The organism is Terrabacter sp. 05T424, from assembly GCF_056396225.1.
Genome location: NZ_JBFTLB010000002.1, coordinates 452,352 through 863,945 on the forward strand (window position 1 = coordinate 452,352; position 411,594 = coordinate 863,945).

General features: G+C 71.1%; 405 protein-coding genes, 6 pseudogenes, 3 riboswitches and 1 other annotated feature (1 of these 415 cut by a window edge). Of the genes and pseudogenes, 205 read left to right on the forward strand and 206 right to left on the reverse strand.

Annotated elements, in window-relative coordinates; translation table 11 throughout:
- Together AC1DE0_RS07140 and AC1DE0_RS07145 are read left to right on the forward strand one after the other, a co-directional pair.
- Positions 1-35, forward strand: the 3' portion of a protein-coding gene (locus tag AC1DE0_RS07140) for a class I SAM-dependent methyltransferase (RefSeq protein WP_478098635.1). It extends 664 nt beyond the left edge of the window; the window shows 35 of its 699 coding nt (coding positions 665-699); its start codon lies beyond the left edge, outside the window; it ends in the stop codon at positions 33-35.
- A gap of 69 nt (positions 36-104) precedes the next feature.
- A complete protein-coding gene (locus AC1DE0_RS07145; RefSeq protein ID WP_478098637.1) occupies positions 105-614 on the forward strand; it encodes a GNAT family N-acetyltransferase in 510 nt (169 codons plus the stop codon).
- On the opposite strand, the gene AC1DE0_RS07150 is transcribed toward AC1DE0_RS07145, so the two are convergent.
- Positions 587-1,426 carry a hypothetical protein gene (locus AC1DE0_RS07150; RefSeq protein ID WP_478098639.1) on the reverse strand — a complete coding sequence of 280 codons (840 nt, stop codon included), beginning with the start codon at positions 1,424-1,426 and terminating at the stop codon, positions 587-589. The genes AC1DE0_RS07145 and AC1DE0_RS07150 overlap by 28 nt on opposite strands.
- A 178-nt stretch (positions 1,427-1,604) precedes the next feature.
- Between AC1DE0_RS07150 and AC1DE0_RS07155 the strand changes: the two genes are divergently transcribed.
- Positions 1,605-1,946, forward strand: coding sequence for an MmcQ/YjbR family DNA-binding protein (locus tag AC1DE0_RS07155; RefSeq protein WP_478098641.1), 342 nt, complete (start codon positions 1,605-1,607; stop codon positions 1,944-1,946).
- Between the two features lie 76 nt (positions 1,947-2,022).
- Positions 2,023-2,922, forward strand: coding sequence for an alpha/beta hydrolase (locus AC1DE0_RS07160; RefSeq protein ID WP_478098643.1), 900 nt, complete (start codon positions 2,023-2,025; stop codon positions 2,920-2,922).
- Here AC1DE0_RS07160 and AC1DE0_RS07165 read toward each other — a convergent pair.
- Positions 2,919-3,323, reverse strand: coding sequence for a VOC family protein (locus tag AC1DE0_RS07165; RefSeq protein WP_478098645.1), 405 nt, complete (start codon positions 3,321-3,323; stop codon positions 2,919-2,921). The genes AC1DE0_RS07160 and AC1DE0_RS07165 overlap by 4 nt on opposite strands.
- 163 nt (positions 3,324-3,486) lie before the next feature.
- Between AC1DE0_RS07165 and AC1DE0_RS07170 the strand changes: the two genes are divergently transcribed.
- The 4 genes from AC1DE0_RS07170 (at position 3,487) to AC1DE0_RS07185 (ending at position 6,901) form a co-directional block, all read left to right on the forward strand.
- Positions 3,487-3,804, forward strand: a complete 318-nt coding sequence (locus AC1DE0_RS07170) for a hypothetical protein (RefSeq protein ID WP_478098647.1) — start codon at positions 3,487-3,489, stop codon at positions 3,802-3,804.
- Between the two features lie 399 nt (positions 3,805-4,203).
- The gene (locus AC1DE0_RS07175; RefSeq protein ID WP_478099561.1) at positions 4,204-5,109 is read left to right on the forward strand and encodes an ROK family protein; all 906 of its coding nucleotides are present in this window, start codon (positions 4,204-4,206) and stop codon (positions 5,107-5,109) included.
- Entirely contained in the window at positions 5,106-6,071 is a 966-nt protein-coding gene (locus AC1DE0_RS07180) for a 1-phosphofructokinase family hexose kinase (protein WP_478098649.1), read from the forward strand. Before AC1DE0_RS07175 ends, AC1DE0_RS07180 begins: the two co-directional genes overlap by 4 nt.
- Positions 6,068-6,901 (forward strand): class II fructose-bisphosphate aldolase, encoded by an 834-nt coding sequence (locus AC1DE0_RS07185; protein ID WP_478098651.1) that lies wholly within the window; start codon positions 6,068-6,070, stop codon positions 6,899-6,901. Before AC1DE0_RS07180 ends, AC1DE0_RS07185 begins: the two co-directional genes overlap by 4 nt.
- An 88-nt stretch (positions 6,902-6,989) precedes the next feature.
- Here the strand turns inward: AC1DE0_RS07185 and AC1DE0_RS07190 are convergent, their stop codons facing one another.
- Complete coding sequence (locus AC1DE0_RS07190; RefSeq protein WP_478098653.1) at positions 6,990-7,889, reverse strand: SIS domain-containing protein; 900 nt, start codon at positions 7,887-7,889, stop codon at positions 6,990-6,992.
- Between the two features lie 124 nt (positions 7,890-8,013).
- On the opposite strand from AC1DE0_RS07190, the gene AC1DE0_RS07195 reads away from it, so the two are divergent.
- The 4 genes from AC1DE0_RS07195 to AC1DE0_RS07210 all read left to right on the forward strand — a co-directional run bounded on the left by AC1DE0_RS07195 (position 8,014) and on the right by AC1DE0_RS07210 (position 12,127).
- The gene (locus AC1DE0_RS07195) at positions 8,014-8,814 is read left to right on the forward strand and encodes a DeoR/GlpR family DNA-binding transcription regulator (protein ID WP_478098655.1); all 801 of its coding nucleotides are present in this window, start codon (positions 8,014-8,016) and stop codon (positions 8,812-8,814) included.
- Positions 8,815-8,989: 175 nt separating this feature from the next.
- Positions 8,990-10,252 carry an extracellular solute-binding protein gene (locus tag AC1DE0_RS07200; protein WP_478098657.1) on the forward strand — a complete coding sequence of 421 codons (1,263 nt, stop codon included), beginning with the start codon at positions 8,990-8,992 and terminating at the stop codon, positions 10,250-10,252.
- Positions 10,253-10,340: 88 nt separating this feature from the next.
- Positions 10,341-11,228, forward strand: a complete 888-nt coding sequence (locus AC1DE0_RS07205) for a carbohydrate ABC transporter permease (RefSeq protein ID WP_478098659.1) — start codon at positions 10,341-10,343, stop codon at positions 11,226-11,228.
- Positions 11,225-12,127: a carbohydrate ABC transporter permease gene (locus tag AC1DE0_RS07210; protein WP_478098662.1), complete on the forward strand. Its 903-nt coding sequence runs from the start codon at positions 11,225-11,227 to the stop codon at positions 12,125-12,127. Before AC1DE0_RS07205 ends, AC1DE0_RS07210 begins: the two co-directional genes overlap by 4 nt.
- A gap of 21 nt (positions 12,128-12,148) precedes the next feature.
- On the opposite strand, the gene AC1DE0_RS07215 is transcribed toward AC1DE0_RS07210, so the two are convergent.
- Positions 12,149-12,610, reverse strand: a complete 462-nt coding sequence (locus tag AC1DE0_RS07215) for a phage tail protein (protein WP_478098663.1) — start codon at positions 12,608-12,610, stop codon at positions 12,149-12,151.
- A 105-nt stretch (positions 12,611-12,715) separates the two neighbouring features.
- The gene (locus AC1DE0_RS07220; RefSeq protein ID WP_478098666.1) at positions 12,716-14,203 is read right to left on the reverse strand and encodes a hypothetical protein; all 1,488 of its coding nucleotides are present in this window, start codon (positions 14,201-14,203) and stop codon (positions 12,716-12,718) included.
- 157 nt (positions 14,204-14,360) lie between these two features.
- Here AC1DE0_RS07220 and AC1DE0_RS07225 point away from each other — a divergent pair, with 157 nt between their 5' ends.
- Positions 14,361-15,032 (forward strand): Type 1 glutamine amidotransferase-like domain-containing protein, encoded by a 672-nt coding sequence (locus AC1DE0_RS07225; RefSeq protein ID WP_478098670.1) that lies wholly within the window; start codon positions 14,361-14,363, stop codon positions 15,030-15,032.
- 47 nt (positions 15,033-15,079) lie between these two features.
- Positions 15,080-15,514 (forward strand): VOC family protein, encoded by a 435-nt coding sequence (locus AC1DE0_RS07230; RefSeq protein ID WP_478098674.1) that lies wholly within the window; start codon positions 15,080-15,082, stop codon positions 15,512-15,514.
- A gap of 3 nt (positions 15,515-15,517) precedes the next feature.
- On the opposite strand, the gene AC1DE0_RS07235 is transcribed toward AC1DE0_RS07230, so the two are convergent.
- On the reverse strand, positions 15,518-16,324 hold the full coding sequence (locus AC1DE0_RS07235; RefSeq protein ID WP_478098676.1) for a hypothetical protein: 807 nt from the start codon (positions 16,322-16,324) through the stop codon (positions 15,518-15,520).
- A gap of 141 nt (positions 16,325-16,465) precedes the next feature.
- Positions 16,466-16,996: a hypothetical protein gene (locus tag AC1DE0_RS07240; protein ID WP_478098679.1), complete on the reverse strand. Its 531-nt coding sequence runs from the start codon at positions 16,994-16,996 to the stop codon at positions 16,466-16,468.
- Positions 16,997-17,669: 673 nt separating this feature from the next.
- On the opposite strand from AC1DE0_RS07240, the gene AC1DE0_RS07245 reads away from it, so the two are divergent.
- The gene (locus tag AC1DE0_RS07245; protein ID WP_478099563.1) at positions 17,670-17,951 is read left to right on the forward strand and encodes a lysostaphin resistance A-like protein; all 282 of its coding nucleotides are present in this window, start codon (positions 17,670-17,672) and stop codon (positions 17,949-17,951) included.
- A 333-nt stretch (positions 17,952-18,284) separates the two neighbouring features.
- Here the strand turns inward: AC1DE0_RS07245 and AC1DE0_RS07250 are convergent.
- Positions 18,285-19,574, reverse strand: a pseudogene (locus AC1DE0_RS07250) (MFS transporter); the annotation flags it as partial.
- Between the two features lie 81 nt (positions 19,575-19,655).
- On the opposite strand from AC1DE0_RS07250, the gene AC1DE0_RS07255 reads away from it, so the two are divergent.
- Together AC1DE0_RS07255 and AC1DE0_RS07260 are read left to right on the forward strand one after the other, a co-directional pair.
- Positions 19,656-20,120 carry a MarR family winged helix-turn-helix transcriptional regulator gene (locus tag AC1DE0_RS07255; RefSeq protein WP_478098681.1) on the forward strand — a complete coding sequence of 155 codons (465 nt, stop codon included), beginning with the start codon at positions 19,656-19,658 and terminating at the stop codon, positions 20,118-20,120.
- A gap of 170 nt (positions 20,121-20,290) precedes the next feature.
- Entirely contained in the window at positions 20,291-21,187 is an 897-nt protein-coding gene (locus tag AC1DE0_RS07260; RefSeq protein WP_478098683.1) for a hypothetical protein, read from the forward strand.
- 51 nt (positions 21,188-21,238) lie between these two features.
- On the opposite strand, the gene AC1DE0_RS07265 is transcribed toward AC1DE0_RS07260, so the two are convergent.
- From AC1DE0_RS07265 to AC1DE0_RS07275, 3 genes and pseudogenes are all read right to left on the reverse strand, one after another.
- Complete coding sequence (locus AC1DE0_RS07265) at positions 21,239-22,273, reverse strand: molybdopterin-dependent oxidoreductase (protein WP_478098685.1); 1,035 nt, start codon at positions 22,271-22,273, stop codon at positions 21,239-21,241.
- Between the two features lie 38 nt (positions 22,274-22,311).
- On the reverse strand, positions 22,312-22,764 hold the full coding sequence (gene arr / locus AC1DE0_RS07270) for an NAD(+)--rifampin ADP-ribosyltransferase (RefSeq protein WP_478099565.1): 453 nt from the start codon (positions 22,762-22,764) through the stop codon (positions 22,312-22,314).
- A gap of 117 nt (positions 22,765-22,881) precedes the next feature.
- Positions 22,882-23,265: pseudogene (locus AC1DE0_RS07275) on the reverse strand (putative immunity protein); the annotation flags it as partial.
- A 180-nt stretch (positions 23,266-23,445) separates the two neighbouring features.
- On the opposite strand from AC1DE0_RS07275, the gene AC1DE0_RS07280 reads away from it, so the two are divergent.
- Complete coding sequence (locus tag AC1DE0_RS07280; protein WP_478098687.1) at positions 23,446-23,850, forward strand: hypothetical protein; 405 nt, start codon at positions 23,446-23,448, stop codon at positions 23,848-23,850.
- 238 nt (positions 23,851-24,088) lie between these two features.
- Here the strand turns inward: AC1DE0_RS07280 and AC1DE0_RS07285 are convergent, their stop codons facing one another.
- A complete protein-coding gene (locus AC1DE0_RS07285; protein WP_478098689.1) occupies positions 24,089-24,256 on the reverse strand; it encodes a hypothetical protein in 168 nt (55 codons plus the stop codon).
- Between the two features lie 19 nt (positions 24,257-24,275).
- Here AC1DE0_RS07285 and AC1DE0_RS07290 point away from each other — a divergent pair, with 19 nt between their 5' ends.
- Positions 24,276-24,413 (forward strand): hypothetical protein, encoded by a 138-nt coding sequence (locus AC1DE0_RS07290; RefSeq protein ID WP_478098691.1) that lies wholly within the window; start codon positions 24,276-24,278, stop codon positions 24,411-24,413.
- 120 nt (positions 24,414-24,533) lie between these two features.
- Positions 24,534-25,010, forward strand: a complete 477-nt coding sequence (locus AC1DE0_RS07295; protein WP_478098692.1) for a hypothetical protein — start codon at positions 24,534-24,536, stop codon at positions 25,008-25,010.
- A gap of 24 nt (positions 25,011-25,034) precedes the next feature.
- On the opposite strand, the gene AC1DE0_RS07300 is transcribed toward AC1DE0_RS07295, so the two are convergent.
- From AC1DE0_RS07300 to AC1DE0_RS07310, 3 genes are all read right to left on the reverse strand, one after another.
- A complete protein-coding gene (locus AC1DE0_RS07300) occupies positions 25,035-25,367 on the reverse strand; it encodes a cupin domain-containing protein (protein ID WP_478098694.1) in 333 nt (110 codons plus the stop codon).
- Positions 25,368-25,485: 118 nt separating this feature from the next.
- Positions 25,486-25,857 carry a hypothetical protein gene (locus AC1DE0_RS07305; RefSeq protein ID WP_478098696.1) on the reverse strand — a complete coding sequence of 124 codons (372 nt, stop codon included), beginning with the start codon at positions 25,855-25,857 and terminating at the stop codon, positions 25,486-25,488.
- Between the two features lie 63 nt (positions 25,858-25,920).
- A complete protein-coding gene (locus AC1DE0_RS07310; protein ID WP_478098698.1) occupies positions 25,921-27,042 on the reverse strand; it encodes a carbohydrate kinase family protein in 1,122 nt (373 codons plus the stop codon).
- Positions 27,043-27,173: 131 nt separating this feature from the next.
- On the opposite strand from AC1DE0_RS07310, the gene AC1DE0_RS07315 reads away from it, so the two are divergent.
- From AC1DE0_RS07315 to AC1DE0_RS07325, 3 genes are all read left to right on the forward strand, one after another.
- A complete protein-coding gene (locus AC1DE0_RS07315) occupies positions 27,174-28,544 on the forward strand; it encodes a 6-phospho-beta-glucosidase (protein ID WP_478098700.1) in 1,371 nt (456 codons plus the stop codon).
- A gap of 64 nt (positions 28,545-28,608) precedes the next feature.
- On the forward strand, positions 28,609-29,367 hold the full coding sequence (locus AC1DE0_RS07320) for a LamB/YcsF family protein (protein ID WP_478098702.1): 759 nt from the start codon (positions 28,609-28,611) through the stop codon (positions 29,365-29,367).
- Between the two features lie 11 nt (positions 29,368-29,378).
- Positions 29,379-31,067 carry a 5-oxoprolinase subunit B/C family protein gene (locus tag AC1DE0_RS07325; RefSeq protein ID WP_478098704.1) on the forward strand — a complete coding sequence of 563 codons (1,689 nt, stop codon included), beginning with the start codon at positions 29,379-29,381 and terminating at the stop codon, positions 31,065-31,067.
- Between the two features lie 92 nt (positions 31,068-31,159).
- On the opposite strand, the gene AC1DE0_RS07330 is transcribed toward AC1DE0_RS07325, so the two are convergent.
- On the reverse strand, positions 31,160-32,284 hold the full coding sequence (locus tag AC1DE0_RS07330; RefSeq protein WP_478098706.1) for a sensor histidine kinase: 1,125 nt from the start codon (positions 32,282-32,284) through the stop codon (positions 31,160-31,162).
- Positions 32,284-32,955: a response regulator transcription factor gene (locus AC1DE0_RS07335; RefSeq protein WP_478098708.1), complete on the reverse strand. Its 672-nt coding sequence runs from the start codon at positions 32,953-32,955 to the stop codon at positions 32,284-32,286. Before AC1DE0_RS07335 ends, AC1DE0_RS07330 begins: the two co-directional genes overlap by 1 nt.
- A gap of 331 nt (positions 32,956-33,286) precedes the next feature.
- Between AC1DE0_RS07335 and AC1DE0_RS07340 the strand changes: the two genes are divergently transcribed.
- The 12 genes from AC1DE0_RS07340 (at position 33,287) to cobA (AC1DE0_RS07395) (ending at position 54,740) form a co-directional block, all read left to right on the forward strand.
- The gene (locus tag AC1DE0_RS07340; protein ID WP_478098710.1) at positions 33,287-38,806 is read left to right on the forward strand and encodes a hypothetical protein; all 5,520 of its coding nucleotides are present in this window, start codon (positions 33,287-33,289) and stop codon (positions 38,804-38,806) included.
- Between the two features lie 202 nt (positions 38,807-39,008).
- Positions 39,009-40,304 carry a multicopper oxidase domain-containing protein gene (locus AC1DE0_RS07345; protein WP_478098712.1) on the forward strand — a complete coding sequence of 432 codons (1,296 nt, stop codon included), beginning with the start codon at positions 39,009-39,011 and terminating at the stop codon, positions 40,302-40,304.
- A gap of 20 nt (positions 40,305-40,324) precedes the next feature.
- The gene (locus AC1DE0_RS07350; RefSeq protein WP_478098714.1) at positions 40,325-41,704 is read left to right on the forward strand and encodes a multicopper oxidase domain-containing protein; all 1,380 of its coding nucleotides are present in this window, start codon (positions 40,325-40,327) and stop codon (positions 41,702-41,704) included.
- A gap of 11 nt (positions 41,705-41,715) precedes the next feature.
- Complete coding sequence (locus tag AC1DE0_RS07355) at positions 41,716-44,925, forward strand: multicopper oxidase domain-containing protein (RefSeq protein ID WP_478098717.1); 3,210 nt, start codon at positions 41,716-41,718, stop codon at positions 44,923-44,925.
- Positions 44,926-44,992: 67 nt separating this feature from the next.
- Positions 44,993-45,496 (forward strand): hypothetical protein, encoded by a 504-nt coding sequence (locus AC1DE0_RS07360; RefSeq protein ID WP_478098719.1) that lies wholly within the window; start codon positions 44,993-44,995, stop codon positions 45,494-45,496.
- Positions 45,496-47,382, forward strand: coding sequence for a copper resistance CopC family protein (locus AC1DE0_RS07365; RefSeq protein ID WP_478098721.1), 1,887 nt, complete (start codon positions 45,496-45,498; stop codon positions 47,380-47,382). Before AC1DE0_RS07360 ends, AC1DE0_RS07365 begins: the two co-directional genes overlap by 1 nt.
- A gap of 67 nt (positions 47,383-47,449) precedes the next feature.
- Positions 47,450-48,475 carry a lytic transglycosylase domain-containing protein gene (locus AC1DE0_RS07370; protein WP_478098723.1) on the forward strand — a complete coding sequence of 342 codons (1,026 nt, stop codon included), beginning with the start codon at positions 47,450-47,452 and terminating at the stop codon, positions 48,473-48,475.
- 166 nt (positions 48,476-48,641) lie between these two features.
- Entirely contained in the window at positions 48,642-50,393 is a 1,752-nt protein-coding gene (locus AC1DE0_RS07375) for a nitrite/sulfite reductase (protein ID WP_478098725.1), read from the forward strand.
- A complete protein-coding gene (locus tag AC1DE0_RS07380) occupies positions 50,390-51,139 on the forward strand; it encodes a phosphoadenylyl-sulfate reductase (RefSeq protein ID WP_478098727.1) in 750 nt (249 codons plus the stop codon). The genes AC1DE0_RS07375 and AC1DE0_RS07380 overlap by 4 nt, the downstream gene beginning before the upstream one ends.
- On the forward strand, positions 51,136-52,131 hold the full coding sequence (cysD, locus tag AC1DE0_RS07385) for a sulfate adenylyltransferase subunit CysD (protein WP_478098729.1): 996 nt from the start codon (positions 51,136-51,138) through the stop codon (positions 52,129-52,131). Before AC1DE0_RS07380 ends, cysD begins: the two co-directional genes overlap by 4 nt.
- Positions 52,132-53,523 carry a sulfate adenylyltransferase subunit 1 gene (locus AC1DE0_RS07390; protein WP_478098731.1) on the forward strand — a complete coding sequence of 464 codons (1,392 nt, stop codon included), beginning with the start codon at positions 52,132-52,134 and terminating at the stop codon, positions 53,521-53,523.
- The gene (gene cobA / locus AC1DE0_RS07395) at positions 53,511-54,740 is read left to right on the forward strand and encodes a uroporphyrinogen-III C-methyltransferase (protein WP_478098732.1); all 1,230 of its coding nucleotides are present in this window, start codon (positions 53,511-53,513) and stop codon (positions 54,738-54,740) included. The genes AC1DE0_RS07390 and cobA (AC1DE0_RS07395) overlap by 13 nt, the downstream gene beginning before the upstream one ends.
- Before the next feature lie 162 nt (positions 54,741-54,902).
- Here cobA (AC1DE0_RS07395) and AC1DE0_RS07400 read toward each other — a convergent pair whose 3' ends face one another.
- From AC1DE0_RS07400 to AC1DE0_RS07445, 10 genes are all read right to left on the reverse strand, one after another.
- A complete protein-coding gene (locus AC1DE0_RS07400; protein ID WP_478098733.1) occupies positions 54,903-55,457 on the reverse strand; it encodes a hypothetical protein in 555 nt (184 codons plus the stop codon).
- Positions 55,458-55,512: 55 nt separating this feature from the next.
- Positions 55,513-56,454 (reverse strand): phosphotransferase enzyme family protein, encoded by a 942-nt coding sequence (locus tag AC1DE0_RS07405; protein WP_478098734.1) that lies wholly within the window; start codon positions 56,452-56,454, stop codon positions 55,513-55,515.
- Positions 56,455-56,479: 25 nt separating this feature from the next.
- Entirely contained in the window at positions 56,480-57,055 is a 576-nt protein-coding gene (locus AC1DE0_RS07410; RefSeq protein WP_478098736.1) for a hypothetical protein, read from the reverse strand.
- A gap of 34 nt (positions 57,056-57,089) precedes the next feature.
- Complete coding sequence (locus AC1DE0_RS07415; RefSeq protein WP_478098738.1) at positions 57,090-57,743, reverse strand: vWA domain-containing protein; 654 nt, start codon at positions 57,741-57,743, stop codon at positions 57,090-57,092.
- Between the two features lie 23 nt (positions 57,744-57,766).
- Positions 57,767-58,198: a hypothetical protein gene (locus AC1DE0_RS07420; RefSeq protein WP_478098740.1), complete on the reverse strand. Its 432-nt coding sequence runs from the start codon at positions 58,196-58,198 to the stop codon at positions 57,767-57,769.
- A 408-nt stretch (positions 58,199-58,606) separates the two neighbouring features.
- Positions 58,607-59,482 (reverse strand): anti-sigma factor, encoded by an 876-nt coding sequence (locus AC1DE0_RS07425; protein ID WP_478098742.1) that lies wholly within the window; start codon positions 59,480-59,482, stop codon positions 58,607-58,609.
- Positions 59,479-60,090, reverse strand: a complete 612-nt coding sequence (gene sigK / locus AC1DE0_RS07430) for an ECF RNA polymerase sigma factor SigK (protein WP_478098744.1) — start codon at positions 60,088-60,090, stop codon at positions 59,479-59,481. Before sigK ends, AC1DE0_RS07425 begins: the two co-directional genes overlap by 4 nt.
- Before the next feature lie 46 nt (positions 60,091-60,136).
- Positions 60,137-60,805, reverse strand: coding sequence for a fasciclin domain-containing protein (locus AC1DE0_RS07435; RefSeq protein ID WP_478098746.1), 669 nt, complete (start codon positions 60,803-60,805; stop codon positions 60,137-60,139).
- Positions 60,806-60,917: 112 nt separating this feature from the next.
- On the reverse strand, positions 60,918-62,501 hold the full coding sequence (locus AC1DE0_RS07440) for a molybdopterin-dependent oxidoreductase (RefSeq protein WP_478098748.1): 1,584 nt from the start codon (positions 62,499-62,501) through the stop codon (positions 60,918-60,920).
- 89 nt (positions 62,502-62,590) lie between these two features.
- Positions 62,591-63,031 carry an SRPBCC family protein gene (locus AC1DE0_RS07445; RefSeq protein ID WP_478098753.1) on the reverse strand — a complete coding sequence of 147 codons (441 nt, stop codon included), beginning with the start codon at positions 63,029-63,031 and terminating at the stop codon, positions 62,591-62,593.
- Between the two features lie 120 nt (positions 63,032-63,151).
- Here AC1DE0_RS07445 and AC1DE0_RS07450 point away from each other — a divergent pair, with 120 nt between their 5' ends.
- From AC1DE0_RS07450 to AC1DE0_RS07475, 6 genes are all read left to right on the forward strand, one after another.
- Positions 63,152-64,162 carry an ABC transporter ATP-binding protein gene (locus tag AC1DE0_RS07450; RefSeq protein WP_478098755.1) on the forward strand — a complete coding sequence of 337 codons (1,011 nt, stop codon included), beginning with the start codon at positions 63,152-63,154 and terminating at the stop codon, positions 64,160-64,162.
- Entirely contained in the window at positions 64,159-64,905 is a 747-nt protein-coding gene (locus tag AC1DE0_RS07455; RefSeq protein ID WP_478098757.1) for an ABC transporter permease, read from the forward strand. The genes AC1DE0_RS07450 and AC1DE0_RS07455 overlap by 4 nt, the downstream gene beginning before the upstream one ends.
- Entirely contained in the window at positions 64,902-66,026 is a 1,125-nt protein-coding gene (locus tag AC1DE0_RS07460; protein WP_478098759.1) for a sensor histidine kinase, read from the forward strand. Before AC1DE0_RS07455 ends, AC1DE0_RS07460 begins: the two co-directional genes overlap by 4 nt.
- Positions 66,023-66,637 (forward strand): response regulator transcription factor, encoded by a 615-nt coding sequence (locus AC1DE0_RS07465; protein WP_478098761.1) that lies wholly within the window; start codon positions 66,023-66,025, stop codon positions 66,635-66,637. Before AC1DE0_RS07460 ends, AC1DE0_RS07465 begins: the two co-directional genes overlap by 4 nt.
- An 86-nt stretch (positions 66,638-66,723) precedes the next feature.
- Entirely contained in the window at positions 66,724-66,948 is a 225-nt protein-coding gene (locus AC1DE0_RS07470; protein WP_478098765.1) for a hypothetical protein, read from the forward strand.
- Between the two features lie 121 nt (positions 66,949-67,069).
- Complete coding sequence (locus AC1DE0_RS07475; RefSeq protein ID WP_478098767.1) at positions 67,070-67,435, forward strand: YciI family protein; 366 nt, start codon at positions 67,070-67,072, stop codon at positions 67,433-67,435.
- Positions 67,436-67,470: 35 nt separating this feature from the next.
- Here the strand turns inward: AC1DE0_RS07475 and AC1DE0_RS07480 are convergent, their stop codons facing one another.
- Positions 67,471-68,145, reverse strand: coding sequence for an HdeD family acid-resistance protein (locus AC1DE0_RS07480; RefSeq protein WP_478098769.1), 675 nt, complete (start codon positions 68,143-68,145; stop codon positions 67,471-67,473).
- A 153-nt stretch (positions 68,146-68,298) separates the two neighbouring features.
- Between AC1DE0_RS07480 and AC1DE0_RS07485 the strand changes: the two genes are divergently transcribed.
- The 12 genes from AC1DE0_RS07485 (at position 68,299) to AC1DE0_RS07540 (ending at position 80,634) form a co-directional block, all read left to right on the forward strand.
- Positions 68,299-69,525, forward strand: a complete 1,227-nt coding sequence (locus AC1DE0_RS07485) for an ATP-grasp domain-containing protein (protein WP_478098771.1) — start codon at positions 68,299-68,301, stop codon at positions 69,523-69,525.
- Positions 69,526-69,538: 13 nt separating this feature from the next.
- Positions 69,539-70,480: a type 1 glutamine amidotransferase family protein gene (locus AC1DE0_RS07490; RefSeq protein ID WP_478098773.1), complete on the forward strand. Its 942-nt coding sequence runs from the start codon at positions 69,539-69,541 to the stop codon at positions 70,478-70,480.
- Positions 70,477-71,637, forward strand: coding sequence for an alpha/beta hydrolase-fold protein (locus AC1DE0_RS07495; protein ID WP_478098778.1), 1,161 nt, complete (start codon positions 70,477-70,479; stop codon positions 71,635-71,637). Before AC1DE0_RS07490 ends, AC1DE0_RS07495 begins: the two co-directional genes overlap by 4 nt.
- Before the next feature lie 29 nt (positions 71,638-71,666).
- Positions 71,667-72,392, forward strand: coding sequence for an esterase family protein (locus AC1DE0_RS07500; protein ID WP_478098780.1), 726 nt, complete (start codon positions 71,667-71,669; stop codon positions 72,390-72,392).
- Positions 72,389-73,123, forward strand: coding sequence for a glutamine amidotransferase (locus AC1DE0_RS07505; protein ID WP_478098783.1), 735 nt, complete (start codon positions 72,389-72,391; stop codon positions 73,121-73,123). The genes AC1DE0_RS07500 and AC1DE0_RS07505 overlap by 4 nt, the downstream gene beginning before the upstream one ends.
- 97 nt (positions 73,124-73,220) lie before the next feature.
- Positions 73,221-73,538, forward strand: coding sequence for a hypothetical protein (locus AC1DE0_RS07510; protein WP_478098786.1), 318 nt, complete (start codon positions 73,221-73,223; stop codon positions 73,536-73,538).
- Between the two features lie 205 nt (positions 73,539-73,743).
- The gene (locus tag AC1DE0_RS07515; protein WP_478098789.1) at positions 73,744-75,021 is read left to right on the forward strand and encodes an ABC transporter substrate-binding protein; all 1,278 of its coding nucleotides are present in this window, start codon (positions 73,744-73,746) and stop codon (positions 75,019-75,021) included.
- Positions 75,022-75,023: 2 nt separating this feature from the next.
- Positions 75,024-76,028, forward strand: coding sequence for a carbohydrate ABC transporter permease (locus AC1DE0_RS07520; RefSeq protein WP_478098793.1), 1,005 nt, complete (start codon positions 75,024-75,026; stop codon positions 76,026-76,028).
- Positions 76,021-76,884: a carbohydrate ABC transporter permease gene (locus AC1DE0_RS07525; protein ID WP_478098795.1), complete on the forward strand. Its 864-nt coding sequence runs from the start codon at positions 76,021-76,023 to the stop codon at positions 76,882-76,884. The genes AC1DE0_RS07520 and AC1DE0_RS07525 overlap by 8 nt, the downstream gene beginning before the upstream one ends.
- Positions 76,885-76,920: 36 nt before the next feature.
- Positions 76,921-78,189: a Gfo/Idh/MocA family protein gene (locus tag AC1DE0_RS07530; RefSeq protein ID WP_478098797.1), complete on the forward strand. Its 1,269-nt coding sequence runs from the start codon at positions 76,921-76,923 to the stop codon at positions 78,187-78,189.
- A gap of 82 nt (positions 78,190-78,271) precedes the next feature.
- Positions 78,272-78,682: a hypothetical protein gene (locus tag AC1DE0_RS07535; protein ID WP_478098799.1), complete on the forward strand. Its 411-nt coding sequence runs from the start codon at positions 78,272-78,274 to the stop codon at positions 78,680-78,682.
- Between the two features lie 125 nt (positions 78,683-78,807).
- The gene (locus AC1DE0_RS07540) at positions 78,808-80,634 is read left to right on the forward strand and encodes an ABC transporter substrate-binding protein (RefSeq protein ID WP_478098802.1); all 1,827 of its coding nucleotides are present in this window, start codon (positions 78,808-78,810) and stop codon (positions 80,632-80,634) included.
- 138 nt (positions 80,635-80,772) lie between these two features.
- On the opposite strand, the gene AC1DE0_RS07545 is transcribed toward AC1DE0_RS07540, so the two are convergent.
- Entirely contained in the window at positions 80,773-81,960 is a 1,188-nt protein-coding gene (locus AC1DE0_RS07545) for an ROK family transcriptional regulator (protein WP_478098804.1), read from the reverse strand.
- Between the two features lie 68 nt (positions 81,961-82,028).
- Between AC1DE0_RS07545 and xylA the strand changes: the two genes are divergently transcribed.
- Positions 82,029-83,204, forward strand: a complete 1,176-nt coding sequence (gene xylA / locus AC1DE0_RS07550; RefSeq protein ID WP_478098806.1) for a xylose isomerase — start codon at positions 82,029-82,031, stop codon at positions 83,202-83,204.
- 76 nt (positions 83,205-83,280) lie between these two features.
- Here the strand turns inward: xylA and AC1DE0_RS07555 are convergent, their stop codons facing one another.
- Positions 83,281-83,640 (reverse strand): VOC family protein, encoded by a 360-nt coding sequence (locus AC1DE0_RS07555; RefSeq protein WP_478098808.1) that lies wholly within the window; start codon positions 83,638-83,640, stop codon positions 83,281-83,283.
- A 105-nt stretch (positions 83,641-83,745) separates the two neighbouring features.
- On the opposite strand from AC1DE0_RS07555, the gene AC1DE0_RS07560 reads away from it, so the two are divergent.
- Both AC1DE0_RS07560 and AC1DE0_RS07565 read left to right on the forward strand, forming a co-directional pair.
- Entirely contained in the window at positions 83,746-84,210 is a 465-nt protein-coding gene (locus AC1DE0_RS07560; RefSeq protein WP_478098810.1) for an SRPBCC family protein, read from the forward strand.
- A gap of 121 nt (positions 84,211-84,331) precedes the next feature.
- A complete protein-coding gene (locus AC1DE0_RS07565) occupies positions 84,332-84,694 on the forward strand; it encodes a YciI family protein (protein ID WP_478098812.1) in 363 nt (120 codons plus the stop codon).
- A 3-nt stretch (positions 84,695-84,697) separates the two neighbouring features.
- On the opposite strand, the gene AC1DE0_RS07570 is transcribed toward AC1DE0_RS07565, so the two are convergent.
- Both AC1DE0_RS07570 and AC1DE0_RS07575 read right to left on the reverse strand, forming a co-directional pair.
- On the reverse strand, positions 84,698-85,513 hold the full coding sequence (locus AC1DE0_RS07570) for an isocitrate lyase/PEP mutase family protein (RefSeq protein WP_478098815.1): 816 nt from the start codon (positions 85,511-85,513) through the stop codon (positions 84,698-84,700).
- Positions 85,510-85,953 (reverse strand): GNAT family N-acetyltransferase, encoded by a 444-nt coding sequence (locus tag AC1DE0_RS07575; RefSeq protein WP_478098817.1) that lies wholly within the window; start codon positions 85,951-85,953, stop codon positions 85,510-85,512. The genes AC1DE0_RS07570 and AC1DE0_RS07575 overlap by 4 nt, the downstream gene beginning before the upstream one ends.
- A 144-nt stretch (positions 85,954-86,097) precedes the next feature.
- On the opposite strand from AC1DE0_RS07575, the gene AC1DE0_RS07580 reads away from it, so the two are divergent.
- The 3 genes from AC1DE0_RS07580 (at position 86,098) to AC1DE0_RS07590 (ending at position 88,308) form a co-directional block, all read left to right on the forward strand.
- The gene (locus AC1DE0_RS07580) at positions 86,098-86,994 is read left to right on the forward strand and encodes an NAD-dependent epimerase/dehydratase family protein (protein WP_478098819.1); all 897 of its coding nucleotides are present in this window, start codon (positions 86,098-86,100) and stop codon (positions 86,992-86,994) included.
- The gene (locus tag AC1DE0_RS07585) at positions 86,991-88,025 is read left to right on the forward strand and encodes a zinc-dependent alcohol dehydrogenase family protein (protein ID WP_478098821.1); all 1,035 of its coding nucleotides are present in this window, start codon (positions 86,991-86,993) and stop codon (positions 88,023-88,025) included. The genes AC1DE0_RS07580 and AC1DE0_RS07585 overlap by 4 nt, the downstream gene beginning before the upstream one ends.
- A gap of 61 nt (positions 88,026-88,086) precedes the next feature.
- Positions 88,087-88,308 (forward strand): hypothetical protein, encoded by a 222-nt coding sequence (locus AC1DE0_RS07590; RefSeq protein ID WP_478098823.1) that lies wholly within the window; start codon positions 88,087-88,089, stop codon positions 88,306-88,308.
- A gap of 10 nt (positions 88,309-88,318) precedes the next feature.
- On the opposite strand, the gene AC1DE0_RS07595 is transcribed toward AC1DE0_RS07590, so the two are convergent.
- The 3 genes from AC1DE0_RS07595 to AC1DE0_RS07605 are packed head-to-tail and all read right to left on the reverse strand — an operon-like array spanning position 88,319 to position 90,125.
- A complete protein-coding gene (locus AC1DE0_RS07595; protein ID WP_478098825.1) occupies positions 88,319-88,879 on the reverse strand; it encodes a pyridoxamine 5'-phosphate oxidase family protein in 561 nt (186 codons plus the stop codon).
- Between the two features lie 5 nt (positions 88,880-88,884).
- Positions 88,885-89,214, reverse strand: coding sequence for a VOC family protein (locus AC1DE0_RS07600; RefSeq protein ID WP_478098827.1), 330 nt, complete (start codon positions 89,212-89,214; stop codon positions 88,885-88,887).
- A gap of 41 nt (positions 89,215-89,255) precedes the next feature.
- Positions 89,256-90,125 carry a hypothetical protein gene (locus tag AC1DE0_RS07605; protein ID WP_478098829.1) on the reverse strand — a complete coding sequence of 290 codons (870 nt, stop codon included), beginning with the start codon at positions 90,123-90,125 and terminating at the stop codon, positions 89,256-89,258.
- Positions 90,126-90,600: 475 nt separating this feature from the next.
- Between AC1DE0_RS07605 and AC1DE0_RS07610 the strand changes: the two genes are divergently transcribed.
- Positions 90,601-91,173: a DinB family protein gene (locus tag AC1DE0_RS07610; protein ID WP_478098831.1), complete on the forward strand. Its 573-nt coding sequence runs from the start codon at positions 90,601-90,603 to the stop codon at positions 91,171-91,173.
- 233 nt (positions 91,174-91,406) lie between these two features.
- On the forward strand, positions 91,407-91,610 hold the full coding sequence (locus tag AC1DE0_RS07615) for a cold-shock protein (protein ID WP_478098833.1): 204 nt from the start codon (positions 91,407-91,409) through the stop codon (positions 91,608-91,610).
- Positions 91,611-92,197: 587 nt separating this feature from the next.
- Here AC1DE0_RS07615 and AC1DE0_RS07620 read toward each other — a convergent pair.
- On the reverse strand, positions 92,198-93,076 hold the full coding sequence (locus tag AC1DE0_RS07620) for a hypothetical protein (protein ID WP_478098836.1): 879 nt from the start codon (positions 93,074-93,076) through the stop codon (positions 92,198-92,200).
- 151 nt (positions 93,077-93,227) lie between these two features.
- Between AC1DE0_RS07620 and AC1DE0_RS07625 the strand changes: the two genes are divergently transcribed.
- The 3 genes from AC1DE0_RS07625 (at position 93,228) to AC1DE0_RS07635 (ending at position 95,124) form a co-directional block, all read left to right on the forward strand.
- Positions 93,228-94,118 carry an alkaline phosphatase family protein gene (locus AC1DE0_RS07625; RefSeq protein WP_478098839.1) on the forward strand — a complete coding sequence of 297 codons (891 nt, stop codon included), beginning with the start codon at positions 93,228-93,230 and terminating at the stop codon, positions 94,116-94,118.
- 82 nt (positions 94,119-94,200) lie between these two features.
- Positions 94,201-94,794, forward strand: coding sequence for a GNAT family N-acetyltransferase (locus AC1DE0_RS07630; protein ID WP_478098841.1), 594 nt, complete (start codon positions 94,201-94,203; stop codon positions 94,792-94,794).
- A gap of 132 nt (positions 94,795-94,926) precedes the next feature.
- Positions 94,927-95,124: an alpha/beta fold hydrolase gene (locus AC1DE0_RS07635; protein ID WP_478098844.1), complete on the forward strand. Its 198-nt coding sequence runs from the start codon at positions 94,927-94,929 to the stop codon at positions 95,122-95,124.
- A gap of 14 nt (positions 95,125-95,138) precedes the next feature.
- Here AC1DE0_RS07635 and AC1DE0_RS07640 read toward each other — a convergent pair whose 3' ends face one another.
- Positions 95,139-95,537 (reverse strand): VOC family protein, encoded by a 399-nt coding sequence (locus AC1DE0_RS07640; protein ID WP_478098846.1) that lies wholly within the window; start codon positions 95,535-95,537, stop codon positions 95,139-95,141.
- 158 nt (positions 95,538-95,695) lie between these two features.
- Here AC1DE0_RS07640 and AC1DE0_RS07645 point away from each other — a divergent pair, with 158 nt between their 5' ends.
- From AC1DE0_RS07645 to AC1DE0_RS07655, 3 genes are all read left to right on the forward strand, one after another.
- The gene (locus AC1DE0_RS07645) at positions 95,696-96,640 is read left to right on the forward strand and encodes a cupin domain-containing protein (protein WP_478098848.1); all 945 of its coding nucleotides are present in this window, start codon (positions 95,696-95,698) and stop codon (positions 96,638-96,640) included.
- 721 nt (positions 96,641-97,361) lie between these two features.
- The gene (locus AC1DE0_RS07650; RefSeq protein WP_478098850.1) at positions 97,362-97,793 is read left to right on the forward strand and encodes an ester cyclase; all 432 of its coding nucleotides are present in this window, start codon (positions 97,362-97,364) and stop codon (positions 97,791-97,793) included.
- Between the two features lie 125 nt (positions 97,794-97,918).
- Complete coding sequence (locus tag AC1DE0_RS07655) at positions 97,919-98,692, forward strand: maleylpyruvate isomerase family mycothiol-dependent enzyme (protein ID WP_478098854.1); 774 nt, start codon at positions 97,919-97,921, stop codon at positions 98,690-98,692.
- Between the two features lie 43 nt (positions 98,693-98,735).
- Here AC1DE0_RS07655 and AC1DE0_RS07660 read toward each other — a convergent pair whose 3' ends face one another.
- The 3 genes from AC1DE0_RS07660 to AC1DE0_RS07670 form a co-directional block, all read right to left on the reverse strand.
- Positions 98,736-98,867: a hypothetical protein gene (locus AC1DE0_RS07660; protein ID WP_478098858.1), complete on the reverse strand. Its 132-nt coding sequence runs from the start codon at positions 98,865-98,867 to the stop codon at positions 98,736-98,738.
- A gap of 171 nt (positions 98,868-99,038) precedes the next feature.
- Complete coding sequence (locus AC1DE0_RS07665) at positions 99,039-99,440, reverse strand: J domain-containing protein (RefSeq protein ID WP_478098861.1); 402 nt, start codon at positions 99,438-99,440, stop codon at positions 99,039-99,041.
- 527 nt (positions 99,441-99,967) lie between these two features.
- Positions 99,968-100,408 (reverse strand): Hsp20/alpha crystallin family protein, encoded by a 441-nt coding sequence (locus AC1DE0_RS07670; RefSeq protein ID WP_478098864.1) that lies wholly within the window; start codon positions 100,406-100,408, stop codon positions 99,968-99,970.
- A 159-nt stretch (positions 100,409-100,567) separates the two neighbouring features.
- Here AC1DE0_RS07670 and AC1DE0_RS07675 point away from each other — a divergent pair, with 159 nt between their 5' ends.
- A complete protein-coding gene (locus AC1DE0_RS07675) occupies positions 100,568-100,861 on the forward strand; it encodes a MerR family transcriptional regulator (protein ID WP_478098865.1) in 294 nt (97 codons plus the stop codon).
- A complete protein-coding gene (locus AC1DE0_RS07680; protein ID WP_478098869.1) occupies positions 100,854-101,060 on the forward strand; it encodes a hypothetical protein in 207 nt (68 codons plus the stop codon). Before AC1DE0_RS07675 ends, AC1DE0_RS07680 begins: the two co-directional genes overlap by 8 nt.
- Before the next feature lie 439 nt (positions 101,061-101,499).
- Here AC1DE0_RS07680 and AC1DE0_RS07685 read toward each other — a convergent pair whose 3' ends face one another.
- The 4 genes from AC1DE0_RS07685 to AC1DE0_RS07700 form a co-directional block, all read right to left on the reverse strand.
- The gene (locus tag AC1DE0_RS07685; protein WP_478098873.1) at positions 101,500-101,670 is read right to left on the reverse strand and encodes an IS3 family transposase; all 171 of its coding nucleotides are present in this window, start codon (positions 101,668-101,670) and stop codon (positions 101,500-101,502) included.
- Positions 101,671-101,743: 73 nt separating this feature from the next.
- Positions 101,744-102,787 (reverse strand): IS110 family RNA-guided transposase, encoded by a 1,044-nt coding sequence (locus tag AC1DE0_RS07690; RefSeq protein ID WP_478098875.1) that lies wholly within the window; start codon positions 102,785-102,787, stop codon positions 101,744-101,746.
- Between the two features lie 90 nt (positions 102,788-102,877).
- Positions 102,878-103,762, reverse strand: coding sequence for an IS3 family transposase (locus AC1DE0_RS07695; RefSeq protein WP_478098877.1), 885 nt, complete (start codon positions 103,760-103,762; stop codon positions 102,878-102,880).
- Positions 103,658-103,813 (reverse strand) — a sequence feature (AL1L pseudoknot). (Overlaps the previous gene by 105 nt.)
- Positions 103,771-104,091, reverse strand: coding sequence for a transposase (locus AC1DE0_RS07700; RefSeq protein ID WP_478098879.1), 321 nt, complete (start codon positions 104,089-104,091; stop codon positions 103,771-103,773). It overlaps the preceding feature by 43 nt.
- A gap of 153 nt (positions 104,092-104,244) precedes the next feature.
- On the opposite strand from AC1DE0_RS07700, the gene AC1DE0_RS07705 reads away from it, so the two are divergent.
- Both AC1DE0_RS07705 and AC1DE0_RS07710 read left to right on the forward strand, forming a co-directional pair.
- Complete coding sequence (locus tag AC1DE0_RS07705; RefSeq protein ID WP_478098881.1) at positions 104,245-104,751, forward strand: site-specific integrase; 507 nt, start codon at positions 104,245-104,247, stop codon at positions 104,749-104,751.
- A gap of 90 nt (positions 104,752-104,841) precedes the next feature.
- Complete coding sequence (locus AC1DE0_RS07710; RefSeq protein WP_478098883.1) at positions 104,842-105,396, forward strand: hypothetical protein; 555 nt, start codon at positions 104,842-104,844, stop codon at positions 105,394-105,396.
- 208 nt (positions 105,397-105,604) lie between these two features.
- Here AC1DE0_RS07710 and AC1DE0_RS07715 read toward each other — a convergent pair whose 3' ends face one another.
- The 3 genes and pseudogenes from AC1DE0_RS07715 to AC1DE0_RS07725 form a co-directional block, all read right to left on the reverse strand.
- On the reverse strand, positions 105,605-106,618 hold the full coding sequence (locus AC1DE0_RS07715) for a hypothetical protein (RefSeq protein ID WP_478099576.1): 1,014 nt from the start codon (positions 106,616-106,618) through the stop codon (positions 105,605-105,607).
- Positions 106,619-106,627: 9 nt separating this feature from the next.
- Positions 106,628-106,762, reverse strand: a pseudogene (locus AC1DE0_RS07720) (DUF4236 domain-containing protein); the annotation flags it as partial.
- A gap of 67 nt (positions 106,763-106,829) precedes the next feature.
- Positions 106,830-108,125, reverse strand: a complete 1,296-nt coding sequence (locus AC1DE0_RS07725) for an HNH endonuclease family protein (protein ID WP_478098884.1) — start codon at positions 108,123-108,125, stop codon at positions 106,830-106,832.
- Between the two features lie 593 nt (positions 108,126-108,718).
- On the opposite strand from AC1DE0_RS07725, the gene AC1DE0_RS07730 reads away from it, so the two are divergent.
- The gene (locus AC1DE0_RS07730; RefSeq protein ID WP_478098887.1) at positions 108,719-109,357 is read left to right on the forward strand and encodes a potassium channel family protein; all 639 of its coding nucleotides are present in this window, start codon (positions 108,719-108,721) and stop codon (positions 109,355-109,357) included.
- A 231-nt stretch (positions 109,358-109,588) separates the two neighbouring features.
- Positions 109,589-112,201: an ATP-binding protein gene (locus tag AC1DE0_RS07735; RefSeq protein ID WP_478098889.1), complete on the forward strand. Its 2,613-nt coding sequence runs from the start codon at positions 109,589-109,591 to the stop codon at positions 112,199-112,201.
- Positions 112,202-112,335: 134 nt separating this feature from the next.
- Here the strand turns inward: AC1DE0_RS07735 and AC1DE0_RS07740 are convergent, their stop codons facing one another.
- Together AC1DE0_RS07740 and AC1DE0_RS07745 are read right to left on the reverse strand one after the other, a co-directional pair.
- On the reverse strand, positions 112,336-112,806 hold the full coding sequence (locus tag AC1DE0_RS07740; RefSeq protein ID WP_478098892.1) for a YdeI/OmpD-associated family protein: 471 nt from the start codon (positions 112,804-112,806) through the stop codon (positions 112,336-112,338).
- A 259-nt stretch (positions 112,807-113,065) separates the two neighbouring features.
- Positions 113,066-113,548 carry a toll/interleukin-1 receptor domain-containing protein gene (locus AC1DE0_RS07745; RefSeq protein WP_478098894.1) on the reverse strand — a complete coding sequence of 161 codons (483 nt, stop codon included), beginning with the start codon at positions 113,546-113,548 and terminating at the stop codon, positions 113,066-113,068.
- A gap of 474 nt (positions 113,549-114,022) precedes the next feature.
- On the opposite strand from AC1DE0_RS07745, the gene AC1DE0_RS07750 reads away from it, so the two are divergent.
- Genes AC1DE0_RS07750 through AC1DE0_RS07765 form a run of 4 tightly spaced genes read left to right on the forward strand, consistent with a single transcriptional unit; the run spans position 114,023 to position 117,965 of the window.
- Positions 114,023-114,709, forward strand: coding sequence for a nucleotidyltransferase family protein (locus tag AC1DE0_RS07750; RefSeq protein ID WP_478099567.1), 687 nt, complete (start codon positions 114,023-114,025; stop codon positions 114,707-114,709).
- Between the two features lie 60 nt (positions 114,710-114,769).
- Positions 114,770-115,657, forward strand: a complete 888-nt coding sequence (locus AC1DE0_RS07755) for an AAA family ATPase (protein WP_478098897.1) — start codon at positions 114,770-114,772, stop codon at positions 115,655-115,657.
- A gap of 18 nt (positions 115,658-115,675) precedes the next feature.
- Positions 115,676-116,791 (forward strand): vWA domain-containing protein, encoded by a 1,116-nt coding sequence (locus AC1DE0_RS07760; RefSeq protein WP_478098901.1) that lies wholly within the window; start codon positions 115,676-115,678, stop codon positions 116,789-116,791.
- Positions 116,784-117,965: an XdhC family protein gene (locus tag AC1DE0_RS07765; RefSeq protein ID WP_478098904.1), complete on the forward strand. Its 1,182-nt coding sequence runs from the start codon at positions 116,784-116,786 to the stop codon at positions 117,963-117,965. Before AC1DE0_RS07760 ends, AC1DE0_RS07765 begins: the two co-directional genes overlap by 8 nt.
- A gap of 101 nt (positions 117,966-118,066) precedes the next feature.
- Here AC1DE0_RS07765 and AC1DE0_RS07770 read toward each other — a convergent pair whose 3' ends face one another.
- The 3 genes from AC1DE0_RS07770 to AC1DE0_RS07780 all read right to left on the reverse strand — a co-directional run bounded on the left by AC1DE0_RS07770 (position 118,067) and on the right by AC1DE0_RS07780 (position 120,210).
- Positions 118,067-119,014 carry a hypothetical protein gene (locus AC1DE0_RS07770; protein WP_478098908.1) on the reverse strand — a complete coding sequence of 316 codons (948 nt, stop codon included), beginning with the start codon at positions 119,012-119,014 and terminating at the stop codon, positions 118,067-118,069.
- Positions 119,011-119,526, reverse strand: coding sequence for an RNA polymerase sigma factor (locus AC1DE0_RS07775; protein ID WP_478098912.1), 516 nt, complete (start codon positions 119,524-119,526; stop codon positions 119,011-119,013). Before AC1DE0_RS07775 ends, AC1DE0_RS07770 begins: the two co-directional genes overlap by 4 nt.
- A gap of 216 nt (positions 119,527-119,742) precedes the next feature.
- On the reverse strand, positions 119,743-120,210 hold the full coding sequence (locus AC1DE0_RS07780) for a PaaI family thioesterase (protein WP_478098914.1): 468 nt from the start codon (positions 120,208-120,210) through the stop codon (positions 119,743-119,745).
- Positions 120,211-120,294: 84 nt separating this feature from the next.
- Between AC1DE0_RS07780 and AC1DE0_RS07785 the strand changes: the two genes are divergently transcribed.
- Both AC1DE0_RS07785 and AC1DE0_RS07790 read left to right on the forward strand, forming a co-directional pair.
- Positions 120,295-121,032, forward strand: coding sequence for a FadR/GntR family transcriptional regulator (locus AC1DE0_RS07785; RefSeq protein ID WP_478098918.1), 738 nt, complete (start codon positions 120,295-120,297; stop codon positions 121,030-121,032).
- Positions 121,032-121,859 (forward strand): sterol desaturase family protein, encoded by an 828-nt coding sequence (locus tag AC1DE0_RS07790; RefSeq protein ID WP_478099570.1) that lies wholly within the window; start codon positions 121,032-121,034, stop codon positions 121,857-121,859. Before AC1DE0_RS07785 ends, AC1DE0_RS07790 begins: the two co-directional genes overlap by 1 nt.
- Before the next feature lie 162 nt (positions 121,860-122,021).
- Here the strand turns inward: AC1DE0_RS07790 and mgrA are convergent, their stop codons facing one another.
- Entirely contained in the window at positions 122,022-123,065 is a 1,044-nt protein-coding gene (gene mgrA, locus AC1DE0_RS07795; RefSeq protein WP_478098920.1) for an L-glyceraldehyde 3-phosphate reductase, read from the reverse strand.
- 153 nt (positions 123,066-123,218) lie between these two features.
- Between mgrA and AC1DE0_RS07800 the strand changes: the two genes are divergently transcribed.
- The 4 genes from AC1DE0_RS07800 to AC1DE0_RS07815 are packed head-to-tail and all read left to right on the forward strand — an operon-like array spanning position 123,219 to position 127,825.
- Entirely contained in the window at positions 123,219-123,701 is a 483-nt protein-coding gene (locus AC1DE0_RS07800; protein WP_478098923.1) for a (2Fe-2S)-binding protein, read from the forward strand.
- Positions 123,698-126,193, forward strand: a complete 2,496-nt coding sequence (locus AC1DE0_RS07805) for a xanthine dehydrogenase family protein molybdopterin-binding subunit (RefSeq protein WP_478098925.1) — start codon at positions 123,698-123,700, stop codon at positions 126,191-126,193. The genes AC1DE0_RS07800 and AC1DE0_RS07805 overlap by 4 nt, the downstream gene beginning before the upstream one ends.
- A complete protein-coding gene (locus AC1DE0_RS07810) occupies positions 126,190-127,047 on the forward strand; it encodes an FAD binding domain-containing protein (protein WP_478098927.1) in 858 nt (285 codons plus the stop codon). The genes AC1DE0_RS07805 and AC1DE0_RS07810 overlap by 4 nt, the downstream gene beginning before the upstream one ends.
- 7 nt (positions 127,048-127,054) lie before the next feature.
- Entirely contained in the window at positions 127,055-127,825 is a 771-nt protein-coding gene (locus tag AC1DE0_RS07815; protein ID WP_478098929.1) for an SRPBCC family protein, read from the forward strand.
- Positions 127,826-127,906: 81 nt separating this feature from the next.
- Here the strand turns inward: AC1DE0_RS07815 and AC1DE0_RS07820 are convergent, their stop codons facing one another.
- Positions 127,907-128,530 carry a class F sortase gene (locus AC1DE0_RS07820; protein ID WP_478098931.1) on the reverse strand — a complete coding sequence of 208 codons (624 nt, stop codon included), beginning with the start codon at positions 128,528-128,530 and terminating at the stop codon, positions 127,907-127,909.
- Between the two features lie 50 nt (positions 128,531-128,580).
- Entirely contained in the window at positions 128,581-128,790 is a 210-nt protein-coding gene (locus tag AC1DE0_RS07825; protein WP_478098933.1) for a hypothetical protein, read from the reverse strand.
- A gap of 765 nt (positions 128,791-129,555) precedes the next feature.
- On the opposite strand from AC1DE0_RS07825, the gene AC1DE0_RS07830 reads away from it, so the two are divergent.
- Entirely contained in the window at positions 129,556-130,209 is a 654-nt protein-coding gene (locus AC1DE0_RS07830) for an NAD(P)-dependent oxidoreductase (RefSeq protein WP_478098935.1), read from the forward strand.
- Between the two features lie 9 nt (positions 130,210-130,218).
- Here the strand turns inward: AC1DE0_RS07830 and AC1DE0_RS07835 are convergent, their stop codons facing one another.
- On the reverse strand, positions 130,219-131,166 hold the full coding sequence (locus tag AC1DE0_RS07835; protein ID WP_478098937.1) for an ornithine cyclodeaminase family protein: 948 nt from the start codon (positions 131,164-131,166) through the stop codon (positions 130,219-130,221).
- Positions 131,167-131,313: 147 nt separating this feature from the next.
- On the opposite strand from AC1DE0_RS07835, the gene AC1DE0_RS07840 reads away from it, so the two are divergent.
- Positions 131,314-132,687 carry an L-serine ammonia-lyase gene (locus AC1DE0_RS07840; RefSeq protein ID WP_478098939.1) on the forward strand — a complete coding sequence of 458 codons (1,374 nt, stop codon included), beginning with the start codon at positions 131,314-131,316 and terminating at the stop codon, positions 132,685-132,687.
- A 6-nt stretch (positions 132,688-132,693) separates the two neighbouring features.
- On the opposite strand, the gene AC1DE0_RS07845 is transcribed toward AC1DE0_RS07840, so the two are convergent.
- The gene (locus tag AC1DE0_RS07845) at positions 132,694-134,034 is read right to left on the reverse strand and encodes a glycoside hydrolase family 1 protein (RefSeq protein WP_478098941.1); all 1,341 of its coding nucleotides are present in this window, start codon (positions 134,032-134,034) and stop codon (positions 132,694-132,696) included.
- 42 nt (positions 134,035-134,076) lie between these two features.
- Between AC1DE0_RS07845 and AC1DE0_RS07850 the strand changes: the two genes are divergently transcribed.
- Together AC1DE0_RS07850 and AC1DE0_RS07855 are read left to right on the forward strand one after the other, a co-directional pair.
- A complete protein-coding gene (locus tag AC1DE0_RS07850; RefSeq protein ID WP_478098943.1) occupies positions 134,077-135,270 on the forward strand; it encodes a molybdopterin molybdotransferase MoeA in 1,194 nt (397 codons plus the stop codon).
- A gap of 36 nt (positions 135,271-135,306) precedes the next feature.
- A complete protein-coding gene (locus AC1DE0_RS07855; RefSeq protein ID WP_478098945.1) occupies positions 135,307-136,944 on the forward strand; it encodes an ABC-F family ATP-binding cassette domain-containing protein in 1,638 nt (545 codons plus the stop codon).
- A gap of 263 nt (positions 136,945-137,207) precedes the next feature.
- On the opposite strand, the gene AC1DE0_RS07860 is transcribed toward AC1DE0_RS07855, so the two are convergent.
- Together AC1DE0_RS07860 and AC1DE0_RS07865 are read right to left on the reverse strand one after the other, a co-directional pair.
- Positions 137,208-137,723, reverse strand: a complete 516-nt coding sequence (locus AC1DE0_RS07860; RefSeq protein ID WP_478098947.1) for a nitroreductase family protein — start codon at positions 137,721-137,723, stop codon at positions 137,208-137,210.
- Positions 137,724-137,788: 65 nt separating this feature from the next.
- Positions 137,789-138,427: a VOC family protein gene (locus AC1DE0_RS07865; RefSeq protein WP_478098949.1), complete on the reverse strand. Its 639-nt coding sequence runs from the start codon at positions 138,425-138,427 to the stop codon at positions 137,789-137,791.
- Positions 138,428-138,720: 293 nt separating this feature from the next.
- Here AC1DE0_RS07865 and AC1DE0_RS07870 point away from each other — a divergent pair, with 293 nt between their 5' ends.
- The gene (locus AC1DE0_RS07870) at positions 138,721-139,071 is read left to right on the forward strand and encodes a VOC family protein (protein ID WP_478098951.1); all 351 of its coding nucleotides are present in this window, start codon (positions 138,721-138,723) and stop codon (positions 139,069-139,071) included.
- Between the two features lie 36 nt (positions 139,072-139,107).
- Here the strand turns inward: AC1DE0_RS07870 and AC1DE0_RS07875 are convergent, their stop codons facing one another.
- Complete coding sequence (locus tag AC1DE0_RS07875; RefSeq protein ID WP_478098955.1) at positions 139,108-139,446, reverse strand: YciI family protein; 339 nt, start codon at positions 139,444-139,446, stop codon at positions 139,108-139,110.
- Between the two features lie 26 nt (positions 139,447-139,472).
- Entirely contained in the window at positions 139,473-140,321 is an 849-nt protein-coding gene (gene fdhD, locus AC1DE0_RS07880; protein ID WP_478098957.1) for a formate dehydrogenase accessory sulfurtransferase FdhD, read from the reverse strand.
- A 33-nt stretch (positions 140,322-140,354) separates the two neighbouring features.
- Between fdhD and mobA the strand changes: the two genes are divergently transcribed.
- Positions 140,355-140,999, forward strand: a complete 645-nt coding sequence (gene mobA / locus AC1DE0_RS07885; protein WP_478098961.1) for a molybdenum cofactor guanylyltransferase — start codon at positions 140,355-140,357, stop codon at positions 140,997-140,999.
- A 245-nt stretch (positions 141,000-141,244) separates the two neighbouring features.
- Positions 141,245-143,296, forward strand: coding sequence for a M4 family metallopeptidase (locus AC1DE0_RS07890; protein ID WP_478098964.1), 2,052 nt, complete (start codon positions 141,245-141,247; stop codon positions 143,294-143,296).
- A 171-nt stretch (positions 143,297-143,467) separates the two neighbouring features.
- Here AC1DE0_RS07890 and AC1DE0_RS07895 read toward each other — a convergent pair whose 3' ends face one another.
- Entirely contained in the window at positions 143,468-144,076 is a 609-nt protein-coding gene (locus AC1DE0_RS07895) for a hypothetical protein (protein WP_478098966.1), read from the reverse strand.
- 282 nt (positions 144,077-144,358) lie between these two features.
- On the opposite strand from AC1DE0_RS07895, the gene AC1DE0_RS07900 reads away from it, so the two are divergent.
- Entirely contained in the window at positions 144,359-146,269 is a 1,911-nt protein-coding gene (locus tag AC1DE0_RS07900; RefSeq protein WP_478098968.1) for an N-acetylmuramoyl-L-alanine amidase, read from the forward strand.
- On the opposite strand, the gene AC1DE0_RS07905 is transcribed toward AC1DE0_RS07900, so the two are convergent.
- From AC1DE0_RS07905 to AC1DE0_RS07915, 3 genes are all read right to left on the reverse strand, one after another.
- A complete protein-coding gene (locus tag AC1DE0_RS07905; protein ID WP_478098970.1) occupies positions 146,256-148,343 on the reverse strand; it encodes a penicillin-binding transpeptidase domain-containing protein in 2,088 nt (695 codons plus the stop codon). The genes AC1DE0_RS07900 and AC1DE0_RS07905 overlap by 14 nt on opposite strands.
- Positions 148,344-148,378: 35 nt before the next feature.
- Complete coding sequence (locus tag AC1DE0_RS07910; RefSeq protein ID WP_478098972.1) at positions 148,379-149,413, reverse strand: hypothetical protein; 1,035 nt, start codon at positions 149,411-149,413, stop codon at positions 148,379-148,381.
- A gap of 74 nt (positions 149,414-149,487) precedes the next feature.
- Positions 149,488-150,129: an N-acetyltransferase gene (locus AC1DE0_RS07915; protein ID WP_478098975.1), complete on the reverse strand. Its 642-nt coding sequence runs from the start codon at positions 150,127-150,129 to the stop codon at positions 149,488-149,490.
- A 149-nt stretch (positions 150,130-150,278) separates the two neighbouring features.
- Between AC1DE0_RS07915 and AC1DE0_RS07920 the strand changes: the two genes are divergently transcribed.
- The 3 genes from AC1DE0_RS07920 (at position 150,279) to AC1DE0_RS07930 (ending at position 153,171) form a co-directional block, all read left to right on the forward strand.
- The gene (locus tag AC1DE0_RS07920) at positions 150,279-151,388 is read left to right on the forward strand and encodes an App1 family protein (protein ID WP_478098978.1); all 1,110 of its coding nucleotides are present in this window, start codon (positions 150,279-150,281) and stop codon (positions 151,386-151,388) included.
- A gap of 66 nt (positions 151,389-151,454) precedes the next feature.
- Positions 151,455-152,315 carry an Fpg/Nei family DNA glycosylase gene (locus tag AC1DE0_RS07925; RefSeq protein ID WP_478098982.1) on the forward strand — a complete coding sequence of 287 codons (861 nt, stop codon included), beginning with the start codon at positions 151,455-151,457 and terminating at the stop codon, positions 152,313-152,315.
- Between the two features lie 43 nt (positions 152,316-152,358).
- Entirely contained in the window at positions 152,359-153,171 is an 813-nt protein-coding gene (locus tag AC1DE0_RS07930) for a hypothetical protein (protein ID WP_478098986.1), read from the forward strand.
- A 38-nt stretch (positions 153,172-153,209) separates the two neighbouring features.
- On the opposite strand, the gene AC1DE0_RS07935 is transcribed toward AC1DE0_RS07930, so the two are convergent.
- From AC1DE0_RS07935 to AC1DE0_RS07950, 4 genes are read right to left on the reverse strand one after another with little or no spacing between them, the layout of a single operon-like run.
- A complete protein-coding gene (locus tag AC1DE0_RS07935; protein ID WP_478098988.1) occupies positions 153,210-153,782 on the reverse strand; it encodes a CD225/dispanin family protein in 573 nt (190 codons plus the stop codon).
- On the reverse strand, positions 153,782-154,102 hold the full coding sequence (locus AC1DE0_RS07940) for a rhodanese-like domain-containing protein (RefSeq protein ID WP_442290741.1): 321 nt from the start codon (positions 154,100-154,102) through the stop codon (positions 153,782-153,784). The genes AC1DE0_RS07935 and AC1DE0_RS07940 overlap by 1 nt, the downstream gene beginning before the upstream one ends.
- Positions 154,103-154,135: 33 nt before the next feature.
- A complete protein-coding gene (locus tag AC1DE0_RS07945; protein WP_478098991.1) occupies positions 154,136-155,125 on the reverse strand; it encodes a DUF1648 domain-containing protein in 990 nt (329 codons plus the stop codon).
- Positions 155,122-155,478 carry a GntR family transcriptional regulator gene (locus AC1DE0_RS07950; RefSeq protein ID WP_478098993.1) on the reverse strand — a complete coding sequence of 119 codons (357 nt, stop codon included), beginning with the start codon at positions 155,476-155,478 and terminating at the stop codon, positions 155,122-155,124. The genes AC1DE0_RS07945 and AC1DE0_RS07950 overlap by 4 nt, the downstream gene beginning before the upstream one ends.
- A 52-nt stretch (positions 155,479-155,530) precedes the next feature.
- Here AC1DE0_RS07950 and pdxY point away from each other — a divergent pair, with 52 nt between their 5' ends.
- A complete protein-coding gene (gene pdxY, locus AC1DE0_RS07955; RefSeq protein WP_478098995.1) occupies positions 155,531-156,379 on the forward strand; it encodes a pyridoxal kinase PdxY in 849 nt (282 codons plus the stop codon).
- Positions 156,380-156,601: 222 nt separating this feature from the next.
- Complete coding sequence (locus tag AC1DE0_RS07960) at positions 156,602-157,870, forward strand: ATP-binding protein (RefSeq protein WP_478098997.1); 1,269 nt, start codon at positions 156,602-156,604, stop codon at positions 157,868-157,870.
- A gap of 25 nt (positions 157,871-157,895) precedes the next feature.
- Here AC1DE0_RS07960 and AC1DE0_RS07965 read toward each other — a convergent pair whose 3' ends face one another.
- Positions 157,896-158,426: a DUF1990 family protein gene (locus AC1DE0_RS07965; protein WP_478099000.1), complete on the reverse strand. Its 531-nt coding sequence runs from the start codon at positions 158,424-158,426 to the stop codon at positions 157,896-157,898.
- Positions 158,427-158,723: 297 nt separating this feature from the next.
- Between AC1DE0_RS07965 and AC1DE0_RS07970 the strand changes: the two genes are divergently transcribed.
- Positions 158,724-159,116 carry a VOC family protein gene (locus AC1DE0_RS07970; RefSeq protein WP_478099004.1) on the forward strand — a complete coding sequence of 131 codons (393 nt, stop codon included), beginning with the start codon at positions 158,724-158,726 and terminating at the stop codon, positions 159,114-159,116.
- Positions 159,117-159,244: 128 nt separating this feature from the next.
- Here the strand turns inward: AC1DE0_RS07970 and AC1DE0_RS07975 are convergent, their stop codons facing one another.
- Positions 159,245-160,123: a LysR family transcriptional regulator gene (locus tag AC1DE0_RS07975; RefSeq protein WP_478099008.1), complete on the reverse strand. Its 879-nt coding sequence runs from the start codon at positions 160,121-160,123 to the stop codon at positions 159,245-159,247.
- 81 nt (positions 160,124-160,204) lie between these two features.
- On the opposite strand from AC1DE0_RS07975, the gene AC1DE0_RS07980 reads away from it, so the two are divergent.
- Positions 160,205-160,507, forward strand: coding sequence for a hypothetical protein (locus AC1DE0_RS07980; RefSeq protein ID WP_478099011.1), 303 nt, complete (start codon positions 160,205-160,207; stop codon positions 160,505-160,507).
- Between the two features lie 261 nt (positions 160,508-160,768).
- Positions 160,769-161,782 (forward strand): YdcF family protein, encoded by a 1,014-nt coding sequence (locus tag AC1DE0_RS07985; protein WP_478099013.1) that lies wholly within the window; start codon positions 160,769-160,771, stop codon positions 161,780-161,782.
- Positions 161,783-161,796: 14 nt separating this feature from the next.
- Here AC1DE0_RS07985 and AC1DE0_RS07990 read toward each other — a convergent pair whose 3' ends face one another.
- The 4 genes from AC1DE0_RS07990 to AC1DE0_RS08005 form a co-directional block, all read right to left on the reverse strand.
- Positions 161,797-163,362, reverse strand: a complete 1,566-nt coding sequence (locus tag AC1DE0_RS07990; protein ID WP_478099015.1) for a fatty acyl-CoA synthetase — start codon at positions 163,360-163,362, stop codon at positions 161,797-161,799.
- The gene (locus AC1DE0_RS07995) at positions 163,359-164,135 is read right to left on the reverse strand and encodes an enoyl-CoA hydratase/isomerase family protein (RefSeq protein ID WP_478099017.1); all 777 of its coding nucleotides are present in this window, start codon (positions 164,133-164,135) and stop codon (positions 163,359-163,361) included. Before AC1DE0_RS07995 ends, AC1DE0_RS07990 begins: the two co-directional genes overlap by 4 nt.
- A gap of 79 nt (positions 164,136-164,214) precedes the next feature.
- Positions 164,215-164,748 (reverse strand): hypothetical protein, encoded by a 534-nt coding sequence (locus AC1DE0_RS08000; RefSeq protein WP_478099020.1) that lies wholly within the window; start codon positions 164,746-164,748, stop codon positions 164,215-164,217.
- A 65-nt stretch (positions 164,749-164,813) separates the two neighbouring features.
- Positions 164,814-170,348 carry an ATP-binding protein gene (locus tag AC1DE0_RS08005; RefSeq protein ID WP_478099022.1) on the reverse strand — a complete coding sequence of 1,845 codons (5,535 nt, stop codon included), beginning with the start codon at positions 170,346-170,348 and terminating at the stop codon, positions 164,814-164,816.
- Between the two features lie 228 nt (positions 170,349-170,576).
- Here AC1DE0_RS08005 and AC1DE0_RS08010 point away from each other — a divergent pair, with 228 nt between their 5' ends.
- Positions 170,577-171,086, forward strand: a complete 510-nt coding sequence (locus AC1DE0_RS08010; protein ID WP_478099025.1) for a DUF4825 domain-containing protein — start codon at positions 170,577-170,579, stop codon at positions 171,084-171,086.
- A gap of 44 nt (positions 171,087-171,130) precedes the next feature.
- On the forward strand, positions 171,131-171,544 hold the full coding sequence (locus tag AC1DE0_RS08015) for a RidA family protein (RefSeq protein ID WP_478099027.1): 414 nt from the start codon (positions 171,131-171,133) through the stop codon (positions 171,542-171,544).
- Here AC1DE0_RS08015 and AC1DE0_RS08020 read toward each other — a convergent pair.
- From AC1DE0_RS08020 to AC1DE0_RS08050, 7 genes are read right to left on the reverse strand one after another with little or no spacing between them, the layout of a single operon-like run.
- The gene (locus AC1DE0_RS08020; protein WP_478099029.1) at positions 171,537-172,160 is read right to left on the reverse strand and encodes a uridine kinase family protein; all 624 of its coding nucleotides are present in this window, start codon (positions 172,158-172,160) and stop codon (positions 171,537-171,539) included. The two genes, AC1DE0_RS08015 and AC1DE0_RS08020, sit on opposite strands and share 8 nt — an antisense overlap.
- 16 nt (positions 172,161-172,176) lie before the next feature.
- On the reverse strand, positions 172,177-173,370 hold the full coding sequence (locus tag AC1DE0_RS08025; protein WP_478099032.1) for a VWA domain-containing protein: 1,194 nt from the start codon (positions 173,368-173,370) through the stop codon (positions 172,177-172,179).
- A complete protein-coding gene (locus AC1DE0_RS08030) occupies positions 173,367-175,613 on the reverse strand; it encodes a DUF5682 family protein (RefSeq protein WP_478099036.1) in 2,247 nt (748 codons plus the stop codon). Before AC1DE0_RS08030 ends, AC1DE0_RS08025 begins: the two co-directional genes overlap by 4 nt.
- 2 nt (positions 175,614-175,615) lie before the next feature.
- Entirely contained in the window at positions 175,616-176,713 is a 1,098-nt protein-coding gene (locus tag AC1DE0_RS08035; protein ID WP_478099038.1) for an ATP-binding protein, read from the reverse strand.
- The gene (locus tag AC1DE0_RS08040) at positions 176,710-178,254 is read right to left on the reverse strand and encodes a DUF5691 domain-containing protein (protein WP_478099040.1); all 1,545 of its coding nucleotides are present in this window, start codon (positions 178,252-178,254) and stop codon (positions 176,710-176,712) included. Before AC1DE0_RS08040 ends, AC1DE0_RS08035 begins: the two co-directional genes overlap by 4 nt.
- Positions 178,251-179,558, reverse strand: coding sequence for an SWIM zinc finger family protein (locus AC1DE0_RS08045; protein WP_478099043.1), 1,308 nt, complete (start codon positions 179,556-179,558; stop codon positions 178,251-178,253). The genes AC1DE0_RS08040 and AC1DE0_RS08045 overlap by 4 nt, the downstream gene beginning before the upstream one ends.
- A gap of 43 nt (positions 179,559-179,601) precedes the next feature.
- Positions 179,602-180,828 carry an MFS transporter gene (locus tag AC1DE0_RS08050; RefSeq protein ID WP_478099045.1) on the reverse strand — a complete coding sequence of 409 codons (1,227 nt, stop codon included), beginning with the start codon at positions 180,826-180,828 and terminating at the stop codon, positions 179,602-179,604.
- Between the two features lie 71 nt (positions 180,829-180,899).
- Between AC1DE0_RS08050 and AC1DE0_RS08055 the strand changes: the two genes are divergently transcribed.
- Positions 180,900-181,829 (forward strand): LysR family transcriptional regulator, encoded by a 930-nt coding sequence (locus AC1DE0_RS08055; RefSeq protein WP_478099048.1) that lies wholly within the window; start codon positions 180,900-180,902, stop codon positions 181,827-181,829.
- Here AC1DE0_RS08055 and AC1DE0_RS08060 read toward each other — a convergent pair.
- The 7 genes from AC1DE0_RS08060 to AC1DE0_RS08090 form a co-directional block, all read right to left on the reverse strand.
- On the reverse strand, positions 181,813-182,055 hold the full coding sequence (locus AC1DE0_RS08060) for a hypothetical protein (protein WP_478099050.1): 243 nt from the start codon (positions 182,053-182,055) through the stop codon (positions 181,813-181,815). The genes AC1DE0_RS08055 and AC1DE0_RS08060 overlap by 17 nt on opposite strands.
- A 109-nt stretch (positions 182,056-182,164) precedes the next feature.
- Positions 182,165-182,845, reverse strand: a complete 681-nt coding sequence (locus AC1DE0_RS08065) for a cobalamin B12-binding domain-containing protein (RefSeq protein WP_478099052.1) — start codon at positions 182,843-182,845, stop codon at positions 182,165-182,167.
- A 131-nt stretch (positions 182,846-182,976) separates the two neighbouring features.
- Positions 182,977-183,216 (reverse strand): hypothetical protein, encoded by a 240-nt coding sequence (locus AC1DE0_RS08070; protein WP_478099054.1) that lies wholly within the window; start codon positions 183,214-183,216, stop codon positions 182,977-182,979.
- 99 nt (positions 183,217-183,315) lie between these two features.
- A complete protein-coding gene (locus tag AC1DE0_RS08075) occupies positions 183,316-184,302 on the reverse strand; it encodes an NHL repeat-containing protein (RefSeq protein ID WP_478099056.1) in 987 nt (328 codons plus the stop codon).
- A 112-nt stretch (positions 184,303-184,414) separates the two neighbouring features.
- On the reverse strand, positions 184,415-184,735 hold the full coding sequence (locus tag AC1DE0_RS08080) for a DUF2853 family protein (RefSeq protein WP_478099058.1): 321 nt from the start codon (positions 184,733-184,735) through the stop codon (positions 184,415-184,417).
- A gap of 127 nt (positions 184,736-184,862) precedes the next feature.
- The gene (locus AC1DE0_RS08085) at positions 184,863-185,855 is read right to left on the reverse strand and encodes a peptidoglycan-binding protein (RefSeq protein ID WP_478099061.1); all 993 of its coding nucleotides are present in this window, start codon (positions 185,853-185,855) and stop codon (positions 184,863-184,865) included.
- Positions 185,856-185,976: 121 nt separating this feature from the next.
- On the reverse strand, positions 185,977-186,951 hold the full coding sequence (locus AC1DE0_RS08090) for an ArsR/SmtB family transcription factor (RefSeq protein ID WP_478099065.1): 975 nt from the start codon (positions 186,949-186,951) through the stop codon (positions 185,977-185,979).
- Positions 186,952-187,009: 58 nt separating this feature from the next.
- Between AC1DE0_RS08090 and AC1DE0_RS08095 the strand changes: the two genes are divergently transcribed.
- Positions 187,010-188,230, forward strand: coding sequence for an MFS transporter (locus tag AC1DE0_RS08095; RefSeq protein WP_478099067.1), 1,221 nt, complete (start codon positions 187,010-187,012; stop codon positions 188,228-188,230).
- Positions 188,231-188,424: 194 nt separating this feature from the next.
- On the opposite strand, the pseudogene AC1DE0_RS08100 reads toward AC1DE0_RS08095, so the two are convergent.
- The 4 genes and pseudogenes from AC1DE0_RS08100 to AC1DE0_RS08115 form a co-directional block, all read right to left on the reverse strand.
- Positions 188,425-189,771 (reverse strand): annotated as a pseudogene (locus AC1DE0_RS08100) (P-type ATPase actuator domain-containing protein); the annotation flags it as partial.
- Between the two features lie 96 nt (positions 189,772-189,867).
- On the reverse strand, positions 189,868-192,819 hold the full coding sequence (locus AC1DE0_RS08105; protein ID WP_478099069.1) for a helix-turn-helix transcriptional regulator: 2,952 nt from the start codon (positions 192,817-192,819) through the stop codon (positions 189,868-189,870).
- Between the two features lie 68 nt (positions 192,820-192,887).
- Positions 192,888-193,046, reverse strand: a complete 159-nt coding sequence (locus AC1DE0_RS08110) for a hypothetical protein (protein WP_478099071.1) — start codon at positions 193,044-193,046, stop codon at positions 192,888-192,890.
- A gap of 159 nt (positions 193,047-193,205) precedes the next feature.
- The gene (locus AC1DE0_RS08115) at positions 193,206-193,802 is read right to left on the reverse strand and encodes a LysE/ArgO family amino acid transporter (protein ID WP_478099074.1); all 597 of its coding nucleotides are present in this window, start codon (positions 193,800-193,802) and stop codon (positions 193,206-193,208) included.
- Between the two features lie 69 nt (positions 193,803-193,871).
- Here AC1DE0_RS08115 and AC1DE0_RS08120 point away from each other — a divergent pair, with 69 nt between their 5' ends.
- Positions 193,872-194,795, forward strand: coding sequence for a LysR family transcriptional regulator ArgP (locus AC1DE0_RS08120; RefSeq protein WP_478099076.1), 924 nt, complete (start codon positions 193,872-193,874; stop codon positions 194,793-194,795).
- Here the strand turns inward: AC1DE0_RS08120 and AC1DE0_RS08125 are convergent.
- Both AC1DE0_RS08125 and AC1DE0_RS08130 read right to left on the reverse strand, forming a co-directional pair.
- Positions 194,716-195,174 (reverse strand): rhodanese-like domain-containing protein, encoded by a 459-nt coding sequence (locus AC1DE0_RS08125; RefSeq protein ID WP_478099078.1) that lies wholly within the window; start codon positions 195,172-195,174, stop codon positions 194,716-194,718. The two genes, AC1DE0_RS08120 and AC1DE0_RS08125, sit on opposite strands and share 80 nt — an antisense overlap.
- On the reverse strand, positions 195,171-195,668 hold the full coding sequence (locus AC1DE0_RS08130) for a cysteine dioxygenase (protein WP_478099082.1): 498 nt from the start codon (positions 195,666-195,668) through the stop codon (positions 195,171-195,173). The genes AC1DE0_RS08125 and AC1DE0_RS08130 overlap by 4 nt, the downstream gene beginning before the upstream one ends.
- A 295-nt stretch (positions 195,669-195,963) precedes the next feature.
- Between AC1DE0_RS08130 and AC1DE0_RS08135 the strand changes: the two genes are divergently transcribed.
- Complete coding sequence (locus AC1DE0_RS08135) at positions 195,964-198,663, forward strand: AMP-binding protein (protein WP_478099084.1); 2,700 nt, start codon at positions 195,964-195,966, stop codon at positions 198,661-198,663.
- 48 nt (positions 198,664-198,711) lie between these two features.
- Positions 198,712-199,644 (forward strand): DMT family transporter, encoded by a 933-nt coding sequence (locus AC1DE0_RS08140; RefSeq protein ID WP_478099086.1) that lies wholly within the window; start codon positions 198,712-198,714, stop codon positions 199,642-199,644.
- A 203-nt stretch (positions 199,645-199,847) separates the two neighbouring features.
- Here the strand turns inward: AC1DE0_RS08140 and AC1DE0_RS08145 are convergent, their stop codons facing one another.
- Entirely contained in the window at positions 199,848-200,009 is a 162-nt protein-coding gene (locus AC1DE0_RS08145; RefSeq protein WP_478099088.1) for a hypothetical protein, read from the reverse strand.
- 91 nt (positions 200,010-200,100) lie between these two features.
- Here AC1DE0_RS08145 and AC1DE0_RS08150 point away from each other — a divergent pair, with 91 nt between their 5' ends.
- Together AC1DE0_RS08150 and AC1DE0_RS08155 are read left to right on the forward strand one after the other, a co-directional pair.
- A complete protein-coding gene (locus AC1DE0_RS08150) occupies positions 200,101-201,063 on the forward strand; it encodes a GlxA family transcriptional regulator (protein WP_478099090.1) in 963 nt (320 codons plus the stop codon).
- Between the two features lie 216 nt (positions 201,064-201,279).
- Positions 201,280-202,338: a lipase family protein gene (locus AC1DE0_RS08155; protein WP_478099092.1), complete on the forward strand. Its 1,059-nt coding sequence runs from the start codon at positions 201,280-201,282 to the stop codon at positions 202,336-202,338.
- Between the two features lie 30 nt (positions 202,339-202,368).
- Here AC1DE0_RS08155 and AC1DE0_RS08160 read toward each other — a convergent pair whose 3' ends face one another.
- Genes AC1DE0_RS08160 through AC1DE0_RS08185 form a run of 6 tightly spaced genes read right to left on the reverse strand, consistent with a single transcriptional unit; the run spans position 202,369 to position 209,259 of the window.
- The gene (locus tag AC1DE0_RS08160; protein WP_478099094.1) at positions 202,369-203,814 is read right to left on the reverse strand and encodes a tryptophan-rich sensory protein; all 1,446 of its coding nucleotides are present in this window, start codon (positions 203,812-203,814) and stop codon (positions 202,369-202,371) included.
- Positions 203,815-203,817: 3 nt separating this feature from the next.
- Complete coding sequence (locus AC1DE0_RS08165) at positions 203,818-204,537, reverse strand: CPBP family intramembrane glutamic endopeptidase (protein WP_478099096.1); 720 nt, start codon at positions 204,535-204,537, stop codon at positions 203,818-203,820.
- A 51-nt stretch (positions 204,538-204,588) separates the two neighbouring features.
- A complete protein-coding gene (locus AC1DE0_RS08170; protein ID WP_478099098.1) occupies positions 204,589-205,947 on the reverse strand; it encodes a cryptochrome/photolyase family protein in 1,359 nt (452 codons plus the stop codon).
- Positions 205,947-207,236 (reverse strand): class I SAM-dependent methyltransferase, encoded by a 1,290-nt coding sequence (locus AC1DE0_RS08175; protein WP_478099100.1) that lies wholly within the window; start codon positions 207,234-207,236, stop codon positions 205,947-205,949. Before AC1DE0_RS08175 ends, AC1DE0_RS08170 begins: the two co-directional genes overlap by 1 nt.
- Positions 207,233-207,961: a DUF1365 domain-containing protein gene (locus tag AC1DE0_RS08180; protein WP_478099103.1), complete on the reverse strand. Its 729-nt coding sequence runs from the start codon at positions 207,959-207,961 to the stop codon at positions 207,233-207,235. Before AC1DE0_RS08180 ends, AC1DE0_RS08175 begins: the two co-directional genes overlap by 4 nt.
- Before the next feature lie 23 nt (positions 207,962-207,984).
- A complete protein-coding gene (locus AC1DE0_RS08185) occupies positions 207,985-209,259 on the reverse strand; it encodes an NAD(P)/FAD-dependent oxidoreductase (protein ID WP_478099105.1) in 1,275 nt (424 codons plus the stop codon).
- 154 nt (positions 209,260-209,413) lie between these two features.
- Between AC1DE0_RS08185 and AC1DE0_RS08190 the strand changes: the two genes are divergently transcribed.
- The 5 genes from AC1DE0_RS08190 to AC1DE0_RS08210 are packed head-to-tail and all read left to right on the forward strand — an operon-like array spanning position 209,414 to position 213,873.
- Positions 209,414-209,884 (forward strand): SRPBCC family protein, encoded by a 471-nt coding sequence (locus AC1DE0_RS08190; protein WP_478099108.1) that lies wholly within the window; start codon positions 209,414-209,416, stop codon positions 209,882-209,884.
- 3 nt (positions 209,885-209,887) lie between these two features.
- A complete protein-coding gene (locus tag AC1DE0_RS08195; RefSeq protein WP_478099110.1) occupies positions 209,888-210,814 on the forward strand; it encodes a MerR family transcriptional regulator in 927 nt (308 codons plus the stop codon).
- A gap of 1 nt (position 210,815) precedes the next feature.
- Complete coding sequence (locus AC1DE0_RS08200; RefSeq protein ID WP_478099112.1) at positions 210,816-211,568, forward strand: cobalt-precorrin-6A reductase; 753 nt, start codon at positions 210,816-210,818, stop codon at positions 211,566-211,568.
- A gap of 30 nt (positions 211,569-211,598) precedes the next feature.
- Positions 211,599-213,383 carry a SulP family inorganic anion transporter gene (locus AC1DE0_RS08205; protein ID WP_478099114.1) on the forward strand — a complete coding sequence of 595 codons (1,785 nt, stop codon included), beginning with the start codon at positions 211,599-211,601 and terminating at the stop codon, positions 213,381-213,383.
- 10 nt (positions 213,384-213,393) lie between these two features.
- On the forward strand, positions 213,394-213,873 hold the full coding sequence (locus AC1DE0_RS08210) for an MOSC domain-containing protein (RefSeq protein ID WP_478099116.1): 480 nt from the start codon (positions 213,394-213,396) through the stop codon (positions 213,871-213,873).
- 292 nt (positions 213,874-214,165) lie between these two features.
- Here the strand turns inward: AC1DE0_RS08210 and AC1DE0_RS08215 are convergent, their stop codons facing one another.
- From AC1DE0_RS08215 to AC1DE0_RS08260, 10 genes are all read right to left on the reverse strand, one after another.
- Positions 214,166-215,137: an ATP-grasp domain-containing protein gene (locus AC1DE0_RS08215; protein WP_478099119.1), complete on the reverse strand. Its 972-nt coding sequence runs from the start codon at positions 215,135-215,137 to the stop codon at positions 214,166-214,168.
- Between the two features lie 38 nt (positions 215,138-215,175).
- Entirely contained in the window at positions 215,176-215,334 is a 159-nt protein-coding gene (locus tag AC1DE0_RS08220; RefSeq protein WP_478099121.1) for a hypothetical protein, read from the reverse strand.
- Between the two features lie 223 nt (positions 215,335-215,557).
- Positions 215,558-216,520, reverse strand: coding sequence for a cobalamin biosynthesis protein (locus AC1DE0_RS08225; RefSeq protein WP_478099125.1), 963 nt, complete (start codon positions 216,518-216,520; stop codon positions 215,558-215,560).
- The gene (gene cobA / locus AC1DE0_RS08230) at positions 216,517-217,527 is read right to left on the reverse strand and encodes a uroporphyrinogen-III C-methyltransferase (RefSeq protein WP_478099129.1); all 1,011 of its coding nucleotides are present in this window, start codon (positions 217,525-217,527) and stop codon (positions 216,517-216,519) included. Before cobA (AC1DE0_RS08230) ends, AC1DE0_RS08225 begins: the two co-directional genes overlap by 4 nt.
- Positions 217,517-218,572 carry an Rv2231c family pyridoxal phosphate-dependent protein CobC gene (gene cobC / locus AC1DE0_RS08235; protein WP_478099132.1) on the reverse strand — a complete coding sequence of 352 codons (1,056 nt, stop codon included), beginning with the start codon at positions 218,570-218,572 and terminating at the stop codon, positions 217,517-217,519. Before cobC ends, cobA (AC1DE0_RS08230) begins: the two co-directional genes overlap by 11 nt.
- The gene (locus AC1DE0_RS08240) at positions 218,569-220,098 is read right to left on the reverse strand and encodes a cobyrinate a,c-diamide synthase (protein WP_478099134.1); all 1,530 of its coding nucleotides are present in this window, start codon (positions 220,096-220,098) and stop codon (positions 218,569-218,571) included. Before AC1DE0_RS08240 ends, cobC begins: the two co-directional genes overlap by 4 nt.
- A complete protein-coding gene (gene cobO, locus AC1DE0_RS08245) occupies positions 220,095-220,706 on the reverse strand; it encodes a cob(I)yrinic acid a,c-diamide adenosyltransferase (RefSeq protein WP_478099136.1) in 612 nt (203 codons plus the stop codon). Before cobO ends, AC1DE0_RS08240 begins: the two co-directional genes overlap by 4 nt.
- Positions 220,706-222,832: a VWA domain-containing protein gene (locus AC1DE0_RS08250; protein ID WP_478099138.1), complete on the reverse strand. Its 2,127-nt coding sequence runs from the start codon at positions 222,830-222,832 to the stop codon at positions 220,706-220,708. The genes cobO and AC1DE0_RS08250 overlap by 1 nt, the downstream gene beginning before the upstream one ends.
- Positions 222,833-222,889: 57 nt before the next feature.
- A riboswitch (cobalamin riboswitch) is annotated at positions 222,890-223,010 on the reverse strand.
- A 43-nt stretch (positions 223,011-223,053) separates the two neighbouring features.
- On the reverse strand, positions 223,054-223,794 hold the full coding sequence (locus tag AC1DE0_RS08255) for a hypothetical protein (protein ID WP_478099140.1): 741 nt from the start codon (positions 223,792-223,794) through the stop codon (positions 223,054-223,056).
- Positions 223,791-224,321 carry a hypothetical protein gene (locus AC1DE0_RS08260; protein ID WP_478099142.1) on the reverse strand — a complete coding sequence of 177 codons (531 nt, stop codon included), beginning with the start codon at positions 224,319-224,321 and terminating at the stop codon, positions 223,791-223,793. Before AC1DE0_RS08260 ends, AC1DE0_RS08255 begins: the two co-directional genes overlap by 4 nt.
- Before the next feature lie 156 nt (positions 224,322-224,477).
- Between AC1DE0_RS08260 and cbiE the strand changes: the two genes are divergently transcribed.
- The 5 genes from cbiE (at position 224,478) to AC1DE0_RS08285 (ending at position 228,130) form a co-directional block, all read left to right on the forward strand.
- Entirely contained in the window at positions 224,478-225,731 is a 1,254-nt protein-coding gene (gene cbiE / locus AC1DE0_RS08265; protein ID WP_478099144.1) for a precorrin-6y C5,15-methyltransferase (decarboxylating) subunit CbiE, read from the forward strand.
- A complete protein-coding gene (locus tag AC1DE0_RS08270; protein ID WP_478099146.1) occupies positions 225,728-226,483 on the forward strand; it encodes a cobalt-precorrin-4/precorrin-4 C(11)-methyltransferase in 756 nt (251 codons plus the stop codon). The genes cbiE and AC1DE0_RS08270 overlap by 4 nt, the downstream gene beginning before the upstream one ends.
- A 30-nt stretch (positions 226,484-226,513) precedes the next feature.
- A riboswitch (cobalamin riboswitch) is annotated at positions 226,514-226,699 on the forward strand.
- 30 nt (positions 226,700-226,729) lie between these two features.
- Positions 226,730-226,939, forward strand: a complete 210-nt coding sequence (locus AC1DE0_RS08275) for a CbtB domain-containing protein (RefSeq protein ID WP_478099148.1) — start codon at positions 226,730-226,732, stop codon at positions 226,937-226,939.
- A gap of 1 nt (position 226,940) precedes the next feature.
- A complete protein-coding gene (locus AC1DE0_RS08280) occupies positions 226,941-227,726 on the forward strand; it encodes a CbtA family protein (protein WP_478099150.1) in 786 nt (261 codons plus the stop codon).
- A 56-nt stretch (positions 227,727-227,782) separates the two neighbouring features.
- Positions 227,783-228,130, forward strand: a complete 348-nt coding sequence (locus AC1DE0_RS08285; RefSeq protein WP_478099152.1) for a hypothetical protein — start codon at positions 227,783-227,785, stop codon at positions 228,128-228,130.
- A gap of 268 nt (positions 228,131-228,398) precedes the next feature.
- Here AC1DE0_RS08285 and AC1DE0_RS08290 read toward each other — a convergent pair whose 3' ends face one another.
- Both AC1DE0_RS08290 and AC1DE0_RS08295 read right to left on the reverse strand, forming a co-directional pair.
- On the reverse strand, positions 228,399-228,707 hold the full coding sequence (locus tag AC1DE0_RS08290; protein WP_478099154.1) for a DUF1905 domain-containing protein: 309 nt from the start codon (positions 228,705-228,707) through the stop codon (positions 228,399-228,401).
- Positions 228,695-229,222 carry a pyridoxamine 5'-phosphate oxidase family protein gene (locus AC1DE0_RS08295; RefSeq protein WP_478099156.1) on the reverse strand — a complete coding sequence of 176 codons (528 nt, stop codon included), beginning with the start codon at positions 229,220-229,222 and terminating at the stop codon, positions 228,695-228,697. The genes AC1DE0_RS08290 and AC1DE0_RS08295 overlap by 13 nt, the downstream gene beginning before the upstream one ends.
- On the opposite strand from AC1DE0_RS08295, the pseudogene AC1DE0_RS08300 reads away from it, so the two are divergent.
- A pseudogene (locus tag AC1DE0_RS08300) lies at positions 229,221-229,556 on the forward strand (DUF308 domain-containing protein); the annotation flags it as partial. The gene AC1DE0_RS08295 and the pseudogene AC1DE0_RS08300 overlap by 2 nt on opposite strands.
- Before the next feature lie 357 nt (positions 229,557-229,913).
- Positions 229,914-230,093 carry a hypothetical protein gene (locus AC1DE0_RS08305; protein ID WP_478099578.1) on the forward strand — a complete coding sequence of 60 codons (180 nt, stop codon included), beginning with the start codon at positions 229,914-229,916 and terminating at the stop codon, positions 230,091-230,093.
- A 43-nt stretch (positions 230,094-230,136) separates the two neighbouring features.
- Here AC1DE0_RS08305 and AC1DE0_RS08310 read toward each other — a convergent pair whose 3' ends face one another.
- From AC1DE0_RS08310 to AC1DE0_RS08325, 4 genes are read right to left on the reverse strand one after another with little or no spacing between them, the layout of a single operon-like run.
- Positions 230,137-231,675 (reverse strand): precorrin-2 C(20)-methyltransferase, encoded by a 1,539-nt coding sequence (locus AC1DE0_RS08310; protein WP_478099157.1) that lies wholly within the window; start codon positions 231,673-231,675, stop codon positions 230,137-230,139.
- The gene (locus tag AC1DE0_RS08315; RefSeq protein WP_478099160.1) at positions 231,672-232,334 is read right to left on the reverse strand and encodes a precorrin-8X methylmutase; all 663 of its coding nucleotides are present in this window, start codon (positions 232,332-232,334) and stop codon (positions 231,672-231,674) included. The genes AC1DE0_RS08310 and AC1DE0_RS08315 overlap by 4 nt, the downstream gene beginning before the upstream one ends.
- The gene (locus AC1DE0_RS08320) at positions 232,331-233,740 is read right to left on the reverse strand and encodes a precorrin-3B synthase (RefSeq protein WP_478099165.1); all 1,410 of its coding nucleotides are present in this window, start codon (positions 233,738-233,740) and stop codon (positions 232,331-232,333) included. The genes AC1DE0_RS08315 and AC1DE0_RS08320 overlap by 4 nt, the downstream gene beginning before the upstream one ends.
- A gap of 53 nt (positions 233,741-233,793) precedes the next feature.
- Positions 233,794-234,564 carry a GNAT family N-acetyltransferase gene (locus AC1DE0_RS08325; protein WP_478099168.1) on the reverse strand — a complete coding sequence of 257 codons (771 nt, stop codon included), beginning with the start codon at positions 234,562-234,564 and terminating at the stop codon, positions 233,794-233,796.
- Between the two features lie 82 nt (positions 234,565-234,646).
- Positions 234,647-234,725: riboswitch (cobalamin riboswitch) on the forward strand.
- 60 nt (positions 234,726-234,785) lie between these two features.
- Between AC1DE0_RS08325 and cobN the strand changes: the two genes are divergently transcribed.
- Positions 234,786-238,448, forward strand: coding sequence for a cobaltochelatase subunit CobN (cobN, locus tag AC1DE0_RS08330; RefSeq protein WP_478099171.1), 3,663 nt, complete (start codon positions 234,786-234,788; stop codon positions 238,446-238,448).
- On the opposite strand, the gene AC1DE0_RS08335 is transcribed toward cobN, so the two are convergent.
- Positions 238,449-239,030, reverse strand: a complete 582-nt coding sequence (locus AC1DE0_RS08335; protein WP_478099173.1) for an ArsR/SmtB family transcription factor — start codon at positions 239,028-239,030, stop codon at positions 238,449-238,451.
- Between the two features lie 61 nt (positions 239,031-239,091).
- On the opposite strand from AC1DE0_RS08335, the gene AC1DE0_RS08340 reads away from it, so the two are divergent.
- Positions 239,092-239,667 carry a dienelactone hydrolase family protein gene (locus tag AC1DE0_RS08340; protein WP_478099175.1) on the forward strand — a complete coding sequence of 192 codons (576 nt, stop codon included), beginning with the start codon at positions 239,092-239,094 and terminating at the stop codon, positions 239,665-239,667.
- Between the two features lie 4 nt (positions 239,668-239,671).
- On the opposite strand, the gene AC1DE0_RS08345 is transcribed toward AC1DE0_RS08340, so the two are convergent.
- The 4 genes from AC1DE0_RS08345 to AC1DE0_RS08360 all read right to left on the reverse strand — a co-directional run bounded on the left by AC1DE0_RS08345 (position 239,672) and on the right by AC1DE0_RS08360 (position 244,091).
- A complete protein-coding gene (locus AC1DE0_RS08345; protein WP_478099176.1) occupies positions 239,672-240,307 on the reverse strand; it encodes a hypothetical protein in 636 nt (211 codons plus the stop codon).
- A gap of 26 nt (positions 240,308-240,333) precedes the next feature.
- The gene (cobF, locus tag AC1DE0_RS08350) at positions 240,334-241,710 is read right to left on the reverse strand and encodes a precorrin-6A synthase (deacetylating) (protein WP_478099177.1); all 1,377 of its coding nucleotides are present in this window, start codon (positions 241,708-241,710) and stop codon (positions 240,334-240,336) included.
- Entirely contained in the window at positions 241,707-243,215 is a 1,509-nt protein-coding gene (locus tag AC1DE0_RS08355; RefSeq protein WP_478099179.1) for a cobyric acid synthase, read from the reverse strand. The genes cobF and AC1DE0_RS08355 overlap by 4 nt, the downstream gene beginning before the upstream one ends.
- 165 nt (positions 243,216-243,380) lie before the next feature.
- Positions 243,381-244,091 (reverse strand): PadR family transcriptional regulator, encoded by a 711-nt coding sequence (locus AC1DE0_RS08360; protein WP_478099181.1) that lies wholly within the window; start codon positions 244,089-244,091, stop codon positions 243,381-243,383.
- 379 nt (positions 244,092-244,470) lie between these two features.
- On the opposite strand from AC1DE0_RS08360, the gene AC1DE0_RS08365 reads away from it, so the two are divergent.
- The 4 genes from AC1DE0_RS08365 to AC1DE0_RS08380 are packed head-to-tail and all read left to right on the forward strand — an operon-like array spanning position 244,471 to position 248,022.
- Positions 244,471-244,905, forward strand: a complete 435-nt coding sequence (locus AC1DE0_RS08365; RefSeq protein WP_478099184.1) for an ATP-binding protein — start codon at positions 244,471-244,473, stop codon at positions 244,903-244,905.
- A 10-nt stretch (positions 244,906-244,915) separates the two neighbouring features.
- Positions 244,916-246,361, forward strand: coding sequence for an LLM class flavin-dependent oxidoreductase (locus AC1DE0_RS08370; RefSeq protein ID WP_478099187.1), 1,446 nt, complete (start codon positions 244,916-244,918; stop codon positions 246,359-246,361).
- Between the two features lie 28 nt (positions 246,362-246,389).
- Positions 246,390-247,277: a DUF5926 family protein gene (locus AC1DE0_RS08375; RefSeq protein ID WP_478099189.1), complete on the forward strand. Its 888-nt coding sequence runs from the start codon at positions 246,390-246,392 to the stop codon at positions 247,275-247,277.
- A gap of 13 nt (positions 247,278-247,290) precedes the next feature.
- Positions 247,291-248,022, forward strand: a complete 732-nt coding sequence (locus AC1DE0_RS08380; RefSeq protein ID WP_478099191.1) for a glycosyltransferase family 2 protein — start codon at positions 247,291-247,293, stop codon at positions 248,020-248,022.
- Positions 248,023-248,356: 334 nt separating this feature from the next.
- Here the strand turns inward: AC1DE0_RS08380 and AC1DE0_RS08385 are convergent, their stop codons facing one another.
- Positions 248,357-250,549 carry a hypothetical protein gene (locus AC1DE0_RS08385; RefSeq protein WP_478099193.1) on the reverse strand — a complete coding sequence of 731 codons (2,193 nt, stop codon included), beginning with the start codon at positions 250,547-250,549 and terminating at the stop codon, positions 248,357-248,359.
- 97 nt (positions 250,550-250,646) lie between these two features.
- On the opposite strand from AC1DE0_RS08385, the gene AC1DE0_RS08390 reads away from it, so the two are divergent.
- Together AC1DE0_RS08390 and pheA are read left to right on the forward strand one after the other, a co-directional pair.
- Positions 250,647-251,192, forward strand: a complete 546-nt coding sequence (locus AC1DE0_RS08390; protein ID WP_478099195.1) for a DUF4446 family protein — start codon at positions 250,647-250,649, stop codon at positions 251,190-251,192.
- Positions 251,189-252,136: a prephenate dehydratase gene (gene pheA, locus AC1DE0_RS08395; protein ID WP_478099197.1), complete on the forward strand. Its 948-nt coding sequence runs from the start codon at positions 251,189-251,191 to the stop codon at positions 252,134-252,136. Before AC1DE0_RS08390 ends, pheA begins: the two co-directional genes overlap by 4 nt.
- A 59-nt stretch (positions 252,137-252,195) precedes the next feature.
- On the opposite strand, the gene AC1DE0_RS08400 is transcribed toward pheA, so the two are convergent.
- Positions 252,196-252,972: a peptidoglycan-binding domain-containing protein gene (locus tag AC1DE0_RS08400; RefSeq protein ID WP_478099199.1), complete on the reverse strand. Its 777-nt coding sequence runs from the start codon at positions 252,970-252,972 to the stop codon at positions 252,196-252,198.
- A 425-nt stretch (positions 252,973-253,397) separates the two neighbouring features.
- Here AC1DE0_RS08400 and AC1DE0_RS08405 point away from each other — a divergent pair, with 425 nt between their 5' ends.
- The 4 genes from AC1DE0_RS08405 to AC1DE0_RS08420 all read left to right on the forward strand — a co-directional run bounded on the left by AC1DE0_RS08405 (position 253,398) and on the right by AC1DE0_RS08420 (position 258,723).
- On the forward strand, positions 253,398-254,966 hold the full coding sequence (locus AC1DE0_RS08405) for a S8/S53 family peptidase (RefSeq protein WP_478099202.1): 1,569 nt from the start codon (positions 253,398-253,400) through the stop codon (positions 254,964-254,966).
- The gene (locus AC1DE0_RS08410; RefSeq protein WP_478099204.1) at positions 254,963-255,544 is read left to right on the forward strand and encodes an RNA polymerase sigma factor; all 582 of its coding nucleotides are present in this window, start codon (positions 254,963-254,965) and stop codon (positions 255,542-255,544) included. Before AC1DE0_RS08405 ends, AC1DE0_RS08410 begins: the two co-directional genes overlap by 4 nt.
- A gap of 1 nt (position 255,545) precedes the next feature.
- Complete coding sequence (locus AC1DE0_RS08415) at positions 255,546-256,052, forward strand: hypothetical protein (protein WP_478099206.1); 507 nt, start codon at positions 255,546-255,548, stop codon at positions 256,050-256,052.
- Between the two features lie 244 nt (positions 256,053-256,296).
- Positions 256,297-258,723 (forward strand): CHAT domain-containing protein, encoded by a 2,427-nt coding sequence (locus tag AC1DE0_RS08420; RefSeq protein WP_478099208.1) that lies wholly within the window; start codon positions 256,297-256,299, stop codon positions 258,721-258,723.
- 84 nt (positions 258,724-258,807) lie between these two features.
- Here AC1DE0_RS08420 and AC1DE0_RS08425 read toward each other — a convergent pair whose 3' ends face one another.
- From AC1DE0_RS08425 to AC1DE0_RS08440, 4 genes are all read right to left on the reverse strand, one after another.
- Positions 258,808-260,130: an enolase C-terminal domain-like protein gene (locus AC1DE0_RS08425; protein WP_478099210.1), complete on the reverse strand. Its 1,323-nt coding sequence runs from the start codon at positions 260,128-260,130 to the stop codon at positions 258,808-258,810.
- Positions 260,131-260,143: 13 nt separating this feature from the next.
- Positions 260,144-261,736 carry an aldehyde dehydrogenase (NADP(+)) gene (locus tag AC1DE0_RS08430; RefSeq protein WP_478099212.1) on the reverse strand — a complete coding sequence of 531 codons (1,593 nt, stop codon included), beginning with the start codon at positions 261,734-261,736 and terminating at the stop codon, positions 260,144-260,146.
- Positions 261,737-261,751: 15 nt separating this feature from the next.
- Entirely contained in the window at positions 261,752-262,663 is a 912-nt protein-coding gene (gene kdgD, locus AC1DE0_RS08435; protein WP_478099214.1) for a 5-dehydro-4-deoxyglucarate dehydratase, read from the reverse strand.
- Between the two features lie 183 nt (positions 262,664-262,846).
- Positions 262,847-263,770 (reverse strand): LysR family transcriptional regulator, encoded by a 924-nt coding sequence (locus AC1DE0_RS08440; protein WP_478099218.1) that lies wholly within the window; start codon positions 263,768-263,770, stop codon positions 262,847-262,849.
- 162 nt (positions 263,771-263,932) lie between these two features.
- Between AC1DE0_RS08440 and AC1DE0_RS08445 the strand changes: the two genes are divergently transcribed.
- The 5 genes from AC1DE0_RS08445 to AC1DE0_RS08465 all read left to right on the forward strand — a co-directional run bounded on the left by AC1DE0_RS08445 (position 263,933) and on the right by AC1DE0_RS08465 (position 268,813).
- The gene (locus AC1DE0_RS08445) at positions 263,933-264,955 is read left to right on the forward strand and encodes a tripartite tricarboxylate transporter substrate binding protein (RefSeq protein ID WP_478099222.1); all 1,023 of its coding nucleotides are present in this window, start codon (positions 263,933-263,935) and stop codon (positions 264,953-264,955) included.
- An 88-nt stretch (positions 264,956-265,043) separates the two neighbouring features.
- Complete coding sequence (locus tag AC1DE0_RS08450) at positions 265,044-265,586, forward strand: tripartite tricarboxylate transporter TctB family protein (protein ID WP_478099225.1); 543 nt, start codon at positions 265,044-265,046, stop codon at positions 265,584-265,586.
- A 13-nt stretch (positions 265,587-265,599) separates the two neighbouring features.
- Entirely contained in the window at positions 265,600-267,150 is a 1,551-nt protein-coding gene (locus AC1DE0_RS08455; protein ID WP_478099227.1) for a tripartite tricarboxylate transporter permease, read from the forward strand.
- Positions 267,147-267,542: a universal stress protein gene (locus AC1DE0_RS08460; protein WP_478099230.1), complete on the forward strand. Its 396-nt coding sequence runs from the start codon at positions 267,147-267,149 to the stop codon at positions 267,540-267,542. The genes AC1DE0_RS08455 and AC1DE0_RS08460 overlap by 4 nt, the downstream gene beginning before the upstream one ends.
- Positions 267,542-268,813, forward strand: coding sequence for a glucarate dehydratase family protein (locus AC1DE0_RS08465; protein ID WP_478099232.1), 1,272 nt, complete (start codon positions 267,542-267,544; stop codon positions 268,811-268,813). Before AC1DE0_RS08460 ends, AC1DE0_RS08465 begins: the two co-directional genes overlap by 1 nt.
- A 328-nt stretch (positions 268,814-269,141) precedes the next feature.
- Here the strand turns inward: AC1DE0_RS08465 and AC1DE0_RS08470 are convergent, their stop codons facing one another.
- The 6 genes from AC1DE0_RS08470 to AC1DE0_RS08495 form a co-directional block, all read right to left on the reverse strand.
- A complete protein-coding gene (locus tag AC1DE0_RS08470; RefSeq protein ID WP_478099236.1) occupies positions 269,142-269,906 on the reverse strand; it encodes a FadR/GntR family transcriptional regulator in 765 nt (254 codons plus the stop codon).
- Between the two features lie 42 nt (positions 269,907-269,948).
- Positions 269,949-271,076 (reverse strand): L-talarate/galactarate dehydratase, encoded by a 1,128-nt coding sequence (locus tag AC1DE0_RS08475; protein WP_478099238.1) that lies wholly within the window; start codon positions 271,074-271,076, stop codon positions 269,949-269,951.
- 338 nt (positions 271,077-271,414) lie between these two features.
- The gene (locus AC1DE0_RS08480) at positions 271,415-272,605 is read right to left on the reverse strand and encodes a flavin-containing monooxygenase (RefSeq protein WP_478099240.1); all 1,191 of its coding nucleotides are present in this window, start codon (positions 272,603-272,605) and stop codon (positions 271,415-271,417) included.
- Positions 272,606-272,614: 9 nt separating this feature from the next.
- Positions 272,615-273,133 (reverse strand): amidohydrolase family protein, encoded by a 519-nt coding sequence (locus AC1DE0_RS08485; RefSeq protein ID WP_478099242.1) that lies wholly within the window; start codon positions 273,131-273,133, stop codon positions 272,615-272,617.
- Entirely contained in the window at positions 273,130-273,666 is a 537-nt protein-coding gene (locus AC1DE0_RS08490) for an amidohydrolase family protein (RefSeq protein ID WP_478099244.1), read from the reverse strand. The genes AC1DE0_RS08485 and AC1DE0_RS08490 overlap by 4 nt, the downstream gene beginning before the upstream one ends.
- A gap of 72 nt (positions 273,667-273,738) precedes the next feature.
- Positions 273,739-274,398 carry a DUF2461 domain-containing protein gene (locus AC1DE0_RS08495; protein ID WP_478099246.1) on the reverse strand — a complete coding sequence of 220 codons (660 nt, stop codon included), beginning with the start codon at positions 274,396-274,398 and terminating at the stop codon, positions 273,739-273,741.
- A 118-nt stretch (positions 274,399-274,516) separates the two neighbouring features.
- On the opposite strand from AC1DE0_RS08495, the gene efeU reads away from it, so the two are divergent.
- The 3 genes from efeU (at position 274,517) to efeB (ending at position 277,925) form a co-directional block, all read left to right on the forward strand.
- Positions 274,517-275,377: an iron uptake transporter permease EfeU gene (efeU, locus tag AC1DE0_RS08500; protein ID WP_478099248.1), complete on the forward strand. Its 861-nt coding sequence runs from the start codon at positions 274,517-274,519 to the stop codon at positions 275,375-275,377.
- An 80-nt stretch (positions 275,378-275,457) separates the two neighbouring features.
- Positions 275,458-276,618, forward strand: a complete 1,161-nt coding sequence (gene efeO, locus AC1DE0_RS08505; protein ID WP_478099250.1) for an iron uptake system protein EfeO — start codon at positions 275,458-275,460, stop codon at positions 276,616-276,618.
- Positions 276,615-277,925, forward strand: coding sequence for an iron uptake transporter deferrochelatase/peroxidase subunit (efeB, locus tag AC1DE0_RS08510; RefSeq protein WP_478099252.1), 1,311 nt, complete (start codon positions 276,615-276,617; stop codon positions 277,923-277,925). Before efeO ends, efeB begins: the two co-directional genes overlap by 4 nt.
- A gap of 11 nt (positions 277,926-277,936) precedes the next feature.
- Here efeB and AC1DE0_RS08515 read toward each other — a convergent pair whose 3' ends face one another.
- The gene (locus AC1DE0_RS08515) at positions 277,937-279,043 is read right to left on the reverse strand and encodes a diacylglycerol/lipid kinase family protein (protein ID WP_478099255.1); all 1,107 of its coding nucleotides are present in this window, start codon (positions 279,041-279,043) and stop codon (positions 277,937-277,939) included.
- Positions 279,044-279,114: 71 nt separating this feature from the next.
- Between AC1DE0_RS08515 and AC1DE0_RS08520 the strand changes: the two genes are divergently transcribed.
- Both AC1DE0_RS08520 and AC1DE0_RS08525 read left to right on the forward strand, forming a co-directional pair.
- The gene (locus AC1DE0_RS08520; protein ID WP_478099257.1) at positions 279,115-279,663 is read left to right on the forward strand and encodes a DinB family protein; all 549 of its coding nucleotides are present in this window, start codon (positions 279,115-279,117) and stop codon (positions 279,661-279,663) included.
- A complete protein-coding gene (locus tag AC1DE0_RS08525; RefSeq protein ID WP_478099259.1) occupies positions 279,660-280,715 on the forward strand; it encodes a Gfo/Idh/MocA family protein in 1,056 nt (351 codons plus the stop codon). The genes AC1DE0_RS08520 and AC1DE0_RS08525 overlap by 4 nt, the downstream gene beginning before the upstream one ends.
- Positions 280,716-280,738: 23 nt before the next feature.
- Here AC1DE0_RS08525 and AC1DE0_RS08530 read toward each other — a convergent pair whose 3' ends face one another.
- Positions 280,739-281,098 carry a hypothetical protein gene (locus AC1DE0_RS08530; protein WP_478099261.1) on the reverse strand — a complete coding sequence of 120 codons (360 nt, stop codon included), beginning with the start codon at positions 281,096-281,098 and terminating at the stop codon, positions 280,739-280,741.
- Positions 281,099-281,623: 525 nt separating this feature from the next.
- On the opposite strand from AC1DE0_RS08530, the gene AC1DE0_RS08535 reads away from it, so the two are divergent.
- Genes AC1DE0_RS08535 through AC1DE0_RS08545 form a run of 3 tightly spaced genes read left to right on the forward strand, consistent with a single transcriptional unit; the run spans position 281,624 to position 284,057 of the window.
- Entirely contained in the window at positions 281,624-282,340 is a 717-nt protein-coding gene (locus AC1DE0_RS08535; RefSeq protein WP_478099264.1) for a DUF998 domain-containing protein, read from the forward strand.
- Positions 282,341-282,369: 29 nt separating this feature from the next.
- On the forward strand, positions 282,370-282,741 hold the full coding sequence (locus AC1DE0_RS08540; protein WP_478099266.1) for a YciI family protein: 372 nt from the start codon (positions 282,370-282,372) through the stop codon (positions 282,739-282,741).
- Positions 282,738-284,057, forward strand: coding sequence for an RNA polymerase sigma factor (locus AC1DE0_RS08545; RefSeq protein ID WP_478099268.1), 1,320 nt, complete (start codon positions 282,738-282,740; stop codon positions 284,055-284,057). The genes AC1DE0_RS08540 and AC1DE0_RS08545 overlap by 4 nt, the downstream gene beginning before the upstream one ends.
- Before the next feature lie 3 nt (positions 284,058-284,060).
- On the opposite strand, the gene zwf is transcribed toward AC1DE0_RS08545, so the two are convergent.
- Positions 284,061-285,494 (reverse strand): glucose-6-phosphate dehydrogenase, encoded by a 1,434-nt coding sequence (gene zwf, locus AC1DE0_RS08550; RefSeq protein WP_478099272.1) that lies wholly within the window; start codon positions 285,492-285,494, stop codon positions 284,061-284,063.
- Positions 285,495-285,600: 106 nt separating this feature from the next.
- Here zwf and AC1DE0_RS08555 point away from each other — a divergent pair, with 106 nt between their 5' ends.
- Positions 285,601-285,849 carry a GlsB/YeaQ/YmgE family stress response membrane protein gene (locus tag AC1DE0_RS08555; RefSeq protein ID WP_478099275.1) on the forward strand — a complete coding sequence of 83 codons (249 nt, stop codon included), beginning with the start codon at positions 285,601-285,603 and terminating at the stop codon, positions 285,847-285,849.
- Here AC1DE0_RS08555 and AC1DE0_RS08560 read toward each other — a convergent pair.
- From AC1DE0_RS08560 to AC1DE0_RS08575, 4 genes are all read right to left on the reverse strand, one after another.
- The gene (locus AC1DE0_RS08560) at positions 285,839-286,435 is read right to left on the reverse strand and encodes a hypothetical protein (RefSeq protein WP_478099277.1); all 597 of its coding nucleotides are present in this window, start codon (positions 286,433-286,435) and stop codon (positions 285,839-285,841) included. The genes AC1DE0_RS08555 and AC1DE0_RS08560 overlap by 11 nt on opposite strands.
- Positions 286,436-286,470: 35 nt before the next feature.
- On the reverse strand, positions 286,471-288,129 hold the full coding sequence (locus AC1DE0_RS08565; protein WP_478099279.1) for an ABC-F family ATP-binding cassette domain-containing protein: 1,659 nt from the start codon (positions 288,127-288,129) through the stop codon (positions 286,471-286,473).
- 256 nt (positions 288,130-288,385) lie between these two features.
- A complete protein-coding gene (locus tag AC1DE0_RS08570) occupies positions 288,386-289,120 on the reverse strand; it encodes a response regulator (RefSeq protein ID WP_478099283.1) in 735 nt (244 codons plus the stop codon).
- The gene (locus tag AC1DE0_RS08575; RefSeq protein WP_478099287.1) at positions 289,117-290,364 is read right to left on the reverse strand and encodes a sensor histidine kinase; all 1,248 of its coding nucleotides are present in this window, start codon (positions 290,362-290,364) and stop codon (positions 289,117-289,119) included. Before AC1DE0_RS08575 ends, AC1DE0_RS08570 begins: the two co-directional genes overlap by 4 nt.
- Before the next feature lie 186 nt (positions 290,365-290,550).
- Between AC1DE0_RS08575 and AC1DE0_RS08580 the strand changes: the two genes are divergently transcribed.
- The 5 genes from AC1DE0_RS08580 (at position 290,551) to serS (ending at position 295,637) form a co-directional block, all read left to right on the forward strand.
- Positions 290,551-291,450 carry an ABC transporter ATP-binding protein gene (locus AC1DE0_RS08580; RefSeq protein ID WP_478099289.1) on the forward strand — a complete coding sequence of 300 codons (900 nt, stop codon included), beginning with the start codon at positions 290,551-290,553 and terminating at the stop codon, positions 291,448-291,450.
- On the forward strand, positions 291,447-292,295 hold the full coding sequence (locus AC1DE0_RS08585) for an ABC transporter permease (RefSeq protein ID WP_478099291.1): 849 nt from the start codon (positions 291,447-291,449) through the stop codon (positions 292,293-292,295). The genes AC1DE0_RS08580 and AC1DE0_RS08585 overlap by 4 nt, the downstream gene beginning before the upstream one ends.
- Positions 292,296-292,570: 275 nt before the next feature.
- Positions 292,571-293,593 carry a ScyD/ScyE family protein gene (locus AC1DE0_RS08590; protein WP_478099293.1) on the forward strand — a complete coding sequence of 341 codons (1,023 nt, stop codon included), beginning with the start codon at positions 292,571-292,573 and terminating at the stop codon, positions 293,591-293,593.
- A gap of 91 nt (positions 293,594-293,684) precedes the next feature.
- Positions 293,685-294,146 carry a hypothetical protein gene (locus tag AC1DE0_RS08595; RefSeq protein WP_478099295.1) on the forward strand — a complete coding sequence of 154 codons (462 nt, stop codon included), beginning with the start codon at positions 293,685-293,687 and terminating at the stop codon, positions 294,144-294,146.
- Positions 294,147-294,311: 165 nt separating this feature from the next.
- Positions 294,312-295,637: a serine--tRNA ligase gene (gene serS / locus AC1DE0_RS08600; RefSeq protein ID WP_478099297.1), complete on the forward strand. Its 1,326-nt coding sequence runs from the start codon at positions 294,312-294,314 to the stop codon at positions 295,635-295,637.
- 46 nt (positions 295,638-295,683) lie between these two features.
- On the opposite strand, the gene AC1DE0_RS08605 is transcribed toward serS, so the two are convergent.
- The 6 genes from AC1DE0_RS08605 to AC1DE0_RS08630 form a co-directional block, all read right to left on the reverse strand.
- Entirely contained in the window at positions 295,684-296,751 is a 1,068-nt protein-coding gene (locus tag AC1DE0_RS08605; RefSeq protein WP_478099299.1) for a Gfo/Idh/MocA family protein, read from the reverse strand.
- Positions 296,752-296,847: 96 nt separating this feature from the next.
- A complete protein-coding gene (locus AC1DE0_RS08610; protein WP_478099301.1) occupies positions 296,848-297,588 on the reverse strand; it encodes a GntR family transcriptional regulator in 741 nt (246 codons plus the stop codon).
- Positions 297,589-297,664: 76 nt separating this feature from the next.
- Complete coding sequence (locus tag AC1DE0_RS08615; RefSeq protein WP_478099303.1) at positions 297,665-298,078, reverse strand: universal stress protein; 414 nt, start codon at positions 298,076-298,078, stop codon at positions 297,665-297,667.
- A gap of 13 nt (positions 298,079-298,091) precedes the next feature.
- Positions 298,092-298,907 carry an ATP-binding cassette domain-containing protein gene (locus tag AC1DE0_RS08620; RefSeq protein ID WP_478099306.1) on the reverse strand — a complete coding sequence of 272 codons (816 nt, stop codon included), beginning with the start codon at positions 298,905-298,907 and terminating at the stop codon, positions 298,092-298,094.
- 1 nt (position 298,908) lies between these two features.
- Positions 298,909-299,979, reverse strand: coding sequence for an ABC transporter permease (locus tag AC1DE0_RS08625; RefSeq protein ID WP_478099308.1), 1,071 nt, complete (start codon positions 299,977-299,979; stop codon positions 298,909-298,911).
- Positions 299,980-300,053: 74 nt separating this feature from the next.
- Complete coding sequence (locus tag AC1DE0_RS08630; RefSeq protein ID WP_478099310.1) at positions 300,054-301,058, reverse strand: substrate-binding domain-containing protein; 1,005 nt, start codon at positions 301,056-301,058, stop codon at positions 300,054-300,056.
- A gap of 347 nt (positions 301,059-301,405) precedes the next feature.
- Here AC1DE0_RS08630 and AC1DE0_RS08635 point away from each other — a divergent pair, with 347 nt between their 5' ends.
- The 11 genes from AC1DE0_RS08635 (at position 301,406) to AC1DE0_RS08685 (ending at position 314,709) form a co-directional block, all read left to right on the forward strand.
- Positions 301,406-302,410 carry a Gfo/Idh/MocA family protein gene (locus tag AC1DE0_RS08635; RefSeq protein WP_478099313.1) on the forward strand — a complete coding sequence of 335 codons (1,005 nt, stop codon included), beginning with the start codon at positions 301,406-301,408 and terminating at the stop codon, positions 302,408-302,410.
- Positions 302,411-302,423: 13 nt separating this feature from the next.
- Positions 302,424-303,464 carry a 5-dehydro-2-deoxygluconokinase gene (gene iolC / locus AC1DE0_RS08640; protein WP_478099315.1) on the forward strand — a complete coding sequence of 347 codons (1,041 nt, stop codon included), beginning with the start codon at positions 302,424-302,426 and terminating at the stop codon, positions 303,462-303,464.
- Complete coding sequence (locus AC1DE0_RS08645) at positions 303,461-304,393, forward strand: Cgl0159 family (beta/alpha)8-fold protein (RefSeq protein ID WP_478099317.1); 933 nt, start codon at positions 303,461-303,463, stop codon at positions 304,391-304,393. Before iolC ends, AC1DE0_RS08645 begins: the two co-directional genes overlap by 4 nt.
- A complete protein-coding gene (iolB, locus tag AC1DE0_RS08650; RefSeq protein WP_478099319.1) occupies positions 304,390-305,295 on the forward strand; it encodes a 5-deoxy-glucuronate isomerase in 906 nt (301 codons plus the stop codon). The genes AC1DE0_RS08645 and iolB overlap by 4 nt, the downstream gene beginning before the upstream one ends.
- Positions 305,292-307,241, forward strand: a complete 1,950-nt coding sequence (gene iolD, locus AC1DE0_RS08655; RefSeq protein WP_478099321.1) for a 3D-(3,5/4)-trihydroxycyclohexane-1,2-dione acylhydrolase (decyclizing) — start codon at positions 305,292-305,294, stop codon at positions 307,239-307,241. Before iolB ends, iolD begins: the two co-directional genes overlap by 4 nt.
- 31 nt (positions 307,242-307,272) lie before the next feature.
- On the forward strand, positions 307,273-308,154 hold the full coding sequence (locus AC1DE0_RS08660) for a sugar phosphate isomerase/epimerase family protein (protein WP_478099323.1): 882 nt from the start codon (positions 307,273-307,275) through the stop codon (positions 308,152-308,154).
- 63 nt (positions 308,155-308,217) lie between these two features.
- Positions 308,218-309,717 carry a CoA-acylating methylmalonate-semialdehyde dehydrogenase gene (locus AC1DE0_RS08665; RefSeq protein ID WP_478099325.1) on the forward strand — a complete coding sequence of 500 codons (1,500 nt, stop codon included), beginning with the start codon at positions 308,218-308,220 and terminating at the stop codon, positions 309,715-309,717.
- A gap of 76 nt (positions 309,718-309,793) precedes the next feature.
- Positions 309,794-310,726, forward strand: a complete 933-nt coding sequence (locus AC1DE0_RS08670; protein ID WP_478099327.1) for a TIM barrel protein — start codon at positions 309,794-309,796, stop codon at positions 310,724-310,726.
- A 27-nt stretch (positions 310,727-310,753) separates the two neighbouring features.
- Positions 310,754-311,758 carry a Gfo/Idh/MocA family protein gene (locus tag AC1DE0_RS08675; protein ID WP_478099329.1) on the forward strand — a complete coding sequence of 335 codons (1,005 nt, stop codon included), beginning with the start codon at positions 310,754-310,756 and terminating at the stop codon, positions 311,756-311,758.
- A gap of 182 nt (positions 311,759-311,940) precedes the next feature.
- Positions 311,941-313,758, forward strand: a complete 1,818-nt coding sequence (locus AC1DE0_RS08680) for an amino acid permease (protein WP_478099331.1) — start codon at positions 311,941-311,943, stop codon at positions 313,756-313,758.
- A 3-nt stretch (positions 313,759-313,761) separates the two neighbouring features.
- Complete coding sequence (locus AC1DE0_RS08685; RefSeq protein WP_478099333.1) at positions 313,762-314,709, forward strand: universal stress protein; 948 nt, start codon at positions 313,762-313,764, stop codon at positions 314,707-314,709.
- Here the strand turns inward: AC1DE0_RS08685 and AC1DE0_RS08690 are convergent.
- A complete protein-coding gene (locus AC1DE0_RS08690; protein ID WP_478099335.1) occupies positions 314,671-315,498 on the reverse strand; it encodes an Ltp family lipoprotein in 828 nt (275 codons plus the stop codon). The genes AC1DE0_RS08685 and AC1DE0_RS08690 overlap by 39 nt on opposite strands.
- 316 nt (positions 315,499-315,814) lie before the next feature.
- Between AC1DE0_RS08690 and AC1DE0_RS08695 the strand changes: the two genes are divergently transcribed.
- Complete coding sequence (locus tag AC1DE0_RS08695; protein ID WP_478099337.1) at positions 315,815-316,801, forward strand: Vgb family protein; 987 nt, start codon at positions 315,815-315,817, stop codon at positions 316,799-316,801.
- Positions 316,802-316,905: 104 nt separating this feature from the next.
- Here AC1DE0_RS08695 and AC1DE0_RS08700 read toward each other — a convergent pair whose 3' ends face one another.
- Positions 316,906-317,349 carry a ferritin-like domain-containing protein gene (locus AC1DE0_RS08700; protein WP_478099339.1) on the reverse strand — a complete coding sequence of 148 codons (444 nt, stop codon included), beginning with the start codon at positions 317,347-317,349 and terminating at the stop codon, positions 316,906-316,908.
- 3 nt (positions 317,350-317,352) lie between these two features.
- On the reverse strand, positions 317,353-317,727 hold the full coding sequence (locus AC1DE0_RS08705) for a hypothetical protein (protein ID WP_478099341.1): 375 nt from the start codon (positions 317,725-317,727) through the stop codon (positions 317,353-317,355).
- 96 nt (positions 317,728-317,823) lie between these two features.
- Between AC1DE0_RS08705 and AC1DE0_RS08710 the strand changes: the two genes are divergently transcribed.
- Positions 317,824-318,690: an aldo/keto reductase gene (locus AC1DE0_RS08710; RefSeq protein WP_478099343.1), complete on the forward strand. Its 867-nt coding sequence runs from the start codon at positions 317,824-317,826 to the stop codon at positions 318,688-318,690.
- Between the two features lie 9 nt (positions 318,691-318,699).
- Entirely contained in the window at positions 318,700-318,900 is a 201-nt protein-coding gene (locus AC1DE0_RS08715; protein WP_478099345.1) for a hypothetical protein, read from the forward strand.
- Positions 318,901-318,902: 2 nt separating this feature from the next.
- Here AC1DE0_RS08715 and AC1DE0_RS08720 read toward each other — a convergent pair whose 3' ends face one another.
- Both AC1DE0_RS08720 and AC1DE0_RS08725 read right to left on the reverse strand, forming a co-directional pair.
- The gene (locus AC1DE0_RS08720) at positions 318,903-319,499 is read right to left on the reverse strand and encodes a dihydrofolate reductase family protein (protein ID WP_478099347.1); all 597 of its coding nucleotides are present in this window, start codon (positions 319,497-319,499) and stop codon (positions 318,903-318,905) included.
- 128 nt (positions 319,500-319,627) lie between these two features.
- Positions 319,628-320,284, reverse strand: coding sequence for a DUF5701 family protein (locus tag AC1DE0_RS08725; protein WP_478099350.1), 657 nt, complete (start codon positions 320,282-320,284; stop codon positions 319,628-319,630).
- A gap of 261 nt (positions 320,285-320,545) precedes the next feature.
- On the opposite strand from AC1DE0_RS08725, the gene AC1DE0_RS08730 reads away from it, so the two are divergent.
- On the forward strand, positions 320,546-320,920 hold the full coding sequence (locus AC1DE0_RS08730; protein WP_478099352.1) for a hypothetical protein: 375 nt from the start codon (positions 320,546-320,548) through the stop codon (positions 320,918-320,920).
- A gap of 299 nt (positions 320,921-321,219) precedes the next feature.
- Here the strand turns inward: AC1DE0_RS08730 and AC1DE0_RS08735 are convergent, their stop codons facing one another.
- Together AC1DE0_RS08735 and AC1DE0_RS08740 are read right to left on the reverse strand one after the other, a co-directional pair.
- Positions 321,220-322,164 carry a prenyltransferase/squalene oxidase repeat-containing protein gene (locus tag AC1DE0_RS08735; RefSeq protein WP_478099354.1) on the reverse strand — a complete coding sequence of 315 codons (945 nt, stop codon included), beginning with the start codon at positions 322,162-322,164 and terminating at the stop codon, positions 321,220-321,222.
- 29 nt (positions 322,165-322,193) lie between these two features.
- Complete coding sequence (locus AC1DE0_RS08740) at positions 322,194-322,637, reverse strand: VOC family protein (protein ID WP_478099357.1); 444 nt, start codon at positions 322,635-322,637, stop codon at positions 322,194-322,196.
- A 62-nt stretch (positions 322,638-322,699) separates the two neighbouring features.
- On the opposite strand from AC1DE0_RS08740, the gene AC1DE0_RS08745 reads away from it, so the two are divergent.
- A complete protein-coding gene (locus AC1DE0_RS08745; protein WP_478099360.1) occupies positions 322,700-323,407 on the forward strand; it encodes a VOC family protein in 708 nt (235 codons plus the stop codon).
- Positions 323,408-323,534: 127 nt separating this feature from the next.
- Here AC1DE0_RS08745 and AC1DE0_RS08750 read toward each other — a convergent pair whose 3' ends face one another.
- From AC1DE0_RS08750 to AC1DE0_RS08760, 3 genes are all read right to left on the reverse strand, one after another.
- Complete coding sequence (locus AC1DE0_RS08750; protein ID WP_478099363.1) at positions 323,535-324,143, reverse strand: hypothetical protein; 609 nt, start codon at positions 324,141-324,143, stop codon at positions 323,535-323,537.
- Between the two features lie 9 nt (positions 324,144-324,152).
- Positions 324,153-324,674 (reverse strand): hypothetical protein, encoded by a 522-nt coding sequence (locus AC1DE0_RS08755; protein ID WP_478099365.1) that lies wholly within the window; start codon positions 324,672-324,674, stop codon positions 324,153-324,155.
- A gap of 203 nt (positions 324,675-324,877) precedes the next feature.
- Positions 324,878-325,525 carry a ribonuclease H family protein gene (locus AC1DE0_RS08760; RefSeq protein ID WP_478099367.1) on the reverse strand — a complete coding sequence of 216 codons (648 nt, stop codon included), beginning with the start codon at positions 325,523-325,525 and terminating at the stop codon, positions 324,878-324,880.
- Positions 325,526-325,816: 291 nt separating this feature from the next.
- Here AC1DE0_RS08760 and AC1DE0_RS08765 point away from each other — a divergent pair, with 291 nt between their 5' ends.
- The 4 genes from AC1DE0_RS08765 to AC1DE0_RS08780 all read left to right on the forward strand — a co-directional run bounded on the left by AC1DE0_RS08765 (position 325,817) and on the right by AC1DE0_RS08780 (position 328,163).
- Positions 325,817-326,278, forward strand: a complete 462-nt coding sequence (locus AC1DE0_RS08765) for an SRPBCC family protein (RefSeq protein ID WP_478099369.1) — start codon at positions 325,817-325,819, stop codon at positions 326,276-326,278.
- Positions 326,275-326,688 (forward strand): VOC family protein, encoded by a 414-nt coding sequence (locus AC1DE0_RS08770; protein WP_478099371.1) that lies wholly within the window; start codon positions 326,275-326,277, stop codon positions 326,686-326,688. Before AC1DE0_RS08765 ends, AC1DE0_RS08770 begins: the two co-directional genes overlap by 4 nt.
- A gap of 119 nt (positions 326,689-326,807) precedes the next feature.
- Complete coding sequence (locus AC1DE0_RS08775) at positions 326,808-327,449, forward strand: hemerythrin domain-containing protein (protein WP_478099374.1); 642 nt, start codon at positions 326,808-326,810, stop codon at positions 327,447-327,449.
- Positions 327,450-327,488: 39 nt separating this feature from the next.
- Positions 327,489-328,163 (forward strand): N-acyl homoserine lactonase family protein, encoded by a 675-nt coding sequence (locus AC1DE0_RS08780; RefSeq protein ID WP_478099376.1) that lies wholly within the window; start codon positions 327,489-327,491, stop codon positions 328,161-328,163.
- Positions 328,164-328,331: 168 nt separating this feature from the next.
- Here AC1DE0_RS08780 and AC1DE0_RS08785 read toward each other — a convergent pair whose 3' ends face one another.
- The 3 genes from AC1DE0_RS08785 to AC1DE0_RS08795 form a co-directional block, all read right to left on the reverse strand.
- Positions 328,332-328,919 (reverse strand): hypothetical protein, encoded by a 588-nt coding sequence (locus AC1DE0_RS08785; protein ID WP_478099378.1) that lies wholly within the window; start codon positions 328,917-328,919, stop codon positions 328,332-328,334.
- 289 nt (positions 328,920-329,208) lie between these two features.
- Positions 329,209-329,802, reverse strand: coding sequence for a carboxymuconolactone decarboxylase family protein (locus AC1DE0_RS08790; RefSeq protein WP_478099380.1), 594 nt, complete (start codon positions 329,800-329,802; stop codon positions 329,209-329,211).
- Positions 329,803-329,850: 48 nt separating this feature from the next.
- Positions 329,851-330,267 carry an ester cyclase gene (locus tag AC1DE0_RS08795; RefSeq protein ID WP_478099382.1) on the reverse strand — a complete coding sequence of 139 codons (417 nt, stop codon included), beginning with the start codon at positions 330,265-330,267 and terminating at the stop codon, positions 329,851-329,853.
- A 166-nt stretch (positions 330,268-330,433) separates the two neighbouring features.
- Between AC1DE0_RS08795 and AC1DE0_RS08800 the strand changes: the two genes are divergently transcribed.
- From AC1DE0_RS08800 to AC1DE0_RS08810, 3 genes are all read left to right on the forward strand, one after another.
- Complete coding sequence (locus AC1DE0_RS08800; RefSeq protein WP_478099384.1) at positions 330,434-331,036, forward strand: DUF1326 domain-containing protein; 603 nt, start codon at positions 330,434-330,436, stop codon at positions 331,034-331,036.
- A gap of 5 nt (positions 331,037-331,041) precedes the next feature.
- A complete protein-coding gene (locus AC1DE0_RS08805; RefSeq protein WP_478099386.1) occupies positions 331,042-331,851 on the forward strand; it encodes a DUF2182 domain-containing protein in 810 nt (269 codons plus the stop codon).
- 130 nt (positions 331,852-331,981) lie between these two features.
- Positions 331,982-332,266 (forward strand): DUF6636 domain-containing protein, encoded by a 285-nt coding sequence (locus AC1DE0_RS08810; RefSeq protein WP_478099387.1) that lies wholly within the window; start codon positions 331,982-331,984, stop codon positions 332,264-332,266.
- Between the two features lie 90 nt (positions 332,267-332,356).
- Here AC1DE0_RS08810 and AC1DE0_RS08815 read toward each other — a convergent pair whose 3' ends face one another.
- Positions 332,357-333,463, reverse strand: a complete 1,107-nt coding sequence (locus tag AC1DE0_RS08815; protein ID WP_478099389.1) for an acyltransferase family protein — start codon at positions 333,461-333,463, stop codon at positions 332,357-332,359.
- Positions 333,464-333,853: 390 nt separating this feature from the next.
- Between AC1DE0_RS08815 and AC1DE0_RS08820 the strand changes: the two genes are divergently transcribed.
- Positions 333,854-334,540, forward strand: coding sequence for an alpha/beta hydrolase (locus tag AC1DE0_RS08820; RefSeq protein ID WP_478099391.1), 687 nt, complete (start codon positions 333,854-333,856; stop codon positions 334,538-334,540).
- A gap of 524 nt (positions 334,541-335,064) precedes the next feature.
- Positions 335,065-336,495, forward strand: a complete 1,431-nt coding sequence (locus AC1DE0_RS08825; RefSeq protein WP_478099393.1) for an alkaline phosphatase family protein — start codon at positions 335,065-335,067, stop codon at positions 336,493-336,495.
- A gap of 1,074 nt (positions 336,496-337,569) precedes the next feature.
- Here the strand turns inward: AC1DE0_RS08825 and AC1DE0_RS08830 are convergent.
- The 9 genes from AC1DE0_RS08830 to AC1DE0_RS08870 all read right to left on the reverse strand — a co-directional run bounded on the left by AC1DE0_RS08830 (position 337,570) and on the right by AC1DE0_RS08870 (position 345,143).
- Positions 337,570-338,832 carry an NAD(P)/FAD-dependent oxidoreductase gene (locus tag AC1DE0_RS08830; protein ID WP_478099395.1) on the reverse strand — a complete coding sequence of 421 codons (1,263 nt, stop codon included), beginning with the start codon at positions 338,830-338,832 and terminating at the stop codon, positions 337,570-337,572.
- Entirely contained in the window at positions 338,832-339,734 is a 903-nt protein-coding gene (locus tag AC1DE0_RS08835; protein WP_478099397.1) for an amino acid ABC transporter ATP-binding protein, read from the reverse strand. The genes AC1DE0_RS08830 and AC1DE0_RS08835 overlap by 1 nt, the downstream gene beginning before the upstream one ends.
- Positions 339,731-340,552, reverse strand: coding sequence for an amino acid ABC transporter permease (locus tag AC1DE0_RS08840; protein ID WP_478099399.1), 822 nt, complete (start codon positions 340,550-340,552; stop codon positions 339,731-339,733). Before AC1DE0_RS08840 ends, AC1DE0_RS08835 begins: the two co-directional genes overlap by 4 nt.
- Before the next feature lie 10 nt (positions 340,553-340,562).
- Positions 340,563-341,417, reverse strand: coding sequence for an ABC transporter substrate-binding protein (locus AC1DE0_RS08845; RefSeq protein WP_478099401.1), 855 nt, complete (start codon positions 341,415-341,417; stop codon positions 340,563-340,565).
- A 34-nt stretch (positions 341,418-341,451) separates the two neighbouring features.
- Positions 341,452-341,739 carry a hypothetical protein gene (locus tag AC1DE0_RS08850; protein ID WP_478099403.1) on the reverse strand — a complete coding sequence of 96 codons (288 nt, stop codon included), beginning with the start codon at positions 341,737-341,739 and terminating at the stop codon, positions 341,452-341,454.
- Positions 341,711-341,965 (reverse strand): hypothetical protein, encoded by a 255-nt coding sequence (locus AC1DE0_RS08855; protein ID WP_478099405.1) that lies wholly within the window; start codon positions 341,963-341,965, stop codon positions 341,711-341,713. Before AC1DE0_RS08855 ends, AC1DE0_RS08850 begins: the two co-directional genes overlap by 29 nt.
- Positions 341,966-342,867: 902 nt before the next feature.
- On the reverse strand, positions 342,868-343,167 hold the full coding sequence (locus AC1DE0_RS08860) for a WhiB family transcriptional regulator (RefSeq protein WP_478099407.1): 300 nt from the start codon (positions 343,165-343,167) through the stop codon (positions 342,868-342,870).
- Positions 343,168-343,812: 645 nt separating this feature from the next.
- The gene (locus AC1DE0_RS08865; protein WP_478099409.1) at positions 343,813-344,673 is read right to left on the reverse strand and encodes an SDR family oxidoreductase; all 861 of its coding nucleotides are present in this window, start codon (positions 344,671-344,673) and stop codon (positions 343,813-343,815) included.
- Entirely contained in the window at positions 344,670-345,143 is a 474-nt protein-coding gene (locus tag AC1DE0_RS08870; protein ID WP_478099411.1) for a nuclear transport factor 2 family protein, read from the reverse strand. The genes AC1DE0_RS08865 and AC1DE0_RS08870 overlap by 4 nt, the downstream gene beginning before the upstream one ends.
- Positions 345,144-345,199: 56 nt before the next feature.
- On the opposite strand from AC1DE0_RS08870, the gene AC1DE0_RS08875 reads away from it, so the two are divergent.
- Complete coding sequence (locus AC1DE0_RS08875; RefSeq protein WP_478099414.1) at positions 345,200-345,853, forward strand: TetR/AcrR family transcriptional regulator; 654 nt, start codon at positions 345,200-345,202, stop codon at positions 345,851-345,853.
- Positions 345,854-346,387: 534 nt separating this feature from the next.
- On the opposite strand, the gene AC1DE0_RS08880 is transcribed toward AC1DE0_RS08875, so the two are convergent.
- The 6 genes from AC1DE0_RS08880 to AC1DE0_RS08905 form a co-directional block, all read right to left on the reverse strand.
- Entirely contained in the window at positions 346,388-347,341 is a 954-nt protein-coding gene (locus AC1DE0_RS08880; protein WP_442277073.1) for an alpha/beta hydrolase, read from the reverse strand.
- A 72-nt stretch (positions 347,342-347,413) separates the two neighbouring features.
- Complete coding sequence (locus tag AC1DE0_RS08885; RefSeq protein WP_442277074.1) at positions 347,414-348,586, reverse strand: serine hydrolase domain-containing protein; 1,173 nt, start codon at positions 348,584-348,586, stop codon at positions 347,414-347,416.
- A complete protein-coding gene (locus AC1DE0_RS08890) occupies positions 348,583-349,821 on the reverse strand; it encodes an oligopeptide/dipeptide ABC transporter ATP-binding protein (RefSeq protein WP_442277075.1) in 1,239 nt (412 codons plus the stop codon). The genes AC1DE0_RS08885 and AC1DE0_RS08890 overlap by 4 nt, the downstream gene beginning before the upstream one ends.
- Positions 349,818-351,848, reverse strand: a complete 2,031-nt coding sequence (locus tag AC1DE0_RS08895; protein ID WP_157623396.1) for a dipeptide/oligopeptide/nickel ABC transporter permease/ATP-binding protein — start codon at positions 351,846-351,848, stop codon at positions 349,818-349,820. Before AC1DE0_RS08895 ends, AC1DE0_RS08890 begins: the two co-directional genes overlap by 4 nt.
- Positions 351,845-352,783 carry an ABC transporter permease gene (locus tag AC1DE0_RS08900; RefSeq protein WP_442277077.1) on the reverse strand — a complete coding sequence of 313 codons (939 nt, stop codon included), beginning with the start codon at positions 352,781-352,783 and terminating at the stop codon, positions 351,845-351,847. Before AC1DE0_RS08900 ends, AC1DE0_RS08895 begins: the two co-directional genes overlap by 4 nt.
- Positions 352,784-352,808: 25 nt before the next feature.
- Positions 352,809-354,395, reverse strand: coding sequence for an ABC transporter substrate-binding protein (locus tag AC1DE0_RS08905; RefSeq protein ID WP_442277078.1), 1,587 nt, complete (start codon positions 354,393-354,395; stop codon positions 352,809-352,811).
- 295 nt (positions 354,396-354,690) lie between these two features.
- Here AC1DE0_RS08905 and AC1DE0_RS08910 point away from each other — a divergent pair, with 295 nt between their 5' ends.
- A complete protein-coding gene (locus AC1DE0_RS08910) occupies positions 354,691-355,794 on the forward strand; it encodes a LacI family DNA-binding transcriptional regulator (protein WP_478099426.1) in 1,104 nt (367 codons plus the stop codon).
- 1,427 nt (positions 355,795-357,221) lie between these two features.
- On the opposite strand, the gene AC1DE0_RS08915 is transcribed toward AC1DE0_RS08910, so the two are convergent.
- The 5 genes from AC1DE0_RS08915 to AC1DE0_RS08935 all read right to left on the reverse strand — a co-directional run bounded on the left by AC1DE0_RS08915 (position 357,222) and on the right by AC1DE0_RS08935 (position 360,485).
- Positions 357,222-357,731, reverse strand: a complete 510-nt coding sequence (locus tag AC1DE0_RS08915; protein ID WP_478099429.1) for a hypothetical protein — start codon at positions 357,729-357,731, stop codon at positions 357,222-357,224.
- A gap of 172 nt (positions 357,732-357,903) precedes the next feature.
- A complete protein-coding gene (locus tag AC1DE0_RS08920) occupies positions 357,904-358,107 on the reverse strand; it encodes a hypothetical protein (RefSeq protein WP_478099431.1) in 204 nt (67 codons plus the stop codon).
- A 180-nt stretch (positions 358,108-358,287) separates the two neighbouring features.
- Positions 358,288-359,118 carry a phytanoyl-CoA dioxygenase family protein gene (locus AC1DE0_RS08925; RefSeq protein WP_478099432.1) on the reverse strand — a complete coding sequence of 277 codons (831 nt, stop codon included), beginning with the start codon at positions 359,116-359,118 and terminating at the stop codon, positions 358,288-358,290.
- Positions 359,119-359,225: 107 nt separating this feature from the next.
- The gene (locus AC1DE0_RS08930) at positions 359,226-359,894 is read right to left on the reverse strand and encodes an ANTAR domain-containing protein (RefSeq protein ID WP_478099434.1); all 669 of its coding nucleotides are present in this window, start codon (positions 359,892-359,894) and stop codon (positions 359,226-359,228) included.
- A 96-nt stretch (positions 359,895-359,990) separates the two neighbouring features.
- Positions 359,991-360,485, reverse strand: coding sequence for a MarR family winged helix-turn-helix transcriptional regulator (locus tag AC1DE0_RS08935; RefSeq protein WP_478099436.1), 495 nt, complete (start codon positions 360,483-360,485; stop codon positions 359,991-359,993).
- Positions 360,486-360,607: 122 nt separating this feature from the next.
- On the opposite strand from AC1DE0_RS08935, the gene AC1DE0_RS08940 reads away from it, so the two are divergent.
- From AC1DE0_RS08940 to AC1DE0_RS08965, 6 genes and pseudogenes are all read left to right on the forward strand, one after another.
- The gene (locus tag AC1DE0_RS08940; RefSeq protein WP_478099438.1) at positions 360,608-361,399 is read left to right on the forward strand and encodes an SDR family NAD(P)-dependent oxidoreductase; all 792 of its coding nucleotides are present in this window, start codon (positions 360,608-360,610) and stop codon (positions 361,397-361,399) included.
- 246 nt (positions 361,400-361,645) lie between these two features.
- Positions 361,646-362,242 (forward strand): dihydrofolate reductase family protein, encoded by a 597-nt coding sequence (locus AC1DE0_RS08945; protein WP_478099442.1) that lies wholly within the window; start codon positions 361,646-361,648, stop codon positions 362,240-362,242.
- Positions 362,243-362,534: 292 nt separating this feature from the next.
- Positions 362,535-363,464: a hypothetical protein gene (locus AC1DE0_RS08950; protein ID WP_478099445.1), complete on the forward strand. Its 930-nt coding sequence runs from the start codon at positions 362,535-362,537 to the stop codon at positions 363,462-363,464.
- 700 nt (positions 363,465-364,164) lie between these two features.
- Entirely contained in the window at positions 364,165-364,524 is a 360-nt protein-coding gene (locus AC1DE0_RS08955) for a hypothetical protein (RefSeq protein ID WP_478099448.1), read from the forward strand.
- A gap of 396 nt (positions 364,525-364,920) precedes the next feature.
- Entirely contained in the window at positions 364,921-365,199 is a 279-nt protein-coding gene (locus AC1DE0_RS08960; protein WP_478099450.1) for a hypothetical protein, read from the forward strand.
- Between the two features lie 222 nt (positions 365,200-365,421).
- A pseudogene (locus AC1DE0_RS08965) lies at positions 365,422-365,826 on the forward strand (nitroreductase/quinone reductase family protein).
- Between the two features lie 15 nt (positions 365,827-365,841).
- Here the strand turns inward: AC1DE0_RS08965 and AC1DE0_RS08970 are convergent.
- Positions 365,842-367,212: an oxidoreductase gene (locus tag AC1DE0_RS08970; protein WP_478099452.1), complete on the reverse strand. Its 1,371-nt coding sequence runs from the start codon at positions 367,210-367,212 to the stop codon at positions 365,842-365,844.
- A gap of 314 nt (positions 367,213-367,526) precedes the next feature.
- On the opposite strand from AC1DE0_RS08970, the gene AC1DE0_RS08975 reads away from it, so the two are divergent.
- Positions 367,527-368,186, forward strand: a complete 660-nt coding sequence (locus tag AC1DE0_RS08975) for a VOC family protein (protein WP_478099455.1) — start codon at positions 367,527-367,529, stop codon at positions 368,184-368,186.
- 9 nt (positions 368,187-368,195) lie between these two features.
- On the opposite strand, the gene AC1DE0_RS08980 is transcribed toward AC1DE0_RS08975, so the two are convergent.
- The 3 genes from AC1DE0_RS08980 to AC1DE0_RS08990 form a co-directional block, all read right to left on the reverse strand.
- Entirely contained in the window at positions 368,196-369,041 is an 846-nt protein-coding gene (locus AC1DE0_RS08980; protein WP_478099457.1) for an alpha/beta fold hydrolase, read from the reverse strand.
- 238 nt (positions 369,042-369,279) lie between these two features.
- Positions 369,280-369,990 carry an alpha/beta fold hydrolase gene (locus AC1DE0_RS08985; protein WP_478099459.1) on the reverse strand — a complete coding sequence of 237 codons (711 nt, stop codon included), beginning with the start codon at positions 369,988-369,990 and terminating at the stop codon, positions 369,280-369,282.
- Between the two features lie 107 nt (positions 369,991-370,097).
- Positions 370,098-371,204, reverse strand: coding sequence for a LacI family DNA-binding transcriptional regulator (locus AC1DE0_RS08990; RefSeq protein WP_478099461.1), 1,107 nt, complete (start codon positions 371,202-371,204; stop codon positions 370,098-370,100).
- Positions 371,205-371,321: 117 nt separating this feature from the next.
- On the opposite strand from AC1DE0_RS08990, the gene AC1DE0_RS08995 reads away from it, so the two are divergent.
- Entirely contained in the window at positions 371,322-372,353 is a 1,032-nt protein-coding gene (locus AC1DE0_RS08995) for a Gfo/Idh/MocA family oxidoreductase (RefSeq protein WP_478099464.1), read from the forward strand.
- On the forward strand, positions 372,350-373,165 hold the full coding sequence (locus AC1DE0_RS09000) for a TIM barrel protein (RefSeq protein ID WP_478099466.1): 816 nt from the start codon (positions 372,350-372,352) through the stop codon (positions 373,163-373,165). The genes AC1DE0_RS08995 and AC1DE0_RS09000 overlap by 4 nt, the downstream gene beginning before the upstream one ends.
- A 103-nt stretch (positions 373,166-373,268) precedes the next feature.
- Here the strand turns inward: AC1DE0_RS09000 and AC1DE0_RS09005 are convergent, their stop codons facing one another.
- Both AC1DE0_RS09005 and AC1DE0_RS09010 read right to left on the reverse strand, forming a co-directional pair.
- Positions 373,269-374,450, reverse strand: a complete 1,182-nt coding sequence (locus tag AC1DE0_RS09005) for a phytanoyl-CoA dioxygenase family protein (protein WP_478099468.1) — start codon at positions 374,448-374,450, stop codon at positions 373,269-373,271.
- 210 nt (positions 374,451-374,660) lie between these two features.
- Positions 374,661-375,395, reverse strand: a complete 735-nt coding sequence (locus AC1DE0_RS09010) for a sulfite exporter TauE/SafE family protein (RefSeq protein WP_478099469.1) — start codon at positions 375,393-375,395, stop codon at positions 374,661-374,663.
- A gap of 401 nt (positions 375,396-375,796) precedes the next feature.
- On the opposite strand from AC1DE0_RS09010, the gene AC1DE0_RS09015 reads away from it, so the two are divergent.
- The 5 genes from AC1DE0_RS09015 (at position 375,797) to AC1DE0_RS09035 (ending at position 381,031) form a co-directional block, all read left to right on the forward strand.
- A complete protein-coding gene (locus AC1DE0_RS09015; RefSeq protein WP_478099471.1) occupies positions 375,797-377,164 on the forward strand; it encodes a dihydrolipoyl dehydrogenase family protein in 1,368 nt (455 codons plus the stop codon).
- A gap of 112 nt (positions 377,165-377,276) precedes the next feature.
- Positions 377,277-378,134 (forward strand): HAD family hydrolase, encoded by an 858-nt coding sequence (locus tag AC1DE0_RS09020; RefSeq protein ID WP_478099473.1) that lies wholly within the window; start codon positions 377,277-377,279, stop codon positions 378,132-378,134.
- A gap of 19 nt (positions 378,135-378,153) precedes the next feature.
- Entirely contained in the window at positions 378,154-379,116 is a 963-nt protein-coding gene (locus AC1DE0_RS09025) for a hypothetical protein (protein ID WP_478099478.1), read from the forward strand.
- Positions 379,117-379,226: 110 nt separating this feature from the next.
- Positions 379,227-379,658 (forward strand): YciI family protein, encoded by a 432-nt coding sequence (locus AC1DE0_RS09030; RefSeq protein WP_478099572.1) that lies wholly within the window; start codon positions 379,227-379,229, stop codon positions 379,656-379,658.
- A gap of 152 nt (positions 379,659-379,810) precedes the next feature.
- Positions 379,811-381,031: an RNA polymerase sigma factor gene (locus tag AC1DE0_RS09035; protein WP_478099574.1), complete on the forward strand. Its 1,221-nt coding sequence runs from the start codon at positions 379,811-379,813 to the stop codon at positions 381,029-381,031.
- A 21-nt stretch (positions 381,032-381,052) separates the two neighbouring features.
- Here AC1DE0_RS09035 and AC1DE0_RS09040 read toward each other — a convergent pair whose 3' ends face one another.
- On the reverse strand, positions 381,053-381,523 hold the full coding sequence (locus tag AC1DE0_RS09040; RefSeq protein ID WP_478099480.1) for a winged helix-turn-helix transcriptional regulator: 471 nt from the start codon (positions 381,521-381,523) through the stop codon (positions 381,053-381,055).
- Between the two features lie 118 nt (positions 381,524-381,641).
- On the opposite strand from AC1DE0_RS09040, the gene AC1DE0_RS09045 reads away from it, so the two are divergent.
- From AC1DE0_RS09045 to AC1DE0_RS09055, 3 genes are all read left to right on the forward strand, one after another.
- Positions 381,642-382,022, forward strand: a complete 381-nt coding sequence (locus AC1DE0_RS09045; RefSeq protein WP_478099483.1) for a TIGR03618 family F420-dependent PPOX class oxidoreductase — start codon at positions 381,642-381,644, stop codon at positions 382,020-382,022.
- Between the two features lie 5 nt (positions 382,023-382,027).
- Complete coding sequence (locus tag AC1DE0_RS09050) at positions 382,028-382,366, forward strand: YciI family protein (RefSeq protein ID WP_478099485.1); 339 nt, start codon at positions 382,028-382,030, stop codon at positions 382,364-382,366.
- An 84-nt stretch (positions 382,367-382,450) separates the two neighbouring features.
- Positions 382,451-383,026, forward strand: a complete 576-nt coding sequence (locus tag AC1DE0_RS09055; protein WP_478099487.1) for a hypothetical protein — start codon at positions 382,451-382,453, stop codon at positions 383,024-383,026.
- A gap of 35 nt (positions 383,027-383,061) precedes the next feature.
- On the opposite strand, the gene AC1DE0_RS09060 is transcribed toward AC1DE0_RS09055, so the two are convergent.
- The 5 genes from AC1DE0_RS09060 to AC1DE0_RS09080 all read right to left on the reverse strand — a co-directional run bounded on the left by AC1DE0_RS09060 (position 383,062) and on the right by AC1DE0_RS09080 (position 387,795).
- Positions 383,062-384,090: a TerC/Alx family metal homeostasis membrane protein gene (locus AC1DE0_RS09060; protein ID WP_478099491.1), complete on the reverse strand. Its 1,029-nt coding sequence runs from the start codon at positions 384,088-384,090 to the stop codon at positions 383,062-383,064.
- Between the two features lie 254 nt (positions 384,091-384,344).
- Positions 384,345-385,691 (reverse strand): HAMP domain-containing sensor histidine kinase, encoded by a 1,347-nt coding sequence (locus AC1DE0_RS09065; RefSeq protein ID WP_478099493.1) that lies wholly within the window; start codon positions 385,689-385,691, stop codon positions 384,345-384,347.
- Positions 385,692-385,804: 113 nt separating this feature from the next.
- A complete protein-coding gene (locus AC1DE0_RS09070) occupies positions 385,805-386,542 on the reverse strand; it encodes a response regulator transcription factor (RefSeq protein ID WP_478099575.1) in 738 nt (245 codons plus the stop codon).
- Positions 386,543-386,586: 44 nt separating this feature from the next.
- The gene (locus AC1DE0_RS09075; RefSeq protein WP_478099495.1) at positions 386,587-387,099 is read right to left on the reverse strand and encodes a DedA family protein; all 513 of its coding nucleotides are present in this window, start codon (positions 387,097-387,099) and stop codon (positions 386,587-386,589) included.
- A gap of 135 nt (positions 387,100-387,234) precedes the next feature.
- A complete protein-coding gene (locus AC1DE0_RS09080) occupies positions 387,235-387,795 on the reverse strand; it encodes a cysteine hydrolase family protein (protein ID WP_478099497.1) in 561 nt (186 codons plus the stop codon).
- Between the two features lie 66 nt (positions 387,796-387,861).
- On the opposite strand from AC1DE0_RS09080, the gene AC1DE0_RS09085 reads away from it, so the two are divergent.
- On the forward strand, positions 387,862-388,053 hold the full coding sequence (locus AC1DE0_RS09085) for a hypothetical protein (protein WP_478099499.1): 192 nt from the start codon (positions 387,862-387,864) through the stop codon (positions 388,051-388,053).
- Positions 388,054-388,084: 31 nt separating this feature from the next.
- Here the strand turns inward: AC1DE0_RS09085 and AC1DE0_RS09090 are convergent, their stop codons facing one another.
- Entirely contained in the window at positions 388,085-388,513 is a 429-nt protein-coding gene (locus AC1DE0_RS09090; RefSeq protein ID WP_478099501.1) for a VOC family protein, read from the reverse strand.
- 69 nt (positions 388,514-388,582) lie between these two features.
- Between AC1DE0_RS09090 and AC1DE0_RS09095 the strand changes: the two genes are divergently transcribed.
- The 4 genes from AC1DE0_RS09095 (at position 388,583) to AC1DE0_RS09110 (ending at position 391,738) form a co-directional block, all read left to right on the forward strand.
- Positions 388,583-389,386: an AraC family transcriptional regulator gene (locus tag AC1DE0_RS09095; protein WP_478099504.1), complete on the forward strand. Its 804-nt coding sequence runs from the start codon at positions 388,583-388,585 to the stop codon at positions 389,384-389,386.
- Between the two features lie 183 nt (positions 389,387-389,569).
- Positions 389,570-389,998, forward strand: a complete 429-nt coding sequence (locus AC1DE0_RS09100) for a DUF2000 family protein (RefSeq protein ID WP_478099505.1) — start codon at positions 389,570-389,572, stop codon at positions 389,996-389,998.
- 115 nt (positions 389,999-390,113) lie between these two features.
- Positions 390,114-390,971 (forward strand): TrmH family RNA methyltransferase, encoded by an 858-nt coding sequence (locus AC1DE0_RS09105; RefSeq protein WP_478099507.1) that lies wholly within the window; start codon positions 390,114-390,116, stop codon positions 390,969-390,971.
- Positions 390,972-391,102: 131 nt separating this feature from the next.
- Positions 391,103-391,738 carry a VOC family protein gene (locus AC1DE0_RS09110; protein WP_478099509.1) on the forward strand — a complete coding sequence of 212 codons (636 nt, stop codon included), beginning with the start codon at positions 391,103-391,105 and terminating at the stop codon, positions 391,736-391,738.
- Positions 391,739-391,978: 240 nt separating this feature from the next.
- Here AC1DE0_RS09110 and AC1DE0_RS09115 read toward each other — a convergent pair whose 3' ends face one another.
- From AC1DE0_RS09115 to AC1DE0_RS09155, 9 genes are all read right to left on the reverse strand, one after another.
- The gene (locus AC1DE0_RS09115) at positions 391,979-392,731 is read right to left on the reverse strand and encodes a methyltransferase family protein (RefSeq protein ID WP_478099511.1); all 753 of its coding nucleotides are present in this window, start codon (positions 392,729-392,731) and stop codon (positions 391,979-391,981) included.
- A 49-nt stretch (positions 392,732-392,780) separates the two neighbouring features.
- Complete coding sequence (locus tag AC1DE0_RS09120) at positions 392,781-393,812, reverse strand: alpha/beta fold hydrolase (protein ID WP_478099513.1); 1,032 nt, start codon at positions 393,810-393,812, stop codon at positions 392,781-392,783.
- A gap of 57 nt (positions 393,813-393,869) precedes the next feature.
- Positions 393,870-396,278 carry a heavy metal translocating P-type ATPase gene (locus AC1DE0_RS09125; protein ID WP_478099515.1) on the reverse strand — a complete coding sequence of 803 codons (2,409 nt, stop codon included), beginning with the start codon at positions 396,276-396,278 and terminating at the stop codon, positions 393,870-393,872.
- Positions 396,275-396,490, reverse strand: a complete 216-nt coding sequence (locus AC1DE0_RS09130) for a heavy-metal-associated domain-containing protein (protein WP_478099517.1) — start codon at positions 396,488-396,490, stop codon at positions 396,275-396,277. The genes AC1DE0_RS09125 and AC1DE0_RS09130 overlap by 4 nt, the downstream gene beginning before the upstream one ends.
- 65 nt (positions 396,491-396,555) lie before the next feature.
- Positions 396,556-396,837, reverse strand: coding sequence for a metal-sensitive transcriptional regulator (locus tag AC1DE0_RS09135; RefSeq protein WP_442290553.1), 282 nt, complete (start codon positions 396,835-396,837; stop codon positions 396,556-396,558).
- Positions 396,838-396,901: 64 nt separating this feature from the next.
- Complete coding sequence (locus AC1DE0_RS09140; RefSeq protein ID WP_478099519.1) at positions 396,902-397,312, reverse strand: MmcQ/YjbR family DNA-binding protein; 411 nt, start codon at positions 397,310-397,312, stop codon at positions 396,902-396,904.
- Between the two features lie 184 nt (positions 397,313-397,496).
- Positions 397,497-398,909 (reverse strand): adenylosuccinate lyase, encoded by a 1,413-nt coding sequence (gene purB / locus AC1DE0_RS09145; RefSeq protein WP_478099521.1) that lies wholly within the window; start codon positions 398,907-398,909, stop codon positions 397,497-397,499.
- Positions 398,910-399,007: 98 nt separating this feature from the next.
- Complete coding sequence (locus AC1DE0_RS09150; RefSeq protein WP_478099522.1) at positions 399,008-399,778, reverse strand: VOC family protein; 771 nt, start codon at positions 399,776-399,778, stop codon at positions 399,008-399,010.
- A 27-nt stretch (positions 399,779-399,805) separates the two neighbouring features.
- Complete coding sequence (locus AC1DE0_RS09155) at positions 399,806-400,360, reverse strand: low molecular weight protein-tyrosine-phosphatase (protein WP_478099524.1); 555 nt, start codon at positions 400,358-400,360, stop codon at positions 399,806-399,808.
- Between the two features lie 177 nt (positions 400,361-400,537).
- On the opposite strand from AC1DE0_RS09155, the gene AC1DE0_RS09160 reads away from it, so the two are divergent.
- The gene (locus AC1DE0_RS09160) at positions 400,538-400,954 is read left to right on the forward strand and encodes a YybH family protein (protein WP_478099526.1); all 417 of its coding nucleotides are present in this window, start codon (positions 400,538-400,540) and stop codon (positions 400,952-400,954) included.
- A 9-nt stretch (positions 400,955-400,963) separates the two neighbouring features.
- The gene (locus tag AC1DE0_RS09165; protein WP_478099528.1) at positions 400,964-402,316 is read left to right on the forward strand and encodes an MFS transporter; all 1,353 of its coding nucleotides are present in this window, start codon (positions 400,964-400,966) and stop codon (positions 402,314-402,316) included.
- Between the two features lie 27 nt (positions 402,317-402,343).
- Here the strand turns inward: AC1DE0_RS09165 and AC1DE0_RS09170 are convergent, their stop codons facing one another.
- Positions 402,344-403,096: a response regulator gene (locus AC1DE0_RS09170; RefSeq protein ID WP_478099532.1), complete on the reverse strand. Its 753-nt coding sequence runs from the start codon at positions 403,094-403,096 to the stop codon at positions 402,344-402,346.
- Entirely contained in the window at positions 403,093-404,391 is a 1,299-nt protein-coding gene (locus AC1DE0_RS09175) for a sensor histidine kinase (RefSeq protein ID WP_478099537.1), read from the reverse strand. The genes AC1DE0_RS09170 and AC1DE0_RS09175 overlap by 4 nt, the downstream gene beginning before the upstream one ends.
- Positions 404,392-404,634: 243 nt before the next feature.
- Between AC1DE0_RS09175 and AC1DE0_RS09180 the strand changes: the two genes are divergently transcribed.
- Genes AC1DE0_RS09180 through AC1DE0_RS09190 form a run of 3 tightly spaced genes read left to right on the forward strand, consistent with a single transcriptional unit; the run spans position 404,635 to position 411,379 of the window.
- On the forward strand, positions 404,635-407,796 hold the full coding sequence (locus AC1DE0_RS09180) for an efflux RND transporter permease subunit (protein ID WP_478099541.1): 3,162 nt from the start codon (positions 404,635-404,637) through the stop codon (positions 407,794-407,796).
- Positions 407,793-408,230, forward strand: a complete 438-nt coding sequence (locus tag AC1DE0_RS09185) for a hypothetical protein (protein WP_478099543.1) — start codon at positions 407,793-407,795, stop codon at positions 408,228-408,230. Before AC1DE0_RS09180 ends, AC1DE0_RS09185 begins: the two co-directional genes overlap by 4 nt.
- Positions 408,227-411,379 (forward strand): efflux RND transporter permease subunit, encoded by a 3,153-nt coding sequence (locus AC1DE0_RS09190; protein WP_478099546.1) that lies wholly within the window; start codon positions 408,227-408,229, stop codon positions 411,377-411,379. The genes AC1DE0_RS09185 and AC1DE0_RS09190 overlap by 4 nt, the downstream gene beginning before the upstream one ends.
- Positions 411,380-411,594 lie beyond the last annotated feature (215 nt).

A 411,594-nucleotide genomic window follows, 5' to 3' on the forward strand; every position in this document is an offset into this window, starting at 1 on the left:
GCATGATCCTGCTCGCCGAGATGGGGCGTCTCTAGGCCGGATGCGCGCCGGACGAACCCGCACCGGGTCGGCATGGCCGGGCCCACGGCTGCGAGACTGGCGCCATGGAGGGCCTGACGATCCGCGAAGCGCGACCCGAGGAGTTCGAGAGGCTCGGTGACCTGACCGCCGCCGCCTACCTCGACGACGGCCTGCTCGACTTCGGAGCGGAGGACCCCTACCTCGACGTGCTCCGGGATGTGCGGCACCGGGCCCAGCACGCCGAGGTGCTCGTGGCGGTGGACGACGGCGGTGCCGTGCTCGGCGGGGTGGCGTTCGTCGGTGGCCCCGGCCCCTTCGCCAACATCGCGGGCGACAGCGAGGCCGAGTTCCGCACCCTGGCCGTCGCGCCGACCGGGCGCGGCCGCGGCGTGGGGGCCGCCCTCGTGCGCGAGTGCATCGATCGTTCCCGTTCCCTGGGTCGTGAACGCGTTGTCCTCTCGACGCAGCCCATGATGCATGCGGCGCATCGCCTCTACGAGCGGTTCGGTTTCGTGCGGGTGCCCGAGCGCGACTGGTCGCCGATCCCGGGCACCGCGCTGCTCGTCTACGCGCTCGACCTCGCCCGTGCCTGAGCCGCTGCCCGCGAGCGGGTGATGAGGTCACGCACCGCCGCCACGATCGTCGGGTCGAGCTCGACGTGCGCCTCGAGCAGGTCGAGCAGCGTCTGGGCCGCGAGGGCGTTTCGTTCGTAGCCGGGCACGAGGTCGGCGAGGGGCAGCAGGTCGGGCCCGAACCGGCGCTCGACACCGCGGTCGACGACGAACACGTCCTGCGCGTCGCCCCTCCCCAGGCCGAGGTGGCCGAGCACGGTGACCCAGCGGTCGACGGCATACCCCTGGATGAAGCGGGTCGCCGTCAGGCGCTCGCCACGCAGGTCGCGGTGCAGCCCGACGTAGAGGTTCGTGATCGCCTCACCGACCTGGTGCTCGAGCGAATCCGGCTGCGGAACTGGCACTTTCGGCACCTCGAGTCCTGCAGGTGCATCTTCGCGGCTCCAGTGGATGCGGCCGGGCGGGTAGCCGGCCGTGTCCATCTCGGCGAGGGAGAAGACGGCGTACTCCGCGAAGAGGTCGCCCTCGAGCAGCGCCTTGCGGCCCGCGCCGCTGTTCTCGAACGACCACGCGACCGGCTGCGCCGCCTCGAGCCAGTCGATGTCGGCGAGGTAGCGGTCACGGGCGGCTGCGTCGTCGACGACCACGAAGAAGTCCGCATCGGAGTGCTCGTCGAGGCGGTGCAGGTCACGCCCGACCGAGCCGAGCCCGAGCAGGGCCACGGCGTCGCCGCGCTGCTCGAGCACGGCGCCGAGGCGGTCGAGGAACGCGAGCAGGCGCTCCGGAACGGTGGACAGAGCAGGTGGGGTGGGCTGGGGGTTGCTCGACGGCATACGTCGTCTCCTTGTCGGTGCACAGGTGGAGTCGACGTTTCAGCCCGCCCGAGAGGATCGTCGGGGTCGCGACATTCGGCAGCGTATGCCGCGTGCTGCGTCGCTGGGAAGGGTGCTGGCTCGGATCCAGAGGCATCGGAACGGCGTGTCGCCCCGACCGGCGTGGCAGGCTGGAACGGTGCCCGTGACCATCGACGACGTGCGCCGAGTCGCCGAGCAGCTGCCGCGCTCCTACGAGGTGCTCGTCCGTGACCGCGTGAAGTTCCGGGTCGGCAAGATCGTCTGGCTCGCGTTCTCCGCCGACGAGACCGAGATGGGCTTCGCGTTCCCCAAGGAGGAGCGCGACGTGCTCGTCGCGAGCGAGCCCGAGGTGTTCCAGATGCCGCGCCGCTCGGACCTGCGCTTCAACTGGGTGGAGGTGCGGCTCGACGCCCTCGACGAGCCCCGGATGCGCGAGATCGTCGTCGACGCGTGGCGCATGGTCGTGCCGAAGACCGTGGCCCTGGCGCGCGCGGACTGACCCGGCTCGCTGCGACCCCACGACGCGACCCTCGACGCGACCCCTCGACGCGACCCCTCGACGCAAGGAGACCTGCATGAGCACCACTCCCGCCGGCCCGCTCCTCACCGACCGCGAACGCTCCGAGGTCGAGGCGGCCAACGCGAGCGGCCGGGTGCCCGTCGTCTTCGTCCACGGCCTGTGGCTGCTGTCGAGCAGCTGGGACGCCTGGCGCGCCCACTTCGAGTCGCTCGGCTACGCCACGCTCGCTCCGGGTTGGCCCGACGACCCCGAGACCGTCGATGCCGCCCGCGCCCACCCGGAGGTCTTCGCGGGCAAGACCGTCGGCCAGGTCACCGACCACGTCGCCGACGTCATCCGCCTACTCGACCGCGAGCCGGTCGTCATCGGGCACTCGTTCGGTGGCCTGATCACCCAGAAGCTCGCCGGGCTCGGGCTCACTCGCGCTGCCGTCGCCGTCGACCCGGCGCCTTTCCGGGGCGTGCTGCCGCTGCCGATCTCGGCGCTGCGGGCGAGCGCTCCCGTCCTCACCAACCCGGGCAACTACAACCGGTCGGTGTCGCTGACGTTCGACCAGTTCCGCTACGCGTTCGCCAACGCCGTCTCGGCGGAGGAGGCCGCAGACCTCTACCGGGCATATCCCGTTGCGGCGCCGGGTCGCCCGCTGTTCCAGGCGGCGACCGCCAATGTCAACCCGCGCACCGAGGCGAGCGTCGACACCCGCCGAGCCGACCGCGGGCCGCTCCTGGTCATCAGCGGCGAGAAGGACCACATCGTGCCCTGGGCCATCGCGCACGCGTCCTACAAGCTGCAGCTGAAGAACCCGAGCCCCACCGAGATCATCGAGATCCCCGACCGCGGCCACTCGCTCGTCGTCGACAGCGGGTGGCGCGAGGTCGCTGACGCCTCCTCGGCCTTTCTCGCCCGCCACGGCGCCGGCCCTGACGCCGCACCGCCGGCCTCGAGCGTGACCTAGCCGATGCGGTAGGCGGTCGACGTCCGCGGACCGCGTTCGGCCGCGCCCCTCTCGATGCAGAACTCGTTGCCCTCCGGGTCGGCGAGCGTCACCCAGCCGGTGCCGTCGTCCTTGCGGTGGTCCCCGGTCACCGTCGCACCCGCCGCCACGGCCCGCTCGACGGCCTCGTCACGAGTGCCCTCGTCGGGCGCGACGTCGAGGTGCACCCGGTTTTTGGCCGTCTTGCCCTCGGGCACCGGGATGAAGAGCAGACCCGTGCCCGAGTTGGGGTAGGCCGGCGCGACGACCACCTCTGGGTCGTCGTCGTAGAAGACGTTCCAGCCGAGCAGGCCGGCCCAGAAGGTCGCCAGACCGCGTGCGTCGGCGCAGTCGAACGTGATGCTGTGGATCTCGAGTGACATGGCCCCGAGCGTCGTCCCACCGGTCCTGCGCCGCAAGCCGATTGCGTATGCCGTGTTCCCGCGAGGCGCACCGTGCCAAGTCATCTCACAGGCTGGGCGGCGGCACAGGAGGTGCACAGGGGTGGTCGCCACGGTGGAACCAATCCCACCGAAGGAGTCCCCGATGAGCCCCCTCCCCCGGGCCCAGCACCGAGCCCGACTCTGGACCGCCGGTGCCCTCACCGCCTCGACACTGCTGGTCGGCGCGATCGGCGTCCACCTGGCCGACGCCCACGCCCAGACCGTGGCGACCTCGACCACTGGAACCACCAGCTCGAGCAGCTCTGACAGCACGACGTCGAACACGAGTTCCTCCGACACCAGCTCCTCCGACACGAGCTCCTCGGACGGGTCGAGCAGCTCGGCCACGAGCGGCTTCTCCGCGGTCGCGCCCGTGGGCAACAGCACCGCACAGGCCCAGACGAGCTCGGGCGGCTCGTGATGGACGCGACCACCACCGCGATGGCCGCGACCTTCTCGGCCATCGGCACGACGAACACCATCCTCCGACTCTGCCCGGCCCGCGCGCTCTACCTCCCCTGAAAGTCGAGTGCTCAGTTCCCGACGCCCCCACCCGGTCGAGTGCTCACCTCCCGACGCCCCACCCGGTCGAGTGCTGACTTCCCGACGCCCCACCCGGTCGGGTGCTCACCTCCCGACGCCCCCACCCGTCGAGTGCTCACTTCCCGACGTGTGCTCGTGGACGGCTTTTGCCCGCAGAGCGCGCGCTCGGGAGCTCACGGTGGCAGGGTGGAGCCGTGTTCCGCCGATCTCTGAACTGTCCGAATGTGATCGCTGGGGTATTGAATCAAGCAATATTGCGCATAGACTGCGCGTCGTGATGCGTGAAGCAGTGGTCGGGATCGACGTCGGGGGCACCCGGGTCAAGTCCGCCCTCGTGACCCCCGACGGTGAGATCCTCGCCGAGGCCGTGACTCCGACGCCCACCGATGTCGGGCCCCAGCTCGGCGAGGTGGCAGCCAAGTCCGTCATCGAGCTGACCGCCCGGGCGGGGGAGGTGGTCGAGCTGCTCGCCGTGGGCGTGGCCGTGCCCGGCCTCGTCGACGAGGTCGCCGGCATCGGTGTCTGGTCGGCCAACCTCGGCTGGCGCGACCTCGACCTCCGTGCCGCCGTGTCCGACCACGTCGACGTGCCGGTCGCGATCGGCCATGACGTGCGTTCGGGCCTGCTGGCCGAGCACCGTCTGGGCGCCGCGCGTGACGCCGACAACGTGCTCTTCGTGCCGCTCGGCACCGGCTTGGCGAGTGCGATCCTCTGCCGCGGCGAGCTCGTGACCGGCTCGCTCTGGACCGGCGAGATCGGCCACGTCGTCGTCGTCCCAGACGGTCCGCTCTGCGGGTGCGGCCAGCGTGGCTGCCTCGAAGCGTTGTCGAGCGCCGGGGCCATCGGCCGGCGATGGTCCGAGGCGACGGGCCTCGTCGGTGACGCCGAGGAGGTGGCTCGTCGCGCCGACGCCGGCGAGCCGGACGCTCGACGCATCTGGCAGGAGGCGATCGACGCGCTCGCGATCATGGTCGCGCCCGTCGCCGCAGCCGCGGGCACCGAGCTCGTCCTCGTCGGTGGGGGGCTCGTCCATGCGGGTGACACCCTGCTCGAGCCCCTGCGGGCGGCGCTGACGGCCCGCCTGGGCGGTCGCGATGACGTGGCCGTCGAGGCTGCCGCGCTCGGAGACCGCGCGGGCTCGCTCGGGGCCGCGACGATCGCGCTCGACCTCGTCGGTCGATGATCCTCACCCTCACGCCGAGCCCGGCACTGGACATCACGTATGCCGTGCCGTCCGTCGCGCTCGGTGAGTCGCACCGCGTCGGTTCGGTCAGCGAGCGTGCCGGCGGCAAGGGGCTCAACGTTGCCGCCGTCCTCACCGCGATGGGGTGCAAGGCCGTCGCCGTGGCCCCGGTGGGCGAGCTCGAGGTCGAGCTCTTCGCCGGCGACCTCGACGCCCGGCGGGTGCCGCACCGCCTCGTCTCCTCACCGCTGCCCACCCGTCGCTCCGTCGCCGTCGTCGAGGCGCATGGTCGCGCGACCCTCTTCAACGAGCCCGGCACCGCCCAGTCGCAGCGCGTCTGGGAACGCGTCGCCGACGAGATCGTGCAGCTCGCGCCCGAGGCGACGGTGCTCACCGTGTCGGGCAGCCTGCCGCCGGGCACCGACCCGGACTTCGTCCGCCGCGTCACCGTCCGAGCCCACGAGGCAGGCCTCCGAGTGGTCCTCGACGTCAGCGGAACCCATCTCACGCGTGCCCTCGGGGCGGCGCCTGACCTCGTCAAGCCCAACCGGCTCGAGGCCGCGGTGACGCTCGCGGGGCTCGGACGTGGCGAGGTCCCCTCTGTGCGTGGCGCCGCTCGTGCTTTCGTCGCGGCCGGCGCCCGCAGCGCCCTCGTCAGCGACGGCACCGACGGCCTCGTGCTCGTCCACGACGACGTCGCGCTGCACGCGTACCTGCGTCGTCCGGTGTCGGGCAACCCGACCGGGGCCGGCGACGCGCTGACCGCGGCGCTGGCCGCAGAGCTCGCCGACCACCGTCACGCTGGAGGTCTGCCGCAGGGCCGCGACGCCTGGGCTGCAGCGCTGCGCCGGGGCGTCGCGTGGTCCGCCGCCGCGGTGCTCCAGCCCGTCGCCGGCTCAGTCGACCCCGACGACGTCGACCGCCTGCTGCCCGCCGTCGAGATCGAGGAGATCCGCACGTGAGCCGTTCCCCCCTGACGCCCCTGCTCGCCGAGGCGTCGGCCGCCGGACGCGGGCTCGCGGCGTTCAACGTCATCCAGATCGAGCATGCCGAGGCGTATGCCGCCGCGGCCGATCGCGTGGGCATCCCTGTCGTCATGCAGATCTCGCAGAACTGCGTGCGCTACCACGGCTCCCTGGGCCCGATCGCGGCCGCGACGCTGGCGGTCGCCGACGCCTGCTCGCAACCCGTCGCCGTCCACCTCGACCACGTCGAGGACGTCTCGCTCGTCGAGGAGGCCGTCCGGTTGGGCCTCACCTCCGTCATGTTCGACGGCTCGACCCTGCCCGACGACGAGAACCGTTGCGTCACCAGACGCGTCGTCGAGCTGTGCCGCACGTCCGGCGTGAGCGTCGAGGCCGAGCTGGGTGAGGTCGGCGGGAAGGACGGAGTCCATGCGCCAGGTGTGCGCACCGACCCGGACGAGGCGGCACGCTTCGTCGTCGACACAGGTGTCGACGCGCTCGCCGTGGCGGTCGGGTCAAGCCACGCGATGACAGATCGCACCGCCGAGCTCGACACGAATCTCATTGCGGCGCTTCGGTATTCGGTGCCGGTGCCGTTGGTCCTGCATGGCTCGTCGGGTGTTCCCGACGACGGTCTGGTTGCCGCAGTGCGCGCCGGCATGACGAAGGTCAACCTCGCGACGCACCTCAACCAGGTGTTCACCCGGGCGATGACCCAGCGACTGGAGCAGTGTCCGACGGTCGACACGCGCAAGTACCTCGGCGCGGCCCGCGAGGCCGTCACCGACGAGGCGGCCCGCCTCCTGCAGCTCCTCGCCCTCCGCTGACCATCGAGAGAGCAATCCGTCCGCAGCCCCACATCGAGAAAGCAATCCGTCCGCCACGGAAGGCGGACGGATTGCTTTCTCGATGGCGTCAGGTGAGGACGATGCTCCGCGTGAGGTTGCGGGGGGCGTCGGGGTCGAGCCCGGCGGCGTCGGCCTTGGCGAGGCACAGCCGGTGCAGGCGCACCAGGTCGGCCAGCGGGTCGAGGTCGCGGTGCTCGAAGTGCGCCCCGGTCGCCAGCACCTGCTCGGGCAGCCCCTCGGGCACCTCGCCGAAGGCCCAGACCGCGCGTCCGGGCGAGGCGATGCTGATGGGGCCGTGGCGATACTCCATCGCGGGGTAGGACTCCGACCAGAACTGCGCCGACTCGCGCAGCTTGAGGCCGGCCTCGTTGGCGATGCCGTTGGACCAGCCGCGCCCGAGGAACGTCAGCTGGTCGGCGCGCAGGACGGCGCCGTATGCCGTCTCGCCGTCTTCCGCGAGGACCGCGCGGGCCTGCTCGGCCACCGGTGCCAGGTCGTCGCCGAGCGAGGCGCGGAGCAGTGCGAGTGTCGTGGTGGCGAACCTCGTCTGCACGACGGAGCGCTCGTCGACGTCGTCCATGAGGATCGTGGCTGCGGACCGATCGGCGACCGGGGTGCCGTCGGTCGCGACGAACGAGACGTGCGGGATGCCGGCCTCACGCAGCTGCTCGACGACCTCCGTCACCTCGGTCGTCGTGCCGGAGCGGCTGATCAGCACGACGCGGTCGTAGCCGCGCGCGAGACGGTGCTCCGAGGCGGCATACGCGTCGGTGGTCCCCTGGCCCAGCTCCTCGCGGCGGGCGGCATACGCCTGGCCCATGAACCACGACGTGCCGCACCCGATCGTCGCGACGCGCTCGCCGGGTCGCGGCAGGTGCCGCGCGACCTCGTCGAGGCGTCCCGCGGCGCGCTCCCAGTCGTCGGGCTGCGTGGCGATCTCCTGTGCGAGGTGGGTGGTCTGCGGCATCGTTGACTCCGAGGGCTCGTGGTGAGGCGATCGAACCTGCCTCTGCTTGTGTCTGCTCGAAACACAGCCTAAACGCGCAGAGACAGTCATGTCCATTGATCGATCTGCGCGATATGGTCAGCGCGTGACCGAAGAGAGCGATCTCGCCCGCAACCGCGCCAGCCGCTGGTCGATCATGCTCGACCGCCTGGCCACCTCTGGCCGTCTCGGCGTCGGCGAGGCCGCCGAGCTGCTCGGCGTCAGCGAGGCGACCATCCGCCGCGACTTCTCCGAGCTGGCCAAACGCCAGCTGGTGGCCCGCAACCACGGCGGCGTCGTCGCGACGTCGGTCGCCTACGAGCTGCCCTACCGCTACCGCAGCACCCGGGCCGACGACGACCGCGGCCGCGTCGCCGAGGCCGCCGCCGCCCTCGTGCGCACCGGACAGGTGATCGGCCTCAACGGCGGCACCACGACCACGGCCACGGCCCGCGCCATCACCGCTCGCGAGGACCTCGCGAGCGAGGGCGAGATCACCATCGTCACCAACGCGCTCAACATCGCGACCGAGGCGGTGCTGCGCCCGCACGTGCAGTGCGTCTCGCTCGGCGGCGTGGCCCGGCCCGAGTCCTACGAGGTCACCGGGCCGCTCGCCACCCTCGTGCTCCACCAGCTGTGGCTCGACGTCGCCATCGTCGGCGTCAACGGCCTCTCGGCCCGCGAGGGTGCGACCTGCCGGCACGAGGAGGAGGCGGCGATCATCCGCACCATGATCGAGCGCTCCAAGCAGGTCATCTGCGTCGCGACGGGCGACAAGCTCGGGGCGCGCACCTTCGCCTCGATCTGTCCCGCCGAGCGCATCGACCATCTCGTCACTACGGTGGGCGCAGACCGTGACGAGGTCGACGCGCTGCGTGAGGCGGGCGTCGAGGTGCACCAGGTCTGAGCGGTTACGCGTACGCTGTGCGCGATTGTGATCGCCAGAGTGGGGTTTCGGTCATTTTTGGTCTTGCGGATGGCAATCCTCCGCCCTAGGTTGGGCGTCACTGTGTGACGAGCGGGTGCGGGCACGTCCGCCACCGAGCCGCCGCACCCAACCGAGCAGCGAACCAAGGAGAGACATGAGGTCGACGAAGAAGTCGGTGATCGTCGTGGGGCTGGCCGTTGCAGGTCTCGCCCTCGGCGCCTGTGGCGGTGGCACCGGCGCCGGTAGCGCGGGTGGCGCGGGCGGCTCCACCGGTAGCGGCCAGGAGGCCACGACGATCAAGCTCGTCGCGGCCGAGTACTCCAAGGACCACACGAAGGCCTTCTGGGACGCCTTCGCCAAGACGTACAAGGAGAAGACGGGCTACACCCTCGAGGTGCAGCTCATCAGCTGGGACACCATCGACCAGCAGAGCTCGACGATGGTCCAGAACAACCAGGTGCCCGACGTCCTCAACCTCAACGCGTACGCCAGCTACGCGAAGGACGGCCTGCTCTACGACTCCGACGCCGTGCTCCCCGCGAGCGTCAAGAGTGACATCCTCGACACGTTCGTCAAGTACGGCACCTACCAGGGCAAGTTCTACGGCTTCCCCGACCTGTCCTCGGCGCGCGCCTTCTTCTACAACAAGACGCTCTTCAAGCAGGCCGGCATCAACGAGCCCCCGAAGACCTGGGCCGACCTCGAGGTCGACGCGAAGAAGATCGCCGCCACCGGCAACGTCGGCTACGCCCTCCCCCTCGGCCCCGAGGAGTCGCAGGGCGAGTTCTCCATGTGGCTGTTCAACAACGGCGGCACGTGGAAGGACGCCGACAAGTGGACGATCAGCTCCGACAAGAACGTCGAGACGCTGACCTTCCTCAAGAAGCTGGCCGACGAGAAGCTCACCCAGAACAACCCGGCCCGCACCAACCGCGCTGACGCCTTCGACCTGTTCAAGTCGGGCAAGGCGGGAATGGTCATCGGCTTCAGCCCCCTCGCGGCCGACCTCGACAAGGACAAGAAGGTCGACTACGGCGTCGCACCGTTCCCGACCAACGACGGCTCCGAGAGCAAGACCTTCGGCGTCACCGACTACCTGATGGCCTTCAAGAAGCCGGGCAACGAGAAGGCGGTCAAGGCGTTCTACGAGCTGTACTACCAGCCCGACCAGGTCAACACGTTCATCAAGGCCGAGGGCTTCCTGCCGGTCACGAAGTCGGGCGTCCAGGCCTTCGCCGGTGACTCCAAGCTCAAGGTCTACCTCGACACCCTGCCCAACGCGCAGCTGACCCCGACCGACGACCCGACGTGGGACAAGGTCAAGCTCGCGGTCCAGCAGAACCTCGGCGGCGCGATGACGGGCGACCCGAAGGGTGTCCTCGACAAGCTGCAGCAGACCGCTGAGACCACCAAGTAGCCCCCTGCTGAACGGCTGAGTCGCCTTGTCCGTCAAGACATCCGGAGGTATGCCGCCCGCCACCAGGCGCGGGCGGCGTACTTCCGGGGTGGGTCGGGTCCACCCCCTCGTCGCGCTCCTTTGGCTCGCGCCGGCACTCGCCCTCATCCTCGGCGTGGTGCTCTTCCCGGCCGTCAAGCTCTTCGACGCGTCGCGCGGTGAGTACTCCATCACCGGGCTGCGCCAGGGCGACGCCGGCTGGCAGAACTACGCCAACGTGCTCGCCCACCCCGACCTCGGCACGGTGCTGCGCAACACCGTCGTGTGGGTCGTCGCGGTCGTGGCCATCACCATCGTCCTCGCCCTCGCGCTCGCCCAGTTCCTCGTCAAGAGCTTCCCCGGACGACGCTTCGTCCGGTGGGCGGTCATCATCCCGTGGGCCGCCTCCCTCGTCATCACGAGCCAGCTCTTCGTGCTGCTCTACGACTACAACTACGGGATCTTCAACCACGTCCTGCTGAGCCTGCACCTCATCGGCACGCCGATCGACTTCCTCGGCAACGACAGCTGGACGATGTTCTCGATGGTGGTCGTCGGCGTCTTCGTGTCGCTGCCGTTCACGATCTTCGTCTTCATCGCCGGCCTCGGCGCGATCCCCGAGGACGTCATGGAGGCGGCTACCGTCGACGGTGCGAGCCCGTGGCAGCGCTACTGGAACATCACCCTCCCGCTCATGCGTCCGGCCCTGATGATCGCGACGGTGCTCAACGTCATCTACGTCTTCAACAGCTTCCCGATCGTCTACACCCTCAACGACCGCAACCCGGGCTACCTCCACGACACGACGATCACGTTCATGTACAAGCTGGCCTTCAAGAGCCAGGAGCACGACGTCGGCATGTCGGCGGCCGCGGGCATCTTCAACGTCCTGCTCATCCTCGTCGTCGTCGGCATCTACCTCAAGATCATCAACTGGCGAGAGGAGACGGGCCGATGAGCACGACGACGGCCCCCGCGCCCAGCGCTGCGGGCACCCCGGCATCGCAAGGCAACCCGACGGCATACAACCGGGATCCCAAGCGGCGCAAGCGGATCCTCATGGCGGTCGGTGGCACACTTGTCGCGTTCGTCTTCATCGCTCCGTACCTCGTCATGGTGCTCGACTCGGTGCGCACGAGCAGCGACGTGAAGAGCACGCCGCCGAGCTTCCTCCCGAAGGTCTGGCAGTGGGACACCTACGTCCAGATCCTCGCCGACGAGCGCTTCCTGAACTGGCTCAAGACCTCGCTCATCGTCGCGACCGGCTCGACGGTGATCGTCATCCTCGTCGCCATCCCCGCGGCCTTCATGACCGCGCGTCACCGCTTCCCCGGGCGCGGCGCGTTCCTGCTCCTCGTGCTCGTGACGCAGATGTTCGCGCCGACCTCGCTCGTCGTGGGCCTCTACCGGCAGTTCTTCGAGCTGAACCTGATCAACACGTTCGGTGCGCTCATCCTCACGAACGCGGCGTTCAACCTCGCCTTCGCGATCTGGATCCTGCACGGCTTCTTCGCCTCGATCCCGACCGAGGTCGAGGAGGCCGCCGCGCTCGACGGCGCATCACGCTGGCAGGTGCTGCGCCGCGTCATGCTGCCACTCACCCTGCCGGGCCTCGTCACGGCGACGATCTTCACCTTCATCGCCGCCTGGAACGAGTACGTCGTGGCCTTGACCCTGATGATCGACGACGACAAGAAGCCGCTGACCGTCGGCATGCGCGCCTACGTCACGGGCTACGAGCAGCACTGGGACCAGCTCTTCGCGGCGTCGGTCGTCGCCGTCGTGCCCGTCGTCATCCTCTTCGCCCTCATCGAGAAGCATCTCGTCGGCGGCCTCACGGCCGGCAGCGTCAAGTAGGCGTGCGCGTGTGCCGGAGGGTCAGTACTCGCCCTTGATGACGAAGTAGGAGCCCCGGATCGTGCCGGCCAGCTTCGACTTCTGCCGCGCGAACTTGAAGCCGCTCAGCTCGTCGGGCACGTCCATCCCGTCGGAGAGCTTGAAGCCGACGGCCCGTTTGCCGCCGTCGGCGAGCGTGTAGAGCACGTTGACCGACAGGCCCGACTCGTAGAAGACGTAGGACCAGCGGGTGCCGTCGACCTCGAACTGCGTGGCCTCGAGGGCCGGCGACGAGATGACGATGCCCCGTTCGTCGGCGAGGATCCTGCTGACGTACGCGACGACGTCCTTCGCCGTGCCGGCGGGCTCCACGCTGAACGTGTGGGAGTACTTGTTCTTGAAGTAGCGGGCTTCGTTGGCCCGCAGGCCGGCGAGGGCCTCGGCCACCGGTGACGACTCGAGACCGACCGTCGAGACCTCCGAGAAGTCGACGTCGTACGCCATGACCACCTCCAGTTCGCAGTGCTGTCCAGGCAAGGCTAGCGGCGCGTGGGGCAGGCGCCAGCAGGACGGCCGAGCCGCCGAACCGGCTGAGTCCCGCTCGCGGGCTCAGACCCAGTCGGGCGGCTTCGGCATCACGATGCCGATGACGTGGCTCAGCCCGGCGGGGCTGTCGATGCGCACGACCGGGTGGTCCGGATACTGCCGGGCCAGCTTGGTGCACTCGTCGCCACGGCACCAGCGGGGCTGCACCCCACCCGTCGCCTGGCGCACGGCCATGAACATCGTGCTGGCCAGGAGCCGGCCGTCGCGGGTGTCCTTGACCAACGGGTCCTGGTAGACGACGATGCGCGTCGCCGCCTGACCCGCCTCGGGCGCGGTCGCCTGCTGCGCGATCGCGGCGTACTGGACCCGCGTCGCCTGGTGGGAGCCGATGTCGGCACGCCAGGCGAGCACCCCGGCGACGGCGAGGACGGCGAGCAGGAGCGCAGGTACGCGTTCGGCGCGCGACACGCGTACGGCCGGGTCGTGCGCCTGTCGGTGATGGAGCAGCAGGAAGGCGACCGGCAGCACCGCCACCAGCCACGTCCACAGCTGGCCGCGGGCCTCGGTGACGGTTCCGGTGGCGAGGGTCTGCGCGGCGTCGAGCCCGCACGCGATGAGGAAGGCGACGAGGAGCCGCTGCAGCCGACGCCGCACGGTGGCGTCGCGCCAGCCGAGCAGGCCTGCCACGAGCCCCACGAGCGCGACCCACCACTGGGCCGCCCACAGGGCACCGACCGACTCGAACCAGCGACCGGCGTTGACCCTCAAGGCGTCGAGGGAGGTGAGCGGGTTGGCGTTGCGCCAGGACGCCATCTCGATGCCGAAGTGCTGGTTGACGACCCAGTTGAGCGTGTAGGCCACACCCACCCCCGTGGCGAAGGAAGCGACCCAGCCGGCGGCGACCCCGAGGACGCGGCGCCACGGGGCGTCACGCAGGAGCACGATCGCGAAGACGAGCAGCACGACGCCGATCGGTGGGTAGCTGAGGACCGCAGCGACACCGCTGAGCAGCAGCCACAGGGACATTCGGAGGCGCGAGGCGGCTGCCCACGGCAGCAGCCAGATCGCCGTGGCGCCGACGAGGACCGAGGGGGTGAGGGCGCCCGGCCAGTAGAGCAGCTGCACCCACACGCACGACGCGTAGAGCGCGACGCCGAGCAGCGCGTCGACGACCGGGCCGGGACGCACGCCCGCACGGTGGAGCACCCGCCACATTCCGGCGACGAGCACGGCGTAGCCGACGGCATACGTGAGCGCGGCGGACGTGGCGGTGCCGTGCTGGCCGACGAGCCACCACCAGCCGGTGTTGAGCCAGCGTCCCTCGCTGATGTTGTAGTAGCGGGGCGGCGCCACGTTCGGCTGGTTGTCGGGCAGCAGGAAGGTCCAGTCGTCCTGCCGGATGAACGGCGTGACCGCCTGGGCGACGCCCCGGGTCACGAGGAAGGCGATCGCGATGACTGCCGGCACGAGGAAGCGGTGCTGCGGCACGGAGCTCACCGAGGGCAGCAGGCGAGCCCGCCGTTGCGCGGGAGCGAGTGTCTGCGTCGTCATATCAGCCTGCGTGGTCGTGAGGGTCGGGACGGGTCGTAAGGGTCGCGGGCCGTCGGCCCATCGGTCTATTGGACCCTAGGTACCCAGCAGGCGTCGAAATCGAAACCTCGGCCGGTAGGTTGACGGCTCCGACATCCTCACCCGTCAGGGAGGCACCGTGAAGCTCCTTCTCACGTCCGCAGGCGTCCGGAACCCGAGCATCGAAGCCGCGCTCGTCGGTCTTCTCGGCAAGCCGATCGCCGAGTCCACCGCCCTGTGCATCCCGACCGCGCAGTACGGGCACCCGAACGTGGGCCCGGGTGAGGGGCCGTACAAGTTCATCTCGGGGAAGTCGGACCTGCGGATGACAGGTCTCGGGTGGAAGTCCGTGGGCGTGCTCGAGCTCACCGCCCTGCCGAGCATCGACGAGGACCTCTGGGTGCCCAAGGTCCGTGAGGCCGACGTCCTGCTCGTCGCCGGCGGCGACGTGCTCTACCTGGCGCACTGGATGCGCGAGTCCGGGCTGGCCGACCTGCTGCCGAGTCTCGACGACACCGTCTGGGTGGGTCTGAGCGCCGGCAGCATGGTGCTGACTCCCAGGGTCGGCGACGACTTCGTCCAGTGGCGGCCGAAGGGCGGCGGCGACGAGACGCTCGGCCTCGTCGACTTCTTCATCTGCCCGCACGTCAACGGTGACGACGTGCCGGGCAACACGATGGCCGAGGCGGAGGCATGGGCGGCCGGCATCGAGGGCCCCGCGTATGCCGTCGACGACGAGACCGCCTTCGTGGTCGTCGACGGGCAGCTGGAGATCGTGTCGGAGGGGCGCTGGACCCTGCTCCACCCGTAGCCGAAATCCGTTGCGACGCCGGGTGGCTCGCGTCCTAGGGTGGCTCCATGACGACGGTCAAGAAGTTCCAGGTCACGTTCGACTGTGCTGAGCCGGAGCGCGTCGCGCGCTTTTGGTGCGAGGTGCTGGGCTACGTCGTCCCGCCGCCGCCCCCGGGCTTCGACTCGTGGGAGGCGTTCGACGCCTCGCTGCCTCCGGTGGACCAGGGACGGGCCTACGCGTGTGTCGACCCTGAGGGCGTCGGACCGCGGCTGTTCTTCCAGCGCGTGCCCGAGGGCAAGGTCGTCAAGAACCGGGTGCACCTCGACGTACGTGTCGGCACCGGGCTGGTCGGTGCCGAGCGCGTGGCCGTGCTCGAGACCGAGTGCGCGCGGCTCGAGGCGCTCGGTGCCTCACGCCAGCGCCTGCTGCTCGCCGACGGCGTGAACGAGTCGTGCCTCGTGATGCAGGACGTCGAGGGCAACGAGTTCTGTCTGGACTGAGGCTCAGTCGTGGCCGCTGAGCTGGCCCAACCGGTCTGCCAGGGCGTCAACCATGGCACCGGCCTGCTTGGCGGGGAGCGCGGACTTGCGGTCTCCGCCCTGGCTCGACACCGGCAGCACGTCGATCGAGAGCTTGGCCCCACCGGCCAGGGCGCGCAGCGCGTCGACCTTGTCGCCGAACGGTGACCCGCTGCCCGGCGAGTAGTAGTCCACGACCTCGTCGACGTCGTCGGGGTAGAGGTCGGTCTTCGTCACGGCGATGACGAGCCAGATGGGCTTGTGCCGGCGGACCGCCATCGAGGCGATCCTGTGCGACGTGATCGCCCAGTCCTCGAGCTCGGCAGCTAGCTGGTCCTCGCGCGAGGCGCTCGCCGCGCCGGTGGTGCCCGCGGCCCGTCGCGGGGTTGCGTAGCCGTTGGCCACGACGTGGATCACGCCGTCGACCGGCTCGTCGTGGAACACCTCGTCGAGGGCCCCGAGCCGGGTCGCCGCGTTGTCGCCGGGCACCACGAGGAAGCGGAAGCCGTGCAGCCGCGGCGAGCGGCGGGTGCGGCGCTCCATGACGGCCGAACCCACCGGAGGCACACCGTCGGCGGAAGTGCGTCGGGTCAGCCGGTCGATGAGCTGGCTCTTGCCGACGCCCGTCATCCCGGTGACCGCCACCATCGGGAAGCGGTTGCGGAACAGGTGGCTCAGCCGCTCGGGCGCCGACGCGAGAGCCGTGAGGACGCCGCCGGCCAGGGTCGCCCCCAGGGCGGTGCGACTGGAAGGCGGCAGGATCTCCCGGATGCGGGACGGACTGTGAGACACGGAGCCTCCTCGACGTGCGATCAGGTGCCGGATGGCCCCTAGAGCCTACGTTCAGTCAGCCCCCGTTCGCGCACCAGCGGTCGGCCGACCTCGCGCCGCCGACAGCGGGAGTGCGGGCGTGGGCGGACGAGGCGGAGGCGGTCAGCCGGGAGTCGGCCCCTGGGAGATCGTGGCGCAGGGCCTCAGCCCGGAGACCGCCTCGCCCGTCTGCGCAAGGTAGACACGGTTGGCTCCGTCGATGCGGGCCGCAACCCGGCAGGTGGGGGCGTAGCCGCGGATCGACCGCACCTGCGTGCCGATCGGGAGAAACGCCGCGTCGCCGTCCGCCGCAGGTCCTGGCAACCCGTCGTACTTCAGGTCGCTGAGTCGACACTCGACCCGGCCGACGACAGGCCCGAGCTGGTCCGCAGGCACTGGGCGAGTCATGCCGTTGGGGTCTGCCAGGTACTGGATGCCGCCGAGCTGCACGAAGTCGACCCAGTCGATGATCGCGGACTCGTCGACTTTCGTGGGCCTTTTCAGGCAGGCCGAGACGGGTCCAGGAGTGCCGGACGGGCTGACTGCGGTCGCGGGGTCTACGGTCGTCACGGGTCCGGCGCTCGTGCAGCCGCCCGCACCCAGCACCCCGAGCACGGCGACGACGGCCGCGGCGGCGATGTCTGCTCGCTTCACGTGCACCTCCGGCGGTGATGACGGCCTGGCTGCGGCCTCTCCTGGATAGACACCGTCGACCCTGGGTCCGTTGCACTCGGTTCGGGACCGACTTCAGGGTGATCCCCGATGCGGCACGGTCGCGCCTGCGAGCACGCTTCGGAGCGAGCCTGAGGAGGTCGAGATGTCACTCTCCTACACACCGCCCGTGGCGACGAACCGTTCGCCCGAACCCACATCGGCGCCGCCGCAGTACGGCCTGGGTCAGATCCTCGCGGTCTGGGCAGCAGCAGCCCTGCCGATGGCGGCACTGGCCTGGCTGGTGGCCCCGGCGCTGGCCCACCGGCTGGACGGACCGGCCGCGTGGCCGAAGGCCCTGGTGGCCTGCCTCACCGTCGGCCTCGTCTGGCAGGGCGCTCTCGTGCTCGTGCTGGTCCGGCGCGAGACGGGCACCCTCCGGTGGCGCGCGGTCGCGGACGCGCTGTGGCTGCGGAGGCCGAGCAGCCCGCGTACGGGTCGGGTCGGTGGGCGTGTGTGGTGGGTGCTGGTGCCCGCTGTGCTCGTCGTCGGGCTCGAGCAGGTGCTTCCCCACGTGACCGCCCCGGCGGGCCGCGACCTGGGGCAGTTCCTCCGGTCGGCCCCGGGTCACGAGTTCCTGGCCGGCAACTGGCGGTGGTTCGCCGTGATCGTCGTCATGGCCCTCTTCAACACGGTGCTCGGCGAGGAGCTGCTGTTCCGCGGCCTGCTCCTGCCCCGGATGCGTGGCGTCTTCGGGCGGGCCGACTGGCTGGCCAACGGGGTCCTGTTCGCGGTCTACCACCTGCACCTGCCGTGGGCGATCCCGACGGCGCTGCTGGACTCGGTGGCGCTGGCCCTGCCGTCCCGTCGCTACCGCAGCGCGTGGCTGGGGATCATCGTCCACAGCATCCAGTCGGTGCTCATCGTCGGGGCGACGCTGGCGCTGGTGCTCCGGTGAGTGACGCACCGTCACGGGTGGCCGGGGCCAGGGGGCGTATGCCGTCCCCCTGGCCCCGGCCCTCCCGCTCAGCCGCGCGTGGCGACGAGCGCCGCGTCGTCGGAGGTGTCGTCGGAGGTCTCGTCGGAGCTCGGCTGGGTGCTCGATGCGGTCCTCGGCGGCCCGTGCCGCTCGCGTCGGGATGCACAGCGCGATGACGGAGGCGAGGGCCGCGACGCCGGCGCCGATGCCGAGACCGACGCGGAAGCCGGCCTCGCTCGGGAGCGGGATGCCGCCGAGGTCCATCGACATGTTGGCCAGGACGACCCCGACGACGGCGGCCGAGACCGAGGTGCCGATGGAGCGCATCAGCGTGTTGACGCTGTTCGCCGAGCCGGTCTCGGACACCGGCACCGAGCCCATGATGAGGGCCGGCATGGCGCCGTAGGCGAGGCCCACGCCCGCGGTCGAGATGCAGACCGCGACGAGCAGGCCCCACGTCGAGCCCATCAGCACGATCGCCGAGAGGTAGCCGAGCGACACGATCGCGGCACCCAGGGCCAGCGTGGTCTTGGGCCCGCGAGCCCGCGAGAGGCGGGCGCCGGACGGGGAGACCACCATCATCATGAGGCCGCTGGGCGCCATCCACAGACCCATCTGGAGCATGTCCTGGCCGAGCCCGTAGCCGGTGGCGGTCGGCAGCTGCAGCAGCTGCGGCACGATCAGCGACTGCGCGTACATGGCGAAGCCGATGACGATCGACGCGAGGTTCGTGAGCAGCACGACGGGGCGGGCGGTGACGCGCAGGTCGACGAGCGGGTCGGCGGTGCGCAGCTCGAACCAGCCCCACGCGAGCAGCACGACGACCGCGCCGACGAGCAGGGTCAGCGTGGTGCCGCTCGTCCACCCCCAGTCGGTGCCCTTCGACACGCCGAGCAGAAGGCCTACGAGGGCGAGGCCCAGGCCGACCGCGCCGATCGGGTCGAAGCGGCCGCGCGCGGTGACCGGGGTGGCGGGGATGAAGCGGTGGATGAGGACCGCGATCATGACGGCGAGGGCGGTCGCGCCCCAGAACAGCATGCGCCAGTTCGCGTACTCCGCGACGGCGGCGGCGACGGGCAGTCCGAGGGCGCCGCCGATGCCCATCGAGGCGCTCATGAGCGCGATCGAGGTGCCGAGCCGCTCGGCCGGGAGCAGGTCGCGCATGGCGCTGATGCCGAGCGGGATGAGGCCCATGGCGGCGCCCTGGAGCGCGCGGCCGGCGATCATCGGAACCACCGACGTCGCCAGCGCGCACACGAGCGATCCCGCGACGAGCAGCGTCGAGCACGCGAGCATGATGCGGCGCTTGCCGTAGAGGTCGCCGAGCCGCCCGCTGATCGGGGTGGCGACCGCCGCGGCGAGGAGGGTAGAGGTGACGACCCAGGTGGCGTTGGACGCCGACGTGTCGAGCAGGTGCGGCAGCTCGCCGATGAGGGGGACGACGAGCGTCTGCATGACCGCGGCCACGATGCCCGCGAGGGCGAGGACGCCGACGACGGCATTGGGGCGGACGGCGGGCGTGCGGGTCGACGGCGACGTGCCGGCCGGTGGTTCGGGGGGTGAGGTCATGATCACGATGTGCATCGTACATAGAATGTGCATGACGCACAAACAAGGTATGCTGCATGGTGGGGCCCGCCGACCGCGCCGGGCCCGGTGCCGGGCGGCGAGGAGGAGGACGACGTGGCGAAGAGGCTGGCGCGACACGAGGCCCTCGAGCTCGAGACGATGCTGCTGTCGCGATACCTGATCCCCAACCGGCGCTTCTCCGGCCAGCACTCCCGGGCGCTCGAGCGCAGCTGGTACACCCTGCTCAGCCGCCTCGTGGCGCAGGGACCGATGTCGCTCGGCGAGCTCAGCGATGCCCTCGGCCTCGACGTCTCGACGCTCAACCGGCAGACCGCGGCGCTGACCAAGGCCGGTCATCTCGAGCGGGTCCCCGACCCCGAGGGTGGCGTGGCCCGCAAGTTCCGCGCGACCGCCTCGGGCAGGGAGCATCTCGAGGCCGACCGCCGCGCCAACGCCGAGGGCCTGCGCAAGGTCGTCTCCGGCTGGGCGCCCGACGACGTCGATGCGTTCGTCACGCTGCTCCGGCGCTTCAACACCGATCTCGAGAACCTCGACGGCCGTCCCTGGCCCCGCAGCTGAGCCCGGCCGGACTTCCGGACGTATGCCGTCCGGCCTGGCGCCGACCTCGTGCGCCGGGATGATTCGGCCGGTATTACTACCTTTGTCCGACTTTCGCCTAGTACCGCTGTTGCGGTGTGCTCGGGTCGTCGCACCGCCAGGTGCGCATCGGCACGAGAACTAGGGGCACCATGCGAAAGACGACTCACGGACTGCTGCGCGGAACGGCCGTTCTCACTGCCGGCGCCCTCCTCGGCCTCAGCCTGTCGGGGGTCGCCACCGCCAAGGGCGGCGAGCCCGGCGAGGACGGCACCGGCGGCACGACGGCCGGGAGCTCGGCCGGCAACTATGCCGTGACGGTCAACGGCACGACCTACGACCCCGCGCCCGGCAAGGACTCCAAGGTCCAGGGCGTCGTGCGCGGAGTCGTGAAGGTCACCGGCGTGCACACGACGTTCACCATCGACCCGGCCACGCTCGGCGTCTACGACTACGCGCTGACCGGTGCTCTCGCACCCGACCGGATGGTCACGAGCCCGACCGTGGTGTTCCAGAGCAAGGTGCCCACCCTGACCGCGGCGCAGCTCGCCGGCCCGGTGCTCGAGCTGCAGGTCCGCGACGACACGCTCGTCGCCCTGTTCCGCACCGCCGCAGGCAAGCTCAAGGTCCAGGCCAAGGACTCCCCGCAGGGCGGCATTTTCCAGATGGAGCCGGAGTTCGCCGGCAACGTCACGCTGACGCACACGCTCGGCCCGACGCTCTTCTACTTCGTCAACCCGTTCACCGGGAAGGTCAACTTCGGCAACGGGATCGACGCGGTCTCCGCCGCCCAGAGCAGCACCGGCTACCACCAGATGCTGCTCGGCAAGGACAGCCCGCAGGTCGCCACGAAGACCCTGCAGACCGGCTCGCTCACGACGTGGTCGGTCGCCTCAGGCGGCCGTCTCGGCGGGGTGCTCGGTGAGGACGCGATCGAGCTGAGCCAGGGAGCGACGAGCTGCACGCAGAACTGCCAGGCCCAGAACCGCATCCGTGGCTCGCTCCCGGTTCCGCCCGACCCGACCAGTCCGACGCCCATCGGCGGCTGACCACCGGGGGTGCCTGAAGGCCGCTCGAGTCCGCGGACTCGGGCGGCCTTCTCACTGCAGGGGGAACGGCGACTGTGTCCACCACGGCCGTGTGTCCACGCTCACCTCCGAGACCCACTTGACCCACCAGAAACCGCGTCGTCCGGGGGCGACCAGCCGGACGGGTCCACCGTGGCCGGCTGAGAGCGGGGCGCCACCCATGTGCGTGGCAAGCATCAGGGTCGAGACCTCCGCGGCCGGGAAGCGCCGGGTGTAGCCGGTCATCGAGCGCACCACGATGGACCCGTGGTCCAGGGGCCCCAGCGGGCCGAGCACCGTGTCGAGCCGGACGCCGCGCCAGGCCTGTTCGGACCACCACCCGCCAGTGCAGTCGATCACCACTGCCTCGGTGGTGACGGCCGCCGCGACCAGCGCGTCATACGAGAGCTGTTGTCCCGGCTGGCCCGGGCGCTCGATCCGCACCGCGAAACCGGTTGGGTCGATGTCGGGAACGCCGTCGGTGAACCACTGCGTGACCGGGACGGCCGTCGGGTCGCCGGACCCCACCTCGTAGGAACCGGTCTCGCGACGTCGCGAGCCCGGCAGGCCGGCCACCGCGGTCGCCCACGACAGGGCGGCGTACGCGAGCAGTGCCGTGCCGCCGAACGCCATGGCCCGCAACGCCGTTCGTCTCGAGAGGTCGCTCACGCGTACGCGTTGGGGTCGACGCAGGACATGGCCGAGGGCAAGCGGAACGACCACGACGGCGAAGGCGACGTGCAGCGCGAGCACGTTCACCCCGACGACGCGCAGCGGCCCGAACGTGGAGTGCACGATGCCGGCGACCAGGCTTGCGGCCAGGACGAGCATGAGCGCGACTGCGGCCGTGTGCCGGCGGTGGCGCCGCAGGCCGCGTCTGACGATGATGCTCTTCCACGGCGCGAGCCCGAGGATGCCGAGACCGAGCGTGCCGTGGACCACCGTCGCGACCCTCGACCCGGGCGCCACCCCGACCCCGAAGGCCAGCCAGCCGGTCAGGAACGAGCCCGCGAGCAGCCCCAGGAGCGCGAGGTTGGTCCCCCGGCCAGGCCGGGTCGATGCGACCATCCACCCAGTGTGCCCGCCACGTGCCTGCCGGCCGAGGCTCAGTCGTCCATGGCCTCGATGCCGAGCTCGGCCAGCTCGCCCGTGCGCCCCCGGATGTGGGCGACGATCTCGGGCGCGGGCGGCTCCCAGCCCGTGACCTCCTCGAGCACCCGCAGCGGCTCGGTGGTGCGGTACGACCGGGTGGGGTTGCCGGGGAAGCGCTTGTCGGTGACGTTCGGATCGTCCTCGATCGGACCGAGCGGCTCGACCCGGTACACCCGGCCGGGGCCGTCGCCGCGAGCGAGCTCTGCCGCGAGGGGCGCCCCCTGCTCGCTGGCCGTGATGTAGATGTGCTTGGACTGACGCCCCGAGCCGTAGTTGGAGCGCCATCCCGGAGTGAGCAGGTCACCCGGACCCACGTCGGCCTTGGTGCCGTGGAAGAACGGCCCGACGTCGTCGACGACGCGCGGCGTCGGCGGGGGGTCCTGGAGCAGGCTGTCGAGCCGCGACATGAGGACCGAGACGCGGCTGCGCCCCTTCGCCACCCGCGGGTAGCGCGACAGCACGTCGAGGACGACCGGGGTGGCGCGCTTGGCGGCTGCGGTGACGACGTACTCGGCGACCACCGGGTCGTCGCCGCGCGCGAGCTCGGCCGCGCGCGCCGCATGGACGGCCGAGCCCAGGATGTGGCGCACCTGGGTCGCCTTGGCGATGGGGTGGAGGTATGCCGCAGCCGCCGCGGCGCCAGCAGCGGTCGCCGCGTGCCGGGCCGCCTCGGACACCGCGTCCTTGGCGGCCCGGTGGGCCTCGGTGGCGGACGTGCGTTGGAGGTTCGAGCGGGGCGCCCCCTCGGCGAAGGCCCGCGCCGCCCGGAGCGCGGCCTCGGGGCGCGGGTCGTCGGGGTGGTCCCGCTGGAAGAGCACCAGCATGGGCTCGGCGCACGCGACGGCATACGCGGTGACAGCCCGCAGCTCGTCCGTCGTCAGCTCGAAGTCGCCGGTGCTCGTCTGCATCACCCCAATCTGGCACACTCCGTCGCAGTCGCCGCGAACCGACCTTCCCGCACGGAACGGGCCGTTTTCGTGGTTCTAGCACCAATGTCTCATTGCCTCTGGTATGGGCGCGACGGAACGCTGGGTATGTCCCTGAAGCGGAGGGCACCCACTGTTCGGGGTCTCACAAGGAGAGAGTTCATGAAGAAGCTCGCGGCCATCGGAATGTCCACGATCGCGGTCATCGTGCTGGGTGCCGGCGTCTCCGCCGCCAGTGGTGGGAGTGGCGGCGGTGGCAGCTCGTCCGGCACGTGGCCGACCGCCTACCCGCTGCCCACCAACCCGGGTCGGGTGGTCTCGCAGGGGTCGACCACGGCCGTCGTGCGCTCGACTGACAGCGTCGCCGCGGTGCAGTCCAAGCTCGACAGCACGTATGCCGCCAAGGGCTGCACCCGCAAGCTGGCCGTGAACCGCCCGCGTGACTACCTGTGCCGCAACGCATCGACGGGCAAGACGGACGAGGTCTGGTTCACCTTCGCCGCGCTCGACCCGACGGCGAGCGACCCGTCGCGTTCACAGATCAACGCCTTCCTCGTCAAGGGCTGACCCGGCCCGTCCAAGCGTAGGAAACTGAGCACTCGACCAGACCTGCTGGTCGAGTGCCCACTTTCCGATCCGGCACGGCGTCGGGAGTTGAGCACTCGACTGGACGGTCCCTTGCGTCCTGTCCCTTCTCATCGAGTGCCCACTTTCCGACACGAGCTGGACGTCGGGAACTGAGCACTCGACAAAGAGGTTTGCATTCCCTCGCATCGAGTGCGCACTTTCCGACGCGGCACCTCGATCAGGCGGGGGTGAGGGTGCTGACTCCGGGTGCGAGCTGGACTGCCTGGCCGCCGACGACGAGACCCGTGCCGCCGTCCTCGTCGAGGCTCGGGCGGAAGTGGATCGTGCCGTCGGGGTCGACGGCCGCGATCTCGGCCGAGGCCCAGTCGAGCCGGCGACCGGCCACGTTCAGCCCGAGCGGCGGGATGTGGCCGCAGTCGATGGTGCTGGGGCCGCTGGCCAACGTGCTCGCCGACGACTGCCTGCGCCGCTGGTTCTGCGCCCCGGAGGTCGAGGGCGTGCTGCGCCCCGTCGTGGCGGCGCGGCAGATGCCGCTGACCTGAGCCCGCTCCTCCCGGGTCGAGGAGGTCCTCCGGCACCCAGCGCCGACAGAACTCCACGACCCACCTCGGCGACGGTCGTACGCTGGTGGTGGCCGGCAGACGAGAGGCGGTGCAGCGGACGTGTCGCAGTGGTTCGAGGGCTGGTCGGAGGCCGATCTGGCCACGCTCCGGCTGGGCCCGGTCTGGGTGCTGAGTGCCCTCACGGGGCGCATGACCTTCGACGAGGACGAGCGGGGCGCGTTCTGGGACGCCGTCACCGACGCGGCGCTGCGCAGCAGCGGGGCAGGTCGTGCCGTGTTCGAGACGGCTGCCTCCGAGCGTCGTTGGCTCTTCGACGAGTTCGCCCTCGACGGCCGGCCGGTCGTCTCCGGCCTGCTCGCGGTGACCCGTCTGCTCGAGGGCATGTCGGCCGAGGGCCGCGACGACGTGCGGCGTGGCATCGTGCGTGTCGGTGCGGCGGTGGCTCAGGCACGGGGCCCGTTCGGGCGTCGCATGTCGATCGAGGACGAGCAGACGATGGTCCTGATCGAGCAGCTGCTCCAGACGAACGCCGAGACGACCGAGGACAACCCGCTCAACTCCCCCGCCGCCATCTGAGGCGGCAGGACCGGCCGCAGCCGGTCAGCCGAGCTTGGCGACCGTGAGCAGCACGGCCGAGTCCTCGAGCGCCTCGAGCGAGTGGCGCGCCTGGGGCACGACGAGCAGGTCGCCCGGTGCGCCCTCCCACGTGACGTCGCCGGTGCTCAGCCGCACCCGCCCCCGCAGCACCTGCACCGTCGCCTCACCCGGGTTCTCGTGCTCGGTCAGGGACTGTCCGGCCGCCAGCGCGATGACGGTCTGTCGCAGCACGTGCTCGTGCCCGCCGTAGACCGTGTCGGCGCCGCGGGCACTGGAGGTGTGCGTGGCGTGCTCGAGGAGCTCGCGGGCGAGGGCGGTCAGTGACGACTTCTCCATGGGCTCACCATGGCACCTGCGACGGCACTCGTCGACGGCTCCTCCGCGACGGCGCGGGAAGGTCGCTCCGGGCGGTGCCGCCCACCGAGGGCGTATGCCGGGTGGCCCGGCTCCCGGTTCAGCGCGGCCGGCGGAGGTGGTCGGGTGCCGGCATACGGCGCACGTCGACGCTCCAGAAGCGGATGACGAACGCGTAGGCCGGCCCGAGCGTCACCCGGTGCTCGAACCCGCCACCCTCGGCGGCCACGACGTCGGAGTCGACGACCTCGGCCGCCACCTCGACCGCCCTGTCCAGGTGCCGCCGCGTCGTGTGGAGCACGACCGCGCCGACGTAGGTGAGGGTCGCGAGCTCGTGCCCGCGCTCGGTGTCGCCGGCGAGCAGCGTCCACGTGAACGAGTCGCTCGCGATCGACCATTCCTGCACCTGGGCGGCGAGCAGGTCGACCGCCAGCAGGTCACGGATGTCGTCGGGCAGGTCGGCGTCGGTCACCCGCACCATCCTGCCGTCCACCGGCCGCCGGCGCCCTCGTGGTCACCCCGGGCGTGCTCGCCCTCAGTCGAGGTCCTGGACGTCGGCCCGCTTGGCGATCGTCGCCGTCGCCCGCCGGCACGCCAGAACAGGCACCCGGGGCACGATCTCGTCGAGGAACGCGAAGCGTCGTCGCAGTGAGCGGTGGTACGCGTCGCCGCTCGTGTCGCTGACGAGCGCGGTCCACCAGTCGGCGAGGTCCCCCCAGCCGGGCGCCGCGAGCGAGCCGCCGTACTGCTGGAGCGCCAGCCCGGCGCACAGGGTCGCGAAGGTCATCCGCTGCTCGAGCGGCCACTCGGCGAGGGTGCCGACGAGCAGGGCGGCCCCGAAGACGTCACCGGCCCCGGTCGGGTCGACCTCGTGCACGCGCAGCGACGGCACGCGCACCTCCTCGCCGGAGCGGGCGTCGATGCCGAGCGCGCCGTTGGGCCCGTCGGTGACGATGGCGACGGGCACGCGGTCGGCGAGGGCGTAGACGGCCTCGACGGGTGAGCTCGTGCCGGTGTAGGCCATCGCCTCGACGGCGTTGGGCATGAAGACGTCACAGCGGCCGAGCCGGTCGAGCACGTGCGGCGACCACTGCTCCTTGGGGTCCCAGCCGACGTCGGCGAAGACGATCGCACCGTTCTCGCGGGCCCGGTCGACCCACGTGGGCCCGTCGGCGCCGAAGGCCTCGTCCTCGGCGAGGTCGACCATGACCGCGCGCGACCGTGGTGGCGTGCCGATGAGCTCGCTCGCCGGCACGGGTGACGGGTGCCCGTGCGACACCATGCTGCGGTCGCGGTCGACCGACATCGAGATGGTCACCGGGCTGTGCCAGTCGGTGAAGCGGCGGCTGCGGGCGAGGTCGATGCCTTCCTGCTGCTCGAGCGTGCGCCAGCAGAAGTCGCCGTAGTCGTCGTCGCTGAACGCCGCCGCCAGGCCGGTGCGCAGGCCGAGCCGCCGCGTGGCGACGGCGAGGTTGGCGATGCCCCCGGGGCACGAGGCGAGTCCCTCGGCCCACACCTCGGTGCCCGGCTTGGGCGCGCTCGGCATCCCCGCGAAGATCATGTCGAGGAAGACGGTGCCCCACACGAACACGTCGAGCGGTGGGTCGTCGTCGGTGCGACGCGACGCCAGCGGGTCGAACGACTGTCGATGGGGCACGCGCCCATGATCCCGCACGTGCGCTCGCGACTCACCGGGATTACCTGCCACGTATGCGGTCCTGTGAGTCCATCGGCCCGGTCGGGCGAGTGCTTCGCCCCACCTTGGTACGGTCCGAGGGTGGTGCAGCCATGAAGCTGGTGATCCTCGGCGGGGGCGGGTTCCGTGTGCCGCTCGTGCACGGCGCGCTGCTGCGTGACACGGCCGAGCGCCGGGTCACCGAGGTCGTGCTGCACGACACCGACGCCGCGCGACTCGACGTCATGCGCCACGTCCTGGGCGCGCAGGCCGGCGCCCACGTCGATGCGCGTCCCGGCTCGCTGAGCCCGCCCACGGTCTCGGCCATGACCGACCTCGACGAGGCGCTCGCCGGGGCCGACTTCGTCTTCTCGGCGATGCGGGTGGGTGGCCTCGAGGGTCGCACCGCCGACGAGCGGATCGCCCTCGACCTCGGGCTGCTCGGTCAGGAGACCACGGGGCCCGGCGGCGTCGGCTACGGCCTGCGCACCGTGCCCGTCGCGCTCGACGTCGCCCGACGCGTACGCCGCCTGGCCCCCGACGCGTGGGTCATCAACTTCACCAACCCGGCCGGCCTCGTCACGCAGGCGATGCAGTCGGTGCTCGGCGACCGGGTCGTCGGCATCTGCGACTCGCCGCTCGGTCTCGCCAAGCGAGCCGCTGGCGCCCTGGGCCACGACCTCGCCGACCTCGAGATCGACTACGCCGGGCTCAACCACCTCGGCTGGCTCACCGGACTGCGCCGCGACGGGTGCGACCTGCTGCCAGGCCTGCTCGCCGACGAGGCCGCGCTCGGCACCATCGAGGAGGGGCACCTCTTCGGCACCGAGTGGCTGCGCGACCTCGGGTCCCTGCCGAACGAGTACCTCTTCTACTACTACTTCACGCGCGACGCCATCGCCCAGATCGCCGGGGCGGCGCAGACCCGCGGGGAGTATCTCGTGGCGCAGCAGGCCGAGTTCTACACCGCCGTCGCGACCTCGCCCGGTGAGGCCTGGCAGCGGTGGGACGCCGTTCGGCGCGAACGCAACGCGACCTACATGCAGGAGACCCGCGAGAACGGCGACGGCGACACCCACGAGCGGTCCGAGGCCGACGTCGAGGGCGGCGGCTACGAGGGGGTCGCGCTCGCGCTGATGGCCGCGATCGCCCGCGACGAGCCGGCGAGGCTGATCCTCAACGTGCGCAACGGGGGCGCCGTCGCCGGCCTGCCCGACGACGCGGTCGTCGAGGTGCCGTGCACCGTCGACGCCGGCGGGCCGGTCCCGGTGCGGGTGAGCCCCCTGCCCGGCCACGCCCTCGGGCTCGTGCAGCAGGTCAAGGCGGTCGACGAGATCGTGATCAGGGCGGCGACCGAGCAGTCGAGATCGCTTGCAGTGCAGGCGTTCGCGCTCCACCCGCTCGTCGACTCGGTCACCGTCGCACGCGAGCTGCTCACGGCCTACGGTCGGCGACTGCCCGACTTCTACTCCGGACTGACGTAGACGCGCCGGCGCCGAAGTCGGGCAACGGTGGCCCGATCGCCGCCGATCCCGGCAGGATCGGCGCATGCACCTCGACCTCAACGCCGACGTCGGCGAGTCCTTCGGGGCGTGGACCCTCGGCGACGACGCCGCAGTGCTCGACGTCGTCACGAGTGCCAACGTCGCGTGCGGCTTCCACGCGGGCGACCCCCTCACGCTGCGCACGACGTGTGCGTATGCCGCCGAGCGGGGTGTCGTCGTCGGGGCGCAGGTCGGCTACCGAGACCTCGCCGGCTTCGGGCGACGCTTCGTCGACGTGCCTCCGGACGCCCTCACCGCCGACGTGATCTACCAGCTGGGCGCCCTGTCGGCCATGGCCCACGTCGCGGGCACGAAGGTCGCCTACGTCAAGCCGCACGGCGCCCTCTACAACGCGATCGTCCACCACGAGGCCCAGGCCCAGGCGGTGGTCGACGCGGTGGTGGCCGTCGACACCTCGCTGCCGATCCTCGGGCTGCCCGGGAGCGTGGTGCTCGCGCGGGCCACGGCCGCCGGGCTCCGGGCCGTCAGCGAGGCGTTCGCCGACCGGGCCTACCTGCCGGACGGGCGTCTGGTGCCCCGGACCGAGCCGGGGGCGGTGCTGCATGACGTCGAGGAGGTCGCCGCGCGGGTGAGGCGGCTGGCCCTCGAAGGCGTCGTCACGGCCGTCGACGGCACCGACGTCGGGGTCCGGGCCGAGTCGGTGTGCATCCACGGCGACACCCCCGGCGCGGTCGAGATGGCGCGTGCGGTGCGTCGAGATCTCGAGGCCGCCGGCGTCGAGATCCGCCCGTTCGCCGGCTGACCGGCACGACGATGGACGCGCGGTTGCTCCCGATGGGCGGGTCGGCCCTGCTCGTCGAGGTGGCAGACACCGAGGCGGCCCTGGCCCTGCGAGCCCGCCTCTCGCGCTTCTGCGCGTCGTCGGGTGGCGCCGCCGCCAGCGGGTCGGGGGCCGAGGGAGCGCGGTGGGGGTCGGCCGTCGAGCAGCTCGTCGTCGGTGCCCGGACGGTCCTCGTCGTGCTGCGGGAGGCCCAGCGCCGCGACGAGGTGGGGCGCGCCGTCCTCGAGCTCGCCGCCGCTCTCGACCCCGTCGTCGAGGCGGGCAGCGGCGAGCCCGTCGAGATCGCCGTCCGCTACGACGGCGAAGACCTGGACGACGTCGCCCGGCTGACCGGGCTGTCCCGCGACGAGGTCGTGGTGGCACACACCGGCACCCCCTGGCGCGTCGGCTTCGGTGGCTTCGCCCCGGGCTTTGCCTACCTCGTCGGCGGCGACCCGCGTCTGCTCGTGCCGCGGCGAACCGAGCCGCGCACTCGCGTCCCTGCCGGATCCGTCGCCCTCGCAGGCGAGTTCAGCGGCATCTACCCGCAGGACTCGCCCGGCGGTTGGCAGCTGCTCGGGTCCACCGAGGCACTCCTCTGGGACGCCGGCCGGAACCCGCCCGCGCTGCTCGCCCCGGGCATGACGGTGCGGTTCGTCGACGTCGCTGGCCAGGGCGCACGTCACGACATCGCCCCGGCCGCGTCGAGCGACCGCGTGAACGTCGCGACTCCGTCCCAGCTCGCCCCGGCGGGTGGCCCGACCGGCGTCGAGCGGGGCCTGGAGGTGGTCTCGACGGGGCCACTGACCCTCGTCGAGGACCTCGGCCGACCGGGGCTCGCCGACGTGGGAGTGGGGCGTTCGGGCGCGGCCGACCCGGCGGCATACCTTCTCGGGCTGCGGCTCGTCGGGCACCTCCTCGGGGATCGAGGCGGCGAGGGGGGGAGCGCTCCGGCGCCGGCCTCGCTCGAGGTCACCCTGGGCGGCCTCGTGGTGCGCGCCCGCGGTGACCTGCTCGTGGCCCTCACCGGTGCCCGCTGCCCGGCCGACGTCGATGGGCGACCGGTGGCGCACGCTGCACCGGTGGTGGTCGCCGACGGCCAGGTGCTGACTCTGGGCAGGCCGGCGACGGGCCTGCGCACCTGGCTGGCCGTGCGCGGCGGCGTCGCGGTGCCAGCGGTTCTCGGCTCGCGGTCGACCGACACGCTCTCGGGCGTCGGGCCGCCCGTTCCGGGCATCGGCGACGTGTTGCCCATCGGCCCTGCGCCAGAGACGTTCCCGGTCGTCGAGGTCGCCCCGCACCCGGGGCCGACCGGCCAGCGAGACGAGCCCGTCGTGCTCGAGATGGAGCAGGGCCCGCGGGCCGACTGGTGCGACCGGGACGACCTCACGGCCGAGGTGCGCACGGTGTCGGCGCGAAGCAACCGGGTGGGAATCCGCTTGGAGGGAAAGGCGGTCCGCCGCCTGCCGGCATACGTGGGCATCGAGCTCCCGAGCGAGGGGATGGTCGTCGGCGCCGTCCAGGTGCCTCCTGGAGGGGAACCCGTCGTCTTTCTCGCCGACCACCCCGTCACGGGCGGCTACCCCGTCGTCGCCGTGCTCACGTCGGAGGCGGTGGCCCGGGCAGCGCAGCTCCGGCCCGGCCAGCAGGTCCGCCTGCGGTGGAGGCGTCCCTCGAGCTGATGCCCCGAACAGTCTCCTGGTCGAGTGCTCAGTTCCCGACGGGTGGTGGGCGTCGGAAAGTGGGCACTCGATGAGACTTCGGGGTCGAGTGCTCAGTTCTGGACGCGCGTTCGCCAGCCGGCCCGGGTGCCGGCAGGCGTCGCGACGGCCTCGGCGGAGGTACCGAGCCCGCCCGTCACCGCAGCCGGGGCCAGCACGCCCTCGGGGCGCAGCGGCAGGATCATGGCCACGTCGGCACCACCCCACTGCGAGACACCGAGCTGCACCCAGCCGCCGCGCCGGGTGGCCACGTCGCGCACCAGCGAGAGCCCGAGGCCCGTCTGCGACAGGTCGTCGCGCACGCCGTCCATCGTCAGGTCGGGTCCGTGCGTCGTTGCCGATCGCAGCAGGTCGCTGCTGAAGCCGCGCCCCGAGTCGGCGACGCCGACGGCGACCGCGTCCTTGAGCGGGCGCGCGTAGAGCACCACCGTGTCGTCGTCGTCGTCGGTGTAGCGCAGCGCGTTCTCGATCATCGTGTCGAGGCAGGCGCGCAGGCGCTCGCTCGCGCAGGTCAGCACCTCGGCCGTGGGCTCGACGTGCCAGCGCCGTGTGGCGACGGCCGACCAGCGCTCGGCGGTCTGGCAGAGCAGGCTGTCGAGGTCGACCTCCGTCACCTCGAGGTCCGCCCCGAGGCGCATGCTGCGCACGAGGCGCTCGCAGACGCGGGTCAGGCGCGCGAGCTCCTCCTCGACGACCTGAAGGTCCTCGAGGTCGTGCGTCGGGCGGTGGCGGTCGCGCATCATCTCGAGGTAGCCGCGGGCGATGGTGAGAGGCGAGCGCATCTCGTGCGACGTGCGCAGCGTGAGCAGCTCACGCATCGTCGACTCGGCCCGCTCGCGGGCGGCGCTCGTGGTGAGGTCGGCCAGGGCCTGCTGGCGCCGCCGCACGTGCCAGATCATCAGCGCCATGAGCAGCAGCATGAGCGGGATCTCGGCCGTCTCCTGCCAGTCGAGCACGTCGGTCGCCGCCCGGTAGACGATGATCGCGCCGGTCACGAGGGTGAAGACGCCGAGACCGACCCAGGTGGCGCGCTTGCTCCACTGCTCGAGGCCGAAACAGAGAGCGAACGTGGCCCAGGCGATGTGGTACGGCACGGTCTCGCTGCCGGGCAGCAGGATCATGAGCACCGAGCAGATGGCCGCGACGATGCTCCATGACACGACCATCCGGTGCCGCATCACGGCTCCTCGTAGAGGCCGTAGCCGACGCCGCGCAGCGTCTCGACCGGGATGTGCTGGCCGAGCTTGCTCCGCAGGCGCCCGACGCACACCTCGACGACGTTGCTGCCCGGGTCGAAGTCGAGGTGCCACACGTCGTGGAGCAGCTCCTCGCGGCGGCACACCTGGCCCTTGCGGCGCATGAGGTGCGCGAGCAGGCTGAACTCGCGTTCGGTGAGCGACGCGCTGACGTCGTGGAAGGTCGCCCGGCGCCGGCCGAGGTCGAGGCGTATGCCGCCCGCGCTGAGGAAGCGGTCGTCCGGCTCGGCCCTCGTGGCGCCGACGTTGCGGCGCACGCGTGCCAGCAGCTCGGTGAGGCTGAACGGCTTGGCCACCACGTCGACGGCGCCCCGGTCTAGGGCCTCGACGCGGGTGCCGACGTCGGTGACCCCCGACAGCACGATCACCGGTGTCGTGCCGTGCCGCTCGTGGATCGCCTCGAGCACGGTGAGGCCGCTCGCGCCGGGCATCACGAGGTCGAGCACGACGAGGTCGACGTCCGTCACCGCCAACCGGTCGATGGCCGCGCGGGCCGTCGCTGCCGTGATCACCGAGTGTCCCTCGGACGACAACGACCGCGTCAGCAGTCCCCGCACGCGCTCTTCGTCGTCGACGACCATGACCTTGGCCATGTGCGTTCCTTCCCCCAGCAGTCCCCGGGCCTTCCCCAAGCCTGCCGCCCAGTACAGCAGGGTGAGAACACGGTCGGAAGCGATGCCCGACAAGTCCCTTTTGCGACGCGGACGAGAGGGGACGAACCGGGACAGTTCCGGGCACCGACCTGACGGAAACATGACAGGAGCCTCAGTGGCGGCTGACACGAGGGTGAGCCGTCGTGCACCTGTGACGTGACAGTTCGCTGAGCGGAGGGCCGATCCCGCCGCGCGGCCGAGAGCCGCAGTGCGACGGTCGCCTGACGACGGGCTCGCACGGGGCCCGCTCGGTCCTCAGATGGGGGTTGCCGTGATCTCACCCAAGACGTCCAGGCGCTCGTTCTCACTCATCGCCGGTCTGACCGCGCTCGCGGTGTCCGGCATGGCGCAGCTGGGCGGCCCGCTCGCCGCGGCGGCCGTCGCCGCCCCGGTCCCTGCTGCCGTGGCCCCGGCGGCTGCCGCGGCCCCCGCCGTCGCCCCCGCGGTCACGACGGTGGGCGCCTGCCAGCCGGTGACCGCAGGCAAGGGCTGCATCTCGCTGGGCGTCACCAGCGCACGCACCGTCGCCCCCAACACCACCACCACCACCACCAGCACGAGCCGGTTCATCCAGAAGGGCGACAGGGTCGTGACCTACCACTGGATGATCAACGAGGACAGCACCGGCAACCCTGGCACCGACGCGAGTCCCCTTCTCGACCAGTGCCTCCCGTCACGCGCTCCCGGTGGCAGCACCAAGCCGTCGTCGACGACCGCCGGGGACCCCACCGAGCCGTACGCCGACACGTGCCCCTGGCCGTCGGTGCGCACCACCTCGGGCCACTCGAAGATCGTCGCCCAGGGTGACGAGAGCGACCTGTCCGCCGGGACGAAGCTGCAGGGCCTGGCGCCCGGCAAGTACCTCGTCTCCGTGACGGCGGACGGCTACAAGATCGACGGCGCGCACTTCTCCGTCGTGGACGGCCGTGAGACCGCGGTGGCCGTGCAGATGCAGCCGCTGCCCCTCCCCCTGGCCACGATCAAGATCCAGGTCTTCGACGACAGCGTCCCTGCCGACGGCACCTACGAGGCCGACGCCGAGCGCGGCCTGGCCGGCTTCACCGGGAACCTCACCGACGTGCTCGGCCCGGTGACCGTCGACTACTACGGCAACGCCCTGTGCACCGTGTACGTGCACGACTCCACCGGGCGGATGAGCTTCGTCGCCGGCAAGCCGGTCGTCGACACCGCCCGCTCGACGGGCAAGTGCACCAGCGACGCTGCAGGCGTCATCACGATCCCGAACCTCGGCCCCAACCGCTACGGCGCCACCGTGTCGCCGCCCGCCGGTCAGGCCGGCTGGGTGCAGACCACGACGCTCGAGGGCGGCCACGACCACGACATCTGGGTGCAGGAGGGCGACACCGGCCTCGACACCGAGTTCATCAAGGGCGCCGAGCCGGTGCCGGCGACACAGTTCGGTTTCGTGCGGGTCAAGCCGATGCCGACCTCGACGGCCACCGGCGAGGTCAAGGGCGTCGTCGTGGCAGGGCTGCCCTACATCGGCGGCCAGAACGGCCAGGTCGTGCCCGAGACCGGCTGGGCCGGTGCGAAGTCCGCCGGGCCGATCGCGTCGCCGTGGCTCGCGCTCTCGGACCTCGACGGTGGTGACGGGGTCGTCTACGTCGGCCGCGGTGCCGCCAACGGCTCCTTCGACATCAAGAACGTCCCCGACGGCAACTACCAGCTGACGGTCTGGGACGACGCGCAGGACTACATCCTCTGGAGCTTCAACGTGGAGGTCTCCGGCGGCGGCGTGTCCGACGTCGGCAACACGATGCTCGTCGGGTGGTTCACCCACGTGCGCGGCACCGTCTTCGTCGACGACAACGGCAACGGCAAGCGCGACCCCGGCGAGCAGCCGGTGCCCGGTTTCACCCTGACCGTCCGCGAGCGTGACAACACGCTCATGGACCAGTACACGAACCTGACGAACACCGGCGACGACGGCGTCTACGACATCAAGGAGGGCTACCCGCTCGGCAAGTGGCTCGTGCTCGAGGCGTTCAACACCCGCTACCGGACGACCGGTGTCACCTACCAGGCCGACAACGAGGACACCGAGACCACGAAGCTCGGCGGTCTGGTCGACATCAACTTCCTGCCCATCATCGGCCTCTCCGGGCGCATCGACTGGGGCGTCGAGCCGTATGCCACCAACCAGAACGGCGGCATCGCGGCGACGGTCTCCTATGACACGACGCGCAACGAGCTCGACCCCGCCGACGCCGTCAGCGAGGACTACCAGCCCGGCATCCCCGACGTGAAGGTGCACGTCTTCCCCTCGGTGGCGTGCACGGCCACCACCGCCGCGGAGAAGGCGAACGCGTGCCGCCAGGGCAAGGCCATCGTGCCCCTGTCGGTCCCCAACCCCGCCTACGACGCTGTCACCAACCCGGGTGTCGACCCGACGGTCAAGAACCCCGACCCGCAACGTGGCGCGCTCCTCAGGGGGCCCGAGATCCAGGCCTACACCAGCGAGGAGTGGGCGCCGCCGCGCGGCTGCACCGCTCGCCAGTGGGACGGCTCCGAGCTCACCGACCAGCTGGCCCTGCCCGAATCAGGCGCCGATGCGAACAACCTCTGCGTCGAGGCCCCGATGATGGGCGTGCAGGTGGGTCCGTCGGACAGCACCCCCGGTGCGGCCGGCCAGACCGTGAACGGCAACTACGGCTTCGGCGACCTCCCCGCCGGCGACTACATCACCACGGTGGACGTGCCGAACGACCCGGTCGACGGCAAGCCGATGTACCAGGTGACCCGCGAGGAGGACGTCAACGTCTTCGACGGTGACACCTACCTCTCCCAGGAGAACTTCCCGCCGACCACGGCCGAGGCGACCTCAGACGGGCCTGGCACCGGCAACAAGGCGATCCCCCCGACCCAACCGCCCTCCCAGGGACCGGGCATCATCTCCGGGTGCGCGGGCGCGCTCCACACGGTCCACGTGACCGACCCGGCCTTCCTGGCCGCAGGGGGCAGTCCCTTCGAGAACCAGGATCGGCCCCTGTGCGACGCGAAGCTCGTCACCGTGCGCAGCGGCCAGACCGTGGCGCCGAACTTCAACCTCTTCACGCCCGTCCCGATCCCGACGCACTTCTGGGGTCTGACGATCAACGACCTGGGCCTGGCGCTCGACAAGCGCAGCGCGAACTACGGCGAGGCGCAGGGCCTGCCCCACGTGCCCGTCGGGCTCTACGACTGGAGCGGCCGCCTCGTCGACACGACGCACACCGACTTCAACGGCTTCTACGAGGCCCTCGAGCCCTCGACCGGGACCTACAACTGCCCGGTGCCGGCCGGCCCGTGCCCGAACATGTACCGGTTCACCGGCAACGACCCGGGCGCCCCGGGTGACCCGAACCCCGACTACGACCCGGGCTACCGCACGATCAGCACGAACTTCCAGGGCTGGCCCGGCCTCTACACCGTGACCGACACGGCGCCGACCCAGGCTGCCGCGACGGTGCTCGCACCCGGGACGACCGCGTCGAACCCGGCCCGCTGCAACCTCGGCACGACCGACCCGCAGCTGCTGGCCGTCGACCACCCGTACGTCCGTCCGACCGGCACCGGGCGCGTCGTCACCGTGACGGGCACAGGCTTCGGGGCGACCCGCGGCACCATCACCCTGACGAACAGCGCCGGGCAGAACGTGCCGCTGCCCACGACCTCCTACGGGCCGTGGTCTGACACGAGCGTCGCCTTCGTCGTCCCGAACGCCGTCGCAGGAACGCCGACCACGGCCGCCACCCGAGGCGCTCTGAAGGTGTCGATCACGAACGCCACCTCGAAGCGCTCGACCTACAACGGCATCACCATCTGGAACCTCGGCGCCGCCCCGACCGCGGCCCCGAGCACGACCGCCTCGACCGCGTTCAACCCGAACATCGCCGAGGTGGGACCGGGCAAGCAATTCGCCACGGTCCAGAAGGCACTGGAGTACGCGGCGCCGACGTCGGCCCGGAAGTACTGGCTGGTCGTGGTGTGGCCCGGTGCCACCTCGGCGCTGAACCCGCGAGGTGAGTACAACGAGAACCTCCTCGTGCACCACCGCGTGGCGATCCAGGGCGTCGGCCCCGGCGGCTTCACGAGCAACCCGGACGGCTCCACCCGGTGGGTCGCCGGATCGATCATCGACGGGTCCGGCTTCAGCCCCGACCTGCCCGCCGGGCAGGCGTGGATCGCCCGGCTCGGCTCGCTGACCTACAGCGGTGAGCTCGACGTGCCCGACGCCGCCACGATCACGGTGCTCGACGACCCGCGGGCACCCGTGTCCGACACGGCCTACCCGGTGGCCATCGACGGGCTGCAGGTGACGGGCGGCTCGCAGGCCGACTTCCCCGGCAACGTCAACGTCCTCACCGGACGGGTCACGACGCCCTACGGCGCCAGCGGTGCCCTCGTCACGCAGGGCGGTGGCATCTACCTCCACAACAACAACCGCAGCGTCCGCATCACCGACGACCTCGTGGTCGGCAACAGCGGCAGCTACGGCGGAGGCATCCGGGTGGGCACGCCCTACACCGGGGACAACCGCAACTACGACACCCTCATCGCCGACAACCAGGTGCTCAACAACGGCGGCACCAACCTCGCCGGCGGCATCGGGCTCTTCACCGGCAGCGACGGCTACAAGGTGCAGCACAACGCCATCTGCGGCAACTTCTCCGCGGAGTACGGCGGCGCGCTGACGGCCTTCGGCTACATGTCGAACCCGAGCGGCAGCAACGGCGGCACGATCTCTGGCAACACCGTCTGGTTCAACAGCTCCTACGACGAGGGCGGCGCGATCATGCTCGCCGGCGAGCTGCCGGCGACCCCGACCGGACTCAGCCCCGGCACGGGCGCAGCGACGATCGACTCCAACGTGATCGACGCCAACCTCGCGAGCGACGACGGCGGCGGCATCCGACTGCTCCAGGTGGCCGGCACGCACGTCACCAAGGCGGACCCGCAGACGATCACGATCACCAACAACACGATCAGCAACAACGTCTCGGCCCACGAGGGCGGCGGCATCGCCCTCGACGACGCGCCCTTTGTCAACATCGTCGACAACACCGTCGTGGGCAACATGACGACGGCCACGGCGGTCACCTCCGACGGGCAGCCGGCACCCGCAGGCCTGTCCACGGGCCCGAACAGCGACCCGCTCATGGCACGCCTCAACAGCAGCGGCCTGTCCGGCTTCGCGCTCGTGAAGGTCGCCAACCAGTCGACCTTCAGCAAGCCGGTCCTGCTCGACGACGTCTTCAACGACAACCGGGCCGGCACGTTCCTCGGTGGCTACGTCTACGGCATCGGCGGCACCCTGCCCGACGGCAGCGCCAACTCCACCGACACCTGGGACATGGCGGTGGTCGGAGGTCAGGCCGGGGACTCGCTCCACCCCGTCTCGAGCGTGCTGCAGACGTCGACCGGCACCGACGGTGGACAGAACGTCACGATCACCGACACGGTCGGCTTCGTCGACCCGACGCCCGAGCTCACGGTCACCGTGCTGGCAGCCCGCACGTTCCCGGCCTTCCGCGAGGCGGCCATCGTGACGGCCCTGCTGCCGCCTCGGCTCCGTGCGGACTACCACCTCGCGGGCACGAGCTCGGCGGCATACAGCCGGGGTGCGGCGAGCACGACGGTGAACTACGGCAGCCAGACCGCCTTCGGGATGACGGCGCAGTGGAACGTCGTCGTCGGTGCAGCCGCGAGCGACGTCGACGGCCAGCCCAGACCACCCCTGACCAGCACGACAGGACGGTTCGACGCAGGTTCCGACCAGTTCGTCCGCTGATGGTCCCCCAGACCCCGGGGCGCTTCCTTCCAGGCCTGAAGTCCCCCTCTAGGCCGTCTCCCATGCGCCCCGGGGTCCTGGGACCACCACCCGGACCACCACCTCACCGGCACCTGCCACCCGACCCGACGAACGACCCACGGCTCGACCCCAGACCGCACATCGTCCGGCCACGACGCCGGACCGACCTCAGGAGCTCCTCATGACCGACGACCTTCGCTCCGCACCCCCGTCCCCGTCGACACCGGACGGCCTCGGCCGACGCGCCGTGATGCTCGGCGGCGCCGGTGCCATCGGCAGCGTCTTCCTCGGCACCCGCCTCGGCTTCGGGCAGCAGGCCCAGCGGCCGACGGTCGTTCGACCGGCCGGCTCGGGCCCGGCCAAGTCGGTGCACCTCGTCGGCACCGACGGCTGGGTGAGCATGCCGGCCGGTTCGCCGCCCGACCTCCCGTTCTTCCCCGACTCGCTCGCGCCCGACGGCTTCGACACCTACGTCTTCGGGTTCCGTGACGTGACGCAGATGTCGACGGCCGCCGAGGTCGCAGCCGTGCGCGGCAAGGCGCAGATCAGCGCCCCGATGCTCGCCTTCGACGAGGGCGACGAGGTGACGATCACGCTGTCGAACCTCGGTCTGATGCAGCGGCCGGACCTCTTCGACGGGCACACCCTGCACTGGCACGGCTTCGTCAACGCGATCCCGCTCTTCGACGGCGTGCCGGAGCTCTCGCTCGCCGTGCCGATCGGGCGCGACCTGGCCTACCACTACCGACCGCACGACGCCGGGACGTACATGTACCACTGCCACTTCGAGGACGTGGAGCACGTGCAGATGGGCATGACCGGCATGGTCTTCATCCGCCCCGCGCAGAACCGGGCCCCGGTCAACGGCCACCCCCTGGGCACGAAGTACGCGTACAACGACGGCGACGGGAGCACCCGCTACGACCGTGAGTTCGCCTTCATGGTCACCGAGCTGTGGTCGGCCGCGCACTACCGCGACGCCCACATCCAGGTCAGCGACTGGACCGACTACGCGCCAAGCTTCTGGCTGCTGAACGGTCGCGGCTACCCCGACACCGTCGCCCCACCCGGCGACCCCAGGACCACGGGCGCGGGCCGCCTTCAGTACCAGCCGATCTCGTCGCTCATCACGTGCAACGTGAACGAGACAGTGCTGCTGCGGCTGTCGAACCTCGGCTACCAGAACCACGCCTTCACGCTCGACAACGTCGACATGCAGGTGATCGCCAAGGACGCGAGCCTGCTGCGGGGGCGCGACGGCACGACGAACTACCAGGTCACCAACACCGTCGACATCGGCCCCGGCGAGAGCCGCGACGTGCTGGTCACCCCGCGCAGAGAAGGCGAGTACCTGCTCTACGACCGCAACTACGCGTACCTGGGCAACGGCGGTGGGACCGGCTGGGGCGGCATGATGACCGTCCTCCGCGTCGGTCCTGCCGCGCACTACGGGCCGCAGCTCGAGCCCAACACCTGATGAGCCGACGGAGGATGACCATGCGACTCAACCGACCACGACGTCCCGACCTCGTCGGCACCCTGCGACCGGGCCGACCCAGCCGACCCAGCCGAGCCAACCGACCCGGCAGCGCCCGGCGGCGCGTCACCGTTCTCGGTGCCGTCTTCGCCGTCGTCGCCGCGGTGGCCTTCGGGTCCAACGCCGGCGCGCAGGCGGCCACCTCGGAGGGGCTGCTCTGCGAGCAGGACGCCCAGCAGACCTTTTCCCTGACTGCCCGAACCGGCTACATCTCCACACCGGACGGCAACTCCATCTACATGTGGGGCTACGGCATGAGCGCGGGCAACTTCCAGCTGCCCGGCCCGGTCCTCTGTGTCACGTCGGGGCGGACCGTCACGGTGATCCTGCACAACGACCTGCCCGAGGCGACCTCGATGCTCTTCCCCGGACAGGCCGGGGTCAAGGCGGACGGCAACCCGGCCCAGCCGCAGTTCGACTCCGGTGGCTCGCTGACCTCGATGGTCCAACCGGCCGCTGCCGCAGGCGGGTCCGTGACCTACACGTTCACGGCGGGCTCGCCCGGCACCTACCTCTACTCGAGCGGCACCGACGTCACGAAGCAGCAGCAGATGGGTCTCTACGGAACCCTCGTCGTGCGGCCGAAGACGGCCTCGGGCCAGGTCAACGACCGCGTCGACTCGGCCTTCAACCCGCAGCACGAGTACGTCTACCTCCTCTCGGAGGTCGACCCCGACGTGCACCTGGCGGTCGAGCGCAACCAGTCCGTCGACTGGTCGGCGTACAACGCGCGCTACTACCTCATCAACGGCCGCAGCATGCCCGACACCCTGGCGCCCAACAACGCCTCGTGGCTGCCGAGCCAGCCGTACGGAGCACTCGTGCACATCAAGCCGTACGACGCGGTGACGAACCCGCTGCCGGCGGTCATCCGCTACCTCAACGCGGGCCGGGTCAACTACCCGTTCCACCCGCACGGCAGCGACGAGCGGGTCGTCAACAAGGACGGTCGGGCGCTGCAGGGCACCGATCCCACTGCGCCGCAGGACCTCTCGTACCTGAAGTACGACATCGACGTCATGCCGGGCCAGACCGTCGACGCGCTCATGGACTGGCGCGACGTCGAGCACTGGGACCCCACGACGAACCCGATCCCGACGGAGATCCCGGTCATCACCGACCAGCTGCTCGTCGGCGCTGACACCTGGTTCAGCGAGAGCCCGTACCTCGGCCAGAAGGGCACGTTCCCGGCGAACATCACGGTCAACAACGAGTGCGGCGAGTACTACCACGTGGCCCACAGCCACGCGCTCCAGCAGGCCACCAACTACGGAGCAGCCTTCGGCGGCATGATGACGGTCTTCCGCATCGACCCGCCCGCCGGCTGCCCGGCGAGCTGAGGACGATTCCGATGACCTCTCGACCAGTCAGCATGCGGCGCCGGCTCGGCGTCGCAGTGGCCGCGACCGCGCTCGCGACCGTCCCCCTCGCGGGATCCGCTCTCGCACAACCGATCCCGTATGCCGTCACGCCGGCCGGCGCGGCCGCGGCGCCAGCCGCTGACGCCCCGTCGGTGGCTCGGGCAGCGGCTGCGGGCAAGATCACGCCGTCGACCCCCGGCTGCACCGTGACGCCGGCGGCAGCGCCCGACCCGGAGATCGTCCGCTGCGATCTGTGGGCCAAGGCGGGCACGAACCAGGTTCTTGGGCAACCGATCCCGATCTGGGGGTACTCCCCCACCTCGGATGGCGCTGCGACCGCGCCCGGCCCGGTGATCGTCGCCAGGCAGGGTGACCGCGTCGAAGTGACCCTGCACAACGCGCTGGGTCAGCCGACCTCGCTGGCCTTCCCGGGCCAGCGGGCGGCCGACTTCATCAAGGGTCTCCCCACGCTCGCGCAGGACGCCGGCGTGGCGGACGGCGACACGGGCAGCTACACCTTCACCGCCTCTCGCGCCGGCACCTTCCTCTACGAGGCCGGGCACACCGCGAACGCGGCTCGGCAGCTCGCGATGGGGCTGTCCGGTGCGCTCGTCGTGCTCGGCGACGGGACGGCATACGGGCACGCCTACGACGACGAGGCGGTGCTCGTGCTCAGCGAGATCGACCCCGCGCTCAACGCGAACCCGACGGGCTTCGACATGCGCGACTACCACCCGGCCTACCGGCTGATCAACGGCAAGCCGTTCCCGTCGAGCGACCCCGTGCCGACCGACCCGGGCCACACGGTGCTGCTGCACTACGTCAACGTTGGCTCGGAGCTGCACTCGATGAGCACCCTCGGCGCCGGGCAGACCGTGCTGTCGCACGACGGCCACGCGCTGGCCTTCCCCGAGCCGTCCATCGTGGTGCCGGTCGACGCGGGCGTCACGGTGGACGCCCTCGTGACGGTGCCCACCGGTCCAGAGTCGAAGGTCGCGGTCTTCGAGTCCGCTGCGCGGCTTGACAACGCCGGCCAGACGGCTGGCCTCGACTCTCCGCAGGTGGCCTTCGGCGGCATGATGACCTTCCTCGACACGAACGCGCCGCCGAGCGACTTCAACCGCATCGGCCCCGTGTCGACGAACATCGCGGTGCACGACAACCCGGCCGACGGCACCGTTCCGGTGAACATCACGGCCACCGTGAGCGATGCGACGACGGGCGGACAGTCGATCAAGGGAGCCGAGATCGTCGTCGACGACGCCACTGCCGTGGGTGTCGGCTTCGGCCTCGCCATGACCGGCGCCTTCGGGGGGCCCGGTTCGAGCACCACCGTCACAGGGACGATCCCGGCCTCGGCCTCAGCTGCCGATTGCGCATCCACCGCACCGCCCGTCGACCTGCACTGCCTCACATCGGGCAAGCACACGGTCTTCGTGCGCGGCCAGGACGCCTCGGACAACTGGGGCGTCGTCGGGTCGGTCATCCTCAACCTCGCCAAGGCGGGCCCACAGACGGTGGGAGCCACCGTCAGCCCCAAGCCGGCCAACGGCGCCGGCGCCGTCACCGTGAGCGCCACGGGCGACGACACCGCCGCGGGGGGCACCATCACGGGCGCCGAGTTCTTCATCGGCACCGCCGGCGCCAACGGCACCGGCACGGCGATGATGCTCAACCGCGCGGCCATGAAGGTCGCCGAGACCGGGACCATCCCGGCCGCGACGGTCAAGAACCAGGGTGAGGGCACCACTCAGGTGTGGGTGCACAGCCGCAACTCCCAGAACATCTGGGGCCCGGCCGTGCCCGTCGACCTCGTCGTCGACCTGACGGCACCCGGCGTCAACGCCTCGACTGTCGGGCCGAACCCGACGAACGGCGTCGTGGGCTCGAAGTCTTACCCCGGCAGCCTCGTCATCTCCGCCGACCTGGAGGACCGTGACACCGGTGGCGGGCTACAGAGCAACATCGTTGCCGCGGAGGCCTTCGTCGACCCGGCGACGACCACACCGGCCGGCGGCACGGGCCTCACGCTCATCGCCGTCGACGGCAAGCTCGACTCCCCGAGCGAGCAGGTCTACGGGCTCATCCCGCTCACCCAGGTGCGAGCCATGGCTGAGGGGGAGCACAAGGTCTACGTGCGCGGCAAGGACGCCGCCGGCAACTGGGGCGACCTCAAGACGGCGAACAACGCCCTCGTGCGGCTCCTCGTCGACAAGACGGCGCCGATCCTGAGCGCGCCGAGCGGCACGCCCAATCCGACCACTGGGGCGTCGACGCTGACCCTGTCGGTCACCGCCACCGAGGCTCCGCCGACCGGATACGCCGGTCCGCGCTTCCAGGCGGCCGAGTACTGGACGGGCACGACCGACCCCGGCGCCGGCAAGGGCACCCGGGTGCAGGTCACCGACGCGAGCAACGTGGTGTCGGCGGCGATCCCGCTCGACGGCATCGCGGGTGGCAGCGTGCAGTTCAACCTGCGCGTGCAGGACGCGGCCGGCAACTGGAGCAACGTGGCGTCGAAGGTCATCCAGGTGGTGCGCGCCAACGCGATCTTCAGCGACACGTTCGACAGCGGCAACCTGTTGGCCTGGACGAGCGTCACCAACGCCGCTCGGGCCGTGGTCAACGCGGCTGCCGGCAACCCCGTCCGGAACGGCAACTTCGGCCTCGCGGTGACGCTGCCCGGTCGCACGTCCAACGGGTCGGCGTACGTCACGGACGACAGCCCGCTGAACGAGACGACCTACCACGCGCAGTTCTCCTTCAACCCCAACACCCTGGTGACCGGAACGGCCTGGGTGACGGTGTTCGAGGGGCGTACGGCCACCGGTCAGGCGTTCGCGGTGCAGTTCCAGCGCAACACCACCGCGGCGACGTCGGCGCGACAGCTGCGGGTCGTCATGAGCCGCAACGTCCTCGGCGGTGTCGGCACCACGACGGGCGCGTCGTACACCGCCGCCAACGCGGTCGGCGCGCACACCGTGCGCGTCGACTGGACCCAGGGCACCGGAGGGTCGCTGCGCCTCATCGTCGACGGCACGGCGCGCTCGACGCTGACGGGCAACAACACCGGCACCGCGATGCAGGTCCAGACGGCCCGCCTCGGCATCACCGCCGGCGTCATCGCCACCACCACGACGACCATGGCGGGCACGGCCTGGTTCGACTCGTTCGTCTCGACCCGGATCAGCATTCCCTGACCCGGTCCCACCTCGTGCCGGGGCCACCTGCCCGTGGCCCCGGCCGGCACATCGGAGGGCAGTCCGAATGAACACCACCACGTACGTCCCAACCCCCGACGCGGCTCCACCGAAGGAACCGCGACCCCCCTGGGTGCGGGTCGCCATCGCCGTCGCGGCGGTCGTCCTCGTCGCGCTCCTGGGCGTCGTCGCGGGCCGACTGGTCCGCGCCGGCGACGACCCGGGCGCCCAGCCGTTCCCGCAGTCGACCCAGATGGAGACCGCGCTCGGCGTGCGGTTCTCGCGGGTGGCCGTGGTCGGCGACGGAGGCCTCGTCACCGTCAGCTACGTCGTGCTCGACGTCGACAAGGCGACCCGCTTCCTCGGTGACACGAAGCACCCGCCGACGCTTCGCAGCGAAGCCAGGTCGGCGTTCACGACGCGGGTCTCGATGATGCGGCAGGGCCACATCAACCGGGCCGGCGCGACGTACTACTTCGTCTACCAGAACACGGGTGGCGCGCTCCGCAGTGGCGAGGAGATGACGATCGAGTCCTCCGGTCTCCGTCTCGAACACGTCCCGGTGCTGTGATGCGCTCCCCGCTCCGGTATGCCGTGGGCCTGGCTCTCGCGCTGGCCGTCGCACTCGCGCTCGTCGTGGGTGGCGCTGCCCCGCCCGCGTCAGCACACGCGTACCTCTCGTCGAGCAGTCCCGCCGACGGCGCGAGCCTCGCGCAGGCACCGCGCTCGGTCGAGCTGCACTTCACCGAGCACGTCGTCCTCGAGTCCACCGAGGTGGTCGTCACCGACACCCAGGGCCACCGGCTGCCGGCGACGAAGCTGACGCTCGTCGGCGAGGACGAGGACCGGGAGTCGCCCGCCACCGTCGTTGCGGCGCTCCCGCCCCTCGGCGTCGGGGCCTACCACGTCTCCTGGCGCACGCTGTCGGCCGACGACCTCCACGAGTCCGGCGGAGTCCTCGCCTTCGGCGTCCAGAGCACGGTGCAGGCCGCCGGCCCGAGCGAGGCCAACCCGGACCTGCTCGAGCTCCTCGGTCGGTGGGCCGTTCTCGGCGCGCTCGCGGCCGGGCTGGGCGTCGTGGTCGTCGGGCGGCTCCTGGTGCGGGGCGTACCCCGCGAGCGGACCCCCCTCCGGACGCCGGGTTTCGTGCGGCTGCGTCGGCTGGCTGCGCGCGGCCTCTGGCTGGGCGCTGCGGTTGCGCTGCTGGTGCTCGTGGCCGACCTCGTGCGGTTCGGCGGGCAGGCGGTGACGAGCACGTATGCCGTCCGGTGGGGTGCGCGCGAGCTCGCCCTCGCGGTCGCTGCGGTGGCTCTGCTCCCCCCTCGCTCGGCGGGCCGCCGGTCGGAGCGACGTCGGGATGTCGTTGCCGCCGCTGCCCTCGTAGCCGTTGGTCTCTCGACCGTGCTGCTCGGGCACACCGGCCTGCGCGGCGGCCTCACGTGGGTGACGGCCTCCACCGCGCACCTGCTCGCGGCCCTGCTCTGGCTCGGGTCGGTGGGCGTGCTGGCGGTGCTGGCGCGCCGCGCCCCGCGGTTCGACCTCTCTCGCGCCGAGCTCGGGGTGCTGCTGCGCCGGTTCGCCGTCCCGGCCACGTGTGCGGTGGCGGTCGTGGCGGTCTCGGGTGTCTACCTCGCGAGCGACGTGGTGGTCTCCGTCGACGCGGCCCTCCTGACGACCTACGGCCGGATCTTCCTCCTCAAGCTCGTCGCGGCAGCCGTCGTCGGGGTGCTCGCCCTGGCCACGGTCCGCGCCACACGTGCCCGCACGACCGAGGCAACCGAACGCGTACCTCGGCTGGGCCGCGAGGCCGTGGGACTCGCTGTCGTCGTCGCCCTCGGGGGCCTGCTGGCGACCGGCCAGCCCGCGACCGCCCCCCAGCTCGTGACGCGCGACGAGCCGAGCGTGGTCGACAGCCGCCCGGTGGCCGACCTCCAGCAGACGGTCGCCCTGCGGCCCAACCGTCCCGGAGCCAGCGTGGCCATGGTCGACGTGTTCGACACCCGGCGACCGTCGCCCGGGCCGGTCACCGCCGTGACGGTCGCCCTGCGCGACGGTGTGGGGCCGGCAACCGCATCGACGACCGCTGGTCGTCCTACGCCGGTCGCCGCCGAGCACGTGTCCGGCGCGCGGTGGGCCGCGGGACTGGACCTGCCGACGGCCGGCCCGGTGGAGCTCGTGGTCACGGTTCACCGGCGGGGACTCGGCGACGTGCGCAGCACGGTGCGGTGGGTGGTGGCACCGAGCACCCCGGTCGTGGCCGTCGTGTCGCGGGCGCCCGTCGCCACACCGCTCGTCTGGACGGCCGTGCTGCTCGCTGCACTCTGCGGACTCGCCGCAGCCATACTGGTCTGGACCCGAGGCCGCTCACGTCGGGCACGGTCGACGGCCGGCCGAGTGGCAGGCGGGTCAGACAAAACGGATTCGCGGGCGCCAGAGCGGCTTTCGCGTTCTACTTGAGACAGACGTCGCGGGCCCGGGGGGTCGGGCCCGCAACAGCACGGGAGCACGAGAGATGCATCAGCGGATGGAGCGCCTGGTCGCGGCGGGGGTGGCCGCGGGTCTGGGCTGCGCGCTGCTCGGCGCCGTTCCGGCTCGCGCCGCCGACGACGGGTCGACCGCAGCCACCCCCTCGCCGACGGCGCAGCCGAGCCTCGGCTTCGGCCCGGCCCTCGGGGGCGCCGCTGCGCCCACACCGACCGCGACCGGCGGGTCCGGCGAATCGGGCGGGTCAGGCGGGACCGGCGACTCACCGAGCCGGCCGGCAGACCAGCTGACGACGCTCGGCGGGCTCGGCGGTGAGCTGGTCACGCCGCTGTTCGAGCGGCTCCTCCTGACGGCCGGTGCGGTGCTGACCGCCCAGCAGGCCAGGCCGGCCGGACCGGGCGACCCGACCCAGTCCGACTCGGGCACGCCGGCCGACCCCGCGACGCTCCAGCCCGGCGGAGGCACGAGCGCCACCTCCTCGACGTGGCAGCCGAGGGCCGACATCCAGGTGCCGACCGCCGTGGCCGTGCCCCGGAAGGGCTCGGGCAACGGCCCCCTGTCGAAGGAGCAGATCATCTGGGCGGCCTACACGTCCGCCGCGGCGAAGAAGAGCTCGTGCCGCATCCCGGTCATGCTGCTCGCGGCCATCGGCGAGGTCGAGTCGTCCTCGCTGCGCGGCCGCCGGCTCGACGCGTCGCACGACGCGGTCCCGCCCGTCCGGGGGCCGGCCCTCACCGGCGGCAACTACGCCGCGATCCGCGACAGCGACGGCGGCCGTTACGACGGCGACCCCGTGTGGGACCGAGCCGTCGGGCCGATGCAGTTCATCCCGGCGACGTGGCGCATCTGGGGCGCGGACGGCAACGGCGACGGCATACGCGACCCGCACAACATCGAGGATGCCGCGCTCGCGGCCGCAAACTACCTCTGCGCGGGCGGCCGCGACCTGTCGCAGGCTGCCGAGCTCAGGGCCGCGGTGCTGTCGTACAACCACTCGCAGCGCTACCTCTCGACCGTGGTCGGCATCATCCAGGCCGTCACGTCCGGGGCGCTCGCCGGCCCCTGATCGCTCGCGAACCCCACCTCTCCCATCGAGAAAGCAATCCGTCCGGACGGATCGCTTTCTCGATGAGAACGAGGGGTCATTCGACAACTCCCACCCATCTGGTGGGGATGGATCGGATGCCGGACCTGTTTGGGTCAAGATAATCGTCGGTTATACATTCGATCACATGACCGTCACCGACTCCTCCACCGCGACCGAGCCGAGCGGGCCCGCGCGCCCCGGCACCCGGCCGCCCCGCGGCGGCCGTTCCAACGGCCAGTGGGCAGTCGACGGCACCGAGCCGCTCAACGGCAACGAGACCTGGAAGCAGGAGGACAACGGGCTCAACGTCCGCGAGCGGATCGAGCAGGTCTACTCCCGTGAGGGCTTCGACTCGATCCCGACGCAGGACCTCTCGGGCCGTTTCCGCTGGTGGGGCCTCTACACGCAGCGCAAGCCCGGCATCGACGGCGGCCGCACCGCCCAGCTCAGCGACGACGAGCTCAGCGACCGCTACTTCATGCTCCGCGTCCGCAGCGACGGCCAGGCGCTGACGCCTGAGCGGCTCCGGGTCCTCGGCGGCATCTCCACCGACTTCGGCCGCGACTCGGCCGACATCACCGACCGGCAGAACATCCAGTACCACTGGATCGGTATCGAGGACGTGCCCGAGATCTGGCGCCGGCTCGAGGCCGTCGGGCTGCAGACGACCGAGGCCTGCGGCGACACCCCGCGAGGCTTCCTCGGCAGCCCCGTCGCCGGCGTCGCTGCCGACGAGATCATCGACCCGACGCCCGTCATCCAGCGCATCACCGAGAAGTACCTCGGCGACCTCGACCTGTCGAACCTGCCGCGCAAGTTCAAGACGGCGATCACCGGGCACCCGAGCCTCGACGTCGTGCACGAGATCAACGACATCTCCCTCGTCGGCGTCGTGCACCCCGAGCTCGGCCCGGGCTTCGACCTCTGGGTGGGCGGCGGCCTCTCCACCTCGCCGCGCCTCGCCGAGCGCATCGGCGTGTTCGTGTCCGAGGACGACGCCGTCGACGTCTGGCACGGCGTCATCTCGATCTTCCGCGACTACGGCTACCGCCGGCTGCGCAACAAGGCCCGCCTCAAGTTCCTGATGGCCGAGTGGGGTCCGGCGAAGTTCCGCGAGATCCTCGAGACCGAGTACCTGGGGCACCCGCTCCCCGACGGCCCTCCCCCCGCGCCCGCCACCGGTCCCGGCGACCACGTCGGCGTGCACCTGCAGAAGGACGGCAACTACTACGTCGGCGCCGCGCCCACCGTGGGTCGCATCAGCGGCACCCTGTTGACCCGCCTCGGTGACCTCGTCGAGGCGTACGGCGCCAGCGCGGTGCGGCTCACCGCGCACCAGAAGCTCGTCGTGCTCGACGTGCCGGCCGACCGCGTCGACGCCTTCGTGGTGGACCTCGAGGGCCTCGGCCTGACGGCGAAGCCGAGCCCGTTCCGCCGCACCACGATGGCCTGCACCGGCATCGAGTACTGCAAGCTCGCCATCGTCGAGACGAAGCAGACCGCGACCGACGCCATCGCCGAGCTCGAGACCCGCCTCGCCGACCTCGTCGAGGACGGCTCGCTCGACGCCCCGATCCTGCTGAACATCAACGGCTGCCCCAACTCGTGCGCCCGCATCCAGACCGCCGACATCGGGCTCAAGGGCCAGCTCGTCACCGTGGACACCCCGAACGGAGCCGAGCAGGTGCCCGGCTTCCAGGTGCACCTCGGCGGCGGCCTGGCCGCCGTCGACCGCGACGAGGCCGGTCTCGGGCGCACCGTCCGCGGCCTCAAGGTGACGGCTGACGACCTGCCCGACTACGTCGAGCGCGTCGTGCGCACGTTCGTCGACCAGCGTGAGAAGGGCGAGACATTCGCCGTGTGGAGCCACCGTGCCGAGGAAGGAGCCCTCCAGTGACCACAGTCCCCCTGGCCACCCCGAAGGTGCCGCGCAAGCGGCGCTCCGAGGCCGAGCTCAGGGCGATCGTCGACGACTTCAACGCGACGCTCGCTGCCGACCCGGCGCACGAGCCGACCGCCGACGAGGTCGCCGCCTGGGCGGCCTTCCACTTCGACGGCTCGCTCGCCGTGGCGTGCTCGATGGCGGATGCCGTTCTGCCGCATGTCGTCTCGCGCTTCGCACCCGGCGTCGACGTGCTCTTCCTCGAGACCGGCTACCACTTCTCCGACACGATCGTGACTCGCGACATCGTGGCCGAGGACCTCCCGATCACCCTCGTCAACGTCATGCCCGAGCTGACCGTGGCCGAGCAGGACGAGAAGTACGGTCCGCGCCTCTACGAGCGTGACCCCGCGCTGTGCTGCCAGATGCGCAAGGTCGAGCCGCTGGCGCGCACCCTGCCGCTCTACGAGGCCTGGGTCACCGGCGTCCGTCGCGAGGAGGGCCCCACCCGCGCGGACACCCCCCTCGTCACGTGGGACGACAAGAACGGCCTCGTCAAGATCAACCCGCTCGCCGCGTGGACCTTCGACGAGCTCCTTGCGTATGCCGCCGACAACCAGGTCGAGGTCAACTCCCTTCTCTCCGAGGGCTACCCGTCGATCGGCTGTGAGCCGTGCACCCGCCGGGTCGAGCCCGGCGAGGACCCCCGCGCCGGCCGCTGGGCCGGCTTCGCCAAGACCGAGTGCGGACTCCACACATGACAACGACCACGAAGACCCTTGACACCCAAGCCGACTCGGCGACGTCGGTCGACGACGCAACGCAGCCCGCGGCATACCGAAGTGACTCGTCAGCCGACAGGCGACTGAGCCAGCTCGACGCGCTCGAGGCCGAGGCGATCCTCGTCATCCGCGAGATGGCCGGCGAGCTCGAGCGCCCGGCGCTGCTCTTCAGTGGCGGCAAGGACTCTGTCGTCATGCTGCACCTGGCGACGAAGGCCTTCTGGCCAGCGCCGATCCCGTTCCCGGTGCTCCACGTCGACACGGGCCACAACTTCCCCGAGGTCCTCGCCTACCGTGACGAGACCGTCGAGCGGCTCGGGCTGCGGCTCGTCGTCGCGAGCGTGCAGGACTACATCGACGACGGCCGCCTGCGCGAGCGCGCCGACGGAACCCGCAACCCGCTGCAGACCGTGCCGCTGCTCGACGCCATCAACGACAACCGTTTCGACGGTGTCTTCGGCGGTGGTCGGCGCGACGAGGAGAAGGCGCGCGCCAAGGAGCGGATCGTCTCTCTCCGTGACGAGTTCGGCCAGTGGGACCCCAAGAACCAGCGCCCTGAGCTGTGGAACCTCTTCAACCCGAGGCATCGACCCGGCGAGCACGTGCGCGTCTTCCCGATCAGCAACTGGACCGAGGTCGACATCTGGCGCTACATCGAGCGCGAGGACATCCCGCTCGCACCGCTCTACTACGCCCACGAGCGTGAGGTCTTCCGCCGCGACGGCATGTGGCTCGCCGTCGGCCCGGTGAGCCAGCCGCGCGATGACGAGCCGGTGGAGACGCGTCTCGTGCGCTACCGCACGGTCGGCGACATGTCGTGCACCGGGGCCGTCGAGTCACCGGCGACGACGAACGCCGACATCGTGATCGAGGTGGCCGCCTCGACCCTGACGGAGCGTGGGGCGACCCGCGCCGACGACCGCATCTCGGAGGCCGCCATGGAGGACCGCAAGAAGGAGGGCTACTTCTAAATGGCCACCACCACCCAAGCTCCCGAAGTCACGGTCGCCGCGACGCTCGACCCCGCTGCCGTCGCAGGTGCGGCCCGCGGCACGCTGCTGCGTCTCGCGACCGCCGGCTCCGTCGACGACGGCAAGTCCACCCTCGTGGGCCGGCTGCTCCACGACACGAAGTCGGTGCTGTCCGATCAGCTCGCCGCGGTCGAGCGCGTGTCGCGTGACCGCGGGCTCACGGCCGCCGACCTAGCGCTGCTCACCGACGGCCTGCGCGCCGAGCGCGAGCAGGGCATCACCATCGACGTCGCGTACCGCTACTTCGCGACCGCGAACCGCTCGTTCGTGCTCGCCGACTGCCCGGGCCACGTGCAGTACACGCGCAACACCGTCACCGGCAGCTCGACGGCCGACGTCGTCGTGCTCCTCGTCGACGCGCGCAAGGGCGTGCTCGAGCAGACCCGCCGGCACCTCGCCGTCACGGCGCTGCTGCGCGTGCCGCACGTCGTCGTCGCGGTCAACAAGATCGACCTCGTCGACTTCTCGCAGGAGGTCTACGACCGCGTCGAGGCCGAGGTGCAGGCCGTGGCCCGCGAGCTCGGGGTCGAGGACGCCATCGCGATCCCGGTCAGCGCGCTCGACGGCGACAACGTGGCCGAGCGTTCCACGCGTACGCCCTGGTATGCGGGCCCCAGCCTGCTCGAGCTGCTCGAGGCGCTGCCGCCGTCCGACGACCCGGCCAACGAGGCGTTCCGGCTGCCGGTGCAGCTCGTGATCCGCCCGCAGGGCGCGGCGCGCGACCCGCAGTACCGCGACTACCGCGGGTATGCCGGCCAGGTCGCCTCTGGAGTCGTGCGCGTCGGTGACGAGGTGGTGGCGCTGCCGTCGGGAAAGCGCACCACGGTCACCGGCATCGACCTCGGCGAGGCCAGCCTCGACGAGGCCTTCGCGCCCCAGTCGGTGACGCTGCGGCTCGCCGACGAGATCGACATCTCGCGCGGCGACGTCATCGCTGCCGCCGCCGACGCGCCCGAGCCGACGCAGGACATCAAGGCCGTCGTCTGTTGGCTGGGCGACGCCCCGTTGCGTCCGGGCCAGCGGCTACTGCTCAAGCACGGGTCACGCACGGTGCAGACCGCGGTCCGCACGCTCGACGGTGCCCTCGACCTCGACGACCTCCACACCGTGCCGTCAGAGTCCCTGTCGCTCAACGACATCGGCCTCGTCTCGCTGCGGCTCGCCTCGGCGGTTCCCGTCGAGAACTACTCGACGTCGCGTCGTGGCGGGTCCTTCCTGCTCATCGACGCCCACGACGGACGCACGGTCGCCGCGGGCATGGTGGGCGCGACCTTGCCAACCGCGGCCGACGCTCCCTCCGAGCCCGAGGGTGACGAGGAATGGGAGATCTGAAGCCGGCGCTGCCGGTCGTCCTCGACCTGACCGGCCGCCTCGTCGTGGCCGTCGGTGGGGGCCCGGTCTCTGCCCGTCGAGTGCGTGCCTTCCTCGATGAGGGCGCCGTCGTGAGGGTCGTCGCGCCGTGGTTGTGCGAGGACCTTCGCGACCTCGCCCGCGCCCGCCGGGTCGACTGGGTCGAGCGCGACTACGCCGGACCCGCCGACCTCGACGGCGCGTGGTTCGCGCACACCGCGACGGGCGAGGCGTCGGTCGACCGCGAGGTCGCGGCCGACGCCGAGGCCCTTCGCGTCTGGTGCGTCGACGCCACCGATGCCGCCGGCACGACCGCGAGCGTTGCGGCCCGGGCCGACGTGACCACCCCCGACGGCCGGGTCACCATCTCCGCGTATGCCGCCGGCGACCCCGGTCTGGCCGTGACCGTCCGCAACGGGGTGGAGCGCGCGCTCGCCTCGGGCACCCTCGACCTGCGCCGCACCCGCACCCACGGCCGTGGCGGCTGGGTGGCACTCGTCGGCGGCGGGCCCGGCATCGACGGCCTGCTCACGACCCGCGGGCACGAGCTGCTCGCCTCGGCCGACGTCGTCGTCGTCGACCGGCTCGCCCCCCGTTCGGTCGTCGACCGGCTGCCCGCCTCGGTGCGCGTCATCGACGTGGGCAAGACGCCGGGCAACCACCCCGTGCCGCAGTCGCGGATCAACGACATCCTCGTCGAGGAGGCCCAGCGCGGCCTCGGTGTCGTGCGCCTCAAGGGCGGCGACCCTTACGTGCTCGGCCGCGGCGGCGAGGAGCGCGAGGCCTGCGCGGCACACGGCATACCCGTGGAGGTCGTGCCCGGCGTGACGAGCGCGGTCTCGGTGCCCGCGGCCGCAGGCATCCCCGTGACCCATCGTGGTGTCGCCCGCGGCTTCACGGTCGTCACCGGCCACGAGGACATCCCGGCGCTCCCGACCGGCGGCGACCACACGCTCGTGCTGCTCATGGGCGTCACCCAGCTCGCCCGCACCACCGACCTGCTCGTCGCGCACGGCCGTTCGGCGGACTGCCCTGTGGCGGTCGTCGAGCGAGGCTTCGCGCCCGACCAGCGCACGACGGTCGGCACCGTCGCGACCATCGCCGAGCTCGCCCGGTCGCGCGGTGTGCGTGCCCCCGCGGTCGTCGTCGTCGGCGACGTCGTGAAGCTTGCCCACGACTGGCCCCCCGCCACCCCCTGACCCGAGCACCCCGATCGAAAGAACACTCCGCAACCCGACGAAGCGTGCTCTGAATCAACAACCCCAATCGAGAGAACGCTGAGTTACCGAGGTCCCGCGTTGCGCAGCGTTCTCCCGATCATGAATCCCAATCGAAGTACGTGTAGTCACTCCTTGACGGGGTCAGGTGAGGGCAGCGGCCTGGGCCTCGACGATCTCGGCGAGCTCGGGCCACCGGACCGATCCGGCCCGACCCCCGAGCGCCGCGACCACGACGGTGCTGCCGACGACGCACCACACCGTGAGCGTGCGGGAGTGCTCGCCGTCGAGGACGAACGGCTGCTCCGCCGCCTGGACGTGGCCGGCGCCGGCCACCTCGGGCGGTGACGCGGCGCGCAGCTCGCCGACGTCGGAGAGCCCCTTGGTCTTCGGCATCGTGCGCGGCAGTGCTCGGAGCTCGTCGAGCCCGGCTCGCGCGTCCTCCGGCGAGGCGAACGGGATGACCTGGATGAACAGGTCGGCGCGGCCGACCTCCTGGTAGGCGCGCACGCTCGTCACCGACCGCGCGGCCCGGGCGCGCGTGATCGCGTCGCTCGTGCTGCCGCTCGCCCCGGTGCGATAGGTCCGCTGGCCCCGCGCGGTCCACGGGCCCCCGGGCAGGGCACCTGCTGCGAGACACGCGTTGCGCGAACCGATCGACCTCACTTGCGCCAGCATGATGCGCCCGATACTCGTCACGCGGTCACGATATGCCGACTCGAAGCAGTCAGAGCATCCGGAGCACCCGGCCGGCTCAGGTGACCGCGGTGAGGATCCGGTCGATGCGCGGCAGCGTCACGGGGTCGTCCGGGATCTCGCGGAACCACTGTGCGAGACGTGCCCGCTCGGCCTCCTTGGTCGCGCCGACCCAGCGTGAGCAGGCGAGCTGGCCGATGTGGGCCTGCTCGGCGACGAGCATCGTGAAGTGGCCGCGGCGGGTGACGTGGCCCGGGCCTCCGGCGTCGCGGTATGCCGTGTTGAGCCGACGCGCTCGCGCCGGGTCGTCGTCGCCGAACTCGAAGAGCACCATTGCGAGCTCCTGGCTCGGATCCGCCGGGCCCATGTTCTCGTAGTCGATGACGCAGACGCGGCCGTCGGCGGACTCGAGCACGTTGTCGGCCCACAGGTCGCGGTGGCACATGATCGGCGACTCGTGCGGCTCGATGACCGACTCGACTGCGACGAGCTCGTCGACGAGAGCACCGAGCTCACCGGCGAACGGCGCGTCCTCGTCGACGAGTCGCCGGTGGAGCTCACGCCAGCTCGACTCGCCGAACCCGGTGGCGAACCAGTTGTCCACGGCTGCGGCGGAGGGCGGCCCGGCGCGGTGCAGGGCTGCGAGGGTGCGGCCGACGGCAGCCGGGTCGAGCTGTCGTGACCGCGATCGCAGGTCGACCCACTCGAAGACGCGCACGGCGGTGTCGTCGACGAGGGTCGCGACGTCGCCGCTCCGCGTCCGCACGATCCGGGGCGTGAACACCCCTGCGGCCAGGGCTGCCTCGACGAAGTCGGCATCGCGCGACACCTCGGCGAGATCTGGACTGGCGAACCACTCCTTGACGGCGTGGCTGCCGGCCCCCGTGTCGAGTCGCCACACCTGGCCGAGCTGCCCACGCGCCACCGGACCGCTCAACCTGACGGGTCCGGGGAGGTCGTAGGCGTCTGCGACCGCGTCGGCCGCCGATGGGGTCAGCACAGCAGTTCCGCTCAGCAGGCCCGGTTCACGGCACGAGCCGCCAGATGGTGACCCCCACGGTGGCCGCTGCGAGGGCCAGGGCCGCCCACCCGAGCGGGGACCGCCCGGCCCGGCCGCGACCGACGAGCAGCAGGAGCGCCGCGAGCACGGACAGCACCGCGGCGACCACCGTCTCCTCTGCGCCCGCGTCGATGGCGCGGATGGCGAGGGTGTCGCCGAAGCCCACTCGGGCGATGCGACCGAACAGACGCACGACGAAGAAGAGCCACCAGCCGACGGTGATCCAGAAGAGGGCCACCCCGACCTGTCCGATCAGCGGGTCGACCTCCCTGTCGGCCCAGGCGGTTGGCGCCGAGGTGGTGGGTGCTGCGGCACTCGGCGGGGGCCACCAGCCGGGCTGGACGGCATACGGACTCGGGGCGACGGGTGGGGTGAGCGGTCCAGGCGGGACGGCCGGCGCTGGTGTCGTGGGTGTCGCGATGGGGAGCTCACGCGTCCGCTCGGCCACGGGCAGCGCCTGGGTGGGGAGGGGCACGACGAACTGCTCGTCGGGGCGACCCGACCCTGGTGCGGACCCGGTCGGGCCCGGGGCGTCGCTCATGGCGACAACGTACCCCCGGGCCCGACCCGTGAACTCACTCCTGGGCGGCGGCGCGCTGCTCGTCGTCGAAGGCGATGAGCGAGGCGGCCTCCCGCATCGGGACTCCCGAGGCGACGGCCTGACGGGTGCGGCCGATGTTGCGCGACGTGGCTGCCATCGCGGCGGCAACCCGGCCGCGGCTGTAGGTCATCGAGTTGGCGGCGGCGACCCCGATGCTCGAGCCGACCTCGATGGCGTCCTGGTCGGCGCCCATGTAGAGGAACTGCCAGCCGTAGTCCTTCGTCTGGCGCTCGATCATGGCCTTGATCTGCGGGTGGGTCAGCTCGCGCGAGGCGTTCTCGTGGCCGTCGGTCATGATGCCCACGATGACGACGCCGGGCCGCTCGTGCTCGGGCAGGGCAGCGAGCCGCTGGCCGGCCTCGCCGACGAGGCGCCCGATCGAGTCGAGCAGGGCCGTGCTGCCGCGAGGCTGCAGCTGGAGCGGCGCCACGTCCGCGACGGGACGGTCGCGGAAGACCTCCTCGTACTGGTCGTCGAACTGCGCAAGCGTGACGCGGCACTCGCCGGCCTGCGACCGCTGCTCCTCGATAAAGGCGTTGAAGCCGCCCTCGGTGTCGTCCTTGATCGACTGCATGGAGCCGCTGCGGTCGAGCAGGAAGTAGAGGTGGGTGAGGTTCGGGTCGGTCATGGTGGGTCCCCTCTCTGGTGCGGTCAGGTGGTGGAGCGTCGGGCGCGGAAGCGCATCGGCTTCGGCTGGTCGGGCTGGTCGGGCGCCTCTCGGTGGCGCCCCTCCTCGAGGTCGTAGCGGGCCCTCTCGACGCCGGCAGCAGTGACGCGGCCGGCCTCGGAGCCGTATGCCGCCAACAGCCGGGTGCGGGCCAGGCGCGGGCCGACGGCGTTCTCCGACAGGCCAGCCAGTGCGCCGGCCGTGCGGATGGTGCCACCCTCGGAGACCAGCACGGCGGCCATGGCCTCGTCGATGGCGGCGGTGACGTGCTCCTGGGCGATGCGCAGGAGTGGCAGCGCGGCACTGGGGACCTCGGCGTCGGCGTCGGTGAGGGCCGAGCGGGCGGCGTCGATCGCCGTCCGGATGGTCTCGCTCGAGGTCGGGGACGCAGGGGTCTGCGGGTGCTCGCTGCTCATGCCTCCACCATGCCGCATTAACTGCGGCAGCGCAATAGCAGCGCCCCGCGAGAACTCCGGATGCTGAAGCATGCGGAAAACGCGCCAGGGCGCAGTTGGCGGTTGCGGCCGGGGTCTGTTGCGGCACGAAACTGCGCCGTGGCGGACTTGGCGGTCGCGGCCGGGGCCTCTTGCGGCAGGAAACTGCGCCGTGGCGGACTTGGCGGTCGCAGCCTGGACCCGTTGGGGCACGAAACTGCGCCGTGGCGGAGTTTGCGGGGTTGCTGGGAAGGCGATCCAAGGGCGTACGCGTGGGGCAGGGAAGGCGGATCGAGGGCGTGCGCGAGTCGGGCGGTCACGAGCCCCAGGCGGGGAAGCCGGGAGCGAGCTCGTKACCGCCCGACGAACGAGCGACCGGTTGTGCGGCGGTCAGGCGAAGCTGAACAGGGCGATCGGGTCGGAGGTGGGCTGGCCCGACCCACCGGTCGGCTCGAGCGTGATGCCGGCGCCCTTGGCCTTGCTGGCGTCGCCGTCGAGCACGACGACCTGGTCGGCGCCGGGCGGCATCACTCCGGCCGAGGCCATGTGCCCGGTCGGGTCCTCCAGCCACAGCTGGTAGACCTTGCCGCTCGGCGCGTCGGCCATCCCCGAGGTGACGATGACGGCCTTGTGGAGCGACTCGGACCGCCAGACCGTCGCAGTCGAACCGTCGGGGAAACGCTTCGCGCTCTGCGTCGCGTCGCCCGCGGCCAGCACCTGGTCGGCGATCGCCCGGGACGGGTCGGCGTTGATCTGGCGCCACACCGTGAAGCCACCGATGGCGAGCACCGCGACCGTGGCTGCGGCCACGAGTACCCTCCAGGGGCGTGCGAGTCCGCGTGCCCGGCGGCGGTCGGCCAGGTGGTCGACCCTGGACCCCGAGGCCGGGGCGTCGGGTGCGGCGAGAGGTGTGGGGTCGGAGGGCCGAGGCGTCCCGGTCTCACCGGTCGCGTCGATCGCACCGGACGCGGAGGTCGCGTCAGTCGACTCGGCTGCATCAGCCGCGTCGGCCGGGTCGGCCACGGTCGCCGAGAGCGGCGGCAGCGGCCGGACGTTGGCGATGTCCCCGAGGACCTTCGCGCGTAGGGAAGCCGGAGGGGTGGCCTCGGACAGCACCGACAGCTCCGATGCGGCGGCAACGAGGCTCTCGACCTCGGCCTGGCAGGCGGAACAGCCGGCGAGATGACGTTCGAACCGGGCCCTCTCGACGTCGTCGAGGGCGTCCACGGCGTAGGCACCGGAGAGCGCGTGGATGTCGTCGCTCACAGTGTCACCCCCAGCGTGTCTCGTAGTCTGATGAGTCCATCACGGATGCGTGTCTTGGCGGTCCCGAGCGGCAGCTCGAGCATCGAGGCCACCTCCGTGTGGGTGTAGCCGCCGAGGTAGGCGAGCTCGAGCGCCTGTCGTTGGGCCTGGGTCAAGGTGTCGAGGGCCCGATGAACCCGCTCCGCATCCAGCCGGTCGACGACGGCCTCCGACGTGGAGTCGTGGGTGACGTCCTGGGTGCTGGCGCCGTAACCCTCGTCGCGGTGGCGGGCGGCTTCCGCCGACCGGACCCGGTCGACGGCCTTGCGGTGAGCGATCGTGAGCATCCACGAAAGGGCGGCGCCCTTGTTCGGGTCGAAGCGTGCGCTGTGCCGCCAGATCTCGAGGAAGACCTCCTGGGTCACTTCCTCGGACTGGGCGGGGTCGCGCACGACCCGACGGACGAGGCCGAAGAGCCGGGAGGAGACCGCGTCGTAGAGCTGCGCGAACGCGGTCTCGTCACCGGTCGCCGACCTGCGGAGCAGCTGCTCCAGCGGGACAGGGCGGGCGGTCCCCTCCGGCGACTCATCGCCGGAGGGAACCACCGAGAACCGTGACATGGGGTCCATTGTGTCGCCCGTCGTCGTGGTATGCGTCAGCCTGGTCGGGAGACGATCAGGGCATCAGGACGCCGTCGATGATGTACACCGTGGCGTTGGCGGTCGGGACGTTGCCGCAGATGACCTTGGCATCCATCTTGCCGACGGTGAAGTTCTCGCCGGAGCCCTTGACCGTGATCGTGGTGCCGGCGAGGGTCTTGTGGTCACCGGCCAGCATGTCCGGTGCGATCTTGCCGGCCACGACGTGGTTGGTGAGGATCTTGGTCAGGGTGGGCTTGTCAGCGAGCACCTTCTTGAGGTCGGCCGCCGGGATCTTGGCGAACGCGTCGTTGACGGGCGCGAAGACGGTGATCTCGGGGGCCGAGTTGAGGGTGTCGACGAGGCCGGCGGTCTTGACGGCGGTGACGAGCGTCGACAGCAGCGGGTTGTTGCTCGCGGCGGTCGCTACCGGGTCGGTGGCCATGCCGTTGAACGAGCCCTTGCCGTCCTTCGGGACGGCCGCGCAGCCCGCGCCGAAGACGGCCGAGGAGGCGTCCATCGAGGCGGACGAGCTCATCGTCTCCGACGGAGTGCTCGTCATCGTGTCGGCCGGCGTGCTGGCGGCAGGCGTGCTGCCGGCGCCGGGCGAGGTGGTGTTGTCGGTGGAGCTGCCGCAGGCGGCGAGGCTCAGGGGCAGGGCGATCGCGAGTGCGACCAGGCCGGTGCGGGTCTTCAGGGACGTCATGTCAGTCACTCCTTGTGGCTGTGTGGTGCACGGTCAGTGGGGGTTCGGTGCCGCGGTTGCGGCGGATTGCTTGCACGAGAGGTTTTTCCGTGGGTGCTTCGTCCGTATGCATTCACGCGACGGTCACCACCACCTCCTGGATCCCGCTCGAACCGCTGGGGAACGGCGTGGCTCGCTCCGTGAGCTGCAGGCGGCCCTGTCGGTCGGTGGCGCGGACGGAGATGCGGTGGAGGCCGGGCTGCGCGTCCCACGGGAGGAACCACTGTCGCCAGTAGTCGATGCCGACGTCGGGACCGAGTTTCGTTGCCTGCCACGGGCCGTCGTCGATCTTCACTTCGACCTTGCCGACGCCGCGGTGCTGGGCCCAGGCGACCCCACCGATCGCGATCCGACCCGCATTGACCGTGGAGAGGGGCGCCGGCGTGTCGATGCGGGCACTGGTCTTGATCGGTGCGTCGGTCGCCCACTGGCGCTTGGTCCAGTACGCCTGCTCGGCGGCATACGTGGTGAGGGTGAGCTTGGTCAGCCACTTCGTGGCTCCGACGAAGCCGTAGAGGCCGGGTGTGATGAGGCGTGCCGGGAAGCCGTGGGCGTCGCTGAGCTGGGCGCCGTTCATCCCGATCACCACCATCGCGTCGCGGCCGTCGCGCACGGCGGCCAGGGGCGTGCTGATGGTGAAGCCGTCGACGGCCGTGCTGAGCACCTGGTCCGGCGAGCCCTTGATCCCGGCGCGGTCGAGCACGTCGGTGAGGCGCACCCCCAGCCAGCGGGCTGCGCCGATGTAGCCGCCGCCGACCTCGTTGGAGACGCACGTCATGGTGATGTCACGCTCGATGAGCGGCATGGCGGACAGCTCGGCGAAGGTCATGGTGAAGGGCTTCTCGACCATGCCGTCGACCTCGAGCGTCCAGGTGTCGACGTCGACCTGCGGCACGACGAGGTTGGTGTCGACCCGGTAGAACTTGTCGGTCGGGGTCCGAAGCGGGGAGATGCCCTGCACGGACGACTCGAGCCCTCGGGGCAGCGGCTGCGCGGGGTCCTTCGGCTTCGGGAGGACGATCTGCCGCGCCTTCTCGGCGCCGGCGCGCAGCTGGCCGCCCGCTGCCGCGAGCACGGAGAGGGCGGCAACCCCGGCCGCCCCGCCGAGGAACCTGCGTCGGGCCGGTCGGGTGGCGGCGCGGCTGGAGGCGTCCTCGGCGCGGACGCGCATGACGGCCCCGCGAGGCCCCGTGGCGACACCGGGCGCTCCCGACTCGACCCCCTCGCCGGCGGCCCGTGCGGCGAGCCTCCGCAGCACGAGCAGCCCGGCGACACCGACGGCCATGGCCGTGACGGAAGGAAGTGCGTCGCGCGGTGCGGCTGTCGGCCGCAACAGGGCCGCGGCCCCGGCCAGCCCGGTGAGCAGCACGATCAGTGCCACACCCACGGACGGACGTCGGCGCGCCAGCAGCCCGGCGACGGCGGCGAGCACGAGCGTCCCGACGAGCACCGACCCCTGCAGCACCGCCTTGTCAGCGGTGCCGAACGTCGAGATGGCCCATTCCTTGACCGGGGTCGGCGTCAGGTCGATGACGGTCGACCCGACCGCGAGCACCGGCGATGCGGCGGGTGACAGGAAGGCCGCCACGAGGTGGCCGGCAGCGATGCCGGCCACGGCGGCGAGGATCCCGCACAGGGCAAAACGTAGGCGCGTCATGCACCGTGCTTCGGCGCGGTCGCTCCGATCGGATGGTCAGCGCGGGCTCGCGCCGGATGAAGCGTCCGTGCCGGACGAGGCGTCGGCGCTCAGCCGCGCAGCAGGCGGCGGATGGTGGTGGCGTACGCGAGTCGCGCGACGAACGCGACGACGGGGTCGAGTACGCCAGGCAGCGGCCACACCCGGATGACCTGCTCCCACTCGACCCGCGAGCCACCCGCCGTCGGTGTCACCGCCACATCGATCTGCCCGCGAACCACGTTGCCCTCCTTGCGGATCCGCGCTGACCCGCCCCCTCCGGACTGGGGCGGCGTGATCTCGTCCACGACCATGCGGTCGTCGAAGCCCACCGGCCCGACGGCAGTGCGAGCCACGAACCGCGACCCGGCCCGCAGCCCGTCGGCCGTCAGTACCTCACCCCGCAGGGTCGTCAGCGGGATGGCGCGGGTGTGGGCGCGCAGGTCGAACAGCCGCCGCCACGCCTCCTCGGCGGACAGCTCGGTCTCGACCTCGACGATGAACCGTGCCATGCCGACAGTCTGGCCCACCACGTCGTTCGCGCACGGCGCCGGCCGGGCATGACACCTGTCACGGGCAGGTCGTGACCATTGCCCCTGACGCCGGCCGCCGGCGCTTGGGAGAGTGGCACCGTGACCACACCGACCACAGCGAACGCGCCGGCCATCGAGCTGCGCGACCTCGTGAAGACCTTCCCGCCCCAACGTGGCTCGCACGACCGTGAGGTGCGTGCCGTCGACGCGATCGACCTGCGCATCGAGCCCGGTGAGATCGTCGCCTTCCTCGGCCCGAACGGCGCCGGCAAGACCACGACCCTCGACATGGCGCTCGGGCTCACCGAGCCCACGAGCGGCACCGTCGAGGTCTTCGGCCGACGCCCGCGTGAGGCCGTCGTCTCGGGCGCCGTCTCGGCCGTCCTCCAAACCGGCGGCTTGCTGCGCGACCTCACCGTCCGCGAGACGGTGCGCATGATCGCGTCGACGTATGCCGTGCACTCGCCCGTCGACGAGGTCATCGAGCGCGCGGGGCTGACGACGCTCGCCGGCCGCCGGGTGTCCAAGTGCTCCGGGGGCGAGCAGCAGCGCCTGCGGTTCGCGCTCGCACTGCTTCCCGACCCGCGACTGCTCATCCTCGACGAGCCCACTGCGGGCATGGATGTCACGGCCCGCCGCGACTTCTGGGACACCATGCACGCAGACGCCAGCGCCGGCCGCACCGTCGTCTTCGCGACGCACTACCTCGAGGAGGCGGACGCCTTCGCCGACCGCATCGTCCTCATCGCCGGCGGGCGCATCGTCGCCGACGGCACGACCGCCGAGATCCGTTCGCGCGCCAGCGGTCGCACCGTGTCGGCGACCCTGCCGGACGGTTCAAGGGACGAGGCGATCGCCGTCCTGCGAGCGGCCGACGGCGTGAGCGCGGTCGACGAACGCGGATCCCGTGTCGTCATGACCGCGACCGACTCCGACGCGGTGGCCCGCCTCCTCCTGGGCGACCTCGGCGGCAGCGACCTCGAGATCGTGACCGCAGGCCTCGAGCAGGCCTTCATGGCCCTCACCGGCGACGACCGCGAGGCCCGCGACGACCCCAAGGCCAACCACCCCGCCCACCCGGCCCACCACGATGAGGAGCTCGTCCGATGAACGCGACCTTCACGCTGCTCGAGATGCGCCGGATCACGCGCGACTGGGCCGGCATGTTCTTCACCGCCGTGCTGCCCGCCTTCTTCTACCTGATCTTCGGCGCGACGGTGAACGCCAAGGGCGCCGACATCGGCAACGGCAACGTCGCCATGTACGTGATGATCAGCATGGCGGCCTACGGCGCCGTCACCGCCACGACGAGCATCGGTGGCAACGCCGCCGTCGAGCGCGTGCAGGGCTGGGGTCGCCAGCTCGGTCTGACGCCGCTGGCCGACGGCTCCTACATCGCGATGAAGGCGCTCATCGCGATGACGGTGGCGGCTGTGCCGATCCTGCTCACCTACGCCCTCGGCGCTGTGACCGGCGCCAAGGGGTCCGCAGGTGCGTGGGCTCTCAGCGCAGTCCTGGTGCTCGTCGGCTCGTCGGTCTTCGCCCTCTACGGCCTGCTCATCGGCACGGCGTTCCGCTCCGAGGCGGCCGTCGGCGCCGCCGCGGGGACCCTCGTGATCTTCGCCTTCCTCGGCAACCTCTTCATCCCCCTGTCGGGTGCGTTGCTGTCGTTCGCCAAGCTGACCCCCCTCTACGGGTATGCCGCCTTGGCCCGCTACCCGCTCACCGAGGGGTTCCTGCCCGACGGGTCACGTGACCCGCTGTGGCTGCCGGTCACCAACGTGGCCGTCTGGGCGGTGGTCTTCGGTGTGCTGGCGACGGTGCTCGTGCGGCGCGGTCGGGAGCGCCAGTGACCGCACCCGAGACGCCGGTGGCCGGGCAGCGGACGACCAGCGACCCCGCGGTCAACCCGTGGGAACGCTGGTCGTGGGTCATCCAGACGGTCTGGCTCGTCTTCCTCGTCTTCCCGGTGCTCGCGGTCGTCGGCGAGCCCCGCCCGCTCTGGCAGGTCGTGCTCGGGCTGGCGCTCATCGTCACCTTCGGCCTCGTGTACGCGTTGGGCGCGCAGCACCTGCAGCGGCTCGAACGCGCGTGCCGGCCGTGGACGGGCCGGGGCGTCGCCTACCTGGCCGTGCTGGTCGGGTGCACGGTGGGCACGGCGACCCTCATCGGCGCCGGCAGCCTCGGCTTCCTGCCGTTCGTCGTGTCGTTCGGGATGTTCGCCCTGCCCATCGTCTGGTCGATGGTGGTCGGGGTCGTGTGCGTCGTCGTGGCCGGCCTGACCGCGCTGTTCATCGACCGGGAGGAGGGCTCCTGGGTCGTGGCGATCATCGTCTTCGCGGTCGGTGCCATGACGGCCGCGATCCGCCTGATGACCGACCGCGGCGCGCAGTACGAGGCGATGTCGCGCGAGCTGGCGCTCGTCGCCGAGCGCGAGCGCGTCGCCCGCGACGTCCATGACGTGCTCGGCCACTCGCTCACCGTCGTCACGGTCAAGGCCGAGCTGGCCGAGCGGCTCGTCGACCTCGACCCCGAGCGCGCCAAGGGCGAGCTCGCCGAGATCCAGGCCCTGAGCCGCCAGGCGCTCGTCGAGATCCGGGAGACGGTCGGCGGCCTTCGACAGGCGCGGCTCGACAACGAGCTCATCTCTGCGAGAACGGCGCTCGCGGGTGCGGGCATCGAGGCCCACGTGCCCGAGGACCCCACCGGCGTCGACCCGAGGCACCGCACGGTGCTGGCCTGGGTGCTGCGCGAGGCGACCACCAACGTGGTGCGCCACAGCGACGCCGACGCGTGCTGGGTCGAGCTCGACACCGACCGCCTGACGGTGCGCGACGACGGGAGGGGGCTCGGCGGGCGACCCGAGGGCAACGGCATACGTGGTCTGCGTGAGAGGGTCGAGGCCGCGGGCGGTCGGCTCGCGCTCGAGACCGGCCCGGAGGGCCACGGGACCGTGCTGGAGGTGACGCTGTGAGCGAGTCGATCAAGGTGCTGCTCGCCGACGACCAGGCGCTCGTCCGCGGTGCCCTCGCCGCCTTGCTGGCCCTCGAGGCGGACCTCGAGGTCGTCGCCGAGGTGGGCCGCGGCGACGAGGTCGTCGACGCCGCCCGACGCTCCGGCGCCCACGTGTGCCTGCTCGACATCGAGATGCCCGGCATCGACGGCATCGCGGCGGCGGCCGCCGTGCGCGAGGCGCTCCCCGGCGTGCGCACGCTCGTCGTGACGACCTTCGGCCGGCCCGGCTACCTGCGCCGCGCCCTCGAGGCCGGCGCCTCGGGCTTCGTCGTCAAGGACACCCCCGCGCGGCAGCTCGCCGAGGCCGTCCGCCGCGTCCACGCCGGGCTGCGGGTCGTCGACCCGTCGCTGGCCACCGAGTCGCTCGTCGACGGGGCGAACCCGCTCACCGAGCGTGAGCGCGACGTGCTGCAGGTGGCCCTGCGCGGCGGCACGGTGGCGGCCATCGCCGAGGTGGTGCACCTGTCGTACGGCACGGTGCGCAACCACCTCAGCTCGGCCATCGGCAAGACCGGCACCTCGACCCGCGCCGAGGCCGCCCGCGTCGCCCAGGAGCGCGGCTGGCTCTGACCCTCCCCACGCCTCGTCGATTCGCGTTTCGGCCGGCGTGAGGGTGGATGCTGATGGTGCAGCCCACTGCACGCACGACTGAACCCGTGCGCGGTCTCACGGCGTTCAAGGTGTGGAGGTTTCCCACGGTCATGTGGGTCCTGCCCGGACGGAACCAGTACCACTTCATCTCGTGGTCCTACGGGCACCTCGCCCTCGTGCTCGTGCAGCACTCCGACGGGGGTGATGGACCTCTGATGGCCTGTGACGCAGTGACGCACGCGTGCGACCGGCTCGCGCCCCGCGGGGCGGTGCTGCTGCCGGCTTCATGACCCACGCCGGAGCGCGCTGGTGCGAGATCTTTCGGGAATCGAACTGTCGGTGGTGGCCCATGCCGATCGACGTCGTGGTGGAGGCTGGGACCGACCCGGCCGGCAGACGAAGGAGAGAAACGTGCGCTACCTGATGATCCACAAGATCGACGAGGCACGCCCCGAGGCGTGGAACCCGAGCCAGGAGTTCCAGGACGCGATGGGTGCGCTCATGAGCGAGTACGCCGAGTCGGGCGTGCTGCTCGCCGCCGAGGGGGTCACCCAGACCAAGGACGGCGCGATCGTGCGCAAGACCGAGGGCGCCGGTGTCGCCGTCACCGACGGCCCGTTCAGCGAGGCCCGCGAGGTCATCGGCGGTTTCGCCCTCGTCAACGTGTCGAGCAAGGAGGAGGCCGTCGAGCTGGCCTCGAAGTTCGCGTCCCTCTTCGACGAGGTGTCGGTGGAGGTCCGCCGCGTCTTCGAGTTCGAGGACCTGCCCCAGGGCTGAGGGCGTGGCTGAGGGCCTCCCCATGGCGTATGCCGTCAGGCGGGCGCGGGACGAGGAGTCGAGGCGCCCGGCGTGCGCGCACGCCGGGCCATGAAGGCCGTGACGAGCTCGGCCACGCCGATGAGCACGAGCATGATGCCGGCCAGCCGGGCGAGCAGCACCAGCGACGAGCCGGGGAAGATCGCCACGACGAGCCCGCCGAGCACCGAGACGACGCCGCTCGCGATGAGGAAGGTCCGGGCCGAGGCCGAGCGTCCCGTGCGCAGGCCCTGCGCCAGCGCGGCGACGCCCTCGGAGAGCCACCCGGCGGCGATGACGATGGCGATGACGAGCAGCGACGTGCCGGGGCGGAAGAGGCAGATGACACCGGCGACGATCGACAGGGCGCCGAGGGCCAGCGAGACCGGCTTGAGCCACCCGGGGTCGCTGGACAGCATGCGGCTCGTCGAGATGCGCAGGGCCCCAGCGACGATGAGCTGCAGGCCGAAGACGATCGCGACGACGAGAAGGGTCACCCCGGGCCAGACGAGCACCAGGACGCCCAGCACGATCGAGAGGACGCCGAGCGCGACGAGCGGCATCGTCCAGCCGGAGCCGGACTCCTCGAGGGTCATGCGGTGCCGGCCGCGGTCGCTGTGGCTGCCGTGGTCGTCGAGGCGGCCCGGCTCGGCGGGATCGGGTGACGCGGCGTTCGGGACGGTGGTCGACATGGTTCCTCCTGAGGGGGGAGGTCGGCCCGATGTGCAGCCCTTGCAGTCTCGCCCCGACAGCGACCACGAATGGCCCAAACGACGCAGAACGCGCCACACCCACGCAGCCGCGAGGCGTGGCGTCCTCACAGGCCTACCGATAGCGTCGGCGACGTGAACATCATCTTCGTGGAGCCGTCGTTCCCGGCCAACCAGCGCCGCTTCGTGCACGCGCTCGCCTCGGTGGGCGCCAACGTGTACGGCATCGGTGAGTCCGAGGAGGGGCACCTGGGCGATGTGCTCGGTGACCTGCGCGGCTACTACCGCGTCGGCTCGGTCACGAACGTCGACCAGATGGTCGAGGCGGTGCGCTACTTCCAGGACAAGGTCTGGATCGATGCGCTCGAGGCGACGGTCGAGGCGCACACGATGCCGGCGGCGCAGGTCCGAGAGATCTGCGGCATCCCCGGCACGAGCGTTCGCACGACATGGCTCTGCCGCGACAAGCCGTCGATGAAGGAGGCGCTGCGCCAGGCCGGCGTGCCCACCGCGGCGAGCGCGGCGGTCGACTCCGCCGGCGAGGCACGGGCCTTCGCCGAGCGCGAGGGCTACCCGCTGATCCTCAAGCCGCGCGCGGGCGCCGGAGCCCAGGGCACGGTCCGCGTCGACAGCGACCGCGAGCTCGAGCAGGCGCTGCAGGGCTACGCGCGCGAGGGCGCCACGTCGATCGCCATCGAGGAGTTCGTCGAGGGCCACGAGGGCTTCTACGACACGATCTCGCTCGGCGGGCGGGTCGTGCACGACTGGGTCACGCACTACTACCCCAACGTCCTCGAGGCGATGCGCCACCGCTGGATCTCCCCGCAGTTCATCACGACCAACCGCATCGACGAGCCCGGCAACTCCTTCTACGCCGAGGTGCGCGAGCTCGGTCGCCGGGTCATCGACGCCCTGGGCATCGAGACGTCGGCCACGCACATGGAGTGGTTCTACGGCCCGAAGGGCCTGAAGTTCAGCGAGATCGGCTGCCGGCCGCCGGGTGTCGGCGCGTGGGACGTCTACTCCGCCGCCAACGACGTCGACGTCTACCGCGAGTGGGCGCACGTCATCACCCACCGCGCCCCGGAGCAGCCGATGAAGCGCACGTATGCCGCCGGCATCGTCGCGCTTCGCCCCGACCGTGACGGGTCGATCATCGGCTACAGCGGCATCGACGAGATCCAGTCGCGCTACGGCGAGTGGGTCATCGACGGCCACTTCCCACCAGTGGGCCACGGCACGCAGGGCGTCGAGGCCGGCTACATGGCCAACGCGTGGGTGCGGCTGCGCCACCCCGACTTCGACACGGCCAAGGCGATGCTCGACGACGTCGGCCGCACTATCCGCGTGCACGCAGGCTGAGCGCCCGCGCTCCATGACGACGATCCTGCTCGGACCCCAGCGGTTCACGACGACGGTGGGCTCCACCGTGCGCGCCCTCGGCGTGGACGGACCCATTGCCATGGTCAACTCCGGCTGGGAGGAACGCGAGTCCGACGACGCCGAGCTCGCCGGTCACCTCGACGGCCGCGGCGTCAACCTGCGCCTCTACCAACGGGCCTACGAGCTGCTGGGGGCCGAGCCCGAGCTGCGCGACGTCGTGCTCGACCATCGTTCGCGGCACGACGAGCTCCGCGCCTTCTACGGCCTGCGCCTCCAGTCGGCTTGGGACACCGTCTTCGCGGTCCGTCACCGCACGTCACGGCACGGCATCGGCGAGGGTGCCGAGCGGGCCGCGCTGCAGGCCCTGTCCGACGTCGACGACTGGTACGCGTATGAGGTGGCCCGGCTCGTCGAGCAGACGGCGGCCACCGACGCGTTCAGGGGCAGCCCGGCGCTCGCCGCCCAGCGCACCGAGGTCGCCGAGCTGCTCACCTCCGCGGCCGCCGTCGTCGTGGCCGGCGGGCACGTCGGCCTGCTCATGGAGACCCTCCGGCTCTTCGCCGTGTCGATCCCGGCCACGACGCCGGTCATCGCCTGGTCGGCGGGGGCGATGGCCGTCTGCGACCCCGTCGTCCTCTTCCACGACTTCGCGCCCCACGGCGTCACGGCGCCCGAGGTGCACGACCGCGGCTTGGGACGGGTGCGCGGAGTCGTGCCGCTCCCGCACGCACGCCGTCGTCTCGCCCTCGACGACCGCGACCGGATGGCGGTCTTCGCGGCGCGCTTCCCCGCCCACCGCCTGGTGCCGCTCGACGCCGGCACGGTCGTCCGGCTCGGGCCGCGAAGCACCGACGCAGACGGACGCGCGGTGCTCCCCGAGGGCACGCGCGTGCTGTCCACCGCGGGCACTCTCGTCACCGAGGGGGCCGCGTGAGCACCCAGGCCCGCACGGCGCGGCTCGCCGTCAACAGCCTGCGCGAGCGGCTGCCGCTCGACGGCCCGACGATCGACCGCTTCCTCGAGCGCTTCGGCTGTCCCATCATCGAGGGCGAGCGCGCCACGTTCCTCTACCGCGGTGACGTCGACGAGGTGTGGGTGCGCCACCGCGTCGTCGGCCTGCCGGACCCGTTGCCGCTCAAGCGGATCGGCGAGTCCGACCTCTGGTCCGTGACCACCGTGCTGCCCGAGGGGTCGCGGGTCGAGTACCAGGTCGAGATCCGCAAGGGCGAGCACTACGAGCGCTTCAACGACCCGCTCAACCCGCGCCTGGCACACAGTCCGATGGGGTCGTCGTCGGTGTGCGCAGCCATCGGCTACCGCGTGCCCGACTGGGTGGCGTTCGACCCCGAGGCGCGACAGGGCACGCTCGTCGAGGAGCAGATCCGCAGCAAGGCGCTGCGTCGCGACCAGCCCGTGCAGATCTACCTGCCCGCGCGCTTCAACCGGGCCCAGCGCTACCCGCTCCTCGTCGTGCACGACGGCACCGACTTCCTCGAGTTCGCGGCGATGAAGACGGTGCTCGACAACCTGATCCACCGGCTCGACATCGACCCGCTCGTCGCGGTCTTCGTGCCACCTCGCGACCGGCTCAAGGAGTACCCCAACCACGCGCCGCACGCCCGCTTCATCGCCCGCGAGCTCGTGCCGCTGCTGACCGAGCGGTTGCCGCTCATCGACACCCCCGAGGCCCGCTGCCTCATGGGCAGCTCCTTCGGCGGCATCGCGTCGCTCTCGACGGCCGTGCGCTACCCCGGCTACTTCGGATCGCTCATGCTGCAGTCGGCGTCGCTGGTCTTCACCGACATCGGCTTCGACCACGGCGGCGGGCCCGCCTTCGACCCGGTGGTGAAGTTCGTCAACCGGTTCCGCGAGAAGCCCTCGGCCGTCGTCGACCGCATCTTCATGACGTGCGGTGTCTACGAGCCGCTCATCACCCCGAACCGCTCGATGGTGCCGGTCTTCCGTCACACGGGCATGAAGGTGCGCTACACCGAGGCCCGCGACGGCCACAACTGGGAGAACTGGCGCGACCGCCTCGGCGACGGCCTCTCCTGGATCTTCCCCGGACCCCAGAAGTTCGTCTACGAGTGACGGGCGCAACCCAAGAAGGCAGGCAACCCATGAAGGTGACCGACCGGTGGCACTCCGACCGCCTGGGCCAGGACATCACCGTCGCGCGGTGGGGCACCTATGGCGTTCCGGTGCTGCTCTTCCCGACGGCAGGTGGTGATGCCGAGGAGGTCGAGCGGCACAAGATGATCGCCCACCTCATGCCGCTCATCGACGCCGGCCGCGCGAAGGTCTACTCGTGCGACAGCGTCGCCGGCAAGGCCATGGCCGAGTCGATCGGGTCGACGGAGTACCGCATGGCCCTGTTCAACGCGTTCCACGACGCGGTCGCCTCCGAGATCATCCCGGCTATCCACTCCGACGTCGGCGGCCAGCTGCCCGTCGTGGTGGCTGGTGCCTCGATCGGGGCCTTCAACGCCCTGGCGATCACCTGCCGCTACCCGCACCTCGTCGACTCGGCCGTGTGCATGAGCGGCACGTACGCCATCGAGAAGTTCATCGGCGGCCGCTTCACCGACGACATGTACTTCAGCTCGCCACTGCACTTCCTGCCCGACCTCGGTGGCCACACCCTCGACACCCTGCGCCGGCGGATGATCGTGCTCGCCTCTGGAAGTGGCCAGTGGGAGGACCCGGGCGAGGCGTGGGCCGTGGCCGAGGTGCTGGGCGCCAAGGGTATCCCCAACCGCGTCGACGACTGGGGTCCTGCCTACAAGCACGACTGGCCCACGTGGTGGGAGATGCTCCCGACCTACCTCGACGACCTGCTGCCGTGAGCCGCCGCCCCTTCCTGCTGCTCACCTCCCGCATCGACGACGCCCTGGCCGAGCAGGAGCGCGACGCCTTCGCGCGCCTGACCGGCCTCGGCCGCGACGACGTGGTGCACGTGCGGATCGAGCAAGGAGCGTTCCTGCCGCTCGACGTGACGGCGTACGCCGGTGTGGTGCTCGGCGGGAGCCCCTTCACCGTCAGCGAGCCGCGCGACTCGAAGACGCCGACCGAGCGTCGCGTCGAGGAGGAGCTGACCGACCTCATCCGTGAGCTCGTCGACCAGCAGGTGCCCTACCTGGGCCTCTGCTACGGCATCGGGGCGACGAGCCTCGCGCTCGGTGGTCTCGTGGACCGCACCTACGGCGAGCCCGTGGGCTCCACGACCGTCCGCCTGACCCCCGCTGCGGCCGACGACCCGATCTTCCGCGCGCTGCCCGCCACCTTCACCGCCTTCGTCGGCCACAAGGAGGCGGCCACCGAGCCCCCGCCGGGAGCGGTCGTCGTGGCCACGAGCGACCCCTGCCCCGTGCAGGCCTATCGGGTCGGCCCCTGCGCCTGGGTGACCCAGTTCCACCCCGAGCTCGAGCTCGAGACCTTCGTCGAGCGCATCCGGCCCTACGCGAACCTCGGCTACTTCCGCCCCGACGAGCAGGACACGATCATCGAGTCGGTGCGCACCGCCGACGTCTCGCCGGCGCACGACGTGCTGAAGAGGTTCGTGGCCGAGTTCTCCTGAGCCGAGGCTACTTTGGGGCGATGGAGGACCTCGCGGCCTCGGTGACACGAGTCGCCGACGAGCACGGCTTCTCCGGTTCGGTCCGTCCGACTACGTCGTGACCTCACGACGTCGTGGCCGAGCGCGTCTGCGCTCCGGCGGGACTCGCGCACACGGCGGACGCGTCGTCCCCGAGCGCTGGGTCGCCGAGATGGTGCGGCCGCGCAGCGTGTCGCCTGACGACGGGCGACGCCTCGGCCTCGGCCTCTGGCTCGCCCCGACCGGCGACGGGCTGGTCATGAACGGCTACGACGCGGGGGTCTCCGCGTGCTGCGCGCACGAGCCCGGCAGGTCGCTCACCTGGACGGTCGTCTCGAACGAGAGCAACGGCATACGCCCGCTCGTCCGGCACCTCGCGGAGCGCCTGGACGCCTGAAGGCCCGCGAGCGACCACGTCGTTCGGCTACCCACCGGTCACCGGCCGAGCGGGAGATCCGCGCTGTCCGGCTGTCGCCCAGTGGATTGACACATGCGTGATTTTGCTCAATTCTGTGTCCGGTCGCTCACAAACGAGCAGCACGCGGAAGCGACGACGCAGCACGACCCGCCCGACGATGTGCCCGGTCCCCAAGGAGAAGTCCATGCGCAGCACCCGCCTCTTGGCCGTCACGGCCGTCCTCACCCTCGGCCTGACCGCCTGCGGAAGCTCGAGCGGAGGTGGGGCGCCCGACGCCCAGCCCGAGAGCGGGCCGGTCACCATCAGCTACGGGATCTGGGACAAGAACCAGCTCCCGGCCATGCAGAAGATCGCCGACGAGTTCCACGCCGCGAACCCGAACGTGACGGTGAAGATCCAGGTGACGCCGTTCAAGCAGTACTTCACGACGCTGCAGACCGCGGCCTCCGGTGGCGGCGCCCCCGACGTCTTCTGGATGAACGGCCCGAACTTCAAGCTGTATGCCGCGAACCAGCAGCTGCTGCCCCTCGAGAAGACCGTCAGCACGGCCAAGCTCGACCTCGCGAAGTACCCCAGCGCCCTCGTCGACCTCTACACCTGGGAGGGCAAGGCGTACGGCATCCCGAAGGACTTCGACACGATCGGCGTCTGGTACAACAAGGCGCTCTTCGACGCGAAGAAGGTGCCCTACCCGAAGGACGACTGGACCTGGGCCGACTTCCAGTCCGCCGCCCGCGCCGTCACCGACAGGGGCAAGGGCGTCTACGGCGCGGCCGCCCCGGTCGAGGACCAGGCCGGCTTCTACGACACCATCCCGTCGGCCGGCGGCCAGGTCATCGACGCCGCGGGCACCAAGAGCGGCTTCGACTCGCCCGAGGCGCTCAAGGGCATCGAGTTCTGGACCTCGCTCGTCAAGGACGGCGCGTCCCCGACCGTCCAGCAGATGACCGACACGAGCCCGGGCGACCTCTTCAAGGCCGGCAAGGTCGGCATGTACTGGAACGGGTCGTGGGCCGCGGTCGAGTACAACGACGTGCCCGAGCTGAAGAACACCGTCAACGTCGCGCCGGTGCCTGCCGGACCGAAGGGCCAGATCTCGGTCATCCACGGTCTCGGCAACGTCATCTACGCGAAGACGAAGCACGTGGACGCTGCGCAGAAGTTCGTCGGTTTCCTCGGCGGCGAGCGCGCGGCGCAGATCCAGGCCGAAGCCGGCGCGGTGATCCCGGCCTACGAGGGCACCCAGCAGGCCTGGGTGACCTCGATGCCGCAGTTCAACCTCAAGGCCTACGTCGACGAGGTCGCCACGGCCGTGCCCTACCCGGCGTCGAAGAACACCAAGGCGTGGACGACCCTGCAGACCGACCTGCTCACCAAGGTGTGGAACGGCGAGGTCGACGCGGCGACGGGCCTGAAGGACCTCGCCACCCAGATGAACGCAGCGCTCGCCAAGGAGAAGTGACCGTGACGTGCGTCGTCACGCAGTCCGAGGCCGGTTCGGGGGCCGCGGGTGCCACCCCCACCGGTGGCCTGACGTCGAGGTCGGGAGGCCGGGGCGACACCCCGGCCCCCCGCCGCGGGGCGATGTCGAAGATGCGCCGCAACGACCTCTTCTGGGCGGCCGTCTTCATCCTGCCGACGCTGCTCGGCCTCGTCGTCTTCTACCTGTGGCCGGTCGTGCGCACCCTGCTCATCTCCTTCACCGAGACGGGCCCGTTCGGCGGCTCGGAGTGGGTCGGCCTCGACAACTACACGAAGCTGCTCGGCGACGTCCGGCTCTGGGAGACCCTCCTCAACACGGTGAAGTTCACCGTCGTCGCCCTGCTCGGCATCCCGATCGCGCTCGTCATCGCGGCGCTGCTCTCGACAGAGGGACTGCGCGGGGTCCGCGTCTACCGGGTGCTCTTCTTCCTGCCGGTCGTCACCATGCCCGCGGCCGTCGGCCTCATCTGGCGCACCCTCTACAACGGCGACGTCGGGGTCGTCAACGCGATGCTGCGGGCGGTCGGGATCGAGGGCACCAACTGGCTGTCGAACCCCGCAACCGCCCTGTATGCCATTGCCGCAGTGGGCATCTGGCTCGGCCTCGGCACGCAGATCGTCATCTTCCTCGCCGCCATCCAGGGCGTGCCGAAAGACCTCTACGAGGCGGCCTCGCTCGACGGCGCCGGCCGCATCCGGCAGTTCTGGTCGATCACGCTCCCGCAGATCAGCCCGAGCGTCTTCTTCATCTCGGTGCTCGCGGTCATCGGGGCGCTGCAGACCTTCGACCTGATCTTCGTCATGACCGGCCCGACGAACCCGGCCTACCCGGCGACCGAGACGATCGTCGCGCAGTTCTACCAGCGCGGCTTCGTCGAGAACCAGCAGGGGTATGCCGCCGCGATCGCCCTCGTGATCCTCGTGATCATCGTTGCTGTCACGGCCCTCCAGTTCCGGCTCCAGAAGAGGTGGGTGCACTATGTCTGAGCTTGCGACCCGTCTTCCCCGCGCGCGAGGGCGAAAGCGTCTGCGCCGCAGTCACATCGGCGTCCACGTCGTGCTCATCCTCGGCTCGGTCGTCATGGTCGGCCCGTTCTTCTGGGAGGTCATGACCTCGCTCAAGACGCTCGGCGAGACCCTGACCGTGCCGCCGACGATCCTGCCGAAGAGCCCGCAGTGGTCCAACTACGGCGACGTCTTCGACACCCTGCCGTTCGGGCAGATGTTCTGGAACAGCACGCTCCAGACGGCCGGCCGCGTGCTGGGCCAGCTCGTGCTCTGCTCGATGGCCGGCTACGCGTTCGCCCGGTTCGAGTTCCGGGGGCGTGGCCTGCTCTTCGGCCTCTTCCTGTCGGTGCTCATGGTGCCGAGCCAGCTGTTCCTGCTACCGCAGTACGAGATCATCTCGGGCCTCGGCTGGCTCAACTCGATCCAGGCCCTCATCGTGCCCGGCCTCTTCAGCGCCTTCGGCACGTTCCTGCTGCGGCAGTTCTTCCTCAGCCTGCCGCGCGACCTCGAGGAGGCGGCCAAGCTCGACGGGGCCAACCACTGGCAGATCTTCACCCGCATCATGCTGCCGCTCGCGAAGCCCGGCCTCATCGCGCTCGCGGTGCTCGACGTGCTGTGGTCGTGGAACGACCTCATGTGGCCGCTCGTGGTCAACAACGACCCGACGAAGATGCCGCTATCGGTCGGGCTCGCCTCGCTCATCGGCCAGTTCTCCGTCGACACGACGACGCTCATGGCCGGCTCGGTCCTCGCGACGCTGCCCGTCCTGCTGCTCTTCGTCGTGCTGCAGAAGCAGTTCATCCAGGGCATCGCGTTCAGCGGCTCCAAGGGCTGAGACTCGAACCACCACCCCGAAAGGCGACCGACCTTCATGACCAGCGCGACCAGCACGACCGGCACGACCGGCACGACCGGCCTGACCAGCACGCCCGACGTCCGCATCGGCATCATCGGCTTCGGCCTGCGCGCCAGCCTCGCCCGCTACGCGCACCGCCCCGGCGAGGGCAGCCGCGTCACCGTCGTCTGCGACTCGGCCGAACGCGGACGGCGCGACGCCGCCGAGCGCATCGACGGCGTACGCCTCGTCGACGGTGTCGACGCCTTCCTCGCCCCCGAGGTGCGCGCCGAGGTCGACGCGGTGCTCGTCCTGACCCCCGACCACGCGCACACCGAGCACGCCGTGCGCACCCTGGAGGCCGGCATACCGACGTTCGTGGAGAAGCCGCTCGCGACGAGCGTCGAGGACGCCGACCGCGTGCTCGAGGCGGCCCACCGCACCGGCACCCGGCTCTACGTCGGGCACAACATGCGGCACATGCCCGTGGTCCAGGCGATGCGCGAGGTCATCGAGGCGGGGACGATCGGTGAGGTCAGGGCCATCTGGTGCCGGCACTTCGTCTCGGCCGGCGGCGACTACTACTTCAAGGACTGGCACGCCGACCGCCGCAACACCACGGGACTGCTGCTGCAGAAGGGCGCCCACGACCTCGACGTCATCCACTGGCTGGCCGGTGCCTACACGCGCCGTGTCAGCGCGGTCGGCGACCTCGCCGTCTACGGCGCGGTCAGCGACCACCGCGACAACAGCGACCGGCGGATGGCCGACTGGTACTCCCTCGACAACTGGCCGCCCACCGAGCAGCGCGAGCTCAACCCGGTGGTCGACGTCGAGGACATCTCGATGGCCAACCTCGTGCTCGACGGAGGTGTCCTCGCGAGCTACCAGCAGTGCCACTTCACGCCCGACTACTGGCGCAACTACACGGTGATCGGCACGAAGGGACGCCTCGAGAACTTCGGCGACGGACCCGGCGCCCTCGTCAAGGTGTGGACCCGGCGCACGGACGCCTACCGCGAGGACGCCGACGAGGTCATCGAGATCCCGGCGGCCGACACGACCGGGCACGGCGGCGCCGACCCGCTGCTCGTGGCCGAGTTCGTCCGCTTCGCCCGCGACGGCGGGCCGACCATGACCTCGCCCGTCGCGGCCCGCGAGGCGGTGGCTGCGGGTGCGTGCGCGACGACGTCGCTGCGTACGGGAGGTGGCGCGGTCGAGGTGCCCGCGCTCGACCCGGAGGTGGTCGCCTGGTTCGAGGGCGGCCAGGTGCAGCGGGAGCCGCAGCCGGTCACCACGGCATGAGTCGTATCAGCGCTTGGGTGCGCTCCCTCTGAGGGCAAGGCCTGTTCGCGGGGCGGGCCATGCTCCGAAGGACGTGCCACCCATGAGCGTCACCGACGTCTTCCCTCTCATCAAGGCACCAGAGGCCTGGCCGGTGCCGGTCGTCGCGACGATCGCGATGGTCTTCCTCGCGGGTCTCGACCTCGCCGGCGCGGTGCTCGCCAAGGAGTGGGCCGAGAACGGCAGCGTCAGGGCCCTGGTGCTCGGCGCCGGAGCCTTCCTCGTGCTCTTCTGGGTGTACGCGTCGTCGCTGCGGTATGCCGAGCTCGCCCTCGTCACGATGGGCTGGGTCGTCATGCTCCAGGTGGGGCTCGTCCTCGTGGACCGCTGGCGCTACGGCGTGGAGCTCCCTGTCGGCAAGTGGGTTGCGATCGGCGTCGTCCTGCTCGCGCAGGCCTACCTCGTGCTGGCGCCGAGCGCCTCGCAGGCGGGGGCGACGGCCGCCGGCGGCTAGACTGCCGGGACGAGCAGGGGCGGACCGCGGTGCTGCGGCGCCACCTGCCGTTCGTGTTCCTGCCTGCCGTTGCAGCCCCTATACACCCGTCCGGCGTCCTTCGAGGGCGTCCTCGAAGGAAGCCCATGCGTCGTCGTCCTGCCCGCCCCGCCCTGGCGGCGGCCGTCGGCGTGCTCACGCTGGCAGCGGCAGGCTGCACCACGAGCACCGCCCAGCCCTCCTCGACGGGCGGCACGACGCCGGGGACGACATCGACGGTCTCGACCGCGTCGGCCACGTCCACCGCCGAGCAGAAGCCGCTCGTCGTCGGTGCCGTCTTCGACCACACGACCCTCGACCCGACCCGCCAGTTCGACCGCACCGGCGCCATGCTCACGCACGCGCTCTACGAGACCCTGACGACGCTCGACCCCGAGGACCCGACCAAGGTCGTGCCCGGGATGGCCGAGTACACCCTCTCGCCCGAAGGTCGCTGGCTCACCATGCGGCTGCGCAAGGACCTCGTCTTCTCCGACGGCACGCCGGTCACCACCGACGACGTCATCTTCACGATCGAGCGGGCCCAGGGCCTCGGCGGCACCACCGCGTCGATCCTCGGCACCGTCACGGTCGTCAAGGTCGACGACCGCACCTTCACGCTGACTTCGCCGTCGTCGAACTTCGCGCTGCCGGCGATCCTCGCGAACCCGGCGATGGGCATCCTCAACGCCGCCGCGGTCAGGGCCCACGGCGGCACGATCGGCCCGGGCGACCAGGCGAGCGGCTACCTCTCGCAGCACTCTGCCGGCTCCGGCCCCTACGTCATCGAGAGCGTCCGCGGCACCTCCGAGGTGAGGCTCGCCGCGAACCCCATGTGGCGCGGCGCCGCACCCCGGTTCCCCGCGGTCGTCGTGCGCAACATCGCACCGTCACAGCAGCTGGAGGCAATCCGCACCGGTGACGCCGACGTCGTGCTCGACCTCTCGCCGAGCCAGGCTGACCGGGCGGCGGCCCGGCCGCCGGCGAAGGCAGTCACCGTGACGTCCATGCGCTCGAGCACACTCACCTACCTCGCGCTCAACCAGAAACCGACGGTGAATGCGTGGACGGCCAACCCCCGGTTCGTCGAGGCGGTCCGCCGCGGCGTCGACCGTGAGGCCCTCGGCGCGGCGGTCCCCGGTGCTGAGCCCGCTCCCGGCCTCATCCCGGCCGGCATCGTCGGCGCACTCGACGACCTGCCCAGCGCGACCGCCGCCGCCGGGTCCACGGGCACGCCCTCGGGTGCCGGCTCCTCGGGCACGCCGGTCCCCACGACGACGTCGTCGGCAGCCTCGGCACCCCCGAGCGCGGGCGGCGCTGACACGACACCCGGCGACGGCACGACCACCGGCGCCGACGGTCGGCCCACCCCGGTGGTGACCCTGCCCGTCGTCCCGGTCCGCGACCTCGCGGCGGCGCGCGCCGCCCTGCGCAGCTCGGGCTACAAGGGCCAGCAGATCAGCCTCACGTATGCCGCCGACCTGCCCATCCAGGGCCTGCCCGCGTCGTCGATCGCCGCGGTCGTCGCCAAGCAGCTCGGCGAGGTGGGCATCACGGCGCGGCTCGACCCGCAGCCCGCCCGCCAGGCGCTCGCGGCCTATCGCGCCGGCCGCACGGGCCTGAGCCTGTGGGCCTGGAGCCCCGACTACCCCGACCCCGAGAACTACCTTGCCTTCGGTCCCGGCGGGCTCGTCGGCGCCCGCGCCGGCTTCCTCACGGGCCGCGACCCGCTGGTCGACGCGCTCACCGACAAGGCGCGCGACTCGATCGGTGACGACCGGGCCACCGCGTACGCCGCCTGGCAGCAGGCGATGAACGAGCGCGGCCCGTTCGTCCCCCTCATCCAGCCTTCGACCCGCTTCGCGAGCAGCGACCGCGTCGCGGCCGTGCCGGGCAACCCGGTCTGGACCGTCGACCTCGCCCGCATCACCTGACCCCCAGCCCAATCGAGAGAACACTCCGTCACCCACCCCCTCGATCGAGAGAACACTCCGTCAGGCGCACTTCCCAACCGAGAGAACACTCCGTCACGCGACGTGTCCGACCGAGAAAGCGATCCGTCCGCTGGGGGTCTAGGACAGGACGCTGACTGGGTCGTCGACGAGGCGGTGCAGCTCGACGAGGGCGGCACCCGTGGCCCCCGCCGCGGGATCGTCGGGCGCGACGACGACCTCCGGGGTGGCCCAGTGAGCTGACAGGACTCGACGCGACAGCATCGCCTCGACGTCGGGTGCGAGCAGCTCGCCGACGTGGGCAAGATGGCCGCCGAGCACGACGGTGGGGATGTCGAGCACGTTGACGACGCCGGCCAGCGCGATCCCCAGCGCCCGTGCCGCGGATCGCACTGCGGCGCAAGCCTTCTCGTCCCCAGCCTGCGCACGCTCGGCCAGCACCGTGGGGTGCGTCGACGGCTGGAGGCCCGCAGCCGACAGCATCGCGAACCGGCCGGCATACCTCTCGAGACAGCCGGTGGAGCCGCAGCGGCACGCAGGGCCGTCGGGGTCGACGCACACATGGCCGATCTCGCCGGCCCAGCCGTACCGTCCGGTCATGACGTCGCCGTCGACGACGACCGCGCCACCGATCCCGACCTCTCCGCTCAGGTAGACGAAGGTCGCCGGGTCGCGCTGCCGGCCGGGTGCCGGATGCGCGAAGGCGTGCGCCGCGAGGTCTGCCTCGTTGCCGACGCGCAGTGTCAGTCCCCCCAGCGTGTCGCCGAGTGCAGAGGCAGGGGCGACGTCCGCCCAGCCCAGGTTGGGTGCGCTGAGCAGCCGGCCCCCGGTGGTGTCGACGATGCCGGGCAGGGCCAGGCCAGCGCCCACCACCGTGACGCCGGATGGCGCCTCGGCCAGCACCCGCCCCGCGAGCGTGCGCACCCGCCGCAGCGTCGGTGCAGGCTTCGAGCCCGTCAGGTCGATCGGCACGGTCTGCTCGGCGATGACGGCACCTGTCAGGTCGACGAGCCTGGCGGCCAGGTGGCTCACCCCGACCTGCAGACCCAGCGCGGCGAATCGCGCGCCGGCCGCACGCAGTGGGGTGGACGGCCGGCCGGGACGACCCACGCCGCCGGCGCTCGACTCGACCTCGTCGAGCAGCCCGCCGGCGACGAGCTCGTCGACGAGGCGCGACACCGTCGACCGGGTCAGGGACGTCGCCCCCGCCACGTCGGCGCGCGAGGGCGCCTCGTCGGCAGCGAGGACGGTGCGCAGCACGAGGGCGAGGTTGGCGTGGCGCAGGCTCGCCTGGCGCAGGTTGGCCATGCCTTGACCCTAGTGGTTCGCGCAGATAAGTTGCATGGAACAACAAACCCTCGCAAGGAGTCGCGACGATGCGCCAGCCCACCCGAGACGACCGTTTCTCCTTCGGCCTGTGGACCGTCGGCTGGACCGGCACCGACCCGTTCGGCAGGCCGAGCCGGCCGGCGCTCGACCCGTGGGAGTACGCCGACAAGCTCGCAGAGCTCGGTGCCTGGGGCATCAGCTTCCACGACAACGACGTGTACGCGTTCGACGCCTCCGACGCCGAGAAGTCGTCTCGCTGTGGGCAGCTCAAGGACGCGGCCGACCGCGCCGGGCTCACCATCGAGATGGTCACGACGAACACCTTCAGCCACCCCGTCTTCAAGGACGGCGGCCTGACGGCGAACGACCGCGGCGTGCGCCGGTTCGGTCTGCGCAAGGTCCTGCGCGCGGTCGACCTGGCCGCCGAGATGGGCGCGACGACCTTCGTCATGTGGGGTGGTCGAGAGGGTGCGGAGTACGACGGGTCGAAGGACCTCCATGCGGCCTTCGACCGCTACAAGGAGGGACTCGACACCGTCGCCGGCTACATCAAGTCGCAGGACTACGGCCTGCGAATCGGCCTGGAGCCCAAGCCGAACGAGCCGCGCGGCGACATCTTCCTGCCCACCGTCGGGCATGCGCTCGCCCTCATCGCCGAGCTCGACCACGGTGACATCGTCGGCCTCAACCCCGAGACGGGTCACGAGCAGATGGCCGGCCTCAACTACACGCACGCCCTGGGCCAGGCGCTGTGGAGCGACAAGCTCTTCCACATCGACCTCAACGGCCAGCGCGGCATCAAGTACGACCAGGACCTCGTCTTCGGGCACGGCGACCTCATGTCCGCCTTCTTCACCGTCGACCTCCTCGAGAACGGCTTCCCGGGCGTGCCCGACGGGCCGCGCTACACGGGCCCGAAGCACTTCGACTACAAGCCGTCGCGCACCGAGCACCTCGACGGCGTCTGGGAGTCGGCGAGCGCGTGCATGACGACCTACCTCGCGCTCGCCGCCAAGGCGGCCGCGTTCCGCGCCGACCCGCGTACGGCAGAAGCCTGGGCGTATGCCGGCGTGCTCGACCTCGCAGAGCCCACCCTTGCCGAGGGCGAGACGGTCGAGGACCTGCTCGCCACCGACGACGGCTTCGACCCGGAGAAGGCGGCCGAGCGCGACTACGGCTTCGTGCGCCTCAACCAGCTCGCCCTCGAGCACCTCATCAGCTGACCTCCCACCCGTTTGAGGTAGACGCGCCGCAGTTCCTGCCGCGCGTCTACCTCAAACCGGTGGAGTGGAGAGGCGGTCAGTCGACGCAAAGGCAGAACGGGTGGCCGGCCGGGTCGAGGAAGACGCGGAACGACTCGCCCGGCTGGTGCTCGTGCTTCGTGGCACCGAGCGCCACGACGGCCGCCTCGCCGGCGTCGAGGTCGTCGACCATGACGTCGAGGTGCACCTGCTGCGGCACCTGCTGGCCGGGCCACTGCGGGGGCGTGAAGTCCTCGACCTGCTGGAAGCAGATGCAGTTGCCGGTCTCGGTGTCGCGGATCTCGGCCCAGTCGTCGGACGACTTGACCGGCCAGTCGAGCATGGTGCCGTAGAAGGTGGCGAGTGCCCCGGCGTCGGGGCAGTCGATGACGAAGCTGGGGTATCGGGCGATGGCCATGCACCGACCGTAGGGGCCCATCCGGACGATCGGCGTCCTCGACGTGCCAGCACTTGGTCATCGTCGGACCAGCCGTCTCCCAGTCTTCGGCTCTACCCTCGGAACATGGGCGCCGTGGACTTCGAGCTCGAGCGACGCGTCAGTGCGCCACCGGCGGAGGTCTTCGCGCGGTTGGTCGACATCGAGGCGTACGACCAGTGGATGCCCCACAAGGGCAGCATCCGTCGGAAGTCCCGGCAGACCTCGGAGGGGGCGCCCGAAGTCGGGACGACCTATCTCGACCAGACGCTGTTCGGCCCGACCCCCGGCGAGATCTCCGAGCTCGACGCCCCGTACGTGCTGACCTACCACTGGTGGGACCGCACCAAGTCGGGGCGCCTCAACATGGAGGGCTGGCCCGGCTACACGCTGGAGGCCGCCGATGACGGAGCGACGCTCGTGCGCCACCACGTGTCGATGCGCACCCACGGCCTCTACCGCCTGGCGACCCCGGTGCTGCAGCGGATCGCCCGGCGTGAGCGCACGGCCACGCTCGCCGCGCTCGAGGCGTCCTTCCGCTCGCAACGGTGACCCGACTCCGGGAGGATCAGGTCGAAGAAATCTGAGCTGGGCTGTCGTATCGGCCGAGACCCGTTCGACGAGTGGGTGAAGGTCGGTCGACCGGACCGCCCCGAAACCAAGGAGAACTGGGATGTCGCACTACCTGCTCGCCGTGCACGGCCCCGCCGAGATGAACGAGTTCGGCAACTACGACTCCAAGGAGGACATGGAGCAGGCGTTCGCCGACACGGGCGCCTTCAACGACAAGCTGCGGGCAGACGGCTTCTGGGTGTTCGCCGGCGGCCTCGAGCCCGTGGCCGCGGCGGCCGTGGTCGACGGCCAGGGCGAGAAGCCCGTGGTGACCGACGGCCCCTACCTGGAGAGCAAGGAGGTCATCGGCGGTTTCTGGGTCATCGACGCACCCGACCGTGATGTGGCGCTCCGGCTCGCGGCCGAGGGTTCCAAGGCGTGCCGTGGAGTGGTCGAGGTCCGACCGTTCGGCGGGCTCGCCTGACGGCTATCTCCTGAACCGCTCCTGGAGGTCGGCGTAGCTGATCGCCCCGTCGAGGAAGCCGAGCGTGCCGGTGTCGAGAAGCTCTCGGCCGGCTCGCTCGAGCAGGCTCAGGGTGGCGCGAGCGAGGCTGCCGCCGAGACTGACGCGGGCGACGCCGAGCGAGAAGAGTGTTCGCGCGTCGATCGTGTTGGCGAGCCCGGCCACGATGTTGAGCGGCCCCGGAATGGCGGCCGCAAGCCGGCCGATGGTGTCGGCGTCGACGACTCCGGGCACGAACACGCAGTCGGCGCCGGCCTCGAGGTAGCGACTCGTGCGCTCGACCGTCTGGGCGAAGACGTCACCCTCGACACCCGCGAAGTACGTGTCGGTGCGCGCGTTGAGCACGAACGTGCCGCGGGGTGCCGCGCCGCGCGCTGCTGCTACGCGGTCGACGGCCTCGTCGACGGAGAACAGGCGCCCGTCGCTGATGTCCTCGAGGTTGGCGCCGACGGCGCCGGTCTCGAGGGCGAGCGCGACGGTGCGGCCGACCTCCTCGGCCGTGTCGCCGTAGCCCGCCTCGAGGTCGGCGGTCACGGGCACCTCGACGGCGGCGACGATGCGGGCGATGTGGTCGAGCATCTCGTCGCGGCCGAGCGCGCCCCCATCGGGGACTCCGCACGACCAGGCGATGCCGGCACTCGTCGTGGCGACCGCGGGGAAGCCGACCTGCTGGAGGATGCGGGCCGAGCCGGCGTCCCAGGCGTTCGGCAGCACGAAGCCGGGTCCGGAGTGCAGGGCGAGGAGGGCGGCTGCCTTCTCGGCCGCGGACCGGGAGGTCACGAGAAGGTCCGGCGCATGACGCAGTTGAACTGGCCCTTGCTGCGGATGTGCTCGAAGCCGGCCCGCTCGAAGAGGGCACGGGTTCCGCTGTAGAGGACGGCCTCCCGCTTGCCGCCCTTGTCGTGGGGGTAGCCCTCGACGGTGCCGCCGCCGGCCGCCGCGATGAGGTCGACCGCACCCTGGAGGGCAAGGTCCGACCCGAACTGGGCCCAGGCGACCGCCTCGTCGCCGTCGAAGACGAGCGCGGCGTGGGCGCGGTCCTCGTCGACGAGCCGCTGCTTGAGGGCCCGGTTGCCGTCGTAGCTGAACTCCTTCTCGCCGCTCATGGTGTGGAACCACGTGCACCAGCAGCCCCCGAAGACGCCGTTGTGCCGCTCGAGCATCGCCGCGTAGGCGTCCCAGGTGTCCGGCGTCAGCGCCCGGATCTTGTAGTCGGACAACCGTTCCTCCTCCGTCAGACCGCGGCGCGTCGTCGCGCGTCGTCGCGCGTCGTCGCGCGTCGTCGCGGTGTCACCGTGTCCACCCAGCATGCCGCCCGACGCGGACGATCCGGGGTCGCAAGGCGTCGGTGGTTGGATCGGGCCATGCGCATCTTCTTCACGGGCGGCAGCGGCAAGGCCGGCAAGCACGTCGCGCCGTTCCTCGCCGAGCAGGGCCACCAGGTCACCAACGCCGACCTCGTCCCATTGCGACATCCGGCCGTCGACGACCTCATGGTCGACCTCGCCGACATCGGCGAGACGTACTCCGCCCTGGCGGGGCTGGCGCGCTTCGACGAGCTCGAGCTCGCGACCACGCCGGCATACGACGCCGTGGTTCACTTCGCCGCAGTGCCCCGGATCCTGCTCACCTCGGACGCGAAGACGTACGCGACCAATGTGCTCAGCACCTACAACGTGCTCGAGGCGGCGACGCGGCTCGGCATCCGCAAGGTCGTCTTCGCGTCCTCGGAGACGACCTACGGGGTGTGCTTCGCCCAGGGCGAGCGGAAGCCGGTCTACGTGCCGGTCGACGAGGAACACCCGACGGTGCCTGAGGACTCGTACGCCATGTCCAAGGTCGCGGGAGAGGTGACGGCGCGCTCGTTCCAGGCCCGCACCGGCGCCGACGTCTACGGCCTGCGCATCAACAACGTCATCGAGCCGCACGAGTACGCCGACATGTTCCCGCCGTTCCTGAGCGAGCCTGCGCTGCGGCGGCGAAACATCTTCGCCTACATCGATGCTCGCGACCTGGGCCTGATGGTGCAGCGCTGCCTCGAGGTCGACGGGTTGGGCTACGAGGTCTTCAACGTCGCCAACGCCGACATGTCCGTTGCCGCGACGACCGACGAGGTGCGTGAGCGCTTCTACGACGGGGTGGAACTGCGCCGGCCCATGGGTCGCAACGAGACGTTCTACTCGATCGACAAGGCCCGCGACCTCCTCGGCTACTCGCCGCAGCACTCGTGGCGCGACGTCCTGACGGACCCCCGCGCGTGAAGGCGGTCGTCTACGACGCCTACGGGCGTATGCCGGTGCTCACAGACGTGCCCCCGCCTGGGTGCCCGGACGGCGGGGTCGTCATCGCCGTACGGGCCACGGGCGTATGCCGTTCCGACTGGCACGGGTGGAAGGGCCACGACCCCGTGTCGTTGCCTCACGTGCCGGGTCACGAGCTGGCCGGAGTCGTGGCCTCGGTCGGTTCGGGGGTGCGGGACTGGGTGGTCGGCGACCGCGTGACGGTGCCGTTCGTGTGTGGTTGTGGGCGCTGCTCGTGGTGCGAGGCCGGCGAGGCGCAGGTGTGCCCCGACCAGACCCAGCCTGGCTTCACGGGGCCCGGGTCGTTCGCCGAGCTCGTTCCGATCCACGGCGCGGACACGAACCTCGTGCGGCTTCCGGACTCCGTCGACTTCGTGACGGCCGCGTCGCTGGGGTGCCGGTTCGCGACGGCGTTTCGTGCCCTGACGACGCATGGTCGGCTGGGCGCGGGCGAGTGGCTGGCCGTGCACGGGTGCGGAGGGGTCGGGCTGTCGGCGGTGATGATCGGGGTGGCGCTCGGTGCGCGGGTCCTCGCCGTCGACGTGAATTCTGCTGCGCTGGAACGGGCTTCGTCGTTAGGGGCATCGGCTGTGGTCGACGCTGGCGGGGTGGCAGACGTGGCCGCGTCAGTTCGGGATGTCACGGGAGGCGGTGCGCACGTCTCCATCGACGCGTTCGGGTCTCCGGACTCGGCAGTGGCCTCGGTGCGCAGCCTGCGTCGCCGCGGCAGGCACGTGCAGGCCGGCCTGCTGCTCGGGCCGTCGTCGACGCCGCCGCTGCCGATGGACCTCGTGGTCTCCCAGGAGCTCGAGATCTACGGGTCGCACGGCTTGCCTGCCCGCGACTACCCCGCGATGCTCGCCCTGATCGAGGACGGCGCCCTCCGCCCCGCCGAGCTGGTGGGTCGGGTCATCGGCCTCGAGGACGCTGGACCGGCCCTTGCGGGCATGGACCGCTCGGCTGCCGCAGGGATGACCGTCGTCCGCCTGTGACTCTGGCTGATTCGAGATGTCGCCGCTCGTGTCCGGCGCATCCTTGGGTGAGGAGGTTGCCATGGGTCAGAAGGGCAAGCACCAGGGCAAGGGCGGCACGTCGGGGCACTACCAGTCCCCGGGCGTGAACATCGAGGAGGTGTCCTCGGGCAGCAGACCGATCGAGGCGGTCGGGACCTCGGTGGCCGCCTTCGTGGGTTTCTCTCCATTCAGCCCCGCGCGTCTGGCGAGGGCCGTGGTTCTGGCCGCGGGTCTGGCGTTGGTGGTCCGGCGACTGCGCTGACCCGGGCGGCCTAGCCGTCGGAACTGAATCCTTTGTCCTGCCAAGCGTGCTCGGCGAAGCTGAAGAGCCGCTGCGGGGTGATCCGCAGCCAGCAGGCAGCCCAGGCAAGGGTGTCGCCGCGGTTGCGCCGCTCGGTGAGGCTCCAGAGGTCCTCTGGAGCGCTCGCCTGCACCTCGGCAGGGCCTTCCATGAGGACCGCGGCGTGCGTGTCGTGCTCGCCCTCGACGACGGACAGGGCCAGCCACGGGTTGGCCCGGACATTGGCGATCCGGGCGGCGTTGCTGACGGTGGGGAGCCAGATCGCCTCCGCGTACGGGGTGAACAGCGTCGGTGCGGCGTGTGCGCGTCCATCGGGTCGGGTGGACGACGCAACTGCGTAGGTCCGGCGCTGCAGGTACGACTCGAGCTGAGGTCCGCTCATCCGCCGGCGCGGCGGGTAGGCCTTGCGCACGGCAGCGCCGGCCCGCTCGAAAGACGCATCCTGCAGCTGGCCCAGCCAATCCCCGAGGACCGCGGGCTCGTCCGCCGCCGCTGAACCCTGTCGGTGGCCGGCGGCGCCGGCTCCATCCATGGGCGTCACTCCCCACGAAGGCCGATCGGGTTCCCGTCCCTGTCGGTGAGCGCGCAGACTCGCGCGCCTGGCGCGACCTGACGTGGCGCGTCACGCTCCACGGCCCCAGCGGCGAGCAGGGTGTCGCGGGTCGCGTCGAGATCCTCGACGTCGGCAAACGCCACCGGGCCACCACCTTCACCGGCCGGGTTGAGAGCGACCTCGAAACCGTCGGCGTCGTAGCCGACGTAGTACGGCTCGTCGGTGTGCGGCGCGCCCAGCAGTGCGGTGTAGACCGCCTTGGCCGCGTCCAGGTCGGTCACCGGGATCACCAGACTTCGGATCGTGGGGCTCATTCACGTCTCCTCACCGAAAGGCGGTCACGACGGCCGCTCCATCACCTCTGGGTCAACGGTACGGGCCCGTCACGGTCCGGTGCCTTCTGATTCGGGGTCGATCCCGCGAGGGCGAGGGCCGCCGTGCCGAGTGCCCACGCGACACCGGCGCCGGTCCACCCGCTCCCGCGGGTCAGGAGCAGCAGGACGGCGACGAGCCCCTGCAGCACGACGAAGACCAGGCGGAGGTCGCGGTAGCGGCGGTGCAGCCCGGCGGCGAGCCCCAGGAAGGTGGCGGCGAGCAGCACGCCCAGAACTGCGATGACCGCGCCGATCACCTCGCCGAGCCCGGACCACATGCCCGTGTCGGGGGGCCGCTGCTGACTGATCAGTGTCCCGGCTCCCAGACCGGCGATCGCCAGACCGGCGACGCCTTGAAGCGTGGCCACGGCAACGATCACGGGTGCGATCCGGGGAGTCGCCCGGGGTGGCGCGGCGTCCTCGGGCTCACTGCGACCGTCGTGGCGTTCCTGGCCCGCCCCCGCGTCGCCCGCGTGAAATCGAGCCGGCGCGCGGAAGAGTGCGATGACGGCGATCGCGAAAGGCGCGGCGAGCACGACGAGCACCGGCAGGTCCGCACGAGCCGTCGCACCGAGGGCGAGGCAGCCGGCCACGACGGTGCCCGGGACCGCCACCCGGGACCACGCCCGGTCCCACGGCAGCGCCGCGGCCACGAGCAGGTAGGCGTAGGGGATGACGAGCAGGGCCGTGAGCCCCAGACCACCGGACACGGAGCCGGCCGCGCCTGCACTGGCGAGAAGCGGTCCGACGAGCAGCAGCACGGCCTGCCCGGGCCGAGGTCGCCACACGGCGGCAGCCGCGACAGCGGCGACCGCGATCGTGACCACGGCGTACAGCCACGTGTCGCTCATCTGCTCCCCTGTCGCTGGTCGACCCGCGTACGCGAGTGGTGGGCCCAACTCTGGACCAGTCAGACCGTACGCGCGTGAGTTCCGCTGCCTAACACGCCCTTCCACAGGGTGCCGTCCGTCGACGCGCTGGCCGGCGCGTTCGCGGTTCTGTCAGGCGTGCCGGCGTCCCGGGCGTCCTCGGTAGGTCTCGATGGCCACCAGGGCGATGCCGACGCTGACAGTCGCGATCCAGAGGCCGCTGCGCCGATGCCGGCGACGAGCATGAAGGCGCCGGCCAGCATGAGAGCCACGGCGATCCAGATCAAGGTGTGCCTCATGACTGATGCCTCCTTCGGTGTCTGCCCTTCCATGCTTCCGGCTGCGGTCGGAGGGCCACCAGAGGCTTTCGTCCTCGGTGTCCCGCGCCTTGATCCCGTGTCGTCAAGCCGAGTCGTTGCGGACGTGTCTCGTCCGTAGTCCTCTCTAGGGTGGCGGCATGACGGACACCTTCGGCTTCACCCCCGGCCGGCCGCCGGAACGGGACATCGACCGTTTCATGCGCGGCGACGAGCTCGACACGGCCGTGATCACCCTGGAGCGCAACCGGCGTACGTTCGCCTGGAAGTGCGCCGATGTCGGTGCAGAGGGGCTGCGTCTGCGGCTGGGCGCGTCGTCGGTCACGCTGGGGGGCCTGCTCAAGCACGTGGCGTGGGTCGAAGAGCTCTACTTCCAGACACGGCTCGCCGATCGCCGGCCCATGGAACCCTTCGCCGACCTCGATCCCGAGAACGACTGGGACGACTGGCCGTGGAGCACGGCAGCGGACGACACACCGGAGGAGCTGCGTGCTCTGTGGGCTGACTCGGTGCACCGCTCGCGCAAGGCGCTGGCCGAGGCGCTGTCTCGCGGTGGGCTCGCGCAGACCAGCCCTGACGGGATGAGCCTGCGCCGGCTGCTGGCCGACATGATCGAGGAGTACGCCCGCCACACCGGGCACGCCGACCTGCTGCGTGAGCAGGTCGACGGGGTCACCGGAGAAGGCCCGCCGCCCGACTTTCCGGTGCCCTGAGCTCTCAGCGTTCGCTGGGGTGGCCACCCCGGTCGGGCGCCCGAATCGCAGATGTATCGAGCGTTTTCGCCACCGACTGCTAGCGTCGTTCCCGGCTGCCGTCTCGGTCCACCAGTTCGGACCGGGCACAGCGGGTCGCTGCGCGAGGTTTAGCGTGTGGCGCCGCGTTGTGACACATCGGCACTCTGAGGTCTCCACACGGGGGACCTCGCTGACTAGAAGAGGCAACACCAGTGGCAACAGGCACCGTGAAGTGGTTCAACAGCGAAAAGGGCTTCGGCTTCATCGAGCAGGACGGCGGCGGCGCCGATGTCTTCGTTCACTACTCGGCCATCGAGAGCGGCGGCTACCGCGAGCTGCAGGAAGGCCAGAAGGTCGAGTTCGAGGTGACGCAGGGTCCGAAGGGCCCCCAGGCCGAGAAGGTCAAGGGTCTCTGACCCACCCAGAGCATCGGGCAACCCCGGTATTCAGCGAATCCCCCGACCAGACGGTCGGGGGATTCGCCGTTTCTGTCCCCCCGGTTCCCCAACCGTGAATCTGCTCGTGACCGTGCTCCGTCGGGGTACATTGCCGCAGACCTACAGGGAGGTTCGAGCACAGTGAGCGACCAGCAGGGGTGGACCGTCCCCGGCGCCATGCCGCGGCCGCAGGGCAGCGCCTACCCCCCGCCGGGACCCGCAGGCCTGCCCACGCCGGGCGCGGCCTTGCCGCAGGCGGCCGCCCCGGTCGCCCCGGTCGCCCCCGCCGGCTATCAGCCGCCGGGCTGGGCCCCGCCGCAGCTGGCACCGAAGCCCGGGATCATCCCTCTCCGGCCGCTGACGCTGGGCGAGATCTGGAGCGGCGTCATGACCGCAGTCCCGGGCAACCCGACCGCCACCATCGGCCTCGCGCTCGTCACGCAGCAGAGCGCTACCGCCGCGACCTCGCGTGGCTGGCCCGCGACCGCAGGCTGCGCGACGCGATCCTGCGTCGCGAGAACTGAGCTGCTGACCCTGGCGGTTGGGCTGGGGCGTCCCGCCTCCCCTCAACGACGGGTGAGGACGACGTCGACCAGCAGGCCGGGGTGGTCGGTGGTGCCCTGCATGTCGATGATCGAGCGCGATCGCAGCGCGGCACCGGGGCTCACGACCACGGACTGCAGGCCGCCGTCGTCGGTGCGCTGGTAGCCGCTCGGCAGGCACGACTCCGGGCTGGGTGAACCGCGAGCCGAGAGGTTGAGGTCGGCGCCGAGGATGGTCGGGCCAGCTCCGTTGCCGGGTCTGATGCCCGGGAGTGCGGAGTCCAGCAGGTAGCGGCACTGGCTCAGCGCGGCGGTCGGGTTGCCGCTGGTGGCGTGCGTGGTGCAGGCCGTGAACCGTGTGGCCAGATCGATGCAGACCCAGACGCGTCCCTCCGGGTCGTCGGGGCCCTGAACCGGGTAGAACCCGCTGTAGGTGCGGGATCCAACCGCCGGGGCCGGGACCGCGACCAGGACGCCGTCGCCGAACTCCTGCCCGTCCTGGCAACGGACCGGTGTCTGGGTCGGACGGTCCTGCGCGGCCGCGAACGCCGAGGCGACCTCCGCCGTGGGGAAGGTGGACGACATCGCCTGCTTCAGGACGCGTACGTCGTCACGGCATACCTCGTTGAGGCTGACCATGTCGGGCCGGCGCTCGTGGATCAGTGCGACCGCCCTGTCGACGGCACGCCCGCCGGAGTAGCAGTCGGCGCGGCCGCTGTTGCAGAGGTTCATCTGCAGCACGCGCACAGGCGTGTCGAGCGGACCGATCGTCGGGCGGCTCACGGTGGCTGGGTCGCTCGCCGCGCGACCGGCGTCGCAGCCCGCGAGAGAGCCGACGGAGAACATCACGAAGCACGTTGCCGCGGCAGCCCACCGCGAGCCGCGGACGAGCCGAACGCGCATACCCTGAATGGAACCCCGGCAGTTGAGGGACGCGCAATCGCTACGGGCGTGTCCGCAGGCGCGAGGCTCGAGTGCCTCTTCCGCTTCCCAGCTCATCGCGAGCGCACCGAGGTACTGTCGCCGGCAAGCCGCTTCACACCGTGGAGGACGCGTGTCGCACAAGGTGCTCGGTTTCGTGGTCGCCGCCGCACTGACGGTGCTCGGCGGCTGCGGGGCGAGCGAGCCCTCCGCGCCGGTCACCTTCGCCTCGGCGGCGCCCTCGAAGGTGACCAAGCTGCTCGTGTTCGTCGTCGAGAACCACGCGCTGGACCAGATGCGGGCGGACATGCCCTACACGGCAGCCCTGGGCCAGGAGTATGCGGTCGCGACGAGCTACCGGGCGATCACGCATCCCTCGCTGCCCAACTATCTGGCGATGACGGGCGGCAGCACGTTCACCGTCACCGACGACGCCCCGCCCTCCAGCCACACGATCGACCAGCCGTCCGTCTTCGGCCAGGCGCTGTCGCTCGGCAAGACGGCGAAGGTCTACGCCGAGGGAATGCCCGCCAACTGCGCCACGGAGGACTCGGGGGCGTATGCCGTCAAGCACAACCCCTGGGCGTACTACCTGAGCGAGCGCTCCGCCTGCGCCCAGGACGACGTGCCGGCCAGTGAGCTGAGCACGGACGCCGCCGACGGCCGGCTGCCCAACGCCGGGATGGTGATCCCCGACCTGTGCAACGACGCCCACGACTGCGACCTCGCGGTCGCAGACCGTTGGCTCCGGACCCAGATTGAGGCGGTGATGGCCGGAACCGATTGGCGTGCAGGGCATCTCGCGGTCGTGGTCACCGCCGACGAGGACGACCGCCAGCAGGACAACCTCGTCCTGACCGCCGTCGCTCACCCTTCGATGCACGCCGCCGTCGTCTCGACACCACTGACTCACTACTCGCTCGCACGCCTCTACAGCGAGGTCCTCGGAGCAGCGCCGCTCGGCGAGGCAGCGGCCGCTCCCTCGATGGCCACGGCCTTCGGACTGGATCTCGTCGGCCGTTGAGGGCAGCTGTCCCGGCTGGAACCCGGGTCGCGCACCCCTCGATGCCCTAGTGCGACAGGACGAACGGACCTAGTCTCGCGGTGTGCCCGAGTTCAGCTGGCGACCGGCCAACGACGCCACGACCGAGGACGTCGAAGCCGTCTTCGAGGCCGGCGGCGCCTGCAAGTGTCGCTGCCAGGCGCTCAAGGTGCCGGGCTGGATCTGGCGCGACACGACCCAGGAGGAGCGCGACGTCGCCCTCCTCGAACAGGCCGGGTGCGGCACGAGCGGTCCCACGTCCGGCCTCGTCGGCTACGTCGACAGCGAGCCGGCCGGCTGGGTCGCCGTCGAGCCGCGCGAGAACTATCCGAGGATCTGGGCCCGGCAGAAGGCGTGGATGCGCATGGAGCCTGAGCTCGAGGGCGTCTGGTCGGTCACCTGCTTCGTCGTGCGCAAGGGCTTCCGTCGACAGGGTCTGATGTATGAGCTCGCCGCCGCCACAGTCGACTACGGCAGGCAGGTCGGCGCTCGCGTCCTCGAGGGCTACCCGACCGAGTCGCCTCCGGGGAAGACCGTGATCTGGGACGAGGCGTCCGTCGGGCTGCTCCAGGTCTTCCTCGATGCCGGCTACGAGGTCGAGGCGTCTCCCACGCTGCGTCGCAGGGTGGTGCGACACCGGCTCGGCGCGTCCTCCTGACGTCGGCCCCGCTCCTTCGATGGGGCCGAGACCTACTTCCTGCACGACGTCGACCCCGAGGTTGCGGCCGAGGGTGAGTCGTATCAGCGCGCCGAGGCCGACATCGCCTTCGAGTCGGTATGTGACTTCACAGTGTGGTCGGCCACCAAGATCCGTGTCCTCGCCGGCGCTGACGACCGCTTCTGCCCGATCGGCTTGCAGCGCAAGGTCGCTCGTGACCGGTTGGGCGTCGAAGCCGACGTGGTTCCGGGCGGGCACCTGCTGCCACTCGTGCAGCCTCGGCTGGTGGCCGACTACCTGTTGCACACGAACCCCGGCGACGCCCGCTGACTCGCCGGAAGGGATCAGGCGGGCGGCGCGAAGAACTCGAGGGCGATCCCGTCTGGATCGCGGAACGCGAGCCCGGACCCGTAGTGGGCGTCCTTGATGTCGCCGTGCGCGATGTCGAGCTCGTCGAGTCGGGCGGCCCACTTCTCGAGCTCGTCGCGGCTCGTGACGGCGAAGGAGACGTGGTCGAGCCCGACGCGATACTCACTGAAGGTCTCGACCGGCGCGGGGGTCGCGTGCTGGTGCAGCCCGATCATCGACTGGGTGCCGACCACCCAGACGGTGTGGTGGAAGTTCGGGTCGGTGTCCTCGTCGATCACCGGGTCGACGCCGAACAGGTTCGCGTACCAGAGAGCGCTCACGCTCAGGTCGCGCACCGTGATCGCGACGTGGCCAAGGGGCGGAAAAGTGGTCATGACAGTCCTTGCTTCGATGGAATAGTGGATTCACCGAGTCTGCGTCCGAGCGCTCGTGCGTCCGATGGCCGGGCGACCGCGATGGATAGCAGAAACCCCGAACCTTCGAAGGGGTGGGCGACGTGTCGGTTGCGGGCGGGGGCGTGCCTGCTCTGGTGGTGAACTCGACGCTGGAGCAGCTGCGCCTGGAAGGGGCGATCTTCTTCCGGGCCGAGTTCACCGATGAGTTCGCGTTCGAGTCCGCGCCGCTGAGCTTCGCTGCCGCGCTCACCCCTCGTTCCGACCGCATGATCCTGTTCCACATCGTCGTCTCCGGCGTCTGCTGGGTCGCCGTCGAGGACGGGGTCCGGCACTGGGCGACCGAGGGTGACGTGATCGTGATGCCGTACGGCGGTCGCTACGCGCTCGGGGGACCCACCCCGGTCGACGTGCCGAGCAGGCTCGACCTGCCGGGACCTCCGCCGTGGCAGGACATTCCCGTGGTGCGCCAGGGCGGCGGCGGCGAGCGGACCGACGTCGTCTGTGGATACCTCCATTCCGAGCATCCGTTGTTCAACCCCTCGATGAACGCGCTGCCGCCGGTGTTCGTCGTCCGGCTGCCTGCGGGGCCGGCGTCGACGTGGGTGCAGGCGAGCATCGCGTACGCCCTCGAGGCGACCACCCCCTCGAACCACAGCTCTGCGGTGCTCGCCACCCGCCTGCCCGAGCTCGTCCTGATCGAGGTGCTGCGGGCGCATCTGTCCGCGGAGCCGTCCGGCGACCGCGGATGGCTCGTCGCGCTGCGCGACCCGGTGCTGGCACCTGCGCTGGCGCTCATCCACGCCCACCCGGAGCACCGGTGGAGCGTCGGCGAGCTCGCGACGCGCGCGGCAGTGTCGAGGTCGGTCCTCGACGACCGGTTCCGCCTCGTGCTGGGCAGGCCTCCGATCCGCTATCTGACCCAGTGGAGGATGCACGTGGCCGAGACCCAGCTGGGCACCACCGATCTCACCGTCTACGACATCGCGCGCCGAGTCGGCTACCAGTCAGAGGAGGCCTTCAGCCGGGCGTTCAAGCGCGAACGCGGACAGTCACCCACCCACTGGAGATCCGCCCGTCGCTGAGCGGAGCCCGCGTCAGGGCGGCGCTGTCGTCCTCTTCGGAAGATCCAAGAAGCAAATAGGACATTTCGGGCATTGTGGGTATGGGGACCTTGACGGCGCCGCCACTTGGTCCCAACCCCAATCCCGGGGAACCCCTGAGGCGGCGCCGCCCTCACGCGTACGCGTACGCATCCGGCCGTTCGCGCCATCCGGAGTCCTGGCGAGGTCAGACCCATCCCAACGCGCCCCACGTCTCTTCGGGGCGCAAGAACGCGTTTACCGGGTGCGATCCGAGGGCATGTGGGGGGTATGCGACTGCGGGACCACAACAAGGGAGACCTCGCCCTCACGGCACTGACCGTGACGGTCGCCGCGGCGGCGGCTGCCAGTGAAGCGGCCCGCTGGGCAGCCCGCCATCACCGTGGACGCCCTTCCTCCAGGCGTGTGCTGCGGCGCACGCCAAAGTAGTCGCCCGCGTGGGCGCCACGGCACGCCTCGAGCGCCCGAAAACGCGGGGCGGTCACTGGCATGGTCGCGGGCTTGTTGCCCGTGCCGACCACACGCAGTACGCGGTGGCCGCGCAGCGTTCCACTTCGGCAGTCGGGCGTTCACGGCCGGATGAGTCGCGATGACGCCATCGATGTCCGCGAAGCGGAAGTAGGGGCTGCTGCGCGAATGGGTGCCGCGTGTCCGGGGTGAAAGTAGATTGGCGGCATCCAGGCTGCGAACGGGGATGATGCCGATGTCCACCGACGACAACAAGCGGATTGTGGCCGAGTTCGTCCACCGGTGTCAGGCTCAGCATGACCTGGCCTACGCAGATGAGGTCTTCCACTCGGGGTTCGTTGACCACTACCGGCCCGAGGGGCGGACCACTCCGAGCACGGAACGACCAGCGAGCGGGTTCCAGGCCTTCTACGGGCAGTTGCTACAGGCCTTTCCGGATGCCCGCATGCAGATCAACGACCAGATCGCCGAGGGCGACCTCGTCAGTACGCGGAAGACGTTGCACGGCACGCATCGCGGCGAGCTCTGGGGGCTGGCGCCGACCGGGAACCGCGTCGAGTTCGAGTTCATCGACACCTTCCGAATCTCCGATGGCCAGATCATCGAACACTGGACGTCCATGGACCTCGGCGCCTTGAAGAGCCAGATGCGTGGGAAGACTGCTTAGAACGTTCGTGGCCCTGGACAGACGAGCCGCGACATCGCTGGCGGTGGTCAGACGCATCGCTTCGTCTGCGGGTGCCTACTGGGTGACCGCGGGAAGAAGGCCGGGGTCTTCATGGTTGCACCGGTATGGCCACACTTGTCGACCGCACCATCTCGGCGCTGCGTGCCAACCACGACACCCTTGCCGAGCTGGTGCCGACCTTGTCCGAGGACGATCTGAGCGCGCCCAGTGGGGCGACGGGGTGGAGCGTCGCGCAGGCGCTCTCACACATCGGCAGCGATGCGGAGATCGGCCGCAAGCCGATCGCCACCGCCGCGGGCGAGCGGGTCGAGGTTGAGGACAACCAGGCAATCTGGGCACGGTGGAACGCGGCTTCACCGGCCGACCAAGCAGCTGGATTCGTCAAACACGACGAGGCGTACCTCGACACCATCGAGTCGCTCAGCACCGAACAGCGCGATAGCTTGATGATCGACCTGGGCTTCCTTCCCGAGCCGGTGCCGCTGTCGGTCGCGCTCGGCATGCGGCTCAATGAAGTTGCCAACCGTGCGTGGAACGTGCGCGTCGGAGTCGACCCGTCAGCGACCGTGGAGCCGGAATCTGCCGAACTGCTCGTCGAGCAGTTTCGCGGGCCGTTGGGCTTCCTGCTGGGGTTCTCCGCAAAGGCGGATGCGATCGAACGGGAGGTCCGTCTGGTGATCCCAGGTGGCGCACTCGAGATCACCGACGCGGTCACCGTGACCGAATCGGTCGATCATCCAACGGCCACGTTCAATGGTCCGGAGGAGGCCGTGGTGCGGCTGCTGAGCGGACGGCTCAGCCCCGAACACGCCGCTGGTGCGACCGTCACCGGAAACGTCACGCTGGACGAGCTCCGGAAGGTCTTCCCCGGCTACTAAACCGAGCGTGCGCCCGGCAGGGGGCGGAATGTGTCTTGTCTCCTCAGACGCCCGCGACGTACGCGGTGAGGAAGTGGACGCCGTGCCGGTCCAGGTTGCCTCGGGCCCGGTCGTAGTGCTCGGTTGTCCGTGGGTCGCCGTGCCGTGCCAGGATCTGCGCGTCGCGCAGGGGCACGCCGGCGTGCCCCGATGATGTGCCGGAAGGGCCCTCGGCGCTTCGGTCAGGCGCCGCTCGCGGCGAGGGGGCCGCGAATGCCCGAAGCGGTCGCAGGTGCTGGCACTCGCGTCCTGGGGACGGGAGTGCCGTGAGCACCGTTAACTGTTCCCCCGTTGGTTCCGTGAACGTCTACGCCTGATGGCGCCAGTGGACTGGGCCGGCCTGGATGGGTGGGTCGTTCGGGGTAGGGGCACTCGTTCGGTGTACCCGCACCTGCACGGGCGTCGCGGATCGGGCGGTGCCGCCGCGCAGCCGGTCGTAGTCGGCGCGCCGGGCGGGGTCGCGGAGGACCTCGTAGGCCGCCAGGACTTCTTGGAGGGCCATGTCGGCAGCGCCGGCTCGTCGGGGGCCGACAGGACGGGTGTCTGGGTGGTGCTGGCGAAGCAGGCCTCGGTAGGCGCGACGGAGCTGGTCCGGACTGGCCTGCGGTGTCACGCCCAGAATGGCGTACAGGTCCATAGCTGCTGTCCTGATCATCGTGTCCGCTCGTGGTGGATGGTGAGCCCGGCAAGGGGTGGCCCCGGCCGCCATGGCGGGCGGGGCCACCGTGTTGGAATCGGTGTTCGGAGGGGCTGGCGTGCCGGCCGGCGAAATGGATGCGCCGCGGGCGCGAGCGTCGCGGACTGGTGCGTCAGACGCTCAGGTTGAAACGTGCGGGCGAGCACGACAGTCACCTCGGGTGGGGCGTCTCACGTGTGGCCATCACCTGCCTCTCGTGTCCATGGGTTGTCGCAAGCCTCGCTTCAAACGGGGGGTGATCGTTGCCTGGTCCGATCGTCGATGCCTGGGTGGTGTGGTCGGGTCGGCTGGCCCGCTCCGCCGGCCCTGTGTCGGCGAGGTTCGCCTCCTGGGTGCTGCGCGGGTGCGCGGCCCTCGGCTGGCTCGGCCGGCTCGCCGGGTGGGGGCTCTGGCCATTCCGCAGCGATGATCGCGTCGAACTCGGCCCGGAGCAGGTCCTCATCGGCGCACAGCAGGTCAATGAACTGCTCGTCCGTGCTCGTCGTCGAACCCGCGCTGGCAACCTGCAGGATCTGGGGCATCCGTCTCACCGCTTCGTCTCACGCGTTGATGGCCTGCCGGTCCTCACCCTTGCTGGTGATGGAGATCTTGCGCGGCTTGGCCTGCTCGGCCACGGGGATCTGCAGGGTGAGCACCCCGCTGTCATAGCTGGCCGTGATGTGTTGGGTGTCGAGGTTGTCACCGAGGATGAGCTGGCGGCTGAACACCCCGCGCGGGCGTTCGGCGGCGACCAGCTCGGCGTCGCTGGCCCTGGCCGGGCGCTCGGCCTTGACGGTGACCACGTTGCGTTCGACGTCCAGATCGATCGAGTCCGGGACCACGCCCGGAAGGTCGAACTCGACGTGGAAGGTGTCACCCTCGCGCCACGCGTCCATCGGCATCACCGACGGGCGGGCCAAGGTGCCGAAGGTCCCGTTCGTGCCGAACATCTGTTGGGTCAAACGGTCTAGATCACGGAAAGGGTCGGTGCGCATCAGCATCGTTTCCACCTCCATCGTGTCGTCCTCTGATGCTCCTTTGTGGTCCACTGATCGCGATGCGCGATCTGTGGGGTGCGCTATAGATTTGTTGTAGCACCCGTGGGATGCTGGGGCAAGAGGTATCCGGCCGAGAAATCCTGCGCATGGAAGGGACGTTTGATGGGTCAACCAGCACCGGAGAGCGACCAGGGCGTGTATGGCATCTCGACGGCCGCGGAACTGGTCGGCATGGGTGTGCAGAACCTGCGAGCGTACGAGGCCCGTGGCCTGCTGGAGCCCCATCGCACCGAGGGTGGCACGCGCCGCTACAGCGCTGACGACTTGGACCGGCTCCGCCGCATCAGCGACCTCTTGGGGGCCGGGCTCAATCTGGCCGGCATCGGCATGGTCCTGGACCTCGAGGCCCAGAACACCCAGCTTCGAGCGCGACGAAGGAGGGGCGGCAATGGTTGAGCACCCGATCGAGCCGATCGAGGAGGTCCCCGAAGCGGACCTCCTCGAACAGCACGCACCACTGGTCCCGGACGAGCTGGGCGACGAACCTGCGGCGCTTGCCCCCGATTCGTCAGCGGACATCGCCGACGAGGCAGATTGGCTCGATCAGCAAGCCACCGTGCCCGACCACGACGAGGAGGACTACCTCCACGAGTAACGCACCACTGGTCCTCCACGTGGTTGCCCCAGTCGACCCCGCGACAGGAGGCTTGGGTCCGAGTAGGTCCAAGCGGAAGGAACCGTGGACCGAGTGCGTCCGCGAAGCGCCAACGGAGGCCACCTCGGCCGGGCAATCCGGGTTGGCTCGATGCCGTATTACGCCGGCCGCGACAACCACGTTTGTTGTTGCTGGTCTCGGCTGGGCCTGCCGAGAGCCCGTTCGAGGGATTCACGACGGGGTCGGCGGATGAGGAGCCGCCCTTGGCGCGCGACGTGGGATTGCATCTCCCGCCCGGCATGCACTGGTACTTTCGCAAGAACCCCTTGCTGATGCGCAAAGGTGCTGCGACTTCACGCTGACGGTCTCGGGCTCCTCGCAGGCGTTGGCGTGGGTACCGGCCGGAGCGTGGACGACAGGAGATTGTCCCGTCACGGGTTTAGTGGAGGCTCGGAACTGACGTTTCGACGGTAGCCGCCGCGTGGTTCTGACGGTAGTGCTGGTCCTCGAGCTCGACGGGTGGGATGAGCCCGATCTCGCCGTGGAGTCGTCGGTGGTTGAACCAGTCGATGTACTCCGCGACCGCGATCTCGAGGTCGTCGATCGCCACGGACCCCGGTTACGGATCAGCTCGGCCTTGAAGAGGGAGTTAACGCCTCGGCGAGGGCGTTGAGGCCCCTATGTCAAGCGGCGTGTTCGAGGGCTTGGTCAGCACTCAGTGCGGCCCGGATGATGCCGAAAGTCTCGCGGGCGATGTAGCGCTTGAGGACCCGCAGAGTGTCGTTGCGGCTGTCGCCGGCTGTGCGTCGTCGCGCCGCGAACTCGCGCGTCCGGCTGTCGTGGATCAGCCGGTTGTTGGCGATGGTCCACAGTGCATTGTTGGCGGCCCTGTCGCCGCCGCGGCTGAGGCGGTGGCGGTGCTTCTGCCCGCTGCTGGCCTGGACTGGACTGGCACCGCACAGCGCCGCGAACGCTGCGTCGCTGTGGAGCCGTTCTGGGTTGCCGCCGGCGGTGATCAGCAGTTGGGCGGCCGAGTGGATGCCGATGCCGGGTCGTACGACCAGCTCAGGGGCAGTCCGCCGGATCAGCGCACGGATCGCGACGTCGAGGTCGAGGACCTCTTGATGCAGGTGCAGCCACCGGCGGCCGAGGCTGGCGATGGCTGCCCGCTGGCCGTCGATAGGGGCCAGCTGACTGGCTCTGGTGGCCAGCTGCAGCAGACTCTGCACCCGGAGATCATCGCGCAGCTGCTGGTCGGCGCCAACGAGGAGTGCCTTGATCTGGTTACTCGCGGTGGTGGTCGCCTTGACCGCGCTGTTGCGGGCAATCGTCAATGATCGCAGGGCTTCTACGGCACCTTCGCGGTTCTTCGGAACTGCGGTGGCTTGACCGGCCAGGACCGCACGAGCGGCTGCCTCGGCATCGACAGGGTCGCTCTTGCCCTTGCGTCGCCGGTTGGCGCGATCGGGCCGGTTGACCTCGAGGACGGTGAGGCCGGCTCCTTGGAGTCCACGAGTCAACTGGTAGCCGTAGCTGCCGGTCCCCTCCACGCCGGCCGTCATCGGCGTCCCGTGCTCCTGGCTCCAGGCCAGCAGCTGCGCTGTACCGGCGTCGGTGGCTGGGAAGCTCAGCGCGTCCTGGTAGCGGCCGAGGCCGTCGAGGATGACGGCGACGTGAACGTGCTTGTGGGTGTCGATGCCCAGGACGCTGTGGTCGTGCGCTGGCATGCGGTGCCTCTCTGGTCGGTGGTGCACGAGTGAGGCTGGGACGGGTGCCGGACAGGACACTCAAGGTGCTGAGGCAAGGCCCCTATTGGGTCACGGCAGTCCACGGCTCAGGGTGTGGGCGGCGGGATGCGGAGTCGACAGATCAACGCGTTGGCAGGCAGGGCGCCGCCAGTCGTATGACGGGTCAGGACATCCGCAACCGGCATCGAGAACCTCGAAGCTGACGAGCACGTCCGCCGCCCACCCCGTGATCATGGACTGAGTGTCGTACGAGTCGCCGGTCGAGCCGACCGAGGCGACCGCGCCGGCGTCGGCGAGGCGCTGGGTGTAGCGGATGGCGAGGTATTGAACTCCTTTGTCGGAGTGGTGGATCAGCCCGGTGGTGTCCCGGCCGACGCGGGCCCGGTCCCACAAGCCCATCTCGAGGGCGTCCAGGGCGAGGTCGGTGCGCAGGTTCTTCGACAGCTGCCAGCCGACGACGCGGCGGGAGAAGACGTCGATGACGAACGCGGCGTACACCCATCCGGCGAAGGTGCGGCAGTAGGTGATGTCGGCGACCCACAGCTGGTCCGGGGCGGTCGCGGTGAACGCCCGTCGCACCAGGTCCGGTCGGGTGTCCGGTCCGCTGCCCGGGATCGTCGTACGTGGCCCCTTCGCGCGGCTGACCCCATGGAGGCCAACGGATCTCATCAACCGGTGCGTCGTGCAGCGAGCCACCAGATGGCCCTGCCGGCGTAGCTCGGCGTGGACCTTCCGGATGCCGTACACGCCGTAGTTCTCGGCGTGGATCGTCACGATCTTCGCCAGCGTCACCGCGTCGCTAACGGCCCGCGCTGACGGCGCCCGCTTCTTGGCCGCGTAGTAGGTGCTTGGGGCGATCTGCGTGCCTGCCTCCGACAGGACGGTGCAGATCGGCTCGACCCCGAACCGGTCGCGGTGCTCGTCGATGTACTCCACGAGCACCGCGGTCGGCACGGTGCTGCTTACTTCAGTTTGCGGTCGAGCTCCGCTGCGGCGAAAAACGCGGAGGCCGTCCGTAGGATCTCGTTCGCCCGGCGTAGCTCCTTGACCTCCCGCTCGAGCTCGGCGATCCGCTTCGCCTCGGCGGTCGTCACGCCCGGCCGGTGGCCCTCGTCGACCTCGGCCTGCTGGACCCAGTTGCGCAACGTCTCTGAGTTGATCCCGAGCTGGTCACCGACCCGCTTGAGCGCGCCCGACCTGGTGTCTGGGTCACGCCGCAGCTCGACGGCCATCCTGATCGCTCGTTCCCGAAGCTCGTCCGGGTACTTCCTCGGTGCTGCCATGACTCTCATCCTTCCGTGGAATGAGAGCCTCCATCAGACCCGGAACGGGACAGGTCGCGTAGGCGGCGGGCGGGGTCTGGTCCGTAGCTGGTCGCCGCGTGAGGTGACTCCATGCCCACTCCTACAACTCTGCTTCCGTTCCAGCCCGCGGCAATGTCCACGTCCCAACTGGCGGCAGTCTCCTACTTGGCCCGCTACTCCGGCCGGACTCACGCCCTGTACTCGTTCCAACTGCGCGAGTGGTTCGCCTGGTGCGAGGCCAACGGGCTGGACGCGTTGGCTGGAGTGCAGCGTGCGCACGTCGAGCTGTACATCCGACACCTGGGTGACCGGGGGCTTATGGACTCCTCCGTCGTCACGATGATGCACGCCGTCCGCGGCTACTTCCGGTTCGCCCACATCGACGGGCTCATCGCCGCGGGCTTGCCCGAGTGCACGCAGGAGCCGCAACTCCAAGACCGCGGTGGCCCGATCTGGACGTGTTCCCCGGTTGAAGCAAGGTATTGGTCGTCTTTGACAACAGCGATCCGGGCCTCGTCGAGGCCACCCTCTGAACTGCTCGGCCCTCTAGGCGGGCCACCCGCACGGAGGGGCACGACCGACCGGCGGCAAACCCGGACATCTCCCAAGCGGGGCGCTCCCACCGGCTCTCAAGGCTAGTGTCTGGGGTTAGTGAGCGTGAGGAGCGCAACCTCGAGCCCCAGTCGGTGGCACGCTAATAAGCAGGCGCGACGGCTTGAAGGAGCGGCCATGAACCTTCGAGGCATGATCCGGCGCCTGAGTGCGCACCAGCCCGCCGCGAGCAACTCGCAGGCCCAGGTGGCCATGGACGTGGCTCGATACAAGTACCTACTCCGCGTGTCATCACCGCAGGTGTTCGACCTGGTCCACACCGAGGTGTTCGCCCGGCTCCCAGTCGCGACGCGTGAGGCGCTGTACCAGCGCTTGTGTCGGGATTTGTCCGAGGAGCTCCGGCCGACGAGTCCCGATCCGGTGGAGATGGCCCGTGCCGCCGCCGCCGCGCAGGACGACGACCCGGTGTACCTGCTTCGGGCCCTCCGACGGCCGGGCGCGGCATCTGGAACGACGCCGGAGCCAGCGGGCAAGCATGGCGCGCCTCCCAGTACCTATGGCGCGTCCGTGCTCGAAGCCGTGGCGAGTACCGCGGCCGCGTCACCAGCTGCTGCAGAGACACTCCTCGGATTCGACACGTCGATGGAGGCCGCCCAGGTCGACCCGACACACTCGGTCCCTCGGCAGCGGGGCGTGGACCACAGCCCGCCAACTGGGGACTGGCTGCCGTAGTCGCAGCCGAAACTCGTAAGGACCTCCCCCTCCGGCGTTCGCCCCTGCAAGGTAGCTGAAGTCGACGTCCGCCCCTCGGCATTTCCGGGGAACAACGGCCTGCTCGTCGAGGCCGCCTCGCGGCGGTGTGATGCACGTGAGCCCGGTTGGGGATACATGCTGCTGCCCTCTGCGGACATTCGAACGCTGCGGGCCGGCGGGGCGAGGGCTAATCGTGCTCGGGAATCGCTTGCGACCAGGCCTCGAGCAGGTGGGCGGCTGGCGAGTTCGGCTCTACAGCAAGGCCGATGACTTCGCGGGTGCTGCCCTTGTGCCGCATCTCGGCGTGCTCGGCATCCATCGCCACCGCGAGCGCGTCGAGGCCGCGCCAGTCGCGCTCGGCGAGGAAATCTCGGCGCAACGTGCCCGCATAGATCGGTTCGACATCGCCGGTGCCGTCCGGGCGCACGACGAGTACCCGTATCTCGGTTGCACCGACAGCCACCGCGAGAGCCTCCTTGGCCGTCGCGAGGACGGTCGAGGCGATTGATGCGGCGTAGAGGGCGTTGCGGTCCGTCTTGGTGCGCTTGCGCAGGGTCGGCTTGCCGCCAGGTGTCCGGTCGGCCCGGTGCTCGGGGACCAGATCGATGTTGCCGTAGGTGACGACGGCGGTGAGGTAGCGGGCTCCGGTCTCGGGGACGGTGCCGGCGTCGACGCAGGTGGAGTCGCTGGCGTTGTCGGCGAACGCGTCGTCGACAGTCTCGATGACCGTGAGCGGGTGGTGGTTGCGCAGCGCATCCCATTCTTGGTCGAGCTGGGACTGTTCCCATTGCCCGCTGACCAGGGCGCCTGTGTGGCGCCGTCGGGCCTCTTTGGGCGCTTGCTGGTTCGCCCAAGCCTTCGCCTTCTTGCGCTCCTCACGTTTCCAGATCGGCACGCCAGCGGTGGCCGTCTGGTAGAGCTCGCGTCGTGCGGTCTCGACGTCGCCGGCCGCCGGCGCGGCCGGGATAGGGAGGGTCTGCCGGGTGGGCGCGGCGAAGGCCGTGTGGTGCAGGCTGGTCAGGGACCGTTCGAGTGCGGCGACCTCGGCGACCTGCTGCGCTCGCTCGGCGGCCCGCGCCTGAGCTTGCAGCTGGGCGACCGTGGGTTGTCGGGGCCGGGGCGAGGCTCCGGTCGAGCGCGTCGAGGAGGACCGCGAAGGAGCCCGCCGTGTGCCATCTCCGAGTGTGGTGGACAGGGTCATCGGTCCCGCGCCGGTCGAGACACGCGTGCGGCCGGCGCCGACGTGGACGCGTGCGGCGCGGGGGCCGACGCTCGCGCGGACGCCGCGGCTCGAGGCTCGGACGCGGACGCCTGGCGCGATCTTGAACGAGACTCCGAGCCCCATCTAGCGCACCTGCCCGGAGGCGGGCGCAGGCGGCATGGTCAGGCTGGGTGATGTCATCGTCGTCTCCTCAGGCCGATCGCCAGCGGGCGCGGGTGTCGCCAGCCTTGTACGAGCACTGCATCAGCGTGCCCTTGTTCGTGTAGCCGAAAGCCCCTGCCGGGGAGCAGAAGGACCCGGGGTGCACTCCTTGGACGGGGGACGGGCTCGCGGGCTTGGGCGCCGGTTTCGCCACTGGCTTGGGCGCCGGCTTCACCACCGGCTTCGGTGCGAGTTTCGGCGCCGGTGGCGCGTACAGCGGGAACCCTCCGAGTTTCGCCACCGTGACGGCAGGCGGCGTCGTGGCGGTGCAGGTGCTCAGGGTCGTCACCATCGCGGCCTGCTCGGCTGAGGTGACCGCGAGCTGGTACTTGACCTTGACGGCGACCTGCCGCGCAACGTATGCGCACCGGTACGCCTTGGCGGGCGGCAGCCACGTCGCGGCGTCACCGCCGCGCTTGGACGCGTTCGCTGTCGATGAGACGGCGACCAAGTTGAGCGTGTCGTTGGCGAACGCCGTCCGTCGGGGCTGAGGCCATTGGGCGGCGCCCTTGGCCCAGGCGTCGGCGAGCGCGACCACGTGGTCGATCTGCACGGGAGAGGTCCGGGCTGTCCGTGCGAAAGCCACGGAGGCGTCGGTGTACGGGTCCTTCAGCGTGCCGGTCATGACGGCGCAGCCGTTCGTGCCGGCCTTCAAGGTGACCGCACGCAGGTCACGTCGCAGGGTGTCGTTGCGCTGGTCACAGCCGTTGCGGTCGATGTCAGTCCAGGCAGCACCGAACGCGGCCCGGGAGTACCCAGTCATCGGGCCCCGCCCCTGGACGACGAGCGTGCCGGCCATCGCGAGTGCCGACCCGGGCGGCGCTGAACGGATCGCCGTCCGAACGGGGTCCGTCTCGGTGGTGGTACTGACCGTCTCGGTTGGTGTGCCAACTGCGCTAGTTGCCACCGGGGTCGCCGAAGTCTGTGTCGTTTCGGTGGCCGATGTGGCGGGCGGTGCCGGCGTCTGAGCCGGCGCAGGGGTCGCAGAGGTCGGCACGGCTGGGATGTTCGCCGCACCGATCGACATGACGACGATGGACGCGACCAGCACCGCTGCCCCCGAGGCGCGGGTTGCCAGGTGCGCCCAGCCCACGCGGCCGCGGGCCAGCGCCACGACGGCGACCACGAAGGCGAACAGTCCCGCGAACAGCAGCGCGCCACCGACACCGGACGTGAGACCGAGCAGGGCACTGACAGCCAAGCCGCCCCAGCCCCACAGCTCGGCCTTCCGTGCCAGTGCCTGGCCGCCGCGGACAGCGGTCGTGGCCTGCGCAGTCCGAGCCAAGCTGGGTGCGGGCGTCGAAAGACCCCCGTTCTGCCCGTCGAGCCACGGCGGACGCACGGATTCACCGCTCCCGTACGTGGTGCTGTCCCCCGCGGCGTCCGTTACAGGTGCGGCCCATGATGGGACCGGCGCTCCCTCTGGGGTCTGGGACACACGAGTCCAGAACTCCCAGCCGGGCGGGGCCGGCGGCCAAGACGGGTCAGGCAGCCACCCAGAAGGCGGCTCCCAACCAGGAGCAGGAGCGGGCCACCCCGGCGGGGGGTTGAAAACAACAGCCATGTGCAGTCAGCAGTCCCTGTACGAATCGTGGCGAGCTTTGCTTGCCGCCGCCGGCACCGTATCCCGGGCCTGCCCGCTTGTCCCCGATTCGCGCAGACCGCCTGGTTCACGTCAGGCCTGAACCGGCTCCGAATCGCTTCGGCATCGCGCGTCTGTCGGCCCCGCGAAGGCAGACGACGGGGTCCCGGTCGCCGAGTCGGCGCGCAGCCGGACCTTACGACTCGCGACTGGTCATCTACGCGGACCGCGATGCGATCCAGCCTCCACGCCGCCATCAAGACCCCATGGCGCCTCCGGCTGCGAAACTCATTTTCGTGACTGTTCAGAAATGGGAACGACGCCCCGAGGTACCGCTCATCCTGCTCGCCCTGGCGTTCCTCGTGGCATACGCCTGGCCGGTCCTGGACCCTCGCCTCGACCCCAGCACGCGCAACATCCTGGATGCTCTTTCGTGGACGGTCTGGGGGGCGTTCGCCCTTGATCTGCTCACCCGGTTGGTCCTTGCGGACAGCCGCCGCGCGTACGCGCTGCAACATTGGTACGACGTGGCTTTGGTGGCGCTTCCGCTGCTTCGTCCACTGAGGCTTCTTCGCCTCCTTGCCTTCGTTCGGATCCTCGACCGCTCCGCTGCGAACAATCTCGCCGGTCGAGTGCTCGTCTACGTGGCAGGGGCGGCATCGGTCGCCGTCGGTCTGGGCGCTCTCGCCGTTCTGGACGCCGAGCGATCAGCAAAGGGAGCCAACATCACCACGATCGGCGACGCGCTCTGGTGGGCCTGCACCACCGTCACAACGGTCGGCTACGGAGACAGGTACCCGGTGACGGCAGAAGGGCGAGTCGTCGGCGTGGTCCTCATGGTGGCGGGCATCGGCATTGTCGGAGCAGCCATTGGCTCAGTCACCTCTTGGATCTTGGCTCGGGTCGAGGCGGAGCGAGCCGAGCGCAACGTCTGAGGCCTTGGGGAAAACGAGCCGACTCCTTGACGGCAGTACCGAGGTTCTGCGGCCTCCGCTCGGCGGTCTAGCGGCGGAGAGACACACCTCGCGGTGCTCGTCGTGCAGGCGTGACGGTGCTCGTGGCGGCTGGACTGGCGCGGCAGCGGGAGTCGAATACCGGCGCTGGCAATGCTGGGTAGCCGAGGGGATTATCGAAAGATGGCTGGGGTGTCGGGTGGGTCGGTGTCGATGGTTTTCACCGACATCGAGAGTTCGACGCAGCTGCTGCTGAGTCTTCGCGAGCGGTACGTGGATGCTCTCGAGCTGCATCGCCGGGTTCTCCGTCGGGCGTGGACGGCATACGAGGGCAAGGAGATGGGAACCGAGGGCGACAGTTTCTTCGTCGTGTTCGAGGATCCGTTGGCCGCTGTGCACGCGTGCTTGCAGGCCCAGCGTGAGTTGGCGACCCAGGACTGGCCTGCGCACCGACCGGTACGTGTGCGGATGGGGGTGCACACCGGCAATCCGATGCCTTACGGGGACGGGTTCGTCGGGGCTGACGTGCATCTGGCTGCCCGTGTGTCGGCGGCGGCACACGGCGGCCAGATCGTCCTTACCAGAGCGACGTTCGAGCCGGTCGCAGCGCTAACCGGGGTGGATGGTCGCGGTACCGACCTCGGATGGCATCGCTTACGGGGGTTCCCAGAGCCTGTTCACCTGTACCAGCTGACCGTTCCCGGGCTGAAGTCGCAGTTTCCGCCGCTGAAGACCCTCGGGGCGAAGGCCTCGCTGCCCCCCATGGACGCCGGGCCGCTGCTGGGGCGGGATGCCGACCTGCAGGCGCTGGCTGCCCTCATCTCGAAGCCCTACACGTGTCTGACGCTGACCGGGCCGGGAGGTGTGGGCAAGACACGGCTCGCGGTGGCATTGGCAGCCAAGGTGTCGCTCGACTTTCCCGACGGCGTCTTCTTCCTACCGTTGGCAACGGTCACCACTGCCGCCGGGCTGTGGCGGGGCCTCGTCGAGGCTCTGGGTGTTCCGGGCGAGCCAACGACGAGCTCTGGCTTCCTCGAGCGGTTGGCACAACAACGAGCCCTTGTCGTGCTCGATAACCTCGAGCAGATCGTAGACGGTCCGGAGGCCGTGAGCGCCCTGCTTAGAGGGGCGCCCGCTCTTGGCGTGATAGCCACATCTCGCCGTCGACTCCACGTGCGCGGGGAACGCGAGTACGTGGTGAGACCGTTGGGCGTACCCGATGGCGGCGATGCCGAGATGCTGAACGCCTCGCCGGCAATCGAACTTTTCTGTCAACACGCGAGAACGGCCCGTGCCGGGTTCAAGCTCACGGATGAGAACGCGTCGGACGTTGCTGAAATCTGCCGGCGGTTGGACGGACTCCCGCTGGCGATCGAGATCGTCGCGCGGCGCACTCGGATCATGTCTCCGGCGGTGCTGCTCCGAGAGGTGACGGATGCCTTGGATGTCGTCGACCCGCTGGTGGGCAGACCTCCTCGCCAACAGACGCTTCGCCGGACCGTGGGCTGGAGCTACGACCTGCTGACGACACGCGAGCAGGCCACCTTTCGCCGTCTTTCCGTTTTGGTCGCGGGCGGCTCTGTCGATGCGTGCTCGGCGGTGGCCGGTGTCGACGCTTCTCAGGACGTATTGGCCGATGTCGAGTCGCTGGTGGAGGGGAGTCTGGTTTTGGTCGACGACGACCCCCTGGGGGAGCCGAGAGTGCACATGCTCCAGACCGTGCGTGCGTTCGCAGGCTCAGTGCTCGAGGGATGCGGGGAGGCCGACGGGGCCAGACGGCGGCAGGCGGAGTACCTCCTCCACTTGGCCACGGACTTCTGGTTCAGCAGAGGCACCCCCGACACGCCTGCAAGGCGCCAACGCCTGCAGATGGAGTCAGCCAACCTGCGCGCCGCCCTCGCGTGGGCTCTCGACGCTGCCACCGACAAGCGGTCTGCACAAGACACCCGCCTCGGCGTTCGGCTCGCCGCATATCTCGGCTCGTTCTGGTTCGGTATCGGCGCCTTCGCGGAGGGCCGAGCATGGCTGCTGCGTGCCCTCGACATCGACACGGGCGAGCCCACACCCGAGCGAGCGGCGCTCTTGTGCAGTGCGTCCGAATTTCTCGGCCCGGCCGACAACCAACGACGCCCAGCCCTCGAGGAGGCGGTCAAGATCAGTCGCGCTTTGGGTGACCCGAGACTCGAGTCGGAGGCAATGACCGCACTAGCCCGTCACGCCACCGATGCCCACGAGTTCGATCGAGCCGACCAGCTGGCCCGTCAATCGGCGGCATTGGCCACGGCCCATCGTGATTGGAACCACCTCTGGGGTGCGCTGCAGGCACGAACCTTCCTGGAGCTTGAACGAGGAGACTACGCCCAGGCCCTCGACATCCTGACGAGCGCGCGGTCCGTTGCCGCCCGGGCCGGCGACGAACTCGGCTTCATCCTGGCGGAGGCATGGTCCGTTATGTGCCTGGCTTACCTTGGCCGGGTCGACGAGGCCGCAGTTCGGCTCGTCGACATGGTCCGTGCGGCCCCCGCCGTGGAACAACCCTTGTGGGCGCTCAACGTTTCGAGCGTGGGCGCGCATGTCTGCGCGCTCTTGCACGACCACGCCCGGGCCGCGAGGCTGGCAGGCGCGTACTGGGGCGCATTGAAGCGCGCCGGAGATGTTCTCGATTCGGAGGCGGAGGAGGAATGGCTTCGGGAGACCTCGCTGGCCGCAGCCAGGACTGCCCTTGGGTCCCAGCGGTGGGGCGCCGCTGTCGCAGAGGGCGAGAGACTCACCATCACGGCCGCGCTAGCCGAGGCAGCCCACGCCGGCGCGGGCGACACTGACTGACACGTCGGAATGTGACCGCCGGTATGCGCAGATAGACGCGTCCCGCCGGATGCCAGGACTGGTCGCCCACAGGCCGGCTAGATCGGAGAAATGGACCTTGCTCACCGCATCCTCAGAAGCGGGTTGTGCCCGCCCTATCGTTGCTTGCCGGCCACGAAGAGGCCGACCGCCTTGTCGATGCGTCGCTGGCGAGTCTCCGGTGCCTTGGCCGCGTTGATGTTGTCGACGTGGTACCGCTGCAAGCTGTTCGCGAGGCCGTCGAAGAACTGGCGGGCTGCTTCCTGACCATCCATGGCAGCTGCGAAGTCGGCGGGCACATCCACATCGCGCGGAGTGTCCGCGACTCTCAGGTTCACCGAAATCGGGTCGCCGCCTCCCAACCCCGTGGCGGCGCGAACGGCAGAACTGAGACCAATGAGGTACTGACCGCCCATGACGGCGACCGTGCTGCGGTATTCATAGCCGTTCACGCTGACTAGCACTGGAGGGCGCTTACCGCGCCCCAGTTGCTCAATGACCTCGTCCGGCACCGGGATGCCGGTGTTGTTGCCACTTGCCCTCACCGTCGTTTCGAAGGTCACACCTTCGTGCTCGTCAACCGCCATTTGGCCCCCTCGGCCTCATCGGTCATGGTTCCAAAATCCTATCGCCGGCAGGCGCAGTCATCGCCATGTCGGGTGAGCGGCACGCTCCGCCCGGCCGACTAGCGGCGTTGTGACGCAACTCGCCACTCAACCGGTCACGGGGGCGACCGGATCCGTCTGACCTGGCCAAAGTCCATGGGATGGGCGAGATGGATCGGTCCTTGCTGGTCCGGGCGTCTGCCTTGTGGCGGCCGGCGAACTGACGGGCGGTCCGAGGTTGCTAGACGGTGACCAGTTCGGCGACCTTCTTGGCGATGTCCTCCATGGAGTCCTCGGCCGTGCTCAAGCCGTTGCGTGAGCCGAGGAGCGGGCTTACCGACCGAATCTCGTCATAAGTAACGCCGTGAGCGACCGGGATCAGTAGGTCTCTAGACAGGAGTTCTGAGAGCTCCTTTTCTGACACGCCTCCGCTCTCGATACGTCTGAGGAACGCAGGGGTGATCAGGACGAGGCCGATTCGTGTCTTGGCCAGTCCCTTGTCGATCTCTCGCATGAAAGGCTGGCCGAGGACGATGTCCTTTTCGCTGAACCAGACAGAGACATCTTCGGCTTCGAGGAGGTTGTGCAAGTCAGTTGCCGTCTCCCTCCGATCGTCCCAGGCGTGACAGAGAAACAGGTCGTACGACTCCGCTCTCGCTCCAAGTGCCTCGACCTTGTTGCGATAACGGTCCAGCGCCGAGACCTCGTCCACGGTGTAGGTCACCCGCGAGGTCGCCGGCGACCACCTGGGCCGCGCGGATCGACTACCACCGCCTCCGCTCGAGGAACCGCCACGGCGGGAGGTTGGGGTGGGCGACGAGTAGTAGGACGGCGGCGAATAGTAGGACCGGTATGACGACTGTCCCCCACACGCGGGGCAGTTGGCGCGACCGCTTGCGGTGCGGTGACCTTCGCGAGGAGCTGTGCACTGAGCCATGCGGCGAGAGTACGAGCTAGCCCCGACAGCCGGGCTCGCGCCACGTCGCGCGACGACCACGGTTCGTTCCTCCCCAGCGTCTGCAGGATCGCTCTGTACACATGAACGTGGCGGAGTGACACGCCCCAAGCGGGCGGGGGGATGCGGGTCGTCGCTAAGGGCTTGGCGGCAACAGCGGCCGGCTTCGTGGGTAGGTTCACGAATATGAGCGACCTGGAGAATGGCCCCCCCGCGGCCGCGGTGCATGGGCGAGCTGCTCACGTGCGCGGTCTCGTCCTTGCAGCTGGGGCTGGACGGCGGATGGGCGGTCCGAAGGCCCTGGTCCGCCGGCACCCGGACGAGCCGACACTCGTCGAGCGCGCCGTGAGTCTGCTTCATGCCGGTGGGTGCGCGGGCATCACGGTCGTCGTTGGCGCTGCCGCCGACGAGGTCACCGCGATCGTCACCGCCCTCGGCCGCGACGTCGACGTCGTCCGCTGCCCCGACTGGGAGGAAGGCATGGGCGCCTCCCTCCGCTCCGGGCTCACGGGGCTCGCCCGAGCCACGCACGAGGGTGAGGGCTGCGTCGATGCGGCCCTCGTGACCCTCGTCGACCTGCCCGACCTGACACCAGAGGTGGTCGCTCGGGTGCTCGACACGGCACGGCACGTCGACAACCTCCACTCCCCACATCCGGACCCCGACGCGCACGCCGTCGAGGTCGACGAGCCGAGCGGCCCGTCGGCCGCCGACCTGCGCGCGACACTCAGGCGGGCGGCATACGAGGGCGTCCCGGGGCACCCCGCGCTCATCGGGCGCGACCACTGGGAGGGCGTCATCGCGACGGCGGTGGGCGATCACGGCGCGCGACACTACTTCCGCACCACGGAGCACGAGCTTGTCGAGTGCGGCGACCTGGCCACCGGCCGCGACGCCGACACCCCTGACGAGCTCAACACGACCCGCTGACCCCAGCGCAGAACGGCCCCGCCGCTTCCACGAGCCTCGATGATCAGCGATGCTCAGGGCATGGATCACCTGTTCGCGAGTGCCGACGACGTCACGACCGCCCTCCGCGGCACGGGCTACCTTGCCGACGAGGCGCTCGCGACCGTCACCTTCCTCGCCACCCGGCTGAACCGCCCGATCCTGCTCGAGGGCGAGCCGGGCACCGGCAAGACGGCGCTGGCCGAGTCCCTCGCGCAAGCACTGGACCTCAAGCTCATCCGCCTCCAGTGCTACGAGGGCATCGACGCCACGCAGGCCCTCTACGACTGGGACTTCCCGCGCCAGATCCTGCACCTGCGCACCGTCGAGGCGATCAGCCGCGACGAGCGCCGCGACCCCAGAGAGCTTGAGTCCGAGCTCTTCGACGAGCGCTTCCTCCTCGCCCGACCGGTGCTTCGGGCCCTGCGCGTGGCCCCGTGCGTGCTGCTCATCGACGAGATCGACCGCGCCGACGACGAGTTCGAGGCGTTCCTCCTCGAGGTCCTCTCCACCTGGCAGGTCACGATCCCCGAGCTCGGCACCGTCAGCGCCGCAACCCCGCCGATCGTCGTGCTCACCTCGAACCGCACCCGCGAGCTGCACGACGCCCTCAAGCGCCGCTGCCTCTACCACTGGATCGACCACCCCGGACTCGCGCGCGAGCTCGAGATCGTCCGCACCCGCCTGCCCGAGGTGAGCGCAGCCCTCGCCGAGCAGGTGGTCGCCCTCGTCCAGCGCCTGCGCACCGGCGGCGAGCTCATCAAGCCGCCGGGCGTCGCCGAGACCCTCGACTGGGCCCGCGCCCTCGAGACCGTCGGCGCGACCCGACTCGACGCGGAGGTCGCGGCCGCGACGCTCGGCGCAGCCCTGAAGTACCGCGAGGACTCCGAGCGCATCCGGGCCTCGCTCGACAAGCTGCTCACCGCCTGAGGCACGGGCCACAGACCCATGACCAGCACCGACCTCGACCTCGCGCCCGACGAGCTGCTCCTCGGCTTCGCCCGCGCCCTGCGCGCCGCCGGCCTCGCTGTCACGGCCGACCGCGAGCGCACCTTCCTGCTCGCCGCCGCGACCGTCGGCATGGGCGAGCGCGCCGGCATCTACTGGGCCGGGCGCTCGACCCTGACCGCCACGCCCGCCGACTTCCCGGCATACGACGAGGTCTTCGAGCGCTGGTTCGGCGGCGAGGCCATCCCGCGCGGACAGCGCGTCGACATCGTGCGGCCCCCCGTCCGCCAGGCGCCGCTCGACAGTGGCGAGGGGGAGGGCGGCCCCGACGACGACACCGACACCGTCCAGGCGCGAGCCAGTGCCCAGGAGGTGCTGCGCCACCGCGACATCGCGACCCTGAGCGCGGCCGACCGCGCGGCAGCAGCCCGCCTCTTCGCCTCGCTGGCCCCCCGCGCCCCCCTCCGCAGGGCGCGCCGCCACGTCCGAGCGACGACAGGCGCCGTCGACGGGCCCGCCACCCTGCGCGAGCAGCTGCGCCGCATGGGCGAGCCCGGGCGCATCCACCACCGCCGTCGCGGCGTGCGTCCCCGCCGCATCGTCCTGCTCATCGACGTCTCCGGGTCGATGAGCCCGTATGCCGACAGCCTCCTTCGCCTCGCCCACGCCTTCGTGCGCGCGGTGCCCCACGTCGAGGTCTTCACGATGGGCACCCGCCTCACCCACGTCACGCGGGCCCTGACGGAGCGCGACCCCGACCGGGCGCTCGCCGCCGCCGGCCGCGTCGTGCCCGACTGGTCGGGCGGCACCCGCCTCGGCGACTCCATCGGCGCMTTCCTCGACCGCTGGGGCCGGCGGGGTATGGCCCGGGGCTCCGTCGTCGTTGTCTTCTCCGACGGCTGGGAACGCGAGGGACCGGAGGTGCTCGGTGAGCAGATGCGACGCCTCGCGGCCCTCTCGCACCGGGTCGTCTGGGCCAACCCGCACCGCGGCAAGGCCGGCTACGAGCCGGTGCAGCAGGGCATCGTCGCGGCCCTGCCGCACATCGACGACTTCGTCGCGGGCCACTCGCTCGCGGCGTTCGAGGAGCTGATCGAGGTGGTCTCCCGTGCGTGAGGTGATGGACGAGCTGATGCAATGGTGGTCCGCCGGCGAGACCATCGGCGTGGGCACCGTCGTCGGCACGTGGCGCTCGGCCCCGCGCCAGCCCGGCGCGTCGATGCTCGTCGGCCCCGACGGCGAGGCGGTCGGGTCGGTCTCCGGCGGGTGCGTCGAGGGCGCCGTCTACGAGCTCGCCCAAGAGGTCGTCGGCAGCGGACACCCGGTGCTCCAGCGCTACGGCGTGAGCGACGACGACGCGTATGCCGTGGGGCTGACGTGCGGGGGCATCCTCGACGTGTTCGTCGAGAAGGTGAACCGCGAGACCTTCCCCGAGCTGGGTGCCGTCGCCGACGACATCGAGGCCGGACGTCCCGTCGCCGTGGTCACCGTGATCGAGCACCCCGAGCCCGGCTGGGTCGGGCGGCGTGTGGTCGTGCACCCCGAGACCGAAGGCGACGAGACGGCATCCGTCCTCGGATCGCTGGGCAGCGGCCGAGCGGACGACGCCGTGCGCGACGACGCGAGAGGGCTTCTCGCGCAAGGGCGCTCGGCCATCCTCACCTACGGGCCGGATGGTGAGCGACGCGGCGAGGGCATGCGGGTCTTCGTAGCCGCCCACGCGCCGAAGCCACGGATGCTCGTCTTCGGCGCCATCGACTTCGCAGCGGCCGTGGCTCGCGTCGGTGGCTTCCTCGGCTACTACGTCACGGTCTGCGACGCCCGGCCCGTCTTCGCGACGAAGACGCGCTTCCCCGGCGCCGACGAGGTCGTCGTCAAGTGGCCGCACGACTACCTCCAGAACGAGGTCGACGAGGGGCGCATCGACTCGCGCACCGTCATCGCTGTCCTCACCCACGACCCCAAGTTCGACGTGCCGCTGCTCGAGGTCGCGCTGCGCCTGCCCGAGGTGGCCTACATCGGGGCGATGGGTTCGCGGCGCACCCACGAGGACCGCCTCGAGCGGCTGCGCGAGGCCGGGCTCGCCGACGACGAGCTCGCCCGGATGAGCTCTCCGATCGGCCTCGACCTCGGCGCGCGCACCCCCGAGGAGACGGCCGTCTCGATCGCCGCCGAGATCATCGCGCTGCGCTGGGGCGGAGCCGGCGAGCGTCTCGCCACGACCGACGGCCCGATCCACCACCACCATCCCGCCCACGACACCCCCCACGACTCCGAGCCGCAGCACTGACGATTCTCCGAAGCAACCTAGAGGACACTCCGTCCTGACAGCGAGACCGTGCGGTCGCGCTCGGTGCGGACGGAGTGTTCTCTCGATCGGGCGGGCTCAGTTCAGTTGAGGCGGATCCACTGGTCGCCGGCGCGGCCGAGCCGGGCGCAGCCGCCACCGTCGAGCACGGTGTCGAACGCGTTGTAGCGCGTCGTCGTCGGCCGGTAGGTCGCCGTGCACTTCGCATCGTCGGCGGCGGTGACGGTCACCCGGCCGTCTGGGGCGACCGACAGCCGACCCTTGCGGTTCCGGTCGACCTGAGCCGGGTCCCGCACCTCGTACTCGCCTGTGCCCGTGATCGTGAGCACCCGGCCGGTGCCCTGCAGCAGCCAGGTGCCCCTGAGGACGCCGACCCCCTTCACGGGTGTGGCGGGTCGCGCCGGCCAGACCGACGTCAGGGCTTCGCTCGCCGGCGACAGCGGGGAGATCCGGGTGAGGTCCAAGGGGTCGCCCTTCTGGAGGTCGCACATCCGTCCCTGGGTCGGCGTGCTGGTCGCCACGGTCGCGCGCAGGTGCCCCTCCGGTGAGATCGAGGCGTCGAAGCGCGTGGTGCAGTCGGGCGCCTCGGTGTCGGTGATCGTGAAACCACCCGGGACCAGGGCCAGCAGGTGTGTCGCCTGCGGGAGGAACAGGTCGTCGGGGCCGCTGTCGATCGCGAGGCCCTGCGGAGTGAAGCTCCAGAGGAAGCCGGACGGGTCCTGCCCCTGCTGGGGCTCCTCGCGCCAGATGCCAGCGAGCTGGGTCATGGTCGGCGCCGGGGGCGCGACGGGCACCGGCACCGTCGGGGGCCGGGAGCGCAGGGCGAGCGCACCGAGCACCACGCCGGTGACGACGCACGCCGCCACGGCCGCCTGGACGATCCTGGTCCGTCGCCGCTGGCGCGCGGCCTGGTCCTTGGCCTGCTTCTGCTCGAGCTCGCGCCCGAGCCGGTCGATGTCATGGGAAGTCATCTCGAGTCCCTCTCCGTACGCGCGCAGCAGCTCGCTGACGCGGCGCTCGGTCGCGCTCATCGTGATCCCTCCAGTCGTGCCTGCAGCGTGGCCAGACCGCGGTGTGCATGTCGTTTGACCGAGCCGATCCCGATCTCGAGCAGGGCTGCGGTCTCCTTCTCGCTGAGCTGGAGGTAGTAGCGGCAGGTGATGACCTCCCGCTGACGCCGGGGCAGCTGACGCACCTGCCCTGCGAGTCGGCCGGCCTCGTCGTGCGCGACGACCTCGGCTGACGCGTCAGGCACGGGTTGCCCCCACGTGAGGCTGGCTCGAAGGAGCGGTTCGCCTCGCCGCGCGCGGATGGCGCGACGCTGGTCGGACCGGCACTGGTTGATGACACCCGCGCGGAGATAGGCCACGGCCGACTCCTCATTGCGCGGCGGCCAGGCACGGAAGAGGGTGAGGAAGACCTCCTGGACGGCCTCCTCGGCGCGGCCGCGGTCGCCCAGCAGGAAGTAGGCGAGACGGACGAGCTCGACGCAGTGCGACCGGAAGAGCCCGGCCAGGGCCTGCTCCCTCGTCCCTGTTGTCACCACTGAACCCGTGCGAGTCCCGTCCGTCGCCATGTCCACCTCCGAGCAACCGTGTGTCAGAGGTGAAGTCGCTCGTCCTCCTCAAAGGTTGACACGGCCAGCGCAATTGTCGAGGGCCGTGCGTCCCTCACGCGCCGTACCGCCCTCGCCGCGCAGAACGGCGTCCGCACCGCGACATGTTCGGCGCCCTCGCTGGCCGAGCCACGGGACGACGCGTCAGGGGCGGGGGCGCCAGCGCTTCCAGGTCGCGGTCGCCTGGGCTCGCACCTTGCCGTCGAAGCACAGCTCGACCTCGACCGTCATCTGCGGCTCGGACGCCTCGACAACGGCGGCGAAGAGCTCGACCGGGTCGTGCAGCGGCGCGGGCCGCAGGTAGCGCACGTCGAGACCGGCGGTGACGTAGGAGAGGTCGGCTCCGGGCAGCGGCGGCCAGCCGCCGCGCTCGGCCTCGAGCATGACCGCGGCCGCGCTGTGGCAGTCGAGAACCGTGCCGATGATGCCGCCGTTGAGGTAGCCGAGGCCGTTGTCGTGCTCGGGCCAGGGTGTGAACGAGGCGCTCACCCCGTCCGCCGCGCTCTCGCCGAGCGGGAAGCTCTTGAGCTGGAGTCCCTTGTCGTTGGCCTGGCCGCAGCCGAAGCAGGGCAGGTCGGGATACAGGCGTTCCTGGATGCTCAGTGCGGGCATGGCGCTCAACCTACACAGCGGCCTGGGTCACAAATTGGTCCAACCTCTTGATGAGTTGATGGGCCAGGTGTCATGGTGGCGCGCATGAGTCAGAGTGGATTCGGCCCCGTCGCTCGTCGTTCGGTGTCCGACGAGGTGTTCTCCGAGCTGCGCGACGCCGTGCTCACCGGCCGGTTCGCGCCCGGCGACTCCCTGCCGCCCGAGCGCGAGCTCGCCGCCTCGTTCGCCGTCAACCGGCACGCCGTGCGCGAGGCCCTCCAGCGGCTCCAGACCGCCGGGTTCGTCAAGGTGGCCCACGGCGGCGGCACCCGCGTGCTCGACGTCCGCAGCAGCGCCGGCCTCGACCTGCTCGCCCACCTCGCCCGCTCCGGCGAGGGCCTCGACCCGACGATCCTGCGCGACGGGCTCGAGATGCGCCGGTGCATCGGTGTCGATGCTGCCCGCCTGGCCGCGACCCGCGGCACGGCGGAAGGCCACCAGCGCATCGTCGCCGCCGCGACGGCATACGGCTGCCCCGACATCGACGACGCCGACCGCACCTTCTGGCTCGAGGTCGTCGAGACGAGCGGCAACTTCACCTTCCGGCTCGCCCTCAACTCGCTCATGCACGCGATCGACAGCGCGCCCGGGTCGCTCGACGCCCTCCTCGCGGCCGACCGCGCCGACCTCCTCCCTCACGCTCCGCTGGCCAAGGCCATCGCGGACCGCGACGGTGCCGAGGCCGCCCGCCTCGCCGACGCGATCCTCACCCAGGCCATCGACGTGTGGGCCTCCCTCACCGACGACGGCCGCACCCTCGACCACCTCACCCGGGGCGCGTGATGGTCAACCTCATCCTCACAGCGATCCCCTTCTTCATCGCGTTCATCGTCGTCGAGGTCGCCTCGCTGTGGTTCGCACCCGACGACGACGAGGTCGGCTACGAGGTGCGCGACACGGTGACGAGCCTGTCGATGGGCATCGGCAGCGTGGTCGTGGGCATCGGCTACAAGGCGCTGCAGCTCGTCGTCTACGGCGCCCTGTATGCCGTCACGCCGCTGCGCCTCGACACCTCGCTGTGGTGGGTGTGGGTCGTCATCTTCTTCCTCGAGGACCTCGCCTACTACTGGTACCACCGCTGCCACCACGAGGTGCGCATCCTCTGGGCCAGCCACGTCGTGCACCACTCGAGCCAGCGCTACAACTTCTCCACGGCACTGCGCCAGACGTGGACCCCCTTCGGCGGCATCCCGTTCTGGGCCCCGCTCGCGCTGCTCGGCGTGCCGCCGTGGGCCATCTTCCTGCAGCAGTCGATCTCGCTGCTCTACCAGTTCCTCCTGCACACCGAGCGGATCGAAAAGCTCTGGCGCCCAGTCGAGCTCATCATGAACACGCCCTCGCACCACCGCGTCCACCACGGCATGAACAACGGCTACCTCGACCGCAACTACGGCGGCATCCTCGTCGTCTGGGACCGCCTCTTCCGCTCGTTCGAGCCCGAGGGCGAGCGCGTCGTCTACGGCCTGACGAAGCAGCTGCGCACCTACAACCCGCTCGTCGTCGCCACCCACGAGTACGCCTCGATCTGGCACGACGTCAAGGCAGCCCGCTCCTGGCACGACCGCTGGGGCCACGTGCTCCGCGGCCCCGGCTGGCAGCCGAGCACCTGAGCGGATGCCGTATGCCGTATGCCCGGGTCCGGGTCCGCCACGTCACTGCTGCACGTGGCGCAGCAGTGACGTGGGGATGTGGGGATAGCGTGCCGGGACCGCGGCCAGGCGCGGCCCCGGCCACACGGCATACGTCCTCGGGGGTGTGGGTCAGTGCCTGGGTCAGTGGGTGCTCGACCGCTTCCAGAGGTTGATGCCGCCCTCGACGGCGTGCTTGTCGATCTTGTCGAGCTCCTCCGTGGAGAAGTCGAGGTTGCCGAGCGAGCCGAGGCTGTCCTCGAGCTGGGCGACCGACGAGGCGCCGATGAGCACCGACGTGACGCGCTGGTCGCGCAGGATCCACGCGAGCGCCATCTGTGCGAGGGACTGTCCGCGTGCCTTGGCCATCCGGTTCAGCGCACGCACGTGCTTGAGGTTCTGCTCGCTCAGCAGCTTCGGCGACAGCGACTTGCCCTGCGACGCACGCGAACCCGCTGGCACGCCCTTGAGGTACTTGTCGGTGAGCATGCCCTGCGCGAGCGGGCTGAACGCGATGCACCCGACCCCCTCGTCGCCGAGCACGCCGAGCAGGTCCTCCTCGACCCAGCGGTTGAGCATCGAGTAGCTGGGCTGGTGGATGAGCAGCGGCGTGCCCATCGAGCGGAGGATCTCGATGGCCTCGCGAGTGCGCGGGCCCGAGTAGCTGGAGATGCCGGCATACAGCGCCTTGCCCGAGCGCACCGCCGTGTCGAGCGCGCCCATCGTCTCCTCGAGCGGCGTCGTCTCGTCGAAACGGTGGGAGTAGAAGATGTCGACGTAGTCGAGGCCCAGCCGCTCGAGCGACTGGTCGAGCGAGGCGAGGACGTACTTGCGGCTGCCGCCGCCCTGGCCGTAGGGCCCCGGCCACATGTCGTAGCCGGCCTTGCTGCTGATGATCAGCTCGTCGCGGTAGCGCTTGAAGTCCTGCGCGTAGATGGTGCCGAAGTTGCGCTCGGCACTGCCGTAGGGCGGGCCGTAGTTGTTGGCGAGGTCGAAGTGCGTGACCCCGAGGTCGAAGGCCCGCCGGAGCGTGGCCCGCTGGCGGTCGAGGGGCACGTCGTCGCCGAAGTTGTGCCACAGGCCGAGCGAGACGGCCGGCAGGTCGAGGCCGGAGCGGCCCGTGCGGCGGTAGGTCATCGAGTCGTAGCGGCTGCGGAGTGCCAGGTAGTCGTCGGCGTGGAGAGTCATGCACGACAGTCTTGCGTATGCCGCCGGGTCGGCCCGGTGCGTCCGCCGGCAGCGGTCGCCACGGGTTCGCCCGGTGCCCTTGTGCAGCAGTCGACTCCGAGCCAGACTCACCGTGGGGAAGTCAACTGCAGTGCGGCAGGAGGACAAACAGCAATGACCCGTATCAATGTGACCGTCGACGGGGTGAGCTATTCCGACGAGGTCGAGCCCAGGACCCTTCTGGTCCAGTACCTCCGCGAGAACCTGGGCAAGACCGGGACCGTCGTTGGGTGCGACACGAGCAACTGCGGTGCCTGCACCGTGCACCTCGACGGCACGAGCGTGAAGTCGTGCAACGTCCTCGCCGTCCAGGCGGACGGTCACGAGGTGACGACGATCGAGGGGCTCGCCGCGGATGGCGAGCTCCATCCGGTTCAGCGGGCCTTCCACGAGACCCACGCCCTGCAGTGCGGCTACTGCACGCCGGGCATGATCATGCAGGCCTGCGACCTCCTCAAGGAGAACGCCGACCCGAGCGAGCAGGAGATCCGTGAAGGCCTCGAGGGCAACCTCTGCCGCTGCACCGGCTACCACAACATCGTCAAGGCCGTTCAGCAGGCGGCCAAGGACCTCAGCTCGCAGGCGGTGAGCTCATGACCGTCACCGAGGACCGGCCGGCCGACGCCGCCGACGCGCCCGCGCGCGAGATCGGCAAGGCGCGCACGCGCAAGGAGGACCAGCGCCTCATCACCGGTCGCACGCGCTGGACCGACAACATCCAGCTTCCCGGCATGCTGCACCTCGCCATGGTGCGCAGCCCCTTCGCTCACGCCACCATCAGGGCCATCAACACCGACGAGGCGCGAAGGGCGCCGGGCGTCGTCGGGGTCGTGACGGGCCAGGACATCAAGGACGGTCAGGGCCTGGTCATGACCGCCTGGCCGCTCAACGGTGAGCAGAAGTCCCCCGACCACCTGCCCGTCGTCATCGACCACGTCGCCTGCGCCGGCGAGATCGTCGCGGTCGTCGCGGCCCGCACGGCCGCCCAGGCCCGGGACGCCGCCGAGCTCGTGGACGTCGACTACGACGAGCTGCCGCCCGTGCTCGACCTCAAGGAGGCCGTCAAGGACGAGGTGCTCGCGCACCCTGACCTCGGCACCAACACTTCAGCGGTGTGGACCCTCGACTCCGCCGCCCAGGGGTCGGGCACCGACGTCGAGGACGAGATCGCCAAGGCCCGCGAGGACGGCATCGTCGTCGAGCGCGAGTTCCGCCAGCAGCGGCTCATCCCCTCGTTCATGGAGCCGCGCTCCACCGTCTGCGATCCGACCGGCGAGCAGATGACCGTGTGGTCCTCGACCCAGGTCCCACACATCCTGCGCTTCTTCGTCGCGGCCACCACCGGCATACCGGAGTCCAAGGTGCGCGTCATCGCGCCCGACGTGGGCGGTGGCTTCGGCGGCAAGCTGCAGACGACGCCCGAGGAGTTCGCGACCATCGCGGTGGCCCGCCGGCTGGGGAAGCCGTGCAAGTACACCGAGACCCGCTCGGAGTCGCTGCTCTCGGGCCACCACGGCCGCGACCAGTGGCAGAAGCTGACGCTCGCCGCCCGCAAGGACGGCACCGTCACCGGCCTCAAGGTCGAGCTGCTCGCCGACCTCGGCGCGTACGTCGGGGTCGTCGGCGGCGGCACTCCGGTGCTCGGCGCGTGGATGTTCAACTCCATCTACAAGTTCGCCGCGTACCACTTCACGGTGCGGACACTGCTCACCAACAAGACGTGGGTCGACGCCTACCGCGGGGCCGGTCGCCCCGAGGCGACGTTCGCCATCGAGCGGATGATGGACGAGCTCGCGGCCGAGCTGGGCCGCGACCCGCTCGAGGTGCGCGAGCAGAACTGGATCACCCACGACGAGTTCCCCTTCACGTCGGTCGCGGGCATGACCTACGACTCGGGCAACTACGAGGCAGCCACCGCCAAGGCCAAGGAGCTCTTCGGCTACGACGAGCTGCGCGCAGAGCAGAAGCAGCGTCGCGACTCGGGCGACCCGGTCCAGCTGGGCATCGGCATCTCGACCTTCACCGAGATGTGCGGCCTCGCCCCGTCCCGGATCCTCGGCGTGCTCAACTACGGCGCCGGTGGCTGGGAGAGCGCCAGCATCCGGATGCTCGCCACGGGCAAGGTGGAGGTCCTCACCGGGGTCTCGCCACACGGTCAGGGCCATGAGACGGCGTGGAGCCAGATCGTCGCCGACCGGCTCGGGGTGCCCTTCGACGACGTCGAGGTGCTGCACGGCGACACCCAGATCTCGTCCAAGGGCATGGACACCTACGGCTCGCGCTCCCTCGTCGTGGGCGCCGAGGCCGTCGTCCGAGCGGCCGACAAGGTCATCGAGAAGGCCAAGGTCGTCGCCGCCCACCTGCTCGAGGCGAGCCTCGACGACATCGAGTTCGCGGCCGGGAAGTTCGCTGTCAAGGGCACCGACAAGGGCATCTCGATGCCCGAGGTCGCGCTCGCGACGTGGACCGGCCACAACCTGCCCGACGGCGTCGAGCCGAGCCTCGATGCCGCCGCGACCTTCGACCCCGAGAACTTCTCGTTCCCGCACGGCACCCACCTGTGCGCGATGGAGGTCGACACCGAGACCGGGGCCGCGTCGATGCGCAAGTACGTCTGCGTCGACGACATCGGCACGATCATCAACCCGCTCATCGTCGAGGGGCAGGTGCACGGCGGCCTCGTCCAGGGCATCGCGCAGGCACTGTGGGAGGGCGCCGAGTACGACGACCAGGGCACGCTCGTCACGGGCTCGTTCGTCGACTACACGCTGCCGACGTCGGCCGACACGATCAGCTTCGTCACCGACCACACGACGTCTCCGTCGACCTACACCAAGCTAGGCACCAAGGGTGTCGGCGAGGCCGGCGCCATCGCCTCGACCCCAGCGGTCGTCAACGCGATCGTCGACGCGGTGCGCCACCTCGGCGTCGACGACATCGTCATGCCGTGCACGCCGGAGCGGGTGTGGAAGGCGATCCAGGCCGGTGCCCCGGTCAACACCGAGGGTGAACGCGACGCTGCACCGCACTTCGACGAGGGTGCGCCCAACCAGGATCCCGGCGCCGCGAGCGAAGGGAGCGACCAGTGATCCCCGCACAGTTCGACTACCTGGCACCGACGTCCGTCGCCGACGCAGTGGCGGCACTCGCCGAGCACGGCGACGAGGCAAAGGTGCTGGCCGGTGGCCAGTCGCTCCTGCCGATCCTCCGGATGCGCCTCAACGCACCCGGCGTCGTCATCGACCTCGGGCGCATAGCCGAGCTCCAAGGCATCTCCGAGGACGGTGACCACCTCGTCATCGGGGCCATGACCACGTATGCCGCCGTGCTGGCCTCCGAGGCCGTGTCGACGCACGCGGCCCTGCTGTCCAAGGCGATCGCCACCGTGGCCGACCCGCAGATCCGCCACAGGGGCACGGTGGGCGGTGCGCTCGTGCACGCCGACCCGGCGGGCGACGTCGGCGCTCCGGCGCTCGCCCTGGGGGCCGATCTGGTCATCGCGGGGTCTGGTGGCTCGACCCGCACGGTCGCGGCTGACGACTTCTTCGAGGACCTCTTCACCACGGCTGTCGGCGAAGATGAGCTGCTCACGCAGATCCGCATCCCGAAGCACACCGGGTGGGGGGCACACTACGAGAAGTTCGTCCGCGTCAGCCACCAGTGGTCGATCGTCGGCGTCGCGGCCACGGTGCGCAGCGAGGGCGGCTCGATCGCCGAGGCGCGGGTCGGCCTGACCAACATGGGCTCGACCCCGTTGCGGGCCAAGGCGGTCGAGGAGGCGCTCGTCGGCAAGCAGGCCACCGACGAGGCCGTGCGCGCCGCCGTCGCCTCGGTCGCCGAGGGCACCAACCCGCCCTCCGACCTCAACGGCGACGCCGACTACCGCAAGCACCTCGCCACGGTGCTGACGCGGCGCGCGGTCCTCGCCGCAGCGGGAGCGTGATCGCCGGATGGAGCTGACGCACTCCTTCACCGTGCCGACCTCGGTCGACGACGCGTGGGCCCTCTTCATGGACCTCGAGCGGGTCGGCGGTTGCTTCCCCGGGGCGACCGTGACGGAGGTGACCGACGACGGCTTTTCCGGCACGGTCAAGGTCAAGCTGGGCCCGATCGCTCTCGTCTACTCCGGCTCCGGCTCGTTCGTCGAGCGCGACGACACGGCCCATCGTGCCGTCATCGAGGCGAAGGGCAAGGACAAGCGGGGCAACGGCACCGCAGGCGCGACCGTCTCGATCCAGCTGGCTCCCGATGGCGGCGGCACGCGGGCCGACGTGACGACCGACCTCGCGGTGACCGGTAAGCCGGCACAGTTCGGCCGCGGCGTCATGCAGGACGTCTCCGACAAGCTGCTCCAGGCCTTCGTCGCCTGCATCGAGAAGCAGCTCGGGGCGGCCGGGGGCGGGGGCGAGGCCGCGGCCACTCCGGCGGCAGCGGGAGCGGCCGCGGCGTCGGGCTCGGGCGTGCCGGCTGCAGACGACTCTCCCGCAACGGGATTCGTCGAGACCGGCTCCGACGCGCTCGCGGCCGACACGCGTCCGCGGGTGGCGACGGCGTCGTCATCAACCCCGCGCCGGGTCACCTCTGAGGTCGAGGAGGACGCGCCCCTCGACCTCGGGTCGGCGGTCATGCCGGTGCTCATCCAGAGGTATGCCGGCTACGCCGCGGCCGCCGCCTTCGGCGTCGTCCTCGGCTGGCTCATCGGCCGCAGCTCCCGCACCTGACCCGCCCGTTCCCCAATCGAAAGAACACTCCGTCACCGGCCCGTGCGTGACGGAGTGTTCTCTCGATCGGGGGAGTGCGGGTCACGGGTGGATGCGCGTGGCGACGAGGACGCTGATGTCGTCGTACTCCTCGCGCGCTGAGTCCCACCGGCCGCCACACGTCGTGAGGAAGAGTCGCTCGGGCCCATCCGTGTCGTAGACGTGCTCCGACGCGACGATGCGCGGGTAGTCGCGCTCTGCGTCGACGGCCGGCCACACGCGCTGCACCCGGTACGAGCAGACGGACCCGTCCGGCTGAACCGTCTGGATGAGCTGTCCGGCCCGCGCACGCATCGGGAAGTCCTCGCCGAACACGGCAGAACCATCGCGGTAGGTGTGGCCGTCGAGCAGCACCGTGCCGGAACCGCTGCCGGGACGGGGACCAGCGGCGTACCACCCGATCCGGCCGGTGTCGGTGGGGTTGCCGAGGCGACGCACTCCCGCGGCGCCGCGGTCGAGACCGATCCGCTCGACCTTCGCGTCCACGCCCAGGGCGGCGTAGACGACGCGTTGCGGTGCACCCGCACGGCAGCCGGGACCCTCGGCGCCGGCCACCGGGGCCCGAGGCCTGGCCGCCCCCTGCGCGGCGGCGCCGGCCTGGGCGAGCGGTCGGTCGACGAGGAACCAGGCTCCGCCCCCGACGAGGACGGTGATGAGCAGGGACATCGCCGCGCGAGCGGCAGCCGCGCGACGATGCCTGCGGTGTCGGCCGCCGATCAGTCGACCTCGGCGGTGCTTCGCCCGCGACGGCGAGTCCGCACGGTGAACAGGACGCCGGCCAGAATGAAGAGGCCGAGGCCGACGATGACATCGAGCGTGCTCGTGCGGTCCGCCGCCTGGCCCGTGCCGCCGGTGTCCGGCGCGCCATCGCCGAGGGCCGGAACAGCGGCGAGCGCGACGGTCGCAGGTGCCTCGACGCCACCCACCCCGCCGACCACGGCCTCCGTCGCGACCCGCTGGGCGGCCGTGGTGATGGTCGAGCCACTCTGGACAACGGTGCTCGTGACCGGCGCTGCGGGAGTGGCAGCAGCGGTGGTGGCCGGCGTGGTGGGCGCGGCGCTGACGGTCGTGCGCGTGCGAGCGACCGGACCTGCGGCCGACTCGGGTCACGGTCGTCGGGCATGCGGTCGTAGGTGCCGCGGCGTCGAGCGAGACCACGACAGAACGGAACTGGCCGTCGGAGAAGGTGTCGCCGAGTGCGGGTGCGACGCCTCGGTCGTTCGTCAGAGAGGCTGCGTCGACGTGGATGGGGTTCTTGCCCCGCTTGAGCACCTCGTCGGCCCCGGGCTTCTGGACGTACTTGCAGACCCACACCTTGTGGGGGTCCCGGGCGGTTGCGGACGCCGACTGGAGGCTGAGGCTCCAGTCGCCTGCTGCGGCGATCGTGGCGACGACGAAGAGGGTGGTGGCGCGTGAGGGTGCGACGACATGGATGGTTCTGGGCATCAGTGAGTGCGCATCCGGGCAGGGCGGCGCACAACCAGTCAGGTCACGAGCCGCGAACGTGGAGGGTGTTGCAACGCAAGGAAACTCAGTGACCGTGAGGGCGGCCGGCGAACCGTGGCGAGGCGGCAGGCGCCTCAGCCGAGAGAGAACCTACACGAACGCGAAGGCCCTGACGCTTGGAGAGATCGTCGGTTTCGCCACTCTGCCCTCGGGTAGTTCCGGTGTCGCTCTGCGATGGTGGAGTCATGTCACGAGTTCTCATCATCGGCGGCCACGGCAAGGTCGCACTTCTCGCCGCCCCGCTCCTCGTCGCCGACGGCCACCACGTCACGTCCGTGGTGCGCAACCCCGACCACGTCGCCGACGTCGAGGCGACCGGTGCGACCGCTGCAGTGCTCGACGTCGCATCCGCGACCACGGAGCAGCTCACCGACCTCGTGCGCGGCAGCGACGTCGTCGTGTGGTCAGCCGGCGCGGGCGGTGGGGACCCAGCGCGTACGTACGCCGTCGACCGCGACGCCGCGATCCGCTCGATGGAGGCGACTGCCGGGGCAGGGGTCGACCGCTACGTCATGGTCTCGTACTTCGGTGCAGGCCCCGATCACGGTGTGCCGCAGGACAACCCGTTCTACGCGTACGCCGACGCGAAGACGGTCGCGGACGGCTACCTCGAAGGAAGCGACCTCTCCTGGACCCTCCTGCGTCCGAGCGCCCTGACGCTGGACGCCGCGACGGGACACATTGAGGCCGGTGACGGGGTCTCGGCCGGTCAGGTCTCGCGTGACAACGTGGCGCACGTCATCCGGTCGGTCGTGGCGCATCCCGAGACGACGTCACGTCGCGTCATCGCCTTCAACGACGGGCTGTCCCCGATCGACGAGATCGTCACGGGCGCCTAGGCGCTCGGCTCAGAGCCGGGCCACGTGCTCGGCGATGACAAGGTCCTGCCACGCCATGCCGACGCTCTTGAAGACGTTCGGTCGGTCGCTCGCGCGCTGGACCTTGCCCAGCACGACGTCCTGGAGGGTGTGCACGTCGTCCCAGTCAAGGGCGCCCTGAGCCGCCGCGAGGATGACGTCGCCGGCCTCGCGGTGCGCCGTGGTGAGGTCTTCGACGACGACGAGCGACCGCCCCAGCAGGCCCGAGCCCAGCTCGCGTCGATGCGCCTCGTGGGAGCCGATGGCCACCACGCACGCACCGTCCGCCACCCAGTCGTCGCCGACCACGGGCGTCGCCGCTGACGTCGCCGTGACCACGACCTGCGCGTCGCGCACCGCAGCCTCGACCGCGCTGTCGTCCACGGTCAGGGCGGTGACGTGCAGACGCGTGGGGCCCGTGAGGCTCGAGACCCGTTGGGCCGTGGCTCGCGCGGCCTCGCCGCGACGCCCCACGACGGTCACCGACGACGTATGCCGGATCGCGAGGAGCGCCTCCACGTGGCCCACCGCCTGGGGCCCGGTGCCGAAGACGACGGCTGCCTCCGCGTCAGCGGGAGCGAGCGCGTCCATCGCGACGGCCGAGACGGCCGGCGTGCGCAGGGCCGTGACCGCCGACCCGTCGATGAGGGCCGAGGGCGTCAGCGTCTCGGTGTCCATCAGCACGTAGATCGCCTGGATGCGGTCGAGCCCACGGGCCGGGTTGCCGGGAGCGACGGACAGCACCTTGACCCCTGCCGCCTGGCGATTGGCCGACGGCATGACGAGCAGCTGTCCCTCACCGGCGGGCACCGCCTGGCGGAGCGGGTCGGCGGCGGGGTCGAGGCCGTCTGCCAGGGCTTGCCGCACGAGACGGCGCGCGCGATCGGGAGTCAGCGACCGGCGTACGGTGGCGGCATCGACCCAGCGTGGTTGCGGCATTGCTCGACTCTAGGTGGCGGCCCACCCAGCCGCCCGGCAGGCCCCAGCCTGCAGGTGTGTGCGGGCTCGGCGCCGCTGGACGTACGCTCGACGGGTCCCCACACCCCCGGGTGACAGCCGTCAACGACGACACGAAGTCAGGACACCATGGCGCTCAGCGTTTTCGACCTCTTCTCGATCGGCATCGGGCCGTCGAGCTCGCACACCGTCGGACCGATGCGCGCTGCCGCGATGTTCGCCGAGCGGCTGCGCGACGAGGAGGTCCTCGACCGCGTGGCGCGGGTGCGTTCGCAGCTGTTCGGCTCGCTGGGAGCGACGGGTCACGGCCACGGCAGCGACAAGGCGGTGCTGCTCGGTCTCACGGGTGAGCGTCCCGAGCTGTGCGACCCACGAGCCGTCGAGGGGCGCCTGGCCGAGATCCGGGCGCACCGCCGCGTCTCCCTGCTCGGGGTGCACGAGATCGACTTCGTCGAGGACGAGGACCTCGTGCTGCACCGCCGCAAGACGCTGCCGGTGCACCCCAACGGCATGACGTTCACCGCGGTCGACGCGTCGGGTGCGACCCTCGCCGAGCGCACGTACTACTCCGTCGGTGGCGGCTTCGTGGTCGGCGGCGACGCCGACGGCGAGACGAAGATCGTCGAGGACTCCACGCCGGTCGCGCACCCCTTCCGCACGGGTGACGAGCTGCTCGCCCACTGCAAGGAGACGGGCAAGTCGATCTCGCGGATCATGCTCGAGAACGAGCTGTCGTGGCGCACCGAGCAGGAGGTCCGCGACGGGCTGCTCGAGATCTGGCGTGTCATGAAGGAGTGCGTGCGCAACGGGATCTCCACCGAGGGCGTGCTGCCCGGCGGTCTGCGGGTGCGTCGCCGCGCGCCCGAGCTGGCCCGCCGGCTGCGACTCGAGGGCACGAGCGACGACCCGTTGCGCGGGATGGACTGGATCACGCTCTACGCGCTCGCGGTGAACGAGGAGAACGCGTCCGGCGGCCGCGTCGTGACCGCACCGACCAACGGCGCGGCCGGGATCATCCCCGCCGTGCTGCACTACTACGCGAACTTCGTCAACGGCGCCGACCGCGACGGCATCGTCCGCTTCCTGCTGACCGCCGGCGCGATCGGCGTCATCTACAAGGAGACGGCCTCGATCTCCGGCGCCGAGGTCGGCTGCCAGGGCGAGGTCGGCTCGGCCTGCTCGATGGCGGCCGGTGCGATGGCCGCCGTGATGGGTGGCACGCCCGAGCAGGTCGAGAACGCCGCCGAGATCGGCATGGAGCACAACCTCGGCCTCACCTGCGACCCGGTCGGTGGTCTGGTGCAGATCCCGTGCATCGAGCGCAACGCCATCGCGTCGGTCAAGGCCATCACCGCGGCCCGCACCGCCCTGCGCGGCGACGGCTCGCATGTCGTGAGCCTCGACAAGGTCATCAAGACCATGCGCGAGACGGGCGCCGACATGAAGGTCAAGTACAAGGAGACAGCGCGCGGCGGCCTCGCCGTCAACGTCATCGAGTGCTGATGCCGGTCATCGGTGGTGCGCCTCCGTCCAGCTGACCGGGTAGACCTGCCCCTCGACGAAGCGTCGGTAGTGGTCGGCCGTGCCGCCTCCCGCCCGCACGACCTCGGCGAAGAAGCGTCCCGAGTCGCGGACGGTGCGCTCCTGGGTCTCGTAGTCGAGGGCGACGAGCCCGAACCGCGGGACTTCGCCCTCGTTCCACTCCCAGTTGTCGACGAAGCACCAGTGGTAGTAGCGGTCGACCGGAACTCCTTCTGCGCGAACGTCGCTCAGCACGCGCAGGTGGTCCCACAGATAGCGCGACCGGAACGCGTCAGCCGCATCGGCCGTGCCGCTTTCTGTCACCCACACCGGCAGGCCGTAGGTCTCCCAGGCCCACCTGGCCGTCTCGCCGAGCCCGGCGGCATACACCTCCCAGCCGAGGTCGTTCACGGGCACGCCGGGGGGCGTGCCGTCGTCGAACCGGGTCACCGTGGTGCGGGAGTAGTAGTTGAGCCCGAAGAAGTCGGCATACCGTGCCGGGCCCTCGCCATCGACCCGCTTCGGTATGCCGGCCGGCCGGCTCAGCGGTGCCGTGAACTCCCCGGTCGTCATGGCCCGGACGATGGCGCCCTGGAAGAGGTGCCGCATCGTGGGCGTCAGCACGCGGTGCCACGGATTGCGCGGGTTGCCGGGCCGGAACGGCCGCAGGTGGTGAGCCACCCCGACGCGCGTGTCGGGCCCGGGCTGCAGGGCGTGGATGAGGCCGTACGCGCGCAGGTGTGCGGCCGCGAGGATCGAGTAGACCCGCATGCCTTCGCGCAGTGAATGGTGCCCCGGCGGGAAGTCGCCGAAGACGTGGGCGCCGGTGACGAAGACGTTGGGCTCGTTGATGGTGACCCACTCGGTCACGAGGTCGCCCAGCCGCGTCACGACCTCGGCGACGAACCTCTCCCACGCCCACAGGGCGCCCGGCCCGAGCCAACCGCCGTCACGCTCGAACCACAAGGGCTGGCTGAAGTGGTGGAGGGTCACGAGCGGCCGGATCCCGTTGTCGCGCAACAGGTGTAGCTCGTCGCGATAGTGCTCGAACGCAGCACCGTCCCAGGCGCCTGGACGCGGCTCGAGCCGTGCCCACTCGACGCTCATCCGGTAGACCTGCACGCCGAGCGACGCCATGAGCTCGGTGTCCTCGCGCCATCGCTTCCAGTGGTCGGTGGCGCGCCGCGGTGACGAGCCGTCTCGGATGGTGCCCGGGCGGTCGGCCCAGTCGGTCCAGCTGCTGGCCACGTCGCCGCCCTCGATCTGGGTCGCGGCGGTGGCGACGCCGAGCAGCACCCCGTCCAGCCGGAAGCCGTCCACGGTCGCCATGCGCCTCAACGTACCGGCCGCGCATGCGCCAGACTGGCGCGCGTGGGTCACGTACCGGTCGCCGATCACCGTGCCGCCGTCGAGCGGCTCGTCGGCGACGGCGTCCTCGAGAGGGTCGCCCTCGACCGTCACGCAGCCGGTCGGCGGCTCGCCGGCGACCTGGTGGCCGCAGACGACCTCCCGCGCTTCGACTCCTCCGCCATGGACGGGTATGCCGTCCGCCCGGCGAGCGTGGACCAGCGCACCTACGCGGTTGTCGGCGACGTGCCGGCCGGGTCTGCGCCGGACTTCGAGCTGACCGAGGGCCAGGCAGCGCGCGTGATGACGGGCGCCAGAGTGCCGGCGGGCACGGTCGCCGTCGTCCCCGTCGAGCGCACCGACGCCGCCCCGACCGGGCCCGCCCCGGCCACCGTGACCATCGAATCCGCTCCCGACGACGGCCAGCACGTCCGGGCACGAGGTGAAGACGTGTTCGCCGGATCCGTCCTCGCCGCAACGGGATCCGAGATCACTCCTGCCCTCGTCGCCCTGGGCCGATCGGCCGGCTGCACCGCTGTCGACGTCTGGACAGCGACCCGGGTCGCCGTCGTCGCGACCGGCGCCGAGCTCGTGCGTCCGGAGAACGACCCCGGGGCCGGTGGCATCCACGAGTCGAACTCCGACATGGTCGCGGCCCTCGCCGACGAGGCGGGCTGCGCCGTGGTGCGGGTCGAGGTCTGCTCGGACGAGCCCGACGAGCTGCGTGCACTGCTCGACGCCCTGGACGCAGACCCCGGCGTCGACCTCGTCATCACCACGGGCGGGGTCAGTGCCGGCGCCTACGAGGTCGTGCGCCAGGTCTGCTCGCCCCTCCCGGCCTTCGCCTTCGTGCACCTGGCGATGCAGCCCGGCGGACCCCAGGGCCTCGGCCGCTACGGGTCGACACCGGTCATCTGCCTTCCCGGCACACCGGTCGGCGCGTTCGTCGCCTTTTACGTGCTCGTGCGTCCGGCGCTCGACCGCCGCCACGGCGCGCCCACCCGACGACCCGACCGTGCGGCATACGTCGGCAGGACCCGCCGCACCCGCACCGGCCGCGTCCAGTTCGTCACGAGCGTGCTCGCTGCGGACGGCACCGTGCGCGCCCCCGACGCGCGGCACCTGACGGCCCTCGCCGCCGCGAACTGCCTCATCGAGGTGCCCGAGGCCGTCGACCAGCTCATCGCCGGCGACGACGTCGTCGTCCACCACCTCTGACCGGAGCACCGTCGGATCGCCTCTAGGCTGTCGGGCGTGAGCGCGACCCTCGTGGCCAAGGACCTCGCCGGGGGCCACGCCCACCGGACTCTCTTCGAGCACCTCGACCTCACGGTCGCACCGGGTGACGTCGTCGGGGTCGTGGGTGCCAACGGCGCGGGCAAGTCGACCCTGCTGCGCCTGCTCGCCGGGGAGGACCAGCCCCTGGCCGGCTCGGTGACGACCGCGCCGTCCGACGCCTTCGTCGGCTGGCTGCCCCAGGAGCACGAGCGCATCCACGGCGAGACGGTGGCGACGCACATCGCCCGACGCACCGGGGCGACCGCCGCGACCGACGCGATGGAGGCCGCCGCACACGGCCTCGGCGGCGACGACCCGAAGGCCGACGACGCGTACGCCGTCGCCCTCGACCACTGGCTGGCGAGCGGGGCGCCCGACCTCGACGAGCGCATCCCGCCAATGCTCGCCGAGCTGGGTCTCGACGTCGGTCCGGACGCCCTCATGACCTCGCTCTCGGGCGGCCAGGCTGCCCGCGCGGCGCTCGCGGCCCTACTGCTGAGCCGCTTCGACCTCGTGCTGCTCGACGAGCCGACCAACGACCTCGACCTTGCCGGCCTCGAGCGGCTCGAGGCCTTCGTCCACGGCCAGCGCGGCGGCGTCGTGCTCGTCTCGCACGACCGTGAGTTCCTCGCCCGCTGCGTGACCCGCATCGTCGAGCTCGACCTCGCCCAGAACGCGGTCGCGGTGCACGACGGCGGCTACGAGTCCTACCTCGAGGAGCGGGAGGTCGCCCGACGTCACGCGCGGGAGGCCTACGAGGCGTATGCCGGCACGAAGTCCGACCTCGAGGCGCGCGCCCGCACGCAGCGGGAGTGGTCGTCCAAGGGCGTGCGCAACGCGATGAAGAAGGCCCCCGACAACGACAAGAACCGCCGCGCGGCGAGCATCGAGTCGTCAGAGAAGCAGGCCCGCAAGGTGCGCCAGATGGAGTCGCGGATCGCCCGGCTCGACGAGGTTGCCGAGCCACGCAAGGAGTGGGTGCTCCAGTTCAACATCGCAGCCGCACCACGGTCGAGCACGGTCGTGTCGACGCTCAACGCGGCGACCGTGTACCGCGGCGACTGGACCTTCGGCCCGGCGTCGCTGCAGGTGGAAGGGCGACGCCGCATCGGCATCACGGGTCCCAACGGCGCCGGCAAGACCACGCTCCTGTCACTGCTCCTCGGACGCATCGAGCCGGCCTCCGGCAGCGCGTCCTTGGGCGCGTCGGTCGCCATCGGCGAGATCGACCAGGCCCGCACCGGTCTGCGTGACGACCTGCCCCTCGGTGACGCGTTCGGCGAGGCGGTGCCCGACCTCGCGCCCGCCGACCGTCGCACGCTGCTCGCGAAGTTCGGGCTCAAGGCCGACCAGGTCGGGAGCGCGGTGGGGCGGCTGTCACCGGGCGAGCGCACGCGGGCCGCGATGGCGCTGCTGCAGGCCCGCGGCGTCAACCTGCTCGTGCTCGACGAGCCGACCAACCACCTCGACCTGCCGGCCATCGAGCAGCTCGAGGAGGCGCTGGAGTCCTACGACGGCGCCCTGTTGCTCGTCTCGCACGACCGGCGGCTGCTCGAGAACGTCCGGCTCGACGAGCGCTGGCACGTCGAAGCCGGCCAGGTCACCCGCCTCTGACCCAGCCGCGCCCCGCCACGCCATTCAGTCGAGTGCGCAGTTCCCTACGTGGGGAAAGTGGGCACTCGACCAGGTGGGGAAGTGGGCACTCGACCAAGAGGGGCGTGGGGATGGCGGCCGACCACTGGGCGTGACCCAAGGTCCAGTCGAGTGCCCAGTTTCCTACGTCGGGAACTGAGCACTCGACTCTGAGGACCGGGGTCGGGCACTCGACTCTGAGGACCGGGGTCGGGCACTCGACTCCGAGGACCGGGTTCGGGCGGTCACCACGTGCCGCGGTGGACGACCTCGTCGAAGGGACGTCGGTTGAGCCGCTGGATGACTGCCAGTGGCTTGTCGGCCGGGTAGCCGACGGAGAGGACGTACGCCAGGAACTTGCCGTCCGGGAAGCCCAGCACCGCCTTGGCCTGATCCTGGTCGGCGGCCGCTGCGTGCCCGGTGCCCACGGCGAGGTCGGCGGCGGCGACCGTCATCGCGTAGGTCGCCTGCCCCAGGTCGTACTGCAGGAGCGCCGACTGACGGTCGTCTTCCGGCTGGGGCGCGACGATCGCGATCGCGGCGGCCGCGCCGGCCACGTGCCTCGCACCCTGCCAGACCTTCGCCAGCTCGACGAGCTGAGCCCGGTCGGTGACGAGCACGAAGTCCCACGGCTGCCAGTTGCCCGCCGACGGTGCTCGTCGCCCGGCCTCCAGGATCCGGTCGAGATCGTCGCCGGGCACCGGCTGGTCGGTGAACTGCCGGACGTTGCGCCGCGCCCTCAGGGCGTCCCAGGTCTCCACCCAGTCATGGTGCGCCTGCCAGGTGGCTCCCCGCCACCATCGCAAACCTCAGACCGGTTCGCCGGCTACGGCAGGTCCGGCCAGGCCGCGAGGTCGACCAGGTTGCCGGAGGGGTCGGCGAGGGTGAACCAGTGTGGGGCGTGGGAGTCGTCCACGACGCGACCGCCGGCCTGCACGGCTGCCTCGATGCGCCGGGCCACCTCGGCGGCGGACGTGCTGAGGTCGACGTGGATGCGCGCGGGCGCGTCGCGGCCGTCGTTCACCGCCTGGTTCCACACGCCCGGGCCGCGGCGGAGCGGGTCGATGATGTCAGCGTCGGCGACCTGCTCGTAGCCCGTCACGGCCTGCCAGAACGGGACCGAGTCCCGGCCGCCGTCGATCGCGATCTGGACCGACTGCAGGTGCGAGACGTCCGCGGTCAGGCCCAGGTCTGCGGCGACCGCAGAGACCGAGGCGGCCAGACCCGCGGCGGCGTCGACCAGCCCACCGGCGTCCCACGTGGACGCGAGCCGCACGGTGATGCCGGCAGCCCTGAGCTCGAGGTCCGGGCCGTAGCCCTCCGGCGCCAGCTCCACCACTCGCCTCGCGAACTCGACTCGGCTCCGGGCGTCGGAGCACAGGTAGTGCGCCAGCGCCCCCTCGAACGTCAGCCGCCACTCGTCGGCGGACGCCACCGCGTAGAACTCGCTCGCACCGATGACCATGCTGCCTCCCGCGACTCGATCCCGCACGTCAACCTACCCGGGCGATCAGGCGGCGAGGGCGAGCTCGAGGGCGCGTTCGAGCGGGCTGAGCCGGTCTGGCTCGGGAGGTTCACCGGGCGAGCACGCACGCCCCAACCCCACGTCGAGTGCCCACTTCCCGACGTCGGGAAGCGGGCACTCGACTGGGCTGGGGAGGCTGAGAGCCTCGCGCCGACGTGTCGATTCGCGGGCGGCTCGTTCGTCATGGTTGTGGCGGCTGTCTGTCCGGTGGTCGCGAACCAACGGAGGTCCTCATGAACAACCCGATCGTGCACGCCGAGATCCGCTCCAGCGACCCCGACGCCACCCGCGCCTTCTTCGGCGACCTGTTCGGCTGGACCTATCCCGCGGAGGGGGCCTTCCCCGGCTACACCTTCGTCGAGACCGGTGTCCCGGGCGCCCTCTACACGGCGATCAGCCCGCTGCAGGGCGACAGCGACCTCGTCACCTTCTTCGTCGGTGTCGCCGACATGGCCGAGGCCATCACGAACACCACCCGGCTGGGCGGCCGCGTCGTGCAGGAGCCGGTCACGGTCCCGGGTGTCTCGTTCGCACTGATCGCCGACCCGCTCGGCCATGTCGTCGGCCTGGCCCAGCAGCTCTGAGCGGCCCGGTGGGATGCAGGGACTCGCCTCGTCGCCTCAGCCCGGGGAGTTGGTCGGGTCGGCCACCCACGGGCCGAGCGGCGGGTCCCAGGTGCGGACGACCCGGCGCAGCACGTAGCCGCCCAGCCAGTACGGGTCCTGATCGAACGTCGCGGTCAGCTCGTCGAGGGAGTCCGCGGAACAGACGATCAGTGCGGCGTTGTCCGGCTCCTGGTCGGTCGGCTCGCCCTCGCTCACCTCGTCGGTGCCCGGCTGGTACATGCCCGCCACCAGCAGCCCCGACAGGCCGCTCAGCCACTCGCGGTGCTCGGGACGGATCGTCAGCATCTCGCTGGCGTCGTCGGGATACGTGTAGTGGACCGCGAAGATCGGCACGCTCGGTTCTCCAGTCGCTCGGGTGGTCAGGTGGTCGTGATCCGGTGCCCACCGGCATACACGTTGAGGCGGGCGTCGCGCACGAAGCCGAGGAGCGTCATGCCGGCGTCGTCGGCGCACTCGACGGCCAGCGACGACGGCGCCGAGACGGCAGCAAGGACGGGTATGCCGGCCATGATCGACTTCTGCACGAGCTCGAAGGAGGCGCGCCCCGAGACGACGAGCACGCAGCCGGTGCCGGGCACGCGGCCGTTCTGCAGCGCCCAGCCGACCACCTTGTCGACGGCGTTGTGCCGCCCGACGTCCTCACGGACCACGAGCAGCGCGCCGTCCGCCGTGAAGAGCCCCGCCGCGTGCAGGCCGCCGGTCTTGGCGAACGAGCGCTGTTCGCCCCGCAACGCGTCGGGCAGCCCGGCGACCACCTTGGCGGCGACCTCGACGGGGTCCGTCCGCACGTCGAACGCCGACTGGGCGCGCAGCTGCTCGATGCTCGCCTTGCCGCACACCCCGCACGAGGAGTTGGTGAAGAAGGCCCGCGTGGCCGAGGCGGAGGGCGCGGGCACGCCGGCAGCGAGCGTCACGTCGATGACGTTGTAGGTGTTCTCGTCGAAGCCGCTCTCGCCCGAGACGACCGCACCCTCGCAGTAGCGGGCGAGCGCGATGTCGTCGACCGAGCGGATCAGACCCTCCGCGAGCAGGAAGCCGTGCACGAGCTCGATGTCGTGGCCGGGTGTGCGCATCGTGACCGTCAGCGGCGTGCCGTTGACGCGCAGCTCGAGCGGCTCCTCGACGGTCAGCGTGTCGGGCCTCGTGCTCGTCGACGGCGTGGCGAGATCGATCGTCGTGACCTTGCGCCGCACAGTGACCCGTCCCATGGGCCCAGCCTAGGTCCGTGCCAGACTCCGAGGGTGCCGAGGACCCCAGCGCCGAAGGACCCTGTCGTCGTCGTGCTGACCGGCGGGGCCTCGCGGCGGATGGGCTCGCACAAGCCGGCGCTCGACGTCGCCGGGCGCCCGCTCGTGGAACGGGTGCTCGCGGCCGCCGGCCCGCACCCCTCGCTCGTCGTCGGCCCCGGCCAGGGCGTCCCGGACGGGGTGCCCGTCGTGATGGAACGCGTCCCGGGCGGCGGGCCGGTCTCGGGGATCGCGTATGCCGTCGAGGCCGTACGCGCCGGCAGCACCGGACCTGACGCCGTCGTCGTCCTCGCCGCCGACCTGCCCTTCGTGACGTCCGAGCACGTCGAGCGCCTCCTCGCGGCGCTCGCGTCAGCCGACCTGGCCGTCACGGTCGACGCCGACGGCCGCACGAACTGGCTCTGCGCGGCCTGGCGCACCGACGTGCTGACGATCCGGCTCGCCGAGCTCGGAGACGTCGGGGACGCGTACGGCCGCAGCATGCGCGAGCTGTGCGACGGCATACGCACGGTGCACGTCGACGACCCCGACGGAGTGGCCACGGACGTCGACACCCCGGTCGACCTGGAACAGGCGCGGGCGCGTGCTCAGCGCCTCCTTGACGGCCCACCCGACGCCCTCCCCCGCGACCCTTCCTAGTCTCGACAGGGGCGCCGCCGGCCCGACTCTGGGAGGTCGCCCAAGTGGCGCCCAGCGGCGAATCCCATTGCCCCCAAGCGTTTTCCCAGAGTTGGCGCACATTTGGCAAAGACTTGGTAAGCCCCTTGACCGCGATTCTCGGCTGCTGCGAACGTCGCGCTCGTTCTCGCCGGAATCTCGGTCCGTGAGATGGGCGGAACTCCCTCCAGGCGGCCCACGAGCCGCATCCTGACAAGGAGTAACCAGTGAATCGACTGAAGTCCGGGCTGGCGACCGGAGGGCTGCTCGCCCTCGCTCTCGCCATCTCGCCGGCGATCCCGGCGGGCGCAGCGGCCGGGGCAGGACGCGACAACGCGCCCGCCCCCGAGTCGCAGAGCCTCAAGGCGACCGAGCAGTCCCGAGCAGCATCGTCCGCGAGCGCCCTCGGCCTCGCCTCCGGCGAGAAGCTCACCGTCAAGTCCGTCATCGCGGACGCCGACGGCGTCACCCACGTCCGCTACGAGCGCACGCTCGACGGGCTGCGCGTGATCGGTGGCGACTTCGTCAGCCACAAGGACTCCTCGGGTGCCGTCAAGAGCGTCACGTGGAACGTCCGCAAGAACGTCACCCCCGCGACGATGACGCCGAAGGTCTCCAAGAGCCAGGCCCACGAGGCCGGTCTCGCGGCGTCGAAGGCGAACAAGGAGACCGCCTCCCCGGGCGAGCTCGTCGTCTTCCAGTCGGCGGCCGGCCCGAAGCTGGCCTACGAGGTCATCACGGAGGGCATCAAGGCCGACCAGACGCCGACCCGCCTGCACACGATCGTCGACGCCACGAGCGGCGCCACCCTCACGAGCTGGGACGACGTCAAGAACGGCACGGGCAACGGCATCTTCGTCGGCTCCGTCACGCTCGGCACCACCGCCGGCACGACGTACACGATGAAGGACACCCACGGGAACTACGCCACCGACCTCAACCAGGCCACGACCGGCAACGGCACGACGTTCACCGACGCCGACGACGTCTGGGGCAACGGCCTGCAGAGCAACCGCCAGTCAGCTGCCGTCGACGCGCACTACGGCGCCGGCAAGACGTACGACTACTACAACACCCAGCTCGGCCGCGCCGGCATCTGGAACAACGGCACCGGCGCCCGCAGCCGCGTGCACTACGGCCAGAACTACGTCAACGCCTTCTGGGACGGCACGCAGATGACGTACGGCGACGGCTCGGGCAACGCGGCCCCGCTCGTCGAGCTCGACGTCGCCGGCCACGAGATGAGCCACGGCGTCACCGAGAACACCGCCGGCCTCGCCTACACCGGCGACGCGGGTGGCCTCAACGAGGCGACGTCCGACATCTTCGGCACCGGCGTCGAGTGGTACGCCAACAACCCGAACGACGTGCCCGACTACCTCATCGGCGAAGAGATCAACATCAACGGCAACGGCACGCCGCTGCGCTACATGGACAAGCCGAGCAAGGACGGCGGCTCCAAGGACTGCTGGAGCAGCTCGCTCGGCGGCCTCGACCCGCACTACTCCTCGGGCCCGCTGAACCACTGGTACTACCTGGCCTCCGAGGGCTCGGGCGCCAAGACGATCAACGGCGTCAGCTACAACAGCCCGACGTGTGACTCCTCGACGGTGACCAGCATCGGCCACCTCAAGGTCGAGAAGATCTGGTACCGCACCCTGTCGACCTACCTCACCTCGTCGAGCAACTACGCCGCGGCCCGCACGGGCGTCATCAAGGCGGCCAAGGACCTCTACGGCGCCGGCTCGGCCGAGTGCACGGCGGTCGACAAGGCGATGGGCGCCATCTCGGCCCCGGCCAGCACCGAGACCTGCGGCACCGGTGGGGGCGGCGGCGCTGCCCTGACCAACGGTGGCTTCGAGTCCGGCCAGACCGGCTGGACCGGCACGGCGGGCCCGATCACGAACAACACGGGTCGCCCGGCCCGCACCGGTTCGTACAAGATGTGGCTCGGCGGCAACGGGACCGCTGGTTCCGAGAACGAGTCGCAGACCTTCGCGGTCCCGGCCACGGCCACCAGCCCGACGCTGACGTACTACATCCGCATCGACACGGCCGAGACGACGACCACCTCGGCCTACGACACGGCCACGGTCGCGATCAACGGCGTGACCAAGGCCAGCTTCTCCAACCTGTCGACCCCGAAGGCGTCCTACGTCGCCAAGACGATCGACCTGACGGCCTACAAGGGCACGAACGTCACGCTGAAGTTCGCCGACACCGAGGACTCCTCGCTGCAGACGAGCTTCGTCATCGACGACGTGTCGACGAACTTCTGAGTGAAGGTCGCCTGACACACCTCTGAGGTCGGTGTGCCGCCGGGTCCGCCCGGTGGCACACCGACCTCTTGCGTATGCCGTGAGGTGGCGCGCATGGACGGTTGCGTATGCCGTGGGGTGGCGTCAGGAGTACGCCCCCGGGGTGGCGGGGGGCCGGGTGTGGCGCTGGCGTCAGGGCCCAGGCGCCACGACGGGCGCCGTCGGGGTGGTGCAGCGCGTCGTGGCCGGGGCCGACAGCGTCACGTCGGACACGAGGCCGGCGACCAGGCCGGCGATCTCGCCGAGCGACGGGTCGCTGAGGTCGATGTCGCGGGCGCGGTCGTCGGTGACCGAGATGGAGATGGGGTCGCTCTCGGGTGCCGTGCCGGGGTCGACCTGGGTGAACTGGTCGCTCGGCGTCTCGGGGAGCGGCACGCCCAGGCGCAGCGTGGCGAGCAGGGTCACGAGCTGGCGCTGCACCGGCCCGGCCAGGGTGCAGACCCGGCCGTGCACGGAGCGGGTCTCTACGCGCAGGCGCCCGTTGGCGTCGAGCTCGATGCGGTCGTCGAAGCCGGCGATGCCGCCGGTGCGGCGCAGCACGAGGGGGAACGCGGGGCTGTCGGACGACGTGACCGAGCCTGGGCCGCCCGCGCCGAAGCGCTGCTTGGGCGATGGCTGGGACGCCGCCGAGGTGTGCGCCGCTGCGCCGGGCGAGGCGTCGGCGTCGGACACGGCGACACCGCACCCCCCGGTCAGGAGTGCGGCAATGGCCATCCCCACGTACAGGCCGGTACGCCCCATGGGGACCATGGTGCGCCGTTTGCCTCGTCTGCGCACCGGGGACACGGTCGATTTCTGGCAACGCTTGGGTGAATGTTTCAAGTGGCGGGCCTCGGGATGCACGGGAATGCTCGGTGCCAGAGGTGTGTCGGGCTCGGGGCCGTCGACACCTCACCCGCAGGTGCGCCAGCGCGTCGATGGACCCATGTCGACGAGTCGGGCGCCTGCGGTCACCAGGCATACGAAAGGGACCCACGAGTGATACCCAACTCCACTCCACACCGATCACCCGCAGCACGACACGTGCGTCGGTCGCTCGCCTCGCTCGGCGCGGTCGCCGCCGTGGCGGCCGGCATGGCGATGGCCAGCCCGGCCGCACAGGCGGCCGACCCGACAGCGACGGTCGGCACCGACGCCGGCAGCCGCGAGCGCGCGTTCGCGGTCGCATCCTCCGAGTACGGCGTGCCACGCCCGGTGCTCGAGGCCGTGTCGTACGCCCAGACGCGCTGGGACTTCAACCCCGGGCACAGCTCGTCCGGCGGCTACGGCCCCATGCACCTCGTCGACGCCGACCTCGGCTCGGCGGCCGAGGGCAAGGGCCTCGGCGACGCGCCGGCTGCCGCACCGGCGCCCGTCGCCGACACGCTCGGCCGCGCGGCCGGCCTGACCGGGCTCGACGAGGACGCCCTGCGCACCGACGAGCTCGCCAACATCCGCGGTGGCGCCGCGTTGCTCGCCGCCGCCCAGCAGCGCCTCGGCCTGCCCACGGGCGCCGGCAGCAGCGCGGGTGACTGGTACGCCGCCGTGGCCGACGCGTCCGGGTCGGCGCAGGAGGACGTCGCCGCGGCGTTCGCCGACGACACCTACTCCGTCATCGCCTCCGGTGCCTCGCGCCGCACGGTCGACGGCAAGGACGTGTCTCTCGCGCCGTCGACCGCGACCCCCGAGAAGGGCCAGATCAACCGGCTCGGCCTGACGAAGAAGGCGAACAGCTCGCAGACCGACTGCCCGCCCGGGCTCGCGTGCGACTGGGTGCCGGCGCCGTATAAGGACCTCGGGGGCGGCGACTACGGCAACCACGACCTCGCGTCACGGCCGGCCTCGCCGAAGATCACCAACATCGTCATCCACAACACCGAGGCGTCCTGGGACACCACGCTCAAGCTCGTGAGCGACCCGACCTACCTCGCCTGGAACTACTCGCTGCGTTCGAGCGACGGTCGCATCGCCCAGCACCTCGAGCCCCAGGACGTCGGCTGGCACGCGGGCAACTGGTACGTCAACAGCCACTCGATCGGCCTCGAGCACGAGGGTTTCGCCGCCACCGGCGCCCAGTGGTTCAGCGAGCCGATGTACCGCTCGTCGGCGCGCCTCGTGCGCTACCTCGCGTCGAAGTACGACATCCCGCTCGACATGCAGCACATCTTCGGTCACGACCAGATCCCCGGCGTGGCCCCGGCCAACGTCGCAGGAATGCACTGGGACCCGGGCCCCTACTGGAACTGGGAGCACTACTTCCAGCTGCTCGGTGCGCCGCTCGACAAGGGCGGGAAGAAGCACGCCGCCGACCTCGTGCGCATCCTGCCCGGCTTCGACCACAACGTGCAGGCCGTGACGTCGTGCACGACGGCCGGCCAGACGTGCGCGCCGCAGGGCACGAACTTCGTCTACCTGCACACGACTCCGTCCGAGACCGCGCCGCTGGTCAACGACATCGGCCGCAAGCCCAACGGTGCGGCGTCGACGACGTCGGTCTCCGACATCGGCGCCCGCGCCCAGACCGGGTTGACGTTCGCCGTCGCCGAGCGGCAGGGCGACTGGACCGCGATCTGGTTCAACGGCGTCAAGGGCTGGTTCCTCAACCCGGCGAGCGATCCGACGGCCATCGCAGTGCGAGGCCAGTACGTCGTGCCGAAGGCGGGCCTCGCGGAGGTCCCCGTCTACGGTCGGGCCTACCCCGAGGCGTCGGCCTACCCCGCCGGCATCCCGGTGCAGGCGCTCGCCCCGCTGCAGTACCAGTTCACGGCCGGGCAGCGGTACGCCGTCGGTGACCTCACGATCCCGACGAACTACTACCGCGCGACGACGTACTCGCTCGACACCCCGAACGACCACGTCGACGTCGTCGGCCAGGACCGCTACTACCAGGTCTCGCTCGGCCACCGGTTCGCGTACGTGCGCGCTGCCGACGTCGACGTCGTCACCGCCAAGTAGCACCGCCCCCGCCCAACGGCAAAGTGCCCACTCGACGACAACGACCAGTCGGGTGGGCACTTTGCTGAGCCCCAACCCGTCGAGTGGGCACTTTGCTGAGCCCCAACCCGTCGAGTGGGCACTTTGCTGAGCCCCAAAGGAAGCTGACGATGAAGGGGGCCGACCCGGTCACGCCGTTGTCGCCCACCTCGTTGTAGGCGGCGATGGCGATGTCACCGCGGCCGGCGACCATCCAAGTGTGGGTGTCGGGTGGGTTCTTGGTGCCGAACTCGGCCGTGCCGGTCTTGGCGTACTCCACGCCGAGCGGCTTGAGCACCTTGCCCGAGCCCTCGTTGACGACGGCTCGCATCTCCTGGCGCAGGACGTCCGCCTCGGTGGAGGCGAGCGGCGTGGCCGGCTGGGCGAGCGCCGGGGCCCCCGCGACGAGTTGCGGCCGCACGGTCTGGCCCTTCATCACCGAGGCGACGACCACGGCCATGGTGAGCGGGCTCGCCTCGACGCGCCCCTGTCCGATGAACGACGCGGCGTGCTCGACGACGTCGTCGGTGGGCGGCACCGAGCCGAGGAAGCCGGTGAACGGCAGGTGGAGCTTCTCGCCCATCCCGAGCGACTGGGCGGCCTTGGTCAGATCGTCCTGGCTGACCTTCTCGTACTGGCTGATGAAGGCCGTGTTGCACGAGAAAGCCAGGGCGGTCTGCATCGGGATGTCGCCCAGGTTGTCCTTCGGGTAGGTCGTGTAGTTGCTGAAACGGCGCCCGTTGACCGTCAGGCTGTCGGTGCAGGGCAGCTTGGTGTCGGCGGTGGCGCCCTTGCGGATGTTGGCGAGCGAGCTGGCGATCTTGAACGTCGAGCCGGGAGCCACCTTGCCGGCCAGTGCGAGGGTCGTGCCGCCTGCGGCCGGTCCGACAGCAGCGGCGAGGATCTCTCCGGTGGAGACCCGAACGGCCACGAGTGCCGTGGGGTGCGTGGTCTGCTTGGCCAGGGCGGCCTCGGCGGCTGACTGCGCCTTCGGGTCGAGCGTGATCGTGAGCGGCTCGCCCTCGGTCGACTGCTCGGCGAACAGCTCGCGCTTGTCGAGGACGCTGCCATCGGCACCGCGCTTGACTGCCTGCACGGCGAGTCCGGGCGTGCCCCGCAGCTGCGCGTCGTAGCGGAACTGCAGGCCGTTGGTGCCCACGCTGTCACCCGCCTCGAGCGTCCCCTTGGAGTCCTTGACCTGCTCGGCCGTCGCCTCACCGACCGAGCCGAGGATCGGTGCGGCGAAGGTGCGGCTCGGCCCGAGCACCTTCATCGCGGGCACCGTGATGGCGCCCTTGACCTTGGCGATCGCGGTGCCGTTCTTCGCGATGATCGGGTCGGTCTCGCGCAGCGTCAGCGCCTCGACGAACGCCTTGGCGCCCGCGGCCCCGACCTTCGCCGCATACTTCGTCGGGTCGACGCCGAGGAGTGCGGCCAGCCGGCGGGCCGACGCGGCGGCCTCGGCGCCGGCCACCTTCGTCTTGTCGATGCCGACGACGGCGACCTCGCGCTCGGTCATGATCTTGCCGCCCGACGCGTCGACGATGTCGGCCCGCCGCGGCCACTTGCGGGCGATCGTGAGGGTCTCGTCCGACGCGAGCTGCGGCGCGACGAGGGCCGGGTTCCATGCCACCTGCCACGTGCCGTCGACGAGGGTCATCGCGACCTTCGACTGGTAGCTCCAGTCGGTGCCGGTCTTCGAGACGTCCCACCGGGTGAAGAGGGTGGCGGTCGCCTTGTCGGAGCCGTCGGTGTGGCTCACCTCGCTGAGCGAGACCGAGGGGCGGAGCGTGCCCAGCCCCTTGTAGGCGGCCGTGACGAACGAACCGGCCTTGGCGGCGGTCGTCCCCTTGAGGGGCACCTTCGTGAAGTCCCCGTTGGTGAGCGCCGCAGCGAGGGCGATTGCCGCGTCGTTCGGCTCGGGCGGTGACTCGAACATCGAGCAGCCGGCACCCAGCGTCGCGACGAGTGCACCCGAGAGGGCCGTGGCGATGGCCGAGCGGCGCCGCGGCCGGCGCGGTGATGTGTGGGCTGTGGTGCGGGGTCCCCTGGGCATGCGACGAGGGTACGTGGCGCCGCCGTCAGGCCCTGTCATCGCGTGGTTGCGTCGATTCGGTCGTCGGCAGCGGCAGCACTGGCCACGGCCGGACGCTGCCGGTCGGCTCCAGACCCTCGCGACGGGCCGGTGCGCAGCCACAGCACGTACGCGCCGACCAGGCCGACGGCCACGGCGACGGCATACGCCCCCCACGCCTGGAACTCGGGCTGGATGGCACGGAGGAAGACGTCGCGACTGGCCTCGACGTGGTCGCGCAGCCCGCTCGGCAGCCCGGAACGAGGACGCAGATAGGACGCGAGGTAGGAGAAGGCGGTCTGCGCGGCCGTGCACACTGCCACGAGCAGGAGCACGAGCGGCCAGACGACCACCCGCCACAGCGACCGCACGCCGACCGTTGCCAGCGTGAGGCCGACGGCGACGGCCGCGAGGGTGGGGGTCCACGTGAGCAGGGGCCGGCCACGCTCGAAGCCGAGCAGGGCGACGGCGAGCGCACTCGCCCACGAGCCGAGGGCGACGGCGAGCGGCGCGGCGGCCAGCGCCCGCAGCACCGGCCGGCCGAGCACGAGCACGAGCCCGAGGGCCACCCCGGCCAGGGTGCCGGCGACGGCAATGGCGAGCACCCCCACGAGCACCCGCTCGTCCCGGTCGAAGTCGCTGCCGAGCTGGCGCGTGGCACCGGCGGACTGCAGGATCGAGTAGGCGGCCGCGGCCACGGCGCCCAGGCCGGCGAGCGCCGCCACGGCAGTGGACGCACGACGCGAGTCGGGTCTCGGCGAGACCCACAGCACAGCGAGGGCTGCCGCGGCGCCGCCGAGGAGCGTGACCGTCAGCAGCAGGCCGAGCCGGGCCGTGGTGAAGGGGAGCAGCGTGATGTAGCCGTCGGTGGCCGAGCCGGTGGCGACGTCGAACGGCCAGTTGCGCGGTGACCGCGCGCCCAACCCGTCGACGATCCACGGCAGCGCTCCGACGACCCACCAACCGGCCGCCGCGAGGGGCAGCACGGGCCAGAGGCGTGCGCGGGCGTGCCGTCGGTGTGCCTCACTGCCGAAGCTGACGACGTTGTCCACGCGCAGATCCCAGCACGTCCGTCCGACATGCGCCAATCGCCCGGGTTGACCGACCGGGCGAGGCCGTGGCGACCCTAGCGCTCGGGCCTCCACAGCTGCACCGAGGCGACGGGCTCGAAACCGGCCCCCAGGAAGGCCCGCAGGGCACGGGCGTTGCCCGGCGCGCACGCCGCGACTACGACCTCACCCTCGTCGACGAGGGTCAGCGCGTCGCGCACGACGTCGGTGCCGCTGCGGTCCTTCGACGTGTCGGTCTCGACCCCGACCTCCGGCATGCCACCGATCCCGGTCGAGAGGGTCACGAGCGTGCGGTCGTCGGGAGCGGCGTACCCGAAGGTCGTGACCTCGCTGCGCACCGACGTCGCGTGCTCGGCCCGGGGGTGGTTGCGCAGGTCGCTGCGGGGCACGAGCGCGGGCTCGCCACCGAGGCCGCGGGCGACGAGGACGATGTCGAGCGCGTCGATCCAGCCGGTGCCGGCCAGTCGCGACACGAGCCGCGGGTTGCTGGCGCCGCCGAAACCGTCGGGCCCCAGGGGGCCGAGCGTGCCGTCGGACACGTCGTCGTCGACGGCGAGGTACGCGTGCCCGGTGAAGGCGACCACGCCCTCCACCCCGTCGCGCCACGGGGCGACCCGCTGCCACCCACCGTCGACGGCGGGGAAGTCGCCGCCGGACGCCTTGCTGAGGACTTCCGCGATGAGGTGCACGCCGTCCATCAAACCCGTCCCGTCGCCGGGCTGCCCGCCGGGGTCCACCTGTTGGCACGTCGAGCTGCGCCCGTCGGGCACGTCGAGTTGCGCCGCCGTATGCCGTGGCGCTGCCCTCGCGCTGCCGCGGCGCCACGTGCGCCGGGTAGGTTGTGGCCATGTCACGACCGCACGCGGCCGCCATCATCGAGGACACCGTCCACGAGCAGGTCGAGCGTGTGCTGCGCAGCCGCGGGTGGGGCAACCGCGTCATCACGCACGTCGGCTACGGCTCCTCCTCGTTCGTCCGCGTCTTCGGACGGATCCTGCTCGGGCGCAAGGGCCGCGAGGAGGTCGAGGGCCCCGAGAGCCGGCAGGACGCGACGGGTGCGATCAGCCCGGCCCACTACGACCGAGGCTGGCGGGCGTTCATCACCTCGCCCGCGACCGGCGTGCCGGTGAAGGTCACGGTCGGCGACCGTGAGGTGTTCGGCCGGTCCGACCGCGGCGGGCACGTCGACATCGTGGCCCGCGACCACGGCCTCCCGCCCGGCTGGCAGCAGGCGGTCGTCGAGGTGCAGGGGGCCGACCCGGTCGCCGCCGACGTCTTCATCGTCGCCGACGACGTGCGGTTCGGGCTCGTCAGCGACATCGACGACACCGTCATCACCACGATGCTGCCGCGCCCGATGATCGCCGCCTTCAACACGTTCGTCAGGCGCGGCAAGGCCCGGCACGCGGTGTCGGGCATGGCGCCGATGTACCGCCGCATCCTGTCCGCACACCCCGGAGCCCCGATCGTCTACGTGTCGACAGGCGCCTGGAACACCGCCGCGACGCTCAACCGCTTCCTCGTCGAGAACGGCTTCCCGCTCGGGCCGCTGCTGCTCACCGACTGGGGGCCCACCAACACGGGCTGGTTCCGCAGCGGCCAGGACCACAAGCGCACCTGCCTGCACCGGCTCGCGCGCGACTTCCCCGACATCCAGTGGCTGCTCGTCGGCGACGACGGGCAGCACGACCCCCAGCTCTACGCCGAGTTCGCCGAGGCGCGGCCCGACCGGGTCGATGCCATCTGCATCCGGCACCTGTCGCCGGCCGAGCAGGTGCTGAGCAAGCCGATGAAGCTCGACGCGCCGGTGCGCACGATGGGGCCGGTCAGCGTGTCGACGTTCTCGGCGCCCGACGGGCACCAGCTGCTCCGGGTCCTCGACGAGCACGGTCGCGTCGGCCCGCCGGTGGCCGCCGACGAGCAGCCGTCACGGCCGCTGCGACAGCCTTCCCGCTGACGCCTCTGGTTGGACGCCTCTGGCTGGACGCCTCTGGCCGACGCCGCTGGATGGCAGACTGACGCCATGCCTGAGCTCCCCGAGGTGCAGGCGCTCGTCGACTTCCTCGCCGAGCGCACTGACGGGCTCGCCATCACGAAGGTCGAGCTCGCGTCGTTCAGCGTGCTCAAGACGTTCAACCCGCCACCCCAGGCGCTCGAGGGCGTGCCCGTCGACGGCGTGCACCGGCACGGCAAGTTCCTCGACATCGACGCCGACGGCACCCACCTCGTCTTCCACCTCGCGCGGGCTGGCTGGCTGCGCTGGTCCGACCAGCTGCCGGCGACGGTGCTGCGCCCCGGCAAGTCGCCGATCGCCTTGCGGGTCAGGCTCTCCGACGGGTCCGGCTTCGACCTGACCGAGGCCGGCACGAAGAAGTCGCTGGCGGCATACATCGTCAAGGACCCGGCAGAGGTTCCGGGCATCGCGCGCCTCGGCCCCGACCCGCTTGCCGACGACTTCTCGCTCGACCGGTTCCGCTCGATGCTCGACGGCCGGCGCACCCAGATCAAGGGACTGCTGCGCGACCAGGAGTTCATTGCCGGTGTGGGCAACGCCTACTCCGACGAGATCCTCCACGTCGCCAAGATCAGCCCGTTCGCGATCGCGGGCACGCTCGCACCCGAGGTCGTGGACCGGCTGTATGCCGCGCTGCGCGAGACCCTGACCCACGCGGTCACCACCGCGTCCGGCAAGCCGGCGAAGGAGCTCAAGGACGCCAAGCGCGCCGGCATGCGTGTCCACGCCCGCACCGGCCAGACGTGTCCCGAGTGCGGTGACATCGTGCGCGAGGTGTCCTTCGCCGACACGTCGCTGCAGTACTGCGCCACCTGCCAGACGGGCGGCAAGCCCCTCGCCGACCGGCGGATGTCGAAGCTGCTCAAGTAGCGCGGCGAAACGAATTCGTCCGGAATGCAACGGTTCTGCTGACGTGGTTGTCTTCATCGTCATGAAGCCGATGAAGCTCACGACGCGACACCTCCCGCACGCGCCCGCCCACCCGCGCCGCCACACGCCGCGGATCGCGCTGCTCGCACTCGGCACCGTGCTCGTCACCGGCGCGTGCGGGCAGGCGGCCCCGGCCGGCAGCACGTCGACGCCTGCAGCTGGGGGCGGTGCCGCGAGCAGTGCGGCGACCAGCACGACCGCGAGCGGCAGCACGACGGGTGGACCTGGCGCTGCGACGCAGACGGTGACCGCCGGTGGTGTGCGCCTCGAGGCCGCGATGGCGCCGGGCGGGGCGGCCATCGCAGCCAACCCAGGCCTCGTCGTCGACTACACGCTGACCAACACGGGCTCGAAGCCACTGGTCGCCTACGACGCCGTGCCCGACGACCTCGGCAGCGCGACCCTGGCCAAGCCCGTCGACCTGCAGCACGCCTGGGTCTACGCGCAGTCCGGAGTGCTGCGTCTCAGCAAGCAGGGCTTCGCGACGGCGCCGAACGTCCGCTTCGCGGCCGCACCGGTGATGGGCGGCCACACGATCGCGCCGGGGGCGACGATCACCGGCAAGGCGTATGCCGCCACGCCGCCGAAGCTGGACGTGCCCGGTGAGTCGTTCGTGGCCCCCCGCAGCCTCGTCGACCCGGCGCTGAAGCAGTGGCAGCTGTGCATCCAGGTCGACGACCGCGCCATGCAGACTCGTCCCTCGGCCGTGGGCGGCGGTGTCGTGGAGGCGGCGTCCATGGCTCCGCAGGGCGAGCAGCTCGTCTGCACGGAGCCGGCCGCGATCCCGGTCTCCTGACGCGGGACCCTGCCTGCGGCTGATCGAGGCGGGCCGGATCAGAGGTGCATCGACATGTGGCCGCCGCCCACCGCCCCGAGGCAGCTGAAGAGCAGGAACGCTCCGGGCCAGATGACTGCGGCGAGGAGGCACCACGTCTTGGCGGCGCGCGAGGCCTTCTGGGCGCCGATCCAGTCACCCTGGGCCCACCGCGGCTTCACCTGGAGGGCCTTGACGATCGCGACGACACCGAGCGGCATGAAGCAGAAGATCGCGCAGACGACGGCCCAGCCGAAGTAGGTGGTCGGAGCCGGTCCGCTCTGGGGCGGGCCGGCCCACCCCGGCGAGGGGGTGACGGCATACGGGAGCAGTGGCGCCGGCGGCACCGGGGGCGGCACGGGATCGGTGCGGGGTGGCGGGCCGCTCGCCTGGGGGAGCGGCGCCGTCGGGGGGCTTGCGCCCGTCGCGTTCGAGACGGCCGGGCCCGTCGGCACGTCAGGCCCGTCGGGCGTGCCCGTCGTGCCTGAGGGCGGGTCGAGGTGCGGAAGCCAGGCCGACCAGCTGTCGTGGGTCGGGTCGGGGCTGCCGGCGCCCTCGGGGTCGCCGTCCGGGTCGCGGAAGCGCTCGTCCATCAGATGATGTTCGGCTCGCCGTCGGCCGAGAGCTGCTTGCCGGCGCGCTGCCACTCGAGCATGCCGCCCTCGACGTTGGCGACGTCGTAGCCCTGGTGGACGAGCCACTGCACGGCGCGGGCTGAGCGACCGCCCATGCGGCACACGATGGCGACCGTGTCATCGGTCTCGGGCAGCTCGTCCAGACGGCCCGGCAGCTCGCCGAGGGGGATGTGGATGGCGTTGGGGGCGTGGCCCGCGGCCCACTCGTCGTCCTCGCGGACGTCGACGAGGACGGCGTCGTCGGGCAGCGCGCCCACGGAGGTCGTGGGAATGCTCATGCCCTCATCGTGACACGGACTGCTGGGGGTGGGTCACGACCTGCGGGACGCGAGGGTGTTGAGCACGGCGGCTGCGTCGGCGGCGTCGTCGACGGTGACGAGCACGGGTGGCTCGCCGACCCGTTCGACGACGAGGGCCTCGCCCGAACGGGTGACGAAGCCGCGGCTGCCGTCCTTCCCAATGCGCCAGCCGTAGCCACCGAACTCGCGCAGCGGCGACACGCTGCCGGTGCGGGCCTCGGCCACCCGGTCGAGCGGCACGCGGCTCCACGTGAGGAACAGGCTGGTGACCCGCAGTCCCTCGGCGTCGATGACCACCCGGGCCGAGCCGGTGATGACGAGGAGGGCGACGATCGCTGCCGCGAGGAGCAGCAGCCACGGCATGCCGAGCACGGCGACGACGACGAGCGGCGTGATCGCGAGCAGCACGACGAGCAGCACTCCGACGTTCGGCAGGGCCGCATGACCCGTCCAGGCCACGCGGGTCGTGGCGGGGACGTCGAGGCGTACGGCGTCGGCCGGCAGGTGCCGCGGAGTGCTGTCGAGCGGAGGGGGTCGCAGGCGGCCCCATCGCCAGAGGGCGAGCCCCACGGCGGTTGTGAGCACGAGGGGCGGGACCAGCCAGACGGTCGGGAAGGCCTGGGCCACCTCGCCCGGCCGCTGCGAGGTGAGGCTGCCGAAGAGCAGACCGCCGAGGAAGACGGCGACAGCTCCGCCGAAGCCGGCGAGCGGGCCCCGCGCGCTCGGGTGCCAGGCCGCGCCGATGACGACGAAGACCAGCGGGAGCAGCGCTGTCATGGCGGCCGCGGTCACGGCGGCCTCGGTGAGGGACGCGAACCGGTCCGGCCCGCCGTCCGGCCCCCAGTGCACGGCGACCCGCTCGGGCAGACGGTCGCGCACGGCATACGTCAGCAGGAGTCCGGCCACCGCGAGAAGCGGGCCGACGAGGGCGCTCGCGACGAGGGCGTGGGTGGGGCGCCGGTCGGCGCCGGCGGAGGCGCTGGTGGCGGCTGGCGTGGTCATCGCTGGAACTCGCTCTCGATGAGTCGGGTGAGGTCGGTGGGGGTGGTGCCGGTGAGGCGGGCCTCGGCGACGAGGTCGGCCACGAGGGAGCGCAGGCGTGCGTCGCCCGCCGGGTCGGTGGCGGTGACGACGGCGCCGCGCCCACGGCGCAGGTCGATGAGGCCCTCGTCGCGCAGCGACTGGTAGGCGCGGAGGACGGTGTGGAGGTTGACGTCCAGCACGCCGGCGACCTCCTTCGCCGAGGGCAGCCGGTCGCCGCGCTCGAGACGGCCACCAGCCATCTCGCGACGCACGCAGGCGGCCACCTGGACGTGCAGCGGGGTGCTCGAGGTCGGGTCCACCTGCCACAACATAGTTCGATTATGACTAGAACTATGCCGTGTTTGCAACCACTAGGGTGAGCGGGTGAAGATCCTGTCGATCCAGTCCCACGTCGCCTACGGCCACGCCGGCAACTCGGCCGCGGTCTTCCCGCTCCAGCGGCTCGGCCACGAGGTCTACCCCGTGCTGACGGTCACCTTCTCCAACCACACGGGCTACGGCTCCACGCGTGGCCCGCTCATCGCCCCGGCCGACGTCGCGGCCGTCATCGACGGCGTCGAGGAGCGTGGAGCCTTTCCCGCGATCGACGCGGTCCTGTCGGGCTACCAGGGCGCCGAGGCGGTCGGCGAGGTCGTGCTCGACGCGGTGGCCCGCGTCAAGGAGGCCAACCCGGCCGCCATCTACTGCTGCGACCCGGTCATGGGTGACGTCGGCCGCGGCTTCTTCGTGCGCGAGGGCATCCCCGAGTACATGCGCGACCACGTCGTGCCCAAGGCCGACATCGTCACGCCCAACCAGTTCGAGCTCGAGTTCCTCGTCGGCCGGGCGGTGACGTCCCACGTCGACCTCGTCGCGGCGGCGCGACAGCTCGTCGCGCGAGGGCCACGGGTCGTCCTCGTCACCTCCGCCCTCACCTCGGACACCCCCGAGCGCTCGATCCAGATGGCCTGCGTGACGGCCGACGACGCCTGGCTCGTGACGACGCCGATGCTGCCGATGACGGTGCGCGGCGGCGGCGACGTGACGGCCGCCGTCTTCCTCGCGCACTACCTGACCGACGGCCCCCAGGTGGCCCTGCGCCGCACCGCGGCCACCATGTATGCCGTGCTCGAGCGCACCCACGCGAGCGGCTCGGACGAGATGCTCCTGGTCGCGGAGCAGGACGCCATCGCCTCTCCCGACGAAGTTTTTGAAATCTCCTCGATCGCTTGACCGTTTCGCTCGCAACCGCGTTATAGTCGCAACGCGCCGTTCCGCATGACCACCCCTGACCGTGCGGAACGGCGCTTTTTCATGTCCGAATTCGATGGAATCCGAATCAAGCCACTTCGGTTTCCATCGAGACGGTGCGTGGCGAGCTCGGGCCGCGACGCGCCGATGGCGCTCTCTGCGGATGTCTCGGATGAGGGGTAGAGAGGCGTATAGCCTCCGAGCGTGGACCCGATCACGAACCCCTACGCCCCCGGCGCGGGCCAGCGCCCACCTGAGCTCGCCGGTCGCGACGAGCAGCTGCGCACCTTCGACGTCGTGCTCGAGCGCATCGCCCGCGGCCGGTCGGAGCGATCCATCGTGCTGACCGGCCTGCGCGGCGTCGGCAAGACGGTCCTGCTCAATGCGCTGCGGTCGTCGGCCGTGCGGGCCGACTGGGGCACCGGCAAGTTCGAGGCCCGGCCCGACCAGCGGCTGCGCCGACCTCTTGCCGCGGCGGCCCACCAAGCGGTGCGCGAGCTCGGTCACCCGCGAAGCGACGACGTCGACCAGGTGCTCGGCATCATCAAGGCGTTCGCGCTGCGCGAGTCGCCGAACGGCGCCAAGCTGCGCGACCGCTGGCAGCCCGGCATCGACGCGCCCACGGTGTCGGGGCGGGCCGACTCGGGCGACATCGAGATCGATCTCGTCGAGCTCTTCACCGACATCGGCGGGCTCGCGGCCGACGTCGGCAAGGGCGTCGCCTTCTTCATCGACGAGATGCAGGACCTCGACCCCGAGGACGTGTCGGCCCTCTGCGCGGCGTGCCACGAGATCTCGCAGTCGGGCCTGCCGGTCATCGTCGTCGGCGCCGGACTCCCACACCTGCCGGCCGTGCTGTCCGCGTCGAAGTCATACTCCGAGAGGCTCTTTCGTTACTCACGCATCGACCGCCTGCCTCGCGACGCCGCCGACCACGCGCTCGTCGGACCCGCCTCCGAGGAGGGCTGCGACTTCACGCCCGAGGCGCTCGACGAGATGTATGCCGTCACGGCCGGCTACCCCTACTTCATCCAGGCCTACGGCAAGGTCGTGTGGGACGTCGCGCCGACCTCACCCGTGACCGCCCAGGACATCCGGGTGGCCGTGCCCGAGGCCGAGTCCGAGCTCGCGGTGGGCTTCTTCGGCTCGCGCTTCGAGCGCGCCACACCCGCCGAGCGCGAGTACCTCCGTGCCATGGCCGATGCGGCCATCGTGAACTCGCCTGAAGGCCATGCTGACTCGCACGGTGATGGTGCTGCTGAAACCGGCCCCGCGGCATACGACCGGGATGGCGTCCAGGAGCGTGAGGCGGTGCCGACGTCCGCCGTCGCCGACGTGCTCGGCCGCAAGCCGCAGTCGCTGTCGCCGGCGCGCGACGCCCTCATCAAGAAGGGCCTGATCTACTCGGGCGAGCGCGGCCTCATCGCATTCACGGTGCCCCACTTCGGGCGCTACCTGCGCACCCAGTCCTGAGGGCAGCCGGTCCACGGCGGGCTGCTCAGAGCCGGTCGAGGGCCGCGAGGTAGCGGCGCGTCATCCAGTCCTGCGCAGTTCGACCGAGGGGCCCGCCCAGCCTTGCCAGGAGTGAAGCCGGCTTCGAGAACCCCGACACCGTGAAGCGGATCTCTCCGTCGGCGTCGAGGTCGAGCACGAACCGCTCCTCGCCCGACTCCGGGTGACCGGGAAGAGTGCCGTAGGCGAACCCCTTGCGGCCCGGCTCGTCGACGACCTCGACGACCCGGCACGGGATGCGTAGCGAGAGCGGACCCGGACCGAGCCGCATCACCACGACGGTGCCGGGCTGGGCCGTGGCGCCTGAAGCGTGGACGCGAAGACCGGCCTTCTCGTGCATCCGCCAGCCCATCAGGTCCCGGGCCGCGCCATCGAAGTCCCGCCGCGTCAAGCGCGTCGTGGCCGTGAACTGCCGGTAGCCCGGTGGGAGTGCGTCGGTCCCCGTCTGACTGCTCGAGTACGACAGGGGCGCAGCCTGCAGGGCGGCGGCGTCATGACCCAGCAGCTGGAGCGGCATACCTCCATTGTCACCGCCCAGGCAGAGAGTCTCCTCTTCGAAGACGGAGCAGTTGCCGAACCCGTGACGCTCCCAATGTGCCAGCCAGCGCGTCACCAGTGCGTCCGATTCTGGGCACACTTGGTGGCGGCGGCCTCGCTGCTCGCCGACTTGCCAGACCGCTCAGCCCCGACCAAGGAGAACCGTGCCCAGCAACCTTGATCTAAGTCCGCCGTCCCTGCACGTGCCGGGGCCAACCGCGGCGGCGCACGTGGAATCATCGCTGGAAATCAGAGACTCGAAGGGACTGTGACCTGAATGCAGATGAAGCTGGAGCTGATCCCGCTGGCCGTGTCCGACGTGGACCGGGCCATCGCGTTCTACGAGGGCAAGCTCGGATTCACCAAGGACGTCGACGTTCGGCCGACGGAGGGCATCCGTGTGGTCCAGCTGACGCCGGAGGGCTCGGGCTGCTCGGTCGGGTTCGGGACGGGCCTGGACGTCTACGCAGGTGAGCCCGGCAGCGCCAGGGGCCTGCACCTCGTCGTCGAGGACCTCGAGGCGGCACGTGCGGAGCTCGTCGGCCGTGGTGTGGAGGTCGGCGACATCCACGACTTCGGCGGTGGCGTGCGCGGGGCGAACTTCTCCGATCCCGACGGCAACACGTTCGAGCTGCAGGAGATGGCCTGGCGCACGGGCGCCCAGTACTAGCAGCAGGGCGCAGTTCCGGCGGGAGTGTAGGGTTCCGGCGCGAGTGGTGGCTGCACGGCCCACCTCATCCGGAAACGTGCACCTCTGGCGGACGGGCGCACCCGTTGCGCGGTCGCCGCCAGCCGCTGTCAGCCGATGAGCTCCTGGAGCAGCTCGACGGCGCGGCGGGCGGCGCTGTTGCCGGCCGGGTCGCGCACGACGGCGGCGATGTGCCGCACCGGAGTGGGCGCCGTCAGGGGCAGCACCCGCACCTCGGGCGGAATGATCCGCGCGGCGAGCTGGGGCACGCCGGTGATGCCGACCCCGGCCTTGACGAAGGCGATCGCGGTGATGTGGTCCTGTGCCTGCACCGCGAAGCGCGGCTGGAAGCCTGCCGACTCGCACGCGGCGGCGAAGATGCGCGAGCACGTCGTGTGCGGAAGGTCGTTGCGGATCCAGGTCTCGCCGGCCAGCTGCGAGAGGCTCACCTCCTCCTCGCCCGCGAGCGGGTGGTCGGCGGGGAGGATCACGACGTAGGGGTCGACGGCGAGCGGCACGCGCTTCGACCCGCCCGGGTCCTGCGCCCCGGGGGTGTCGATGACGATGTCGAGGTCGAGTGTCGCGCCGCCGTACTCCGGGATCTCGGTGAGCACGAGCTCGAGGGTGAGGTCGGGCATCTCGGTCGTGAGCCGGCGGGCGAGCGTGGGCATCCATTCCGCACCGGCCGAGGCGAAGTAGCCGATCGTCAGCAGCCCCGAGCGGCCCTCGCGCAGGTCGTCGACGACCCGGTCGAGCCGGCTCAGCTCACCCATCAGCTCGTTGGTGTTCGCGACGAGGGAGCGGGCCGCCGCGGTCGGGGTCAGGCCGCGGCCCTCACGCTCGAAGAGCGTCAGCCCGGTCTCCTTCTGGAGGGTCGAGATCTGCTGGCTGATCGCCGACGCGGTGTAGCCGAGGTTGTCGGCGGCGGCCTGGATCGAGCCGCTGGCCATGACGGATCGGAACACCCTGATGCGGTGCGTGTCGAGCATGCATCGATACTACAGTCGAACTTAAGGGTTGTGAAGAAAGCATCGCTTGTGCTGAATAGTGCAAGGTTGGATCATAGAGGCATGACGACACGCATCCTCTCCCTCGACTCCCTTCGGTCCCTCGCCTCCTCCGCCCGTCGCGGGCACCTGGCCGGCAGCTCCTGGCTCGCCGGCGACCGTGACCTCGACCGCGTCGCCGGCCACCTTCTCGCCGTCGCGCAGGCCGACCCCGAGCGGCTCGCGGCAGTGACCGCCACCCGCGTGGCCGCCCCCGTCGACCTCGGTGCCCACCGTGCACGCGGTGCCCGCGCAGCCGCGACGGCCGCCCGCGGGTCTGCCACGGCCACCTCGCGCTCCAGCGCACCCCACGCACAGGCCAGCTGACCGCGTACGCGGGTCGTCGCGCACACGAGGAACGGCCGGTCGGGCACAGAGCCCGACCGGCCGTTCTGTGCGTCCGCGCATGACGAAAGGGCCGGGCCCCACCCGACCGCCAAGCCATGAGGGAGGGGTGGTGTGGCGATCGATCCCGGCCCTTCCGCTCGTCACGCTACGGGACGAAACGGGCCTGCGGGGACTTGCGGACCCGGCCGATCGGGGGACCCGGGTTTCGCAACACGAGCGTCCGGACGGCATGCTCGGGACATGCCCGCGCCCGTCGACCTCCTGCTCGCTGCCGCCGGCGTGGCGCTCCTCCTGCTCGCTGTCCGGTCGTCGAGAGCCGAGCCGCGACGCTGGCGCAGCGGGGTGCTCCTCACCGGATCCCTCTGGGCCGCAAGCGCGCTCGTGCTCGACCTGCTGTCACCAGTCCCTCCGGTCGCGGCCCTCTTGGCCCTGCCGTGGCTCGCCGCCGTGGTGCTCGGGTTGCTCTTCGCCGGTAGTGCCCTCTCGGCGTCCCTGCGGGACGGTCGCAGCATCGCCGGACTGCTCGCGCTCGCCCTGGGTGTGGCGATGGTCGCTGCGACCGTGCTCGCGACCGCTGCCGTGGCCACCGGCCACTCCCTGCCGGTGGTCGGCGTAGTCGTCCTGCTGCTGCCGGGCTACCCCGGCCTCGCCTTCGTCAGTTATCTCCTCTACTGCCTGCTCCAGAGGCGCGCCGAGCCGCGCCCCGGACCCGTGGCCGTCGTCGTGCTCGGGTCGGGCCTCGTCGACGGCACCGTCCCGACCCTCCTGGCCAACCGGCTCACCGCGGCGATCGAGGTCTGGCACGCCGAGCGGGAGGCCGGCCGCGAGACGCTGGTCCTGCCGAGCGGGGGGCAGGGCGAAGACGAGCCGATGGCCGAGGGCGTCGCCATGGCGGCCTACCTCGTGGCCCACGGCGTGCCCACCAGTGCGGTCGCCACGGAGGACTGCGCGACGACGACGGAGGAGAACCTCCTGCTGTCGCGCGAGATCCTGCGCTCGCGCGGCATCGACGACGACGGGCACCTCCGGGTCGTGACGAGCGGCTACCACGTCGGACGATCGGCCCTCATCACCCGCAGCCTCGGCATCGACGCGGACGTCACCGGTGCCCCCGCGGCGTGGCATTTCGTGCCGAGCGCGTTCCTGCGTGAGTTCCTCGCGGCGGTCACCTACCGCCCGCGCACCAACGTGGCCAGCCTTCTCCTCTGGGCCGGTTCGACCGCCCTGCTGGCGTATGCTGCCTGGCCGCGCTGAGCGCCCAACCCCAGTCAGCCCGTAGCCGGGTCACCCCCGACGACCTGCTTGGTCAGGTCGTCGCGGAGCACCCGCTTGAGCAGCTTGCCGCTCTGGTTGCGGGGCAGCCCGTCGACGAAGTGGATCGCCTTCGGCAGCTTGAAGGGCGCGAGCGAGCCGCGCGCGTGCTCGACGAGCTCGGACTCGGTGACGGACTGCCCCTCGCGCAGCACGACGACCGCGGTGACGGCCTCGACCCACCGCTCGTGCGGCGTCGCGATCACGGCCACCTCGGCCACGGCGGGGTGCGTGTAGAGGGCGTCCTCGACCTCGCGCGAGGCCACCATCACGCCGCCGGTGTTGATGACGTCCTTGATGCGGTCGACGACGGTGAGGTGGCCCTCTTCATCCCGGGTCACGAGGTCGCCGGAGTGGAACCACCCGTCGCGGAACGCCTCCTCGGTCTCGGCGGGCTTGCCCCAGTAGCCGGTGCACAGCTGCGGCGAGCGGTAGAGCAGCTCACCCGGCTCGCCGGGCGCCACGTCGCCCCCTTCGGGGTCGACGACGCGGGCCTCGACGAAGAGGACGGTGCGCCCGCACGCCTCCGGACGCGCCTCGTGCTCCTCGGGCCTCAGAACCGTGGCGAGCGGGCCGATCTCCGACTGTCCGAAGCAGTTCCAGAAGCCGAGGTCGGGCAGGCGCTGCTGCAGCCGGTCACGCACCGGCACCGGCATGATCGAGGCGCCGTAGTACGCCTTGCGCAGGGAACCGAGGTCGGCGCTGTCGAGCGCCGGGTGGTTCGACAGCGGCACCCAGACGGTCGGCGCGAGGAAGAGCGACCCGATGCCCTCAGAGGCGACCTTCTCGAGGATCGTCGGCACGTCGGGCCGGGGGAGCAGGTGGTTCGTCGCCCCCACGGCGAGGTAGGGCATGAGGAAGACGTGCATCTGGGCCGAGTGGTAGAGCGGCATCGAGTGGAGCGGCGCGTCGTCCTCGCGCAGGTCGAGCCCGACGATGCACGAGACGTACTCGTGCACGAGCGCCCGGTGGGTCATCATCGCGCCCTTGGGCTGCGACGTCGTGCCGGAGGTGTAGAGCAGCTGCACGAGGTCGGTGTCGGCCCGCTCGACGTCGAGGGTGGGCACGTCGCCGGCGCTCCAGAGCGGCAGTAGCGCGTCGTCACCGCCGTGCAGCAGCAGCACCTGCTCGAGCGAGGTGCCCTCACGCACCGCCTCGACCGAGTCGCGCAGCGCGACGTCCACCAGGGCCACGCGGGCGCCCGAGTCGTTCAGCAGGTAGGTGAGCTCGCGCCCCGTCAGCGCGTAGTTGACGGGCACGTGCACCAGTCCCGCGCGGGCGCAGCCGAGGAAGGCGAGCAGGTACGCGTCGGAGTTGAGGCCCACGGTCGCCACCCGGTCGCCTCCGGCGAGCCCGAGACCCAGCAGGTGCGCGGCCGCGCGCGACACGGCGTCGTCGAGGGCGGCATACGTCCACGTGCGGTCGTCGAAGACCAGCGCCGTGCGGTCCGGGCGACGCGCGGCGCTGCGTCGGACGATGTCGTCGACCGTGCTCGACTGGGTGTTCGAGAGGGTGACGTTCACTCGGTGGCTCCGTTCGGTGTGGCGAAGGCGGTGATCAGGGCGTCGGCCTCGGGGGTGGCCGACAGCCGCGCGATGGTCGCGGCTTCGTCGACGAGCTGGGCGGCATACGTCCGCTCGGGCGCCAGGCGCAGCAGGCGGGCTGCCTCGCCGACCGCCTCACGGGGCAGGGCGGCGAGGCCGGCGACGACCTCGCCGGCACGTGCGTCGAGGTCGTCGAGGTCGGCGACCTCGGTGACGAGACCCCAGTCGAGGGCCGTGGCCGCGTCGATGGTCGCGCCGGTGAGCAGGAACAGGGCCGCTCGCCGGGCGCCGACCGCTGTCGGGAGCAGCGCGCTCACCCCGCAGTCGGGCGACAGCCCCACCGACGGGTATGCCGCCACGAACGTCGCGTGCTCGGCGGCGACCACGATGTCGGCGGCGAGGAGCAGACCCACTCCCGCACCGGCCGCGGTGCCCTGGACGACGGCGACGACGGGCACGGGCAGTTCGCGCAGGGCCGTGAGGGCGTCGTGGAGCACCCCCGCGAGCTCCGCGACGAAGGCCGGCCGGTCGGGCGCGGCCGCCATGGCCCGCACGTCACCGCCGGCGCAGAAGAGGCGTCCGTCGGCGCGGAGCACGACGACGCGGACGTCGTGGGCCGTCCGGGCGATCTCGGTGACCGCGTCGCGCAGCGCGAGCGCGGCTGGCAGGTCGAGGGCGTTGCCGGCGTCAGGACGGCCCAGCCGGATCGTGGCAACGCCGTCCGACACCGACAGGAGGGGCAGCGTCGTCACCCGGTCATCCTGCCGCGCAACCGTGCCGGGGACCAGAGCCCGTCTCGGAACCGGGAGCCTGCCGGCCCGGCCCGCGCGGCTACCTGAGCAGCGCCGCGATGCCGATCGCGCCGAAGACGCCGACGAGCGCCACGACGGTGAGGCCGGCCACCCACAGGGCGCCGCGCTGCTCGCCGTTCATGCGCTCCTTCCAGCCCTGCTGCTTGGCGACCCCGCGGACGAGGTCGCGACCCTCCCCGGCGCGGAAGGAGTAGTCGACGACCTTGCCCATCGCGCCGGTGTCGGCGTCGACGCCGAACTCGATGCGCCGCGAGTAGCTCATGACGCGGCCCCGGCTGAACTTCTTCATGGCCGTGAGGCTCACGCCGCCCGCGCCCGAACCGCGGTAGCTGACCTGGTTGTCGACGTCGGTGATGCCGTAGCGGCCGTCGTCCTCGAGGTGCACCTCGTGCGTGAAGACGCGCTTGATCCCGTGCGCCGAAGTCAGCGTGAGCCAGCGCTGGCTGGTCACGTCGACGGTCAGGTCGAAGCCGTACGGCTGCTCCGTGACGGCATACGGCGTGCCCTCGGCGGCCCGGCTGACACCCTCGATGAACTCCTGCTTGCTGGTCATGAGCTCCCCTGTGGACGTGCGTGGTGCGGGCGGTCGCCCGACCGGCTCGCGGGCCGGCCCCGAGACTAGCCCTCGAGACCGGCCTCCAAGGCGGCGATGATGCGTGGGCGCATCTCGTGGGCTCCGATGACGGCGTCGACGGAGCCGACCGACACGGCGCGGTGGATGCTGTGCACGCCGTCGAACTCCGAGGCCACCTGGCCCAGCTTCTCGGCCCGCACCGACGTGCGCAGGTCGGCGAGCTCCGTTGCGAGCCGGGCCCGCTCGACCCCTGACGCCCCGGCGACCTGCGCCTCGAGCTCGGTGATGCGCGGGTCGGAGGCCGTGCGGGCGTCGACGTCGCGCGAGAAGACGACGGCAGCAGCCGGTGCACCACCGAGCACCGACGCGAACGAGCCCTCGACCGCGAGCACGGTCATGCGCGGGTTCAGCGTCTTGGAGAACACCACGAAGGCGCCGCCGTGGTAGCGCGAGACGACGGTGAAGACGATCGGGCCGTCGAAGTTGACGATGGCCCGGCCGATCTCGGCGCCGTACTCGAGCTGGAGCGCGCGCATCGACTCCGGTGACCCGTCGAAGCCCGAGAGGTTGGCCAACACGACGACGGGCCGGTTGCCGCTCGCCGCGTTGATCGCGCGGGCGACCTTCTTCGACGACCTCGGGAAGAGTGTGCCGGCCGTGTAGGTGTCGGGGCCGTCGGTGGGCGGGAAGCCCCGTCGCGCAACGGACTTGCTCTCGATGCCGATGAGCGTGACCGGGATACCCGCGAGGTGGGCGTCCTGCACGACGGCGGTCTCGGCGTCGGCCATGCCGGCCCACCGCTCGAGCGTCTCGTGGTCCTGGTCGGACACCGCGCGCATGACCGTACGGATGTCGAACGGCTTCTTGCGGTCGGGGTTGGTGAGCGTGCTGAAGATCTCGCCGACAGACGTGAAGTCCGAGCCCGGTGCGTCGTGCGGGAAGAGCGTCACGTCACGGTGGGTCGGGTCGCTGGTCGGCACGCGCCGCGGACCCGACTCCCCGGGGGCGACGTACGCGTGGTCGTAGTGCGACATGAGGATGTCGCGGGCGCCCGCGAGGTCCTTCGCCCAGTACTGCGCCTGGCCGTTCGGGCCCATGACGCGGTCGTAGCCGCCGATGCCGAAGTTGTCCTCGGCGGAGACACCACCGGAGAAGTCGAGCGACTGCTTGCCGGTGAGCACCATGGCGCTGTCGGGCGTCATGACGAGGATGCCCTTGGTGTGCATGAGCATCGTCGCCTCGGCGTTCCAGTAGGGCTGGGCGCCGACGTTGATGCCGGCGACGACGATGTTGATCTCGCCGCCCGCCTGCGTGAACTCGATGATCCGCTTGAGCGCGCGCGCCACCCAGTCCATGTTCTCGGTGCCGGAGTCCATCGAGATGCGGGCGCCGGCCGAGAGGGAGTACCACTCGAGCGGCACGCGCATGGTCTCGGCGAGGTCGATCGCCGCGATGACGCGGGCGCACTCGGCCTCGGCGACCGAGCCGAGCGACCGCAGCGGGTCACCCGACAGGACGACACGGGTGACGCCCTGGGGGTGGCGCACGGTGGGCGAGGTGACGACGGCGACGATGATGCCGGCCTTGTTGAGCCCCTGCGGCCGGTCGACCGGGACGAGGGCGCCGGTGTCGTCGAGGTCGTGCTCGACGACCGTGCCGCCGTCGCCGGCGATCATCGACTGGAGCTCGTACGGGTAGACGAGCCCGCGGCGGCGGGCCCGGACGACCTTCGAGGCGTAGTCGTCGAGCGGCTTGAGCGGCTCGGTGGGCGGGGCGCCGACGGAGGCGACCACGCCCGAACCCGGCTGGTAGTAGAAGCGGCCCGCGATCGCGAGCGGTGCGGCCTCCGGAGTGCCGGCGACCGTCGCCTGGACGAGGACCTCCTCGATGCCCGCGCCGGCCGTGACCGGGGCGATCTTGCTGCGCAGGGCGGTGAGCTGGCCGAGGTCGGCCTCGATGGTGGGCCAGATCTGCACCCACACGTGGTTCATGTCGAGCTTCGAGGCCTTGGCGCCGCGAGAGGCCCGCACGCGCCGGACCGCCTCGAGGCAGTTGGCGATGGCGCGCTCGACGTGCGGCAGGCCGGAGACCTGGCCGGCGTCGTCACGCACGACGACGATCTGGCGCACCTGGGCCAGGGCGATGAGCCGCGTGTCCTCGGGGTTGTCCTTGGCCACGCACTCGTAGAGCAGGACGTCCTCGGGGGCCTCGAGGCGCGTCACGTCGAAGGCGGTCAGCCGCCACAGGTTGAGGCGCCGACCGACCATCGGGTGCACGCCGCGGACGAGGCGGTCCTCGACGAGCGTGCCGTCGACGGGCCGGAAGGTGAAGTAGCCGACCGGGCGGTCCTGCCCGGCGCTCACCGCGACGGCGACGCGGCGTACGTCCTGGGCGAACGGGAGCTGCTGGAGCAGCGCTGCGAGCTGGTCGCTCGCCTCGTCGGGCGACTGCGGCTCCTGCGGCCAGCGCAGGTACAGGTCGACGACGGACTGGAGGCCCGTGGCGCGCGACCACACGTCGTTGGAGACGGCGGTGTCGAGGGCGCTGCCGGGGGTCAGCTCGTCGACCGAGCCGATGGTCGACGTGAGGTGCGTCGGGCGGTCGTCGAGCGTGTAGTCGGCGACGGCGAACTGCCGGTCGGCCTCGGAGAAGGTGCGCAGGCCGTGCAGCTCGTGCTCGCGGTAGTGCCGCTTGATGAGCACCTCGAGCATCGGCTCGTGCTCGGGCAGGCTGTCGGGCGACTGCTCGTGCAGGCGCTCGGCGAGGAAGCGCACGATCTGCTCGGGGATGGCCGCCAGCTCGTCGACGCGGGCCGCGTGGTCGGGGGCGTCAGGCTCTGCGGCGAGGGCGGCCAGCTTGGCGCGCACCCCGGCCAGCACGCTCTCACGGTCCTCGTCGACGAGGGGCTGGTCGAACCAGCGGAAGCGCACGCTGCGGGCGAGGTCGCCGATGACCGGGAAGCGCAGCTGGGTCGCGACAACGAGACGGTCGAGCGCGTCACGGGCCGCGACGTCGAGCGGCGCCTCGGGGATGGGCTCGGCGAGCCAGCGCTGGAGGATCGAGGTCGCGAGCTGCACCTCGGGGGCCGAGCGCTGCTGGGCGAGGAAGACGCGGAACACCGCCTCCTCGAGGTCGGGCGTGCGCTCGAAGTCGGCGACGCCGTAGTGGCGCAGCACCCGGGCGAGCTTGTCGCGGAAGTCCGCCGACAGCCCGGCCCGCTCGACGTCGAGGCTCTGGAGGTAGGAGTGGAAGTGCTCGCGTGGGCTGTGCACGAGCAGCTCGGTGTGGCGCTCCTCGGCGGCGGGCCGGTTGCGGCTCAGTTCGGCGAAGTCCGTGATGAGGTCGAGGACCGCGATCTCCTCGCCGAGCGGCACGGCACCGCCGGCAGCCAGCTCGTCGCGCGCGGTGAGATAGCCGGAGAGCATCCGGGCGTTGCCGGTCGGGTCGATGTCGAAACCGAGCACGCTCGCGGAGAGGTCCTCGATGCCGCGGTCGACCCGCTCACGGACGGTGGCGGTGTGGGAGCTCGCGTCGGGCAGGTCGAGGTCGACGCTGTCGGAGTCGGCGGTCTCGGCGACCTCCTCCTCGCCCGTCGGCTCGAGGCGCACGAGCGGCGCCCCGGTCTCGACCTGGCTGCCGACGGAGACGAGCAGCTCGCGCACCCTGGCCGCGAACGGCGCAGGCAGCACCGTCTCCATCTTCATCGACTCGAGCACGAGCACGGGGGCGCCGGCGGCGACCTCCGCGCCGGTCTGGACCGGGGTGGCGACGACGAGAGCGGGCGCGGGCGAGCGCACGACGCCGCCCTCGTCGCGGCTCACCCGGTGCGTCACGCCGTCGACCTCGACGAGGTGCACGGGGCCGTGGGTGGCGGTGACGAGGCGGTGCGAGCGGCCCTCGACGACGATGCGGCCGGCATACTCGTCGATGCGGTCGATGGTCGCGTCGACGACGTGCGGCTCGGCGCCGTTGGTGATGCTGACGCGATAGCGATGGCCGGCGGTGCGCAGCACCATGACCTTGTAGGCCGTGCCGCGCAGCTTGAGGTCGATGGCGCGGCCGACGGCGTGCTGGACCTGCGGGCGTCCACCGCGCGCGGACTCGAGCAGGCGCGCCCGCTCGATGGCCTCTGCGTCCTCGTAGGCCTCGATGCCGGCGGCGACGAGCGCGACGCCCGAGTGGCGGTGCGACACGAGGCGGCCCTCGGCGCGCACTCGGTCGATCCAGCCGGTGTCGGCCGAGCCGTCGATGATCTCGGGCTGGTCGAGCAGGTCGAGGATGAAGCTCTTGTTCGTCGAGCCGCCGTCGATGACGACAGTCGTCTCGGACAGGGCTCGGCGCAGGCGGGCGAGCGCCTCGTCGCGGTCGCGGCCGTAGGCGATGATCTTGGCGATCATCGAGTCGAAGTCGGCGGGGATCGAGTCGCCTTCTCCGACACCGGTGTCGACGCGGATGCCGGGGCCTGCCGGGAACTGGAGCAGGCTGATGTGGCCCGGGCTGGGTGCGAAGTCGCGGTCGGGGTCCTCGGCGTTGAGGCGGGCCTCGACGGCATGGCCGCGCTGGGTGGGGCGACCGCCGGGCAGGTCGGCGAGGCGACCCCCGTTCGCGACGAAGATCTGGAGCTTGACCAGGTCGGTGTCGGTGACGACCTCGGTGATCGGGTGCTCGACCTGGAGGCGGGTGTTGACCTCGAGGAAGGCGAAGAACCGGTCGCCGGGGTGGTAGAGGAACTCGACGGTGCCCGCCCCGGCGTAGCCCACGGCGATCGCGAGCCGCTCGGCGCTGGTGCGCACCTCGTCCTCCTGCTCGGGGTTGAGGACGGGTGAGGCGGACTCCTCGATGACCTTCTGGTTGCGGCGCTGCACGGAGCAGTCGCGCACGCCCACGGCCCACGCGGAGCCCTGGCCGTCGGCGATGACCTGCACCTCGATGTGGCGGGCTCCGGTGACGAGCTTCTCGAGGAAGACGACGCCGGAGCCGAAGGCGCGCTCGGCCTCGTCACGGGTGCGTTCGTACGCGTCGGTGAGGTCGTCGTCGGAGTCGACCCGACGGATGCCGCGACCGCCGCCACCGGCGGTGGCCTTGAGCATGAGGGGGTAGCCGATGCGGGCCGCGGCTGCCTTCGCGTCGTCGAGGGTGTCGACACCGCCGCGGCTCCACGGCGCGACGGGCACACCGACCTCCTCGGCGATGAGCTTGCTGCCGATCTTGTCGCCCAGCTTGCGCATCGCCTCGGGGCTCGGGCCGATGAAGGTGACGCCGACGCGCTCGCACAGCTCGGCGAAGGCGGGATCCTCGGCGACGAAGCCCCAGCCGACCCAGGCGGCGTCGGCCTTCGTCTCGCGCAGCGCCTTCTCGAGCACGGCGTGGTCGAGGTAGGGGCGTGCCGATGCCGGCCCGAGGTCGTACGCGTGGTCGCTCTCGCGGACGAACATGGCCCGCCGCTCGCCCTCGGTGTGCAAGGCGATCGTCTCGATGCGGTGGCCGCCGGGGCCTGCGCCGGCGTTGAGGTCACGCACGGCGTGGATGAGGCGCATGGCGGCCTCACCGCGGTTGACGATCGCGATCCGCGAGATCATCGAGGGGGTCTCCTTCGTCGTGCCGCCGCCCGGTAGGGCGCGTGGCGCTCGTCACGCCACACCCGCAGCCTTCCACTCATCGATGGCGACCCGCGAGTAGACATCGCGGAGGTTTGCCGACAGGCCTCGTGGAACCGTCTCTCGGTCGCCCACGTCTGCAAGACTGCGCCGGCCGGATCGTCGGCGACAGGGACGGGTCGGGACGACCCGGGAACAAGGGGACCGACCATGCTCAGACGCACCCTCGCCGCCGTGCTGCTCGGGGGCATCGCCCTCGCCGGTTGCACCGCGTCCGGCACATCGCCCGACGGCACGGGGACGCCGAGCCGCGCCGACGAGCTCTGGAAGCAGCGCACCGACTTCGTCGGCGACAACTCCCGCGTCATCTGGCTGACGCGGGCCGCCGGCTTCGGGCCCGACGGCTCCTACACGATCTCGCTGCAGACCGCGACGAAGCCGTACGGCCTCTCGGTCACCTTCGACAAGGGCGCCAAGGCCACCGAGGCCACCGAGGCCACCGAGGCCACCGACAAACCGTTCGACCAGACCGACTTCACCTCGGCGTCGACGCTGCTGCTCGGCACCGTCGCCAACCTCGACGCCGTGCACGTCAAGGCTCCCGGTCACTCGTTCGACCTGACCGCGGCGCAGGCGACGAAGCAGCTCGGCTACGACGTGAAGACCCTGGGCCGCGACCAGCAGAAGCTGACGGCCTACGTCGACGCCCTCGACGACTGAAACTCTCGCGACCGAATGAGCGGGTCGTCGCTACCTTCGGTCTCATGACCCGACCCGAGAGCGTCGTCCGGCTGATCCGCTCGGACGCCCTCACCGACACCGCCCCCTACGCGTATGCCGCCACGACCGATGGTCCCGCGCGCCTCGTGTTCACGGCGGGCGCGTGCCCGCTCGACGACGCCGGCGGCACGGTGTCGCCGGGGGACATCCCAGCCCAGGCTCGCCGGTGCGTCGACAACCTGGTCACGGCGCTCGCCGCAGCGGGCGCGACGCTCGACGACGTCGTCTACACGCGGGTGCTCGTCGCGACGACAGCGCGCGAGGATCTCGTCGCCGCCTGGACGGTCGTCCACGACGCCTTCGGCGAGCACGAGGTGCCGAGCACGCTGCTCGGCGTCACGGTGCTCGGCTACCCCGACCAGCTCGTCGAGATCGAAGCCGTCGCAGCGCTCAGCTGACGATGTGGACCAGGTGCTCGCCTGCCGTGCCGTTGACGACGAGGGCTGCTCGCTCCCACGGCCGGTCGGCGGCGAGGAGGGGCTCCTCCGAGGCGGAGTACTCGTCCCAGAACGCCTCGGCCTCGGCCGGCGTGCGGCCCAGCTCGACGTCGCGCCGCAGACCCCGCTCGCGCGCGAGGTCGCGGTCGGACTGCACCCACACGACGGCATCCGCGTGCTCGGCGATGGACGCGCGGCCCGCGCCGACGCCCTCGAGCACGAGCACGCGTACGTCGTCGGGAACGCTCACCTGCCCGTCACGCTCCTTGGCCACCCAGCCCGGCGGCCGGTAGGCGATCGACTCACCGCGCCGCCACGGCTCGATGACGTGCTCGATGGCCAGGTCGTCCCAGGCCGTCATGTCGTGGTGCCACGCGATGTCGTCGGCGTGCACGACGGCGCCGTCGAGCAGACGTGCTGCTCGCTCGGCGAAGGTCGTCTTGCCGCCTCCCGAGCGACCGTCGACGAGCAGCACGGCGCGGTCGGGCGGCAGCAGCCTTCGCAGCGCCGCAGCGAGGGTCGTGTCGTCCGTCGACTGCCAGGGTGCGGCTTCGGGCTCCTCGGGGTGCAGGTGCATGCCCGGGAGTATGCCGTCAGGGAGCGGGGTCGGGCTCGTGGGTGGTCACGATGTCGTTGGCGGCGGCCCAGGCGGTGATGTCGCGCTTCTCGATCGCTGTCGCCATGAGGTCGGGGAACCGGTCGGGCGTGCACGCGAAGGCCGGCACGCCGACCGCCGCCAGGGCCTCGGCGTGGTTGGCGTCGAAGCTCGGTCGCCCCGAGTCGCTGAGCGCGAGGAGCGCGACCATCGTGGCGCCCGACGCGACGATGGAGGAGGCGCGGCGCACCATCTCCTCGGCGATGCCGCCCTCGTAGAGGTCGCTGATCAGTACGAGGATCGTGTCGGCGGGCTGCTCGATGAGCCCCTCGCAGTAGGCGAGCGCCTGGTTGATGTCGGTGCCGCCGCCGAGCTGCACGCCGAAGAGCACGTCAACGGGGTCGTCGAGCTCGTCGGTGAGGTCGACGACGGCGGTGTCGAAGACGACGAGCTTCGTCTCGACCGACCGCAGCGACGCGAGCACGGCACCGAAGACGCTCGAGTAGACGACCGACTCGGCCATCGATCCGGACTGGTCGATGCAGAGGATGATGCGCCGTTCGACTCGGTGCGCCCGCCGGGCGTAGCCGACGAGCCGCTCGGGCACGACGGTGCGGTGCTCCGGCTGGTAGTGCTTGAGGTTGGCCGCGACCGTCCTGTTCCAGTCGATGTCAGAGTGCCGCGGCCGGCGGGTGCGTGCGGCCCGGTTGAGGGCGCCCGTGACTGCCTGAACCGTCTCGGCGCGCAGCCGCTCCTCGAGCTCGTCGGTGACGACGCGCACGACCGCCCGGGCCGTGGCGCGCGACCGCTCAGGGATGACACGGCCCAGGCCGACGAGGGTCGTGACGAGGTTGATGTCCGGCTGCACGGCCTCCATCAGCTCGGGCTCGAGCAGCAGCTGCGTCAGGCCGAGCCGGTCCATCGCGTCGGCCTGCATGACCTGCACGACCGACGACGGGAAGTAGCCGCGGATGTCTCCGAGCCAGCGGGCCACCCGCGGGGCAGACGCACCGAGCCCGCTGCGGCGCTCGCCGTCGTAGAGCTCGCGCAGCGCCTCGTCGCGCTTGAGGTCGTCGGCGTCGAGCGCGGCCGCCTCACGGATGCCGTCGGACTGCTCGCCGCCGAGGACGAGCCGCCAGCGGGTGAGCCGGTCGCGCGCGACGGTGGGGTCGGTGGTCTGCTCGTCGTTCATGACGCCGCCTCCAGGCCGAGGAGGCGGGCGACCGCGGCGATCGCGGGTGCCGCCCGGTCGAGGTCGACGTCCGTCGAGCCCACCGAGGACGTACGCGTGCCGCTCGCGAGGTCGCGCAAGTGGCCTCCGATGAGGCGGCGTTCGGCGGGCTGGTAGCGCGCGAAGGTGCGGCGCACGAGGGGCAAGAGGTCCTCAAACGCCTCCTCGGACGCATCGACCAGCCACTCGTCGATGATCGACAGCAGGTCGTCGCCGTGGACGAGCAGCAGCGCCTCGCCGGTGAGGAACCCGTCGAGCCACGCGGCCGCGGCGGGCGCCGGGGTGCCGGGCGAGAGCCGGCGGCTCAGCCGGGCAGCCGCGTCGGCGTGCTCGAGGAGACCGCCGTCGAGCAGCAGCCGGTTGACGCGGCCGGCGACTGCGCCGTGGATCACCTCGTCGCGCCCGACGGTGAGCAGCGCCTGGTGCCAGGGGTCGCGCAGGTCGTCGCGGTCGACGAGGGCGACGCCGCGGTGGGCCGCCTCGATGGCGGTGCGCATGCGGGCCGCGCTGTCGTCGTCGAGGCCGGCGCAGGCGGCGCGCAGGCCGACCGACGCGCGCACGACGACGGTCTGGAGCACGTGCGTCACGTCGGCGACGTCGATCCCGCGCACGTCGCCGTAGCGGCACGTGCGGGCGAGCGGCTCGACCGTCTCGAGGAGGGCCTGGGTGTCGTGCTGCCGGGCCGTGCGGTCGGCGAGGGCCGCGACGACGGCGCGCAACCCGTCGGGCAGGTCGGCGAGCAGGCACTGCTCGATGAGTCCCCCGAGGACTCCGAGGTCGGAGGCCGCCTCGGCCTCCTCTGCCACCTTCGACTCGGCGGCGCTGCGCACCGTCGTGCCGTGCAGGCTCGCCTCGATGACGGCGACGGCGAGCTCGGGCGTCCACTCGAGCTCCCACGCCTCCTTGAAGGTGCCCGTCGAGCGGCCGGCGTCGACCTGGCTGCCCCAGTGGACGTCGAGGATCGCGAGCCGGTGCAGCAGCACCGACCGGGCGAGCTGGGACTCGCGCCGCAGGTCGAGCTGGACGACGGCCGAGGTCGCGGAGACCTTGAGGCGCAAGGACCTCTGCTGCTTCGCGAGGTCGCTGGCGAGCGGGACCATGGGCGTCGACTCGGGCACGTGACCGAGCTCCTCGCCGATGACGAGCGTGCGGTCGATGAGCCGCAGCGGCAGGTCGGCGCCCTCGGTGAGCACGGCCCGGGCGGCGTCGGTGAGCTCGCTCAGCCCGACCGAGGGTCGACCCCGCACGGCGGCCAGCGCACCCGCGAGTCGCGTCGCCTCGACCACCGACGCCGTGGACGCGTCGAGGTTCTCGCCGCGCAGGGCTCGGGCCACGCGCACGAACCACGACGGCACGACCTCGTCGTCGGGGGTGACGAAGAGGTGCTGGTACCACCCCGGCGAGCGGACCCCGGCGCCGTAGCCACTGGCGTACGCGAGCCGCCCGGAGCTCCACGGTGCCCACGTCGCGGCGACCTTGACCTTGGGCAGCTTGGCGAGCAGGGCGTTGTCGCGGCTGGCCGGTGGGAACGACGCAGGGTCGAGCGCCGGCGCGTGGTAGGCGCCGCACACGAACGCGACCCGCTCGCGCCGGGCCTTGAGTTCGGCGCGGATCACCTTGCGCATGAAGGCTTCTCGCCGATCATCGTCATCGACGTCGAGGTCTCCGCGGACGCCCTGCATCGCCTCGCGCAGCTGGGCGAAGTGCGCGAGAGACGACGTGCGCCGGTGCTCGATCGCGTCCTCCCACCAGCGCTCGGGGTCGTCGTAGCCGGCCGCCGAGGCGAGCGCGGTGATCGGGTCGGGGCGCTCGCCGCGACGCCGACGTGGACGACGCTCGCCGCCGGCGTCCTCAGGCGCGTCGGCGAGGAAGTGGGCCGCGGGCAGGTCGGCGAAGCGGACGTCGACCCCGTGCGCGAGGGCCCACTGGAGCGCCACCCACTCGGGCGAGAACACGGCGAAGGGGTAGAACGCCGCGCGACGGGGCTCGTCGACGGCGTAGACGAGTCCCGCGACCGGTGGCACGAGCTCGGAGTCGGCGGCCAGGGGGATGAGGGCGTCGAGCTCGGGCGGACCCTCGATGAGCACGACGTCCGGCTGGAGCTCATCAAGCGCCTGCGCGACGGACCGCGCCGACCCGGGGCCGTGGTGGCGCACGCCGAGCACCTCCACGCGCGGCGCCGGGGCGGCAGGGGCAGCAGTCATGGTCAGCCCAGCTCGCGGCAGGCCCGGTAGAGGTCGGTCCACTCGCGGCGGTCCTTGACGACCGTCTCGAGGTACTCCTGCCAGACGATGCGGTCCTGGACCGGGTCCTTGACGACCGCGCCGACGAGCCCGGCCGCGACGTCGTCGGCCCGCACGATGCCGTCACCGAAGTGGGCCGCGAGCGACAGGCCGTTGGTCATCACCGAGATCGCCTCGGCCGTCGACAGCGTCGCCGACGGCGACTTCACCGTCGTGCGCTGGTCTGCGGTCACGCCCGAGCGCAGCTCGCGGAACACCGTGACGACGCGCTCGATCTCGGCGAGCGACTCGAGGGCAGCCGGCAGCTCGAGCGACCGCCCGAGGGAGTCGACGCGGGTGCGGACGATCTCGACCTCCTGCTCGAGCGAGTCGGGCAGCGGCAGCACGAGCGTGTTGAAGCGGCGCTTGAGGGCCGATGACAGGTCGTTGACGCCCTTGTCGCGGTTGTTGGCGGTGGCGATGACGTTGAAGCCCTGCAGCGCCTGCACCTGGGTGTCGAGCTCGGGGACCGGCAGCGTCTTCTCCGACAGGATCGTGATGAGGGCGTCCTGGACGTCGGCCGGGATGCGGGTCAGCTCCTCGATGCGCACGAGCGCGCCCGTCTCCATGGCTCGCATGACCGGGCTCGGCACCAGGGCCGCGCGCGTCGGGCCCTCGGCGAGCAGGCGGGCGTAGTTCCAGCCGTAGCGCAGCGACTCCTCGGGCGTGCCCGCGGTGCCCTGGACGACGAGCGTCGACGACCCGCTGATCGCGGCGGCGAGGTGCTCGCCCACCCACGTCTTCGCGGTGCCGGGCACGCCGAGCAGGAGCAGGGCACGGTCGGTCGCCAGCGACGCGACGGCGACCTCCATGAGCCGGCGCGAGCCGAGATACTTCGGCGTGATCTCGGTGCCGTCGTCGAGCGTGCCGCCGAGCAGGTAGGTCGTGACCGCCCACGGCGAGAGCCGCCAGCGAGGCGGCCGCGGGCGGTCGTCGGAGGCCGCGAGCGCGGCGAGCTCGGATGCATACGCATCCTCGGCATGCGCCCGCAGGACGGTTGCAGGCGTGGGGGATTCGCTCATCTGAAGGCCTCGGTGATCGATCGCTTGACGGAGTGGAACTGGAGGAGGTTGCGCAGGTTGGTGGAGAGCATCTGGTCGCCGCCGGCCTCGACCACCCACCGTTCGAGGGGGTCGAGCGCCGCGGGGTGCAGGCCGGTGAGCAGGTGGGGCATCGCCACCAGCACCATGGCCGACCCGACCTTCGAGGCACGCAGTCGAGAGAGGAGCGCGACGCTGAAGTCGGGCGACCAGGGCGGGTCGACCGAGCCGACGACGGCCCCGAGCTCGTGCACCCGGTCGGTCGTCGCGTCGACGCGTTGGAGGGCCACGCGCTCACGCGCCTCGCGCGGCAGGGCAGGCACGAGCGTCGCGTCCCAGCCCCGCTCGAGCAGCGCTGCCGCCCACACGGGGTCGCGGCGGCCCCGCACGGCACGACGTATGCCGGCCAGCAGGTCGGGCTGCTGGGCGTCGGTCAGTCGCTTCACCGCCGTCGAGGGCTCGGCTCCGGTCAGCTCGGACCACACCTCGAGAGGGGCGCCCGCGCAGATCTGCTCGAGCCACCAGCCGCGGGCGGACCGGCGTGGCGGCGGCTTGCCGAGCCCGTCGCGCACGCCCGCGGGGTCGGGCTCACCGGGCAGCGTCACGTCCACACCGCGGCCGAGCAGCCCGGTGCGATGCACGAGGGGGCGCAGCCGCTCGGCCATCCGGGCGGCGCGCCGCGACCCGGGCAGGGCGTCGAGCAGCTCGGTGGCGGCCTCGCGCACCGTGCCGGCCCGGTCGTCGAGCGCCGACTCGAGGAGCGCCTCGTCGTCGGCGCCGAGGCCGACCCGGAGCGTCTCGAGGTGAGCGCGACGGTCGCGGGCGGAGTCCGTGGCCCACGTCGACTCGACGAGCTCGCGACCGCGCTCCGCATCGACGCCGCGCACCGTGGCGAGCACGGCCACCCGGTCGGTCGAGGGGAGCCGCGCCCACTCGTCGGCCGACGGAACGATGCCCGACACCCGCGACGCCGTGTGCGCCTCCGCCCCGGCGGTCGCGTCGGCGACCCACTCCCACTCCTCGCGCAGGGCGGCGAGCCACCTCCCGCGCTCGCCGAGCACGGCGGCCGTGGGCCGGCGCAGCTCGCGCGACCCGGTCGCCATGCCGAGGAGCAGCGGCAGCACGACCGGGGGGACGCGGCGGTCGGCGTCGTCGGCGGCGCGGAGCCAGTGCACCAGCAGGCCCACGCGCTGGGCGGCGCCGGCGGGGGGCTGGGTGAGCACGAGCTCGAGCAGCTGGACGGCCCGCCGTGGTGCGACCGGGCGGGTGTCGTCGGGGGCGGCGTCGGGCGGCTCGGCGTGGTCGAGCCGGCGCCCGGCCCGCAGCGCCGCGCCGCCGAGCGCAGCCGCGTCGAGCAGCGCCTCCTCGCGCGGGCCGGGCACCGCGCGAGGACGCACCGCTGCCKGCCCGAGGTCKGGCAGGTCGGGAACGGCGCGACGGGCCGTGCCGAGCAGCGCGGCGTTGCCGACCTCGCGCCACCACGTGTCGACGTCGGTCGCCCGACCGGTCACGACGTCGGTCACAGGCCCAGCACCTCGCCGTCGAGGACAACCGTGAGCGGTCGCAGGCGGGACTCCTCGAGCTCGCCGAAGAGCTGCGTGGGCCGGCCGCCGGTGACGGCGAGCAGCGACCACACGTCGGCGTCGTCGGCGAGGGCGACGCTCGCTCCGTCGGCGTCGACCACCCGGTCGAGCCCGATCCGCGCGTCGGAGAGCACCACCGGGCAGCGCCGCGCCCACGGGTTAAGCCCCCAGTCGGCGGCCGCTGCGGTGCGAGCGTCCTCCAGGGACGCACCGGACGGCATACGCACGTCGGCGTCGGCGACCACGGGCTCGTCGACGAAGAGGGCGCGGCGCACGGCAGCACCGGGGTAACGCGCGAGAGTCGCGTCGAGGCACGACCCGACGATGCGCGCGACGGGGAGCACCTGCCCGCCCGCGGCGAAGTCGAGCACCTGCACGGTCTCTCCGCTCGATCGGCCGCGCAGCCACGTGCGCTGCTGCTGGAGCCGGCCGTCGTCGGTGCGGTGGGCGCCCAGCACGAGCCACCGGTCGGTGACCGCGTCGGCGCGACGCACCGACTCGGTGCTCACCGACCAGCCGAGGTAGGCGCGGAGGTCACCGAGCTGGGCGTCTGTCAGCGACTCACGGGCCGCCCAGGCCCGAGTGGCCGTCCACCACCTGCCCAGCGCGACGAGCAGCCGCTCGGCCCAGTCGGGTCGACCGCTCACGGCACCACCGACCGAGCGGACGTCGTCGGCGAGACCGGGCAGCTGCGCGTCGACGAGCCGCGCAGCGGTGCCGTCCCACCACGCATACGACTGCTGGCGCGCGGACGCCGTGCCGCTGCGCGCGAGGTCGGTGAGCCAGCGGGCGAAGTCGTCCATGCCACCGTCCATGAGCGCGAGCCGTTCCTCGAGGCGCTTCGCCGCCGCGGCGGGGTCGGGCGTACGCGTGGGGCGGCCTGCGTCGTCCGCGGCCTTCGCGCCCGCCCGGGCCGAGCGCTCGGCCGCCCACTCCTGCGCGAAGCCGGCCGCCTCGGCCGCGTCGGCGACCGACCCGGCCCCGTCGACCCAGAGGAGCAGCAGGGCGAGCCCGTGCTTGCACGGGAACTTGCGGCTCGGGCACGAGCAGCGGAACGCGGGACCGGTGAGGTCGACGCTCACCTGGTAGGGCGTCTTGCCCGACCCCTGGCACTTGCCCCAGACGAGCACGTCGGTCGACCCGGTGTCGGACCACGGGCCGGGGCGCGCGAGCCTGCGGGCAGCCGCCAGCGACAAGGCGTCGGGGGCCAGGCCGGCCACCTGGGCTGGAGTCCATCGGGTCATGACTGGCACATCATGACCCACGCCTCCCACAGCGGGGGCGCAGTCAGCGCACCGCGTCGGCCGTCCTCGACCGTGAGGGCGCGTCGCTCGCGCCGGGCAGCACCGCGAGGGCGACCGTCAGGGCCACGGCGGCGAGGCCGACGACGGACGCCACGACCGCCCCCCACCCCCGGTCCGACCACGCGTAGCCGAGCACCCAGCCGACGACGGCCGAGCCGCTGTAGTACGCGACGTTGTAGAGGGCCGTGGCCTGGGCGCGGCCGGTCGTCGCGCGGGCGCCGACCCAGGCCGACGCGGTGGCGTGGGCGGCGAAGAAGCCCGCGGTGAGCGCGAGCAGCCCGAGCACGACGAGGGGCAGGGAGCCCGCGAGGGTGAGCAACGCACCGGCCGCCATGGTCACCGTGCCGCCCACCAGCACCTGCCGCCGCCCGAGACGTGGCACGAGGCGACCGGGCAGGCGCGAGCTCACGGTCCCGGCGGCATACGCGGCGAAGATCAGCGACCCCACGGTGGCGGGCAGGCTGAACTCGGGTCCCTCGAGCCGGAAGGCGAGGTAGTTGTAGACGGCGACGAAGCCGCCCATCAGCAGGGCCCCCTGCACGTAGAGGGCGACGAGCGCGGGGTCGCGCAGGCTCACGCGTATGCCGTCGGCGACCGTGCGCGCGGTCGCGCCGGACGGGCGGTAGCCGCGGGGCCTCGGCATGAGCCGGAGGAAGACGGCGGAGGCGATGGCGCAGACGACGGCGACGGTGAGCAGCGCGGGACGCCAGCCCACGAGACCGGCGAGCGGGCCGGCGACGAGGCGCCCGGCCGCGCCGCCGATCGTCGTGCCGGAGATGTAGGCCGCCGCGGCCGCCGCCGTGTGCCCGGGGTGCACCTCCTCGTGGAGGTAGGTGACCGCGAGTGCCGGCAGGCCGCCGAGCGCCATGCCCTCGACGAGCCGGAGAGCCAGGAGCACCTCGATGGTCGGGGCGAGGGCAACGAGCACGCCCAGGGCGGTCGAGGCGATGATCGCGACCTGCATGGCGCGCAGGCGACCCACGCGATCGGCGACCCACGACCACGGCAGCACCGCGAGGGCGACGCCGAGCGTGGCCACCGACACGGACAGCGCGGCGTCGGCCGGGCTCACCCCGAGACCCCGCGCGAGCGTCGGCAGCAGTCCTTGGGGGGAGTAGAGCTGCGCGAACGTGGCGATGCCGGCCGCGCCGAGGCCGGCGAGGATGCGGCGGTACTCGCGGCTCGCAGGAAGGTGGCCGTCCCAGGACATGCGATCGACGCTAGGCGGATGCGACTCAGAGCACCAATGCATGTCACGTCCACGACTCATACGATCGAGGCATGAGACCGACCGAGTTCCGGGCCGTGGTGCGGCTGCTGCCCGTCTTCGTCGTCGTGGCCGAGGAAGGCCAGGTCACGACCGCGGCGGCCGTCCTCGGCATGCCGCAGCCCACCGTCAGCCGGGCCCTGGCCCGCCTGGGTGCGCTGCTCGGCACGCCCGTCGTCGAGAGGGAGGGGCGCGGAATCACGCTCACCGCCGCCGGCCGTGCGCTGCTGCCCTTCGCGCAGGAGGGGGTCACCGCGCTCGAGCGGGGCGTCGACGCCGTCACCGGGTCGGGCACCGTCGGCCACGGCACGGTCGGGCTGTCCTTCCAGACCCTGCTCGGCGAGGCCGTGGTGCCCGCGCTCATCCGACGCTTCCGCGACCGGTTCCCCGGCGTGCGCTTCGAGCTCTCCCAGGGCTCACGGCAGAAGGCTCTCGACGACTTCGGGGCCGGCCGGTGCTCGGTCGCGCTCGTGGCCTCGCCGCCGGACGTCGCCGGCGGGTCGAGCACGGTCCTCTACGACGAGCCGCTCGTCGTCGCCGTGCACCGGTCGCACCACGCGGCGGGGCTCACCTCGATGTCCGTCGAGAGCCTTGCCGCCGGGGGCCACGACGACCTCATCGTGCTCAAGACCGGCTTCGGCCTGCGCGGCCGGGTCGAGGAGATCTACGCCGACGCCGGTGTGCCCCTCCGGGTCGGGTTCGAGGCCGAGGACGTCCACACCGCAAGGGGACTCGTGGGTGCCGGTCTCGGAGTGGCGATCCTCCCGGCCTTCGCGCCCGAGGGTGACGTCGTGCCCGTGGCCCTCGACCACCCGCAGGCGCTGCGCACCATCGGCGTGCTCGTGCGGAACCCGACGCACGACCCGACGGTGGCTGCGTTCGAGGACTTCGTCGTGCGCTTCGGCCGGACGATCGCGCTCGCGGCCCTCAGCCGGCGAGCTTGATGACGAGGGTGATGAGGCCGGCGACGAGCAGCCCGGCGGCGGCGATACCGGCGACGGCGAGCGTGATCCGCCGGTCTCGGCCCTTTGGCTCGCGCGGACCGAGGGCCTCGGCCGCCTCCGGCAGCTCTCGGCCTTCACCGGAGGCCGCAGGCGGGTCGACCTCGAGGTCCTCGAGGTCCTCGAGGTGCTCGATGAGGTGCTCTCGGTCGGGGGATCCTGAGGTCATGGGCACTCCATCGATCGGCGGGGCTTGCGCGTGGCTGCACAAGGGGTGGCGCACACGTGTTGTGGCACAAGGAAAACGAGCCTAGCCCCGACCGCGTCACGCCGTCGGGTCAACCCGCCGTGGGCTCGCCCGCGACGGGCGCGGTGCCGACGCCGGGCACGGAGCCACGGCGCTCCTCGTTGAGCACGGCCGCGGCGCGGACGGGGTCGCTGTCGAGGTGCGTGGCGTCGCACAGGGCGCTGACCTCGTCGGTCGCGCCGGCGGCTGCGAGGTGCAGCGAGGTCGACTGGGCGATGCGGCGCAGAGCCGGTCCGTGCGCCTCGAACGCCGTGTGCTGGTGCGCGGCGAGCACCACAGCATCGGGCTGGAGCGTCAGACAGGTGACGGCGAGCTCGGTGGTCGGGGTGTCCGCCCCGAGGTAGCAGGTGCGCCAGCCGAGGCGTGAGAGTGCGAGCGACATTGCCATCAGGCCGAACTCATGGTGTTCGCCCGGCATGCAGGCGAGGACGGCGAGCGGTCCCTCGCTGCGAGCCTCGGAGTTCATGAGCAGCGAGAGCCGGGTGCGCAGGACGTTGCTCGCGAAGTGCTCCTGTGCGACGCCGATCGCCCCCTGCGACCATCTCTCGCCCATGGCGTGGAGGTAGGGGATGACGACGTGCGACAGAGCGTCCTCGAGGTCGAGCTCGGTGAAGACCTGGCTGAGCACGCGGTGACCGCCGGCCTCGTCGAAGCTCTCGAGGGTCTGCTCGAGCTGGTCGATCCACTCGGTGGTCGGGGTGCGCGCGGACATTCGCGGCGGGCTCCTTCGCGGGGGTGCGTCGTCTCCACGGGGCCGGCCCGGGACTTGGGCCGGGGCCCAACCGACGCGTCATACCCAGTCGCCCGCACGTCGTCACGCGCGGGCGGCTCGTCGGTCGAGCCCTAGAGGGCGCTCATCATCGCGTCGCAGCCGCCCCGCATCGGCATGGCGGCCTTGTGCCCTGTCGTTGCTGTCGGCAGGCGCAGGTCGGTGACGGACGTCGTCACGACGGTGGTCGACGGGGTGGAGGCCTTGGGTGCCGCGGCGGCCGACGATCCGACCGGGGCCGCGAGGGCAACGAGTGCCGAGGCCGCGACGGCGGTCAGGGCGCTGCGACGGGTGAGTCTGCTGCGCATGTCCATCGCTCCAGTCTGCGCCCGCCTGGAGGAGCCGTCCATAGCCACGGCTCGCCGAGGGCGAGGGACGGGCGATGGGCGGCTCCGGGGCAGGGGTGGTGCGGGTCAGACCTGGGGCAGCCGGGTGAGGGCGAACGTGGCGGTCTCGGGTGACGGCACGCCGAAGCGCGCGTTGACGACCCAGAGTGAACCGAGCGCGGCGGTCGTGGTCGACGGCACGTCCAGGGTGGCATCGGTCAGGGTCCTGACCCACGTCGCGCTCCACCTGTCGCCACGCCGCCGCATACGCGTCGCGACGACGTCGGCGCCGCCGGCACCACGCACGTTGTACAGGGTCCTGCCGACGAGCTCGAGGCCGTCGCCGCTCACGATCGGCGGACCATCCATGACGTGGATCCTGCGGGTCATGCCGGTTCGACCGTCGACCTGCCACAGGCCGCCGGACGTGCTGTGGTTGAGCACGAGCGCCCCGTCGGGCAGACGGCGTATGCCGTTGGCGTTGAACGCGCCAGTGCTTCCCGGCCACTCTCCTGTGAGGTTCACGAAGCGGGCAGCGGCACCGGTCGGCCGACCGTGGCTCGTCAGCCGGACGACGGTGAGCCGGTTCACCGAGGAGTCGGTCGCCCAGACGGCGCGACGGCTGAGCACGAGGTCGTTGAGGAAGCCGGCGCCCGGCACCATGGTGTCGCTGACGACGCGACCGGACCTGGAGCTGACGGCCCAGATGTGCCCGTCGGCGCCGACGCTGCCGACGGCCCAGACGAGCCCGGTGCGATGGTCGAAGAAGAGCCCGCGCAGGGAGCGGCCGGTCGCGCCCGCGAGGAGGGTTCGGACCATGCCGGTGCGCAGGTCGCCCTTGACGATGCGCCCGTCGGCGACGGAGCCGACGTAGAAGGTGGAGCCCGGGCCCGAGGTGATGCCCTCGGGCTGCGTGCCGTTCGGGAGGGCGACGGTGTGCGGGAGGTGGCCGTTGGAGCGGGCCTTGGCGGAGGCGACCGGGGAGGTCAGGGCGGTGACGGCGACGGCTGCTGCCGAGCCGAGGACGAGGCGACGCGAGGGGGTGCCTAGGTGCACGGCGAGGTGGTTGTCCATCCTCAAATGCTGGGCCGCGCCTTCGGCAGATGTCGAGACGTTGAGGCTGAACCTTTGACGCGGATGTGCCGTTACACGTGCGCGGCACACCCGCGTCGGCTGGACCGTGTGGTCAGCGGAAGAGGTCGAGCTTGTCGTGCTTCTCGGCGAGCAGGTAGTAGACGGTGACGCGGTTCTTCGTGCGGTCGCCCTTGAGCTTCTGACCGACCTCGGCGAGCGAGGCGTCGAGGTCGGCGTCGGAGTTGGTGAGGGCGAGCTTCTTCTTCATGAATCCGTCACGGACACGGTCGAGCTCGGTCTTGTCGCTGAACGAGACGAGTGACGAGTCGCGCTTGTGCAGGGCGATCCCGCAGTGGCGGACGATGCCCTTGATCGCGGCGTCGTCGGCGTCGGGAGAGTACTTCTTGACGTCTGCTGCCCAGTCTTCTGCCATGTGCGTCGTGCCCCTCTTCTTTGAATGGCGTGAACACGATCGACGCTAGACCCCCGCGCCCGCCGGAGGAGGTAAGACATCACATGTTCAGGTTGTCCACAGCCGGGCGCGACGGCGTCGGAAGGGGTCAGACGGTGAGCTTGGCCCAGGTGCGCGGTCCGGCGATGCCGTCGGCGGTCAGGCCGCGCGACCTCTGGAACGCCTGGGTCTTCGTCGTGGTCGTCGCACCGAAGGAGCCGTTGGCCGTGACGCTGTAGCCCCGGTGCGTCAGCAGCTGCTGCACTGCGACGACGGCCTGGCCGCTCGAGCCCTGCTTGACCGTGACGACGAGGGCGGTCCAGGTCTTCGGGCCGACGACGCCGTCGGCAGCCAGGCCCTTCGAGCGCTGGAAGGCGATGACCCGGCTCTCGGTCGTCGGGCCGAACGCGCCGTCGACGGTCAGGGAGTAGCCGCGGTGGCGGAGCAGGTGCTGGATCGCCGTGGTGCGGAAGCCGTTGGCGCCCCGCTTGACGGTGGTCCACACGATGGGAGCGGGTGCCGGAGCGCCGCCACCGATCCGCCGGGCGAGGGCCGCGAGCCGCGCGTCGCCGGGGCGCACGTTGATCTCGAAGTGCATCTCGTCCTTGCGGCCCGAGTAGTCGCCGCCCCAGCGGACGACGCCGTTGCACGCCGACACGATGGAGTGGATCTTGGTGCGTTGGGCCGCCGAGAAGGTGCCGGACTTGCCGAGCGGGTGGCGCGGTGCGTTCACGTCGATCGCGGTGCCGCTCGAGTGGTTCGACAGCGACGTGCTGCCGGAGATGACGCGGTAGCTGTGGCCCCAGCACCAGCCCTTGACGAGGGCCTCGACCTCGTTGTTGTACCGACGGGCCACGTAGCCCAGCACGGTGTGCACGTCGCCACGGCGCACGCCGGCCGGGAAGGTGGCGGAGCCGACGGACAGGGCGGCGAGCGGGATGGCGGACGACGAGCCGGCCGGCCAGCCGTTCTGCGACGTCGCGGCCTGGGCCGCGCTGCCGGTGACGGCGACGAGGCCGCCGGCGAGGAGGAGGCCTCCGGCGCCGCGGATGAGCGTGCGGCGGCCGAGTTCTGGGCTGGCGGTTTCGTGGAGCTCACACATGACTACCCCTGATCGAGTCGTTGGCGCGGGACTGGCGCGTGGATGGCACGGCCGCGGCTGCGTCCGCAGCGCCGAGGCTAGGGGCGGGTGCTCGGGCGGTACATGGGGAGAACTACCCGGGTCACGGTGCCGGCTGCTCCGTGCCGGAGGCGACGAGCGCGTCGCCGACGGCCGTGCGCCAGTAGAGCACCTCACGGCCCGAGCGTCGGCGCAGCACGACGCCGGCGGACAGCAGCACCTTGAGGTGGTCGCCGACCGAACCCACCGCGAGGCCTGTGGTCGCAGCGAGTCCGCTTGTGCTGGAGGGTGATTCGAGGGCGACGAGAAGACGCGCACGGTTGCGTCCGACCAGGCGTTCCAGGCCGTCTGGCGCCCCCGCGTCCACGCGAGCCAGCGCTCCCGCGACGGGGTAGTAGACGGCATATCTCCTCGGGAGCAGCCAGCCGACCCAGCGGGCGCGGTGGTTGACGGGCACGAAGAAGAGGTCGGCGTCGTCGGGCAGGACGCGCGAGGGCAGGTCGTAGTCGTTGATCCGCAGGTGGCCGTCGCCGACCCACTCGCGGTCGCGGCCGAGGTCGCGCAGGACGGCCGCCCAGCCCTGAGTGGCGAGCCGCGAGGTGCGCGCGACGACGTCGGCCCGGAGGATCCGCTCCCGGCGGGCCCAGTCGGTGGCGAGCACATGGGTCCAGACCCACTCGAGCAGCAGGATGCCGTGCTCGGTGAGCCCGTCGCGCAGCAGGACGTCGGGCAGGTCGCGAGTGGGCGAGCTCTCGGCGAGGTGGTCGCGCATGACGTCGTCACCGAGGTCGCGCACGTCGTCGAGCTCCTGCTCGAAGGTGCGCCCGCCGGCCGCTGGTGGAAGGCACAGCCAGTCGGAGATCCACTGCGGCTTCCAGCTGTGGTCGAGCACCGCCCGCCGCACGGGGTGCTCGTCGAGCATCGCCTGGAAGGCCTCGCCGTGGGCGGCGGCGAGCGCGCGCCCCTCGGGGTCGGACGGGCGGACGAGGTCGTTGAGGGCGCCGACCGTCTCGATGCGCGGAGACACGACGAAGCGGCTCCTGGCCAGCAGGTCGGCCGAGATCTGCCACGTCCCCATGTTTCGCCTCCATCCGAAACGTTAGCGTCCCGGGTGCCGCACCCGGCACGGTGAGGGCGTGAAGACGTACCGCCAGCTGTTCGCCGTGCCCGAGTTCCGCGTCCTCTTCCTCGTCCAGTGCCTCAACATCGGGGCGTATGCCGTCGCGTCCCTCGCGCTCGGCACGATCACCTTCGCGGCCACCGGGTCGCCGGTCCTCACGGCGCTCGCGATGTTCGGCGCACCGCTGATGCGCATCGTGGGGCAGGCGCTCTTCGGCTCGGGCTCCGACCTCGTGCGCCCCCGGACGGCCCTGGTGCTCGTCGCGTCGACGACGCTCGTCACGGACCTGCTCCAGGCGATCCCGGGACTGGCGTGGGGCTGGCGCTTTGCCCTGCTCGCGGCCGGCCCGCTCATCACGTCCGCCCTCGGCGGCAGCATGATGGCGCTCGTCTCCGACATCCTGCCGCCCGACGGCTTCATCCTCGGCCGGGCCACGATGAACATCGCGGTCGGCGGGATGCAGATCGTCGGCTTCGGCATCGGCGGCCTGCTGCTCATCAGCTTCACCACCACGCAGCTCTTCCTGGGATCCGCGGCAGCGCTGCTCGTGGCCGTCCTGCTCCTCCGCCTCGGGCTGTCCGACCATCCGCCGCGCCATGCGGGTGCGTCCGTCGTGAAGCGCACCCGCGAGGTCAACCGCCGGCTGCTCGGCTCGCGCGTCGTCCGCCCGATCTACCTCACGCTGTGGGTGCCGAACGGGCTCATCGTCGGGTGTGAGGCGCTCTTCGTGCCGTTCGCGGGCGAGCGGGCCGGCTACCTCTTCGCCGTGACAGCGGCGGGCATGCTGCTCGGTGACGTGGTCGTGGGACGGTTTCTCTCGGTTCCCTTGCGGGACAGCCTGATCGGCCCGTTCCGGTTGCTGCTCGCGGTGCCGTACCTCGCGTTCTTCCTCGTCCCGTCGCTGCCGTATGCCGCCGTGCTCGCCTTCGTCGCCTCCGCGGGCTACTCCGCCGGCCTCCCCCTTCAGGAGCGGCTGGTGACACACACGGACGCGAAGGCGCGCGGCCAGGTGTTCGGCCTGCAGGGCACCGGCCTCATGGTCGGCCAGGCCCTCGGCGCCCTCCTCGGCGGAGCCGTCGCGACCGCGCTGGGGATGGGGCCCGAGGCCGCGGCGAAGGCCATGGGCGTCATGGCGGTGGCCTCGGTCGTCGTCTCGGTCGCCCTCACTCCCGGCCTGCGCCGCTCCCGGCCGGGCGCCGGGGTGCTCGCGCCCGCCCTGGCTCCAGGGCCACGCTGAAGCGGGCTGCCCTCCGGCGTACGAAACGGGTGTGGAGGTCGGTCGGTGCCCCGGTGCGTGGTGGGGCGGCGGCGCGGTAGAACCACCGCTTCGCGAGCTCGACGAGCGCGAGGTAGGTGACAACCATCGCCACGAGGGCCGCGAACGGTAGGAAGAGTGACGCGGCCGACCGAGATGCCGACGTCGGCGGCATGCAGGGCGAGCGCGTCGTTGACGCTGTCGCCGAGGAAGGCGACGCCTCCACCCCCGTGCCGGTGAGCCCGGACGATGCGCGCCTTGTGCTCGGGGCTGACCCGGGCGAAGACGGTGGTGGCGGTCACCGCGTCGACGAGCTGCTCGTCGTCGAGGGTGTCGAGGTCGGTCCCGGTGAGCACGCCCTCTCCCGGCAGGCCCAGGTCGTGGCAGACCTTGGCCGCCACGACGGCATTGTCACCCGTCACGACCTTGACCCGGATGCCGAGCGCGGCGAGCCGCGCGAGGGCGGCTGCGGCGTCGGGTTTGGGCGGGTCGAGGAAGACGAGCAACCCGACCAGCTGCAGGTCGTGCTCGTCGGCGGGGAGCGGGGCTCGGGACCAGGCGACCGGGCGGGTCGCCACCGCGACGACGCGGTTGCCCGCCGCCAACTCGGCGTCGAGGGCGGCGCGGGTGGCCGGCGCCACCTCGGGGCACCGCGCGAGCACGGTCTCCGGGGCGCCCTTCGTCACGAGGTGGACGGCACCGGCGTCGTCGCGCAGGGCGACGGAGAGCATCCGCCGCTCGTGGTCGAAGGGAAGCTGGCCGACCACCTCGTGGCCCGTCAGCGAACGGCGTGCGGCGGCGGTGGCCGGCGACTCCCAGAGGGCCTGGTCGAGCGGGTTGCCGGCGACGGCGGCCGCCTCGCCCTGGACGTGGTCGGAGCAGAGCAGCCCCCAGCGCACCACGTCGTCGGAGCGACGCCCCACGACGGGCACGGCCCTCGCGAAGTCGATGCGTCCCGCCGTGAGCGTCCCGGTCTTGTCGGTGAAGAGCACGTCGACATCACCGAGGTCCTCGATGCAGACGAGCCTCTTGACGAGCACCTTGCGCCGACCCATCTGCCGCGACCCGGCGGCCAGGCTCGTCGACACCACCGCGGGCAGCAGCTGCGGCGTGATGCCCACGGCGACGGCGAGGGAGGCGGACGCGTCGACCGCCTCGGTCGTCTTCTCCACCGGTTGCGACTCGCCCGACAGCACCGACTCGTCGCATTCGAGGCCCGCGACCGTTACGAGGCGCAGGTCGGCCGGCACCACCTCGCCGAGGGTCAGCAGCACGACGTCACCGGGCACGAGGGTCGTGACGTCGACCCGGGCCACGTCGCCGTCGCGCAGCACCACGGCGTCGTGGCTGACCTGCGAGTGCAGGGATGCGGCGGTCACCGCCCGTCGTCGAGCCACCTCGTCCGCGGTGAGGCCGGTTGTCGGGTCGACGCCGAGGGAGGTCAACACCTCGGGTGTGGGTCGGCCCGCGGCGGTGCGGATGGACGTCGTCGCGTGGCTGGGTGCCGACACCCGCGAGCTCACACTCCATCGTGCGCCTGATCCGGGTGGGTCGGCGCCCCTCGCCGGGCGATGGAGGCGAACGTCACCCGCGCCGTCGAGCGCCGGGGCGCGCGTCGGTCAGTCGGTCACGATCCCCCGCCGCCGCGCGATGGCCGCGGCCTCGGTGCGACCGGACGCGCCCAGCTTGGCGAGCAGGTTGGAGACGTGCACGCTCACGGTCTTCGTGCTGATGTAGAGCTGCTTGCCGATCTGGCCGTTGGTCAGCCCCCTGGCCAGCAGCTCGAGCACCTCGAGCTCGCGGGGCGTCAGGTCGTGCGAGCCGCCGCCACCCGGGCCGGGACGGACCTCGTCGAGCTCGATGAGGAGCGGCTTCGCCTCGAGCCTGACGGCAACCTCTCGGGCCAGCTCGGCCTCGTGGCGTGAGCCGGCGTCGTCGCCTGCGCTGCGCAGGGCGGCGGCGAGCCGAGCCCGGGAACGAGCCGTCTCGAATACGTGGCCGTAGCGCTCGAAGGCCACGGTGCTGATGCGCCAGGCGTCGACGAGCTCGTCGGCGCCGGGTGGGTCGTCGAGCTCCACCGCGCGCCTGAGCCGGAGCACCTCGGCCTCGAGCCGGGAGGCCCAGGCCCAGGTCTCGCGGCTGGTGTCCTCGAGCGACTCGGCCGAGGCCCGTTCGAACTTGGGCCGGCTCGCCTTCTCGGCGGCTGGCCGCAGCTCGCCGATCACTCGGGCGCGCTCCAGCAGGGAGTCGACGAAGGCGACGGCGCGGTCACGCAGAACCGGGTCGGCGGCGGGGACGAGGCGCGCCGCCTGTCCGGCGAGCAGGGCAGCCAGCCGCACCACGGCGTGGTACTCGCCCCAGGCGGCGTCGAGCGTGGCGACGGCCGCCTCGGTGAGCTCGAGCAGGCCGCCGAGGTCGCCGGCGTCGCCGAGCACGTCGACGGCCGGCATCACCGTGAGCACGACGGCCAGGCCGTCGACCGGCCACCACTCGCGCAGCGCGTCGAAGAGGTCGGGGTCGACAGGCTCTCCGCGCCCGGCCTGGACGAGCAGCATCGCGCCGGTGAAGATGGTGCGCCCGGGCTGAGGCGCGGGCCGCCCGCCGAGCTCGAGCCGCCGCACGGCGCCGTCCCAGTCGCCGAGCTCGTAGGCCGTGAGGCCCCCGAGCAGCCGGCACTCCTGGCCCCAGGGTGCCCACTCGCGGTGCATGCGGCGGGCGACGTCGGCGCCGCGGTCGTAGAGGACGAGGGCGCCCGGGAGGTCGCCACGGCGGTGGGCCAGCGACGCGAGCTGGTGGAGCGCGCGGAGCAGCAGCGGGTCGTCGGGATCGATGTCGTCGACGAGGGCCTGCAGGTGCGTCTCCACGGCGGCGAGGTCCTCCTGGGCCTCGAGCACCCGAGCCATGATGGTGCGCACCTCGGCGACGGCACCGACCATGCCGAGGCGCTCGGCGAGGAGCGAGACCTCGTTGCCGACGACGGCCGCCTCGACGAACGAGCCCTGGTCGACGAGAGCCTGCACCCGTGCGACGAGAACGCGGACCCGCCGCTCGTCGGCCTCGTCGTCGAGCAGCCCCATGGCCTCGTCGGTCAGCGCGATGGAGTCGACCGGCAGGTCGAGGATGCGGGCCCGGATGACGAGCGTCGAGAGCAGGTCGGCACGCACGAGCGGGTCCTGGGCGGTGCCGGGGTGGTCGAGGCGGTCGCGCAGCAGGTCCATCGCGCGCACCGACTCGCCTGCGACCATCGCGGCCCGCGAAGCACGCAGGGTCACCTCGTCGCGCTCGGCGTCGTTCTCGTCGAGCCAGGTCAGCGCACGCTCGAAGTGCAGCAGCGCCTCCTGCGGTCCGCCGACGGCCATGGCCGCCTCGGCGGCCGCACGGCTCGCGCGCACGGCGGTCGGCAGGTCGCCGACGGCGGCAGCGTGGCGCGCCAGCTCGGAGGCGGGAGCGAGGTGGGGGCACTCGGCGAGCACGGCGGCATACGCCCGGTGGAGCCTGAGGCGCTCGCCGGGGAGGAGGCTGTCGGCGACGGTCTCGCCGAGGAGCGCGTGCCGGAAGGTGTACGCCGGGGGCCAGCGCGCCTCGAGCACGTGGTGCTCGACGGCGGTGGCGAGTGCCGCCTCGAGGGTCTCGTCGGGCAGGTCGAGCACCTTCGACAGCAGCTCGTGGTCGATGAACTGCCCGCCCTTGAGGGCGATGGCGCGGAGCACGCGCTGGGCGGTGTCGTCGAGCTGCTCGACGCGCGACCGGAGCACTCGGCTCAGGCCGCCGGTCAGGGTCTGGCCGGCCGCTGCGCTCGCGACGAGCTCCTCGGCGAAGAACGGGTTGCCCTCGGCACGGCGCGCGATCTCGGCCGCGGTGGTCGTGTCGGTGGGGGCGCCCTCGATGCCGGAGACGAGCTCTCGGACGGCGTCGTCGGGCAGTGGGGCGAGGTCGACGTGCTCGAGCCCGGCGATGCGGGCCCACACGGCGAGCGTCTCGTGGAGCGGGTGCCGCCGGTAGAGGTCGTCGGACCGGTAGGTCACGACGAGCCCGACGGCCTTGGTGAAGCCGCGCGTCAGCAGCAGGGTGATGAGGTCGCGCGAGGAGTGGTCGGCCCAGTGGACGTCCTCGACGACGACGAGGGAGGGCTGTGCGTTGCCGAGCGCCGACAGCAGGGCGTGCACGGCCTCGGCGACCTGGCCGGGGTCGGTGGTGCGGCCGGCCCGCTCGGGGTCGTGCGCCTCGGGGCGCCCCGGGAGCAGGTGGCCGAGGCTGGGGTGGGTGTCGAGCACGCGCTCGACGACCTCGGGGTGGCCGGCGTCGATGGCGCCGACGAGCTCGACGAAGGGGAGGTAGGCGAGGCTGCTGCCGGCCTGGCCGACGCAGTGGCCGAGGGCGGTGAACCAGCCGGCGTCACGGGCCTCGGTGACCAGCTGGCCGACGAGTCGCGACTTGCCGATGCCGGCGTCGCCCGAGAGCACGACGACGCCACCGGGCCGGGCACCCGGGGTCGGGCGCAGTCCGATGGCGTCGGCGAGATGCGAGAGGTCGGTGTCCCTCCCGATGAGGGGGCCGGTGCTGAGCGGCATACGCGGAATTCTCGCGTACTCCGCCGACAGTGGCGGGACGGTGGTCGACACGGTTCGTGCCGCCGTCATCACCGGGTGCGGCCCGGGTGGTTCTCCTCGTGCGAGACCCGGGCCAGCGTGCGCCGCATGATCTCGAGCGACGAGTCGCGACGGACGCGACGACGCTGCGGGTAGCGGGCCTCGATCTCGGCCTGGACGGTGCGGTAGTCGAGGTAGTGAGTGGTCACGGTCTTTCCTCTGTTCGTGCCGTTTCTGGACTCCTCCAGAGTCGGCTCCTGAGGTAGGACCCCACATCGGGTGAGCTCCCTATCCGTGCGCCCCCGCTACCTCAGATTCAAGGTGTCGACTACCTCAGACCGGCGCGAACCGATGCCAGACGAGATCCCTCAGCCGAGCACGAGGGTGGCGGCGATGGCGAACATCACGAGGGCGATGACGACGTCGAGCACCCGCCACGTCGCGGGTCGGGCGAAGAGCGGGGCGAGCAGGCGGGCGCCGTAGCCGAGGGCGGTGAACCAGGCGACGCTCGCGGTGACTGAGCCGGCGGTGAACCACCACCGTCCGCCCGCTCCGTGCTGGTTCGCGATCGAGCCGACGAGCAGCACGGTGTCGAGGTAGACGTGCGGGTTGAGCCAGGTCAGGGCGACGACGGTCGTGAGGGCTCCCCTTCGTGAGGTCGCGGTGCCGTCCGCCTCCAGGGCCTTCGGGTGGCGGGCGTTGCTCAGGCACAGCAGTCCGTAGCCGACGAGGTATGCCGCCCCCACCCACCGCACGACGGTGAGCAGTCCCGGGTGGGCCGTGACCAGGCCTCCCACCCCGAGCACCCCGGCCACGACGAGCACCGCGTCGCTGACGGCGCAGACCGTGACCACGAGTCCGACGTGGCGTCGGGTGAGCCCGGTGCGCAGCACGTACGCGTTCTGGGCGCCGATGGCGACGATGAGCGAGGCCATCGTGAGGAAGCCGGGGACGAGGGAGGTCACCGTTCGACGGTACGTGCCGCGAGAGATTCAGTGAAGCGAAGGATTCTTCAGCATCATTAGCATGGCTTCATGCGGCTCCAGCCCGAGCACCTCGCGACCCTCCTCGCCATCGTCGACACCGGCACGTTCGACGCCGCAGCCCGCCGGCTGCACGTGACCGCCTCGGCCGTGAGCCAACGGGTCAAGGCCCTCGAGGCCGAGGTCGGGCAGGTCGTCGTCGTGCGCTCCACGCCCTGCCGCCCCACATCTGCCGGCGAGGCCCTCGTCCGGCTCGCCCGCCAGCAGAGCCTCCTCGAGGCCGAGGCGCTCGCCGGTCTGGCGTCAGCCGGGGAAGGGCGTGTCGACCTGCCGGTCGCGGTCAACGCCGACTCGATGTCGACGTGGTTCGCGGCGGTGCTCGGAGACGTGGCCGCGTGGCCGGACGTGGTGATCCGGCTCCATGTCGAGGACCAGGACCACTCGGCACGCCTGCTCCGGTCGGGCGAGGTGCTCGCGGCCGTGACGTCGGACCCGACGCCCGTGCAGGGCTGCTCCACCGAGCCGCTCGTGACGCTGCGCTACCTCCCGGTCGCCACCCCACAGCTCGTCGAGCGGTTCAGGGTCGGCCGCGGGATCGACTGGGGCGCAATGCCGGTCGTCCGGTTCAACGACAAGGACGACATCCAGCAGCGGATCCTCGACCGGCACGGCGTCACGTCGTCGCCGCCCACCCACGAGGTGCCCGACGGCTCCGGCTTCGTCACCGCCGTGCGCGCCGGGCTCGGCTGGGGGGCGCTACTGACCTCCCAGCTCACCACCGTGCTCGACGCGGGCGAGCTCGTGCGACTCGGGGCCCGCGACCACGTCGACGTGCAGCTCTACTGGCAGCGGTGGCGGCTGCCGTCCGAGCACCTCGACCGGCTCAGCGACGCGGTCAGGACGGCTGCTGCAGCGGCGACCCCGCGGAGGCCTGCTCGTCCTGCCACACCCGCCAGGCGGCATACCCGCCGATGACGTCGGTGGCGCGGTGGATGCCGAGCTCCTGGAGGGCGGCGGCCGCGAGGCTCGAGGTATAGCCCTCCTGGCACAGCACGATGACGGGCAGGTCGTGGCTCGCGATCGGCAGCGAGGCGTCGCTCGCCGGGTCGAGCCGCCACTCGAGCACGTTCCGCTCGATGACGGTCGCGAACGGCAGCTCGCCCTCTGCCTCCCGCTGCGCGGCCGGGCGGATGTCGACGACGACGGCGCCGTCGGAACGGGCGGCGTCCGCCTCCTGCGGTGTCACGCGCTGCAGGTGGGTGCGGGCCTCGGCCAGCACCTCGTCGATGGTGCGCGGGCGGCGCGCCGGGCGCTCGGGGTGGCTCTCGGGGTTGCCCCCGGGATTCGTCGTCACCAGTCGACTCCGATCTCTTCCTGCTCCGCGACCTCGAGGATGCCGTCGACAGCACGGTAGTTCGTCATGGCCGTCAGCTTCGGCGCGTAGACGTGCAGGCTCACCGCAGGGTCCGACCCGGCGTTCGTCACGCGGTGCAGGTGACGCGTGCCGAAGGTGCGCTGGTCACCCGGGGTGAGCAGGATGCCGGGGCCGGTGACCCGGTGCGCACCGTTGAGGTCGATCGCGGCCTTGTAGCCGGCGACCTCCTCGGTGAGCACGCCCTGGAGGACGACGAACGAGCCGGCGCTGCCGCCGTGGTCGTGCCACGGCGTGCCCTGCCCGGGTAGCCACGTGAGCAGCCACGCCTCGTGGTGCTCGTCGGCGAGGAGGCGGGCGTAGTACCGCGTGATGGGGTCGAAGTCGACGACTCCCTGCCAGATCGAGCGCTGACGGGCGAGCCGTCGGGCGGTGTCGGCGAGGTCGACGGAGATGCGTTGGGCGCCGCGGGACATGGGTGAGGCCTTTCGGGGAGTGCGAGGGTGTGGGTTTGCGGCGGCGCTCGGGAGTCGGCAGCGTGGGATCCGGCTGGAATCAGGCTGCGCGGCGCCCGAGCGGTCGACAGGCACACATTCGCCCTGATCCACGGCTCCGGCGGCTCGGGGACACGATGGGTGCGGTGGAGGTCGGCTGGCGCGACCCGTCACTCACATAACCATGCGTTCTCATAACGAAAACGTTAACTTATGAGGTCTCGATCGGCAAGCGGGAGGTTTGCCATTAGGTAAGGCTTACCTATCTAATGTGGGCGTGCTCGTCTCCCTCCCGACCCCCACGGCTGCGCCGACCGGCGCTCCCTGGCTCGAGCTGCCCGGCGACCCCCGTGCCGACGCGATCGTGTTGGCCGACCGGACCGTCACCCGCGAGGAGCTGCGAGCGCTCGTCGACGACGCCGGACGGTCCCTGGCCGGGACCCGCCGCCTCGTCCTCGTCGCCATGGAGAACCGCCTCGAGCCGCTGGTCGCCTACCTGGCCGCGCTGCGTCAGGGGCATGCCGTGCTGCTGGCCGCCGGAGACCGGCCCGACGTCCTCGAGGGACTCCGGGGCGTGTGGGATCCCGACATCGAGGTCTCTGCCGAGGGCGCCGTGCTGGTGCACCGCGACGAGCCCGCCGCGCCGCTCCACCCCGACCTCGCACTGCTGCTCAGCACGAGCGGCTCGACCGGCTCGCCGAAGCTCGTGCGCCTCTCGTACGACAACCTCACGTCGAACGCCGAGCAGATCGCCGAGTTCCTCCAGATCCGCGAGACCGACTGCGCCGCGACGACGCTGCCGCTGCACTACTGCTACGGCCTTTCCGTCCTGCACAGCCACCTCGCGCGCGGCGCCGGCATCGCGCTGACCGACCTCGCCGTCGTCGACGAGTGCTTCTGGGACCTCGCGCGGCGTGCCCAGGTCACCTCGCTGGCGGGTGTGCCGTGGACGTTCGAGATGCTCGAGCGGTCGGGCTTCGCCGGCCTCGACCTGCCGCACCTGCGCTACGTCACCCAGGCCGGTGGCCGCCTCGACCCCGACCGCGTGCAGCACTGGGCGCGGTTGGGTCAGGAGCGCGGCTGGGACTTCTTCGTCATGTACGGCCAGACCGAGGCGACGGCGCGCATGGCCTATCTCCCGCCCGACCTCGCCCTGAGCAGCCCCGGCTCGATCGGCGTGCCCGTCCCCGGCGGAGCCCTCGAGGTCGTCGACGGCGAGCTGCACTACACGGGACCCAACGTCATGCTCGGCTACGCGGAGCGCCCCGCCGACCTCGCGCTCGGCCGCACGACCACACGCCTGCGCACCGGCGACCTCGGACGGGTCGGCAACGACGGCCTCTACGAGGTGACGGGACGGTCCAGCCGGCACGTCAAGGTGCTTGGCCACCGTGTCGACCTCGACGTGGTCGAGCGCCGCCTGCGTGAGGCGGGCCGCGACGTCCGGGTGGCCGGGCGCGAGGGGCTCGTCGCCGTGTCGGTCCGCGCCGAGGGCGGCGGCACCGCTGGGCGTGGCGGTGTCGACCAGGGCGCAGTGCGCCGCGCCGCTGCGACTGCGGGCCACGTGCCCCTCGGTGCCGTACGCGTCGTCGAGGTCAGCGATCACCCCACCCTCTCGGGGGGCAAGGTCGACCAGCAGGCCATCGTGGCGCTCGCCGACGGCAGCGTCGAGAGCGTGACGGCCACCCACTCCGTTGCGGCGGAGGGCGGTTCGGTCGCGAGGATGTATGCCGCAGCCCTGCACCGCGACGCCGTGCCCGCCGACGCGACCTTCACGTCCCTCGGCGGCGACTCCTTGAGCTACGTCGAGGTCTCGCTGAGGCTCGAGGGGCTCCTCGGCGACCTCCCGCCGTCGTGGCACGTGACGCCGGTCCGCCGCCTCCAGGAGCAGGCCGACGCCGCCCTCGCCGAGCAGGGCTCGACCAGGCGTGCGGACGGCGCCGCCGCGGCGGCCTCGAACGATGCTGGGGGCGGGACGCAGCAGACGGCATACGGCCGGGTTCGCCGTGCCCTCCCGGCCCGGCGACGCACCGTCGAGACGAGCGTGTGGCTGCGCGCGCTCGCGATCGTGCTCATCGTCGGCACCCACTCCGACCTCTTCTCGCTGCAGGGCAGCGCCAACGCCCTGCTCGTGCTCGTGGGCTTCAACGTGGCCCGTTTCGCCCTCTCCACGTCCGAGCGGGCCGCCAGGCTCAAGGCTCTCGGTCGGGGCCTCGTGAGGATTGTGGTCCCCACTCTCGCGGTCATCGTGCCGGCCCACTTCCTGCTCGGCGACTACCAGACGCGCAACCTGTTCCTGCTGAACTGGGCCTTCGGCGAGCAGCGGCTCGGCCCGCCCTGGCGCTTCTGGTTCATCGAGGCGCTCGTCTTCGCGCTCGTCGTGGCGATCGTGCTCACGGGTGTTCCGGCCGTCGCGCGTCTCGAGAAGCGTTGGCCCTTCGGGCTACCCGCGGCGCTGACGCTGGTCGCCTTCACCCTGCGCCTCCCACTCTTCGAGCTGCCGGTGCCGCGCATGCAGGGCTCGGCCCTCGTCGTCCTCTTCCTCTTCTTCCTCGGGTGGGCCATTGCCCGCGTGGCCACGCCGCGCCAGCGGTGGGCGGTGACCGCCGGGGCCGTGGTGCTCGTCGGCACGTTCTCCGGCAACCCGGCCCGCGACGCGCTCTCGCTCGCCTTCGTGCTCGCCCTCGTGTGGAAGCCCACGACCCGCCTTCCCGCGTGGCTCCTGCCCACCGTGCAGGTGCTCGCGGCGAGCTCGCTGTTCGTCTACGTCATCCACTGGCAGGTTCTCGAGCACCTCTGGGGGCGCCCCGTGCTCGCCTTCGTCGGGTCGATGGTCGTCGGTGTCGCGTACTGGCTCTTCTGGACGCGTGTGCTGCCCTGGCTGCGCGGGCTGGTCGTGGGCGCTCAGCGGCCGGAGCGTCATGAGCGTCCGGAGCCCGCGGAGCGCCCGGCGTGGCGGCATGTCGTGCACACCTGACCGGAAACCGTGCGGCGCGGTGTCGGTGCCGACGTCTACGGTCTGCTGGTGACCGTCGAATCGCCCGCCACCGTCGAGACCCCTGCCGCTTCCCGCCGCACGAGGTTTCTCGTGCTGGGTGCGGTGGCCGTGACCCTGCTGCTCTGGGCGTCGGCGTTCGTCGCCATCCGGCACCTGGGTCGTGAGGTCCCGCCGGGCGCGCTCTCGCTCGGCCGACTCCTTGTCGCCTCCGTCGCGCTCGGGGTCCTCGTGTTCCGCCGGCCTCGCACGTGGCCGGCCCGCCGCGACTGGCCGCTGCTCCTGCTGTGCGGTGTCGGCTGGTTCGGGGTCTACAACCTCGCGCTCAACGAGGCCGAGCGACGCATCGATGCGGGCACCTCCGCCCTCATCGTGCAGATCGGGCCGATCATCGTCGCCCTGCTGGCCACGGTCTTCCTCGGCGAGACGATGAACCGCTGGCTCCTCATCGGCATGGCCGTCGGCTTCGCCGGCGTCGTCGTCATCGCGCGCGGCTTCTCGTCGGGCGACTCGGGCGACATGGTCGGCGTGTGGCTCGCCGTGCTGGCCGCGATCACGTATGCCGTCGGCGTCCTCGCGCAGAAGCCCCTCCTCGGGCGACTGCCGGGGCCCGAGGTCACGTGGCTGGCATGCATCATCGGAGCCGTCGTCTGCCTGCCGTGGAGCGGCGAGCTCGTGTCGGTGGTGCGCGACAGCGACGCCGGCACGCTGCTCTGGATCGTCTACCTCGGCGTCTTCCCCACGGCCATCGCCTTCTCGACATGGGCCTACGTGCTGGCCCGCAGCGACGCCGGCAAGCTCACCCTGACGACGTTCCTCGTGCCGTTCATCGCGACCCTCATCGCCTGGGCGCTGCTGTCGGAGGTGCCGCCGCCGCTGACGTTCGCGGGTGGCGCGCTCTGCATCGCCGGGGTGCTGCTGACGCGACGCAAGCCGCGACCTTCCGCTCCCGCTGAGCAGTAGCCCGTCCAGTCGAGTGCTCACTTGTCGAGGTATGGGTTTGGGCACTCGGCCAGGCTGGCTCTCGTGTCGAGTGCTCACTTCTCGACGTCGGGAACTGGGCACTCGACCTCTCCGGACGTGCGTGACGCCGGGTCGGTCGACCCGGCGTCAGCGTGAAGGTTTCGATTCTGGTTGGTGGGGATGGTCTGGCACGATCTACGTCGTCAGTGGGCGACGGGGGTGTCGTGCAGGATGCGGACGAGATCGCGGTCGACCTCGGCGTCTGCGCCGAAGGGGGCGCGAGGCAACGAGAACGTCCGACGGTGGTGCGGCCCGAGGGCTGCGACGAGAACGACGATCATGGCGATGAAGAAGATGATGTCCATGGCAGAAAGTCTGCGCCCATCATGATTCCGCCACGAGTGGCAGAACTGACGACTGTCGACAAGATCCTGCCAACCGTGCCATCCTGACCGGATGTTGCGCACCATCGCTGTCATCGCCCAGGAGCCGGTCGCCATGTTCGAGCTGGGTGTGCTCTGCGAGGTGTTCGGCATCGACCGCACCGACGACGGGGTGCCGGCCTTCGACTTCCGGGTCTGCGCCGCTCGCCCGGGCGAGGTGCTGCGGACGACGAGCGGCATCGGTGTCACGGCCACCCACCCGCTCGATGCGGCGCGAGATGCCGACCTCGTCGCCATCCCCGGCGGCTCGGTGGACGGCCCCTACGACGCCGAGGTCCTCGACATCCTGCGGCACACCGTCGAGAACGGGGGCCGCGTGCTGTCCGTCTGCTCGGGCGCCTTCCAGCTCGCCGCCGCCGGACTGCTCGACGGTCGCGACTGCACGACCCACTGGCGGTATGCCGCCCGGCTGGCCCACGAACGTCCCCGTGCGTGCGTGGACCTCGACGTCCTCTACGTCGAGGACGGTCCCGTCCTCACCAGCGCCGGCACGGCGGCGGGCATCGATGCCTGCCTCCACCTCGTGCGCACCGAGCTCGGCTCCGAGGTCGCGACCCGCATCGCCCGCCGCATGGTCGTGCCCCCGCACCGCTCCGGCGGCCAGCGCCAGTTCGTCGAGACGCCGCTTCCGACAGAGCCCTGTGAGGGTCTGCAGGACGTCATGGAGTGGGTGGCCGAACGGCTCGACGAGGAGCACTCGATCCCGTCCCTGGCGCGGCGTGCGGCCATGTCGGAGCGCACCTTCGCCCGTCGCTTCACCGCCGAAGTCGGCACGACCCCGCACAAGTGGCTGACCAGCCAGCGTGTCCTGAGGGCCCGGCACCTGCTCGAGACCACCGAGTTCGACGTCGAGCGCATCTCCCGCGAGAGCGGCTTCGCCACCGCGGCCGTGCTGAGGCATCACTTCCAGCGAGAGATCGGCATCCCACCCGTCGCGTACCGCCGTGCCTTCGCGAAGCACCCCGCCTCTGCCTGAGGTGCGACGCCAGCCCGGCATCTGATGCCACCGGCCCGGGTCGATGTCCGCGTATGCCGTTCTCTCGCGGGGACGTTAGAAAGCCCGATACGCGTCCATCGGGCCTCATCTCGCCGCGACAGCCGTCCGGTCACGAATGCCCGAGCTGGGAGCGAGTTCTATTCGGCCCCGGCCGGCGTCGACGGCGCTCCCGGCACCGTTCTGCGGGCCGAGCCGATGAGCTTCTACCTCGACCCGCTGCGAACGATCCGCTCGACGGCCGCCGCCACCCGGGTCATGTACGCCACCCGCGACCGCACGGGATCGCCCATCGCGGTCACCGGCACGCTGCTCGTCCCGCCACTCCCGTGGGTCGGGCCGGGCCAGCGTCCCGCAGTCGGCTACGCCGCCGGCACCCAGGGGATGGGCGACCAGTGCGCACCGAGCCGGCAGCTCGCGGCGGGCTCGGAGTACGAAGGCGTCTTCATCTCGGGCCTGCTCGCCCGCGGCTACGCCGTCGCGATGACCGACTACGAGGGTCTCGGCACCCGGGGCACCCACACCTACATGGTCCGCGAGTCCCAGGCGCACGCGGTGCTCGACATGGTCCGCGCCGCCCAGCGCCTGCCCGGCACGGGCCTGCCCGCCGCCGGACCCGTCCTGCTCGCGGGCTACAGCCAGGGCGGTGGGGCCACCGCCGCAGCCGTCGAGCTCGCCCCGTCGTACGCCTCCGACCTCAAGGTGAAGGGAGCCGTCGCCGGAGCCGTCCCCGCCGACCTCGGAGCAGTCGCCACCAACCTCGACGGAGGCCTCTACTCCGCCTTCGCCCTGTATGCCGTCGCGGGGCAGTCAGCCGCCTACGGCCTCGACCTCGGCGACTACCTCAACGCCCGCGGCACGTCCGTGATCCAGGCCGTCGAGCGGGAGTGCGTCGCCGAGTCGATCGCCGCGCACGCCTTCACGCGTTCGAGCGACCTGACCAAGGACGGCCGCAGCCTCATCCAGCTGGCCGCGAGCGAGCCCTTCCGGTCGATCATCGACGACCAGCGCATCGGCCGGCTGAAGCCCGCCGTGCCCGTGCTCGTCACCCACTCAGTGCTCGACGACGTCATCCCGTATGCCGTCGGGCGCCGTCTCGCGAGGGACTGGTGCGCCCGTGGCGCCACCGTCGCCTTCTCGCCGAACATCACCCCGACCCACGTCGGAGGTGCAGTGCCGTCGTTCGCCAAGCAGTTCGCCTTCCTCGAGGCGCGGGTGGCCGGGCTCCGGCAGGTCTCCGACTGCTGGTGGCTCTGACCCGAGGTCCACTCCCGGAAGGCTTGGACGTCAGCGGTTCCGGCGCGCGATCGCTGCGGAGAGCGCGGTCGCGAAACCGCACCACGCGGCATACGGCGACAGGGCGACACCGGCAGTCCTGTTGACGCCCCCGGCCCGTCGGGCGAGGTCGGCGGAGCTCAGCGTGAGCAGCGCCGCCTCGGCCGCCGCGGCCCACGGCCGCCGCACCCTCCAGAAGACGACGCTCCACGCGGTGTTGAGGGCGAGGTTCGTGCCGAACGCCTTGAGATAGGCGTTGCGGCCGGCCCGGTCGCCGGCGCCGTCCATCTCGGTGAGCACGGTTGCCGAGCTCGCCGCGATGTCGGCATAGAGGGCCGTCCACACGATGGGGAACGCAAGGGGTGGCGGCTGCCACGCCGGCTTGTCGAGTGTCTTGTACCAGCGCGAGTCGGGCTGTGTCGCAAGCGAACCCGCGATGGCGCTCGCAGCAACTGCGGCCCCGGTGAGTGCGAGGTTGCGCCAGGCCGTGTCGGGCGGGACGTCGTCCATCGCCGACCGCACCGCCGTGTCGAAGTCGGTGAGACCACCCGGCACGTCCACGTGCTGCTCGATGTCGCGCTCCTTGGCGACGACCTCGTGCACGAGGCTGCCCACCAGCGGCTTGGCCAACCCGGCCGAGATGGGCGTGACGAGGCCGACCCAGTGGCTCGCGAGCCTGGGCGTCAGCACCGGAACCGTGACGACGAGAGGCCGCCGCTGTCCCGTGGCATCGGCGAAGCGGCCGATCATCTCGCGGTAGGTCAGCACGTCGGGACCGCCGATGTCGAAGGCCCGGTTCACCTCGGCCGGAAGGCTGCCCGCCCCGACGAGCAGGGTCACGACGTCCTCGATCGCGATCGGCTGGATGCGGTTGTCCAGCCACTTCGGCGCGACCATCGCCGGCAGTCGTGTCGTGAGGTATCGCAGCATGTCGAACGACGCCGAACCGTCGCCCAGCACCACAGCGGCCTGGAGCACCGCCGTCGGCACGCCCGAGTCGAGCAGGATGCGCCCCACCTCGACGCGCGAGGCCAGGTGGGGCGACAGCACCTCGTCGTCGGGGTGCAGCCCACCGAGGTAGACGATGCGCCCCACACCCTCCTCGCGCGCCGCCGTGCTGAACGTCGTCGCCGCATCGCGGTCGCGCTCCTCGAAGTCGGGCCGGTCGTCCATCGAGTGCACGAGGTACCACGCGGCGTCGACGCCGCTCAGGGCCTTGCGCATGTCGGTCGCCGACGAGACGTCGCCCTCGGCCACCTCGACCCGACCGCGCCACGGCCGCCCGTCGAGCGACGAGCGGTGCCGCGTCAGCACACGCACGGTCCACCCCTCGTCGAGGAGCCGCGGCACGACCTGGCCCCCGATGTAGCCGGACGCTCCCGTCACGAGGGCGGTCCTGGCCGTGTGGGTGGCGGTGTCGGTGGCGGTGTCGGTGGTGGTCCCGGGGTCAGCAGTCATCGTTCACCTCGTGAGTGAGAGGGCGGGTGGGAGGAGCAGGAGCATCCCCGTGGACCACACGACGTGCGTGATGATCGGCCCGAGGAAGCCGCCGGTGACCCGGCGTTGCAGCCCGGTGACGACACCGATCACGGCGGCGGCGAAGACGAGCAGCGGCACCCCGCTGCCGACGGTGGTCAGGGCGTAGAGCACCGTCGTCAGGGCGACGGGGTGCCGGGGGATCGCGGCGTAGAGGGCTCCGCGGAAGTAGATCTCCTCGACGACGCCGTTGAGGACCGTGATGGCGAGCACCGCCGCGAACGAGCCAAACCGGGCGTGGTCGAGCAGCTGGTCGACGGGCTCGCGCAGCGCCGGGATGCGGGCGACGACGAGCGCGCCGAGCAGGAAGACGGCGAGGAGCAGCGCCCCCAGCGCGAGCGACTGGACGATCGGACGGGTCTGCTCACCCCGACGCGTACGCCCCATGCCCGCGTGCAGCGGGCCCGAGAGCAGCGCCCCGACGATCCACGCGGCGGCGAGGGCGAGGGTGGCGACGTAGAAGAGCGGGTCGCCCGGCGTGATGCGCAGCGCCCACGCGAGCACGGCCGAGCCGACCACGAAGGTGACGGCCACGACGACCTGGCGCCGGCGGAAGACGTCGTCGGGGTCGCGGTGGTCGCGGTCGACCTTCTGGATGAGCGCCGCGTTGACGAACGCGCGCAGCTCGGCCACGGGGCCCCGCATCTCTCGTCTCCTGTCGGCCATGGTCGGCGATGGTCGGCGTTCGGCCGGCGCCTAGTGCCTGGCGCGTTCGTAGCGCGCCAGCGTCTCCTTGCGCTCGTCGTCGTGGTCGACCATCCGCTCCGGATAGTCGTCGTCGTACCCGTTGTCGTGCTTCCAGGGCTCGTGCGCCGCAGCCCCGCCCAGGTGGCGCAGCTCCGGCACCCACCGTCGCACGTAGGTGCCGTCGGGGTCGAACTTGCGGCCCTGCGTGACCGGGTTGAAGACGCGGAAGTACGGCGAGGCGTCGGTTCCGGTGCCGGCGACCCACTGCCAGCCGTGATTGTTCGACGCGATGTCGCCGTCGATGAGGTGGTCGAGGAAGTGCTGGGCACCCACCGGCCACCAGACGTGGAGGTCCTTGGTGAGGAAGCTGGCCGTGATCATGCGCACCCGGTTGTGCATCCAGCCCTCCTCGAGCAGCTGGCGCATCCCGGCATCGACGATCGGGTAGCCGGTGCGGCCCTCGCGCCACGCCTCGACGAGGTGGTCGGTCTCGGCACCCGAGTCGTAGGGCAGCCGGGCCAGCTCGGGCCGAAGGTCGTGCCAGGCCGAGCGCGGGTTGTGCCAGAGCACGTCGGCGTAGAACTCACGCCAGATGAGCTCCGTGACGTATGCCGTAGCGGCCTTCGAGCGACCCGCGGAGTGGGCGGCGATGTCGGCGAGGATCGTGCGCGGGTGGATCTCGCCGTACTTGAGGGGCGCGGACAGTCGGGACGTCGTGTCGAGGTCGGGCCGGTCGCGCTCGTCGTCGTAGGCCGTCAACCCGTCGTGCAGGAAGCTCTCCCACCGCTTGAGGGCGGCGGCCTCACCGGCCTCGATGCGCGGCGCCTTCGGCAGCGGGTCGCTGCGCACGTCGTCGCGAAGCCAGGAGATGCGCTTCGGGCGGGCCGCGGGAGCAGGCCGTCCGTGCTGGTGCCAGGCCTTGGAGAAGGGGGTGAACACCTTGTAGGGAGAGCCGGACTGGTTGACGATGCGACCCGGCCCGACGGCATACGGCGTGCCCGTGGCGACGAGCTCGCAACCCTGGTCGGCCAGCGCCTTCTCGACCGACTCGTCACGCCGGCGACCGTAGGGCGTCGTCTCGCGCGAGACGTGCACCTGCTGGGCGCCGACCTGCTTCGCGAGGCGCGGGATGACGTCGACGGGGTCGCCCGTGCGGATGACGAGTGCGTCGCGGGTGTCCTTCGACAGCGCCTTCAGCGAGGCGAGCAGCCGCTGAGACCGGGGGGTGTCGGCGTCGAGCAGCTTCGGGTCGAGCACGAAGACCGGCAGCACGTGCGAGGCGCTGTCGACGGCCGCGAGCAGTGCCGGGTGGTCGCCCAGCCGCAGGTCGCGGCGGAACCACAGGATCGACGTGCTCGCCGGGGCCATCAGGCGGCGCCCTCCGTGGCACCGGTCGCCTCGAGCTCCCTCTCCAGGCGCACCTGGGCGACGTCGAGGTAGCCGGTGGCGAAGCCGGCCTCGCAGTACGCGAGGTAGAACTCCCACTTGCGCCGGAACGTCTCGTCGAAGCCGAGGGAGTTGACCTCGGGCCAGCGGGCGACGAACGTCTCGCGCCAGCGCCGCAGCGTCTCGGCGTAGTCGGTGCCGAACGCGTCGACGCCCGTCATCCGCAGGGTCGTCGCGTCCGAGGTCGTCTCGTGGATCGCCTGCAGGCTCGGGATGAGGCCGCCGGGGAAGATGTGCTTCTGGATCCAGCCGTAGGAGTGCTTCGTCGCGAGCAGGCGCTCGTGCGACATGAGGATCGCCTGGACGGCTGCCACGCCTCCGGGGGCGAGTCGCTCGTCGATGGTGCGGAAGTAGGTCTCCCAGTACTCCTCGCCGACGGCCTCGATCATCTCGACGCTGACGATGGCGTCGTAGCTGCCCTCGACCTCGCGGTAGTCCTGGATGAGGATGTCGACGTCGTCGGCGTGCCCGGCAGCGGCMACGCGCTCMTGCGCCAGCGCGGCCTGCTCCTTGGAGAGCGTCACCGTCGTCACGGTGGCACCGCGTCGCGCCGCCTCGAGCGCGAGCGTGCCCCAACCCGTGCCGATCTCGAGCACGCGCGTGCCCTGTCCGACTTTCGCCATGTCGAGGATGGCGTGCACCTTGCGCAGCTGGGCCTCCTCGAAGGACTGGCCGCGCAGCGGCAGCGCGTGGTCGAAGAGCGCCGAGCTGTAGCTCATCGTCTCGTCGAGGAAGGTTGCGAACAGGTCGTTCGACAGGTCGTAGTGGGCCTCGATGTTGCGACGCGAACCGAGCAGCGAGTTGTTCTGGATCGTCGGGATGCGACGGTCGACCACGCCGCGCAGTCGCAGCCAGCCGGGGGGGACGGCAGTCGTCATGCGCTCGGCGAACGGCCGCAGCAGGTCGGCGAGGTCGGTGCCCTCGGCCGTCTTCCAGTCGCCCGCCATGTAGCCCTCGCCGATGCCGATCTTAGGGTGGTGCGCGAGCCGCTCGAAGACGGCGGTGGGGCGCACGATCTGCAGACCCGGACGGGTGGTGTCGCGGTTGCCGCCGCCGAGGAGCGACCCGTCGGGCAGGACGACGTCGACCGGAACGCGCTTGGCGACCTGCGCGACGATGTTGCGGGCCAGGCGGGCGCGCACGCAGAAGTGGCGCAGGCTCGGGCGGCGCAGGCAGATCGGCTGGCTCATGGACGTGGGCGCGGCGGTCATCGGACGGCCTCCTCGTGGTGTCGGGGGCGGGGAACGACGGGCAGCCGGCGCAACCAGAGTCGGATGCCGTGCGCCCGGATCAGGGTGGTCACGCGCTGGGTCATCAGCCCGTGACGTCGGACGAGTCGGAGGAGCGCGCGCGGCGTGGCCGGCTCCGTGGTGCCTCGGGTGACCGCGGTCATGATGCGCTCGCCGTCGCGGTCGAGGGCCACCGTGACGCTGACGGCGCGCGGCCCGAGGACGAGGCGGACGGCATACTCCCCGCTGGTGTCGTTGAAGGGCGACACGTAGAAGGCCTTGCCGACCGTGGCCGAGCCGTCGTCGGCGACGTCGAGGAGGTACGCGTGGCGCTCTCCGTAGGTGTTGTGCACTTCGAAGACGACGGCGATCAGCGTGTTGTCGGGGCGCAGGCACCAGAAGACCGAGAGCGGGTCGAAGGTGTGCCCGAGCACCCGCGCGTTCGCGAGCATCAGCACGCGGTCGGTGGGCTCGAGGGTGACGCCGCGGGCGGTGAGGAAGCGCTCGACGTCGCCGCGTATGCCGCCGCCGAGCCGACCTTCGTCGAGGTGGTCGCGAGCGTCGAACCGTGCGAAGAGCCTTGCGGGCCAAGGCATTCGGGGCAGGTCGTCGAGGTCGACGAGCCACTGGTAGTGGCCGTAGGTGAAGCTGTGGCGTAGGGGCGTGCGACGCGAGTGGGCGACCGTGCCGTCGACGAGTGCGGGCACGGGGGGAGGGCTCAGGACCGCTGTCACCAGCGCACCCCGAAGGACTCGGCCGCCTCCACGCCCGAGCGGCACCCGTCCTCGTGGAAGCCCCAGCCGAGGTGGGCGCCCGCGAAGGCGAGGCGGTCGCCGCCGGCGTCGCGGAGCCGGGCGGCTGCCTCGACGGCGTCCTGCGTGAAGATCGGGTGGTCGTAGGACATCCGCGCCGTGACGAGCGAATCGTCCACGGTGCCTGCGGGGTTGAGCGTCACCACGTGGTCGTCGCCGTCGGTGATGCCGTGCAGCCGGTTCATCCAGTAGCTCACGGTGACGTCGGGCGCCGGGGCGTCGCAGGCGTGCATCCGGTAGTTCCACGAGGCCTTGGCCTGCTGCGGCTTCGGCAGCACCGACGAGTCGCGGTGCAGCCAGGTCTCGTTGCGGGAGTAGGTGATCGCCGAGAGGTCGCGCTTCTCGTCGGGCGATGCGTCGGCGAGCAGGTCGAGGGCCTGGTCGGCATGGGTGGCGACGACCGCGCGGTCGAACGTCGTGGTGTGGCCACCGGCGACGAGGACGTCGACCCCGTCGTCGTGCCTGGCCACTGCGGTCACGCGGCTCTCCTTGCGCACGTCGGGCAGGCGCTCGACGAGCCGGTCGACGTAGGTCGCCGACCCGCCGGTGACGGTGCGCCACGTGGGCGACCCCGTCACCGTCAGCATGCCGTGGTGGTCGAGGAACCGGAAGAGGTGGCGCGCCGGGTAGGACGACGCGTCGAGGTCACCGCACGACCAGACGCAGGCCACGAGCGGGATGGCGAAGTGCCGGACGAAGTAGGTCGAGAAGCGGTGCTGCGCCAGGAACTCACCCCACGTCGGGTGCTGCGACTCGTCGTCGAGCAGGGCGCGAGCCGCTCGGTGGAAGCGCGGCACGTCGGCGAGCATGCGGATGAACCGCGGGTCGGCGAGCCGCCGGCGCTGGGCGAACATCCCCTTGGGACCGCGCCCGCCGGCATACGAGAGCCCGCAGCCCTGGCAGGTGATGCTCATGCTCATCTCGGTCGGCTGGGTCGGCACGTCGAGCTCGCGGAAGAGCCGGAGCAGGTGCGGGTAGGTGTTCTCGTTGTGGACGATGAAGCCGCTGTCGATGCGCAGCGCCCCGTCACGACCGGGCACGTCGTGGGTGTGCGCGTGGCCGCCGAGGCGCGCGTCGCTCTCGAAGAGGGTCACGTCGTGGGTCGCGCTGAGCACGTGCGCCGCGGTGAGGCCGGAGACTCCGGCGCCGATCACCGCAGCGGTGGGTCGGATGGGGCGGGTAGGGCGAGTCACCGAGGGCCTCCTGGCTGATGGGTCCCGGGTGGTTCGGCGCGGCGCCCCGACCGGATTGCGCACGGACGCGACTGCGGCGACGTGGTGCGTTGTCCATCCTTCGTCCACACCGTAGAGTGGCTGTTCAAGGTCTGTCAAAGGTTTGGGAGTAGGCATGGTCATCGTGCGCACCGTCACCGTCGAGCACCCCGTCGACCGTGTCTTCGCCTATCTGTCCGACTTCACCAACACCAACGACTGGGACCCCGGCACCGTCCACACCGAGCGCGTCGCCGGCGAGGGCGGGGTCGGCACGCGGTACCACAACACCTCGAAGTTCCTCGGCCGCGAGACCGAGCTCGACTACCTCGTCACCGAGCACGTGCCCGACGAGAAGCTCGCCCTGCGCGGCGAGAACGCCACCGTCGTGGCCCACGACACCATGACCTTCGTGCGCACCGTGCTGGGCAACGGCGGCGCCACCGGGAGCCCCGGCAGTGGCACGGGCACCACCGTCACCTACCGTGCCGAGTTCGAGTTCAAGGGCGTGGCCAAGCTCGTCGCACCGCTCTTCGCGCCCGCCTTCAAGAAGCTCGGCGACGAGGCCGAGCAGGGCCTGCGCCAGGCGCTGGGGCAGCTGGCCTAGCCGATGTACACCATCAAACGTGCAGCGGAGCTGACGGGGATCAGCGTCGCCACGCTCCGCGCCTGGGAGCGGCGCTACGGCGTCGTGAGCCCCAAGCGCTCCGACGGCGGCTACCGCCTCTACGGCGCCGAGGACGTGCGCGCCCTCGCGATCATGAACTCCCTCGTCAACGAGGGCTGGTCGGCGCGCGAGGCCGCGGCCGAGACGCTGCGGCGGCTGTCGTCGAGCGATGCCACGAGCAAGGACGGCCGCGAGCACGCCCACGCGGTTCCGCGCCGCGTGGCCCCCCTTCGGCCGGGCAGCCGCTACCAGTCCGAGGACGCCGAGGCGTTCATCCGTGCCGCCGAGCGCCTCGACAGCGCGTCGGCGTCGGCGGTGCTCGACGCCCGCTTCGGCCTCGGCACCTTCGAGCACGTCGTCGACGACTGGCTGATGCCGACGCTCAAGCTCGTCGGCGAGGAGTGGGCGCACGGCCGCCTCACCGTGGCCGGTGAGCACCTCGTCTCGTATGCCGTGCAGCGTCGCCTCGCGGCCGCCTACGAGGCCGCGTCGGGCCGGGCCGACGGGCCGACCCTGCTCATCGGTCTCCCACCCGGCGCCCGGCACGAGCTGGGCCTGCTCGCCTTCGCCGTGGCCGCCCGTCGCGCCGGCTTCGCCACCGTCTACGTCGGGGCCGACCTGCCCGCCGAGGAGTGGGTGCGTGCCATCGAGGCGCGCCGGGCGGCCGGCATGGTCATGGCGGTTCCCCGCCACGTCGACATCGCCGCGGCCCGCAAGATCGTCGAGACGGTCAACCGCAGCCACCCCGAGGTCGTCATCGGGCTCGGCGGCAGCCAGCAGGACGACATCGCCGGCGGCTGCGTGCACCTCGGCCACTCGATCACGGTGGCCGTCGGCGAGATGTCGCGGCGCCTGCGCGTTCCTGCCTGACGTGCGCGTCCTCATCCTCGGGGGCACGGGCGAGGCCCGGGCGCTCGCCGCCGCACTCGTCGAGCGGGGCCTCGACGTCGTGTCCAGCCTCGCCGGCCGGGTCAGCGCCCCCGCCCTGCCCGTCGGCACGGTGCGAGTCGGTGGCTTCGGGGGAGTCGACGGCCTCGCCGAGCACCTCGTGACAGAGGGATTCGACCGTGTCGTCGACGCCACCCACCCCTTTGCGCAGCAGATCACCGCCAATGCCGTCGCCGCCACCGCGCGCGTCGGCGTTCCGCTCGTCCGGCTGCAGAGGCCGGGTTGGGCGCACCACCCCTTCGCCGACACCTTCACCTGGGTCGACGACGTCGACGCCGCCCGCACCGCCGCCGAGGGCCTCGGGCAGCGCCCCTTCCTCACCACAGGCCGGCAGCAGCTCGAGTCCTTCGCGACGTGGGACGACCGCTACGTCCTGGCCCGCGTCGTCGACCCACCCGACTGGGACGTGCCCCCCAGATGGGAGGTGCTGCGCGCCCGCGGCCCCTACCCGTATGCCGCCGAGCGCGAGCTGCTCGAGAGCCGCCGCATCGACGTGCTCCTCACCAAGGACTCCGGCGGCTCCCTGACCGAGGCCAAGCTCGCCGCCGCCCACGACGTCGGCGTCCCGGTGGTGGTCGTGCGCAGGCCCGCCGTGCCCACGTGCGTGCTCGTCGTCGAGTCGGTCGCCCACGCTCTCGACCACGTCGTCGCGGCGCGCGCCCTGAAACGCACCTGACGGCATACGTCCTCGCGTACGTTCGATCGCGTGACGGCGGTGCAGCGGGAGCGGGCGCTGTGGGAGCGGCTGCTCCCCGGGATCGCCGTGCTGCGCGACTACGACAAGGTGTGGCTGCGCGGCGACGTGCTCGGCGGCATCACGGTCGCCGCCTACCTCGTGCCCCAGGTGCTCGCGTACGCCGAGGTCGCCGGCCTCCCCGCCGTCACCGGGCTCTGGGCGGTGGGGCCGAGCCTGCTCGTCTACGCGCTGCTCGGCTCGTCCAGGCAGCTCTCGGTCGGGCCCGAGTCGACGACCGCGCTCATGACGGCCGCCGGCGTCGGCGCGCTCGTCACGGCGGCGGGCGGCGTGGCGATGCGGCAGGAGACGGCGGCGCTGCTCGCGATCGCCGTCGGGCTCATCTGCGTCGTCGGCTTCCTCACCCGCCTGGGCTTCCTCTCCGACCTGCTGTCCAAGCCGGTGCTCGTCGGCTACATGGCCGGCATCGCCGCGCTCATGATCGTCAGCCAGATCGGCAAGGTCACCGGGATCCACGTGCAGGGCGACTCGTTCGTCCAGGAGCTCGCGTATGCCGTCACCCACCTGGGCGCGACGCACCTGCCGACGCTGTTGCTGGCGCTGGTGGTGCTCGTCTTGCTCCTCGGCTTCCAGCGGCTCCGGCCCACCTGGCCCGGGCCGCTCATGGCGATGCTCGCGGCGACCCTCGTCGTCGCGGTGTTCGGACTCGTCGACCGCGCCGGCGTCTCGGTCGTCGGTGACGTGCCGCGTGGGCTGCCGGCGGTCCGCCTGCCCGACCTCGGCAGCGTCGACGTCTGGCGGCTGCTGCCGGCGGCCCTGGGCATCGCCGTCGTCGCCTACTCCGACAACGTGCTCACCGGCCGGGCCTTCGGGGCGCGCCACCGCGAGCGCATCGACAGCAACCAGGAGTTCCTCGCCCTCGGCGGGGCCAACGTGGCGACCGGACTGCTGCAGGGCTTCCCGGTCAGCTCGAGCGGCAGCCGCACCGTCATCGCCGACGCGATGGGCGCCCGCACGCAGCTGCACTCGCTCGTCTCGCTCGGCCTCGTCGTCGCGACCCTGCTGTGGCTCGGGCCCCTCATCGGCGCGTTCCCGACCGCGGCGCTCGGCGCCGTCGTCGTCTACGCGGCGATCCGGCTCGTCGACATCCCGGAGATGCGGCGCATCGCGGCGTTCCGTCGCAGCGAGCTCGTGCTGGCGCTCTCGACGACGGTCGCGGTGCTGCTCTTCGGCGTGCTGCCGGGCATCGGCGCCGCCATCGCGCTGTCGGTGCTCGACCTGCTGCGCCGCATCCGGCACCCGCACGACGGCGTGCTCGGCTACGTTCCCGACGTCGCCGGGATGCACGACATCGACGACCACCCGAACGCCGTCCAGGTGCCCGGCCTCGTCGTCTACCGCTACGACTCACCGCTCTTCTTCGCCAACGCCGACGACTTCACGACCCGAGCCATGCAGGTGGTCGACGAAGCCCAGCAGCGCGGCGAGGTGTCGTGGTTCCTGCTCAACGCCGAGGCCAACACCGAAGTCGACCTCACGGCCGTCGACGCCCTCGAGTCGCTCCGCGCGAACCTCGAGCGCCGGCGGATCGTGTTCGCCATGGCGCGCGTCAAGGAGGACCTGAGGGTCTCGCTCGAGGCCGGGGGCTTCGTCGAGCGGGTAGGCGCCGGTCTGATCTTCCCCACCCTGCCGACCGCCGTCGCCGCGTATGCCACCTGGTACCAACACGAGCACGGCTCGCCCCCGCCGGGGCTGCGCATCCCACCCGTGCCGCCGCAACCGAGGGCCGACGCCTAGCCTTGCAGGCATGAGCGAAGAGCCCTTCGGCGCCGATCGGCCCACCGTCGTGGGCCTGCACGTGGCGAAGGCTCGCCGGCTGCCGACGCGTTCGGTCGAGAGCGTCGAGGCCGAGGCGGGAGCCGGGCTCGTCGGCGACCGCTACCACGGCAGCAAGCACCGGCACGTGACCGTGCAGTCAGCGGTCGACCTCGCGGCCGCAGGAGGCGACCTCGGCCGACCCGTCGAGCCAGGCCTGACGCGCCGCAACGTCACGATCTCCGGTGGAACCATCCCGACCAAGCCCGGCACCCGGATCACCATCGGCGACGTCGAGCTCGAGGTGGTGCGGGTCGCGGCGCCGTGCCGGCTGCTCGACGACAACCTCGGCCCGGGCGCCGCGCGGGCGCTGCACGCCAGGGCCGGCACGGTGTTCCGGCTGCTCAGCTCCGGAACCCTCCACCTCGGCGACGAGGTCGACCTCCACCTCGATCGAGAGAACACTCCGTAACCCGCGGCGGCGCGCGACCCGAGCGCATCCACCCAATCGAGAGAACGCTCCGTAACCACCCGCCCGGGCCTTTACCCATCGAGTGCTCAGTTCCCGACGCCGTGACCCGTCGGAAAGTGGGCACTCGACTGTTGGAAAGTGGGCACTCGATCATCGAGTGCCCAGGGTTCCCAATCGAGAGAACACTCCGTACGCACCCTCGCCCGCGCCTCACCATCGAGTGCTCAGTTTCCAACGCCGTGACCCGTCGGAAAGTGGGCACTCGATCGTCGAGTGCCCACTTTCGAGCGGATCAGAGCGCGGGTGCTGGTGTGCGAGAGGTGATGGCGAGCTCGTCGGCCACGAACGTCGCGAACGCGGCCCCCAGCGGCATGTCCGACATCCCCTCGACGAAGAGGAACTGGCCCTGCGGGTTCACCTCGAGGAAGACCGGGTGCCCGTCTGGGCGGACCTTGAGGTCGAAGACCCCCATCCTCAGGCCCAGGCGTCGGGTCACCTCGCGCACGGCGTCGGAAAGCCGGTGCTCGAGCTCGACCGGCTCGACGACCATGTCGTTCGCGAGGCGCCAGTCCAGCTCGGCGCTGCTGATCCGGGCGGCGTGCACGGAGTCGCCGAAGACCATGACGCGCAGGTGGTCGGTGCCCGGAACCTCCTCCTGGTAGACGGTCGCCGAGACGGTGATCTCCGCATCGTCCTCGAGGGAGTCCAAGGTCACCCGACCGGCCTGCAGGGACGTCCCCAACAACCCGGTCAGGGTCTTCGCGATGACGGTGCCCCCATGGGCGCGGGTGAAGTCGCGCACGTCTGCCGGGTCGGAGCTGACCAGTGTGCGGGGCACCGTGAGGCCTACGGCTCGGGCGACGCTGAGCTGGAGAAGCTTGTTCTGGGCCCGCTCGGTCGCGTACGGGTCGCTGATCCACGTCCCCGAGAAGCCCGCGAGGAGCGTTCCCCGCAGTGCGGCGCGGTTGTCCTTGACGACGAGCTTGCGCAGCTGGGTGTCGGTGACCGCATCAGGCACCGTGGGCCGGCCGTGGCAGCGGCGCCACCACACGAGGTCCAGGTCGCGGACCGCGACCGTGCCGCCGCCTTCGGTCGGCAGCGTGTGTTCCGGGCCGTCCACGTTGGCCCAGGTGAGGCCCCCGGCGGCCGAGAGACTGTCGGAGGCGATGATGGCCGCGTCGATGTCGTGTGCCTCCCGCAGGTGCTTGCGGATCACGTACGCGTGGAGGTCGCCCGCAAGGGTGACGATCGCAACTCTGGTCATGGTTCTACTCCTAGGTCAGTCGGTCGCCGGGGTGTCGGTCACTCGTCGCAGTCGTCCCAGCCGTCATCGCAGCCGGAGATCGAGCCACCGGGCCAGCTCGGTCGCATGCCGTCGGGGCCGATCACGGTCTGCTCCCAGGCGTCGAGCCGCGGCGGGTGGACGTAGCCCTCGTGGCTGCGGGTGAAGCGGGCCGACATGGGTGAGAGGTCCTTCAGGACAACTCCTCGGTACTGGCCGGGCCTCGGTGACCCGGCACCGCCCGTCAGAGGGGCTCACCCGGGGAGAGATACGGGCCGGCGGCCTTTTGAGTAGCACTACCCAGCAGGTCGCGACGGCCGGAAGGCAGCTACGTGGGCGCCATACGTGCGGAGGCCCAATCTAGAGAACGCTCCGTCGCGCGGTGACGGAGTGTTCTCTCGATCAGGGGTGAGGCGGCGGGGTGAGCCTGCGGTGGCGTGAGCGCGATGCGGCGAGGGATACGGCCAGGGCGGTGAGCAGGGCGCCTGCTGAGACGCGACGAGCGAGACGTGCGGCCAGGGCGATGTCGGCGCGCCTGGCAGCACGGCCGGTGCCGAGGGTGCCGCGGTGCTCGACCACCCCGTCATAGGTGTTGGAACCCCCGAGGCGGACGCCGAGGACGCCGGCGAAGGCCGCCTCGACGACGCCGCCGTTCGGGCTCGGGTGTGCCGGCGCGTCACGCCGGATGGCCACCCATCCTGCGGCGGCGCGAGACCGCGTCGGTGCGGCGGCCAGGGCAAGGGCGCCGGCCACCCGGGCCGGCGCCCAGTTGGCGAGGTCGTCGAGCCGCGCTGCCGCCCAACCGAACTCGGCATAGCGCTCGTTGCGATGGCCGACCATGGCATCCAGCGTGTTGACCGCGCGGTAGCCGAGCAGCCCCGGCACGCCGAGGAGCCCACCCCACAGCAGTGGTGCCACGACGGCGTCTGAGGTGTTCTCGGCGAGGGACTCGATGCAGGCGCGGGCCACCTCGTCGGCATCGAGGCCGCACGTCTCGCGCCCGACGAGGTTGCGCACCTGGGTACGAGCAGCCGATAGATCGTCGCGTCGGAGCTGGCCGTCGATGGCGTCGGCCTCGCGGATGAGCGACCGCCCGCCGAGCACGGCCCAGGTCGCCGCGGCGGTCAGGAGCGTGTGGGCCGCCCCGTTCCTTCGCACCGACCGTTCGGCGACAGCAGCCAGAGCGGCCGTGGAACCGACGAGCACGGCGACGTGGGTGACCCCTCGAGCGCGCCGAGTGGCATACGTGCGCCTCTCGAGCACCGTTGCGGCGGAACCGAACCCGGCAACCGGATGCCAGCGACGGGGATCGCCGAAGGCCTGGTCGAGGAGGAAGCCGAGCGCCAGTCCGAGGGACCGGCTCATCGGAGCACGTCGAGCGCGGCGACGTCGCCGATGACGACGACCGCGGGCGCGCCGAGTCCTTCACGGGCTGACGTGGCAGCGATCTCGGTCAGGGACGCACGCGCCGTGCGCATGCTCGGCAGTCCCGCATCGGCGACGACGGCGGCCGGCGTCTGTGGCGACAGTCCTTCCGCCACAAGGGTTTCGGCGATGGCTCCCAGCGTTGCTACCCCCATGAGGATGACGATCGTCGTCCTGCTGCGGGCGACGGCGCCCCAGTCGAGGGTGCTGCGGTCGTCACCCGGGGGCACGTGACCGCTGACCACCGTGAAGCCCTGGACCAGCGCGCGATGCGTCACCGGTATGCCTGCGAGCGCCGGCGCAGCGATGCTCGACGAGATGCCGGGGATGACGGTGACGGGGATGGCGCGGGCGGTGCAGGCCTCGGCCTCCTCACCCCCTCGACCGAAGACGAAGTTGTCACCGCCCTTGAACCGCAGCACATTCCGTCCGGCGAGGGCGTGCTCGACGATGACGTCGTTGATGCGCTCCTGGGGGGTGAAGTCGCCGCGGGGGATCTTGCCCACGTCGATGACCACGACGTCGTCGCGGGCGTGGCGCAGGGCACTGAGCGGGGCGAGGCGGTCGTGCACGATGACGTCGGCGCGGCGGATCGCCTCGATGCCCGCGACGGTCAGCAGGCCGGGGTCGCCGAGCCCCCCGCCGAGCAGCGTCACCGACCCGATCGCGAGCCCGGTGGCAGCCGCGGCGGGCAGGTCGGCCGTGGTCGGCGCCGTCGAGACGTCCGCCCGGAGCACCACGTCGTATGCCGTCGGGTCGGCGGCCGCGTCGAGCGTGACGAGCCCGCGCTCGGCGAGGTCGCGCAACGACGTCGGCAGGTCGTCGAGGTGCGCCGCGACGGTGACCCGGGCCCCGTCGCGCAGCAGCGCGTGCACGGTGGCGACCGAGTGGGGCACCACCCGGGCGAGCAGGACCGACAGCCCGGCGAAGCTCAGTTCAGGCGACACGGCGCAACCTCCCCAGCTCGGCGAACGCGGCAGCGACGGCCCGCGACGTCTCAGGGTCTCGCACGGCGAGGCGGACCCACGAGTGCCCGAGCCCCGGGAAGGTCTCGCCGCGCCGGACGGCGAAGCCGAGGTCGGCCAGCTCCTCCCTCACCGAGGTGGTGCCGAGGGGACTGGTGTCGACGAGCACGAAGGGGGCGTCGGATGGGGCGGCGGTACGGAGCCCGACGGCAGCCAGCGCACGGACGAGCACGTCGCGGTCGGCGGCGATCGTCATGGCGCCGGCCTCGGCCTCGGCAACGGCACGCCCCGAGAGGCAGGCCACGGTGGCGGCCACGGCCGGGGTCGACACTGACCACGGGGGCTGCACGGCGCGCAGGGCGGCGACGACGACGGGGTCACCGACGACGTACCCAGCCCTCAGGCCCGCGAGGCCCCACGTCTTCGTCAGCGAACGGACGATGAGCAGGCCCTCGAGGTCGGGGCCGATGACCGACTCGGGTTCGCCCGGCACGGCGTCCATGAAGGCCTCGTCGACGACGACCAGGCGGCCCGGTGCGCGCAGCGAATGCAGGTGGGCGGCAGGGTGGAGCACGCCGGTCGGGTTCGTCGGGTTGCCGACGACGACAAGGTCGGCCTGCGCGTGCACGCCCCCGGAGGCGAAGGCACGGGGGTCGAGCCGAAACCCGTTCTCGCGCGACAGAACGCAGCGCCCGACGGCGTGACCGGCAGCAGCCAGCGCGGCCTCGGGCTCGGTGAACTGGGGGTGCACCACGACCGGGCGCGAGGTGCGTGCGGCGCGGGCCACGAGCGTGAACGCCTCCGCGCCCCCCGCTGTCGACAGCACGCAGGCCGGGTCGACCCCGTGTCGCGCAGCGATGGCCTCGACCGCAGGAGCCGTGTCGGGATAGCGGCCCAAGTCGTGCAGCGAGGCGGCGATGACGTCGGCGAGCCACGGCGGTGGCGCCGGCAGGCGCACGTTGACGGCGAGGTCGACCAGACCCGGCGCGACGTCGCGGTCGCCGTGGTGGTGCAGGTCGACGCTCACGACGCGTGCCTCGAGGAGCGAGCCGAGGCGGCATACGCGTGGACGGCGTCGGCGAAGTGTGCCGCGAGGTGCGGGTGTCCGGCCCAGTGGGTGTGGAGGTACGACGCGTGAAGGGTCGCCCGACCGGTGCCGGCGGGGTCGAGCGCGAAGCCGTCGGGGGCTCCGTCCAGGAGCCAGGCCGCAGCCGTGGCGGAGCGGCCGTCGTCGGCGCTGATCGTCGTGCGATGGAACTCGTGGCCGGTGACGCGGGTGCCCGGCACCCCCAGCACGGAGTCGCCGGGCGCCACGGCCGTGCGGTAGCCCAGGGCCAGGCGCGGACCCATGGACCCGACGCCGGGGATCACGCCCACCATCTCGKAGCCGTCGACGGAGGCGCTGAGGTAGAGCATGCCCGCGCACTCGGCGACGGTCGGCAGACCTGCCTGCACCGAGCGTCGGATGTCTTCTCGCAGTGAGGAGTTCGCCGACAGGCCCTCGGCGTGGACCTCGGGGAACCCGCCTCCGAGGTAGAGGCCTGCGGTGCCTGCCGGGAGGCGCGGCGCCGACAGCGGGTCGAACACCACCGGCTCGAGACCCGCCGCGCGCAGCAGCTCGTCGGTCTCGGCGTAGCGGAACGTGAAGGCTCGCCCGCCGGCGACGGCGACGACGGGCCGGCGGCTGCGCGAGCCGACGGCATCCGGGCGAGCCGCGTCACCGAGCGCAGTCGAGGCATCCCACGGGGTCACCTCGAGGTCGGCCGCCGAGCGCGCGATGGACATGACGTGGTCGAGGTCGACGTGCTCGGCGACGCGGTCGGCGAGCAGCGAGATGGACTCGACGGCCTCGTCGCGCTCGGCGGCCGGCACGAGACCGAGGTGCCGCGACGGCGCCTCGATGCCGGCTTCGCGGGGCAGCACGCCGAGCACGGGCACGCCCGTGGCGTCGAGGGCCGACCACACCTCACGAATGTGCCGCCCGGACGCCGCCTTGTTGAGCACGACGCCGGCCACCCGGACGCCGGGCTCGAAGGTGGCCAGGCCGTGGACGATCGCGGCGGCCGTGCGCGTCATGTGGCTGACGTCGAGTGCGAGGACGATCGGGGTGCGGGTGAGCGACGCGACGTGAGCGGTCGAGGCGTAGCCGTCGCCGCCGATGCGGCCGTCGAAGAGGCCCATGACCCCCTCGATCACGGCCACGTCGGTGGGGCCGTCGGCCGTCGCGCCGTGGACGAGCATCGGCGCCACCAGGGTCTGGCTGGTGAGGAACGGGTCGAGGTTGCGGCCGGGCCGGCCCGTGGCGAGGGAGTGATAGCCCGGGTCGATGAAGTCCGGCCCGACCTTGAAGCCGGCGACCCCGAGCCCACGCGCGCGCAGGGCGGCCATGAGCCCAGTGGCGAGGGTCGTCTTGCCGTGGCCCGAGCCGGGCGCCGAGACCACGAGCCGCGGCAGCACCGTGCCGGTCGCCTCCTGCGGGAGGTCGGTTGCCCTGGGCAGCCGACCGAGCGCCGCTCCGAGCGCGCCGTCGAGGGCCGCGTCGAAGGCGGTCACCACTCGATCCCCCGCTGGCCCTTCTGGCCGGCGTCGAAGGGGTGCTTGACCTTGGTCATCTCGGTCACGAGGTCGGCGAGGTCGACGACTGCCTGCGGGCAGCGCCGCCCGGTGATGACGACGTGCTGGTGGCCCGGCCGGTCGCGAAGGGTGGCCACGACGTCCTCGACATCGATCCAGCCCCACGCCATCGGGTAGGTGAACTCGTCGAGCACGTAGACGCCGTGCGTCTCGGCCGCGAGCCGGCGCTTGATCTCTGCCCAGCCCTCACGAGCCGTCTCGGCGTGGTCGTCGTCGGTGCCCTCCTTGCGGGTCCACGACCAGCCGGCGCCCATCTTGTGCCACTCCATCGGCCCGCCGCGGCCGGTCTCGCGGTGCAGCTCGCCGAGGGTCTCGACAGCGGTCTGCTCGCCGATGCGCCACTTGGCGCTCTTGACGAACTGGAACACCCCGACCGACCAGCCCTGGTTCCAGCCGCGCAGCGCGAGCCCGAAAGCCGCCGTCGACTTCCCCTTGCCGTCGCCGGTGTGGACGATGAGCAACGGCCGGTTGCGGCGCTGGCGGGTGGTGAGTCCGTMGGCCGGGACCGTGGTCGGCTGGCCCTGCATCAGGCGGCCCTCCCCGTGGTGGAACGGATCGCACGCGCCGCGCCGACGATCGCCGAGGCCGCGAGCTCGCCGACCGGCAGGTGCTCGGCGCCGAGCTGCTCGGCCAGGCGGACGGCGAGGCCCAACCGGAACCGTCCGGTCTCGCAGTCGAGCACTACCGACTCCACGCCTTCATGGCGCAGCCGGGCAGCCACACGACCCGAGCGGCCAAGAGCGTCAAGGCCGCTCGTGGCCCGGCCGTCGGTGACGACGACCAGCAGCGCCCTACGGTTCGGGTCTCGCAGCCGTTCGACGCGAAGCGTCTCGTATGCCGTCTCGAGCCCTTCCGCCAGGGGCGTCCGCCCGCCGTGGGGGAGGTCGCGCAGCCGGCGCGCGGCGATGTCGACCGACCCGGTCGGGGGCAGGGTGAGGTCGGCGGCGGCGCCACGGAAGGTCACGAGACCGACCTTGTCACGGCGCTGGTAGGCGTCGAGCAGCAGCGACAGGACGGCCGACTTCACGGCCTCCATGCGCCGGCGCGCGGCCATCGAGCCGGAGGCGTCGACGCAGAGCAGCACGAGGTTGGACTCGCGCCCCTGGAGCACCGACCGGCGCAGGTCACCGGGAAGCACCCGGAGCCGAGCCCTCGCGGTTGCCCGGCTCGCTGCCGCGCGGATCGTCGCGGGCAGGTGGACGGGGCCGGTGGGGCGGGTCGTCGAGCCGACCCGACGGCCAGAGCTCGTGATGGCGACCGAGCGACGGCCCGGGTCGCCGTGCCCGACTCCCTTGGCGCGCAACAGACGTGCGCGGTAGGGCTCCTCGGCGGCGCTCACCCCTGCGGCGGGCGAGCCGGCGGGAGCCGGAGACCCCGGCTCGGACTCGCCGGACTCGCCGGACTCGTCGGACTCGTCGGGCTGGTGGTCAGCTCGCTGCGGTTCGGGGTTGCGGTCGTCCTCGCTCGCCGCGCCGTCCCTGCCCGGGTTCGGCTCCGACGGGCTCGGCCGCGCCTCGCCGTCACCGGCCGCGGAGGTCGGCTCCTGCTCGTCGACGTCGCCCGGGTCCAGATCAGGCTCGGGTTCGGGCTCGTCGCCGAGCAGTCGGTCGAGCAGGTCCTCGTCGAGGCCGGGGGAGTCGAAGGGGTTGCGCCGGCGGCGGTGCGGCAGGGCGAGGCGGGCGGCAGCGCGCACGTCGGCGACCGTCACCGTCGCGCGTCCCGCCCACGCGGCATGGGCGACGGCGGCGCGGGCGGTGACGATGTCGGCGCGCAGGCCGTCCACCTCGAAGCCGGCGCACACGGTGGCGATCCGGGTCAGCATGTCGTCAGTCAGGGTCACCTCGCCGACCCGGGACCGGGCGTCGGCGATGCGGGCGCGCAGCGCCTGCTGGTCGGCCTCGAACCGTGCCACGAACGCTGCCGGATGGGCGTCGAACGCGAGCCGGCGGCGTACGACCTCGGCGCGCAGCGCGGGCTCTCGCGGCGCAGCGACCTCGACGGTCAGCCCGAACCGGTCGAGCAGCTGCGGGCGCAGCTCGCCCTCCTCGGGGTTCATCGTTCCGACGAGCACGACGCGGGCCGCGTGCGAGACGGAGACGCCGTCGCGCTCGACGGTGTTGCGTCCCATCGCGGCCGCGTCGAGCAGCAGGTCGACGAGGTGGTCGTGCAGCAGGTTGACCTCATCGACGTAGAGGATGCCGCGGTTGGCGGCGGCGAGCAGGCCCGGTTGGTATGCCGTCTCGCCGCGTCCCAGCGCGCGCTCGAGGTCCAGCGACCCGACGACGCGGTCCTCGGTGGCACCGATGGGCAGCTCGACGAGCCGGGCCGGGCGAGTGTGGACCGGCGCGGTCTGGTCGTGGGGCCCGTCGGGGCAGCCGGCACCCGCGCCGCCATCGGGCGCGCAGCCGAAACGACAGCCGGCCACGACCTGTTGCTGCGGCATGACCGCGGCCAGGCCGCGCACCATCGTCGACTTCGCGGTGCCCTTCTCGCCGCGCACGAGCACGCCGCCGACGTCGGGCGAGACGGCCGTGAGCACGAGCGCCAGGGCGAGGTCGTCAGACCCGACGACTGCCGAGAAGGGGAAGGTGACGGGGCGGTCAGCCGCGCCGTCACCGAGGTGGTTGGTGCCGTCGTTCGTGCCGTCGCGCATGTGGCTGCGAGCCTCCTGCGGGTGCCGCGCCCGCGTCGGTGGACCGGACGCGCCCGGCGGGTGCGCCCAGCGACGGGAGATGCCCTGGCTTCCCGCGACCGTCAGGTCAGGGGTTCACAGTGGCGGGACCGCTCCGGACTTGCACCGGATTCCTCTCCCAGTCGCCACGCGCAGTCTGCCACGTCGGGGCACGGTCGCGCGGGACGGGTCACGCGGAACGGTCACGCGGAACGGGCCACGGCCCTCGGGTCGAGGTCGTCCGGGAGCACGGCGACGACGGCCCGCCACAGCTCCGTCGTGGCGACGGGCACGAGCACCGGACCGTGCTCGTCGGCCTCGACCCGCAGCAGGCCGGCGTCGGTGTCGAACCAGGCGAGCCGGCGGGCGACCGTGCGGCTGTCGTCGACGAAGGTGACGTCGACGAGGGCGAGGTGCCAGCTGCCGGCGCGGACCGCCGCCGCGGCGCCCGGCCACGGCGTCAGGAGCTCCGCGAGGGCCTCGACACCGAACGCCCGCGCAGCGGACGAGCTCGACGCGAGGTCGTCGAGGACGGCCTCGTCGACAGCGGCCGACCCGGCGGACAGGCGCGGCCGCGGGGCGATGCGGGTGATGCGGGCGATCGACTCAGGCACGAACTCGGCCCCGACAGCGGCGAAGTCGTACGTGCCGTCGCCGAGGTCGGTGAGCAGGGCGACGTCGTCCGAGAGGTAGCCGTGGTGGAGCCGCACGTCGTCGGGCCCGGCCACGAGCACCTGCAACGAGGCGATCGAGCCGGCGACGGCCGCGACGGCCTGTCGGAGCAGTGGGTGCGGCGCCCCGTCGAGCACGGCGCCGGCGTCGACGAGGCGTCCGAGCGTGGTGTCGCACGGGTCGACCGCGTCGCTCGAGAGCTCGGCGAGCGTGATGAAGGCCTCGGCGTCGAGTCGTAGGATGCCGCTCGTGGGGTCGAACTCGACGCTCATGCGGGCACGCGCCCCGGCACGTCGTCGGGCACGCAGCCGGCCTCGCGCACGACGAGGCTCGAGGCGACCCTGTCGATGAGCGGCGCCAGCTCGGTGAGCCGCAGCGTGCCGACGTTCGCCGTGAGGGTGACGCCCAAGCCGTCGACCACCGTCGACCACGACTCCGTCGTCACCGACTCGCGGGCGGGTGTCGAGTGCGTCGTGAGGCGACGGGAGCCGGCGTGGCCGCCGACGCCTAGCTGCTCGTGGTCGAGCAGCAGGTGGTCCGCGACCTCCTCGTCGTGGCGCATGATCTGTCGCTGCCAGTCGCCGAGCGGCCCGTCGACCGGGCCGGCCGTGAGCACGAAGTTGGTGCGGAAGAGCCCGGCGCGGTCCGGTTCGAGGGCGGCGACGACGCCGGCGTCCTCGGACAGCACGATGGTCTCCCAGTCGGCAGGCACGTCGAAGGTGGCGCTGCCGCCGCGCGCGCAGACGGTCGTCAGCTGCGTCGTCGGGACGCGGCCGGAGTCCGTGCGGGCATCAGTCATGGTTGGGTCTTCCTCCCCTGTGGTGGCGTGGTCGGACGGCATCCCCGACGATCCCCTGACGCCGTGCGATAGCCCATGATGGGGCCGAGAGGCCGCGCGGATGGCCGGAACGGGCAGATCCGTTTGTCGATCGTTCGTCGCGCTAGGGTCGCCGCTGTGATCGACCGAGCCCCTGACGTGCCGATCGAGGTCGTGGGCGTCGGCGCTGCCGGTCTCGGCACGCTCGCTGGCGACGCGCGGCGCCTTCTCGACGAGGCGGAGGTCGTCGTCGGAGGCGACCGTCACCTCGCGATGGTCGACCCGCGCCCCGACGTCCGGCTCGTGCCGTGGCCGTCGCCACTGCTTCCAGGCCTGCGCGACCTCCTCGACGAGGTGGCGGGTCGGCGCGTCGTGGTGCTCGCGAGCGGTGACCCCCACGTGTCGGGCATCGGGTCGACCCTCGTGCGCGAGCTCGGGACCGAGGCCGTACGCGTGCACCCCGCGGTCTCGTCGGTCGCGCTGGCCCGCGCCCGCATGGGCTGGGCCGCCGAGGACTGCGACGTCGTGACCCTCGTCGGACGCGACGTGGACCGGCTGCGCCGGCACCTCGCGCCACGGGCCAGGCTCGTCGTGCTGACCTCGGGCGAGAACGCTCCCGCCCGCGTCGCGGCCCTGCTCGTCGAGGAGGGGTATGCCGGCAGCTGCATCACCGTGCTCGGTGACCTCGGGTCGCGGGCGGAGTCGCGCACCGACGGCGTGGCCGCATCGTGGGACGGCCGTCCCGCCCCTCGGTTGCACCTCGTCTGCGTCGAGTGCTCGACCGAACCCGCCACGCGCCCGCGGTCCCTGGTGCCGGGACTGCCCGAGACGGCATACGACCACGACGGCCAGCTGACGAAGCGTGTCGTCCGAGCGGCAGCGCTCGCCCACCTGGCGCCGCAGCCCGGCGACGTCATGTGGGACCTCGGGGCCGGTGCGGGTTCGGTGGGCATCGAGTTCGCCCGGCAGCACCCGCGCAACGAGGTGCACGCCGTCGAGCGCGACCCTGGTCGGGCCGAGCGGGTGCGACGGAACGCGCGCTCGCTGGGTGTGCCCGGAGTCCACGTCGTCGAGTCGACGTCGTCGGACGCCATTGCTTCGCTGCCTCGACCGGATGCCGTCTTCGTCGGAGGTGGCGCCACGGCCGGGCTGCTCGAGGCGTGCTGGTCGGCGCTCGCCCCGGGTGGGCGCCTCGTCGTGCACGGCGTCACGGTGGAGACCGAGCTGCTGCTGCACGACGCGCGCCGACGCCTGGGGGGCACGATGAGCCGCATCGCGGTCGAGGACCTCGACGGCATCGGGTCGCTGCATGGCTGGAAGCCGGCCCGTTCGATCGTCCAGTGGTCCGTGGAAAAGCATGTGCTGCAAGAGGATTCGGAGGACAACGCATGACGGTGCACTTCATCGGGGCCGGGCCGGGCGCCGCCGACCTGCTCACGCTCCGGGCCGTGCGGCTCGTCGGGGCGTCCCAGGTGTGCCTCTATGCAGGGACGTACATCGGTGCCGAGGTGCTCGCGCACTGCCCGGAGGGCGCGCAGCTCGTCGACACGCAGCACCTCGACCTCGACGCCATCACTGGGCACTGCGTACAGGCCCAGGAGGCTGGGCACGACGTGGCGCGGCTCTGCTCCGGGGACCCGTCGCTCTACTCGGCCATCGCCGAGCAGACCCGGCGTCTCGACCGCGCCGGCGTGCCCTGGGACGTCACACCGGGCGTGCCCGCGTATGCCGCAGCGGCGGCCCTCATCGGGCGCGAGCTCACCGTCCCCGAGGTCGCCCAGTCCGTCGTGCTCACGCGGGCCCAGCGCGACTCGACGCTGATGCCCGCGACCGAGTCCCTCGCCCACTTCGCCCGATCGCGGGCGACGCTCGTGCTCCACCTCGCGATCCGGCGGACGCGTGAGCTGATGACGACTCTCGTCGACGACTACGGCGACGACTGTCCGGTCGTCGTCGTGGCGAACGCCGAGCAGCCCGACCAGCTGGTCCTGCGTGGCACCGTCGGCGACATCGCCGACCAGGTCGAGGCCGCTGGCCTGCGCCAGGCCGCCGTCATCCTCGTCGGGCGTGCGCTCGCCGCGCGCGACACGGACGACTTCGTCGAGTCGCATCTCTACGGGACGCGAATCGCCCGACGCGCGTAGGACCCCCGTGGCGTGGCGCCGCCTCGTGTGTCAGGATGCGAGGGCCGCAGTGCACGGGAAGTCGGTGTAATTCCGACGTGGTCCTCGCCACTGTGACCAGGGAGCAAGTCCCCACCATCGCCACTGGTGACCTCAGGTGAAGAGCCGGGTCGCTGGGAAGGCGGGGAGGCGCGACGATCTGGAAGCCAGGAGACCGGCTGCGGCGTGATCTGTCCACGAGGCATGGAAAGAAAGGGTCAATCTGCCATGGCCACTGCTGCATCCGTCGTCCCCGCCGGCACGTCCGTCGCATCCGTCAAGGTCCCCGTGTGGGCCTGGCTGCTGCTCGCGTTCGCGGTCTTCACGATCTACGTCCTGGCGCAGGAGAACGGTGCGCTGCTCAGCGCCCCTGCTGCCCAGATGCTCCACGAGCTGACGCACGACGCGCGGCACGCGCTCGGCGTCCCCTGCCACTGACATGGCGATGGGATTCGGCTCCGTGCTGCGGCGCGGAGCCCTTGCCGGCGTGCTCGCCGGCCTGGCCGCCGCGGTGGCCATCTGGCTCCTCGTCGAGCCGGTCATCCGTCGCGCGCTCGTCATCGAGGACTCCCGCTCGCTGCACGGCGGCCAGGCGGCTGGGCTGCCACTGCACGGCGGCGACGAGCCGCTCGTGTCGCGGTCCGCTCAGGTCGTGAGTGGTGCGGTCACCTCGGTGATCGTCGGCGTGGCGGTCGGCGTCATCTTCGCCGTCGTCTTCGCCCGTTTGCGCGACCGGCTGCCGGGCCGCGGCGACTTCGGCCGTTCATTGGTGCTCGCCGCGGTCGGCTTCGCTGCCGTCACGCTGCTGCCGGCGCTGAAGATCCCGGCCAACCCGCCTGCCGTCGGTGATCCGGCGACGGTCGGCCGTCGCACGACCCTGTATGCCGTCGCCGTCCTCCTCGGGGTCACGATCGCGGTCGTCGTGCCGATGGTCGACCGGTGGTTGGCCACGCGGGTGCCCGCCCCCTCGACGCGTTGGGCTCTCGACGTCGTCGCGACCGTGGTGCTCGTCGGGCTCGTGCTCGCCCTCGTGCCGGGCACCCCAGACCAGGTGCCCGCCGATGTGCCGGCCGCGGTGATCTGGGACTTCCGGCTCGCCTCGCTCGCGGCGCTCGGCGTGATGTGGCTGACGCTCGGTCTGGCGTTCGGGCTGCTCATGGAGCGGTCCGGTGCCACCCGTCCCGAGGGCGCGCGGGCCGACGCCGGCGCGCCCGCCTCGGCGTGACGGCATACGAAAGCCCCTCTGTCGCAGCATCGCCCGACGGCACGTGCATCGTCCGCGTGTGCCGTGACTGCTGCTGCGGCACCGAGGGCAAACATCCCGGCGTCGACCACGAGGGGCTCCTCACGCGGCTCGAGGACGGGACCCGGGGCCGCGCGCGAGTGATGCGCTGCGCCTGCCTGCTCGCGTGCGACGAGTCCAACGTCGTCGTCGTGACGCCCTCGCCCGCCGGCCGGCGGGCGGGGGCGCGACCGGTCTGGCTGCGCGCGGTCCTCGACGAGGCGACGACCGACGCGGTCAGCGAGTGGGTGGGCCGGGGTGGGCCGGGCGTCGCCGAGGTCCCGCAGGCACTGGTGCCACGGGTGCTCGCACCGAGTGGGCTCGCGCTCGAGTGGGCGCCCGCCTGAGCGTTGACGAAGACCCCGCCGAAGGCGACCGCGAAGCCGATGAAGCCCTGCGCGAGGATCAGGGTCAGCAGCGGAAGCAGCCCGAGGACCTGTTGCGCCGCCGGCGTTTCCGGCCCCGTCGGGTACTCCCGGTCATCGACGACGAGGGCCGGGTAGGCGCGGTTCAGGCCCGCCTTGACCTTGGCCTCGACCGGACCGGCCACACCCCGGGAGGTTGAGGTCTGCGAAGGCCATGGTGCGGACCTTCGCAGAGCCGACAACGGCAGTGTCAGATCTCGGCGCGCACGTCGAGACCGATGCCGATGACGTCGCCGTCCTCGATGTCCTCGGCTCGGCGCACGGCGCTCTTGAGCGGCACGATGTAGCCGCCGTCCTTGGGCCACAACGAGGTTGACCACTCGGTGTGCCCGACGCGGGCGGTCACCGGGATCATGCCCCAGCCGTAGCTGACGTGGGCGACGTCGTGTAGGGCCTCGGCCTCGGGCTCGGGCACGCGCACGAAGTAGTACGGCTGGGGGCCGCGCCACTGGTAGACGGCGCCCTCGAAGTCGAGCTGCATGCGGCTCACACGGTCCATCGCGTCGCGCCGCCGGGCAACGTCGTCGCGAGGGCTGTCGTGCTCGTCGCCTCGATGCGGTAGACCCACCACGGCGGCGGGCCGGCCGACGGCGCGCTGAAGTCGGCGGTGAGGGCGATGCCGCTCTCGTCGACCCGGCACGGCCAGTCGACGGCCCAGAGGGCAGCGACCTTCGCGACCACGTCGGGGTCGATGACGCGGGACGCCGATCCCTCGACGACGAGGTCGTGACCGTCGAGGGCGACGCTGAGCGCGCAGCGCGGGTCGTGGTCGAGGTTGCGGGCCTTACGGGTCCCGGGGCCGGTCTCGAACCAGAAGGCGCCGTCGACCCACAGCGCCCCGATTCCTGTGACGTGCGGGCTGCCGTCGGGGTTCGTCGTGCTGAGCCAGCAGGTGTGGCGGTCGGGGCCGCCCGTGCCCGGTGCCTGGCTGAAGCCGGCGTCGAGCTCGGCAGTGACGTCCGACCAGTCGAGGTTCGCGAGGTCGTACCGCGTGGCGAGGTTCGTGGCCTTCATGTCGCCCACGGTAGGCAGGTTCGAGTGCGCCGTGCGTGGGACACGACAACCTTGGTTCCCTCGCGGCCCGGTGCGCGTTGGCACGTCCGGGCACGCGGCCTGGGTCCGGCGTCGCGGTCATGAACCCTCGTCGCCCGGTTCTGCTGCGACTCCGTGGCTCGGTCCACGGTGGCTGCGCCTCGTCGTGGGTGTGCTGCTGGTGCTGTTGGGGGCCGCGCTGGTGCTCAGGCCATTCACGTCGCTCGCAGTGCTGGTCGTGCTGCTCGTGGCGTCCCTGACCGTCGCCGGCGTCGGGGAGCTGTTGCGTCGCGATCCCGACCACGGCGCATGGCGTCGGGTCCGGGGCGCGGCCCACCTGCTGGCCGCAAACCTCGGCACCGTCACCGCAAAGCGAGCTCTTCGCGAGCTTCGTCGTCGCGGCCTACAGCGTGGTCTACCCCGACCGGCGGGCCTCGGACGTCGTGCGACCGGGGGCCTGCATCCTCACCGAGGAGATGGGCTCACGATGCCTCGCCGAGAAGCGCGTCCTCGTGTCCGTGCTCACCGCACTGACGCTGGACAAGACCATCTGGTCCGGCAACCCCGACAACGGCGCGTTCGGCCGCAGGCTGCGCGAGAACATCCCGTCGGCCCGATCCCGGCGCCGCTGCTGGTCGGTCAGGGCGCGAGCGACTCCCTCGTCCTCCCGACGGTGCAGGCCGGTTACGTCAAGGCACAGGCACGCTGTGAGGCCGGCTACCAGGTCGACTACCGAACGTATGCCGGCCGAGGCCACGTCGAGCTCGTCGAACGGGACTCGCCGGCCGTCCCGGAGCTCCTCGGCTGGACCACCGACCGCTTCGAGGGCAAACCGGTCGCCGACACCTGCTGACCTCCGGGCGGGCTGTCGCATCGGGGTCTTCGGGCGACTGCCCTCAGCGGACGAAGCGAGGCGTCCAGACCTGGCCGGTGTCGGTGACCCGGGTGCCGCTCGCGCACACCATGACGAGGCACTTCATGTCGATGGTCGCCGGGTCGAGGGCCGCGAGGGTCGTGACGGTGAGGGACTCCTCGGCGCGGCCGACGTCGCGCCCGACGACCACGACGGTGTCGCCCGGTCGTTCCTCGAGCAGGACCTCTCGGGCCCGGGCGACCTGCTCGGTCCGGCTGCGCGAGGCGGGGTTGTAGAGCGCGATGACGAGGTCGGCGGCGGCCGCGGCGCGCAGGCGGCGCTCGACGACCTCCCACGGCTTGAGCCGGTCGGACAGCGACATGATCGCGAAGTCGCCGCCGAGCGGAGCGCCGGCTCGGGCCGCGACGGCCTGGGCGGCGGTGACGCCGGGGATCACGCGCACCGGCACGTCGGCGTAGCCGTGGGTCTCAGCGGCCTCGAAGACGGCGGAGGCCATGCCGAAGACGCCGGCATCGCCACCGGAGACCACGGCGACCCGTTCACCCTTGCGGCCCAGCTCGAGGGCGTCGCACGCCCGGTCGACCTCGACGGTGTTGCCCGACGCGTGGCGCGTCAGGCCCTCTCGCTGTGGCACCCGGTTGACGTATGGCGCGTAGCCGACGACGTGGCCCACCGCGGCGAGAGCAGCGGACGCCTCTGGTGTGAGCCACCGGTCAGGGCCAGGACCGAGGCCGATGACCACCACCTCACCGCGGGCGGGATCCGACGGGACGCCTTGTACGGCAACGCGGTCCGTGGTCTTGGCGCCGCTTGACGACGCGGCTCGGCCTGCGGCGTCGGCGCGAAGGTCCTTGCCGGGGACGACGACCATCGACATGTAGGGCACGGTCGAGGCGTCGACGTCGGCGACGGGCAGCACGCGCTCGGCCTCGGAGCTCGCCCGCTCGACGTAGCGCGCCTCGTCGAGGCGACCCGCCTGCCGCAGGGCCTCGCGCACGTTCTCGAAGGTGCGCCCGAGCTTCATGACCACGGCGGCCTCGGTGTCGGCGAGCCGACGGGCGAGCTCGGGAACCGGGAGCGTGCCGGGGAGGATGGTGAGCACGTCCTCGTGGCGGCAGAGGCCGGTCGCGACGGCCGCGGCGCTGCCGCTCACCGACGTCACTCCGGGCACGACCGCCGTGTCGTAGCGGTCGGCGAGCCGGTCGTGGAGATACATGTACGTGCCGTAGAAGAGCGGGTCGCCCTCGGCGATGACCACGACGTTGAAGCCCGAGTCCAAGTGTGCTGCAAGGCGATTCGCCGACTCGTCGTAGAAGTCGGCCATGAGCCCGTGGTAGCCGAGCGGGTGGTCGGTCGAGCCGGTCGTCACCGGGTAGACGAGCAGCTCCTCGACGACGCCGTCCCGGAAGTACGTCTCCGCGATGCGGCGGGCGATGGAGTCCCCGCGCGGCCCGCTGTGGAAGGCGACGACGTCGGCCTCGCCGATGAGTCGGGCGGCCTTGACGGTGACGAGCTCAGGGTCGCCGGGGCCGACCCCGACTCCACGGAGCCAGCCCTTCACAGCTCCTCCTCACGGGCGAGCGCGTTGACGGCGGACGCGGCGAGGGCCGACCCTCCGCGGCGGCCGTGGACGACGAGCCACGGGATGTCGAAGGGGTTCGCGGCGAGGGCGACCTTCGACTCCGCCGACCCGATGAAGCCGACCGGGATGCCGATGATCGCGGCCGGTCGCGGTCCGCCGTCGCCGATCGACTCGAGCAGGTGGAAGAGTGCTGTCGGTGCGTTGCCGATGGCGACGACGGCACCGTCGAGGCGCTCGCCCCAGAGAGACACCGCGGCAGCGGATCTCGTGGTGCCCCAAGCCTTTGCGAGGGCGGGGACGCGCTCGTCACGCAATGTGCAGACGACCTCGTTGTCCCGCGGCAGCCTGGCCCGGGCGATGCCCGAGGCGATCATGTGTGCGTCGGTGAGGATCGGGGCGCCGGACCTCAGGGCCTCGCGTGCGGACGTGACGAGCCGCGGGTGGACGGAGATGTGCTCGGTCAGGCCGACGTCGCCGCTCGCGTGGACCATGCGCACGGCGACAACGCGGGCATCCGCGGGCAGGTGGTCGAGCCGGGCCTCGGCGCGGATCGTCGCGAACGACCGGCGGTAGATCTCGGCGCCATCGGTCTCGTACGCGTACCTCCGCGTAGGCGCCGTCAGTTCCCGGGTGCTCACGTCCATGACCTCTCCGTCCCTCCAGTCGAGTGCCCACTTCCCGACGCACCAAGCCCCGTCGAGTGCCCAGTTCCCGACGGGCGTGGCCCCGTCGAGTGCCCAGTTCCCGACGGGCGTGGCCCCGTCGAGTGCCCACTTCCCAACGGGCCTGGCCCCGTCGAGTGCCCACTTCCCGACGGGCCTGGCCCCGTCGAGTGCTCAGTTCCCGGCGGTCGGGAAGTGGGCACTCGACTTTGGGGGCCGGTGTGAGCTGCTCCCTGGTGTGGGGAAGTGGGCACTCGACTTTGGGGGGTGGCGTGGATGGTGGCGAGGGCCGCGTCGACGGTCGGTGGCGTGAGGAGGTCGACGTATGCCGTCGCGGGGGTGCCGCAGCGACGCTCGCACCCGCTGATGTGGACGGGCAGCGCGCCGGGTGGCAGGTCGGGCGCGATGGCGTGCGCCAGCGCCTGGGTGTCGACGGCCGAGCGTCGGCACCCGGGCAGGCCGGTGCAGGCGTGGAGCCGGTGCCACGGTGAGCCGTCGTGGGTGGCGAGACCCGCGGCCTCGAGCACGGGCAGGTGGCGTGCAGCGTTCTCGACGACAAGTGAGCGCCAGGGCGTCACACGTACGGCATCGGTGACCCGAGCCAGGGCATTGACGTGCTGGCGGCGCAGGAGGCCGAGCGGCACTGCCACGACGGCGTGCTCGCCGACGGCGCCGAGCGGGCGGGCGCGCGCGGGAGGCGGCGTCACGACCGCAGTCGGACCGGACCCGAGTGGCTCGGCGAGCTCGTCGACGTGCCAGGCGGTGACTCCACCCTGGGTGCGCACGGCGAACTCGTGTGCGAGCTCGAGGAGGGCCGGCACAGCCTGACCCAGAGGAACCGCCCACCCGCGCGAGGACGATCCGGCGAGCACGAAGCCGCTCTCGCGACCGGTGGCGAGGAACCCGAGGTCGAAGGTGCTGCCGATGACGTCACCGCGTCCGTCGTCGACGGCGAAGAGAAACCGGCCGCCGAGGCGCGAAAGGCCTGGGTCGGCGCAGAGGGCCTCGTCCAGGGCGGCGACGACGGGACGCACGTCACACTGCCCGGCACCGTCGAGGCCCGAGAGCGGCGACGCGACGACGTTGCGCACGAGCTCGTGGCTCGGCCGCGGCACGAGTCCGGTGGCGGTGATCGACGCCCGCACCTCGTCCGTCAAGGGATTGGGCAGGCCGCGCAGCTGGAGGGCCGCTCGGGAGGTGAGCAGGATGGACGGATCATCTTGTCCTGCAACGACATCGAGCAGCTGCGCCAGGGCGCTCACCGACACCGGCTGCCCCGCGGGACGCAGCCTGACGATCGAGCCGTCGACTGCGGTGAAGGGTCGGGCCACGCCCGGGCAGGCGTCAGCGCTGTCGCGCAGTCGGCTCCTCGGGGCGGTCACGCGGCACATCGTAGGCCCGCCCCGCGCAGGTGCACGCGCACCGTCTCAGGTGGTCAGCCCGTCGGGACCCACACGTACTGCGGGGTCTGGCACACCTCGACGAAGCCCAGCCGCTCGTAGGTCGGCCGCCCCATCTGGGAGGCCATGAGCACGGCGTCGGTGCACCCACGCTCCCGCGCGAGGTTCATCAGGGTGGCCGTGACGGCATACCCGAGGCCCTGGCGGCGCGCGGACTCCAGGGTGGTGATGTTGTAGATCCCCGCGGTGCTTCCGGTGACGAAGACGGAGCCCGCGCTGACCGCCTCGCCGTCGACGCGGGCGACGACGTGGAAGGCGACCTCCGGACCGAAGGCGCCGAAGGCACGGCCCAGCGGGTCACCGACGAAGTCGGGAAACTCGAAACCGGCGAGCATCACGCCGACGAGCTCCGGCGTCGGTCCGGTCTCCGCGATCTCGACACCGGGGGTCGTGCGGGGATCGACGGGCGCCCCGAGCGGCACGTGCATGCCGGGCTCGGGGCTCGGCTGGAGGCCGCGCGACCGCAGCACCGAGTCCGTCTCGGGCGTGAGGTGCGAGGGCGTGGCCCACCACAGGAAAGGCTTCCCGCGCTCGATGAAGCCGTCGACGAGCTCGGTCGTGCGGCGGCCCTCGGTGCCCGGGGTGAAGGTGGCTCCGCAGAGGGCGTTGAAGAGCGGGAAGGGCACGTCGGAGGCGTACGCGACGACGTCCTCGTCCGGCAGCGGGCGCACGACCCCGCTCGAGGCGACGAGCCGGAACTGCTCGATGAGGTTGTCCTCGACCGCGGACACGCGGGGATCGGTCACGATCGCACGCTAGCCATCCGCGGACCCTGCCCGCAGGCGAACGCGGCGGGCCGGACGCTAGGGTGGGCGCAGCGTCGTCGACCAGGAACCCGGTGAGAGTCCGGGACGGTCCCGCCACTGTGAGCCGTCCACCCGCGAGGGAGGCGGCGAGTCAGGAACTGCCGGCAGCGCCTCACCTTCCTTTCGACCGCGGGGCGTGGACACCCCGCCGAGGAGTCCCTGTGACGCGCATCGCGCTGCTCTCGACGTCTGACACCGACCTGCTGTGCGCCCGCGGCAGCGGCGCCGACTACCTGCTGGCCAACCCGTCACGGCCCGGCCACACCTCGATGGCCGACGCGATCGAGGCCGCTGACATCGTCGTCGCCCGCATCCTCGGCGGCCCGCAGGACCTCTGCGAGGGCTTCCGCCGCATCCGCGCGACGCGCAAGCCGATGGTCGTCCTCGGGGGCGAGCAGACCCCCAACGCCTCGCTCATGGACCTCTCGACCGTGGCTCCGGGCGTCGTCGCCGAGGCGCACCGCTACCTCGCCGAGGGCGGGGCCACGAACCTCCGCGAGCTGCACGCCTTTCTCGGCGACACGCTGCTCATGACGGGCGAGGGCTTCGAGCCGCCCGCGCCGCTCCCGGTCTGGGGCGTGCTCGACCGCCCGGCACCCACCCCGACGTCCGACGACGCGGGCGCTGCCCCCCGCCCGCGCGTTGGGATCCTCTTCTACCGCGCCCAGTTCGCCGCCGAGAACACCGCCTACGTCCAGGCCCTCGCCGACGCCGTCGACGCGGCCGGAGGCATCGGCGTGCCCGTGCACGTGTCCTCACTGCGCGATGCCCCCGCCGACCTGCTCGAGCACCTCACGGCCTACGACGTGCTCGTCACGACCGTGCTCGCGGCCGGCGGCACCAAGCCCGGCACGGCGAGCGCGGGCGAGGACGACGAGGCCTGGGACGTGCAGGCGCTCGCCGCGCTCGACGTGCCGATCATCCAGGGGCTGTGCCTCACGTGGAGCCGCGAGCAGTGGGCGGCGAGCGACGACGGGATGAGCCCGCTCGACGTCGCCACGCAGGTGGCGGTGCCCGAGTTCGACGGGCGCATCATCGCGAATGCGTTCTCCTTCAAGGAGATCGACGGCGACGGGCTGCCGCACTACGTGCCCGACACCGAGCGGTGTGCCCGTCTGGCCGCGCTCGCCGTCAACCACGCCCGGCTGTGGCACACCCCGCCGGCCGAGCGTCGCATCGCGATCGTCCTGTCGGCGTACCCGTCGAAGCACTCGCGCATCGGCAACGCCGTCGGTCTCGACACGCCGGTCTCGATCATCCGGCTGCTGCGCGCCATGCGTGACGCCGGCTACGACCTCGGCGCCCCCGGCGAGATCCCCGGCACCGGCCCCCTCGACCCGGTCGACGGCGAGACCGCAGACACGACCGCCGGCAACGCGCTCATCCACGCCCTCATCGAGGCCGGCGGGCAGGACGAGGACTGGCTCACGCAGGAGCAACTGAGCGGCCAGCCCGTACGCATCCCGGCCGCCCACTACCGCGAGCACTTCGCGTCGCTGCCCGACGAGCTCCGCGCGGCCGTCACGAAGCACTGGGGCGAGGCGCCGGGAGAGGTCTTCGTCGACCGCCACACCGACGCTGACGGCGAGCTCGTCGCCGCGAGCCTGCGCGCCGGCAACGTGGTCATCCTCGTCCAGCCGCCTCGCGGCTTCGGCGAGAACCCGATCGCGATCTACCACGACCCCGACCTGCCGCCCACGCACCACTACCTCGCCGTGTACGACTGGCTCGCAAGGGATTTCGGCGCCCACGCCGTCGTCCACATGGGCAAGCACGGCAACCTCGAGTGGCTCCCGGGCAAGAACCTCGCGCTGTCCGCCGCGTGCGGCCCCGACGCGACCATCGGGGCGATCCCGCTGGTCTACCCGTTCCTCGTCAACGACCCGGGTGAGGGCAGCCAGGCCAAGCGCCGCGCCCACGCGACGATCGTCGACCACCTCGTGCCGCCGATGGCCCGCGCCGAGTCCTATGGCGACATCGCCCGCCTCGAGCAGCTGCTCGACGAGTACGGCAACGTCTCCGTCATGGACCCGGCCAAGGCGCCGGCGCTGCGCGCGGAGATCTGGACCCTCATCCAGGCCGCCCAGATGCACCACGACCTCGGCTTGACCGACCGCCCCGGCGACGACGAGTTCGACGAGTTCGTCATGCGCGTCGACGGCTGGCTCTGCGAGGTCAAGGACGTCCAGATCCGGGACGGCCTCCACATCCTTGGCGAGGCCCCCGCGGGGGAGGGCCTCGCCAACCTCGTGCTCGCGATCCTGCGGGCCAACCAGGTCTTCGCCGGCGCCGTGGGCGCCGTGCCGGGGTTGCGGACGGCGCTCGGTCTGAGTGAGGGGCTTTCCGAGCGCTCGTCCGTCGACCACGCCGAGGCGCAGGCGACAGCGCTCGTGGCCGCCCTCGGCGAAGCCGACTGGGACGCCGACGCGGTCGCCGGGATCGTGCGCGACCAGCTCAGCGATGCCGCGGGCGTCGACACCGAGGGCGTATGCCGTTCGCTGGCCTTCGCGTGCCGCGAGGTCGTCCCGCGCCTGCGGGCGACGACGGGCGAGATCGACGCCGTGCTGCACGCGCTCGACGGCGGCTACGTGCCGGCCGGCCCGTCCGGGTCGCCACTTCGCGGCCTCGTCAACGTGCTGCCGACCGGTCGGAACTTCTACTCCGTCGACCCGAAGGCGATCCCGAGCCGGCTCGCCTGGGAGACGGGCCAGCGCCTCGCCGACGACCTGCTGGCCCGGCACCGCGCCGACACGGGCGAGTGGCCTCGCTCGGTCGGACTGTCGGTCTGGGGCACGTCGGCCATGCGCACCTCCGGCGACGACATCGCCGAGGTGCTCTCGCTCATCGGCGTCCGGCCGCGCTGGGACGAGATGTCCCGCCGCGTCGTCGGCCTCGACGCGATCCCCCTCCCGGAGCTGGGCCGTCCGCGTGTCGACGTCACCGTGCGCATCTCCGGCTTCTTCCGCGACGCCTTCCCGCACGTCATCGCGATGCTCGACGATGCGGTGCGGCTTGTCGCCGACCTCGACGAGGGCCCCGACGACAACTACCTCCGGGCCCACGTCGCCACCGACCTCGCCGACCACGGTGACGCCCGTCGCGCGACGACCCGCATCTTCGGCAGCAAGCCGGGCTCCTACGGCGCCGGCATCCTCCCGCTCGTGGAGTCGGGCACCTGGCGCACGGACGCCGACCTCGCGGAGGTCTACGCCACGTGGGGTGGCTTCGCCTACGGGCGCGAGCTCGACGGCATACCGGCTCGGGCCGACATGGAGCGCACGTACTCACGCATGGACGTGGCCGCGAAGAACATCGACACCCGCGAGCACGACATCGCCGACAGCGACGACTACTTCCAGTACCACGGCGGCATGGTCGCGACCGTCCGTGCGCTGACCGGGCGCGAGCCCAAGGCGTACGTCGGCGACTCGACGACACCAGACGCCGTCCGCACCCGCACGCTCACCGAGGAGACGGCGCGCGTCTTCCGCGCCCGAGTCGTCAACCCGCGGTGGATCGCAGCGATGCGCAAGCACGGTTACAAGGGTGCGTTCGAGCTCGCGGCCACCGTCGACTACCTCTTCGGGTTCGACGCGACCGCAGGCGTCGTCACCGACTGGATGTACGAGCAGCTCGCCCAGACGTACGTTCTCGACAAGGAGAACCGCGACTTCCTCGGGCACGCGAACCCCTGGGCCCTGCACGGCATGGTCGAGCGGCTGCACGAGGCCGTCGAGCGTGGCCTGTGGGCCGAGCCGGATCCCGAGCTGCTCGCCGAGCTGCAGCAGGTCTACCTCGACGTCGAGGGCGACCTCGAGGACTGATCAGCCGTTCTCGTCAGGCTCGGGGAGGACGGGCTGGTCGGTGGGGTAGAGGCCGGCGGCGAAGCCGTAGACGGTCTCGCCGTCGCGCGGCAGCGAGGTGAACTCGCGGACGAGGCCCTCGACGCGCCGCCAGAACTCGGAGGCGCTCTCGCGAGGGATGCGCACGTGGCGCAGCGTCGAGTAGAGCGTGTCGTCCTCATGGGCGGGCACCGACTCGGCCGCCGCGACCGACAGCGAGTTGACGCACACCGGGGTCGTCTCGTCGCCCGGCCGTCGGACGACGCCGACGTTGATGGTGCGGCCGGTGCGGCCGTAGAAGCGCTCGTCGATGGCCCGCACCCGCCGGGTCCGCACGACCCGGAGCATCCCGGCCTCGAGAAGCACTCCGACGTGGTGGGCGACGGTGCTCTTGGGCCGCCCGACCGCCGTGGCGAGCTCCGACACCGTCGCCGCGCGCTCGAGGGTGAGGTCCAGCAGGGACGAGCGCAACGGGTCCGCGATCGCTCGCAGCTGGGCAGGCGTCCTCACCTCGACGGTGTCGGGGAGGTCGTAGTCGGGCGTGCCCGGGCTATTGATCGACATTGTTGGATCAGTCTAGATTGTTGGATCAAACAAGTGGGAACCTTCGAACACAGGAGCAAGCATGGCCGACGTCCTCCTCTTCCACCACGCGCTGGGCCAGACCCCGGGCTTCCTCGCCTTCGCCGACGCGCTGCGGTCGGCCGGCCACACCGTCCACGCGCCCGACCTCTACGCGGGGCAGAGCTTCGCGACGCTCGACGAGGGCATGGCCAACGCCCGCTCCATCGGCTTCCAGCAGCTGCAGGACCAAGGCGTCGCCTCGGCCGACGGCCTGCCCGACACCCTCGTGTATGCCGGCTTCTCCCTGGGCGTGATGGCTGCCCAGCGCCTCGCCCAGACCCGACCCGGTGCCCGCGGCGCCGTGCTGCTCGACTCCGCCATCCCCCTCGGCGAGTTCGCCCCCGACTGGCCGGACGGTGTGCCCGTCCAGGTGCACGGCGGCGAGGCCGACGAGTTCTTCATGGACGAGGGCGACGTCGACGCGGCCCGCGAGGTCGTGGCGGCGGCCGACGACGGGGAGCTCTTCACGTATGCCGGCTGCGGCCACCTCTTCGCCGACGCCAGCGCGCCGGCGTACGACCCCGCGAGTGCCGCCCTCGCGCAACAGCGCGTGCTCGACTTCCTGGCGCGCGTGTAGAGGCTTACGCGTCGATGCCGCTCGCGTGGGAGACGACCTCCGCACCGCGGGTGAGGTGCACCACCGAGGCCGCCCACAGCGCGAATGTCGCCACGAACACCCCGACATGCAGCCAGCCCTCTCCGGCGTCGGGCACGGCCGTGCGGTCACCCGACGAACCGAGGATGAAGGCCGAGCACGGCAACCACGCCAGCGCCCAGGCGAGCACGGTCAGGGATCGGCGCCCGTGGATGGCCTTGTCCCACTGTGAGATCCGCCAGGCGGGCAGGATCCATTGGAGGATCGGAATCGCCCACATGATCCAGATGCCGCCGTCGGTTGCCACGGACCTCACCCGCCCGGCTCGAGCGAGCAGCCACTGCAGGCGGACCAGCCAGAGGCAGGCGAGACAGCCGGAGACGAAGAAGAGGATCCGCGCGACGTCGATGCTCGCGCCGCTCGTGAGTGTCCCCCAGCTCACGAGGCGCTCGGACTCCGGGCGGAAGGCGCCCCAGGACAACGGGACGAGTGACGCGGCGCCCAGGCCAAGGGACCACGCGGCCGGGCGGCGCAACCGCCGTTGCCGTGCACGTAGGGGCCGGTCGTCCGGCACGGTCACGACGCCGGCTGCCCCCGTGACGTCATGTCCCCCGTTGTCCACGAGCGCACCGTACCTCGCGACGCCTCTCAGTCGGTGGTCCCGGCGTCCAGCTGCTCCCTCGTGAGCGAGTAGTAGATCTCGTCGGAGCGGGTGCCGTCGGGGTTGGGGAGGCGCTGGGCCAGGCGGCCTTCGGCCCGGAAACCTGCCTTCGCTGCGGCCTTGCCGGAGGCGATGTTGTCGGCCTTGTGGCCGAGCTCGAGCCGCGAGAGGCCGGCGGACTCGAACGCCCACCGCGACACGAGTCTCAGGGCCCGGGTGGTGAAGCCACGCCCGCGGAACGCCGGCAACACGCCATAGCCGATGAGCCCGATGCCGGGCGGCCCCATCCGCATGACGCCGATGACGCCCGCGCCCTCACCGGTCGCCGCGTCGACGATGACGAAGCGCGCCGCCCGCCCGGCCATCCACTCCCGTCGAGCCTGGGCGGCCTTCTGCCGTGCCTCGTCGTCGGTGTACGCCTCGCCGAAGAAGTCCCAGCGAAGAGACTCCTCGTTGTTGTGCTCGTCGCGCACGACCTCCCAGTCGCCCACGCTGACGGGACGCACCGTGACGACGCCGTCGGTCAGCGGGCCCGTCTCGGGGTAGCCGGGCGGCCGGGGCGCGGCGGGTGCATCCGCCGGCTGGCGAAGGAGGTAGGTGTCCATCACCCAGCCGTGCCGCTCTCGCGCCTCGGCACGCACCCGCTGCACCTCGTCGATCACGTCGACCAGCCGCCCGTGGACGAGCAGCTCGTCGGGCGACCCGAGGTAGGCGCCCCAGAAGAGCTCGAGGTCGGGGAACGCGTCGGCCAGCCCTGCGCACGCGAGCCCGCCGTCGAGCATCACCACGACATCGCCGAGTGCTCGGTCGTACTCGGCGACGAGGCGCCGGCCGGTCGTGACGTGGATCGGTGCGCCGATGCGGTTGAGCGGGATGCGGTGTCGGGCAGCGAGCAGCTGCGGTGCACTGATGCCGGCGATGACGTCGTGCTCGACGTCGACACCTGCTGCGGCGTACCGCTCGACGAGGGCGTCGACGACGCGGATCGTCGAGTCGTAGAACGCAGGGTCGCCCCACACGAGGAAGCCGACGGTCGTCTCGCCGTCGCGGAGCCCGGCGATGACGTCCGCGTAGGCGTCGACACGCGCCGCGTGCCAGTCGAGCACTCCCTGGCCGTATGCCGTGTCGTCGCGGTCGGCGTCCGGCCCTCGCTTCGGGTCGGCCACCTCGACGACGCGGTAGGCATGGTCGGCCGGGATGAGGGCGTCGCAAACCCGCTGCCGGGCCGCGACGAGGTCGGTCTTCGGCCCGCCCTTGTCGGCGAAGAGGAAGACGTCGACCGTCGAAAGGGCTTGTGCTGCTTCACCGGTCACGTGCTCGGGACTGCCCATGCCGATCCCGATGGTGCGGATCCGTCCGATCATGCAACGCCTCCTGCGCGGGTGAGGTGGAGCAGGGCGTCGAGGTCGACGTGCTCCTCCAGGGCGTCGGCGAGCGTGTCAAGCATGCGCTCGCGCCGCTCGGCGAAGCCCGCTGCGCCGGCCCGCGGCTGCCACTGCGACCCCGCGACCGACGCCACGTGCGACAGCCACGCCCGGCGGAAGCCGTCGCTCTCGAAGGCCCCGTGCCACATCGTCCCCCACGCGGCGCCGCTCGACCAGCCGTCGAGGAACGGCTGGGCGTTCCCGGGCTCCGTGCGGGTCGCGATGCCGTGGTGGATCTCGTAGGCGGTGTCGACGAGGTGGTCCTCCCACGTGCCGGTCGGGCGGCGGAGCACCTTCGCCTCGCCGAACTCGACGCGCACCGGCAGCAACCCGAGGCCGGGCACCACGCCCACCTGACCCTCGACGTCGTCGTCGATCTCGTGCCCGAGCATCTGGTAGCCGCCACAGACCCCGAGCACCGGCCGGCCGGCAGCCACACGTCGGGTCACGACGTCGGCGAGTCCGCGGTCACGTAGCCACGCGAGATCGGCTGCCGTGGAACGAGATCCGGGGATGACGAGAAGGTCGGCGGACTCGGCGACCGCCGGGTCGACCGTGACGAGCACATCGACGCCCGGTTCGGCGGCGAGAGCATCGACGTCGGTGGCGTTGGAGATGCGGGGGAGGCGCAGCACCGCCACCTTGAGCCGGTCGCGGGCGGTCGCCGACAGGGCGGTCGACGCGCGCCAGTGCCCGACCTCCAGGGTGTCCTCGCTGTCGAGCCACACGTCGAGCAGCCACGGGATGACCCCGTGGAAGGGCACGCCGGTGCGGGCGGTGATCTCGTCGAGACCGGGCTCGAGCACCGCCACGTCACCGCGGAACTTGTTGATGACGAAGGACTTCAGCAGGGCGCGGTCGTCCTCGTCGAGCAGGGCCCACGTGCCGTAGAGCGAGGCCAGGATGCCGCCGCGGTCGATGTCGCCGACGACCACGACGGGCAGCCCGAACTCGCGCGCGAGGCCCATGTTGACGTAGTCGCCGGCACGCAGGTTGACCTCCGCGGGCGACCCGGCACCCTCGCAGACGACGAGGTCGTACGCGTCGGCCAGCTCGCGGTAGGCGCCGAACGCCGCGTCGCGCAGGTGACCGCGCCCGGCGGCATACTGGCCGGCCTCGAGCGTGCCGGCGGCCTCACCCCGCACGACGATGAACGACCGGCGGTCGGTGCCGGGCTTGAGCAGCACCGGGTTCATCGCCGTCGTCGGCTCGACCCGCGCGGCGACGGCCTGGAGCCACTGCGCCCGGCCGATCTCGCCGCCGTCGAGGCAGACCATCGAGTTGTTCGACATGTTCTGCGCCTTGAACGGCGCGACCCGCAGCCCGCGACGCACGAGCGCGCGGCAGAGGCCGGCGACGACGACCGACTTGCCCGCGTCGGACGAGGTGCCGGCGACGAGCAGGCCCGAGGCCGCCGACGCGGACGAGGGGGGCGGCACGACCATCCGCTCATCCTGCCGGAGCCGCTCCGGCGACGGGCACCGGGTCCTACGCTAAGCAGCGGGCGGGCGGCCGCGACCTCGGCTTCTTCGTGCTGCACCCGAGACGGCAGCGCACCCCGAGCACGACTGAACGTGCCCGGGGTGCGGCCCTCGGCGTACGGGCTCAGGTCACTCGGGGTCGCCGTCGGCGAGCAGGCGGTAGAGCTTGCGCCGCGTCTCGGTGAGGATCTCGGCGGCCTCGGCGCGCTGCTGTGAGGTGCCCGTCGTGACGATCTGCCACATGGCGCCCATGACCTGGCCGACGATGGGCATGAGGTCGCTGCCGCCGCGCTGTTCCTGCTGCGGTGCGTCCTCGCCCTCGGCGGACTCCTCGAAGGGGCGCCAGGTGGCGGCCATCTCCTCGGCGTTCTCCTCGACGTAGGTGCGCCCGGCGTCGGTGAGGCGCAGCAGGCGCCGGCCCTCGACGTCGCGGCCCTCGACGAGGCCTTCGTCCTCGAGCTGCTGGACGGTGGGGTAGACCGAGCCGGGGCTCGGCTTCCACGCGCCGCCGGTGCGCTCGGAGATCTGCTGGATGAGCTGGTAGCCGTTCATCTCGTCGCCCGCCAGGACGTCGAGGATGGCGGCGCGGACGTCGCCTCGTCGGGCTCGGGGCCCGCGGCGTGGGCCGAAGTCGGGGCCGAAGCCGGGCCCGCCGAAGTGGCGGACGAGGTCGGCGACCCACGGGGGCGGGCCGGGACGTCCGCGACCTCCGGGGCCGGGGCCGCCGGGGCCACCCCAGGGTCCGCGGCCGGGGCCGAAGCCGGGGCCGTGCCCGCCCCAGCCGCCGCCCCAGCCGCCGTCGAACCCGGACTCTCGTCTGGTGTGTCGGTGTCCGTGCATGGTGGTTTCTCCTTGTCTTCAGACGCGGCTCACGAACAGTCGCGATAGGTTGACGATATATCGCGACTGTTCAGGTAGCAAGGGCTTGAGGACGTCCCGTTCGGGCCTACGGGTGAACGATGAGGACATCTGCGGCGATCTACTCCGTGTGCTAGACATCGGAATACACTCCGATCGGCAGCGTGGGCGCGGGAAAAAGTCACAGGTTCGTTGAGCTACGGCGCAGGTTTGGTTAGCGTTCGACGACGGGGACATGCGAATTGCCCGTGAGGAGGTCTTGACCGTGGCGAGCGCACAGGGGAGCGGCCCTCGCGTGCACACCGCGTCACGCACCGGTGTGGACGCCCGAAGAGCCGACGCAATCGCAAGGAGATCCACGATGAGCAACGTGCCCGCCACGCCGCTGGGCGAGAAGCGCACGGTGCGCATCCAGTGGGCGCCGTCCGCGGCCCCGCGCATCCGAAAGGAGCTCGTCGAGGACCTTCTGGCGCGGGAGCTTCCGTCCCAGGTCATCGACGAGGCCGAGATCGTCGTGAGCGAGCTCGTCGCCAACGCCATCCGCCACGCCAGGCCGCTGGCCGACGGTGCGATCCGCATCCACTGGAAGGTCAAGAACAACGTCGTCGAGGTCGAGGTCTCCGACGGCGGCGGCCCGACCGCCCCGCGTCCGGCCCCGCCGACGACGTGGGCGCCCGGTGGTCGCGGTCTGCGCATCGTGCGTTCCCTGGCTCACGAGTGGGGTGTCATCGAGGAGCCCCACGGCCGCACCGTCTGGGCCTCGCTCGGTGGCCCGTCCCGCCGCCGCTCGCACTGACGCGCCGCAGGTGACGCTGCCCGACCCGGCGCTCGTCGTCCTCGTCGGCGCGTCCGGTTCGGGCAAGTCGACCTGGGCCGCCGCCCGCTACCGGGCCGCCGAGATCGTCTCGTCCGACGCGCTCCGCGGCATCGTCGGCAGCGGAGAGCACGACCTCGACGCGTCAGCCGAAGCATTCGCCCTCCTCGAGCAGGTGGTCGCCGCCCGCCTGGGCCGCGGGCTGACGACCGTCGTCGACACCCTCGGCACCGACCCCACCCGCCGGCATCGCTGGTTGGGGGCGGCGCGCACGGCAGGGCTGCCCGCCGTCGCCGTCGTGCTCGACACCCCCGCCGCCGTATGCCGGTCGCGCAACGCAGCACGGGACCGCCCGGTCCCCGCGCGGGTCCTCACGAGCCAGCTCGCCTCGGTCGCGACGACGGCGGACGAGCTCGACGCGGAGGGGTGGCAGGTGGTGCGGGTCGACCCAGAGGCGTCGGCGCCCTCGCGAGACCAGGTGGTGACGGAGCGTTCTCTCGATCGGGGGACGGGGCTGCGGGGGGTCGTGCTGCAGCTCTCGCGCTTCCCCGCGGAGGGCGAGCTGCTCCAGTGGCTCCGCGACGTCGCCGGCGCTGCGGAGGCGGCAGGTCTGGCGGGCCTCGCCCTCATGGACCACCTCATCCAGATCCCGCAGGTGGGGCGCGCGTGGGACCCGATCCCGGAGCCCTGGGTCACCCTCGGGGCGCTCGCCGCCTCCACGACGCGTCTGCAGCTCGGCACCCTCGTCACACCCATCACCTTCCGCGAGCCAGGCATCACCGCCAAGGCGGCCGCGACCCTTTCGGCACTGTCCGGCGGGCGCGCGTTCGTGGGCGTCGGTGCGGGCTGGTGGGAGCGTGAGCACACGGCATACGGCCTCGGGTTCCCTTCTGGCAGAGAGCGGCTCGATGCGCTCGAACGTGGCATCGAGCTCATGCAGGCGCTCTGGGCGCCGGGCGCCAAGCCGTATGCCGGACGCCGCGTCTCGCTTCCCGAGACCACGTCCTACCCGCGCCCGGTCGGCCACATCCCCATCCTCGTCGGCGGTGGGGGCGACCGGTCGTTGCGGATCGCCGCCCGCCTCGGCGACGGGTGCAACGTTCCTTCCGACGAGGCCGGTCTGGCGAAGGTCGAGCGCTACCTCCAGCTGGTGCGCGCCCAAGAGCGCGACCTGTCCGAGGTGCATGCCACGGTGCTCGACCTGCCGCTCGTGGGCTTGGACCGCGATGACGTGTGGGCCCGCGTCGAGCGGCACCGTGGACGCACCGCGGCCGCCGCCTTCGCGACGCGGCACCACGCGGGCACTGCGGCTGAGCACGCCGAGCGCCTCGGACGCCTTGCCGAGCGGGGTGTCGGCACGGCTTTCGTCGCGCCCGTGGGGCTGGCGACGGCCGACGACGTGTTCGCGCTCGCGCCGCTCGCCTCCGCGTTCGGCTGACCCGGCCGCGGCCACTAGGGTGGCGCGCATGGGTAAGGCATCACGTCGACCGCGCGCCGAGCGCACCGACCGTTCCACACGTCCGCAGCCGGCACCGTTCGTGGCCCGCCCCTTCGAGGGACTGCCCAACGAGACCGACTGGGTCGCGATGCGCGAGATCGTCCCGGCCGCGACCGCCACGGTGCGCTTCGCAGAGGGGCAGGCGCCCGAAGGTGCCCCCGACGAGGTGACGATCGCGACGGTGCTGCCGCTGGCCTGGCCCGGCCTGCACCGCGAGAGCGGCGAGGTGCTCGTCGGCATCCAGTCCGGCAACGCCAGCGGTGACACGAGCCGCGACATCGCCGCGGCGATCGGGCTCGCTGCGGCCGCCGACGCCGGCTCACCCGTCACGGCGCTGCCCGTGTCGATGGCCGACACCCCGCGCCTGCAGGACGTCCTCGACCTCGACGCACCCTTCGAGATGGAGCTGCACGAAGGCTTCGACTTCTGGGTCGCCGACGCCGATCTCGACGCCGAGGGCAAGGAGTCGCTCGAGCGCGCCAACGAGTCGGCGATCCCGACCCTCAAGCTCGACGCCGCGCCGTCGGCATTCTGGTGCCGCATCGGCGAGCGCACCTACGTGCGTTGGGTGCTGCCGTTCGACGAGGACACCGCGACCAGCGCCCTGGCCCGCCTGCACGCCGCCGGCGACAGCCACCTCGGCGACAACGGTCGCCTTCTCGGTTGCTTTCGGTCGAGCGGGCTGCTGATCCCCGTCTGGGAGGTCGACCCCGGCTCCGAGGCCGCCGACTTCGAGAAGCCTGTGGCCGAGATGAAGAAGCGTATCGACGCCGCCGCTGCATCGACCGAGACGCTGACCGCGGCAGAGCGTGGCGCTCGGGCCGGACTCACCAACCGTCAGGTCACGCTCCGCTGAGGCGCGGGCGACGATGACGACAGCCTCGTTCTCCGTCGCCGTCGTCATCCCGGCCAAGGACGAGTCGGTCCGCATCGCGGAGACGATCCGGGGCGTGCGCACCATCCCGGGTGTCGCCACGGTCGTCGTCGTCGACGACGGGTCGAACGACGGCACGGCTGCGATCGCCGCCCGAGAGGGCGCCGAGGTCGTGCGCCACGCGCGCAACCACGGCAAGGCCGACGCGATGATGAGCGGTCTCGGTCGCGTCAACGGGCTGCGCCGCGTGGGCCGGCTCGATGCCGACACGGCCGTGCTCTTCGTCGATGCTGATCTCGAGGCCTCCGCCGGCGCCGTCGGTGACCTCGTCGCCCCGGTCTCACGCGGCGAGGCCGACCTCACCATCGCGAACCTGCCCGTGCAGCGTGGCAGCGCCGGCGGTCACGGGCTCGTCGTCGGTCTGGCCCGCCGCGGCATCGAGGAGCTGACCGGCTGGTCTCCGAACCAGCCGTTGTCGGGCATGCGCTGCCTGTCACCGGCGGCGCTCGAGGCCGCGACGCCGTTCGCCCGCGGCTGGGGCGTCGAGGTCGGGATGACCGTCGACGTGCTCGACGCGGGTCTGCGGGTCGTCGAGGTGCCCTGCGACTTGCAGCACCGGGTCACCGGCACCGACTGGCGCTCACAGGTGCACCGGGCCGCGCAGTACCGCGACGTCGCCCTGGCGCTGGGCGTGCGGCGCCTGCGCCGCCGGCTGGGCCCCGGCTGACGCGCTCAGTACGTCAGTGCTGCGCCCCGTGGAACAGTGACGTAGCCGCTGGGGAGGGTCGCGCTGGAGGTGACTAGGGCGATCGCGTACGTCAGTGTTGCGCCCCGTGGAACAGTGACGTAGCCGCTGGGGAGGGTCGTGCTGGGCGTGCGGCGCCCGCGTCGAGCTCAGCGAGCGGAGCGAGCCCAAGTGACCCGTTCGGCGCGCGTCGCGCCTGGACTGACGAGCGAAACGAGCGAAGCGAGTAAGTCGAGGAGGGAAGGCGTGACGTCGAGGCGCGCCGAACACGGGCGAGCGGAGCGAGCCCAAAGAACGCGGAGCGAGCCCAGAGAACTCAGAGGTGGTGGCGGTCCCGGCGTCGTCGGACGGGAGCGTTACGGGCCTCGATGGACAGGAAGTGCATCACGGCCGACACGACGAGCGGCACGGTGAAGATTGCGGCGACCGGTGGGATCGCGGCTCCGGAGTCGTTGGTGAGGAAGCCGATGGCGGCCATCACGATGATCGACCAGAGCCCGCGGTGCATGAGCGGCGCCTCGTCCAGGAGGCGCTTCAGCGGCTCCGTGCCGAATGCGCCCGGGCGCATCACGATTACCACGACGACGGCCATCAGCACGGCCGCGAGGATGAGCAGCACGGGCAGGTGGATCGCCAGCGACACGTTGGCGAGGAACTTGCGCGACATGACGTCCCACGCGCCGCCGTCGATGACGGTCTGGAGGAAGCGCCCGGGGTGCGAACGCTCGGACTCGGGGCGGCGCCAGTCGAGGTAGCAGACGAGCGCGACGACGAGTCCGGCCGCGACGAGGACGATGAGCACGTTGCGCGCCGACGTGCGCCATCCCATGACGCCCATGAGGAGGAAGCCGAGGGCGGGCACGAGCGCGATGGGCCCACCGAAGTCGGCGCCCCAGGCGGGCAGCACGTCGACGGCCAGCGCGACGCCGCCGACGACGACCATCGCGAAGACGGCCAGGCGCGGCGCGTTGCGCCGCACGAGCGCGTGCGCGAGGGCCGCGCACAGCAGGAGCACGGCGGCGGCATACAGGGCGAACGCGACGTTGCCCATGCCGTAGAAGCGGCCTCCGACGAGCGGCTGGAGTCCGAAGATGGACGAGATCTGCAGGTGCGAGCCGGTCAGCAGGTCGACACCGATGACACCCGCGGTCACGGCCGACATCGCGGCCAGCGGGCCGAGCGCCGAGCTGCTCCACGGGCCCCTCAGGCAGGCCAGTGTGATGGCCGCGCTGATGAGGAGCACCAGCACGAAGAGCATCACGGCGAGCACGATCGTGTCGGTCGACCAGCGCCACCACGGGATGAGGTTGGCCAGGAAGGTCGCCGCCGGCATCGCGGCGGACAGCAGGCCGACGAGCCGCACCATCCGGAGCACGCGCGCCCGGGTGAAACGGCGGTTCCAGGGCCGGGCTCGCCGGATCACGACCCACAGCACGAGCAGGGCCAGCGCGGTGCCGGCCAGCCAGATGACCAGGAACGGCGCGACGATGCGGTGCATCGCGTCGGCCTTCGTGTCGATGTCGGTGAGGACGGTCAGCTTCGACGCCGCAGTGGACTCGCTGTTGTTCGCCGACGGCACGACGCTCAGGGCCCGTCCGCCGATCGCGGCCACGGGGGTGACGCCGCCGCGCTGGAGGATCGTCGCGGTGATGTCGGACAGCTGCGCGACACCCGTGAGGCGGGTCGAGGCCGAGGCGAGCAGGCCCGGACCGTAGTGCGGGCCGGTCGCGGTCAGCAGCCGCAGCCGCTCCTGCTGGTCGCGGTCGGCGAGTCCGACGACGAGCAGGTCGGCACCGTTGGGCATCGCGTCGATGACCTGGTCGATGCGGCGCTCGATGCCGTTGATCTTCTCGAGGTGGCGCGCGTGGTCGGGATCGGTCGCGTCGATCCCGCCGACGTCGACGATGCTCACGGGGCACTGGGCCAGGTCGGAGACGAGGGTCGTCACCTGGAAGGGGCTGTACTTCGCGACCTTGCCGTCCGAGGTCGAGGCGGCCAGCCCGGCCCCGGGCCCGATCGCCTGGAGGCACGTCTTGGCTGTCGCGAAGCTGTCGCCGAGCATGCCGAGCTGGGCCCGGAACTCGGCCTCGCGCGAGGCCGTGGCCAGCTCGTTGAACCCGATGACGCGGAAGCCGGAGTTCGCATCTCCGGCGACCGAGGGCAGCGACGAGCAGGTCGGGCGCGCCTCGCTCGTGTCGGGTCCGGCGGCCTCACCTGCCGAGACCGTGGCCCAGCCGTCGGTCGGGCAGGTGGTCAGCCGCAGGCTCTTGACCGAGACCGAGGCGGCGGAGCCGTCGCGCAGCAGACCCCACAGGGTCGGGGTGTCCTTCGCCGAGACGTCGTCCCACGACAGACCTCCCAGACCGACCACGACCAGCGACTCACCGGGCTTCGGCTGGGTCGTCGAGGGGACGGGAACGGTCGTGCGGTTGACGTAGGCGAGGCTGAGGCCAGCGACCATCACCAGGAGCAGGACGACGAGCGTCTTGACGGGATGGCGGCGGATCACGCAGGACAGACTACAAACCGGGACTGTATGCCAAGGGCCAGGTCACGGACTGGAATCCCACGGGCGCACGAGGTCCACCCGGCTACCCTTGCCGATCGTGGACTCCTCGACGCTGACGACCGTGGCCCTGGCCGCCGCCGGCGTCGCCCTGCTGGCGCTCGCCCTCGCCGCCGGTGCGCAGCTGCGCCTCGCCCGGGTCCGACGCGACTTCGCCGCCCTCGGGGGCGACGGCTCCACCGACATCGCCCGTGTCGCCGCCACCCAGAACCACCGCATCGAGCGACTCACCGCGGAGGTGGCCGCACTCCGCGACCACGTCGCCGGCGCGGAGGACGACGTGCGCCAGAGCCTGCGCAACGTCGCCGTGGTGCGCTACGACGCCTTCGGCGACATGGGCGGCCGGCTGTCGTTCTCCGCCGCGATCGTCGACGACCTCGGCGACGGCATCGTGCTCAGCTCGATCCACGCGCGTGGTGAGTCGCGCACCTACGCCAAGGGCATCGTCGGCGGGAAGTCGAGCATCACCCTGACCCCCGAGGAGCAGCAGGCGCTGGCCTCGGCCAACCGGGACGAGCCCGCCCGGGTCGGCAGCGTCCGCGCCGGCAGCGCTCGCTCGGCAGACAGTACGAAGGACGCGTCGTGACCCCGCCCCGCACCCCCGACCAGCTCCACCGCTTCGGCTACCTCGGCCCGCGCGGCACGTTCACCCAGATGGCGCTCGACGCCTGGGACGCGGCCGAGGGACGGGAGCACCTCCCGTTCGGGTCGGTCGACGGTGCGCTGAGCGCGGTGCGGACGGGCGACATCGACGCGGCCATGGTGCCCATCGAGAACTCGGTCGAGGGCGGGGTGTCGGCCACGCTCGACGCCCTCGCCACGGGTGAGCCGCTTGTCGTCATCGGCGAGGTGCTGGTGCCGATCACCTTCGTGCTCTGCGCGCGCCCCGGCACGACGCTCGACTCGGTGCGCACCGTCGGCACCCACTCGCACGCCTGGGCGCAGGTGCGCGGCTGGATGGGGACGAACCTGCCCGACGCCGAGTACGTGCCGACCCTTTCCACGGCCGCGAGCGCCGCCGCCCTCGGGCAGCCCGGCGATGTCATGTTCGACGCCGGCGTGTGTGCCCCGGCGGCGGCGAGCAACGAGGGCCTCGAGGTGCTCGCCGAGGACATCGGCGACAACGCCGCCGCCGTGACCCGCTTCGTCCTGGTCGCCCGTCCGGGCACACTCCCCGAGCCCTCGGGGGCCGACAAGACGACCGTCGTGCTCTTCCAGCGCGACGACCACGCCGGCGGTCTGCTCGAGCTCCTCGAGCAGTTCGCGGTGCGCGGCGTCAACATGACCCGCCTCGAGTCGCGGCCCACCGGGGCGGCGATGGGCTCCTACTGCTTCTCCATCGACTTCGAGGGCCACGTGCTCGACGCGCGGGTCGGTGAGACGCTGATGGGCCTGCGCCGGGTGTGCGCCGAGGTGCGCTTCCTCGGGTCCTACCCCCGCGCCGACGGCGGTCGCCCGGACGCCCGGCCGGGCACCTCAGACGAGGACTTCGGCCGCGCGCAGTCCTGGCTCGACGACCTGCGGGCCTGACCAGCGGGCCTGACCAGCGGGCCTGACCAGCCGGCGTACGCGGGCCGGGCCGTCGGGCGTCAGCCGATCGTCGCGCCGCTCTTGAGCAGGAACAGGGTCTCGTCGCCGACGACGCCGTCCTCGCCGATGCGGTTGGCGTCCTGGAAGCGCTGGACGACCTTCTTCGTCTCGGGTCCGAAGGTGCCGTCGACGGTGAGCGTGCCTCCTGCCGCCCGCAGGGCCCGCTGGAGCGTCTCGACGTCGGGACCCTTCGCCCCCGGCTTGAGTGTCTGGCTGCCCATCGACCGGGAGATGATCAGCACCCAGACGCCTGCGTCGACGCGGCCCGGCTTGGGCGCGGGTCCCTCGAAGGTCGCCTCGACGCGTCGGAGTGCCTCTCGCGTCTGCGCGCCGTAGACACCGTCGACGGCCACCGGGCCGAAGTCGGCGTCGTTGAGGAAGCACTGGAGGGCGCTCACGGCCGGACCCTTAGCCCCGGGTGAGACCACCGGGTATGCCGGCTGCGTGCGCTCGCACGCGCCCGCCACGGTCCCCGGGTCGGTCGCGGTCGCCGTCGCCGTGGGCGTGGTCGTCGTGGCGGTCGGAGTGGCGGTCGGAGTGGGCTTCGTCGGCGTGAGCGGGTCGGCACTGACCGTCGGCAGCGGCTGGTTGGGAGCGGGGGTGTCGGTGGGCGCGCTGGACGTGGTCTCCGACGCCGACGACACCGACGACTCGGCCGCAGTGGGGGTGGTGGGCGCGGCGGTGGAGCACGCCGTCAGCCCGAGGCCGAGCGCGACGGCTGCCGCCAGCGAGGCGGGCGCGCGTCGCCGGCCACGGCCGGGGGCAACCTGGGTCATGCCGAACATCTGACTCCCCTGAGCTGACGGAGCGGGCCCTGACGTCCGCACACGTCCGAGAAGTATGCGCCCGCCCGGCCGGGCGCGCGAGCGCGACGCGCGGCGACGGCATACCCGTTCGCAGAGGGGGCAGGGGAGGGGGCGCCGGTGCTGCCAGGCCCGGCGCCCCAGGCCGGGACCGCCCCCTGGTGGTCCCGACTTCCCTTCTGGAGGTCACCGGGCCAGCTGCCCCTCCGCAGCGCCCCGAACACGGCCCGGTGACCAAACCCCCGTCAGCAAGAGTCGCCACGGACGGGGTTGATACGTCCTGAGGCGGACAAATTTCTCGGCGCGATGTATCAGGAATCCGACTACGCGCACTCACTCGGGTGTAAGGGTCTTTTCAGCACCGTCGCCCCACCATCCATCCCTCAGGAGGTCTGTCGATGTCAGAGTCGGGTCCCGACGCGCCGCAGGGCGCGAACGACGCGAGTGGGACGGGCGGCCGCCGCCGGCCCGAACGGCCACCGGTCCGTGCCCTCGACCCGGCCACGGCCCTGCGCCTGACCGACGGCCAGCCGCCTCTGCCGGCTCTCTACCTCTCGGACCGGCTGCTCGTCAGCAACCAGGGCGGTCGGCCCCGGGGCCTCGACGACCTGCGTGACGCGCTCGGCAAGCTCGAGCTCGACTACGAGGTGACGCCCCGGCAGGACGGCGGCCCGCGCGACATCGACCAGCCCTCGTGGGGCACGAGCATCACGATCCGCCCGACCCGCTCGCCGATCGAGCCCGTCGACGCGTGGAACGTGCTCCAGCGACTGCGCGAGGCGAACGAGCCGATCGCTGCGCGTCTCAGCCTCGAGCACGTCCTGCGGCCGGCCGACGGCTACTGGGGCGGGATCGGCGGGTACTGGGGTGGGATCGGTGGCTACTGGGGCGGCATCGGCGGCTACTGGGGCGGCATCGGCGGCTACTGGGGTGGCATCGGTGGCTCGGTGCTCCAGGAGTACTCCGTGCCGGGCCGCGGGGGCCGTATGCCGGTCGCCCTGGCCCTGCCCGACCCGCGGCTGCGCGCCCGAGCCGTCGACCGCGCCCCCGTCATCGTCGTGCCCGACACGGCCATCGCCCCGCACCCGTGGTTCAAGGACGACTCCGGCGTGCTGCGGCTCGTGCTCAAGGAGGGCAAGCTCGTCCCGCTGCTGACCGACAAGCCGGTCGACCCGCCGATCTCGGTGCCGGCCCCGAGCGAGCCCGTCGGGCTGCTCCAGGGGCACGCGACGTTCATCGCCGGCCTGCTGCGGCAGGGCTGCCCCGAGGCGACGATCCTCTCGATCCCCGTCATGGGCGAGGACGGCGTCGTCGACGAGGGCTACCTCCTCGACGTGCTGCAGGCCCTGCTCGACCGCCACGTGCACGGGCAGCAGCACGACGAGTCCGAGGTCGTCGACGTGCTCAACCTCTCGATGGGCTACTACGCCGAGGACCGCACCTTCACGTCGGGGCCGGTCGCCGGCCTGCTCGACGAGCTCGCCGAACGCGGCGTCCTCGTCGTCGCCGGCGTGGGCAACGACGGCACCGACGCGCCGTTCGTGCCGGCGGCGCTCGCGGCCGAGGTGCCGCAGCGCATCACCGCCAGGGCCGTGCCTCCGCTGGCGAGCGTCGGGGCGAGCAACCCCGACGGCTCGACCGTCGCGCTCTTCTCCAACAACCTGCCGCTCGTCAGCGCCGTGCGGGCCGGTGTCTCGGTCGTCAGCACCCTCCCGCTCACCAACGGGATGGGCCAGCCGTCGTCGGAGGTGCGCTCGGGCGACACCGTGCGCTGCACGGTCGACCCCGACGACTACACGGGCGGCTTCGGGCTCTGGAGCGGCACGTCGTTCGCCACACCCGTCTTCGCCGCGGAGCTCGCGGCGGCCCTCGTCGACGAGGGGCACCTCACCGACGTGTCCCCGTCCGCCATGCGCCGCCGCGGCATCCGCGCGCTGCGCACCTGCATCGGAAGGGGTCGGTCATGACCCCGACCCCCACCGCGCCCGACGGCCTCGGGACCCTCGCGGGCAGGGCGTTCGCCGCCTACCTCGCTGGCGAGCGCGAGCGCCTCTCGGAGCTCGTCGACATCGTGACGCCCGTGCTGTGGAACGCCGCGCGGTCGCAGGGCGGCGCACCCGCGACGTGCGAGGACGCCATCCAGACAGCGTTCCTCCAGCTCGTCGACCGCGCCGAGTCGATCAAGGAGCCGGCCGCCGTGCTCGGCTGGCTCGTCGTCGTCGTCAAGCGCGAGGTGTGGCGACTCGCCCGCGGCTCGCGCCGCGAGTTCGGCGTCGAGGAGGTGCCGGAGGCCCCGGCCCAGCAGCTCGACCCCGAGGCGCAGTCGATCCTCAGCGAGCGCCAGCGCGTCCTCTGGACGCACATCTCGACCCTCACCCCGCGATGCCAGGAGCTGCTCCGGGTCATCGCGTTCGCCGACCGTCCCGACTACGCCGCCATCGCGGAGTCGCTCGGGATGCCCGTCGGCAGCATCGGCCCGACCCGCGGCCGCTGCCTCCAGAAGCTGAGGACGACCCTCGGCTCCGACCCAGGATGGGCGGTCTGACATGACATCTCACACTGACGCCATCGATGCCCGCGACCTCGCCAACCTGGGCCGTGTGCGCGACCTGTTCGCGCACGCCGACCCCGTGCCGAGCGACCTGGCCGAGCGGGTCAAGTTCGCGATCACCGTGCACGCGTTGCACGCCGAGGTCGCCGAGCTCATGGACTCCGCGCTGCTGACCACGCGAGGCGCCGAGGCCCAGGTCGAACCGACCCCGACCGAGTCGGTCACGTTCACGGCCGCCTCCGTCAGCCTGATGGTGTCGGCGAGCCCGTCCGACACCGCCGACACCGACGACGCTGACGACCGGATGCGCGTCGACGGTTGGGTGACGACACCGGGCGCCCAGGTCGAGGCCGTCACGAACGAGGGCAGCCGCACGGCGATTTCTGATGCGAACGGGCGGTTCGTTCTGGATGATCTACCCCATGGGCCGGTCCACTTCGTGGTGACCGACCCCAGCAACGACGAGACACGACCGGTCATCACCCCGACGATCCAGATCTGACGATCCCGACCCGACGCGATGGCCGGCCCTGACGAGAGGCCGGGCGGGACCCATCGATCTGCTCGAGAGTGCACGCACCCTGCGCGAGCAGGGCGCCGCGGACAACCTGGCCGGGCGTCCCGTCGACGCAGCGCGGTCGCTGGCCGCGGCGCTGGACGAGATCGACCGGGCCGGTGAGGCGCCGTCGCACGAGCGGCTCGCGCTGCGCTGCAACACGCTGGTCACGCTCGCCCTGACGGAGTTCATGCTCTCGGGTGTCGAGCCGGCGCTGGCCAGGCTGGCCGAGGCCGAGCAGGTCGTCGACGAGCTGGGCGACCAGCGGCTCCGCGCCCGCATCGACTACCAGCGCGCCAACATCCACGGCCGGGTGGGTGACCTGGCGTCGGCGTGGGACGGGCTCGAGGGAGCCGTACGCCGGCTCGACGCCTTCACGGAGCGCGAGCGGTGCTCGGTGCACCTGAGCCGGGGGATGCTCGCGTTCGAGCTGCTCCGGCCCCAGGAGGCGCTCGATTCCTTCGCCGAGGCCGCGCGCCTGGCTCACGACCTCGGCGGCGGCCCGCAGGAGTTCATGGCGAGGCACAACGAGGGGTATGCGGCATACCTCCTCGGTGACATCCCACGTTCCCTCGCCGACATGGCGCGGGCCGAGGGCATCGAGGCCGACGTCTTCAAGGGGCCGGCCCGCCTCGACCGGGGGCGGGTGCTGCTCGAGGCAGGACTCGTCAAGGAGGCCGTGGAAGCGCTCGAGACGGGCGTCGCCGAGCTCAGCGCCGACGGCCACGACCAGATCCGCGCCGAGTTCGAGCTCGAGCTCGCCCGGGCGCACCGGCTGCTCGGGCACCTCGACCTCGCGGCCGCGGCCGCGGACTCGGCCCGTGAGACGTACGGACGCATCGGCGCCACCGCCTGGGCMGCGAAGGCAGTGCTCGTCGGCCTGCTCGTCGACCTCGAGCGACAGCGCCGTCGCGCCCACCCCCGCCACATCCCCGATCGAAAGCACACTCCGTCGGGCGCCTCGTCGGACCGCGATGACTCCCCGAGCCTGGTGGCCAGGAGTGCGGCGGTCACAGCCGACCGGCTCGCCGAGACCGCGACCGAGCTGGGCGACTCCGAACTCGCCGACAGCGCGCGGGTGGTCGCCGCGCAGGCACTCGTGCGCGCGGGCGACGTCGAGGGCGCGCAGACGCGACTGCTGAGCCTCGAGCGCGTGTCGACCGGATCGCTGTCCGACGAGCTCGACGCCGCCGCGGTGACGGCCGAGACCCTCGTCGCCGCGGGAGAGCCGGTGCCGGCGCGCCGTCTGCTCGTGCGCGCGTCGCGCCGGCTGGCTGCCGGTCAGGAGGGCAGCGCGAGCCTCGACCTGCGCACGGCCCGGGCGGTGCACGGGGCTCGCCTGGCCGAGCTCGACCTCGAGCTCGCCGTGCCGAGGGGCAGCGCCGCGGTGCTCGACGCGCTGGACCGCTGGCGCAGCGCGACCGACCGGCTGCCCTCTCTCGGCCGCCCGGATGACGAGGAGCTCGCCGCCCTCACCGAGCAGCTGCGCGGCGTCCGCGGCCAGGTGCGTGGCGAGAGCGATCCGGCCGTCGTGCGAGAGCTCAACGAGCACGCGTCGCGCCTCGAGCGGCAGATCCGCGACCGCGACTGGGCGCTCAGCCGCAGTGGCGGCGCGACCCACACAGCGCCGGTGCGGGTGCGCGACGCGCGGGCGTACCTCGTCGACGTCGATCGTGACCACGTGTGGTTCTTCCGGCACAGGGGCCGGCTCGGTGCCGTGGGGATCGTCGGCGGGCGCGCGACGCTTCGCGACCTGATGCCGGTCGAGCGGGCCACCGAGCTCGCGCAGCGAGTACGCGTCGACCTCAGGGCCGCAGCGACGCACCACCTCGGGCCGCTCGCCGGAGCCGTGTGGTCGTCGCTGCGATCGAGCGCGGCCGAGCTCGACGACGCCCTGCTGCGTCCGTGGCGCTCGGACCGCGGTCTCGTCGTCGTCTCGTGCCCGGAGGTCTCGGCGCTGCCGTGGGCGGTGCTGCCGTCGATGCGCGGCCGGCCCTTCACGGTGGCGCCGTCGCTGACCTCCTTCGCCCGCCGCGGACTGGCCGGTGCGCCACTGGGCGCGGTGCCCGAGTGTCCCGCCCCTGTCCACATCAGCGTGGGGCCGGGCGTGCCGCGTGCGACCGCCGAAGGGCAGGCGATCGTCGGAACGTGGGGACCTCGGGCCCGGCTGGCGCAGCCGTCACGGCGTGACGAACTCGTGGATGCCCTCGCCCACCCCGGCATCGTGCACGTCGCGGCGCATGGCACGCACCAGGTCGAGTCGCCGCTCTTCTCCTCGCTGGTGCTGCACGACGGACCCGTGTTCGCTCACGAGCTGCAACCGACCGGCGTCAGCGCCGACCACGTCGTGCTCTCGGCCTGCGAGGTCGGGCTCACCACCCCGCGTCCTGGCCACGAGTCGCTGGGCCTGGCGCTCTCGCTGCTGTCGCTCGGTGCCCGGTCGGTCGTCGCGGCTGTGGCGCCCGTGCCCGACGACGTCGCTGCGAACACGATGACCCGACACCACGAGCTGCTTGCGGCGGGCCTGCCGAGCGACGAGGCACTCGCCCGCGCGGTCGCGGAGACGGACGACGTCGCGGCCGCCTTCCTCAACCTCGGCGGCCAGCACCACCCCTGACCCAGCCCGCTCGCCGGAAACTGAACACTCGACTCAGAGGGAGGCAAACCTCCGAGTCGAGTGCTCAGTTCCTGACGTCTTGGGTCAGCGGACGAGGCAGGGCCGCTTCGGGTCGAAGGTCCACTCGTCGACGAGGAACTGCATCGCGACCGCATCGTCACGGGCGCCGAGGCCGTGCTTGAGGTAGAGCTCGTGTGCGGCGGCCAGCGCCTCGCGGTCGAGCCTCACGCCGAGACCGGGCGCTGTCGGCACCTCGATCGCACCCTCACGGATCTCGAAAGGCGCCGTCGTCAGGGCCTGGCCGTCCTGCCAGATCCAGTGCGTGTCGAGCGCCGTGATCTCACCGGGAGCAGCCGCGCCGACGTGGGTGAACATCGCGAGCGAGATGTCGAAGTGGTTGTTCGAGTGCGAGCCCCACGTGAGGCCGAAGTCATGGCACAGCTGGGCGACACGCACCGAGCCGGCCATCGTCCAGAAGTGCGGGTCGGCGAGAGGGATGTCGACGGCGTTCGTGCGGATCGCGTGCGCCATCTCGCGCCAGTCGGTCGCGACCATGTTCGTCGCCGTCCGCAGCCCCGTGGCCCGCTTGAACTCGGCCATCACCTCCCGACCCGAGAACCGACCCTCAGCACCGCACGGGTCCTCGGCGTACGCGAGCACGTCCCCGAGCCCCCGACAGAGCCGGACGGCGTCGTCGAGCAGCCAACCCCCGTTGGGGTCCAGGGTGATTCGCGCGTCGGGAAAGCGGCGGGCGAGTGCCGTGACAGCCGCCACCTCCTCCTCGCCGGCGAGCACGCCGCCCTTGAGCTTGAAGTCGCTGAAGCCGTAGCGCTCCTGCGCGGCCTCGGCGAGTGCGACGACCGCCTCGGGCGTCAGCGCCTCGCGGCGGCGCAGCTGCGACCAACGGTCGTCGCCTTCGTCGCCCACCAGGTAGGGCAGGTCGGTGCGGGCAGGGTCGCCGACGTAGAAGAGGTAGCCGAGCATCGGTACGTGGCTGCGCTGCTGGCCGTCGCCGAGCAGCTCGGCCACCGGGACGCCGAGGTGCTGACCCATGAGGTCGAGCAGCGCGGATTCCAGCCCGGTCACGGCGTGGACCGTCGTGCGGAGGTCGAAGGTCTGGGCGCCCCGACCACCTGCGTCGCGGCCGGCATACGCCTCGGCGACCTGGCGGAGCAGCTGGCGATACCGAGCGATCTCCTTGCCCTGCAAGAGTTCTGAAGCCTCGCGGATCGTGCCCGCGATCTTCTCCCCACCAGGCACCTCGCCGAGGCCGGTGTTGCCGTCACTGTCGGTGACGATGACGACGTTGCGCGTGAAGAAGGGCCCGTGGGCGCCGCTGAGGTTGAGCAGCATGCTGTCGTGGCCCGCGACGGGCACCACCTCGACGGCCGCGATCTTCGGTGACATCGGGCTGCTCCTGTCAGCTCTGGGCTAGCCGGAGGCGGCCGTCGACACGCTGGGTGACGCCCCACGGGTTGTCGTCGCGGGTCGCCTCGGGCAGCAGGTCTGCGGGCACGTCCTGGTAGGCGACGGGCCTCTGGAAACGGTAGATCGCGAGCGAGCCGACCGATGTGGTGCGGGGGTCGCTGGTGGCGGGGAACGGCCCGCCGTGCACCATCGCGTGCCCGACCTCGACGCCCGTGGGCCACCCGTTGAAGAGGATGCGGCCGGCCTTCGTCTCCAACAGGGGGAGCAGGGTGCGGGCGACCTCGCGGTCGGACTCGGCTGCCTGCACCGTGACCGTGAGCTGTCCTTCGACACCGCGGAGCGCGTCCGTGAGCTCGTCGAGATCGCCGAAGCGCACGAGCACGCCGGCAGCGCCGAAGACCTCCTCGCTGACCGCGGCCTCGTCGCGCAGGCTGCGAGCGGTGGTCGACGCGAGCAACGGCGCCGGCGCGTTGGCGGCCTCACCCGCGCGGCCCTCCGCCTCGACCGTCACGCCTGTGGCGCCACGCAGCGCACCGGTGCCCTTGTCGTAGGCCTGGGCGATGCCGGTGGTGAGCATCGTCTGGCCGGTCGCGTCGGTGATGGCTCGCGCGGCAGCGGCGACGAACGCGTCGCCGTCGGCCCCTGCCGGGACGAACGTGAGGCCGGGGTTCGTGCAGAACTGTCCGGAGCCGAGTGTCAGCGAGCCCACGTATGCCGTCGCGAGCGACTCCGCGTGCCCGTCGGCGATGCTGCCGGGCAGCACCACGACGGGGTTGACCGAGCTCATCTCGGCGTAGACGGGGATCGGCTCGCGTCGGGCCGCGGCGGTCGCGACGAGTGCGAGCCCGCCGGCGCGTGACCCGGTGAAGCCGACCGCCTTGATGCGCGGGTCGCCCACGAGGGCCTGCCCCACGGACGTGCCGCTGCCGAAGACGAGCGAGAAGACCCCGGCCGGCAGGGCCGAGGCGGAGACGGCGCGCGCCACCGCGGCCCCGACGAGCTCGCTCGTGCCCGGGTGCGCGTTGTGCGCCTTGACGACGACCGGGCACCCCGCGGCGAGGGCCGAGGCCGTGTCGCCGCCGGCGACCGAGAAGGCCAGGGGGAAGTTGCTCGCCCCGAACACGGCGACCGGCCCGAGCGGCACCTGTCGCTGCCGGATGTCGGCGCGCGGCAGTGGCGTCCGCTCCGGCAGCGCCGGGTCGATGCGTGCCTCGAGGTGGTCGCCGACGCGTACGACCTCGGCGAACATCCTCAGCTGGCCCGTCGTGCGCGCCAGCTCGCCCGTGAGGCGCCCCAGCGGCAGGCCGGACTCCGCGACGGCACGAGCGACGATGGCGTCGCCATCGGCCTCGATCTCGCCGGCGACCCTCTCCAGAAAGGCTGCTCGCTCTTCAGGCGACGTGGCGCGGTAGGCGTCGAACGCGTCGGCCGCAGCCTGCGTCGCTTCCTCGAGCTGCGCCTCGTCGACGTAGGTGTAGACGGGCTCGAGCGCCTCGCCCGTGGCCGCCTCGACACCGGCCGAGCCGGGGAGGCGGCCGGCCACGGGCGAGCCGGCGATGATCGAGTGTCCGGTCAGGGTGGTCATGCGGAGGAGCTCCGTTCAGCTGATCTTGTCGATGAGGATCTTGAGGTCCGACACGTCCTGCTCGGTGAGGTTCGTCAGCGGCGGACGGACCGGCCCGGCGGGACGGCCGATGGCCTCGAGGCCGCCCTTGATGATCGATACCGCATACCCACGCTCGCGGTCGCGGATGTCCAGGTAGGGCAGCACGAAGTCGTTGAGCTTGCGGTAGACGGCCTCGAGGTCCCGGCGGCGCACGTCCTCGTAGAAGCCGACGGCGAACTCCGGCACGAAGTTGAAGATGGCCGACGAGTACGTCGTGACGCCGAGCTGGAGCAGGGGCAGGGCGAACGTCTCGGCGGTGGGGAGGCCTCCGACGTAGAGCAGGCGGTCGCCGACGCGGGCGTAGGTGCGGGTCATCGCCTCGACGTTGCCGACGCCGTCCTTGAGGCCGATGAGGTTCGGGTTGCGCTCGGCCGCCTCCGCGACCGCGACGTCGCCGAGGATCGCGTTGGCGCGGGAGTACGCGATGACGCCGAGGGAGGTGGCACGGCACACGGCGGAGACGTGCTCGACGAGGCCGCGCTGGCCCGCCTCGGTGAGGTAGGGCGGGAAGAGCAGGATGCCGTCGGCGCCCGCGGCCTCGGCGGCTTGCGCCTGGGCGATGGCGACCGCGGTGCCGCCGGTGGCGGGGGCGAGCACCGGCACCTTGCCACCGATCTCGTCGACGGCCACGCGGACGACGGTGTCGATCTCCTCGGTGCGCAGCGAGAAGCCCTCACCCGTGCCGCCGGCGGCGAAGAGACCTGCGACGTCGTAGCCGCTCAGCCACGACAGGTGGTCGCGGTAGGCGGCCTCGTCGAACGCGAGGTCCGGCGTGAAGTGGGTGACGGGGAACGAGAGCAGTCCCTTGCCCAGCGTGTGGGCGAGTTCGTCGGGAGCCAGGGGCACGGGAACGTCCTTTGCGACAGAGCGGCTGCCCGTCCCGAGGATCGGTGGGCCCGCCGCTGGGCCAGTGAGTGGCCTCAGGCTAGGAACATCTTTGGATACCTGTCCAAGACGGATTGCGTATGCCGTGATGCTCCAGCGGCATCACCGCAGACGGTTGCGCTCAGGCGCCCTCCACGTCGCGGCTCAGCTGTCGTCGCCGAGGTCCATGCGCCCGATCTGGGCGAGGACCCGCCTCAGCATGGGGCTGCGGCGGCCACGTGCCCAGATGGCGTGCAGCTCGACGGGCCGCCCCGGGACCTCGCTACCGTCGGGGTCACCGCCGCCGTCGACGAGGTCCTTGTAGGCCACGCCCTGCACCCCGAGCGACCGCGCGGAGGCGGGCACGAGAGCGCAGCCGCGACCCGCGGCGACGAGCAGGACGGCGGTGAGGATCTGGTGCACCTGCTGCTCGACCCTCGGGTGCGCGTTCGTGAGGAACCGGACCGTGAGCTCATGGAAGTAGCGCGACTGGACCGGGTTGTAGCTGATGACCGGCACCCCGTCGAAGTCGCCCGCAGTCAGTGGCCGCGAGACCCGGGCGAGCGGGTGGTCGGCCGGCACCGCTGCGCAGAGCGGCTCGCGGAAGACGACGCGCGACTCGAAGTCAGACGTGTCGAACGGCGGGCGTGCCAGGCCGAGGTCGAGCTCACCGCGGCGGATGCCGTCGGCCTGGGCGGCCGTGACGCGCTCGTGGAGGATCACCTCGATGCCGGGCAGGCTGCGCTCGAGCTCCTTGAGCAGGGGGCCGAGCATGCCGATGGCCGACACCGCGGTGAAGCCGAGCCGCAGCGTGCCGGCCGCCCCGCCGTCGATGCGGCGGGCCACGTCGCCCGCGCTCTCGACGAGCGCGAGCAGGCGGTAGGCCTCGTCGAGGAAGGCGCGGCCCGCCTCGGTCAGCTCGACCTTGCGGTTGTCGCGCTCGAGCAGGGTCACCCCGACGGTGCGCTCGAGCTTCTGGATCTGGCGGCTCAGCGGCGGCTGGGTCATGTTGAGCCGCTCGGCCGCGCGGCCGAAGTGCAGCTCCTCCGCGACGGCGACGAAGGCGCGGACCTGGTCGAGGGTCATCATGCCGACGGAGATTACCTCACGCGATATCGGGAAGGTATCAACCGATGCAGCATCGGGTTTGGACAGGCATTGAAAGTGGTTCGTAGTGTCAGTCGGCACGGGGACAGACCGCATCCCGATGAGCACCGACGCCCGGTGCCCCCAGCTCGTAGGAGACCTTCAATGACGAACGTTCGCACGAGGACCCGCATCGCCTCCGTGGCCGGTGCCGCCGCCCTCGCCCTCGCCCTCTCCGCCTGCGGCGGGGTCAAGAACGGCAGTGGTGGCGGTGGCGACGCGTCGGGTGGCAGCGACTACCCGAGCAAGAGCATCGAGATGACCGTCGGCGCGTCGGCCGGCGGCAGCAGCGACCTCATCAGCCGGGCGATGTCCAAGGGCATGGGCCAGTCGCTGGGTGTGGCGATGCCCGTCGTGAACAAGCCCGGCGCCAACGGCGCGCTCGTGGCCAAGGAGCTGCAGTCCGCCTCGCCCGACGGCTACTCCATCGCCATCCAGAACGCCTCGCTCTTCGCCATCACGCCGCTCGCCGTCTCCGAGTCGGAGGCCGTCAAGGTCGACGACTTCGACATCGTCTACGGCGTCTCGCGTGACGACTACGTGCTCGCCACCAACCCCAGGACGGGGTGGAAGTCCATCGCCGACATGAAGGCCGCCGGCAAGACGATCCGCTACGGCACCACCGGTGTCGGCACCGGAGCCCAGCTCAACTCGGCCCTCACCTTCGCGACCGCCGGCATCAAGGCCACAGCCGTCCCGTTCGACGGCGGCGCCCCCAACCTCACGGCCCTGCTCGGCAACCAGGTCGACGTCTCGACGATGCAGGTCGGCGAGGCCATCGAGAACATCAAGGCCGGCAAGCTCGTGCCGCTCGCCGTCTTCTCGGCCGACCGGGTGAAGTTCCTGCCCGACGTGCCGACGGCCAAGGAGCAGGGCTTCGACGTGCAGGTGAGCCAGTACCGCTTCATCACGACGCCGAAGGGCACGCCCCAGGCGGTCAAGGACAAGCTCGTCGAGGCCGCGAAGAAGGCGTTCGCCTCCGAGGAGTACAAGAAGTTCAACGAGCAGAACAACCTCACGCCGCTCGAGATCCCGGGCACTGAGGTCGCGAGCAAGCTCAAGGCCGACCTCGCCTCCAACACCGCCAAGCTCAAGGAGTTCGGCATCTCCCTCGCGTCCAACAGCTGACGCCGACCCGAACCGGAGGCCCGGCGCGGGGTGGACCATCCCCGTTCCGCGCCGGCCCCACCAGACCCCACTCGAAGAGGAGCCAGGGATGAGCACGACGAGTGAACCCGCGCGGCCCGAGGCCGCCGAGGTCGACATCCTCGAGGAGCTCAAGGCCGAGCTCGCCCACGACCTGGAGGAGGACCGGCCGCCGCACGCGGGCCCCCTCGCCCAGGCGGCCGCCGGGCTCGTCACCCTGGCCCTCGGGCTGGCAGGCGTGGTGCTGTCGCTGGGCTACGGCCTCGGCAGCCTGACCCAGCCCGGACCCGGGCTGTGGCCGTTCGCCGTCTCCGTCGCCGTGACGGCCCTCTCGGTCGCACAGGTCGCGTTCGGCCGGCGGGCCGAGGACACCGAGCAGTTCACGCGCTCCAGCGGCCTCACCGGGCTCGGCGTGCTGAGCCTGATCGCGCTCGCGGCCCTGCTGCCCGTCATCGGGTTCGAAGTGCCCTCGCTCGTGCTCATGGTCGTCTGGCTGCGCTTCCTCGGTGGCGAGTCCTGGCGCATGACGGCCGTCATCAGCCTGGTCACGGTCGCGGCGTTCTACGCGCTCTTCGTGCTCGCGCTGTCCATCCCGCTCCCGCGACTGATCTGAAGGGAGGCGCACCATGGACTTCACCCCGATCATCGACGGCTTCGGCATCGTGCTGCAGCCGACCAACCTGCTCTACTGCCTCATCGGTGTCGTCATCGGCATGCTCATCGGCGTGCTGCCGGGCCTCGGCCCCGCGGCGACCATCGCGATCCTGCTGCCCATCACCTACGGCGTCGAGCCGGTCTCGGCGATCATCATGCTCGCCGGCATCTTCTACGGCGCCCAGTACGGCGGCACCATCACCTCGGTGCTTTTGCGGCTGCCCGGAGAGGCGAGCTCGGTCGTGACCGTCTTCGACGGGTTCGCAATGGCCAAGCAGGGCCGGGCCGGGGCCGCCCTCGGCATCGCGGCGATCGGCTCGTTCATCGGGGGCACGGTCTCGATCATCGGCCTCTCGGTGCTCGCGCCCGTCATCGCCGGCTACGCCCTCGACTTCGGTCCGCCGGAGTACGCCGCGCTCGGGCTCCTGGGCGTGCTGCTCGTCTCGACGGTCGGCAACGGCGGCAAGCTCAAGGCCGTCATCGCCGCCGCGCTCGGGTTGCTCATCGCGACGGTCGGCCGGGACTCGTTCACCGGTGCCGAGCGGTTCACCTTCGGCAACCTCAACCTCGCCGACGGCATCGACTTCGTGCCGATCGCCATGGGCCTCTTCGGTCTCGGCGAGATCCTCTACAACCTCGAGGAGAACCACAAGAAGGTCCACGCGCCCGCCAAGGTCACCAAGGTGTGGCCGAGCCGCAAGGACCTCTCCGACTCCAAGGGCGCCATCGCGCGCGGCTCGGGCATCGGTTTCGGCCTGGGCGTGCTGCCCGGTGGCGGTGCCGTGCTCTCGTCACTGGTCGCGTACGCCGTCGAGAAGCGCCGCGCGAAGCAGCCGGAGCGCTTCGGCCGGGGTGCGATCGAGGGCGTGGCCGCCCCCGAGACGGCCAACAACGCGGCGGCGACGTCGTCGTTCATCCCCCTGCTGACGCTCGGCATCCCGGCCAACGCGACGATGGCGCTGATGTTCGGCGCGCTGCTGCTGCAGGGTGTCCAGCCCGGCCCGCAGCTCGTCGACACCCACCCCGACATCTTCTGGGGCGTCATCAACTCGATGTACATCGGCAACATCCTGCTGCTCATCATGAGCATCCCGATGGTCGGCGTCTTCGTGCGCATCCTGCGGGTGCGGCCGGCGATCCTCGCGCCGATCACGGCGCTCATCACGGTGCTGGGCGTCTACACCGTCAACAACTCGGTGTTCGACATCTACCTCGTCATCGTCTTCGGTGTCGTCGGCTACCTCATGAAGAAGTTCGGCTTCGACCCGGGCCCGATGGTCCTGGCCTTCGTCCTCGGCACCCTCATCGAGTCGTCGGCGCGCCAGTCGCTGCTGATCTTCGGCGGTGATCCGACAGGCTTCCTCACCCGTCCGATCTCGGGCACGGTCCTGGCGGTCATCGCGGCAGTTGCGATCTTCCCCTTGATGCGCAAGGTGATCCGAGGCCGACGGCCTGTCCCGGACGACGCGCCTGACCCCGCCCAGTCCGACGTTCCCGATCTCGAGACCACGGAGGCGAAATGACCATCCTCGTCGGCTACCTCGACACCCCCGAGGGCCGGGCGGCGCTGGACTCGGGCATCTCCGAGGCCGTGCTGCGCGACCAGCCGCTCGTCGTCGTGAACTCGCCCCGGCGCGGCGCACCGGTCGACGGCGACATGCTCGCCCCGGAGCAGGTCAGTGCCATCGTCGACCGCGCGAGCGACCGTGGCGTCCGCGTCGAGGTGCGCCAACCCCTGCACGGCGACTCGCTCGCCGAGACGCTTGAGTCGGTGGCCCGCGAGGTCGACGCGACCCTCGTCGTCATCGGTCTTCGTCACCGCAGCCCGGTCGGCAAGCTGATCCTCGGCAGCACCGCCCAGCGGATCCTGCTCGACGCGTCGGTGCCCGTCCTCGCCGTCAAGGCCGACGGCTGATGGCCGCGACACGGTCGCGCATCGCGTCGGTCGAGATCACGCCCGTCGCCTTCGAGGACCCGCCACTGCTCAACGTCGTCGGTGTCCACCAGCCGTACGCGTTGCGCGCGATCGTGCGCGTGCGCACCGACTCCGGGTCGGTCGGCCTGGGCGAGACGTATGCCGACGAGACGCACCTCGCGCGTCTCGCGGCGGTGGCCAATGCCGTCGTCGGCACCGACGTCTTCGACCTCAACGCGCTGTGGCGCTCCACGGTTGACGCGCTCGGTGCGGGCACCGGCGGTGGGGGAGCCAGTTTCGCGGGCATGCTCGAGCTGGGTTCCGCTGTCGCCACGGTGTATTCGCCGTTCGAGGTGGCCTGCCTCGACATCCAGGGCCGCGAGACCGGCCGTCCCGTCAGCGACCTGCTCGGTGGGGCCGTCCGCGAGACGGTGCCCTTCAGCGCGTACCTCTTCTACAAGTGGGCTGGACACCCCGGCCGGCCCGACGACGACTGGGGTGCGGCCCTCACCCCCGACCAGCTCGTCGTGCAGGCCAAGCGGATGGTGACGGCATACGGCTTCGAGGCGATCAAGCTCAAAGGGGGCGTGCTGCCCCCGGCCGAGGAGGTCGAGGCGATGCGGGCGCTGCGCGCGGCGTTCCCCGACCACAAGCTGCGCATCGACCCGAACGGTGCCTGGACGGTCGAGACCTCGGTGAAGGTCGCGGCCGAGCTTGCCGACGTCATCGAGTATCTCGAGGACCCGACGCCGGGCATCGACGGGATGGCGGCCGTGGCGCGCGAGACCGACCTCCCGCTCGCGACGAACATGTGCGTCATCGCCTTCGAGCACCTCGAGCCCGCCGTGCGTGCGAAGGCCGTCGGCGTCGTGCTGTCGGACCACCACCTGTGGGGCGGGCTCCAGCGTTCGAGGCTGCTCGCCGGCATCTGCGACACGTTCGGCATGGGCTTGTCGATGCATTCGAACAGCCACCTCGGCGTCAGCCTCGCGGCGATGACGCACCTGGGCGCCGCGACGCCGAACCTCACGTACGCGTGCGACACCCACTACCCGTGGAAGACCGAGGACGTCGTGAAGCCGGGCGTGCTCGACTTCGTCGACGGGGCGGTCGCAGTGCCGACGACGTCCGGGCTCGGCGTCGAGCTCGACGAGGACGCGCTCGGCACGCTGCACGAGCAGTACCTCTCGTGCGGCATCCGGCGCCGCGAGGACACGGTCTACATGCAGTCGGTACAGCCGGCCTTCGAGCCGAACACCGCCCGCTGGTAGGGCCCGCCATCCGGGCGATGCCATGACCGCTGCCAGGAGTCATGGCATCGTTTGCTCATGACCTCGCCGGCCTTCCTCTCGTTCACGGCGTTTGCCGTGGTCGTGACGCTCGTTCCGGGCCCGGACTTCGCCGTCGTGCTGCGCAACGCGCTGGTGGGCGGTCGCGCTCGCGGGCTCTGGGCCGCGCCGGCGTCACGACGTCGCACGTGGTGCAGGGTGTTGCGGTCGCCGTCAGGCTCGGCGCCGTCATCCTCGCGATGCCATGCTCGGCTTTGGGGCGCGCCTGACGGTCGAGCACGTCTGACGACCCGGCGAGTATGCGTGGGGCTCAGTCCTGCTGGAGCCGGGCTCGCGAGTTGGCGAGGTGCAGGCGCATCGCCGCGCGTGCGGCCGGACCGTCTTCGCGGGCGATGGCGAGGTAGATGTTCTCGTGCTCGAGCGAGACGCGTGTCTGGTGCGTCGCGTCCGAGACGGTGTATCTCGCCTCGAGCCGGGTGCGTGGCAGCATGATCATCATCGGCCCCAGTGATGCGAGCAGGTCTGCGTAGAAACGGTTTCCGGACGCCAGGGCGATGCGGCGGTGGAACTCGTAGTCCGCCTCGACGGCACCGCTCGGCTTCTCCTTGGCGTGCGTCAGGTCGCGCAGCGCGCGTTCGATCGCTTTGAGCTGCACGTCGGTGCGGCGCTCGGCCGCGAGCCCTGCCGCCTCGCTCTCGACCCCGATGCGGAAGTCGATCATGTCGAGCACGTCGCGGTGGGTGCGCACCCGCTCGGCGCCGACGGCGAAACCCTCCGTCGCGGGCAGGGCGAGCACGAACGACCCGCGACCCTGGAACGTCTCGACGAGCCCGGCGGCCTGCAACCGTGAGATCGCCTCACGCACGACGGTGCGGCTCACGCCGTAGTCGGCGACGAGGGAGGCCTCGGTCGGCAGCTTCTGGCCGGGCTCCATCTGGCCGGCGAGGATCTGCTCCTTGAGCCTCTCGACGAGCTCGTGCGCGAGGCCGCGGCCGGTGTCCCGGTCGATGCGCCGCTCGTCGCTGCGCCGCTCGTCGCTGCGCCGCTCGTCGCCGTCGGCGTCTCGTGGGGTCACGGCGCCCAACCTAGTGTCCGGCGGCCCCGGTCGAGGGTCACGTCAGGCGCGCCCGACCTCGTAGGTGTCCACGGTCCAGGCCTTGGCCTGCTCGCTCAGTGTGAAGCCGAGACCGGGCCGGTCGGGCACGACCATGCGCCCGTCGCGGGTCTCGAGGCGCTCGTTGAAGAGCGGGTCGAGCCACTCGAAGTGCTCGACCCACGGCTCGCGGGGGTAGCAGGCGGCGAGGTGCAGGTGGATCTCCATCGCGAAGTGCGGGGCGAGCTGCAGGCCGGCGTGGTCGGCGAGCGTCGCGAGGCGCAGGAAGGGCGTGATGCCGCCGACGCGCGGGGCGTCGGGCTGGATGATGTCGGCCGCGCGGGCCTCGATGAGGCGCACGTGCTCGGCGACGCTCGAGAGCATCTCCCCAGTCGCGATCGGGGTGTCGAGCGCGGCGGCGAGCTGGGCGTGGCCCTCGGCGTCGTAGGCGTCGAGGGGCTCCTCGATCCAGACGAGGTTGAGGTCCTCGACGGCGCGGCCGAAGCGCAGGGCGCTGGCACGGTCCCACTGCTGGTTGGCGTCCACCATGAGCGGCACGTCGTCGCCGAGGTGCTCGCGCACGGCGGCCAGGCGCTGGAGGTCGATCTTCATGTCAGGCTGGCCGACCTTGATCTTGATGCCGCCGATGCCGGCCGCGACCGACTCGGACGCGCGCTCCTTGACCTTCTCGATCGGGGCGTGCAGGAAGCCGCCCGACGTGTTGTAGGTGCGCACCGAGTCGCGGTGTGAGCCGATGAGCTTGGAGAGCGGCAGGTCGGCGCGGCGAGCCTTGAGGTCCCAGAGCGCGATGTCGATCGCGGCGAGGGCCTGGGTGGCCACGCCGGAGCGGCCGACCGAGGCGCCGGCCCAGAGCAGCTTGTCGTAGACCTTGGCGATGTCGTTCGGGTCCTCGCCGAGCAGCCCCTCGGCCACTTCCTTGGCGTGCGCGAACTGGGCCGGGCCGCCGGCGCGCTTGCTGTAGCTGAAGCCGGTGCCGCTGTGGCCCTGCTCGGTCGAGATCTCAGCGAAGAGCAGGACGATCTCGGTCATCGGCTTCTGCCGGCCGGTCAGCACCTTGGCGTCGCTGATCGGGGTGGGCAGGGGCAGGACGACGGACGAGAGGGCGACGTGGCGGATGCGGTCGGCGGTCATGGCACTTCCTCATGCACAGGCAACGGTGATCCAAGTGATAGTACAAGTAACAAACTTGTCTGACAAGTATTGCTGGCGTCGACAAGTGTGTTCTCGACGGATGGGTGTGTTGGGAAGTGAGCACTCGACCAAAGACCCAGTCGAGTGCTCACTTTCCGAAGCAGGGAAATGGGCACTCGACGGGTGGGGTGTGTCGAGAACTGAGCACTCGACCAAAGACCCAGTCGAGTGCTCACTTTCCGACGCATGGAAATGGGCACTCGACGGGTGGGGTGTGTCGAGAACTGAGCACTCGACTCGAAGACCTGGTCGAGTGCTCAGTTTCCGACGTTCGCGGGTCAGGACGCCTTGCGGAGGGCCTTCATCTCGCGGCGCTTGGTCAGCGCCATGGCGAGGGCGATCTTGCGGGCGTCGATGCTGATCTCGCGCAGCATGCCGGAGATCGGATTCGTGTAGCCGGTGTACCAGAGGCCCCTGGCGCCGCGCGCCGTGTGGCCTCCGCGCTCGACCGGCCGGCCCTTGCCGTCGAGGACGCCGAGGTGGCCGAGCAGTGGCTCGAGACCCTGGTGGTAGCCGGTGGCGAGCACGATGACGTCCGGGCTGATGTGTGAGCGGTCGGCCAGCACCACGGTGTCGCCCTCCACGGAGACGAGCGCAGCGACGGGCTCCACGGCGCCCGACTGCACGGCGTCGATGATGCCGACGTCCTGGACGGGAATCGCGTTGTCGCGCTCGACCCTGCTGAGCAGTCCGGTGTCGGGGCGGGGCAGCCCGTGCGCCGACAGGTCCGGCGTCTGCAGTCGTTCGACGACGGGCGCGACACGATCGACGAGTGCGGTCGGCAGGCGACGTACGGCGATGCCGGTGTACTGCGCAGCAACGGGACCGCGGTTGCGGCGAAGGATGTGGGGCACGGTGCGGACGGCCATCCGCACCCGGGCAGCCCCGTGCTCCGCGAGGTCGACGGCTAGCTCGGTGCCCGTGTTGCCGGTGCCGACGACGAGAACGTCCTTGCCGGCATACGCGGCGCCGTTGCGGTAGTGGCGCGCCAGCACGACCTCGCCCGAGAAGTCCTGCAGGCCAGGGACATCCGGCTCGCGAGGTGTGTGGTTGAAGCCCGTCGCGACGACCGCGTAGGGAGCGGTCACGGACGACCGGTCGGCGAGCGCCACCGTCCACGAGCGCCCGTCTGGGGTGCGGTCGACCCGCGCGGCCTCGGAGCCGTGGCGCACGTCGAGGTGGTGGTGGGCGGCATACAGCTCGAGATAGCGCACGACGTCGTCGCGCGAGACCCAGCGGCCCATCTCCTTGGGGATCGGCAGCCCGGGCAGGCCCGACAGCTCGCGCGGCGTGTGCAGGTGCAGCCGGTCGTAGTGGCCCCGCCACGAGCTGCCGACGGAGTCGCTTCGCTCGAGCACGACCGCGTGCAGCCCGCGCTGCTTCAGCGCTGCGGCCGTCGCGAGTCCAGCGGGGCCGCCTCCGATGACGTGGGCATCGACAGGTCGGACGGGCCGGTGGGGTGAGGTCACAGTCGGACCCTAGTGCCGCCCGCTGGGCGGTGGGTCCACGTGCGCCTGCTCGGCTCGGCGGGCTGTCGGCGGGGGCACGTCGATGCCATGGTGCAGCACGCGCACCGGGCGCAGCAGGGCGCCGATGTCGTCTGACAGGCGGCCTTGCACGACGAGCACGTCTGCAGGCGCACCGGCTCGCAGCCGACCGGCTCGGTCGCTGATGTGTAGGGCATCCGACGGACCCGAGGTGCACCTGGCCACGGCTCGCACCACGGACTCGCCGCCGACCTCGACGAGCATGACGGCACCGTGCGGCCGCACGTCATGGGGTTTGGCGGGACCGATGCCCGCGTCGGTGGAGAAGAGGCAGTTGGCCCCGGACGTGAGCAGACCACGGATGTGCTCGATCACGGCCGGGAGCCGTGCCGCGAGCGCGGGCCCCGGCGGCATGCCCGGCAGGCTGGCGCCCGTCAGGGAGAGCGGGGTGCCCGCCGCGGCGAGGCGTTCCACGAGGCCGAGGTCGCGGGCGATGCCGTCCTCCGTCATGCCATCACCTTCACCACGTCGACGCCGGCGGCGGCCAGTCGACCGGCCGCAGTCCGCAGCTCGGCCGCATCAGCGCACTCGCCCCCGAGGAACCAGCAGTGGCCACCCGGTGTCGTGAGCGCCGGCCCGGCGGCGAGCACGGTCGGACCGGCGGCGGGATCGTCGGCGAGCTCGTCGCGCAGGGTCAGGCTGACGAGGTCCCGCCAGCCGAGGTCGCGCACCGTCGTGACCCCCGCGGCCAGTGCGCGACGGGCGTTCTCGCGGCCGCGCTGGAGCAGGGCGGCGTCGTCGCTGCGCTGGTGCCACGCGAGCGGCTCGGGGGAGCAGTCCCAGGTCAGGTGCTGGTGCCCGTCCACGAGACCCGGCAGCGCGGTGACGTCCCCGAGGTCCTCGACCTGGACGTCGCTCGCGTAGTCCGCCGGTGGGCCGACCTCGACGACCGTCCGTCCGTCGAGCACGAGGTCGACGCGGTCACCCGCCGACCCGATGAACCGATCGCCGTCGAAGACCTGCCCCACCCGCAGCACGAGCATGTCGCACCCCTCTCACCGGCGTGCGTGCCGACCTCCATCGTCCCGCCGGCAGGGTCGCGGCGCAGGCTTTTGTCAGGCGGGGCCGATGTGCTGGGCGACCCACTCGTTGAGCGGGCGGATAGCACGCCACGTGTCGCGCACCTTCGTGAGGGCCGCCTTCGTGGAGAGCCAGTCCGGGTCGCCGAAGTCGCGGATCACCATGAGCTCCTTGTGACGCAGCGTCTCGATGCGCGGGTGGTCGGCGGCATACCCCCTCGGGGTGGTGCGCACCTTCTCGCCGTGGACCTCGAACTGCTTGCGCCGCAAGCCGTCGAGCAGCGACTCGAGCTGCAGGCCGCTGGCGGACGCGTCGACGGCACGGCGCAGGCTGGCCGTCTGCGCGTTCGAGTGGGCGCGGAAGCCGCCGCCCGCCCGGAGCCCGCCCGCGCTGATCTCGACGTAGTAGCCGGAACCAGGGTCGGAGGCGACGAAGGCTCCGAGGTGCGTCTTGTAGGGCGACTTGTCGGCGCTGAAGCGGATGTCGCGGTTCGGGCGGAAGAGCTTCGCCTCGCCGAACTCGTCCTCGAGCGCGTCCACGAGGGCGAGCATCGGCTCGCGGACCTCGTTCTCCCACTGAGCCTTGTGGTCGGTCCAGTACGCCTTCGAGTTGTCGGCCTCCAGCCCGGCGTAGAAGCCGAGGGCACCAGTGGGGAAGCCGGCGAAGGGTCCTTTTGACGACGGATCGGCGCTCATGGAGTGGACTCTCGCACCACCCCCGGCTTGTTAGGCAAGGCTTACCTGTGCTTTGCTCATTTCGGGTACGGACACGTGACCTAATTGCTGTGAAAAGCCTGAGAACAGGAGGGTCGCCGTGCTCGCGAGCAACGCGCTCATCGGACTGCGTGAGGGGCTGGAGGCGGCCCTCGTCGTCGTCATCCTCGTCGCGTTCCTCGTCAAGACCGACCGCCGCTGGGCGCTGCGGCACGTCTGGACCGGCGTCGGCCTGGCGGTCGCCCTCGCCGTCGCCGTCGGCGCGCTGCTCACCTACGGCACGAAGCAGCTGACCTTCGAGGCCCAGGAGCTCATCGGCGGCACCGCCTCGATCATCGCCGTCGTCTTCGTGACGTTCATGGTCTTCTGGATGAAGTCCGCCTCGCGCACCATCTCGGGCGAGCTCAAGGGCAAGCTCGACCGCGCCCTCGACATGGGCCCGTTCGCGGTCGCGCTCGTCGCCTTCCTTGGCGTCGGCCGCGAGGGCCTCGAGACGGCGATCTTCTTCTACGCCACCACCGAGGCCGCGGGCCAGGGCAACAACCAGCCGCTGATCGGCTGGGTCATCGGCCTCGCCGCCGCCGTCGTGCTCGGCTGGCTCATCTACCGCGGCGCGGTCAAGATCAACCTCACGAAGTTCTTCCGCTGGACCGGCATCCTGCTCGTGCTCGTCGCCGCCGGCATTCTCGCGTACGGCCTCCACGACCTGCAGGAGGCGCGCTTCCTGCCCGGGCTCACCACCCTCGCCTTCGACGTCAGCGCGACGATCGACCCGAGCAGCTGGTACGCCACCCTGCTCAAGGGCATCTTCAACTTCACGCCGGCCACGACCGTGCTGCAGGCCGTCGCCTGGGTGCTCTACGTCGGCATCGTCATGACGCTCTTCCTGCGCCCGGCCAGGCCCACGCCGCAGGCGCCGGCCGCGACCTCCGGTGACGCCCGACCCACCGTCGCCGCCTGACGCCGCACTGCACCACCCGGCGCCACCCCACAACAACCCAGCACTCGCTCCGCACCTCGCACCGACGTCCCAGGAGAACCATGTCCCGCCCCGCCCTGCGCCTCGTCACGCCCCTCGCGCTCACCCTCGTCGCCGGCCTCGGCCTCGGTGCCTGCACCGACAAGGCCGACTCGAGCGGGGCTTCGGGCGCATCGACCGCGGCCGGCGGTCCGATCACGGTCAACGCCACCGACACCACCTGCGAGCTGAGCGCGACGACCGCCAAGGCCGGGACCGTCACCTTCCAGGTCACCAACACCGGCAGCAAGGTCAACGAGTTCTACGTGTACGCCGAGGGCGACCGCATCATCGGCGAGGTCGAGAACATCACGCCGGGCCTGAAGCGCGAGCTCAAGGTCGAGGTCACCCAGCCCGGCACGCTCACCACCGCCTGCAAGCCCGGCATGGTGGGCGACGGCATCCGCGGCACCTTCACCGTGACCGGGTCAGCCGTCGCCGGCGGCGCCGACCAGAAGGTCGCCAAAGCCATCGCCGACTACAAGGCCTTCGTCGCCACCCAGACCGACGAGCTGCTCACCGGCACAGAAGCATTCGTGACCGCGGTCAAGACCGGCGACGTCGCCAAGGCCAAGGACCTCTACCCGACCGCCCGCCTCCCGTGGGAGACCATCGAGCCCGTCGCCGAGAGCTTCGGCGACCTCGACCCGCGCATCGACGGCCGCGAGGACGTCGTCGAGGAGGGCATGAAGTTCACCGGCTACCACCGTCTCGAGAAGGACCTGTGGGTCAGCGGCCTGCAGAAGGACTCGACCGCCATCGCCGACCAGCTGCTCACCGACGTCAAGGAGATCGCGGCCAAGAGCAAGACCGTCGAGCCGACCGCCCTGACGATCTCCAACGGCGCCAAGGCCCTGCTCGACGAGGTCGCCACCGGCAAGGTCACGGGCGAGGAAGAGCGCTACTCGCACACCGACCTCTGGGACTTCCGCGGCAACCTGCAGGGCTCGCAGTCGGCCCTCGAGACGCTGCGCGCCGTCGTCACCGAGCGCGACCCGGCCCTGCAGAAGGCGCTCGACGCGCGCTTCAGCGAGCTCAACAAGCTGCTCGAGTCGCACCGCGTCGCAGGCAAGTTCGTCTCCTACGAGCAGCTCAGCGACGCCGACGTCAAGGCCCTCACCGTCTCGCTCGACGCGCTGAGCGAGCAGGTCTCCAAAGTGCCCGGGGTCGTGGCGGCCAAGTGAGCCCCGAGGGCCTCAGCCGCCGCCAGCTCATCGGCGCCTCCGGGAGCGCTGCCGTGGCGGGCATCGTCGCCGGCGCCACGAGCACGTATGCCGTCACGCGCGGTGACGAGGCACCCGCGGTAGGTGCCCCGGGGTCCACGGCGCCGTCGCCGGCGCTCGCGCTCGACGCTGCGATCCCGTTCCGCGGCGCCCACCAGGCCGGCATCGTCACGCCGGCCCAGGACCGCCTGCACTTCGTCGCGCTCGACGTCGTCACGAAGGACGCCGCGCAGCTCCGTGAGCTGCTCGAGGTCTGGACCCGCGCCGCCGAGCGGATGACGGCCGGTGCCGAGGCCGCTCCCGGCGGTCTCGTCGGCGGTGGACCCAACCGGGCACCCGAGGACACCGGCGAGGCGTACGGCCTGCCGGCATCCGGGCTGACGATCACCATCGGCTACGGCCCGACGCTCTTCGACGGCCGTTTCGGTCTCGCGTCGAAGAAGCCCGCCGCGCTCGAGGAGCTGCCCGCCTTCGCCGGCGACCAGCTCGACCCGAAGCGCACGGGTGGCGACCTCTGCATCCAGGCGTGCGCCAACGACCCGCAGGTCGCCGTCCACGCGGTGCGCAACCTCGTGCGCCTCGGCTTCGGCGTGGTCGCGGTGCGGTGGTCACAGCTCGGCTTCGGGCGCACCTCGTCGACGTCGACCGCGCAGGCGACGCCGCGCAACATGTTCGGCTTCAAGGACGGCACCAACAACCTCATGGCCGAGCAGCCGGAGGACCTCGCGCAGCACGTTTGGGTCGCGAAGGACGACGAGCAGGGCGGCGAGAACGGCGGCGGCGCGTGGATGGCCGGCGGCTCCTACCTCGTGGCGCGACGCATCCGCATGCACATCGAGGTCTGGGACCGCACCTCCCTGCAGGAGCAGGAGGACGTCATCGGCCGCGACAAGAAGGAGGGGGCGCCGCTCGGCCAGAGCAAGGAGTTCGACACCCCCGACTTCTCGAAGAGGGGCCCGGACGGCGCGACCGCGATCCCGGTCGACGCCCACGTCCGCCTCGCCCACGCGAGCCACCTCGGCGGCATACGCCTCCTGCGTCGTGGCTACAACTTCACCGACGGCTCCGACGGCGTCGGACACCTCGACGCGGGCCTCTTCTTCCTCGCGTACATGCGCGACCCGGGCAAGCAGTTCGTGCCGATGCAGCGGGCGCTCGCGAAGTCCGACATGCTCAACGAGTACATCGAGCACAACGGGTCGGCCGTCTTCGCCTGCCCGCCCGGCCTCGCCGACGGGGAGCACTGGGGCCAGGCGCTCTTCGCCTGACCGGCGCGCGGCTAGAGGCCGACGCGCACCGTCAGGGAGCCGGGGCGCACGTTCGCGGTCACCTCGGTGGCCTCGCCCACGACATCGCCGTCGATCTGCAGGGGCAGCGGCCGGTCGGCGCGCACCCGGATCTCCTTGCACACCTTGTGGTCCAGCGTCGCGTGGCCCTTGCGCTGGCGGGTGGCGACCCGCGTGGCGACCGGCACCCAGCCGACGACACCCTTCGGCGAGGCGATGACCGTGTCGAGCTGGCCGTCGTCGACGCGCGCGCTCGGCATCAGCACGAGCCCGCCGAGCAGCCGACCGCAGTTGCCGATGACCACCATGCGCGCGCGGCGACGGAACTCCATGTCGTCGTCGACCTTCACCGAGACACGGAACTCCGGCGACACGAGGTGCTTGAGGCCCGAGACCATGTATGCCGGCCAGCCGACCTTGGCCTTGAGGTTCTCGTTGGTGCCCGCCATGATCTGCGCGTCCATGCCGACGCCGGCCATGACGACGAAGTAGTGCGTCTCGGGAGAGCCGGTCTCGTCAGGTGCGTCGTCCATCGGGGCCGCGCCGACGACGATCTCGCCGACGTCGATGCGGCGGTTGCGCCCGGTGAGGGCCACGGCGACCGCAGCCTCGAGGGCGACCGGGAGGTCGAGGTTGCGGGCCAGCAGGTTGCCCGTGCCGGCCGGCAGGATGCCGAGCGGCGTCTCGGTGCCGACCAGGGCGCTCGCCACGTTGCGCACAGTGCCGTCGCCCCCGAGGCTGCAGACGACGTCGGCGCCGTCGCTGACGGCCTGGACGGCCTGGCCTCGGCCGGGGTCGTCGATCGTCGTCTCGTAGAAAAGCGGCTCGCCCCAGCCGTTGACGAGGCAGGTGTTCGTGATGCGCTCGCGGACGCCCGACAGGTCGGCGAACTTCGTCGGGTTGATGATGATGCCGGCACGCTTCACGGGCGCGGGCGGGCCGTCGTCGCCGGTGCGGAAGTGGTCGCGGGGCGGACGGGGCCGTCGGCGTCGCAGCGTCGCGGTCGTCTCCGGTGCGACGCGGGTGAGGACCAGCCCCCCGACGACCAGCACCAGCACGACGACGCCGGCGATGATCCACGGCAGGTAGTCCTTGAGCACGAAGACATACGCTATCCCGCTGGTCGGGCGCTCCTCGAATCGCCGCCGGCCGCCGGCCCTAGGCTGGGCGCATGAGCGAGCCCCTCACCGATCCCGGGCCGTCGACCCCGGACGACGCGGACTGGACGTGGGTGCTGACCCGTCCCTGCGCTGACTGTGGCTTCGCCCCGGCGGCCCTCGACGTCGCCGACGCGCCGTCCCTCCTTCGTGACGCAGGGCAGAGGTATGCCGCCGCGCTGGGCCGCGACGACGTGCGTGCCCGCCCGGCCGACGGGGTGTGGTCGCCGCTCGAGTACTGCTGCCACGTGCGCGACGTCTGCGACGTCATGCGGGGCCGTCTCGAGCAGATCCTCGACGGCGGGGGTGAGCTCGTCACCTTCGCCAACTGGGACCAGGACACGACCGCGCTCGACCGGCAGTACTGGCGCTCCGACCCCGAGGTCGTCCGGCGCGAGGTCACGGCGGCGTTCGATGCCGCGGCGACGGCATACGCCCGCCCGTCGGACACGCAGTGGGAGTGGCCGGCGCTGCGCAGCAACGGCTCGCAGTTCACGGCGCGCACCCTCACGCTCTACTTCCTGCACGACATCCGACACCACCTCTGGGACGTGACTGCATGACTCTCCCCATCGACGTGACCCTCCAGCTGCCCGAGGCGCGCACCCCCGACCCGCACGACGCCCCGGCGATCCGCTGGGGCGTGCTCGGACCCGGCGGCATCGCGCACGCCTTCGCCGATGCCGTCGCTGTCGGCACCGAGTCGTCGGTCGTCGCGGTCGGGTCGCGCAGCAAGGAGCGGGCGCAGGACTTCGCCGACGAGTTCGGCATCGCCCGGGCCCATGGCAGCTACGAGGACCTCGTCGCAGACCCCGAGGTCGACGCCGTCTACGTGGCGTCACCGCACTCCGAGCACCGCGACCACGCCCTGCTCGCCATCGAGGCCGGCAAGCCCGTTCTCGTCGAGAAGGCCTTCACCCGGAGCGCCGCCGAGGCGCGCGAGGTGCTCGCGGCGGCCGAGGCCCGCGGCCTGCTCGTCATGGAGGCGATGTGGAGCCGCTTCCTGCCGCACTACGACGTCGTGCGGCACGTCGTCGAGGCCGGGCTCATCGGCGACCTCGTGGCGGTCTTCGCGGACCACGGCCAGCACCTCTACCCCGACGGGCCGGCCCGCCTCTCGCAGCCCGAGCTCGCCGGTGGTGCCCTGCTCGACCTCGGCGTCTACCCCGTCTCGTTCGCCGACGTCGTGCTCGGCGCGGTCGCGTCGGTGTCGGCCGTCGGCACGCTCACCGACCTCGGCGTCGATGCGTCCTCGACGATCACCGTCACGGGGGCCGGCGGTGCTCACGGCGTGCTGACCTGCACGATGGCCGCGGCGACCCCGTGCTCGGCCGTCGTCGCCGGCACCGAGGCGCGCCTCGAGCTGTCGAGCACCTTCTACACGCCGGGGTCGTCGATCCGGCTCGTCAGCCGCGCCGGCGACGTCGTCGACGAGCGCGATGGTGGTCTGCCCGACGACGTGCGCGGGTTCTCCTACGAGGCAGCCGAGTTCGCGCGCTGCCTGACCGCGGGCGAGCGTGAGTCCGCACTGATGCCGCACGCGGCGACGCTGCGCGTCATGGAGACGATGGACGAGGTGCGCCGCCAGACCGGGGTCGTCTACCCCGGCGAGTGACCTTCCGCGCCATCACCTGGCGCTCACTTCGCCAGACGGGCCGTGGTGTTCGCGAGCCGGCTGTCGAGCTGCATCACGATCTCGAAGCTCTTGTCGCGCACGATGAGCGTCGAGCCCTTGAGCGTGAAGTCGGCCGGCAGGTCCGTGAAGACGAGGGTCGGTCGTGAGCCCTGGACCGTTGCCACGACCGATCTCAGGTCCGCCTCGGTCGTCGTGTTCGTGTGCGTGACGCCGATGTGCACGCCGGCCGCGCCCAGGTTGACGTCCGAGCGGGACAGAGAGGCCAGGCGCAGCTTCAGGCTCAGCTTGTGGTCGCCGGGCTCGTACTCCGACTGGTCGAGGGCCATGACCGCGCCACCGACCCGGATGCCCTGGGCGGGCACGTAGACGAGCGAAGTGCGGTCGGTGGAGACCCCGCCAGCTGATGATCCACCGCCGGTCGTCGGGCCCCCGAGCGTGGGCGGCCCGCCGGCCGACGTCGGACCGGCGAGCGTCGTCGGCCCTGCGGCCGAGGTGGATGCTGTTGCCGCCGAGGGTGATCCGGCCGTGGAGGAGGCCGTGGACGAGGCGGCGACCGGGGTGCCCGGCGCCACGGTCGACCCACTGCACGCCACCAGTGCCCCCGCGGCGAGACCTGCCGTCACTACGACCCCACTCCATTGAATGCGCACCGCTCAATGGTCCCGACGCGGTCGGCGACCACGCAATGGACAAAACCACGGCCTTTACCGCGGGATGTCCCGCGGTTGCCCGGCCGGTGGTCCGGCGCGGTTCGCGCTACAAGGGGTTCACCCGCGCGGGTGGCTGAGAAGTTCTTCGCGACGCATGTCGATCGGGTCCTCCGCCGTTCGTGGAGGGGGTGAGAGCGCACGACAGCAGGTCGGCGCCACCACCCCGGGAGACACCCCATGAGCACCTCGACCGACCACCCGCGCTCGACGACGACCACGAGCGCCTCGACGACGCCTGACTGCTCAGACGGCTGGACACCGTTCCACGTGACCCGCTCGCTGCTCGGCTGGGGAGTCGTCGCGGGCCCCTTCTACGTCGTCGTCTCGGTCGCCCAGGCGCTGACCCGCGACGGCTTCGACCTGGCCCGCCACCAGTGGAGCCTGCTCGAGAACGGCGACCTCGGCTGGGTCCAGGTCGGCAACTTCGTGCTCACCGGCGTGATGCTCGTCGCGTATGCCGTGGGCGTCCGGCGAGCGCTGGCAGGCGGGCGTGCGGCCCGCTGGGCTCCGGTCCTCACCGCTGTCTTCGCTGTGGCCCTCGTCGCGGCCGGCGTCTTCCGGGCCGACCCTGCGCTCGGCTTCCCGGTGGGCACGCCGGAGGGCCCCGGCGCGGTGACCGGGCACGGCATCGCGCACTTCGCCGCGGCCGGCATCGGCTTCGTCGCGATCGCGGCCTCGTGCTTCGTCCTCGCGCGACGGTTCTCGAGCGAGGGGGCCCGTCGCCTGGCTGTCTTCTCGCGAACCACGGGTCTGGTCTTCCTCGCCGGGTTCCTCTGCGTGGCCTCCGGCGCGGGTAGCGTCGCAGCCAACCTGCTCTTCACCGCCGCAGTGGTGCTCGTGTTCGCGTGGATCGCCGTCACCGCAGCCCACCTCTACCGGTCCCTCGACCACTGACATCACCGACCACGCACAAGGAGACTCCGATGCGCTACATCACCATCCTCAAGGGCAGCCAGCCGGCGGGACCACCGCCCGAGGGCCTCATGGCCGCGATCATGGACCTCGGCGCCGAGGCCGCCGCGTCGGGCTCGATGCTCGACAACGCCGGCTTGTCGCCGAGCGCCTCCGGTGCCCGCGTCACCGTCGCGGGCGGGGAACTGTCGGTCATGGACGGTCCCTTCGCCGAGGCGAAGGAGTTCATCTCGTACGCGGTCTACGACGTGCGCTCGAAGGAGGAAGCGGTCGAGTGGACCTCCCGCTTCATGCGGCTGCACGCCGACCTCTGGCCGGGCTGGGAGGGCGAGTGCGATGTCGTCAAGGTCATGGGTCCCGAGGACTTCGGCCCGCCGCAGTGACCGACCCCGTCGACACGAGCGAGGGGGTCGCGGCCCCCGAGCCGGTGCCGCGACCACCTCGGGCGAACGCCGCCGTCGAGGCGGTCTGGCACATCGAGGCCGGTCGCCTCGTCGCCGGCCTGGCTCGGCTCACGGGAGACGTCGGCCTCGCCGAGGACCTCGCGCAGGAAGCCCTCGTGGCCGCCCTCGAGCAGTGGCCCGTCACCGGCGTCCCGCCGAACCCCGGCGGGTGGCTCATGACGACGGCCAAGCGCCGCGGCATCGACGCCCACCGCCGCGCAGCCACCTTCGACCGGAAGGTGGCTGCCCTGGCGCGCGACCTGGGTCCCGAGCCCGGCGTCGACTCCGAGGCGGCGATCGATGCCCTGGACGACCACGTCGGCGACGACCTGCTGCGTCTCGTGCTCACTGCCTGTCACCCCGTGCTGTCGCTCGAGTCGCGAGTGGCCCTGACCCTGCGCTGCCTCGGCGGCCTGTCCACCGACGAGATCGCACGGGCCTTCCTCGTTCCCGAGAGCACGATGGCCCAGCGCATCGCGCGCGCCAAGAAGACGTTGGGCGACAAGGGAGTCCGCTTCGAGCTGCCGACACCCGAAGAGCTTTCCGATCGTCTCGGCTCCGTTCTCGAGGTCGTCTACCTCGTCTTCAACGAGGGGTATGCCGCCACGTCCGGGGAGGACTGGGTGCGGCCCGCCCTCTGCCAGGAGGCGATGCGGCTGGGGCGCCTGCTCGCCGGGCTGGTGCCCGACGAGCCGGAGGTGCACGGACTGATCGCGCTCATGGAGCTGCACGCCTCGCGGCTGCCGGCCCGCGTCGATGCCGCCGGCCGCCCGGTGCTGCTGCCCGACCAGGACCGGCGTCGCTGGGACCGGCTCCTCGTGCGTCGCGGACTCGAGTCCCTCACGCGCGCCGAGTCGCTAGGCCGACCGCTCGGGCCGTATGCCGTCCAGGCTGCGATCGCGGCCTGCCATGCCCGCGCCCCGCGGGTCGAGGACACCGACTGGGCCCGTGTCGCCGACCTCTACGGCGTGCTCGCCACCATCTGGCCGTCACCCGTCGTGGAGGTGAACCGCGCTGTGGCCGTGGGCTACTCGGTCGGGCCCGAGGCCGGGCTGGCCGTCGTCGACCGCGTCGCGGCGTCGGGCCGGCTCGCCGGCTATCCCCACCTCCACGGCGTCCGCGGCGACCTGCTCGGGCGCGCCGGACGGCATAAGGCGTCGGCGGAGGCTTTCGAGCGTGCCGCCGAGCTGACCAGAAGCGACGCCGAGCGGGCGCTCTTCACCGAACGCGCCCGTCGGGCCCGCGAGGTCGACTGACGGCTAGGCGCCCGTGACGTTCGGGTCGCGCCAGCGGCGTTCGAACGGCAGTCGCCACGTGAACGGGGCGACGAGCTGGTGGATCTGGTTCGGACCCCAGGTGCCGGGGTCGTACGGCCGCACGATCGGCGGGTTGTCGAGGAGCGGTTGGCTGATCTCCCAGAGTCGCTCGATGCCCTCGGCTGACGTGAAGAGGGTGCGGTCGCCACGGGCCGCGTCGTAGATGAGGCGCTCGTAGGCCTCCAGCACCGAACCGGCCCAGTCGGTCTCCTGCATGGAGAACTGCATCGACAGCTTGTCCAGCTTCATGCCCGGCCCGGGCCGCTTGCCGTAGAAGGAGAGCGACATGCGCGCCTTGTCGGCGAGGTCGAAGGTCAGGTGGTCGGGGCCGTTGTCGCCGACGCCCGAGGCGGCCGGGAACATCGAGCGGGGCGGCTCCTTGAAGGCGATCGAGATGATGCGGGCACCCTCGGCCAGCCGCTTGCCGGTGCGCAGGTAGAACGGAACGCCGGCCCACCGCCAGTTGTCGACGAAGCACTTGAGCGCGACGAAGGTCTCCGTCTGGCTGTCGGCCTTCACCCCCGGCTCGTCGCGGTAGCCGACGTACTGGCCGCGCACGACGTCGTGCGGCTCGATGGGCGACATCGACCTGAAGACCTTGTTCTTCTCCTCGCTGATCGCGTGCGGTTCGAGCGCGGTCGGTGGTTCCATCGCCGTGAACGCGAGCACCTGGAAGAGGTGCGTGACCACCATGTCGCGGTAGGCGCCGGTGCTCTCGTAGAAGTCGGCCCGCTGGGCGAGGCCGAGGGTCTCGGGGACATCGATCTGGATGTGATCGATGTGGTTGCGGTGCCAGATCGGCTCGAAGAGACCGTTGGCGAAGCGGAAGGCGAGGATGTTCTGGGCCGCTTCCTTGCCGAGGAAGTGGTCGATGCGGAAGATCTGCTCCTCGTTGAAGACCTGGTGCAGCTCGGCGTTGAGCTTCTTCGCGCTCTCGAGGTCGGTGCCGAAGGGCTTCTCCATGATGATGCGGCTGCGTTCGACGAGCTTGGCCTCCTCGAGCTGGTGCACGACAGCGAGGGCGGCCTTGGGCGGCACCGAGAGGTAGTGCAGTCGCCAGGAGTCCGGGCCGAGAATCGTCTCCGACTCCTCAACGGCAGCCCGAATACCCTGCGGCCCAGCAGAACCCGGCACCCAGTGGATGCGGTCGGCGAACTCGCGGAGGTCGTCGTCGGTGACGTCGTGGCTCGAGTGCTCGCGGATCGAGGCGAAGACGAGGTCGAGGAACTCGTCGCGGCTCAGCTCGTCGAGCGACGTGGCGACGACGCGAAGCCCCTCGAGCAGCTGTGACTCGTGGAGGTGCAGCATGCCCGGGAGCAGCTTGCGCTTCGCGAGGTCTCCGGTGGCGCCGAACAGGACGACCGTGGTGGCTGGCATGGGTCCAGAGTGGCCCAGATCCGGCGCCAGCGGGAGGTGCGATCTCGCTGAACACCTGTCCGGTTCGCGCTTGCGGTCCTAGGTTCGGAGCCTGCTCATCATCGGCATGATCCTCTTCGGCATGCTCGTCGGCGCTGCCGCCCAGCTCATCCTGGGTCGTGAGGGCAAGAGCATCGACTGGACGATGGCGATCGTCGCGGGCGTGGTCGGCTCGTTCGTCGGTGGCCTGCTCGCGAGCCTCCTCGCGGGTGACGGCATCGCGCTGCGCCCCAGCGGCATCATCGGCTCCATCGTCGGGGTCGTGATCGTCACCGCGGCGTGGCGCTGGAGCCGCACCCGAAGCGTCACCCGCTGACGGCGTCGGCGCGGATGGACTCGAGCGCCTCGCTGAGCTGGTCCGCGTTCACCGCGAGGTTGAACGGCAGCGCGATCCCATCCGCCCCGACGGAGCCGAGGGCGTAGAGCCGCGACCGGCGCCCTTCGCCGCTCTTGCGCGCGTCCACCCAGGCGTCGGCGGTGTCCTGGTCGACGAGCACGGACGCGATCAGGTGGCTGTTCGGGCCGGGGCCCGAGTGGCGGTGGGTGCCGAAGCCGGTGATGAGGGGCCACGGGACGCACTTGCCCTGCACGTGCACGCCCTCGGCGTCTGCGACGACCGGCGGTTCGAAGGGGCGGGCCTGCCCGATGCCGAGGCCGAGGAGGAACAGGCCGATGAGCGCCATGACGATGCCGATGACGATGTCACCCTTCTCGGCAGTGCCGGTGCCCGGGGAGACGATGCCGATGCCGATCCCGAACAGCACGAGGCCGCATGCGAGCAGCACCAGGCCGAGCACGGCATACACACCGACCATCAACTGGCTGAACCTGACCTCCACGCGCCCCTCGCGCCGGAAGGTCTCCACGAGACGACGGGCCTGGGCTCCCCTGGGTGCGCTCACCGGCGCGATTCTGCCGCACGGCGCCTTTCCCGGCGTCAGAGGGCCTCGACCCGCACGCGACCCTGGCTGACCTCCCAGCGGTGCGTCAGGCGTATGCCGGCGAGCAGGGTCTCGTCGTGGCTGACCACGAGCACGGTCCCCCCGAAGGCCGCCACGGCGGCCTCGAGCTGCTCGATGGCGTCGACGTCGAGGTGGTTCGTCGGCTCGTCGAGCACCAGCACGTTGACCTCACGGCCCTGGAAGAGCGCCATGAGGGCACGGGTGCGCTCACCCATCGACAAGCTGCGGGCCGGTCGCGCGACGTGCTCGGGGCCGAGGCCGAACTTGGCGAGCAGCGTGCGCACCTCGCCCAGCGGCCACTCGCTGCCCGACTTCTCGTGCGGCCCCAGCTCCCGGCGGACGAGGTCCAGCACGGTGGCGTCGTCGTCGAGCAGCACCCGCCTCTGGTCGATGACGCCGACCGACACGCGCGTGCCCAGCGTCTGGCGGCCCGACGTGAGCGGCAGGTCACCGATCAGCGCGGCGAGCAGCGTCGTCTTGCCGCTGCCGTTCTCGCCGACGAGGGCGACCCGGTCCCCACGGCCGACGCCGAGGTTCACCGGGCCGAGCCGGAAGCCGTGCCGTTCGACGACGGCATCCGAGAGCGTCGCGACGACGTCGGACGAGGGTCGCCCCTCGGTGATCGTGTAGCGCAGCTGCCACTCCTTGCGCGGCTGCTCGACGACGGTGAGCCGGTCGGCGGCCCGCTCGAGGCGGGCGCCCTTCGCGGCCTGGCGGTCGGCGCGGGCGCGGTGCTTCTCGCGGATGTGCTTGTCGCCCTCCTTCGTGGCCTTGAAGCCGGTGCGGCCCTTGACCGCCCAGTCGGCCCGCTGCCGGGACTGCGCGAGCAGGCCGTCGCGCTCGGCGGCATACCCGGCATACGCGTCCCAGGCGTGCGTGCGGGCGAGCTCGCGCTGCTCGACGTACGCGCTCCATCCGCCGGTGTAGTGGGCGATGCGCTGCTGCTTGGCGTCGAGCTCGATGACGCTCGTCGCGACCTCGTCGAGGAACGTGCGGTCATGGCTCGCGATGAGCACGGGTCCAGTGTGCGAGTGCACGAACTCGGCCATCATCGCGAGGCCGCGTGCATCGAGGTCGTTGGTCGGCTCGTCGAGCAGCAGCACGTCGTAGCGACTGAGCAGCACCGCAACGAGGCAGGCCCGGGCCGCCTGGCCCCCCGAGAGGGTGCCGAGCGGTCGGTCTGCAGCGACGTCGAGACCGACCCGGGCCGCGACCTCGGCCAGCCGGTCGTCGAGGTCCGCGGCACCGAGCGCGAGCCAGCGCTCGAGGGCAGCGGCATAGCGGTCGTCGCTGCCGGGCAGCCCGTCGGCGACCGCGGCCGAGGCGACCTCGAGCTCGGTGTCGGCGGCCGTGACCCCGGTGCGGCGGCGGGCGTAGGCGAGCAGCGTCTCGTCCGGGTTCGGCACGACCTGCGGCAGCCAGGCGACGGTCGCGTCGCGCGGGGCGAGCCGGATCGAACCGCCGTCGACGGCGACGTCGCCGACGATCGTGCGCATCAGCGTCGACTTGCCGGAGCCGTTGGGTCCGACGACGGCCGTGACGTCACCGTCGGCGAGCGTCAGGTCGAGGCCCGAGAAGAGGGTGCGCGCGCCGAAGGCGACGTCGAGGCCGGAGATGGTGAGGGTGGAAGACATGGGCGAGGTCCTTGATGGTCGGCAGGGCCCCGCGGCGTGACGTCAGCTTCTGGGCGACAGGTCAGGGCGCGGGCGGGCACGAGGCATCAGGAGATCCACACGGAGCAGACGATAAACACGCAGCCCATCACCCGTCCACCCCTTTTCCGGCGTCGGGAACTGAGCACTCGATGAAGAGGGTCAGGCCGCCCACTGGTCGAGTGCCCACTTTCCGACGCCCCAGCAGGTCGAGTGCCCACTTATCGACGTGCGAGCGTCAGGTCAGGCCGGCGTCGTGGACGACGATGGCGATCTGGACACGGTTGTCGGCGCCCACCTTGTCGAGCACCCGTGACACGTGGGCCTTGACGGTCGGGACCGAGAGGTACAGCTCCCGCGAGATGTCGGCGTTGCTGAGGCCGCGGCCGATGGCGAGCGCCACCTCGCGCTCGCGCTCGGTGAGCTCCGCGAGTCGCGCCTCGGCGGTCGCGCGGCGGGTGTCCTCCGCGCGTGCCGCCCCACCGTTCGGGCCGGCGACGTGGGCGATGAGGGTGGCCGTCGCGCTGGGGGAGAGGATCGGCTCGCCGGCCGCGACCTGCCGCACGGCCTCGACGAGGCGACGCGCCTCGGTGTCCTTGAGCAGGAAGCCGGAGGCGCCGTCGCGCAGCGCCTGCACCACCATGTCGTCGGCGTCGAACGTCGTCAGCACGATCACCTTGAGGTCCTCGCCGCGGGCCGCGCGCACCGCACGAGCCGCGTCCGACAGCAGCGCCCGGGTCGTCTCGAGACCGTCGCGCCGCGGCATCCGGATGTCCATGAGCACGACGTCGGGCCGGTGCTGCTCGACGACGGCCTCGCCCGCGATCCCGTCGCCCGCCTCGGCGACGACCTCGAGGTCGGTCGCGCCGCCGAGGATCATCCGGAGCCCCGCTCGCACGAGCGCGTCGTCGTCGACGAGCACGACCCGGGTGCGGCGCTGCGCCCCATCGGCGTCCCGCGAGTCCCCGTTCATCGCGACCACGGTAGCCGGGCGGTCACGACGAAGTCGCCTGCCCGGTCGGGCCCGTAGGTCAGCTCGCCCCCGGCCAGGACGGCGCGCTCCGTGAGCCCCAGCAGTCCCAGCCCTGCCCCTTCCGTCCGCCGCGGCCGTATGCCGTCCGCCTCGTCGGTGCCGCGCCCCACGTCCACGGGTGGCACGTGGTTGCGCACGCTGACGCGTACCTCCTCGTCGTCGAGCCCGGCCGCGGGCGACGTCGACACGACCACCCGGACCGGAGTGCCGGGCGCGTGCTTGCGCGCGTTCGTCAGGCCCTCCTGGACGATCCGGTACGCGTTGCGCGAGACCTGCTCGGGCACTGACGAGAGGTCTCCGGACGGGTCGAGCCGCACAACGGTGCCGCCCGAGGTGGCCTCTGCCACAAGGGAATCGAGGTCGTCGAGGGTGGGCTGTGGTGGTTCGGGCATGCCGTCGGAGACGCCACCGGCACCGGGCACGTCACGCAGGACACCGAGCACCGCACGCAGCTCGGTCAGCGCCCGGTTGGCGCTGTCGCGCACCACCTCGGCGGTCTCGGCGACCTGCTCGGGCCGCAGGTCGGTGCGGTAGGCCAGTGCCCCTGAATGCATGGCCACCAACGAGATCCGGTGGGCGAGGACGTCGTGCATCTCGCGCGCGATGCGGGCCCGTTCGGCGACCTGGGCCTGGACGACCCGCATCGCCTGCTCGCGCTCGGCGGTGAGGGCACGCTCCTGCAGCGACGCGACGAAGGCACGGCGCTCGCCGATGGCCCACCCGATCGCGACGAGCGCGGCCAGCGACAGGGCGCCGATGATGACCGAGGTCAGCGTCTCGGACGGCAGCTGGGCGCGAAAGATCCACTCGTGCCCGAAGCCGGCGAGGAGGTACGGCACCGAGACGACCGCGATCTCCCGCCAGCGACGGCGGGTCGAGAGCGACACCAGGGCGAGGGCTGCCGGTCCGATCGCCACCGTGGAGCCGGCACTGAGGATGGACGTCAGCGCCGCCACGGGCAGCGGCAACCGCCGGCGCCAGTGCAGCAGAGCCGTCGCGACGAGACCGAGCCCGAGGTCGACGAGCAGCCAGTCCTTGCCGAAACGCGTGGTCACGTGGGCCGAGTCGAGCTCGACCTGGACCATCGCCCAGACGAGCAGGCCGAACGCGAGGGCGACGACGAGGCGCCAGCTCTCGCCCCACACGTGTCCTCGGAGGGTCCGGGCGACGCGGGGCTGGGGCACCTGCCCAGCGTAGGCACCCGGCGCACCGGACGGCATACGACCAAGGTCTTCTTCCACGCGTCCATCGGGGCCCGACCCTGAGCGTGGACCCTGACTCAGGTCAGGGTCGCGTACGACCTTGGTAGGGGTCGAAATCAGGCTTGTGACGGATGTGCGGGCCGCGCGCTGTCGGAGAGGGTAGGGCCCATGATCACAGTGGAACGACTCACCAAGCGCTACGGCCCCTTCACGGCCGTCGACGACGTCTCGTTCGAGGTGAAGCCCGGGCTCGTCACCGGCTTCCTCGGGCCGAACGGTGCCGGCAAGACGACCGCGATGCGTGTCATGTCAGGCCTGACCCCCGCCAGCGCGGGCCGGGCCACAGTGCTCGGCAAGCCGTATGCCGCCCTCCCGAACCCCGGCCGTCACGTCGGCCTCCTCCTCGACGCCTCCGCGCAGCACGCCGGCCGCACGGGTCGCGAGGTCCTCACGCTCGGAGCGATCCTCATGGGCGTCGGCAAGCACCGCGTCGACGAGATGGTGGAGCTCGTCGGCCTCACCGAGAAGGAGGCGAACCGCCGCGTCCGCAACTACTCCCTCGGCATGCGCCAGCGCCTCGGCATCGCTCACGCGCTCCTCGGCGACCCCGAGGTGCTCATCCTCGACGAGCCGGCCAACGGCCTCGACCCCGCCGGCATCCGGTGGATGCGGGACCTGCTCCGCGGCTACGCCAACGAGGGCGGCACCGTGCTCCTCAGCTCGCACCTGCTCAACGAGATCGAGCGCGTCGCCGACGAGATCATCGTCATCGGTCACGGCAAGATCGTCGCCCAGGGCACGAAGGACGAGCTGCTTGCCGAGGCCGGCACCTACACCCGCTCGACCGACGACGACGCGCTCCTCGCTGCCCTCGCCGCCCAGTCCGTCGTCGCGCACCGCACCCCGACCGGTGGCCTCCAGGTCGAGGCCGAGCCGATCGCCGTCGGCCGCGTCGCCGCGGCCCACCAGATCGTCCTGACCGAGCTGCGCAGCGGCGGCAGCCGGGGTCTCGAGGAGATGTTCCTCGACCTCACGGCCGACGCTGCCCGAGAGGAGGTGGCGGCATGACCACCACGACGTCCCCCGCCCCGGCCAAGGTGGCCCAGTCCCCGAACGCCGAGTCCAACCTGCCCGTCACGGCCAAGGTGCCGTCGCGCATCCCCGGCCCGCGCCCGACAAACGGGGTGCCGTTCACCCGGCTGATGCACGTCGAGCTGCGCAAGATGCTCGACACCCGCGCCGGCCGCTGGCTGCTCATCGGCATTGCGGCCATCATCGCCATCGCCCTGACGATCATGTTCTTCAACGAGGGCGGCCAGCACTCGTTCGGGGACTACCTCCAGGCGACGACGATGCCGATGGCGATCATCCTCCCGGTCGTCGGCATCCTCGCCGTCACGTCGGAGTGGAGCCAGCGCACGGGACTCGTGACGTTCGGTCTCGAGCCGCGTCGTATGCGGGTCGCCTGGGCCAAGCTGCTCTCCGCGCTCACGGTCGGTGTCGCGGCCTTCGCGCTGGCGCTGGCCCTCGCCGGCATCGCCCACCAGGCGGCCATCACCTTCCGCGGCATCACGGCGGACTGGGGCATCGACGGCCTCGTGCTGCTCGGCGCTGGCGGCTTCGTGCTGCTCGGCATCGCCCAGGGCGTCGGCTTCGGCATGCTCTTCAAGAACACCCCTGCCGCGATCGTCGTCTACTTCATCCTGCCGACCGCCTGGTCGATCCTCGGCTCGATGGTCTCGTGGCTCCGGTCGGCCGCCGAGTGGCTCGACATGCAGCACACGATGCAGCCGCTCTTCACCGGGTCGCTCACCGGCGAGCAGTGGGCGCAGCTCGGAACCTCGGTGAGCCTCTGGGTCGTGCTGCCGCTCGCCTTCGGCATCTGGCGCCTGACCTGTGCCGAGGTGAAGTGACCGAGGTCGGATAACGGCACCAACCCCCGCAGGTGGGCGGACGAATCCCTAAACAGGACAAGTCCGCCCACTTGCGTGTGAGGTCTTGGCCGGGTCGTTCCGGCGGCCCTACCGTGGCTGGGTCAGGGGATGACCGAACAGGGATGTCCATGATCACGAAATCATTGGTTCGTCGTATGGCCGGCGTCGGTGTCATCGCAGTTGCGGCTGGCACAGCTGGATTCAGTTCCATTGCTGCGCAAGCGAGTCCGGCGCAGAGTCATATGCAGAGTCACATGCCGAAGGTCATCGCCTCCGGCCTCCACAGCCCCCGCCAGCTGGCGTTCAGCCCGAGCGGGGCCCTCTACGTCGCGGAGGCCGGGACGACCGGAACCGCCGCCTGCCGGCCCAACCCCGTCGACCCGAAGACCCAGGCGTGCGTCGGTCTCACCGGCTCCGTCGCCCGAATCGGCCCCAAGGGCTACGTCAAACGAGTGGTGACCGGCCTCTCGTCCGCCGGCGGCACCGCCGACGCGCTCGGGCCATCGGACCTCGTCTTCACCGGTGAGCACACCTTCGCGCTGACCATGGGCCTCGGTGGGTCGCCCGACTACCGCGCCAGCTTCGGACCGATGGGCGCCAACCTCGGCAAGCTGCTGAAGGTCGAGCTCAAGAGCCACGGCAAGGCGCGAGTGACGACGATCGCCGACCTCGCTCGGTTCGAGGCCAAGAAGAACCCGGACGGCACCGACATCGACAGCGACCCGACCGGGCTCGCCCGCTCGGGCAAGGGCTTCGTCTACACCGACTCGGGCGGCAACTCCATCAACGCGGTGCGCCACAACGGGCACGTGTCGAACATCGCCGCGCTCCCGCCGGTGGCGACCACCGTGGACTCACCGGCCGGGCCGCCTGCCGGCTTCCTCGCTGACGCGGTGCCGACCGACATCGTCAAGGGCCCGGACGGCGCCTGGTACGTCTCCCAGCTCGTCGGCTTCCCCTTCGAGAAGGGCTCGTCTGCGATCTGGCGGATCAAGCCCGGCCACGCCCCCCAGAAGTGGGCGACCGGACTGACCAACGTCACGTCCCTGGCCTTCGACAAGAAGGGCCACCTCTACGCGGTCGAGATCGCAGCCGACGGGCTCGCCTCCGGCTCTCCCCTCGGTGCCCTGGTCCGCGTCCGGCCGCACTCGACGTCGCCGACCGTCATCACAGGCGGCCTGTTCCTGCCGTACGGCGTGGTGCTGCGTGGTGACTACGCCTACGTCACGACGCACACCACCGACTCCGGCGGCCAGGTGGTGAGGATCCACCTCTGACCCCTGAGGGAGCATGAGCACGAGGTATGCCGTGTGCCACCGAGGCGCACGGCATACCTCTGCGGGTGGTCGGCCGCCTACAGTCGGGGTCATGAGGCGCGGCCGGTCCGTGGTGGCGCGTTCGCCCCTGCCCTCGGCGCCGGCGCTCGTGGGACTGCTGGTCCTCTCGGCGCTCGTGACGCTCGGGGCGTGCACGTCCGCGACCGCCCGGCCGTCGGTGCCGACCACGGCGGTGGCCGGTGTGGTGAGAACGCCCGAGGTGTCGCTGACCCCGATCGACCCGGGGCCGCCCCCGAAGATCGCGGTGCCCGGGCGAGAGGCCGGGGAGGTGGCCCGGGTCGTCGTCACGAGCACCGGAGCGGGCCAGACGTTCCGCAACGTGCCGGGTGACCCGATCGCGGCCGGACGCACCTACACGGTCGAGGTCGCCTGCTCGGCGCCCCGACCCTCGGACGCCTCGGCGGGAGCGTCCTACGCCGTCTACGACGCTGCGCCGGGCACGTGGGGCCACGGCGAGCCGCTCTACTCGCGGCCGTTCCCGTGCGACGGCTAGGTGCAGCGCACCGTCAACCTCGGGCTGCCGACGGGGCGGGTCCAGATCGACGTGCGCGGCCTGCCCGACGACGCGGTCGCKGCATACGCCCTCATCAGGCCGGAGTGAGCGAGGCTCCCCTATCTCGGTCGAGGCGCACCGGCGCACGCCGTTAGGCTGGCCCGCGTGATCGACATCAAGCTCGTGCGCGACGAACCCGACCGGGTCCGCGCCTCGCAACAGGCCCGTGGTGAGGACCCGGGGATCGTTGACGCGATCCTCGCTGCCGACGAGCGTCGCCGATCGTCCCTGGGCGAGTTCGAGTCGCTGCGCGCCGAGCAGAAGTCCGTGAGCAAGTCGGTCGGGGCCGCGATGGGCGCGTTCCAGAAGGCCAAGAAGGCAGGTGCGCCCGACGCCGACGAGCTCGAGAAGGCCGCCCACCACGCGCGCACCAAGGCCGCGACGCTGAGCGAGCAGGTCAAGGCTCTCGAGTCGACGGCCGACGAGGCCAGCGCGGAGCTCGACGTGCTGCTGCGTAAGGTCGGCAACGTCATCATCGACGGCGTGCCGGTCGGCGGCGAGGACGACTACGTCGTGCTCGAGACCGTCGGGTCGCCGCGCGACTTCGCGGCCGAGGGCTTCGAGCCGCTCGACCACCTCGCGCTCGGCGAGAAGCTCGGCGCGATCGACATGGAGCGCGGCGCGAAGGTCGGCGGCGCCCGGTTCTACTACCTCACCGGTGTCGGCGCCCTCCTCGAGCTGGCGCTGCTCAACATGGCGATGGCGCAGGCCACCGCCGCCGGCTTCACGCCGATGATCACCCCGACGCTCGCGCGCCCCGAGGTCATGGTCGGTGCCGGCTTCATGGACGCGCACGCCGAGGAGGTCTACTACCTCGAGGCCGACGACCTCTACCTCACCGGCACGTCGGAGGTCGCCCTCGCGGGCTACCACTCCGACGAGATCATCGACCTGACGAACGGCCCGAAGAGGTATGCCGGGTGGTCGGCCTGCTACCGCCGCGAGGCCGGGTCGCACGGCAAGGACACCCGCGGCATCATCCGCGTGCACCAGTTCCAAAAGGTCGAGATGTTCAGCTACTGCCGGCCCGAGGACGCCGAGGCCGAGCACCAGCGCATGCTGGCGTGGGAGCGCGAGATGCTCGCCAAGATCGAGGTGCCCTACCGCATCATCGACACGGCCGCCGGCGACCTCGGTGGCCCGGCCGCGCGCAAGTTCGACTGCGAGGCGTGGGTACCGACCCAGGGCAAGTTCCGCGAGCTCTCGTCGACGTCGAACTGCACGACGTTCCAGGCCCGGCGGCTGAACACGCGCGAGCGCGACCCGAACGGCTCGGGCACCCGCGCCGTCGCGACGCTCAACGGCACGCTCGGCACGACGCGGTGGCTCGTCGCGATCCTCGAGAACCACCAGCAGGCCGACGGCTCGGTCGTGGTCCCCGAGGCCCTGCGCCCCTTCCTCGGCATGGACACCCTCAAGCCCCTCGCCTGAAACGTCGAGTGGGCACTTTGCCCCACCCGACGCGCAGGTGCGGCGGTCACGGGCCCGGGGCAAAGTGCCCACTCGACGTCGGGTAGGAGACGCCGAGCTGTCTGGTGACCTCGTCGAGGGCCCGCAGGTTGTGCTGGACCGATTCGGCCATGTGCAGTGGAGACTCGGGCAGGCCGTCGCCGATGCAGCGAGCAGCCTCGAGCGCTGAGTGGTACAGCGCGCCGTGCCCGATCGGCTCGGGGTCGGTCCACGTCACCGACTGCGAGCCGTCGGCCGACGTGACGACGACGTCGCCCGGCATGAAGAACGGCCCGGGCAGCGTGAGCGTGGCCTTCGTGCCCGCGACCGTCGCCGACGTGGGCGTACGCGTGAGCAGCGTCGAGTGCAGCACGCTCGTGGCGTCGTCAGCGTGGGTCAGCACCATCGCAGCCTGGGCGTTGACGCCCGACGCGGTCATCGAGCCGCACGCCTGCACGCGGGTGGCGGGCCCGAGTGCCCACGTCGCGAGAGTCGTGACGTAGGTGCCGAGGTCGAGCAGCGAGCCGCCCGCCATCGCCGGGTCGAGGATGCGGTGCGGCGGGTCGAAGTGCTCACCGTGGTCGGCGAGCACCGTGTGCACGTCGCCCAGCAGCCCGGTCTCCAGCACCTGCCGGACAACGTCGAAGCGCGGCAGGAAGAGCGTCCACATCGCCTCCATGCAGAAGACGCCAGCAGCACGAGCGGCCGCCGAGATCTCTTGCGCCTCAACAGCATCGAGGCCGATCGGCTTCTCCACGAGCACGTGCTTGCCCGCCTCGACGGCAGCCAGGGCGCCGGCCCGGTGCAGGTGGTGTGGCGTCGCCACGTAGACGACGTCGACGTCGGGGTCGGCGACGAGCTGTGCCGTCGAACTGAGTGCACGCTCGAGCGAGTGGGTGGCAGCGAAGGCGTCGGCCGACTCCTGGGTGCGCGATCCGACCGCCACGACGCGCTGCGACGTCGACGCCTGCAGCGACGCGATGAAGCGCGAGGCGATCCATCCCGTCCCGAGCACGCCCCAGCGCAGCGACGGCACGGAGTCGGGGGAGGGCCGGCGCGGCGACGGGAGGGCGTCGGGCAGCGAAAGGGACGTCAAGGCATACCTTCTCGGGATCGCAGTGTCGGAAAGCGGGCACTCGATGCGAAGTGGCGGGTCGAGTGCTCAGTTCTCGACGGGACGAAGGGAGGGCGGTCAGCGCTCGTCGAGCATGACCTCGATGGAGTAGTCCTGGGCGCGGTAGCAGTGGTCGCCGTACTCGACGGGACCACCGACCGCATCGAAGGCGGTGCGGGTCATCGTCAGCACGGGCTGCGACGGGGTGAGGTTGAGGTGCCTGCGCTCCGTCGCCGAGGGCTGTCGGGCGCCGATGCGCTGGTGCGCGACGACCGGCTTGCCACCGCGAGAGCGCAGCATCGCGTAGAGGCCGTCCTTCTCGAGGTCGGTGCGGCTGAGGTCGGAGTAGGCGGGCGGCAGCCAGTTGCGCAGGATCGCGAGCGGCTGGTCGCCGTTGCGCCGCAGCCGCACGAGGTGCAGCAGCGGGGTGTCGGCGGGCAGGCCGAGCGCGGTCGCCGCGACCTCGTCGGTGGTGACCTCGTGGGTCAGCACCTCGGTGCGCGGGTCGCCGGCGCCCTCGCGCCGCAGGTCGTCGAAGAGGCTCGTCAGCTCGGCGCGACGGTGGATCTGCCGCCCGGCGACGGTGGTGCCGAGACCACGCCGCCGGAGCAGCAGACCCTGTGCCACGAGCTCCTGGATCGCCCGCCGGACGGTCGGCCGCGAGAGGCCGAGCCGCTCGGCCATGGCCACCTCGTTCTCGAACGAGTCGCCCGGCTGGAGCGTGCCGCTCCCGATCGCCGCACTCAGCTGCTCGGCCAGCTGGTGGTAGAGCGGGACCGGCGTCTCGCGGTCGATGCGGACGTCAACGGGCTTGGACATGGGCGCAGACTAGCCACTCGGTCCCCACATGTCCGCACCTGCTCATGTCAGCACCTTTCCGCCCGTCGGAGACGACTCATCGAGGGCTCTTGACGACGAGCACCGGCACGTCGGCGTCGAGGATGATGTTCTGCGCCACGCTGCCGAGGAACGCCTTGCCCATCGGTGAGCGCCGCCGCGCCCCGATGACGAGCAGGTCGGGCCCGAGCTGGGCGACGGTGCTGAGGATCGCCTCGGAGACGTCGGAGATGTCGCGCCCGCCGGCGACGAGCCTCACGTCCCAGCGCACGTCCGGCAGCGCCACCGCCGCGAGGGCCTTCTCCACGGCATCAGAGATGCCGGCGCGGTTGGCCTCCGCGATGTCGTTGTCGAGCGACTCGACGACATGGATGACGACGAGGTCCGTCGCGCGGTATGCCGCCTGGCGGGCCCCTTCCTGCAGGGCGAGGTCGCTCGAGCTGCGGGTGTGGTGGGCGACAGCGACGCTCATGACGTCACCTCGCTCACTTCTGCAGCTCGTGCGAGAGCTCGGCCAGCTCGTCCCCGCCGGCCATCTGCCGGGTCAGCTCGTCGAGGGCCACCTCGGACCGCTTCTTGTCCAGCACGGCCTGGCCGAGCTTGAGGATGACGAAGTGGTTGCCGACGAGGTACGCGTGGTGCGGGTTGTGCGTGATGAAGACGACGCCGAGCCCTGCGTCACGGGCTGCCGCCGTGTACTTCAGCACGACACCCGACTGCTTGACGCCGAGGGCGGCCGTCGGCTCGTCGAGGATGAGCACGCGAGCACCGAAGTAGACGGCGCGGGCGATCGCGACGCACTGGCGCTGGCCGCCTGAGAGCGTGCCGATGGGCTGGTTGATGTCCTTGACGACGATGCCCATCTTGCGCAGCTCCTCGTCGGCGATGCGCTTCATCTCGTTCACCTTCAGCGGTGCAAACGGCCAACGACCGCTCGTCAGCTCGGAGCCGAGGAAGAAGTTGCGCCACACCTCCATGAGCGAGACGACGGCGAGGTCCTGGTAGACCGTCGCGATGCCGTGTGCGAGGGACTCACGGGGGGAGGAGAACGACACCTCCTTCCCGTCGACCTTCATGGTGCCCTCGTTGTGCGGGTGCAGGCCGGCGATGATCTTGATCAGGGTGGACTTGCCCGCGCCGTTGTCGCCGAGGACGCAGGTCACCTCGCCGGCATTCACCGTGAGGTTGACGCCCTTGAGGGCGCGGATGGCGCCGTACGTCTTGCCGACGTTGCTCATCTGGACAAGGGGTTCGCCGCGGTGCAGGGTGCTGTCCGCGTGCTCTGCCAGGGTGTCAGTCATGTCAGCCCACCTTTCGGGTGGTCGAGAGCTTCTTGACGTAGAGGTTCACCATCACGGCAAGCAGGAGCATGACGCCGAGGAAGGCCTTGAACCAGTTGGGGTCCCACCCGGCGTAGACGATGCACAGGCTCGTCATGCCGAAGATGAAGGCGCCGATGGCGACACCGATCGCGTTGCCATAGCCACCGGTCAGGAGGGTGCCACCGACGACCGCGGCGATGATGTAGAGGAACTCGTTGCCGACGCCGTTGCCGGCCTGGAGGGTGTTGAAGTTGTAGAGGTAGTGCATGCCGGTGAACCAGCCGAGGAAGGCCACGGCCATGAAGAGGCCGACTTTGACTCGGGTGACGGGCACACCGACCGCGCGGGCCGAGGCGGCGTTGCCACCCACGGCGTAGATCCAGTTGCCGACCTTGGTTCGCTGGAGCAGGTAGGCGGACAGCGCGGCGAAGAGGAACCACCAGATGACGGTGATCGACAGCGTGACCGACCCGATCTGCCACTCGTGGGCGAAGATCCAGTTCAGGGAGGCGTAGCCGGCCATCTGGTCGATGTTCGGGCTGGACACCGACCCGGTGACGAGCTTGGTCACGCCGAGGTTGGCGCCCTGCAGCACGAAGAAGGTGCCCAGGGTGATGAGGAAGCTCGGTATGCCGGTCCTCATCACGAGGTAGCCGTTGAGGAACCCGATGGCCAGGCACAGCACGAGCGACAAGATCGCGCCGACCCAGAGGTTGATCCCGAGCTGGTAGCAGAACATCGCGTTGACGAGCCCCGCGGTGGTCACCAGGACACCCGCCGACAGGTCGAACTCGCCGCCGATCATCAGCATGCCGACCGCAACGGCGACGATGCCGATCGTCGAGGACTGGTAGAGCACGGTGAAGAAGGAGGCCGGGGTGCGGAAGGCCGGTGCGGCGATGAGGAAGAAGATGAAGATGACGACCGCCGCGACGAGGGCGCCGATCTCGGGTCGTGCCAGCAGGCGGTTGGACCAGCCGAGGGTGACCCGGTTGGAGGCCTCGGCTGGGGCCGAGGGTGTCTTGTCCGTCTTGACGGGGGTGCTACTCATGACAGCTCCAGTGCTGTTCGGCGGGGGCCGGGCCGGCCCAGACAAATCCAGGCGACCCAGCCCCCTGGAGGCGGTTAGCGAGTGTTCTGCTTGATGAACGGGAGGACCTGGGCGATGTTCGTCTTGTCGACGAAGGAGGGACCCGTCAGCACGGCCTGACCGCCACCGAGGACGTTGCCGTTCTTCTTGAACAGGTAGAGCTGGGTGATGGCCATGTAGCCCTGCAGGTAGGGCTGCTGGTCGATGAACCACTGGATCTTGCCGTCGCTGACGGCCTGTGCCGCGTCGGGGTTGGTGTCGAACGTCCCGACCTTGACGCTCGCCCCGGCGGTCTGCGCCGCCTTGACCGTGTCGAGGGCCTGCGGTGCGCCGAGGGTGATGACCCAGTTGATCGACTTGTCCTGGGTCAGCTTGGCCTGGATGGCGCTGGTGACGGCGGCGTCATCGGCGCCGTTGACCTGCAGGTTCTCGGTGTTGGGGAAGGAGTCCTTGACACCGGCGCATCGGTCCTCGAGCGCCACCGACCCGGACTGCTGGATGGTGCAGAGGATCTTCGTGGCGCCGTCGGCGGCGGCCCGCTTGCCGGCCTGCTGACCGGCGAGCTTCTCGTTGGAGGCGAAGTGCGTCAGGGCGCCCGCCTTCTGGAAGAAGTCGATGCCCGAGTTGAAGGTGTCGACGGGGATTCCGGCATCGGTTGCCTTCTTGATCGTGGGGATGAGCGCGTCGGGCGTGACCAGGGTCGTCGCGATGCCGTCGACCTTGGAGTCGATGGCGTTCTGGATGAGCACGGCCTGCTTGCTGGCCTCCGGGTCGGAGGAGTACTTCAGCGTGGAGCCGGTGTCCTTGGCGGCTTGCTGCGCCCCGGCCTTGATGCGGTCCCAGAACGTGTCGCCCGGCGTCTCGTGGGTGACCATCGCGAAGGTGTAGCCGCTGTTGCCGCCGCCGCCGCCTCCTCCGCCTCCCCCGGTGGACGTCGTGGCCGGTGCGCCGCCGCCACTACAGGCAGCGAGGGCGAAGGCGGCAGCCGCGGCCACGCTGGCGGCGACGGTCACGCTGCCGCGATTTCGATTCGGAGTCATCGTTGATTCCTTTCATTTCGTCGCGTGGCCGGTCGCCGGGTGTCGCGACGTTCGTGACGGGAGTTCCGTCGTTCGAGGGGTGTGCATGAACGTGTTCCGCGGAGGTCCGGGTGCGATGTCGCACGTGGCCCGGTGGGTCCGCGGGCTCGTCTCTTGAGTTCTGCTCGACCGGCCGTCGCCTCGCGTTCCCGGCGTCGATGCCAGCGATTGGAGGATGCCCCCGCTGACCGCGTCATGTCAAGAGATTGAGCAAACATCAGAATGTCCTAACATTTGCTTGACATGACGATGCCGAGCGCTGGACGATCGGTGTCACCACAGCACGAGACACCCAAGGGAGTGTGCACATGCGCATCGGACTGGCCGGAGTCGGCCGCATCGGGGCCTTCCACGCCGAGACCCTCAGAGACCTTCCTGAGGTCGACGAGGTGGTCGTCGCAGACCTGGACGCCACCGCAGCCAAGACGGTCGCCGAACGCCTCGGAGTCGGGTACGCCGCCTCGCCGGCCGAGCTGCTCGCGCAGGGCGTCGACGGCTTCGTCATCGCCACCGCGACGCCGGGCCACGCCCCGCTGCTGCGGCTCGGTCTCGAGGCCGGAGTGCCCACCTTCTGCGAGAAGCCCGTCGCGGCCACGCTCGACGAGACGATGGACCTCGCCAAGCTCGTCTCGCAGACGAGCACCCCGGTGCACGTCGGGTTCCAGCGGCGGTTCGACCGCGGCTACCAGCGGGCCCAGCAGGCCGTCGCGGCGGGCGAGCTCGGCTTCCTGCACAGCATCCGTGCACAGACGCACGACCAGGCGCCGCCGCACGCCGCCTACATCCCGACGAGCGGCGGCCTGTTCCGCGACTGCTCGATCCACGACTTCGACATCATCCGCTTCGTCACCGGCCGGGAGGTCGCCTCGGTCTACGCGACCGGCGCCAACAAGGGCGCCGCGTTCTTCTCCGAGGCGGGTGACGTCGACACGGCTGCCGCGGTGTTGACGCTCGACGACGGCACGCTCGTGACCCTCTCGGCGACGCGCTACAACGGCGCCGGGCACGACGTACGCATGGAGGTCCTCGGCAGCGACGGCACCTTGGGCGTCGGCTACGACGACTCCCTCGCCGTCACCTCGGCCGAGCCGGGCGCCACCTACCCGGTCGGCCCGCGCCACTGGTCGTTCATGGAGCGGTTCCTGCCCGCCTACCGCGCCGAGCTCACCGCCTTCGCGGCCGTCGCCCGCGGCGCGCTGGCCTCGCCCTGCACAGTCGGGGACGCCCTCCAGGCCTTCCGCGTCGCCGAGGCGTGCGAGCTCTCCCGCCGTGAGGGACGCCCTGTGTCCCTCGACGAGATCCCGAGCCTGTGAGGACGTCGCACCGATGAGCACCCAAGCCCCCACCCCGGCCGGCCCGGCCGTCGGAGCCGGCGAGACGGCATACGACATCGTCGCGATCGGCCGCACGGGCGTCGACATCTACCCGCTGCAGCACGGCGTCGGCCTCGAGAAGGTGCGCACCTTCGAGAAGTTCCTCGGCGGCAGCGCCACCAACGTCACCGTCGCCGCCGCGCGCCATGGTCACCGCGTCGCCCTCATCACGCGCACCGGCAAGGATGCGTTCGGCCGCTACATCCACGAGGCGCTGCAGGACTTCGGCGTCGATGACCGGTTCGTCAGCGCCGTGGACGGGCCGCCGACGCCGGTCACGTTCTGCGAGGTCTTCCCGCCCGACGACTTCCCGCTCTACTTCTACCGCTACCCGGCTGCCCCCGACCTGCTCATCGAGGCCGACGAGATGCCGCTCGATGCGATTCGTGACGCCGGCGTCTACTGGTCGACGGTCACCGGGCTGTCGCAGGAGCCGAGCCGCGCCGCGCACTTCCGCGGCTGGGAGGCCCGCGCCCGCCGCACCCACACCGTGCTCGACCTCGACTACCGCCCGATGTTCTGGGCCGAACCGGCCGAGGCTAGTGAGCAGGTGGGCCGCGCCCTCGAGCACGTCACAGTCGCCGTCGGCAACCGCGAGGAGTGCGAGGTGGCCGTCGGCGAGACCGATCCGCAGCGGGCAGCCGACGCGCTGCTCGAGCGGGGCGTCGAGCTGGCCGTCGTCAAGCAGGGACCCAAGGGGGTCCTGGCCGCGACCCGTGACGAGCGGGTCGAGGTGCCCCCGTTCCCCGTCGAGGTCGTCAACGGTCTCGGGGCCGGGGACGCCTTCGGTGGGGCCCTCTGCCACGGCCTGCTCGAGGGCTGGCACCTGCGCCGGGTCCTCGAGTTCGCCAACGTCGCCGGCGCCATCGTCGCCAGCAAGCTCGAGTGCTCGACCGCGATGCCCACCTCGGCCGAGGTGGAGGAGCGCCTGGCCGGCGCCCGCTCCAGCTCTCACACCACCCCGTTCGCCACCGTCGCCGAGGAGGCACGATGACCACCACGCACCCACCCACGACGCCCGGCCTGGGCGCCGGTGCCGCTGTCGCCGTCGCCGACCTCACCGAGATCCGCGTGCGCGAGCCCGGCCGCATCGCCGTCGCCTGGGCGGCCCGTGAGCACCGGCCGCTGGTGCGCGAGGACGGCCGCATGCTCCTCGTCGCCGCCGACCACCCCGCCCGTGGCGCGCTCGGGGTGCGTGGGGCCGGAACCGCGATGGCCAGCCGCAGCGACCTGCTCGAGCGCCTCGTCACCGCGCTCGGCCGGCCCGGCGTCGACGGCGTGCTCGGCACACCCGACGTGCTCGACGACCTGTTGCTGCTCGGCGCGCTCGAAGGCAAGATCGCCATCGGGTCGATGAACCGCGGCGGCCTGCAGGGTGCCAGCTTCGAGCTCGACGACCGCTTCACGGCCTACAGCGCCGCCGAGATCGCGGCGCGCGGGCTCGACGGCGGCAAGATGCTGACGCGCATCTGCCTCGACGACCCCGGCACCGTGGCGACCCTCGAGGCGAGCGCGCGCGCCGTCACCGAGCTCGCCGAGCGTCAGCTCATGGCGATGGTTGAGCCGTTCCTCTCGACGCGCGAGGGTGGGCGTGTGGTCAACCAGCTCGACCCCGACTCGACGATCAAGTCGATCCACATCGCCGCGGGCCTCGGCGCCTCGAGCGCGCACACCTGGCTCAAGCTGCCGGTCGTCGACGAGCTCGACCGCGTCATGGACGCGACCACCCTGCCGACGTTGCTGCTCGGCGGCGACCCGCAGGGCGACCCGCACGACACCTACGCGTCATGGGGCCACGCGCTCGACCTGCCTGCGGTGCGCGGGCTCGTCGTGGGTCGCGCGCTCCTCTTCCCGCCCGACGGTGACGTGGCCGCGGCCGTCGACATCGCGGCCGGCCTGGTCCACGGCGGGGGCGCGGCATGAGCTGGCACCACCCCTTCGGCACCACGGCACGCGACGGCTGGGAGGTCGTCGTCGAGCCCGACTCCTCGGGCTGGGAGCACACGGGGATGTATGCCGGCCGCCTGGCCGACGGTGACACCCGCACTCTCGAGGCCGGTCACCGCGAGCACGTCGTCGTGCCGCTCTCGGGGTCGGTGCACGTGGCTGTCGCGGGGGCATCGGGCGAGCACGAGGCGAAGCTCGCCGGCCGCCCGTCGGTCTTCGCTGGAGCGTCGGACGTCGCGTACGTGCCGGCGGGCTCGTCAATGACGCTGACGGCGGTCGGCGACGCCCGGGTCGCCGTCGTCTTCGCGGTGACCGACTCGGACGAGGCACGCTTCCCGTTCCGGCACGTGGCCGCCGACGAGGTGCCGGTCGAGCTGCGTGGCGCCGGCATCGCGTCTCGCGAGGTCCGCAACTTCGGCATCCCCGGCGTGCTCGAGGCCGACTCGATCATCGCGTGCGAGGTCATCACGCCTGGTGGCAACTGGAGCTCGTGGCCGCCGCACAAGCACGACGAGGAGCGGCCCGGCGAGGAGACCGCCCTCGAGGAGATCTACTACTTCGAGGTGGCTCCGTCGGCCGGCACGCCCGCCGCTGCCGCGACTGATCCCGTTGGCTACCAGCGCGTCTATGGCACCGAGCACCGCCCGATCGACGTGCTCGCCGAGGTGCGTGACGGCGACGTCGTGCTCGTGCCGCACGGCTGGCACGGCCCGGCCATCGCGGCCCCGGGCTACGACATGTACTACCTCAACGTCATGGCCGGCCCCGGCGAGGAACGTGCGTGGCTGATCTGCGACGACCCCGCCCACGGGTGGGTGCGTGAGACCTGGACCGACCTGCCCGTCGACCCCCGACTTCCTCTTGGAGGCACCCGATGACGCGTGACCTGCAGACCGGCGCGACCGTGCGCCTCACCGTGGCGCAGGCCGTCGTGCGCTTCCTCGCGAACCAGTGGAGCGAGCGCGACGGCGAGCGGCAGAAGCTCTTCGCCGGCTGCTTCGGCATCTTCGGCCACGGCAACGTCGCCGGGCTCGGGCAGGCGCTGCTGCAGAACGAGCTCGCCGATGGCGAGGAGCACCTTCCTTACGTCCTGGCCCGCAACGAGCAGGCGATGGTCCACACGTCGGTCGCCTACGCGCGGCAGAAGGACCGGCTCCAGACGTGGGCGTGCACCGCGTCGGTCGGACCCGGCTCGACGAACATGCTCACCGGCGCCGCCCTCGCGACGATCAACTGCCTTCCCGTGCTGCTGCTGCCGTCCGGCACCTTCGCGACCCGCGTCAGCTCGCCCGTGCTCCAGGAGCTCGAGCAGCCGTATGCCGCCGACGTGACGGTCAACGACGCCTTCCGGCCGCTCTCGAAGTTCTTCGACCGGGTCAGTCGGCCCGAGCAGCTGCCGTCGGCGCTCCTCGGTGCGATGCGGGTACTCACCGACCCGGTCGAGACGGGCGCCGTGACGATCGCGCTGCCGCAGGACGTGCAGGCCGAGGCCTTCGACTGGCCGGTCGAGCTGTTCGCCCCGCGCACGTGGCGGGTGGCCCGACCGCTCCCCGAGGCCGTCGACATCGAGGACGCCGCCGCGGTCATCCGTTCGGCGAAGCGGCCTCTGGTCGTGGCCGGCGGCGGCGTCCACTACTCGGGCGCCGAGGAGGCGCTGCGCGCGTTCTGCGAGGCCACCGGCATCCCGGTGGGGGAGTCGCAGGCCGGCAAGGGCTCGCTCCCGCACGGCCACCCGCAGCAGATGGGCGCCGTCGGCTCGACGGGCACGACGGCCGCCAACGCGCTGGCCGCTGAGGCCGACGTCGTCATCGGCATCGGCACGCGCTGGAGCGACTTCACCACTGCGTCACGAACCGCCTTCCAGGACAATGCAGTCCGCTTCGTCAACATCAACGTCGCGCGTTTCGACGCGGGCAAGCACTCGGGCCTTTCGGTCGTCGCCGATGCGCGTGAGGCGCTGACCGCCCTGACGGCCGCCCTCGACGGGTATGCCGTCCCGTCCGACTACACGGAGCGCCAGGCCGCGCTGTGGGCCGAGTGGAACTCCTCCGTCGAGGGCGCGTTCAACCCTCCGCCCGAGGTCACCGACAAGCTCGCCGACGGCCTGCTCACCCAGGGCCAGGTGCTCGGCGCGGTCAACGAGCTCACCGACCCACGTGACGTCGTGCTCTGCGCGGCCGGGTCGATGCCCGGCGACATCCACAAGCTGTGGCGGGTGCGCGACCGCAAGGCGTACCACGTCGAGTACGGCTACTCCTGCATGGGCTACGAGGTGCCGGCGTCGATCGGCATCCGGCTCGCGGACGAGACGCGTGACGTCTTCGCGATGGTCGGTGACGGCGGATACCTCATGATGCCAACCGAGCTCGTGACCGCGGTGCAGGAGCGGGTCAAGGTCGTCGTCGTGCTCGTGCAGAACCACGGCTTCCACTCGATCGGCTCGCTGTCCGAGTCGCTCGGGTCGCAGCGGTTCGGTACGAGCTACCGCTTCCGAGGCGAGTCGTCTGGCCGTCTCGACGGCGACGTGCTGCCCGTCGACCTCGCGGCCAACGCCCGGAGCCTGGGCGCGCACGTCATCGAGGTGCACTCGCTCGACGACCTGCACCAGGCGATCAAGGAGGCCAAGGCGTGGCCGTCCGACGGTGGCCCGGTCGTCATCCACGTCGAGACCGACCCGCTGGTCCACGCGCCTGACAGCGCCTCGTGGTGGGACGTGCCGGTCTCGGCGGTCAGTGACCTCGAGACGACGCAGACGGCATACGGCGAGTACCTCGACCACAAGGCCACCCAGCGCCCGCTTCTCTCCCCGCCCAGCGCGGACTGAAACCTCAGGCCGACAAAGGAGTTCGCCCCTCATGAAGCTCGCTCTCGACCCCTACATGTTCCGCGAGGCACCCCTGCTCGAGCTGCCCGGTCTTGTCGCCGACCTCGGCTACGAGTGGATCGAGCTGTCGCCGCGCGACGACTTCATCCCCTTCTTCAACCACCCGCGCGTCGACGACGCCGGCGTGGCCGCCTTCCGCAAGGCCCTGTCGGCTGCGGGTGTCGGCGTCTCGTCGGTGCTGCCGCTCTTCACGTGGTCCGGCCCCGACGAGGAGGACCGGCAGGCCGCGGTGCGCTACTGGAAGCGCGCCATCCAGATCGCCTCGCTGCTCGGTGTCGACACGATGAACTCCGAGTTCAACGGCAACCCGCGCGAGGCCGCGACCTGCGAGCGGCAGTTCTGGAGGTCGATGGAGGAGCTGCTCCCAGAGTTCGAGAAGGAGGGCATCCGCCTCGTGCTCGAGCCGCACCCCGACGACTGGGAGGAGGACGGCAAGCGCGCCGTCGACCTCATCCGGGGGATCAACAGCCCCAACGTGTCCTTCCTCTACTGCGCGCCGCACACGTTCCACCAGGGGAACGACTGCGACGGGATCATGGACAGGGCCGGCGACCTGCTGACGATGGTCCACGTCGCCGACGCCTACGACCACACCGCGTCGTCCGGGCTGCGCTACATCGTCAACCCGCCCGGCTCGCAGGTCACGGTTCACCAGCACCTCGACATCGGCCAGGGCGAGGTCGACTTCGACCAGTTCTTCCGCGGGCTCGAGCGCATCGGGTTCGACGGGATCGTCACCTCCTGCGTCTTCGCCTGGGAGGACCGGGCGCGCGATTCGACTGAGTACATGCGCGACACGATCCGCTCCTACCTCGACAAGTGGTCGACGCCGCCCACGTTCGTCTCACCCTGACGCCGGTCACCCGGCACACGTCATCTGCCTGTCCGTCCCTGTCTCACCCGAAGGACCCCAACCATGAGCACGCCCACCCGCATCACCCACCTCATCGACGGCCAGTCGTGGTCCGGCACCGCCGAGCGCACGTCGCCCGTCTTCAACCCCGCGACCGGCGAGCAGACCGGCGTGCTCGACCTCGCCTCTGCGGCGCTCGTCGACGAGGCCGTGAAGTCGGCCGCGTCGGCTTGGGAGGAGTGGGCCGACGCCTCGCTCGCCAAGCGCGCCCAGGTGCTCTTCGCGTTCCGCGAGCTGCTCAACTCCCGCAAGGACGAGATCGGCGCGCTGATCACCGCCGAGCACGGCAAGGTGCTGAGCGACGCCGTCGGCGAGGTGACGCGCGGCCTCGAGGTCGCCGAGTTCGCCTGCGGCATCCCGCACCTGCTCAAGGGCGGCTTCAGCGAGAACGCCTCGACGAACGTCGACGTCTACTCGATCCGCCAGGCCGTCGGTGTCGTCGCCGTCATCTCGCCGTTCAACTTCCCGGCGATGGTGCCGCTGTGGTTCATCCCGATCGCCATCGCCTGCGGCAACGCCGTCGTGCTCAAGCCCTCGGAGAAGGACCCGTCGGCGGCCCTCGCGATCGCCGCCCTGTGGAAGGAGGCGGGCCTGCCCGACGGCATCATGCAGGTCGTCCACGGCGACAAGGAGGCCGTCGACGCGCTGCTCACGCACCCGGACGTGAAGTCGGTGTCGTTCGTCGGCTCGACGCCGATCGCCAAGTACGTCTACGAGACGGGCACGGCGCACGGCAAGCGCGTGCAGGCCCTCGGCGGCGCGAAGAACCACATGCTCGTCCTTCCCGACGCCGACCTCGACCTCGCCGCCGACGCTGCGGTCAACGCGGGCTTCGGCTCGGCGGGTGAGCGCTGCATGGCGATCTCGGCCCTCGTGGCCGTGGAGCCGATCGCCGACGAGCTCATCTCGAAGATCCGCGACCGCATGGGCAAGCTCGTCACGGGTGACGGCACGCGCGGCGCCGACATGGGCCCGCTCGTGACGAAGCAGCACCGCGACAAGGTCGCCGGCTACCTCGACTCGGGCGTGGCCGACGGCGCGACCCTCGTCGTCGACGGGCGCGAGAGCGACTTCGACGCCGACGGCGACGGCTACTTCCTCGCGCCGACCCTCTTCGACGGGGTGAAGCCAGGCATGTCGGTCTACGACGACGAGATCTTCGGTCCGGTGCTGTCGGTCGTGCGCGTCGGCTCCTACGACGAGGGACTGAAGCTCATCAACAGCAACCCCTACGGCAACGGCACCGCGATCTTCACCAACGACGGGGGCGCGGCCCGCAAGTTCCAGCGCCAGGTCGAGGTCGGCATGGTCGGCGTCAACGTGCCGATCCCCGTGCCCGTCTCGTACTACTCGTTCGGCGGCTGGAAGAACTCGCTCTTCGGCGACACCCACGCCCACGGCATGGAGGGCGTGCACTTCTTCACCCGCGGCAAGGTCGTCACGTCCCGCTGGCTCGACCCGAGCCACGGCGGGCTCAACCTCGGCTTCCCGCAGAACGACTGACCGCACCCGCCCGCACGACACCACCCAACGCGTACGTACGCCTTCACCGCACTTCCCCTCGAAAGGACCCTGAACGATGGCCGAGTCCAAGGCCCGCAACACCGACGAGCGCTACAGCAAGCTGACGATCGGCGTGTGCCCCGACCAGTGGGGTGTGTGGTTCCCCAATGACGACAAGCAGATCCACTGGGAGACTGCGCTCGACGAGATGGCCGAGGCCGGCTTCTCGGTGATGGAGACCGGCCCGTTCGGCTATTTCCCCAAGGAGTCCGCGCGCCTCAAGGACGAGATGGACAAGCGCGGCTTCCGCGTCGTCGCCGGCACCGGCTGGGGCATCCTGCACAAGCAGGAGGCGTGGGCCGACACGGAGAAGACGTTCCGCGAGATCGCGGAGACGCACGCCGCCGTCGGAGCGGAGTACATCGTGCACCTGCCGCCGCTCTTCCGTGACGACAAGACGTGGGAGTTCACCGACGACCGCACGCTGTCGACGGAGGCGTGGAACGCGTACATCACGAACGCCGACAAGCTCGGTCGCATCATGAAGGAGGATTACGGCCTCCAGATGGTGCTGCACCCGCACGGCGACAGCCACATCGAGACGCCCGAGGACATCGACCGCATCTTCCAGGCGACCGACCCCGACTACGTCGGCTTCTGCCTCGACACCGGCCACGTCGTCTACGGCGGTGGTGACCCGGTCGAGCTGTGCCGCAAGTACCCCGAACGCATCTCGTACGTCCACATCAAGGCGATGGACGAGGGGCTCGTGAAGCAGGCCCACGACGAGGACTGGCCGTTCGGTCTCGCTGTCGCCAAGGGCTGTTCGGTGCGGCCGCCGGCGGGAGCGCCCGACATGCCGCCGCTCATCGAGGCGCTGGCCGACCTCGACAAGGAGCTCTACGTCGTGTGCGAGCAGGACATGTATCCCTGCGACCCGTCGTACCCGCTGCCCAACGCCATCCAGACCCGCGAGTACCTCGCCTCCATCGGCCTCGGCCTTCGCTGAGCCCCAAGTGACGAAGGAGTCACACCAATGACTGTTCGTATCGGGATGATCGGCCCCGGCGGCATGGGCCAGGCTCACATCGACCGCATCCACACCGTCATCGCCGGCGGCCGCGTCGTCGCGGTCGCGGATGTCGACGAGGTGCGTGCGAAGGAGGTGGCTGCGCGGATCGACGGGACGGCATACGCGTCGTCGGCCGAGCTGATCGCGTCCGACGAGGTCGACGCCGTGATGATCTGCAGCTACGGCCCGGCGCACGAGGTCGACGTCCTGGCGGCCATCGCCGCCGGGAAGCCGGTGTTCTGCGAGAAGCCGCTGACGCCGACCGCCGAGGCGGCGCTGCGGATCATGGAGGCGGAGCAGGCCGGTGGGCGTCGTCTGGTCACAGTCGGATTCATGCGTCGCTTCGACCGCAGCTACCGGCAGATGAAGGCGCTGCTCGACTCGGGCGAGCTCGGCGAGACGCTCATGGTGCACTGCGCGCACCGCAACCCGACGGTGCCCGAGAACTACACGTGGGACATGGCGATCAACGACACCGCGATCCACGAGGTCGACACGATGCGGTGGCTGCTCGGCGAGGAGTTCGTGTCGGCGCGCGTCGACAAGCCGAAGAAGACGTCGCTGCGCTTCGAGCACCTGCAGGACCCGCTCGTGCTGATCCTCGAGACCGAGTCCGGCGTGCGCGTCGACGACGAGATCTTCGTCAACTGCCAGTTCGGCTACGACATCCGCTGCGAGGCCGTCGCCGAGAAGGGCACCGTGTCGCTGGCCGACCAGAACGCCGTCGAGGTGCGCGACGGCTCCGGCCACCGCAACTCGATCGCCCGCGACCACAACGACCGCTTCTGGGGGGCGTTCGTCACCGAGGTCCAGGAGTGGATCTCGGCCGTAGCCGCCGGCGAGCACACGGGCTCGACGTCGTGGGACGGGTATGCCGCGGCGTGCGTCTGTGACGCCGGTGTGCGGGCGCTCACCGACGACGGTGTCGTCAAGGTCGAGATGGTCGCGAAGCCCGACTTCTACGCCTGACACGGGCGCCCCCGGCGGCCGTCGCCCAACGTTCGACGCGCGTGGACAGACGGTTCACGCGTGGATACTTTGGGCAGATCGTCGCGGGGGCGACCAGCCTCCGCGGTCCGATCGAGAGGGCCGTCCCATGTCTCGTCACGTGAACCCTTGTCCCTCAGCCACGTCGGATCGGTGGGCCTGACGTGGCCGGCGCGGGCCCGGAGCTCAAGCGGGCGCTCAACCAGCGGCAGCTGACGATGATCGCCATGGGCGGCGTCATCGGGGCCGGCCTGTTCGTCGGGTCCGGGACCGTCATCCACGACACCGGCCCGGGGGCGTTCATCACCTACGCCCTCTGCGGCGTCCTCATCATCATGGTGATGCGGATGCTCGCGGAGATGGCCGTGGCCAACCCCTCGACCGGGTCGTTCGCGGACTACTCCCGCAAGGCGCTCGGCGACTGGGCGGGCTTCTCCGTCGGGTGGCTCTACTGGTACTTCTGGGTCATCGTCGTGGGCTTCGAGGCCGTGGCAGGAGCGAAGGTCATCAACTTCTGGCTTCCGGGCGTGCCGACGTGGGTGCTCAGCCTCGTGCTCATGCTCCTGATGACGGGCACCAACCTCATCTCGGTCTCGTCCTTCGGGGAGTTCGAGTTCTGGTTCGCCGGGATCAAGGTCGCCGCCATCATCGTCTTCCTCGGCTGCGGCGCCCTGTTCGTCTTCGGGATCTGGCCCAATGCCGATCTCGACTTCAGCAACCTCACCGCGCACGGCGGCTTCTTCCCGAACGGTGGACTGGCGGTCACGGCGGGAGTCGTGACGGTGATCTTCTCGATGGTGGGGGCCGAGATCGCGACCATCGCCGCGGCCGAGTCGGACAACCCGGAGCGCGCCGTCTCCAAGGCCGCGAACTCCGTCATCACTCGCATCGCCATCTTCTTCGTCGGCTCGATCTTCCTGCTCGCGGTGATCCTGCCGTGGAACTCGGCCACCCTCGAGGCGTCGCCCTACGTCGCGGCCTTCCAGAAGATGGGCATCCCGTACGCCGACCACGTCATGAACGCGGTCGTGCTGACGGCCGTGCTCTCGTGCCTCAACTCCGGCCTCTACACCGCGTCCCGGATGCTCTTCGTGCTCGCGGCCCGCCGTGAGGCACCCGCATCGATGGTGTCGGTCAACTCCCGGGGCGTGCCGATGGTCGCCATCCTGGCCTCGTCCGTCGTCGGCTTCCTGGCCGTCATCATGGCCGCGGTCTCGCCTGACACCGTCTTCTCGTTCCTGCTCAACTCGTCCGGCGCGGTCATCCTCTTCGTCTACCTGCTCATCGCCGTCTCGCAGATCATCCTGCGCTACCGGGGCGACGCGTCGACGCTCAAGGTGAAGATGTGGTGGTTCCCCGCCCTCTCGGTCATCACGGCACTGGCCATCGTGCTCGTGCTCGTCCAGATGGGCCTGACGGAGGACGTGCGGATCCAGCTCGTACTGAGCCTCGTCTCGTTCGGCATCGTGCTCGTGCTCTTCTTCATCAACCGGGCCCGCATCGCGCGTCTGCCCGCGCGGGTCGCGCCCACGCACTCCGGCGAGGCGCGGCGCGTCCTCGTGCTGGCCAACCAGACCCTCGAGGCCGACGAGCTGATGCACGAGCTCCAGCGCATCGACGCGATGGGCAAGGCCACCTACTACGTGTGCGTGCCGGCCAGTGCCGTGGAGACGGGCACCGCCTCGACGCACGGCGCCGTGTCCGTCGCCGAGGCGACGACGGAGGCCGCGCAGGCGCGGCTGGACCGGACGCTCGAAGCGCTGGGGGAGCACCACCTGGACGCGACGGGCGGGCTCGGCGACTACCGGCCGCTGCGTGCGCTCCGGGCAGCGGTCAGCGAGTTCGACCCTGACCAGATCGTCATCGTGACGCTGCCCGCGTCGGACTCGATCTGGCAGCGCTTCGAGGTCGTCGACCGGGCTGGTGAGCTCGGTCTGCCGGTCACCCACGTCGAGGCCGCCTCGCTCGCCGTGCAGGCGTGAGCCGTGACGATCGTCGTCGCCTTCACGGCACAGGACAGCGGCACGTCCGCGCTCGAGCTGGCCGCCGTGCTGTCACGGTCCACGGGCGAGGCCCTCACGGTGGCTGTCGTCGTGACGACACCTCAGGCGGCGGGCGCCGTGGAGTTCGTCGACGGCAACTATCTCGGCCCGCTCCGTGACTGGGGCGAGTCCGTGCTCGACCAGGCCCGGGGGTCTCTGGCCCCTGACGTCCGGGCGAGCTTCGTCGTGCGTGCGGCGTCGTCCATTCCTGCAGGGCTGCTCGACCTGGCAGCCGAGGTCGAGGCGTCCGCGCTCGTGCTCGGCTCGTCGAGCAAAGGTGCGCTCGGCCGCATCTCCTTCGGGAGCGTGACGGACCGGCTCGCGCACTCGGCGCCCTTGCCGGTGCTGCTCGCTCCGCGTGGCTACCGGCCGAGTCCCGGGTCCCGCCTGCGCCGGGTCACCGTCGGGTTCGGCGGGTCTTCGGGTGCGGCGCACGTGGCGTCCGCCGGGGCTTCCCTCGCCGCCGCGGTCGGTGCGAGCCTTCGCGCGGTGTCGTTCGCGGTGAGGCCGCCCAAGCGGCTCTACGGCAGTGTCGAGGAGTCGGCCGACGACCTCGTCGTCGACCGGTGGCTGGCCCGAACGACGAGCGCGCTCCGGGCCCAGGTGGGAGCCGTGGACGCCGCACTGGCCGAGCGCCTCGCGCGATCGCTGGTGGTCGGAGAAGGCGTCTCGTGGAGCGCGGCGATCTGGGACGTCGACTGGAGCGACGGCGACCTGCTCGTCGTGGGCCCGAGCTCCTCGGCTCCGGCAGCCCGGCTCTTCCTCGGCTCCCGTGCCTCGAAGATCGTCCGGTCGGCGCCCGTGCCCGTCTACCTCGTTCCGGCTCCGCGCGGCAGCGGTGGACGCCGTCGTTCAGAGCCCGACGGACTTGACCCCGAAGGCGGCCTGTGAGGACGTGAAGCCCTCGAACTTGAGCTGCCGAAGCAGGCTCCCGTGTGAGAACGCCGTCATGTCGAGGTAGGACCTGGCCTGCTTCGCAGCCTGCTCGTTCCAGTTCACCGTGATGTGGTCGACGGCGTAGGTCGCGTCGGCCTTCGAGAACTCCTCGAACTCAAGCTGCTTGATGAGTCCTTTTCGGGAGAAGGCAGTGAACTCGAGGTAGGACTCGGCCTGGGCGACCGCCTGCTCCTGCGAGACGGTCATCGCGTTGGCGGCCGCTTCAGCAGCAGCCTTCGCCGCTGCAGCCTTCGCCGCGGCTGCCTTGGCGGCCGCGGCTTTCGCTGCGGCTGCCTTGGCTACGGCTGCCTTCTTGGCGTCGTCGGCCTTCTTCGCGGCGGAGGCCTTGTCTGCGGCCGCCTTGTCCGCGGCGGCCTTGTCTGCAGCGGCCTTGTCTGCGGTCGCCTTGTCTGCAGCGGCGTTCTCGGCTGCTGCCGTGTCCGGCGTGGTAGCCGCAGGAGCAGCGCTCGTCGCGGACTGGGAGGCGACGCCTGCTGGGCTCGAGCTCACGGCGGGCGCGGCGGTGGGGGCTGTCTTCGGGTCGTTGCCCATCGACCCGATCGCGATCAAGGCGACGACGATGCCGCCGGTCCAGAGGCCGATCTTCTTGCCCTTGCCCATCTTCTTGGTGGAAGCCTCCGGCTGCTGCTGCCCGGCGAACGCGGGACCCTGCGGCGGCGCCCAGGTCGAGGGCGGTGGCACCGCGCCGTCGGGCGCGGGGTACTGCTGCGTGATGTCGCTCATGATTGTTCTTCCCTGTGGGTTCCCTGTACTCCTAGGGAAGTGTGCGTCGACATGCGAAGCGTGTCCGCGTTTCGGCGATATCCGTGAGCGGAGTCTCGGGTGACCGCGTCAGGGCCCGGTGAAGCAGGACGAGGCGTTGCGCCCGCACCGTGAGCCTGCGGCTGAACCGGCTTGACCCGCTGAACCCGCTAGAACCTGGGAGCGTCTTCGGATGAAGGCGGTCTCGCTCCCCAGCACGTTCCCTGCGGCCGCCCGGGCTCCGCCGTCGGCCGCAGGCGTGCGCCGAACCCCGTGCGGCCCGGCAGAGGTGATGGCGATGAGGCGACGACGTGGACGATGGACGGCAGCAGCTCTGGCCGGTGGTCTCATGTGGTCCCTGACGACGGCGGCGTTGGCCGCGCCGATCGGGGCGTTGAAGCAGTTCAAGGTGCCGACGGCGAACAGCCAGCCGAGGGCCGTCACGAACGGCTCGGACGGGAACGTCTGGTTCACCGAGGGCACCGAGTTCACGAATGCGCCGCCTACGCTCGCACGCACAACCCCGTCCGGGGCGGTGACCGAGTTCCTCGCGAACTGCAACTCGTGCATCCTCACCGATGTGGCTCAAGGGCCCGGCTCGATCCTGTACCTCACGTCGAACGACCCGGTCCTGCTGCGCTTCGACACCGCGACGCTCAGCTTCCTCGCCCCAGTGCCGATGCCCAACACCAGCGCGCTCGGTGGCACCCTCGCCATCGGCGGCGACAGCATCTGGATCACGGACTTCAACAACGACGCGATCTGGCGCTACCGGATCGCGACCGGCCAGTTCAGCAGCGTTCCTGTCACCGATCCGGGCGACGTCGCCGTCGACCAGGCAGGCAACGCGTGGTTCACCCAGCCCGAGAGCAACGGGTCCGGCACCGGCACCGTCGGTCGCATCGACGCCGCGACGATGGCGGTGACCCTCACCCAGCTGAACGCGGCGGCCCGCGGCATCGCCGTGGCCACCGACGGGCAGATCTGGTTCACGGCCAGGTTCACGCCGCAGGCAGTCGGCAGGCTCGACCCGGCGACCGGTACCACCACGATCTTCCCGCTGACCGACCAGGGTCCGCAGGCGATCGCCGCGTCACCTGACGGGTCGATGTGGTTCACGCAGAACACGAAGGGCAACATCGCCAAGATCACGAACGCCGGGGCCATCACGGAGTCCAAGGCCGTCAAGGGCAGCCAGCCCTTCGACATCGTCGTGGCCGCCAATGGTGACCCCTGGTTCACGATGATGTCCGCCAACAAGATCGCGACATTGCAGCTGCGCTGAGTCGCCCAGCTTCTCGGCGTGCACGCACGAGCCGGCCAGCTCCCCTGAGGAGCTGACCGGCTCGAAGGCTCTGCGTGCGACCGCTCAGACGGCAGCGCCGTCGGTCAGTCTGCGACCTGAAGGGCCTTGACCTCGTCGCGGGCCGCGACGACGGCGGCGTGCTGACGGGAGACGACCTCGCGGAAGCCGGCGCTGAGGTCCTGCTTCAGGGCCTTCTCGTACTCCGTCACCGCGTGGTCCTCACCCGTGACGGCGGCGCCGAGCACACTGCCCGCGTCGTCGCCGGTGAGGGCGTCCTTGAGGGCGATCCAGCCGCGGTGCACGGCTGCGGTGGCCGATCCGCTCTTGTCGACGTCGTCGCCGTACTCGTGCCCCATCGCGACGATCTCGCGGTGGAAGCCTGCACGCTGCTCTGACAGCCGCTGCAGCGTCGTTGCCCACTCCGGACGGTCGTCATTACGCAGCTTGTCTGCGGCTGAGGCGAATCCGCGCTCGCCGTCCTTCAGCGTCTCCACGAGCTCCTTGGCGGCCTTGGCGTCATCCGACATGTTTCACTCCTTCGCTCGATGTGCTGGTCCTCCGAGACCTACCCGCAGGCACGACGGCGCAACCAGTGATCGGTTTCGACGGACACCTGCGACAGCGGGATCACCGCAAGTTGTAGAACTCGCGGTGCACGTTGGCCGCACGGACCCCGGCGCGGACGAGGTCCCGCTGGAGCGCGTCGTGGCGATGTGCACCCCGATGAGGATCGTGACGACGAGGGCGACCCGGCGGTGCCAGACGGCGGCCTTGTCGACCCCGTCGAAGAACTGTTCCACCCACCGGAGCGTGCTGATGAGGACGAGACCCACCGAGAGCAGCAGCTCGCCCTCGGCCCCGATGAGCTGGCCGATGAACTGGCCGAGGTCGCCGGCCGGCCGCACGAGCAGCCAGAGAAGGGCGAACGCGGTGACCAGGGGACCGGCAGAGGCGCCGGCCGGGGTTGCTCAGGCAGGGCCCCGTGGCCGAAGGTGGAGGCTATGGAGAAGCGAAGGCTCGGCCGGCTGGGGCACCAGAGCTCGGTGCTCATCTACGGCGCAGCGGCTCTGGCCGAGGTGACGCAGGACGTCGCAGATGCCTCGATCCAGGAGGCTCTCGACGGCGGTATCAACCACTTCGATGTGGCCGCGAGCTACGGCGACGCGGAGCTGCGGCTGGGGCCGTGGATGCCGCAGATCCGCGACCAGATCTTCCTGGCGACCAAGACCGGTCGTCGTGACCGCGAGTCCGCCTGGCGCGAGATCAACGCCTCGCTCGAGCGGCTCCAGACCGACCGGGTCGACCTGCTGCAGCTCCACGCGATCGGCGATCTCGGGGAGCTTGACCGGGCCACCGGGCGAGACGGGGCGCTCGAGGCTGCGATGCGTGCCGTGGATGAAGGGCTCGTGGGCGCCATCGGCGTGACCGGCCACGGAGAAGAGGCCGCGCAGACTCACCTTGAGGCGCTGCGACGCTACCCGTTCGTCACCGTGCTGACCCCGCTCAACCCGGTGCTGTGGCGCGATGACACCTACCGGACGGCATACCTCGCGTTGGTCGACGAGACCCGCCGCCAGGACGCGGGACTGATGACGATCAAGACGGTGTCGCGACGCAACTGGCCACAAGGCGCTGACCAGACGCACACGACCTGGTACGAACCCCTCCAGCAGCAGGACGCGATCACGGCGGCGGTCTCGTGGGTGCTGGCGCACGACGAGGTCGCCGGCATACCGACGGCGGGTGACGTGAGGCTGCTGGGCATGCTGCTCGAGGCCGAGCGCACCCGGATCTCGCCGGAGGCAGCCGAACATGAGCTGTCCGGCGACGACGAGTACGCGTCACCGTTCGTCGAGATGCCGATCTGACCCATCTCGATGACGTACTTCTGGACGGCTGTCGGCGTGCTGCTCGCGGTCGGGATCGGCCTGATGGTCTGGGGGTCGCTCACCGGACCCGACAGCGCCGGCCGCGACGTCGAGGCGCGACGGAGCCGCGAGATGCAGATCGGCGCTCTGCTGGTGGGGGCCTCGCTGCTCGTCCTGGTGGTCGCCTACCTCACGGCCGACTGGCCCTAGGGCTAGGCCTTGCGCACCGGGTAGCGCAGGTGTGTCACGCCGACTCCCTCGACGACGGTCGGGTTGCCGAGGGAGGCCGGCACGTTGTCGAGGTGGTCGAAGAGCCGCACCCCGCCGCCCAGCAGGATGGCTGCCACGTCGACCTGGAGGTGGTCGAGCAGGCCGGCGTTGAGGCACTGCTGGATGGTGTCGGCGCCGTGGACGGCGACGGCCTTCCCACCCGCGGCGTCCTTGGCCTGCCGGACCGCGCTCTCGATGCCGTCGGTGACGAAGTGGACCGTCGAGTCGGGTCGCGGCCAGCCGTCGGGGACCTCGTGGGCGAGGACGAAGGCCGGACCCCACGCGTGGTTGCCGCCCCAGCCCTGCGCGGTCTCGAACGTGCGGCGTCCGGTGATCAGCGCGCCGAGCCCTGACGTCAGCTCGCGGAAGTGTTGGGCGCTCGGCTCGGACATCGTGAACGTCATGGGGTCCGAGCCGCCCGCCTCGACCTCGACGTCACCGGAGCCGAAGTACCACGCGAACACTCCCATCACGTCACCGTCGGGGCCGGCGACGTAGCCGTCGAGCGACATGGACATGATCGCGATGACGTCGGACATGGTGGTGGTTCCTCTCTGTCGGTAGGCCCTACCAGCGAGGACCCTCACCCTTCCATCGAACAGGACGGCGGCGTTTCGACAGTCGCTCGAGCCTCGTCGTTCGCCGACGAGGACGCAGCGGCCGCGAGTCAGATGGCGCGTCGCCCCGCAGCGGAGGCGAACCCGAGCCAGGTGTGCCGGTTTCCGGCCCAGCACCAGCCGAGCTTGGGCGCGCCACGTCGCGCACGCCCGTCGCGCCCGGTCCCGTTGCTGATCCAGAGAGCCGGCGTGCGTGCGTCCAGACGGCCCCCGGTCTTGCGGAGGCGCGATCCGATCGTCATGAAGCAGTGGTTGCGCTCGATGACCTCCGGCACCTGCAGGGCCCAGTGGATCCCCTCGGTGAGGGTGAGTGGCGTGCGCCCGGCGCCGGCGATGCTCAGCAGCGCCTCGTCCGGGCTCCAGTTGCTCATCTCGTCGCCGCGCTCGACTCCGTGGACGACGTAACCCGCGCCGCCGGGCAGGTCGACCCCCTCGATGGGAGCGAACGCGTCCACGTCCGTCATGTCCTCGACGACGAAGCCCTCGCGGTCATCGAGTCGCAGCAGCGGCGCGAGCGCCGAGGCAGGGACGACACTCTCGGGCAGAACGAGGAGATCGGTTGACGTGGAAGGGAACTCCTCGGTGACGAGCGAGCGGAGCTCGCCTGCCGGCATACCGGCGAGGTCGTGCACTCCGAGGGTGATGAGACGGTCGGCCTGCGTTGTCAGCGACGGGAGGGGCGAGATGACGGGACTGGATGCGGGCACGCGGTCCTCCAACGCTGAAATCGAACGAACTCTGTTCAACGCGTACGTATGCCGCGCCGTTCCCTACCGTGCACGCGAGTCGTCCGTGGTGGGTTCTGTGGATCTAGTAGCAATGTCCGATGGCCCGCTGCGCGCGTCCGGGAGAAGGATCAGCTCGGCGGCACCTTCGCCGTGTGCGACAGGTACGCCCAGTTCGACGTCCGCTCAGTCGATTTCGCCGTTCTCAACCAGGCGTTCACCGGCGCCCCGAACGAGCTCGACATGACGGGCGGGAGGTTCACCCCGGTCTTCGCGAGCAAGGTGCCCGACCACCGGGGGCTCGTGCTGAACAGTGCCGTCTCCGTCGAGCTGGACGGCGAGTCACTCTCGCTCCAGCGCACCGGCCCGGGACTCTCGATGACCTTGTCGGCCAAGGACTGCGCCCAGGGCGGCATCTTCCAGATGGAGCCGAAGCGCGGTGACGGCACGACCACTCGCATCACCCACACCCTGGCCACGTCGACGACGGCCGGCCTGACGCCGTTCTACTTCGACAACGCGAACTTCCGCGCCCGGGTGGGCCAGTTCCTCGGCTCGGGTGCGCAGGTGGGGGATCGGGTGCCGAACCCGGCCTGCAACACCGCCACCCCGGTGTGACTCCGAGCGTCAGGCACTGTGGCGGGGTCTCCGTGTGGGACGTCGCGAGCGGCGGTCGGATGGGCTTCGTGACCGGGGGCGACGCCACCGAGGTGGCAAACCCGCCCACCGACTGCGTCTCCAACTGCCAGGCCCAGAACCAGGTACGCGGCCGGCTGGCCAACCTCGGATTCCCCTTCCCCGTCCCCGCGGGGAGCCGGCTGGTCCCGAGGTCTGCCCCTGACCTGGGGGACGGCGGCGAACCCACTCCCAAGCCCTGACGGAGTGGGTTCGCTGGCGGTCCGCGGCGGCTCAGGTCTTCATCGTCCCGCTGCCCTGAGCGCGCGCAGGGCCGTGAGGGTGAGCCACGGGCTCGGCCTGCCGGGCTGGCCCCAGTCGACGACGTCCGCGCTGGCCGGGCTCGTCGGGGCGCGCCACCACCGGCCCTGCGGCTGCCAGCGGCCGTCGGGTCGACGCTGCGCCTCCAGGTGGTCGAGCGCGTCCGCCGCCCGCGGGTCGGTGGCGCGCCCGAGGACCGCGAGCACCGTGAGGCCGGAGAGCACGTCGTAGTGCCAGTACGACGGGTAGACGAGCTTCATCCAGCGTGAGTTGATCGGTTCGCCGGTGCCTGACACCCGGAAGACCCGGTGCTCGAGGAACAGCTCGGCGGTGCGGTCGGCGGCGAAGGCTGCGTCCTCGTGGCCGGTGGCCTGCGCGTACTCGTGGAGTCCCCACGCCCCGCGATGCGACTCGTGGAACGAGGAGCGGTGCCCGCCCGCCTTGGTGCGGCAGTTCCAGCCGCCGTCCGGCCACTGCCACGAGAGGAGGGCCTCGGCCAGCTCCTGGGTGCGCGGGTCGTGGGCGAGGCCGAGACGAGTGCAGGCACCGAGCGCGTTGCCGTGGATGCTGGCGTGCACTCGTGGCAGGCCGTCGACGACCCGGTGGCGAGCGCTCAGGTCGGCGCTGATCCACTCGAGAACGTGCTCGGCCATGGCGGCCACGCGCGCATCGTCGGCCGGGGCCTCCAGCTCGGCGAGGGCGACGAGCCGCCAGTGCGCACCGGTCCACTTGCGGTAGGGGTCGTCGCCGAACCCGCCGTCCTTGTCCTGTCCCGAGAGCAGCGCTGACCCGGCCGGCCCTTCGAGCACGTCGGCGCGGTCGTCGTCAGTGGCCTCGCCGAGAAGGTGCCGACGGGTGAGCAGGCGGACGGCCGGCTCGTCACACTCGAGCAGCCAGTCGACGGCGTCCGGGCCTTGCGTGTCCATACCGTCGAGTGTCGTCGGTGGGCCGCCGGTCAGGGTCGGTTCTTCTTGAGCTCTTCGGCGAGCATCACGAGGATCCCGCTGGGTCCGCGTACGTAGGTGAGCTTGTAGATGTCCTCGTAGGTGGCGACGCCGCGCAGCGGGTGGCAGCCGTGCTTCGCCGCGATCGCGAGGGCTTCGTCGATGTCGTCGACCGAGAAGGCCACGCGGTGCATGCCGATCTCGTTGGGCAGGGTGGGCTCGGTCTCGATGGCGTCCGGGTGGATGTACTCGAACAGCTCGAGGCGGCCGTTGCCGTCGGGCGTCTGGAGCATGGCGATCCTGGCGTGGTTGCCGTCGAGGCCGACTGCCGTGTCGGTCCACTCGCCACTGACTGTGTCACGGCCCAGGACGGTGAGCCCCAGATCGGTGAAGAACGCGATCGTCGCTTCGAGGTCGCGGACGGCGATCCCGACGTTCTCGAGTTTGATGGGCATGCAGCGCACGCTACCGAGTCGGCTCCCGCCCGCGGCGGCTCGATCAGGGATGGCGTCCCGTCATGGAGATGCTGAGGGGCGAGCAGATCGCCGAGGCCGACCTGACCGACTGGCGCAAGCTGGCCCAGGGCCTGCACGCCCGCTTCAGGGTCGACAGCTTCGGCGCCGGGGCACGGTTCGTCGCTGCAGTGGCCGAGGCGGGCGACTCGATCGGCCATCACCCGCGTGTGGTGCTCGGCAAGGGCTACGTGGACCTCGAGCTGGTCAGCGACGACGCCATCTACCGCGACGACGAGGGCACCGAGTACGTCGTCGAGTGGGTGACCCAGCAGGACGTCGACCTCGCCCGACGGATCACCGAGATCGCCGCCGACCACGGAGTCGCCGCAGATCCCGGCTCGGTCAGCGAGATCGAGCTGGGCCTGGACACAGCGCAATCCGCGACCATCGCCCCCGTGTGGGCTGCGTTGCTGACCGGCAGCGCCGAGTCTCAGAGGCGTGGGACACCGAGCGACGAGGTGCGGGACGGCACCGCACGCGTACCGAATCTGTGGTTCGGAGACCTCGCCGAACCCGAGACGTCGCGTCAGCGGTTCCACGTGGAGGTCTGTGTGGCCCCGGAGGCGGTCGAACAACGGCTCGCCGCCGTCCTCGCTGCGGGTGGCACCGTCGTCGATGACAGCGACGCACCATCGCTCACCGTGATCGCCGACCAGGACGGCCACAGGGGAGTCCTCTGCGTCGACACGTCCGCCGCTGCGAAGGGCTGAGCCGCGTCTGGTTGACACGCCCAGGTCCGTCAGGATCGGCAGGCGTGCAACGTGCATCGCAAGCCGAACTGCCCTTGGGGTCAAGGTCGCCCGTCCGGTCGCTGGATGCGTGCCCAGCGACCGGACCTCACGAGGTGGCGGGCGCGATCACAGCCCAGAACGGTCCCGGCGCCTGGACGGCGATGGTGGTGCCGATGCTCGACAGCGGCAGCCGGATGTCTGCCGTGGCCGAGCCGGTGCAGACGCTCCCGATGAGCACCTCGCCGTCGCCGGTGACGGTGAAGCGCCCCGGCCCCGGGCAGCTCACGGTGACGAAGGCGTCGGTGCTGCCGGGCCCCGTCAGGGTGTAGGTGGCGCCGCCGCGGCCGCGTTCCGACAGCAGCGGCTTCGTGCCGACGACGTTGCCGTGCTTGGCTTCCAGGTCCTGCATCGGGTCGGTGATGGCCGCGTTGGCCGCGTTGGCCGCGTTGCCCGCAGGGGTGCGGGACGGCGTGGTCTGGCTGGGAGTCGGATCCGTGGGAGCGTTGACCTGCTCCGAGCTGGAGGGACGAGGCGCCGGCGAATCAGCAGGTGCGACAGTCGCGCTCGAGCAGGCGGCGGTCGCGGCGACGAGGATTCCGGCGAGCAGGCCGGCGGCCAACTTGCCGTGGGACCGGGCCCGGTCGCTGCGCGGTGACGGCACTGCAGCCCCGGTCATGCCGGCCGGGGCTGCAGCGGAGAAGCATGTCAGGTTCACGGGCGCGACTCAGGAGTGGGTGAACTCGATGGCGCTGGTATTACCGACGATGGTCCCCGTCTTGTCGGTGCGAAGGGTGCACGGGGGGACGACGGTCTTCTTCGTGTAGGTCACCTTGTACGCGTGGTGTCCCGCCTCGATCCAACCGGTCGACTGCGTCGAGGGCACCTTCCAGGAGTAGGAGCGGGTCACCGAGCTCGTCCAGTCCTTCTTGATGGTGACACCCACCGACACGCTGGCCTTGGCGAAGATGACGCCGGCCTCGGCCGAGGTCGTGCCGGTGATCGACCCACCGGTGGTGACCGACTCGCCGAGGGCGATCGTCAGGGTGCCCCCGCTCTTTCCGTAGGTGCGGGTGTTGTAGTCACCGCGATACGTGGGCGACTGGCTCGTCGTGTAGTAGACGTTGCCCACGTCGGTGCAGTAGGCGTAGCTCGAGGGTGCAGTCACGACGGCTGCTGCGGGGACCGCTAGCAGCAGAATGAGCCCCTTGGCCATCAGGCCCTTGCGTGAACCGCTGAATACGTTCACAGCATCTCCCCTTTTGTCGTTGTCGCGACGCTCTGGCCGAGCGTGGCGAGCGTCATCCTCTCGACGTGGGTCTCGGGGTGTCCATGGTCGTGGGTACTCAAGACCTGGCGCCCCGAACCGACTAAGGCGCAGGCAATTCTCCAGTCCGTCAACCGGTCGCGCCGGTGCTGTCCTCGCTTCGCCCAGCGCCGCAGACGAGCCCGTCAGTCGCGGCCGAGGCTGGCCGCCACCGCGAGCTGGTCGACGAGGTCGTTCATCTCGTGACCGGAGTGACCCTTGACCCACTGGAAGGCGACGTCGCCGCGATCCCTGACCGCGAGGACCAGCGGTTCCCACAGGTCCCGGTTGGCGACCGGCTTCTTCTGGGAGTTGGTCCAGTCGCGCTTGAGCCAGCCGTCCCACCACTGGTCGCGGAAGCAGTTGACGACGTACGTCGAGTCACTCACGACGACGAGCGGCCCACTGATCGCGGTGACGGCCTCGAGCGCTGCCCGGATCTCCATGCGCTGGTTGGTGCTGGGTCGCTCTGCGCCAGAAGCGAATCGGTCGCGGTCGATCGCCCAGGCCCATCCGCCCGGGCCGGGGTTGCCGGAGCAGGCGCCGTCGGTGTAGACGAACGTGGCGCCCTCGGGGGCGACCATCTGCGCCTTGGGAGCTCGCGCCCTGGTTGCCGTCCTGGCGCGCGGCGCCGAGGACGTCGCAGCCTGTGTCGTCAGGCCCGGGAGCGCGAGCTCGGTGCCGCAGTTCGCGTGCAACCAGGCGTTGCTCTTGCTGCCGGCGCCGACGATCTCGTCTCCGGCTCGAATGGGCTCCTGGCAACGGGTGCAGCGTCCCGGAAACTTGGCCAGCACGGTTCTCCTCATGGGTCGGTCGAGGGCAGCAGCGTAGGCGTGCCGCGTGGGGTCGTGTCGTGAGGGTCGTCGTGACAGGCCGACGGCCGGACCTCGAGCTGTTGCCCTACGCGTGTGTTGCGTGCCAGAGGTCTCCGGCCGTCGCGCTGTGACCGCGGGCTTGGCCGGCGGTGTTTGCCTCCTTCATACCCACTGTGTATGCCGTTCGTCGCCGTCGGGCATGCGCGCTCGAGAGAGCCGGGCTGGTCCGTGGGAGCCGACCGAACGCGTACGGCCCCGTAGGGTTGGACGATGGCAGTCGATGTGGAGACCTCCATCGAGATCGATGTTCGGCGCGACCGGGTCGCGGCCTTCGCCTCCGATCCCGAGAACGCTCCGCGCTGGTACGTGAACATCAGCTCCGTCACGTGGGAGACGCCACCGCCAGCCGTCGTCGGGTCGCGCATCGCCTTCGTCGCGCACTTCCTCGGGCGGCGGATCGCGTACACCTACGAGGTGCGTGAGCTGGTGGACGGCGAGCGCTTCGTGATGAGCACGGCTGAAGGCCCGTTCCCGATGCGGACGACGTACGCGTGGGCTGACACGGCAGGCGGTGGAACGAGGATGACCCTGCGCAACCAGGGCGAGCCGTCTGGTTTCGGCCAGCTCGCGGTCCCGGTCATGGCTCGGGCCATGCGACGCGCCAATCTCAAGGACCTCCAGGCGCTCAAGAGACTTCTCGAGGCCAGTCGGGCCGAAGGGCCTGCCGAATGAGGACGCTGCACGTCGGGCTTCGGGTTGCGGAGCTGGAGCGTTCGCTCACGTTCTACGGCGCGCTCGGCTACACGGTCGTCGGCACCGTGCCCGAGACCGAGTTCGGCAGCCTGACGATGCTCAAGCTCCCCGGCGACGAGTTCGTGGCCCTCGAGCTCGTCCACAACCCCGACGATGGCGAGATCAGTCCGCGAGGTCTCAACCACCTCGTCATCACGGTCGACTCCATGACTGCCACGATCGCCGACCTCGCCGCCAACGGACTCACGGCTGAATCGCCCAGCTCCCCAGACGGATCCGACGACTTCCGGACGTCGTGGATCACGGACCCCGACGGGTATCGCATCGAGCTGGTCCAGTGGCCGGCCGGTCACGCCGACGGGATGAGCGAGTCGGACTTCACCGGATAGCCGGACGGCTTCTTGCGCGCGACGCGTTGCTGTCGAGGAGGGTGGGGTCGCCGGGATCTCGCGAATCGGACTGCGCCGATTCCGGCCCCGCCTCGGGCCCGGATCGATATCGTCTCGGCATGACAGGCCCCATGACGATGAACCGCGTCATCCACGCGGCGGTGCGTCGCGACCTTGCTCGCTTCGAGTCTGCGCTCGCCGCAGCGCCGGACGGTGACCGGGCCCGCGCCAGGCAGCTTCAGGTCGCCTACGCCCAGCTCCACGAGCAGCTCAAGCACCACCACGAAGGGGAGGACACCCACGTCTTCCCGTTCCTGGCCAGGGTGGACGGGGCCACGGAGCTCGTCGAGGTCATGGAGACCGAGCACCAGGCCATGGCGGACGCGCTCGCCGGTGCGCGCACGGCGATGGACACCTACGGCTCGACCGGCTCAGCCGGCGACGCCCATGCCGCGAAGGACGCCATCGTCGGAGCGAACGAGGTCGTCGAGAGGCACCTGCGCCACGAGGAGAACGACCTCGAGCCGCTCCTGCTGCCGCACCTCGAGACGCCCGAGTGGAAGGCTGTCGAGAAGCGGCTGCGTCCCCCATCCCTCGCCGAGTCGGGCCGGTTCATGGCCTGGGTCCAGGACGGGATGGCAGACGAGGAGCGCACCTACCTCCGGGCGACCATTCCCGCGCCGGTGACCTTCCTGCTCAGCAGGCTGGCCGGCAGGTCGTACTACCGCGACGTCGCGCCCGCCTGGCACCCCACGAGCTAGGCCACCGCGAGCAGGCCTGTCTGCCGCACACTCTCCTCCATGGGTGATTCACGAACTGAGAAGCGTGAGGGGCGCGGCGACGAGGGCTCGACGCCGACCGTCACACCGGTGCTCGTCGCGGATCTGCTCGCCGAGGGTGAGCGGATGCCGGTCTACGTGCACGTGATCGACCATCCCGAGGGCCGGGTGTTGGTCGATACGGGCATGACGCAGCTGCATCCCGCGGTCGACGACATGGACCCTCGGATCCAGCCACTGAGCGAGCAGGCAGGCTTCGACCTGGCCGCGATCGACATCGTCGTCAACACGCATCTGCACTTTGACCACTGTGGCGGCAACCACCTCTTCACCGGCAAGCCCGTCTACGTCCAGCGCACGGAGCTGGATGACGCGCGCGGCCTGGAGGACTACACGATCCGCGAGTGGGTCGAGGCACCCGGAATCCACTACGTGCCTGTCGACGGCACGCATGAGCTGCTGCCGGGCGTCCGGCTCGTCTCGACGCCCGGCCACACGCGAGGCTCGCAGGTCGTGGTCGTCGAGACGGGCGGCAGGTCGGTCGTCATCGCGGGTGACACCGCCGTCTTCTTCGACGAGCTCGACCACCCGCGCACCGAAGGCCAGCGGCTGATCCGGGGGCTGGCCCCCGACGAGGTCTGGCTCTCGCATGAGCACGAGCCCTGGCGGCCCGCAGCGACCGCAGTGCCTGACTGAGATGTTCCCCGGGCGAGGCGAACTGGCTTCGTATGCCTTCGGGCGAGTCGAGATCATCACGACGGCCCGTGGACGCGCTCCGCTCGCTCAGCTGACGAGTAACCCGAGCGACGCCGGCTCTCGAGGTCCGCGCGGGGCGCAGGCAAGCGTCAGCGCCTCGCCCTGACGTCAGGGAGCCCGCCGCAGCAGGAGGTGCACCATCGCCGGCGCACCCGGCGCGCCGGGGACGATGACCGCGCACCGGGACCAGCGCGGGTCGGTCGGGGCAGGGCTCGCGCACCAGCGTGATCGTGTCGTGACCGCCGGATGACCAAGCCCCTCGGCGATCTCTCCCGAGATGTTCGGTGCCAGGCGCGCTCCGCCGAGACCGCCCTGATCGCAGAAGGCGACTGCGTCGGCATCGGGGAGCCGAAAGACGAAGAGATAGCTCTCGGCGTAGCCCGTGAACGTCTGGGTCGAGACCTGGCGCACGTCGGCGTGGGCTGGCAGACGCAGGTCAGCGCGCTCGACCGCGTCGAAAGGGCCCGGAACCCCGTGCTCGCCACCGGCGCCGCCGATGTCTCCCGTGGAGGTGCCGGCATGCGCGAACCAGCCGTACGCGGCACGCGTGGAGGGGTCCGTCGGCGCTCCCGGCGACGCCCCTGCACGAGCGGCCGTGCCCGCGGTGCCGCATCCGGCCAGGGCGAGTATGAGCGCTCCTGCTGCGGCGACCGGCACCAAGGGCCGGGCCAGCGCCTGACTGCTGCGATCCCCCATGGGGTCAGTGTGCGACAGATCAGGCTCATGTATGCCGTATGCGCGACCTTCTCCCCGGTCGGGCTGCTCGTCAGCGATCAACACCCCACGTCGACTTCGACCAGATGGCCCGAAGCTAGGGTCAATGAGTCGGGGACTCTGGGTCGGGGAGAGCCTCGCTCACCGTGACAGTGGATTCGGGCCGGTCGCCGTCACGAGTCGTTGGGGAACCCAGTCACCCACGTGGTGGAACCCGTCCTCGAAGGGGCCGCTGTAGAGCTCGACGGAGGCTCGGAGTGACAGTCGAGGTCTAGCCGCTCTGTGCGACGGGGCGGCCGACGATCATGGAGGTCAGGAGCTCGTCCGGGAACGTCTCTGCAGTCTGGATGTCGAGCTGAGCGCCGAGCCCGTCCAGCACCGCGGTGAAGAAGCAGCGAGCCGAAGCGGCGAAGACGACATCCGCGATCTCAGGGTCGGTGAGACCAGCGGCTCGGAGTCGGTCCACGTCCTGGGCCTCGACCGAGGCCGCGTCGCCGGCGACCTTCGCGGCGAACTCGTAGACAGCACGGTCCTGAGGACCGAGCGCGGCCCCGTCGGGCTGCTCGGCGATGGACTGCATCGTGCTCTCGTCACCGCACACGTCCCTCAGGAACTTCGAGTGGGCTGCAGTGCAGTAGGTCGACCGCAGCGCTCGGGCGGCGGCAATGGTCGAGATCTCGAACCGGCGCCGATCCATGCCGTCCCGGATGGCCGCGTTGAGCACGTTCCAGGCTTGCGCGACGTCAGGTCGGGTCGAGAAGGCTGCGGCGTAGTTCGGCAGGAAGCCCCAGGCGGCACGTTGACTCCGGTAGTACTGGGCGAGGTCGCCGACCGCATCGTCCTCGCTCACAGGGGTGATGAACACCTGCCCATTCTCACCCTCGCCCTGCCTCCTGAGAAGGGGCGCAGTGGGTCAGCCGGTCTCGGCGACGAGCTGGTTGCGCAGGGCCGCAGAGTCCGACTCGAGCCAGCCCTCAGCAGCCTTGCCGTCCTCCATCCGGAAGATCTCGATCCACGTGGTCGTGACCTCGTGACCCGAGGCCGGGACCCCCATGAAGGCGCCACGATGGGTTCCCCGGTCGGTGCCGCGGACCACGACCCGGTCGCCGTCGACCAGCACCTCCTCGAGAGTGGTGTGCAGGTCCGGGAAGGCTTCCCGGTAGTGGGTGACCGCGGCGCCGTACTCGCGCGGCCCGGTGACCTGGACGTCGAAGGTGTTGTGACTGACGAACCCCGGGGCCAGGAAGGCCTCGGCCTCGGCGACGTTGCCCTTGTTCCAGACCTCCTCGAAGAAGCGTTGTGCAGCCGCCCTCAACTCGTCATCTGACATTTCGCCTCCCTTGGCTACCGAGTGCCCAGGAGCGCGGACGCTCGTTCCTGCCAGTAGACGCTCCGTGGGCACCGTCGGCAAGGTGGCAGTGTGTGGTCGCCGTTCGGACCATTGACGGCTCCCAGCGCCGTGGCGAGACTGGAAAGACTGAGGAAGGAGCGCCGCGATGGCTTGGAATCTGACCGGCAGCTACGTCGAGACCTGCTCATGCGAACTGATGTGTCCCTGCAATCTCTCCTTGGACCATGGCGCCACGTACGACTATTGCCGGGTCACCCTCGCCTTCAACATCCGCGAGGGAAAGGTCGAGGGCACGGACATCTCTGGACGGAGAGTCGTCCTAGTCGCCGACACCCCGAAGGTGATGACCGAGGGCAACTGGCGGCTGGGTGTCTACGTCGACGACGAGGCCAGCGATGATCAGTTCGACAAGCTCGTCAAGGTGTTCGGAGGCGAGCTGGGTGGGCCGATGGGTGCGCTCGCACCACTCGTCGGTCAGGTCGTCGGCGTGGAGCGCGCCACGATCGAGGTGAGGGACGACGGCTTGGTCCACAGCGTCCGGGTCGGGGACGCCATCGACTTCGAGATCGAGGACATCGTCCCGCTCGGAGTGGAAACCGGCGAACCGGTGCGTTTCAGCGGGATGGGCCACCCCGTCGCATCGGATCTGACCATGGCAGAGGCGAAGCGCACCAACATCAACGCCTTCGGGATCTCCTACGAGGGCAAGACCGGGTTGTCGACGTCCGAGTTCTCCTGGGCTGCCTGACCCCGATGGCATCGTCCGCCGCGCCGCGCGAGAGCACGGATCTGGCGCCTGCGTATGCGGCCGCGCGCGCCCGGCTGGGCCTCGTCGCCGTCCTGTTCGTGGTGGCCGCGCTCGGATGGATCTGGACCGCACGCGCGATGCAGGGCATGGATGCCGGACCGTGGACGAGCTTGGGGACCCTCGGGTGGTTCCTGGTCATCTGGGTCGTGATGATGGCCGCGATGATGCTGCCCTCGGTGGCGCCCACGATCGCCCTCTACGCGAGAGTGACCCGGGAGAGGTCACCCGTGGCGCCGTGGCTGTTCACCGGCGGTTATCTCCTGACGTGGGCCGGCGCCGGACTTGTCGCGTATGGCGTGGGCGTGCTGGTCACATCCATTTCCGGTGATGCGCGCAGCTGGGACCACGCAGGTCGCGCTGTTGCCGCGGCGACCCTCATGGTGGCCGCTGTCTACGAGGTCACTCCGCTCAAGAACGTGTGCCTGGCCAAGTGCCGCAGCCCACTGGGAACGCTCCTTGGCTCGTGGCGCGAGGGACACGTAGGCGCCGTGCGGATGGGCATGCGGAACGGAGCCTGGTGTGTCGGGTGTTGTTGGGCTCTCATGGCCTCACTGTTCGCGCTGGGAGTGATGAGCATTACCTGGATGGCGTTCGTAGCCGCCCTGATCGCGGTTGAGAAGACACTCCCTTGGCGTCGCGGTCTCACCTATGCAACGGCAGCCATCCTGTTGGCCCTCGGTGTTCTCCTGGTGGCCGCGCCCCACGCGCTGCCAGGCCTGACGATCCCTTCCGGCCAGACGATGCCGATGGGCTGACGCGCGGAGGTCAGAACTCCAGCCGGCTCGGCCGAAATGCCTAGGATATGAGCGTGAGCCGACTCGGCATGGTGCCACACCCAGCGGCAATATCCAATGCACGGACGAGTTCGAAAGTCTCTCGTGTGTCGTGAAGAAGAGCGACTTCGCGACCCCTGACAAGCCCGCTGACTGCGACGTCGACTGGGCCGCAAACGAGATCGACTTTTCGGTGCCACTCACGACAATGGGGGCTTGTCGGGGCGACCCGTCGCCCGCCGACCTCGTCGCCAAGGCATCCAAACTCGAATACGGAACTGTGAACAAGCTGAAACACGGAGTTCTCTGTCTCAGCGAGGAGCGAGGCCTGTCCTGCTGGGCGTCTCAGTCTGGGCGCGGATTCTTTGTCAGCAAGTCGGTCTTTGCAGTCTTCTGACACGTCCGATGTCGCGTGCCGTTCGAGTCGATGAGTCCCGGGGCCACCTCACTCCAGTCCTGCTGATCCGACATAGACCGCCGAGGCGGTCTAGATGCCCGGGAGCCGCTCCGTGGCCTCGGCGGACGCCCGCGGCGCAAGGAGAGGCGGCTGGCGGTACGCGCCCGATCTGGGTGCAAACCTGGCGCGCAGCGGGCGCTCGACGAATCTGAAGCTCGCCTCGGCCAGAACGACGAACAGGGCGACCCAGGCGACGTCACCGACCAGAGAATGTCCGAACAGGTTGAGTATCGCTATTCGCGCCAGGACGTTCCAGAGATAGATCGAGTACGCGCGCTCCCCAAGCCATCGCAGTGGGGCGCTCCCCAGCAGCAATCCGGCTGTCGAGTCTGGATCCGTCACGACACCGGTGAGCATCACCAGCGTCAGAACGGTCCCCGCCACGGTCACCAACGACGTGTGATAGGTGTCGTCGCGGTATGCCAGAACCGGCAGGAGGGCAACAGCCAACATCGCGAAAGGTGCAAGACGCCCTCTCGCCCGTGGCAGCCAGCCGTTGTGAACGACAATGGCGAGCAATGAGCCGACCAAGATCGGCAGCGCATTGGTATCCGTCCCGACGTACTCGTGCTGGTCGAAGCGGATGTGTTGACTGAGGCCAAGGACGAGGTCGATCGCCAGGGTGAGCCAGATCAGCGACGCGGTGAGGGCGACGAAGAGTCGAGGGCTGCGACGGTAGCCCCAGAGCAGCGCGAACGGCCACAACAGGTAGAACTGCTCTTCGACGGAGAGCGTCCAGGTGTAGTTGAAGTAGTCCTGAGTGGCGAAAGGGTGGCCCGCCCAGTCAAAGAGGCTCGTCGTATAGGTGACGGCAGCGCCAGCGGGCGCGAAAACCTGCCCGACACTCAATTCGTGCTGACCTACGAGTAGCACCACGACGGTCACTGCTGCGACGGTCAGCAACGCCGGGTAGAGACGCGCCGCGCGCCGACGATAGAACGCCCGGACAGCGATGGTGCCGGTTTGCAGTTCGCGGACCAACAGGCTGGTGATCAGGTACCCCGATAGGCAGAAGAACACGGTCACACCGACGAACCCGTCGATGAGCGGCCTGGTGGGAGCGTGCTGTCCGAGGACCAAGAGGATTGCTACACCACGGACCCCGTCCAGTGCAGGCTGGTAACCACTGGCGCGCACGAGTCGCTCTCAGAACCGGGGGCGGCGTCGGATGCGCGCACGCCAAGGGTCCGGACCCAAGACGTGAACCTGGCCACAAGGCTGACCAGTCTCGGGACGCGACCACAACGAGTCTTGGACTGAAGCGCACTGGTGCATCCGATGTGTCCGTGTTCGCAATCGATTTCCCCTTTCTCCGGGGATAGCTGAACCCCAGACGCGGGCGCCGCGTGATGATCGTCGACGAAAGGAAAACGACGTGGTCACGCGGCTGGTTCAGGTCGACGAGGCCGCATACGTGTCAGGTCACGGTGTGAGTAACAAGGATCGCTCAGGAGACTGGTGCGCTGGAAGGGGTGCCGGGGTGGTTGCGGCCGCGCGGCGGTGGACCATGATCGGTGACGAGAGGACGTGGTGACAGTGCCATCCGCTACTGGCGAGTTCGTCAGCGAGAGGTTCGACTATGACCGCGGGCGGCAGGTCACGGTCTACGTCCCGCCGGATCCGCCCGAGGCGGTCGTGTTCGCCGGCGACGGTGAGCTGCTCGCAGAGTGGGGACCGGACCTCGAGGCGGCCGATGTACCTCCTACGTTGATCGTCGGAGTTCACCGCGTGGCTGACGAGGCGCTGCGCCTCCACGAGTACTCACCCGGCTTCGACCCGGAGCGCTTCGCCGCGCATGAGGCGTTCTTCGTCAAGGATGTCCGCGCCTGGGCCCAGTCGCGGTTCGGGCTCGCGATACCCGCCGCGCGCACTGCGGCGTACGGGGTCTCGGCGAGCGGCGAGTTGGCGCTCGCCCTGGGACTGGGGCATCCAGAGATCTACGGTGCGGTGCTCTGTGCCTCTCCGGGCGCAGGCTTCCAGCCGCCGGTGACGATGCCGAGCCCGCTGCCGAGGGCGTACTTTCTTGCCGGAACTCAGGAGCCATTCTTCCGCGACAACGCCTCCCGCTGGGCAACAGCGTTCCGCGACGCAGGCGCCGACGTCGTCGAGACCGAGAGGGCCGGATCACATGGCGACGCCTTCTGGCGCCAGGAGTTCCCACGCATGGTGGCGTGGGCGTTCGGACGCCGACGCGGTGCGGGTTCACCGGCGTAGCAGGCAGATCCGGTGACGCACGAACGCCGGCGGAGGCGCCTCGCGGCAATGCGATGCCATGATCTTGGCGTGGACACGAGTCTGGTGCCCTGACGGCGACTGACCACGGCCTTCGCGGCCATGGACTCCGGTTCGGGGTTCCTGACCGACCTGCGCCAGGGCGTGGCCGGCCGGGGGTGCTATCGCGAGGCGATCCTGGCCCCGGCCGCTCAGCACTGGCTACGGCGATCAAGAGCTTCTTGAGCGAGTAGCCGGCGAAGACTCGGCGGCGCGTCTGGCACACGCCCATCTTCGGCGCTTTGGCGCGGCGGGATGGCGCTTGTGGGGGAGTTCGTGCGCACGGACGGCTGTATGCGAAAAGGTATCGAACCCGGGCGTTTCGGCGCTAACGTGTTGAAGTTGGTGATTCTCCAGCCGCGGGAGGGGAAGCCGTGCGCACGATCGGGTGGCGAGTTCTGGCAGTGCTGATGGCGCCGATAACGGGAGTACTGATCAGTGCCCCTACCAGCTCGGCGTTGACGCCCATGAACCCAAAGGTCGAGCACGTGCTGTTGCTCAGCCTCGACGGGTTCCATGACTTCGATCTGACGAACTATGTTGCCGCGCATCCCGCCTCCGCGCTGGCGGAGGTACTGGCGCGAGGGCGTCGGTACTCGAACGCGGCTGCGCAGACACCGTCGGACTCGTTCCCGGGCACCCTCGCGATGACGACAGGCGGCTCGCCCAGCTCGACCGGCGTCTACTACGACGTGTCCTGGGACAACGACCTGTCGCCTGCCGGTTCGGACTGCAGCACCCGAGGGGCGCTCGTTCCGTTCAACCAGACGATCAACGTCAACGCCAACGCGGGCGACAGCGTGGCTGACATCAACCCAGCCAAGCTGCCGCGCGATCCGATCCACGGGTGCAGCGTCGTCTACCCGCACCAGTTCCTCAGGGTGAACACGATCTACGAGGTGGTGCACGCGGCCGGGCTGCGCACGGCGGTGGCCGACAAGCACCCGAGCTACGAGATCCTGTCCGGTCCCTCCGGTCTGGGCATCGACGACTTCTACGGGCCCGAGTTCAACGGGGCCAAGTCTGACATCGCGAAGATCATGGCGAACGACGAGCTCAAGGTCGATGCGGTGCTGAACGAGCTCGACGGCTTCACGCACGACAGGTCCGCCGCCGTCGGCGTTCCCGCCGTCTTCGGCATGAACTTCCAGTCACCGAACATCGGCCAGAAGTTCTCCGGCTACCTCGACGCCGCCGGCGCGACCCCCCAGGCCATCACCACTCTCGGGCCGCTCACCGGCAGGGCCCCAGGAATGGCTCAGGCTCTCGACTACGTCGACGGCGCTCTCGGTCGCATGCTGAGCCGGATCGAGGCCAACGGCCTGACCAACACGACGATGGTCATCCTGACTGCCAAGCACGCGAACAGCCCAGTGGATCGCTCGACGCTGCGGTGGGTGGACCCGTCCGTCATCGCCCCGCTCATCAACACCGTCGAGCCCGGGCTGACCGCCCAGGTGACGGCGGACACGATGGCGCTCATCTGGCTCAAGGATCGGCGCCGCGCAGCCGACGTCGCGGCCCTGCTCGAGGCGAACGCCGCGACAGTCGGGGCCCAGACGGTCACAAGCGGTCCTGCAGTTGCCGGGCTCTTCGGCGGCCAGCTGGGCGGGAACGCGAGCCGGATCCCCGACATCGTCGTGCAGCCGATGGCCGGCGTCGTCTATGCCGCGACGAACGCGAAGCTGGTCGATCACGGCAGCGCGAGTGCAGAAGACACGCACGTCCCGCTCGTCATCATCGAACCCGGCCGCAAGGGGGGCCGCACCCTCGCATGTCCTGTTTCCCTGCGACAGATCGCACCGACTGTCCTGCGCGCCCTCGGACTCAAGGAAGACCTGCTAGAGGCTGTTCGCTTGGAAGGTACCAAGCGGCTGACGAACGGCGACGAGTGTTGACAGGCCCGGACGCCAAGTAGGGGAAGGCGGCCCTTGGGGCACCCGTCCGCCACGATGTCACGCCCCCTGTTGAACCGTGGCTGGCCGCGGTGCGTCGTCCTGTGTGGGTCCCGCCCTCCCAAGCCGGCGCCCGATCGGAAAGTGGTGGTCAGAGTGCTAATCAGGCGATGGGTGATCGCAGGACTTGTCGCAGTCGCTGTCCTGGTGATTGTTCTCGTGATCGTCTACGGCGGTGGCAGTGGCGGTGGTGGCAACGGCGGGGGCGCCGGTTACTAAGCCGCCGCACTGGTCGCCTGTGCCGCCATCCCAAGATCCTCGCCTCGACGCGAGCACGCGGACCGTGCTGGACGCACGTTCTTGGACCGTCTGGGCCGCGTTCGCCATTGACTTGTCGATCCGCCTCGTGCTCGCCGACAACCGTCGCACCTATCTCATGCGTCCAGGCTGAGCGCGCGAACCAGGCGTGAATCGCATCAAGTGACTGCGCTGGACAGATGCCGCACGGATGGCGTACCCACGGAATCAGGTGGCCATATGACGCCCGCCGCGCAGCTAGTTGTGCTCGCACCCCCGAATGCGCGCTTTCGCGTCGTTGACGCGCTGTCGGCCCGCCCCGGGGGGAAAGGGCGGGCCGACCATCTGGCGCCGGACTGGGGGGAATCCGAGCCGGTGAAGACCTTGCGCGCGGGCTCGGCCTCATTTCCATTGTGCCGCTGGGAATTGACCTATGGCGTCTGGCCAGCTCCCCAAATCTGAGGTGGCTGGATGCCCCTTCGTACTAGAACCCACCACTCACGACGCGCTCGCGGTCGCGCCCTGTTTCCTGCCTACCCGTTCACCTAGGCAGAGCTAACAGCCCGGTCGACCATTGGGGAGGGCGCAAACGGTGTCCCCGTTGGGCTGCACGTCGCCCGCCGCGAGCCGCTCACGCCCCCGCTCGAAGTCACCCTGCCGCGGGTATGCAACGGAAGCGTCCCGGCCGTTGCCCGAAGCCCCGCGCAGGGTTTTGGTCTCGGCCGGGACGCCCTCGTCGCAGTCCGGGTAGGAGGATGAGGAACACGCGCCCTCGGTGGCCTAGCGGCGTCGACGGGTGAATCGCATCGGGTCGAAGGCGGGAACCGCTGCGGCTGAGCCGCGTTCGACGAGATCGGCCACCAGCGACGCTGTGGGAGCAGCGAGGCTGAGCCCGAGCATGTTGTGGCCGGTTGCCACGACGACGCGGTCCGCGCCCGGCGCGCAGCCGATGAGCGGCTTGCCGTCGGGGGTCATGGGGCGGGGCCCGACGCGCTCGTCGGTGCTGGCGTCCCAGTCGACTCCGGTCAGGTAGGGCGCCGCCTTGCGCTTCATGACGTCTATGCGCCCCGCGCGCAGGCCCTCCGGCGTCCCGTCGAGCTCGACCATGCCGACCACCCTTGCCCGGCCGCCCATGGGGGTCACCCCGACATGGGTCTCACCGAGCCGCAGCACGTGAGTGGGTGGGTGCTCGGGGTGGATCGTGAAGCTGTAGCCCTTGCCGGGGGTCACGTAGCCGCGGATCCCCAGCGGCCGCAGCAGCGGCTCGGCCCAGGCGCCTGCGGCGATGACGGCGTGGGCAGTATCGACGACGCCTGAGCGGGTGGCCAGCTCGACCTGCATGCCTCGCTGGCGCACGGCCAGGACCGCCATGTCCTCGAGGATGCGCACGCCCCGTGACCTCAGGGACTCGCCGAGGCGATCCACCAGCCGTGACGGGTCCAGCCACCGGTCGCCCCGATGCACGAACCCGAACTGGGCTGCGTCGCCGAGACCCGGTTCGAGCTCCAGGAGTGCCCGCCGCTCCAGGATCGGTTCGGGCGCCGGGCAGAGGCCGCGCCGCGAGACCGCGAGCAAGGACGCCCGCGAGGCCTCCGCCTCCTCGCGGGTCGGGTGCAGCATGAGGAACCCCTCATCCTGAAGGTCGTCGATGATCCGAGCCGCGACCAGCTCGTCGACGAGCCCGGCCGTGCGGCGGTTGAGCAGGTCGAGCTCGTCCCAGGACCGGCTGAACGTGCGCCCGCCCGAACTGCTGAGGAACCGCGCCAAGTAGCCCGCCACACGCGGAAGCGCTCGCGCGCTCAGGAGGAAGCTGCCGCTTCCCGGCGAGATGAGCGAGCGCATCCCGTCGCGGACGACGCCCCATGACGGGAGCGGGTCGCTGCGGGCGGGGCAGACCCAGCCCCCGTTGACCCGAGCCGCACCCCCGCCGAGCCCGCTTGCGGCTTCGAGGACGGTGACGGCATACCCTCGCTCGAGGAGCTGGTGCGCGCTGAACAGCCCGATCAGGCCGCCACCGACGACGGCGAACTCACCGGCTGCCATCAGAACCGCTGGTCCCTCAAGTCGCTCGACACGCGCGGCTCGGCCCGCGCGCTGAGCTCTGCCTCCTTGATCTGGGTGCGCCGGTCGTCGCCGGGTTCTACGTCTGCATCCGGGTCGACGTGAGTGGGGTCGAGGACCCGCTTGAGGAAGGTACGGGTGCGATGGTGCTGTGGGTCACCGATGACGCGGTCGGGGTGCCCCTCCTCGACGATGACACCGCCATCCATGAAGATGACGCGGTCGGCAACCTCTCGCGCGAACGCCATCTCGTGCGTCACCACGATCATCGTCATGCCTTCGGACGCGAGCCGTCGCATCACGGCCAGCACGTCGCCGACGAGCTCGGGGTCGAGGGCCGAGGTCGGCTCGTCGAACAGCATGAGATCCGGCTCCATCGACAGGGCGCGGGCGATCGCGACGCGCTGCTGCTGGCCTCCGGAGAGCTGCGCGGGGAAGGCGTCGGCCCGGTCTGCGAGCCCCACCTTCTCGAGGTTGGCGCGGGCGACCTGCTCGGCCTGGGCCCTGGCCCGCTTGTGGACGACCTGTTGCGCGATGGTGCAGTTGTCGAGAACGGTCAGGTGCGAGAACAGGTTGAACTGCTGGAAGACCATCCCCATCCTGCTGCGCACCTGGTCGATGTCGCAGTCGGGGTCGGTGACATCGATCCCTTCGACGCGCACGGTGCCGCCGCTGGGCTGCTCGAGCAGGTTGATGCACCGCAGCAGCGTGGACTTGCCGGAGCCCGAGGGTCCGATGACGCAGACCACCTCGCCCTGACTGATCGCGGTCGTGATGTTGGTGAGCACCTCGACCGACCCGAAGGACTTGCGCAGGTCCGTGATCTCGACGACCGCGTCGCCGGGCGGCGAGGGCGTACGCGTGGGGGACGGGTTGGTCGTCATCGGGCCCTCGCAGTCTTGGCTTCCATCCGCCTGACCGCGAAGGTGAGCGGCAGGGTGATGAGGAGGTAGCAGAGACCCGCGATGACGAGCGGAGTGAGGTTCGCGTTCGTGTTGGCGAGGTCCCGGCCGTACTTGGTCAGGTCGAACGATGTCGAGGACAAGCCGATGATGTACGCGAGCGAGCTGTCCTTGACCACGAGGATGAGCTCGTTCGTCAGTGGCGGGGTGACGATCCGGAACGCCTGCGGGAGAACGATCTTGCGCGTCGCGGCACCGGCCGGCATACCGAGCGACCGCGCTGCCTCGACCTGCCCCTTCGGCACGGCCTGGATGCCGGCGCGGATCGTCTCGGCCATGTAGGCGGCCGCGACGATGCCGAGCGCGCTCCACACCGTTCCGTAGATGCCGAAGGGGATCTCGAGTCCGGGGAAGGCCAGCGGGAGCAAACCGAACGCCAGGAGCACGATGATCGCCGGCAACCCCCGGAAGAACTCGATGTAGACCGTCGCGATCCAGCGGTAGGGGCCGACGGACGACAGACGCATGAGGGCCAAGATCGTCCCCAGCACGAGGCCCAGGACGAACGCGCCCAACGCGTACACGGCGGTGTTGAGGAGCGCCCTGCCGAGCCCCTGCGTCAGGGTGTCGACGATCAGGTCGCCCCGGAAGAAGACCTTCTGGATCTGGGGCAGGTCAGCGACCGAGACGAGGATGACGACGCCGGCCACGAGGACGGCGTACTGCACCCACCGGATGCGCTGGGCCCGCTTGCGGGGCGAGAGCCTGCGCACTCGCCCCGCTGCCGCAGGGGACGTCATGGCAGCGACCTCACGGAACGCTCGGCATCACGGCCGGCTCGGAACCGAACCACTTCTTGTAGCTGGCCTTGTAGGACCCGTCCCCGATCGACTTCTTCAGGGCCGCGTTGAAGGCGTCCTTGATTTTGGCGGCGTTGGCGTCGTCCTTCTGGAAGAGGAAGCCGTACTGCTCGCCGGTGTCGAACTCCTTGACCACCGCGAAGTCCGGGTTGGACTTGGCGAAGTCGAGCAGTGGACCGTTGTCGTTGATCGCCGCGTCGACCCGCCCGGACTGCACACCGGCGATCTCTGTGGGCAGGTCGTCGAAGACGACGGTCTCGTAGCCGTTGGCGTCCTTGTTCTTGTCGCCGTAGGCCTGGCCGGTCGTGTCGGTCTGGACACCGAGCTTCTTGCCCTTGAGCGACGACAGGTCGGTGATGTTGGAGGACTTCTTGGCCAGCAGGGCCTGCGTCGCGCTGAAGTAGGGCGTCGAGAACGCCACCGACTGTTTGCGCTTGTCGTTGATGGTGACCGCGCCCATCGCCGTGTCGCACTTCTTCGCGGCGAACACGGCACCGGAAGTCTGCGAGGCGAAGTCGATGTCGACGATGGTGACCTTGGACTGGCCCAGCTGCTTCGCGGCGTTCTGCGCGAGGTCCATGTCGAAGCCGACGACGTTGCCGGAGCTGTCCTTGAACTCGAACGGCTTGTACGACAGGTGGGTGCACACCGTGAGGGCGTCCGAGCTGACGAGCTGCGGACCGCCAGAGGGATTGCTGCCGGTGCTGCCCCCGGAGTTCGAGCTCGAGCCGCACGCGGCGAGGGCGAGGGAGGTGGCGGAGACGACCGCCGCGAAGCCTAGAAGGCGGGACCTGACCTGCGACATGTGTGTTCCTCCAAGGTTGTTGGTAGCGGCGAGACTACCCAGCGGTGCCCGGTCCGGGTGCCTCCGCGAGGGCACGGTCCGATAACTGGCCAAGCGGGCGCAGGGGGCGTCTCGCAAGGTGGACGCGGGACCAGTGAACCGCCCGAGGACGACCCGGGGGTCCTGGCCTGGTCGCCACGCCAGGCCACGCGAAGACCCGTTCGAGGTCGGCGTCGTCGATCCCGCCCCAGGCGTCCGTCACGGACGGTTCGACCATCGTTGCGTCGTGGTGGCCGTTCACCACCACCACACCGTCATCCGGCGTGTGGCGGATCGCGTTCATCACCAGGTTGCCGACGACGCGTGACGGCGCTCCAGGGTCGGCCTCGACCTCGGGCCCACGGGTCGATGCTCCCGTCAACCGTCACGTTCTGTGAGCGGGCGATCTCGGTTGCATCGGCGATCGACTCGCTGACCAGGTCGCGCACGCCCACCGGCTGCAGGCTCAGCTGGAGAGTGCCGGCGTGGATGCGCGACCGCTCGACCAGGTCGTCCACCATGACGGTCATCCGGTCCACCTCCGCAAGCATGCGCTGGTGGTAGCGCTGCGGGTCCTCGGGCGTCTACGTCGTCGACGCCAAGAAGTACCGGGGCCGCCCGCACCTCAAGGTAGAAGGTGGCCTCTTCCGGCCACGCGAAGAACGGCTGCTCGTCGGGTCTCGCGACTGCACCAAACTGGTCGACGGAGTGCTGAAGCAGGTCGAGGTCGTGCGCGGACTGCTCGAGATCGAGCACCCCGTTCACGGCGTGCTTTGCTTTGTCGAAGCAGACTGGCCCCTCATTGGCGGAGCCTTCTCCACTCGTGGCGTGCAAGCACTGTGGCCGCGACGGCTCTACCCCAACTGCAGGCCGAAGGGCCCCTCGCAGCCGACGCCGTTGCCGAGATCCACCGCAAGCTCGCCCACGAACTTCCCACTGCCTGAACGGATTGCGGCCGGAAGACGCGGCAGATAGACGCGGCCCAGGAGCCGGCCCCGCGCATCATCGCGGACCGTGCGACGTGTGACCCTGCCGGTCCGGGGGATCTGTGTCTTCCAGGACGTTAAGGGTGCCCTAGGTAATGTGTGACAGCCCGAGTGCGGAGTCCACCTCGTCACGTGACAGGTAGCCGGTATGCCCGGCCACTCGGGTGATCACGTCAACGAGGAGCTCGATCTCCTCCAGCAGCTGAAAGTCGACGAGGTCGTGCCGCGGCGGCGGTGCGGGGTCATCGCTCCACCGAACGTGAGGGTGCCTTCTGACATGGGTTACCTCCTCTTTGGACGCTCCGTCTGGCCGTCCGTTTGCGCATGGGAGCGGCCCGTCCCGCGGGGGGCCGAAGGGCTGCTCCCTGCGACGGTGCCGCGATCTCCGACCGATCAGACGGCCACGATCCGATCGACTTGACCAGCTGGTATCGGCGATCAAGCGCCTACCTGGCCTGTGCCGCCATCCCTGCCTGAAGGGCCGACTTCCACGACGTGATGTCCGGCCGCTTCCGCAGCAGCGCCCGGCGCTCCCGTTCGGTCATGCCTCCCCACACACCAAACTCCGTTTTGCTGTCCAGGGCCTCAGCCAGGCACTGCGCGAGGACCGGACACGTCTTGCAGACGGCCTTGGCGTCGTGCTGGGCCTTGCCCCGGACGAACAACGCTTCAGGGTCTTGGCCGGCACAGTTGGCCTCGCTGGCCCACTCGTCCACCCACAGGTCCACGGTTGCGACAGCACTCATGACAACATCCCCTCCCGGCCCGGCGCCTCCCATGACGACCGAGCCGACCCGGGCCGTCCCACCGGCCCCGATCATGCGGACCCCCACAGGCCCAAGGAAGACACTACGAGCGCAGTCGTTGTCCCGATATAGCCCGTTTGGACCGTTTCGCGCACGACATGTCTAGTCACTTCCGCCCAGTCCTGCTGGTCACTCCAGCCGGCCGGAGCGGAGGTTTTGCAGCCGCGAAACCATGTGGAACGGACACGGAACTGGGACGGCGGCCACTTACCCCACGCCCAGGGACTCACCCTTGGCTTATCGGCATGATCGCTCGGAGAGCGGCAAGAGCGGATGTCGACCTTGACCCGCGACGTCTCTCTAGCGTGAGAGCGCGGGACGCGTGGGAGCTCTGGCAGGGGACGCCGGATGCGATGTGCCCACGAATGAGGGCCACGGTTGCTGGCGGGGTGCTCATACCGAAGTGGTGGTTTGGACCGACGAGCCAATGTGGCGGCGCCAGGATCCGAGCACGCGGCCAGGGCCGCGACGAGAGGCGCGCAGAGCTGCAAGGTGCGGTGACACGGGGAAACGGCACAACGCGTACGCCCGGGGATGCGTTGACGACGCGGTTCCGGCGAACGGCCGCGCGGGCGGTGCACGCGCTCAGGACGTCGCGAGCTGCGCGATCGGCGTCAGCGGAAGCCACGGGTACTCGGCGTGTCCCGGCGCCGGGTCCGAGGCCATCGGGACGCGCTCCATGACAAGGGTCTGCCGGGCCACCCGGGCCAGACCGGGGCGGAACGGTCGCAGGGCGTTGCCGACAGCCCAGACCACCGGCGTGGGGATGTGCCCCGGATGCTTGCCGGGCGCCGTCACGAGGGCCGCCAGGTCCGTCTCGCTGAGGTTCTCGCCCGCAACCTCAATGACGCGTCCTCGCAGAGATGGGTCCGTGGCGGCCCGCGCAACAGCCACGGCGACGTCGTCGACCGCGACGAAGTTGACCGCGTTGCGTCCCGGGCCCATGACCTTGGGCACTCCGGACCTGCCTGCGGTGCTGCGGAAGAGGTCCAGCCACATGTCAGCGAACGCACCTGCCCGCACGATGGTCCAGCGGATCCCGGATGTGGCGGCCTCATTGAGGAGCGCCGCCTCGGCGGCCGCCTTCATGCGGAAGAGCTCGATGGGGTGGTCCTCCCGGGCGCCGACGATCGACACCAGAACGATGTCCGCGCCGGCCCGACGGGCGGCCTGGATCAGGTTACGGTTGCCGTCGCGGTCGACCTCCGAGGGCGCCTCACCGGCGGCCGGATCCATACCGTGCATGGCGGACACGACGACGCTGGAGCCGGCCAGCGCCGGGGGAAGCGAAGAGGGGCGACGGACGTCCGCGGCCAGGAATGACGCCCCTGCCAGCGGTGTGACCGGCGCCGACCTCGCGACGGCCCTCACGGGCTGCCCCTCGGCGAGCAGGTGAGCCGTGACGAGGCGGCCGAGCCTGCCGGTGCCGCCGACGACGGTGATCATGGCTGCCGGGCCCGGTGGGTGCTGGTCTCGTGGACGGCATCCAGGCCTGGGGGAGCGTTTCCGGCCATGGCGGCGAAGACCGCGTCGATGTCCGGGCCGCCAGGCTCGACCGGCGCTGCATACATGTGCGCGCTGCTGATCCGGCCGCCGGTCACCACCGCGATGAAGACCATCCGAGTCTCCAGTGGTTGGCCGTCCCACCGCTTCCCGACTTGGGCGCCCTCGAGCCAGAAGCCCGCGTCGGTGACGGCGTGCCCCTCCACGTCCAGGCGCACGTCGGGCACGGCGTTGAACACCGTGTTCCAGTTCTTGCGCACCTGGGCGGATCCGGTGAACGACCGCGCCGGGTGGACCGGATCGGTCAGGGCGTAGTCCTCGGCAAAGCAGTCGACGAGGCCGTCAAGGTCGTGCGCGTTGACTGCTGCGACCAGTCGGTCAAGGACCTGGGCGGGAGTGTGCGTCGTGTTCATGATGTCTCCCTCGCATTCGATACAGTTGCCTGTATCTATTTGAAAGGGTGCTCCTCATGACGTCCGCCGTCAAGGGAACGATGGCCGCCGGTCCGCGGCGCCGCTACGACGCCTCGGCCCGCCGCGCGCGCGCCGCCGAGCGGCGCGACGCGGTCATCGCGGCAGCCCGCAGCCGCTTCCTGGCCCGCGGATTCACCGCCACGACCATTGCCGAGGTCGCGGCTGACGCGGGCGTCTCCGTCGAGAGCGTCTACAAGTGGTTCGGCACCAAGGCGGGACTCCTCAAGGCAGTCTGGGACCAGTCGCTCGCCGGCTCCGGGACCACCCATGCCGAGCTTCGGAGCGACGCCGGCTCTCGCTCCGCCACCGACGGGCGCGCCATCATCCACAACTGGGCGCGCCTCGCCGCCGAGGTCGGCGCCGTGGGAGACCCCGTCCACCGGCTCATCGCGAGCGCGGCCCACGTCGATCCCGAGGCTGCCGACCTGTACGCCGAGATCGAGCGTGAGCGAGCGGCGCGGATGGAGCACAACGCGGCATACCTCGACGACGGGGGATACCTACGTCAGGACGTGACGGCGGAGCTGGCACGAGACGTGCTGCTGCTCTACACAACGTTCTACGAGACGCTCGTGACGGACGCGGGGTGGACGCCCGAGCAGTTCACTGCCTTCGTCGAACGTGGCCTGACCGCCCACTTGCTGCCCTGACGACGACCGGCCGGACGCGCTTGCCGTGCACAGTTCGACGCCTGCCCGGCAAGGCCCGGCAGCGGTCGGTAGGCCTGTACCGACACTGACCGCTGACCGCGGCTGCGACAGCGACCGGCTGATGCCGGACGACCCTAGGGCGACATAACGGGGTGCCCGCGCTGAACGCGGCAATAGAGGATGTTCTCGTGACCAACTTCTGATGTGGTGGGTCGGCTTTGCCGCGTCGATGGTCCTGTGGTTGCCCGCCCTACGGACAAATCCGGTACCTGCGTTTCCCACCCGAGTGCGGTGGGGAGCTCGTCGACAATCAGCTGCTCGGCGAGATCGAACTGTTTTCGGACGTAATCGCCGACGTCGTCGGATTCCCCCTTCGACTCTCCCCGCGGCAGCTCGACCCCCTCCTCGGCGTTTCCTTAGACGCACGGCGCCAGCTCAGCAAGAGCGAAGAAAACCCGACCCCCACACCTGGGCCCCAGGCACGCACTGACTCGGCAGAGGCATGACCGCCTGGGGCGTCTGATCACCGCTGCACTACTGGGACAAACCGACGTTGGCTTTGTTGAGTGCGGCGATCATCTCGGTGCGCCAGTCGCGGGCGGAAGGCATCACCTTTGTGAGCGCGGACGAGACGTGGATGTGCCCTTCCTGCAGCGAGTACGTCGCGTTGACCCCGGCCGCGTTGAGGCGGTCGGCGTACCGCTGGCCGTCATCGCAGAGCGGGTCGTACTCGGCGGACATGATGTACGCCGGCGGCAGACCGGATAGGTCGCTGGCCAGAAGCGGCGAGGCGTAGGGGTGGGTGGCGTCCTCGGGGGCTGGCAGGTAGTACGGCAGCAGTTGTTCGATGGTGGTCAGGTCGAGGCCGTATCCGGTGGCGTTCCTGTGCATCGATGGGCTGGCGAGGGTGAGGTCGAGGGCAGGGACCTCGAGCAGTTGTAGGGCCAGCTTGGGGCCGTTTTCGTCTCGCAGTTTGAGGCACAGGGCGGCCGCGAGGTTGGCGCCAGCGGATCCGCCACCGACGCTGACCCGATCGACCTGGATCCCGAGCTCGTCGGCGTGATCGAACATCCACATGAGCGCCGCGTGGCAGTCGTTGAGCCCGGTGGGGAACTGGTGTTCCGGGGCTTTGCGGTACTCGACGGTCACCACGACGCAGTCCGCGCCGGCGCAGCGTTCCTGGCAGGTGATGTCGATGTACGGGGTGTGGATGGTGCCCGCGATCCAGCCTCCGCCGTGGATGTAGAGGTGAGCCGGGTGCGGCCCGTCGCCCTCGGGGTAAAAGATCTTGAGGTCGATGTTCCCGCCGTTGACGGGGATGGTCACGGTGCGACGGGACCGCACCGGCGGACCGGGCTCGGTGAACTGCTCGACCATCACAGCGGCGCCTGCGGCGTCCTGGGCGCGGAAGGCGGGGAAGTCATCGATCTGCTCGGGGACGGGCGGCAGGTTGGCGACGAGCGGCTCGAGGAACGGGTCGAGAGGCATGGCGGTGTGTCCTTTAGTTTGGGCCGGCAGCACGCGAACTGTCGCACGCTGCGCTACGGAGTTGAACGTTGGTTACAGGCAGGCGCGGAGGGCCCGGCAGAGCGCTTCGGCGCGGTCGTCAGGTACACCGCCGGGGCGGAGGGTTTGGTACCCGAAGGAGAGCTGCTGCTCGAGGTTGGCGAACCCCAGCTGACCACCGGCGCCGTCGTGGCCGAAACTTCCGGCGCCGGTCATGCGCCGGCGGAGGGAGTCGGTCATGAAGCCAGTTCCCCACCGGTTGCCCTCGTCGACGCCGACGTACGGTGCGCCGACCGAGAGTGGGAGCCGGGCGTCACGGACGGTGCCAGGCTGCAGCAGCCGCACCCCGTCCACGTCGCTGACGGTTGCGGCGTAGAGCTTGGCGAGGTCGTGGGCGGTGGTGACGAGGTTCCCGGCGGGGATCTCAGGCTCCAGCCAGTCAGCCCGGTTCACGGCGCTGAACAGATCCAGCCCGTCGAAGGCGCCCAGACCCATCACCCGGTCGAGCATTGCTGCGTCGACGGTGTCGATGGCGGGCGTCGCGTCGGGCGCGGCGGGTAGGGGCTCTCCGATCAGCGCCAGGTCGGGGTCGTCCAGGTGCGCTCCGAAGGTCATGTGCAGGCCGAGTGGCTCGGTGATCTTCTCGCGTAGCCACTGGCTCGGTCGCGATCCAGTGGCCCGGCGCAGCACCTCCCCGGCGAGCCATCCCACCGTCATGGCGTGGTAGGCGTATGCGGTGCCCGGGGCCCACAGCGGCGCCTGCTTCTCGAGCGCCTGGGTGACGGGCGTCCAGTCTTGGACCTGTTGCGCGGTGAGCGGCTCGGTAGGCGCGATCAACCCGGCCTGGTGGGCGAGGACCTGCCGGACGGTGATGGCGTCCTTGCCGTTTGCGGCGAACTCCGGCCAGTAGTGCGCGACCGGGTAGTCGAGCTCGAGCTGGCCTGCTTCGGCCGCCATGAGTAGGCAGACGGTGGTGACTCCCTTGCTGACGGAGAACAGCACGCTACGAGTGTCGTGGGTGAACGGGGCACTGTCAGAGCCGTCGGGGTGCTCGGTGCCTCCCGTGCGGTTGGTGGTACCGGCCCAGAGGTCAATGAGTAGCTTCCCGCCGACGTAGACCGCGCAGGCAGCGCCGGTGTCGCCGCGCTCATCGAAGTTGGCGACGAACGCGTCGGCGACGCGCCCGAAACCTTCGGCGACGTCTCCCTCGTACTTGGTGACGGTCATGACGACTCCTGCGTGGATCGGTATTGAGGCGCTCGGCTCGGCGCAAACTGGTCTTGGACGGACGACACGGCGCCGCGGTCGGCGCGCAGACCATCGCCGTCAGCGTGAGGCTCCCCCGCGGGATCGGGAGGTGCCACCTCTGGGATGCTGCGTCCCCCAGTGGCGGAAGGGGCCGGGAGGGTCGTGTCGGGCACCTCGCTTCGCCATTCGGGGTAGCGGTGGCACGCCACTGACCGCCCGTCCGGCAGCAGGCGCAGCGGGGGCCGTTGTCGGCTGCAGATGTCGCGGGCGACGGGACAGCGCGACACGAAGGCACAGCTGCCGGCTCCGCCCGAAACGTCTGCGGGCAGGGCGGGCTGGGCCAGCTTGGCCTCGTGGACGAGCTGGCGCTGCTGTTGCCGTGCGCGTTGAATCGTGGGGTCGGCCACGGGCGCGGAGAGCAGCAGCTCGTGCGTGTAAGGGTGGGCTGGCTGCGCGGTGACGAGGCGGGTGGGCCCGACCTCCATGACCTGGCCCCGGTAGAGGACGGTGACGTCGTGGCAGACGTGCCGCACGACGGACATGTCGTGGGAGATGAACAGGTAGCTCACTCCGTGCTCCTCCTGCAGGTCGCTGAGCAGGTTGAGGATCTGTGCCTGCACGGACAGGTCCAGGGCGCTGACGGACTCGTCGCAGATGACGAGCCGGGGTGAGGTCATCAGGGCCCGCGCGATCGAGATGCGTTGGCGCTGTCCTCCGGAGAACTGGCCCGGCAGCCGGTCGGCCGCATCGGGGCTCAGGCCGACATCCTCGAGCATCTGGGCGGTGCGTGTCCGGATCTCGCTCTTGGACCGCACGCCTTGGGCGCGCATGGGTTCGGCCAGGCTGCGCCCGATGGTCCAGGACGGGTTCAGAGAGCTGTTCGGGTCTTGGAACACTGCCTGCAGGGTCCGGCCGAGGGACCGGCGTGGTGCTCCGGACAGGGTGGTGATGTCCTTGCCGTCGAGCTGGACGGTGCCGGACTGGACCGGCACCAGCCCGAGGACGGCGTTGGCGAGGGTCGACTTGCCGGAGCCGGACTCGCCGATGAGGCCCATGGTGCGGCCTTGGGGCACGGTGAGGCTGACATCGTCCAAGGCCCAGAACGTGTTCTCGGCGCGGCGGCGGCGGAACCCGACCCGAAGGTTGGCCACCTGTAGGACGGGCATGGTCGTGTCGTCGACGGCGGTGACGTCGGTGGAGTCCATGGTGCTCATCGCGGCATCGCTCCTTCGCTGACAAGCTCTTCGATGCGGATGCAGCGGGTGTCCGACTGGCCCGATACGGCCAGGAGGGGGATGGGGGCCCGCGTGCACTGGTCACGTGCGAAGGTGCACCGGCTCGCGAACCGGCATCCGGTTGGCCAGGATCCGGGTGGCGGGACCCTGCCCGGCAGGGTCGGCAGGCGCGAGCTTTCGGCAGCCAGGCTCGGCTCGGCGGCGAGCAGCGCCGCCGTATAAGGGAACCGGGGGTGGGTGAAGAGGGTCTGCACGTCGGCGCGTTCGACGACCTCACCGGCGTACATGACAACCGCCCGGTCGGCGATCCCGGCGATCACGCCCCAGTCGTGGGTGATCAGCAGAACGGCCATCTGTGTGCTCTGCTGCAGCTCGCGCAGCAACCGCAGGATCTCGCCCTGCACGGTCACGTCCAGTGCGGTGGTCGGTTCGTCGGCGACCAGCAGCTGCGGCCGGCCGGCCAGGGCGATGGCGATGTTTACGCGTTGAGCCATGCCGCCGGAGATCTCGTGCGGGTAGGTGCGCAGCACTCGCTCCGGATCCGGGATCTTCACCTGCTCGAGCAGCTCGATCGCTCGAGTCCGCCGCTGGGTGTGCGACGTGTCATCGTGGACGGCGATGACCTCCATCAGCTGACTGCCGATGGTGTGGGTCGGGTCCAGGCTTCCCAGCGCGTCTTGAGCGACGTACCCGATGCCCGAGCCGCGAATGGCACGGTAGGCGGCCGGGCCGCCGGCTACCAGGTCAGTGCCTTGGAAGATCACCTCCCCCGCGGACGCGGTGAGGCCCTCCGGCAGCAGACCCAGCACGGCCAGTGCGGTGACGCTCTTGCCGCAGCCGGACTCTCCGACGACGCCGACGACCTCCCCGAGGTGGATGACGAAGGTCGCGTCGTCGACCAGCGTGGTCGGCTGCGGCCCAGCAGTGGTGACGGCGAGGTGCCGCACTTCGAGCAACGCCGAGCTCCGCGCCTCGAGGGTTACCTCTCCGGGACGAAGTGTGGGCGTCCTCTCGTGCGCCGTGGCTTCTTTGGACGCAGGCTGTGCGTCGCGCCGGGCGGCGGCTGCTCTGCGGGATCGGCGGCTGGGCCGCGCGGAGTTGGTGGCCTCCCCGGAGGTGAGGTCCCGGATGGTGTCTCCGAGCAGCCCGAGGGCCAGGACGGTCACGGCAAGGATCACGCCCGGAGGAATCAACAGCCACGATGTCTCGGTGATGACGGTCGAGGCCTCGCCGATCATCCCACCCCACGTGGGACTGTCGGAGCTGAGCAGACCCAGGAACGCGAGGGCGGCCTGCACGCCCAGGGTGACCCCGGCGAAGACCGTCGCCTGCGCGAGGATGGGGCCCAGGACGCGGCGCAGGATGTGGGTCGCCATGATGCGGGCGTTGCGGACTCCGGCCACCTTGGCGGCGGTCACGAACAGCTCCTCCCGGACCACGAGCGTCGCCCCTCGGACGACCCGCACCAGACCAGGCGCGGCCAGGACCGCGAGGGTGACCATCGCCGCCGACGGGCTCGAGGAGAACACGCCGAGCACGACCAGCACGAGGATGATCGGGGGAACCGCCAACATCAGCTCGGTCACACGCCCCACGATGGCGTCGAACCTACCGCCTCTGTACCCGGCGATGATCCCGACCGGGATGCCGAGGACGAGGAACACGACAAGCGCGATGAGGGAGTTCTGCAGCGACGGGATGATGCCGTACAGCAACCGGCTCAGCACGTCCCGCCCAAGGGTGTCGGTGCCGAGCAGGTGGGTGGTTGATGGTCCTTGAAGGACCTCTGACAGGCTCTGCTGGTCCGGTGGGAACGGTGCGATGCTCGAGGCGAGCAGCCCCGCGAGGACCAACAGGGCCAGGTATGTCACTGCGGTGAACCCGCGAGGCTGGCGAAGCAGTGAACGCGCCCAGCGGGCTCGCGCCGTGGTCGCGCCCGGCATCTCGGCCGTCCCCGATGGTCCGAGGGCTGCGATTGGCTCGCTGAGGACTGAGTTCTCGGTCATGTCAGACGCACCCTGGGGTTGAAGTAGCCGTACGCCAGGTCCACGGCGAGGTTCACCACGATGACGATGAGGGTGAAGTACACGACGACTCCTTGGATGAGGGGGAAGTCATGGGCAGCGGTGGCCTGCACGGCGGTGCTGCCCAGACCTGGGATGGCGAAGATGAACTCCACTGCGACCGTGCCGCTCAGGGCACCGACGAACACCAGCCCGACGACGGTGAGGATCGGGATCGCGGCGTTGCGCAGTGCGTGACGGAAGAGGATCGAACGGTCGGAGATGCCGGCCGCTCGCAGGGTCCGCACGAAGGGGCGATCCATCGCCGTGGCGACGGCGTCGCGGGTCTGTTTGGCGATGATCGCGACGGCCGGAACCGCAAGGGTGATAACGGGCAGGACGAGGGAGCTGGCCCACCCGATCGGGTCTTCGAGCGGATCCACGTAGCCGTTCGGGGGGAACAGCTGCAGTTCGACGGCGAACACCACGACGAGGATGAGCCCGAGCCAGAAGTCCGGCACGGCCAACCCGATCACCGACACGGTGTCGACCAGTCGGCCTATGCGCCCACGGCGGGCGCCGCGCACACCGAGGGCGATCCCGACCACAGCGGCCAAGAGCGTGGCACCGATGATCAGCGAGAGGGAGGCACCGATCCTGGAGTTCAGCTCGTCGACCACCGGGGTGCGGCTGATCAGTGAAGTGCCGAGGTCGCCGTGCAGGGCGTTGGTCAGCCAGTGCCAGTACTGCTCCCACAGTGGAAGGTCCAGGCCGAGCTGGTGACGGGCCTCCTGCAGCTGTTCCTCTGTGGCGTTCTGCCCCAGCAACGAGCGGGCAGCATCACCGGGGAGGAGACCGACAGCGATGAAGGATACGGCGGCAGCGGCCAGGACGAGTGGCACGGACCACAGGAGCCGCCGTGCGACGAGTCTGAGCATCAGGTGATCTCCGTCCGGTCCGCGCTCAGCCGGCCGGCCTGATCTCGGTCAGCCATGGCACGCCCGAGTTCCCAGAGGTGGCGTCGAGGCCGGTGATGCCCTTGGTCGTGTAGTAGCTCAGCGGTGCCCCGACCACAGGGACCGACCAGGCCTGCTCGACCAGGCGGGCGTTGATCTGCTTCTGCAGCGCCGCGCCCTGCTCCTCGTTGGCTGCGTAGTACTGGGCGTACAGCTTGTCGAGCTCGGCGTCCTTGTAGTGGAAGGGGTTGAAGGGCCCGGCGGGGTTGATGAACCCGGCGTACAGGCTTGCCATGTTCGCCAGGCCGTAACCCATGACCGCGGTGGGGTACTTGGTCGACAGCATCCCGATGACGTAGTCATTGACGCCCGGTTTCGTCGTGATCTTCAGCGTCACCCCGGCAGCGGACAGCTGTCCGGAGATCGCCTGCATCAGCTTGTTCAGACCGGCCACCGTCGTGTCGATCGACTCGAGTGTGATCCCGTTCGGGTACCCGGCCTCGGCGAGAAGCTGCTTTGCCTTGGCAACGTCGTAGGGGTAGCGCTCGTTCAGCGCGGTGTCGTACGCGGCTTGCCCGGTGAGCGAGTACTGGCTCAACGCGAGGGCCTCGTCGCCGTAGAGCGCCTTCGCGATGGCCTTGCGGTCGACGGCGTAGTTCAGCGCCTGCCGGACCCGCACATCGCCAACTGGCTTGCTGATGGTGCCACTGCGATCGAGCAGGTTGAGCCCGGACATGGCCTGCGGCGGGGCGATGACGTTGAGCCCGGCGCTCTTGGCGGCTGAGAGCGTGGTCGGGTCACCGAGCGCGGCCTGGACCTGACCCGAGCGCATCGACTGGATCATCGAGGACGGGTTGGCGATGACCCGCAGCGTCACCTTCTTCCAGTGCTGCCGGTCCTTGTTCCAGTAGTTCGGGTTGGGCACGAACGTGTAGTGGTCGCCGCTGACGGTCTGGGCGGCGTCGAGCATGTACGGGCCGGCCCCGGCCGTGCTCTTGTCCAGAGTGCTGGGGTTGGCCACCGCTTTGGGGCTGGCGATGTTGCCGAGCCCGAAGGCCTGGGCGAAGTTGAACGTCAGGCTGGGGTCGCTGCTCTTGAGCGTGATCCGGACGGTCATCGGACCGGTGGCGTCGATGGTGGTGACGTTGGCGAGCAGTGGGGCCAGCGAGCCGGTCTTCTGTGCCCGCAGGTAGTCGAGGTAGGTCTTGACGGCCTTGGCGTCCAGGGTTTCCCCGTCGCTGAACTTCACCCCGTTTCGCAGCGTCAGCTCGTAGACCTTGTTGCTGCTGCCTGCGACGTAGCCGAACTTGACGGCGAGCCCCGGCGCGAAGGTGCCGTCCGGCTGCATGACGACCAGCGGGTCGTAGGCCCACTGGTAGGTCGCGCCGTAGGCCGGGTCGCCCACGGCGGGGTTCAGCGAGGGCGGGCCGGCCTGGGTGCCGAACGTCAGCTCGCTGGGGGCAGCGGAGGCACTTGCGGTGTTCGTCCCGGCGCGGGAGCACGCCGAGAGCGCCACTACCGGCAGGACGGCAGCGACGACAGCGGCTCGGGTCAGGGCGCGGCGGCTGGGTCGGAAAGCAGGGTTCGAGGACATCTAAGACTCCGTTGGCTCAGTGCTAACTGCGTTTAGCGACTGTCCAGAGGTTAGGCGCGTCAGTTGGGAACTGTCAAGGGCTAACCCGATATAGCACTGGGACTAACCCGGTCTAGCACAGGCGCCACGCCTCCACTAGGGTGGGAGGGCAGCCACCCGGAGCGAAAGGACGAGCCACGTGACCGCGCAGAGCCACTCAGCCGACTCCTCTCCTGATGACCCCGACCACTCGCAGCGTGACCGCATAGGGAAGGCCCTTCCCGAAGCAGCGCCTGGTCCCGAGAAGAGGCCGGCCATGTCCGCGAAGTCGAAGAGGAAGTCCACCAGACCAAGCCGCGGCCAGGCCGGCGCCGGGTCCCGTCGGGTCACCCTGGCGCAGGTCGCCGAGGCCGCTGGCGTGTCGCGTTCTGCGGCGTCCTTCGTCATGACCGGGCGCACCGATCAGCGCATCTCCGAGGAGACACAGGCACGGGTGCGCTCGGCCGCCGCAACCCTGGGCTACCGCCCGGACGTGACCTCCCAGATCCTGCGCACCGGGCAGTCCGGCACCATCGCGCTCGTGTCCGAGTTCGTGGCCAGCACCCCCTACGCCAACCGCATCATCGGCGCGGCCCTCGACCAGGCCCGCAAGCACGACACGGTGATGTTCATCGCCGAGACGCTCGGCGAGAAGGACACCGAGGAGCGCCTGCTGCACAACCTCCTCGACCGCCGGGTTGACGGGTTCGTCTACGCGTCCATGTTCACTCAGAACGTGACCATCCCCGACGTACTCCGGGGAGTCCCGCTTGTGCTGCTGAACTGCTGCGCATCCGACGATCGCGTCCCCATGGTCATCCCGGACGAGGTGGGGGCCGGGCGGACAGCGGCCCAGGCGCTGTTGCGCCATGGCCACCGCGACCGCATTCACTACATCGGCGGACCAACATCGGACTTCCGGGGAGGCCCCGAATGGGGTGGACGCGTGGGCACCGCCGTTCTCGACCGACTCGCCGGGGTGAAAGAAGAACTGGCCCACGCCAACCTGCGGCTTGCCGGCATCAGCGAGACCGACAACTGGGAACCGCGTAACGGGCGCGAGGCGGTAGCCAACCTGCTCGCCCACGGTACGAGGCCCACAGCGCTCATCTGTGCCAACGACCGCCTCGCCTTCGGCGCTTACCAGGCCCTCGCCGCTGCAGGACTGCCCATCCCAGAAGACGTGTCTATCGTGTCGTTCGACCACTCAGACCTTGCCGGCTGGCTCCAGCCATCACTCAACTCCATCGCCCTACCCCACGAGGAAATGGGCGCTCTAGCCGTCGACCTGCTGATGTCCGAGAAGCCGCGCACCGGCAAACACGCCATCCGCATGACCCTTCACAAGGGCAACTCCATCAGCACGCCTCACCCATCCTGAGGCACTGACCGCGCAAGGGACGTCCCGATACGACTTCCTCTGCAGGACCGCGCCCAACGCGGCAGAAGAGCGCGGTGGTGAATCGGGCTCCGCCGATGATGCGGCAGTTGTGCCTGGATAAGTACCTGTCTGAACTGCGGGACAGCACTGATGATCTCAGCCGTGCCTCTTTAGTCCGGACTCTGACCGGCAATCCGTCGAAGGGCCTCAGCCACTCGCCGGAGTTCCTTCATGGGCAGATCCGAAGGCCACAGCGAGATCTGCCGGGGAGCCCCTTCCGCGTCGGGATCCATGAGCACCAGCTGCCCCTCGAGTGTGAGACCGCATTCGGCGGCGCCAACGTCGAGCCGTGGCTAAAACTCTTCGAGACGTCCACGGTGATGAGCCCGACTGGCCACGCGGGGTCGACATCATGGACGACCGGTCGAGAGCCGAATAGGGTCCGCTTCCGACCCCCGCTTCGCCGACGTGGGACGAGGCCGGGTGATCCCATCGCCTTCAGGACTGCTCGGGCTTTCTCGATGTCACGCTCTGCCGCCGCGCGCTCCTTCAAGCTCTCCACGCTTGGATGGTTGGACACAGCATCTCGAGATTGGCACGTGATGCACTGGTCGATGACCCGCACGGTTGAGGTGGCAAGCGCCCGGTGACTCGAGCAGAACGCGCGTTCGCACGTCGAACACCTTCCGATCGCTATGACGCCGCACGCCGTGTCCTTCACCGGCAGGTCGCAGTCGGCCGACATCAGGACGTCCTCGCGGAGCGGGGGATGGCTTGGTAGGGCGGGCTTGACTGACCGTTTGACGTCGGGCCTTCAGTAGCGCGGACCGGGCGGTCTCCCCACGCCTTGCGGTGGGCCCTCGCACGTCGCAACTCGGAATGCATCCGCGATGGGTGCATTAGCTGAGCCTCCTTCGACCGGCCGACGGCGTATCGGATCAAGCTTGATAATCGCAGGTCTGGCCGGAGGTTCGTGCCGTCAGGTCGAGAGACCTCGCGCGCCGATCGTCCAGCCCGCACACGAGGCGCCGACTCTGTCTTTCGCGGGTGCAACAGTGGCCTGTCAGGCGCTCGTCGGATGTCCGCTACTCGGCATGACCTGCTTGGGGAGCGGCATGGTCGCGCGACCGACGTGAGGCATGCTCACCCAATGAGTGGCTTCATCGAGCGGGGCACGAGACGACGCGATCAAGCTCGACGCTTGAGCGAGTTGGGCGACTGTCCCAGTTGCCGCCACCCTTGGGAAGAGCACCCCGGCACGGGCAATGACCGGCACGGCATGTGCGGCGAATGCGCCTACGAGTTCGAGCACGATCAGCGAGAGTCGGCTGACCCCGGCTGCCGCCTTCCGTGTCCGCCGTCGGATTGACGCACAAGTCGCGCGGCATGAGCGGTAAACGTCTCACAGCGATGAGCGGACGGCGGTGCTAGCCCTGAAGCCGCTCGGCGCTGCTGCGCCAGGCCGGCGGTACCTCGTCGGTGGCCCAGGAGGCGGCAGTGAGCTCCACGGGGATCGCCAGCGGCTCGAGCTCCTCGACGAAGATGCGGGTCATCGTCTCGACCATGGGCGGGTTGAAGCCGAAGCTCTCGGTGTCGAGGGTCAGGACCAGCCCGCCGTCGTGGACCGCGGGTCCCAGGACGCCCTCGACGATCCCGCTCGCGTCGGGGTCTTCCGTCCCGTCCGGCAGGATGCCGAACAGGCGGTCGGCCACCCGGCGCAGAGCCAGGCCGAGCGCGTCCGGGACATCAGCGTCCGTAGCGACGGGGGTGCTGATACGAACGTGGAACCGGGCTTCCCCGACGTGGCTGACGACGTCGGAGCCCGGGTCCGCGAGCTGCCCCGGCAGCAGCTGGAGCGACTGGCCATCGGGTGTCAGCACGAACTTCAGGCCCATGCGCCCGTAGATGTTCTCGTCCACCCGCACGTACGTCGTCACCCGATCCAACCCCTTCGTCGACAGGCCGCACCGCGGCTGAGCCGTCACACCGTACGACGCGCGCGGGCCTCGAGCGGGACATCGGCTCAACCCTCGGGCGGCGCGTCCATGCAACGTTGCCGAAGGAGGTGCACCTTCCGCGAAGCGCTTCCCCGCACCGCGGCAGATGAGGTCAATCGCTGAGGGCTCGATCACGTGTGAGGCGGACCAAGGAGGTGGCAGACCAGCCCGCGATTGCCAGAGTCATGGCAGCGGCAACGGCGGCACCAGCGCGTCCTTCAGAGCCGCCAAGAACGCCGGCGATGACGGCGTACACGAACCACACACTGAAGCCGAGCGTCGCGAGCGTCAGCAGGATCAACTTGGCTTTGGGCACGAGGGTGAGACTACGACACGGCCACTGGAACGTCCGCTATTCGGCAATTCCGGTAAACAACGACCCCTATATAGGTCCGCCTCGCGACGATAGGACACATCTCAATCGACTTGTCCGGGGGCGGCATAACGCTCAGTGAAGGGCAGGCCCGATCCGCTTCACTTTCCGCGTCGCCGGGGGTCAGCCCATGACCAAGCCCTCGATGTCGTGTTTCTGGACTATGGGGTGCAGCTCGGTGACTATCGGGCAGGACAGGTGTGAGCGGACCGGCTCGGGCAGCCGCTCCCAGAACCTACGTGTCACCGCGAGGTCGTGGCGGGCGTCGTTCCCGGCCCCGGGTGCGTCGACACCGAGGACCAATACCGGTCGCGGCAACTCTGACTGGTTCGGCGTGCCCCGATGAATAGTGAGGGCGGATCGGGCAGAGATGTCACCCATCTGCGGGTACTTCCGTTCAGCCAGTGCCTCGTAGCGCGGGTATGCCGACTTCGGCGGGAACTGTTCGTGGTCGAAGTCGTCGCCCGGATCCCACTGTGTGCCTGGCGCGATCTCGAAGGGACCCATCTCGTCGGTGGTATCCACCGTGGTCATATTGAAGGCCAGCGATGTCAGACGGTGATCGTTCTTTGTCTCCGGCGGGCTGGGAAAGTCGCGGTGCCACGGCTGCACCTTCGCAGCGGGAAATGGCGTGTCGAACCCCACCTCCACTATCTGGTAGTCCGGTCCGAGCATCGTCTCGCAGACGGTCCGGACCCAGGGATGCTCGACCAGGTCCACGAAGCCGCGCACATCTTCGGGGTGGATCTCCACGTACCAACGGTTGGGCCCACGCCCCACGGCTCCTCCCGCCCTCGAGCGGGCCTCCTGGAATGCCGCATCAATGTCCTCCCGCAGCTGCTGCACCCATTCGCGGGAAAAGGCGCCCTTGCAGGCGATGATGCCGTCGGTTTCCAGCCCGCGCCGGATCTCCTCGACGTCGAACTCCCCTTGGTGGGTCGTGCCCAGGCTCATAGAGCGACGCTACCCCGCTAGATGGGCTCTGCGACGGCGGAGGAGCACCCACCAAGCGGGACACTGGTCAGCCCGGCGGGACTCCGAGCCGATCGGGCATCGGTGAGTCACCTGCGCGAGCACCCGTGAACCGTGTTGCAGCCCTGGTCCCGTGACGGACCGGGGCCGCCTGACCGACAGGCGGCGGCGTGACGCATTAAGTGCGGCAGGCATAGGCGCGCCCGTTCCCTCAAGGCAAACCTAGCCCTTGCAAGCGACGTGGACGGCATGTGTAGGTCGAGACTTGTGTCCGCGTGGCCGGGCCGGCAGCTCGATCGAAACCCTTTAGCCGTGGGCAGTTGGCTCACGTCGCCGGTGTCAACGATCTCGGCCGTTAGGACGCGAAGTTTGCGGTTGCTGTTCTGGCTCGCGTTCACCACCCTTGAGAAGGCGTCCGTCGCGTTGACTTGCCGGAGCGCCATGATGATGCCGATGGCAGCGGCGATCTGCCGGGACGCGATCAACGCTCCTTCCAGGTGGGCCGCGTGCTGGACGCTCACGATGCCTTCGGCCTGCCGTTCGGCGAGCAGTTTGGCGTCGATCGGCGCGCTCCTCCAGTCGCCCGATCCGTTCGTGGTTCGCGTCTGCTCGCGTCTTCTCGGCAGCTCTGCGCGAAGGCTCGCCTGGTCGGCGCGAGCCTCGCCCGCGTCCGCACGGTCGTGGGCTTCTGCTGCTTCGTGTTGCAGCGACTCGATGGCGGCGCGGTTGGTGTCGACGGCTTCACGCAGATCGTCCATCTTGTGCTGCCAGTCACCCTCGGGCTGCTGATCGCTCGTGCTCAGGATTATGGCCGTGGGCCACCCCGCGGGGGCGAGCGTTGACGGGTGGTCGGGCTACCCGGTCTCGGGCGGTTGCCAGCCTTGGTCGGTCCTGATCGCTCGCATGATGCGTCGGGTGATTTCGCGGAGCTGCCGTCGTTGCGGCTGTGTCAGCCGGTCGAGGACGAACTGGTGGACCGTCTCCACGTGACCGGGGGTCGCCGCCTCGAACGTGCGATGTCCGGCGTCGGTCAGGATGCCGAGGGTGTAGCGCCCGTCGCTCGGGTCCGGCGTGCGCTGCAGCAGTCCCTTGGTCTCCAGGCGGGTGGCTGCACGGGACAGACGCGACAGCGAGCTGTTGGCGTAGCCGGCGAGCACGCTCATGCGCAGCCGGCGGTCTGGCGCGTTGGCCAGCGCATAGAGGATGCCGTACTCGAAGTGTGTGAGTCCCACGTCTCGCTGCAGCTGGCTGTCCAACGCGGGTGGTAGCCATTCGAGCACGGTGGCGAGCGCGGCCCAGGTCTCCAGGTCCTCGCCCTCGAGCGATGCGCGACGGCCGGCGTCTGACATGCCAGCAGCGTAGGGCAAGTGGCAGGTGAACCACCGCAAGATGACTTGACTGAGCAAGTGATAGCCGCTTCGATTGACTTGACCAAGCAAGTCATCAGACAACCGGGAACAGGCACAGACGTATGGACATGCAGCTACAGGGCAATCGCGCCTTCGTGAGCGGTTCGACGCGGGGCATCGGGTTCGCGATCGCGAAGGCCATGCTCGCCGAAGGGGCCTCGGTCATCATCAACGGCCGGGACCGGGGCCGCACCGGCGCCGCGGTCGATCGCCTGCGTGAGCTGGTGCCGGGAGCCGACGTGAGTTCATTGACCGCGGACTTCGAGGACGCGACCCAGGTTCAGCGCATGCTTGGCGCGCTGGGGGACCTCGATGTTCTCGTGAACAACGTGGGGGTGTTCGAGGTCAAGCCGTTCGAGGCGATCACCGACGCGGACTGGCAGCGCTACTTCGAGGTCAGCATCATGAGCGGAGTGCGGCTCTCTCGGCACGTCCTCGACGCGATGCTCGCCAAGGGCTGGGGGAGGATCATCTTCATCAGCAGCGAGTCCGGGGTGAACGTTCCTGCTGACATGGCGCACTACGGGATGACCAAGGCGGCAATGCTGGCTCTCGGCAACAGCCTCGCCAAGCGCACGCGCGGCACAGAGGTAACGGTGAACACCATCCTCGCCGGACCCACCTACTCGGATGGCGTTGCTGACGCGGTCAGCCAGATCTCGCAGGCACAGGGCATCCCTGTCGATGACCTCAAGAGCGCCATCGTCACCGGCAACCAGACGTCGCTGCTGCAGCGCTTCATCGACCCGGCAGAGATTGCCAATCTTGCTCTGTACCTAGCCAGCCCGCTCGCTTCCGCAACGAACGGTACTGCCGTGCGCGCGGACGGCGGAGTGCTGACAACCATCCTTTGATGGAGTGCTCTCCGATCCGCGCCCGCGGCCTAGCTCGTAGCCTCGGCACCTGCCAGCGACGCGTCGAGTCCGGACCCATCTCGCAGTTCGCCTCCAACTGGGCGGTCGACCGTTCGCCAACAAAGGCCGGGCGCGTCACGAAGGCGGGCTAGGTACCTCGCGGCGCAAAGACGCTCGTGGGTCCGTACCCCAGCTGCTGTGGATGAGAGACCGCCTTGGCGATCCGGTGTCTGCCAGTCTCGAGGGATGGCAACAGTGGTTCTGCACGCAGTGGTGTCGGTTGACGGCTTCATCGCCGGCCAGGACGACGACCCGGGTCCGCTCTTCGACTGGTACTTCAACGGTGATCAGCCGCTCACCGACGAGGCCGGTGAAGGGCAGCACGCCCGATTCCGGGTGACCGCCGCCTCGGCGAGGTACACCCGCGCGTTCTGGGACAGCATCGGCGCGACGATCATGGGCCGGCACTTGTTCGACCTCACCAACGGCTGGGACGCCGACCCGCCGGCGGGCGAGCATCTCGTCGTGGTGTCGAACCGGCCGAAGCCCGAAGGGTGGCACCCTGAGGCCGATGTCCCCTTCTTCTCGGACGTGACCGAGGCGGTTCAGGAGTCCAAGCGCCGCGCCGGCGACCGGGTTGTCGCCATCTGCGCCGGCGACGTTGGCGGGCAGGCGCTGCAGCTCGGGCTGGTCGACGAAGTCGCCATGGACGTCGTCCCTGTCGTCATGGGCGAGGGCAAGAAGTACTTCGGCCGGCTCACCGGCCAGCACCTCCTCGATGACCCCTCGGTCGTCATCCAGGGCGACCGGGTCCTCCACCTCCGTTACCCCGTCCGCCGCTGACACAAAGACATCCCCGCAAGCCTCTAGCCAAGGGGGTTCGCGGCGGAGTGACTGACGCGTTGCCGGATGCCGAGGCACAGGTGCGCGGGCACAGGATCCAGGCACAGGATGCGCCTGATCTCGAAGCCGACGGAGTCACCTTTGGACCTACTAGGGAGGCAAGACTGACGCGAAGTGCGGCGAAGCTGGGCTCGGGTCAGTGTGCCGTTGACCCGTACGGCCGTCAGTCGCACAATCGGGGAAGGGCCGCGCCGATATGGTGTCCGCCCCCGGCTCGAAAAGGAGACGGTGCATGAGCACGTCGCGCAGTGCAGGAGCCTTGGCCGCCCTTGTCGTCGCCGTCACCGTGACGGTCGCCCAACCGGCCTACGCCGCTACCACCATCACCAGGGCAGACCTTCAGGGGACCTCGCTCCGCATTGAGGGCTCGGGGTCGCTGCCCAATGCGCCGCTGACGGTGAACGGTGGAGTGCTCACCGGGCGGGCGGACTCCAAGGGCGCGTTCCGGATCGAGAGTTCGTCGTTCGCGAAGCCGGCCGACTGTGTTGTGACCGTCACCGACGGGTCGACGTCGGCGCGAAGGGCGCTGTCCGGCTGCACGACCCAGGCGTCCCCACCCCCGCCTCCTCCGTCATCCGCTCCGACGTTGTCAGCCCTGACGGTTAGCCCGACGGACGTCGTCGGCCCGAACCCGGCCACCGGGACGGTCACGCTCTCCGCCGCCGCGCCCACCGGCGGCTTCGTCGTCGACCTGACCAGTGACAACCCTGCCGCCGCAACGGTGCCCGCATCGGTCACGGTGCCGGTCGGCGCGTCACGAGCGACATTCCCGGTGACGACCCAGCAGCTGACGAATGCGCAGTCGGCCGTCATCATCGGCACGGTTGGCGGCGTCTTCAGCACCGAGCGGCACGGGATCATCACGGTTTGGGACGCGTTCCACTTCGCGAACGGCAGTGTCTCGGTGTTCCCTGGTGGCACCGGGGCCGGCCGTGTCGTCTCCCAGCCCGCCGGCGTCGACTGCTTCATCGCCGACGGCGGCGGATCCGGCGCGTGCACTGCGTTCTTCGCGGTCGGCACGGTCGTCCGCCTGACGGCCACCGCTGCGGCAGGGTCGAAGTTCGTCGGCTTCGCCCCCAAGCCCGGCTGCATCGACGCCTCGAGGATCACGGTCGCGCGGGGAACCAATCACGCCTGCCAGGTGGGCTTTCTGCCGAAGTGAATCAGGCAGCGCGAGACGGTCAATGCGCGTGGGGCGGTCCCGGTGCGGAACATGGCGGAGGCCGAGGGACGCCGGAGTCTCTGAGTGCGATAAACATGCATAGCCCTTTCGGGCCGAGCAACAGAGTCCTTCGGCTGCGACTCTCTCGTTGTCGCCCGGGGCACTTGATGCGGGCGAAAGACCGTAGGTAGCAGACCGGCCAGCTGCACTGCCTACCGGGGGCAGCGACCGCGGGTACCGTTTGGCCGTGCCCGATCCAGTGATAGGAGAGATCGCCTCCGCGATTCACGTTCGCCACATCCAAACCCCGCTCACGGTTGCGCGGATCTTCACTCGACCAAGTCTCGCTGTCGACGTTGCTGGTCACATGGCGCAGCACAAGTACGACGTGACTCCCGTCTTTCCTGATGGTGCGGACGGGCGAGCCGACAAGCACATGGGGATCCTGACGGAACGCTGCGGAAGCAGGACCTATCCGGCGCCACGGAATCCGATCCAATCAGGTCGGCGGTTCGGTCCGTCAGCGGCAGCACGCTGATCGATGGCAACGCCAGCCTTCTCAAAATGCTTGATCGTTTTCGGCAGGGCCACAGGTTCATGCTCGTAGTCGGAGGTGGAGGCTCGAGGGAATCGTGACCCCTTTCGACATGAATAAGCAGGCTGGGAGGACGCATCTGTTTATGCAGTCTCCGCTCTGGAGATGGCGCTCCCGGATCGCTTGAGAGGCGCCAACCTCGGGGAAGAGGAGATCCTCGAGCTTCTGCCGAACGATCGCGCATCCCAAGTGAGGCCGCGGTTCGCAAAGAAGGAAGCGACGGACGAGGCTTCGGATCTCGTTGCCGCCCTGGACTTTCAAGACCTGGTCCGTGTTGAGCGGTCACGGACTCCGGCTCTTTCGGAGCTGACGGACGAACAGATCGACACCATGAAGGGGTTCCGAAACAGCGGGATGCACAGCGTTCTCGAACCCGCTGGGGACCACGGTCACCGCTTGGAAGAGCTCCTGGACCAGACCACCTTGATCGCCGGGTTGCTAGGGGCCCTCGACGGGGGCGCGTAGCCAGAAGGCAGCCCTCCACGCGGCGGAGTGAAGCACCGCTGGAGCGCTGAGCTGGGCTGTCCGGTTCATCCCCGAGCCGTCTGGAAGCCCCCATTGAACACCTGAAAGCCTATTGATTACCCAGCGGATGATGGAACTAACTCGTTTTGGCTGGCAGTTTCTCACGGTGGGCGCTATTCGTGCTGGCGCATTGAAGGCGAGGCGAAGATTGATGGCGACGATTTGACTGGAAGACGCGAAATCGACATTCTTATTAGACGTAGCGACGCGACTGCCTCTGAGAGCAGTTGCCGCGAGGACCTCGACATGGAGGTCCGAACCGAGAGTCTAAACACAGGCCGTCGTCATCGTGGGCAGCGTAAGCGCCTATCCGACTCCATATTTGAGGACTCTATTTTGTCTACCCACCAGCACGACGACACCACCCGCTCGACTCGCACCTACGCGACCGAAACCCGCCCGGCCCGGAAGACCACCGAGCTGATTGCGTACGTCGCGGCCGTCCTTGCCGTTGCGATCACCGCGGTCGTTGTGAGCGACGACGGCAACAACACCGCCGACCCGTTCAGTGCCGAGCAGGCGCTGCGCTACATCACCTTCCTGACGATCGGCTACATGGTCGCTCGCGGCCTGGCCAAGTCGGGCGCGCGCGGCCACGCTCGCGACAACGACTGATCTTCCAACTGGTGGGCCCTTCTGCCGGACGGCAGAAGGGCCCACCAGTCCCGCCGATCATGCGAGAGCCTGGTGGAACCGGGCGCCCCACGTTGCTCTTCCGCTCAACCTACGTGCCCGTCACGCGGCGGAATGGGCGTCCGGTCGACCCGTGTGCTTTCGAGGAGACGAAGGGTCGAGTCACGCGGCACCGCGCAAGGTGTCACGGCGTAGCGTGCGGGCATGAGCGGCTGGAACGACAACGTCATCGCGGAGTTCCGCGCGAATGAGGGCAAAGCCGGTGCCCACTTCGCGGGCGCCCCGATGCTCCTGCTGCACACAGTCGGTGCCAAATCTGGCGAGCCGCGGGTGCGCCCGATGATGTACCAGGCTGTCGACGGCGGGTGAGCCGTCTTTGCCTCGTATGCCGGCTTGGACGTGAACCCGGCCTGGTTCCACAATCTCAGGGCCCGTCCCGGCGTCTCGGCAGAGATCGGGACCGAGACCATCGACGTCCGCGCCCGGGTGCTCTCGCCTGACGAGCGCGAGCCGATCTGGCAGGAGCAGAAGGGGCGCTACCCCGGGTTCGCTGACTACGAGAAGAAGACCGAGCGGGTCATCCCCGTCGTCCTGCTCACCCGCCGCTGAGGCACAGCCGCCAGATCAGGCCGCCACCCCGTCGAGCTCGGCCAGATCCCCGGCGGTGAGCTGGAGCCCAGCGACCGCCAGGTTGTCCTCCAGGTGCGCCACCGACGACGTGCCGGGAATGAGCAGCACGTTCTCGGCACGAGCGAGCAGCCACGCCAGCCCGACCCGAGCCGCCGGAACCCCGTGCCGGGCAGCGACCGCCTGCACGCCGGGCTGGTCGACGACCTTGGGCATCTGCGGGAAGGCGGAGCCCAGCGGGAAGTAGGGCACGTACGCGATCCCCGCGGCGGTGCATGCATCCAGCACCTCGGCGTCCGACTGGTCCATGAGGCTGAACGCGTTCTGCACGCACGCGATCTCGGTGATCGCACGAGCCGCAGCGAACTGCGTGGCCGAAACGGTCGAGATGCCGATGCCGGCGATCTTGCCCTCGTCGCGCAGCGCGACCATCTCCGCGAGCTGGTCCTCCAGCGCGACCTCGCTCGGACCGTGCTCGCCCATGAGCCGCAGGTTCACCGCGGTCAGGTGGTCGATGTCGAGCGAGCGCAGGTTCGCCTCGACGCCGGCGCGCAGCTCGGCGGGCAGCTGGGCCGAGGTCCAGCCACCCCTCTCGTCACGGAGCGCGCCGACCTTCGACACGATCGCCAGGTCGTCGGGGTACGGATGCAGCGCCGCACGGATCAGCTCGTTCGACACGTCGGGACCGTAGTACTGCGCCGTGTCGAGGTGGTTCACGCCGAGCTCGACGGCGCGACGCAGCACCCGCATCGCCTCATCGCGGTCACGCGGAGGCCCGAAGACGCCGGGCCCGGGGAGCTGCATCGCGCCGTAGCCGATGCGTCGAACGGTGCGGTCTGCCAGCTGGAAGGTGTCAGTCACTCTCTCGACGCTAGACCCCGAATCGCCTGCAAGCGCAACGACAATTTGCTCAGCGAAGCCCGGATGCGGCATACGCAGCGGACCATCTGAGCATTTGCCGACGGCCGAGTCGGCGTTGGTCGTGACGGCCCGCCCGTTGCGCACCGCGCTCTCGAACGCCTCGAGCTGGTAGGCGTAGCTGGTCCGGGTCCCCAGGTGCTCGACGACCCCGGGGTCGCCCCGCAGCCGCATGACGAGGGAGTCGTCCTCGCTCGGCACGGCGAACAGCGGCCCGACGATCTGTCCGCGCTCGCCGGTCACGGTGAGCGCCATGCCGCGCTCGGCCGAGGCTATGTCGCCGCCGCCCGACCCGGTTGCACCGCTCGGGTAGACCTCGAGGAACAGCCGCTCGTCGACCCCGGGTCGGGCCGCCCGCGACTCACCGCGGGCGCTGACGAGCCGAGGCTCACCACCGACGAAGCGGCCGAGCGACCGCAGCGCCGAGATGCTGTAGCACCCGAGATCCATGGCTCAATTACAGTTTTCGGCCTCGACGAGCGTGTTCGCGGCGAACCGTAGGCGCTTGAGCTGGGGGAGCTCCTGGTCCTCATGCTCGCACTGCGCCGGCTCCCTGACCGTCGGGAACTGAGCACTCGACGTGGGGGGGCGCGTCGGGGACTGAGCAGTCGATGGTGAGGGTGAGTCGGGAGCTGAGCACTCGACTGGGGGTGCGTCCAGTGCCCACTTTCCGACGCGGGCTGCCCGTCGGGAACTGGGCACTCGATGGGTGGAGGAGTGCGGCGTACGGGCTCGGCGTCGGGGGTGGCGGCTACGGTCGGGACATGTCAGAGAAGCTCTCGCGCCAGGCGGCCTCCGATGCGCTGCCCACGTGGCGGTTCCTGCTGCAGCGGATGCACCTGACCGTGCGCGTGCCGGACGCCGCGGCAGCGTTCGACCTCGTGGCCCGCATCGGTGCCGTGGCTGCCTCGCGCGGACGCCAGCCCGACATCGACGTGCGCGGTGACGTGGTGCACCTCGCCGTGTCGACCGGGCCGCGCGACGGGGTCACCGACGACGACATCTCGCTCGGCCGGGCGCTCGACGCCGTGGTCGCCGAGATGGGGCTCGCGTCCGAGCCGGGAAGCCTCACCGTCGTCGAGATCGCCATCGACGCCATGGACATCGACGCCGTGCGGCCCTTCTGGGACGCCGTGCTCGGTTGGGACGTCGTCGGCCGCGACGACCTGCGCGACCCACGGCACATCGGCCCTGCCCTGTGGTTCCAGCAGATGGATGAGCCTCGCCCACAACGCAACCGGATCCACCTCGACGTCACGGTCGCCCACGACGAGGCGCAGGGCCGCATCGAGCGCGCCCTCGCTGCCGGCGGCCGTCTGGTCTCCGACTCGCGCGCGCCGGCCTTCTGGATCCTCGCCGACCCCGAGGGCAACGAGGCGTGTGTCTGCACCTGGCAGGGGCGTGATCCGCCCCCGTCCGCGTGACGCGGCCGCTCAGTCAGTCAGTGCCTTCGTGACGAGCGCCGCGAAGAGCGCCGGGTTGTCCACCCAGGGAAAGTGGCCCGCTCCGCTCTGGACGACGCACCGACCGTTCGGGAAGAGCGCCGCGATGCGCTCGCCCATCTCCGGACCGGGCACGAGGTCGAGCTCGCCGACGACGACTCGCACCGGGGCCGTCAGGATGCCGAGTGCACGGATGGCCTCGTCGTTGTCGGGGAGGTCGGCCCAGAAGGCCGCCGTGCCCTCCCTGTTCCGCTGGGCGCCGTCCGACGCGGCGTGATCGCGGGCGCCCTGCGTCCAGGCGCCGTAGAGGAACGGCGACATCGCCTGCCGGGTTGCGGGCGTGGGCTCGTCGGCTTCGAGCGCGGCGCTGGCCTCGGCGAACCACGGCTCCGCCGCCCGCTGCTGCACGCGAGCCTCCCACTCGGCGTCGGAGACCTCGAGGGCCCTGGAGGGAGTGACGAGGATGAGCCGGCGGACGCGCTCCGGGTGCGCGGCGGCATACAGCAGGGTGACGAAGCCCCCGGCCGAGTGCCCGAGCAGATCGAGCGTCTCCAGCCCGAGGTGCCGGCGCAGCGCCTCGAGGTCGTCGGCGAGGCGGGGTGCCGCGTATGCCGCCGGGTCATCGGGGCGCGGAGAGGCGCCGGTGCCGCGCGGGTCCGGCACCACGAGCGACCGGCCGGACACGTCGGCGAGGCCGCCGAGCGTCCCGTGGCTGTCGTGCGTGCCGAGGTAGGCGGGGTCACGCGCCGGGCCGCCGGGCCAGACGACGAGGGGCTCGCCCTCCCCCTCGAGGCGGTAGGCGAGCTCGGTCCCGTCGTACGACGTGTAGGTCGGCATGGGCCAACCGTGCCAGAGGCGGAGGGGTGAGGGGCAGGCGGTCGGGAGGCTCGACCGCGCGGGTCGGACGCCGGCCGGGAGCACGGTTGGACTGGGCGACCCCTCTGCGTTGGGTCGTCAGGTGACTCGGTCGGGCGGTCCGAGCGGTCAGGGCGGTTGCGCGTGCCAGGCGCGCTCTGAGTCACCAGGTGAACCAGTGCAGAGTGCCCGGCCCCCCAGCCCGCGCGGCCACCGCTCCTCACCGGCTCGACGCGCTCCCGGCTGGGTCGTTGGCGGACCCCGCCGCGTCCTGGGCGGCGAGGGTGACGAGGTCTGCGACCTCGTCCGGATGCGTGAAGAGGTTGTTGTGCGAACCACCGAGGAGCGACGTGCGCACGCGCGGTGCGCTGCAGGCGGATCGGGCGAGCTCGTTGAGCCACTCGAGAGGAGCGAACGAGTCGTCAGCGCCCGCCGTCAGTGTGACCGACACTGGCAGGCCCGCGATGCGACGCTCGGCCGCGTCGCGGAGCCCCGAGTGGAGCATCGCGACGATCCCGGCGCGGCCGCGGTAGATCTCGGCCGGGTTGATCTCGTTCGGCCGGTCGTGGCGGTAGGCGAACGGCACGGTCGCGGCCAGCCGTAGCAGTCGTCGCTGTCGTGGGGCGAAGGTCGGTCCGGCCAGCACGACGGCGAGGTCGCGCCGGTGAGCGCTGAGCGCCAGACCCGCGGTCAGGGCGGCCTGGGCTCCGGTCGAGTGGCCGAGCACGACCACCGGGCGGTCGGGCGCCTCGGCCTCGACCCAGCGTGCGGCGGTCATCCCCACGGCGTTGATGTTCGGGCGCGTGGGCCACGGCCGGCTCGACCCGAATCCCGGCAGGTCGAGCACCACGCAGTCGAGGCCGCGCGCAAGGATCGCACGCGCCGTCGGAAGCGTGTAGAGGGGCAGGCCGAGCCCGGGAACAATGACCACGAGCGGGCCACTGCGAGAGGCAGTTTCGCCGACCATCAGGGAGTGCACCGTCCGGCCGCCCACGGTGGTCCACCCGTCGAGAACGTCGTGGCCGCGTTGAGGCCGGCTCACGACGGCCTGCCGGGCAGTGCGACGGGCGCAGTGCTGCTGCGCACGACGAGCTCTGGCTCGATGACGGCTCCGGTCGGTGCCGTCGGGTCGGTCGGGTCGGTCGGGTCGGTCGGGTCGGTCGGGTCGGTCGGGTCGGTCGGGTCGGTCGGGCCAGCCGGATCGGCCGGATGAGCCGGCGCGACGTCGAGCCGCGCCGTCACCGCGCGCACGGCCTCGGCCCCGAGGCGCGCTGCGTCCTGCCGCACCGTCGTCAGGGACACGTGGGGGTAGGCCGCCTGCTCGATGTCGTCGAAGCCGACCACCGAGACGTCCTCGGGCACCCGCAGACCGGCCTGCCGCACCACGTCGACGAAACCGAGCGCGCACCGGTCGTTGAAGGCCACGACGGCGGTAGGCCGGTCGGCGCCGAGGGTCAGGAAGGCCTCCGCGGCGTGCGCCCCGTCGAGCTCGGTGAGGCCGCCGGCGAGCACTGTCTCGCCGAGCGCGGGCGCAGCCCTGAGGCCGCGGCGGTAGCCCTGCCGGCGCTCGGCTGCACCAGGTGCGCGGCCACCGTCGAGCAGCGCGATGTGCTGGTGCCCGAGACCGCGCAGGTGCTCCACCGCGAGCTTCAGCCCGAGCGAGTCGTCGGTGCGCACGATGTCCACCGGGGCTTCGCGGACCGGCCGAAGGAGGCTGACGACGGGCAGTCGCGTGCCGAGTCGTCTCAGGTCAGGGGAGGTGAGACCGCTGCCGACGAGGATGAGTCCCTCGCAGCGTTCCGCGAGCAGCGTGTCGACCGCCGCGTGGTCGTCACGGTCGGGCGTGACGCCGCTGAGCACGACCTCGTAGCCCGCGGCACCGGCCACTGAGTACAGGCTGCCCAGCAGCTCGCCGTGGAACGCGTGCCCGACGGCGAAGGTCACGCCGAGCATCCGGGTGCGGCCTCGACCGAGCCGGCTCGCGCGGGTGTCGGGCCGGTAGTCGAGCTCGCGTGCCGCCTCGAGCACCCGCGCCCGGGTCTCGTCGGAGGCGCCGGCGACGCCGCGGAAGACGATCGACACGAGCGCCCGCGAGACGCCAGCCCGTGCAGCGACCTCCTCCATGGTCACGCGGGTCCGGTTCATGCGTCCAGAGTCTAGAGCGCTCCAGAGAATCTGCGCCGGACCTCTTGACGACTGGGGCGACGAGGCTCTTCACTTGACTACTAGAGCGCTCTAGTCTCGCGAACCGAAGGAGCTTCCATGACTGCGCAGGACCCCGTCCGCATCGGACTCATCGGCTGCGGCCGCATCGGCACCCACCACGCCACGACCCTCTCCCGTCGCCTCGCGGAGGCCGAGCTCGTTGCCGTCGCCGACCCGTTCGAGGCCAACGCCCGTCGGCTCGGTGAGGACCTCGGCGTCGAGTGGCTCACCGATCCCCAGGCCCTCATCGACGACGAGCGCATCGAGGCCGTCGCCATCACCTGTGCGAGCACGGCGCACGCCGACCTCGTCGTCGCCGCCGCGCGGGCGGGCAAGGCCGTCTTCGTCGAGAAGCCGATGGCGATGAACCTCGCCGACGCCGACCGGGCGATCGCTGCCGCGGAGGCCGCCGGCATACCTCTGCAGGTGGGCTTCAACCGTCGCTTCGCCCGCGACTTCGCGGTGGCCCACGACGCCGTCGCGACCGGTCGCATCGGCACGCCGCAGCTGCTCCGCTCGCTGACCCGTGACCCCGGTCTCGCCAACCCCGGCGCAGTGCCGCCGTGGACGATCTTCACGCAGACCCTCATCCACGACTTCGACGCGCTCAACTGGTTCAACGCGGGCGCGCGAGCCGTCGAGGTGAGCGTCATGGCCGACGCGCTCGTCGCGCCCGACTTCAAGGACGGCGGCCTGCTCGACACCGCAGTCGTGACGATCCGCTACGACAACGGCGCGATCGCCGTCGCCGAGGCGAGTTTCTCCGCGGCCTACGGCTACGACGTGCGCGGCGAGGTCTTCGGCTCGGCCGGCATGGTCCAGGCCGGGAACCCCGCACACCTGAGCACGACGCTCTGGACGGGCGACGGCGTCGCCGCCCCCACCGCGCGCCAGGACACCGACCTCATGGACGACGCGTATGCCGCCGAGCTCGCCGCGTTCTGCCGCGCCGTCCGCGCGGGCGGGCCCACGCTCGTCGGTGGTGACGACGCCCGCGCCGCGCTGCGGATCGCGCTGGCCTGCATCGAGGCGTGCGAGACCGGTTCGACCGTTGCCGTGCGCGACGCCGACCGCGAGGTGGTCGCATGAGCACCGCAGCCGGGGCCGCGACGGGCACCCCGTTCACGCTCGCCGTCAGCTCGGAGATGGTTTTCGTCGACCTGCCCGTCATCGAGCGGGTGCGCCGCATCCACGAGCTCGGCTTCGCCGTCGAGATCTGGGACTGGACGAAGCGCGACATCGACGCGCTCGCGGCCCTGCGTGACGAAGGCGTCGTCTACTCGTCGATGACCGGCTACGTGCGCGGCCGCCTCGCCGACCGTGATGGCGCCGACGAGCTGCTGGCGACCGCCGCCGAGTCGGTCCCGGTGGCCAAGCGGCTCGGCATCCCCCGCCTCAACCTGCACGGGACGGGACTCGACGGCCAGGGCCTCCCGGTCCAGCCGGCATACGAGGTCACCGGCCAGATGTGGCTGACCGCCCGCGACACGCTCGCCCGTCTCGCCGAGCTGGGGAAGCGCAACGGCGTCCAGTTCGTCCTCGAGAACCTCAACACCGAGGTCGACCACCCCGGAGTGCCGTTCGCCCGCGCGGCCGACTGTCTCGCCCTCGTCGAGTCGGTTGACAGCCCGCACCTGCGGATGATGCTCGACCTCTACCACGCCCAGATCGGCGAGGGGAACCTCATCGAGCTCTGCCGACGAGCCCTGCCGTGGATCGGCGAGATCCAGGTCGCCGATGTGCCCGGCCGCTGTGAGCCCGGCACCGGCGAGATCGCCTACCCGGCCGTGGCCCGTGCCCTCGCCGAGATGGGCTACCGCGGGACGGTCGGCCTCGAGGCCTGGGCGTCTGGCGACCCGGAGCTGGCCCTCAAGCGCTTCCGCGACGCCTTCACCCTGTAGCCGCCTTCCGGACCCGCGTTCGATGTATTCGGCGATCACCCGTGATCGCCGAATACATCGAACGGGCGGGAAGCGGGGAGGGGGGCGGGGAGGCAGTGAGGGGTCAGTGGGAGCGGCGGGCCTCGGTCTGGGCCTCGAGGCGGCGGTGGAGCTCGTCCGCGCTCGTCCCGTTCGCGAGAGCTGCGAGCACCACGTCGGCCTGGCTGGGCGGTGCCAGCCCACCGATCGGCTGGTCGTGGTCGAGGTTGGTCGGGAACGCGTACCCCTCGGCGCTCGCCGCGACGGCGTTGGCGACGCCGTTGTCCGCCAGGCCGGCCGCCCGCGCCGCGACGAGCGCCGGGAAGACCGCCTCGACGACGCGCTGCCGGTCGACCGTCTCCATGGCCCGCCCGAACGCCGACGAGATCTGCAGCAGGTTGGCCATGCGGCGGATGTCGGTCGAGTGGTTCGTGCCAGCGGCGTGGAACAGAGCCGGGTTGAAGAAGACGGCGTCGCCCTTCGCGAGCGGCAGTTGCACGTGGTTCTCGACGAAGTACGCCTGGAACTCGGGCCGCTGGTAGGCGACGTAGCCGTGCGCGTACTTCTGGCTGTGCGGCAGGTAGAGCGTGGGCCCAGACTCGACGGGCATGTCGCAGTGGGCGACCGCGCCCTGCAGCGTCAGCACCTGCGACAGGGCGTGCACGTGCGACGGGTAGCGCGCACAGACCTCGTCGCTCTGGAAGCCGAGGTGGTAGTCGCGGTGCACCGTCTGGCCGGCGCCGCCGGGGTTGACCACGTTGACCTGCGAGGTGACCTGGTAGCCGGGGCCGAGCCACGCGGTCGCAGCGAGCGCGACGACGTCGTTGGCGTAGTAGTCGACGAAGGCCTCGGGGTCCGTGACGGCGAGCTTCTCGAGAGCGTTCCAGACGCGGTCGTTCGCGCCGGGCTTGCCGAAGTGGTCACCGGACTGCGTTCCCGCAGAGCGCTGCTCGGCGATCATGGCGTCGAACGCGGCCGTGACGCGGTCGACGGTGTCGTGAGCGAACGCGTGCTCGAAGACGACGATGCCGGGCCCGTCCGAGAGCGCCAGCGCCAGCTCCGCGAGCAGCTCGCGCCGCGCTGACGGGTCATTGCGTATGCCGTCCAGCAGGGTCGCGTCATAGACGACGACGTCGCGCTCGAGCCGGGTCGCGTGCGGGTACGCGCCGGGTCGGGTGCGGTCGGCGAGGACCTCGAGCAGGTCCGCGAGCCGGCAGTCCTCGGGGAGCAGCCAGTGCGGGCTGCGGTGAGCGGTGGGGGTGGTCACGACGTCCTCCTCGACGGGTGGTCCGGTGCTGGGCCTGCTCCCAGCATGGGCGACGCGCGGTCTTCCGCAGCGAAAGAAACCCATCAGAAACCCATCAGTCCACGTAGCGTGGGCGCCGACGACGTCGAGGTCGTCACTCCGCACAACCTGCCCGCGCGCCTGCTCCCCGGCTGAAGCCCGCTCGGCGAGGTGCGGCGTGACTCCCGGGCGTCAGCGGACGACGAGGGCGACGGCGGACGCCACGGTGGCGGCCAGCACCGCCTGGTCGAAGCGGCTCTGGCTCAACCGCCTCGCCGTGTGCAGCCCCACCCAGGTGCCGACGAGCACGAACGGCGCGAGCAGGGCGGTGCGCTTGATGGTGTCGGCATCGAACAGTCCGAGCCCGGCGCTGAAGGGGACCTTGCACAGGTTGACGCCGAAGAAGAAGAGCGCGCTCGTGCCGAGGAACCGACGCTTCTCGACGCCCTGCGCGACGAGGTAGAGCGTCATGACGGCACCGGCGGCATTCGCGGTCATCGTCGCGAAACCGGCCGCCGCGCCGGTGCCGATCGCCGCGGCCCGGGAGGCGCCGACCCGCGACGTGTCGGTCGAGCGCCACGCGAGCACGAGCTGGAGGGCGGCGAGCACGAGCAGCAGCAGGCCGATGGTGCGGCGCAGCGTCGTGTCGTCGACCCAGGCGAGGAACACGGCTCCGAGCGCGAGCCCGGGCAGCACCGCGGGCACGAGCTGGCGGATCAGCCGCCAGTCGGCGTCGCGACGGTAGTGCCACACGGCGACGACGTCGCCGACCAGCAGCAGCAGCAGGATCGCGGCGGTGGACTCCCGCGTCGGCAGCACGAGGGCGAAGATCGCGACGGCGACGCTGCCCACGCCACCGATGGCGGTCTTGGCGAACCCGACGAGCAGTGCGGCCACTCCGAGCAGCATCAGCGCCGTCACCGTCATGGGACCGGAGCGTATGCCGCCCTGCCGCCATCGCGGTGTCGCATCCGAGAGCTGTGCAGCGCTTCCGTTGCGGGCCGGCCGAGTCATCGCAACACCCGCCCGCTCGGAGTGTCCGTTTTCCTGTGGTTTGCGTCAGGCCTCGCCCTGAGGGCAGCGGTCGTGACCGTCCGACAGGTGACAAGGGGTGTGCCGTGCGTGGATTGCAGCTGCGGCTCGTGGTGGTGGCGCTGTGCGTCGTACCCGTCGGCGCCGCGCAGCGGACTTCGAGTCGTCGAGGGAGCGGCGGGTCACGGGCGGTGACCGTCCACCCGGCCGGCCCGTGTGGAGGCCTCGCTGGAGCCGGGCCGACCGGCATACGGCCCAGGGCTTTCCACGACGCGCCGACCGGGTAAGGCTGTGCCATGGCCACCGAACCCGACCACACGTTCGACGTCATCGTCATCGGTCTCGGACCGGGTGGTGAGCACGTTGCCGGCACACTGGCCGAACGCGGGCAGCGCGTGCTCGGCATCGACAACCGCCTCGTCGGTGGCGAGTGCCCCTACTGGGGCTGCATCCCGTCGAAGATGATGATCCGGGCTGCCGACGCGCTCGCCGAGGCCCGCCGCGTCGACGGCCTCGCCGGCACCGTCGGCGAGGTGACCCCGGACTGGTCGGTCGTCGCCACACGCATCCGCGACGAGGCCACCGACGACTGGGACGACAAGGTCGCCGTCGAGCGCCTCACGGGCAAGGGCGCGACGTTCGTCCGCGGCACCGGCACCATCGCCGGCCCCGGTCGGGTCGACGTGGACGGTACGACCTACACGGCGACCCAGGGCATCGTCGTCAACACGGGCACCCGGGCCGCGATCCCGCCCATCGAGGGACTCGCCGACACCCCCTACTGGACCAACCACGAGATCATCGAGGCCAAGGAGCTGCCCCGCTCGCTCGTCATCCTCGGCGGCGGCGCCATCGGCTGCGAGCTCGGCCAGGCCGTCGCCCGCTTCGGCGTGCAGGTCACCATCGTCGAGGCCGGAGAGCGCATCGTCGCGCACGAGGAGCCCGAGGCTTCCGACGTGCTGCGCAGCGCGCTCGAGGCCGACGGGGTGACGGTTCGCGAAGGCGTCGGTGCCGACAAGGTCACGCACGACGGGTCGACGTTCACCGTGACCCTCACCGACGGGTCGACCCTGTCGTCGGAGCAGCTGCTGGTCGCCGCCGGCCGTCAGGCCGACCCCACGGCTGTCGGGCTCGACCGGGTCGGCGTCACGAAGGACTCGCGCACCGCCCCCGTCGACGACCGCTGTCGCGTCAGCGACGGCGTGTGGGCGGTCGGCGACATCACCGGCAAGGGCGCGTTCACGCACGTCTCGATGTACCAGGCGGGAGTCGTCATCCGCGACGTCCTCGGCGACGACGGTCCGCCTGCCGAGTATGCCGCCCTCCCGCGCGTCACCTTCACCGATCCCGAGGTCGGTGCCGTCGGGCTGACGGAGGCGGAGGCGCGCGACCAGCTCTCGAACGTGCAGGTCGGACTCACGCCGCTCGGTGAGACGACCCGCGGCTGGATCGCCAAGGCGGACGGGCTGATCAAGGTCGTCGCCGACGCCGACCGTGGCGTGCTCGTCGGTGCCACGGTGGTGGGACCGGCCGGGGGCGAGGTGCTCGGCGCGTTGGCTGTCGCCGTGCACGGGCAGGTGCCGATCGACCGTCTCCGCTCGATGATCTACGCCTACCCGACGCTGCACCGCGGCATCGAGGACGCCCTCGGCCGGCTGGCCTGACGGCGCACCCGTGGTGACCTCCGGGTGACGTCCCGGTGCCGACAGGCGACGCGCAGGTGACGAGCGGCCCCGGGCCGCAGGAGCGCCATGAACCGGACGATACGGTGAGCGCATGGCCCAGCGACTGCTCGCCCTCGACCTCGACGGCACCACCCTCAACCACATGGGCGAGCTGTCCGACCGCGTGCGCGACGCCGTGCGCGCGCTGCCCGACGACGTCGCCGTCGTCGTCGCGACGGGCCGCTCGATCATCGCCACGACCCCGATCCTCGAGGCGCTCGGACTGCGTCAGGGATATGCGGTCTGCTCGAACGGCGCGCTGACGCTGCAGGTCGATCCCGATGCGCCGGAGGGCTACTCGATCATCGACATGGTCACCTTCGACCCGCGCGCGGTCCTCGAGAAGATGCGCGTGGCCCTGCCCGACGCGCTCATCGCCGTCGAGGAGCCCGGCATCGGCTTCAAGGTGAGCAAGCACTTCCCCGACGGCGAGCTGATGGGTGAGTCGCGTGAGGTCGACTGGGACGAGCTCATCGCCCACCCCGTCACCCGCGTCACGCTGCGCCAGCCCGAGGCGACCGCCGAGGAGTTCATGGAGCTCGTCGAACGCGCCGGCCTGCACGGGGTCTCCTACGCCGTCGGCTGGTCCGCGTGGCTCGACATCAACCCCGAGGGGGTCTCCAAGGCCAGCGCCCTCGAGCTCGTGCGCCGGCAGCTGCAGATCGAGCCGATCCACACCGTGGCCTGCGGCGACCAGCGCAACGACCTCGAGATGCTCCACTGGGCGGCCTGGGGCGTCGCCATGGGCAACGCCCCCGACCAGGTCAAGGCCATCGCCGACGAGGTCGCGGGCCACGTCGACGACGACGGGCTCGCCCCGATCCTCGAGGCGGTCGCCCAGGCTGCGCGCGACGGTGTGCCGTTCCGCGACGGGGTGCAGTCGGCGGCCACGGCCCGGCTCGAGCTCTAGCCAGGACAGGGGCGTACGCGTGCCGATCGTCTTCGTGCACGGCGTGGCGGTGCGCGACGTCGACGAGCAGCGGCCCGAGCTCGCCCGTGCCACAAGGGCATTCGGCGAGGTGGCGTGGCCCACGATCCAGGCCCACCTGCGCGAGCACGTCGCGCCCGCGATCTCGGACGACCCGGCCGGCGTGCCCATCATGCGCGTCTACTGGGGCGATCTCGGTGCCCAGTTCGCGTTCGGCGGCCGGTCGCTCGACTCCCGTCCGCAAGACCTCCCGGAGGCCGCCGTCGAAGCGGTCGAGAACGCCGTCGAGGGAGCGGTCGAGGGAGCGCTCCCGTCGGCCACCGGCGCTGCGGAGCCCGACGTCGACACTCAGCCACGCGGCATACGTCGGCTCAGAGACATGGCCACGTCGTTGCGGCGCCCTGTCGAGGACTTCGTGCCGGTCTTCCTCGGCGACGTCATGACGTACGTCGCGACGCGAGGCACCGCGCAGGCGCCCGGCCCCATCGTCGCGCGGGTGCTGGCCGGGCTCGACGCTGCCGCCTTCGCCGCCGAGAGCCGCGGCGAGCCGCTGGTCGTGCTCACGCACAGCATGGGTGGCCAGGTCGTCTACGACATCGTCACCCACTTCCTGCCCCGCCTGCCCGAGCACCGTGGCGTGCGCATCGACTTCTGGTGCGCGGCGGCCTCGCAGGTCGGCTACTTCGAGGAGCTCGGCCTCTTCCTCGAGAGCGAGCCCGACCGCGGTCCCGGCCCGACGGCCTATCCGCCCTCGGAGCACCTCGGCGGCTGGTGGAACGTCTGGGACCACGCCGACCTGCTCAGCTTCCGCGCCGAGGGCATCATCGACGGTGTCGACGACTCGGCGTTCTTCGCAGCGGGCACCCTGGCGACCGACCACTACCGCTACCTGCGCAACGTCGACTTCTATCGCACGCTCGCGGGCAAGGTCCGTGCCAGCATCGGGCAGACGGGCCCGCGCTGACCCGGTCCCGGCAGGAAGTCTCGGGGCCGTGTCGAAGGGCGTCGGCGCCGTTCGACGTAGGGGTGAGGCGGGACAGGCCCGCACCGACAGAGGAGACCACCGTGCGCTTCATGATCATCGTCCCCGCCAACGGCGAGACCGAGGAGGGACTGAGCGGCAGCGAGCAGCAGTTCGCCGACATGCAGGCCTACAACGAGGAGATGCTCAAGGCCGGCGTCTTCGTCGACGGCCAGGGGCTGCAGCCGTCCGCGAAGGGCGCCCGCGTCACCTACGAGGACGGCGACTGGGTCGTCACGGACGGCCCGTTCGCGGAGGCGAAGGAGCTCATCGCCGGTTTCACGATCATCGACGTCAGCTCACGCGAGGAGGCCCTCGAGTGGCTCAAGAAGTGGCCGGTGTCGTGCGTGCCCGATGCAGGCAAGGCGCTCGAGCTGCGCCAGATCTACGCGCCTGAGGACTTCGCCGACGTGCTCACGCCGGAGATGATCGAGCGCGAGGAGCAGATGCGCGCCGAGGCGACCCGCAACGCCGCCGCAGGCTGAACGCGTCGACCGCCGCCCCGCCCTCTCGAGCGTGCGAGAGTGGCGGGGTGTCAACCGAGGCCACCGCTGACGACTCCTCCGCGCCCACCCGGGCGAACGCGCCCGCCGTCTCGCCCGACGAGGTGCAGCGCACGCTCGCGGCCGTGTGGCGCATGGAGGCCGCCAAGGTGACCGCTGTCATCGCACGCGTCGTCGGCGACGTAGGCCTCGCCGAGGACCTCGCCCAGGACGCCTTCGTGCAGGCCCTCGAGCAGTGGCCGCGCGACGGCATCCCGACCAAGCCCGGCGCCTGGCTCACGTCGACGGCGAGGCGGCGGGCCATCGACCGCATCCGACGCGACGTGAACCTCGCGAGCAAGCTGCAGCAGGTGGGACACATGGAGGAGCTGAGGGTGGCCGACCTGGCCGAGTCCGACTTCGACGCTGCCCTCGAGGACATCGACGACGACGTGCTCGGGCTCATCTTCGCGGCCTGCCACCCGGTGCTCACTGCCCAGGCGCGGATCTCGTTGACGCTGAGGATGATCGGCGGTCTCACCACTCGCGAGATCGCCCGCGCGTTCCTCACGAGCGAGCCCACGATCGGCCAGCGCATCTCGCGCGCGAAGAAGACGCTGAGCCAGGACGGCGTCACCATCGAGGTGCCCTCGGGCGCCGACCTCGCGCCACGTCTCGCGTCCGTGCTCGAGGTCGTCTACCTCATCTTCAACGAGGGGTATGCCGCCACGTCAGGTCGCGACTGGGTGCGCGGCGACCTCATGGAGGAGGCGATCCGGCTCGGTCGGGTGCTGGCCGCCCTCGCCCCCGGCGAGCCCGAGGTGCACGGGCTGCTCGCGCTCATGGAGATCCAGGCGTCGCGCACCCGTGCGCGCATCGGGCGCGACGGCGAGCCCGTGCTGCTGCTCGACCAGGACCGCACGAAGTGGGACTGGGGACTGATCCGGCACGCCCTCGCCGCGCTCGACCGGGCGTCGTCGCTCGCCACCGCGACCGGTCCCGGCCCCTACCTGCTGCAGGCCGCCATCGCCGCGTGCCATGCCCGCGCCCGCACCGCCGACGCCACCGACTGGTCGCAGATCGTCGCCCTCTACGAGCGGCTCGGCACGGTGCGGCCCTCGCCGGTCATCGACCTCAACCGGGCCGTGGCGATGTCGTACGCCGACGGGCCGGCCGACGCGCTCGTCGTCGTCGACGCACTGGTGGCCGCCAATGCGCTCGACGGCTACCACCTGCTCCCGAGCGTCCGTGGAGACCTGCTCTCGCGGCTCGGGCGCGACGACGAGGCCCGGGCCGAGTTCGCGCGGGCGGCCGACATGGCCCAGAACGACGCCGAGAAGGCGCTGCTCCTCAGGAGGGCCGCGGGGGAGGCCTGACCTGCTCGGGGCCCGAGGCCCTCACGAGCCGGCCAGCGAACCCACGGCCGCGCCCGGTCCGGGCAGCACGTCGACGTCGTCGGCGTGCATCGGCTCACCGCAGCGGCTGCACCGCGGGTCGACGGTGGCGATCTCGCCGCACGCGTGGTGGCGGTAGAGCACCGGTGGGCCGGCTTCGCCGGCGAGCCAGCGGTCACCCCACCGGACCATGACCATCAGCATCTCGACGAGCTCGGTGCCCTTCTCGGTGAGGCGGTAGTCGAACCGGGGACGCGCGTCGTACGGCTGGCGCTCGAGCACGCCCTGCTCCACGAGGTGGGCCAGCCGCTCGGTGAGCACCTTGCGCGAGATGCCGAGGTCGGCCTGGAGCTGCTCGAACCGGGTCATGCCGACCCAGACGTCGCGCAGGATCAGTGGCGACCAGGGCTCGCCGATCACGTCGAGCGTGCGGGCGATCGAGCACGCCATGTCGCCGAACTGGGTGCGTTGCATACGAAGAACCTAGCATTTGGGGTTCCTTCAGGGAACGCTGCCTGCTACGGTCGACGAAGTTCCTTCAAGGAACCTGGCAGGTCCGCTGACGACGACGTCCACCTCAGGAGGGCACGACATGATCGACGCAGACATACGCACCGTCCTGGACGGCACACCAGTCGCACACCTTGCGACCACCCTGCCCGACGGCTCGCCGCACTCGACCCCGCTGTGGATCGGCACCGTCGGCGACCGGGTCGCCTTCCTCACCGGACCCGAGTCCCGCAAGGCGCGCAACCTGCGCCGCGATCCCAGGGTCGCCATCTCGCTCACCCCCGCCGACTCGCCGTTCACCCCCGTGGTCCTGCGTGGGCGCGTCGTCGAGTGGCTCGAGGGCGAAACGGGGTGGGCGGTGGTCGACGAGATCGCGATGAAGTACATCGGGTCGCCCTACGGCCGCGACCAGGAGCGGGTCGTCGCGCTCGTCGAGGTCGAGCACCAGAGGCTGGGGATGTGACAGGCATGAGCGCCGACGTGACCGACGAGCAGGTCGAGGCGCTGGCCGCGACCGCCCGGCCGTATGCCGTGGCGATCCTCCGCTGGGCAGGTGGCCGTCACCAGGACGACGCCGCCACGATCGAGGGTGCGCACCAGCGGCGGATGGTGGGTCTGCGGGCCGACGGGGTCATCGCGATCCTCAGCCCGGTGATCTCCGACACCGTCGCCGGCGTCGCGATCATGACGTTGCCCGCCGACGAGGCGCGAGAGGTGATGGCCGCCGACCCGTGCGTGCAAGCCGGCATGATGACCGTCGAGGTGCACCCGAGCCTCGGCTTCCCGGGCGACGCGCTGCCGGCCTGAACCCGGGCCCGACGACGCCAGCCCGAACACGATCCGAACACGACCCGGACCCTCGCTTCACCTGCGTGCGAGAGCGTTGCAGCCATGATGAACCACACCTCAGCCACCCGCCGCCTCACGCGCACGTCCACCGCAGTCGGTGCGGCGCTCCTCGTCCTCGGCAGCCTCACCCTCGGGGCGTGCTCGAAGGCCGGCCCGACCGACACGGCGGTCGCGGCCGCGGCTCCAGGCGAGCAGGCGGCCGGCGCCCAGCAGGCCGACGGCGACACGATCGAGCTCGTCAACGCCGCCCTTGAGAACCCGACCGGAACTGACACGACCCAAGCGGTCGCGCCAGAGCGGAAGGGACTGCGCGCCAGGCTCCTTCGATCCCTGCACGCCACGTGGGTCACCGAGTCGGCGAACGGTCCGGTCACCCACCAGGCCGTCCGCGGCCAGGTCACCGCCGTGTCGGCCACCTCGATCACGGTCAAGGCCAAGGACGGCTTCTCGCTGACGTATGCCGTGGGCAAGGACACGAAGGTGCGCCAGCGTGCCCACGGCAACGGCGCCGCCTCGACGGTCGGAGCCGTGAAGGTGGGCTCCAAGGCTCTCGTCACCGGGGTCGGCGCCACGAAGTTGACGGCTCGCCTCGTCGTCTACAAGAGCGCGACGACCTGAGGCTCACCGCTAGGCCAGTTCGATGTGTTCGGCGGTCACCCGTGACCGCCGAACACATCGATCCGGCTCTCCGCTCGCCGGTTCGCGACGAGGCTCGTCATCGTCACGACGGCGAGGATGCCGAGGATGACGGCGAGCGAGAGCAGCGTCGGTATCTGCGGCACTCCGGGCCAGACGCCGTGCGCCCAGTGCAGCACGAGCTTGACGCCGATGAAGGCGAGGATGAGCGAGAGCCCGTGGCCGAGGTGGACCAGCTTGGCGAGGGCACTCTCCAGCACGAAGTAGAGCGCCCGAAGGCCCAGGAGCGCGAAGGCGTTCGTCGCGAAGACGAGGTAGGGGTCGCCGGTGATGCCGTAGACCGCGGGCACCGAGTCGATGGCGAAGACGATGTCGGTGCCGAGGATGGCGATGGCCACCAGCGCGATCGGCGTCAGGGCCCGGCGACCGTCACGCTTGACGGTGAGGTTCGTGCCGGCATACGCGTCGGTGACGGGGTAGAAGCGGCGGATCAGCCGGACGCTGCGCAGCTGGTCGACGTCGATGCTGTGGTCCCCGTGCGACAGGGCGTCACGCCCGACCTTGACCGCGGTCGCGAGCAGGATGGCGCCGAAGAGCAGGAAGGTCCACGCGAAGCTCGCGATCATCTGCGCGCCGAGGGCGATGAAGATGCCCCGCAGCACGAGAGCGCCCGCGACGCCGATGAGCAACACCCGCTGGCGCAGCGCGCGCGGCACGGCGAACGCCGACAGCAGGATGATGAAGACGAAGAGGTTGTCGACCGAGAGCGACTTCTCGACGGTGTAGCCGGTGTAGTACTCGACCCCCTGCTGCGAGCCGTACTGCCACCAGAGCCAGCCGCCGAAGAGCAGCGGGATGGCGATGTAGAAGGCCGACCAGCCGAGCGCCTCGCGCATGCTCGGGTCGTGCGGGCGGCGGGTGATGAGGAAGTCGATGACGAAGAGGGCGAGCACGCCCGCGATCGTCGCGATCCAGAGGGTGGGGGTGCCGATCGGCGCGGTCGGGGCCGCGGGTCCGGTGGCGGCAGGCGCCAGCACAGAGAGCATGGGTCTCCTCAGAACGTTGAACGTCTGAGGTCTCCTTCACCGGCGATGCCGGCCGCGGACCGGGGCGGTCGTGGGACCGCCGTACTGACCGGAGCGCGCGAGGAAGTACTCCCCTCGTCAACCATTCTACGGGCCGGTCCGCGGTGGGCCAAACGCGTGCCGATGGGCGCTTCCGGCAGGAGTGCGGGTTTCCGGCGGGAGTGGGCGGTGCAAGGCCCACGCGTGATGGAAGCGCGCACCTCTGTCGGCACACCTCACCCTTGCGTATGCCGTGTGCCCGGGAGTCGCAGGGTGAAGCGGGCGCCGCCCTCGGCGGCGTGCCCGGCCTCCACCGAGCCGCCGAGGACCTCGGCGAGGCGGCCGACGATGGCGAGGCCGAGCCCGGTGCCGACCGGCCGCACCCCGCGGTAGCGCTCGTGCAGGACCGAGGGCTCGAAGGCGACATCGAGGTCGTCGTCCGTGAGACCGGGGCCGCCGTCGCGCACCTCGACGACGTCGGAGGCCGGCTCGGCCCGCACCTCGACGACGATCGGGCGGCCGGCCGGCGTGACGCGCAGGGCGTTCTCGAGCAGGCCGTCGACGAGCTGGCGCACCCGCGCGGGGTCGGTGACGGTCCACACCGCGTTGGCCCCGGTGACGACAGTGAACGGCACCCCGACGGCGGCGCAGCGACGGCCCCACACCGACTCCAGCTCACGGCCGAGCGCGGCAAGGTCGGTGCGTTCGGGGGCCACGCTCGGCTGGTCGGCGCCGAGCCGCGCGAGGTCGAGCAGGTCGCCGACCAGCCGCTCGAGCCGCTTGGCCTCGGTGAGCACGACGCCACCGACACGAGCCGTGTCGTCGGGTGGCACGACTCCGCTCGCCAGCGACTCGGCGTAGCCGCTGATGCCGGTGAGCGGCGTGCGCAGGTCGTGCGAGACCGACAGGAGGAAGTCGCGCTGGCGCCCCTCCGAGCGGGACAGCGTCCCGGACAGGGTGTTGAGGGCGCTCGCCACCTCGGCCACCTCGTCCGGCCCCTCGACCGGGACCCGCACGTCGCGCTGCCCGGCCGCGAGGGCGTGGGCGGCGTCGGCGGTGCGCCGCAGCGGACGCGACAGCCGTCGCGCGAGGGCCACGCTGACCACGACGGCGACGACCACGGCGATGGCGAGGGCGAGCAGCACCCGCCGCACGAACCGGTCGGAGTCGGCCGTCGCGTCGCTGCGCCGCTGAACGAGCACGGTCCCGCCGGCGTCGGTCGGCCGGCCCTCGACGAGCACGAGCGTTCCGTCGATCTCGTCGCGGGCCGACACGGTGCGCCCGGCGAGGAGCTGCTGCTGCCGATCCGGTGTCAGGGCCTGACGGGCGATCCGGCTCGTCGAGGTGACCGCTCCGCCGCGACCCACGCTCGCTGACTCGATGCCCAGGACCCCGAGGGTGCGCACCGTCCTGGTCTGCGACGTCCGTGCCACGACACCGGCGTCGGCACGGTCGGCGGCGGCGTCGGCGATCTGCGAGAGCGTCCTGCGGGCGCTGTCGTCGGCCGAGGTGCGGGTGAGCCCCACGGCGAGCAGCCCCGCGAGCAGGGCCGTGAGGACGGCGATCCCCACGCCCAGCAGCACGATCCGCCGCGAGAGCGTGCCGCGGGACCGACGGGGGGACGCCAGCCCGGCGGGCCGCTCCGAGGACGGTGAGGGCGCAGGCTGCCGGGTGGGTGCCGGCGCAGGAGGGATGCTCACGACGCACCCGGCCGCGTGCTGGCGACGCCGGCCCGCGGAGCGCGCTCGGCGGCATACCCGACGGAGCGCACGGTGCGGATCGGGCTCGCGTCGCCGAGCTTGGCGCGCACCTGGGCGACGTGGACGTCGACGGTGCGGCCGCCCGCCGTCGCGGCATACCCCCACACGTCGCTGAGCAGCTGCTCGCGGGTGAAGACGACTCCCGGTCGACGCAGGAGATGGGCGAGGAGGTCGAACTCCGTTGCGGTCAGGGCGATCTCGCGACCGGCGACGCGCACCTCGTGGCTGGTGAGGTCGACGGTGAGCTCTCCCGCGCGGAGCAGGTCGGGCGCACCGGCATCGCCCCGGGTCCGTCGCAGCACGCCGCCAAGCCGTGCCACGAGCTCGCGCGGCGAGAACGGCTTGGTGATGTAGTCGTCGGCGCCGAGCTCGATGCCGAGGATGGGGTCGACCTCGTCGTCGCGTGCGGTCACGAAGAGCACAGGCGTCCAGTCGCCGCGGCCTCGCAGCTGGCGGCACACCTCGATGCCGTCGAGGGTCGGCAGGCCGATGTCCAGCACCAGGGCGCTGGGCCGCAGGGTGCGCGTCGCCTCGAGTGCAGCAGCGCCGTCGCCGACGACCTCGACGCCGTAGCCGGCGGCCCTCAGGTTGAGACGCAGCACGTCGGCGATGGCGGGCTCGTCCTCGACGACGAGCACGAGGCCGCGGCCGGGGTCGGCGCTCGGGCCGGGCATGGCGGGCACGTCTCGCAGCGTAGTGAGGCAAGGGGCCCGGCGAGTCACGCCGACGTCGCGCGCACGTCATGATCGTGTTCGGGTGCGCTCGACGACTTCGCCGACGACCGGGCGCGGGACCGCGCGAGGAGCCACGTGGCGAGGGCGAGCACGGCCACGGCGACGACGGCGATGCCCCACCACGAGCCGGCCTCGGCCGCGAGCCAGGCCTGCACGACGGCGAGGCCGACCGTCGCGTAGAGCACCGCCCAGATGACCGACCCGGCGACCGCGGCCGGGACGTACCACCGCAGCGGCATCCGCATGACGCCGGCAGTCAGGTGGATCGCGGTCTGGACCCCGACGGTGAGGTAGGAGAGGGTGACGGCGGCGGGTCCGAGCCGCCGCAGCAGCCCCTCGGCGCGCGCCGTCAGGTCACCGTGCGCCCCGCGGTAGCGGCGCCAGCTCGCGATCGCGCCTCGGCCGAGCCAGTAGGTGCCGTTGGAGCGCACGATCGCGCTCGCGAACAACGCGAGGAACGCCTGCCAGAAGGGCAGCTCGGCCAACCTGTCGAGCATGCTCACACCCTAGGCGGGGTGGGTCACCCGCCGGCCACCGAGGTGCCCCGGGCCCGGCGCCGAGCCCAACGCGTACGGACGGAGAGGTGCTCGCCCCGTGCGAAGGCGTCGCCTCAGCGAGTGCCGAAGTCGAGCTCAGCGAGTGCCGAAGTCGACCTCTGCGGTCGGCGCCACGTCACCCTTGCGGCCGGGTGCCTCGGACCAGCTCCAGTAGGTGTTGGTGTGCGCGATGACCTGCTCGGGGCTGACGGGAACGCCCCACTGGCGGAGGTCCTCGGTGGTGTGGGCGTCCTCGACGAGGGTCGCGTCGTAACCGCGGACGAGCGCGCCGTGCAGGGTCGAGCGGATGCACGCGTCGGTCTGCGCGCCCGTGACGACGACCCGGCCGACGGCGCGCTCGGAGAGCAGCGACTCGAGGTCGGTGTCCTCGAACGAGTCGCCGTAGCACTTGTGGACCAGGGGCTCACCCTCGTCGCGGACGAGCTCGGGGACGTACTGCCAGCCGTCTGAGTCGATTGCCATGTTCTCGTCGGAGTGCTGCACCCAGATGACCGGCACGTGCTCGTTGCGCGCCTTGGCGACGAGGGTGTTGATGCGGGCGATGACACCGTCGCGGTCCCAGGCGTCGGCAACGACCTGGTTCTGGACGTCGACGACGAGGAGCGCGGTGTTGGGGCGGCCTTCGAGGGTGGTCATGCTTCTGACGCTACGCCGCACCACCGACGCCGGGCGGCCTGGCGCCGCACCGGCTACGTCGGCACCGTGAAGCCCCTGCTCACCCCCGGTGGGGTCACCAACCCGACCGTCCGCACCGTGCTCCTCCACCTGCTCGGCAAGCCGATCGAGGAGGCGAGCGCTCTGCACCCCGACGGCCACGTACGGCCACCCGATGGCCCCGCCCGGCCGCGCACGGCCGAGTCAGCCACCGAGGCGGCCCCCGAGCCAGCGCCCTGACCTCGTCGCCGCCCGACGGGCCCAGCCCGGTTCAGCCGGCGACGAGGAGGCAGAACGGGTGGCCCGCGGGGTCGGCGAGCACGACGAGCGCCTCGTCGGGGTCGTCGGTGCGGTCGAGGCGCAGCTCGGCCCCGAGGGCCAGCGCCCGGTCGCGGTGCCTCTCGAGCTCGGCGAAGGTCGGCACGGCGTAGTCCACGTGCAGCTGCATCGGCACCTCGTGGGTCGGCCAGGTCGAGCGGGCCACCGGCTCGTCCGTCCGTGAGAAGGCGAGCCGCCGCACCCCGTCGTCGTCGAGGAGCACGAGCCAGTCGGCGTCGTCGTCGGCCGGGTCGTCCGGGGGCTCGTCACCGGGCCGGTAGTGCAGCCCGAGCAGCTCGCGGTAGAACTCGGCGAGCCCGCGCGCGTCGTGGGTGTCAAGTGCGGTGTGCATGAGCCGCGGGTAGCCGTGCGTCTCGGTCATGGACCCTCCTCGGTCGTGCGTGCGCGGACCTGCCCACCCTAGGAGCGCGGCGCGGGCTACCGTGCCGTTGTGGAGTCCCCGATCGACCGGACGGTGTCGTGGCGGCCCGCGGTGGCGGGTGTCGCGGAAGTCTTCCACGCGCAGTGGCACGACCACGCCTACCCGGGGCACACCCACGACACGTGGACCCTCCTCGTCGTCGACGACGGCGTCATCGGCTATGACCTCGACCGCCACGACCACACGGCCGTGCGCCAGGGCGTGACCCTGCTGCCCCCGCACGTCGTCCACGACGGCCGCGCCCTGACCGCGGCCGGGTTCCGCAAGCGCGTCGTCTACCTCGAGGAGGACGTCATCGCACCCGACCTCGTCGGCCGCGCGGTCGACGCGCCGCTCGTCCCCGACGCCGACCTGCGCCGCGCGGTGTCGCTGCTCGACCGGGCCCTCGTCGCCCGCGACGACCTCGAAGCCGAGTCCAGGCTCGCGCTCGTCGTCGAACGCCTCACCGCCCATCTCGTATGCCGCATGCCCCCTCCCACAGATGCCGCGCAGCCTGCGGGCCGTCGGGTCGCGCGCCTCGCCCGCGAGGTCTTCGACGCCGACCCCGTCGGAACGCCCGGGGTCGCGGCGGTGGCCGCCTCCTTCGGGGTCACGACTCCGCACCTGGTTCGGTCCTTCTCCCGCGCGTACGGCATCGCGCCGCACCAGTACCTCCTCGGCCGCCGCCTCGACCTCGCCCGGCGTCGGCTGCGCGACGGCATTCCTGCGGCGCTCGTCGCGCCCGAGACCGGCTTCTACGACCAGGCCCACCTGACGCGGCACTTCCGCCGGTTCCTCGACACGACGCCGACCCGGTTCCAGCGCAGCGCCTGACCGCACGGTCCGGACCGGGCCGTCCGACCCCGCCACCCGGCATACGTGATCGGCCGGTGATCCTGCGCCTCGTCGCGCGCCCGCTGTCGTGAGACGACACCACCTGCGCGATCTCGCGCTCGACCTCCTGCCTGATCAACGGCGTACAAGACGGGAGCCCGCGGCGGCGCGCACGATCGACCCATGACCGACCTGCTCACCCCGCCGTTCGCCACCAAGATCGCCGTCCTCGTGCGCGACGACCTCGAGGCCTGGCAGCGCCTCAACGTCACCGCGTTCCTTGTCAGCGGGGTGACGGCCGCGCACCCGGAGCTCGTCGGTGAGCCGTATGCCGATGCCGACGGCCGCAGCTACCTGCCGTTGCTCGGCATGCCGGTGCTCGTCTTCGAGGGCGACGCGGCCACGGTCACCACCGCGCACGAGCGAGCGCTGCGGCGGGGCACACCGGTGGCCGTCTACACGAGAGACATGTTCGTGACCGGCCACGACGCCGACAACCGCGCGGCCGTCGCCGCCGTCCCGACCTCCGACCTCGACCTCGTGGGGCTGGCGCTGCACGCACCGAAGAACGCCGTCGACCGCATCCTCAAGGGCTCGCGCCTGCACCCGTGACCCGCCACCGGCACGACGTGCGCCTCCCGTCATGGACCGCTGATGCAGCCGCGTGGCGTGACACGAAGCGCACGTCGTGTGGCCGACAGCCGGGGGGTGGGATGCTGGGCGCGCCATGACGAACGCTCCTCAGCAGCCCCGCGAGCTGACCATCACGTCCGCGACCAACCCTCGCCTCAAGAGCCTGCTCGGCCTGCGCCGGCGCCGCACCCGCGAGGAGACCGGCCAGACCCTCGTCGAGGGCTACGAGGAGATCGGCCTCGCCCTGTCGGCCGGCGTGCGGCCGGGCACTGTCTACGTCTGCGAGGAGCTCTTCAGCCCCGCGGGCCGGGCCGGCAGCCAGGACATCGGCCACCAGACCGACCTGCTCGCCCGGCTCCGCGGTGACCGCGTCGAGGTAGTCCACCTGAGCCGCAGCGCGTTCGAGAAGGTCAGCTACCGCGAGGGCCCCGACGGCCTGCTCGCCGTCGTCGACCGCGTTGGTGTCGGCCTCGCCGACCTTCACGTCGACGGGCCTGACCACCTCACCCTGCTCAGCCAGGGCGTCGAGAAGCCGGGCAACCTCGGCGCCATGCTCCGCACCGCCGACGCCGCCGGTGTCGACGCCGTCGTCGCGGCCGACCCGGTCACCGACTGGGGCAACCCCAACGTCGTCCGCGCGAGCAAGGGCACCGTCTTCGCCGTGCCCGCCGCGAGCGCCACGACGGCCGAGGTGCTCGACTGGGTGACGGCCAACGACATCCGCCTCGTCGTCACGACCCCCGAGACCGACCTGCTCCACACCGACGTCGACTACACCGGCCGCGTCGCCGTCGCCGTCGGCAGCGAGAAGCACGGCGCCGACCCCACCCTCCTCGAGGCCGCCACCCACCGCGTGCGAATCCCCATGCACGGCAAGGCGAACAGCCTCAACGTCGCAGCCTCGGCCGCCATCGTGCTGTACGAGGCGGTGCGCCAGCGCGACCTGCGCTGACCCCCGAGAGGTCGCGTGACGGCATACGCGATGACGGGAAGGTTTCGCTCGTGTGACGCGTGAGGCGAGCACTACGGGGTCGGGGGAGGGGTGGTCAAGAGCACCCCTTGGCGTGTGTCACGATGTCTTGTATGCGAGTTGACCACGTCTCCTATGCAGCAGAGGCCGGTGGCCTCAAGGCCACCGCCGACCGGCTGTCGAAGCTCATCGGCGTTCCCGCGGTCGACGGTGGGGTGCACCCCCGTTTCGGCACGCGCAACGTGATCATCCCCCTGGCCAAGGACCACTACCTCGAGGTCGTCGAGGTGCTCGACCACCCGGCGTCCGACAAGGCCCCGTTCGGTCAGGCCGTGCGCGCCGCGTCCGAGGCCGGCGGTGGCTGGCTCGGGTGGGTCGTCGCCGTCGACGACATCTCCGTCGTCGAGGAGCGCCTCGGCCGCGAGTCGGTCCCGGGCAACCGGCACCGTCCCGACGGCACCGAGCTCAAGTGGCGCCAGCTCGGCATCAAGGGCCTGATGGCCGACCCGCAGGTCCCCTACTTCATCGAGTGGGACGACATGACGGTCCACCCGTCCGCGGGCGCCGACACCGCCGTCTCGATCGACACCCTCCAGATCGCCGGTGACCCCAAGCGCGTGCGCGAGTGGCTCGGCCCGGAGGACACTTTCGACAAGGGCGGCATCGACTTCACCTTCGTCGCGCCGCACGGCACGCCAGGCCTGCTCTCGGTCACCTTCGACACCCCCGACGGCAAGGTCACCATCTGACCCGGCTCCAGCTCGCACTGCGACGGCGGTCACCCCATGGGGGTGGCCGCCGTTCGTCGTTCCCGAGGGCGTATGCCGTGGGCCGCCGACTGAGGTCGCGCTGAGGTCGCGCTGAGGTCGCGCTGAGGTCGCGCGCGAGATAGCGCAGCTGCTGTCGCTGGGGCGCACCTTCTGCGCGATCCGGCGCACGACGAGGGGACACCGGTTGGTAGGTGGCCGGTCGGCGTCGTGACGGCCGACTCAGCGTGGCGCGGCGACCCGGCGGCGGCCTCGGGCGCGCGGGACGAGTGCCGGGACGCGGGCGGCGTACGCGTCATAGGCGGCTCCGAAGGTTCGCCGCAGGTCGCGCTCCTCGAAGGCGACACCGACGGCGACGTAGCCGGTCGCGGCGAGGGCGAAGAGCAGGTGAGAGGCGCCCATCTGCGGCGTCGCCCAGAACGCGAGGAGCAGGCCTGTCATGAGCGGGTGGCGCACGAGTCCGTGCAGGCCGTCGACACGCAGTCCGGCCGGGGCGTCGGCGGTCCGGACCCGGCCCCAGCCGGCTTGGCGCAGCCCGAGCAGCTCGAGGTGGTCGACCGCGAACGTCGACGCGACCGCGAGCACCCAGCCGGCCGCGCACAGCGTCCAGAGGGCGATGGCCGCGGCGCCGCCGACGTGCCAGACCGTCCCGCCCCACGGTTGCCAGAGGGCGAGCAGTAGGGCCAGGCAGAAGTTGGTGGCGAGCACGAACGTCGTGCGTTCGAGGGGTGCCGGGACGAGCCGGGCCAGCCGTGCCTTGACCGACTGCCGGGCCATCATCGAGTGCTGCACGGCGAAGAGCAGCAGGAGGGCGAGGTCGATGGCGATCGCCTTCGCGGGGGTCGTGCGGGCCGGCGCGTCGACAGTCCTCGCGATGCCGATGTTCGCCAGGAAGGCCATGGTCCACACGAGGATGGAGGCGAAGCCGATCCAGCCGGAGGCCGAGAGGGCGAGATGGGTGGGGCGTCGGTTCATGCCTTCATCGTGGGCAGCGTGAGGGGTCGCGCGCAGGCGGGGAAACACCTCACTTGGGCGCAGTCGTGGCGACGTACCACGCGGCGACTTGGGAGCGGGAGCGGAACCCGAGCCGCAGGCGGATCCGCTCGAGGTGCGACTCGGCCGACCGCTCGGTGATATGGAGGCGCTCGGCCAGCTCGCGGTTGGTCAGGCCCTCGGCCACGAGGGCCGCGACCTCGGTCTGGCGTGCCGTGAGGCCGGTAAAGACCGCGCGCCGCAGCCGGGGCAGGCCCAGGAAGCGGCGCAGCTCGGTGACCACGGCCTCGGCGTCGCCGAGGGCCGGCAGGTGTGAACGACCCTCGAGCTCGACGAACGTGGCGCCCGGAATCTGCTCGGCGAGGACCCGGCCCTGGGCGAGCGGTGCGGCCCGGTCCCCGCGGCGGTGCAGCACGAGCGTCGGTGCCGCGACCAGTGGCAGGGCGGCGCGCACGTCGAGGTCGTAGGCGAGGCGAAGCAAGGCAACCGCCGTCTCGCGTGAGGAGGCGGCGCGCTGGTAGTCGGCGACGGCCAGTCGCGTGCCGGCGTCGGCCTCGGGCGCGAAGAGGTCGGTGAGCAGGTCCGAGCCCAGTCCCCAGTGGGTGGCGAGCAGCCCGAGCACGTGCCGCCTGCTGTCGTCGTCGCCGATCGCGCCCCCGCTGGCCCAGCCGCCGTAGAGCACGAGGCGCTCCACCGTGCCCGGATGGTCGGCAGCCCACTGGGCAGCCACGGGTGCGCCGAGGGACCAGCCGAGCAGGTCGAGGTGGGGCATGTCGACGGCGGCGGTGACGGCATCGATCGTGGCGAGCTCGAGCTCCATGGTTCGGGGACCGTCGTACGGGTCGGAGAGTCCGCAGCCGGGGCGGTCGTAGCGCACGAGGGTGCGGCCCGCGGACAGCGCCTCGTGGAAGAGCCGCTCGGCCGGCAGGGCCCAGTCGAGCTCGAGGTGGCTGAGCCATCCGGGGGCGACGAGCAGGTGCGGGCCGGTGCCGGTCAGGGCGTAGGCGACCCGTCCGCCGTCAGGCAGGCGCGCCATCCCGATCCGCTGGTCCCGTGCGGCCACGTCTCCAGTGAACCGCAGCGGTGACCGGTCAGGCAGGCCACTGACAGGTCAGACCGGTCAGTGGTGCCAGCGCTTGAGCCGGAGCGAGTTCGCGACGACGAGCACCGACGACAGGGCCATCGCCGCACCGGCGATCATCGGGTTGAGCAGGCCGAACGCAGCGAGCGGGATCGCGGCGGTGTTGTAGCCGAACGCCCAGGCCAGGTTCTGCTTGATGACCCGAAGCGTCTGGCGCGAGAGGCCGATCGCGTCGCCGACGGCGTCGAGGTCGGTGCGCACGAGCACGATGTCGGCGGAGTCCATCGCCACGTCGGTGCCCGAGCCCATGGCCAGCCCGAGGTCGGCCTGCGCGAGAGCCGCGGCGTCGTTGACACCGTCACCCACCATCGCGACGACCTTGCGCTGCTGCTGCAGCTCGGTGACGATGCGGTGCTTGTCAGCGGGCATGACGTCGAAGCGCACGTTCGCGGTCGGGATGCCGACCTGCTCGGCGACGCTGCGCGCGTTGGAGGCGCTGTCGCCGGTGAGCAGATAGGGCGTGAGGCCGAGGGCGCGGAGCCGGTCGATGGCGGCCTTCGACGTGTCGCGCACCGTGTCCTCGACGGTCAGGGCCGCCTCGGCGACGCCGTCCCAACCGACGAAGACCGTGGTGCCCGCCTGCCGTGAGGCGTGCTCGACGAGCGCCGGGTCGACGCTCTCGAAGAGGGCGGCCTTGCCGACGGTGACCTCGGTGTCCTTGATGCGGGCGCTCGCCCCCTCGCCCGGGTTCGACTGGAAGTCGCGGATGCGGGGCAGGTTGATGCGGGCCAGCGCCGCGCCCTCGACGACCGCTCGCGCGATGGGGTGCTCGCTGCCCTGCTCGACCGCGGCCGCTGCGGTGAGCGCCGCCTTCTTCGACAGCCGGCCGCGCACCTCGATGCTGCGCAACCGCAGCTGCCCCGTGGTGACGGTGCCGGTCTTGTCGAGCACGACCGTGTCGACGCGCCGGGTGTCCTCGAGCACCTGCGGGCCCTTGATGAGCGTGCCGAGCTGGGCGCCCCGGCCGGTGCCGACGAGCAGCGCCGTCGGCGTCGCGAGACCGAGCGCGCACGGGCAGGCGATGATGAGCACGCTCACCGCGACCGCGAGCGAACGCGAGAGGTCGTGGCCGGTCGCGAGCCACGCGACGAACGTGACGAGGGCGACGACGAGGACCGTCGGCACGAACACGGCCGACACTCGGTCGGCGAGGCGCTGCACCTTGGCCTTGCCCGTCTGCGCGGTCTCGACGAGCCGCTGGATGCCGGCGAGCATCGTGTCGGCGCCGACTCGGCGGGCCTCCACGACGACGCGTCCGGTCGTGTTGATCGACCCGCCGGTGACCTCGTCGCCCGGGCCGACGTCGACCGGGGTGGACTCGCCGGTGACGAGGCTGGCGTCGACGGCACTGGACCCGTCGAGCACGACCCCGTCGGTCGCGACCTTCTCGCCCGGGCGCACGATGAACTGGTCGCCCACGACGAGCTGCTCGATGGGCACCCGGGTCTCGCTCGTGATCCGCGTCTGCGGGTCGATGCGCAGCACCGCGACGTCCTTGGCGCCGAGGTCGAGCAGTGACCGCAGCGCGTCCTTGCCGGAGTCCTTGGCGCGCGCCTCGAGGAACCGGCCGGCGAGCAGGAAGGTCGTCACGACCGCAGCGACCTCGAAGTAGAGGTGCATCTCGCCGCCCGCCCCCGTGAGCAGCTCGACGACGGAGTAGCCGTATGCCGCAGCGACGCCCAGCGACACGAGGGTGTCCATGGTCGACGCGAGGTGGCGGGCGTTGACGGCGGCTGCCCGGTGGAACGGCCAGGCGCACCAGACCACGACGGGGGTCGCGAGCAGCAGCTGGAGCCACGGGCTCGCGCCGAGCGAGGGCAGGAACATGGCGAGGACGAGCACCGGCACGGTGAGCGCGACCGCGGCGACCAGCCGCGGCCGGATGACGTCCTGTGCGGGGGTGTGCTCGAGGTGGTCGGCTGCAGGAGGAGGCGAAGCGGGTCGGTCGGGCGGGGGCGCCTTCCGGCGGGCCAGCTCCTGGGCGCGGAGCCTCTCGAGGAGGGCACCTGCCGCGGGGCGCGCTGCCTCGGGGGGCGCTGCCTCAGCGCGCGGCGGGTCTGGCGTCACGGCATACGTGCTCGGGGCGCTCTGCGCCGGTGTGGCGTTCACGGACGCGCCCGACCGGGCCGACGACCCGCCGAGGACGCTGGCGCCGTAGCCGGTCTTCTTCACCTCGGCGATGATCTGGTCGACCGTCACGGGCGACGAGAAGGAGACACTGGCCTTCTCGGTGGCGAGGTTGACGGTCGCGAACTCGACGCCCGCGACCTTGGACAGCTTGCGCTCGATGCGCGCGGAGCAGGAGGCGCAGGTCATGCCGGTGATCGCGAGCCGGACCTCCACAGGGGTCTGCTCGCTGGCCGTCACCGGTGCCCGCCCCTCGCTCATCGGAGGCTGTAGCCCGCCTCGGCGACGGCGTCGGCGACGACGGCCGGGTCGAGGGGGGCCTCGCTCGTGATGGTGACGGGGGAGTCCTCACCCGGGTGCAGGTCGACCGCGACGGCCACGACCCCGGGCAGGGACGACAGCTCCTCGCTGACCGCGGCGGTGCAGTGCCCGCACGTCATGCCGGCGACGGTGATCTCGGTCTGGGTGCTCATCGGGGTTGCCTCCTCGGGCGGTTCGGTGCGTTGCTCGTCGATGCGGGTTCGGGTCGGTGTGCGCCTCAGCTGCGGACCAGGCGGGCGATGGCGTCGGCCGCCTCGCGCACCTTCTCCTGCGCAGCCTCGTCGGACTCGCGGGCTGCGTCGACGACGCAGTGCGCCACGTGGTCCTCGAGCAGTCCGAGGCTCACGGCCTGCAGTGCCTTGGTGATGGCGCTGACCTGGGTCAGGATGTCGATGCAGTAGGTGTCGGTGTCGACCATCTTCTGCACGCCGCGCACCTGGCCCTCGATGCGTCGCAGCCGCTTCAGGTAGTCGTCCTTGCTTCCGGTGTATCCGGGCACGTGTGCACCTCCTCGTCTGGGACAACAGCATACCCAGGTGGGGTATTTCCCGGCACGCTCCCGATCACGGCGATTCCTGGACCAACGTGGCAGCCAGTCGCTTGGGCGCCTTGGCGAGCCAGGCGTCGGTGAGCACCTCGCGCAGCTCGGCCAGGGTGATCTTCGGGAGGTCGCGCTCGAGGAGCAGCACGGCGTTGTAGCCGTTCCAGTGCGGCGTGGTGAACCAGGGGCTCGAGTCGTCGCCGACCATCGCCTCCTTGTCCTCCGAGGTGCACGAGAAGGCGAGCACGTCGTCGTAGAGCTCGCCCGTCTCGGGGTCGAAGGCGTCCTTGCGCGGCCCGCGCGAGAACATGAACGTCTTGCCCCTGACGAGGTATGCCGGCCGGCCGCCTTCCAGCGGGTCGCGGGTCACCTCGGGCAGCGCCAGCGCGATCTCGTCCAGGTCGGACAGCCGGGCCTTGCGGGAACGCACCATGGCTCAGCACGGTAGCCCTGACCGCGGCGGTCGGCCGCGCCGACACACAAACCCCGTCCCAGAAGGTGCTGCGCAGCGTGACCTGCCCCGGCCGGGCGGACTTCGTGTGTCCTCAGGGACGCCTGAGCGGGCGCTCGAAGGGAGGAAGTGAGCACTCGACGAGGAGTGGTCAGCGCGGCAGGCGTCAGGCGAGGTAGTCGTCGACGAGGCGGCCGGCAAGCGCGGTGTAGGTCTGCGGCGTCAACGCGACGAACCGCGCCTCGACGTCCGCCGGAAGGCCGAGGCCACGGACGAACTCGCGCAGGTCGTCGCCGTCGATGCGGCGCCCGCGGGTCAGCTCCTTGAGCCGCTCGTAGGGCTCCTCCATGCCCGGAACCCCTTGCGCGCCAAGGGCCCTCATCGCCGACTGGATCGGCTCGCCGAGCACCTCCCAGTTGGCCTCGAGGTCGGCGGCCATGCGCTCGGGCACGGCGTCCAGACCTGCGAGACCACGGGCGACGTTGTCGAGGGCGAGCATCGAGTGGCCGAAGGCCGTCCCGATGTTGCGCTGCATGCTCGAGTCGGTGAGGTCGCGCTGGAGGCGGCTCTGCACGAGCGTGCCGCCGAGCACGTCGAGCAGCGCGTTGCTCACCTCGAGGTTGGCCTCGGCGTTCTCGAACCGGATCGGGTTGACCTTGTGCGGCATGGTCGACGACCCGACGGTGCCCTGGCCGCGCACCTGCGCGAAGTAGCCCATCGAGATGTAGGTCCACACGTCGGTGCAGAGGTTGTGCAGGATGCGGTTGAAGCGGGCGACGTCGGCGTAGAGCTCGGCCTGCCAGTCGTGGCTCTCGATCTGGGTCGTGAGCGGGTTCCAGGTGAGACCGAGGCCCTCGACGAAGGCACGCGACACCGCGGGCCAGTCGACGTCGGGGAGCGCGAGCGCGTGGGCACCGAACGTGCCGGTGGCACCGTTGAACTTGCCGAGGTACTCCTGCGTGCCGATGCGGCGCAGCTGGCGGCCGAGACGGTGCGCGAGGACGGCGAGCTCCTTGCCCATCGTCGTCGGCGTGGCCGGCTGACCGTGGGTGTGGGCGAGCAGCGGGACGTCCTTGAGCTCGCGTGCCATCTCGGACACCTGGTCGACGAGCGCCTGCGCCTTGGGCAGCCACACCTGCTCGACCGCGCCCTTGACCATGAGCGCGTAGGAAAGGTTGTTGATGTCCTCGCTCGTGCAGCCGAAGTGGATCAGCTCGGCGAGCCCCTTGTCGGCGTCGGCCGGGGCGATCGCGGTGAGACGCTTCTTGAGGAAGTACTCGACGGCCTTGACGTCGTGCACCGTGACCCGCTCGATCTCGCCGAGCTCGGCCACCTCGTCGGGCCCGAAGGTCGCGACGACGTCGCGCAACGCCGCCACCTCGTCGTCGCTCAGCTTGCGCACCCCGGGGACGACCCCGTTGCTCGTCTGGTGCACCAGCCACTCGACCTCGACGTGCACGCGCTCGCGGTTCAGCGCCGCTTCGGACAGGTGGTCGACGAGGGGGGCGACGGCACCGCGGTAGCGGCCGTCGAGCGCCCCGAGCGCGATGGGCGGGGTTGCGTCAGCGAGCGAAGCCATGACCCCCATCCTCCCAGAGCCCGAGGGGTGCTCCGTCTGCCGTCCACGAGGGTCGGGTGGGTGCGTCACCCCGCCCGACGGCATACGTGCTCGGGTGCCTAGTCGAGATCGGGCACGAGCAGCGAGAAGACTTCTCCCTCAGGGCCGCTCAGCACCGCGCCGAAGCCGTAGGGCCCGTCGAACGGTGGCTGGAGCACCGTGGCGCCGTTGACGAGCGCTCGCTCGAGGGAGCGGGCCACGTCGTGCGTGGCGAACGAGGCGACCCAGTGCGACGGGATCGTCGCCGGCCAGTCGGCGCCGATCTCGGAGAGGCCGTATGCCGGGTTGCCGTCACCCGTGTGCGCCGTCGACCAGCGCGGCCCGTCGGGCTCGGTCTCGTCGGTGAACTCGTGGCCGAAGACCGCGTGCTGGAAGGCCTGCACCTGGTCGTAGGCGCGGGTGAGCAGCTCGTTCCACGTCAGCGAGCCGGGCTCGTCGAGCAGACCGCTGCCGGGCAGGTCGCGCGGCTGCCACACCCCGAAGTACGTGCCGCCCGGGTCGACGGCGATGAGGGTGCTGGCCAGGGCGCCGAGGGGGACGGGCCGACCGATCGTGCGGCCGCCGTAGGTGTTGATGGCACTCGCGGCCACGTCGATGTCACCGACGCGCAGGTAGGTGGTCCACTGGCTCGGGACCGGGGCGCCGTCGGGTTTGCGGCTGATGCCGGCGACGGGATGGCCGTCGAGCAGCGCCATGGTGTAGCCGCCGGTCGCGGAGTCGCCGGCGACCCACTGCCAGCCGAAGAGCTCGGTGTAGAAGCGTTTCGCCTTCGGGACGTCGCTGACGAGCAGGTCGACCCAGCAAGGGGATCCGTAAGGGAAGTCGGGCACAGTGGTGGCTCAGGTCTCGCGTCGGGGTCAGGGCCGCCCGGCGTCCGGCTGGTCCTCGAGGACGTCCGGTCGACCGTCCAGCCGACTGTCCAGCTGGTCCCTGACGTGGTGAAGGATGCCACGACACGCGGCCTCCACCTCAGCGAAACACCGAGCGAAGTGGTCCTCGCAGCCGTACCAGGGGTCGCCGGTCTCGAGGGTGCCGGCCGCGACGGCCTGGGGGTCGAACTCGCGCACGAGCCGGATCTTGCGACGGTTGGCCGGCGTGCGAGCCAGGCGCTGGAGCGTGCGCACGTGGCCCTCGTCGGAGGCGAGCACGAGGTCGACGTCGTCGAACTCGTCGGGGTCGAACTCGCGGGCGCGGTGCCGACTGCCGTCGTAGCCGTGCCGAGCGAGCTCGGCGACCGTGCGGGGGTCGGCGTGCTCGCCGACGTGCCAGTCGCCGGTGCCGCTCGAGCTGACCCGGACGTAGTCGCGCAGGCCGGCGTCGTCGACCATCTGCTGGAGGATCACGTGCCCCATGGGCGACCTGCAGATGTTGCCGCTGCACACGAAAGTGACGTGGACGGGGCGAGGCGACATGATCCCCATTCAACACCGCCGAGGTCGGCCGGAAGGCCCAAGCGATCCGACTCCTCTTTCCGGACATCTCGGACACCTCGTGCCAAGCCGCCTCGCGGGGTGGGCGACAGCGCCCGATTGCGGTGGCGGCGGGCGCAGCCGCGGGCCGGTGTCGGTGGGCGGTGACACGGTGTGGCCATGACGACGACACCGCAGCCGGCAGTCGGGGCAGGCGCCCCCGAGGCCCTCGAGGCCCGTTTCGTCGAGCTCGCGACCGCCGGCGACCTCGACGGCATCGTCGGGCTGTATGCCGCCGACGCCGTCGTGAGCCTCCCGCTCGGTCGAGAGGCGGCCGGGCCCACGGCCATCCGCGCCGCCTTCGCCGCCGCGCTCGCCGCCGGGGCGCTGGGCCCGTTCGACGTCGCCGTCGTGTCGCGCGCGATCGTCACCGGCGACCTCGCCATGACGACGTCGTCCGCCGCCGACGGCTCGGTGCGCACGCAGGTCGCCCGACGCACCGGAGGCGGTCGGTGGGTGTGGGTGCGCGACGGGTCGCGGCTGAGGGGCGTCTCTGCCTGCGTCCCCGTCGACTCGGGCTCGCTCGCCGTGGCGTAGCGTCGCTCTGTGACCGACGCTTCGCCCGGACCCGACACCAGCGTCGAGGCCGGCGCACCCGAACGCCGGTCACACTTCATCGACCTCACGCCGCTGCGGGTCAGCCCCGCGTTCGCCCGGCTCTGGTTCGGCAACACCCTCGCCGGCATCGGCACCTTCGTCACCAACACGGCCGTCGGCCTGCACATCTACGACCTCACGCGCTCGACCTTCATGGTCTCGCTCGTGGCGTGGTTCTCCCTGCTCCCGATGATCGTGGCCGGCCTCTACGGCGGGGCGATCGCCGACCGCTTCGACCGTCGCACCGTCGCCCTGTCGGCCTCGACCGTGGCGTGGGCCTCGACGGTCGTCCTCGCGACGATCGCGTGGCTCGGGGCCCCGCACGTCTGGATGTTCTACGTCATCACGACGGTCAACGCCGTCGCGGCCACGATCGCCTCGGCGACCCGCCAGGCGATCACGCCACGGCTGCTGCCCAAGGAGCAGCTGCCGAAAGCCGCTGCGCTGCTTGGCATCTCGGCCGGTGTCATGGTGACCGTCGGGCCCGGTGTCGCCGGAGTGCTCGTCGCCCGTGCCGGCTACGCCTGGACCTACACCATCGACGTGATCCTCTTCTTCGCCGGCTTCTTCGGACTGTGGGCCCTGCCGCACATCAAGCCCGAGGGCGAGCGACCGACGGCCGGCGGCTTCCGGTCCGTCGTCGACGGCCTGGCGCACCTGCGCCGGGCACCCAACGTCCGCATGAGCTTCGTCGTCGACATCATCGCCATGACGTTCGGGCAGCCGATGGTGCTCTTCCCGGCCGTCGGGGCCATCGTCATCGGCGGCGGCTCGGTGACGGCCGGCATCCTGCTCGCGTCGTTCGCGGTCGGCGGCATCGTCTCCAGCCTCGGCTCGGGGCGGGTGACCGGGCTGCGCTGGCAGGGCAGGGCGATCCGCGACTCGATCGTCGCGTACGGCCTCGGCATCCTCGGCTTCGGCATCGTGCTGGCGGTGACGACCCTCGGTGGCTCCGCCGTCGAGTCGATGGACTTCGGCGACGTCAACCGGTGGGCGCTCGCGGGCGCCGCGGTCTGCCTCGCCGTGTCGGGCGGGGCCGACAACATCAGCGCGATCTTCCGCCAGTCGATCCTGCAGGCGGCCGTGCCCGACCAGCTGCGCGGACGCACGCAGGGCGTCTTCACGGTCGTTGTCACCGGGGGGCCCCGACTGGGACAGATGTTCGCCGGCACCCTGGCGACGCTGACCGCCACATGGGTCCCGTCCGTCGTCGGCGGCGCCCTGGTCGTCGTGCTCGTCATCGTCACCGTCGCCCGGGTGAGCTCGTTCCGCGACTACGACGCCCTCGATCCCCGCCCCTGACGCGGCGGCCGGAGCCAGTCGCCCGGGCTACTCGACGGACTCCACGGGCGCGACGGTCTCGGGCGAGTCGGCAGGCTCGGTGGGCTCGGTGGGCTCGGTGGGCTGGGCGCCGGCGGCCTTCGGCGACCCCGGGCGCACGAGTCCCGACTCGTACGCGTGGATGACGAGGTGCACGCGGTCGCGCACCCGCAGCTTCACGAGCAAATGGCCCACGTGGGTCTTGACGCTGCTCTCGGCGACGTAGAGCCCGGCCGCGATCTGGGCGTTGGTCTGCCCGCGCGCCACGAGCTTGAGCACGTCGAGCTCGCGGGGCGTGAGGTCGGTCGCCGGTGTGCCGTGCGAGGGCACCGGCAGGAACCGGGCGTAGCTGTCGAGGAGCCGCCGGGTCACTCCCGGGGCGAGCAGCGCGTCGCCGGCGGCCACGGTGCGCACAGCGTGCATGAGCTCCTCCGCCGTGGCGTCCTTGAGGAGGAAGCCGCTCGCACCGACGCGCAGGGCGCTGACGATGTACTCGTCGAGGTCGAACGTCGTCATGACGATGACCCGGGGGGCGCGGACGCCACCGTCGACGATGAGCCGGGTCGCCTCGATCCCGTCCATCACCGGCATCCGGATGTCGACGAGTGCGACGTCGGGGGCGCTGGTGCGGGCGAGCGCGACGGCCTGCGCCCCGTTGCCGGCCTCGGCGACGACCTCGATGCCGGGGTCGGTCTCGAGGCAGTCGCGCAGCGCGGTCCGCATGAGCGGCTGGTCCTCGGCGACGAGCACCCGGATGGTCATTCGGCACCCCCGTCGGCGATCGGCATTCGGGCGTCGACGACGAAACCGCCGTCGGCGGCCAGCCCCAGCTCGACGGTCCCGCCGACCGCGGCGACGCGCTGTCGCATGCCCTCGAGCCCGCGGCCCGACGAGCCGGCCTGGCTGCGGCCGCCGCCGTGGTCGCGGACGACGACGTGCAGCACGTCAGGCGCGTCGGTCCCGTAGTCGACGCGTACCTCGACGGACGAGCCGGTGGCGTGCTTGAGCGCGTTGCTCAGCCCCTCCTGCACGATCCGGTACGCGTTGAGCTCGGTGGCCGGGGGCAGCGGGCGCCGTTGTCCCGTGACCTCGAGACGGACGACGGTGCCCGTCTGGGCAACTCTGTCGACGAGGCCCTCGAGCTCGTCGAGGCGCGGGGACCTCGTCGGAAGACCATCTCCGGGCTCGGCGTGAAGCACCCCGACGAGGCGGCGCATGTCGGCGAGGGCGCCCTTGCCCAGCGACTCGATGGAGGCGAGCGCGTTGCGTACGGCGGGTGACTCGCCGTCGAGGCTGCGGCGCGCTGCACCGGCGCGGAGCACGATCACGCCGACGTCACCGGACACGATGTCGTGCAGCTCGCGGGCGATCGTCGCCCGCTCGCGGGCCGACGAGAGGGCTGCGAGGGCCGCCCGCTCGCGGGCGAGCTGCTCGGTGCGGTCCTCGAGCAGCCGGGCGTGCTGCTCGAGGAGCTGGGTTCGGGCCCTCTGCAACCGCACGCCGCGACCCAGGGACCAGGCGCACACGAGGGTCGTCACCTCCGTCAGCGCCTCCTCGTACTCGCCCGGGCTGAGGAAGACCAGCACGCCGAAGGCCATCAGCGCGCACACGGCGAACAGCGACCACGCCGACCGCGCCAGCGGCCACAGCTGGGCCGTGGTGTAGATGGCGATGATGACCGCGAACGGCAGGGCCGGCACCGAGTAGCGCTGCCAGTAGCGCACGAACGAGGTGAGGACGCTGATCGCGAGGACCGCCCCGGGCGCGCGACGGCGCCAGGCCAGGGCCGAGCTGCCGAGCACGATCTCGACCGCGCCCGTCGCGTTGGGGTCGGTGTAGTGCAGGTCGGCGTCGTCGGTCTCGAAGGTGAGCGAGGACTGGTCGAGGAAGCTGACGAGCGACAGCGACATGACGAGGAGGACGAGTGCGACATCGGCCAGGGGCGGCCGCCAGGTCCGTTGTGGCGCAGGCGGTTCGGGCGCTCGGACGATCGCCGAGGTGACCATGGCGGCGTAGTCAGCGCCCTCCCCCTGCAGGTGGACGTCGAGGTTGCCCACCGGATGATCCCGGCCTCCGCGAAGGACCACCTCGGCCCGCGTTCGGAGGAGGCCGAGTCTGTCCCTGGGCTGGACGACCACGTGACCACCTCCGAAGTAGCGTCGCTCCTCAAGTAAAGACGTACGGCAGCGTGGGAGGGGTTCGATATGGGAATTCCGGGGCTCCGACGCAGGACTTCGCCGCCAGGGACGGGGCCCGCCGATGCAGGCCGGCCCGCTGATGGAGCGACGGTCGACGAGGCGGTGGCCGGCGGTCCGACGACCGGCAGGCCGGGCCGCACCCGGGAGGGCAGTCCGCGCTTCGGGCGGCTCGCCATCGCCGCCGCCATCGGGGTGCTCGTCCTGGCCGGCACGCAGCTCGGGTCGGCCAAGGTGGACTTCCTCCCGGAGTTCATGCCGCCTGCCGTCCAGGTGCAGACGGAGGCCCTCGGCCTCTCGGCCGCCGAGGTCGAGCAGCTGGTCACCGTGCCGCTCGAGCAGGACCTGCTCAACGGGGTCCCCTGGCTCGACCGCATCCACTCGCGCTCGCAGTCGGGGCTGTCGGCCATCGACGTCGTCTTCGAGCCGGGCACCGACCTCTACGCAGCCCGACAGATGGTGCAGGAGCGCCTGACCCAGGCCCACGCCCTGCCCAACGTCGGCAGCGCACCGGTCATGGTCGAGCCCCTCGCGTCGACGAGCCGGGTCTCGATGATCGGGCTCACGTCCAAGAGCGTCTCCCTCATCGACATGTCGGTGCTGGCGCGGTGGAAGGTGCGACCGCGCCTGATGGGCATCCCGGGCGTGGCGAACGTGTCGGTCTACGGCATGCGCGACCGCCAGCTGCAGATCCAGGCCGACCCGACGACTCTGAGCAGCAAGGGCGTGACCCTCACGCAGGTGATCGAGACCGCCGGCAACGCGCTGTGGGTCTCGCCGCTCACGTTCGTCGAGGCGTCGACACCCGGGACCGGCGGCTTCGTCGAGGGCCAGACGCAGCGCCTGGCCGTGCAGCACATCCTGCCGATCACGACCGCCGGCACGCTCGGCGAGGTGACGATCGAGGGCACGACGCCCCCGCTGAAGCTCTCCGACGTCACCAAGGTCGTCGAGGACCACCAGCCGCTCATCGGCGACGCGGTCAACGCCGACCCGACCCTGTTCCTCGTCGTTCAGAAGTTCCCGGGCGCCGACACCGCCCAGGTGACTCGCGACGTGGAGGCGGCCATGGCCAGCCTCGCACCCGGCATGGGTGGGATCACGGTCGACACGTCGGTCTACCGGCCCGCGAGCTACCTCGAGAGCGCGGTGCGCAACATCGGCCTGACCGGCGGGCTCGCGCTACTCGTGCTCGTGCTCGGCAGCTGGGCGCTGTTCCGGTCGTGGCGCGTCGCGGTCGTCGTCGGGGCGGCGGTCACCGTCACTCTTGCCGGCACGTTCACCGTGCTCTACCTCGTGGGTGAGACCTTCACCAGCTTCACCCTGTCGGCGCTGCTCGTGGCCACCGTCGTGACGTTCGCCGTCGCCGCCGCCGACGTCGACGCCGTGCGCACCCAGGCCCGCGCCCAGGAGCAGGCTCCGCACCGGGTGCCTGCGGGCGAGCTCGTGGCCCGCACCCTGCGCCGCACCATGCGCAACACCGCGGTCGCACTGCTCGTCGGTGCGATCGCCCTGACGCCCACCCTGGCCCTCGGCCCGTCGGCAGCGGCGTTCAGCCGGCCCCTCGTCGCGGCGCTCGCCCTGTCGATGGGCGTCGGCCTGCTCGTGTCGCTCACCCTCACCCCGGCCCTCATCCACCTGCTCCTGCAGGGACCGCCACGGCCCGAGTCGTCCCGGGTGCCGCTCCGCCGAGCGACCTTCGCCGCCCGGCGGCTCGTCGACCGCTTCGCCGAGTCGCGCCTGCTCGCGTGGGCCGCGGCCGGGGTGCTCCTTCTCGTGGCACTGACCGCGCTGCCCCAGCTCTCGAGCAGTGCCCTTGTGCCCCAGGCTCGCGACCGCGACGTGCTCCTCACGGTCCAGGCCGCGCAGGGCACGTCGCTCCCCGAGATGAACCGGCTGGCGGGCCTCATGGCGACCCGGCTGAAGGCCGTCGACGGTGTCACCTCGGTCGCCGGCCACAACGGCCGCGCCGTGAGCTCCGACCAGCTCGGCGACGTCAACGCCGGTGAGCTGTGGGTGCGGCTCGACGAGTCCGCGGACTACGGCGCCACCCGCGACGCGATCGACCGCGTGGCCAAGGGCTACCCCGGCGTCCGCGTCGACGTGCTGAGCTACACCCAGGACCGGCTGGCGGTCGCGACTGCCGCCGGCGAGCACGACGTCGTCGTACGCGTGCTCGGCCAGGACCTTCCCAGCCTGCAGAAGGCGGCCGAGCAGGTCGCGGACCAGCTCTCGGAGGTCTCCGGCGTCTCGGCCGCGCGGGTCCTCCCGAGGCCGATGCAGCCGACCGTCAACGTCGAGGTGGACCTGGCCGCCGCACAGCGCTACGGCCTGCGCCCCGGCGACGTCCGCCGCGAGACCACGACGCTGGTGTCCGGCCTCACGGTGGGAAACCTCTACGAGCAGGCCAAGGTGTTCGACGTCGTCGTGCTCGGCACGCCGACCGCCAGGTCGAACCTCTCGACCCTGCGGGACCTCCGCGTCGACACGCCGTCGGGCAAGCAGGTTCGGCTGGGTGACGTCGCCAAGGTGACCGTCGGGTCCGAACCTGCCTCCATCGTCCACGACCAGGTGATGCGCTCCGTCGACGTCGTCGCCGACGTGACCGGCTCCAACGCCCAGGGAGTATTCGACGACGTGCGCACCGCGGTCGCTCGCGTGCCCATGCCCTCCGAGGCGCACCTGCAGGTGATCGGCAACGCGGTCGAGCGGCAGACCGACACGCGCCGGGTCGGGCTCGTGGCGCTGGGCGTGCTCATCGCGATCCTGCTCATCCTGCAGGCGGCGATCGGTCGCTGGCGACCCGCAGCCCTGCTGCTCCTCCTGGCACCGATCGGCGGCGCGGGCAGCATCGCGATCGCACCCCTCGTCGGCGGGTTCGCCACGCTCGGAGCGATGCTCGGCTTCTTCACCGCCGCGCTGCTGACGCTGGTCGGTGGGCTCGCGACGGTGCGCAGCCTGCAGCTCGAGGCCGAGCAGGTTGAGCAGGCCGATGCCGCCACAGCGACACCACCGGACGGGTCTGCGGTGGCCGTCGCCTCGCCACTGCGCACCGACGTGACCCGCAGCAGGGTCGTGCCCGTCGTCCGCACCGCCATCATCACGGCGCTGGCGCTCCTGCCGGTCGTGGTGCTCGGCGACCGAGCGGGCTCGGAGGTGTTCCGGCCGTTCGCCGTCACCGTCATCGGAGGGCTCGTCACGAGCGTTCTCGTCGTGCTCCTCGTCGTCCCAGCCCTCTGTGCCCAAGCCAAGGAGGTGGACCGATGAGCATGCTCCGGTCCCTGTCGTCCCTCGCCAGCGCGGCCGTCCTCGCCGTCGCCGTCACCGGCTGTTCCAGCCCCGAGGAACCGACGCCCGACCCGCCAGCAGCCATCGAGGAGATCCCCGGCAGCGACGTCAAGGCCGTCACGTTGCGTGCCGATGCCGCCGATGCCATCGGCCTCAAGACGGCGGCAGTGGCCAAGGCGGCCGCCGGGCGCTTCACGATCCCGTATGCCGCGGTCGTCTACTACCTCGACGGCAGCACGTGGACCTATACGCAGACCGGCGACCACAAGTACCAGCGGGCCCCGATCACGGTCGCCGGCATCGCCGGCGACGTCGCCACCCTGACCGCCGGCCCGGCCGTCGGCACCCCGGTCGTCGTCGTCGGCGCGCCCGAGGTGCTCGGAGCCGAGCTGGAGATCAGCGGCGAGCAGTGAGGCCGCGGCGCTCGGCCATCGCCTGGATCGTCCGGACGAGCCTCAACCTGCGGTTCATCGTCGTGGCCGCCTCGATCGCGCTCATGGTCGTCGGCATCACCTCGCTCTCGCGGATGCGCGTCGACGTGTTCCCGGAGTTCGCGCCGCCGCGCGTCGTGATCCAGACTGCGAGCGTCGGTCTGTCCACCTCGGACGTCGAGGAGCTCGTGACCGTCCCGCTCGAGCAGGGCCTCAACGGCCTGCAGGGGCTGGATGACATGCGCTCGCGGTCGGTGCCGCAGCTGAGCTCGATCGAGCTGCTCTTCTCCGCCGACACCGACCTGCTCCACGCCCGCCAGCTCGTCCAGGAGCGGCTCGCCATCGTGTCGCCGACGCTGCCCACGTGGGCGGCTCCGCCCGTCATCCTCGCGCCGGTCTCGGCGACCGGCCGGGCGATGCAGATCGGGATGACGTCGTCGAAGTCATCGCTCATCGAGATGTCGATGAGCGCCTACTGGAACATCCGGGCACGGCTGCTCCAGGTGCCCGGTGTCGCAAACGTCGCCATCTGGAACGAGCGCCTCCAGCTGATGACCGTGCAGGCCGAGCCCGACCGCATGGCCACGCGCAACGTCAGCCTCGACCAGGTCATGGAGACGACTGCGGCCGCCGTGGACTCCGGCCTGCTGCGGTTCTCCACCGGCAGCGTCATCGGCACCGGCGGCGCGATCGAGTCGGCGAACCAGCGGATGCCGGTGCGCAACGTGCTGCCCATCATCACGCCGGCAGACCTGGCGAAGGTGCCCATCGACGGCACCGCGTCGCCGACGAACCTGGGCGACGTCGCGAAGATCGCGGAAGACCACCAGCCACTCATCGGTAGCGCCGTCATCGACGGAGAGCCGGGCGTCATGCTCGTCGTCGAGAAGCTGCCGTGGGCCAACACCATCGACCTCACCGCCGGGGTCGAGAAGGCGATCGACGAGCTGAAGCCGGGCCTGCCCAGCGTCGTCTTCGACACGCACGTCTTCCAGCAGGCCGACTTCGTCAAGCTCGCGATCGCCAACCTCTCGCAGGCACTGTTCCTCGGGTTCCTGCTCGTCGTCGTGATCCTGCTGCTCTTCCTCTTCGAGTGGCGCGTCGCGCTGATCAGCCTGCTGACGATCCCGCTGTCGCTGATGATGGCCCTGCTCGTGCTGCACTGGCGCGGCGCCACCATCAACACGATGACCCTCGCCGGTCTCGTCATCGCGCTCGGCGCGGTCGTCGACGACGCCATCATCGACGCCGAGAACATCGTGCGACGGCTGCGTGAGTCGCGCCTCGCCGGTGACGGCGAACCGACGGCGTCGGTGATCCTGCGGGCCTCGCTCGAGGTGCGCAGCCCGATCGTCTACGCGACGTTCATCATCGTCGCAGCCTCGATCCCCATCTTCCTGCTCGTCGGCCTGACCGGTGCGTTCTTCCAGCCACTGGCGGTCACCTACACGCTCGCGATCCTCGCGTCGATGCTCGTCGCCCTCACCCTGACACCGGCGCTCTGCCTCATCCTGCTGCGCAAGGCGCCGGTCGAGCGGCACATGTCGCCAGTCGTGCGCTGGCTCCAGAAGCGCTACTCCGCAGTGCTGCACCGCATCGTCGCGCGGCCCCGGCGCATCTACGCGACGGCCGTTGTGGTGACCCTCCTCGGCATCGGGGTGGGCTCGGGCCTCGGACAGAGCCTCTTCCCGGCGTTCCAGGAGCGCGACTTCCTCATGCACTGGGTGGGCGTTCCCGGCACCTCCGTCACCGAGACGGAGCGCACGACGACGGCCGTGAGCAAGGAGATCATGGCCGTGCCCGGCGTCCGCAGCTTCGGCGCCCACATCGGGCAGGCCCTGCTCGGCGAGGAGGTCTTCGGCGTCAACTTCGGCGAGAACTGGATCAGCCTCGATCCGAATGCCGACTACAAGGCGGCCCGTGCACAGATCGACGAGATCGCCGGGAAGTACCCGGGGCTCTTCGCCGAGGTGCAGACCTACCTCGACGAGCGCGTCGAAGAGGTGCTCACAGGCGGCAAGGAGCCGATCATCGTGCGCGTCTACGGCGAGGACCTCGGGGTGCTCCGCGACAAGTCGGCGGAGATCCTCGACCTCATCTCGTCGGTCCCGGGCGTCGCGAACGCCCACACGGACATCTCGGCCGACATCCCGCAGGTCGACGTCGAGGTGAAGCTCGACGCCGCCGAGAAGCTCGGCCTCAAGCCCGGTGACGTGCGCCGTGCCGCCGCCACGATGGTGGCGGGCGAGGAGGTCGGCGACATCTTCCGGGCCGGACGCGCGTACGACGTCGTCGTGTGGGGCACCCCCAGCAGCAGGGCGGACGTGTCGGCCCTCCAGCGACTGCCGATCGACACCCCGTCGGGCAAGAAGGTGCCGCTGAGCGCCGTCGCCTCCGTGACCGTGGCTCCGAACCCCAACACGATCGAGCGGCAGGGCGACTCGCGTCGACTCGACGTCGGCGCGTCGGTCGAGGGCCGCGACCTGGCGTCGGTCGTCAACGACATCAACGCCAAGCTCAAGGGCGTCCAGTTCCCGCTCGGCTACCACGCCGAGGTGCTCGGCGAGTACAAGGAGCTGCAGACCGCGCAGAGCCGGCTGCTCACATCTGCCATCGTCGCCGCGGTGCTGATCCTCCTGCTGCTGCAGGCCTCCTTCCGCAGCTGGCGGCTCGCCACCCTCGTGTTCCTCACCCTGCCGATGGCCCTCGTGGGTGGGGTGCTGGCCGCCAGGCTCGGCGAGGGCATCCTGTCGCTCGGGTCGCTCGTCGGCTTCTTCACGGTCTTCGGCATCGCGGCGCGCAACAGCATCCTGCTCATCAACCACGCCCAGCACCTCGAGGAGGTGGAGGGCATGCCGTTCGGTGTCGACCTCGTCGTGCGCGCTGCACGGGAGCGGCTCGCACCGATCCTCATGACGACCCTCGCGACCGGTCTGGCGCTCGTGCCGCTCGTCATCCTCGGCCAGCGACCCGGGCACGAGATCGAGCACCCGCTGGCCGTGGTGATCCTCGGAGGGCTCGCCACCTCGACCCTGCTCAGCCTGTTCGTCGTGCCGTCGCTCTATCTGAGGTTCCACCGGCCGGCGTCCGCGCAGGCCGAGGAAGGTGCAGAGCTCGGCGTCCTCGTGTGACGGCGTGCCCGCCCCTCACGCCGGCCTCCCTCCATCGAGCGCCCAATTCCCGACGGCCCTGCCGCAGTCGAGTGCCCACTTTCCGATGCCCCTGCCTTGGTCGAGTGCCCAGTTCCCGACGGGGTGGGTGCGGGAAAGTGAGCACTCGACGGGAGGTTGCGTCGGGCTGTTCCCGTCGAGTGCCCACTTCCCGACGGGCCTGCCTTGGTCGAGTG

Coding starts and splice junctions, on each gene's coding strand:
- AC1DE0_RS07145 (WP_478098637.1), top strand. CDS start 105: ATGGAGGGCCTGACGATCCGCGAAGCGCGACCCGAGGAGTTCGAGAGG.
- AC1DE0_RS07150 (WP_478098639.1), bottom strand. CDS start 1,426: ATGCCGTCGAGCAACCCCCAGCCCACCCCACCTGCTCTGTCCACCGTT.
- AC1DE0_RS07160 (WP_478098643.1), top strand. CDS start 2,023: ATGAGCACCACTCCCGCCGGCCCGCTCCTCACCGACCGCGAACGCTCC.
- AC1DE0_RS07165 (WP_478098645.1), bottom strand. CDS start 3,323: ATGTCACTCGAGATCCACAGCATCACGTTCGACTGCGCCGACGCACGC.
- AC1DE0_RS07170 (WP_478098647.1), top strand. CDS start 3,487: ATGAGCCCCCTCCCCCGGGCCCAGCACCGAGCCCGACTCTGGACCGCC.
- AC1DE0_RS07175 (WP_478099561.1), top strand. CDS start 4,204: ATGCGTGAAGCAGTGGTCGGGATCGACGTCGGGGGCACCCGGGTCAAG.
- AC1DE0_RS07180 (WP_478098649.1), top strand. CDS start 5,106: ATGATCCTCACCCTCACGCCGAGCCCGGCACTGGACATCACGTATGCC.
- AC1DE0_RS07190 (WP_478098653.1), bottom strand. CDS start 7,889: ATGCCGCAGACCACCCACCTCGCACAGGAGATCGCCACGCAGCCCGAC.
- AC1DE0_RS07200 (WP_478098657.1), top strand. CDS start 8,990: ATGAGGTCGACGAAGAAGTCGGTGATCGTCGTGGGGCTGGCCGTTGCA.
- AC1DE0_RS07210 (WP_478098662.1), top strand. CDS start 11,225: ATGAGCACGACGACGGCCCCCGCGCCCAGCGCTGCGGGCACCCCGGCA.
- AC1DE0_RS07215 (WP_478098663.1), bottom strand. CDS start 12,610: ATGGCGTACGACGTCGACTTCTCGGAGGTCTCGACGGTCGGTCTCGAG.
- AC1DE0_RS07220 (WP_478098666.1), bottom strand. CDS start 14,203: ATGACGACGCAGACACTCGCTCCCGCGCAACGGCGGGCTCGCCTGCTG.
- AC1DE0_RS07230 (WP_478098674.1), top strand. CDS start 15,080: ATGACGACGGTCAAGAAGTTCCAGGTCACGTTCGACTGTGCTGAGCCG.
- AC1DE0_RS07245 (WP_478099563.1), top strand. CDS start 17,670: ATGGCCCTCTTCAACACGGTGCTCGGCGAGGAGCTGCTGTTCCGCGGC.
- AC1DE0_RS07260 (WP_478098683.1), top strand. CDS start 20,291: ATGCGAAAGACGACTCACGGACTGCTGCGCGGAACGGCCGTTCTCACT.
- AC1DE0_RS07265 (WP_478098685.1), bottom strand. CDS start 22,273: ATGGTCGCATCGACCCGGCCTGGCCGGGGGACCAACCTCGCGCTCCTG.
- arr (WP_478099565.1), bottom strand. CDS start 22,764: ATGTCGCGGCTCGACAGCCTGCTCCAGGACCCCCCGCCGACGCCGCGC.
- AC1DE0_RS07280 (WP_478098687.1), top strand. CDS start 23,446: ATGAAGAAGCTCGCGGCCATCGGAATGTCCACGATCGCGGTCATCGTG.
- AC1DE0_RS07290 (WP_478098691.1), top strand. CDS start 24,276: ATGTGGCCGCAGTCGATGGTGCTGGGGCCGCTGGCCAACGTGCTCGCC.
- AC1DE0_RS07300 (WP_478098694.1), bottom strand. CDS start 25,367: ATGGAGAAGTCGTCACTGACCGCCCTCGCCCGCGAGCTCCTCGAGCAC.
- AC1DE0_RS07315 (WP_478098700.1), top strand. CDS start 27,174: ATGAAGCTGGTGATCCTCGGCGGGGGCGGGTTCCGTGTGCCGCTCGTG.
- AC1DE0_RS07320 (WP_478098702.1), top strand. CDS start 28,609: ATGCACCTCGACCTCAACGCCGACGTCGGCGAGTCCTTCGGGGCGTGG.
- AC1DE0_RS07325 (WP_478098704.1), top strand. CDS start 29,379: ATGGACGCGCGGTTGCTCCCGATGGGCGGGTCGGCCCTGCTCGTCGAG.
- AC1DE0_RS07330 (WP_478098706.1), bottom strand. CDS start 32,284: ATGCGGCACCGGATGGTCGTGTCATGGAGCATCGTCGCGGCCATCTGC.
- AC1DE0_RS07335 (WP_478098708.1), bottom strand. CDS start 32,955: ATGGCCAAGGTCATGGTCGTCGACGACGAAGAGCGCGTGCGGGGACTG.
- AC1DE0_RS07345 (WP_478098712.1), top strand. CDS start 39,009: ATGACCGACGACCTTCGCTCCGCACCCCCGTCCCCGTCGACACCGGAC.
- AC1DE0_RS07350 (WP_478098714.1), top strand. CDS start 40,325: ATGCGACTCAACCGACCACGACGTCCCGACCTCGTCGGCACCCTGCGA.
- AC1DE0_RS07355 (WP_478098717.1), top strand. CDS start 41,716: ATGACCTCTCGACCAGTCAGCATGCGGCGCCGGCTCGGCGTCGCAGTG.
- AC1DE0_RS07360 (WP_478098719.1), top strand. CDS start 44,993: ATGAACACCACCACGTACGTCCCAACCCCCGACGCGGCTCCACCGAAG.
- AC1DE0_RS07365 (WP_478098721.1), top strand. CDS start 45,496: ATGCGCTCCCCGCTCCGGTATGCCGTGGGCCTGGCTCTCGCGCTGGCC.
- AC1DE0_RS07370 (WP_478098723.1), top strand. CDS start 47,450: ATGGAGCGCCTGGTCGCGGCGGGGGTGGCCGCGGGTCTGGGCTGCGCG.
- AC1DE0_RS07375 (WP_478098725.1), top strand. CDS start 48,642: ATGACCGTCACCGACTCCTCCACCGCGACCGAGCCGAGCGGGCCCGCG.
- cysD (WP_478098729.1), top strand. CDS start 51,136: ATGACAACGACCACGAAGACCCTTGACACCCAAGCCGACTCGGCGACG.
- AC1DE0_RS07390 (WP_478098731.1), top strand. CDS start 52,132: ATGGCCACCACCACCCAAGCTCCCGAAGTCACGGTCGCCGCGACGCTC.
- cobA (WP_478098732.1), top strand. CDS start 53,511: ATGGGAGATCTGAAGCCGGCGCTGCCGGTCGTCCTCGACCTGACCGGC.
- AC1DE0_RS07410 (WP_478098736.1), bottom strand. CDS start 57,055: ATGAGCGACGCCCCGGGCCCGACCGGGTCCGCACCAGGGTCGGGTCGC.
- AC1DE0_RS07415 (WP_478098738.1), bottom strand. CDS start 57,743: ATGACCGACCCGAACCTCACCCACCTCTACTTCCTGCTCGACCGCAGC.
- AC1DE0_RS07420 (WP_478098740.1), bottom strand. CDS start 58,198: ATGAGCAGCGAGCACCCGCAGACCCCTGCGTCCCCGACCTCGAGCGAG.
- sigK (WP_478098744.1), bottom strand. CDS start 60,090: ATGGACCCCATGTCACGGTTCTCGGTGGTTCCCTCCGGCGATGAGTCG.
- AC1DE0_RS07435 (WP_478098746.1), bottom strand. CDS start 60,805: ATGACGTCCCTGAAGACCCGCACCGGCCTGGTCGCACTCGCGATCGCC.
- AC1DE0_RS07440 (WP_478098748.1), bottom strand. CDS start 62,501: ATGACGCGCCTACGTTTTGCCCTGTGCGGGATCCTCGCCGCCGTGGCC.
- AC1DE0_RS07445 (WP_478098753.1), bottom strand. CDS start 63,031: ATGGCACGGTTCATCGTCGAGGTCGAGACCGAGCTGTCCGCCGAGGAG.
- AC1DE0_RS07455 (WP_478098757.1), top strand. CDS start 64,159: ATGAACGCGACCTTCACGCTGCTCGAGATGCGCCGGATCACGCGCGAC.
- AC1DE0_RS07480 (WP_478098769.1), bottom strand. CDS start 68,145: ATGTCGACCACCGTCCCGAACGCCGCGTCACCCGATCCCGCCGAGCCG.
- AC1DE0_RS07490 (WP_478098773.1), top strand. CDS start 69,539: ATGACGACGATCCTGCTCGGACCCCAGCGGTTCACGACGACGGTGGGC.
- AC1DE0_RS07500 (WP_478098780.1), top strand. CDS start 71,667: ATGAAGGTGACCGACCGGTGGCACTCCGACCGCCTGGGCCAGGACATC.
- AC1DE0_RS07515 (WP_478098789.1), top strand. CDS start 73,744: ATGCGCAGCACCCGCCTCTTGGCCGTCACGGCCGTCCTCACCCTCGGC.
- AC1DE0_RS07525 (WP_478098795.1), top strand. CDS start 76,021: ATGTCTGAGCTTGCGACCCGTCTTCCCCGCGCGCGAGGGCGAAAGCGT.
- AC1DE0_RS07530 (WP_478098797.1), top strand. CDS start 76,921: ATGACCAGCGCGACCAGCACGACCGGCACGACCGGCACGACCGGCCTG.
- AC1DE0_RS07535 (WP_478098799.1), top strand. CDS start 78,272: ATGAGCGTCACCGACGTCTTCCCTCTCATCAAGGCACCAGAGGCCTGG.
- AC1DE0_RS07540 (WP_478098802.1), top strand. CDS start 78,808: ATGCGTCGTCGTCCTGCCCGCCCCGCCCTGGCGGCGGCCGTCGGCGTG.
- AC1DE0_RS07545 (WP_478098804.1), bottom strand. CDS start 81,960: ATGGCCAACCTGCGCCAGGCGAGCCTGCGCCACGCCAACCTCGCCCTC.
- xylA (WP_478098806.1), top strand. CDS start 82,029: ATGCGCCAGCCCACCCGAGACGACCGTTTCTCCTTCGGCCTGTGGACC.
- AC1DE0_RS07555 (WP_478098808.1), bottom strand. CDS start 83,640: ATGGCCATCGCCCGATACCCCAGCTTCGTCATCGACTGCCCCGACGCC.
- AC1DE0_RS07560 (WP_478098810.1), top strand. CDS start 83,746: ATGGGCGCCGTGGACTTCGAGCTCGAGCGACGCGTCAGTGCGCCACCG.
- AC1DE0_RS07565 (WP_478098812.1), top strand. CDS start 84,332: ATGTCGCACTACCTGCTCGCCGTGCACGGCCCCGCCGAGATGAACGAG.
- AC1DE0_RS07580 (WP_478098819.1), top strand. CDS start 86,098: ATGCGCATCTTCTTCACGGGCGGCAGCGGCAAGGCCGGCAAGCACGTC.
- AC1DE0_RS07590 (WP_478098823.1), top strand. CDS start 88,087: ATGGGTCAGAAGGGCAAGCACCAGGGCAAGGGCGGCACGTCGGGGCAC.
- AC1DE0_RS07595 (WP_478098825.1), bottom strand. CDS start 88,879: ATGGATGGAGCCGGCGCCGCCGGCCACCGACAGGGTTCAGCGGCGGCG.
- AC1DE0_RS07600 (WP_478098827.1), bottom strand. CDS start 89,214: ATGAGCCCCACGATCCGAAGTCTGGTGATCCCGGTGACCGACCTGGAC.
- AC1DE0_RS07605 (WP_478098829.1), bottom strand. CDS start 90,125: ATGAGCGACACGTGGCTGTACGCCGTGGTCACGATCGCGGTCGCCGCT.
- AC1DE0_RS07610 (WP_478098831.1), top strand. CDS start 90,601: ATGACGGACACCTTCGGCTTCACCCCCGGCCGGCCGCCGGAACGGGAC.
- AC1DE0_RS07620 (WP_478098836.1), bottom strand. CDS start 93,076: ATGCGCGTTCGGCTCGTCCGCGGCTCGCGGTGGGCTGCCGCGGCAACG.
- AC1DE0_RS07640 (WP_478098846.1), bottom strand. CDS start 95,537: ATGACCACTTTTCCGCCCCTTGGCCACGTCGCGATCACGGTGCGCGAC.
- AC1DE0_RS07650 (WP_478098850.1), top strand. CDS start 97,362: ATGTCCACCGACGACAACAAGCGGATTGTGGCCGAGTTCGTCCACCGG.
- AC1DE0_RS07655 (WP_478098854.1), top strand. CDS start 97,919: ATGGCCACACTTGTCGACCGCACCATCTCGGCGCTGCGTGCCAACCAC.
- AC1DE0_RS07665 (WP_478098861.1), bottom strand. CDS start 99,440: ATGGCGGCCGGGGCCACCCCTTGCCGGGCTCACCATCCACCACGAGCG.
- AC1DE0_RS07670 (WP_478098864.1), bottom strand. CDS start 100,408: ATGCTGATGCGCACCGACCCTTTCCGTGATCTAGACCGTTTGACCCAA.
- AC1DE0_RS07675 (WP_478098865.1), top strand. CDS start 100,568: ATGGGTCAACCAGCACCGGAGAGCGACCAGGGCGTGTATGGCATCTCG.
- AC1DE0_RS07680 (WP_478098869.1), top strand. CDS start 100,854: ATGGTTGAGCACCCGATCGAGCCGATCGAGGAGGTCCCCGAAGCGGAC.
- AC1DE0_RS07690 (WP_478098875.1), bottom strand. CDS start 102,787: ATGCCAGCGCACGACCACAGCGTCCTGGGCATCGACACCCACAAGCAC.
- AC1DE0_RS07700 (WP_478098879.1), bottom strand. CDS start 104,091: ATGGCAGCACCGAGGAAGTACCCGGACGAGCTTCGGGAACGAGCGATC.
- AC1DE0_RS07705 (WP_478098881.1), top strand. CDS start 104,245: ATGTCCACGTCCCAACTGGCGGCAGTCTCCTACTTGGCCCGCTACTCC.
- AC1DE0_RS07710 (WP_478098883.1), top strand. CDS start 104,842: ATGAACCTTCGAGGCATGATCCGGCGCCTGAGTGCGCACCAGCCCGCC.
- AC1DE0_RS07715 (WP_478099576.1), bottom strand. CDS start 106,618: ATGACCCTGTCCACCACACTCGGAGATGGCACACGGCGGGCTCCTTCG.
- AC1DE0_RS07735 (WP_478098889.1), top strand. CDS start 109,589: ATGGTTTTCACCGACATCGAGAGTTCGACGCAGCTGCTGCTGAGTCTT.
- AC1DE0_RS07740 (WP_478098892.1), bottom strand. CDS start 112,806: ATGGCGGTTGACGAGCACGAAGGTGTGACCTTCGAAACGACGGTGAGG.
- AC1DE0_RS07755 (WP_478098897.1), top strand. CDS start 114,770: ATGGATCACCTGTTCGCGAGTGCCGACGACGTCACGACCGCCCTCCGC.
- AC1DE0_RS07770 (WP_478098908.1), bottom strand. CDS start 119,014: ATGAGCGCGACCGAGCGCCGCGTCAGCGAGCTGCTGCGCGCGTACGGA.
- AC1DE0_RS07780 (WP_478098914.1), bottom strand. CDS start 120,210: ATGCCCGCACTGAGCATCCAGGAACGCCTGTATCCCGACCTGCCCTGC.
- AC1DE0_RS07785 (WP_478098918.1), top strand. CDS start 120,295: ATGAGTCAGAGTGGATTCGGCCCCGTCGCTCGTCGTTCGGTGTCCGAC.
- AC1DE0_RS07790 (WP_478099570.1), top strand. CDS start 121,032: ATGGTCAACCTCATCCTCACAGCGATCCCCTTCTTCATCGCGTTCATC.
- mgrA (WP_478098920.1), bottom strand. CDS start 123,065: ATGACTCTCCACGCCGACGACTACCTGGCACTCCGCAGCCGCTACGAC.
- AC1DE0_RS07800 (WP_478098923.1), top strand. CDS start 123,219: ATGACCCGTATCAATGTGACCGTCGACGGGGTGAGCTATTCCGACGAG.
- AC1DE0_RS07805 (WP_478098925.1), top strand. CDS start 123,698: ATGACCGTCACCGAGGACCGGCCGGCCGACGCCGCCGACGCGCCCGCG.
- AC1DE0_RS07815 (WP_478098929.1), top strand. CDS start 127,055: ATGGAGCTGACGCACTCCTTCACCGTGCCGACCTCGGTCGACGACGCG.
- AC1DE0_RS07820 (WP_478098931.1), bottom strand. CDS start 128,530: ATGTCCCTGCTCATCACCGTCCTCGTCGGGGGCGGAGCCTGGTTCCTC.
- AC1DE0_RS07830 (WP_478098935.1), top strand. CDS start 129,556: ATGTCACGAGTTCTCATCATCGGCGGCCACGGCAAGGTCGCACTTCTC.
- AC1DE0_RS07835 (WP_478098937.1), bottom strand. CDS start 131,166: ATGCCGCAACCACGCTGGGTCGATGCCGCCACCGTACGCCGGTCGCTG.
- AC1DE0_RS07840 (WP_478098939.1), top strand. CDS start 131,314: ATGGCGCTCAGCGTTTTCGACCTCTTCTCGATCGGCATCGGGCCGTCG.
- AC1DE0_RS07845 (WP_478098941.1), bottom strand. CDS start 134,034: ATGGCGACCGTGGACGGCTTCCGGCTGGACGGGGTGCTGCTCGGCGTC.
- AC1DE0_RS07865 (WP_478098949.1), bottom strand. CDS start 138,427: ATGGTCATCGGTGCGAGCGAGTTCTACGCGGTGGCGTCCGCCGACGAG.
- AC1DE0_RS07870 (WP_478098951.1), top strand. CDS start 138,721: ATGAACAACCCGATCGTGCACGCCGAGATCCGCTCCAGCGACCCCGAC.
- fdhD (WP_478098957.1), bottom strand. CDS start 140,321: ATGGGACGGGTCACTGTGCGGCGCAAGGTCACGACGATCGATCTCGCC.
- AC1DE0_RS07895 (WP_478098966.1), bottom strand. CDS start 144,076: ATGGGGCGTACCGGCCTGTACGTGGGGATGGCCATTGCCGCACTCCTG.
- AC1DE0_RS07905 (WP_478098970.1), bottom strand. CDS start 148,343: ATGCCCAGGGGACCCCGCACCACAGCCCACACATCACCGCGCCGGCCG.
- AC1DE0_RS07915 (WP_478098975.1), bottom strand. CDS start 150,129: ATGGACGGCGTGCACCTCATCGCGGAAGTCCTCAGCAAGGCGTCCGGC.
- AC1DE0_RS07920 (WP_478098978.1), top strand. CDS start 150,279: ATGTCACGACCGCACGCGGCCGCCATCATCGAGGACACCGTCCACGAG.
- AC1DE0_RS07925 (WP_478098982.1), top strand. CDS start 151,455: ATGCCTGAGCTCCCCGAGGTGCAGGCGCTCGTCGACTTCCTCGCCGAG.
- AC1DE0_RS07935 (WP_478098988.1), bottom strand. CDS start 153,782: ATGGACGAGCGCTTCCGCGACCCGGACGGCGACCCCGAGGGCGCCGGC.
- AC1DE0_RS07940 (WP_442290741.1), bottom strand. CDS start 154,102: ATGAGCATTCCCACGACCTCCGTGGGCGCGCTGCCCGACGACGCCGTC.
- AC1DE0_RS07945 (WP_478098991.1), bottom strand. CDS start 155,125: ATGACCACGCCAGCCGCCACCAGCGCCTCCGCCGGCGCCGACCGGCGC.
- AC1DE0_RS07950 (WP_478098993.1), bottom strand. CDS start 155,478: ATGTTGTGGCAGGTGGACCCGACCTCGAGCACCCCGCTGCACGTCCAG.
- AC1DE0_RS07965 (WP_478099000.1), bottom strand. CDS start 158,426: ATGCCGCTCCAGCTGCTGGGTCATGACGCCGCCGCCCTGCAGGCTGCG.
- AC1DE0_RS07970 (WP_478099004.1), top strand. CDS start 158,724: ATGCAGATGAAGCTGGAGCTGATCCCGCTGGCCGTGTCCGACGTGGAC.
- AC1DE0_RS07975 (WP_478099008.1), bottom strand. CDS start 160,123: ATGCTCGACACGCACCGCATCAGGGTGTTCCGATCCGTCATGGCCAGC.
- AC1DE0_RS07980 (WP_478099011.1), top strand. CDS start 160,205: ATGACGACACGCATCCTCTCCCTCGACTCCCTTCGGTCCCTCGCCTCC.
- AC1DE0_RS07985 (WP_478099013.1), top strand. CDS start 160,769: ATGCCCGCGCCCGTCGACCTCCTGCTCGCTGCCGCCGGCGTGGCGCTC.
- AC1DE0_RS08000 (WP_478099020.1), bottom strand. CDS start 164,748: ATGACCAGCAAGCAGGAGTTCATCGAGGGTGTCAGCCGGGCCGCCGAG.
- AC1DE0_RS08005 (WP_478099022.1), bottom strand. CDS start 170,348: ATGATCTCGCGGATCGCGATCGTCAACCGCGGTGAGGCCGCCATGCGC.
- AC1DE0_RS08010 (WP_478099025.1), top strand. CDS start 170,577: ATGCTCAGACGCACCCTCGCCGCCGTGCTGCTCGGGGGCATCGCCCTC.
- AC1DE0_RS08015 (WP_478099027.1), top strand. CDS start 171,131: ATGACCCGACCCGAGAGCGTCGTCCGGCTGATCCGCTCGGACGCCCTC.
- AC1DE0_RS08020 (WP_478099029.1), bottom strand. CDS start 172,160: ATGCACCTGCACCCCGAGGAGCCCGAAGCCGCACCCTGGCAGTCGACG.
- AC1DE0_RS08025 (WP_478099032.1), bottom strand. CDS start 173,370: ATGAACGACGAGCAGACCACCGACCCCACCGTCGCGCGCGACCGGCTC.
- AC1DE0_RS08030 (WP_478099036.1), bottom strand. CDS start 175,613: ATGACTGCTGCCCCTGCCGCCCCGGCGCCGCGCGTGGAGGTGCTCGGC.
- AC1DE0_RS08035 (WP_478099038.1), bottom strand. CDS start 176,713: ATGAGCGAATCCCCCACGCCTGCAACCGTCCTGCGGGCGCATGCCGAG.
- AC1DE0_RS08045 (WP_478099043.1), bottom strand. CDS start 179,558: ATGACCCGATGGACTCCAGCCCAGGTGGCCGGCCTGGCCCCCGACGCC.
- AC1DE0_RS08050 (WP_478099045.1), bottom strand. CDS start 180,828: ATGTCCTGGGACGGCCACCTTCCTGCGAGCCGCGAGTACCGCCGCATC.
- AC1DE0_RS08055 (WP_478099048.1), top strand. CDS start 180,900: ATGAGACCGACCGAGTTCCGGGCCGTGGTGCGGCTGCTGCCCGTCTTC.
- AC1DE0_RS08060 (WP_478099050.1), bottom strand. CDS start 182,055: ATGACCTCAGGATCCCCCGACCGAGAGCACCTCATCGAGCACCTCGAG.
- AC1DE0_RS08065 (WP_478099052.1), bottom strand. CDS start 182,845: ATGTCCGCGCGCACCCCGACCACCGAGTGGATCGACCAGCTCGAGCAG.
- AC1DE0_RS08070 (WP_478099054.1), bottom strand. CDS start 183,216: ATGGACATGCGCAGCAGACTCACCCGTCGCAGCGCCCTGACCGCCGTC.
- AC1DE0_RS08075 (WP_478099056.1), bottom strand. CDS start 184,302: ATGGACAACCACCTCGCCGTGCACCTAGGCACCCCCTCGCGTCGCCTC.
- AC1DE0_RS08080 (WP_478099058.1), bottom strand. CDS start 184,735: ATGGCAGAAGACTGGGCAGCAGACGTCAAGAAGTACTCTCCCGACGCC.
- AC1DE0_RS08085 (WP_478099061.1), bottom strand. CDS start 185,855: ATGTGTGAGCTCCACGAAACCGCCAGCCCAGAACTCGGCCGCCGCACG.
- AC1DE0_RS08090 (WP_478099065.1), bottom strand. CDS start 186,951: ATGGGGACGTGGCAGATCTCGGCCGACCTGCTGGCCAGGAGCCGCTTC.
- AC1DE0_RS08105 (WP_478099069.1), bottom strand. CDS start 192,819: ATGCCGCTCAGCACCGGCCCCCTCATCGGGAGGGACACCGACCTCTCG.
- AC1DE0_RS08120 (WP_478099076.1), top strand. CDS start 193,872: ATGCGGCTCCAGCCCGAGCACCTCGCGACCCTCCTCGCCATCGTCGAC.
- AC1DE0_RS08130 (WP_478099082.1), bottom strand. CDS start 195,668: ATGTCCCGCGGCGCCCAACGCATCTCCGTCGACCTCGCCGACACCGCC.
- AC1DE0_RS08145 (WP_478099088.1), bottom strand. CDS start 200,009: ATGGACATCATCTTCTTCATCGCCATGATCGTCGTTCTCGTCGCAGCC.
- AC1DE0_RS08150 (WP_478099090.1), top strand. CDS start 200,101: ATGTTGCGCACCATCGCTGTCATCGCCCAGGAGCCGGTCGCCATGTTC.
- AC1DE0_RS08155 (WP_478099092.1), top strand. CDS start 201,280: ATGAGCTTCTACCTCGACCCGCTGCGAACGATCCGCTCGACGGCCGCC.
- AC1DE0_RS08160 (WP_478099094.1), bottom strand. CDS start 203,814: ATGACTGCTGACCCCGGGACCACCACCGACACCGCCACCGACACCGCC.
- AC1DE0_RS08165 (WP_478099096.1), bottom strand. CDS start 204,537: ATGCGGGGCCCCGTGGCCGAGCTGCGCGCGTTCGTCAACGCGGCGCTC.
- AC1DE0_RS08170 (WP_478099098.1), bottom strand. CDS start 205,947: ATGGCCCCGGCGAGCACGTCGATCCTGTGGTTCCGCCGCGACCTGCGG.
- AC1DE0_RS08190 (WP_478099108.1), top strand. CDS start 209,414: ATGGTCATCGTGCGCACCGTCACCGTCGAGCACCCCGTCGACCGTGTC.
- AC1DE0_RS08195 (WP_478099110.1), top strand. CDS start 209,888: ATGTACACCATCAAACGTGCAGCGGAGCTGACGGGGATCAGCGTCGCC.
- AC1DE0_RS08210 (WP_478099116.1), top strand. CDS start 213,394: ATGAGCGAAGAGCCCTTCGGCGCCGATCGGCCCACCGTCGTGGGCCTG.
- AC1DE0_RS08215 (WP_478099119.1), bottom strand. CDS start 215,137: ATGACCAGAGTTGCGATCGTCACCCTTGCGGGCGACCTCCACGCGTAC.
- AC1DE0_RS08220 (WP_478099121.1), bottom strand. CDS start 215,334: ATGTCGGCCCGCTTCACCCGCAGCCACGAGGGCTACGTCCACCCGCCG.
- AC1DE0_RS08225 (WP_478099125.1), bottom strand. CDS start 216,520: ATGAGCCGGTCCCTCGGACTGGCGCTCGGCTTCCTCCTCGACCAGGCC.
- AC1DE0_RS08250 (WP_478099138.1), bottom strand. CDS start 222,832: ATGCGCGACGGCACGAACGACGGCACCAACCACCTCGGTGACGGCGCG.
- AC1DE0_RS08255 (WP_478099140.1), bottom strand. CDS start 223,794: ATGAGCGTCGAGTTCGACCCCACGAGCGGCATCCTACGACTCGACGCC.
- AC1DE0_RS08260 (WP_478099142.1), bottom strand. CDS start 224,321: ATGACTGATGCCCGCACGGACTCCGGCCGCGTCCCGACGACGCAGCTG.
- AC1DE0_RS08270 (WP_478099146.1), top strand. CDS start 225,728: ATGACGGTGCACTTCATCGGGGCCGGGCCGGGCGCCGCCGACCTGCTC.
- AC1DE0_RS08275 (WP_478099148.1), top strand. CDS start 226,730: ATGGCCACTGCTGCATCCGTCGTCCCCGCCGGCACGTCCGTCGCATCC.
- AC1DE0_RS08280 (WP_478099150.1), top strand. CDS start 226,941: ATGGCGATGGGATTCGGCTCCGTGCTGCGGCGCGGAGCCCTTGCCGGC.
- AC1DE0_RS08290 (WP_478099154.1), bottom strand. CDS start 228,707: ATGGACCGTGTGAGCCGCATGCAGCTCGACTTCGAGGGCGCCGTCTAC.
- AC1DE0_RS08295 (WP_478099156.1), bottom strand. CDS start 229,222: ATGAAGGCCACGAACCTCGCCACGCGGTACGACCTCGCGAACCTCGAC.
- AC1DE0_RS08335 (WP_478099173.1), bottom strand. CDS start 239,030: ATGTCGATCAATAGCCCGGGCACGCCCGACTACGACCTCCCCGACACC.
- AC1DE0_RS08340 (WP_478099175.1), top strand. CDS start 239,092: ATGGCCGACGTCCTCCTCTTCCACCACGCGCTGGGCCAGACCCCGGGC.
- cobF (WP_478099177.1), bottom strand. CDS start 241,710: ATGATCGGACGGATCCGCACCATCGGGATCGGCATGGGCAGTCCCGAG.
- AC1DE0_RS08355 (WP_478099179.1), bottom strand. CDS start 243,215: ATGGTCGTGCCGCCCCCCTCGTCCGCGTCGGCGGCCTCGGGCCTGCTC.
- AC1DE0_RS08360 (WP_478099181.1), bottom strand. CDS start 244,091: ATGCACGGACACCGACACACCAGACGAGAGTCCGGGTTCGACGGCGGC.
- AC1DE0_RS08365 (WP_478099184.1), top strand. CDS start 244,471: ATGAGCAACGTGCCCGCCACGCCGCTGGGCGAGAAGCGCACGGTGCGC.
- AC1DE0_RS08375 (WP_478099189.1), top strand. CDS start 246,390: ATGGGTAAGGCATCACGTCGACCGCGCGCCGAGCGCACCGACCGTTCC.
- AC1DE0_RS08380 (WP_478099191.1), top strand. CDS start 247,291: ATGACGACAGCCTCGTTCTCCGTCGCCGTCGTCATCCCGGCCAAGGAC.
- AC1DE0_RS08400 (WP_478099199.1), bottom strand. CDS start 252,972: ATGACCCAGGTTGCCCCCGGCCGTGGCCGGCGACGCGCGCCCGCCTCG.
- AC1DE0_RS08405 (WP_478099202.1), top strand. CDS start 253,398: ATGTCAGAGTCGGGTCCCGACGCGCCGCAGGGCGCGAACGACGCGAGT.
- AC1DE0_RS08410 (WP_478099204.1), top strand. CDS start 254,963: ATGACCCCGACCCCCACCGCGCCCGACGGCCTCGGGACCCTCGCGGGC.
- AC1DE0_RS08415 (WP_478099206.1), top strand. CDS start 255,546: ATGACATCTCACACTGACGCCATCGATGCCCGCGACCTCGCCAACCTG.
- AC1DE0_RS08425 (WP_478099210.1), bottom strand. CDS start 260,130: ATGTCACCGAAGATCGCGGCCGTCGAGGTGGTGCCCGTCGCGGGCCAC.
- AC1DE0_RS08430 (WP_478099212.1), bottom strand. CDS start 261,736: ATGACCACCCTGACCGGACACTCGATCATCGCCGGCTCGCCCGTGGCC.
- AC1DE0_RS08440 (WP_478099218.1), bottom strand. CDS start 263,770: ATGATGACCCTCGACCAGGTCCGCGCCTTCGTCGCCGTCGCGGAGGAG.
- AC1DE0_RS08445 (WP_478099222.1), top strand. CDS start 263,933: ATGACGAACGTTCGCACGAGGACCCGCATCGCCTCCGTGGCCGGTGCC.
- AC1DE0_RS08450 (WP_478099225.1), top strand. CDS start 265,044: ATGAGCACGACGAGTGAACCCGCGCGGCCCGAGGCCGCCGAGGTCGAC.
- AC1DE0_RS08455 (WP_478099227.1), top strand. CDS start 265,600: ATGGACTTCACCCCGATCATCGACGGCTTCGGCATCGTGCTGCAGCCG.
- AC1DE0_RS08460 (WP_478099230.1), top strand. CDS start 267,147: ATGACCATCCTCGTCGGCTACCTCGACACCCCCGAGGGCCGGGCGGCG.
- AC1DE0_RS08465 (WP_478099232.1), top strand. CDS start 267,542: ATGGCCGCGACACGGTCGCGCATCGCGTCGGTCGAGATCACGCCCGTC.
- AC1DE0_RS08475 (WP_478099238.1), bottom strand. CDS start 271,076: ATGACCGCCGACCGCATCCGCCACGTCGCCCTCTCGTCCGTCGTCCTG.
- AC1DE0_RS08485 (WP_478099242.1), bottom strand. CDS start 273,133: ATGACGGAGGACGGCATCGCCCGCGACCTCGGCCTCGTGGAACGCCTC.
- AC1DE0_RS08490 (WP_478099244.1), bottom strand. CDS start 273,666: ATGCTCGTGCTGCGGGTGGGGCAGGTCTTCGACGGCGATCGGTTCATC.
- AC1DE0_RS08495 (WP_478099246.1), bottom strand. CDS start 274,398: ATGAGCGCCGATCCGTCGTCAAAAGGACCCTTCGCCGGCTTCCCCACT.
- efeO (WP_478099250.1), top strand. CDS start 275,458: ATGTCCCGCCCCGCCCTGCGCCTCGTCACGCCCCTCGCGCTCACCCTC.
- AC1DE0_RS08520 (WP_478099257.1), top strand. CDS start 279,115: ATGAGCGAGCCCCTCACCGATCCCGGGCCGTCGACCCCGGACGACGCG.
- AC1DE0_RS08525 (WP_478099259.1), top strand. CDS start 279,660: ATGACTCTCCCCATCGACGTGACCCTCCAGCTGCCCGAGGCGCGCACC.
- AC1DE0_RS08535 (WP_478099264.1), top strand. CDS start 281,624: ATGAGCACCTCGACCGACCACCCGCGCTCGACGACGACCACGAGCGCC.
- AC1DE0_RS08540 (WP_478099266.1), top strand. CDS start 282,370: ATGCGCTACATCACCATCCTCAAGGGCAGCCAGCCGGCGGGACCACCG.
- zwf (WP_478099272.1), bottom strand. CDS start 285,494: ATGCCAGCCACCACGGTCGTCCTGTTCGGCGCCACCGGAGACCTCGCG.
- AC1DE0_RS08555 (WP_478099275.1), top strand. CDS start 285,601: ATGATCCTCTTCGGCATGCTCGTCGGCGCTGCCGCCCAGCTCATCCTG.
- AC1DE0_RS08565 (WP_478099279.1), bottom strand. CDS start 288,129: ATGTCTTCCACCCTCACCATCTCCGGCCTCGACGTCGCCTTCGGCGCG.
- AC1DE0_RS08570 (WP_478099283.1), bottom strand. CDS start 289,120: ATGAACGGGGACTCGCGGGACGCCGATGGGGCGCAGCGCCGCACCCGG.
- AC1DE0_RS08580 (WP_478099289.1), top strand. CDS start 290,551: ATGATCACAGTGGAACGACTCACCAAGCGCTACGGCCCCTTCACGGCC.
- AC1DE0_RS08585 (WP_478099291.1), top strand. CDS start 291,447: ATGACCACCACGACGTCCCCCGCCCCGGCCAAGGTGGCCCAGTCCCCG.
- AC1DE0_RS08590 (WP_478099293.1), top strand. CDS start 292,571: ATGCCGAAGGTCATCGCCTCCGGCCTCCACAGCCCCCGCCAGCTGGCG.
- AC1DE0_RS08595 (WP_478099295.1), top strand. CDS start 293,685: ATGAGGCGCGGCCGGTCCGTGGTGGCGCGTTCGCCCCTGCCCTCGGCG.
- AC1DE0_RS08610 (WP_478099301.1), bottom strand. CDS start 297,588: ATGTCCAAGCCCGTTGACGTCCGCATCGACCGCGAGACGCCGGTCCCG.
- AC1DE0_RS08615 (WP_478099303.1), bottom strand. CDS start 298,078: ATGAGCGTCGCTGTCGCCCACCACACCCGCAGCTCGAGCGACCTCGCC.
- AC1DE0_RS08620 (WP_478099306.1), bottom strand. CDS start 298,907: ATGACTGACACCCTGGCAGAGCACGCGGACAGCACCCTGCACCGCGGC.
- AC1DE0_RS08625 (WP_478099308.1), bottom strand. CDS start 299,979: ATGAGTAGCACCCCCGTCAAGACGGACAAGACACCCTCGGCCCCAGCC.
- AC1DE0_RS08630 (WP_478099310.1), bottom strand. CDS start 301,058: ATGACTCCGAATCGAAATCGCGGCAGCGTGACCGTCGCCGCCAGCGTG.
- AC1DE0_RS08635 (WP_478099313.1), top strand. CDS start 301,406: ATGCGCATCGGACTGGCCGGAGTCGGCCGCATCGGGGCCTTCCACGCC.
- iolC (WP_478099315.1), top strand. CDS start 302,424: ATGAGCACCCAAGCCCCCACCCCGGCCGGCCCGGCCGTCGGAGCCGGC.
- AC1DE0_RS08645 (WP_478099317.1), top strand. CDS start 303,461: ATGACCACCACGCACCCACCCACGACGCCCGGCCTGGGCGCCGGTGCC.
- iolB (WP_478099319.1), top strand. CDS start 304,390: ATGAGCTGGCACCACCCCTTCGGCACCACGGCACGCGACGGCTGGGAG.
- iolD (WP_478099321.1), top strand. CDS start 305,292: ATGACGCGTGACCTGCAGACCGGCGCGACCGTGCGCCTCACCGTGGCG.
- AC1DE0_RS08660 (WP_478099323.1), top strand. CDS start 307,273: ATGAAGCTCGCTCTCGACCCCTACATGTTCCGCGAGGCACCCCTGCTC.
- AC1DE0_RS08665 (WP_478099325.1), top strand. CDS start 308,218: ATGAGCACGCCCACCCGCATCACCCACCTCATCGACGGCCAGTCGTGG.
- AC1DE0_RS08670 (WP_478099327.1), top strand. CDS start 309,794: ATGGCCGAGTCCAAGGCCCGCAACACCGACGAGCGCTACAGCAAGCTG.
- AC1DE0_RS08675 (WP_478099329.1), top strand. CDS start 310,754: ATGACTGTTCGTATCGGGATGATCGGCCCCGGCGGCATGGGCCAGGCT.
- AC1DE0_RS08690 (WP_478099335.1), bottom strand. CDS start 315,498: ATGAGCGACATCACGCAGCAGTACCCCGCGCCCGACGGCGCGGTGCCA.
- AC1DE0_RS08695 (WP_478099337.1), top strand. CDS start 315,815: ATGAGGCGACGACGTGGACGATGGACGGCAGCAGCTCTGGCCGGTGGT.
- AC1DE0_RS08700 (WP_478099339.1), bottom strand. CDS start 317,349: ATGTCGGATGACGCCAAGGCCGCCAAGGAGCTCGTGGAGACGCTGAAG.
- AC1DE0_RS08710 (WP_478099343.1), top strand. CDS start 317,824: ATGGAGAAGCGAAGGCTCGGCCGGCTGGGGCACCAGAGCTCGGTGCTC.
- AC1DE0_RS08715 (WP_478099345.1), top strand. CDS start 318,700: ATGACGTACTTCTGGACGGCTGTCGGCGTGCTGCTCGCGGTCGGGATC.
- AC1DE0_RS08720 (WP_478099347.1), bottom strand. CDS start 319,499: ATGTCCGACGTCATCGCGATCATGTCCATGTCGCTCGACGGCTACGTC.
- AC1DE0_RS08730 (WP_478099352.1), top strand. CDS start 320,546: ATGACGGGCGGGAGGTTCACCCCGGTCTTCGCGAGCAAGGTGCCCGAC.
- AC1DE0_RS08735 (WP_478099354.1), bottom strand. CDS start 322,164: ATGGACACGCAAGGCCCGGACGCCGTCGACTGGCTGCTCGAGTGTGAC.
- AC1DE0_RS08740 (WP_478099357.1), bottom strand. CDS start 322,637: ATGCCCATCAAACTCGAGAACGTCGGGATCGCCGTCCGCGACCTCGAA.
- AC1DE0_RS08745 (WP_478099360.1), top strand. CDS start 322,700: ATGGAGATGCTGAGGGGCGAGCAGATCGCCGAGGCCGACCTGACCGAC.
- AC1DE0_RS08765 (WP_478099369.1), top strand. CDS start 325,817: ATGGCAGTCGATGTGGAGACCTCCATCGAGATCGATGTTCGGCGCGAC.
- AC1DE0_RS08770 (WP_478099371.1), top strand. CDS start 326,275: ATGAGGACGCTGCACGTCGGGCTTCGGGTTGCGGAGCTGGAGCGTTCG.
- AC1DE0_RS08775 (WP_478099374.1), top strand. CDS start 326,808: ATGACAGGCCCCATGACGATGAACCGCGTCATCCACGCGGCGGTGCGT.
- AC1DE0_RS08780 (WP_478099376.1), top strand. CDS start 327,489: ATGGGTGATTCACGAACTGAGAAGCGTGAGGGGCGCGGCGACGAGGGC.
- AC1DE0_RS08785 (WP_478099378.1), bottom strand. CDS start 328,919: ATGGGGGATCGCAGCAGTCAGGCGCTGGCCCGGCCCTTGGTGCCGGTC.
- AC1DE0_RS08795 (WP_478099382.1), bottom strand. CDS start 330,267: ATGTCAGATGACGAGTTGAGGGCGGCTGCACAACGCTTCTTCGAGGAG.
- AC1DE0_RS08800 (WP_478099384.1), top strand. CDS start 330,434: ATGGCTTGGAATCTGACCGGCAGCTACGTCGAGACCTGCTCATGCGAA.
- AC1DE0_RS08805 (WP_478099386.1), top strand. CDS start 331,042: ATGGCATCGTCCGCCGCGCCGCGCGAGAGCACGGATCTGGCGCCTGCG.
- AC1DE0_RS08825 (WP_478099393.1), top strand. CDS start 335,065: ATGAACCCAAAGGTCGAGCACGTGCTGTTGCTCAGCCTCGACGGGTTC.
- AC1DE0_RS08830 (WP_478099395.1), bottom strand. CDS start 338,832: ATGGCAGCCGGTGAGTTCGCCGTCGTCGGTGGCGGCCTGATCGGGCTG.
- AC1DE0_RS08835 (WP_478099397.1), bottom strand. CDS start 339,734: ATGACGACCAACCCGTCCCCCACGCGTACGCCCTCGCCGCCCGGCGAC.
- AC1DE0_RS08840 (WP_478099399.1), bottom strand. CDS start 340,552: ATGACGTCCCCTGCGGCAGCGGGGCGAGTGCGCAGGCTCTCGCCCCGC.
- AC1DE0_RS08845 (WP_478099401.1), bottom strand. CDS start 341,417: ATGTCGCAGGTCAGGTCCCGCCTTCTAGGCTTCGCGGCGGTCGTCTCC.
- AC1DE0_RS08850 (WP_478099403.1), bottom strand. CDS start 341,739: ATGAACGCGATCCGCCACACGCCGGATGACGGTGTGGTGGTGGTGAAC.
- AC1DE0_RS08855 (WP_478099405.1), bottom strand. CDS start 341,965: ATGACCGTCATGGTGGACGACCTGGTCGAGCGGTCGCGCATCCACGCC.
- AC1DE0_RS08860 (WP_478099407.1), bottom strand. CDS start 343,167: ATGAGTGCTGTCGCAACCGTGGACCTGTGGGTGGACGAGTGGGCCAGC.
- AC1DE0_RS08865 (WP_478099409.1), bottom strand. CDS start 344,673: ATGATCACCGTCGTCGGCGGCACCGGCAGGCTCGGCCGCCTCGTCACG.
- AC1DE0_RS08870 (WP_478099411.1), bottom strand. CDS start 345,143: ATGAACACGACGCACACTCCCGCCCAGGTCCTTGACCGACTGGTCGCA.
- AC1DE0_RS08875 (WP_478099414.1), top strand. CDS start 345,200: ATGACGTCCGCCGTCAAGGGAACGATGGCCGCCGGTCCGCGGCGCCGC.
- AC1DE0_RS08880 (WP_442277073.1), bottom strand. CDS start 347,341: ATGCCTCTCGACCCGTTCCTCGAGCCGCTCGTCGCCAACCTGCCGCCC.
- AC1DE0_RS08885 (WP_442277074.1), bottom strand. CDS start 348,586: ATGACCGTCACCAAGTACGAGGGAGACGTCGCCGAAGGTTTCGGGCGC.
- AC1DE0_RS08890 (WP_442277075.1), bottom strand. CDS start 349,821: ATGAGCACCATGGACTCCACCGACGTCACCGCCGTCGACGACACGACC.
- AC1DE0_RS08895 (WP_157623396.1), bottom strand. CDS start 351,848: ATGACCGAGAACTCAGTCCTCAGCGAGCCAATCGCAGCCCTCGGACCA.
- AC1DE0_RS08900 (WP_442277077.1), bottom strand. CDS start 352,783: ATGCTCAGACTCGTCGCACGGCGGCTCCTGTGGTCCGTGCCACTCGTC.
- AC1DE0_RS08905 (WP_442277078.1), bottom strand. CDS start 354,395: ATGTCCTCGAACCCTGCTTTCCGACCCAGCCGCCGCGCCCTGACCCGA.
- AC1DE0_RS08910 (WP_478099426.1), top strand. CDS start 354,691: ATGTCCGCGAAGTCGAAGAGGAAGTCCACCAGACCAAGCCGCGGCCAG.
- AC1DE0_RS08925 (WP_478099432.1), bottom strand. CDS start 359,118: ATGAGCCTGGGCACGACCCACCAAGGGGAGTTCGACGTCGAGGAGATC.
- AC1DE0_RS08930 (WP_478099434.1), bottom strand. CDS start 359,894: ATGGACGATCTGCGTGAAGCCGTCGACACCAACCGCGCCGCCATCGAG.
- AC1DE0_RS08935 (WP_478099436.1), bottom strand. CDS start 360,485: ATGTCAGACGCCGGCCGTCGCGCATCGCTCGAGGGCGAGGACCTGGAG.
- AC1DE0_RS08940 (WP_478099438.1), top strand. CDS start 360,608: ATGGACATGCAGCTACAGGGCAATCGCGCCTTCGTGAGCGGTTCGACG.
- AC1DE0_RS08945 (WP_478099442.1), top strand. CDS start 361,646: ATGGCAACAGTGGTTCTGCACGCAGTGGTGTCGGTTGACGGCTTCATC.
- AC1DE0_RS08950 (WP_478099445.1), top strand. CDS start 362,535: ATGAGCACGTCGCGCAGTGCAGGAGCCTTGGCCGCCCTTGTCGTCGCC.
- AC1DE0_RS08955 (WP_478099448.1), top strand. CDS start 364,165: ATGGCGCTCCCGGATCGCTTGAGAGGCGCCAACCTCGGGGAAGAGGAG.
- AC1DE0_RS08970 (WP_478099452.1), bottom strand. CDS start 367,212: ATGGATCTCGGGTGCTACAGCATCTCGGCGCTGCGGTCGCTCGGCCGC.
- AC1DE0_RS08975 (WP_478099455.1), top strand. CDS start 367,527: ATGTCAGAGAAGCTCTCGCGCCAGGCGGCCTCCGATGCGCTGCCCACG.
- AC1DE0_RS08980 (WP_478099457.1), bottom strand. CDS start 369,041: ATGCCGACCTACACGTCGTACGACGGGACCGAGCTCGCCTACCGCCTC.
- AC1DE0_RS08990 (WP_478099461.1), bottom strand. CDS start 371,204: ATGAACCGGACCCGCGTGACCATGGAGGAGGTCGCTGCACGGGCTGGC.
- AC1DE0_RS08995 (WP_478099464.1), top strand. CDS start 371,322: ATGACTGCGCAGGACCCCGTCCGCATCGGACTCATCGGCTGCGGCCGC.
- AC1DE0_RS09000 (WP_478099466.1), top strand. CDS start 372,350: ATGAGCACCGCAGCCGGGGCCGCGACGGGCACCCCGTTCACGCTCGCC.
- AC1DE0_RS09010 (WP_478099469.1), bottom strand. CDS start 375,395: ATGACGGTGACGGCGCTGATGCTGCTCGGAGTGGCCGCACTGCTCGTC.
- AC1DE0_RS09015 (WP_478099471.1), top strand. CDS start 375,797: ATGGCCACCGAACCCGACCACACGTTCGACGTCATCGTCATCGGTCTC.
- AC1DE0_RS09020 (WP_478099473.1), top strand. CDS start 377,277: ATGGCCCAGCGACTGCTCGCCCTCGACCTCGACGGCACCACCCTCAAC.
- AC1DE0_RS09030 (WP_478099572.1), top strand. CDS start 379,227: ATGATCATCGTCCCCGCCAACGGCGAGACCGAGGAGGGACTGAGCGGC.
- AC1DE0_RS09035 (WP_478099574.1), top strand. CDS start 379,811: ATGGAGGCCGCCAAGGTGACCGCTGTCATCGCACGCGTCGTCGGCGAC.
- AC1DE0_RS09040 (WP_478099480.1), bottom strand. CDS start 381,523: ATGCAACGCACCCAGTTCGGCGACATGGCGTGCTCGATCGCCCGCACG.
- AC1DE0_RS09045 (WP_478099483.1), top strand. CDS start 381,642: ATGATCGACGCAGACATACGCACCGTCCTGGACGGCACACCAGTCGCA.
- AC1DE0_RS09050 (WP_478099485.1), top strand. CDS start 382,028: ATGAGCGCCGACGTGACCGACGAGCAGGTCGAGGCGCTGGCCGCGACC.
- AC1DE0_RS09055 (WP_478099487.1), top strand. CDS start 382,451: ATGATGAACCACACCTCAGCCACCCGCCGCCTCACGCGCACGTCCACC.
- AC1DE0_RS09060 (WP_478099491.1), bottom strand. CDS start 384,090: ATGCTCTCTGTGCTGGCGCCTGCCGCCACCGGACCCGCGGCCCCGACC.
- AC1DE0_RS09070 (WP_478099575.1), bottom strand. CDS start 386,542: ATGCCCGGCCCGAGCGCCGACCCCGGCCGCGGCCTCGTGCTCGTCGTC.
- AC1DE0_RS09075 (WP_478099495.1), bottom strand. CDS start 387,099: ATGCTCGACAGGTTGGCCGAGCTGCCCTTCTGGCAGGCGTTCCTCGCG.
- AC1DE0_RS09080 (WP_478099497.1), bottom strand. CDS start 387,795: ATGACCACCCTCGAAGGCCGCCCCAACACCGCGCTCCTCGTCGTCGAC.
- AC1DE0_RS09090 (WP_478099501.1), bottom strand. CDS start 388,513: ATGACCGAGACGCACGGCTACCCGCGGCTCATGCACACCGCACTTGAC.
- AC1DE0_RS09100 (WP_478099505.1), top strand. CDS start 389,570: ATGACCGACCTGCTCACCCCGCCGTTCGCCACCAAGATCGCCGTCCTC.
- AC1DE0_RS09105 (WP_478099507.1), top strand. CDS start 390,114: ATGACGAACGCTCCTCAGCAGCCCCGCGAGCTGACCATCACGTCCGCG.
- AC1DE0_RS09110 (WP_478099509.1), top strand. CDS start 391,103: ATGCGAGTTGACCACGTCTCCTATGCAGCAGAGGCCGGTGGCCTCAAG.
- AC1DE0_RS09115 (WP_478099511.1), bottom strand. CDS start 392,731: ATGAACCGACGCCCCACCCATCTCGCCCTCTCGGCCTCCGGCTGGATC.
- AC1DE0_RS09125 (WP_478099515.1), bottom strand. CDS start 396,278: ATGAGCGAGGGGCGGGCACCGGTGACGGCCAGCGAGCAGACCCCTGTG.
- AC1DE0_RS09130 (WP_478099517.1), bottom strand. CDS start 396,490: ATGAGCACCCAGACCGAGATCACCGTCGCCGGCATGACGTGCGGGCAC.
- AC1DE0_RS09140 (WP_478099519.1), bottom strand. CDS start 397,312: ATGGTGCGTTCCCGCAAGGCCCGGCTGTCCGACCTGGACGAGATCGCG.
- purB (WP_478099521.1), bottom strand. CDS start 398,909: ATGGCTTCGCTCGCTGACGCAACCCCGCCCATCGCGCTCGGGGCGCTC.
- AC1DE0_RS09155 (WP_478099524.1), bottom strand. CDS start 400,360: ATGTCGCCTCGCCCCGTCCACGTCACTTTCGTGTGCAGCGGCAACATC.
- AC1DE0_RS09160 (WP_478099526.1), top strand. CDS start 400,538: ATGACGACGACACCGCAGCCGGCAGTCGGGGCAGGCGCCCCCGAGGCC.
- AC1DE0_RS09170 (WP_478099532.1), bottom strand. CDS start 403,096: ATGACCATCCGGGTGCTCGTCGCCGAGGACCAGCCGCTCATGCGGACC.
- AC1DE0_RS09185 (WP_478099543.1), top strand. CDS start 407,793: ATGAGCATGCTCCGGTCCCTGTCGTCCCTCGCCAGCGCGGCCGTCCTC.